The organism is Actinoplanes missouriensis 431, assembly GCF_000284295.1.
Lineage (GTDB): Bacteria > Actinomycetota > Actinomycetes > Mycobacteriales > Micromonosporaceae > Actinoplanes > Actinoplanes missouriensis.
On the sequence record NC_017093.1, the window covers coordinates 4,868,376 to 5,329,748 of the forward strand.

Sequence of the window (461,373 nt, forward strand, 5' to 3'; positions counted from 1 at the left end):
CCGGACCCCCTCGCGGTGCCGCAGATCCACCAGCTCCAGCACCTCGGCGGTCGGGCGGGCCTCGGTGAGCGTGCCCGCCCACATCGCGGCCGACTCGGCGACGGTCAGATCCGGCGGCAGCCCGCCCTCCTGCAACATGATCCCCAGGCGTGGGCGGAGGACCTTCCTTTCCCGGTACGGGTCATGGCCCAGCACCCGGACCTCGCCGGCGTCGGGCCGGCCGAATCCGGCGACCAGGTCCATGGTCGTCGTCTTGCCGGCGCCGTTCGTGCCGAGCAGCGCGAACAGCTCGCCGCGCCGCACCTCGAAACAGACGCCCCGGACGGCCTCGAAGCCGCCGTACCGCCGATGGACTCCACTGACCTCGACGGCCCCCGATGTCGTTGTCGTCATGCTTCTGAGTCTCGGCGCGGATCCGCCGGCCCGGCAGTGCGCCGCTTCACCGGATGCGATGACGGATGTCATGTGCCCGGGCCGCGAAATGTAACGCCGGCCTGCAACACTTCCGCCATGACGACGCGTGTTGCCATGTGGTCCGGGCCGCGGAACATCTCGACCGCGATGATGCGCAGCTTCGGCTCCCGCGCTGACACGGTCGCCGTCGACGAGCCGCTCTACGCCTACTACCTGGCGGCGACCGGAATCGACCATCCCGGCCGGGCGGCGATCCTGGACAGTCAGCCGCAGCGCTGGCAGGACGTGGCCGCCGCGCTGACCGGTCCGCTGCCCAGCGCCCCGGCCGTGCACTACCAGAAGCACATGACCCATCACGTGCTGCCCGAGGTGGGCCGGGAGTGGATGGGCGCGCTCACCCACGCGTTCCTGATCCGCGACCCGGCGCACGTGGTGGCGTCGTACGCGAAGGTCCGCGGCGAGCCCACCCTCGACGACCTCGGCTACCCGCAGCAGCTCTCGCTGTTCCGCGCGTTCGGCGGCCCGGTCGTCGACGCGGCCGACGTGCTGCGGGATCCGGCGCGGACGCTGCGCCGGCTCTGCGACGCCCTCGGCATCGGCTTCGACCCGGCGATGCTGGCGTGGGCGCCAGGTCCGCGGCCGGAGGACGGGGTGTGGGCGCCGTACTGGTATGCCGGGGTGGAGAGGTCGACCGGGTTCGCCGCCTACGACCCGTCCCCGGTGGAGGTCCCGGAGCGGCTGGTGGCGCTGGTGGAGGCGGCGCAGCCGTTCTACGACGAGCTGGCCGCCCACCGCCTCTAGCCCGACTTGTTGCCGGAGGGCGCGGGTGGAGGGCGGCGCGCGTCCCGGTGCCGCTGGGTTCGGGCTCTCGTTCCCGCCGGCCGGGACCGAGGCGAGGGCGGCGACGCCGGTGCCCCGGTCAGGACAGCAGGCGGACGCCGTTCGCGGTGGCGTGGTCCTGGTAGAGGCGGGCCACCCGGCTGGTCAGCGGGCCCACCTTGCCGTCGCCGATGTCACGGCCGTCGATCACCGTGACGGCGGCGATCTCGCCCATCGTGCCGGTGCAGAAGACCTCGTCGGCGGTGTACATCTCGGTCAGCGAGATGTCGCGCACCGTTGCCGGGATGCCGTGCTCGTCCGCCAGCCGCAGAACCGTCTCGCGGGTGATCCCTTCCGGACAGGCGGCCGTCGACGGGGTGATCAGGGCGCCGTTCACGACCGCGAACAGGTGGGTCGCGTTGGTCTCCGCCACGAAGCCGCGCTGGTCGAGCATGAGCGCGTCGTCCGCACCGGCGGCGGTCGCCTCGATCTTCGCAAGGATCGAGTTCAGCAGGTTGGCGTGGTGGATCTTCGGGTCGAGGACGTCCGGGCCCGGGCGGCGCACGCTGGAGGTGGCCAGGCGCAGGCCGGTCGTGTCGTAGACCGGGGCCTTGAACTCGGCCAGCACGATCAGGGTAGGCCCGGCCTGGTTGAGGCGCGGGTCCATGCCGCTGGTGACCTTGACGCCGCGGGTCAGGGTGAGCCGCACGTGCACGCCGTCGTGCATCTCGTTGGCCCTCAGCGTCTCGGTCACCGCCGCGATGATCTCGTCGTCGCCGGGGATGCTGGTGAAACCGAGCGCTGTCGCCGAACGCCGCAGCCGGGCCAGGTGCTCGTGCAGCCCGAAGATCGCCCCGCGGTAGAGCCGCAGGCCCTCCCAGACCGCGTCGCCGCCCTGCACCACCGAGTCGAACGGTGACAGGCCGGGCCGGCTGCGGTGCAGCAGCTCCCCGTTGACCCAGTAGCGAATGTCGGCGTTCCGCTCGTCGTAGCGCTGCAGCATCCGCCGATCATAAAGCCCTATCGGGTACGCCTTGACTGGTCCAACCAGTTGACGCGTTGACCTGTGACGCGGCACACTGCCGCGCATGACCTTCGATCCAGCGCCTCGGCAGTCGGTCTCGGATCACGTCTTCGGCCGGCTCCGGGACGCCGTGGTCCGCGGCCACTACTCCCCCGGCGATCCGCTGCCCAGCGAGCGGGAGCTGGCCGCCACGTTCGCGGTCAACCGGCACGCGATCCGCGAGGCGCTGCGCCGGCTGCAGCAGCTCGGCCTCGTCAAGGTCAGCCAGGGCGGCGCCACCCGGGTGCTGGACTGGCGGGCCACCGCCGGCCTCGACCTGGCGCTCGCCCTGACCACCACCGACGACGTGCTGCCGGTTCCCACCATCGGCCGTGACGTCATGGAGATGCGCGCCTGCATCGGCGCGGACGCGGCCCGGCTCTGCGCCACCCGGGCCGGCGACGCCGGGCGCGCCGCGATCACGGCGGCTGCCGCCGGGTACGCGGACGCGGCGCCCGACCTGGCCCGGATGGCCGAGGCCGACCTGGCGTTCTGGCGCCGGATCGTCGAGGCGTCCGGCAACGTCGCGTACCTGCTGGCGTTCAACAGCCTCACGGCCGGCAGTCTCGCCGTCGGCCACATGCCCGCGCAGAGCCGTACCGCCGAATTGCTCGACGTGGCCGCCCACCGTGCCCTCGCCGGCCTGATCGCCGGTGGCGACGCCGCCGGCGCGGAACGCGCGGCACGCGCCCTGCTCGCCGTCCCCGCCACCGAGGAGATCGGATCGCCGCGCCCATGATTCCCGCCGTGCTCTACGCCGTTCCGGCGTTCTTGCTGCTGATCGTCATGGAGTTCCTGTCCCTGAAGTTCCTGCCCGACGACGAGGAACGCGGCTACGAGGCCCGCGACACCGCGACCAGCCTGTCGATGGGCCTGGGCAGCCAGATCATCGGCGTGCCGTGGAAGCTGGTCACCGCCGTCGCGTTCGCCGGGCTGTACGTGCTCAGCCCGATCCGCCTGGACCCGCACGACTGGTGGGTGTGGGTGCTGCTGTTCTTCGCCGACGACCTCGCCTACTACTGGTTCCACCGGCTGCACCACGAGGTGCGGGTGCTCTGGGCCGGGCACGTCGTGCACCACTCCAGCCAGTACTTCAATCTCTCCACCGCGCTGCGGCAGAGCTGGACGCCGATGACCGCGCTGCCGTTCTGGCTCGGTCTCGCGGCGCTCGGCTTCCCACCCTGGATGATCTTCCTGCAGCAGTCGATCAGCCTGGCCTACCAGTTCTTCCTGCACACCGAGCGGATCGACCGGCTGCCCCGGCCGATCGAGTGGTTCTTCAACACGCCGTCGCACCACCGTGTCCACCACGGTTCCAACGACCCGTACCTGGACCGCAACTACGGCGGCATCCTGATCGTCTGGGACCGGCTGTTCGGCACCTTCGAGCCTGAGGGCGAACGGGTCCGCTACGGGCTGACCAGCAATATCACGACGTTCAACCCGCTGCGGGTCGCCACACACGAGTACGCGGCGATCTGGCGCGACGTGCGAGCGGCGACCAGCTGGCGGCACCGCGCCGGCTACCTGTTCGGCCGTCCCGGCTGGCAGCCCGCCGCATGAGCGTCGCTTCCGCCACCACCGCCACCCGGAGCCTGCCGCTCACCCTCTTCGCCGTGGCCGCGACCGTCGAGATCGTCGCGGTGGCGGCCGACGCGACGGCCCTGCAGTGGATCGCGAAGCCGCTGCTCGGGCCGCTGCTGCTGTGGCACCTGCTGCGGCGGGCCCGGCCGGATCTGGTGGCCGTGGCGCTCGCCTTCGCGACCGCCGGTGACGTCGCGCTGCTGGTGCCCGGCGACGTGGCGTTCCTGGCCGGGATGGGGTTCTTCCTGGGCACCCAGATCTGCCTGCTGATCGCGTTCGTGCGACGGTCACGGCCGCGACCACTGCCGCCGGCCGCCGGAGCCGTCGTGTGGGTGGCGGTCAATGCCGTTCTGGCGAACCGGTTGGGTGCTCTGGCCGTACCCGTGCTGGTGTACAGCCTGGCGCTGATCGCCATGGCCGCGGCAGCGGCAGGGGTTGGCCGTCGTGTCGGGGCCGGCGGCGCGCTGTTCGCGATCTCGGATCTGCTGATCGGGCTGGACGCCGCGGGCGTGACCCTGCCGGCCCACGGCGTCCTGGTGATGGCGACCTACGCGGCGGCGCTGGCCCTGATCACGACCGGCTGGGCTCAGCGCCGGCACCAGCCCTGATCACGAACGGGCGGGATCGGCGCCTGCGGTCATGTCGCCGGTGGCGGGAGTTCCGGGCTCGAGGCGGTACCGCAGCAGGACCGTGCCGCGTGACGACGTCACCGGGGGCTCGGCCAGGGACAGGCTGGCCGGCACCGCGCCGCCGTCGAACACCTTCTTGCCGACGCCGAGCACGATCGGGTGGATCCACAGGTTGAGCCGGTCGAAGAGCCGCTCCCGCAGCAGCGTCTGCACCAGGTTCAGGCTGCCGATCACGTGGATCTTCTCGTGCTTGTCCCGCAGCGCCCGGATGTCGCCGGCGCCGACCCGGGTGGAGCCCTCCCAGCTCAGGTCGGGGTCACCGTGCGAGGCGACGTACTTCGGGATGCGGTTGAACAGCCCGGCGATGTCGTCGGTCTGGCGCGGCCAGTGGGCGGCGAAGATGTCGTAGGTGCGCCGGCCCAGCAGCAGCGCGTCCATGCCCTGCATACCGGCCCAGACCTGCTCGCCGTCGATCTCGTCGATCAGCGGCGCCTGCCACCCGCCGAACGGGAAGCCCACCGGATCCTCCTCGGGACCGCCCGGCGCCTGCGCGACCAGGTCGAGGGTGGTGAACAGGTCGATGGAGATCGTGCCCATGGTGTCTCCTCAACGAAGCGGGTGAACCGTCACGAGCTCAGACCGGCGGGGCGACGGGAACTCATCGGCCGGATAGCGACGACCGCTTCGGCCAGCGCCGCGGCGAGAGCGACCCCGGTGCCGATCCAGCGGAACGCGGCGCCGCCGGCGTCCTCCGGCGGGGCGATCACCAGGGCGGCGGCGCAGGCGAACAGGACGATCCCGCCGTTGTAGCAGTTCCGGCTGTAGCCGGCCCAGCGCTGCCAGACGGTGAACGCCGCGTTCTGCTCGTCCCGCAGCCGCTGTGCCCGGCCCGCGACGGTCAGGTCCTCGGCCGGCCACCAGTCGTCCACGTCGGCCGGGGAGTAGAGGAACTGCCGGGCGTGGAAGCCGCACTGGATCGCGGCGACCAGGCAGATCGACGCGCACAGCAGCAGGAGCATGGCCTGGCCCGGCCAGCGGAACTTGTCCGCGTCGGCGCCGACCACACCGAGGAACGCGATGGAGAAACCGGCTAGCAGCGGCGCCGCCACCATGCTGGCGGACTCGAGCGCCTGACCATAGGAGAGGGGTGTGGGCTTGCGCCAGCCGGGCCGGCGGAAGGCGCCGTGTCCGTTGTCCGTCATGGATACGCTGTCCTGAGCGTCACAGTTGTCCATGGTGGCATTCCGGGACCAGTGAGGTGACAGGGCGTGTTCGAGTTCATCGGTCCGATCCTGGGTTCGGTCGCCCGCATGCCGGACCCGTGCCCGGAGTGCCACGGCTACCTGCGTCACGACGACGACTGCCCGCGGGTGGACGTTGCGCTCGCCGGGTCGGAGGGCAAGCGCAACGGGCCCGTCATCAGGGCCGCCGACGCCGTGCTGCGCCGGCTGATGCGCTGAGCTCAGCGGACGATCGCGGATCCGGCCCCGGCCGCGAGGGCGATGACCTCGGCAGCCGTCGCCATCGACGTGTCGCCGGGGGTGGTCATCGCGAGGGCGCCGTGCGCCGCGCCGTACTCCACCGCGGTCGCCAGCGGGCACCCGCTCATCAGGCCGTAGATCAGCCCGGACGCGAACGAATCACCGGAGCCGACCCGGTCGAGGACGTCGAGGCCGGGGCGCTCGGTGGCCCGCACGACGCCGGTCTCCGGGGACCACGCGACGGCGCCGAAGTCGTTGCGGGAGGCGCTCACCACCCGCCGCGACGTGGTAGCCACCACCGGCATATCCGGAAATTTCCCGACATCGCGCACGCCGATCAGCACGTCCACGAACGGCAGCACCTCGTCGATCAGCCCGTTGTCCAGACTAGGGCGATAATTCACATCATAGGACACGATGGTCCCGTGCCGCCGCGCCGACGACACCGCCGCCAGCACACACGCCCCCGCCGACGGCGACAACGACGCGAAGATCCCGCCCGTGTGGAACCACCGCACCCCCAGCACCCCGAACAAATGATCCCAGTCCACGTCAGCGGGGCTCATCTGCGACGCCGCCGAATGGCCACGATCGGACACCCCGAGGGCGCGCCGAACCCCGTACCCCCGCTCGGTGAAATTGAGGCCGTTGCGGGCCGAGCGTCCGATGCCGTCGAAGGGGGCCCACCGCACGAGCGAGGTGTCCACCCCGCCGGTGAGCATGCAGTCCTCGACTAGCCGGCCCACCTCGTTGTCGACGAGCGCGGTGACGACCCCCGCCCGCAGGCCGAAGACCCGGCTCAGCGCGCGGGCCACGTTGTACTCGCCACCGCCCTCGGAGACCCGGAACGTGCGCGTGGTCCGCACCCGCCCCTCCCCCGGATCGAGGCGCAGCATCACCTCACCGAGGCTCACCACGTCGAACCGGCAGGAGTCAGCGTCCCGCAGCGGCAACGACGGCACCGACGCCTCCGATCAGCTCGCGGAGCCGGTCAGGCTCGGCGTCGCGCGGCACCATCCACGATCCGCCGACGGCCAGGACGGACGGCAGCGCGAGGTACTCCCCGGCGTTCGCGGCGGTGATCCCGCCGGTCGGCACGAACCGCATGCCGGCGAAGACGGCGGCGAGCGCGGCCACCGCGGGCGCGCCGCCCGAGGTGGCGGCCGGGAAGAACTTCACCGCGTCCAGGCCGAGGTCCGCCGCGGCCAGGACCTCCGTCGCGGTCGCCACACCCGGCAGCACCGGTACGCGTAACGCCCGGCACCGTTCGACGACGGCCCGGGACAGTCCCGGCGAGACCACGAACCGCGCCCCGGCCTCGACCGCCGCGTCGGCCTGCGCCGCGGTGAGCACGGTCCCGGCGCCGACCAGCAGGTCCGGGTTCTCCGCCATCGCGGCGATCCCGGCGAGCGCGCCGGGGGTGCGCAGCGTGACCTCGGCGATCGGCAGCCCGCCGCCGACCAGCGCTTCGCCGAGTGCCGCCGCCCGTCCGGGGTCGTCGAGCACGACCACCGGCACCACGGCGTGCCCGTCCAGGAAACTCATCGGATCACCTTCTCCAGGGCGGCTTCCGGCCCGGCGGCGCGGATCGCCCGGACGTGGTCCGCGGTCTCCTCGGCCAGCCGCGCGTCGTCGAACGGGAACACCCCGTCCCGGATCCGGGCGACGACCTCCGCGTCGTCGCGCACCGGGAAGTCACCCGGCTCCCCCGCGTAGCCGAGCACCAGGCAGGCCAGGGCGAACACGTTCAGTGGCGCCCGCTCGCCGGCCGCCCACCTGTCGCGCACCACCGGCAGGTTGCGGGTCTGCCACTTGGCGATCGCGTTGAGCGCGATGTCGGCGAGCCGGTGTTCCAGCGCCGGGCTGGCGAGCCGCTCCACGGTCGCCGCCGCGAACGGCCCGGCGCCCGGCGGCAGCGTCGGCAGCACCTCGGTGTCGAGCAGCCGCCGCAGGTACTCCCCGGCGAGCGGATGCCCGACCGCCTGGTTCACGGTGACGCAGCCGAGCAGCGGGGCGACCGCGGCCAGCGCCGTGTGCGAGCCGTTGAGGATCCGGACCTTCTTCACCCGGTACGGCCCGATGTCCTCCAGGAACTCGACCGGCAGCCCGGCCCGATCCAGGGGGAACTCGTCGCGGATGTGCGGGTCCCCGGCGATCGCCCAGTGCGCGTACCGCTCGCCGCGGACCTCCTCGGCGTCGCCGCCCGGCACGATCCGGTCCACGATGGTGTCGTAGAAGCGGCAGTGCGCGCCGGTCCACGCCGCGAACGCCGGATCGAGCGCGGCGGCGTGGCGCAGCACGGCCGAGCGCAGCAGCCGCCCGTTGTCCTCGTTCAGCTCGCAGGGCAGGAACGACAGGCCGCGGGCCGGGTCGCCGCCGCAGTGCCTCCACCGCTCGTGCAGCAGCACCGCGATCTTCGCCGGGAACGTCTCCGGCGGCCGGGCGGACAGGTCGTCGGGGACGTCCACGATGCCGGCCTCGGTGGTGTTGGAGACGACCAGCCGCAGGTCGTCGCCGCGGGCGATCGCGAGGCAGCGGTCCCAGTCCGCGTACGCGTCGACCACCTCGTCGATCACGTCGACGCGGGTGACGTCCGGCCCGTCCGGCCCGTCCAGGACGACCCGGAACGGCGCGGCCCGCAGCGGGACCCGGCTGGGCCGGGGCGTCACCTTGAGGACCACCACCCCGGTGTCGAGCACGCCGGCGTCGTTGCCCTTCTGGATCATCCAGTCCGCGAAGCCCCGGAGAAAGTTACCGCCGCCGATCTGCAGGATGCGCACCGGCCGTAGCTGCCGTGTAATGAGCTATCTCCCTCCGCGCGATGGACGCCGCCGTCCGGCGCGTGTGATGATGCGCCGTGGAAACGTTCCCACAATTTCCAGCGCGGCGGAAGGGGATCGCCTGATGTCCGGAGGAGCCGATATGTCCGGAAACCCGCAGCCATGGGTCCTGCACCCCGACCGGGCGCTGCCCGCCGAGCCGGCCCTGCGCGGACTCGCCCGCGACATCTACGCGACCACCCGCGACCTGCCGATCGTCTCCATGCACGGGCACGTCGACGCCGAGGTGTTCGCCGCCGACCAGCCGTTCGCCGACCCGGCCGCCCTGTTCGTCACCCCCGACCACTACCTGGTCCGGATGCTGCTCTCCCGCGGCGTCCCGCACGACGCCCTGGGCGTGCCACGCCGCGACGGCCGGCCGGTCACGACCGACCCCCGTGCCATCTGGCGCACCTTCGCCGAGCACTGGCCGCTGTTCCGCGGCACCCCCACCCGCTTCTGGCTGGAACACGAGCTCGCCGAGGTCTTCGGCGTGCGCACCCGGCTCGGCGCGGACACCGCCGACGCCGTCTACGACGAGCTCTGCGCCCGGCTCGCCGAGCCCAGGTTCCGCCCGCTCGCGCTGCTCGACACGTTCCGCATCGAGATCATCTCCACCACCGACGCGGCCACCGCCACCCTCGCCGAGCACCGCAAGCTCGCCGAGCGCGGCTGGGGCGAGCGGATCGTCCCCACCTTCCGCCCGGACGCCCTGCTCGACACGTCCTCCCCGGACTGGCCGGCCGAACTGCGTAAACTCGGTGACGTCAGCACCTACGACGAATACCTCGAGGCGCTGCGGGAGCGGCGCGCCGCCTTCAAGGCCGCCGGCGCCCGGGCCACCGACCACGGCCACCAGAGCGCCGACACCACCCCCCTCGACATCGCCGACGCCCGCCGGCTGTTCCAGGCCGCGCTGCGCCGGACGATCACCGCCGCCGAGTCGGCCGCCTTTCTCGCCAACATGCTCTTCGAGATGGCCCGGATGTCCACCGAGGACGGGCTCACCATGCAGCTGCACCCTGGTGTGCTGCGCGACCACGACCCGGCCGTCCGCGCGGCCCGCGGACCCGACGTCGGCTACGACATCCCCGTCCACACCGAATACACCCGCGCGCTGAAACCGCTGCTCAACGCGTTCGGCCACCACCCGAACCTGCGCCTGGTCGTCTTCACCGTCGACGAGACCGCGTTCAGCCGCGAACTCGCCCCGCTCGCCGGCGTCTACCCGGCGATGCTGCTCGGCGCGCCCTGGTGGTTCCTGGACACCCCGGACGGCATGCGCCGCTTCCGGGAGGCCGTCACCGACACCGCCGGCTTCGCGAACACCGCCGGCTTCGTCGACGACACCCGCGCCTTCCTCTCCATCCCGGCCCGCCACGACCTGGCCCGCCGCGTCGACGCCGGCCACCTCGCCCGCCTCGTCGCCGAACACCGCCTCGACCTCGACGAAGCCGCCGACACGGCCCGCGCCCTCGCCTACGACCTGCCCCGCGCCGCGTACCCATCGCCGGCGCCTGTCTCCACTGTGGAACCGCGCCCCGCCGGTGGTGCCGCATGACCGCCACGCCACTGTCCGACGTCGCGCTGCTGCTGCACCCCGACGACCACGTCGCGGTCGCCCTGCACGACCTGCCGCCAGGCCGGGAACTGACGCACGGCACGCTCGGCTTCCGGGTCACGGCCGCGATCCCCCAGGGTCACAAATTGTGTGTACGGCCGGTGCGCGCCGGTTCCGCCGTGCACAAGTACGGGCAGAGCATCGGCCGGGCCACCACCGACGTGCAGCCCGGCGACCACGTCCACACCCACAACCTCGCCATGGACAGCGTGCGGCAGGCCTACGAGTTCGGCACCGGCCGGATCCGCATCCCGGGGGCGGCGGTACCCCGTACCTTTGCCGGGTTTGATCGCGCCGGAGGCGCCGCCGGAACCCGCAACTACGTCGGGATCGTGACGAGCGTCAACTGCTCCGCGTCGACCGCCCGCATGATCGCCGACCAGTTCCGCGGCCCGATCATGGACGCCTGGCCGAACGTCGACGGCGTCGTGGCGCTCACCCACGACTCCGGCTGCGGCATGGTCCCGGCCAGCGTCGGCGGGCAGATCCTGCGCCGCACGCTGCGCGGATACGCGTCGCACCCGAACGTCGGCGCCCTGCTCGCGGTCGGCCTCGGCTGCGAGATGCTCGCCGTCGACGCGCTCCTCGCCGACCTGCCCGCACCCGCCGACACCCTGATCGACCAGCTGATCATCCAGGAGCAGGGCGGGGTGCGGGCCACCGTCCGCGCCGGGGTCGCCGCGGTCCGCACCCTGATCGAGCAGCTCGACCAGCGGCGCCGCGTGCCGCTGCCGGCGTCCCGCCTGATCCTCGGCCTCAACTGCGGCGGCTCCGACGGCTACTCCGGCATCACCGCGAACCCGGCCCTCGGGCACGCCTCCGACCTGCTCGTCGCCCAGGGCGCCACCACCGTCCTCGCCGAGACACCGGAGGTCTTCGGCGCGGAACATCTGCTCACCCGGCGCGCGGTCAGCGAAGAGGTGGGCCGGCGGCTGCTGGAGCGCATCGAGTGGTGGCAGAAGTACGTCGCGGACGGCGGCGGCACCCTCGACAACAACCCGTCACCGGGCAACAAGGCCGGCGGGCTGACCACGATCCTGGAGAAGTCCCTCGGCGCGGTCGCCAAGGGCGGCACCGCCGAACTGACCGCCGTCTACGAGTACGCCGAGCGGGTCACCGCCGCAGGGTTCACCTTCATGGACACGCCCGGATACGACCCGGTCTCGGTCACCGGCCTGGTCGCCGGCGGAGCGACGGTGGTCTGCTTCACCACCGGACGCGGATCGGTCCTCGGCACCAAACCCGTTCCCACGATCAAAATCGCGACCAACACCGAGATGTACGACCGGATGCGCGAGGACATGGACCTGAACGCCGGCGTGATCGCCACCGGCGACGCGACGGTGGAAGAGGTCGGCGCCCAGATCTTCGAGCAGATCCTCGCGGTGGCGTCCGGGCGGGTGACGGTGAGCGAGGACCTGGATCTCGGACGCGACGAGTTCGTCCCGTGGCAGCTGGGTGCGGTTACCTGAGTTTCACCCAGGTGCCCTCGGAGATCACCTCGGCGACGCCGTCCACGACCACGATGGCCGTCTGCTCGTCGATCGCGTAGGACGGGCCGTCGATCCCGGCGGCCCACTTCTCCGCGTGCGCCGGCGAATTCCCCGCGAACAACCCCAGATGCGGGAAGATCGAAAAATCGACGACACCGAGCGTACGGTCATCGGGCGCGGACTCCCACCCCACGAAATAGTCCCCGATCCGCGGCGTCATCACCATGCTCCCGGCGCTCACCCCCACCCACACCAGATCCGGCAGCTCCGGCAGCAGATCGGCCAGGCCCGACTCGCGCAACCAGTGATGCAGGTACGTCGCGTCACCGCCGTCGACCAGCAGCACGTCGGCCTCCCGCACCCACGGCACCCAGCGCCGCGCGCCGATGCTGGGCAGCGCGGTCAGCTCCAGCACACCGAGCGACCCCCAGCCCAGCCCGGTCAGGAACCGCCAGTCCCCGGCGGGCTCACCGGCCACCAGCCCCCGCACCGACGCCGGGCCGCACATCGGATGCCCCCACTGCGCCGTCGGGACGACAAGCGCACGGCACTCGGCGACCGGCTTGCCGAGCAGCCGCTCCAGCGCGGCGCGAATGCTCGGGTTCGTGACGCCGCCCGAGGTGAGCAGAAGTTTCACGGTGCCTCCCTGTCCACGTGTCCCCTATGTCGGGGCGACTCCGGAGGATGAACGCACGACCAGTCCGGTCGGCAGGGTGACCTCGCGGTCCCGTACCGTCGCAAGGGTCTTGCCGGCCCGGCGCAGGAGCAGCTCCAGCGCGGCCGCGCCCGCCCGGCCCTTCGGCACCGCGACAGTGGTCAGCGGCGGATGGCTCATCGCGGCCAGGCTGATGTCGTCGTAACCCACCACGCTCATCTGATCGGGAACGGACACCCCGCGCGCCGCGAGCCGGTGCAGCAGACCCATCGCCACCAGATCGTTGTAGGCCAGCACCGCCGTCGCCGGGCTCGCCAGGACCAGGTCACCGGCGAGCACACCGCCCTCGAACGTCGGCGCCACCGACCCGAACCGCAGAATCTCGTAGTCCGCGAGCGCGGCCAGCCGCTCCCGGCCCGCCCACGAGTCGTCCGGCCCGGCCAGGAACGCGATCTGCCGGTGACCCAGCGCCCGCAGATGATCCATCGCCTGCCGGGTGCCGGCCGCGATGTCCGCCGCGATCGACAGCATGCCGGGCGCCTGCCGGTGCACCAGAACCGTGGTGTCCGGGTCCGCGGCCTCGAGAAGCTCGGCGTCCGTCGCCCGGGGCGAGCAGAGCAGCACGCCGTCGGTGTTGCGGCCCAGCGTGGCGAGCGCCTCCAGCTCGGCGGCGACGTCCTCGTCGGTGTCCGTGATGAACACCCCGCAGTCGACGGCGCGGGCCCGGGCGCTGACGCCCTTGGCGATGTCGGCGAAGAACGGGTTACGCAGGTCGGGCACGATCAGCCCGTAGTTGCCGGTCCGCCCGGTGATCAGCCCGCGCGCCGTCCGGTTCGGACGGTAGCCCAGCCGCTCGGCGGCGGCCATCACCGTGGCCCGGGTGGCGGGGCTGACGCTGCCGCCGGTGAGCGCGCGCGACACCGTGGACACCGACACCCCAGCGGCATCGGCGACGTCGTGCACGGTCGTGCGCACCGGGCTTTCTCCCTCGTCAGAGCGGGTGTTTCAGGCCGCCAGCATAACGGGAGGTGGGCTGCGATGACATGAGCTGCAAATTTCCTGCATACGTTTGCATCGGGGTGTCCGCATTGCCCTGTACGCGCCCGTGCCCCGCCGTCGTGGCCACCCAAGTCCCGCGCCGCACGCCGTGTCAGGCGTCCTAGGAATCTAGGATGAAGGTGCCCGGTGGATGGATTGGTCTGGGCTGTGGGCTACTCCGGGCGGTTGGCCGCTCCGCGCGGTGGGCCGCTCCGCATGCCTCGGGCCGGCTGCGGGAGGATGCGGGCTTGGCATAGCACGTCCGCGCGATCAAGCCTCCGGACCGACACTGCGGACCAGCCGGACCAGCCGGTTGCCAGCGCTACCGGACCGACACTGCGGACCAGCCGGTCCGGCCGGCTGCCAGTGCTGTCCGGGCACATTGCTGACAGCACTACCAACCAGCTCGTCTTGCCCGGCTGGTCACCAGTGCTGTCGGCCGCCCGTTCTGTCTACACTGAGCGCCGGCCGGCATCGGCGTTTCCAAGATCTGCGGGCCTGCGGAGCAGCCCGACCGCCTCGATGTCGCCGAGCGAGCGGGCCAGGCCGGTGGCGCGGGATGCGATTCAACGGCGAACTCCGGTCCGTGGCGGCGGCTGGTCATCCGTGCCGGCCCTGCTCTTCGCCTCGACCTCTTGAGTGCGCGGCATTTCGTCGAGGACGATCGCCCCGGCACCGGGTCTACTCTCGCCGGCGCGGGCGGGTCACTTATCGTGGAGGGAGGCGCGGGCCTCTTCCGGAGTTGCGGGGGTGATCGCGGCGGCGGGCTTCGTGGAGTTGGTCGGATTGTCCGAGTTGTCTCTCACGCTGCTGTTCGCCTCCTCGCGCTGCGTGGGCGGGGCCGGCTCACCGTTCGGGCTCGGGATCGGCGCGTTGCTCGGTGCGTCGGTCGAGGATCGGTCGGGGTTGTGCTCGGGCCCGTGGTTCGAGGGCGGTGTCGGGTTGTCGTTGATGGTTCCGTTCGCCGACTGGCCCGGCTCGCCCTCCGCAGGCTTGTTCGGGGCGCTCGGGGAGGTGTCACTTTCGGTCGGATTGTTCGGCGTAGTGGGCGCCGCTTCGTCAGCACGGTTGGCATCGCGCAGGTCAGAGTCGGCCTCGGAGTTCGGCTTGAGCGCCGAGTCGCCGGACTCGCCATTCGGCTTCAGCGTGGCATCACCCGACTCCCCATTCGGCTTCAGCGCGGCGTCGCCAGATTCCGCGTTCGGCTTCAGCGTGGCGTCGCCAGTTTCGGCGTTCGGCTTCAGCGATGCATCGGCGTCACCGCTCATGCCGGCGGCGATGCCACCAGCTGCCGCACCGACACCGGAACCCGTTCCGCCCGCGTCGCCCGTCAGACCGCCGGCCAGACCACCGGCGGCAGCACCCACGCCAGCACCCACCCCAGCGCTCGCTCCCCCGCCGCCCGCTCCCCCGCCGCCCGCCTTCGCCACGTCGGACGCCTGGATCACCGGGACCCCGGCCGCCGCGGCCCTGCGGGCCCGCACCGCGTGCACCGCGGCCACCATCTCCGCCCGCGCCCCGCTGACCTCCCCCGCGGCGATCTGATAAGCCGCCACCTGCCGCGGATAGTCCGCCGCCGCCGGGTCCACCGGTTCCGGGATCATCGTCCCGGCCACCGGCAGCCCGCCCGCCGCCGCGACCTCCCGGGCCGCGGCCATCCGGCCCTGGGCGGCCGCCAGCCGGCTGCCGTAGTCGGTGAACGCGCCGGCCGTGGACTCGATCTCCCCGCGCAGTGCCTCCGCCATGGCGCCGGCGGTGGACATGCGGGTGCTGAACGCGGTTCCGGCAGAGCCGCGCCAGCCCTCGGCGGCGTCGGCGCCGGTGGAGCGCAGCGTCTCGGCGCTCGCGTGGACGTCGAAGCCGAGCTGGTCGCGGAGCCAGCCGGCGGTGCTGAAGATCTGGCCGGGGTCGCCGTCGAGGCGGGTGTCGATGGGCATCACGACACCCCGCTGATCCGCCGGCCCGCCGCGGAGTCCTCGGACGCGTACGTCTGTCCGGCCTCGAAAACGCGGTTGCCGGCTTCGGCGAGCCCGGCCGCCAGTCCGGCGGAGCTCGCGGTGAGCTGGGCGAGCAGTTCGGCGAAGATCGGGGTGGCCTCCCCGGCGTCCGGGGTGCGCGGGCCGCCCGCGGTGGTGCCCCGCAGCGCCGAGCCGGAGCGCCGGAGACGATCCGAGATCGATTCGAGCAGTACCAGGTCGACGGTCAGGCGATCAGCCATGGTCTTTCCTCCCACCGTGCGGATGTCCACCGTGCGGACGTCCGGATGTACACCGCACGGCGGGAGAAAAGTTCACTTCCGGCAAGCGAAAAAGACGAAAACCAGGAGCAGAATCAGCAAGCGATCTTGGTACGGCCCTTCTTGTTCCCCCACGAGCAGGTGTCCTGGGTCTTCTTGTCGGGCTTGCGCAGCGTCGCCGTGTCGCCGGTGTTGTTCCAGAGGTAATTGCCGGAGTTCCAGTAGACGTGCGTCTTGGTGTTCGTGCCCTTGCCGGTGTGCAGGTAGATCTTGCCGCCCTTCGCCGGGATGCTGACGCTGCCGAACGTGTAGACCCGGCCGCCCTTCTCCTTGATCGACCAGCCCTTCAGGTTGACCGCCTTCTTGCCGGTGTTGACCAGGGCGATCCACTCCGCGTTGCGGGACTTGTTGCTGCGGGTGTCCTTGCCGGGTGAGTCGTACTGGGCGCTGTGGAACCGCAGCGTGGGCGCCGCCTGGGCGGGGCTCGCCACGGCGAGTGTCCCGCCGAGGACGGCGGCGAAGGCGGCCACGGTGCCGAGCAGTCTGCGCATGAAGCACGTCTCCTTAGAGGTGGAAGATCTCGGAGCCTTCCAAGGAAAGGAGACCCGGGCACGCAGGCGCGGTGGACCGTTCGGGCGGTATCCGGCGGCCGGTCAGCGCGCGCGGATGCCGTCCAGGGCGAAGCGCAGCACCCGGTCGCGCTGCTCCTCGTCGACGAACGCCGCGGAGGTGAGGCCGGAGACCAGCCGGAGCACGTCGTCGAAGCTGGCGTCGGCGCGCACCTCCCCGGCCTGCTGGGCGCGGGCCATCAGCGGCTCACCGGCGGCGTACATCGTCGCGCGCGACGAGCGGAACATCTCCGAGTCACGGTTGAGCACGTCGATGATGGCGCGCTTGGTCACCGCGTACGCCACAAATCGCTTGAGCCAGGCCTGCAGGGCCTGCCACGGTGGGAGGGATGCGGCGGCCTCGGCCGCCGCGGCGAGCTGGTTGATCTCCTCGACGTAGACCGCCTCGAAGAGGTCCTGCCGGGCCGGGAAGTTGCGGTAAAGGGTCCCGATGCCGACGCCGGCGCGCTTGGCGATCTCCTCGAGGGACGCGTCGGCGCCGCGCTCGGCGAACACGTCGCGGGCGGCGGCGAGCAGCGCGTCGAAGTTGCGCCGGGCGTCGGCCCGCTGGGGGCGCCGCACGGCGATCGGCGCGTCGGCCACGAGACCACCCTCACAGAAAAGAGACGACAACCGGAGGCAAGCCTCCGTTAATGTGGAGGCATGCCTCGACTTTACCAGCCATCCCCGAGGGTGACCTTCGCGGTGCTGGCCGCGGCGGCTGCCGCGTTCTCCCTGATGCAGTCCCTGGTGACCCCGGTGCTGCCGACCATCCAGCAGGACCTGCACACCAGCACGGCGACCGTCACCTGGGTGCTCACCGCCTGGCTGCTCGCCGCCTCGGTGGCCACCCCGCTGATGGGCCGCATCGCCGACGGCATCGGCAAGGACCGCACCCTGATCGTCGCGCTCGCCGCCATCGCCGCCGGCTGCCTGGTCGCCGCGGTCGCGCCGTCGATCGGCGTGCTGATCGGCGCCCGGGTGCTGCAGGGCCTCGGCGGCGCGGTCTTCCCGATCTCGTTCGGGATCCTGCGCGACGAGTTCCCGCCGGCCCGGCTCGCCTCCGCGCTCGGTGTGCTCTCCGCGGTCATCGCGACCGGCAGCGGCCTCGGCATCGTGCTGGCCGGCCCGATCGTCGGCGTGCTCGACTGGCGCTGGCTGTTCTGGATCCCGATGGCCGTGGTCACGGTCGTCGCGGTGGTCGCCTGGCGGGTCGTCCCGGTCTCCCCGCGGCACGGCGACGGCCGGATCAACTGGCTCTCCGCCACCCTGCTCGCCGGCTGGCTCGTCGCGCTGCTGCTGCCGCTCAGCATGGGACGGTCGTGGGGCTGGTCCTCCCCCCGTACCCTCGCGATTTTTGCCGTTGCTCTTGTTCTTGCGGCCGCCTGGTTCGTCGCGGAGCTCCGCGCGCGGGAGCCGCTGATCGACATGCGGATGATGCGGCTGCCGTCGGTCTGGACCACCAACCTGGTCGCGCTGTTGTTCGGGGCCGCGATGTTCGGTGTGTTCGCCTTCCTGCCGCAGTTGCTGCAGGTGCCGGCGTCCACCGGGTACGGGTTCGGGATGAGTGTCACCGGCGCCGGTCTGCTGATGCTCCCGCTGATGGTGGCGATGGCGGTCTTCGGCTCGCTGAGCGGCCCGCTCGCGCGCTGGGTGAGCAACAAGGCGCAGCTGTTGTGGGGTTCCGCCATGGGCACGACGGCCTGCCTGAGCCTGGCCCTCGCGCACAGTCAGAAGTGGGCCGTCGCGGTCGCCGCCGGAGTGTTCGGCATCGGTCTCGGCCTGATCTACTCCTCGATGATCAACCTGATCGTGCAGAGCGTCCCGGCACACCAGACCGGCGCCGCCAGCGGCATGAACACCAACATCCGGACGATCGGCGCCGCCGTCGGCACGGCGGTCGTCAGCACCGTCGTGACCGGACACCTCCAGCCGAGCGGGCTGCCGGCCGAGTCCGGCTACACGATGGCCTTCCTGCTGCTCGCGGTGGCCAGTGCGGCCGCCTTCGCGGTGGCGCTGCTGGTGCCGTCCGGCCGGCGCGCCCCGGCGCCCGCCCCGGTGACGCTGCCGGAGCTCAGCCCGGTCGAGGTCTAGTTTCACCCGGTGCGAATGATGTGCCGCCGAGCCCCGTGGGTGACCGTGGGCACATGTCGAAGCCGGCCAGCAGCACCATCGAGGCGCAGCACGAACACCTCCTGAAGGCACTGCCCTTCTCGGACCAGCAGGACTTCACCGACGCCCGGCGCGGCCTGATCGCCGCGCCGGATCGCGTCGTGGTTCCCGACGCCGGCTGGGACAGCGGGCGGTACACGTTCCTCGCCGGGGAGGCCCCGGTCACGGTCAATCCCAGCCTGTGGCGGCAGTCCCAGCTCACCGCCATCCACGGCCTCTTCGAGGTGGTGCCGGGGATCTACCAGGTCCGGGGGTACGACCTCGCGAACGTCACATTCATCGAGGGCGACCGCGGCGTGATCGTGGTCGATCCGCTGATCTCGGCGCAGACCGCGGCCGCCGCCCTGGCGCTGTACCGGGAGAACCGCGGCGACCGCCCGGTCACCGGCCTGATCTACACGCACTCGCACGTCGACCACTTCGGCGGCGCCCGCGGGATCCTCCCCGGCGACCAGGCGAGCGGCGTGCCGGTGCTCGCGCCGGCCGGTTTCATCGAGCACACCGTCAGCGAGAACGTCTACGCCGGCCCGGCGATGGCCCGGCGAGCCTCCTTCATGTACGGGGCGGCCCTGCCGACCGGCCCGTCCGGTCAGGTCGGGGCCGGACTGGGCCAGACCAACTCCACCGGCACGGTCACGCTGATCCCGCCGACCGTGTCGATCCGGCACACCGGGGAGCGGGCGACCGTCGACGGCGTGCGGATGGTCTTCCAGATGGCGCCGGGCAGCGAGGCCCCCGCCGAGATGCACCTCTACCTTCCCGACCACCGGGCGTTCTGCGTGGCCGAGAACGCCACCCACACCCTGCACAACGTGCTGACGCTGCGCGGCGCCGAGGTTCGCGACCCGCGCGCCTGGGCCGGGTACATCTCCGAGTCGATCGAGCTGTTCGGCGCGGAACTGGAGGTGGTGTTCGCCTCGCACCACTGGCCGACGTGGGGACGGCAGCAGGCCGTGGAGTTCCTGCGCCGGCAGCGCGACCTCTACGCGTACCTGCACGACCAGACCGTCCGGATGATCAACGCGGGGCTGACCGGGCCGGAGATCGCCGAGACCTTCCAGCTGCCGCCGGCGCTCGAGCAGGCCTGGCACACCCGTGGCTACTACGGGTCGGTCAGCCACAACGTGAAGGCCGTCTACCAGCGCTATCTCGGCTGGTACGACGGCAACCCGGCCCGGCTGTGGCCGCACCCGCCGGTGGAGGCGGGCCGGCGGTACGTCGAGTTCATGGGCGGCGCGGACGCGGTCGTCGCGAAGGCCCGGGCGTCCTACGCGGCCGGTGACTTCCGCTGGGTGGCGGAGGTGCTCAACCACGTCGTCTTCGCGGTGCCCGATCACGCGGGCGCCCGGGACCTGCTCGCGGACGCGTACGAGCAGCTCGGCTACGGCTCCGAGAACGGCACGTGGCGATGCGTCTACCTGTCCGGCGCGCACGAGCTGCGGCACGGGAGCATGGGCACGCCGGCAACCGCCGCGTCTCCGGACCTGGTCGCCCAGCTCACCCCGGAGCAGCTCTTCGAATCGTTCGCGATCCGGGTCAACGGCCCGCGCTGCTGGAACGACGTGGTCACCGTCGACGTCGAGGTGACCGATCTGGACCGGCAGTACCGGCTCACCCTGCGCAACGGGGTTCTGACCCACAGCCGGGCGCCGCAGCCCGAGCCGGCGCAGGTCACCGTGCGCCTGACCAGCGCCGAACTGCCGGCCCTCGCCGCCGCGACGGATGTCCGGGGTGACGCCGGGGCCCTGCGGCTGCTGTCCGGCGCGCTGGACGCGCCGGACACGGACTTCGCCATCGTCACACCGTGACCGCGTTTTCGCAGCTCACGGCCAGGATATGAAAGGATCCATGTTGAAGCACCCCAGGAGCGAACGGCCGGCGCCGGAAGTCCTCGCGACGGCTGATGTGACGATCCCCCGGCACGAGTTGCCGGCCGGGGAGATGACGCCGGACGACGCGTACCAGATCGTCCACGACGAGCTGATGCTCGACGGCAACGCCCGTCTCAACGCGGCCACCTTCGTCACGACGTGGATGGAACCGCAGGCCGACCGCCTGATGGCGGAGTGCTTCGACAAAAACATGATCGACAAGGACGAGTACCCGCAGACCGCCGAGATCGAGGCGCGGTGCGTGAACATCCTGAGCCGGCTCTGGCACGCCCCGGACGCGCGGCAGGCCACCGGGTGCTCGACGACCGGGTCCAGCGAGGCCGCGATGCTCGGCGGTCTGGCCCTCAAGCGCCGGTGGCAGCGGCAGGGCCGGACCGGACGGCCCAACCTGGTGATGGGGATCAACGTCCAGGTCTGCTGGGAGAAGTTCGCCAACTACTGGGACGTGGAGATGCGGCTCGTCCCGATGGACGGGGACCGTTACCACCTCTCCGCCGAGGAGGCGGTGGCGCTCTGCGACGAGAACACGATCGGCGTGGTGGCGATCCTCGGCTCGACGTTCGACGGGTCCTACGAGCCGGTCGCGGAGATCTGCGCGGCCCTGGACGCCTTCCAGGAGCGCACCGGCATCGACGTCCCGGTGCACGTCGACGCGGCCTCCGGCGGGTTCGTCGCGCCCTTCCTCGACCGGGACCTGGTCTGGGACTTCCAGCTGCCGCGGGTCTCGTCGATCAACGTCTCCGGCCACAAGTACGGCCTGGTCTACCCCGGCGTCGGCTGGATCGTCTGGCGTGACGCGCAGGCGCTGCCCGAGGATCTGATCTTCTGGGTCAACTACCTCGGAGACGACATGCCCACGTTCGCCCTGAACTTCTCCCGCCCCGGCGCGCAGGTGGTGGCCCAGTACTACAACTTCCTGCGCCTGGGATTCGCCGGATACGCCAGGGTCCAGGGGTACGCCCGGGACGTCGCCACCCGCCTCGCCGGAATGATCGCCGACCTGGGGCCGTTCGAGCTGCTCACGCGCGGCGACGAACTCCCGGTCTTCGCGTTCAAGCTGCGCGACGAGGTCACCGGCTACTCGGTCTTCGACGTCTCCGAGGCGCTGCGGGAACGCGGCTGGCAGGTGCCCGCCTACACGTTCCCGAAGAACCGCGAGGACCTGGCCGCGCTGCGCATCGTGGTCCGGCGCGGCTTCACCCACGACCTGGCCGACCTGCTCCTGGAGGATCTGCGGCGGCACGTGCAGCGCCTGGAGAAGCAGGCCGTGCCGGCCCGCGACGCCACCACCGCCACCGGCTTCCACCACTGATCGGCGCGCTGGGGCCTTCTCGAGGACAGGCCCCAGCCCGTCAGCGGGCCGCGACCCGCATCTCCGAGATGCTGGTCCACGGGTTGCCGGAGGTCTCCGACAGGGCGCGCAGCCTCACGTAGCGCGCGGTCCGGGCGGAGAAGCAGGCGTTCTGCTCGGCGACCACGTCCGGCCAGGTGCCGGCCGCCGCCGGGGTGCCCCAGCTGGTGCCGGTCGTCGAGGTGTAGATCTCGTAGCGTCCGATCCGGCCGTTCTTGCCGTCCTGCCGCGGGCGCTGGTAGACGCAGCTCACCGACATGTTCCGGCCCAGGTCCAGCTGGATCTCGTGCGGATGCGCGGGGTCCGGCTCGACGCCGGACCACTGGGTGTGCCAGATCGTGGCGAGGTCGTTGTCCAGCACGTTCGCCGCTTTCTGGTCCTGGGAGCCGGTCTCCTGGCTGTCCACGAACTTCACCGTCGTCGCGATCCGGGGCAACCTCGGCGCCAGGGACACGTTGAGCTCGGCGACCGTGGTCCACGGCTGGCCGGTCACCTCGGAGAGCGCGCGAAGGCGTACATATCGACCGCTCTTGGTCGGGAAGGTGACCGCCTGCTCGTTGGCGTTGTTGGCGAACGTGCCGGTGATCTGCGCGGTGCCCCAGTTCGTGCCGTCCACCGACACGTAGATCTCGTAGCGTCCGATCCGGCCGTTCGCCACGTCCGCGCGGCCCCGGTAGAACAGGCCGTTCACGTCGTAGACGCCGCCCAGGTCGAGCTGGATCTCGTGCGGGTGCGCCGGGTCGGCGGTGCGCCACTGGGTGTGCCAGTAGGTGGCCGGGTTGCCGTCGAGCACGTTGCTCCCGGGCGACTCGGTCTCCTGCGAGTCGACCCGGCGCACGGTCATCGCCGACTGGGCGCGCCGCTGCGGCACGAACGTCGCCATGTACGTCGTGTTCGCCGCCGGCGCGATCACCGTGTGCGTCTGGGTGCCCCCGTCCGACCAGGCCGCGAAGACCTGCGTGACCCCGCCGGCGGCCTGCGGGGTGATGCCGCTGACCGAGTTCGCCGAGCCCTGGATCACCCGCTTGGTGAACGGCGTCGTCTGCGCGGCGCCGCCGAACGCGATCTGGGTGCCGGAGGGGTTGCCGGTGAAGGTCAGATCGACGGTACGCGGATCCAGCCGCCGGGTCGTCGTGGACGACAGCCCGCCCGCGTCGGTGGCCGTCAGCACCAGCTCCAGGTAGGACGGGTACTCGTGGTCGGGCGCCGGGAACGACGCGCCCGCCACACCGGTCCACTCCTGCACGGTGTGGGTGTGGCAGTTGTCCGGCGCGTAACAGTGGTACTGCAGCAGCCGCCAGCGCAGCGCCGAGGCCGGCAGCGTCCCCTCGTTGGGGTCGGTGGCGCCGCCGCTGAACGTCATCTGCTGCCCGACCGCGAACGTGGCGCCGCCCGCCGGCGTCGCGATGGCCGCCACCGGCGGGCTGTTGCCGGACTGGATCTGCACGGTCTGCGTGTCGGACGCGTCCAGCGAGTCCACCACCCGCAGCCGGGCGGTGAACGGGCCGCCGTCGGACGGGTAGGTGTGGGTGGCGGTCGGCGTGCGCGCGTCGACCGTGCCGTCGTTGGTGAAGTCCCACTCGTACTTCAGCAGCCCGGCGTCCGCCTCGTCCGGGTCGCTGGACTGGCGGGCGTCGAAGTTCACGGTCAGCGGCGCCTCGCCGGTGGTCGGCGCGGCGGTCAGCACCGCGTTCGGCGGCTGGTTGCCGGCGAAGTAGCGGATCCGCCGGATCGTGCCGCCGGCGTCGGCGTAGTACAGCTCGCCGCCCGGCCCGATCGCCAGGTCCACCGGGTTGGCCGCGCCGGCGACGAAGGTGAGCCGGTTCGCCGCGTCCGGCACACCACCGGCCGCGGCCGGCCGCATCGCCCAGATGCAGTCCCGGGTGTAGTCGGCGAAGAACAGCGCACCCGCGTACGCCGCCGGGTAGTCCCCGCCGGACGACGGGTAGAACGCCATGCCGGACGTGCTGGATCCGCCGGTCGGGCAGGTCTCCCCGGAGACCACCTGCGCGGAGTGCTGGTACGCGTAGTGCGGCGCGGTCACCCCGCCGGCGGTGTAGAGGTTCTCGCACAGGGTGAGGTTCGCCCCGTCGTACCCACCCTGGCGGGCGGTGCCCTCGAAGCAGGGCCAGCCGAGGTTGCGGACCGCGTTCACGTCGGGGATCCGGTTGATCTCCTCCCAGGTGTTCCAGCCGACGTCGCCGACCCAGAGTTCCCCGGTGCCGGGCCGGATCGCGAACCGGTACGGGTTGCGCATCCCGGTCGCGATCACGCGCCGGGTGTTCGCGTCGGCGGACCCGGCGCCCGGGTTGCCGGACGCGGCCTCGCCGGTGGCCGGGTCGAGGCGCAGGATCGTGCCGTCCAGGCCGGTCGGGTCGCCGCTGGTGCGCACGTCCTGGGAGCGCAGGGCGCCACCCTCCGCGGCCGGCGGCGTCATCGTGCCGCCCGGCGGGTCGGCGCACGGGTTGATCGGGCTCCCGAGCTGCCCGTAGTCCACCTGGTTGTAGCTGGCGCCGTCGCCGGAGCTGACGTAGAGCATGCCGTCCGGGCCGAAGCGCAGGTCGCCGATGGAGTGCGACGGGTACTGCTGGCACCAGTCGTGCAGCAGCGGCTGCTCGGCGCCGGTCATCACGCTGCCGTCGGCCTGCAGGCGGGAGAGCCGGGCGGTGACCACGCAGCGCCCGCCGTTGGCGCCGCCGACCGCGCCGCAGTTGTCGTTCCACACCGGGGCGGTCCGGCCGGGCGGCGCGTCGTAGGTGTAGAGCACGTAGACCCACGGCGCCGTCGGGAAGTCCGGGTGCAGGGCGAGGCCGAGCAGGCCCCGGTCGTTCTGGTTGTGCACGTTGACGCTCAGGTCCGCGAAGAGCGTCGGCGTGGTGTCGGCGATCGAGTCGAAGACCTTGATCCGGCCGGCCTTCTCGGCCACGAAGATCCGCCCGTCACGGGCGAACTCGATGTTCATGGGCTGATCGAGTCCGGTCAGGACTATCTGCTCGCGGAACCCGGACGGCAGCACCGCCGCCTGGGCCGGTCCGCCGTGTGCCACACCGAGCAGGGTGGCGGCCAGAAGTGTGACGACGAATGTCGCGATTGCGCGCCGAACGGCCACAGCCATTCCTCCCCCGAGGCTTCGCTGCCGATGGGGGATGACAACACACAGCGCCGAACATCGGTTTGTTTCGATCATGTTTCGTGCGCATGACGCAAAATCGGCACTTTCCTAGCGGGAAAGTTGTGCTACTTTCCTATCAGGCAAGTACATGCCCGAGGAGGAAGTCATGAGCATCCCGCCCGTCGACGCCGAGCTCGCCCTCGCCGAGATCCACGCGCGCCGCGCGCAGGTGGTCGGCGCCAATCTCGTACCCGGATGGTTCTGGCCCGGCACCGCCGGCCTGATGCTGCTCTTCGTGCTCGCGGTCGAGTCCGGCGTCACCTGGGTCGTCGCGACAGGCACGATTCTGTACGTCTTCGGGCTCAGCGCACTGATCATCGGGGTGGTCCGGCACGCCCGCGTCCAGGTGCGGCCCGCCCTGATCGGCGTCCGCGGCGCCCTCGCCATCGCCGGGTTCGCGCTCCTGCTCGTCGCCGCCGGCGTCGGCCTGGGCTTCGCCCTCGAAGCGCTCGGCGTGCCGTTCCCGGCCACCGTCGCGCTGATCCCGGTCGCGCTCGGCCTGATCGTCGGCGGCCCCCGGCTGATGGCCTACCTGCGCCGCGTCATGCTGGCCCGCCCGCTGGCGGGGAACTGATGGCCCGCTTCGACGACCTGATCCACGCGCCGACCCGGCTCTCCCTGGTCAGCCTGCTGGCCGCCACCGACTGGGCGGACTTCCGGTTCCTGCGCGACAGCGCGGGGCTCTCCGACTCGGCGCTGTCCAAACAGCTCACCACCCTCGAGGAGGCGGGCTACGTGGAGATCCGCAAGAGCTTCGTCGGGAAGCGGCCGCGCACGTCGGCGCGGCTGACGGCGCGCGGGCACGAGGCGTTCGCCGGGCACGTGGCGGCGCTGCAGGAGATCGTCGCGCGCGCGGGGCTGGCCGTCCTCCCTCAGCCGTGACGGCCCGCCCCCACGCGTGGAGTGCGGGTGCGGATCGCACCCCCACTCCACCCGCGCCGGGCTTGCGGGCAGTGGCGCGAAAGGGGCGTTACGGCCCGGCGTTGCAGGAGGTCGCCCCGGATTGCCGGGGGACGGATCGGGCTGCTTCCGGGGAGGCTCCGGCCGTACCCTTATCGGAATTTCTTGTGCATGACGTGCAGGCCGACCGGGCCGTGGGCGGGGTGGTCGAAGGCGTCCGGGATGGTGCCGATGATCGTGAATCCGAGGGACTGCCAGAGGGCGACGGCCGGGTTGGTGGCGACTACGGCATTGAAGACCATCGCTCGGTATCCGTCGTTGCGGGCCTCGGTGAGGACGTGTTCGGCGAGGCGGCGGCCGATGCCGCGGCCGCCGCTGGCCGGGTCGACCATGAAGCCGGCATTGGCCACCGCGGAGGCCGGGCCGCCGTAGTTGGGCTTCACATAGGCGGATGCCACCACTGTTCCGGCGTCCTCGACGACGAAGACGCGGGCGGCCGGGTTCATCCAGAGGGCCCGGGCGGCGTCCTCGGGGGTGTCGCGGTCCCAGGTGTACGTCTCGCCGGCCGCCACGATCGTGCGCCAGAACGGCCAGATGCGCGGCCAGTCCGCCGCTACGGCATCCCTGATCTCCATGATCTTCAAGATAGCGGGTGTGCGTCTCCGTCAGGATGATCGGAATCGGGCTTGGAGGGCTCCGGTCAGCAGGTCCCAGACGCGCAGCGTGCCGTCCTCGGAGCCGCTCACCAGCTGGGTGCCGGCGATCGCGGCGGACGTGATCCGGCCGGTGTGCCCGGTGAGCCGCAGGCCGTGCCCCGCGGCCGGCACGCCGCCGCCTCCGCCGGAGCCCACCGCGCCTCCGCCGACCGCGCCGACCGCGCCGACCCGCAGCGTGCCGTCCTCTCCGCCGGTAGCCACGATCAGCCGGCCCTCGTGGACGGTCGCCGCCACCGCGGTGAGCTGGCCGTCGTGGCCGGCGCGTTCGCCGAGCGACGCCCCGCTCGCCAGGTCCCACACCCGCAGTACCCCGTCCGCGCCCGCGCCGGAGACGACGACCGGGCGGCCGGCGGCGTCGATCACCGTGATCGGCGGCCACGTCACGGATCCGCCCTGGCCACCGCCGGGCATCGGGGCGCCGATCGCGTTGCCGGTGGCGAGGTCCCACGCCCGCAACGCGACCTCGGACGTGTCGTAGACGCCCGAGCGCTCGTCGTAGGGGTGGTCCGCGGTGATCGCGTAGATCACGTCTCCGGCCTGCGCGAACGCCCGGGCGCCTGCCCACTCGTCCAGCGGACCGGCGGCAAGCTCGCCGGTGGCGAGATCCCATGCCCGGGTACGGCCGTCGCCGTGCAGGCTGACCGCGATCGTCAAGCCGTTCCAGGTGGCGGTCGCGAGCACGGTCGTCTGGTAGCGCGTGTCGATCGGCTCGGTGACCGGCACGCCGGTGGTCAGGTCCCAGAGCCGCAGGGAACGATCAGCAGCGGTCACGGCGATGACGCGCCCGTCGAGTTCGGCGGTGGCGACGGCGCGTACCCAGGAGGTGTGCCCGGTCATCGGCGAGCCGATCGGGGTGAGCGTGCCGAGGTCCCAGCGGCGGACCGTGCCGTCGCCGTCACCGCTGATCGCCATCGGCCGCCCGTTGACGACAGCCACCGTCACCGCGGTGATCGAGACCGTCTCGTCGGCCCAGACCGGACCGTTCTCCGTGCCGTCCGGCAGGTCATGCGTGCGCACCGCCTCGTCCAGCCCCAGGGTGACCAGGATCGGACGGCCGTCCCGGACCGCCGTCGCCACCGCCCCCACCTCGTCGATCGTCCGGCCCGCCGAGCCGTCCCCGGAGACGTGAGGGCCGCCCTCGGCGACGTGAGCCGCCGAGCCGTCTCCCGTGACGAGGGTCGCGGTCGAGCCGTCCCCGGTCACGAGGACGAAGCCCTCGGCCGTCTCCGCGGCGGCCAGCGCCGTGACCGCCGCGCCGGGGCGGTGGATCGGCTCGCCCGCCTCCTCGCCGGTGGACAGGTCGGACCGGTGGATCACGCCGTCGCTGTCCGCGCTGACCACGATGGACGGCCCGGCCATCGCCAGGGCCAGCACCGGCGCCCGGTGCACGGCCAGGGGTCCGCCGATCTCCTCGCCGGTGGTGATGTCCCAGCGCCGCAGCTCACTGCCTGTCGCGCCGATCAGAGTCGGACGCCCGGCCAGCACCCCGGCGATGATCGCCTGTGGGGTGTCACCGCGGAACGTGACGCCGAGATGCTCACCCGAGGAGAGGTCGACGACGTACAGGCGCTGGTTCGCCAGACAGATCGCGATCGGACGCCCGTCGATCTCGGCGGCCGCGACGGCGTCGATGTGCGCCAGCCCGGTCGGTATCGTGCCGGCCGACGTCCCGGAGGTCAGGTCGATGATCTCCAGGGCCGGGCCGCGCACGATGATCGCGTGCGGGCCGCCGGCCTCGATGACGGTCAGGCAAGACATGGCGACACTCTAAGACGTCACTGTGCGAGGAGACGTGACTGCCCGAGAAGGCGTCACGGTGCGAGGCAGTTCCCGTCGGGGAGGACGCCCGCGTACCACTCGTGGAACCGGTCGGACGGCGTTACGTCGCCCATCACGCAGACGTCGCCCACCTTGACCGCGTAGATCAGCGAACCGGTGACCGTCGGATCGGTGTCGCGGGCCAGCCGGACCAGGTGATCGGCGTACCCGGCCGTGGTGAACGCCTCCCGCACGGTCACCACGTCCTCGGGGGTCGCGGAGAGCCGGGTGCCGCCGAGGACGTTGTGCACGGCGGCCGCGGCCTCGTCGAGCTTCTCGTCCTCGCCGATCGCCGGCACGACGGTGCGCCGGTGGATGTCCTTGCGCTCCATGTCGCAGTGCCCGTCGTCGTTGGCCGGGTCCGCGCAGGTGGTCCAGCGCGGGGACTTCGCGGTGGTGGAGGAATCGGCGGTGGCCTCCGCGCACGCCGCGGCGAAGGCCATGAACAGGACGGCCGGCACGAACCTGATCAATCTCACGCGGGCAACCTACAACGTCATTCCGGCGGCAGGTACGTGGCGGCTTTCACAGCGCACGATCGAACCGCCTCCTCCGCGTCCACCCCGATGCTCTCCAGCGCGACGAGCGCCGTGAACACGACGTCGGCCAGCTCGCCGGCGACCTGCTCACGGGTGTGCGTGACGCCCTTGCGCGGGTTCTGCCCGAGCATCCCGATCCACGCCTGCGCGGCCTCGCCGGACTCCTCGGTGAGCTTGAGGATCCGCAGGGTCAGCTCGAGATCCGACGTCCCGTTCCGCTCATCGAGAAAAGAACGCCAGCGTTTCGCCTCGGCCCAGATGTCCATACCGGCATTCTCGCGTCAGCACTCGATGACGTTGACGGCCAGGCCGCCGCGGGACGTCTCCTTGTACTTGATCTTCATGTCGGCGCCGGTCTCCTTCATGGTCTTGATGACCTTGTCGAGGGAGACGTGGTGCCGGCCGTCGCCGCGCAGCGCCATCCGGGCCGCGGTGACCGCCTTGACCGCGGCCATCCCGTTGCGCTCGATGCACGGGATCTGCACCAGGCCGCCGACCGGGTCGCAGGTCAGCCCGAGGTTGTGCTCCATGCCGATCTCCGCGGCGTTCTCCACCTGCTCGGGTGTCCCGCCGAGGACCTCGGCGAGCCCGGCGGCGGCCATCGCGCACGCCGAGCCGACCTCGCCCTGACAGCCGACCTCCGCCCCGGAGATGCTGGCGTTCTCCTTGAACAGCAGCCCGATCGCCCCCGCCGCCAGCAGGAACCGGACCACCCCGTCGCCGTTGGCGCCCGGCACGAAGTCCAGGTAGTACCGCAGCACCGCCGGGATGATCCCCGCGGCGCCGTTGGTGGGCGCGGTCACGACGCGACCTCCGGCCGCGTTCTGCTCATTGACCGCCATCGCGTACGCCGTGAGCCACTCCATCGAGTGCGCGGCCGGATCACCTGCCGCCCGTAGCTGGCGAGCCGTGGACGCGGCGCGGCGGCGCACCTTCAGGCCGCCGGGCAGCACCCCCTCGGCGTTCAGGCCCTCGTCGATGCAGTCGGACATCACCGACCAGATGTGCAGCAACCCGTCCCGGATGCCGGACGGCGCCCGCCACGCGGACTCGTTCTCCAGCATCAGCCGGGAGATCGACAAACCCGTGGACCGGGTCAGGCCGAGCAGATCGGTACCGGACAGGAACGGGTGGGGCACGGGCGGGTGGTCGGCCCGTACCCGGGAAGCGAGATCTCCCACCACGAAGCCGCCGCCGACCGAGAAATACTTCTTCCGCAGCACCTCGGCGCCGTCCGCGGCGAGCGCCGTGAAGGTCATCCCGTTCGGGTGCTCGGGCAGTGAGCGGCGCCGGTGCAGCACCATCTCCACCGCGACCTCCCGGCCGGACGGCAGCACGATCCGCCCGTCCGCCGGAGCCTCGAGGGTCACGTCGACCGTCTCCGGATCGAAGCCCTGCAGACCGAGCAGGACCGCCTTCGGCGTGCCGTGCCCGTGACCGGTGGCGCCCAGCGATCCGAACAGCTCCGCCCGCACCGAAGTGACGTGGACGGAATCGGACAGCTTCGCGGCGAACATCGCGGCCGCCCGCATCGGGCCGACCGTGTGCGAGCTGGACGGCCCGATGCCGATCGAGAACAGGTCGAAGACGGAGACGGCCAAGATCATGACTCCGGTGAGATCAGCGCGGCATAGGCCGCGGCGTCGAGAACCTCGGGGGTACGGGTGACGCGCACCCGGTAGAGCCAGCCGGCGCCGTACGGATCCGAGTTGATCAGACCCGGGTCGTCGGCGAGCGCCTTGTTGACCTCCACGATCTCCCCATCGGCCGGCGCATAGACCTCGCTGACGGATTTGGTCGACTCGATCTCGCCACACGTCTCGCCGGCCGTGGTGACGGCGCCGACCTCGGGCAGGTCGACGAAGACCACGTCACCGAGGGCGTCCGCGGCGAACGCGGTGATGCCGACCGTGGCGATCTCGTCGTCGGTGAGCCACTCGTGGTCACGGCTGTAGCGAAGGTTCAAGGGGATCACTGGGGGCTCCTGCGGTAGAAGGGCAGCGCGACGACCTCGGCGTCCTCGCGGGTGCCACGGACGTCGACGACCAGACGGGTGCCGGGCGCCGCGAACACGGGTGGGACGTAGGCCATGGCGATCGGGTGACCAAGCGTCGGCGACGGCGCGCCACTGGTCACCTCGCCGATCCGCTCGCCGCTGACCGGATCGAGCACCGCATGGCCACTGCGTGGCGCGCGGCGGCCGGCCGTGACCAGGCCGGTCAGCACGGTCGACGGCCCCTGGGCGGCGACGCGGCGCAGCGACTCGGCGCCCACGAAGTCCGCCTTGTCCAGGGCGACGATCCGGCCCAGCCCGGCGTGGAAGGGGGTGGTGCGGACGGTGAGCTCGTGCCCGTACAGGGGCATGCCCGCCTCCAGGCGCAGCGTGTCCCGGCAGGCCAGACCGGCGGGGGTGGCGCCGCTCTCCCGCAGGCTCTCCCAGATGGTCGCGGCGTCGGCGTCCGAGCAGTAGATCTCGAAGCCGTCCTCGCCGGTGTACCCGGTGCGGGCCAGCAGCACGTCACAGCCGGCGACCCGCGCCTCGGTGATGCCGTAATAGGGCAGGTCGAGGCTCTCGATGGCCATCGCTTTTGCCGATGCGGGGCCCTGCGTGGCGATCACTTCCGCCGATGCGGGGCCCTGCGTGGCGATCACTTCCGCCGATGCGGGGCCCTGCACCGCGATCAGCGAGCCGCCGGCGTCGGTGATCCGGACCGCGAACCCGTTGGCGTGCTCGCCGAGCATGGCCCGGACCATCGGGGCGTTCGCCGCGTTCGCCACCACCAGGAACCGGTCGGCCGCGAGCCGGTAGACGACCAGGTCATCGAGGACGCCGCCGGTGGTATGGCAGAGCATCGTGTACTTGGCGCGGCCGACCTTGACCGTCGAGAGACGGCCGGCGAGGGCGTAGTCGAGGAATTCCGCGGCGTTGCGGCCGGTGACCTCGATGCGGCCCATGTGGCTGAGGTCGAAGAGCCCCGCGGCGGTCCGCACGGTGTGGTGCTCGGCGATGTCACTGCCGTACCGCAGCGGCATGGTCCAGCCGGCGAACGTGGTCAGATGCGCGCCGAGGCGCGTGTGGACGTCGAAGAGCGCAGTGCGTCTCACGGGAGGCTCCAAGGTCGTGACAGGTTGGGGCCTCCCTCGCTCTGTCATGGGGCCTGAGAGCTTCACCGCCGTTACGGGCGGTTTGCACCGTGGGCGCGTTCGTCTCGCGAACGGCTTTCCAGAGTCGCCTGACCGCAGCGGTACGTGGGCCTGAGAGATTCTGAGGGAGAAGTTGCTCCTTCGGCGCCTCGCCGGGTTCTCCAGGGCCGTGGGCTCTGGTGCCAGGGCCTTGTGGCTCTGGGTGCAAGGGCCTTGTGGCTCTGGGCGTCAGGGCCTTGTGGCTCTGGTGGCGAGGGCTCTCCCGCTGCGGGTTAGCGGCTTCTTCAGTTGTGGCCTGCAAGCTATCCGGGCCGTCATGATCACGTCAAGCGAGCAGGTGCGCAGGTGAGCGTCGTGATCCCTAGTCACCCGTGGCGGCGGCCTCCTCGTCTCCGGCGGTAGCGCTCTTGTCTCCGGCGGCGGCCTCCTCGCCCGTGGCTGCGGCCTCCTGTTCTGTGGCGGTGGCCTCCTCGAGGACCTTGAGCTGGCGTTCCGCGTCGTCACCGCGCGGCCACAGCACCGCGACCATCGCGCCCGAGCACCCCGGACCATCCGCCACCCCAGCGCCATCGGCGCCCGAGCACCCCGGACCATCCGTCACGCCAGCGCCATCGGCACCCGAGCACCCCGGATCATCCGCCCGCCCCAGCGCGGCTGGCACTCGAGCACCCCGGATCTCCGCCCGCCCCAGCGCGGTCGGCGCCCGAGCACATCGGATCATCCGCTCCGGGTGACGCGGGCCGCTCACCCGGTGGGGGACGATCAGGTTAACCGGGCCGCGACCGGGGCAAGTGGAGACGAAACCCGTCGGGAGGACCTGATGACCATTTACGACAGCACGGTCGACGCTCAGCACAACATCGCCGTTTCCGGTGACCCCGCCGTGATCGCGGCTGACGCCGAAGCCACCGGCGCCGAGCTGGGCATTCCCGCCAAGCGCCGCCTGCTGCCCATCGTCATGACCACGGCGGCGATCGCAGCGGTGACCGCCGCAGCGATCTACGGCGCAGCGAAGGCAATCGAAGCCCGCCGGAGCCGCAGCCGGTGGGAGCAGTTCCGCAGCCGCTTCTAAAGTGGCGAGCGGGTAGTCGCAAGCGACGCTCGAGGCTCGGCGAGTAGCGAGCGTCAAGCGGGAACCACGTAACGCCGGGCCGCGTGTGGACGACGGGCGCAACACGAACCCCCATTCCACACGCGGCCCGCGTTCGTCCAGGCGGTGTGGAATTCGGTATCGCCACGACGGAGGATCCCTACCACCGTTTCGCTCCTTCTTATTATGAAGTCGGCAGTCTTTTCGGGGTAACGGAGATCCTTTCCTGAATACAATGGACTCCACGATCGCGGCAGGGAGCGAAACCTTGACCGTGCGGGGCGACGGCCGAACTGGAGATGGTGGCCGAGCTGGCGGGGGCGGCTGAGCTGGACGAGGCCCCGAAGCTTCGGGAGGTGACGTCGCCACGGGCGGCTCAGGAACCCTGGGCGACTCAGGAACTCTGGGCGGCGGTGGGCCTGCGGAACGATCGGCCTCGTCACGCAGCTGGCGCAGCCGGCGAGCATGCCGTTGCGCGAGACCCCACGTGCGGTGCCGCGCATGCTCCCACCTGAACCGCTCCGCCTCCGGCGAATAATTGCGGCGCGCGCTCGGATCCCGCAAATGCTTCACGGGAAACAAGGAAAGCTGCGCCATGAACCAAGCGTTTCTCGCCCTCCAGGGAATGGCCAACAGAATTCGTCATACCTGGTATGAGCCAATCAAATGATCGTCGGCCTTCGCTGAGGAGAAGGGCCGGCGCGCTGAAGAGCCTCACCGCAGGCCGACGCCAAGGCACGTTCGGATGCGGGAAGGCAGAGCCACCCTCGGCGCGGCCAGCGCCCCCCATCGATGCGCCGACCAGCACAACCCCCAGATCAGGAAGCCGCCAGCACATCCACGACGAACCGCAGGTCCCCCGCCGGCCCTCCCCCTGTCGCATTCTCCCCGTAAGCCATATCAGCCGGGATGTCCAGCTGCACCCGGCTCCCCACCTTCACCCCGACCAGCCCCTGATCCCACCCCGGGATCACCTGCCCCACGCCCACCTGGAAGCTGAACGGCTCCTTCCGGTTCCACGACGCGTCGAACTCCTTGCCGTCGGCATGGGTCACGCCGACATAGTTCACGTCGATCGTCTGCCCGGCCCGCACCACCGCCCCTTTACCCTCGATGAGCGTCGTCACCGTGAGCTTGGTGACGTCCCCGCTCCCCGCCGTGGCGGCCGGCTTCTTCTTCAGCGCCGGATCCGCCCCCTCCGGAAGCGGCGGGAAGGCCGCAGCGACCGGCGACGAGAAAGAGGCAGACGACGGGGCAGAGGCAGACGGCGGGGCAGAGGCCGACTGCGGGGCAGAGGCAGACGGCGACGACGACGAATTGCCGATCCACAGGACCAGCCCCACGACGACGGCGATGACGGCCACCGCCGCACCGGCCACGGCCTGCGTGCGCCGCCGCTTCTCGAGGGCCTGAGCGCGAGCCCGGGCAGCCTTGGCCTCGGCGCGCTTCTCCGCCTTGGTCTTGAGCGGGCTGTTACGGGAGGGACCTGTGGTCACGAAATCGGGCACCGTACGACGATACGACAATCTCACCGCGTACCCGACAAGGAAACCGTCGTCACCTCGCCCAGACCTGCCACGTCCAGCAGCGGCGCCAGCAGCGGCCCGGTCACCACCTCGATCCGCTCCGCGTGGCGGAACAGCATCGCCAGCCCCGCGCTGTCCAGGTACTGAACGGCGGTGAGGTCGACCAGCAGTTGCCCGGCGTCGGCCCCCGCGACGCCCTGTTCCAGCGCCGAGGCGAAGGCGTCGGCGTTGCTCATGTCGATCTCCCCGGCTGCGGCGAGAACCGGGGCGCCGTCGGGGCGGTGACCGCTGGTCAGCGTGAGCGCGGTGGTCATGGCACGATCCTCGCCTGCATGTCGATGGTGGTGCCGGCGATGCCGGTGGTGACGGTGACGTGGTGCATGAACGCCTTCATCAGCATGAGGCCCCGTCCACGGTACGGGTTCTCGGCCGGCCGGGGTGCCCGCCACGAGCCGTTGTCCACGACCGTGAGACGCAGGTTCTCGGCGGTGGCGGCGGCCCGGAGCCGGATCTGACCGGCTTTCTCCCGGTGCCCGTGCTCGATCGCGTTGGCGCAGGCCTCCCCCGCGGCGACCAGGACGTTCTGCGTGGTGACCGGGTCGATGCCACAGCGTTCGAGCCAGCCGCGCAGCGCGGTGCGGACCGGGGCGAGCCGGGACGCCTCGGCGGGGAACTCCAGTTCGAGCGGGCCGGGCTGGCGGTAGAGCAGCAGCGCCACGTCGTCGTCGTACCCGGTTTCCGGGGCCAGCCGGGTCATCACCTCGCTGGCCAGGTCTTCGATCGGGGTGCTGCGGCCGAGCCGGACCGCCTCGGTGGCCGCGTCGATCCCAGCGGTCAGCGGCTGCCGCCGGCGTTCCACCAGTCCGTCGGTGTAGAGCAGCAGGGTGGCCCGGGCCGGCATCCGGTACTCGGCCTCGTCGCGGGGCAGCGTGGGCCGGATCGCGAGCGGCCGGGAACGGCCCCGGTCGAGCAGTTCGATGGTCCCGTCGGCGTGCGCGGCGATCGGTGGCGGATGCCCGGCGCTGGAGTAGACGAGGTGCCCGGTCGCCGGGTCGAGGACGCCGCAGAAGACGGTGGCGCAGGCGGCGCCGGGCAGCAGCGCCGCGAACCGGTCGAGGGCGGTCAGCGTGCGGGCCGGCCCGGTGTCCTGCAGCAGCAGGGCTCGGCAGGCGCTGCGGAGCTGGCCCATCACGGTGGCGGCGGGCAGCCCGTGGCCGACGCAGTCACCGACGACGATGCCGATCCGGCCGTCCGGCAGGGTGACCGTGTCGTACCAGTCGCCACCGACCCGCAGCGGCCGGGTGGCCGGCTCGTAGCGGACCGCGAACCCGGCGGGCAGCTGGGCCGGGCCGAGAATGGCCCGTTGCAGGGCGAGCGCGGTCTCCCGCTGCTGGTCGATCTGGTGGACCCGGCGCAGAGCCTGGCCGAGGTGGCCGGCGAGCAGCGCGAGCAGGGTCCGGTCCGGGTCGGTGAAGGGCCGCCGTTCGCCGAGCTCCAGCCAGACGACCATGACGCCGTCCGGGTGTTCCAGGCTGATCCCGGCGTTGCCGCCCGGGGTCAGCGCCGGCCCGTCCCGCAGGGCGGTGATCGCCGCGTGCGGCAGCGACTCCCAGGTCACGGCGGGGTCGGTGGCGACGACTCGGGGGTCGGTCGCGCCGTCGAAGATGACGGCGGACGCCGAGTCCAGGTTCCACAGGTCGCGCATCTCGTCGAGCGCCCCGGCGAGCGCGCCTCGCACGTCGTCGGCCCGGGACAGGCGCAGGCTCAGCGAGGCCACCGCGCTCTCCCGCTGGATGGCGTAGTGCTCGTCGGTGACGTCCCGGAACGTCCCGACGATCACCTTGCGGCCGGTCTCCGGGTCGCGGACCTGGCTGAACGCCGCCGCCACCCACAGCCGGTGCCCGTCGGCGTGGTCGACCGGAATCGTGTAGGTGCCGTGCTGGTCGTGGACCAGCATCGCGAACGCGTCGGCCACCTGCCGGTACGCGTCGGCGTCCGCCACCGGGTCCGGCCACCACGGGTGCACGGCGTGGTAGGGCAACCCGTCCGGCCCGTACCCCAGGGTGTCCGCGAACGCGGCGTTGACCTCGATGACCGCGCCGTCCTCGTCGCAGACGAAGAAGGCCTCCTGCAGTGACTCGACGAGCGCGGTCCGCCAGCGGGAATGGTGGTTGCGCAGGCGCGCCAGCTCGACGTTGGCGCGGACCCGGGCCAGCAGCTCGGCCGCCGAGAACGGCTTGAACAGGTAGTCGTCGGCGCCCGCGTCCAGGCCCTCGATCGCGGCTTCCTGACCGGCCCGCGCGGAGAGCAGCAGCACCGGCACCCCGGCGGTGCGTCCCTCCGCGCGCAGCGCGGCGACCAGCTGCAGCCCGTCCATCTCGGGCATCATCACGTCGCTGACCACCAGGTCGGGCACGTCTGCCCGGGCGGCGTCGAGGGCCTGCCGGCCGTCGGCGACAGCGGTGACCCGGTGCCCGGCGGAGCGCAGCAGCCGGACCAGGTAGTCGCGCATGTCGGCGTTGTCGTCGGCGACCAGCACGCTCGCGGTGTCGCCGCCGACCGGGCCGGGGGCGTCGGCGGGCAGGTCGGCGTCGGACGGCAGCCAGCGCAGCGCCTCCTGCACGAACGGGTCGGCGGTGGCGGAGACGGCTGCCGCGTCGCCGGCGGCCGGCACGACCGAGCCGGCCGGCAGGTGAGCCGGTCCGAACGGGAGCCGGATGGTGAACGTGGTGCCCCGGTCCGGCGTGCTCTGCGCCTCGACCGTCCCGCCGTGCAGCAGGACCAGCTCCTTGACCAGGGCGAGCCCGATGCCGCTGCCCTCGTTGGAGCGGGACCGGGCGTTCTCGATGCGATGGAAGCGTTCGAAGAGCCGGGCCATCTCCTCCGGCGGCACGCCCACGCCGGTGTCCGCGATCGTGACGACGGCCTGGTCGCCGTCGGCCCGCACGGTGACCCGGACCCCACCGTCGAAGGTGAACTTGAGGGCGTTGCTGAGCAGGTTGAGGACGACCTTCTCCCACATGCCCCGGTCGACGTAGACGTCACCGGGCAGCGGCGGGCAGTCCACCTCGTAGCTGAGCCCGGCGCGTTCCACCGCGGACCGGAAGACGCTGGCGAGCTCGGCGGTGGTGGCGGCGAGGTCGACCGGTTCATAGCGGGCCTGCATCCGCCCGGCCTCCAGCCGGGAGAAGTCGAGCAGCGCGTTGACCAGCTTGCCGAGGCGCAGCCCGTTGCGCCACATCACGTCGAGTTCTTCGCGGTCGCCGGCCTCCGCACGGGCGCGCAGCTCGTCGAGCGGCCCCATGATCAGCGTGAGCGGGGTACGGAACTCGTGGCTGATGTTGGAGAAGAAGGTGGTCTTCGCGCGGTCCAGTTCGGCCAGTTCCTCGGCCCGGCGCTGCTGTGCCTGGTAGCTGCGGGCGCTGGCGATCCCGGCGGCGACGTGCCCGGCGGTCAGGTCGAGGAAGCCGCGGTACTGCTCGTCCAGGGCGCGGTACCGGTTCAGGCCCGCGACCAGGAAGCCGTAGGGCGCGCCGCCCTGCCGCGGCAGGGGCACGAGCAGCGCCTGCGACGGCGGTTCCGCCCAGTCGCCCGCGGGCAGGCCGGCGCCGGTCAGGTCGGTGCCGGCCGGATCTGAGCCGGCCAGATCGATCAGCGCCGGCTCGGGCCGGCCCGGCCAGATCCCGTCCGGCTCGGCGACCATCGGCGCGGCCGGGTGCCCGGCCGGGATCCCGGTCGACGACGCGAGCCGGGCGGTGCCGTCCTCGGCGTACAGATAGGTGAGCGTGAACGGCAGGTCCTTGAGGTTCTTGCCGAGCTGCTGGGCGGTGAACGTCAGCATCTCCTGCTCGGTGCGGACCACGCTCGGGTCGGAGCCGAGGTCACGCAGCGTGGCCATCCGCCGCTCACCGATCACCCGGTCGGTGTCCTCGCTGACCACGCAGAGCATCCCGACGAGCGCGCCGTCGTCGTCGCGCAGCGGACTGTAGGAGAAGGTGTGATACGTCTCCTCGGAGTAGCCGGACCGTTCCAGGAAGAGCAGCAGCCCCTCGTCCCAGGTCGCCTCGCCGGTGCGCAGCACGTTCTCGATCCGGGGTCCGATGTCGCCCCAGATCTCCTTCCACACCTCGTTCGCCGGGCGGCCGAGCGCCCACGGATATTTCCGCCCGAGGGTGTCGCGCCGGTAGGCCGCGTTGCAGAAGAACGTCAGCTCCGGCCCCCACGCCATCCACATCGGGAAGCGGGAGGACAGCAGGATGCTCACCGCGGTGCGCAGGCTCTGCGGCCACCGCTCCGGGTCGCCGAGCGGCGTCCGGTCCCAGTCCATCGCGGCCAGGTCCCGGCCCACATCCCCACCCGCAGCGAAGACATCCGCCGCAGCCGTACCGCTCATGAGCCCACGTTCTCCCCGCATCGCGCCGATCGGGCCGCCCGACCTCACATCAACCGGCCCGCACACAACGTAGCCGACAAGCCGGAGTCCGGCTCACGCACGTTCGAAGGACTTCGCCCCGATCACCCCTTTCAAAACATCGATCCGGTACGCGTTCGCGTCTCCCCAGCCGCACACCCGCCGTCACCGGCAGTCCGGCGACCGGCCAGGCGGTGGTCCGGCGGTCACCCCGCTTCCGGCGGCCCGGCGGGGCCGCGCTCGGGCCCCTGTCACCCCAACCGGTTCACCCAGAGCCACGCGCGGAGGTAGCCGTACTCGCTGCCGCTGTAGACGTAGTGCCAGGCCGGCGACGGCGCGACGACCGGCCCGAGCTCGTCGATGATCGCCTTGGCGGCACCGGGTCGCCGGGCAGGGCCCGCTGGACCGCCCGCTCGACGGCCTCGGCGGCCAGCCCGGTCCGATAGCGGAAGGCGCGGGCCTGGTCCGGCGTGGTGTTCGCCGCGGACGGCCCGGTGGCGGGCCTCCCGCTCGTACGGGTCCTGCGGCGGCAGGCCTCCACGAACGCGGGGTGGTCCGGGATCGGGCCGCGGAACATCGCGTGGAACAGGTAGCGCGCCAGACTCGTCACCGCGCGATGATATTCGCTTCCATCACATCGATGACGTCCGCCGCGGCCACCGTGAACGGCTCGCCCAGACAGCCGTGCGCGGCGCTCGGCTCCAGGTGCTCGGTCACCGCGACGCCGGCCGCCCGCAGGCTCGCCGTGAACGCCTCGCCGGAGCTGCGCAGGGTGTCGTGCTCGCAGTTCACGATCAGGGCCGGCGGCAGGCCGGTCAGGTCGCCGTTGGCCGGGAACGCGTACGGGTCGTCGAGGTCCTCGGCGTAGTGCCGGCTCATCGCGGCGACCCAGCCCGGCGAGAAGTAGACGGCGGCCCGGTTGTCCCGGATCGCGGCGAGCCGGGCCGGCTCCCAGCGCGGCAGCTCGGCGTGCACGCAGGGATAGATGAGCGCCAGCTTCGCGGGCGGCTGCCCGGCGCCGTCGCGCAGCCGTTTCGCCACCCCGGCCGCCAGGTTCGCGCCGGCGCTGGCCCCGCCGAGGCAGAGCCGCTCGGGCGGCACGCCGAGCAGGTCCGCGTTCGCCACCGCCCAGGTCCAGCCGGTGAGCACGTCGTCCGAGCCGGCCGGGTACCGCACCCCGTGCAGCGCCTTGCGGTAGTCCAGGGTCAGCACCGGGATCCCGCGCGCGGCCAGGGCCAGCCCGACGAAGTGCGCCTCGGCCATGGTCAGGGACCCGCTGACGAACGCGCCGCCGTGCACCCAGACGAACCCGGGACCCTGCTCCTGCCGGGTGCCGCGGTAGAGCCGGGCCGGGACACCCGCCGACACGTCGGTCACGGTCACCGCGGCGAGCTGCGGGAACCTCTCGAACAGCTCGGCGTCGGTCGGCCCGGTCTCCGGCAGGTCACCGGCGATCTCCAGCATCCGCACGTAGTCCGGCACCGGCGGCAGCTCCCCGCCGGCCGCCCGCGCCAGCAGCGCCCGGCGCAGCGGCCGGGGCAGCTTGCCGAGCCCTTTCATCGCGTACCCAAGCACAGTCCCGGTGGCCGTCATGGGTACCCAAGCTAGACCCTGCCGCGCCCGACCGCCGCGACGACAGGCCCGCCCGTCACCCACCCGGCACGGGTCACCCGGCTAGGCAAGTCACCCGGCTAGGCAAGTCACCCGGCGAGGCAAGTCACCCGGCGAGGCCAGTCGGCCGGGGGCGGCCAGCGGGGTCAGCCGGCGAGGTGTCCGATCAGGTCGGCGACCGGTCCGGTCCGTACACTGCGGAATCCGGTCCCGGCCCACAGGCTGAGCGCTCCGGCGTCGCCCTTCTCCGCCGCCGCGGCCCGGATCGGCGCGGTCAGATGGTGCACCGCCGGGTACCCGACCGGCGCCGCCGCCGTGTGCTCCTCGATGAACCGGTTGCGCAGCCCGCGTGCCGGCTGCCCGGTGAACGCCCTGGTCACCACGGTCTCGGTGAACTCGCCGGAGAGCATCGCGGCCCGCTGCGCCGGCCGGGTGCCGGCCTCGTCGGCGAGCAGGAACGCGGTCCCGCACTGGACCGCGGCCGCCCCGGCGGTCAGCAGCGCGTGCACGTCCCCGGGGCGGCCGACGCCACCGGCCGCGACCACCGGCAGGTCGGTCACGGCGAGCACCTCGGCGAGGACGTCCACCGCCGTGCTCGCGCCCGCGTATCCGCCCGGGTCGGTGGTGGAGGCGTGGCCGCCGGCGGTCCCGCCCTGCGCGATCAGCACGTCCGGCCCGGCGGCGAGGGCGGCCCGCGCCTCCCGTGCCGAGGTCACCGTGATCAGCACGGTCGACCCGGCGTCGTGCAGCGCCCGGACCACCGACGGATCGGGCACCCCGAAAGTGAAGCTCACCAGCGGAACCCGGTACGTCACCGCGAGCTCCACCTTCGCCGCGAAGTGGTCGTCGTCGTCCAGGCGCAGCGGGGGCAGGTCCACCCCGTACCGTTCGGCCTCGCTCGACAGCCGCCGCCGGTACGCCTCGATCGGCGCCGGGTCGGCGGGCGGTGGCGCCGGCACGAAGATGTTCAGCCCGTGCGCGATGGTCGCCACCGCGCGCAGCTCGCCCTCCACCGCGTCCGGCGTCTTGTACCCGGCGGCCAGGAACCCGAGCGCCCCGGCCCGGTCGGCCGCCGCGACGAGCGCGACGGTGCTGGGCCCACCCGCCATCGGCGCCACGATCACTTCCCGCATGCCGCGACCCTACAACCGCACGCCCGCACCAGCGTGCGCAGTCGAGGCACGCTCCACGCGGCGGAACACCCCTGCGTGTGGAGTTCGGGCGCGCTGCGCACCTCGACTCCACACGCGATCGGGTGGCCGGCCGGCGCCGGCTCAGGCTCGCACCGCCGCCGTGGCCGGGCCGCGGACCGCGCGCCGGGTGGTGCCGATCATCGCCGCGCCGGTGAGGACCAGCGCCACTGTCACCACCAGCAGATACGCGGCCGGTCCGGTCTCCGGCCACACCCGGTCGATCCGGGCCGCCCCGAACGGCAGGATGGTGAAGAGCGACGCGACCGACCCGGCCGCCACCCCGGTGACCGTGATCAGCAGCCCTTCCAGCGAGACCATCGTGAGCAGCTGCCCGCGGGTGGCGCCGGCCAGCCGGTGCTGCCCGAACTCGCGCCGCCGGTCCGTGGTGGCCGCGACAAGCGTGTTCACCAGCATCACCGCCACGAACAGCGCGATCATGCCGACCACCACGTAGTTCAGGGTCTGGATGTCCTGCGCGTACGCGGGCTGCGCCTGACCGGCCGACGCCTCGTCCTCGACCGCCTGCATGTAGACGGTGCCGGTGGCGATCCCGGTGAACACCACGACCGGCATCACGGCGGCGGCCAGCTGCCGGGCGCGGCTGCGGGCGGCCGTGACCGCGAGCTCTCCGGCGGCGCCGCCGAGGGCCCGCAGCGGGGCGCCGAGCACGGCGGCGGTCAGGCGCAGCAGTTCCGGGGCGAGCAGGGCCAGCCCGATCGACGCCCAGATCCCGGCCTGCCCGGCGGTCTGCATCGCGTCGATGCCCTTGCCGTCCATGAGGGTGGCGGTCAGCACCGCGCAGTTCGCGCCGGCCAGCAGGAACAGCGTGGCGCCGATTCGGCGCAGGCGAGGCCGGGGCGGTCGGGCGGCGGCGTTCCGTCCGCTACGGCGGGCCGCCGCGACCGCCGCGACGAGGCTGCCGAGCAGCGTGACGCCGAACCCGATGCCCAGCGCGACCGGGCCGAACGCCGCGTCGACCCCGGCGGCGACCTGGCCGGTGTCGCGGAGCAGGCCGACCAGGACCCGGCCGAGGAGCAGCCCGACCGGCATGGCCACCGTGGCGGCGAGCAGCGCCACGGCCACCGCCTCACCGATGATCATGCGGCGGAGTTGCGGCCCGGTGGCGCCGAGCCGGCGCAGCAGCGCGACGTGGCCGGCCCGCTGCCGTGCGGCCAGCGACAGGGTGGAGGTCACCGCGAACGCCACGATGACCAGGCACCAGCCGCCGCCGATGCTCGCCGTGGTGGTCAGCGACTCGGCCCCGGCCGTGTCCGCGCCGTCCGCGGTGTCGATCAGGGACCCGAAACCCATCAGCAGGGCGGCGCCGAGGAACGCGGAGAGGAAGGTGGCGGCGAACCCGCCGGGGCGGTGCCGCAGGTTGCGCAGCGCGACGGCGATCATGCGGCCGCTCCGCTCACACGGGCGGCGGTGTCGCCGAGGTGGGCGAGGCGTTCGGCGACCGCGTCGGCGGTGGGCGCGGTCATCGAGCCGGCCAGCCTGCCGTCGGCGAGGAAGAGCACCGCGTCCGCGTACGACGCGGCGACCGGGTCGTGGGTGACCATGACGACGGTCCGGCCGTGCTCGTGCACGACGGCGCGCAGCAGGAGCAGCACGTCCCGGGCGCTGCGCAGGTCGAGCGCGCCGGTCGGCTCGTCGGCGAAGATCACCGCGGGCTCGGCGACCAGGGCCCGGGCGACCGCGACCCGCTGGCGCTGGCCGCCGGAGAGCTTCTCCGGCAGGTCGTCCACCCGGTCGCCGAGGCCGAGCCGGTCCAGGACGGCCCGGCAGCGGCGGCGGTCGGCGCGACGGCCGGCGAGGCGCAGCGGCAGCACCACGTTCTGCAGCACGGTCAGCGACGGCAGCAGGTTGTAGTCCTGGAAGACGAAGCCGACCCGGTCGCGCCGGAACTTCGTGATCGCGGTGTCGGTGGTGGCGATCAGTTCGGCGCCGCCGAGGAACACCCGGCCCCCGGTGGGCCGGTCCAGCCCGGCGGCGCACTGCAGCAGGGTGCTCTTGCCGGAGCCGGAGGGCCCCATCACCGCGGTGAAGGTGCCGCCGGCGAAGGCCGCGCTCACCCCGTCGAGCGCGGTCACCGATCCGTCGTAGGTCTTGGAGAGGTCTTCGACACGAACCGCTTCAGTCATGCGTACACCGTATGAGTGCACTACATGCCCAGTCAGTAGTGCTAGCACCCCATCTTGACTAGTGCACCGACACCGGGTGCACTAGAGCACTATGGACGTACCGGTGTTCCGCAGAATCGCCGCAGGCCTCGCCGAGCGGATCGCCTCCGGCGACCTGCCGCCCGGCGCGAAGGTCCCGTCGACCCGGCAGCTCATGGCCGAGCACGGGATCGCGATGGCCACCGCCACCAAGGTGATCTCCACATTGCGCACCCAGGGTCTGGTGGAGACCCGGACCGGCCTCGGCACGGTCGTCGCCGGCGTGCCCCGCTCGGCCGGCGCGCCGATCGACCGGGACCGCGTGGTGCGCACCGCGGTGGCGATCGCCGACGCCGAGGGCCTCGGCGGCCTCTCCATGCGCCGCCTCGCCGGCGAGCTGCGGATGCCGACCATGTCGCTGTACCGCTACGTCGCCGACAAGGAGGAGCTGGTCCTGCTGATGATCGACCGGGTGATGGGCGCCAGCCCGCCACCGGCCGGCCTCTCGCCCGAGCGGGACGGCTGGCGGGCCTGCGTCGAGGCGCTCGCCCGGCTGCAGTGGGCGCTGTACCGCCGGCACGTCTGGCTGGCCCCGGCGATCTCGTTCACCCGCCCGCTGCTCGCGCCGCACGCGATCGCGCACACCGAGTGGGTGATGCGCGCGATCGACGGGCACGGCCTGGACCCGGTCACCCAGTTCCGTACGGCCGTGATGATCGCCAACTACGTGCGCGGCACCGCGGTGAACCTGGAGGACGAGGCGCAGGCCGAGCAGGACACCGGGATGACCGACCGGCAGTGGATGGCCGCGCAGCAGGAACGGTTCGCCGCGGTGCTCTCCACCGGCCGCCTGCCGATGTTCGCCCGGTTCCTGGCGGTCGGCGACGACGAGTTCGACCTGGACATCCTCCTCGAGTTCGGCCTCCAGCGGCTCCTCGACGGGCTGGAGCCGCTGCTGACCGGCCCCGGCGAGGAGTAGGCACGGACGGGGTCGCCCGACCGGCCGCCGCGCCGCCGTCGGACGAGCACAACCTTGCGGCGGATCATCGCGGCGAACGCGGCTGCCCGGCGATACCGTTCCCGGCTTATCGGCACGAGGCTGAGTTCTAGTCGGAAACCGCCTCGAAAAGGACCCCTATGCGAAAACCCCGTCGTGGATTCGTGTTCACCGCCGCCGTCGCCACCGGCATCACCGCCGTGGTCGCCGGCATGGTCGGACAGGACTCGCCCGCCGGTGCCGCGACCGGCGAGCTGAGCGTGATGAGCTGGAACATCCAGGGCAAGAACCTGACCGGTGCCGAGATGTCCGAGACCGACAAGTCGGTGGTCGGCGTGATCCGGGCCTCCGGCGCCGAGTACGTCGGCCTCCAGGAGGTCTCCGGCGACCAGGCCAAGGCCATCGCCGCGAAACTCGGCTGGGGGACGAGCCGGGATCACGTGCTCACCCAGCACGAGCACGGCACGGTCGGCCAGTTCCGTGAGGGCATCGCGATGCTCAGCAAGAACCCGATGAGCGAGATGACCAACGTGACGCTCAACCCGGAGGGCCGCGGCCGGCACGTCCAGTACGCGCGGATCGTCAAGGACGGCCGCCCGTACTACGTCTTCAACACCCACCTCGCCTCGGACGACTGGACCTCCAAGACGTCCACGGCGTACCGGCCGGGCGCCGACGACGACGAGCGGCGCACGAAGCAGGCCGAGTTCATCAAGGGCCAGGTCGACAAGGTCAGGCAGCGGGTCGGCGACCCCAACGCGGTGTACGTGGTCGGCGGCGACTTCAACTCCCGCGCCGTGACCACCCTGCCCAAGGGCGAGGCCTACAAGGTCTTCGCGAACTCCATGCGGGACACCTGGCTGCACCAGCATCCGGGTGCGGCCCGCGCCGACTGCGAGCCGAAGCCGGTGGCGGAGTGCGGGAACACCGTCTCGATCCGCAGCGGGGACCAGAAGAGGGCACAGAACCCGACGATCCGCATCGACTACCTCTTCGTCGACCGGGCGCACGAGTCGCTGATCCGGTCGACCGCCACACCGGAGCCGTCGAACCCGGTGGAGACCGAGTACATGAGGTACTCCGATCACTACCCGGTCCGTGCCGTGTTCGGGCCGGCGCCCCAGGCGTCGCAGCAGCGCCCGGTGGCAGCGTTCACCGCGAGCCGTCTCACCGGCGCCGGCAACCGGGTGACGCTCGACGGCAGCGGCTCGCGCGACCCGGACGGCTCGATCACCGGCTGGAAGTGGACCGCCGGCGGGACCACGCTGCCGCTCACCGGGCCGAAGGGCCAGGTCTCGCTCGGCGCCGGGACCAGCAAGGTTGTGACGCTCACGGTCACCGACAACACCGGGCTCACCGGACAGACCAGCCGGACCGTCGCGCTCCCGAACCGGCAGCCGGCCATCGGGGCGTACACACCGAACGGGGTTGTCGTGCCGAGCACGCGACCCACGCTGACCGCGGCCGGAAGCGACCCGGACGGCGACCCGCTCACCTACCGCTACCGGGTGACCGGCCCCTCGGTGGATCTCAGCTCGGGCGCCGCGGGCGGCTCGTGGACGGTGCCGGCCCACAAGCTCGACCCGGGTACGCGCTACACGTGGGAGGTCACCGCGACCGACCCGGCCGGCGCCTCGGACAAGCGGACCGGCAGCTTCACCGTCGCGATGCTGCCCACCTCCGCGGACGTGATCGCCACCTCGACCGGCAAGGGGTACTGGACCGTCGACACGACCGGCGACGTGCGGGCGTTCGGTGACGCCCAGCAGCACGGCAGCCTGCGCGACGCCGGGGTGAAGGTGCAGAACGTGGTCGGCCTGGTGCGGACGCCGGACTCCGGCGGCTACTGGATCGTCGGCGCGGACGGCGGCGTCTACGCGTTCGGCAACGCGCCGTTCCACGGCTCGATGGGCGGCAAGCCGCTCAACAAGCCGGTCGTCGGCATGGCGGCGACCAAGGACGGCGGCGGGTACTGGCTGGTGGCCGCGGACGGCGGGGTGTTCGCGTTCGGCAACGCCGGCTTCCACGGCTCGATGGGCGGCAAGCCGCTGAACGGCGCGGTCGTGGCGATCGCGCCCACCCCGTCCGGCGCCGGGTACTGGCTGGCGGCCAGGGACGGCGGGGTGTTCGCGTTCGGGGACGCGCCGTTCCACGGCTCGATGGGCGGCAAGCCGCTGAACCGGCCGGTCGTGGACATGGACGCCACACCCGACGGCCGGGGCTACTGGATGACCGCCGAGGACGGCGGGGTGTTCGCGTTCGGCAACGCCGGCTTCCACGGCTCGATGGCCGGCAAGCCGCTCAACGGGCACATCACCGGCATGTCGGTGCGGCCGACCGCGCAGGGCTACTGGCTGACCGGCTGCGACGGCGGGATCTTCGCCTTCGGCGACGCGCCGTTCTACGGCGCCGCGCCGGTGCACCAGTGCCGCGGCATCTGATCTGATCGGTCACCGCTCCCCGGCGATCGCCGGGGAGCGGCGCCGTGCCCGGTGGTGCGAACCTGACAGTGACCCGACCGACAGGAGGACCCGTGCCACCTCTGCTGCTGGTGATCCGCGGGAACAGCGGGAGCGGCAAGACCACCACCGCCCGCGAGGTCCGCCGCCGGTACGGCCGTGGCTGCGCCCTCATCGAGCAGGACCACGTCCGCCGCGTGGTCCTGCGCGAGCACGGCGGCGGCGGCGCCGACCGGGTCGCGCCGGATCTGATCACCGCGATGGCCCGGACCGCCCTGGCCGGGGGCTACCACGTCATCGTCGAGGGCATCCTGCACACCGGGCAGTACGGCGACCCGCTCCGGACGCTGATCGCCGCGCATCCCGGCCCGGCCGCCTGCTTCTACCTGGACGTGACGTTCGAGGAGACGCTCCGCCGGCACCGCGGCCGCGCGGAGCCGATCCCGGTCGGCCCGGAGACGATGCGCGGCTGGTACTCCCCCGGCGACCTGCTCGGCGTCCCCGGCGAGGTGGTGATCCCCGAGGAGACCGGCTTCGAGAACGCCGTGACGACGATCCTGCACGCGAGCGGCCTCGCCGGCGCCGCGCCGGCGTCACCGTGCCCGGCCCGGTGCGAGCGCTGCCGGGAGAAGGCGGCCTACTGACGGCGCCGGAACGCCACCACCAGCACCACCGCCGGCAGGATGTGCAACGGGATCAGCGCAAGCGCCGCGCCCGTCGTCAGCCCTTCCCAGTCGGCATCGCCGGCGCGGAGCAGATTGAGGGGGCCGGCGAGGCTCACCGCGGCCACACCGAACGCGATGATCGGGAACGCCCTTGCCGACCACCGCCGCACGATCAGATAGGCGACCACCCCGGCGAGCGACGACAGCAGCGTGAAGAAGGCGATCGCGCCGGGCGTGAGCGGCAGGAACGCCTCGTCGACGCCGAGCGCGGCCCGCAGCGCGAGCCCCACCGCGACGTTGAGCACCACGGCCACGGCGGTCGCCACCAGACCCTGGACCACAACCCGGCCAGTACGAACCGGAGCAATCTCGGAGACAGTCATCGCACACTCCTTCGAAAGTGAGTACACCGTACGCAGATGTAAACTACCCAACTAGGTACGGTGTACGCAACTAGCCGAGGAGAACCACTGTGAGCGACCGCCCCGGCAGGCCCCGCGTCGTCGCGCCGCAGACCCGCGCCAGCCGCGGCCCCGCGCCGGGCTTCACCCGCGCCCAGGTCGCCGAGGTCGCCGTGCGGATCGCCGACGAGCAGGGCATGGCCGCCGTGTCGATGCGCAAGGTCGCGGCCGCCCTCGGCACCGGAGCGATGAGCCTCTACCGCTACGTCGACAACAAGGACTCGCTCTGCGCGCTGATGCTCGATCACATCCACGGCGAGGTGGTCCTGCCGGAGCGCACCGGCGACTGGCGTACCGACCTGCGCGCGGTCGCCCACCACCTGCGCGACGCCCAGCGCAAGCACCCGTGGCTGGCCCGGATCCCGGCGGGCCGTCCCGCCATGGGCCCCAACATGATCCAGATCTTCGAGTACGCGATGGGCATCCTGGACGGTCTGGGTCTGAGCATCGAGGACATGCTCGGCACGTTCTCACTGATCTCCAGCTGGGTCACCGGTTTCACCCAGGAGGAGTTCGCCGAGGCCGAGGCCCGCCGCAACATGGGCGTCGACGAGGCGGAGTGGGAGCGGCGGATGACGACCGCCCTGGAGTCGCTGCTCAGCAGCGGCGACTACCCGTACTTCGCCCGCGTGGCGCAGGCCGGCGCCGACCACGACTTCGACACCCGTTTCGAGCGCGGCATCGACCGCATCCTGGCGGGCGTGGAGGCCACCCTTCCGGGTTAGCGCTCACAAACTATTTGCCGAAGACTTCTTGACGCGGCAACACATCGACGGGCATGTTAGCGATCACACCCCGCGATCCCCCGCGCCTAAGGAAGTCAATCCATGGCTCTCCGCCGCCGATCCGCGCTGCTGCTGGCCCTGCTCGTCCTGCTGCTGGCCGGCTCCGCCGTCCCCGCCTCCGCCCAGTTCATCTCGGTGCGCAACCCGGTCGTCTCCCAGCGGGCCGACACCGCGATCTACAAGCACACCGACGGCTACTACTACATGACCGCCTCGGTGCCCGACTACAAGCGCGTCGAGCTGCGCCGCGCGACCACCCTCCAGGGCCTCGGGTCCGCCGCCACCACGAACGCGTTCGTCGCCCCGTCCAGCGGCGCGCTCAGCGGCTGGATCTGGGCGCCGGACATCCAGTACATCGACGGCGCCTGGTACATGTACTTCTCCGCGTCGCCGGGCACCGCCCGCTTCGACCAGCGGCTGTACTGGATCCGCAACACCAGCGCCAACCCGATGACCGGCTCCTGGAGCGCGCCGCAGCGGTTCAACACCGGCTGGGAGTCGTTCCAGCTCGACGCCGCCGTCTTCGTCAACCGCGGGGTCCGCTACTTCGCGTGGGCGCAGGACAGCCCGTCGACGAACTTCAACAGCCACATGTACATCGCCCGGATGAACGGCGCCACCGCCATCACCGGGTCCGCCGTGGAGATCGCCCGGCCGACGTACGCCTGGGAGAAGGAAGGTGTCGCCGGCGTCGTGGAGGGCCCGTCGCCGCTGGTCAAGAACGGGCGGGTCTACATCGCGTACTCCGCCTCGGCGACCGACTCCCGCTACAAGCTGGGCCTGCTCTCCTCGTGGGACACCGCCGACCTGCTCAACCCGGCGTCCTGGTACAAGCATCCGAACCCGGTATTCCAGACCGCGAACGGCGTCTACGGTCCCGGTCACGGCAGCTTCACCGTCGCCGAGGACGGCGTCACCGACATGCTGGTCTACCACGCCCGCGACTACGCCACCCCGAACCCGGACGCGCTGACCGACCCGAACCGGCACACCCGCATGCAGCAACTGCTCTGGCGGGAGAACGGCGACCCGTTCTTCGGCCAGCCGATCCCCAGCACCGTCACGAATCCCGGCATCCGCGGCCAGTTCAGCAACAGGTGCGTCGACAACTACAACCGGGACACCACGCTCGGCGCGCTGGTCCGCCTCTACGACTGCAACGGCGGCACCGCCCAGCAGTGGGAGCTGAACTACAAGGCAGGGACGTACTACGAGATCCGCAACCGCAACACCGGCACCTGCCTCGACGACCTGAACTTCAGCACCGCCGCGAACGCCGACGTCGGCCTTTACACCTGCAACGGCTCCACCGCCCAGCAGTGGATCGTCCAGGACCGCGGCAGCGGCTGGTTCTCGCTGCGCAACGTCGCCGGCAACATGTGCCTCGACAACTACGAGTGGAACGCCGCCAACGGCGCCCGCCTCTCCCTCTACACCTGCAACGGGACCGGCGCCCAGCTCTGGCGTCTGGGCTGACGATCACAAACCTTCCCGGGTACGGGTGAGAAGCTCCCGTGACCGTGCGGCCGCCCCCACCGCACGGTCACGGGCCTCCCGGCATGCGTCAGGCGATGTCGATGGCGTCGATCTCGGCGAAGTTGGCGCCCTTGCCGTACCCGATGGTGTTGTCTCCTGCCCTCAGGGTCACGGTCCGCTCGCTGATCCGCCAGTTGTCCCAGCCGGTGACGGGGTAGTCCACGGTGCCGGCCGGGACGCCGTTCACGGACAGGGTGTGCCCGGCCGCGCCGCCGTCGGAGCCGTTGGCGTAGCGGGTGTAGAGCCGGTACTCCCCGGCGCGGGGCACGAAGACGGTGAAGGTGACCCGGCTGTCCGCGAAGTCGATGCCGCCGACGACCGCGCCGTTGCTGGCCCCGCCGGCCGCGTACCGCGCGTTGGCGCGGGTGAAGTCGGCGTCCTCGGCCTCGTACCGGATCTTCGCGCCCTCCACGATGGGCCGGCTGCCCCGCCAGTCCAGGCGCTGCGAGTACATCGCGCGATAGGTGAAGCCGGAGTTCCAGCCGTGGAAGACGATCCGGTCCCGGCCGTCCGGGCCGGTCACGACGTCCTGGCCGCCGGGGCCGCGCACGGTCCCCGCGAACGCGTCGGTGGTCATCAACGGCGTCGAAGCCTTCGTGTACGGGCCACGCAGGCTCGCCGACGTCGCATAGCTGCTCACATAGCTGCCGTCGCCGAAGAAGTTCGCCGAATAGAAGAGCACGTAGGCGCCTCCGCGCTTGACGAGCGTCGGCGCCTCGACGAGCGTCCCCTCGAAGGGCTTGTTCTGTTTGATCAACGAGGTCTCGGCGCCGACCCGGCGCAGCCCGTCCGCGCTGACCTGCTGCAGGCGCAGCCAGGTGTCCTGGGCGCAGCAGTTGCCGTCGTTCTTCCACAGGATGTATCGGCGGCCGTTTTCGGTGTACGAGGAGGCGTCGATGGCCCCGCCGATCTCCGGGGTGCAGACCAGCGCGGTGTCCCGGGGAACGAACGGGCCGCCCGGCGCTGTCGCGGTGGCGGCGCCGATGCACTGCTTGCCGGACGCCCGGTCGTGCGCCGTGTACCACATGACGAAGCTCCGCGGCCCGGTGGCGAACACCTCCGGCGCCCAGACGCCGTGGTCACCGGGCCCGCCCGGCGGGAAGGACCAGTCCGGGTCGGCCCAGGCGCCCAGTGCGGGCAGGGCGTCACTCCCCTGCACCGTCCAGGTGACCAGGTCGGTGGAGGTGGCCCACTGGATGTTCCGGCCGTCGCTGTTGGTGGCGTAGGCGTAGTACGTGCGACCGGCTTTCATCACGTCCGGGTCGGCGAAGTTCTGATCGATGACCGGGCCTGCGACCACCGCCGCGGACGGCGTGGTGGTGGCGGTGAGCAGGCCGGCGGCGAGGACGAGGGTGGCGCTGACCGCGGTCACGAGCCGCACCGAGCCGAGCCGGACACGAGACAGGATCATGAGATCTCCTCGGGGTCGGGATCGTCCCATCATGGTCATCTTCCGGGATCCGATGTCAAGGGACGCCTGTCGATCCCGCCGCCGGGCGCCCCGCGACTCGCAGGGGCCCGGCGTGTCACGCCACCGGGAATCCGTTCTCCAGATAGACCGCCGTGTTCTCCGCGCGGGCCCGCACGGCCGCGCCGATCCGCCGGGCCAACAGGCCGGAGAGCCGCTCGGCGGCCTCCGGTTCGGTGCACCAGGCCCAGCCGCGCAGCTCCTCGGCGGGCACCCGGATCCGCGCGGCCTGCTCCGGCGTGAGCGTGCCGCCGTCGAAAAGCATCATCACGCCCTCGGTGCGCCCCGGCCGCGGCGGCACCCAGTCGGTCACCAGCAGCCGGCCGGGCCGCAGTGACAGGCCGAGCTCCTCGTCGAGCTCCCGCGCCACCGCCGTCAGCGGCGACTCGTCGGCCTCCACCGCCCCGCCCGGGATCTCCCAGTCGTCCTTGTAGGCCGGCTCGACCAGCAGCACCCGGCCCCGGTCGTCGGTCAGCAGCGCGCCGGCGCCCATCCGCTTGCGCGCCAGGGTCGCGGTGTAGTCAACGGTCACCGGCACAGGTTAGGCCCGTCTCGCCGGCGCCGGTCAGATGCCGGGGAGCCCGGCGAGCCCGGCGAGCAGGCCGATCAGCGCCGACACGCCGAGCACCCGCAGCACCGGCCACTTCGCCCTGAAGATCAGCAGAGCGGCGATGACCGCGATGGCGAGCGGGGTCCACCGTACGGTGTCCCACTGCGGCACCTGCAGACCGAGCGGCCCGGCCGTGACCGTGGTGAACAGGGTGTGCACGGCGAAGTAGAGGCCCAGGTTCGCGATCACGCCGACCACCGCCGCGGTGATGCCGGTGAGCGCCGCCGACAGCGCGTGGTTGCCGCGCAGCCGTTCCACATAGGGGGCGCCGAGCAGGATGAACAGGAAGCACGGCACGAACGTCACCCATGTGGTCAGCAGCGAGGCGAGCACACCGGCCACCCACGGGTCCAGGGTGCCGGGCTGATGGAAGGCCCCGAGGAACGCCACGAACTGCACCACCATGATCAGCGGCCCGGGTGTCGACTCGGCCAGGGCCAGGCCGCGGATCATGTCACCGGCGGACAGCCACGCGTAGTGCTCGACCGCCCGCTGCGCGACGAAGGCGAGGACGGCGTACGCGCCGCCGAAGGTGACCACGGCGGTGCCGGAGAAGAACAGCCCCTGCTGGGTGAAGACGCTGCCGGCTCCGGTGGTGGCCGCGAAGAGCGCAACCGGCAGGAACCAGGCGGCCAGCCCGATCACCAGGATCATCGTGGTGCGCCGGGCCGACGGCCGGTCGTGGTGCAGAGCGTCGTCGGGAACCAGCGGCTGCGGCCCGCCGTCACCACCGCCCCCGTGGCCGCCGGCACCGGTGACCAGGTGCGGCCGCCACCGGTGCAGCAGCCATCCGGCGATCGCGGCCACGGCGACGACCAGCGGGAACGGCACCGCAAACACGGCGAGGGCGAGGAATGCGGCCACCGCGAAGCCGACCAGGACCCGGCTGGTCAGGGCCCGTGACCCGACCCGCCAGACCGCCTGCGCGACGATCGCCACCACGGCCGGCGCGAGCCCGGCGAAGAGCGCGGTCACCACGGTGGTGTCCCCGAAACCGACGTAGACCGCCGACAGCGCCAGCAGCACGACCATGCCGGGCAGCACGAACAGGGTGCCCGCGATCAGGCCGCCGCGCACGCCGTTGAGCAGCCAGCCGACGTAGATAGCCAGCTGCTGAGCCTCCGGGCCGGGCAGCAGCATGCAGTAGTTCAGCGCGTGCAGGAACCGGCGCTGCCCGATCCAGCGGCGCTCGTCGACCAGGTGCCGCTGCATCACCGCGATCTGCCCGGCCGGCCCGCCGAAGGTCTGCAGCGAGATCAGGAACCAGGCCCGCACCGCGTCCCGCAGCGGCACCACGTCACCGGTCGTGCCGGTCGTCGTCATCGGTCTCCCCGGATGGTCGTTCACGCGGGCGGGCGGTCCAGCAGCAGCGCGCGCCGCTGGTACTCGTAGAGGCCGTCGAAGATCGGGCCGGTCAGCTCCAGGGTGCGCGCGTCGTCGCAGACCATCGACAGCCCGCGCAGGATCACGTCGAGGCCGGGCGCCTCCGGCGCGTCGAAGCGCTCGTCGTCGATGTCGGCCTCGTGCACGATCTCGGCGATCCTCCACAGCACCGGGTCGTGCAGGTCGTAGCGGCGCAAAATGGTCTCGAACGTGCAGTCGCCGCCGTGATGCCCGAGCTCGACCCCGCGCATGTCGAACGGGGTGGCGCCGGCCGGGACCGCCGACGGGTCGGCCACGAAGACGAACTGCGCCTGCGGATCGATGTGCCGGCGGATCAGCCAGGCGCACGCGGCCCGGTCGATGTGCACGCCGGTGCGGGTCGCCCACCTCACGACGGCTCCCCGAGGACGTCGGCGACCTCGGCATCGGCCAGCGCCCGCACCGCCGCCCGGGCGGCCTCGCGCTCGCGCGGCGGGAAGAAGTCGCGGCGCCCGATACGATGCAACTCGCTGCGCAGCCGGCGCACCGCCCGCGTCCGCTCCGGCTCGGCGCCGGTCCGGGCCGCCGCCGCCTCGTCGATCACCACCTGGTACTCGGCGGCGCGCGCCTCCCGCATCGCCGCGGCGATCTGCTGCTCCTGGGCCATGGTGGACGGCGCGGCCAGCCACACCGTCGCCGTGCCCCCGGCCTCGACGACCTCCTCGGCGGTCCAGTCGAACTGCTCCCGGGTCCGCGCGTCCGCCGGCAACGCCACCAGCCCGTCGCCGAGCCGCGCCACACCGAGGCGCTCGAGCTTGCGCCACACCGCGATCCGCGGGCGCGACGGCTCCCGCGGCATCCGGTACGCCAGCAACACCCAGCGCCCCGGCCCGTCGTCACCCGCGACAGTCCCCATGACCGACCACCTCCCGGCAGGGCCATGTAACCATGGTTACCGCAGGCGTTCAACACCGGGACGCCGACCCGGACGGTTCACGGCGTCAGGCTCGCCCTCGGGATCATCACGGGCGGTTCCGCGGAGCCGCGCGGCGGGTCGGGCGTGCCGGCGTCGTGCCAGAGGGCCGCGGCCAGGACCAGGGCGGCCACGCCGATCACCACGCGCAGCGGGCGCTCCGGGGTGCGCCGCACCAGCGCCGGCCCGATCCAGCTGCCGATCAGGCAGCCTGCGGCCAGCACCCCGGCCGCCGTCCAGTGGACCGGCGCGAGCAGCGTGTAGAGGATCGCGGCGGCGACGGTGGAGAAGCCGAGCACCACGGTCTTCACCGCGTTCGTGACGGCGAGCGGCTCGACTGCCGCCACCGAGAGCGCGGCCAGCATCATCACGCCGGCGCCCGCGCCGAAGTAGCCGCCGTAGACCGCGATCAGAAACACCGCGAGACCCAGGGGCGGCCGTACGCCGGGACGGACGTACCAGGCGCGCAGCGGCTCCCGGAACAGCAGCATCAGCCCGCCGGCCGCGATCAGGCCGGGCACCACCCGTTCGAACGCGGACGACGGCGTCCCCATCAGCAGCAGCGCGCCCGCGGTGCCGCCGGTCACCCCGGCCACGCCGTGCCGGGCGATCCGGCGCCCCTGCCCGTGCAGCTCCACACGGGAACCGGCGGCCGCGCCGAACGCGGTGGAGAGCAGCGCGACGGTGTTGGTGACGTTCGCGGCCACCGGCGGGATGCCTGCCGACAGCAGGGCCGGGTAGGTGACCACGGACGCCAGCCCGCCCATCGACCCGGTGAGACCGCCGCCGATGCCGCCGAGGAAGAGCAGGACGGCATGGGTGAGGGTCACAGAGCCTGAGCGTAAGGGACCGCCGCGATCGTGACGAGTCGGCGCTGACCCGCCACGACCGCGGCGGCCGCTCGGTCAGCGCAGGCGGAGCCGCTGACCCGGGAAGATCCGGCTCGGGCTGTCGAGCCGGTCCTTGTTGAGCTTGAAGAGGGTGCGCCAGCCGCCCTTGACCTTGTGCTTCTTCGCGATCGAGGCGAGCGTGTCGCCGGAACGCACCACGTAGGTGCCCTTCTTCGAGACGGTCGCCTTCTTCGACGCCGGCGACTTCCCGGACGACGCCTTTTTGTAGACGCCCGCCTTCTTGCCGCACACCGGCCAAGGCTTCAGGCCGCGCTTCTTGTGGAGCTTCGTCGCGACCTTGATCTGCTCGGCCTTCGTGGCCCGGTCCGCGGTCGGGGCGTACTTGCCGCCCCCGTTCGCCCTCCACGTGCTGCGGCTGAACTGCAAGCCACCGTAGTACCCGTTCCCGGTGTTGATGTGCCACCGGCCACCGGACTCGCATCGCGCGAGGACGTCCCAGTTGACCTGCCGGGCCGCTGACGCGGGGCTCGCCGGGGCGAGAAGCACACCGGCTCCGGTGATGCCCGCGGTCACCAGACCGAGGGCAAGGCGCGTTCGTCTACCGATCCGAGACATGGATGATCCTCCACGCCTGCGAGGTGAGCTGTCGGGTTCGGACAGAGGTGCCCGGCCGTCGTCATGCGGCTTCACCCCAAGGCGCGGTCATGCGGCGCCGGAAATCGTGGGTCCCCCGCTCCTGCCTCTCCCATCGAGTCCCCGGACGGCGGCAGGATTCGGCGGACCGCCCGTGGTGCCCGCATCGCGGGACGGCCCGACGGTAACCACGCCACCGGGGCGGAGACCAAGCTCGAACCGTCCAATAGTGACGTTCTTCACGCTATTTGCCCGATTTGATCTTGTCGCTGCCCCGGAATGGCGGGCATTCCCGATTTCCGAGGTCCGTCGCATTCGGCAGAGACGAAAAATGCCCGGCCGGGCAATACCGGACCGGGCGAAAAGGGGAATTTCGGATCAGTTCGCGAGCAGGACGGCGGCGATCGCGAGGACCGCCGGAACGGTCTGCACGAACAGGATCCGGCGGCTCGCCGTGGCCGCGCCGAAGACACCGGCGACGGCCACGCACCCGAGGAAGAACAGCTTCGCGGCGAACCCGGTGTCCCCGCCCGCGATCAGCCCCCAGACCAGCCCAGCGGCGAGGAAGCCGTTGTAGAGACCCTGGTTGGCGCCGAGCACCTTGGTCTCCCGCGCGAACTCCTCGGTCAGCCCGAACGCCGCGCGCCCCCGCGGCCGCGTCCACAGGAACATCTCCAGGACCAGGATGTACACGTGGATCAGCGCGACCAGCGCCACCAGCAGGTTCGCCAAGATCATCATGGCGACACCCTAACCTGAGACGGAGCTGCGTATTCTGTCCGCCATGAGCATCGACGAGAAACCGGGCGAATCGGCGCGTACCTTCGGAGCAATCGCGATCGTCATCGGTCTCTTGATCGGCGCATTCGGCTTCCTCACCGACGGGGTGCCCCCGCGCGGCTATTATTTCGCGGGCCTGCTCGTGCTGGTCGGCAGCGCGGTGCGGATCGAGGCGGCCCTCAAACACCGCACCGATCCGGTACGGGCGGAGCACCAGCCCTGATCGACCGGTTCCCCGGTCAGTTCCCGGCCAGCAGGGACGCCAGGTCTTCCGGCCGCGAGAACATCGGCCAGTGGCCGGTCGGAAGCTCGCGGACCGTCCAGCTCTCGCCGCTCATCAGCGCGAACGCCGGAACCGTGGCGGCCAGCCCGCGTAACTGAGCAGCGGAGAACGAGCACAGGATCGCGGTCCGCGCCAGGCCACGCCACGCCTCGCCGTGCCGCACCGGTTCGGTGGCCGTGCCGACCGGCTGCGCCCGCCCGCGTTCCCGCACGATCGCCCAGTCGAAACCCTGCGCCGGCGCGGGCGCCTCGGCCGGGATCGGGATCATGCCATCCGGGGCGTCCGGCGCCGAACCGTCGAACTCGGCCTGGGACATGCCGTCCGGCAGCGGCCCGGTGTCCACGTAGACGAGGCGGGCCACCCGGTCCGGCAGCCGGTCCGCCGCCGCCGTGATCACCGCTCCGGCGTAGCTGTGGCCGACCAGGACCACGTCGCGCAGCCCATCCAGCAGTTCGGCGACCTGCTCGACGTGATCGGACGCCGTGATGCCCGGGTCCAGCGTGAGCGAGACCTGATGCACGTCGTGTCCCGCGGCGCGCAGCGGCGCCGCCACCGCGTCCCACGCCCAGCCGCCCAGCCAGAATCCCGGTACCAGCAGATATGTCGTCATGCGGAGAACACTAGGAGCAATACCGGGCAACTTCGGCCCGGTATACAGTATGGCGCATGCCACAGTCACTCGGTCGCGTTCTCGGCCTGCTCGAACTGCTGCAGGCCCACCCAGCGGGGCAGACCGTCGGGCAGCTCGCCGAGCGGCTCGGCGTCGACGAGCGGACCGTCCGGCGCTACGCGCTGCACCTCGCCGAGCTGGGCATCCCGGTCCAGGGACGCCGCGGGCGGTACGGCGGATACCACCTCGCCCCCGGGTACCGGCTGCCGCCGCTGATGCTCACCGACGACGAGGCCGTCGCCGTGCTGCTCGGCCTGGTCGCGGGCCGCCGGATCGGGCTGTCCACCGCGGCGGCGGCCGGGGAGACCGCGCTCGCGAAGATCCGGCGGGTGCTGCCGGCGGCGCTCCGGGCCCGCACCGACGCGGTGCTCGGCACCCTCGACTTCGCCGCCGGCCGTCCCGCGCCCGCCCCGGCGACCGCCACCGCCACGCTGCTCGCGCTGGCCGGGGCCGCCCACGACCGGCGGCCGGTCACCTTCGGCTACACCAAGCCGAGCCGCGAAACGCAATCCGCCGGCCGAACCCCATCGGCCGGCGAAACTCAACCGGCCGGCGAAACTCAACCGGGCGGTGGAACTCAACCGGCCGGCGGAACAACATCGGCCGGCGGAACCCGACCGGCCGGCGGGACCACACCCCGCGGCGAGCCGGAGCGGCGGCGGCTGGATCCCTACGGGCTGGTCTTCCACGGCGGCAGGTGGTTCGTCACCGGGCACGATCACGACCGGGGCGAGGTGCGGACGTTCCGGCTCGACCGGATCACGGCGGTCGAGGCCCTCGAGGGAAGCTTCGAGGTGCCGGCCGGGTTCGACCCCGCCGCCCGGGTCGCCGCCGGGCTGGCCACCGGCGCGTGGCGGCACGAGGTGTCGGTGCTGCTGGACACCACGGTGGAGCAGGCGCGGCGACGGGTCCCGCCGACGGTGGCGACGCTCACCCGTACCCCGGAAGGGGTTCGTCTCTCCGCCCGGGTGGAACGGCTCGACGGCATGGCACGGATGCTGGCCGGCCTGGGCTTCGACTTCACCGTCGAGGCGCCCGCCGAGCTGCGGGACGAGCTGGCCGCCCTCGCCGGCCGGTTGCGGGCGGCGGCCGGACGCATCGACGGGGGCGAAACGGGGTAAGGGAGGCCGCATGAATGACGTGGCTCAGGTCAACACCACCCAGCCGGCTGACTGGGCGCCCAGCGCCGAGCAGACGCAGCGGGCCGAGCTCAACCGGCCGTACCCTCCGCATGGGCGCACCGCGCCGCGCCCGGCACCGGTGGCGATGAGCCGGGACTAGAGCCTGACCGAGGAGCTAGGGCTCCGGGTGGAAGGACGCCTGATAGGCGAGGAACTCGTCGCGCTGGGCGTCCAGCTGGGGTGAGCCGGTCGGATAGACGTGGCCGAACATCTCCACCGGCTGCGGGTCCGGCATCGCCAGGACACGTTCGCGCAGGTCCAGAGCGATCTTGCGGACGTCCTCCTCGACCTGACCGAAGAAGTCCTCACCGGCGATCCGCTGCTTGAGCAGGAACGCCCTCATCCGGCTGATCGGATCCTTCGCCTTCCAGGACTCCACCTCGCCGGACGCCCGGTACCGGGTCGGATCGTCCGAGCTGGTGTGCGCCCCCATCCGGTACGTGTACGCCTCGATCATGGTCGGGCCGTGCCCCTGCCGGGCCTCGTCGAGCGCGTGCCGGGTGACGGCATAGCTGGCCAGCACGTCGTTGCCGTCGACCCGCACACCGGGAAAGCCGTAGCCACCGGCCCGGTGGTAGAGCGGCGCCCGGCTCTGCCGTTCCAGGGGCTGGGAGATCGCCCACTGGTTGTTCTGGCAGAAGAACACGATCGGCGCGTTGAAGACACCGGACCAGACGAACGACTCGTTGACCTCGCCCTGGCTCGTCGCACCGTCCCCGAAGTACGCGATCACGGCCTCACCGTCGGGGCTTCCGGTCTTGCCGTCCATGGTGACGCCCATCGCGTACCCGGTGGCGTGCAGCGTCTGCGAGCCGATCACCAGGGTGTACAGGTTGAACTTGTGGGCGTTCGAATCCCAGCCACCCTGGTCGACGCCGCGGAACAGGCCGAACGGCATGATCGGGTCGATGCCGCGGCAGTAGAGCACGCCGTGCTCGCGGTAGGTCGGGAACGCCATGTCCTGCGGGCGCAGCGCCCGGCCCGACCCGACCTGCGCCGCCTCCTGCCCGAGCAGGCTGGCCCAGAGGCCGAGCTCGCCCTGCCGCTGCAGGGCGAGCCCCTCCGCGTCAAGCCGGCGGACCGTGACCAGGTCGCGATAGAGCTCCCGGTACTCCTCATCGGTGAAGTTCACCGTGTACGTCACACCGTCCTCGGTGGTCACGCTCTCCACACGGTCACCGTCGGGGGTCAGGAGTTGCACGCCGCTCTGTTGATCCACAACTTGACGCTAGACCCTCGGGCGGACGGGAGGTCAAGCCGTATGGCCCTGTCCGCATCAGTGTCGGCGCCGTCCGCGGCTCAGTCCCAGGCAAACGCCGCGCTGCGTGCGTCGTCCCGGATCCGGTCCAGGTCCGCGGGGGTGAGCCCGGCCTGCGGCGCGGCCTGAGTGTATTCACCGGAAAGGGTGATCGCCGAGGTCCGCGGATCGTCGGTCGACAGCGCCACCGGGACGCCCGCGCCGACCAGCCGCCGCACCGGATGTTCGGCGTAGCTCGGCGCGGTGCTGGTGTGCAGATTGCTGGTGAGGCTCACCTCGAGGGTGATCCGGTTCGCGGCCAGGTGCTCCAGCAGCGCCGGGTCCTCGACCGCCCGGACGCCGTGACCGATCCGTTCCGCCCCCAGGTGACGGACCGCCTCCCAGACACTGGCCGGACCGGCCGCCTCGCCGGCGTGCGCGGTGATCCGCAGCCCGGCGTCACGCGCCTGCCGGAACGGGCCGGCGAACTCGGCCGCCGGCACACCCGCCTCGTTGCCGGCGATGTCGACACCGCAGAGCACGTCGCGCCGGGAAAGCAGTGTGCTCATCTGCTCGTACCCTCGCAGAGGTCCGAGATCGCGCAGAAGGATGCCGATCAGACCGACCCGCAGTGGGCTTTCCCGCAGTGGGCTTTCCTGCAGTGGGCTTTCCCGAAGCTGGCTATCCCGCAGTGGGCTCTGCCGCGCCGGGCTCTGGCGCACTCCGTCGGCGACCGCGTCGATGATCGCTTCGGGCGCGAGGCCGGTTTCCTGATGGATGAACCAGGGACTGAACCGGATCTCCAGGTAGTCGAGTCCGTCCGCGGCGGCGTCCGCCACGCACTCGCGGGTGGCGCGCACCCAGTCGTCGAGGCGGGTGAAGGCCGAGGGGGCGGCGTCGACCTTGGCGAGGTACGGGAGCAGGCCGCCGAGCGCGCCCCGCGCGACGAGCAGCTCCTCGGGGTCGGCGGCGGAGGCGAGCGGGTGGCCGTCGCGGCGGGCGAGCTCCAGCGTGGTGTCCACCCGGAGGGCACCCTCAAGGTGGCGGTGCAGATCGATGAGCATAGTTATTCTTCCAGTGGTTTCCGGTGGTCGGCGTCGAACGGGCGGCCGGCCGGATTACTGGTAGAAGTCCTTGCGATAGGAGTGATCCCCGAACACCGCGGAGCCGCGCAGCGGCCGCCAGCAGCAGGTCATGATCACTTGCCGACCCTACCAAGGTTTCCCCTTCCTCTCGGGTCGGGCACGATGCCGCGCGGTTGAGCGATCGCGCATGTCGGCGACGCCCCTTCGCGTGATCCATGTCGGGACGCCCGTTCGCGTGATCAAAGCCGCCGGCCCGACACTGTGAGCCAGCTGGTCCGGCTGGTCCGGCTGGTGCTCAGTGCTGTCCGAGCGTGCCTGGGCAGCACTGAGCACCAGCTCATCCCGCCCGGCTGGTTAACAGTGCTGCTGGCCGCCCGTTTTGTCCGCACTGAGCGCCAGCCGGCATCCGCGTTTCCAAGATCTGCGAGCCTGAGGACCCGCGACGCCCCCGGGACCGCGCGGCGCGACCCTCGGCGTGGGCCTTCATCCCTGCCCCAGCACGAATGAGCCACCACGCTGACGTTGCGTGCGACCTCGCCCGCCCCGCGCCGGACGCCTATCGCCGGATCGGGCGGAGCGGGAGCAACGCCGGAACCCGCCGCATGTGTTCCGCATAGGCCGGCCGCCGCTCCAGCGACCGCTGGTCCATCATCGGGATGCTGACGACCGTGAAGAGCAGCACCATCCCGACCGCCCCGACGACCGTCCACCACCACCCCGGGGCCGCCGCCAGCCCGAACAGCCACATCCCCCACCAGAACAGGATCTCGCCGAGATAGTTCGGGTGCCGGGAGTACCGCCACAGCCCGCTCGCCATGATCTGCCCGCGATGCGCGGGATCGGCGGCGAACCGGTGCAGCTGCCGGTCCGCGGTCGCCTCGATCGCCACGGCGGTGACCGTCACCGCGACGGCGACCACGTCCAGCACGCCGAATCCGCGGCCCGGCACGGCGACCGCCGGCCAGACGGCGAGCAGCCCGGCGAAGACCACGACGGTCGGCATCAGCTGGATCCCGACCAGGTTGACCAGCCAGAACGGCACCCGTTGCCCGCGCAGCCGGACATATCGCCAGTCCTCGTGGTCCAGGCCGCGCCACGACGACGCCCAGTTCCAGGTCAGACGGACGGACCAGATCAACACCAGCGCCAGTACGGCCGACTGCCGCACCACCTCACCGGACTCCCCCAGCACCCAGGCCAGGACGATCACCGCCGGCGCGACGCTCCAGTACGGGTCGTACATGCTGGCGTTGCGGATCAGCGTGCTCGCCGCGAAGACGACCAGGGTGGCGGCCACGTCCGCGGCGAACGTCACGAGCAGCGGGTGCAGCCCGGGCAGCAGCAGCGCGGCGACGGCCCAGGCGGCCAGCCCCGCCACCAGGTAGGTGAGCGCGACGACGGCGTACCTCATGGGCATCGATGTTAATGGATGAGGTGCCCGAGAAGCGTCAGAGCGCGCTCCCGGCGTACCGCAGCATGGCCGCGCCGAGGAACTCCACCATCCGCGGGTGGTAGGAGTTGTGCCAGGTGCGCATGCCGTCGTCCTCGGCGTAGAGCAGAGCCATGCCGATGTAGGCGACCCGGCTCGGCGCGTAGAACCGGCTGGCGATGGCGTAGTGCCGGCCGACCAGCTCCTGCACCGCGGCGTCCTCCGGGGTCGCCCCGGCGGTGATGGCGGCTGCGATCTCGCCGTACAGGTCGTGCCAGTCGCGGTGCACCTGGTCCTTGTCGACGTGCGCCCAGCCGTCGGTCGCGGCGAGGCTGGCGGCCTGCTCCTCGGCGAGCGCCCGGCGGCATCGGTCGGCGTGGTCGAGGTCCATCGTGGAGATGCTCATGTGTGGTGTCATGCCCCGTCGGTCGGCGTATGTGGCAGCGAACCGTCCCACGCGCACGCACCGCCCGCAAACCAATTAATGATCAACTGATCGCGGCGGCCAGCTGCTCCGGATGCGTCATCACCACGTTGTGCCCGCCCGGCATGCCGACCAGCCGGCGTCCGGGCGCGGCGGCCACGATCGCCGCGACCTCGTCCCGCCGGCCCGCGTAGAACCCCTGCTCCGGCAGAATGATCGTCATCGGACAGCGGACCCGCCCGTAGACGTCCACACTTGGGAAGATCACGGCATCCGGCGCCGGAGTGGTCGTCATCATGACCTCCTCGAGGGTTGGCCGGCGCACGAACAGGCCGTCGCCGCCCGGCTCACCGAACGCGCGGGACACGACGGCGCGGACCAGCTCCGGGTCGGCGCCGGCGTTCAGCCAGTCGGTCGGGGTGACGGCCACCTGCTCGCCGATCCAGGTATCCCGCTGCGCGGCGTCGAGCCGAAGGCCGTACCCGAAAGCTTGTCGCAATTGCGCGGCCGTCTGCGGCGCCCGGGTTCCTTCGAGGGTACGGGTGGAAGCCTCCCGATCATCGAGCACCAACCCGTCGACCACGCAGATCCCGGCCGGCTCGACCAAGCCGGCCGCGACGGCGGCGGTGACCGCGTACCCACCGGTGGAATGCCCGACGAGCAGCGGCCGGTCCCAGCCCAGCGCGGTCACCACGGTCCCCAGATCCCGCCAGTACTGCTCCGCGTCCACCGAGTTCGCGGTGCTGTGCCCGTGCCCGCGCAGATCCACCGCGACCACCCGGTGATCGCGCGTGAGCCGCTCCGCGATCGGCGTCCAGGAGGCGGCGTTGTGGCCGGTGCCGTGCACCAGCAGAACGGGCGGTCCGTCCCCGCCGTGATCCAGCGCGGCCAGTGCCTCGCCGCCGGCATCCTCGAAGAAGATCTCCTTGCTCATGGCACCCCCGCCACTCGATCAGCCCAGCCCCATCATCACCCGCCTCCGCGTCCAGCGGGGGGCAGCAGTCCGGTGGAGGAACCTCGGGCGCCTTCCCCACCCGGACGCGAGGTCCCGGGGAGGCGGTCAGATCCAGCCGTTGGCCTGGGCGCTGTGGGCTGCCTCGATGCGGTTGCGGGTTCCGGTCTTGCCGATCGCCGCGGAGAGGTAGTTGCGGACCGTGCTCTCCGACAGGTGCAATCGGGCCGCGATGTCCGCGATCGTGGCGCCGTCCACCGCGGCGGCGAGCACGTGCTGTTCGCGGTCGGTGAGCGGGTTCGGGCCGGTGGACAGCGCGGCCGCGGCGAGGGCCGGGTCGATCACCCGCTCGCCGGCCAGGACGCGGCGGATCGCGGCTGCCAGTTCCTCCACCGGGCCGTCCTTGACCAGGAAACCCGCGGCGCCGGCCTCCATCGCGCGCCGTAGATATCCGGGCCGGCCGAACGTGGTGAGGATCAGTACCCGGCAGCCGGGCAGCTTCTCGCGGAGCACGGCGGCGGCGTCCAGACCGTTGCCGTCGGGCATCTGGATGTCCAGGAGCGCGACGTCGGGGCGTACCCGGAAAGCGGTTTCCAGGGTTTCGGCGACCGTGCCGGCCTGGGCCACCACCTCGATGTCGCTCTCCAGCCCGAGCAGCAGGGCCAGGGCGCCGCGCATCATGCCCTGGTCCTCGGCGAGCAGCAGGCGGATCATGTGGGCGCCACCGAGGACCTGCGGGCGGGGACGCGGGCGATGAGTCGCACGCCGCCGCCGTTCGCCGCGGTGATCTGCAGGGCGCCGCCGACCCGCCCGAGACGTTCGGTGAGCCCTCGCAGCCCGTTGCCCGCAGCCGGCGCGTCGACAGGAGCGCCCACTCCGTCATCAGAAACGGTCAGGATCGCGCCGTCGTCGCCCGCGTCGACGGTGATGTCGCAGCGGGACGCCCGGCTGTGGCGCAGCACGTTGGTCACCGCTTCCCGCAGCACCCATCGGAACGCGTCGTCCACCTCCGCCGCGAGCGGCTGCCCGCTCTGCCGGACCGTCACCGTGACACCGACGTCGGCGAGGATCGTCCGGGCGTTCCGCAGTTCCCGGCTGAACGTGTGCTCCCGGTACCCGGTGACGGCCTCGCGCACCTCGGCGAGCGCGGTCCGGCCGATCCGCTCGATGTCGGCGGCCTCCGCCGCGGCCCGCCCGGGATCCGACGGAACCAGCCGGCGCACCACCTCCGCCTTCACCACGACCAGCGACAACGTGTGCCCGAGCAGGTCGTGCAGGTCCCCGGCGAACCGGAGCCGCTCACGTTCCAGCACGGTCCGTGCCAGCTCCTCCTGGGTGTCGCGCAGTTCGCCGACGAGGCGGGTCACCCGGCTGAACGCCAGCGTCATCGCCCCGGCGAGCAGCGTGATCAGCGCGGTCGGGGTGGTCTCGCCGGCGGGCAGCTGCCGCACGGTCCCGATCACCACGACGGCGGCGGCGCAGCCACCGACCCAGGCGAAGCTCACCCGCGGGCGGCTCAGTCCCAGCGCGCCCGCCGAGCAGACGTACATGAGCAGGATCAACCAACCTTCGGGACCTTTTGCGTACGTGGCCGCGAGTCCCGTTCCCAGCAGGGCGAGCAGGATCAGGCCGCCGTGGTGCGCCGCCGGCGGGACGGGCAGCCCGGCCACCGGCACGGCCACCAGCGCCAGGTAGAGCGCCGCGAAGACGGCGAGCCCGATCGCCGCCGGCACGGCCGGGTCCACCTGCCCGCGGGCGATCGCGGCGGCCGGCGGCAGCAGGAACCACAGCCACAGCGTGTGCGCACCCACCAGGATCACCCCGCGGCGCCGCGGATCAGCGGACATGGTGGACACCGTAGCCGCCGTCAGCGCCGCGCGCCGGAGCGCCGGTAGGCCCGCGCCGCGAGAGCCGCGAAGATCACGGTCCAGGCGGCGAGGACGGCGAGCCCGGCCGGGGTGGGTGGCTGCCCGGCCGCCGACCGCCAGCCGAGTTCGGCGAACCGGTACGTCGGCAGCGCGTGCGCCAGGTGCCGCAGCGCGTCCGGGAAGTAGGTGGCCGGGACCAGCAGCCCACCGAGGACGGACAGCCCGAGGAAGACCAGGAAGTTGACCGACTGGGCGAGCTGCGGGCCGAGGCCGTACCCGATGGCGAGTCCGAGCAGCGCGAACGGGACCGCGCCGGCGCACATCAGCAGCAGCACCGCGATCCACCGCCCGGCGCTCAGGTCGACGTGGTGCTGCAACCACGCGGCGACGCCGACCGCGATCACCGGGGGCACCGCGTTGACCGTACCCAGGAAGGCTTTGACCGCGACCACCCGGCGAGCCGGCAGCGGAGTGACGCGGAGCTGGCGCAGCCAGCCGGCGGCACGCTCCTGGGAGACGGCCGTGCCCACCGTGAGCGCGCCCGCGACGGCGCCGTATCCGGCCAGCGCGACCATGATCGCGATCGGACCGGTGACCCCCTCCAGGCGGTCGCTCGCGCTCCAGCCCGAGAAGATCAGGTACGTGGCGACCGGCCCGATCACCGAGAAGATCAGCACGCGCGGGTCGCGGGCCAGCCGGCGCAGCTCGAAACGCAGGTAGGCGAGCATGTCAGCGCTCCGATCCGGTGAGCGTGCGGAACGCCGCGTCGAGCGATCCGCCACCGATCTCACGGATCTGCTCCGGGGTCGCGTCGGCGACCACCGTGCCCGCCGCGAGCACCACGATCCGGTCGGCGACCGCGTCGGCCTCGTGCAGCTGATGGGTGCTGAACAGGACGGTGTTCCCGTCCTCGGCATACCCCCGGACGCCGTCCCAGAACGCCTGCCGCGCGGTCACGTCCATGGCCGCGGCCGGCTCGTCGAGTACCAGCAGCTCCGGCCCGCCGGCCAGCGCGAACGCGAACCGGGCGCGCTGCGTCTCCCCGCCGGAGAGCCGGTCCACCCGGCGGCCGGCCCGATCGGTGAGCCCGGCCGCCGCGAGGACGTCGACGGCCGGCAGCGGGTGCGGATAGAGCGCCCGGGCCAGCTCCACGACGTCCCGGACCGTGGCGCCCGGCACGAACCCGGAGTCCTGCGGCATCGCGCCGATCAGCCCGGCCCGCACCGCCGCGGACGGCGGCCGGCCGAAAAGGGTCACGCTCCCCCGGTCCGGTTCGAGGAGGCCGAGCAGCAGCGAGAGCGCGGTGGTCTTCCCGGCGCCGTTGGGCCCGAGCAGTGCCACGACGCTGCCCCGCCCAATCGTCAGATCCAGGTCGCCGACGGCGCGGACCGCTCCGAAGTGCCTGGTCACACGGTTGAGTTCTACGACGTTCATGACATCGACGCTAGAAAAGCGCGGGCGGTGGCGGCAGAGACGCCGATACCCGGCCGGCCGGGACAAATGTCCTACGGCAGGTCGCCGCCCGCACCCTGACCGCGTTGACCGGCGGGTGACACCGGGGTGAGGAGAGTGCCCGGGCGGGTTCACCCAAGAATTGTCGGAGTATGCCCGGGCTAGGCCTCTGCCCGCAGTCTACGAGGGCCGCACGACCGGCGGCATCCCGATTTCCCCGGCGCTCACAGCGGCACGTCCGGCTTGCCCTCCAGGGAGAGCACCCCGCTCACCCCGTCCGGCAGCGTCACGTCGACGTCCAGCTCGCCGTCCTCGCGGATCCGCCACGAGACCTCGATCCGCCCGTGCCGGGTCTCCAGCGCGGACCGGCACCAGGTCAGCCCGCCGCCGGGCCGGGGCGCGACGCGGACCCTGGCGTAACCCGGCTCCAGGGGCGCGATCCCGCCGATGGTCCGGTGCATCCAGTCCGCGACCGCGCCGAGGGCGTAGTGGTTGAAACTGGTCATCTCCCCCGGGTTGACCGACCCGTCCGGGAGCATCGAGTCCCATCGCTCCCAGATGGTGGTCGCGCCCATCGTCACCGGGTAGAGCCAGGACGGGCACTCGCGCTCCAGGAGCAGGCGGTACGCGGCGTCGAGGTGCCCGGTCACGGTCAGCGCCTCGGTGATGTAGGGCGTTCCCGCGAACCCGGTCGACACCCGGTACCCGCTGTCCGCGACCAGGTCGGCGAGCCGCCGCCCGGCCGCCTGCGGGTCGTCGAGCAGACCGAAGACGATCGCCAGCGTGTAGACCGTGGCGCAGTCCGACCGGACGGTCCCGGCGGCGTCCACGTACTGCTCGTTGAAGGCCTCGCGGACCTGCCGCGCGAGGTCGCCGAACTCGGCCGCGTCATCGTCGTGCCCGAGCAGCGCCGCCGTCTCGGCGACCAGGGTCAGCGAGCGGTAGTAGGCGGCGGTGGCGACCACGCCGGGGTCCGCCTTCGCCTTCGCCGGGGCGTCGGCCGGCGCGTCCGGGTCGAGCCAGTCACCGAACTGGAACGAGGAGTCCCACACCCCGGCCGGTGACAGCAGCGTGCGCACCCGGCGGACGTGCGCGGTCATCGACGGGTACTGCGTGCGCAGGATCGCGAGGTCGCCGTAGGCCTGCCACAGCGCCCACGGCACCCAGACGGCCGCGTCGGACCAGAACGCAGTGCTGTCCGGGTCCGGGAACTCCGGCGGGTGCGGCTGGTATTTCAGGACGTCCGGGATGACGAACGGCACCAGCCCGTCGGCGGCCCGCTGTTCCGCCGCGAGGTCGGCGAGCCAGTCACCGAGGAATCCCCCGACGTCGAAGAGATAGGCGGCTGACGATGCGAATACCGCGATGTCGCCGGTCCAGCCGAGCCGTTCGTTGCGTTGCGGGCAGTCGGTGGGCAGGTCGAGGAAATTGCCCTTCGTGCTCCAGACGACGTTGCGGTGCAGTTGGTTGAGGAGCTCGTCGGAACACGCGAACTCGCCGGTGCGGCGCAATGCCGAGTGCACCACCACGGCCTCCACGTCCATCGCCGCGCCGGCCGGCCAGCCGGTGATCTCCGCGTACCGGAAGCCGTGGAACGTCATCGTCGGCTCGAAGAAGTCCTCGTCGCCACTGAGGACGAACCGGTCGGTGGCCTGCGCGTCGCGCAGCGGCCGCACGCCGAGCTCGCCGTTCTCCAGCACCTCGGCGTGCCGCACCCGGATCTCGGTCCCGGCCGGGCCGCGCACCGTGAACCGCAGCCAGCCCACCAGGTTCTGGCCGAAATCGATCAAAGTCCGCCCGGCCGGCGACGTCCAGACCCGCTGCGGCGGCAGGACCTCCTGCCGGGTCACCACCCCACCGATGTACGGGGTGAGCCGGCTGGCGTCGAAGTCCAGCGCCCGCACCGGCAGGAACCACTCCGGCTCGCCCCCGGCCGTGTGCCACTTCGCGGAACGCCGCCGCGCGTCGATCGTCTGCCCGTTGTACAGGTCGTCGGCGAGCACGTCGGAGTTGCCGGCCGTCCACGTCTCGTCGGTGACCACGACCTGCCGGTGGCCGTCCGCGAAGACGATCTCCAGTTCGGCGATGACGCCGAGCCGGTCGCCGTAGAACGCGCGCCCGCCCATGAAACCGAGCCGCCCCCGGTGCCAGCCGTTGCCGACCAGCACGGTGAGCACGCAGTCCGGGCCGCTGATCAGCGCGGTGACGTCGTGGCTGAGGTAGCGCAGCCGGTGCTCGTAGGAGGTCCAGCCCGGGCTGAGCACGTCGTCGCCGACCGGCGTGCCGTTGATCCGCGCCTCGTGGACACCGAGGCTGCTGATCCGGAGGGTGGCCGCGGCGACGTCGCCGTGCCCCGGGTCCGGGCTGATCTCGGTGCGGAACAGCGGCGCGCTGCCCAGTTCGACCGCCGGGCTGATCATGTGTGCGTTGTGGAGCATGGAGGTGCCTTTCAGCCTTTGACGGAGCCGGCGACCATGCCGCTGACGATCTGCCGCTGGAAGACCATGAACATGATCAGCGGCGGGACGGTGACCAGCAGAATGTCCATGAACAGCAGGTTGTAGGCGTTGGTGTACTGGCCCTGGAAGTTGAAGAGGGTGAGCTGCACGGTGGCGTTCTCGTCGCCGGGCAGGAAGTAGAGCGGGCTGGCGAAGTCGTTCCAGATGAACACCGACTGCACGACCACGACGGTCACGATGATCGGCCGCAGCAGCGGGAACACGACCCGGAAGAAGAGGCTGACCGGGCCGGCGCCGTCGATCGTGGCGGCCTCGTCCAGCTCGCGCGGCACGCTCGCGATGAACGCCTGGAAGAGCAGGACACAGAACGCCATCGCGTACGCGATCTCGACGAGGATCAGCCCCGGCATGGTCTTGAACAGTCCGGTCTTCTGCAGCACCCAGATCGTCGGCACGACAGCCGGCGGGATGACCAGTCCGGAAAGGATTACCAGGTTGATCCCGCTGGTCCACCGGCCCTTGCGGCGCTGCAGGACGAACGCGGCCATCGCCGCCAGGATCACCACGACCGCGACGCTGACCACCGTGAGGATCGTGCTGTTGATGAACGCGATGATCAGCAGGTAGTCGCGGGCCTGGATCACCTCCTGGAAGTTCTGCGCGATCGCCCACTCGGACGGCCACGAGAAGTGCAGCAGCGCCGATTCCTGCTGCGTCTTCGCCGCGGTCAGCAGAATGAAGGCGAACGGAACGAGAAAGACGACGGCGAACAATACGATCGACAGCGCGCTGAGCCAGTAGTTGGGCCGGATCCGGGTGCTCACCGCGTCTCCTCCCTGCGGTTGAAGAACCAGAACAGCGGCAGCACGAGCACGATCACCAGCAGGAACAGCACGACGTTGCCGGCCGTGGAGAGCCCGTAGAAACCGGCCTGGTACTGCTTGTAGACGACCGACGCCATCACGTCCGAGGTGAATCCCGGGCCGCCCTTGGTCATCGCCCAGATCAGGTCGAACTTCCGCAGGCCGCCGATCAGCGACAGGATGATCACCGAGATGGTGGCCGGTTTCGCCAGCGGCAGCGTGACGTGCCGGAACCGGTGCCACGCGCCGGCGCCGTCCACCTTGGCCGCCTCGAAGTACTCGCCGGGGATGGAGAGGATGCCGGCCATGTAGATCACGGTGGCCAGGCCGACGCCCTGCCAGACGTCGACGAGCGCGACCGACAGCAGCGCCCAGCTCGGGTCGACCAGCCAGGCCGGCCCGGTGACGCCGATCAGGTCGAGCGCCTGGTTGATCACGCCCTTGGTGGGGTGCATGAGCACCTGGAAGGTCAGGCCGACGCCGATCGTGCTGACCAGGACCGGGAAGAACGCCACCGAGCGCAGGAAGCCGCGCCCGATGATCGGCCCGGTCAGCAGCACCGCGAGGGCCATCCCGAGGACCACCTTCAGCCCCGAGGTGACGCCGGCGTAGACGACGGTGTGCCACAGGCCGGAGGCGAGCGCCGGCTCCCGGAAGAACTGCACGTAGTTGTCGAAGCCGATGAACTCCTGGTCGAACAGCGTCCACCGGGTGAGGCTGAAGTAGAACGCCATCACCGACGGGACCAGGAAGAAGACGGCGAAGATCAGACCACCGGGTACGAGGAACCAGTACGGGTAGGGACTCTTCTGGGTTGTCCGGCCGCCGCTTCCCGGCTCGTCCTCGATCCGGGAAGCGGCTTTCGCCGGGGTGACGGTGGCCATCACCAGCCCTGGAGCCCGAGCTGCTGCGCCTGCTTCTTGACGTCCTCGTCGTACAGTTTCGCGCCGTCGGCGGCGGGACGGATGCCGGAGCCCACCTCGACGGTGATCTGCTCCAGCGCCGGGCCCTTGATCGACGAGAGGAACTCCAGCGCCGGGGTGGTCGTGCCGGCGTCGACGTAGGCGCTCAGGTCCTTGACCGCCGGGGCGACGCTGTCCGGCAGGGTGCAGGTCTTCACCGCGAACGGGCCGCCGACCGGGGCCGCGCTCGCGTTGGCCGCGCATCCCTCGGGCGAGGCCACGAAGGCCTGGAACTTCTTCGCGGCGGTGAGCTTGTCGCCCTCGGTGCTCTTCGGGATGTAGATGCCGGAGGGCTCCCACAGGGTGACGCCGTTCTTGCTCGCGTCGTCGCCGGGCAGCGCGAAGAAGCCGACGTCGTCGACGTTGTCCGGCGCGGCGGTGGAGAGCGCCGGCACGCCGAAAGTGATCATCGGGTAGTGCCCGGCCTTGCCGGTGGCCACCGCGTTGAGGCCCTCGTTGTACTTGGCGGACGCGTAGTCCTCGTTCCAGTACCCGGCCTTCTTGAGCTCCTCCAGGCGCTGGAAGCCCGCGAGGGCCTGTGGGGTGGTGGCGAACTTGGCCTGGTTGTTCGTGTACTTCTCGGCCCAGCCGGGGTTGGCCGCCGCCACGTTGTGGTAATCGGCGAGCACCAGCACCTGCGAGGTCCAGGTCTCGCTGTAGGTCTGCTCGACCGGCGCGACACCCGCCGCCTTGATCTTGGCGTTGTTCGCCATGAAGTCGGCCCAGGTCTTGGGCACCTGCAGGTTGAGCTTGGTGTAGAGCGGCTTGTTGTAGAAGATGCCGCCGCCGACGATCGCGCCCCACGGCGAGCCGTAGACCTCGGACCCGGTGCTGACGACCTGCTTGAAGGTGGGGTCGAGGTCGGCGACCCAGGCCTCGCCGGTGACCGCGGTCAGGTTGGTCTGCGGTGCGATGGCCTGCAGCAGCGAGCCCGAGTTGTACTCGAAGACGTCGGCCATGTCGCCGGTGGCGAGGCGGGTCTTGACGAGGTTGTCACCCTCGCTGCCCTGCGGCCGGGTGTCCAGCTTGACGTCGACGTCGGTGTTCCCCGCCTCGAACGCCGCGATGACGGACTCGGCCACCTTGACGTTGGCGGGGTCGTTGTTGGTCAGGAAGGTGATGGCGGTCTTGCCGCCCGTCTCGTCGTCGCTCGAGCCCAGGGAGCCCGCGCTGCAGGCCGACAGGCAACACAGGGCCCCGGCCAGCAGTGCCGCACCGAATCGCATATGAACCTCCGGTTTCGGACATGTTTGTAGATCGGTCTCCATCTGTAACAGCCGTCACAGTAGACCGGTCTACGCGCGCCGCACAAGGCTCCCTGCGAAACGTTTCAAACTTCCCTGAGGCCCCTGCTCACCGCGATGGAGAACGGTCTACAGTGAGGCGCATGTCGATCAGGAGGGGCCGATCGGTCACGATCAGCGACGTGGCCGAGGCGGCGGGCGTGTCCCGCGCCGCGGTGTCGAAGGTGATCCGCAACGCCTACGGGGTCAGCCCCGGCATGCGCGAGCGTGTCGAGGACGCCATCGAGCAGCTCGGTTACCGGCCCAGCGTGGCCGCGCGGGCGCTGCGCGGCTCCAGTTACCGGCTCGGCCTGGAGACCCCGCACGTCAACGCGCGTTTCATGACCCAGATCGTCGAGGGCGCGAAGCGGGCCGTGACCGGCACGCCGTACCAGATCATTCTGGCCCCGGCGGACGGCCCGGAGTACGGCACCCTCGAATCCCTGGCCGACGGTCTCGTCGACGGCATCATCGCGGTCTCGCCCCTGGTCGACCAGACCTGGCTGGAGGACCTGGCCAAGCGGGTGCCGGTGGTCATGCTCGGCCGCCACGACACCCCGCAGGGGTACGACACGGTGATCGGCGACGACCACGCCGGCGCCCGCGCCGTGATGCGTCACCTGCTCGGCCTGGGCCACCGCCGGATCGCCCACCTGACCGAGCCGGAGCCGGTGACCGCCCCCGGCTGCGGCACCCCGCACGCGATCCGCCTCGAGGTCTACCGCGCGTGCATGATCGAAGCCGGCCTGGGCGCCCACATCCAGATCGCCCGCCGCACCGCGGGCGCCGACAGCGCCCAGTCAGCGGCGGCCGAGCTGCTGACCCGCCCGGACCCGCCGACCGCGATCTTCGCCGGCCACGACGACATGGCCGTCGACGCCCTCGCGGCCGCCGCCGGCCGGGGCGTGGCGATCGCCGGTTACGACAACACCGACCTGGCCGCCCACCCGCTGATCGGCCTCACCTCGGTCGACCAGCAGGGCGTCGAGATGGGCGCCCAGGCCGCGACGATGCTGCTCGAGCGCCTGCAGGGCCGCACCGAGCCGCGCCGGTACATGTCCACCACCGAGCTGCGGATCCGCACCTCGACCACGAGCGTGTCCCCCGGCTGAGCCGCTCGTCCCCGGCCCGTCACCGTGACGACGACGGGCCGCGGGTGCTGGCCCGGACCTCCAGGCGGTGCCCGACCACGATCGTCCGCGGCTCGGCCGGCTCGTCCGGTCGGCCCGGCCCGGTGGTGCGATCGAGGCGGGCGGCGAGGCAGTCCAGCGCCGCCGTGACGATCGCGGCCTTGTCCGGGGCGATCGTGGTGAGGGGCGGATTCGCGTACCGGCCGTCCTCGACGTCGTCGAAACCGGCCACCGCGAGGTCGGCCGGCACCCGCAGCCCGCGCTCGGTGGCGGCGTGCAGCGCCCCGAGGGCCAGCTGGTCGCTGAAGCAGAACACCGCGTCGACCGGCGTCCCCGCGTCGAGCAGACCGCGCATGGCCGCCGCGCCGTCGGCCCGGTGCAGCCGCCGCACCGCGACCTCGCGGGCCGGGTCCGGCGTCAGCCCGGCCTCGGCGAGCGCCTGCCGGTACCCCTCCAGCCGGCGCGCCGCCGTCGCGTTGTGCAGGTGGGGCTGCAGGCCGATCACCGCGATCCGGGTGCGGCCGAGGCCGAGCAGGTGCCGGGTCATGTCGCGGGCGGCGGCCACGTTGTCGGCCACCACGTGATCGAGCAGGCCGTCGGCGTCCTGCTCGCCGAGCAGCACCAGCGGAGCGCCGCCGGGTCGCCGGCGCAGCTCCGCCGGGGAGAGCGCCCACGGGCTCATGATCAGACCGTCGACGACCTGACCCCGTACCCCGTCGAGCAGTTCTCGTTCCCGATCGGGATCTCCACCGGTCTGCTGGACCAGCAGCATGAGCGACCGGGCGTCGGCCTCGTCGGCGAAGCGACCGGCCAGCTCCCCGAAGTACGGCGTGGACAGTTCCGGAACCACGAGCGCGACCAGCCCGGACCTGCCGCCACGCAGGTGACGGGCGGCGGCGTTGGGCCGATAGGACAGCTCGTCGAGCGCCCGCTGCACCCGGGCCCGCGTCTCCGGCGCGACGAGCGCAAACCCGGAGACCACATTCGACACGGTACGGACGGAGACTCCGGCCCGCTCGGCGACCTCGCGCAGGGTGGCACTCATGGGTCACAGCCTATCTCTTGCAACGTTGCATGCCACGTTGCAACATGGAGTTCATGACGGATATCAAAGAGGACGCCGGAACCCGGGCCCGCGACGCCATCTACACCGACGGCATCACCGCGCTGAAGGGCGCGTTCAGCACCGCCTGGGCCGACGCCATGCGCGAGGACATCGAGGCGGCGTTCGCCGAGGCCGTCGCCCGTCCCGGCGGCGCCGTCGGCCGCGGCCCGAACCGCTACTACGTGGAGATCCACCCGGAGCAGCTGCGCGGCTTCACCGACCTGGTCACCCACCCGTGGGTCGTCGCCGTCTGCACCGCCGTGCTCGGCCCGGACTACGAGATCGTCGAGCTGGGCTTCGACACCCCGTTCGCCGGGGCCGTCAACCAGCCGTGGCACCGTGACTTCCCGATGCCCGAGGTGACCCGCACCGAGCGCCGGCTCAACTCGCTGGCCTTCAACCTCACCGCCGTCGACACCACCGACGAGATGGGCCCGTTCGAGATCGCGCCCGGCACCCAGTTCGACGACGAGCCCGACTTCGAGCACGGCATGTTCCCGCCGAAGTCCCGCTACGACAGGTACGCCGCACGCGCCGTCCGTAAATACCCGCAGCGCGGCGACATCTCCGCACGCTCGGCCCTGACCATCCACCGCGGCACCGCGAACCACTCCGAGCTGTCCCGCCCGGTGCTGGTGCTCGGCGTCGACGCATCGGACGCCACGAACGCCGACAAGCACGCGATGGCGGTCACCGAGGGGTATTGGGCGTCGCTGCCCGAGCAGGTCCGGGCGCACCTGCACTGCCCGGTGGTGGCCGAGCTGACCCCGATCGTCCAGAAGCACACCATCGAGGGCCTGGTGATGGGCGACGCCTGATCCGCGTTCCGGTCAGAACCGGCCGCCTCCGCCGCGGCGCCCGCCTCCGCCGCCACCGCCCCCGGTGCGGCGGGCCCGTGATCCGCTGCCGCCGAATCCCCCGTGCCCCCAGCCGCCGTGTCCCCCGCCGCCATGTCCCCCGCCGCCGGGTCCCCAGCCGCCCCCGCCCGACCGCATCCCTCCGGCGAGGATGCCGCCGAGCACCGCCCCGGCGAACGATCCCGCGTCCACACCCCCGCCACCCCAGGTCCGGACGTCCGCCTGCGCCGCGTGCCCGGCCGCGGCAGCAAGCTGCCGAGCAAGAGCGATCTCCTGTACGGCGGTGTGCGGCTCCGTGACAGCCACCTGCTCCGCGAGCCCGAGGTGACGCATCGCCTCGGAGAGCCGCACCCGGGCGTCCGGCCCGACCGCGCCGCGCCGGGTGGTGACGAAGTCGTTCGCGGCGGCCACCTCGGCGCGCGCGAGCGGCAGCGTCTGCGCCAGAACGGCCCGCGCGCGGGCATCCCGTTCCGCCTGGTCACGGGCGGTCGCGAGGGCGCTGTCCAGGGTGGCGTCGGCGGCCTGCAGCCGAGCCACCACCGCCACCGGGTCCGGCCGCTCGACCGCCAGAGCGGCCCGAGCCTCGGCAACCGCCCGCTCACCACCGTCGATCGCCGCTACCAGAGCCCCGGTCCCAGCACCGGGCGCCATCCCGGCAACGGCCCCTGTTCCGGCGCCGGCCGTGCTCAGGGCCGCGCGACCGGCAGCGATCTCACCGGTGATCTCCGCGATCAACGCCTCCGCGGCCGCCCGCGCGGCCGGCAGATCGGCAGCCGCCTTGGTCACCGCCGCGACCAGCTGCGTGGCCTGGTCGACAGCCTGCTCAGCCGCCCGCACCGCCAGAGCGGCAGCAGCCCGCCCGCTCACCGCCCCGGCACCGCCACTCGCCTCGGAAGCACTGCCGGGCTCAGCGCCGCCGCTCCCCTCGGCGGCCAGCGCCGCGCGGGCCCTCCCGAGCGCCTCCGCCGCGAACGTGAGCCGCTCCCGCGCCTGGTCCACGTTGCCGGCGACGGCGGTGACGGGCTCTCCCCCGTACCCCCGGAGGAGCTCGGCCACCGCCGTGGCCGCCGCCGGAAGACCGGCCTCGACCTGCGCCCGGCGCCGCTCCACCTCGCCGGCCACCTCGGCGGCACGTCCCTCGAGGTCGCGGAGCTGGTCGAACGCCTCCGACTCGGCGTCCAGCCGCTCGTCCGCGGCCCGGCACAGCGCGATGATCTCCGACAGCGTGGCGCGCCGCGTGGGCTCGTCCGGCGTGGGGGTCGCCTCCAGCGTCATCCGCAACCGGAACGCCTCGGCGACGTCCCGGCGCGCCGCGGCGAGGGCCTCCTGGAAGCGGCCGGTCGCCGCCGGACCGTACTGCGCGGTGGCCAGGTCGCCCTCGCGCTCGCTGGCCCGCAGGTCGTCGTCGAGTTCGATGAGCAGCGCGTTCGCCTGGGCGGACAGATCTTCCAGGGACGGGCCGGCGACGGGCGGGGCCACCCGCCGGCGGCGGCGCAGGATCACCCAGAGCACCGCCCCGGCCAGGACGGCCAGGATCACGACAAGCGCCCAGCCGAGGCCTCCGCCGCCACCACCGGCGGCATCCCGGTATCCGCCGGCGGCGGCGATCACCGCGCCCTCCCAATCCTGTTTCGCCAGGGCCGGTTCGATGTCGTTCCCGGCCACACCGGTCAGCTCGCTGCCGCTGATCCGGGAGTCGTCGGGGAACGAGTAGGCGTAGGCCCGGTCCACGGTGGCGACCGCCAGCAGCGCGTCCCGGTCGCCCAGGTCGCTGAGCCGCGCCGTCTCGTCGGTCCACTGTTGCGCGGGCACCCCGTCGAACGAGTCGACGAAGACCACGAACAGCTGGATACCGGTCTCCCGCTGCAGCTCCGCGAGCGCGTCGTCCACATCGGCCCGGTTGCCGAGCGCTCCCGCCGGGTCGGTCACCTGCGTGGCCAGCCGCTGCGGCGGATCGGCGAGCGCGGGACCCGCCGCGGTCGCCACGAGCAGAGCGGCCGGGAACAGAGCGGCCAGGAGCGGCGTGATCAGCGTCCGCCAGCGCACAAACGTCACCGGTCCAACTTAAGCCCCGCCGCTGAGCGCGCTCACCGTCACGAGCGCCATTCCCTCGGTGGGCGCGACCTCCCGGAGCGTGTCCAGGAAGATCTCGGCCACCCACGCGGCGGCGTCCGGCGACCACTCGGGCGCGCGGCAGTGGAACGCCTGCTCCCGGTTCCAGTCGGCGGGCAGCAACACCGCGCCGGACGGTTCCGCGGCGAGGCCGGGACGCGCCGGGCCGGGTCCGGCGGGACGCACCGTGAGCAGGCCGCGCTCGCCCGCCGTCCCCGTCGCATCGGTTCCTGCACCATAGGCGACGACCGGCCGGGCCGTGCGTGCCGGGAAGGAGACCCGCGGCCGATCCGGAGCGACGTGATGCCCGTCGCTCAGGCAACCCGACGGTACGGGTCATTTCCGGAACATATGACATCAATCGACGGGCTTCGGTGGCTCGGGCGGCCATTGTGTGATCACCGTGACATTGGCTGGTAAACCTACTTGAGTTGTAGGGTTACGGCAGTCGTTGTCAAGATCATTGTGGGGCGCCATGTCCGAGAACACCGCAGCTCAGCAGCACGCCGCGTGGCGGGAGGAACGCCTGCGCGCGGTGACCTCGCCGACCGGGAACCTGGCGCTGGTGGAGACCCGCTGGGGCGCGGACGACCCGGCCGCGGCGCTCGCCGGGCAGCCGGCGACCGTCACCGCCACCCGGCTGTCGCGCCGGGACCCGCTGACCGGGGCGCAGGAGCGCGGCGTGCGGCTGTGGGACGCCGCCTCGCCCGCGATCAAGAGTTTCGAGGGCATCGACACCTACCCGTACGACCCGGCGTGGGTGCTCGAGGCTCGCTACACGGACGTGTCCGGTGATCGCCGGGTGCCGTTCCAGCACGCGCAGGACGCCGGCTTCACCCGTGACCTGCCGGTTCCCGGCGACCTGCACCTCACGCTGGACGGGCGGGACTACACGCTGAGCGCGTTCGACGACGACGGCCGGTTGCTGCTGGTCTTCGGCGACCCCACCAACGGGACCGAGACCTACGGCGCGGGACGGTTCCTCTTCGTGGAGCGCGAGCCGGGAACCGAGCGGGTCGTCCTCGACCTCAACCGCGCCTTCGTGCCGCCGTGCGGGTTCTCCGAGCACTACAACTGCCCGATGCCGCCCCCGCAGAACCGGCTCCACCTGCCGGTCCGCGCCGGCGAGAAGCTCGCGATCTTCCACCGCTAGAACACCCTTTGACACGAAAGACACTCCCGTGCACAGAAGAGCACTTCTCACCCGTATCCTCGCCGTCGTCTCTGCTCTGAGCCTGGCCGGCGCCCTCGCCGCCTGCGGCGGCAGTGAGGGCGCCCAGGGCGGCAGCGGCGACAGCAGCGCGGCGATCATCCAGGTCGGCTCGGTCTACGAGCCGCAGAACCTGGACAACACCGCCGGCGGCGGGCAGGGCGTCACCGAGGCCCTCAACGGCAATGTGTACGAGGGACTCTTCCGTCTCACCGACACCGGCGCGGTCGAACCCCTGCTGGCCAAGGACCAGAAGGTCAGCGACGACGGCCTGACCTACACGTTCACCCTGCAGCCGGACGTGAAGTTCCACTCCGGCAAGGCGCTGACCTCGGCCGACGTCAAGGCGAGCATCGAGCGGGTGACCGCGGAGAACTCGAAGTCCGCCCGCAAGAGCAACCTCGCGGTGATCAAGTCGATCGCCACGCCGGACGACGCCACCGTGGCGATCACGCTGAACAGCCGGTCGATCTCGTTCGTCTACAACCTGAGCTACATCTGGATCGTCAACGCGTCGGCGACCGACCTCACCACGAAAGCGGACGGCACCGGGCCCTACCGGCTCGGCGACTGGAAGCGCGGCTCCACCCTCTCGCTGACCAGGTTCGACGGGTACTGGGGCACTCCGGCGAAGAACGCCGGTGTGGTGTTCCACTACTTCACCGACGCGACCGCGCTCAACAACGCGCTGCTCACCAACGCGGTCGACATCGTCACCGGCGAGCAGAGCCCGGACGCGCTCGCGCAGTTCTCCGGCAACAGCAACTACAAGGTCAACGACGGGAAGTCGACGACCAAGCTGCTGCTCGCGTTCAACGACAAGGCCGCCCCGTTCGACAAGGTGGCCGTGCGGCAGGCGGTCAGCCAGGCGATCGACGACAAGAAGCTGCTCACCTCGGTCTGGGGCGAGTACGGCACCACGATCGGCTCGATGGTCCCGCCGAGCGACCCCTGGTACGAGGACCTCACCTCGGTCAACGCCTACAACGTGGAGAACGCCAAGAAGCTGCTGGCGAGCGCCGGCCTGCCGAACGGGTTCACCTTCACGCTGGACACCCCGAGCTACGACCCGCACCCGACCGCCGCCACCTTCATCAAGTCGGAGCTGGCCAAGGTCGGCATCACGGTGAACATCAACACGATCACCGCCGACGAGTGGTACACGAAGGTGTACCAGAAGCGGGACTTCACGGCGACGCTGCAGGAGCACGTCAACGATCGTGACGTGGTCTGGTACGGCAACCCCGACTTCTACTGGGGCTACAACAACCCGCAGGTCACCGACCTGATCGACAAGGCCGAGCAGGCGAGGACCGCGGACGAGCAGACCACCCTGCTCAAGCAGGCCAACAAGATCATCGCGGAGGAGGCGGCCAGTGACTGGCTCTACCTCTACCCGCAGATCGTGGTCGCCTCGACGAAGCTGACCGGGTACCCGGTCAACGGCCTCAACGCGCAGTTCTTCGCGTACGGGATCGTCAAGAACTGATGACCCGCTACCTGCTGCGGCGGACGGCGATCCTGATCGGGTCGCTGTTCGCCGCGGCAGTGGTGCTGTTCGTGCTGCTCCGGCTCCTGCCGGGCGACCCGGCCAACGCCCTGCTCCCGGTCGGCGCGACCCCGGAACAGATCGCGGCCGCTCAGCGGGAGCTCGGCACGGACGCCCCACTGCTCTCCCAGTTCCTCACCTGGCTCGGGAACGTGTTCACCCTCGACCTGGGCAACTCGCTGATCAGCACGCTGCCGGTCGGCGACGAGATCCTCGCCCGGCTGCCGGTCACGATCCCGCTCACCCTCGCCGCGTTCGTCCTCGCCGTGCTCATCGCCGTCCCGGTCGGCGCGCTCGCCGCGGCCCGCGCCGACCGCTGGTACGGCCCGGTCATCAACGCGGTCGCCCAGCTCGGCATCGCGGTGCCGGCGTTCTGGGTGGGCCTGCTGCTGATCACCGTCTTCGCGCTCCAGCTCGGTGTGCTGCCGGCCGGCGGATTCCCGCCGGACGGCTGGGCCGACCCGGCGGCCGCGATCGAGGCGCTGGTCCTTCCGGTCGTCACGGTCGCGCTGGTCATGTCGGCAAGCCTCATCCGGTACGTCCGGAGCGCCACCCTGGACGTGCTCGGCGCCGACTATCTCCGGACCGCCCGCGCGCTCGGAGCGACGCCGGCGCAGGCCATGTGGCGGCACGGGCTGCGCAACGCCGCCGTACCGGTGATCGCCGTGCTCGCCATGGAACTCGCCACCACGTTCCTCGGCGCGGTCGTGGTGGAGAGCGTCTTCGCCCTGCCCGGCCTCGGCAGCATGCTGGTCCGCGGGATCAGCCAGCACGACTACCCGGTGATCCAGGGCGTGATGCTGGTCAGCACGGCGACCGTGCTGCTCGTCGGCTTCCTCGGCGACCTCGCGCAGCGGCTCGTCGACCCCCGGCTGCTGCACCGGGCCGCGTCATGAGCCGCCGGCGCTTCCTGCACCTGGCGGCCGGGCTGACACTCGTGCTGGTCGTCGCGGGCGCGGTCGTCCTCTCGTACTTCTGGCTGCCGTTCGCCCCCGACGACACCTCCGGCGGCCGTCTCGCGCCACCCGGCGGCGACCACCTGCTCGGCACCGACAAGCTCGGCCGGGACCTCTTCACCCAGCTGCTGATCGGCGGGCGGATCGCGATCGGCACGGCGCTCGGCGCGGCGACCCTCGGCGGGGTGCTCGGCGTCAGCTTCGGGCTGCTCGCCGGGTTCGCGACCCGCTGGCTCGACGACGCCGCGGCGGTGCTGCTGGACATCCTCATCGCGTTCCCCACCCTGCTGCTGGCGATGCTGATCGTGGCCGGCGCGGGCGCCTCCCTCGGCACCGCGGTCGTCGCGATCGGGCTGGCCATGGCCGCGGTCGTGGCCCGGCTGACCCGGGTGCTGGTCAAGCAGGTCCTGGCCCGTGACTACATCACCGCCGCCCGGGTGGCCGGCATCTCCTGGCCCGGCATCGTGGTCGGTCACGTGCTGCCGAACATCGCTCCGACCGTACTGGTGAACCTCGCTCTTCAGGCGGGTCTCGCGGTCCTCGCCGAGGCGAGCCTCTCCTACCTGGGGCTGGGCACGCCGCCGCCGAACGCGTCCTGGGGGCGGATGCTCTACGAGGCGCAGGCCACCGTGCTGACCGCGCCGGCCGGGGCGCTGGCACCCGGGATCGCCCTGGTCGTGCTGGTGATCGGCGTGAACCTGACCGCCGACGGGCTGCGCGACGTGCTCGCCGTGAAGGGATCGCGATGACCGCGCTGCCCGTGGAACGGCTCACCGTGGAGGGTTCCCGATGACGCTGCTGAGCGTGGACCGGCTCACGGTCGCCGACAGTGCCGGTCATGTGCTCGTCGACGACGTGTCGTTCGAGGTCGCGGCCGGCGACCGCACCGGGCTGATCGGCGAGTCCGGGTCCGGCAAGTCGCTGACCGCGCTCGCCGTGCTCGGCCTGCTCCCCCGCGGCCTCACCGCCACCGGCGCGGTCTCCCTCGCGGGGGCCGACATGATCCGGGCGCCGCGCGGCCACGGCGACGTCGCCGCCGTGGTCTTCCAGGAGCCGCTGACCGCTCTCGACCCGCTGATGACCGCGGGCCGGCAGATCGCCGGGCCGATCCGCCGGTTCCGCGGCCTGCGGGGCGACGCCCTGCGCGGCGCCGTCCGGGAGGCCCTCGACGCCGTGCGGCTGACCGACACCGATCGCATCGCGCGGTCCTATCCGCACCAGCTCTCCGGCGGGCAGCGGCAGCGCGTGGCGATCGCCATGGCGATCGCCTGCCGGCCGAAACTGCTGATCGCCGACGAGCCGACGACCGCGCTCGACGTCACCGTGCAGGCCGAGATCCTCGATCTGCTCGACCGCATCGTGACCGAGAACGACACGGCGCTGCTGTTCATCACCCATGACCTGCCGGTGGCGGCGCGGGTGGTCCGTGACACCCACGTGCTGCAGTCGGGGCGGATCGTGGAGTCGGGGCCGATCACATCGCTGGTGACGGCGCCGCGCCATCCCTACACCCGTACGCTCGTCGAGAGCGCCCGCCGCTTCGACGCCGCTCTGGAACGGACCGGCCGTGACTGATGTGATCCTGTCCGCCTCCGGCGTCGGGTTCGCCTACCGCTCCGGCTCCCCCGTCCTCACCGACGTGTCGCTCGACGTCCGTGCCGGGCGCAACGTGGCGCTGGTCGGCGAGTCCGGCGCCGGCAAGACCACGCTGCTGCGGATCCTGCTCGGGCTGGCCCGTCCGACGTCCGGAAGGCTGCTCTTCGAGGGCGCGCCGCTGACCCGCCAGGGGTTGCGCGCGTACCGGCGGGCGGTCCAGGCCGTCTTCCAGGACCCGTACTCGTCGCTGGACCCGCGCCACCGGATCGGGCGCATCGTCGCCGAACCCCTGCGCGGGCTCGGTCTCGGCGCCGACCCGGACCGGGTGGCGGCGGCACTGGACGCGGTCGGTCTGCCCGCCGACACCGCGAGCCGGTACCCGCACGAGTTCTCCGGCGGGCAGCGCCAGCGCATCGCCATCGCCCGGGCCATCGTCGGAAACCCGCGGTTGCTCCTGGCGGACGAGCCGGTGAGCGCTCTCGACCTCACCACCCGGGTACGCATCGTCGACCTGCTCGCGTCGTTGTGCGCCGAACGGGACTTGACGATCCTGCTGGTCTCCCACGATCTCGGGGTGGTCGCGGAACTGTGCCGGCACACCGCGGTTCTCGAGCGGGGGCGGCTCGTCGAACAGGGGGAGACGGCGGGGGTGCTGGGGGCGCCGTCACACCCTTATACGCGCAGACTGCTGGCGAGCGTGCCCCGGCTACCGCCGGCCGTGGAGGGGTGAGCCGAAGTCACCCCGCCACCGCCGCCGCGCCACCCGCCACGGCGAGCCGAATCGCCTCGCGGACGACCGGCGGGTCGGTGAGGAACCCGTATCGACCGTGACAAGATTCGCGGCAACGACAGAAGCCGATGAACTCATCGGTACGGGGAAGGACGTTCATGTCGATGACGCGGAGACTCTCCGCGCTCGCGGCCGCGCTGCTCATCGCAGCGATCGGACTCGTGGGCGCCGGTGAGGCGGCAATGGCCGCCGACACGCCGTTCCGGGTGATCAGTTACAACGCCTGTGGTTCGAACACCGGCGGCGCAGATCGGAAGGATTACGCCTGCTCGTTCCTCAACGTTCACGACCGCGCTCCCAGCGTCGCCGACTTGAACACCTGGGCGACACGGCTGAAGAGCCAGATCCTCACCGAGGACGGCAAGGCCCCCGACGTGCTGATGCTCCAGGAGCTGTGCGCCGGTCAGCGCGAGCTGATCCGCGAGCAGCTCGCGACGCTCGGGACGTACCGGGTCGTCTTTCACAGCGTCCGCAACCACGGTGCGTGTGCGCCCTGGGCGAACGGCCGAACGCTCACCGACTCCAAGGCCGACGGCACTGCGATCTTCGTACGCACCGGCGCCGCCCTCCCGCGGCTCTCCGAGGAACTGACGGAAATCGACCCCACCGTCAGCCCCGAGCTGCGGCGCCACCTGCTCTGCACCACCGCCGCCGTCGGCGGGCGGGACTCGCTGATCTGCAACCTGCACGCCGGCCCCTCCCTCCACGACGAGGGCGCACCGCAGGCGATGGCGGCGATCAAGCGGTGGGCCGGCAACCGGCCGGTCATCTTCGGCGGCGACCTCAACGCCGACCCGTTCGACCCCAACCTGAACGTCTACTACGGCATCGAGGGCGGCACCGGGCCGTTCACCGAGGTCGACCAGGCCAACGAGCCGTACTTCAACTCCCGCTGCTTCGCCCTGGCGGCCTGCCGGTCCGGCCCCGACACCATGGCGGGCCGCAAGTTCGACTACCTCTTCGGCACGTCGACCGCGATCTCCTGGACCGGCAGCAAGTCGATCAAGCCGGTCACCGGCTCCCTGACCTACGAGGACGACCACTTCGCGCTGCGCGGCGACGCGATCTGGAAGGACGAGACGACGCTCCCGGCGGTGCCCTACCTCGAGGTGCCCAGCACCGGTGTCCACGACGCCGGCCTGACCGACAGCCTCAACTGGACAGGCGTCCGGGACGCCACGATCGGCCGCTTCACCGGCGGCGACGACCGCGACGACCTGATCGTGCGGCGCTGGAGCGGCGACGTGCACCTCTACCCCGGCACCGGCGGGCGGCTCGGCGCCGCGACGCTGCTGCGCACCGCGGACACGGGCTGGACGGACGTCAAGCGGATGGTCTCCGGCGAGTTCACCGGTGACGGCGACGACGATGTGATGATCCTGCGGTCTTCCGGGACCATCGACGTCTACCCCGGCGACAACGCGGGTGGCCTCGGCGCGCCCACGCAGCCGCGGGCCGCGAACTTCTTCAGCGACGCCGCGGACATCACGGCCGGCGAGTTCACCGGCGACGGCATCGCCGACCTGGCGGTCCAGTGGACCAGTGGGCGCCTCTTCATCTATCCGGGCCAGCCCGGTGGCGCCCTGGGCGGCTCGATCAACATGAGCGACGCGGGTTTCCTGTCCGCCGCCGCCCCGAAGGGCATGATGACCGGCGACATCGACCACGACGGCCGCACCGACCTCGTGGTGCGCCGCAAGGACGGTTCGCTCGTCGCGTACCCGGTGACCCCCACCTCCACCGGAACCCCGGTTCTCGGCGCCGCCGACGAGCTCCAGCCGGCGACGCCGGCCGCCCTGCAACGCCCGCTCTTCGAAGCCGTCGGCGACCTGACCGGCGATCGGAACGACGACCTGATCGTCCGCTGGGCCGACGACAGCACCCGCCTCAACCCCTACCCAGCCCCCGCCACCAGCATCAACCCCGATCAGGAGCTGGACCTGGCGACGGCCGGCCACGGCATCGGCATGTTCACAGCCACCCATCTCGCCGGCGGTGACCTCGACGGGGACGGCGACACCGACCTGATGATGCGGCAGCGCTGGGACAACGCCCAGGTTCTCCTCGCCAACGGCGACGGCACCTTCGTCAAGCGCGACTTCGGCCCCAAGGAGTTCTGGACGAAGGTGCTCAGCCTGGTCATCGGCGACTACACCCGGGACGGCAAAGCGGACGTCGTGGTCCGGCGCACCGACGGCGTCATCTCGGTCTACCCCGGCGACGGCGCCGGCGGCGTCTCGGCGACGGCGGTGACCGTGGCCAACCCGGCCGGCGGCGGCTGGGCGGCGGCCGAGGAGGTGGTCGGCGGCGAGTTCACCGGCGACGCCCACGAGGATCTGGTCGTGCGCTGGGCGAACGGTGACGTCCACCTCTTCCCGAACACCGGCGCGGGCCGGCTCGGCACCCGCGTCGTCCTCCGGGAGGGACAGGCCGGCTGGGGCGACGCGCTCAGCATGACCGTCGCCGATTTCACCGCCGACTCCCGCGACGACATCCTCGTGCGCTGGCACTCCGGGCGCGGATTCCTCTATCCGGGTACGGGCGCCGGCATCGGTGGCTCGTCCGAGTACCGCCCGATCGGCGCGCTGAACGCGGCCGCCGCCATCGTGACCGGCTCGTTCACCGGCGGCACCACGGACACCGTGGTGAAGTGGAGTGACGGCAGCGTTCGCCTCTATCCCGCCACCACGGCTACCTCGGAGGTGCTGAACGTGCGGTCGTTCGACGGTCAATCGGGCGTGAGCCACTTCGAGTACGCCGCCGACGCCGGCAGCACCTGGACCCGTGTGCCGGCCCACTTCGGCGCCGCCCGGATCACCCCGGCCAGCGGCATCCGGCAGCTGCGCGTGGTGGCGGTGGACAAGGCCGGGAACCGATCCGCCGAGGCGGTGTTCCCGCGGTGATCAGGCCGTAGCACCCGGCAGGCCGTGAGCGGCGTCCGCCCTCACGGCCTGCTCACCGGGAGTCCTACCGCATCGCGTCCGCCGAGGGTGGGGCGCTGCCGCCCTGCGGCTCGGTCGCCGTCATCAGCTCGACGATCGCGTCCCGGTCGGCCTTCGACGGCAGGCCCCAGCCGGGCCGGTACTCGTACACCTCGTCCAGCCCGGTCGACGCGGTCCGCCCGTCCAGGATCTCCACCGACGTGCTGTCGATCAGTCCGGGATGCTCCACCCCGCACGCCTCGGCGACCTTCACCAGGTCCCGCCGCAGCGTCTTGATGTAGTTCGCGGCCCGCACCGACTTCAGCGCCGGGTCGAGTCCCCTGGTCAGCCACCGGTTCTGGGTGGCGACCCCGGTCGGGCAGGTGTCGGTGTGGCATTTCTGCGCCTGGATGCAGCCGATCGCGAGCATCGCCTCGCGGCCCACGTTGACCATGTCGCAGCCGAGCGCGAACGCGACGATCGCGTTGTCCGGCAGGCCCAGCTTGCCGGCGCCGATGAACACCACGTCGTCGGTGAGGCCGCGTTCGGCGAACATCCGGTACACCCGGGCGAAGCCGACCTGGAACGGCAGCGAGACGGTGTCGGTGAAGATCAGTGGCGCCGCGCCGGTGCCGCCCTCGCCGCCGTCGATCGTCACGAAGTCGACGCCCCGGCCGGTGGTCGCCATCAGCGTGGTCAGCTCGTCCCAGAAGTCCAGGTCGCCGACGGCCGACTTGATGCCGACCGGCAGCCCGGTCTCGGCGGCGAGCATCTCCACCCAGTCGAGCAGGCTGTCGGTGTCGGAGAACTCCGCGTGCCGCGACGGGCTGACGCAGTCCACGCCCTCCGGGATGCCACGGGTCGCGGCGATCTCCGCGGACACCTTGGCGGCCGGCAGCAGCCCGCCGAGGCTCGGCTTGGCGCCCTGGCTCAGCTTGATCTCCAGTGCCCGGACCGGGTTCGCCGCGACCAGATCCTTGAGCCGCCGCAGGTCGAACCGGCCCTGGGCGTCCCGGCACCCGAAATAGGACGTGCCGATCTGGAAGATCAGCTCCCCGCCGTTGCGGTGGTACGGCGACAGCGCGCCCTCACCGGTGTTGTGCAGGCAGCCGGCCAGCGCCGCGCCCCGGTTCAGCGCCTCGATCGCGGCGCCGGAGAGCGACCCGAAACTCATCCCGGAGATGTTCACGACCGAGTCCGGCCGGAACGCCTTCGCCCGCCGCTTGCCGAGGATCTTCGCGCACGGGACGTACGCCTCGTACCCGGCCTGCGGGTTGGATTGCGGCACCGCCCGCCCGAACGTCCGGTGCTTGATGATCGGATACCCGGCGGTGTACTCGATGTCGTTGTCGGTGCCGAACCCGAAGTAGTTGTTCTCCTTCTTCGCCGACGCGTAGACCCACCGGCGCTGGTCACGGGTGAACGGCCGCTCCTCGTTGTTGCCGGCCACCACGTACTGCCGCAGCTCCGGCCCGATCGCCTCGATCAGGTAGCGGCCGTGCCCGATCACCGGGAAGTTCCGGAGCAGCGCGTGGTTGCGCTGCAGAAGATCCCGCACGGCGACCGCCGCGACCGCCGACACCGCAGCGGCAGCGGCCGCCCGTACTCCCCGACTCATGTCCCCTGAAGTTGCCGCCCGGCCGCCGGCTGAAACCGAAGTCCGCGAAGCCCGCCGCAAGTGCCGCCGCTCCTGGAACGATCAGCGGTGTGACAGCACCGCACTGGGACAACGCCGCCGACGCCCACGAGTTCGCCAGCATGATCAAGTCGATCCTCTCCGGCGACAACGATCTCTGGGACGCGGTGTACGGCACGAGCTACCGCCCGCGCGGCATCCCGGACGAGGACGCCGACTATTACCACCATCGCGTCAAGCGGATGCTCGGTATCGCCGCCGGCTTCTTCCTGGCCGCGGCGGAACGGCTGGCGCCGCACGAGAAGACCTCGGTGACGGCGATCCTGGACGCCGCCGAGCTCCGGGTCGCCTCCCACCCGCCGCCCGAGCCGCAGGATCACCCCGCCTGACCTGATCTCGCCGCGCTCCCCGGGGCCGATTCCCCGGCGCTTTCCGGCGCCGATTCTCCCGCGCTCCCCGGCGCCGAGTCCCCCGCGCTTTCCGGCGCCGATTCCGGCGTGCCGGCACGTCCGGGCCGGGAGGTGGCGCCGGCCCGCACCCAGGTTCCTTCCGGCGTGCGCACCTCGAGGCCGACGACCCGCTCGCCGGTGCGGACCACGCGCACGTCCGGGCAGCCCTCGGTGACCGGCTGCCAGCCACGCGACGGGTCGTGCACGGCGTGCCTGCGGCAGTGCTCCTCGTCCACGTAACCCCAGGCCATCAGCACCTCGCGGCCGCCGTAGGAGTACCGCCCGACGGAGGCGATCCGGTCCCCCTCGGCGCGCCGGTAGAAGTCGGCCCGCAGCCCGGGCACCGCGGTCCCCTCGAAGTCCGCGTCGGTGACGCTGCGGTGCGGCGCGTAGGCAGCCAGGTCAGGAAGGGACACCGTTGTTCCTCAATCATCAGGGAGATGGGCCGCACCGTCAGTCGTGATCAACCTACTTCCGGTTCCCGCCGACCCCGGTTCAGATCCAGAAAGACCCCATTCGGGGGTACGGCGGGAAGCCGTCCCCGCACATCCCCGTCAAACCACCCTAAGTAGTGAATTAGTTACGGACTGCAGCGGGTAGCTAAGAGTCACAGCCGTTGACCCCCCAGTGAAGGGAGAACTCCTGTGATCACACAGGACAAGGTTCACTCGCTCTACGGCCTCGACGTGTACGACAACGACGGCGACCGGATCGGCACCGTCGGTGCGGTGTGGACCGACGGCGCCGGCCGTCCGGTGTGGGCCAGCGCCCGGACCGGGCTGTTCGGCCTCAACGAGTCGCTGTTCCCTCTGCAGAACGCGGAACTACGGGGCGACAACGTGGTGGTCCCGTTCGACAAGGCGACGGTCAAGGACGCCCCGAACGTGGACGCCGACCACGACGAGCCGCTGGACCGCGACGAGGTGCGGCGGCTCTACGAGCACTACGGTTTCCGGTGGGAGGACGGTCACCACGGGTTCGCGGACGGCGGCCGGGACTACGCGGACCACGATTGGGAAGCCGCCGGGCACGGCGGGGACACCAGGGGCGCCGTGGACGCCGGTGACGGCGCGATGACCCGCTCCGAGGAGCGGCTGAACGTCGGCACCGAGCGGGAGCGGGTCGGCCGGGCCCGGCTCCGCAAGTACGTGGTGACCGAGCCGGAACAGGTGTCCGTCCCGGTCAGCCGCGAGGAGGTACGCCTGGAGCGGGAGCCGATCACCGACCGGAACCGCGACGCCGCGTACTCCGGCCCGGACCTGACCGAATCGGAACACGAGGTGACCCTGCACGCCGAACGCCCGGTCGTCGGCACCGAGACCGTGCCGGTCGAGCGGGTGCGGCTCGGCAAGGAGACCGTCACCGAGCAGCAGGAGGTCGGCCGGCACGTCCGCAAGGAACGCATCGAGGCGGACCTCCCCGGTGAGCAGGACCGCACCGTCGGCTGATCCGCCGTCCGTCCGGCGCCCGGCTTCCGGGCGCCGGACACCCCGCGTCACGCACCGGGCGAGCCCGGAACGGTTCGACGCCGATCGTTGCCGGGCGCGGCGCCCGGCTCAGCGATCGAGGGAACGCGCCGATATGAGATCGACGGCTGCGTTCGGGAGGCATCGGCGGCATGAGTTACCGGATCTCACTGGCCCGGACCATGCTGTTCGCCCTGGTGTACGGCGTCGCGGTGTACACCGGACGCCGGGCCGCCCTCGATCACTCCGGCGACTCGCTGGTGTGGCCGTCCGCCGGTGTCGGAGCGCTCTGGTTCTGTGCGCAGCGCCATGCCCGTACCCCATGGGTTGACCGTGTCCTGTTGCCGTTGATCCTCGTCTGGGTGACGCTGCAGACCGGCGCCGCGCCGTGGGAGGCCGTGCTGTACGGGATGGCCGGACTCACCCAGGCCACCCTGTTCCGGCGGCTGCTGGCGCGGCTGCGGCCGAACCTGTGGGGCGGCGCCGGCGCCGAGCCGCTCCGGGCGCCGCGCGATCTGTGGGGGCTGCTCGCCGCCGCGTTCGGGGCCGCGGCCTCCGCGTGCGCCGTCGGGTCGGTCGGCGAATGGGTGCATCAGGGCGACTACCCGCTGCCCGCGACGGTCATGAACCTGGCCCGGAACGTCACCAGCATCCTGATCATCGGGTCGGTCGGCATCTGCGTCGCGGGCGCCCTCGCCACCGTCCGGAGCCGATTTGGGGGCCGAGCCGGCTGGTGGCCGCGGGCCCGGAGCCGGCTGGCCGGCGCGTCCCCGTGGCGGATCGCGGAACACCTCGCCATCGTCGTCGGCACCACCGCCGCCTACCTGGCCGGGTTCGCCTACGAGGACCGGCTGCCGCTGTCCTTCGCGATGCTCGGCTGGACGGTCCTGGTCGCCACCCGGCTGTCCACGCCGTTCGTCCTGGTGCACAACTCGGTGGCCGCCGGCATCGCCGTCACGTTCACCCGCGGGGGCTCCGGGCCGTTCGCCCACGTCCCCGACCCCACGGTCCGCGCCGTCATGGTGCAGCTGTTCCTCGCCCTCGTCGCCCTCGTCGGTCTCGCCCTGGCGCTCGGCCGCGACGAACGCCGCCAGCTGCTCACCCAGCTCGGCCACGAGAAGGAACTGCTCCGGGCGATCATCGACTCGATGGCCGACGGCCTCGCGGTGATCGAACCCGACGGCCGGGTCTCGCTGCGCAACCCGGCCGTCAGCCACCTGCTCGGCGGCGTGACGAGCCCGGACGACCGGATGGCCGACCCCGCCTGGTACGGCCTGCACCACGTCGACGGCACCCCGTTCCCGGAGGACGGCCTCGCCTACATCCGGGCCCTGGCCGGCGAGGACGTGCAGGGCGTGGAGATGCTGGTCCGCAACGCCGGGGTGCCGGAGGGCCGGTTCATCACGGTGACCGCCACCTCGCTGCCCCGGCCCGGCGGCACGCGCAGCGCGGTCGTGCTCTTCCACGACGTGACCGCCGAGCACCGGCAGCGCGACGAGCTGACCAGTTTCGCCGGGGTGGTGGCGCACGACCTGCTCAACCCACTCACCGGGGTGCAGGGCTGGACGGAGGCGGTGCACGACTCGGTGGCCGGCGCTCCCCCGCACCCGAACCTGGAGCAGGCGCTCACCGACCTGGACCGGCTGAGCCGCACGTCGGCGCGGATGCGCGGGCTGATCGACGGGTTGCTGGCGTACACCACCGCCCGGCAGGCCACCGCGGAACCGATCAGCGTCGACACCGCCGCGGTCCTCGCCGACGTCACCGGCGCCCGTGCCGACGCCGCGGTCGCGGCCGGTCAGCCGGAACCCAAGTTCACCATCGGCCCGGCGCCGCCGGTCTGCGCCGACCCGGTGCTGCTGCGCCAGCTGCTGGACAACCTGATCGGCAACGCCATCAAGTACACGGCGCCGGGCGTCACCCCGACGCTGGTGATCGACGCTTCGCGCACCGGGGACATGGTGTCGATCCGGATCGCGGACAACGGCGTCGGCATCCCGGCGGGCCAGCACACCGCCATCTTCGGCGACTTCCACCGGGCGCACACCGACGGGCGGTTCCTCGGCACCGGCCTGGGCCTGGCCATCTGCCGGCGGATCGTGGAGCGCCACGGCGGCACGATCACGGCGGAGGACAACGCGGGCGGCGGTTCCTGCTTCACGGTGACCCTGCCCGCCGCGGTGCCCGCGCCGGCGCCGGACCAGCTGATGACCTCGGCCTAGCAACGCGCGGCGGGGTTGTCAGGGGTGGGTGCTCGGCAGGTGGACGGTGAGGACCGTACCGGTGGGGGTGTTGGGGGTGAGGGTGATGGCGCCCCGGTGGAGATGGACGATGGCCCGGGCGCGGCTCAGGCCGAGGCCGCTGCCGGGGATGCCGTGATGGCGGACGTTCGTCGCCCGGTAGAAGCGGTCGAAGACCTGGTTCTGCTCGGTCAGCGGGGTGCCGATGCCGGTGTCGGCGATGCGCAGGGTGGCGCCGTGGTCGCCGGCGAGCAGGTCGATCGTGACGGTGGCGCCGGCCGGGCTGAACTTGACGGCGTTGGCGAGCAGGTCGTCGACCACCTGGCGGATGCGGTGGGCGTCGCCGGGGACGATCGGGCCGCGCCCGAGGTTCGTGATGAGGCGGACGCCGGACCCGGCGGCGGTGAGGCGGATCGCGATGGCGGCCTCGGACACGACGGCGGACAGGTCGACCGGGTCGGTGGCCAGCTGCTCGTGGCCGGACTCCAGGGCGACCAGGTCGAGCAGGGAGTCCACCAGGCCCTGCAGCATCGCGGTGTTGCGGGCCACGGCGGACAGCATCTGCCGCTGGTCCGGGCCGAGACCGTCGGTCTCCTCGGCGAGGATCGTGACGTTCGCGGTGATCGCGGTGAGCGGGGTGCGCAGCTCGTGGCCGACCAGGTCGAGGAAGTCGTCCTGGGAGCGGTGCAGCTGCCGGGCCAGCTCCTCGGCGCGGCGCAGCGCCACGTAGACGCCGATCTGCGCGGCGACGCCGTCGAGCAGCACCGTCAGCAGCTCCTCGTCGACCTCCGGTGAGCCGGAGTAACAGGTGAGCACACCGAGCAGGGTGCGGCCGTCGCGGACCGGGACGGCCATCGCGGTCCGGATGCCGTGCCGGGCGCAGATCTCGGCGCGCTCCCGTTCGATCGGGGTGAGCCTGGCGGTGATGGCGGTGACGTCGGGCACCCACAGCGGCTTGCCGGTCTTCCACGCGCGGCCGGTGGCGCCCTGACCCCGTACCGGAAGGTGCCCGAAGAAATCGCCCGGATCCTCCCCGTCCGCGCAGTGATGCCCGACCGGTTGCAGAACACCGCTGGCCTCGTCGATGAGAAACAGCTCGGCGCTGGGCCAGCCGAGCGCCTCGGTCACCGCGGCCAGCGCGGCGGGCGCGGCCTCGATGATCGACGTGGCGGCGCGCAGAGCGCGTTCGACCTGCTGGCGGCACTCGCCGAAACGTTCCGCCCGGCGCAGGGCGGTGACCTCGTTGGCGACCGACACGGCGCCCAGCCGCCGGCCGTCGCGGCCGACGATCGGCTGGGCGGTGGCGGCGAACGTGCGCATCCGGTGGTCCGGCCCGCAGGCCAGCACGTCGAGGCCGGTGATGTGCTCGCCGCGCAGCGCCCGCATCACCGGGGTCTGCTCCCAGCCCATCGGCCGCTTCGCCGTGTCGTAGAGGTCGAACGAGGTGGCCGCCGGCCGGCCGGCGGTGATCGGGCCGGTCTGCACCTGGCGCAGCACCCGGTTCAGCACGATCACCCGGCCGTGCTGGTCGACGGCGATCACACCGACCGAGAGGCTGTCGAGCAGCGCGGTGAGGAAGCCGGCGTCCCGGTCGGCGGTGGTCTCGGCAGCCAGGTCGGCGAGGAGGACGCAGGCCAGGGCCTCGCCGTCGCCGCGCGCCAGGGAGAGGGTGGCCCGGGTGGTCAGGCGGTGCCCGTCGCGGTGCCGCACGCTCAGCTCGCGGACCACGGGACGCGCCGGACCGGCCGCGAACAGGCGGATCAGGGCCGGCATGATCGGGTCACCGTCGTACCGGGGCTGAATGGTCTCGTCGAGGTGGCGCCCGCGGGCCTGGGCCGCGGTGAAGCCGAGCAGGTCGTGCGCGGCCCGGTTGAACCCGCGGACGATGCCGGCGGCGTCGAGCGCGAGGAACGCCTCCGGGACGCTGTCGAGCAACTCCGTGTTCTCCCGCGCCGGGTCCGCGATCGAGTCCTCGTTCACGGCCACCTCCCCGGACGGCCGCCGATTACCCAGAATAAAAGGCGCTAAACGGACGCCTCCGTGTCCTCGCCGGCTCCGCTGATTCGGGGAGCCGGCAAGGACACGGACCGGAGGACGACGTCTAGTCGAGCGCGCCCTTGATCTTGTTGACCACGTTCGCGACGCCCTGGACGTGTGCTCCGGCTCCGGTGCCGGGCTTGCCCTTGCCCATCGAGCCGTCGTAGGTCACGAACAGCTTCGGGTCGGGCGCCGGGCCGAGCGGTTTGTCGTCGGTCAGCGGCTGCGCGTCCGGCACGTACACGATCTGATCCTTGCCGTTCAGGGTCGGGCCCTGCGCCCAGCGGCCCTCTCCGGCCCGGCTCTCCGGGTCGAAGCTGTAGAACGTGTGGTTCGCCTCGGGATGCTCGAACTCGGCGTTCGAGTCCTCGATGCCGCTCTCGGTGAAGCCGTCGGCGATCAGCTGCTCGATGCCGAGCAGCCACTGCTGCTGGTGGTAGGTGTCGCGGGCCAGGTTGAACTGCAGCATGTCCTTGACACCGCGGTCGTCGGTCATGTTGTAGATCCGGCTCGTCTGCAGGCGGCTCTGCGCCTCGGCGGCCACGTTGGACCGGAAGTCGGCGAGCAGGTTGCCGCTCGCGACGATGTACCCGGCGTTCCACGGCACGCCCTGGCTGTTGGTCGGCATCGCGCCGCCACCGGTCACCACCGCGTGCTGCGGGTTCTGGCCGCCGAGCACGGCGGCGAGCACCGGGTTGGCCGCGGCGGCCTTCTCGGTCGCCTCGGCCGGGCCGCCCTCGAGCAGGCGGGCCAGCATCGTGGTGAGCATCTCGACGTGACCGATCTCCTCGGTCGCGATGTCCATGATCATGTCCTTGTACTTGCCGGGGACGCGGCACGACCAGCCCTGCCACAGGTACTGCATCATCACGGTCATCTCGCCGAACTGTCCACCGACCAGCTCCTGCAGCTTCGCGGCGAAGAACGCGTCCGGCTTCTCCGGCTTGGCCTGGAACTGCAGGTGGTCAACGTGCTTGAACATCAGTTGCTCCTCTCGGGGGCCGCCATCGGCACGCAGAGTTGGCTACCCGTCAGTTCTGCCTTCCGGGGTCAGCCGTGGCCCGGACAGGCCTGCCGTCGTGGGCACTGCGGGGCCCATGGTGGTTCTGGATCTGGCAATGCCGCTGAAGAGACGGGTGACGCGGGTCGCGCCCTGGTTCGGCCCGGCTTTCGTGGCGGCCATCGCGTACGCCGACCCCGGCAACTTCGCCACCAACTTCACCAGCGGGGCGAGCTTCGGGTACCTGCTCGTCTGGGTGATCGTGGCGGCGAACATCATGGCGATGCTGATCCAGGCGCTCTCCGCGAAACTCGGCCTGGTCACCGGCCGCGACCTGCCGGAGCTCTGCCGCGAGCAGCTGCCCCGGCCGGTCTCCCGGGGCCTGTGGGTGCAGGCCGAGCTGGTCGCGATGGCCACCGACCTCGCCGAGATCATCGGTGGAGCGCTCGCGCTCCACCTGCTCTTCGGCGTCCCGCTGCCGATCGGCGGGCTGATCACCTGCGCCGCGGCCTTCGCGCTGCTGGAGCTGCACCGGCGCGGGGTACGCCGGTTCGAGACGGTGATCGGCGCCCTGCTCGGCGTGATCCTGCTCGGCTTCCTCTACACCGCGCTACGGTCCGGCGCCGACGCGGGGGCGCTCTCCACCGGCATGGTCCCGTCGTTCCAGGGCACCGAGAGCCTGCTGCTGGCCACCGGCATCCTCGGGGCCACCGTGATGCCGCACGTCATCTACCTGCACTCGGCGCTGACCAAGTCGCGTACCGCGGCGGCCGGACCGGCCCGGCTGCGGGAGGCCCTGCGCTGCCAGCGCGCCGACACCCTGATCGCGCTCGGCGCGGCCGGACTCGTCAACCTCGCCATGCTGGTGATCGCCGCGCAGCTCTTCTTCGGTTCCGGGATCGGCGGCACCGACACCCTGGAGGGCATCCACGCCGGACTCGGCACGGTCCTGGACGGGCACGCCGCCACCGCGTTCGCGATCGCGCTGCTCACCTCCGGGCTCGCGTCGTCGAGTGTCGGCACGTACGCCGGTCAGGTCGTCATGCAGGGCTTCATCGGACGCAGCATCCCGCTCGCCCTGCGCCGCTTGATCACCATGGCCCCGGCGATGGTCGTGCTGCTGATCGGCGTGGACCCCACCCAGGCGCTGGTCTGGTCGCAGGTGGTGCTCTCCTTCGGGGTGCCGTTCGCGCTCGTCCCGCTGATCTGGCTGACCCGCCGGCGCGACCTGCTCGGCGAGCACGCCAACCGTCCGATCACGACCGCCGCCGCGTCCGCGGTCGCCCTGCTGATCATCGTCCTCAACGGATTCCTGCTGGTCACAACGCTTGGTTGAACCGCCTCGATCGGGGAATCCGGCCCCGCATGCCGACTCACAGCAGACCGGCGCTGCCGGCCAGCGCGGCAGCCGCTTCGCGGCTGGAGACCCGCAACTTGCGCAGGAGCGTGGCGGTCAGGCGCTTCACGGTACGTTCGGAGACGTGCAGCCGCGTCGCGATCTCCGCGGTGGACGAGCCGTTCGCGATCAGCCGCAGCAGCGTGCGGTCGTCCGGGCCGAGCGACTCGGTGGCCGCCGGCGCCGATCGCCGCTGGTCCTTCTCGACCAGGGCGGCGAGCAGCCGCGGCGGCAGCACCGCCCACCCCTGGTGCGCGGCCAGCAGGGGCGCCAGCAGGTCGGCCGCGGTGCTGCTCTTCGGCAGGAAACCGGACGCGCCGGTGCGCAGCGCCGCCAGGACGACCGCCGGATCGTCGTCACCGGACATCGCGATCACCGGTGAGCGCGGGGCGGCCCGGCGGACCGCGTCGATGGCGTGGAGCCCGCCGGGCGGCGGCATGTGCAGGTCGACGAGGACCAGATCGGGGACCGTGTTGCGGACGATGCCGGCCGCGTACGCGGCGTCCCCGGTGCTCGCCACGACCGTGGCGCGGCCGTTGCTCACCTCGGGCAGGAGCAGTTCCATTCCCCGTACGAAGAGATCGTGGTCGTCGATGATCGCCACCCGGATCGTCGTTCTCATGGCGATCGCTTGCCCCGACCGGAGCCAGTCATGCGTCTGATTCCCCGGCAGGCCCGGCCGGACCCGGGCATGCTGCTCATCCGCAGTGTGTGCCACGAGCTGCGCCCGCCGATGGCGACCCTCGCCGGGCTGGTGCAGGCCCTGGAGAAGGCGCCCTCCGAGCCGCGCCGGGCCGAGCTCACCCGGCTCGCCGCCGAGCACGTCGCCTATGCCGAGGCGATCCTCGGGCAGGCCTCGGAGACCGTCGGGGGACGGAACGGCAGCGCCGTCGAGCCCGTCCCGCTCGCCCGGATCCTGCCCGCGGTCGCCGCGACGGCGCCGGCCGGGACGGTGCGGATCTCGGCCGGGCGGGCCGCCCTGCGCTGGCCGGTCCATCCGGGACACACCCAGCAGATCCTGATCAATCTGGTCGGCAACGCGGTGCGGCACGGATCCGGCCCGGTACGGCTCGCCGTGCAGGCCCGGCCGTGGCGGCTGCGGCTCACCGTCGCGGACGCCGGTGGGCCCACGCCGCAGCTGCGGACGGCGTTGCGGCGGCGGAGCGCGCCGCCCGGCGAGCGTGGCCTGGGACTGTGGGTGGTACGGCAGCTGCTCGGCGGTCTCGGCGGGTCGGTTCGCAGCCGGAAGCTGGCCCCGGCGGGGCTGGCCATGGAGGTGCTGCTGCCGCGCTACCGGGGGTGATCCCGGCTGGGGGTGGCCCGGTGGGGACGGTGCTCGGCCCCGGCGGGCCGGGGCTCGGGGAATGCGGGTCGGCATGAGGCTGAGTCAGAGCATGCGGACCCTGATCGTGGCGACCTGGATCGGGGCGCTGCTGTACGCGGGTGCCGGTGTCCATGCCGTGACGCTGTCGGTGGCGCTGGCGCTCGTGTGGGCAGCGCCGCTGCTGCGGGACCGCGCCCACGGGCGGGTGATCGCGGGCGCCGGAGCGGCCGGGTGATCGCGGGCGCCGGAGCGGCCGGGTGATCGCGGGCGCCGGAGCGGCCGGGTGATGCCGGGCCTCGCAGCGGCCTGATGATGCCGGTCGTCAGAACGTCCTGGTCCAGGCCGCGAGCGCGGCCAGCACCGCTCGCACGTCGCCGGTGCCGGTCAGGATCCGGCGCTGGCGGGCGGCGCCGTCCCCGGTGTGCCGCAGCCGGGCCAGGCCGCCGACGACCAGATCCAGGTCGCCGCTGAAGAGCAGCGCCGGGCTGACCGTCGCGAAGAACTCGTCGACCAGCTCCCATGCCGGCCGTGCCCGGTCCAGGCGCAGGTCGAGAAGCTCGCCCGCAAGTCCGTCCCGGGCGGCGCCGCGATGCGCGGCGGCGACCGCCTCGTCCGGGACTTCCGGAGCCGGGCGCCGGTCCAGGATGTCGCTCACCGTCGTCGCCACGGCGGCCCGGATCAGAGCCGTCACCAGGACCGCGTCGTCGAGATCGGTGCAGACGTCGGCGACGCCGACGGTCACGACGCGCCCATCCGTGGTCAGGCCGGAACCGTGCCGGGTCTGCACCGACCGCCAGCTGCTGTGCCCGGTGTCGGCGCCGCCGAACAGCGGCGAGTTGACCGCGAGAGCCCGGATCACCGGGAGCCAGACCCGCAGATGGCCGGGCACCTGTGCGGCGATCTCCCGGTCCGGCGCCTCCACGCTCACGTGCAGGCCGCAGACCGTGCCCGCCGGACCGGTTTCGCCGACCGGGGTGGCACCGATCGCGACCAGCCGGACGCCGGACGCCTCCGCGGCCTCGGCTGCGGCCTCGCGCAGGCCGCCCAGGCCCGCGCGGATCTGGCGCAGGTCGGCGCACCAGCCGGTGCCGGCCCGCTCGCGCGGAGCGGCGTTGCGGCCGCTGACCGGATCGAGCAGCAGGAACTCCTCGGCAACCGCGACGGACAGCGCCGCCGGCGCGGTGGCGCCGGTCATCACACGACCGGCGGTGATCGTCGACGTCATCGGGGGTGCGTCCTTTCGCCTGGACCGCCGGTGGCGGCGCGGCGGGGTGGCTACCCATGCCCGGAACCGGTGAAACGCCGGATCCGAGAATTGATGGGGCTGGTTCGGCGGCAGGGGTAAACTAGTTGCGATACGGCACACGTCGGGTTTCCGGCCTCGGCGCGACAGGGGTCTCTTTCTCGGCATCGCCCATCGACGTGGGCGATCAGCACGATGACGACGCCCCCCCATGACCGAAGGCCACATCATGGCAGCTGACACTTTCCTGGACGGGACATCCCTCACGGTCGAGGTCCGGTCCGACACCTCTTCCCCGCAGACCATCGTCGTCGCCGCGGCCGGCGAGATCGATCGCGACTCCTGCGAACGCGTGCGGCGCGCCGTGGAGGAGACCCTGCACCGCGCCCGGCCCCGGCTCATCAGCCTGGACCTCGCCGAGGTGACCTTCCTCGACTCGGCGGGCATCCGCACCCTGCTCCATTGCCGCCGCGACGCCGGCGACTTCGGCTGCGATCTGGAGATCGGCCGGGTCCACGACCACGTTTACCAGGTGCTGGCGATCACCGGACTGGTGGATCTGTTCGCGCTCGGGGAAAAGGTCGTACCCCGGTCGTAGGCTCGGGCCCATGACGCAGCCGCAGACACGCACGCTGGCGACACCCGACGCTGACATCGTCTACGACGTCCGCGGGCCGCTCCCGCCCGCCGGCGGCCGGCCACTCCTGCTCATGATCGGGCAGCCGATGACGGCGGAGGGTTTCGCCGACCTCGCCGCCCACTTCACCGACCGCACCGTGGTCACCTACGACCCGCGCGGGCTCGGCCGCAGCGCCCGCAAGGACGGCCGGACCGACCACACCCCGCAGGATCAGGCGGCCGACCTGCACGCGCTGATCACCTCTCTCGGCGCCGGCCCGGTCGACGTCTTCGCCAGCAGCGGCGGCGCGGTCACTGCGCTCGAGCTGGTCGCCACCCACGGCGGCGACGTCGCCACACTCGTCGCGCACGAGCCGCCGGTCAACGCGGCGCTGCCCGACGCGGAGGCCGCCGTGCGGGCCCGGGCCGGGTTCCACGAGGCGTACCAGAAAGGCGGTCTCGGCGCAGGCATGGCGGCGTTCATGCAGATGACGTCGTGGCGGGGCGAGTTCACCGACGATTACTTCGCCCAGCCCGCGCCCGACCCGGCGGCGTTCGGCATGCCCACCGGCGACGACGGCAGCCGGGACGATCCGCTGCTGTCGACGCGTTCCTGGGCGATCACCGACTACCGGCCCGACGCGGCCGCGCTGGCGGCGGCGGGGAGCCGGATCGTGGTCGCGGTCGGCGAGGAGTCGGCGGGGACCTACACGGCCCGGTCCGCGTCGGGGGTGGCGGCGCTGCTCGGCCAGGAGCCGGCGGTCTTCCCCAGCCATCACGGCGGGTTCCTGGGCGGTGACCACGGTTACGCCGGGAAGCCGGCGGAGTTCGCGGCGAGACTGCGGGAGGTGCTCGCGGCTGGGTAAGAGAGAGCCCATGAGAATTCGTCGTGCCGCCGCGGCGGGGCTGCTGTGCGGAGCATTGGCCGGGTGCGGTTCGGACGCGGGTTCCGCCGCCGGGCCGTCGTCGGGCGAGCCGGCGTCATCCGGCGTGTCAGCGCCGGGCGGGGCGTCACCGGGTGGGGCGCCGGGAGTGTCGCCATCGGCCGGCCCGGCGGGCGCGGCGCCATCGGCGGCCCCGGCGGGCGCGAGCCCGGGGATCCCGGCGAGCGCGCTGCTGCAGCCCGCGGACGTGGGTGGCGCGAAGCCGGAGAAGCTGCCGGAGGGCGATTTCGCCCATGTCCGGCCGCTGCGCCCGTGCGGCGACGAGCCCTATCCGAGTGATCGGTTGCGGACCGACGCGGTGGCGATGCGCTACCTGGTGCGGTCCGACGAGGGCACCGTCCCGACGATCGTCACCGAGTTCGCCGGGCGGGGTGGGGCGGCGGAGCAGTTCGCGGACATCCGGGCCGCCCTCGATCGGTGCCCGGGTGGTCTCGGCGAGGGGCAGCGGCGGTGGTCGGTGATCGGCAACGGGATCGCCGGTGACGAGTCGGTGCTGGTGCGGATCGACGAACGGTTCAGCTATGCCGACGAGGAGCCGGCCACGGTCAGCCAGTTCGCCGGAGTGGCGCGCAGCGGCGACATGCTCGTGGTGGTCGCCGACGTGGGCTGGGAGAACCTCGGTGGCTCGGAGGACCTGGTCCGGGACTTGACCGGCAAAGCGGTGCGCCGCGCCGGCTGAGCCCCAGCGCGGCCGCTGAGCCCCAGGGCGCCGTCTGAGTCCCGGCGCGGCCGGTCCGTCCCGGCGCGCTCACCGATGATGTCCGCGCGCGGGCCACGCCCTCCAACCCTCGGAACAGCCAGGGCTGTAAAGGTTGTTTCCGGGCGGGCAGGATCGGGGCATGCTGTGGACCGCTGACTTCATCCGGTACTTCGTCGCCCGGTCGGTCTCGGTCTTCGGCGACGCCATGCTGACCGTTGCGGCCGCGCTCGCCGTCGGGCAGGTCTACGGCGCCACCGGGGTCGGCGTCGTGCTCGCCTCCTGGATGGTCCCGTTCCTCGGCTTCATCCTCTTCGGCGGCGTGTTCGCGGACCGGCTCGGGGCCCGCCCGCTGATGCTGACCGCCGACGTCGTGCGGACGGTGGCCCAGTCCGTCGTCGCCGTCGCGTTCTTCACCGGCACGCCCGCCCTCGGGCTGCTCGTCGCCTGCTCGGCGATCAGCGGCACGGCCGCCGCGATGTTCCAGCCCGGCGTGAACGGGATCGTGCCGCAGGTGGCGACCGACCCGCACCGGGCGAACGCCGCGATCCGGACGGCGAGCGCGGTCGCCGAGCTGCTCGGGCCGGCGGCGGCCGGTGTGCTGTTCGCGTTCTTCGGGGCCGGGCCGGTGTACGCGGTCGACGCCGCCACGTTCGCGATCAGCGCCGCCTGCCTGATGAGCCTGCGGATCGCCAAGATCAAGAACACCGCCACGTCGCCGCTGCGGGACCTGCGCGACGGCTGGCATGAGTTCCGCTCCCGCACCTGGCTGTGGAGCGTCATCGGCGTCTGGATCGTCTTCGGCGTCTTCCTCTTCGGCCCGCTCATCCCGCTCGGCGCGGTGCTGGTCAGCGACGAGCTCGGCGCCCCCGCGTACGGCTGGACGCAGTCCGCCGTCGGCGCCGGCGCGATCGTCGGCGGCCTGGTCGCGCTGCGCTTCCCACCGCGCCGGCCGCTGGCGGCCGGCGCGGTCGCGATGCTGGGATACGTGCTGCTCCCGCTCGCCATCGCGCTGCACGTCACGCTTCCGATCCTGCTGGCGGCGGCCGTGGTCAACGGGTGCGTGTGGGCGTTCTGGTCGGTCCAGTGGCAGACCAGTGTGCAGACCCAGGTGCCGCTGAGCGCGCTGAACCGGGTCACGTCCTACGAGGTGCTCGGCTCCGACGGCAGCCTGCCGATCGGTCAGGCCCTGGCCGGCCCGGTCGCCGGCGTGGCCGGTCCGGAACGGGTGCTCGGCACCTCGGTGGTCGTCGGCGTGCTGGGCTGCGTGACGCTGCTGCTGATTCCGGCCGTTCGAGGACTGCGCCGCGCGGAGAATCCCGGCTACAGTCCCGGGGATGCGGCCGGTATCCCTTCTGGCGATCAGTCTCCTGCTGGCGGCGTGCGCCGGGACGGCGGCCGGGTGCACCCGGACCCCGGCGGCCGGGACGCCTGACCCGACGGCAGCCGCCCCGGCCGGCCGGCCGGTGAGCATCAGCGTCACCGCCGAGCAGTGGCGCGTCCACGAGGTCAACCGGCAGCTGGCGATCGCCCTGCACAACAACGGCGCCACACCGGTACGGGTGAGTCGCGTCGAGCCGGATCTGCCGTCGTTCGAGGGCGAGTCCGGGGTGGACACCGACGCGCTGCTGCCGGTCGGCGGGCTCCGCGTCGACGTGCCGGTGCCGTTCGGCGCGGGCGGATGCAACCCGGCCGAGGCCGCCGCGTCCCGGGTGGTCGTCACCGCCCGGCCGGAGGGCACCGCGGACTGGCAGCGGGTGACGCTCGACCTGCCGCACCCGAACCCGCTGCTCGACAAGCTGCTCGCCGCCGACTGCGCGGCCCAGCGGGTCCGGGACAGCGTGACGCTGGCGTTCGGCCCGTGGCAGGACCTCGGCCCGGACGGAGTCCGCGGCAGCCTGGAGATCACCCGCACGAGCGCCGCCGTCGGGACCGTCCGGATCACCGAGCTCGACGGCAACGTCCTCTACCGGCTCGCCTTCCCGCGCGGCGGCACGGCCGAGGTCAGCGCCGCGCGACCGGCCGCCGCGATCCCGATCGTGGTCACTCCGCTGCGCTGCGACCTGCACGCGTTCGCCGAGGTGAAGAAGCCGTTCGAGTTCCCGGTGCACGTCGCCCTGGACGGCCGGGAGCCGCTGGCCGGCACGGTCGGCGTCGACGAGGACGACAAGACGGCGCTGGACACCATGCTCCGGCGCATCTGCAAGGTGCCCTAGGCCGGCTGCTCGGCCGGGCCGGCGGGAAACCCCCGCTAGCTACGCCCGGTGAAGAACGAGACCGCCTCGGCGATGGCCAGATCGGTCAGCGCCGGGTCGTGCCGCGGCCCGACGTCGCGCATGAACGCGTGCTCCCCGCCCCGGTAGACGTGCAGCTCCACATCGTCCAGGCCGGCCGCGTAGAGCTCCCCGATGATCCGCAGCCGGGCGTCGGCCGGCACGTGCGGATCGGACGAGCCGAAAACGATCAGCAGCCGGCCGCGGATCTCGGCGGCACGGGACAGCGAGTCGGCCACGTCGGCGCCGAGCGCGCCGTTCTGCAGGCCCGTCGGGTAGAAGCACACGGTCGCCGCCACCCGAGGATCGAAAGCGGCCCGGAACGCCAGGTGCCCGCCGAGGCAGAACCCGGTGACGAACAGCGTCGTGATGTCGTCGTACGCGTCCATCCAGTCGAGCAGCGCCCACCTGTCGTCGTCGAACGTCGCGGTCGTGGTGGCCGCCGCGCCGTCCAGTCCGGCCTTCTTCCCGGCGTCGTCGAACTCCAGGGCGACACCGGCGAGCGGCCCGTGCGGGTAGATCTCCGGCACCACCACGACGAGCCCGGCCGCCGCGAGCCGCCGCGCGGTCCGCAGCGTCGACTCGGTCAGCTGGAAGATGTCGGTGTACAGCAGCAGCCCCGGCCACGGACCGTCACCGACCGGCGTGATCACCGCGGCCCGGATCGGACCACCCGGCGACGGCACCTCGACGAGTTCTTCACGCAGCTTCACGGCGGGACCTCACAGGATCGGGAACGTCAGAAACAGATCAGAATCAGGAACAGGTCAGAATCAGGAACAGGTCAGCAGCGGTAACAGATCAGAAGCGGATCGCGTCGGCCACGCCGCTCACCGTCATCACCACGCCGAGCACGACGACGACAGCCGCCGACACTACCGGCAGGCGGCGCAGCAGCGGACCCGGCCGGACATCGGTGAACCGGTCCCGGGCCGTGACCAGAATCAGTCCCAGCCCGACCAGCACCGCCCCCAGCCCGGCACTGAACGCGACGATCATCGCGAGCCCCAGCGCGGTCCGGTGCAGGCCCACCGCGAGGATCAGCACGCCGAGCGCCTCGGGACAGGGGATCAGCCCGCCCGCCGCACCCATCGCGGCGATCTCACGGCGGCTCGCGGTGGAGACCCGGGCGGTCCTCTCCCGCTCCTTCACCAGGTACGGGCTGAGCGTCCCGTGCGAGGGTGCCGTCTCCCCGTCGTGAAGGCGCTGCTCCTCATCCGCGAGGACATGATCGTGTTCCCCCTGGACCTGACCGTGGAACTCCTCGCGAACGTGACCGTGGAACTCCTCGTGAACGTGACCGTGGAACTCCTCGTGAACGTGACCGTGGAGATCCCCATGGACATCATCGTGACCGTGGGCGTGCTCGTGGGAGTGCCCGTGCGCATGGCCGCGCCCCTCCCCCCGCACCCGCCGCCGCAGCACCCGCACCCCGAGTGCCAGCACCACCACTCCGGTGACCACTTTCAGTCCCGGCACCAGCAGGTCCGGCATCACGTAGTGCCCGGCGGCCAGCACCGCCGCCCCGAGCAGCAGCACCGACCCGGTGTGCGTCACGGTCACCGTGGCGCCGAGCGCGACCGCCTGCCGCGGCGTGCCCCGCGAACCCACGAGGTACGCCGCGAGCATCGCCTTGCCGTGCCCCGGCGTGAGCGCGTGCAGGGCGCCGAGCAGCGCGCACACCCCGATCAGCAACGCCAGGGCCCACGGCGAGGCGACCGGTTCCCGCAGGGCGTCCAGCATCGCTCCCCCCGTACCCTCGCGGGGTGGCGTATCGGACCGGGCGACCGGTGGCGCGGCGGCGGCGGTGAGGCCGACGGCGATCGCGCGCCCCTCGTGGCCGCGCCGGATCGAACCGGCCGCGCGCCCGGCGCCCTTGGCGACGAGCACGCTCATCTGGATCCGGGTCTTCTGCTCGGCGACGTAACCGTCGGTCACCGCGAAGGCGCCGGTGGACGCGGGCAGCGGCGCCGTGGCCCGCACCGTGATCACGCCACCGCCGGCGGCCAGCAGGTCGTACTCCGGGTAGTCCGAGCCGGTCAGCGTGAAGTCGGCGGACGCGCCGCCGGTGGCCAGGGCGAGCGCGGACTTCACCCGTACATCGTGGGCGGAGGTCTCGGAGGCACTCAGCCGGCGGTCACGGTCGGTGTCGAGCGACCGGGCGAAGCCCGGCGCGACCAGCGCGCCCGCCACGATGTCGATCTGCACGTCCAGGGTGGTCGCGGCCGGGGTGAGGTAGACCTGCTGGATCACCTCGTCGAGCGAGTGCGCCTCGGCCGGGGTCGCGGGCAGCGCTGCCAGGAGCGCGAGGCCGATCGCGCCGATCTTGGTGATCAACGGAGTTCGGCCCCGTAGTCGTTGTCCGGCTCGCGGTAGATGGAGTGGATGTGGGTGATGCCGCCGGCGTTCGCGCCCTCACCCTGCTGGTGGGCGAACTCGATGATCAGCGACGGTCCCTGCACCCGGTAGTAGATCGGCCGGCCCTCGGTGGTCTCGCCGGACCAGGCGAACCAGGTCTTGTCCAGGTTGTTCTCGGCCTCTTCGATCTTGGATTGGGCCTGCGCCGGGGTGAGCGTGCTGAGCCACTCGGTGATCAGCGCCATGAGCAGCTCCTTCTGCTTCTCGCTGAAGGTGGAGACCTTGACCCCCTCCTCCGCGAGGGTCTTGCCGTCCTGCTGCGCGCCGAGCACGATCTCGGTGATCGCGGTGTCCAGCTGGGCGGCCTTCTGCTGCTCGCCGTCGAGCGCGTCCATCACCGCGAACGCCTCGTCGGTCTCCCCCTTGAGCGGTTCCACGGTGGTGCCCGAGGTGGTGTACGACGCCGGCTGCGCGCCCCAGAGCGTCGGGGCGAGCGTCATCGCGTCGCCCTTGAGCGTGATGTTGACGGCCAGGTGGTGCCCGCCGTACTGGATGGTCCAGATCTCCGATTCGGACGGTGTCCCGAGGATCCGGATCCAGTAGTGGTCGGCGCCGAAGTCGAGGTCCATCCCGCCGGACGCCTTGAGCACGCCGTCCCCGGTCGTGATCCCGGTGACCTGTGCGTACCCGTCGGAGCTCAGCGCCGCCTGGAGAATCTTCAGCACCGCCGCCTGCTGCTCGGTGGAGAGCGCGTCCATCCGCAGGCCGGCCCGGGTGAAGAGCTGATCGGGCAGGTTGGACCACTTCGTGAGGTTGTCGGTGGTGCGCTCGCCCTGGACGCTGGTCTTCTGCGTGTCGTCGAGCAGCGCCAGGAACGCGGTGGTGGCGTTGAGGACGTCCTCGGTGCCGCCGGTCGAGGTGCTCGTGCCGGAGCCGGCCGCGGCGGAGGCAGCGGTGGAGGCGGCGGTCGTGGTGTCGGTGGTGGCGCTCTCGTCGTCCCCGCAGGCGGCCGTCAGTGCCAGCAGCAGGGCGGCGGTGCCGGCGGTGACCGCCCGGCGTGGTGTGAGCATGCGTGTCTCCTGTCCGGGTCGCCTCGATCAGCACCCGCCCGGACCGTAGTCACGTTTCAACCCGTTTTTGGTCTTTTATGACGAAAAGTCATGCTGTAGCGGGTCGGCGAGCAGCGCCGCGAACCCGCGGTCCGCCGCCCCCAGCAGCGTCGCGTCGTCCGCCAGCCCGGACAGCCGCAGCTTCGCCCGCTCGCGGGAGACGGGCATGGCGTGCTGGGCGATCCGGGCCGCCACCTCGGGGGCGGCCACCGCGTACACCTCTCGCAACACCCCGCCGAAGATCACCACTCCCGGATTGAACAGGTTGATCAGGTTGGCGACGCCGATGCCCAGCCAGTCCCCGATCCCGGCCATCGCGGCGGCCTCGGCCAGGTGACCGGCCTCGGCGTCCCGGATCACCGCGCGCACCGCCTCCCGGCCGGACTGCTCGGGCCGGCCCGCCGCCGCGAGAATCGCGTGCTCCCCGGTCTCCGCCTCCAGGCAGCCGGCCGAACCGCACAGGCACGGCCGGCCGCCGACCGGGTTGACCAGCATGTGACCGACCTCCGCGCCGTACCCGCTCTCGCCGCCGAGCAGCTTGCCGCCGACCAGGATGCCGCCGCCCACCCCGACGTCGCCGTGCAGATAGATCAGGTCGGGCGAGCCGGCACCGGCGCCCCGCGCGTACTCGGCGAGGGCGCCCAGGTGCGCCTCGTTGCCGACCGCCACCGGCAGCCCGAGACCGAGCGCGCGTTCCAGCTCGGCGCCGAACGCCTGGTCGACCCAGCCCATCTCGGGCCCGTACCGGACCATGCCGTCGCCGGGACGGATCATCCCGCAGTAGGCGGCGCCGACACCGGCGGCCACCGAGTCCGCGGGGGCCGCGGCGACCAGTTCCCGGCCCATCGTGGCCAGCTCCCGCACCACCGTGTCGAGGTCGGCGCCGGCCCGGGAGCGGGCGACGTCCCGCCGATCCAGGACCGGGCCACCGAGGCCGACCCGCGCGGCGGTCAGCCGGTCCACCGCCACGTCGAAGGCGAGCACCCAGAACCGCCGGGACTCCGGGAGCACCACGAACGACGGTCGGCCCGCTCCGGTCGTACCCGATGGTGGTTCCTCGCGCACCAGGCCGGCGGCGGCGAGTTCCGCGGTGAGCCCGAGGATCGTGCTGCGGTTGACGCCCATCCGCTCGGCGAGGGCGGCGCGGGAGAGCGGCCCGCTCACGTGGACGTGGTGGAGAAGGGCGCCGAGGCTGGACCGATGTCTACGCATACCGTCGTCAAACCTATGACATCGGCGGTCCGGGATCGGCGCGGCGGGGACGTTCGTTGTTAACGATCACATTTGCCGGCCGCTAGTCTCCCGCCATGTCCACCGCACCGCAGCCCACCGGGCGCCTCGCCTTCGCCGAGATGACCGCCGCCGACCTTGACGACATGGCCGCCCTGCTCGGCGACCCGGAGATCATGCGCTTCTACCCGCACCCCAAGTCCCGGGCCGAGTCGCTCGCCTGGATCGAGCTGAACCGGACCCGGTACCGCCGGGACGGCTTCGGCCTCTGGACCATCCGCGACCGGGACACCGGCGCGTTCGTCGGCGACTGCGGCCTGACCGTGCAGGAGATCGACGGCGTACCGGAGGTGGAGGTCGGCTATCACGTACGGACGGAACTGCAGGGCCGCGGATACGCCGCCGAGGCGGCGGGTGCGTGCCGCGACCACGCCGTGCGGACCCTCGGTGTCCGTCGCCTGATCGCCATCATCGACCCGGCCAACATCGCGTCCCAGCGGGTCGCCGAGAAGATCGGCCTGCGTCACGAGAAGGACTCCTGGTACCGCGACGGCACCCAGGAGGTACGGGTGTACGCCGCGGGTTTCGGTTCCGGGCAGGGGGGCAGATAGAACAAATCCCCTATTGACGAAGGAGAACCCCCTGATGGCAGGCAACGAGCACGAGGTCAACCGCAGCGCGAAGACCGGCCGCTTCGTCAAGGAGAGCACCGCCCAGCGCTCCCCGGAGAGCACGACCACCGAGAAGGTCGGCGGCAGCTCCGGCAGCGGCGAGCACGAGGTCAACCGCAGCGCGAAGACCGGCCGTTTCGTCACCGAGACGACCACCGAGCTGCACCCCTCGACCACGGAGACGCAGAAGGTCTGACCCGGCCGGCCCGTCGCGTACCGCGCGACGGGCCTCTTCGTACTGAAGAATGGCCGGCATGGATCACAGGTATCTGGGGGCCAGCGGTCTGCTGGTCAGCGAACTCTGTCTGGGCACGATGACGTTCGGCAAGGAAGCCGACGAGCAGACCTCCCACCAGCTGCTGGACCGATACGTCGAAGCGGGCGGCGACTTCGTCGACACCGCCGACGTCTACGGTGGCGGCGCCTCCGAGGAGATCATCGGCCGCTGGCTGGCGAAGCGGAACCGCGACGACCTGGTGATCGCCACCAAGGGATTCTGGGCCACCGGCGGCCGGCCCAACGATCACGGCGCCGGCCGCAAGCACCTGCTCGCCGCGGTGAAGGCCAGCCTGCGCCGGCTCGGCACCGACTACATCGACCTGTACCAGCTGCACTGCTTCGACGAGTCCACCCCGATCGAGGAGACGCTGTCGACCCTCGACGGTCTGGTCCGCGCCGGACTGGTACGCCACCTCGGCGTCAGCAACTACGCCGCCTGGCAGCTGCAGAAGTCGATCGACGTGGCGCGTTTCCGGGGCTGGGAGCCGTTTGTCGCGGCGCAGCCCCTCTACAACCTGATCGACCGTGACGTCGAGCTCGAACTCGTCCCGGTCTGCCGGAACGAGGGCGCCGGCATCCTCCCCTGGTCCCCGCTGCGCGGCGGCTGGCTGACCGGCAAGTACCGGCGCGGCATGACACAGGCGCCGCCGGACACCCGCTGGGAAGGCGACCAGCAGCCGTGGCTCGGGGACTGGGAGAACAGCGTCGACGACCGCACGTGGTCGATCACCGACGCGCTCCTGGCGGTGGCCGAGGAGATCGGGCGGTCGCCGGCCCAGGTGGCGCTCCGGTGGCTGTCCCAGCGTCCCGGCGTGACGGCTCCGATCATCGGGGCGCGGTCGGTGCGGCAGCTCGACGACAATCTGGGCGCGGCGGGCTGGGTCCTCGACGAGAAGAGCGTGGCCCGGCTGACGGCGGCCGGTGACAAGCCGCTGCCGTATCCGCACGGATACCTGGCGCGCTCCCCCCGCTCCCGCTGACCCGGCGCGGCTCGGTGGCAACATCCACTTCGCCTCTTAGGCTGGGGGCGCTATGACTGCTCCCGACGCCGAAACCGAAACCCGCCCCTGCGCGCACTGCGGCCGCCCGGTGCCGCAGCGCGCCTCCGCCGGCCGCCCGTTCCGCTACTGCCGAGACAACGACGGCGAGTGTCAGCGGGCGTCCCGCAACGTGCGGATGCGGCACCGGTCCTCGCCCGGCCTGGCCGGTTCGGTGGCCCGCACCTGGGAGGTCGTCGACCGCCTCGACACCCTGGTCGGCACGCTCACCGAGGCGCTGCACTCGGAGATGTCGCCGGCCGGGGTGGAGCGTCAGGTCGCCGAGGTACGCGCGGAGACGTCCCGTCAGGTGGCGGCCGCCCACGCCGAGCGCGACGACGCCCGCCGGGACGCCGAACAGGCCGCGACGGCGACCGCGGCGGCCCAGCGGATCGCGACGGCGGCGACCGCGGAACGGGACGAGGCTCAGCACCGTGCCGCCGAGGCGCAGCGGTCGGCGGAGGAGGCCGGCCGGCGCGCCGAGGAGGCGGCCACCGCGCGGGACGAGGCGGTGCGCGCGGCGACCGGGGCGGCAGCCCTGCGGGAACGGGCCGAGTCCGAGCGCGACGCCGCCGTGCACGAGCTCGCCGACGTGCGGAAACATCGCGACGCCGCGGAACGGGATCTGGCTGCCGCCCTCAAGGACGCATCAGATTTCCGCCGTACGGCCGAAGCGTCGTCCCGTCGCGCGGAGGAGGAGCTCGCCGCCGCCCGGTCCGCGGCGGCGCGCGCCGAGGAGGAGACCGTCCGGGCGCGGGCCGAGGCCGAGCAGGAGACGGCTCGGGTCCGGGCCGAGGCCGCGGAGCAGACGGCTCGGGTGCGGGCCGATGCCGAACGGGCGCTCGCTCGGGCGGAGGACGCCGCTGCCCGTGCCGTGGCGGCGGAGCGTGACCGGGACGGGTTCGAGAGCGCTGCCCGGGACGCCCTCGCCCGGGAGGCGGCCGTGCAGGCGGAGCTGGCGGGAGTGGTGGCGGAGCGGGACGGGCTGGCCCGTACCCGGGAAGATCTGGAACGGGCCGCGGAGCGTGCGTCGCGCGACCAGGCCGACCTGGAACGCCGGCTGGCGTCAGCCCGGGCGGACGCGGATGCCGCGCAGGAGCGGGTGGCACAGCTGACGTCGCAGGTCAGCGATCTGGCGTCGGCGCTGGCAGCGCTCGGAGCGGCACGTCCGGCGGCTGCCCTGCCGTTGCAGAAACCGTGATGGCGAGATATCTCACCACCAACCAGCTACAGAACGGTTGTCAATGGGCGAAAGCGGACCGCCATTGACTACCAGCCCGCTACCGTGTGGGCACCCGATGGTGACCGTCGAGTGAGTAAATTGCTGATGAACGCGACGGAGTGACCGACATCGCACTACCTGCACTCAACGCAAATTGCCGCAAAGTGGACCAAGGCCCACGGGAACACGGGTTCGATTTGCCGGGTAAGGGCTGAGGGCGGTTACGCTCATAGCGTTAACACCGCCGATACAGGCGGTGGCCGGCGGCAGCCGATATTCCTTCATGCCCGCATGGAGGAATCCCGCGGCCGTCGCTTTCGTTACACGAACGAGAGCAGCACCACGAGCGAGGGGAAAGCCGATCATGGGCGAACGCATGCTGCGCGGCAGCCGTCTTGGCGCAGTCAGCTACGAGTCCGACCGTAACACCGAGCTGGCGCCCCGACAGACCCGTGAGTACCTGTGCGTCAAGGGTCACCAGTTCGAGGTCCCGTTCGCCGTCGACGCCGAGGTGCCCACCACCTGGGAGTGCAAGTTCGACGGCAGTGTCGCCCGGCTGATCGACGGCAGCGAGCCGGAGCAGAAGAAGGCCAAGCCGCCGCGCACGCACTGGGACATGCTGCTCGAGCGGCGCTCCATCGCCGAACTCGAGGACATCCTCAACGAGCGGCTCCAGGAAGTCCGCACCCGCCGCGGGCGGTAGTCACCCAGCAGCACAGTCGTCGGAGGGCCACCCGGTTACCGGGTGGCCCTCCGACGTATGGCCCCGGTCTGCCGCTGACAGCCCGACGCAGGTCCCCGGCAACCACCGGCCCTCCGCCGCATGCCCTGGTTGGCACTGGTCGTCCGCCGTAGGTCCACGGTCCAGGTGATCACCCGACGCACGCGCACGGCGGAAGCGCCCCGAACCGCACCACACGCCTTCCCCCGCCCTCGTCACCCCGCCGACCCACGCCGTCACCCCGCCGGCCCACGCCGTCACCCCGCCGACCCACGCCGTCACCCCGCTGAACCGCGCCGCCATGGGAGCCTGGATTTCCAAGATCTGCTCACCCGCGAGCCGAGCCGTAGCTCCAGCAGGTAACAGGCGCGTTTTAACCGGTCTCAGCTACGGCGCGGGCGGGCGAGCCGTGGCTGAGATCGGAATAGCGGGCTTTTAACCTGCTCTGGCTACGGCTCGGGGCAGGATCGCCTCGATGGACAGTCCGCCATCGCCACGGCACACGCGTGGCGCGCCCTCAGCACGATGAGCCCTCGAAAGCCGCAAGAACGGGGGGGCCGCGCAACATCAGCGCGACCCGCGCGTGGCCCGACGCGGCGCGACACGACGCGACACGCGGCGGCGCGGCGGCGCGGCGGCGCGGCATGAGCGCCACCAACCACGCCTGCGCGGCGTGGGCCACGGCCACGGCGTGGGCGAAGACCCGGGTGCCGCGCGTCCCCGCGTCAGCGGATGATTTCGCCCTCGATGGCCGGCGGCGGTGTGCGCCCCGGACCCTGCTGCTCCTCGTCCACGACCACCACGGTCACCGGCGCGCCCGAGTGCACCCGCACCTTCCGCGGCCCGAACAGATCACTCGTGGCGGCCCCGCCGAGGCTGCGCTCCGCGAACCGCTCGATGCCCCGCCGTGCCAGCACCCGCCCGGGCGGCACGAGCAGGAACACGCCGATCACCCCGCTGAGGAAGCCCGGCATCGTCAGGAGCAGCGCGCCACCGAGCCCGGCCAGCGAATTCGCCACTTCGGCGCCGGGCGGACGGTTCTCCCGCGCCGCCTCCTGGAAGGAGCGCCACCCCTTGATGCCCTCGCGGCGCAGCAGCGCGAACCCGGCCAGCGTGAACACGGCGAGCAGCAGGACCGCCCAGCCGGCGCCGATCGCGTGGGAGACCGCCACGAACACCAGGATTTCGGCGAGCGCCCACAGCGGCACTGCGAGCGGGACGTAAGCCAGCCTGTTTCGGCGCATTCTCGACCTCCGGTGTCACCGGACCCGCGGAACGGGCCCGAGGTCAAGCATGACACCTCACGGCCAGGTCGACCCCTGTCGAGGTTTGCGGCCGAACAGGTTGCGCACGCTCTCGGTACGGGCCTGCGCGCCCCACAACGTGACCCTGAGCAGCTGTTCCTTGAAGATGTTGCCGCTCATCTTGCTGACGCCGTGTTCGCGTTCGGTGAACGTGATCGGCACCTCGATCATGCGGAAGCCCTGACGGTACGACCGCCACGCCATCTCGACCTGGAACGAGTACCCGGTCGACGCGATGGTGCCGACGTCGATCTTGTCGAGGACGCCGATCCGGTACGCCCGGTAGCCGCCCGTGGCGTCCTTGAACGGCATGCCGAGGGCCATCCGGATGTAGATGTTGCCGCCGCGGGACAGCAGCAGCCGGTGCACCGGCCAGTTGTGCACGCTGCCGCCGGGGATGTACCGCGTGCCGAGCACCACGTCGTGGTCGCCGAGCGCGTCGAGCAGCAGGTGCAGCTCCTCGGGGGCGTGCGAGCCGTCGGCGTCCATCTCGACGACCGCGTCGTACCCCTTGTCCTTGGCCCAGGCGAAGCCGGCCTTGTAGGCGGCGCCGAGGCCTTCCTTGCCGGCCCGGTGGAGGACGAAGATGTGGTCATCGGCGAGGGCGAGCTCGTCGGCGATCGCGCCGGTGCCGTCCGGTGAGTTGTCGTCGGCGACCAGGATGTCGACCTCCGGAACCGCCTTACGCACCCGTTCGGTGATCACCCGTACGTTGTCAGCCTCGTTGTACGTTGGGATGATCACGAGGACACGTCCCACGCCGGGGTACTCGCTCACCGTTCCTCCGAGTCAATCTCGCCGTCATTGCCGATGTTCGCACGCCGGCGACGCAGGGGCAGCACGCCGGCGAGGGCAGCAACCGTCAGTGCGACGGCTACCACCTCGGGCCAGTTGCCCGAACGAGTCGCCAGCGTACGCGGTCCGTCCGTGGCGATGTCACGCACCACCACCGCCGCGGTGTTGAAGCCTGTGGCCCCGTGAACACCGCCCTCCCCATCGACAAAACCGGACACACCGACGGTGGAGACCATCAGCGCCTCCCGCCCGTGCTCGACGGCGCGCAGCCGTACCATCGCCAGTTGCTGTAACGCCTCGGCCTCGTTGAAGGTGGCGTTGTTGGTCTGCACGGCGAGCAACTGGGCCCCGCCGGTGACGGTGTCCCGGACGATGCCGTCGTACGCGACCTCGAAGCAGATCACGTCGCCGAGGGTCACCGCGCCTGCGTCGATCACACCGGGGTGGTCGCCGGGGAGCATGTTGCGGACCAGGTCCACCTTGTCGGTGACCATCCGGGCGATCGGGCGCAGCGGCATGTACTCGGCGAACGGCACGGGGTGGCGTTTCGCGTACTGCTGGGCGAGGTCGGGGCCGGTGCCCGGGTTCCAGAGGATGCCGACGTTGTAGATGTCCTCCGGGTCGTCGGTGCGCTGCAGGGTGCCGACCAGGATCGGCGCCTTGATCAGGTCGGCGGCCGCGGAGATCGCGTCGGCGGCGTCGGAGTTGCGCAGCGGGTCGATGTCGCTGGAGTTCTCCGGCCAGACCACCAGGTCGGGCTGTTTCTGCCGGCCGGCGGCCACCTCCCCGGCGAGCCGGCGGGTGGCGTTGACGTGGTTGTCCAGGACGGCGCGGCGCTGGGCGTTGAAGTCGAGGCCGAGGCGGGGCACGTTGCCCTGGACGATGGCGACGGTGGTGGTCGGGCCGGACGGCGGGGTGAGCGGCAGGGCGGCGGGGCCGACCAGGAGCGCCCCGGCGGCGAGGGCGAATCCGGCCAGCGCCCGCGGTCTCGGGACGGACAGGACGAGCGCTACCAGCGCACCGCCCGCCGCCGCGACCACGAAGGTGACGAGCGGCGCTCCCCCGTACGCCGCAAGTTTCAAGGTCGGCGCGTCGCCCTGGCTGAAGGCCAGGCGGCCCCAGGGGAATCCGCCGAAGGGCGCACGGTCGCGCAGCGCCTCCTGAGCGGTCCAGATCAGGCCGGCCAGCAGCGGCCACGTCCAGCGCCACCGGTCCACGAGCGGCGACACCCAGGCGCCCGCCATCCCGGCGAACCCGATGATCACGGCTTGCGCGACGGAGAGCAGCGCCCAGGGCAGCCAGCCGGCGGAGAACGAGGTCCACCAGAGCAGCGGGAAGAACAGCACCGCGCCGGCGACGAAGCCGAGACCGAACCCGGCGCGCAGCCGGCGGCGATGCACGGCCGCGGCGAGCAGCGCGACACCGACCGGCGAGAGCCACCACAGGTCGTAGGGCGGCAGCGCGAACAACAGCGCCGCACCGGCGGCCACCGCCAGCGCCGCGGCGACCGGCAGACGCAGCGGTCGTGGCAGCGCGGGTGCGGGGTCGCCGGGCCCGGGTGAGGCGAGGGCGGGCGGCGGCATCGTCATTTCCACGCTGCGCAGGCTACCGCTAAACCGGTGCTAGCAGCGAAGACGGAGGGGCGCAGCCCGGCTCTGGCTGCGCCCCTGTAGTACATCTGGTGTCGCTGTCCCCGGCCGGTGGGTCCGGTGAGCTTGCGATGACCTTCGGACCGACCCGCCGCGAGCCGGCTGCCCGCGTCGTGCCGTTGTCTACTGGCCATCACCCAGCCCCCGGAGGAGCCACCTGAACGCGGACGGCGCCCGCCCCGCCCCGCGCACCTCCACCCCCTGGACCTGGCTGAACGCGCGACCCCAGCGAGGACTGCGGCCAGTGGGTGGAGGAACGAAACGGATCATGACCGCTCGCCGTGAACAAAGACCTGAAGACGGTACGTCCGGACACCCGTGACCTGTCAACCGGGTCACCCGGCTCCCGGCGTGTCGCGTTCGTCGGCGTGTCATCCCCCGTTTCCCTCCACGAAGTCGGCGAGAAGCCCGGCGAGCGGCCGGAATCAGCTGGTCAGGACGACCAGCCGCTGCGTCGCCCGGGTCATCGCCACATAACGATCAACCGGATCGAATCGCTGCGGGTCGATCAGCACCACGAGATCGAACTCCAGCCCCTTGACCAGCTCGGGGGTGAGCGACCGCACCCGATCCCGCGCGCCGAAAGCAGGGTCCCCGATCACGCACGCGACACCCTCCCGATGCTCCCGCAGGACCTTTTCAAGATCGACGACCTTCCCGTGTACGACCGGAGCCCCGCCCCGCCGGATCGACACCGGCACGTTGGCATCCGGCAGGACGGCCCGGATCACCGGCGCCGCCTCGTCCATCACCTCCTGCGGGGTCCGGTAGTTGATCGTCAGCGCGGCGAGCTCGACCCGCCCGAGACCGACCCGCGCCAGCCGCTCCTGCCACGACTCGGTGAACCGGCGCCGGGCGGCCTGCGCCCGGTCCCCCACGATCGTGAAGCTGCGCGACGGGCAGCGCTGCAGCAGCATCCGCCACTCCGCGTCGGTCAGCTCCTGGGCCTCGTCCACGACGATGTGCGCGTACGGCCCGGCGAACCGCTCCGGCCCCTCGGCGGGCGGCGCGACCAGCCCGTCCGCCAGGTTGTCCCGCAGATCCTGCTGGACCAGCATGGTCATCAGGCCCTCGCCGTCGTCGTGCACGGCCGAGGCGATCAGGTCGTCCACCACCCGGTCCATCTGCTGCCGCCCGGCCGCCGCGTCGGCCTCCTGCCGGCGCTGCCGCGCGGAGAACCCGGTGTCGCCGAGCCGCCGCCGGGCGGCGTCCAGCAGCGGCAGGTCGGCGACCGTCCACGCGGCCGGCTCGGCCCGCTGCAACGCGCGGATCTGATCAGCGCCCAGCCAGGGCGCGCAGCGGCGCAGGTAGGCCGGGACCGACCAGAGATCGGCGATCAGATCGGGCGCCTCCAGCAGCGGCCATGCCCGGTTCAGCGCGGCCCGCAGGTCCCGGCTGCGGCGCAGCTCCGTCTCGCTCAGGTCGTGCCGGTCGGCCAGGATCGCGACGAGCTCCGCCCAGATCTGCTCGCGGGACTCGTTGTGCGGGGTGCCGGGCTCGACGGCCTCGAACGCGGCCGCCCAGTCCCCCGTGGTCACGCCGACGCCGTCGATCGTCGCGGTGGCCGGCGGCTCCTCGTAGAAGCGCACCGCCGCCTCGACCGCGTCCACCATCCGCGCCGACGCCTTGAGCTCGGCCACCGGCGCCGCCTCCGGCCGGGCGTCCGCGCCCTCCGGGACCAGATCGCGCAGGGTGCAGGTCTGCACGTCGTCCTCGCCGAGGCTGGGCAGTACGTCCGACACGTACGCCAGGTACGGCTCGTGCGGCCCGACGAAGAGGACGCCGCCGCGCCGGTTGCCCAGCCGCGGGTCGGAGTAGAGAAGGTACGCGGTGCGGTGCAGGGCCACGACGGTCTTGCCGGTGCCCGGTCCGCCGTCCACGACCAGCGCGCCGCGCGAGCCGGCCCGGATGATCGCGTCCTGGTCGGCCTGGATGGTGCCGAGAACGTCACGCATCCGGGCGGTCCGGGCGCCGCCGAGGCTGGCGAGGAACGCCGACTGGTCGTCCAGGGCGGCCGCGTGCCCGGCGAAGCCGTCCGCGTCGAACACCTCGTCCCAGTAGTCCGTGATCCGCCCGTCCGACCAGCGGTACCGCCGCCGGAACACCAGCCCCATCGGGTTGGCGTGGGTCGCGCCGAAGAACGGCTCGGCGGCCGGCGACCGCCAGTCGAGCAGCAGCCGGTTGCCGTTGTCGTCGGTGAGCCCGCGCCGGCCGATGTAGACCGGCTCCGCCCCGTCGCCGGCGACCATCCGCCCGAGGCAGAGGTCGGCGCCGTACCGGCGCAGCAGCCGCAGCCGCGACGCCAGCCGGCGCACCTCCTCGTCCCGGTCGACCGCCTGCCGGCCCCGGCCCGCGGGCGCCCGGCGCGCCGCCTCCAGCCGGGCGTCGAGCTCGCGGGTCGAGCGCTCCAGGCTCTCCGCGATCGCCGCGAAGTGCTTCTCGTCCTCGGCGATCAGGTCCGGGTCGGCTTTCGCCGCCAGCTTCCGCGGCAGGTCGAACATCGTCGTACGCACGCTTCCGAGACTCCCCATCATCGCCACCTCACACGCCCTGAGCAGCGATTCTGCGCCTCGTACCGGGTCTTGCGGCAAGACCCGGTCTCTGCTATACGTTGAAAGTGGCGGAGAGCAGCGCCGCCACCGTCTCCGGGTGCTCCGCCGTCAGCAGCCCGGCCGCCGCGAGGACGTATTCCGCGTCGACCACCGTGCGGGCCCGCTCCGGCACCGCCCATCCCCCGGCCAGATCGCCGAGGACCGCGCTCAGCACCCGCTCGCCGCCGCCATGCCGCAGCACACCCCCGGAACCGACCACGAGCCGCACGTCGCGCAGATCGCGGCCGCCGGTGCGCGGCTGTCCCGGACCCGGCGTGTGCCCGCGCGCGTGCCGCCGCAACCCGATCACCGCCGCCGCGGCCGCCAGCTCCCGGTCACCCGACGGCGGGGCGAGCTTCTCGGCGACGGCGGCCGCGCGGGTGCCGTCCGCGCCGACGGCCACCCCCAGGTCGCCCTCGACCGTCCGGGCCCGCCACAGCGTCCCGGCCACGTCCCGGCGCGGACCGGACTCGCTCTCCGCATCCGGGACCAGCGCCGAGTACACGTCCGTGGTCGCGCCGCCGACGTCGACGACCAGAACCCCGTAACCGGTCAGGTCGGCGAGCGACTCCACCCCGGCCAGCACCGCGTCCGGCGTCGCGCAGCGCACCAGCGCGCCGAAGCGCCGCCCCTTCGACAGCCGCTTGCCGCCGATCACGTGCCGCAGGAACACGTCCCGGATCGCCGCGCGGGCCGGCAGCGGGTCGAGCACGCCGATCCGCGGCAGCACGTTGCCGGTCCCGGTGACCGGCACCCCGCGCCCTGCCAGCAGCGCGACCGCCTCCGGCCGGGCGTCCGCGTTGCCGGCCACCACGACCGGCACCCGGAACCGGGCGTTCGCCAGCCGCCGGGCGTTGTGCAGCAGGGTCGCCGCGTCACCGCCGTCGGTGCCGCCGACCAGCAGCACCACGTCCGGGCGGGCGGCGCGCACCGCGGACACGCCCGTCCCGCTGAGCGGCCCGGCGGCGACGTGCACCACCTGGGCGCCGGCCGACAGTCCGACACGGTGGCCGGCCTCGGCGGTGACCAGCGACTCGTACCCGATGACCGCCAGCCTCAGCCCCCCGCCCGCGGAGGAGCAGACGAGGAGCTCGTCGCCGCCGCCCACGGCCGCGACGGCCGCGTCCAGCCCCGCCAGGACGTCGGATCGCGCGGTGGTCGGCACCTCGGCCCGGCGGATCAGTCGCCCTCCGACGAGGTCGATCCTGGCGGCTTTCGTGTACGTGGACCCGACGTCGACGCAGACGACGGCCGTCACGGCGTGGCCGGCACGACGACCGTCCCCACCGCCGTGACGGCGACGATCGGCTCCGCCAGCACCTGCGCCGACGACCCGCCGGTCCCCCGGCAGACGACCGTGGAGGTGAACTCGATGCGCCGCGACCGGGTGCCCATGTGCACCACCGTCGCGGTCACCTCGAGCACGTCACCGGCCTGCACCGGCGCCCTGAACTGCACGTCGGAGTAGGACGCGAACAGCCCCTCGTCACCGTCGAGCCGGATGCAGACCTCGGTGGCGACGTCCCCGAACAGGCCGAGCGAGTACGCCCCGTCGACCAGGTTCCCGGCGTAGTGGGCGTGCGCGTACGGCACGTAGCGCCGATGCGTGACAGTGATCAATTCCGGCTCCCCAGAACGGCGTGGACCAGGTAGGACGCGACCTCGCGCGGTGTGGTACCCCGGCCGAAGATCCGGTCGACGCCGAGCTCGGAGGTCATCAGCTCGTCGAACCGCGGGCCACCGACGATCAGCAGCGGCCGTTTCCCGGCCGGCATCGCCTCACGGAACGCGGCGGACATCGCCCGGGTGTTCTGCAGGTGCGCGTCGCGCTGGGTGACGACCTGCGACACCAGCACGGCGTCCGCCCTGCGTTCCCGGGCGGTCTCCACCAGATCGGGTACGGAGACCTGCGCGCCCATGTTCGTCACGGACAGCTCGGAGTAGTACTCCAGGCCCTTCTCCCCCGCGATCCCCTTGAGGTTCAGGATGGCGTCGATCCCGACCGTGTGCGCGTCGGTCCCGATGCACGCGCCCACCACGTTCAGCGGCCGCCGCAGCACCCGCTTGATCGCCGCGTTCACCTCTTTCGGGCTGAGCAGCGGGAAGTCCCGCTCGACCACCTGCACGGCGTCGGTGTCGACGAGATGGCTCACCTTGCCGTAGACGACGAAGAACGTGTACCCGTCGCCCATCGCCTTGGCGTGCACCAGCATCGCCGGGTCCATCCCCATCTTCCCGGCGAGCTGCAGGGCGGCCCCCTCGGCCCGCTTGTCGTGCGGAATCGGCAGCGTGAACGACAGCTGCACCATCCCGTCCCCGGTGGTGTCCCCGTACGGCCGGACGATGCTCACTGCAGGACCTCCGTCACCGGGTTGTAGTAGCCGTCCTCCTGGCGCGCGACGCCGTCGAGGCCCTTGCCGCGGTCGGCCGGGCGTTTCATGATGCCGAACGTGCCGTCGGCGATCGCGTCGAGCAGGGTGTCGTCGACGATGCGGTCGAGCAGCTCGATGGCCTCGGCGAGGACCTGGTTCGCGCGGCCCCGGATGAACGGGCCGGGCGTGAAGTCCTCGTGCAGGTTGCCGGCCCCGTTGAGCACGTAACGGACGTTCTGCAGCGCGATGTCGCGGTCGGAGAGCCAGGGCGTCACCACCGCCTCGGTCATCATGCCGACGAGCAGGATGCCCTGGCCGGTGAGGGCGCCGGCCAGGTTGAAGAAGCCGTCCAGCAGGTTGCCGCGGAAGACGTCGCCGGTCATGTGCTTGGTCGGCGGCATCCACTTCAGCGGCGCGTCGGGGAACAGCTCGCGGGCGAGCAGCGCGTGTGCCAGTTCCAGCCGGAACGAGTCGGGCAGATCCGGATTTATCTCGAAGGCGTGGCCGAGCCCCAGCTGCCAGTCCGCCAGCCCCGCCTCGTGCGCGAAGAACTCGTTGAGCAGCTGCGACACCGTCACGGTGTGGGCGGCCTCCACCGCGTCCGCCGTCGTCAGGTAGTTGTCCTCGCCGGTGTTGATGATGATCCCGGCGCGGGCGTGCACCTGACGGGAGAACCGCTGGTCGACGAAGGTGCGGATCGGGTTGATGTCGCGGAACAGGATCCCGTACATGGAGTCGTTGAGCATCATGTCGAGGCGTTCCATGCCGGCCATCACGGCCATCTCCGGCATGCACAGCCCGGACGCGTAGTTCGTCAGCCGGATGTAGCGGCCCAGCTCGCGGGAGGTCTCGTCGAGCGCCGCCCGCATCAGCCGGAAGTTCTCCTGGGTGGCGTAGGTGCCGGCGAACCCCTCCCGGGTGGCGCCCTCGGGCACGTAGTCGAGCAGCGACTGCCCGGTCGAGCGGATCACCGCGATCACGTCGGCGCCGGCCCGCGCCGCCGCCTGGGCCTGCGGGATGTCCTCGTAGATGTCGCCGGTCGCGACGATCAGATAGATCCAGGGCCGCCGCTCCGGGTCGCCGTGCCGGGCGATCATCCGGTCCCGGGCGGCCCGCTGCCGGTCGACCACCGTGAGGCCGGCGCGCGCCGCCCGGGCCGCGGCCCGCCGCGCCGAAGTGACCTCCGCCTTGCGGTCGGGCAGGGTGAACCGGACCGAGCCGGCGGCGGCCTTCTGCGCCAGCGTGGTGAGATCGCCGGCGCCCGCCGACGCCAAGGCGTGGAAAACCGGAACCGCCACCCCGTGGCCCAGGCCGACGTCCGCGCGGACCGCGTCCACCAGGCGGTTCACCCAGGGGATGCCGTCCGGGTCGGCGCCGGTCACCCCGGCCAGGCGCAGCACCGCCCGCTCCACCGACACGGTGGTGTGCGATCGCGCCAGGTCGACGACGGGCTGCCCGGCCCGCGCCGCCAGGGCCCGTGCCCGCGCCACGATGCGCGGGTCGAGATCCAGTTTTCCGGCCACTCGTCTACTCCTCGAAAATCGTCTCGCCGTGCAGCACCGTGCGCCGGCACACCGGCCGCGCCGGCGTCACGCCCTCGATGTCCGGCAGCAGCGCCGGAAGCCCGTCCTGGACGCCGCCCGGCGTCTCCCACACCGCGAAGGTCGCCGAGTGCCCGGGGGCGAGCACCCCGACCCGGTCGGTGATCCCGGCCGCCCGCCAGCCGCCGCGGGTGCTGGCCGCGAACGCGGACCGCACGCTCATCCGGTAGACCGGGTTGCGCGGGGCGGCCGCGGCGACCACCGTCGCCCACGGGTCGAGCGGCGTGACCGGCGAGTCCGAACCGAACGCCAGGGTCACGCCCGTCGCGTGCATCGCGCCGATCGGGTTGGTGGCCATCGCCCGCTCCACGCCGAGGCGCTGCGCGTACATCCGGTCCGGCCCGCCCCAGAGCGCGTCGAAGATCGGCTGCACCGAGGCGATCGCCCCGAACTCGACCATCCGGGCGATCATCGCCTTGTCGATCAGCTCGACGTGCTCGATGCGATGGTGGCCCTCGCGCAGCCGGTCCACGCCGACCTGCTTGGCGGCGAGCGCGAACCCCTCCAGGACGGTCCCGATGGCGGCGTCGCCGATCGCGTGGAACCCGCCCTGGAAACCGACCCGCACGCAGTCCAGCAGGTGCTCGGCGACCTGGTCGGCGGTGAGGAAGGCCTCGCCGCAGCCGTGGTCGCCGTCGGCGTACGCGTGGCGCACCGAGGCGGTCCGGGAGCCGAACGCGCCGTCCGCGTAGAGGTCGCCGCCCGCGCCGTGCGCGCCCAGCTCCCGGGCCTTGTCGGCGCCGCCCAGCTCACCCCAGTAGCCGTACACCTTCGGCAGGCCGCGGCCGGAGAGGGCGAGCACCGAGGCGAAGTCGGCCTCGCTGGACGTGCCGGGGCCGCCGCACTCGTGCACGGCCGCGATGCCCAGCTCGGCGGCGCGGGACAGGGCCGTCGCCTGCGCCGCGGTCCGCTGACCGGCGGTGAGCGAGCCGAGCGCGACCGCGCGTACCGCGTGGTGTGCCTGCTCCCGCACCCAGCCGGACTCGTCGTATCCCTCGACGCCGGCGGCGGCCGGCAGCAGCGACGACGACACCAGCGCCGAGTGCACCGACGCCTGCGTCAGGTAGACGCGCCGGCCACCCGCGGCCCGCTCCAGCTCGGCCGCGGCCGGCGGGGTCTGCTCGGCCCAGGTCGACTCGTCCCATCCGTGCCCGTGCACCACCGCGCCGGCCGGCCGGTCCGCCGCGAACGCCGCCACCGCGTCGAGCAGTTCGCCCGCCGAGCGCACCCCCGACAGGTCGAGGCTGTCGAACGCCAGGCCGGTGTCGGTGGCGTGCAGGTGCGCGTCCACGAACGCCGGGGTGATCAGCGCGCCGGCCAGGTCGACGGTGCGGTCGGCGGCGGGCGCGTCGGCGGTGTCGCCGAGCCACGCGATCGACGATCCGCGGACCAGCATCGCGGTGGCGCGCGGGTCGGCGGCGGAGTAGATGCGGCCGTTGGTGTAACGGACGGAGGGAGTCTTGACGTGGTTTTGCATCGGTTTTCCGCCGCGGGGAAGCTCTGTCATGGGATCAGTCTCCCGCGATCCTCGCCTCGAACAGTGCCCGCACCTCCGGCACACGCCGCAGCAGTCCGACCGCGAACTCGGCGTGCCCCGGCACGTACCCGTTCCCGATCAGCATCGTCACGTCCGCGGCGAGTCCCTCGGCGCCGAGCGCGGCCGCCGGGAAGCTGGTCGCCATCGAGAAGAAGATCACGGTTCCGCCGGGTGCGGTGGCCAGGATCGCGCCGTGCTCGCAACCGGGCACGTCCACGCAGACCACGGTGATGTCGGCGGGCTCGCCGACCGCCGCGGCGACGGCGACCGGGTCGCGGGCGTCGGCGATCGCGATCTCGTCGGCGAGTCCGGCCGCGAGCAGCGCGTCACGCTCGGCCGCGGAGACCACCACGGCCCGGGTACGCGCCCCCGCCGCCCGCGCCGCCGCCAGCGTGAGCGACCCGCTCTTGCCGGCGCCGCCGAGGACCGCCACCGTGACCGGCCGGCCGTAGCCCCGGATCACGCGGTCGGTGAGCGCCGGCGCCCCGCAGACGTCGTAGACGGCGAGCGCCAGCTCCGGCGGCAGGTCGTCGGGGAGCACCCCGACGATCGAGCGGCCGAAGAGGATCGCGGTGCCCTCGGCCGGCACCTGCTCGCTCAGCCCGTCCCACCCGGCCAGGCCGTCGGTGATCCGCAGCGGGGTGAGCGTCAGCGACACCAGCGTGGCGACCAGGTCACCGGGCTTGACGGGCAGCGGCGAGCCGGGCCCGACCTCGTCGACCACGCCGATCAGCATGCCGCCGGAGCCGGTGACCGGGTTGTGCATCTTGCCGCGCGTCGCGACGATCTCGCACACCTCGGCACGGATCGCGGCGCCGTCGCCGGCGTGCTTCTCGGCCAGCTGCCGGTAGCTCGCGGCGTCGAGGTTGAGCCGGCGCACCCGGATCCGCACCTCGTCCGGGCCGATCTCGGGTGAGGCGTCCAGCCGCCAGGCCGCCTGGGGCAGCACGCCAGCCGGTTCGAGCACCCGGCCCAGTCCGACAGATCCCATCCCCGACACCCTCCTCGCGTGAAACAATCGTCCCGAAACCCTGCCTGACCGTAAATCCTCCGTCAACATGGTTACTAGACCGGAGATTATCCGTTAGCGTGGTGGGCCAGCCGACGACGCCTGGGAGGACCCGTGCTGGAAGTGGGACAGCCCTACGAGTACCGCCGACGCGAGCTCGTCGAGCCGGATTGGACACGGTTCCCCGGGTGGCGTGACGTCACGCCGGACCAGTGGGCCTCCGCCCAGTGGCAGCGGGTGAACTGCGTGAAGAACGCGAAGCAGCTGCGTGCCGTCATGGGCGACCTGCTCGACGAGACGTTCTACGCGGACCTGGAGACCGACCAGCAGCGCCTGGCCACCATGTCGATGCTGCTGCCGCCGCAGATGATCAACACGATGGTCCCGGACCAGGTGCCGGACACCGCCACGTTCTACGCCGATCCGGTCCGGCGGTACATGCTCCCGGTCGCCACCGACCGCCAGCTCGACTGGCCGTCACACCCGCACGCCACCCGCGACTCCCTGCACGAGCACGACATGTGGGTCGCCGAGGGCCTCACCCATCGGTACCCGACGAAGGTCCTCGCCGAGCTGCTCAGCACCTGCCCGCAGTACTGCGGGCACTGCACCCGGATGGACCTGGTCGGCAACAGCACCCCGACGGTCAGCAAACTGCGGCTGCTGGAGAAACCGGTCGACCGCTACGCGGCCCACCTCGACTACCTGAAGAACCACCCCGGCGTACGGGACGTGGTCGTCTCCGGCGGCGACGTGGCGAACGTGCCGTGGAAACAGCTCGAGGCGTACCTGATGGGTCTGCTCTCGGTGCCGACGGTCCGCGACATCCGGCTCGCCACCAAGGCGCTGATGGGCCTGCCTCAGCACTGGCTGCAGGACGACGTCGTGGAGGGCATGCACCGGGTCGCCGTGACCGCCGAGCGCCGCGGCGTCAACCTGGCCGTGCACACCCACGTCAACCACGTGAACTCGCTGACCCCGCTGGTCGCGAAGGCCACCCGGACCCTGCTCGAGGTGGGCGTGCGCGACGTGCGCAACCAGGGCGTGCTGATGCGCGGCGTCAACGCCACCGCCCCGGACCTGCTCGACCTCTGCTTCGCGCTGCAGGGCGAGGCCGGGATCCTGCCGTACTACTTCTACATGTGCGACATGATCCCGAACGCGGAGCACTGGCGGGTCCCGGTCTGGCACGCCCAGCAGCTCCAGCACGACCTGATGGGCTACCTGCCTGGTTACGCCACGCCGCGGATCGTCTGCGACGTCCCGTTCGTCGGCAAGCGCTGGGTGCACATGGTCGCCGACTACGACCGCGAGCACGGCATCTCCTACTGGACCAAGAACTACCGCACGTCGATCGAGGCGGACGACAGCGAGGCGCTCTCGAAGCAGTACGCGTACTACGACCCGATCGACACACTCCCCCGCTCCGGCCAGGACTGGTGGCGCAAGCAGCAGCAGGCGGCATGACGAAGGGCCCGGCACGAGCCGGGCCCTTCACCTGTGGAACGGTCAGCTGAAGGCGTCGCGGACGTCGCGGCCCGCGTCCTTGACGTGCTCGCCGGCCTGCTTGGCGTGGGCGGCCGTCTCCTGGGCCTGGCCCTCGGCGTAGAGGCGCTCGTTGTCGGTCGCCTCGCCGACGCCCTGCTTCGCCTTGCCGGTCAGCTCCTCGGCCTTGTTCTTGACCTTGTCGGTGAAGCTCATCGAAACCCTCCTTGGTCGTGCCTTCGGGGAGTTTCGTGCCCGGCTTGTGGCGCTTTCAAACCAGATCGCACATGGGGTACGCCGTGACGACGCCTCGATCCAGATAAGATCATCAACATGATGGATCCTCGGGCCGGCTCGTTCGGGACGGCCGCTGATGCTTATGAGCGCGGGCGTCCCCCGTACCCGGGGAAGGCTCTTGATTGGCTCCTGCCCGGCGGCGAACCGCGGGTGCTGGACCTCGGCGCCGGCACCGGCAAGCTGAGCCGGCTGGTTCGCGAGCGCGGCCTCGACGTCACGGCCGTCGATCCGTCCGAGGGCATGCTGGCCGAGCTGCGGCGGGTGCTGCCGGACGTTCCGGCGCTGCTGGGCAGCGCCGAGAGCATCCCGCTGCCGGACCGGTCGGCCGACGTCGTGCTCGTGGCGCAGGCCTGGCACTGGGTGGACACGGCACGGGCGCTGCCGGAGATCGCGCGGGTGCTGACGCCGGGCGGCCGGCTCGGGCTGATCTGGAACGTGCGCGACGAGCGGTCCGACTGGGTGCGCCGGCTGGGGACGATCATCGGAAGCGCCGAGGAGGGCCGGGAACCGCGGATGGGTCCGCCGTTCGGGCCGGTGGAGACGACCGAGTTCGAGTGGGCGCACACGATCGCGGCGGACGCGCTGCTGGACATGGTGGCGTCCCGCAGCCGCATCATCCTGTTGCCGGCCGACGAGCGCGCGGCGGTGCTGGCGCAGGTGCGGCAGCTCATCGCTACGCATCCTGAGCTGCTGGGACGGGCGTCCTACGAGCTGCCGTACGTGACCGAGTGCGCGCGGGCGACGCTCCTCTGACCGCACCCATCCCGGCCGCGACGACCAAGGCGATCGCCAGGCACTCCAGCACGGCGAGATCCTGGCCGAGCAGCAGGAACCCGGCGAGCGCGGCGACCGCCGGGCCGAGGCTCATCAGCACCGCGAACGTGGTCGTCGGCATCCGGCGCAGTGCCAGCATCTCGCAGGTGTAGGGCAGCACCGACGCGAGCACCGCCACCACCGCGCCGATCGCCACGACGCGCGGGTCGAGCAGCGTGGTCCCGGCCTCCGCGATCCCGGACGGCAGCATGATCACGGCGGTGGCGGCGACCGCGAGCGCCAGGCCGTCGGCCTTGTGGAAACGGTGGCCGACGCGGGCGCTGAGCACGATGTAGGCGGCCCACATCACCGCCGCGCCCAGCGCGAAGACGACCCCGGCCACATCGAGGCGGCCCAGACCGGACCGGCCCAGCAGCGCGACGCCGGCCAGCGCCAGGCCGGCCCAGAGCCAGCCCTGCCGGCTCCGGGCGGTGATCACCGAGAGGGTGAGCGGGCCGAGCACCTCGAGGGTGACCGCCGTGCCCATCGGGATCCGGTCGATCGCGTGGTAGAAGAGCGTGTTGAGCCCGGCGAGCGCCACCCCGAACGCGCCGATCGACAGCCAGTCCCCGGAGTCGTACCCGCGGACCCTCGGGCGGCAGACCGCGAGCAGGATCAGCGCGGCGATCGTCAGGCGCAGCGCCACCACGCCGTGCACCCCGGCGGCCGGGAAGAGCCGCGCGGCGACGGCGCCGCCGAACTGCAGGGACACCACGCTCGCCAGGACCAGGGCGGGACCGCTTCTCGTTCGCACGGCGGTCACGTTTCCAGCAGGGACGCTGTGCTGTGAAATGCCGGTTTCCCGGCCGTTATGCTCTGAAGTTATGACCGTCTCCCTCGCGGGCTCGCGCTCCTCTTACGGCTCGCGCTCCTCTTACGGCTCGCGCTCCTCTTACGGCTCGCGACTCTCTGACGGCTCGCGACTCTCTGAGGGCTCGCGGTTCTCTGACGGCTCGCGATGACCGCGGACCTCCGGCATCTGCGGGCCTTTCTCGCCATCGCCGCGGCCGAAGGCATCACCCGGGCGGCGGCCGAGCTGCACGTCACCCAGCCGGCTCTCTCCCGCACCCTGCGCCAATTGGAAGACCATCTCCGGGTACGCCTCGTCGACCGCTCCACCCACCATCTGCACCTGACCGAGGCCGGTCACGCGTTCCGGGTCCGCGCGGCCGCCGCGGTCGCCGCCGTCGACGACGTGCTCGACCCCGCCCGCGCCGGCACCTGGCCGCTGAGGCTCGGGCACGCCTGGTCCGCGCTCGGCGTGCACACCACCACGCTGCTGCGCCGCTGGAAGCAGGAACACCCCCGGACGCCGCTCGAACTGCTCCGCGTCGACGAGCGCGACGCCGGCCTGACCCGTGGCGTCGTCGACGCCGCGATCGTCCGGGGACCCGCCGAGCTGCCCGGATTCCGGGTGCTGCCGCTGCTCACCGAGAGCCGGCTCGCGGCGGTGCCCTCGGACAGCCCGCTCGCCGGGCGAACCCACCTCACCCTCGCCGAACTGGCCGCCGAGCCGATCGCGGTGAACACGGTCGCCGGCATCACCGGGCTCGACCTCTGGCCCCCCGGCAGCACGCCGGTCGGCAGCGTGGAGGTGACCAACACCGACGACTGGCTGGCGACCGTCATCGCCGGGCGGGCGGTCGGGCTGACCAGCACGGCGACCCCGGTGATGTACACCCATCCGGCGGTCGTCTACATCCCGGTGCCGGACGCCCCGCCGGTCCCGGTCCGCCTCGCGTGGCCGGACCCGCCGCGCCACCCGGCGGTGCCGGAGCTGGTCGCGCTGGCCCGCGAGATCACCGGCGCGCCCGCGCCCTGAGACTCTGCGCTCCTGCTGCTCTCACCGAGCGGCTTTCCGGGTCCGGGACGTGCGGCGCGGCCGGGTCGATCAGCATCCGTGGGTCTCATTAAATCGGTTGTGCGGGGCGGGGCTCACGGCGTACACAGGGGGTCTGATCTTGAAGAAAGGAGGGCCGGCGATGTTTTCCACGCACATCACGCCCGCATCCTCCCGGAGGCGGGCGACTCTCTCCTCGGAGTAAGCCTTGACTCTGCACCACACCGACCTGACCATCCGCCCGATCACCGGGCCCGGCGAGCTGCCCCTGTTCAACAGCCTGCCGTACGTTCTGAACGACGAGATCGCCGCCGACCTGGCAGCGGGACGCCGCCATCCGCACTGGTTGTGGGTCGCGCTGCGCGGTGACCGCGTGGTCGCCCGGGCCGGCTGGTGGTCGCGCCCCGGCGATCCCGAGCCGATGCACATGGACATCTTCGACATCGAGGGCGATCCGGAGTACGGGGTTGCGCTGCTGACCGCCGCGCAGCGATCCTTCCCGGTCGTCCCGAACGGCTACAACCGCTTCCTGCCGCCGGACTGGCGCGACGACCCGGCGGTGCGGAAGGCCACCACCGACCGGATGGCGGCCGCCGAGCGCACCGGGGCGGCGCTGTTCGTGGAACGGCTGCGCCTGGAGTGGCGTCCCGGCACCCCGGTCCCGGCGCCGGCCGGGCGGCTCCGATTCCGGCCGGTCCGTGACCCGGACGAGCTGATCGGCCTGATGACGCTGGTGCTGGACGGGACGCTCGACGCGTACAGCCGGGAGGACCTGACCCGGATGACCGCCCGCGAGGCCGCCACCGAGCAGTACCACGACGAGCTGGAACGGTACGCCAGCCCGCACGACTGGTGGCGGGTCGCGACACTGCCGGACGGTGAACCGGTCGGCTTCGTGATCCCGGCGCACAACGGGTACAACCCGATCATCGCGTATCTCGGGGTGGTGCCGGAGCATCGCGGCAAGGGGTACATCGACGAGGTGCTGGCCGCCGGGACGGGGTTGCTGGCGGCCTCGGGTGTGCCCCGCATCCGGGCGGCGACCGACGTCGGCAACACGCCGATGGCGGCGGCGTTCGCGCGGGCGGGTTACGTGACGTACCAGCGGCAGATCGACATGGTCTGGCGCTGATCCTCGCACGTGCTGCGATCAGCGCATGCGCCGCGACCAGCGAGCGCGGCCCGACCAACGAGCACGCCGCGACCAGCGCACGTGCTGCGATCAGCGAGCACGCCGCGACCAGCGCACGTGCTGCGATCAGCGAGCACGCCGCGACCAGCGCACGTGCTGCGATCAGCGAGCGCGCCCCGACCAACGCACACCAAAAGTCGGAACCTACTCCGCCGCTGTGGTCGTGCCGATCCTCGGCGGGCGGTTCTCATACGGCGTCGACAGCACCACCGTGGTCCGTGTCGTCACGTTGGCGGCGGTCCGGATGTCCTGCAGCAGGCGTTCGAGATCGGCGGGACTCTTCACCCGTACCAGAAGCATGTAGAAATCCTCGCCGGCCACCGAATAGCACGAGTCGATCTCGGTGAGGTGGGCGAGCCGGTCCGGCGCGTCGTCGGGCTGGGACGGGTCGAACGGCCGGATCGCGACGAACGCGGTCAGCGGCAGGTCCAGCGCCTCGTAGGACACCTTCGCGGTGTAGCCGGCGATGACGCCGCGTTGTTCGAGGCGCCGGACCCGCTGGTGCACGGCGGAGACGCTGAGGCCCACCCGCTCGGCCAGGTCGGTGTAGGACAGCCTGCCGTCCGCGGTGAGCGCCGACACGATCGCCTGGTCGATCTCTTCCACGCCGGTAACCCTACGGGAGAGGTGTCACCCCAGAAGAGAGCGGGCGATCACCATTCGCTGGATCTGATTGGTCCCCTCGACGATCTGCAGCACCTTCGCCTCCCGGAACCAGCGCTCGACCGGATGGTCGCTGACGTAGCCGGCCCCGCCGAGGATCTGCACCGCGTCGGTGGTGACCCGCATGGCGACGTCGGTGGCGAACAGTTTCGCTTTCGCCGCCTCGGTGGAGAACGGCCGGCCGGCATCCTTGAGGCGGGCCGCGTTCAGCAGCAGCGCGCGGGCGGCCGAGATCTGGGTGCCCATGTCGGCGAGCATGAACCCGAGGCCCTGGAAACGGCCGATCGGCTGGCCGAACTGCTCGCGCTCCCGCGCGTACCCGATCGCGTGGTCGAGCGCTCCCTGCGCGAGGCCGACCGCGCAGGCCGCGATGCCGAGACGCCCGGCGTCCAGGGCTTTCATGGCGATGGCGAAGCCCTCGCCCTCCGCGCCGACCAGCCGGTCGCGCGGCACCCGGGCCTCCTCCAGCACGATCTGCGCGGGGGCCGAGGAGCGCAGGCCCATCAGGCGCTCCGGCTGCTGCGGCAGCAGGCCGGGGGTGGCCGCGTCGGCGAGCAGGCAGGAGATGCCTTTCGGACCGGGGCCGCCGGTGCGGCAGAACAGGTTGTAGAAGTCGGCCTGGCCGCCGTGGGTGATCCAGGCCTTGGTGCCGGTGACCACCCAGGCATCCGGCTCGGCCACGGCACGGGTGGTCAGCGACGCGGCGTCGGAGCCGCCCTGCGGCTCGGAGAGGGCGAACGCGCCGAGCGTCTCCCCGCCGAGCATGTCGGGCAGCATCTTGCGCTGCTCCGCGGTGCCGAAGAAGGCGACCGGCAGGCAGGAGAGGGTGTGCACGCTGACCGCCTCGGCGATGCCCAGCCAGGTGCCGGCGAGGACCTCCAGCACCTGCACATACACCTCGTAAGGCTGGCCGGCCCCACCGGCCTCCTCCGGGTACGGCAGGCCGAGGAGCCCGGAACGGCCCAGGGTGCGCAGCGCCTCGCGGGGGAACTCGCCGCGCGCCTCGAAGTCGTCGACCTTGCCGGCCAGCTCTCGGGTGGCGAGCTCGCGGGTCAGGTCGAGAAGGTCGTGCGCTTCGGGGGTGGGAAGCAGCCGATCCACAGTCATGACGCCAGCTTAACGAACGTTCAGCAGTCACGGGAACCGGGCGTCACCAGGCCCGTCTCGTAGGCGAGCACCACGGCCTGCGCCCGGTCCCGCAGGTCGAGCTTCGCAAAGATCCGGGCCACGTGGGTCTTCACCGTGGCCTCGCTCAGCGTCAGCGAGGAGGCCAGCTCGGTGTTGGACAGGCCCTGCCCGACCAGCGTCAGCACCTCCCGCTCGCGGGGCGTCAGCGCGGTGAGGTCGCGGTGCACCGACGGGGTGTCGCCGGTGGCGGCGAACCGCTGCACCAGCCGGCGGGTGATCGACGGCGCGAGCAGCGCGTCACCGGTGCCGACCAGCCGCACCGCCGCCGCGAGGTGGTCGGCCGTCACGTCCTTGAGCAGGAACCCGCTGGCGCCGAGGGCGAGCGCGGCATACACATACCGATCCAGGTCGAACGTGGTCAGCATCAGCACCCGGCAGCCCGGGTTGCGGGCCAGGATCTGCCGGGTCGCCTCCAGGCCGTCCATGCCGGGCATCCGGATGTCCATCAGCACCACGTCGGGCCGGAGCCGCCGCTCGGCGTCGACCGCCTGCACACCGTCGGCGGCCTCGCCGGCCACCTCGATGCCGCGGGCGGTCAGGATCAGCCGGAACCCGGTCCGGATCAGCTCCTGGTCGTCCACGATCAGCACGCTCGGCTCACTCATGCGGAATCCTCGCCCGCACCCGGAATCCACCGCCGAGCCGGCGCCGGGCGTCCAGGTCGCCCCCATAGACGGCCACCCTCTCCCGCAGCCCGAGCAGACCGCGCCCGGCGCCCTCGCCACCCAGCGCGCTGCCCGCCGCGTTTCTCCCGGCCGGAGCGTCCCGCCCGGCCGGCGCCTTTCCGTTCGCCGGCGCCGGGCCGGTCAGGACACTCGGGCCCGTCAGCACGCTCGGGCCGGTGGTCAGCACGCTCGGGCCGGTGGTCAGCACCTCGACCCGCAGCGCGCGCTCCGCATAGCGGATCGTCACCTCGGCCTTGCCGCCGCTGCCGTGCCGCAGCGCGTTGGTCAGCGCCTCCTGCACTATCCGGTAGGCCGTCGCGGAGATCCCGCCCGGCAGCGGGCGCGCCTCGCCGGAGATCCGCACCTCGACCGGCATGCCGGCGAACGCGATCCGGTCGACGAGCGGACCGAGCGCGTCAAGGGTCGGCTGCGGCGTGAGGTCGTCGCCGCCCGCGTCCGGATTGAGCAGGCCCAGCAGCGTCCGCAGCTCGCTCATGGTGTCGCGCCCGGCTTTCTCCACCGCGGCCAGCGCGGTCAGCGCCTCCTCCGGCATCGTGCGCAGCACCTCGCGCGCCGCCCCGGTCTGCACGATCATGACGCTGACGTTGTGGCTCACGATGTCGTGCAGCTCACGGGCGATCCGGGCGCGCTCGGCGTCGACGGCGGCCCGCGCCGCGCTCTCCCGCTCGCGCTCCAGCAGCCAGCCCCGCTCCCCCATCGCCGTCTCGTGACGCTGCCGGGCCCGGCGCAGCGCGATCGCCAGGCCCGCAGCGACGAGCGCCGGCACCAGCATCGCCGTCACCACCAGCCCCGCCATCACCATGCGCCCACCCTGTCAGATCACCGCATCCGCCCACATCCACCGGCGCGAGTATCCGCGCCTACATCCCCGGGATGACGCGGCGGCCGATTGCATCCCCCGGCGGATGATTTACGGGTACGAATTTTCGTAGCGTTCCGTCCATGACCACAGACACCCCGGTGGTACGCCTCGACGGCGTCCGCAAGGAGTACGGCGACACGGTGGCGCTGGACGGCGTCTCCCTCGAGATCCGCAGCGGCGAGGCGGTGGCCGTGATGGGCCCGTCCGGCTGCGGCAAGTCCACTCTGCTCAACATGATCGCCGGACTGGACCGGCCGACCGCGGGCGAGGTCAGCGTGCACGGCGAGCGCCTCGACACGATGAACGAGACCCGGCTGGCGCTGTTCCGCCGACACCACCTCGGCATGATCTTCCAGTTCTTCAACCTCCTGGACGACCTGTCCGCGCTGGACAACGTGGCCCTGGCCGCCCAGCTCACCGGGACCTCGGCGGGCACCGCCCGGCGGCGCGCGCTGGAACTCTTCGACGAGCTCGGCATCGCGGACCGGCGCAACGTCTACCCGGCCGCGCTCAGCGGCGGCGAACGGCAGCGGGTCGCGGTGGCCCGGGCCCTGATGAACCGCCCGGCGCTGCTGCTCGCCGACGAGCCGACCGGCGCGCTGGACTCGCGAGCCGGTGAGCAGGTCATGGATCTGCTGCTCGACCTCAACCAGATCGGGCAGACCCTGCTGATCGTCACCCACGACGAGCGTCTCGCGCACCGCTGCGCGAATCGCCTGATCGAGCTGGCCGACGGCCGGATCGCCCGCGAGTCCGCCCTGGATCGGGCGATGACGACCGAAGGGATGCGGCTTCATGCCGGCGTGGAGCGAGGCGGAGGCCCGGCATGAGAGCGGTCTGGACCGCCGCCCGCGCGGCGGCGCGGCGGCGCAAGATGCAGACGTTCGTCATCTTCCTGGTCGTGCTCGCCTGCACGACGAGCGGCCTGATCTCGCTGGCCCTGCTGGACGCGGCGGACTCCCCGTTCGATCGGGCCTTCGCGGCGCAGCGCGGCGCCCACGCGGTCGTCACCTACGACCCGGCCCGCGTCACCGACGCCCAGCTGACCGCGGCGACCACGGGCGTGCAGGCCGCCGCCGGGCCGTTCGGCCAGGTGATCGTCGAGCCGCGCAACGACGTCGGCCCGGTCTTCGGGCAGCCGCTCACCGTGGTCGGGCGGGCCGATCCGGGCGGACCCGTCGACCGGGTCGACCTGTGGCACGGCCGCTGGCCGTCCGCCCCCGGCGAGATCGTGCTCAACGAGCCGCCGCTGACCGCCGAGGACTTCCGGCTGGGCCCGCTCGCCGATGTCACCGAGCTGGTCACGCCGGCCGGCACGCTGACGGTGGTCGGCTACGCGTTCACGCTCAGCGGCTCGGCGGACGGCTGGGTGACGCCGGCGCAGATGGCCACGATGAGGCCGACCGGCACGCAGATGCTCTACCGCTTCACCGGCGACGTCGCCACCCGCGAGGCGCTGCGGGTACGGCTGTCCGGGGTGACCACGGGGCTCCCCGGCGACGCGTTGCTCGCCGCCCAGCCGTACCTGGTGATGAAGGACGAGGCGGCCGAGGGCCCCGGCGTCTACCTGCCGTTCCTCGGTACGTTCGGCGTGCTCGGCCTGCTGGTCGCGGTAATCATCGTGGGCAACGTGGTGAGCGGCGCGGTTATCTCCGGGTTCCGGCACATCGGGGTGCTGAAGTCGCTCGGGTTCACCCCGCGCCAGGTCGTCGCCGTCTACCTGACGATGGTGTCGATGCCGGCGGTCGTCGGGGCGGCGCTCGGCACGGTGCTCGGCGTCGCTGCGGTGCGACCGATGCTGACCGACACGTTCCGGGGCCTCGGCTTCGGGCAGGAGGCGGGGATCCGCTCCTGGGTCATCGGGGCGGCGCTCGTCGGCGTACCCCTGATCGTGGTGATCGCGGCGTTGCTGCCCGCCTGGCGTGCCCACCGCCTCTCCGCCGCCGAGGCGATCAGCGCGGGAAGCGCACCACGGCGCGGACGGGGTCTGCGGGTGCAGCGGGCGCTCAGCGGATCCCGGTTGCCCCGCTCGATCAGCCTCGGTCTCGGCCTGCCGTTCGCCCGGCCGACTCGGACCGCCCTCACCATGGCGTCGCTGCTGCTCGGCGTCGTCAGCGTGACGTTCGCCCTCGGCCTGTCGGATTCGGTCATCCGGATCACCGAGGTCGGGGAACGCGCCGCCGGGGAGATCGGCGTCCGGGCCTTCAACGGACGCGAGCACACCCCCAGCGAGCGCTCCGACGCCGAGGTCGAGCAGATGCTGCGCGGCCTGCCGGGCACCGCGCGGGTCGGGGTGGCGGTGAACCGGGACCTGTCGGTCGCCGGTCAGAGCGAACCCCTGAAAATCAATTTTGTACGGGGTGACATGCCCGCCATGGGTTACCAGGAGCAGCTGTACGAGGGGCACTGGATGACCGCCCCTGATCAGCTCGTGCTCCCCACCCAGCTGCTCAACGAACGCGGCCTGACGATCGGCGAGAAGCTCACCGTCTCGCTGGACGGCGACTGGACCACCTTCACCATCGTCGGCGAGACGGTCCGCGGGCTGCCCGGCCCGGAGGGTGCGTTCGCGGCATGGCGCGACTTCCCGCGGCAGGACCCGAACGCGTACTTCTACCAGGTGCAGACGGTCGCCGGGACGGACCTGAACGCGTACGCCGACAAGGTGACCGCGGCCGACCCCGGCCTGGACGCCTGGAACAACACCGGCGGCGACTCGTTCTCCACCGTGATCACCGCGTTCTCCGGCGTCCTCGCGCTGATGCTGGCGACCGTGGCGGCCCTCGGCGTGCTCAACACGGTCGCGCTCAACGTCACCGAGCGCCGCCGTGACCTGGGCATGCTCAAATCGATCGGGATGACACCGCGGCAGGTCGTGGCGATGGTGGTGACGTCGATGGCGGCGCTCGGCGTGGTCGCCGGGGTGCTCGGCATCCCGCTCGGCCTGATCGCGCACCGGATCGTGCTGCCGCTCTCCGCGGACGCCGCGAAGATACGCCTGCCGGAGTACGTGATGCAGGTCTGGGATCCGGCGACCGTCGCGCTGCTGCTGCTCAGCGGGGTGGGCATCGCGGTGGCCGGGGCGCTGCTGCCGGCCCGCGCCGCGGCGAGGCTGACGATCGCACGGGTGTTGCACAACGAATAAGGTGTTCGGCGTGACCTCACCGCTGCTGGCAGTCGACGCCCCGAGCCTGTACTTCCGGGCCTTCCACGGCATCCCCGAGAAGGCCGCGCAGACGCCGGCCGGCGAGCCGGTCAACGCGATCCGCGGCTTCCTCGACATGCTGGCCCAGCTCATCCGGACCCGCCGGCCGGACCGTCTCGTCTGCGCGCTCGACGCGGACTGGCGGCCGGCCTGGCGGGTCGAGCTGGTTCCGTCCTACAAGCAGCACCGGGTGGCGCACGGCGATGTCGAGGAGGTGCCGGCCTCGCTGGAGCGGCAGGTCCCGGTGCTGCTCGAGGTGCTCGCCGCGGTCGGCATCCCGGCGTTCGGGGTCAAGGGGTACGAGGCCGACGACGTGCTCGGCACCCTCGCCGCCGGCCAGCCCGCCCCGGTCGAGGTGGTCTCCGGCGACCGCGACCTGTTCCAGCTGGTCGACGACGCGCGCGGCACCCGCCTGCTCTACTGCGGCCGCGGCGTCGCCAAGCTGGAGGACGCCGACGAGGCGCTGGTCCGGGCGAAGTACGGGGTGCCCGCCCGGTGGTACGCGGACTTCGCGGCGATGCGCGGCGACCCGAGCGACGGCCTGCCCGGCGTGGCCGGCGTCGGCGAGAAGACCGCGGCCCGGCTCATCGAGCGGTACGGCGGGGTCGAGCAGATCCTGGCCGCCCTCGACGACCCGTCCTCCGGCTTCGCGCCCGGCGTGCGGCTGAAACTCGACGCCGCCCGGGAGTACCTGGCCAAGGCGCTGCCGGTCTGCAAGGTGGCCCTCGACGTGCCGCTGCCCGATTTCGACCCGGCGCTGCCGAAGTCCCCCCGCGACGGTGACGCCCTGCTCGCGCTCGCCGAACGGTGGAACCTGGCCGGCTCGGCCCGCCGCCTGGTGGACGCCCTCGCCGCCTGAAATCCTCAGGTGCAGGCGGCTGCCCTCCGATACCCCAGTTCGGTAACCCCGCCGAACGATCGGAGTACGCCTTGTCGACGCGAGCAGTTCGCGCGTGCTTCGCCGCCTGGACCGTGGTGCTCACCGGGTTGTACTACGCGTTCCCGGACGCGCAGCTCTACACCTGGGCGGCGCTGGGCTACTCCAGCGCGGCGATGGTGCTGGCCGGCGTACGCCTGTACCGCCCGTCCCGGCGCCTGCCGTGGTACCTGATCAGCGTCTCACTGGTCCTCTTCACCACCGGTGACTCGCTGTACAACCTGGTGCTCGCGGCCGGCGGCGAACCCGGCTTCCCCGGCCCGAACGACGTGCTCTACCTGCTGTTCTACCCGCTGCTCACGGCCGGCCTGCTGATCTTCGTACGGGCTCGGTCGGGCGGCGGCGACAAGGCGGCGCTGCTCGACGCGCTGGTGCCCACGGTCGGCCTCGGCCTGCTCGCCTGGGTGTACTGGATCGCGCCGTTCACCCGCTCGGCCGAGCTGACCACGCTGGAGAAGGTCGTCTCGATCGGCTACCCGCTCGGCGACGTGCTGGTGCTCGCCATGATCCTGCGGATGCTCACCGGCTCGGGCCGCAAGCCCGGCGCGGTCAGCACGATCGGCATCGCCATGGTGGGCCTGCTCGTCTCCGACATCTTCTACGGCCAGGACCAGCTCAACAGCGCGTGGGAGCTGGGCGGCCCGGTCGATTTCGGCTGGATCGTCTTCTACGCCTCGATGGGGTACGCGGCGCTGCGCCCGTCGATGCGCGAGCTCACCGAGCAGGCCGGCCCGAGCGCCGAGACCGGCATGGGCCGCCACCGGCTGTTCTGGCTCAGCGCCGCCGCCCTGATCGCCCCGGCCGTCCTCGCGGTGGAGTACGCGCAGGGCCGGGAGGTCGAGATCGCCCGGGGCGGCGTCGTCGACGCGCCGGTGATCGCGGGTGCCGCTGCCGTCATGTTCCTGCTGGTCCTGGCACGGGTCGCGGATCTCGCCGTGGCGCAGCGCCAGGCCGGCACGCGGGAGCGGGCGCTGCGGGAGGCCGGCGCCGCCCTGTTCGCGGCCGCCGACGAGGACGATCTGGTGATCGGTGTGGAGAACGCCGTGGCCCGCCTGATGCCCGCGGACCAGCCGTACCACCTGCAGCTGGCGACGCCCCGGCCGGGCCGTGCCGAGGCCGTGGTGACCTGGATGTCCGCCGCCGACCTCCCCGAGGATCTGAGCAGCGGCGGTTTCGCGAACGTGCTGCACTGCCCGCAGTCGCTGCCCGGCGACCGGCACGGGGTGATCGTGCTGGGCGCCCCGGACGCGGTGCTGCGGTCGTTGCGCGGCTCGGTGGAGACGCTCGGCGCGCAGATCGCGTCGGTGCTGGAACGGATCGCGCTCACCCACGAGGTGAGCCGCCGGGACAGCGAGGCCTACTTCCGTACCCTGATCCAGAGTGCCGCCGACGTCATCATGATCCTCGACGAGGACGGCACCATCCGGTACGCGAGCCCGTCCGCCGGCACCCTGTTCGGCGGCAGCGACCCGACCGGCCGGATCTTCGCGGACCTGCTCGCGCCGGACGCCCGGATCACGCTGCGGGACACCGTCGCCCGCGTCGAGCAGGGCGCCGGCGACCTGGAGGGCGTCGCGCTCGCCGCGCTACGCGGCGAGCGCCGGGTGGAGATCGAGTGCGATCTGCGCGATCTTCGAGAGGACCCGACGGTACGGGGGATCGTGGTCACCCTCCGGGACGTGACCGAGCAGCGGCGGCTCGAGGACGACCTCACCCACCAGGCGTACCACGACTCGCTGACCGGGCTGGCCAACCGGGTGCTGTTCCGCACCCGGCTCGAGCAGGCGCACGCCGCCGCCGCGCGTGACGGCAGCACCCTCGGCGTGCTCTTCATCGACCTCGACGACTTCAAGGAGGTCAACGACACCCTGGGGCACGCGATCGGCGACCAGTTGCTGATCGCGGTGGCGCAGCGGATCACCGCGACCATCGGGGCCGGCAGCACCGCGGCCCGGATGGGCGGCGACGAGTTCGCCGTGCTGGTCGGCCAGTGCGACCGGGCGGACGCCGCCGAGGACGTGGCCGCCCGCCTGGTGGCCGCGCTCGCCGCGCCGATCGAGCTGGCCGACGGCGAGGGCGGGGTGCACCTGGTCAGCGGCGCCGCCAGCGTCGGCGTGGCGACCAACTCCGAGGCTGCCAACGCGACCGAGATGCTGCGTCACGCCGACCTCGCGCTCTACCTGGCCAAGGGTCTCGGCAAGGGCGGCTGGCAGCGGTACCAGAGCGACCTGCACACCGCGATGGTGCAGCGCCTGGAGATGCGCACCCAGCTGATCGAGGCGATCGAGGGCGAGCAGTTCGTGCTGCAGTACCAGCCGATCGTCGAGCTGGCCGACCAGCGGATCACCGGCGTGGAGGCGTTGGTGCGCTGGCAGCACCCGGCCCGCGGCCTGCTCGGGCCGTTCCACTTCGTCGAGGCCGCCGAGGAGAGCGGAGCGATCGTCGGGATCGGCACGTGGGTGCTCCGCGAGGCGCTGCGCCAGTTCGCCGTCTGGAAGGCCGAGGACCCGTCGAGCACGCTGCGCTACGTGAGCGTCAACGTGTCGCCGCGCCAGTTCCGCAGTCCCGACTTCGCCGACGTGGTCCGCCAGGCCCTCGCCGACACGGGCGCCCGCCCGGAGTGGCTGCTCCTGGAGATCACCGAGAGTCTGGTGCTCCGGGACGCCGAGAAGGTCCTCGCCGATCTCAAGGCGCTTCGCGCCCTGGGGGTACGGGTGGCGATCGACGACTTCGGCACCGGGTACTCCTCGCTCAGTTACTTGCGGCAGATGCCGGTAGACGTGCTGAAACTGGACAAGTCATTCATCGACGACATTCTGCACAGCCGGCAGCAGCACGCCCTGGTCGACACGATCATCACGCTCGCCGGCAACCTGGACCTCGCCGTCGTGGCCGAGGGCATCGAGGAGTCCGGCCAGCACGCCGCGCTCGACACCATGGGCTGCCAGTACGGTCAGGGCTACCTGTTCGCCAAACCGCTCTGGCCGGCCGACATCCCGGCGCGCACGCAGGCGGCCTCCGAGTTGGCCGTCCTGAGCTGAGTGGACGCGTATCCCGCTTGTCTGCCGGATCGTTGACAGATCCGGCAGACAAGTGTGCGTTCCCGCGCGAGTGGCGGCTCGGTTATCCACTGGCGCGGCGGACCGGTAAGGGGCAGGGTCGCAAGAGTGCTGAAGAATCCCGTGTGGGCCGCCCTCGCCGGGCCGCAGGCCTGTTTCGCCGAGGCCGCCGGTGACGCCGCCCGCTATTCACCCGAGATCGCGCCCTTCGCCGCGCTGCGCGACCCCGCCGACCCGGCCGCCTGGCGCGACCTGGCCACGATCACCGACGTCGCGGTGCTCACCGGCCCGTCGATCACCCCGCCGACCGGCTGGGAGACCACCGAGGTCCTCGCCGGCGTGCAGATGATCGGCCAGAGCATGACCGGCGTCGACGACCCGGACGCGGTGGTGCTGACCGAGGCCGACGTCCCGGAGATGCTCGAGCTCGTGGCCCGCGCCCAGCCCGGCCCGTTCCGCAAGCGGACCGTCGACCTGGGCCGTCACCTCGGCATCCGGGACGACGATGGCCGCCTCGTCGCGATGGCCGGTGAACGCTTCCGCCTGCCCGGCTGGACCGAGGTGAGCGCTGTCTGCACCGACCCGGAGTTCCGCGGCAAGGGCCTCGGCGCCCGCCTCACCCTGGCGGTGGCCGCCGGTATCCTGGCCCGCGGCGAGCTGCCGTTCCTGCACACGGTCCACGACAACGAGGACGCGATCCGGCTTTACGGCCGCCTGGGCTTCGAACACAGCGGCGACGTGGTCTTCGCCTCCTTCCGCCGCACCGCGACGTCCTGACGCCCGCCTCCGGCCCCTCCACTCAGCTCCGGGCCGGGGGCGCGACCTCCCTCAACGCGCGGCCTCCCGCAACGCGGCTTCTTTCAGCGCGCGGCCTCGATCAACGCAGCCTCCCTCAGCGAGCGGCCTCCCTCAACGCGGCCACTTTCAGCGCGCGGCCTCACTCAACGCGGCCACTTCAGCGCGCGGCCTCACTCAACGCGGCCTCCCTCAGGGTGCGACGCAGAACTCGTTGCCCTCCGGGTCGGCCATCACGATGTGATGCCCGTCGACGACGGTGAGCACGCTGCCGCCCGCCGCGACGAGCTCGCCGGATTTCGCCACCACGCGCTCCCACTGGTCATCCGAGCGGCCCACCCGGATGTCGATGTGCAGCCGGTTCTTCGCCACCTTCGGCTCCGGCACGTCGAGCAGGCTCAGCCGCGGACCCACCCCGGCCGGATCCTCCAGCCAGGCCGCGCCGCCCTCACCCTCCTCCTCACCGAAGGACGCCACCCACTCCTCCCGCGTCGCGAACGGCGCCGGAGGCGGCTCATCGACGTAGCCCAGCGCCGATTTCCAGAACTCCGCCAGCGACACGGCATCCACACAGTCAAATGTCAGATCCACCCGTAGCCCCATGGCCGCATCCTGCCACTGCCCTACGACACTTCCCGCCCCAGCGAACGCCGGTCGCCGCGGGTCCGGGGTGAGGGCGCGCCGGGGCCGGCGGCGGGAAGCGCCGGACCGGCGGGCGTCAGGGGTGGCGGCGGCGGGACGGGGTGGTGCGGTTGGGGACGCGGTCGGGCGTACCGGAAAGGGTTATAGCTGTCCGTGGTTGGGTGGGAGGACGTCGGAGAGCTCATATGCGCCTATGTGCGCATACTTCCAGTCGAGAGGATCGTGGACGCTGTGGGTTCGGGCGTTGCGCCAATGGCGGTCCAGGTCCCACTTCGAGGCGGCTGCGCTGGTGCCGCAGAGGGCGAAGATCTCGGACCCGGCGTCCACCGCCACCTCGCTGGCGAAGGCCTTGGCGGCGGCCACCGTGAGTGAGCCTCGGGCTGCCTCCTCGGCGGACCGCGGAATCAGGCCGATCTCGTCGAGAGTTCCGGCGGCGGACTCCAGCAGCGCCTCCGCGGCACGGACGCGGGCGGCCAGGCGGCCGTAGCGGTGACGGACGTGCGGGTCCTCAGCTGCACTGCCGTGACCTGCCCGGATGGCCTCCGTCGACGGTCGCGCCGTGGACCGCAGGTAGGCCCGCGCGTCACGCAGCGCCGCCCCGGCGATGCCCGCCTCGATCGCCGTGTGCACCAGCTGCGCCCGTGCGCCCAGCTGCTGCGGCACCTCGTAGGCCGACGCGTAATCGACGACCAGCTCGACCGGGACATCACGGAACGTGGCCGTTCCACTGATCGTCGCGCGCTGGCCGATCACGTCCCAGTCGGTGTCGACGGTGACGCCGGGCGCGTCGCGGGGGACGAACGCCAGCACCAGGCGGCCCTCCGGGGAGAGCGCGCTGACCGCGATCCAGGCGCTGGTCAGGGCACCCGTCGTGTAGTACTTCACGCCGGTCAGACGGCCGCCGGTGATGGTGGTGCGCAGATCCTGCGCGTGCTTGCCGCCGCGCTCGGCCAGGGCGTTGCCGAGGCGTTTCCCGGTCAGGACGTCGGCGAAGAGACGCTTGCGGGCGTCGGCGCCGCCGTGCACGGCCAGGATGTCGATCATGAGGTAGTGGCCCTGCGGCACCTGGGCGATCGCCGGGTCGGCGGCGGCCAGGATGCGGGTGACCTCGGCGAGGGTGCGCGGGCCGAGGCCCGGGCCGCCGTCCGCGGCCGGGATCGTGATGCCGAGCAGGCCGGACGCGTCGAGGGCGGCGAGCGCGTCGTGCGGGATCACCGCGGCGCCGTCGCGGTCGCGCTGGATCGCGCCGGGCTCGAGCTCGGCGGCGAGCCGGTGGGCGGTGGTGACCGCCTCGTCGTGGGTCAGCATGCGCCGATCCTATGCGGCAACCCGACTGCCCCCGGGGGCCTGCTCAAGTGACCTCCGGCCGGAACCGATCAGCCCGGAACTGATCGGCGCGGCGCTGGTCGGCGGGTCGCTGCGGCGGAGGAGGGTCCTTGCACACCTGGACGAATCGGGTGGCTCCGGCGCGGGCGTCGTATCGGGCGCTCGGGCTGCTCTACGCCCTCGCGATGATCGCCCTCCTCGGCATGAACCTCGGGCCCGACGACAACGAGTGGATCGCCGAGGCGGCCCGGTTCGGCTTCGGCGTCTTCGGCGTGGTCGCGGCCCTGCACGCGGCCCGCCTGCCCGATCTGCCGGCCCGGCTGCGGCGCGCCTGGACCGCGGTGGCCGGCTGCTTCGGTGTGCTGGTGGTCAGCGTCCCGGTGCTGCTGCTGCTGGATCTGAGCCTGGACGACACGAAGACCGCCGACGACGTCATCCACGTGATCTTCGTGGTGGCGCTGCTGATCGCCCTGCAGCTCTTCCCGCTGGCGAAGCTGCGGCCGCGCGACCGCGCCAAGAACGTGCTCGACGCGATGACCGTGCTGGTCGGCGGTTCGCTGGTGCTCTGGTACACGGCCGTCGACCCGATGATCCACAGCGGTCACGACTTCACCGAGGGGTTCGTCGCCGCGGTGCTCTACCCGATCGGCGACCTGGCCCTGCTGTTCACCGTGGCCCGCGCCCTGCTGCGCGGCGCCGACGACTCCGCGCGGCGGCCGTTGCAGCTGCTCACCGCCGGCACACTGGTGCTCTTCGCCGGTGACGCGGTGAACGGCTACCTGAACGCGCACGGCATCATGGTCAGCGCCTCCTGGCAGTTCTCCTGGTGGATCACGACGGACGCGCTGCTCGCGGCGGCCGCGGTGGAGCAGAGCCGGCCGGCGCGGCGGGCCGGGTTCACGCACCGGCCGGGGTTCCGGATCGGGCGATGCCTGCCGTACCTCGCGGTGATGGTCGCCCCCGGGCTGATGCTGTACTCCGCCATCGCCTCGAAGCACTTCTCGCCGTGGGGCGGGATCGCCATCGGCGGCGCGGCGCTCAGCGCGCTGGTGCTGTCCCGGCAGACACTGGTCCAGCGGGAGTCCGACGAGCTGGCGCTCACCGACGGGCTGACCGGTCTCGCCAACCGGTCCCGGTTCCGCGAGACGTCACACCGCGGGCTGCACCGGGACGCCCGCGACGGCCTGCACTCGGCCGTCCTGGTGATCGACATGAACAGCTTCAAGGAGATCAACGATACGTTCGGCCATCAGGCGGGCGACGCGGTGCTGATCGAGCTGGCCGACGTGCTGCGCCGCTGCGTGCCGTCGCCCGGCTTGCCGGCCCGGCTCGGCGGGGACGAGTTCGCGGTCGTGCTCTCCGGCCTGGCGGCACCGCAGCAGGCGTACGAGACGGCCGGCCGGATCGCCGCCGCGCTCGGCCCGGTCGCCGTCGACGGCCGGCTGATCACCCTGGCGGCGAGCATCGGTGTGGCCGTCTCCGCGCCGGGCGAGCTGCACCACGACGAGCTGGTGCACCGCGCCGACCTGGCGATGTACAAGGCGAAGGCGCTCGGTCCGGCGACCCGCTGGGCGGTCTGGCAGGAGTCGCTGGAGACGGCGGCCTGAAGTGCTGTTGTCGTCGATGCGGTGGGGCATCCACCGGGGTGGGATCGGTGGATGCGCCACCACATCCCCCTGGAAGGACGCCACCGCCTGGCAGAACAGGGCGTGCAATCAGCCGCCGCACCCGAGCGTTCGCGCATTGCCACTCGGTTACGTTGATCTGACGTTCGGGCGGTGAGCGGCAGGGCGGCTCACGGTGGGCTCGTGCGCGGGTGGCGGCACACCGAAACTCACGCCGACCGCGATGAGGTCGCACCGAAACGGTTCGTGTGCTTCCATCCCGGCCCTGGCGTTGATGAAACGCCACACAAGCGTTACGTGTGACCTGATCCCCGTGGCACGGGCGTTGCGTGTGACCTGATCCCCGTGGCATGGGCGTTGCGTGTGACCTCATCCACGCCGCTGGTAGTGGCATTGCGGGCCCGGCTGGTCACTAGTGCTGCCGAGCGTCCACGTTGTCCGCACTGAGCGCCAGCCGGCATCGGCGTTTCCAAGATCTGCGAACCGGGGACGACAGGACCGGGAACAGCAGGACCCGGGACAGCACGACCGGGGACAGCGCGCCCGAGACGGCGGGACGACCGAGACGGCGGGACGCGACCCCCGGCCGTCACTCCTCGACGCGCAGCGGCTCCGTGCAGTCGCTGACGACGATGCCCCGCGCGGGGTCGTGCGTGGCCGTCGCGCAGGTCCGGCGGGTAAGCGCCTGCTCGCCGTAGGGATCGGTGCGGGTGTCGACGGTGACGTCGATCCGGCCGTCGGCGCGGGAGCCGTAGCGGGTCGGGATCGGGTGGCCCTCCGTGGTGGGGGCGGTCACCGTGAGGGTGGCGACGCGTTTCGCCTGGGCCGCGCCGAGCAGGCAGTCAGCGGCGGAGGCCGGCAGAACCTCGCCCTGTCTCAACACGAAGGTCCCGCAATCCGGCGAATCGGCCGGGCGCGTGGACGCGGGCGCCGGCGCATCGGACGAGAGCCGTGGCCGAGGCGAAGCGCCCGACGCCGCCGAGGAGAGAGGCGATAACGACGCCGCCGGGGAGAGAGGCGACAACGGCGACGCCGAGGAGGCCGGACCCGGCGACGCGGGCGAGGTCACCGGGGCGATCGAGGCAGGTGAGACCACCGGAGCCCCGGCCGGGGAATCACCCCCGCACGCCGCCACACCCACCGTCAGACAGGCCGCGACCACCAACCCCACCATCCGCGTCATGACGGTTTCGACGTCCTGACCCCATCCCCCGTTCCCACCCCGGTCCCGCCGACCACGAACGCGGCACGGTCCCACGGGCGATCGGCGCTCAGGAACGGGTTCTCCTCGGCCATCCACTCGTCCCACTCCCGCTTCGCGGTCACCGGGTCGACACCCTTGAGCCCCAGGTCACGCAGCAGACCGAGCCGTTCCGCCTCGGCGTAGTCGGACCGTACCCAGATCGCGACGTCGAACAGGTGCGCCAGGTCCCGCCGGGACGCGCCGACCCCCTCGACCAGCACCGCCCGGCAGCCGGCCGGCACCGTGATCTGCCCGTCCCGGCCGCGCCGCTCCCACGCGGGCGGGCGCAGGCGCACCGCCGCGCCGGCGCGCAGCGGATCGAGGACGCCGGTGGTCATCAGATCGGCCCAGCCGAAACGGGAGTGCCACCAGGCCACGTCGTCGGTGTGCACGATCGCCGAGCCGGGGATCCGCTCGGCGAGCCGGCCGGCCAGGGTCGTCTTGCCGCTGCCGCCGCGCCCGTCGACGGCGATCAGCAGCGGGCGCCCGGCCGGCGTCCCGCCCGCGGCCAGCACCGCGGCGACGAAGTCGTCCCAGCTCTGGTCCTGCCACTCCCCCGCGGGAGTCTCACCGGGTCCCAGCAACATCCGAGCACCATAACCCCGTGCCGATCACCCGTGCGCGACGCGGCCCACCAGCGCGCGCGAGCACACCACCGTGATCAGGCCGGCGGCGACCACCGAGAGCAGGCCGACCCGCAGGCTGGACAGGTCGGCGATCGCCCCGACGAGCGGCGCCGAGAGCAGGAATCCGGCGCGCAGCAGCCAGCTCGTCACGGTCAGGCCGGCGCCCTCCGGCAGGCCGGGCAGCTCGTCGGCGCTGTGCATGGCGGCCGGCACCAGCGTGGCGGTCCCGAGACCGGCCAGGGCGAACCCGATCAGCGTGGCCGGCACCGACGGGAACGCCAGGGCCAGGCCCATGCCGAGGGCCGCGACGGCGCCGCCGGCCCGCACCACGGCACGCTGGCCGAACCGGTCCACCACCCGGTCCCCGGTGAGCCGGCCGGCGGTCATCGCGACCTGCAGGGCGACGAACGCGAGGCCGGCCACCGCGGCACTGGTGAACAGCTCGTTGCGCAGGTAGAGCGCGCCCCACGAGGAACCGGCGTCCTCGACGAGCGCGCCGCAGGCGGCGAGCAGGCCGAGCACCGCCAGCATCCGGACGGCGTGCGCGGAGTAGGCGCGGGCCGGCGACACAACGGGCGACGATGAAGCGGGCGAGGGCGTAACAGACGAGGGCGACGCGGCAGCCCCGTCCGCGCCGGGCAGCATGAACTTCAGCGCCACGATCGCGACCAGGCTGAACAGCACCGCGGAGATGCTCAGATGCAGCGGCAGGCTCAGAGCCAGGCCGGCCGCCGCCGACCCCATCAGGCCGCCGAGCACCGCGCCCACGCTCCAGAGCCCGTGCAGCGAGTTCAGGATCGATCGCCCGTACACCCGCTGGACCCGCAGGCCGTGCGCGTTCTGCGCCACGTCGACGATCGCGTCGAGCGCGCCGGCCGCGAAGAAGACGGCGGCCAGGACCCAGACGTTCGGCGCGAACGCGACGAGCAGAACGAGCGCGGCGAGCAGGACGATGCCGATCGAGGCGACCCGCGCGGAGCGGAACCGGCGGATCACCGCGGCGGCGAAGAGACCGGCGATGAGGGCGCCGAGGGGCATCGCGGCGATCGCCGACCCGAGGGCCGCGTTGGTCAGCCCGAGGTCCGCTTTGAGCTGCGGAAACCGGGGTACTACGTTCGCGTAGAGCGCGCCGTTGGTGAGGAAGACCAGGGCGACGGCCATGCGCGCCAGGCGGGCTTCGCGCGGCGGTGCGGTGCGGGTGGCGACGGACATGCGTACGAGAGTACCGACGCTATGTACGCTTGTACATAACGCTTGCCCTCATGGACCCGCCGCCCCGGCCGATAACGCATGCGTGGAATGGTCACGCAAGGACGGGAAGCGGCGCAGCGAGGTCATCGCACCCGCTCTCCGGCATGATCCGCTGCTGACCGCGGCCGGCTGGTGGACCATCCTCGCGGTGATCCTCCTGTTCGCGCTCGACCACTCCATCGAGTCGCAGATCCGGATCTACTGGGCGTTCCAGGTGCCGCTCGACGTGCTCCTCGCGTACTCGTCGTGGCGGGTCTCCCGGGTCGCGACCGGCGCGATCAAGCGCTTCTGGTGGGTTCTGACGTTCTGCGGCGTGCTCTTCGTGATCGGGGACGTCACCCAGACGGTGACCGTGCTGGTCACCGGCGCCGGCGACCGGACCAGCGGCGGCGCGGTGCAGAGCATCTGCTTCGCGGTCGGGCTCGGCGCCCTCATCCTGGCGATGCTGCTGCATCCGCACCCGCAGCGCTCCGGGCGGGACCGGCTCGCGTTCTGGCTGGACTCGGCCACCGTGATGGTCGGTGGCGCGGTCGTGGCCTGGTGCTTCGGCCCGGGCAGCGACTCGACCGGCGCCCTGGTCACCACGCTCGCGGCCGGCGCGGTGGTGCTCACCTCCGCGTTCGCGTCGGTGAAGATGAGCCTCAACGGCAACGCGCCGATGCACCGGGCGGCCGCGCTTCCGATGATCACGGCGGCCGGCGTGAACAGCATCGCGTTCTTCCTGCCCGGCGGCACCGACCAGGTGCTGCCCGCCTACGCCCTGGCGATCCGCTTCCTGCCCTCGCTGCTGATCGCCGTCGGCCCGCGCACCCAGGAGATCATCGCCCGGTTCGACCAGACCGCGTTCGGCGCCAAGCGCCGCAAACCGTACAGCCTGCTCCCGTACGGCTCGATCGCCATCGTCTTCGGCGTCATGGTGTTGCTGATCGCCCGCGACGGCGGTCTGCGGGACGCCGGCAACGGCCGGCTCTGGGGTGTGATCGCCGGCCTCGGCGTGATCATCGCGCTGGTCGCCGGACGGCAGCTGGTCGCCTTCCACGACAACACCCGGCTCATCTCCGAGCTCGACCGCACCCTCGCCGAGCTGCGCGAACATGAGATCCGGTTGCGCCGCCAGGCGAACACCGACGGTCTGACCGGCCTCGCCAACCGCACCCACCTGCAGGACGAGATGACCGTGGCGCTGGACGGCCACGAGCCGGGCACGGTCTCGCTGCTGGTGATCGACCTGGACGGCTTCAAGGAGGTCAACGACACGCTCGGTCATCCGGCCGGCGACGCCCTGCTGACCGGGGTGGCCCGCAAGCTGACCGAGTCGGTGCGCGGCGACGACCTGGTGGCCCGGCTCGGCGGTGACGAGTTCGCGGTGCTGCTGCGCGAGTGCGACGCCACGGCCGCCGAGCACACCGCCCAGCGGATCCTGCGCTCGCTGGAGACGCCGATCCCGGTCACCGAGGGCGCCCGCATCCACGCCCACGCGAGCATCGGGGCGGCCACCGCCGGTCCGGACGCCGACATCGAGACGCTGCTGCGCGACGCGGACATCGCGATGTATGCGGCCAAACGGGATGGAAAGGGCTGCTTGCGCAGCTATCACCCGAGCTTGGCGGTGGTCCATCAACGTGCGGCGGAGCAGGCTTGGGGCCGGGCGAGCTGACTTCCCATCGGGTACGGGGTAAGCCCCGCCGACAGGCGCACGGAGATCCCGCACCGAGCCACCGGCGGACGCGGCTCCCCCGGCCGATGTGCGATGGTGGGCCGGTGACGCTCGACGACCTGGTCCGGCTGCGCCGCGCCCGCGACCGGATGGACCGCGACTACGCGGAGCCGCTCGACGTCCCGGCCCTGGCCCGGGACGCCTGCATGTCGGCGGGTCACTTCTCCCGCAGTTTCCGGGCCGCGTTCGGCGAGACGCCGTACAGCTATCTGATGACCCGCCGGATCGAGCGGGCGAAAGCGCTGCTGCGGCGCGGGGACCTCTCCGTCACCGAGGTGTGCTTCGCGGTCGGCTGTACCTCGCTCGGCTCGTTCAGCAGCCGGTTCACCGAGCTCGTCGGGGAGAGCCCGAGCGCGTACCGGGCGCGCAGCCACGACGCGGGCGCGGGCATCCCGGCCTGCTACGCCAAGATTTACACCAGACCGGTCAGGAACGGAGAAGCCGGCCGGCCCGCTCGTCCGTAGCGTGGGGCGCATGACGATCCGACTCGCGCAGACGTTCATCGCCACCGACGACTTCGACAAGGCGCTCACCTTCTACCGCGACGCACTGGGCCTGGAGGTCCGCAACGACGTCGGGTACGAGGGGATGCGCTGGATCACCCTCGGCACACCCGGGCAGGACGTGGAGATCGTCCTGGAACCGGCCCTGGCCGACCCGAACGCCTCGCCCGCCGACCGGGAGACCATGGCCGAGCTGCTCGCCAAGGGCCTGCTGCGCGGCGTCATCTTCACCACCGAGGACGTCGACGGCGCGTTCGAGCGGGTCCGGGCCGCCGGCGGCGAGGTGATCCAGGAGCCGATCGACCAGCCGTACGGTGTCCGCGACTGCGCCTTCCGCGACCCCTCCGGCAACATGATCCGGATCAACCAGAAGAAGTGATTACCGGCTGCCGGCGGGTACTCCTCAGGATGCCGAGAGGAGGCCGGCATGACAGCCACCGACCCGAACGGGCAGCCGGACATCGAACGCCCGGTCGACCTGAACGACATCCGTGAACGCGAGAAGGCGCAGCGGCCGGACGAGAAACGCGGGGACGACGACCCGGGAGCGCCGCCGCCGCAGCCCGAACCGACCGACTGATCCGCACCGACCCACTGATCCGCACCGGCCCGGGGTTCCGCCCCGGGCCGGCGGCGTCCCGGCGCACAGGAAGCCCACAGATCACTCATGGGTCAGGGCCAAGAGCTGGGCGGACAGTAATCGCCATGACCGACTTCGCGATTCGACTCCCGCAGACCCAGTCCTCCGCCGTCGCCGGGACCCCGATCCGCTGGCGGATGCGCGGCGCCGCGATGGCCGCCGCCGTCGTCCTCGGCACGGCCGGCAGCACCGCCGTGACCCGCTCCGCCGACCACGGCGTCGCGGTCGCCCCGATCACCACCGCCGTCCCGTCGTCGCCGGCCGCCACCGGGATCAGCGCCGCCATCGGGACCGCCGCCGCCTTCGGGACCGCCGCGGTTTTCGGGACCGTCACCGGCTTCGGGTCGGCCACGGCTGCCGGGCCGGCGGGCGTCGTTCCGGTCTCCGCGGCGCCGCTGCGGGCCTTCGTCTACGACAGCGCGACCGGCTCGGTCCGCGAGATCGCGTGAGCCGCCGTGACCCTCAGGATCCTCCGGCCGCCGGTCCGGGCTCGCGCGGCGGGCGGGTGTGCCACGCCGCGACACCTGCCGTCACGAAACCGGCGGACTCGTACAGCGGGCGGCCGGCCTCCGTCGCGACGAGCGTGACGTGCCGGTCCGGGCACGCCGCCAGAGCCGCCGTCAGCACCGCCCGGCCGGCCCCGCGGGAACGGTGCTCCGGCAGCGTCGCCAGCCAGTAGACGCCGACGGCCGTACCGTCGTCGTAGGTGTAGGCGGCAGCCGCGGGCGCTCCGCCGTGACGGCCCAGCCACACCCGCCAGCCCGGTCTGCCCAGCAGGTCCGGTGACAGCGCCCGCCCCGGCGACCAGGGTTGATAGGCCGGCAGCGGGAAGCCGTCGACGATCACGCGTTCCGCCACTGCCAGCTCGTCCGGATCGTGGACCTCGCTCACCCGTACCCCCGCAGGCGGCGCGGCCACGCGCCCGGGCCGGCGGATCATCACCGGCATGCGCACAGTCCCGGGCCCGGGTTCGATGACGCCGAAGGCGTCCTCCACCACCAGCGTCCGCCGCGGCGCCAGACCGAGCACCCGCTCGGGTCGCGCCTGCGCGCCGAGCAGGATCACCCGCGCGCCGGCCGCGTGCTCGGCCAGCAGATATCCGTCGCCGCGCACCGCACCGGCCGCGCGCGAGGCCCACATCGCCGCCGCGTTCGCCAGGTGCATCCCGATCATGGCCGCATCGTAGACGGGCCGCGCTTTGTCCGATCGACGGTGGCGCGTGTCCGATCGGACCATCGCCGCGAGCGTGCGGGGCGTGTTGGTCCTCGGTGACCTTCGAGCCATCCGTTTCTGAGTCGCCGCCGGCCCGCGACGAGCCGGCGCCGGAGCCCGACGAGGCGGCCGCGAAATCCGGGGAGCCGGCGCCGGAGCCCGACGAGGCGATCGGGGAACGGGACGCGCCGGCGGCCGGGGTCGCCGAGCCCGAAGAGCCGGCGCTCGACTCCGGGGAGTTCGTGGTCGAGCCGGACGCGGGGCAGGCCACCGTCCGGATCCCGGTGCGGGCTCACGCGCCCCACCGGCGGGCGCTGTGGCCGCGGATCGCCGGTGGCTTCACCGCCGCCGTGCTGCTCGGCGGCATCGCGGCGTTCACGCTCAACGGGCCCGGCGCGATCGAGGCCGGCGCCACCGCCGCCGAGCTCGACGCCAACCAGCGCGGCGACAACGCCGTCACCGGCGCGATGGGCGAGCCGGCCCGCGACGGCGGGTTCGAGTTCACCGTCACGGCTATGACGTGCGGCGGCAAACGGGTCGGACCGGCCGAGTACGGCGCGGCGGCGCAGGGCGAGTTCTGCCTGATCGACCTGACCGTGACGAACATCGGCGCGTCCGCGACGGCGTTCCTGGACATCCCGCAACTGGCCCGCGACGCCGAGGAGGGCGTCCACCACCCGGACACCGTCGCCGGAACCTGGGCGAACCAGAAGCACCCGGACTTCACCCGGTCGATCGGGCCGGGGCATACCGTGAAGGGCCGGCTGGTCTTCGACGTGCCGCGCGGCACCCGGCTGACAACCCTGGTCCTGCACGAGGTGATGTTCAGCCGGGGTGTGCGGGTGCCGCTGCGGCATGGGTGATCGTTCTTGTTTGCCCTCGGCGCCGCTCGCCGAGGCGTGGCGGTCCGGTACGACCGCGTGGTCCACGAGCAAACGGCAGAACTGCAGACGACGCTGAACACCTGCCCCTAGACGTCACCCGAGCGGGATCGTCGCGATCGGGCGCCAGGTGACCGTTTTCGCCTCGGCGTCCACCGACACGTCGACCAGCTGGACCGCGCTGACGCGCATCGTGGCGTGGCCCGGCCGGACCCGCCGCAGGTCCCGCTGGATCGCGGCGTTGTCGGCGTCGCCGTTCGCATAGCCGATCGTCATGTGCGCGATCCCGGCTTCGCTGCTGAGCGCGCCGGGCCCGCGGACCCGGCCGATGACCTCGCGGACCCGCGTGCCGAGTGCGGCGATCCGATCGTCCGGATGAACGTCGAACATCACCACCGAGGCCTGCGCGAGACAGCTGCCGACGGTCAGCGAGAACGACCCGAAGCCCGCGAGATCGCCGGTCAGCGCCGCCGCCAGCTCGGCCCGCTCGGCCTCCGAGTACGCCGACCCGAACACGTCGGCGATCTGCGCGAGCGTGATGTGCAGCCAGCGGTCCTCGACGCACGCCAGCGGATAGGGCGCCAGCGCCTCGCGGCACCCGGCGGTGAGGGCCGCCAGCTCGGGGTTCTGATCGAGGTCGGGGATGACGTAGACGTGCAGCAGCGTCTCCCCCGGTGGCCACGGCTCGGCGCCGTGCCGGAAGGCGAAGGGTTTCACGGCGGCAACTCTAGAAGGCTGCCGCCGTTCACGGGAACCCCTCAGCTGACGCTGCGGTCGACCGGCTCGTCCGGGTCGGCGCTCGCGCCGGAGCCGCCCGTGCTCGCCGACGGGATGCTGGCCTTCAGCGCCTTGACGTCCTGGCACACCGTGCGGAACTTGAGGATCTCGGTGCTGACCGCTGCGGTCAGCGTCTGCTCGTCCGGGTTGCCGGCCGCCGCCTGGGCCTTGCGGACGCTGAATTCCAGCGCGCCCGTCTGGGTGCTGATCAGCGTGCTCTTGGCGGTCTTGCCGGCGGTGACGATCTGGCTCGCGGACGCCAGGTCGAGGTCGTGGCCCGCGTTGCCGAGGACCGCGTTCTCCGCCAGCGTGCAGGCGGTCGCGGTGCCCTCGTCCAGGCCGGACAGGTCGGCGGCGGAGGCCGCGGTGGCGGCGCCCGGCGCGGTGGCGGTCTCGTCGTTGCTGGCGCAGCCGGTCAGGCCCAGGGTCAGCAGGACGCTTGTGGCGATCACTGCGGTGGTTGCTCGCATGGCGGGCCACGTTACCGATCCGGTCATCGCGGGTGCCTGCGGGCAACAGGTTTGTGACCTAGGTCTTCCGTATCGACCGCCCGCGATGGCAACATCACGTAATGCGAGCAGTGGTCGCCGAAATGTCCGTCCCTCGTTACCTTTTGACCGCCGCCGGGCGCCCCTCCCTGCTCACCCTGCGTGACGACGCCCCGGAGCCGGCTCTCCCCGCGGGACCCGGCTGGGTGGTGCTGCGGCCGGAGCTCTCCGGCATCTGCGGCAGCGACGTGGCGGTCGCCCGGGCGAAGTCGTCGCTGGTGCTCAGCGCGTTCTACACCGCGCGGCGGCAGATCCTCGGGCACGAGACGGTCGCCGTGGTGGAGTCCACCGGCGAGCGGGTCGCGCTGGATCCGGTGCTCTCCTGCACGCAGCGCGGCTTCACGCTGTGCCGCTCCTGCCGGGAGGGCCGCCCGAACGTCTGCGAGCGCCAGACCAGCCCCGCGCAGGGGTTCGACGCGGCGCTCGGCGGCGGCTGGGGCGAACGCCTCGTCGCCCACGAGAGCCAGCTGCACCCGGTCGGCGCCGTCCCGTCCCGGCGCGCGGTCCTGGCCGAGCCCGCGTCGATCGCCCTGCACGCGGCGATGCGCTGGGAGCGTCGCGGCGACCGGGCCGTGGTGATCGGGCCGGGCACGATCGGGCTGCTGCTCACCGCGGCGCTGCGGCGGCTCCACCCGGACCTCGACATCACGGTGATCGGGCCGGGATCGCGGGCCGCGGCGATGGGTGCGACACGCACGCTGCCGTCCGGGCCGCAGGCGGTGGAGGCGTTCGGCGCGGTGCTGCGGCCCCGGATGACACGCACGCCGATCCTGGTGGACGGGGTGGACGTGGTGTTCGACTGCGTGGCGTCGCCGCCGACCATCGACCTCGGGCTGCACCTGCTGCGCCCCGCCGGGATGCTGGTGCTGATCGGCAGCGCCGGGAAGCAGAAGGTGGACTGGTCCCTGGTCTGGAACCGGCAGCTCACCGTGCAGGGGACGGTCAATTCGGCACCGCCGGTGATGGCGCGCGTGGTGGAGTGGCTCGCTGACCCGTCGTTCCCGGCGGACGGACTGGTCACGCACGTGCACGAGCTGGACGACTGGGAGGCGGCCCTCGCCACGGCGACGGCCGGGGCGCGGGCCGGCGCGGTGAAGGTGGCGTTGCGGCCCGACCCATCGATCCCGCTCGTCACGTGACGCGGAGTTCCAGCAGGGAGTAGCCGTAGGAGGTGTTGCGCTTCGTCCCGTACACCCGGATGTACCGCGCGGTCTCCCCCTCGGCGGCGATGTCCACCTTTCCACCCTTGCCGGATTTCGTGGTGTAGATGCTCGTCCACTTCTTGCCGTCCGGTGACGTCTCCACCCGGTAGGCCACGCCGTAGGCGTGCTCCCAGAGCAGCGTCACCGCCGAGATCCGCCAGCGCTGCCGCAGATCAACCTTGATCCACTGCGGGTCGGAGAATCCGCTCGACCAGCGCGTCGTCTCGTCGCCGTCGATCGCGTTCGCCGGCCCCCAGCGATCGCCCTCCACCGCCGAGGCGCTGGCCACCCCGTCGAGCGCGAGGTTGGCGCCGCCCGGGTTGGCCTTCCCGGCCGGCGCGGAGGGACTGGTCTTCGCCGAGGCTGCGGGGCTGGCCTTCGCACTGCTCGGCGGCGGGCTCGGGGTCTGTGCGCTTTCGGTCAGCGGCTCGGTGGGCACGCCCGTCGTGACGTCCTGGCGGACCTCGCTCGGGACCGGCTCGGCCACCTGCGAGGACGCGGGCTCGCTGCCCGCTTCAGCGATCTCCATCCGGTACGCCCATCCGGCGCTCACCAGGGCCACCAGCACGACCACCGTCGCGACGGCGATCCGGCGCCCCCGCTTCCGCCCGCCGCCCGGCCGCTCGGGCTTCCCGGCGGCCTCCCGGGCCGGCGCCGCTGCGGCCGCCCGGCTCGTCGTTACTGCGGCATCCCGGGCCGGCGCCGCGAAAGCGGGCGGCGCGCCGGGGCCGGCCGGATCGCTCGTGCGGGCGACCGGCCGCTGCGGCATCCGGGTCAGGCGCAGGCTGTCGGCGCGCGATGCCCGCCGCTCCCCCGCCGTGCCGGAACCCTCCCCCGAGTCGGGCGCGTTACCGAATCCGTTCACGTTCGTCGTTCTCCCCGCGGTGCTTTCCCGGCACGCCCGATGCGGCCGCAGCGCCGTATCCTGACGCATGCTCCTGTCCGGAAAAGCACACGGCGTCCCGCTGCCGCCCGGGCACCCGGCCGGCGCTGCGCGAACACCGGCGGCGTGACACCGGTCACCCTCGCGTGTCGCCACTGTAAGGACTCCGAAGTGAACACGGAACGAACCGATCCCGGTACGCAACGCCAGCTCACGGCCATCGCGGAGGTGGCCGCGCTGGACATCCCGGTGTGGCTGCGCGGCGGCTGGGCGATGGACTTCTTCCTCGGCCGGGTGACCCGCCCGCACCGCGACGTCGACTGGTTCGCGATGGCCGCCGACGCCGGGCGGGTCGTCGCCGCGCTCACCGCGCGCGGCTGGGAACGGGTTCCGCACGACCACCAGCTGGAGTTCCTGCGCGACGGCGTGGAGCTCAGTTTCGCGCTGCTCGCCGCGGATCTCACGGTGGCGGCGGGACCGTGGACCGGCGAGTCGTGGCCGGCCGGCATGCTCGACTGGCCGGCCTGCCGGCTCGGGGATGTCACGTGCGCGGTGGTCAGCCCGTACGCGCAGATCGAGATCAAGAAATCGATGCCGGTCTGGGTGCCGGGATTGCCGAGGCGGCCGAAGGACGCCGAGGACGTGGCGCTGCTGGAGGCGGCGCTCAGGCAGCGGCGAGACCCGCCCGGAACTGCTGCGGCGTCGCGCCCCGGACCCGCTTGAACGCCACCGTCAGCGCGAACGCGTTGGCGTAACCGACCCGGCGCGCGATCGTGGCGATGGTGGCGTCGGTGGTGCGCAGCGACTCGGCGGCGAGGTCGAGGCGCCAGTGGGTCAGGTACGTCATCGGCGGCTGCCCGACCAGGTCGGTGAACCGGCGCGCGAACGCCGCCCGCGACACCCCGGTCGCGGCGGCCAGCCCGGCGACCGTCCACTGCCGGTGCGGCTCCTCGTGCATGATCCGCAGAGCCTGGCCGACGCAGGGGTCGCCGTGCGCGCGGTACCACCCGGGCGGATCGCCGGCCGGCCGGGCGAACCAGGCGCGCAGCGTGGCGATCAGGGCCAGGTCCAGCAGCCGGTCGAGGACCACCTGCTGGCCCGGCTCGTCCCGATCCATCTCGGCGTGCAACAGGTCCATGATCGGCGACTGGACCTGCTCGCGGGGCACCCGCACGACGGCGGGCAGGGTGGCGAGCAGCCGGCCGCTGACGAAGCTGGAGACCTGGTAGGCGCCGCTCGCGATCACCGTGGCGCCGTGCGTGCCGAGCCCGAGCGCGCTGGTGCCCGCGGCGAGCCGGGTCGCCGCCGTGATGTCCGTGCCGTCCGTCGTGACCAGCCGGTTGCCGGGGTGAACGAAAACGGTCGGCGGCACGTCCACGGAGGAGGCTACCGTGTACGGCTCGGGGCCCTGCACGACCGCCACGTCCCCGGTGCCGACGAACGTCGGCTCGCCGTCGTCCGGGATCACCCACGCGTGCCCGCGCAGCGGCGTGGCGAGCCCGAGCGGCGCCTCGTCGACGATCCGCAGCGCCCACGGCGGGTCGAGCACCGACCGGCAGAACGCGGCGGTCCGGGCGCGTACGCCGTCGAGCAGGTCTCCGAGCGGGTCCATGACCGTGCAGCGTAGACGGACGAACATGCGAACGAGGCGTTCGAACATGGATCGTCTCACCACCCGCGATTTGACTGGAGGCCTACCACAACCCCCAGGAGGACCACATGTACGCGATCACCGGAGTCACCGGGCACGTCGGCGGAGCGGCCGCCCGCGCTCTCACCGACGCCGGCCGTCCCGTCCGCCGGATCGTCCGGAACCCGGCCCACGAGCACGACGCGGTCGCCGACCTCGCCGACACCGCCGCCCTCACGAAGGCGTTCGACGGCTGCGACGGCGCGTTCGTGCTGCTGCCCACTGTCGCGCCGTTCACCGACGAGGCGCACCGCGGGCTCGCCGCCTCGATCGCCGCCGCCGTCGAGGCGAGCGGCGTCCCGCACGTGGTCCTGCTCTCCTCCTGGGGCGCCCACCTGGCCGCCGGCACCGGCCCGATCCGCTGGCTGCACCACCTGGAGAACCTGCTGAACGCCACCGGCGCCACGGTCACCGCGATCCGGTCGCCGCACTTCCAGGAGAAGGTGGAGACGGTCCTGGAGGCGGCGACCGGCGCCGGGATCTACCCGGTCTTCGGCGACGAGGCGGATGTGCCGGTGCCGATGGTCGCGACCGCCGACATCGGTGCCGCCGTGGCGCGGGCCCTGATCGACCCGCCCGCCGCGAGCGAGGTCATCGTGCTGGAGGCGCCGGAGTACACCGAGCGGCAGGTCGCCACCGCCCTCGGCGAGCTGCTCGGCAGGCCGTTGCAGGTGGTCACCGTGCCGCGGGCCGGCTGGAGGGAGGCGCTGCCGGTCCCGCCGCGGCTGGCCGAGGAGCTGGTGGCGCTCTACGCGGCCGACGCCGACGGCCTGCTCCAGCCGGTCGGCGACCGCCGGGTCCGCTGTGCCACCGAGCTCACCGTGACACTGCGCCGCGTCGCCGGGCCGGGCGCGGCCTGACCGGGCGGCGCCCGAGCCGACCCGCCGCCCCCTGGGCTCAGCCGAGGAGCTGCAGCGTGCGCTCGTCCGGGCCGTCGTAGAACCGGGCGAGCACCTGCTCGAACACCGCCGGGTCGCCGGCCGCCCGGGCGAACAGGGTCATCGACGAGCGCAGCTTCATGTCGTCCGGGTAGCCGAGGATCTGGCTCGCCGACCGGCCGGTGTGGGCGAGCAGCGCCGTCGCGCAGGCGAGCAGGCGCGGTCCGAGGACCGGGTGGGCCAGGTAGTCCCGGGCCTCCGCCAGGTCCCGGATCGCGAACTGGCGGGCGGTCGGGCTGGAGCCGAGGCCGGCGATCTGCGGGAAGACGAACCACATCCAGTGGGTACGTTTCGAGCCGGCGACGATCTCGGCCAGGGCCTGCTCGTAGACGCCGTCCTGGGCCTGCACGAACCGTTCGAGGTCGCTCACGCCCGCCAAAATATCAGGCGAAACGGGCTACCCGGACGCCGGAGAAGCCGGGGATGCGGCGGCGCGCCGCCCCGACGCCGCTCACGCCCTCGACCGTCACCTCGACGATGTCGGCGTCCGTGACGACAAGCGTCTCGCCGCCGGCCGGCATCCGCAGGATCAGTTCACCGTTGTCGCGGACCTCGCCCCCGGTCGCGGTCAGGCCGGTGATGCCGCTGGTCAGATAGGGGTCGAGGTGGGGGTGGGGGGTGGCGAGCAGGGTCTGATCCCGTACCGAGAGGACCCAGGGCAGGCTGAACGCCCCGGCCGGACCCGGCAGCCGGGCGAGCGCGCAGCGCCGCCCGGCTGCGTCCGCGAAGGTGACCACACGCCCGAGGCGGCCGCGCCCGAACACGCCCCGGCTGTGCGGCGTGAACGTGCTGCCGTCGTAGTCACCCACCGCGTAGGAGTCGTCGGCGAGCAGCACCCACACGCCGTCGAGCGGGAACAGCTGCGGGCCCCGCGCGCCGTCCCGCGGCGTCAGCGCCGACGGGGAGTCCACGCTCGGCGGGGCGGAGCGGAACTGCTCCGGCAGCGGGTCGGCGACCGGCTGCTCCCACCACATCACCAGGTCGTCCGAGGACGCCTGGCCCCAGCCGCCCGGCGTCTCGTAGAAGAGCTGGTAACGCCCGCCGGACCGGGCGACGCCGATGATCTCACCGGCCTCGCCGGCGCGCGGGGTGAAGTGCAACCGGGGCAGAGGCACACCGTCCATGTCTCTGCTTAGCACCAATTCTCCGATTCGTCCCGGCGGAGGGGGTCACTTTCGCAACAGCTGCGCGATTCCGATCGGCGGGTGGCCGGTCAGGTCGGCGATGTGCGTGGTGACCGTGGCCAGCTCCCCGGCGGCGATCGCCAGGTAGGTGGAGACCCAGGCGTCGAGCTGCCAGCGCGGCGCGCCGTAGACCGCGCGCGACGCGTAGGCCTCCTCGACCGTCTCGTCGTGGTAGCGCTTCCCGAGGATCCCGGCGATCTCGGCGAGGCTCAGCGCCTCCGGCCCGGTCAGCTCGTAGGTGCGACCGGCGTGCGCGGCCGGGTCCCGCAGCACCGCCACCGCCGCGTCCGCGATGTCGTCCTGCGCCACGGCGGCCACCCGCCCGTCACCGGCCGGACCCCGGATCACGCCGTCCTCACCGGCCAGGTGCGGCAGGAAGTCGGCGTAGAGGTTGTCCCGCAGGAACGTCGCCGCGATCCCCCGCGCGCGGATGTGCTCCTCGGTCGCCCAATGGTCCCTGGCCAGGGTGAACGTCGCATCGGGCGACGCCTGTGCGAACGAGATGTAGACCAGGTGCTCGACCGCCGCGTCCGCCGCGGCGTCGATGAACGTGTGATGCTGCGCGACCCGGTCCGGCGTCTCGGAAGCCGACACCATCAGCACGGTCCGCACACCGTCCAGGGCCTTGCGCGCGGCCGGCCCGTCGGCATAGGGCGCGACCACGGCCGCGGCGCCGGCCAGCCGCGGCGCCCGCGCCGCGTCGCGCACGAGCAATTGCAGGGGTACGCCCAGGGCACTCAGCCGGTGAGCGATGCGGCCCCCCAGCTGGCCGGTGGCGCCGGTGATCGCGATCGGTTCGGAACTCATGGGGTCCATCCTGCCGGGGCGGAAGGGCGGTCCGCCCCGGCAGGTGGTTTTCTCCTGTTATCGCGCGTACGCCTGGAACTCGGCGATGCGCACGTTCTGCGCCTGCGGGCTGGCCGTCGCGCAGTCCGTGGCGGCCCGCGGGTCGGCGTCCTGCTCACCGGCGTACGCCGGGCCGCCCGTGCACTGGTTGGTGACGACCTCGATCCGCAGGTGGGTCGCGGTCGTGTCCGGGATGTCGAACTCCCGGACGATCAGCTCCGGGGCCCGCGGGCGGGGCTGGCCGGACGGGAAAGCGTCCCGCTTGCTGACGTAGACGGTCCGGAAGTCGGCCGCGTCCGCGCAGTCGTTCGTCGCCGACGCCGTGCAGCCGAGGACCTTGAACTGGCGCAGCCCCGAGTACCGGCTCTGCGCCAGCGGGTCCGCGTCGGTGGCGATGGCCGGGCGCAGCATCGCGCTGACCTGCACCCGCTTCACCCGCTGCCGGTCACCGGCCAGGTCGACGGTGACACCCTTGCCGGCCACCGGGGCGTTCAGCGACGCCCAGTTGGTCGCCTCGGTGTCGTCGATCAGCGCGGCCAGGTTCACGCCGTCGCCGGTCGCCGTCGCGCCGTTCGCGCCGGAGGTCAGGTTGGTCGGCAGTTTCACGGTCAGCGTCCGGTCCTGCCCGGAACGGAAGTCCGTGGGCCGGACCCGGGCCTCGCCGTGACCGGGCGCCTGGGCGATGAACGAGTACCGGCCGGCGACCAGGTCGACGGTGTCCGGCAGAGCGGTGGCCGGGTCGGTGTCGGCGACCGGGACCGCGCGGGCCTGGTAGTCGCCGACGAACAGCTTGGCGCCCGGCACGACCTTGCCGTGCTCGTCCAGCGGGCGGAACCTCACGGTCGCCTCGTTCGCGTACGGCGAGGTGAAGCCGGGACGCGGGTCGGCGTCGCCGGCGCCGTTGCTCAGCGCCGCCTCACCGAGGCCACGCTTCGCGAACGCGTTCCAGATCAGGTCCTGGTTCGCGCCGCCGAACCGCAGCTGGTCCGCGGCGATCAGCGCGTCACGGGCGTCGACCTGGCTGTTGGCGCTGTTCGCCAGCAGCAGGAACGAGTCGAACACCAGCTGGATCCAGCGCCGGTTGCCCGGGCACTTGGTGACCGCGACCTTGCCGTTGGCGCAGGCCTTCTGCAGGGCCGCGTTGCCGGCGCCGTACCGCTTCATCATCGCGGTGCGGATGTCGAAGTTGGTGGCGCTCCACACCTCGCCCGACGCGTGCACCTGCAGCCCGACGAAGTCGTAGTCGACGTGGCTGTAGTTCAGCGGGCTGCGGCTCATGTTGAAGTTGCGGATACCGGCCGTGGCGTCACCCGTCACGTACTCGCCGACCGTGTAGTCCTTCGAGTAGCCGTGCTCGTACAGGTACTCGATGGCGAGCAGGTCGGACCAGCTCTCGCTCATGCCCTGCGGCGAGCTCAGACCCGCGTTCGGGCCGGCGATCATGCGGTTGGTGATGGCGTGCGTGTACTCGTGGGCGATCACCGACATGTCGTAGTCGCCGTCGACGCACTCGCCGTAGAACGCGCCCGCGACCGGCTGCCACAGGTACATATTCGTGATCGGGGCCTCGCCGTCCGGCGGGGTGATCTGGTTGGCGTTGTTGCGGGCCGCGAAGTCCGGCGGGCCGCCGCTGATGCCACCGGCCTGCGCGTTGCCCTGCTCGTAGTCGTTGCCGAGGCCGGCGCCGGTGAAGTTCTCCGCCTGCATGTTCCAGGTCTCCTCGGTGAACCCGAGGTGGTAGGACCAGTCGTGCATCCGGTTGTGCATGGCGAACAGGTTCGCCCGGGCCGCGTCGATGTCGTTACGGGCCGGCGTCTCGAACACCGTCGGCGCGCACTTCTCCTCGTACCACTGGTTGGTCCAGGGATACTGGTACTCCCTCGTGGGGCTCGGGGTGGCGGTCTCGGTGCCGACCGTGAACGGGTCGCTGGAGTTCCAGTTGTGCACCGCGATCGCGTTGTTGCCGCGGGTCGTGAACGTCGGCTGGTCGGTGGCCGGGTCGACGTCCCAGCCGAGCGGCGACGCCCGGTTGCCGACGACCTCGTCACAGCGCCGCGACGGCTGCTGGCACCAGGTCCGGCGGGTGTCCGCCGACGAGTAACTGGTGCGCGGCGAGTCCGGGAAGACGTCCCACTCCGGGTTGTCGCTGTCCGCGTCGACGATGCTCTCGCTGACCAGGACCGCGCCGTCCCGGGCGTCGACCCAGGTGGTGAACGCGGCCGGGTCCGCGCCGGTCAGGTCCTCGCCGAGCGTGACCTGGTAGGCGGCCCGGGCGCCCTGCTTTGGGGTGGGCACCGCGACGAGCTCGGTGGCGAGCACGGTCGGGCTGGAGAGACCGGCGTCCTGGGCGGCGATCCGCTCCGCGTCGGCCTTGGTCAGGGTGGCGGGCGCGGGAGCTGCCGCGTCCCGGGCCAGGGACGAGCTCACGTGCCAGACCTTGCCGTCACGCAGGCCCACCGAGAGCAGGCCGTCACGACCGGCGACCAGGTCACCGAAGCGCTGCCGGAAGATCACGACGGCGCCCTCGCCGAGCGGCGCGTCGGCGAGCACCTCGAGGGCGTCCGCTCCGCGCTCGGTGAGTCCCAGCACGTCGAGGTTGGCTGACACGTACGCCCGGGCGGCCGCGACCGGCTCCGCGGGCAGACCGGAGGCCAGCGGCTCCGCGGTGGCGGTCAGCGCGGCCGGGGTGCCGAGGGTGTTCCAGCGCGCCACCGCACCGAGATCGGCGGCGTCGCGGCGCTGCTGCGCGGTCGGGGCGACCCGGCCGCTGCGATTGTCGACGGTGTGCTCATGGTCGTGATCCTGGTCGTGCACCCGGGCGGTCCGGGCTGGCTCGGCCGGCGCCGCGCTGCCCGCGGACGCGGGAGCGAGCACGACGAGCGTGGCTGCGACCAATGCTGTGGTGGATGCTGCCGACGCACGGGATGGTGTGCGCACGGTACCTCCTCTGTGGACGGCCTTTACCGACCACTGCATCCGATCAGTCGAACGGCCCGCGCGACATGGGCCGAACATCCACAATCGAAGTCGATCAATTGCATGCGCATCGATGCGTTGCCTTCGCCGCTCGGCCGCCACGCCCCGCTCGAGCAGGTTGAGCGGGCGCGTGACATGCGCCGGCTACGGCCGAGGCCGGCGAGCCGTGGCCGGGGCATGTGCCGGATCAACGCGGCTGGGCCGGCGTCGTCTTCCTGCGGTGTCTCGGTCAGGCGGCCCGGTCCAGGCGGGCGCGCTGCTCGGCGGTGAGTACCACGTCCCGGGCGCCCATCGCCTCGGTGACCTGCGCCGCCGTGGTCATCCCGACGATCGGCAGGATCGGCAGCGGCCCACCGGACAGCCAGGAGAGCACGACCTGGTTACGGGTCGCGCCGGTCTCGGCGGCCACCTCGTCGAGGACGGCGAGGCGCCGGGCCGTACCCGGATGGTCGTAGGCGTCCGGGAGCGGGCGGTCGGCTCGGGTGTAACCGCCGTCGAGCAGGGTGTTGTAGGCCCAGAGCTCGACGTCCTCGTGGGCGCGCAGGAAGTCGAACGTCTCCGGGCCGGCGTGCACGTGGGCGCTCTGCGGCAGGCCGACGCCGGGCAGCGGCTGCAGGTAGGACCAGCGCAGCTGGATCGCGCTGTACCCGGTCAGTCCGTGGCCGGACGCCAGGTGACGGGCCAGCGCCACCCGCCACGACGGGTGGTTCGACACCCCGAGACGCGCGGCCCGCCCGTCCGCCACGAACCCGCCGAGCGTCGTCACGGTCTCCAGCAGCGGAACCGACCGGTCCTCGATGTGCGCCCAGTACAGGTCGACGCGATCCGTCTGCAGCCTTTCCAGGCTGGCGGCGAACGCGGCGGTCAGCGCCCCCGCCGACAGGCCGTCCGCGTTGTCGGGAAAGCCCATCGCGCCGCCCTTGGTGCTGATCCGGACACGCGCGCGGGCGCCGGGCCGCTTCGACAGCCATCGACCGATCACCGTCTCGCTCTGCCCGCCCAGCCGGCTCGGGTGCAGCCAGAAAGCATAGTTGTCAGCGGTGTCGATCCATTCGCCGCCGAGGTCGAGATACTGGTCGAGCAGGTCGAATGATTGCGCCTCGTCGATGCGGGTGCCGAACGCCAGTGCCCCGAGAACAATTGTCATGTCCGATACCCTGACGCCTGGAGCGCGCTCCAGGTCAAGACGAAAGGCACCACGGGGAGGTTCGCACATGCCCTACACACCGGGCGAGGCCGCCGGACGGATCGGGGTCAGCATCGACACGATCCGCTACTACGAGAGGATCGGCCTGATGACCGGGGTCGAGCGCGACTCCGTCGGCCGCCGGGTCTTCTCCGAGCACGACCTCTCCCGGCTCGGTCTGCTGCGCTGCCTGCGGGACTCCGGCATGCCGATCGCGCGCCTGCGGCGGTTCGCCGAGCTCCTGGAGGGCGGCGACGAGACCGCGGGGCAGCGCACCGCGCTGCTCGAGGAGCATGATCGCGAGATCGACGAGAAGGTCGCCCAGCTGCGGCGCGAACAGGAACGAGTACGGGAGAAGATCGCGTGGTACCGGTCGGTAGCGGAACACTGACGTCTGTCAAGAGCATCACGTCCGACTTCCCCGAGGCCCCGGCCGCGGCCCGGTACTGGGCCGCGCTCGGCGAGGACCTGGAGGGCGACACCGACGCCGTGGTGGCCCGGCTCAGCGCGCTCGGCGCCACCGTGGTGACGCCGGGCGCGCTGACCATGCTGGCCGACCCGGAGGGCAACGTGTTCTGCGTGAAGGCTTAATACCGGCAGCGCAGGATGGCGAGGCTGTGCCGCATCACGCTCACGTCGGTGCCGGCGCGAGCCGTCCGCCGCCGCCCGGCGAGCAGCGGGTCCGCCGTGTTCGCCACCACCTCCCACGTACGCCCGTAGTCGCGCCCCGGCAGCGTGAACGCCACGTCCTCGTCCAGCGGGTTGAAGAGCAGCAGGAACGAATCGTCCTTGATCTCCTCGCCGAGCGCGTCCCGTTCCGGGATCCCGTGCCCGTTGAGGAACACCGTCATGGTCATCCCGCTGCGGGTGTTCCAGTCCGCCTCGGTCATCACCTCGCCGTCGCGGCGCAGCCAGGCGATGTCCGGCAGCTTGGAGTCGCCGGCCGGCTCGCCGGTGAAGAACCGCCGGCGCCGGAAGATCGGGTGCTCGGCGCGCAGTTCGAGGAGCCGGCGGGTGAACCCGGTCAGCACGTCGAAGTTGCGGGAGTCCTTCCAGTCCACCCAGGAGAGCGGTCCGTCCTGGCAGTAGACGTTGTTGTTGCCCTGCTGGGTACGCCCCAGCTCGTCACCGTGCGAGATCATCGGCACGCCCTGGCTGAGCAGCAGCGTGGCCAGGAAGTTGCGTTTCTGCCGCTCCCGCAGCGTGACGATGTCGGCGTCGTCGGTGGGGCCCTCGACGCCGCAGTTCCAGGACCGGTTGTGGCTCTCCCCGTCCCGGTTGCCCTCGCCGTTCTCGTCGTTGTGCTTCTCGTTGTACGACACCAGGTCGTGCAGCGTGAACCCGTCGTGCGCGGTCACGAAGTTGATCGACGCGATGGGCCGCCGGCCGTCGTCCTGGTAGAGGTCGGAGCTGCCGGTGAAGCGGGACGCGAACTCGCCGAGACTCCACTGGTCGCCGCGCCAGAAGTCGCGCACCGAGTCGCGGTACTTGCCGTTCCACTCGGTCCAGTTGGGCGGGAAGCCGCCGACCTGGTACCCGCCGTCGCCGACGTCCCACGGCTCGGCGATCAGCTTCACCTGGGAGACCACCGGGTCCTGGTTGACCAGGTCGAAGAAGGCGGCCAGGCGGTCCACCTCGTGGAACTCGCGGGCCAGCGCGGCGGCCAGGTCGAACCGGAAGCCGTCGACGTGCATCTCGGTCACCCAGTAGCGCAGCGAGTCCATGATCAGTCGCAGGGACTCGTGGTGGCGCACGTTGAGGCTGTTGCCCGTACCCGTGGTGTCGTAGTAATACGACTTGTCCTGGTCGACCAGGCGGTAGTAGGCAGGATTGTCGATGCCCCGGAACGACAGCGTCGGACCGAGGTGGTTGCCCTCCGCCGTGTGGTTGTAGACCACGTCCAGGATGACCTCCATGCCGGCCGCGTGCAGCGCCTTCACCATGGCCTTGAACTCCTGGACCTGCCCGCCGCTGCCGCCGAACGACGAGTACCCGTTGTGCGGCGCGAAGAATCCGATCGTGTTGTAACCCCAGTAGTTGGTCAGACCGCGTTCGATCAGCCCGCTGTCATGCACGAACTGGTGCACCGGCATCAGCTCGACGGCCGTCACCCCGAGGTTCTTCAGGTACTTGATCATCGCGGGATGGGCCAGGCCCGAGTACGTCCCCTGCACGTCGGCCGGGATGTCCGGATGCTGGACCGTCATGCCCTTGACGTGCGCCTCGTAGATCACCGTCTCCCACATCGGGATCTTCAGTGGCCGGTCGTTGCCCCAGTCGAAGAACGGGTTGATCACCACGGACTTCGCGGCGAACGGCGCCGAGTCGGCGTCGTTGTAGGAGTTCGGGTCGCCGAAGTTGTACGAGAACAGCGCCTGATCCCACCGGAAATCGCCGTCGATCGCCTTGGCGTACGGGTCGAGGAGCAGCTTCGACGGGTTGCACCGCAGCCCCCGCGACGGGTCGTAGGGACCGTGCACGCGGTAGCCGTACCGCTGCCCCGGCACGACCCGCGGCAGGTACCCGTGCCAGACCAGCGCCTCCCGTTCCGGCAGGTCGACCCGGGTCTCGGTGCCGTCGTCGTCGAAGAGGCAGAGCTCCACGCGGGTCGCCGCCTCGGAGAAGATGGCGAAGTTCGTGCCGCCGCCGTCATATGTCGCACCCAGCGGATAGGGGTTGCCAGGCCAGATTTTCATGGGCACAGACTGCCCAAATAATGTGGCGGGGAAAACAACCGCCGATGTGAGCAACATCCTGCGGGTAGAACTACCGGAGTGCCACGCCGCTACCTCATCCTCGCGATCTGCTGCCTGAGCCTGCTGATCATCAGCTTGGACGTCACGATCGTGAACATCGCGCTGCCCGCCATCCGGACCGAGTTCGGGGCGAGCGTCTCCGGCCTGCAGTGGACCATCGACGCGTACACCCTGGTGCTGGCGAGCCTGCTGGTCCTGGCCGGCTCGACCGCCGACCGGGTGGGCCGGCGCCGGGTGTTCCAGATCGGCCTGGCGCTGTTCACGCTCGGGTCGCTGCTGTGCAGCGTGGCGCCGAACCTGCCGACGCTGATCGTGTTCCGGATGGTCCAGGCGGTCGGCGGCTCGATGCTCAACCCGGTCGCGATGTCGATCATCACGAACACGTTCACCGAGCCGAGGGAGCGGGCCAAGGCGATCGGCGTGTGGGGCGCCGTGACCGGTTTCAGCATGGCGCTCGGCCCGCTCGCCGGCGGCGCGCTCGTGCACTCCTTCGGCTGGCGGTCGATCTTCTGGATCAACGTGCCGGTCGGCATCGCGGCCTTCGTGCTGGCCTGGCGGTTCATCCCGGAGTCGCGCGCCGGGCACCCGCGCCGCCTCGACCCGGTCGGGCAGGTTCTGGTGCTGACCACGCTGGCCTCGATCACGTACGCCATCATCGAAGGACCGGCGGCGGGCTGGACGTCCGCGCAGACCCTGGGATGCTTCGCGCTGGGGATCGCCGCCCTCGGCGGCCTGCTCTGGTGGGAGCCCCGCCGCGCCGAACCGCTGATCGAGCTGACCTTCTTCCGCAGCGCCCCGTTCAGCGGCGCCACCCTGATCGCCGTCTGCGCGTTCGCCGCCCTCGGCGGCTTCCTCTTCCTCAACACCCTCTACCTGCAGTCCGAACGCGGCCTGTCGCCCCTGCACGCCGGCCTCTACACGCTCCCGATGGCCGCGATGACGGTGATCGCCTCGCCGCTCTCCGGCCGCCTGGTCGCCGCCCGCGGCACCCGCCTGCCCCTGACGATCGCCGGTTCCGCGATGGCCCTCGGCATGCTCCCGCTGACCATGGCCGGCCCGGACTCACCGGTCTGGCAGCTCTTCGCCGGCTACCTGCTCTTCGGTTTCGGCTTCGGCATGGTCAACACCCCGATCACCAGCACCGCCGTCTCCGGCATGCCGCGCGCCCAGGCCGGCGTGGCCGCCGCGATCGCCTCGACCAGCCGCCAGGTCGGCAGCGCCCTCGGCGTGGCGGTGATCGGCGCGGTCGTCGCCTCCGCCGCCGCCGGTTCCGCCTCCGGTGGGCACGCCGGCTGGTGGATCCTCTTCGGGCTGGGCCTGGCGGTGCTGGCGCTCGGTCGCTTCAGCACGGGCCGCTGGGCCCAGACCACCCGATCCCGGGGGTACGCGGAAAGCGTCCCGGCATGACGGACAATTGGCCCGTGAGCGATCTCCTGGACATCCGCCGCATCTACCTCGAGCCGGCGGCGGCTGAGCTGCCCCGCGGCAAGGAGGTGCTCGCCCGCCATCCGGACGCCACGATCGTCGAGGTGGAGAGTCACCAGCGGATCCCGGAGCTCTACGGCGACGAGACCAACGTGCGGCGCTGGGTGCGGATCAAGCGGGAGGCGCTGGTCCTCGGGGTGAAGAAGACGATGACCGCCCGGCCGAACGGGCGGTCCGCCGACTTCATCGCGCCGTCGACGGCGAACGGGTGCGCGATGGCCTGCGCCTACTGCTACGTCCCGCGGCACAAGGGATACAGCAACCCGATCACCGTCTTCGCGAACATCGAGCGGATCACGGCGTACCTGGAAAGGCATGTGCGGAAGCAGGGGGTGAAGCCCTCCGCCAACGAGTGCGACCCGCTCAGCTGGGTCTACGACATCGGCGAGAACTCGGATTGCGCGCTGGACGCGCGGATCAGCGACAACGTCCGGGACCTGGTCACGCTGTTTCGCGACCTGCCCACCGCGAAGGCCAGTTTCGCCACCAAGCACGTGAACCGCGATCTGCTGGACTGGGACCCGCGCGGGCGTACCCGGATCCGGTTCTCGCTGATGCCGCCGGCCGACGCGAAAGTGCTGGACATCCGGACCAGCGGCATCGCCGAGCGGATCGCCGCGATCGACGATTTCGTGGCCGCCGGTTACGAGGTGCACGTCAATTTCAGCCCGGTCGTGGTGCGCGACGGCTGGCTGGCCGACTGGGCGGACCTGCTGGACCACCTGGACGCCGGGATCGGCGCGGCGGCGAAACAGCAGCTGGCCGCGGAGATCATCTTCCTCACCCACAACCGCGGGCTGCACGAGGTCAATCTGGGCTGGCACCCGAAAGCCGAGGACCTGCTCTGGCGCCCCGACCTGCAGCAGGTGAAACGGTCGCAGAACGGCGATCTGAACGTCCGTTACCGCACCGGTGAGAAGGGCGCCTACGTCCGCGCGCTCACCGACCTGATCGCCGAGCGAACCCCCTACCTCCGGGTCAGATACGCCTTCTAGACCCGGAACCTCGACACCAGGGTGTTCAGGTCGGTCGACATCCGGGCCAGCTCGGCGATCGCCTGCTGCGTCTCGGCCACGCCCTGACTGGTGCTGGTGGCGGCCTGTGCCACGCCGGTGATGCTGCGCGAGATGTCGCCGGTTCCGCTGGCCGCCTCGGAGACGCTGCGGTTCATCTCGGCCGTGGTCGCGGTCTGTTCCTCCACAGCGGACGCGATGGTGGTCTGGAAGTCGCTGATCCGGGCGATCACCACGGAGATCTTCTCGATCGCCTCGACCGCTCCCTCGGTGTCCACCTGGATGGCCTCGACCCGGCGGGAGATGTCCTCGGTGGCCCGCGCGGTCTCCTGCGCCAGGTCCTTGACCTCGCTCGCGACCACGGCGAAGCCCTTGCCCATCTCGCCGGCCCGCGCCGCCTCGATCGTCGCGTTGAGGGCCAGCAGGTTGGTCTGCTCGGCGATCGCCGTGATCGTCTTGATCACGTTGCCGATCTCGGCGGACGACTCGCCCAGCTTGTTCATGGTGCTGGAGGTGACCGAGGCGAGCCCGACCGCCTCCGCGGCGACCTGCGCGGCCTCGCTCGCGTTGTGCGAGATCTCCCGGATCGACGCGCCCATCTCCTCGCCACCGGCCGACACCGTGTCCACGCTGCGGGAGATCTCCTCGGCGGCGCTGGAGACGGCGGCCGACTGGTCCGAGGCCTGCTGCGCCGACGCCGCGATCTGCGCCGCCGTGCTGGTCATCTCCTCGCTCGCGCCGGCCAGCGACGCGGCCGACCCCTCGATCGTGACGATCGCGTCGCGCAGCGAGGCGGTCGCGGCGTCCAGCGACCGGCCCATCTTGCCGGTCTCGTCGTTGCTGGTCAGGCCGGTACGCTGGGTGAGGTCACCGATCTCCAGGGCTTGGCAGACCCGCTGCACCGCGCCGATCGACTTCACGATCCGCATCGCGACGTAGGTGGCCAGGGCCAGCGCCACGGCGAGACCGACGACGAGCAGGGCGATCTGGATCGTCCGGTTCGTCTCGAAGCTGGTCTTGGCCGACTCGGCGTTCTTGGCCGCGTCGGCGGTCTCGGCGGCGTCCAGCTCCGTCAGGTCGGCATAGATCTTCTGCAACAGCGGGATGGTCACCGTGTCCCGGACCTTGGACCAGGCGGCCAGCTGGCTCTTGGCGCCGAGCGGCAGCAGCTGCGTCTGCGCGGCCTCGGCATAGGCGTCCCACTGCTTCTGCAGGTCGGCGATCGTGTCCGGGTCACCGCTCGGATCGCTGTTCCGATAGGTGGTCATCGCGTCGCCGAACGCCGTCAGATCGGTCTCGAACGCCGCGGTGAACTTGGCGATCGACGCCTGGTCCGGCGAGAGCGCCTGGTTCGCCACGTCCGACCGGGCCTGCAGCACGGTCGCCTTGATCTGCCCGACGGCCTTGATGCTCGCCACGTTGCTCTGGTAGATCAGCTGCGCCTTGTCGCTGACCTCGCTGAGCGAGACCAGACCGCCGATGCCGACGACGAGCGCCACGAGGGCCGCCAGCGCCACCGCACCGAGGATCTTGGCCTTCACGCTGAGGTCCGCGAGGGACCAGCCGCGCTTGGCGGAGTTCTCCGAGCTCACCGCCCTACCGTAAGACGTCACCGGGGACTGCGCGGCCCACTCCGGACGCGAAAGGACGGGGAACGGGCGGTCCCTCTTCTCCTCGGTGCGCACCCGTCACACCCGGCTCACCATCCCCGGACCGGCACGGAAGAGCCCGGCGGGATCGCCGCCGGGCTTTCCGGGTGGTGCGCAGGAACGAGGGTCAGGCGAAGCGGGCCGCGATCCAGTCGGCCACGTAGTCGGCGGACTCGATGACCGCCTCGTCGTGGTCGGCGTCCGGGAGGCCGAGGAACGTGACGGGCACCCCGTACGACTGAATCTTGGGCACCAGATAGTCCGTGGAGAGGAAGAACGGGACGGCCTCGTCGTCGGTGCCGTGCACGATCAGCACCGGCGCGCTCGGTGCCGTCTGGGCCGGGTTCTCGTAGGCGGCCAGCTTGTTGACCACCGCGACCGGCACCTGCCCGTTCGTGACGAGCTGCGCGGCGGTGAAGTTCTTGTACGTCGCGAGGATCTCGTAGAGGCATCCGGTGCTCAGCACGCCGGTCTTCGCCTCGGCCGGGGCGGCCAGGACCGAGTACGGGTGGAACGTCGGGTCCACGGCCGCGAGCCCGTACAGGGCCATCACCAGGTAACCCTGTCCCTCGGTTCCGGCGATGACCGGGATGATCTGCTCGGTGTTGGAGACCGGGGCGATGCTGGCCGTGCCCTTCAGCTGCAGCGTCCCGTCGTAGGAGGGCGCCAGCTGGCTCGCGAAGAGCGCGCCCTGCCCGCCCTGCGAGTGACCGTCGACGACGTACTGGAGGGAGAGCGACGCGTCGAGGTTGCGCGCCGCCTTGACGCTGTCGATCAGCGACCGTCCGGCGCTGGCGCCGATCAGGTACGGGTGCGCCTGGGCCGTACCCAGTCCGGGGTAATCCGGCGCCGTGACGGTCCAGCCGCGGCTGAGCAGTTCGGCGACCGCGATGCGCGCCTCCTCCCAGAAGACGCCTTGATTGGTGGACGGCGCGCATTGGTCGGCGAGGCCCGTGGTGCCGTGCCCCCACGCGACGATCTTGCCGTTCTTCCCGGTTTTCGGAGTCAGGATCAGACCGGTGGCGGTGATGACGTTTCCGGTCACTCCGGTGGTGACGTATTGGATGCGGCGCCCGGTGGCGAGCGGCGCCAGTTCGGCCGGCAGGGTGGCGGCCGAACTGGTCAGCACGATGCCGGGCAGGGATGCCGCGGCCGCTGGCTGGGCGGTCGCGGCGACCGTGCCGACGGCGGCGAGGAGCGCCGCGAGCAGCACGTGTGACACGGATTTCATGTGGACCCCGTTCTCTCCTGGAGCGAACCGCGCGGAACACGCGAATTTGTGATCGCGAGCGCCCAGCCTAAAACCGATCACGGGCGGCCGAATCCGTATTCACGTACACAGATACTCAGCCACCTATCCGATGTGGAATCACCGGTTGCGCCAAAGCGAAGATCCATTTAAGCCGATCTTTACGGAGAACGTTTCAGACGCCGCTCGGGAAGGTCTCCGGCTCGCGCCTGTCGACCCGCAGAGTGTGCAGCGGGCGCAGCGCGTGCGTCTCGTCGAACCAGAGGAACGCGTCGTAGCGGCCGCCCAGGATCGTGGGCACGTAATTGGCCCAGCGTTCCCGGTGCGGCTGGTAGACCACGCCGATCGCCCGATGGGCAAGAACGGTCGTGAGCAGATCCGGCCCGTCGGTCCCGGCGGGGAAGACGAACAGGCCGCAGGCCGGCGCCGCCGCGTGCAGCACGTCCTCCAGGGAGTCCGGCCGCGCCTGCGGCACGCCCATCACCTCCATCTGGGCACCCCAGGCGGGTCCGGCCACCACACTTCCCCGGTACGTTCCGCAGCCCACCAGCACGACCTCGTCGTCACCGAAGCGCTCCCGCGCGAGCTGCCCGAGGGTGACCTCCCCGTACCGGGACTGATCCGTGGCGCGGGCGTCCCCGACGTGCGTGTTGTGCGCCCAGACGACGGCTTTCGAGCGCGGGCCGTACCGGTCGAGCAGCCGGTCCAGGGTCTGGTCCATGTGCCGGTCCCGGATGTTCCAGGCCTCCGGCCCGCCCTGCACCATGCTCCGGTAGTAGCCCTCGGCACCGGCCACCACCTCGGCGTTCTGCCACACCCCGAAGTCCCGGTCCTGGAGCGCGGCCAGCATCCGGACCACGCTCTCCTGGCAGCCGGCCGAGACGAACTGGGTGGACCAGGCGTACGCGTTGGGGTCCTCGGCGAACGGCTCGAAGCACTTGTACGCCTCCAGCGCCGCGGGCACCAGGTCCGGGTCGTGCTCACGCAGCCAGGTGAGGATCTGGTGCATCGACTCCCAGAGCGAGTAGACGTCGAGCCCGTGGAAGCCGACCCGGTCGTCCGGCGGCCTGCGCGCGTTGAAGCCGCGCAGCCAGCGGGCGAAGTCGACGGTCTCCTCGTTCGCCCACATCCAGGTCGGCCACCTGTCGTACCGGACCAGGGCGGCCCGCGGGTCCTCCGGCGCGCCCGGCGCGCACCGCACCGCGCCGTCCACCCGATCGCAGTCCGGCCAGTCCCCCTCGACCGCCACGAACGAGAACCCGCGCTCCTCGATGAGCCGCCGGGTCAGCGCCGCGCGCCAGGTGTAGAACTCGTGCGTCCCGTGGGTGGCCTCGCCGATCTGGACGACCCGCGCGCCGGCCGCCCGATCCAGGAGGATCTCCAGATCCCCCGGGTCGCGCAACGGCCGGGCGATGGACGCCACCTCGTCCCCGTACCGGATCATGCTGATCCGGTACCCCGGGCGATGCGCCCTATACGTCCGACTTAGCCAGGCCGGCGATCCGGTCCGGGCAGGGCCGCCGGGCCCGGTGGGGCAGCGGGCGTGCCGCCAGCACACAGGTGTCGTCGTCCGGGTTGGCCCGGCGCAGCCGTGCCACCAGCTCGGCGAGCGGGCGCGCCGGCGACGCCCGGACCGCCTCGTCGACCGTGGCCATCACCGCGTCCATGCCGGTGTCCAGGCTCTGCCCGCGATGCTCGACCAGGCCGTCGGTGTAGAGCAGCAGCACGTCGCCGGGCAGGAAACCGGTGACCGCCTCGGGATAGGCCGCCCCGTCGACGACGCCGAGCATCGGACCGGGCGGGCGGATCAGCGGGCGAGTGCGGCCGCCGGAGTTGAGCAGCGGCGGCGGGTGACCGGCCTGCGCCCAGACCAGCTCGCCCCGGGCCGGGTCGTAACGGGCGATCACCGCGGTGGCGGCCACCTCGGGGGTCTGCGCGCCGAGCTCGCAGGTGAGCTGGTTGAGGTGCCCGAGCAGCGCGCCCGGATCGCTGGTGATCACGGTGAGCGCGCGCAGGGCGTGCCGCAGCTGCGCCATCGTGGTGGCCGCCGGCGTGCCGTGCCCGGCGACGTCGCCCACCGCGAGCAGCACCGAGCCGTCCCGCACGGCCGCCGCGTGGTACCAGTCGCCGCCGACCATGGTCTCCTCGGTGGCCGGCAGGTAGCGCACGGCCGCCTTGAGGCCGGGCAGCTCGATCGGCTCCTCCGGGATCGGCAGGATGATCCGCTGCAGCCGGGCGGTGAGGTCGTGCTCGGCGGCCGACGTCCGGCGCTGCTCGTCGAGCTCGTGCTCGACCGCGGCGAGCCGTTCCGCCCTGGTCTGCTGGTCGGTGACGTCCTGCACGATGCCGTGGATGCGCAGCGGCCGCCCGTCGGCGTCCCGGACCGCGTCGGCGACCGTACGCAGGTGCTTGACCCGCCCGCCGATCCGCACCCGGCTGATCAGATCGACCCGTTCCGCGCGGCGGAACGCGTCAAGCGCCGCGAGCCGCAGCGGCTGGTCGTCGGGGACCGCGGCCTCCTCCGCCTCCTGCTGGCTGAGCGGGCCGAGCGCCGGGTCCCGCTCGTAGATCCGGTAGATCTGCGGCGACCAGTAGACCTCGCCGCTGACCAGGTCCCACTCGCCCCAGCCGAGTTTGCCGAGCTCCTCCATGCCGGCCAGGCGCTCCTCGACGCGGACCCGGGCCGCCGACGACGCGTCCGGGCCGGGCGCGCTCACCGCCTGCGCGTACGCCTGACCGCCCACCGGAGACCTCCCACCCACTCTGGACTCCTGCTTACGCCAGGGCGTGGCGGCGCCGCATCCTCCGATCATCCGGGCCGGGCTCCCGCCTGCGACATCGTGTCCGGCGGGTCACCCGGTCGGGCGTCGGGTTTTCGGGCAGCATCGTCGCCGGATCCGGATGTCACCGCGGGCGGCCGCGGGGCGGCCACGAGAGCCGCGGAGATCTACCGTGGTCACGTGGCGGTGCGGTGCCGTCGTCTCCGACGATGAAGGTGGTGCGGCCGTGGAATCGCACGGGAACGGGTCGGTGCGGTGGCGATGGTTGTGCCGGGTCGGTGTGCACACCGCGACGCCAACCCTGGTGGACGTGAGCCCCTGCCGGCGGGAAGCCCGCTGCGGCAGGTGCAACCGGCTGATGGATTCAGCGGAGGCTCACGACTGGGGTAAGAAGTCCAAGAAGGACGCTCGCTGCATCACCGTGGTCAACTGCCGCCGCTGCGCGAAGAGAGAGACCCATTACCAGCACCGTCTCCGCAGGGAGCCGGACGTGCGTCTGGCGTTCAAGGCGCATCCCACCGTGCCGGCTCAGGAGCCGTGCATGGTCTACGAGGTCTGCCTCGACTGCGGACACGGCTTCTCCGGGGACTACGAGCACGACAGGGAGGAGCACCCGCCGTACCGGTGTCGTCGCTGCGGTGACTGGGTGGACGACGGCGACGCTTGATCCCACTCACTCAGAGCTCGAAGAGCGACCGCATCGCCTCGGCCAGACGGGCCATGCTCGCGCCGGTGACCATGCCGATCCGCTCGGCGCCGGTCGACGCCGGGAGCCGGCGCATCCGGTTGATCACCACGACTCCGGTGATCGGATCCTGTTCGGTCAGCGCCACCGCGTACGGCGGGAGCTCGGTGACGCCGCGCTGACGCACGATCGGCGCGCAGAACGGGGCGGCGCTGGAGCGCTCGTTGTAGCTGTCCCCGGAGAGAACGAGCACGCGGTATCGCAGGTCGGAACGGTCACCGATGGTCCAGATCTCCCCGCGGCGCACGTCAGCGGCGCCCTGAGGGCGGCGTCGTCCGGCTCGGCATGGCTGGAAGCGTACCGCCGCCCCGATCTCGCCCCGCGTCACCCCGCCGCCCGGCGCCCCGGCGTCACGCCGCGCGGCGCGCTGCCTTGTCGCGGTACATCGCCTGATCGGCGCGGCGGATCAGCTCGTCCGCGTCGAGCAGACCGTCGGAGCAGACCGTGCCGACGCTGGCGCCCACCCGTACCGTCTCGCCGGAGATCGCGACCGGCGCGGTCAGCGCGTCCCGGACATGGCCGGTCAGCCGCTCGGCGGCGCCCGGCCCGCGGGAGAGCAGGACGAACTCGTCGCCGCCGTACCGGGCGACCGTGTCGCCCTCCGGCAGGCCGGCCCGCAGCCGGGCCGCCACCTCGGTGAGCAGCCGGTCCCCGGCCAGGTGACCGAGCCGGTCGTTGACCGCCTTGAACCCGTTGAGGTCGCAGAAGAGCAGCACCACCTCGGGGCGGCCGCTGGCGCGTTCCGCGGCCAGCGCGGCGTCCAGCCGGTTCCACAGCTCGGCCCGGTTCGGCAACCCGGTCAGCAGGTCGTGAGTGGCCTGGTGGCGCATCCGGGCCTCGGCGATCTCGCGCTGATCGGCGAGCCGGGCCACCCGGATCGCGACGAGCACCACGATCAGCAGGTTGCCGACGGTCAGCAGCGCGGTGTCACCGCGCGCGCCGAGGAACTCGCGGGCCGCGGCGACCAGCGGCACCACGGTGACCGCCGAGGTCAGGAAGATGACCCGGATCCGGAAGGGACGTTCCTTGGGCGCCGGTCCGGGCTGGGCCAGCCGTTCCGCGCCGGGCATCAGCGCGGCCAGCCCGACCAGCAGATAGGTGACGACGAAGAGCATCTCGCGGCCGGCCGAGGACGACCCGGTGATGGTGCCGGTCGCGGTGGCCGCCGCGGTCGCCCCGGCCAGGTCGCACACCATCGCGACGGCGAGCAGCGCCAGCGGCAGCGGCGGCCGCCGGGCGATCACCACGAGCCGGAGCATCGCGCCGAGCACTCCGGCGAGCAGCAGCACGGTGGCCAGCAGCGTGGTCTGCCGGCCCACCACGACCCGCGCCGTGTTCAGGGCGGGCTGCAGCAGCGCGGTCCAGGTCAGCGCGGCCACCACGATCGCCACCACGCTCGCGTCGATCAGGCCGCCGACGTCGTCGCGGCCGCGCCGCAGCACCAGCAGCACCGCGGCGACCAGCAGATGGACGTGACTGACCGCCACCAGGATCTCGCCGGCCGCGCTGTGCGGCCCGTCGGCGGCCACGATCGCCACATTGGTCACGACCAGCCAGCCGAGACCCAGGGCAAGCCATCGGTACGGGGCCCGCTCGGCCACCGCCACCCGCGGCAGGACGCTCAGCACCGCCACGCCGGCGAGCACCGAGACGAGCAGCATCACCACCTGCCGCCCCGGAGGGGACGCCAGCGGCATGGCTGCGGTCAGTGTCCCCGCCACCACCAGGTAGACGGACACGCCGAGAAAACGGGTCACGAGCCAATCCATCGGTCACCGGGGTCGCGACCTGAGCTTGCTCAACACGTGGGCACGATCGAACCTCCGGCGGCCCGAACCCGTAAGAATGACGGCGGGAACCCGTAACACCGCGGGGTTTCGAGGAAGGACGCAGTGATGTCGCAGAAGGCGCAGATCGGAGTCACCGGCCTGGCGGTGATGGGCCGCAACCTGGCTCGCAACTTCGCCCGGCACGGTCACACCGTGGCGGTGCACAACCGGTCCTACGGGCGCACCAAGGAACTGGTCGAGGAATTCGGCCATGAGGGCACGTTCCTGGCCGCCGAGACCGCCGAGCAGTTCGTCGCGAGCCTGGAGCGTCCCCGCCGCGTCGTGATCATGGTGAAGGCCGGTCCCGCCACCGACGCCGTGATCGACGAGTTCGCCCCGCTGCTCGAAGAGGGCGACATGCTGATCGACGCCGGCAACGCGCACTTCGCGGACACCCGGCGCCGGGAGGCCGCCCTCAAGGAGCGCGGCCTGCACTTCGTCGGCACCGGCGTGTCCGGCGGCGAGGAGGGCGCGCTGCACGGCCCGAGCATCATGCCCGGTGGCTCGAAGGAGTCCTACGAAGCGCTCGGCCCGCTGCTGGAGGACATCTCGGCGAAGGTCGACGGCGAGCCGTGCTGCGTGCACGTCGGCCCGGACGGCGCCGGCCACTTCGTCAAGATGGTGCACAACGGCATCGAGTACGCCGACATGCAGCTCATCGCCGAGGCGTACGACCTGCTGCGTCAGGTCGGCGGGCACACCCCGGCCGAGATCGCGCAGGTCTTCGGTGACTGGAACTCGGGGCGGCTCGGCTCGTACCTCATCGAGATCACCGCTGAGGTGCTGAAGCAGACCGACGCGTCGACCGGGCAGCCGTTCGTCGACGTGGTGCTCGACCGGGCGGAGCAGAAGGGGACCGGGCGCTGGACCGTACAGGCGGCTCTTGATCTCGGTGTCCCGGTCTCCGGCATCGCCGAGTCGGTCTTCGCCCGCGCTCTCTCCGGCGGCGCCGACGTGCGTGACGCCGCGGCGGCGGCGAACCTGCCCGGCCCGGCCGCGAACTCCGGCGTGCACAACGGCGACCTGGTCGCGGACGTCGAGCAGGCCCTGTTCGCCTCCAAGATCGTGGCCTATGCGCAGGGCTTCCAGCAGATCCAGGCCGCCAGCACCGAGTACGGCTGGGACATCGACCCGGGCGCGATGGCCAAGATCTGGCGGGCCGGCTGCATCATCCGGGCCAAGTTCCTGGACTTCATCAAGCAGGCGTACGACAAGAACCCGTCCCTGCCGACACTGCTCGTCGACGACTACTTCCTGGACGCCGTCGCCGGCGCGCAGGACGCCTGGCGGCGCGTCGTCGTCACCGCGGCGCAGCAGGGCATCCCGGCGCCGGGCTTCTCGTCGGCGCTGGCGTACTACGACGGGCTGCGCGCCAAGCGGCTGCCGGCGGCGCTGATCCAGGGACAGCGGGACTTCTTCGGGGCGCACACCTACCACCGGGTGGACAAGCCGGGCTCGTTCCACACCCTCTGGGCGACCGACGACCGTCGCGAGATCGACGCCTGATCGGTTTCCCGCCCGCCCCGCCGCCCGGTCCGGTCGGCGGGGCGGTGTCGTCGTGGGCGCGGCGACGTCGTGGTGGCGCGGCGGCGCTGTGGTGGCGCGGCGGCGCTGTGGTGGCGGGGCGGTGTCGTGGCGGGCGCGGATCCGAGCCGTAGCCCACGCAGGTAAAACGGCCGGATGACCAGCGCCGGCTACGGCTCGCCACGCCGAGCCGTAGGCCACGCGGGCAAACACCGCTTGATCACCGCGCTGGGCTACGGCTCGGGGACGGCAAACCTGCGTCGGCTACGGCTCGCGAACCGGAAACCTGCGCCGGCTACGGCTCGGACCGCCACCACGCCACGGCGCCGGCCGCCGCAACGCCCACGGCACGGCACGGCACGGCACGGGGCGTGGCGACGCCCGGCACGGACCGCCGCCACGCCCCGGCTCAGAGCACCGCCACGCCCCGGCTCAGAGCGCCGCCGCCTCCGGCTCGGCCGGGGCGCGGGCCGTCCGGGCGTTCAGCCGCCGGTAGGGCCTGCTCATCAGCGCCAGCGCCGTGGCGATCACCCCGATGACGCCGGTCAGGACGAAGACCAGCGCGATCCCCCGGTCCGCCCCGGTCCCGAACCACGAGCCGAGCTCCCGGGCGCCCCACCCGTCGACCATGAACGGGATGAACACGAACTGCGTGATCGGCGAGATCAGGAACGCGGTCAGCGGCGACGCCGCCTGCTCCGCGCTCTGTGCCAGCCCGAACACCCGGCCCTGCCGCTCGTAGGGCACCACCTTCTGCAGGATCGTCTGCTCGGCGGCTTCGGCATACGGCATGAGCAGCATGTACAGGTAGAACCCGACGGCCAGCCACCAGATCGACGCCCGCAGCGGGAAGACGATGATGATCGCCCAGAGCGCCACGTTGATCAGCAGCAGGAGGCGCACCGGCTGACGGCCGAGACCGGTCCGGGACACCACGATGCCGCCGACGATCATGCCGGTGCTGAGGACGCCCCAGAGCAGTCCCCAGGCCTGCACCGACACCAGGGACAACCCGTAGGCGTCGGCCAGGGCCATGAAGACGCCGCCGAGGAAGTTGTTGAACATGCTGAACAGGATCAGCGCGGTCAGCCCGGGCACGCCCGCGATGATCCGCAGGGTGCCGCGGATGTCGACGCCTCCCACCGAAGGGGTGTCCCCGTGCGGAACCTCCCGCTCCGGGATCGTCACGAACGACAGGTGCAGGATCGCCAGGCCGAGCGCCGCCATCGCCAGGATGATCACCGAGCGCATCCCGTCGAAGGCCACCAGCACGCCGCTGATCACGGACGTGGTCAGGAACGTCGTGCCGGTGACCGTGCCGACCAGGCCGTTGGCGCGGTCCCGGGTGTCCTCCTCGATGAGCAGGGTGACGAGGGTGGGCGTGGCGATGGTCCGGATGTTGCCGGCGATCACGCCGAACATGAGCAGCAGGATCAGCGCCCAGAGCGCGACGCTCGCCGGATCGTGGAAATCATCCGCCGGGGTGACCAGGTAGACGGCGAAGGCGCCGGCGTAGAACAGCAGCGACGCGGCCGCCGAGCCCTGCAGCGCGGCCTTCTTGCGGTGCCCGTCGACGATGCTGCCGAACCAGATGCCGGTGGCCGCGGTCAGCAGCAGGAAGATGCCCGAGATCATCCCGGTGGCGAAGACCGACCTCGTCTGCAGATAGACCCAGAAGGTCACCGCGAACCAGACGGTGAAGTTCATGACCGACACCAGCAGCGTGTTGGCGAGGATCTGGTAGAAGGTCTTCACATGGCCCTGGATGGAGGTCATGCCCGTTAAGGTACGACCTCAACGGTGGTGGAAGTCCAGCGAGAATCGGCCATCAGCGCGCCGCACTCGGCGGCCGGCAACGGTCGCGCCATGAAGAACCCCTGCCCGTACCGGTAACCCATGGCCCGCAGCCGGTCCATCTGCGCCTGGCTCTCGATGCCCTCGGCCACCGCCTTGAGCTGCAGATGCTCGGCGAGCTGCGCCACCGCGCCGGCCACCGCGAGGCGTCCCCGGTCCTCGCCGTCGGCGATTCCGTCGACGAACGACTTGTCGAGCTTGAGCACGTCGACCGGGAACGCGCGGAGCAGGCTCAGCGACGACTGGCCGGTGCCGAAGTCGTCGAGCGCGAGCCGCACACCCATCTCGTGCAGCGCCTCCAGGGTGGCCCGGACCTGCCAGCCGTCGACCACCGACGACTCGGTGACCTCGAGGATCAGGTTGACCGGGGTCAGGCCGGTGTCGCTGAGGACGGCGGCGACCTCGTCGACGAAGCCCGCCTCGCGCAGTTGCCGTACCGCGACGTTGACGTTGACCGCCTCGATCGCGCCGTCGCCGTGCTCGTCGCGCCAGCGGGCGAGCTGCTCGCAGGCCTCGCGCAGCACCCACGTGCCGAGTGGCACGATCAGCCCGGACCGCTCGGCGACCGGGATGAACTCGGCGGGTGAGACGAAGCCGCGCTGCGGGTGCTGCCAGCGGACCAGGGCCTCGGCGCCGGCGAGACGGCCGGTGACCAGGTCGTACACGGGCTGGTAGAGCAGGCGCAGCTCGCCGCGGAGGATGGCGGTGCGCAGCTCGCTGGCGAGCAGCGCGTGGCTGACCATGTCCTGCCGCATCTGCGGCTCGAACCGGGTCCAGGACGCCTTGCCGGACTCCTTGGCCGCGTACATCGCGATGTCGGCGTTGCGCAGGACCTCGTCGGCGGTCTCGCCGTGCCCGGCGATCGCGATGCCGGCGCTGGCGTGCAGCAGCAGGTTCTGGTCACCGAAGTCGAACGGGTCGGCGAGGGCGCGCAGCAGCCGCCCGGCGGCCTCCTCGGCGGTTCGCGGGTCGTCGACCGGCAGCATCACGGCGAACTCGTCGCCGCCGAGCCGGGCCACCAGCTCGCTCTCCGCGCTCCGGTCGCGCAGCCGCATGGCGACCTGGTGGAGCAGCTGGTCGCCGGCGGCGGGGCCGAGCGTGTCATTGATCATCTTGAAGTCGTCGACGTCGATCAGCAGCGCGGTGGCCGGCAGGCAGGAGTCCAGCCGGCTGCCGAGCACCACGCCGAACCGGGCGCGGTTGGGCAGGCCGGTGAGCGAGTCGGTCAGCGCGAGCCGTTCCAGCTCGGCCTGCTGGCGGCGGATCCCGCGCAGCGCGATGGTGTTCTCGTGCAGGCTGAGCAACTGGCGGGCGACCACGAAACCGGCGATCAGCACGGCGCCGATGATCACCGTACGCTGCCGGTTGGTCATCTCCTGGGCGCTGACCGTGACGACCAGGCCGGCCGTCGCGGTGACCGCGAGGAACGGCAGCAGGTTGAAGAGCGAGCGGTGCGTGAGGACCGGCCGCGGCTCGCCGGCGAGCGAGCGCCGCTGCAGCGCCGCGCCGCCGCAGACGGCGGCCCCGACCAGCGGCAGGGCCAGCACGGACAGCGCCAGCCGGCTCCAGTCCGCCCCGGCGATCAGCAGGATGGTGCCGGCGATCGCGGCGATCGGCGCGACGGTGAGCACCCGCAGCGCCATCGGCTCGACCATGGTCTCCGGCCGGGACGTGGCCTTGCCGATCATCACGAGGAGCAGCACGCCACCGACGCCGACGATCGCCGCGGCGGTACGGGCGACCAGCGACGTCCCCGCAGGTGCCAGGTCGAGCACCGCGTACCAGAAGATCAGCGCGCTGGCCACGGCGACCGTCGCGGCGTCCAGGAGGGCGCGCAGCCAGCCCACGGCGGTGCGCCGCGGCCCGGGCAGCCCGAGGAACGCCTGCATCAGCAGCAGGACCCCGCACAGCATCGGCACCGCGGTCTGCACCGACAGCCCGGTGTTGTTGTTGGCCCGGGCGAGCGAGACGCAGGAGGCGACCAGCAGGAAGATCGAGGCGTACTCCAGACGGCGCCAGAACGTGCGCACCGCCCGGGCGAGCCGCGGCTGCCGGGCGACCCGCCAGCTGGCGTACGTCGCGGCGGCCAGCGCGACCGGCCCGCCCGCGTAGCCGAGCGTCACGTCGGACGCGGAGCGCAGCAGCAGCCAGAGCAGCACCGCGACGATGGCGCCTGCGGCCGTCACCACCGGAGCCAGCCCTCCGGCTCGCTGCCTTTCGGGTGCGCTCACGGTCTCCGACTGCTCCTCGCCGACTGGCAGACTTGACACAGAACCAGTCGGCGCGGACCAGCCGGACCTGAGTTCTATCCCTCCAGCGCCGCCGAAACGACGCCGCGGGCCTCCTCCTGGATCCGGGCCAGGTGCTCCGGACCTTGGAACGACTCGGCATAGATCTTGTAGACGTCCTCGGTGCCGGACGGCCGGGCCGCGAACCAGCCGGACTCGGTCACCACCTTGAGCCCGCCGATCGCCGCGCCGTTACCGGGGGCGCTGGTCAGCACCCCGGTGATCGGCTCGCCGGCCAGTTCCTTCGCGGTCACCTGGGACGGCGACAGCTTGCCGAGGACGGCCTTCTGCTCGCGGGTCGCCGGCGCGTCGATCCGGGCGTAGGCCGGTTCGCCGAAGCGGTCCGTCAGCTCCCGGTACAGAACAGAAGGCGTCTTGCCCGTGGTGGCGATGATCTCGGACGCCAGCAGGTCGAGCAGGATGCCGTCCTTGTCGGTGCTCCACACGCTGCCGTCGCGGCGCAGGAACGACGCCCCGGCGCTCTCCTCGCCGCCGAAGCCGATCGACGCGTCAAGCAGGCCGGGCACGAACCACTTGAAGCCGACCGGCACCTCGTCGAGGCGGCGGCCCAGGTCGGCGGCGACCCGGTCGATCATCGAGGAGGAGACGAGCGTCTTGCCGATGCCGGCGCCGGCCGGCCAGTCGGTGCGGGCCCGGAACAGGTACCCGATCGCGACCGCGAGGTAGTGGTTCGGGTTCATCAGCCCGCCGTCCGGGGTGACGATGCCGTGCCGGTCGGCGTCGGCGTCGTTGCCGGTGGCGATCTGGAACCGGTCCTTCTGCTCGATCAGCGACGCCATCGCGTACGGCGAGGAGCAGTCCATCCGGATCTTGCCGTCCCAGTCCAGCGTCATGAAACCGAACCGCGGGTCCACGGCAGGGTTCACCACGGTCAGGTCCAGACCGTGCCGCTGGGCGATCTCCCCCCAGTACGCGACGCTCGCCCCGCCCAGCGGATCCGCGCCGATCCGGACACCGGCCCGCCGGATCGCCTCGATGTCGATCACCGAGGGCAGGTCGTCCACGTACGTGGCGAGGAAGTCGTACCCGGAGACGGTGGCCGACTCGCGGGCCCGGACCGCGCTGATCCGCCGCACGTCCTTGAGACCGCCGGCGATCAGCTCGTTCGCCCGGTCCTGGATCCACTTGGTGGCGTCGGTGTCGGCCGGCCCGCCGTTCGGCGGGTTGTACTTGAAACCGCCGTCGTCCGGCGGGTTGTGCGACGGCGTGACGACGACGCCGTCGGCGAGCCCGTCGTTGCGCGCGCGGGTCCGGTTGTAGGTGAGGATCGCGTGCGACAGGGCGGGCGTCGGCGTGTACCCGTCCCGGCTGTCGATCAGCGTGGTGACGTCGTTGGCGGCGAACACCTCGAGCGCCGTGATCATCGCGGGCTCGCTCAGCGCGTGCGTGTCGCGGGCCAGGAAGAGCGGCCCGTCGGTGCCCTGCTCCCGCCGGTACTCGACGATGGCCTGGCTGGTGGCGGCGATGTGGTCCTCGTTGAACGCGGTGCGCAGGCTGGAGCCGCGGTGCCCGGAGGTGCCGAACGCGACGCGCTGCCCCGCCTGGCCCGGATCCGGGTGCTCCGTGTAGTAACGCGAGATGACTTTGGGCACGTCGATCAGATCAGCCGGTTCGGCGGGCGTGCCGGCGCGGGGGTGGGTGGACATCGCGGCCTCCTTTGGAGCGTGGACCTGTGCGGAATCGTATCGAGCGGCCCGGTTGAACCTTTCCCCCGCACCATCCGAACTACCTTCTGTGACCCGGGTTGTTCCACGCGTGCTGTTGCTCCTGCTCATCCTGCTGGGAGTGCTCGCCGCCGCGCCGCGCCCGGCATCCGCCCACGCCGCGACGGTCGGGTCCAGCCCGGCGCCCGGCAGCGTCGTCGGGTCCTCCCCCTCCGAGGTCACCGTCACGTTCAGTGAGCCGGTCGCCCCGGTCAGCGGCCAGATCCAGGTGATCGCCCCGGACGGCGAGCGGATCAACGCGACGCCGGTCGTGGAGGGCACGGTCCTGCGCATCCCGGTCCGTAAGGCGAACCGCCCGCTCGGGACCTACCTGGTCAGCTTCCGGGTCATCTCGGCGGACAGTCACCCGGTCGGCGGTGCCGTCACCTTCTCGGTGGGCGCGCCGTCGGCGACGCCCGAGGCCGCGTCCGCCACCGGCTCGCATCCGTCGGTCACCCTCGCCGTCCCCACCCTCAAATTCCTGGGGTACGGGGGACTCGCGCTCATCACCGGACCCGCGCTGTTCCTGGCGTTCCTGTGGCCGCGCCGCCGTTCCCGCCAAGGCCCGCTCCGCCTGATCCGGATCGGTCTCGCCCTCACCGCGGTCGCCACCCTCGGCGCGCTCGGCACGCAGGCGCAGCAGGGCAGCGGCGGCGCGCTCTGGCAGGTCTCGGTGTCCGAGCTGACCACCGTGCTCGACAGCCGGTACGGTCTGCTGCTGATCGCCCGCCTGGCCGCGCTGGCCGTCCTCGCGGTCCTGCTGCCCACCCTGCTGAGCGCCCCCGCCCGCAGGCCGTCCCACCTTCCCGCGGCCGCCGTCGCCGCGCCGCAGCTGGTCACCGTCGCGGCGGGCGCACCGCACTCAGCGCCGGCCGGTCCGGCCGGTCCGGCCGGCTCTCAGCGTTCGCGAATCGGGCGCCCGGCAGCACTGGCGACCAGCCGGACCGGCCGGACCAGCCGGTCGCCAGTGCTGGTCGGCGTGGTGCTTCTGGTGGGCGTCCTCGGACTCGCGACGTGGCCCCTGACCGGGCACGCGATCGCCGCCCCGATGCCCGCCGTGACCGTCGCGGTGGGCGTGGTTCACCTCGCCGCGATGGCGGTGTGGATCGGCGGGCTGGTCACGCTCCTCGGATTCCTGCTGCGCGGCACCGACCGGCGGGTCCTCGGTGTGCTGCTGCCGGCCTGGTCACGCTGGGCGGTCCTCGCGGTGATCTGGCTCGCCATCGCCGGCGCGGTGCAGGCGGTGGTCCAGCTGGGCGGGCTCGCCGCGGTCTGGCAGACCGGGTACGGCCGGCTCCTGCTCGCCAAGCTGGCCCTGCTCGCGGGCGTCCTCGCCCTGGCCGCCACCGCCCGCCGCCTGGTCACCCGGGTGGCCGCCACCGGCGCGTCCCGGCTGCGCCGCACGGTCGGCGTGGAGATCGTGGCGACCGTGCTGATCCTCGGGCTGAGCGCCGTGCTGGTGCAGGTCGACCCCGGCCGGACCGCCGGCGCCCGGGACCGCGCGGTCGCCGGCAAGGGACTGTCCGAGACGCTGAGCAGCCCGCTCTACACCGTGCAGTTCAACATCTATCCGGTCGAGCTGGGCGAGTACAACACGGTGCACGCGTTCCTCTACACCCCGGCCGGTGCGCCCCTCACGCCCGCCGAGTGGCAGCTCAGCACCCGTCTGGTCAGCCAGAACCTGGAGGCCGTGAAGGAGCCGTTCGCCGCGCTGCCGATCGAGCACCAGGCGCTCGGCACGGTCACCTTCCCGGTGCCCGGCACCTACGAGATCGCCTTCACGATCCGGGTCGACGAACTGAACCGGGCCACCGTGAAGACGACCGTCACGGTTCCGCCCCGGTAGAGGTGACACCGGCTCGAATTCTGGGCAGAACAGATCCGTGAAGGTCTCCATGAACGAGAGATCAGGCGCCGTCGTCGTGACGGTACGAGGAAACCTGGATCTCGACAGCGCCCCCACCCTCGCCGTCTGCCTCGACGAGGCACTCGGCCGACCGGAGCCACGTGTCGTGGTCGACCTGTCCGGTGTCGACTTCTGCGACTCGATCGGCTTGAGCACGTTCGTGACCGGGCACAACCGGGCACGGGCCGCCGGTGGCTGGCTGCGGCTGGCCGGACCCGGCGAATTCCTGGAACAGCTGCTCGACACGGTCGGGCTGGCCCGGCGGCTCGGCGTCTACCCGACCGTCGAGGACGCCGTCGCCAACCGCCCGGACGACTGAGCGACGGACCGGTGAGCGACCGATCACTCCGTCCGGCCTCCGGCCCCGCCCGCCGGATAGTCTCGCGGCGTGCTGATCCTGTTGCCGCCGTCCGAGGGCAAGACCTCCGCCACGGCGGGCGAGCCGGTCGATCCGGCCTCCCTCTGGCTGCCCGAGCTCGCCGCCGCCCGCACCCGGGTGCTCAACCGTCTCGTCGCTCTCTGCAGGCGCAGCAGCGAGCGGTCGGTCGCCGACTCCCTCACCGTCCTCGGTCTCAGCACCGGTCAGCGCGACGAGATCACCCGCAACGCGCGACTGCCGGAGGCGCCCGCCGCCCCGGCCGCGCAGATCTACACCGGGGTGCTCTACGAGGCCCTCGACCCGGCCGGGCTGGGCCCCGAGTCGCGCGCGTGGCTCGACGAGACGGCGGTGGTCTTCTCCGGGCTCTGGGGCGTGGTGCGCCTCGGCGACCGGATCCCCGCGTACCGGTGTTCGATCGGGGTCACCCTGCCGCAGGTGGGCGGGCTCACCCCGTACTGGAAGAAGGTCTTGAAGCCGGCGCTGGACCGCCTGGACGGACCCGTGCTGGACCTGCGCTCCGGGGCCTATGTGGCGATGTGGGCGCCCGGCCCGCAGAGCGCGCAGGTGCGCGTGCTGCACGAGCGCCTGGTCGGCGGGGTGGCGAAACGGTCCGTGGTCAGCCACTTCAACAAGGCCACGAAGGGGCGGCTGGTCCGCGCGCTGGCCGAGGATCGCGCGACGCCCGGGTCGGTGGACGAGCTGGTCGTGGCGATGCGCGACCTGAAGTTCACGGTCGAGGAGCGGCCCGCGCCCGAGGGCCGGCCGCGGCAGCTGGACATCGTGGTCAGCGATCTTTGAGTGGTGACGGCTCCCACTCTTCACTCCTGCCCCGGTAGATGAGATCGTTTAACGCCTCGCGGCCTCGGCCGGGAGGCGCCCCCCTCTCACGAACGCCTGATCCGGAGGACCCTTGTCCGATCGGACTCCACCGGAAAAGCCTGGCAAGGAACTGGTTCTCCGGCGCGAACCGGACGTGCCCGCCATGCTGCTCGCCGACAAGCGGTCCTGGCGGGAGTACGCCGCTCCCGGCCTGGTGATCTTCCTGGGCGTGCTCGCGGTGATCGCCTTCGGGCTGGTCGTGGTCACCCGCGGCGGCGACGAGCCGCAGCCCGCGGGCACCGCCCCGGCGCTCGGCGGACTCGGTGATCCGAACGCCGCCCAGCTGCCGATTCCGCTGCAGAGCCCGTCACCGTCGCCCAGCTTCGCCCCGGTCGACACGATCGCGATCGAGCGGTCCGCGGTGCCCGAGCGCGTCAACCTGACCGCCGAGGGCACGATCGACTGGGTGCACTGGGGTGAGCAGGGCACGTACGCGCTGGAACGCAACGCGAACGGCGGCTTCGCGATCCTCGAGGGCACCCCCGGGCCGTCCCGCGCGCGGCACACGCTGAGCCCGGAGAAATACCGCTGGACCGGCGGCAGCCCGCTCGCCTCGGCGTCCGGCGTGACGAGCGGCGTGCGGGCCTGCGACGCCGGCAGCGGCTTCACGCTCTCCGCGCCGGCCGGCACCCGGGACAGCACGCTGCGGCTCTACGTCGGCCTGGTCTCCGGGAGCGGGTCGCTGGAGGTCAAGCTCTCCACCGGCGGCAAGGTCGTCAGGGACCGCTGGGAGCAGACCGGCACGTCGATGGAGACAGCCGTCTACACGGTGAGCTACACCGCCACCGGTACTGGCAAGATCTCCCTCAAGTGGATCACCGATGAGTCCTTCTCCGAGGACTGCGGCGGGGTCGCACTGCAGGCCGCGACACTGAGCTGACCTGCGCAAACTCGGTTCGGTTCGGAAAGGGGAGCTTGTGTTCGCGGGCTGGGGAACGCGGGTCGCCCGCCTTCGATGGTCGGTGCTGGTCGTCGCGCTGGTCGCGGTGCTCGGCGCGGGCGTCTGGGGCGTCGGGGTGTTCGATCGGCTCACCGAGGGGGGTTACAGCGACCCGGACAGCGAATCCGCGCGGGCCGCCGACGTAGTCGCCACCGCCCTGGGCGGGCAGAGCGGCGACGTCATCGCGATCTACACGCCGGACCGGGGCACGATCGACGACGCGGCGCTGGCCAAGCGGATCACCGCGCGGCTCGGGGAGCTGCCCGGCGGCGCGGTCGTCTCGACGGCGTCGTACTGGGACGACAAGGCGCCGCGGTACGCCGCCGCGGACCGGTCCAGCGCGGCCGCGGTGATCACCCTGGCCGGCGCGGACGACGCCGAGAAGATGACGTCCTACGCGGACATCGAGGAGTCGCTGGGCGTACCCGGAGCGCACCTGCAGCTGGCCGGCAGCGTGCCGCTCTCGCACGCCTCCAACGAACGCTCCGCCGACGACCTGGTCTTCGCCGAGATGATCTCGCTGCCGATCGTCCTGGTGCTGCTGCTGTTCATCTTCGGCTCGCTGGTCGCCGCGTCCCTGCCGGTTCTCATCGGTGGCGCGGCGGTGCTCGGATCGCTCGGCGTGCTGCACACCGTCGCGCTCACCCACGAGGTCAACTCGTTCGCCGTCAACGTGGCGAGCCTGCTCGGGCTCGGCATGGCGATCGACTACGGCCTGTTCATGGTCGGCCGGTTCCGCGAGGAGCAGGCCGCGCACCCGACCGCCGAGGCGATCCGGCGGACCGTCGCCACCGCCGGCCGTACCGTCCTGTTCTCCGCCACCCTGCTGATGACCGCCCTCGCCGGGCTCCTGCTCTTCCCCCAGGGGTTCCTCAAGTCGCTCGCCTACGGCGGTCTCGCCGCGGTCTTCCTCGCGATGCTGCTGTCGCTCACCCTGCTGCCGGCGGTCCTGGCCATCCTGGGCCCGCGCGTGGACAAGCTTCCGGTACGCCTCCCGGCCCGCTCCGCCACGGGCCGCGGCTGGTCCCGGCTCGCCGGGGTGGTGCTGCGGCGGCCGGTGCTGGTCGCGGTGCCGATCCTGGCCGGTCTGCTGGTGCTGGCGCTGCCGATCGGCGGTGTCCGCTTCGGCGAGAACGACGAGCGGGTGCTGCCGTCGGACGATCCGTCGCGGGTGGCGATCGAGACGCTGAAAGCGGGCTATCCGCAGTTCAGCACCGGCGGCGTGCAGATCGTGATGCGGGGCGTGGCGACGGACGACGCGCGCGCTTCCGCGATGTCCGCGTTCTCGGATGCCCTGGCGAAGGTCCCCGGCGTCACCGAGGTGACCACGACGGGCGTGACCGGGGACCTGCTCGTGCTCAACGCCGCCCTCGCCGACCCCGACCCGTTCAGCGCCGCCGCCCGCCAGGCCGTCGACGACCTGCGCGCCCTGCCCGCGCCGGCCGGCGCCGACGTGCTGATCGGCGGCGCCACCGCCCGCAACGTCGACAGCATCGCCGCGATCGCCGCGAAACTCCCGCTGATGATCGGGTTGCTGGCCGGCGCCACGCTCGTGCTGATGTTCCTGGCGTTCGGCTCGATCCTGCTGCCGATCAAGGCGGTGGTGATGAGCGCGCTCAGCCTCACCGCCACGTTCGGCATCCTGATCTGGATCTTCCAGGACGGGCACGGCGCGGGCCTGCTGAACGTGACACCGGCACCCCTGGAAGCGGGCATCGTCGTACTGATGGCGGCCGTCGTATTCGGACTCTCCACCGACTACGAGGTGTTCCTGCTCTCCCGGATGGTCGAGGCCCGGGTCAGGGGCGCCACCACGGCCGAGGCCGTGACCATCGGCCTGACCCGGACCGGCCGCGTGATCAGCGCCGCGGCCCTGCTCCTGATCGTCGTGACCGGCGCCTTCGCCCTGTCTTCGGTGACCACGATGCGCTTCGTCGGCGTCGGCATGATCATCGCGCTGCTGCTCGACGCGACGGTGGTCCGGATGCTGCTGGTACCGGCGGTGCTCGCCCTCTTCGGCGACGCCGCGTGGTGGGCGCCGGGGCCGTTGCGGCGCTTGCAGGAGCGCGCGGGCCTGGCCGAGCACGCAGCCGAGCCCGCCGACGCGGACGCCGACCGGGCCACCGACGCGGACGCCGGCCGGACCACCCGCGTGGACGACACCGGCCGGACCACCCACGTGGACGACACCGACCGGGCCACCCGCATGGGCGGCGCCGACCAGGGGCCTCGCCACGCGGCGGCGGCGCTGCCCGGGCGGCACGCCGCCACCGCCCTTCCCGGCCGGCACGCGGCCGCTGCCCTGCCCGCCGGTCAGAGCGCCGGGCCACGGTCGTTCGCCGACTACCTGCCTGCCGACACCCTCGTCCTGCACACCTCGGTGGACGAGAACAACACGGTCGTACTGGACTATGACGACGTATTGGACTATCTGGCCGAGAAGGAACGGGTAGCTGCCATGGCCGTTTCCCACGCCGGCGATTCCCAGCCCGACGACGCCGAAGCTTCGGTGCCCACCTCACCGGCGGCACCGGACTCGCCCGAGGCGGCGGTGATCGCCGGCGCCGAGCCGCAGTCGCCCGAGGCCCTCGAAGCGGAGTCGCCCGAGACGCGGTCGCCCGAGGCCCCCGAACCGGAGTCGCCCCAGCCGGAGTCGCCAGAGGCGCAGTCGCCCGAGGCTGCGGTGATCGCTGTCGCCCAGCCGGAGTCGGCCGAAGCGTCCGAGACGCCGGCGATCGCCGCGGCCGTGGAGGCCTCTCTGCCGGCTGACGAGAAGTCCTCCCTCACCGAGGATTCCCCCGTCGCTGCGGAAGCTTCTGACTCGGATCGGGCCGCTTCGGAGGCCCCGGAGGATCTGACGATCTCGCCGGCGCACGACAGTGAGGCGATCTGGGCCGAGGTCGAGGCGACCCTCGCGGCAGGGGCCGAAGCTGCCCACGGCGAGGCGCCGCCGGTTTCCACTGTCGAAGCCACCGACCCACCGGCGACAGAGCCGGCCGAGGAGCCCGTGGCCGACCAGCCGGTGGCCGAGCAGCCGGTCAAAGCCGACCAACCGGCCGCAGCTGCGCCGGAAGAAGCCGGGCCGGTGGCCTCCGCTGAGCCGGTCGCGGCCGTCGTGCCTGATCCGTTCGCCTGGCGGAAGGACCCTCGGCTCGCGAATCTGGCGGCCCCCGCTCCGGACGACTTCGGATGGCTGCCCAGCACCACACCCCCATCGCCCGAGCCCGCCGAACCAGCCGAGACCACCCAACCCGCCGAACCGGCCGAGACCGCCCAACCCGCCGAACCGGCCGAAGACGCCACCCCGGCGTCCACGGCCGACGCCGAACCCCGCCGCCCGCAGACCTTGGACGACCTGCTGAGTGGCACCGCCGTACCCGTCAGTGCGGCGCCGGCAGCGAGCCGGCGCCCGCAGACGCTGGACGAGTGGCTCAGTGGCCCGCGTCCGCAGACGCTGGGTGACGTGCCCGCCAAGCCCGGCCCCGCGCCGGAGAACCCGGCCCACTTCGCGCGCCCGCAGACGCTCGACGACTGGCTCAGCGGCCCCAAGCCGCCCACCCCGCGCCCGCAGACCCTGGCGGATCAGCCGAAATCGGCACGCCCGAAGGGCGAAGAGTGACCCGGACCCCTTGCCCCGTCCCACCGGCGGCCGATAGGACGGCCGGGTAAGTACAGTGCCTGCCGTGGAAACAAAGGGGGATGCGGTAATGGGCGTGGATCCGGACCGTCTCGCGGTCTGCCTTGCCGTCCTGGCTGAGGTGGAGGCGCTTCCGGCCGAGCACCCTGACGCGGTGAAGGTCCGGCGGGCCACCGCGGGGCTGTTCAAGACGGTGAAGCTGCAGCGGCGACGGGACCGCCGGGAGGCGGTCCTGGCGAACGACCGGGCGGTCACCGAGTCGACCGCGACCGGCGCGCCGGGGCGGATCGACGACGAGACCGCCGGCATTCCGCTGAAGAGCGGCGTGCGCGGCGCGACGGCGGGTGTGCTGAAGCAGGCGCGCGGCTGTTACGTGTGCAAGCAGCGGTTCACCGTGGTGGACGCGTTCTACCACCAGCTCTGCCCGCGCTGCGCCGAGCTGAACCACGCCCGGCGGGACGCGCGCACCGACCTGAGCGGCCGGACGGCGCTGCTCACCGGCGGGCGCGCCAAGATCGGCATGTACATCGCGCTGCGCCTGCTCCGGGACGGGGCGGATCTGACGATCACGACGCGGTTCCCGCATGACGCGGTCCGGCGGTTCGCGGCGATGCCGGACAGCGCGGAGTGGCTGCACCGGCTGCGGGTGGTCGGCATCGACCTGCGCGACCCGGCCCAGGTGGTGGGTCTTGCCGATTCCGTGGCGGCACGCGGTCCCCTGGACATTCTGATCAACAACGCGGCCCAGACGGTACGGCGTACGACAGGCGCCTACGCCGAACTGGTGGCCGCCGAGTCGGCTCCCCTGCCGGACGGACCGATTCCCGCCCTGGAGTACTTCGGCGGCGCCGCCACTCTCGGCGCGGCGTCCCCGGCCGCGGCACTCACCGCGGGCGGCGTCCTGTCACCGCAGGAGGTCACGGCGCTGGCGCTGACCGCGCGTTCCACCGGGATCGACGCGGGCGGCCTGGTGCCGGACACCACGCCGACGAACAGCTGGAGCGACCGGGTGCACGAGGTGGAGCCGCTGGAGCTGCTGGAAGTGCAGCTGTGCAACGTGACGGCGCCGTTCATCCTGGTGAGCCGGCTGCGCAGGGCGATGCGGGCGTCGGCGTTCCCCCGGCGGTACGTGGTGAACGTGTCCGCGATGGAGGGCATCTTCAACCGCGGCTACAAAGGCGCCGGTCATCCGCACACCAACATGGCGAAGGCCTCGCTGAACATGCTGACCCGCACCAGCGCGGAGGACATGTTCGCCGACGGCATCCTGATGACCAGCGTGGACACCGGCTGGATCACCGACGAGCGGCCGCATCCGACGAAGATGCGCCTGCACGAGGAGGGTTTCCACGCCCCGCTGGACCTGGTCGACGGCGCGGCCCGGGTCTACGACCCGATCGTGCGCGGCGAGCAGGGCGAGGACGTGTACGGCTGTTTCCTGAAGGACTACGCCCCGGTGGCCTGGTGACCCGGGTCCGGTGACGGGAGCGGGCCGCGCCCTCGAAAGGGTCGCGGCCCGCGCAGTGTCACGGGGCCGAGGCGTCACTCGCCGCCTTTGCCGCCCTTACCGCCTTTACCGCCTTTACCGCCACGGTCGTCGTCGCCGCCCTTGCCGCCGCGGAAGTCGTCGCCGCCGGGACCACCCTGGCCGCCACCACGGAAGTCGTCGCCGCCCTGGCCGCCCATGCCGCCACGGAAGTCGTCACCGCCGGGACCGCCCTGGTTACCGCCACGGAAGTTGTCGCCGCCACGGAAGTCGTCACCGCCGCGGACGTTGTCGCCGCCACGGAAGTCGTCACCACCACGGAAGTCGTCACCGCCACGGAAGTTGTCACCGCCCGGGCGTCCACCGTTCCGGAGCGAGAACGGCTTGCCGAAGCGGTCCGGACGGTCGTCCCAGCCCTTCGGCCAGCCGCCGCGCCATTCGTCCCAGCGCCAGTGGCTTCCCTTGACTTCGAGCACCCATCCGCGCCATCCGCGCAGCCACACGGGTTCGCAGTGGAAGCGCCACCAGGCGCCGTACCGCTGCCCGGTGAATCCGGCCCGGTAGCAGGCCCGTTCCCAGCGGTAGTACCCGACCACGTAGTCGTTGTCCCAGCGCGGGCCGGCCGACGCGCTGCTCGATGTCACGTTGCTCGGGGCGGCAGGTTCCGCCTGAGCCGGAGCCGTGCCGAGCATCGCACCGGCCGCGAGGCCCATGCTGCTGAGGGCCAGCATCCGCTTTACCTTGTTCATCTCACACCTTTTCGGACAAAACGCTATGACCTCGTCAGCCCATCACGGGTCGCAATCGGGTTCTGTCGTTTCCGGGAAAGTTGACCCTTTGGACGACCCGTTTAGTGTCCGTAAAGACATGATTTGAACAAATTGGTGCAGCGACGTTTACCGCTCGGCTGGGAGATGCCTGAGAATTGTGCCGAATCGACACGGCATTCCCGGCCGTCGCTCCGAGAATCCCCCCGCGTCAGCGGGCGACGCTCCGCCCGTACCCCCGCTCGCCGTGCCTGGCCGGCTTGGCGCCCACCTTGGGTGGGGCAACGGCCTTGACCGGGGCTTTCGATTCGGGAAGGGCGACGGGATAACGACGGAGGATCCAGGCCTGCTGGCCGAGCGCGAAGATGTTCTGGGTGACCCAGTAGAGGACCACGCCGATCGGGAACAACGCACCGGAGATCAGCAGCGACAGCGGGAATCCGTAGAGCATCACCCGCTGCATGATCAGCGCCGGCCCCTCCTCGGCCCGGCCCGCCTTGTTGATCATCTGGCGGGTGGTGAGGTAGGTCGTCACGGTCATCACCAGGATCAGCACGGCCGCGACCAGCTTCACGGTGAGGTCTCCGGTGCTGAACCCGGCGGTGATCGGCGCGGTGAGCAGCTTCGCGTGGATCGCGCTGTCGAACTGGGTGAGCGTCCAGCCGTAGAGGGTGCGCGACGCCTCGCTGGTGACGCCGGGACGCAGGTGGCGCAGCACGTGCAGCAGGCCGATCACCACCGGGATCTGCACCAGCATCGGCAGGAACGGGGCGAGCGGGCTGACCTTCTCCCGCGCGAAGAGGTCGGCGAGTTCCTTCTGCAGCGTCTCCCGGTCGCCCTTGTGCTTCTCCTGCAGGGCCTTGACCTGCGGCTGGAGACGCTGGGTGGCGCGCTGCGAGCGGACCTGCCGGATGATCACAGGGAAGAGCGCGAGCCGGACGGTGAGAACGAGGAAGACGATGCCGAGCACCCAGGACCACGAGGTGCCGAGGGCGAGGGTGTCGCCCAGCAGGCGATCCCAGGCGGCATGCCAGAAAAGAAGAATGGCGGAAATGGCGGTGTAGACAGGTTCCATCACGAGCGGACCCCTTGCGGACGCACTGGACTTGAGGACAGCCGGCAGTGGCCGCGATGAGGCGGAAGAGCTCAGGCGGCCACGGGCCGCGCGGTGGGTCCTCGAGGACGGGTGCGGCCCGGGGCGTCCGGGTCACGATGGCGGGGCACTCCGGCCCGGCGGGCACGATCGCGCATCGCCGAGCGGCTGACCAGCGGGTTCGCCGCGGAGCGGAAATCGATCATCAGGCCGGCGGCGAGCACCGTCACCAGCAGGAGGCCGGCCGCGCCGACCAGGAGCGCGGTGGGGCCGGCGTCGGTCAGCAGGCCGACCAGGCGCCAGAGGGCTTCCCACCACATCACGCTCTCCACGTTAGCTCCGGTCCGCAACCTCGGTCTCCGGCAGCGCCGCGTACGCCGGGCGCAGCACCTCCACGATCGGCTGCCCATGGTGGCTCAGCGGCGGCGGGTCGAGCTGATCGAGCAGCGCGTCCGGGCGTACCCCGGCGAGCGGCGCCGCGCTGCCCGGCGCCACAAAGCCCTGCGGCCCGGCACCCGCGGGCTCGGCACCCGCCCACTCGGCACCCGCCGGCGCGACACCCGCCCGCTCGGCACCCGCCCGCTCGGCACCCGCCGGCGCGACACCCGCCGGATGCACGCCCCAGAACGCGGCCGGATCGTCCGGATCGACGAGCGGCCGCGCCGGTCCCGGCTGCTCGTCGGGCGAAGACGCGGCCGAGGACGCGGGCCGAGACGCCGCCGCCTTCGCCGCCTCGTCCACCGCCGCCGACTCGCGCAGCTTGCGCAGCCGCATCAGCAGCTCGTCCCGGGACCGCCCGCGCCAGGTGAACACCTCGAACGGGTCACCCTCGAACGTCCGGGCCAGCGCGTAACAGGTCGCCGCGAGGTGCACGCACGGCATCGGCCAGCGCTCACACGAGCAGTCCAGGGCGACCTCGTCGAGCGAGAGCGGCAGCAGGCCGAGCCCGGCGCCGGCGAAGACCGCCTCGATCCCGTCCGGCATCCGGCCGCTGAGCAGGTCGGCGGCGTAGCGGGCCTCGCTGACCAGGGCTTTCTCCACGCGGGCCCACTCGGCGGCGCCGAACGAGCGGACCGCGATCCGGGACCGGAAGGCGACCGGGTCGTCCGGGCCGCGGACCAGGGCGGTGACCAGGCTGGACGAGACGGTCAGGCTGCGCACGTGCCCGGCCCGGTCGTCGCGGCGCCCGCGGGCGAAGGTCGGGCCCATCCGCAGGGCCTCGAACATGCCGAGGAAGGCGATCGGGAAGTCAGTCAACGATGGCCTCCGGCGCGAGGGTGAACAGGTCCCGCAGCTCGCTGGTGGACAGCGCGCTCAGCCAGCTCTCGCCGGTGCCGACCACCCGATCGGCGAGGATGCCCTTGTCGGCGATCACCCGGTCGATGTTCTCCTCCAGGGTGCCGAGGCAGACCAGGTTGTGCACGTGCACGTCGCGGCGCTGCCCGATCCGGAACGCCCGGTCGGACGCCTGTGTCTCGGTCGCCGGGTTCCACCAGCGGTCGATGTGGATCACGTGGTTGGCGGCGGTCAGGTTCAGCCCGGTGCCCCCCGCCTTCAGCGACAGCACGAAGATCCCCGGCCGGGTGGCCTGCTGGAACGCGGCGACCATGGCGTCGCGCCGGCCGCGCGGCGTGCCACCGTGCAGGAACGACACCGGCGCGCCGAACCGGGCGGCCAGATGCGGGGTGAGCATCCCGCCGAACCGGGCGAACTGCGTGAAGCACAGCACGCTCTCCCCCGCGCCGAGCGCCCGGTCGACGATCTCCTCCAGACGGTCCACCTTGCCGGACCGGCCGGGCAGCGGCGAGTTGTCCTTCAGCGCCAGCGCCGGGTGCACGCACACCTGTTTCAGCTTGGTCATCGCGGACAGGACCAGGCCCTTGCGCCAGGTGTCGCCGGGCTCCTCGAGCCGGCCCAGCAGGTCGTCGAGCACCGCCTGGTAGAGGCTGACCTGCTCGGTCGTCATCCCGCACAGGTGCCGCACGTGCCGCTTGGCCGGCAGCTCGGCGGCGATCATCGCGTCGTTCTTGGTGCGGCGCAGCAGGAACGGCCGGGTCGCCTGCCGCAGCCGGGCCGCCGCGTCCTCGTCGGCGTACCGCTCGATCGGCACCGAGAACCGGGCCCGGAACGTGTGCGCCGACGCCAGCAGCCCCGGATTGAGGAAGTCCAGGATCGACCAGAGCTCGGCGAGCCGGTTCTCCACCGGGGTGCCGGTGAGCGCGATCCGGTTGCGCGCCGGGAACCGGCGGACCGCCTTCGCCGCGGCGCTGCCGGAGTTCTTGATGTGCTGCGCCTCGTCGAGCACCACCCGGTCCCAGTCGATCCCGGCCAGCACGTCGGCGTCCCGCACGGCGGTCTGATAGGTGGTGAGCACCAGGTCCGCCCCGTCCGCCAGGGTCCGCGGATCGGCCCGGTCGGCGCCGTGCAGCACCCGCACCCGCAGCCCCGGCGCGAACCGCTCCGCCTCCCGCTGCCAGTTGCCCAGCACCGAGAGCGGGCAGATCAACAGCGCCGGACCCGCCCGGTGGTGCAGCAGCAGCGTCAGCAGCTGCACCGTCTTGCCGAGCCCCATGTCGTCCGCGAGGCACGCGCCCAGCCCCAGCGCGTCCAGGAACGCAAGCCAGGAGAAACCCCTGATCTGGTACGGCCGGAGCACCGTCCCCAGGCCCTCCGGCGGATCCAGCAGCTCCAGGCTCTGCTCCAGACGCCCGGTGAGCAGGTCGGCGAGCCAGCCCTCGCCCCGTGCGTCGGTCACCGGCAGCGGCAGCTCCTCCGGCGGCAGCAGGCGCATCGTTGCCAGCGCGTCACCGGCGGTCATCGTCCCGCCGCCCCGGCTCAGGAACGCCAGCCCGGCCGCCAGCCGCTGCGGATCGAGGTGCACCCACCGCCCGCGCAGCCGGATCAGCGGCACCTTGGCCCGGGCCAGGTCGGCCAGCTCATGCTCGGTCAGGGTGCGCCCGCCGAGCGCGAGCGACCATTGGTAGTCGACCAGCTGTTTCTTGCCGACCGCCCGATCGCGCAGCACGCTGGAGACCGGGTCACGCCCGCGCACCTCCAGCGACAGGCCGAGCCCCGGCCGCCGCTGCCACCAGGCCGGGAGCAGCACGCCGTAGCCCGCCTCGGCGAGCAGCGCGGCGTGACTGAGGAACCCGTGCGCGGCCTCCGTGTCGAGCAGCATCTCGGCGGGCCGGGCGTCGCGCAGCGCCTCACCCAGCGCCGGGTAGAGCCGGGCTGCCCGGCCCAGCCCGGCGAGCAGGCGCTCCTGCGGGTGGCTGGTCCAGCGGCTGAGCGGCGCGAACGTGTCCCGCCAGACGTCCGCGGCCGGCACCAGCACGCTCGGCTCGTCGGTGGCCTGCAGCAGGAACTCCAGCCGCCAGGCGTCCTCGGGAAGCGGGACGTCGGCCGGCATCACCGGCTCGTGCTCGCGGGGATCGCTGAGCCGGAAGCAGACCCGCACCTCGGCACCCCGGGCCGCCTGCTCGAACCAGGCGTCCAGCCGCCCGGCGAGCTCGTCGGCGAGCGCGGGCGTGGCCTCGAACTCCGGCTCCCCGCCGAGCGCGGCCAGCCACCCGTAGTCGGCGAGGCTGACCCCGGCCTCCGCGAGCCGGGTCCGCACCAGCCCGTCCACCAGCCGGTCCAGTGCCACCCGCAGCAGCTCCTCGGCCGCCGCGCCGCCGCCGTGCTCGCCGCGGCCGTGCTCGCCGCCGCCGCCCTCGTCGCCGCGGCGAGCGGCCGCACTCCGCTGGCCCCCGCCGGCGGTTTCGGCGCCGCAGGCCGGTGGCATGGTCTCCAGCAGCGCGGCCCGGCGGACCGCGTCCGCCCCGATCGTCACCGGCCGCCAGTGCGCCGCCGGCCGCGCGCCCTCGATCCGGATCGCCGGCAGCACCCGCCCGCGCCGCACCAGGCTCGCCGCGAACCCGCAGAGCTCCACGATCCAGGCCGCCGACGGCGCGACCCGGCCCTCGAACTCGGCCACCAGGTCCGGATCGGCGAACGGCACGCTCACCGCCGGCACCCGCCACGGCCGCGCCCGCACGGCGCCCCGCCGCCGCGGCATCCCGAGCTGCGGCGACGCCAGCGGCCCGGCGGACGTCGAGGGCAGCACCACCGTCGCCGCCTCCCGCGGATCCCCGGCGGGCAACTCCCCCGCCGCCACCGCGAACGGATGCCACGCCGCGGCCCCGCGCCCCGCTCCCCTGCCGGCCACCGCCCCGCCCGTGGCCGCGCCGCCGACCGCCCCGGCCGCCGCCGCACGGCTCACCGGCCAGACCGATCCCTCCTCGGCCCAGAGGTTCAGCCCGCCGTCGCGCCCGACGAAGCCGTGCAGAACCCGCACCGAGGCCAGCACCGAAGCCTCGACGACGTCCGCACCGGCGCCCTGCTCCGCGGCCGTCGCGCCGGTCACGCCAGCTCCCAGGTCAGCTCGGGCGGGCGAACCCGGGCGCACCGGGGGCCGCCCTCCGCGTCGGTCAGGCCGAGCCGGCCGACCAGGACGCCCTCCCCGGCCGCCGCCGCCCGCAGCAGCGGCCCCGGGATGTCCCCGAACATCAGTTTCGCCCGGCGGAACATCGCGAACGCGTCGCCGTCGACCGCGCCCCAGCTCAGGTAGAGGAACCGCTGACCGGGCCGCCCGTGCACCCACGGCCCGCCCACGTCGATCAAGCCCGCCACCTCACGGACGTCGACGTCGAGCTCCCACACCGCGCGCTCGGCCGCGACCGGGACCCGCTGCACCACCTCAGCCCGGCCGCCCGCCGTGTGCTGCACACCGACGTGCACCCCACCCAGCCGCAACGCCTCCGCCTGCGGGGCGCCCGCCCGGCCGGGCAGGTCGTGGCCCTCGATCCTCATCCGCACGCCGACGACTCTAGGCCGCCCCTCCGACATTTCCCCGAGCCGCCCGGACGACCACGCCACCGGAAGCCGCCCCGGCCGCGGCGCAGCGGCACGACCGGACACACCCGCGGCGAGATCCCCGGGCCGCCGCACACGCCCGGCGCGCGGGCGCTCCCGGCAGTAGGGTGCGTTCATGGAGGCTTGGGACGGCGCCACGGTGCGCTTCCGCTATGCCGATCCCGCCAAGAGCCTCGCCGCGGTCCGCCTGCTCTCCTCCGTCCGCCACGCCGACCTGGAGTTCGCCGGCGACGGCTGGCAGCTCGACCTGCCGGCCCCGGCGGTCACGCGGATCGAGTACCGGTTCGAGCTGACCCACCCGGACGGCAGCCGGGAGACCGTGACCGATCCGGGCAACCCGATGCACGCGGCCGGCGGCTTCGGCGAGTCCTCGGTCGTGCACCACCCGGACTACACCGAGCCGGACTGGCTGCACCACGAGGGGATGGCCGGCACCTGGCGATCGCTGCACCTGCCGGTCCGGGGCCTGCACACCACCGCCGACATCCGGATCTGGTCGCCGGAGTCGCCGGACGCGACGAAGGGCCGGGTGCTGATCGCCCACGACGGGCCGGACTACGAGCGGTTCGGCGGCCTGGCCCGGTACACGTCGGCGATGATCCGGGCAGGACGGGTCCCCCCGTACCATCTGGCGCTCCTGCCGCCCGGTGACCGCGACGAGTGGTACTCGGCCTCCCCGGCGTACGCGCTGGCCCTGGCCGGCGAGATCATTCCGCGGATCCGGGCGGACCTGCAGAGCCCGGCGGTGGTGGGCGCCGGCGCGAGCCTCGGCGCGCTCGCCATGCTGCACGCGCAGCGCCGGCACCCGGCCGGGTTCGCCGGGCTGTTCCTGCAGTCCGGCAGCTACTTCCAGCCCCGCCACGACAGCCAGGAGTCGGATTTTCCCCGGTGGGGGCGGATCGTCCGGTTCGCCGGCCAGGTTCTGCGGGCCGGCCGCGGCCCGGCGGTTCCGGCCGTCCTGACCTGCGGGGCGGCGGAGGAGAACCTGGCGAACAACCGCGACATGGTGGATGCGTTGTGCGATCAGGGGTATCCGGTGGCATTCGCCGAGAACCCGGACGCACACACCTGGGCGGGGTGGCGGGACGCCCTGGACCCGCACCTCACGTCTCTTCTGTGCCGGATCTGGCCCGATTGATTGAAGGAGGCGGCCGTGGCCGACGTCGAGCACACCATCGGAATGTTGCTGGGTACCGAGGACGACTGGCCACGCGCGTACGAAGCGCTTCTGCGCCGCGTCGGCCTGGTGACCGGACCGGACGGCAAGACCCATCGAGCCAACGCGGTACGGGTGACGATCGAGCCGTTCAACCTGCGTGACAAGCCCCGGCACGACCTCGTCATCGACCGGCTGGCGTACTGGTACTACCACCCCCGCGAGTGGCTCAAGAAGATCGCGCTGATGGACGACGTCTACCTGCTGAACAGCCCGTTCACCTTCCAGTCGATGGAGAAGCACGCGGCGTACTGCGCGATGCTGCGACTCGGGCTGAAGATCCCGGAGACGGTGCTTGTCCCGTTCAAGAACCCCCTCGAGAACTCCCGCTGGGCGTACACCGCGGCGCGGTACAACCGGCCGTTCGACCTGGAGGCGACGGCGGCGGCGATCGGCTACCCGCTCTGGATGAAACCGTACGACGGCGGGGCCTGGGTGGGCGTCTCCAAGATCCGCAACGAGATCGAGCTGCACGCCGCGTACGACGCCTCCGGCGAGCGGCTCATGCACCTGCAGGCCTCGATCGAGGGCTACGACGTGTTCGCCCGCAGCCTGAGCATCGGCCCGGAGACGATGGTCATGAAGTTCCGGCCGGACCAGCCGATGCACGCCCGCTACGAGGTGGACCACAACTTCCTGTCCGCGTCCGCCGGCGACGAGGTGGTGACGATCTCCCGGCTGGTCAACGCGTTCTTCCGGTGGGAGTTCAACAGCTGCGAGACGCTGGTGCGCGGCGACGAGGTGCACCCGATCGACTACGCGAACGCCTGCCCGGACGTCGCGCTGACCTCGCTGCACTACTACTTCCCGTGGGCGATGACCGCTCTGCTGCGCTGGACGGTCTTCTGCGTGGTGACCGGCCGCAAGCCGCGCCTGGACACCGACACCTCGCGCTACTTCGCGATCGCCGACGACCATTCCCTGGGGTACGCCGAGAAGCTCGCCGCCTACCGCAAGCTCGCCGACGACTACTTCGAGGTGGACCGTTACCAGGAGTTCTGCGCGAAGCACCTGGGCAACCTCGACGACATCGTCTACGACTGGGTGACCTCGGAGGAGTTCCGCTCACTGCTGCGCGAGACGGTCCGCGCGATGTACCCGGTGCACGAGCACGAGAAGTTCCTGGCGCACTTCGGCGGCCTGATCGACGCGTGGATCCGGGACCAGGACCGTTGACGCGGTAACACCTCGGCAATAAACATATGTCCATGTCTCTTTGGGAGCGCTCCCGGATCATCGGCCTCACGGCCGCTCTGCTGACCGTCGGCGCCGCCGCGCCGGCCCTCGCCGACGAGGTCGAACAGGTCGTCAACGGCGGCTTCGACGGCACCGCCGACCCGTTCTGGTCCTCGGCCGGCTCACCGATCACACTCGAGGACGGCCAGGCCTGCATCGACGTGCCCGGCGGCACCACCAACCGCTGGGATGTGGCGATCGGGCAGAACGACATCGATCTCGTCGCCGGCGAGAACTACCGGTTCAGCTTCGACGCCACCGGCGGCGCGGGCCACGTGGTCCGCGCGGTCACCGGGCTGGCCGTCAGCCCGTACGACACCTACTTCGAGCAGTCGCCGGTCCTCAGCGGCGACCGCACCCACTACGAGTACACGTTCACCGCGAGCACCTCCACCGCGCAGGGCCAGGTCGCCTTCCAGGTCGGCGGCAGCCCGGAGGACTGGCGGTTCTGCGTGGACGACGTCAGCCTGGTCGGCGGCGTCCCACCGGAGGTCTACGAGCCGGACACCGGCCCCCGGGTGCGGGTCAACCAGGTCGGCTACCTCACGGACGGCCCGAAGAACGCGACGGTGGTCACCGAGGCGACGGCGCCGCTGCCGTGGCAGCTCACCGACCGGTCCGGAAAAGTCGTGAAGAAGGGCAGGACGACGCCCCGGGGGATCGACGCATCGTCCGGGCAGAACGTCCACACCATCGACTTCAGCGGATACCGGCGGGACGGCAGGAGCCTCACCCTGACCGCCGACGGCGAGACCTCCCGCCCGTTCGACATCGGCACCGACGCGTACAAGACTCTGCGCACCGACGCCCTGAAGCTCTACTACACCCAGCGCAGCGGCATCGAGATCTCGGGCGACCTGCGCCCCGGCTACGCCCGCCCGGCCGGTCACGTCGACGTCGCCCCGAACTCCGGTGACGGCAAGGTGCCCTGCCAGCCCGGCGTCTGCGACTACACCCTGGACGTGCGCGGCGGCTGGTACGACGCCGGCGACCACGGCAAGTACGTCGTCAACGGCGGCATCTCGGTCTGGGGCCTGCTCAGCGAGTACGAGCATCTGCGCGGCTCCCGCCGGGTCGACCTGACCATCCCGGAGAGCGGCAATCGCGTGCCCGACCTGCTCGACGAGGCACGCTGGGAACTCGACTTCCTGCTGTCGATGCAGGTGCCGGCCGGTCACCCGTACGCCGGAATGGTGCACCACAAGATCCACGACGCTGCCTGGACCGGCCTGCCCCTGCTGCCCCACCTGGATCCGCAACCGCGCGAACTGCACCCGGTCTCCACCGCCGCGACGCTGAACGTCGCCGCGACAGCGGCGCAGGCGGCGCGTCTCTACAAGCCGTTCGACGCGGCCTTCGCGAAACGGGCGCTCGCCGCGGCGCGCACCGCCTACCGGGCCGCCAAGGACAACCCCATCCGGTACGCCCCGGTGGAGGACGGGGTCGGCGGCGGCGCCTACAACGACGACAAGATCACCGACGAGTTCTACTGGGCGGCGGCCGAGCTCTACCTGACCACCGGCGAACGGCAGTACCGCGACGACGTGCTGAGCTCCCCGGAGCACACCGCCGACGTGTTCGGCCCGGTCGCGTTCGACTGGGCCGCGACCGCCGCGGCCGCCCGCATCGACCTGGCGCTGGTCCCGAACCACCTGCCCGGCCGGTCCGCGGTGCGCGCGTCGGTGGTGCGCGGCGCCGAGGAGTACCTCGCGGTGCAGCGCGGGCACGGCTACGGGGTGGCCTACGCGCCCGCGAACAACGTGTGGGACTGGGGCTCCAGCAGCATCATCGCCAACAACCTGGTGGTGATCGCCGCCGCCGAGCGGATCACCGGCCGGGACCGCTACCGCGACGGCGTGCTGACCGGCATCGACTACCTGTTCGGCCGCAACGCCCTGAACATCTCCTACGTCACCGGGTACGGCGAGGTCAGCTCGCAGAACCAGCACAGCCGCTGGTACGCCGCGCAGCTCGACCCGGCGCTGCCGCACCCGCCCGCCGGCACGCTGTCCGGCGGGCCCAACTCGTCGATCCAGGACCCGGTCGCGCAGGCCAAACTGACCGGCTGCGTGGGCCAGTTCTGCTACATCGACGACATCGGGTCCTGGTCCACCAACGAGCTCACCATCAACTGGAACGCGGCGCTGGCCTGGATCAGCGCATACGTAGCCGAGACCGCCTGAGTCGTCCTACCCTCCTAGCAGGGGGGTGGCTTCATGCAGGCTCTTCGATTCGCCGCCGCGTTGTACCGGCAACGGCTCGACACCGTGTACCACGCGTACGTGCGGCGCGACCCGCTCTCCCGGCTCCATTCGAAGCCGGGACGCGACAACCCGTACGCGATCTACGACCGGGTCCGGGCGGGTGGTGACCTGGTCGCCACCCGCCTCGGCAACTACGTCACCGCGTCGTACCGGATCTGCGACGCGGTGCTGCGGGACAGGCGTTTCGGGGTGCGCTCGGCCGAGATCAACGGCCCGGGCGCACCCGGCGACGCCCTGGACATGTCGTTCCTGGACCGCAATCCGCCCGAGCACACCAGGCTGCGCCGTGTCGCCCAGCCCGCGTTCAGCCCCCGCGCGATCGCCGGTTACCGTCCCCTGATCGAGCGCACGGTCGACGACCTGCTCGACAAAGCCCTGTCCGGGGGTACGTTCGACCTCGTCGGTTCGTTCGCCGCGCCGCTGCCGATCGCCGTCATCACCGACCTGCTCGGCGTGCCGGACGCCGACGCCGCCCGGTTCGCCGCGCACGGAGCCGTCATCGGCGGTGCCCTCGACGGCATCCGCAGCCTCCGGCACGCCGCCCAGCTGCAGCAGGCCAGCGGCGCCCTCGACGCGGTGCTCGCCGACCTGCTCGCGCTGCGCCGCCGGGAACCCGCCGACGACGCCGTGTCGCGCATCCTGGCCGCCGAGGGCGACCAGATCCAGTCGTCGGAGATCCTGCCGATGTGCCGGCTGCTGCTCGTCGCCGGCTTCGAGACCACGGTCAACCTGATCGGCAACGCGGTCAACGCCCTGCTCGACCACCCGGACCAGTGGGCCGCCCTGCGCGCCGACCCGGCCGGGCTCGCCGAGAAGGCGGTCGAGGAGACGCTGCGCTGGGACCCGCCCGTGCAGCGCACCGCCCGCACCCCGTCCGAGGAGATCGAGATCGGCGGCCGGACCGTGCGGCCGGGCCAATTCGTCATCACGCTGATCGGCGCCGCGAACCGCGACCCGTCGGTCTTCTCCCGCGCCGGCATCTTCGACATCCACCGCGAGCCGGAGGCCGACCACCTGGCCTTCTCCACCGGCATCCACTACTGCGTGGGCGCGCCGCTGGCCCGGCTGGAGGCCGCGATCGCCCTCCAGCGCCTCGCCGAACGCGTCCCGGACCTGCGCCGCGCCGGCCCGATCCGCCGCCGCAACGCCACCCTGATCCGAGGCCCCATCTCCTTCCCGGTCCACGCCGGCCAGCGCACCCTGGCCCCCCGCTGAGCCGCGGGGGATGCCTGGCTCTGCAGGTGGGCCGAGCGGGGTGTCAGTAGCGGTAGGGGCGGGAGTTCGGCGGGCCGGAGGGGAGGCCGAACAGGTCGCACAGGCCTGTCACGCGCAGCTGGCGGTGGACGAACTCGCTCGGGTTGCGCAGCTGCACCCGGCCGCCCACGTCACGCGCCGCCTCGTGGGCGGTGACCAGGGCGCCGATCCCGGTGGAGTCCATGAACGTGACGAACATCAGGTCGACGACAAGCGTGCGCGGGTGCTCGCGTTGCAGGACGACCAGCAGCTCGCCGCGGACCGCGTCGACGGTGGCGGTGTCCAGGGTGCCCCGGATCTCGACGACGACGGCGCCGTCGGCCTGCTGCCGTGTGGTCATCACGGCCTCGCCCATGCCACCCTCCGAGCCGGGCGATGTGCCCGATCGATTCACGGTACCGCCCCCAGCGGGCCCTCGCAGGCTGCCCCCTGGTTCGGCGATCACGGCGCACAGGGCGTACGCCAATCGGGTTTTGCGCCCATGACGCGTGCCGCGCGGCAACTCGGGCGACCGATTTCGGCGCATCGCGCCGATCATCTTGCGGCGCCGGGGCATCGGGGTTAACCGTGACAGGCAGGCACGGCGGCGGGGGCCGCGGTGAGGAGGAGGGGCGATGAAGCCGGGAATCTTCGCGGTGCGTGACGTGAATTCGCTGATCACCGACACCTCCGGGGACGGTCAGCTGAAACGGGCGGTCGGCCCCACCCAGCTGACCGCGATGGGCGTCGGCGCGATCATCGGCACCGGCATCTTCGTGGTGATCGGCCAGGGCGCCGCGCTGGCCGGGCCGGCGGTGATCCTCTCGTTCGTTCTGGCGGCGGTGGCCTGCGCGTTCTCTGCGCTCTCCTACGCCGAGCTGGCGTCCTCGATCCCGGTCTCCGGCAGCGCGTACACGTACGCCTACGCGACGCTGGGCGAGCTGGTCGCCTGGATCATCGGGTGGGACCTGATCCTGGAGTACGGGGTGTCGGTCGCGGCGATCGCGGTCGGCTGGGGCGGCAACCTGAACGCGTTCCTGGACGCGGCGTTCGGCTTCGCGCTGCCGGACGCGATAGCGAAGTCGCCGGAGGACGGCGGGATCTTCAACCTGCCGGCCGTCTTCATCGTCCTGGCGATCACGTTCCTGCTGGTCCGCGGGGTGACCGAGAGCGCACGCGCCAACCTGGTCATGGTGGTGATCAAGCTGGCGGTGCTGATCTTCTTCATCGTGGTGGCGTTCGCGAACTTCAGCACCGGCAACTTCCAGCCGTTCGCCCCGGAGGGCGTGGACGGGGTGACCTCGGCCGCGGCGATCATCTTCTTCGCCTATATCGGCTTCGACGCGGTCTCCACCGGCAGCGAGGAGGCCCGCAACCCGGCGAAGGACCTGCCTCTCGCGATCCTCGGCTCGCTGCTGATCTGCACGTTCTTCTACGTGGTGACGGTGACCGGCGCGCTCGGCATCGCCACGCCGGAGCAGATGGCCGGCAGCGACGCGCCGCTCGCCGCGGCCCTCGACCAGGGCGCCGGGATCGGCTGGGCGGCGGCGATCCTCGCCCTCGGCGCGGTCGTCGCGATCACCAGCGTGGTCCTGGTCATCTTCTACGGCCAGACCCGGATCTTCTTCGCCATGTGCCGCGACGGCCTGATGCCGCGCCGCCTGGCGGCGGTCAATCAGCGGTACGGCACCCCGGCGCGGCTCACCATCGGCCTCGGCGTCCTCATCTCGATCCTCGCGGCGCTCGTCCCGCTCGGGACCATCGTGGAACTGGTCAACATCGGCACCCTGTTCGCGTTCGTGCTGGTCAACATCGGGGTGATCGTGCTGCGCCGGACCCGGCCGGACATGCCCCGGCCGTACCGGGTGCCGCTCTCGCCGGTCCTGCCGATCATCGGCATCCTGTTCGCCGTCTACCTGATGACCGACCTGCCGCTCGACACCTGGATCCGGTTCGTCGGCTGGCTCGCCGTCGGCCTGCTCATCTACGCCTTGTACGGTTACCGCCACTCCCGGCTGCGCCTGGCCGCCACCGACCCGGCCGGCCCGCCGCAGCGCCCGGAGACCCGCGGTGAGGAGCAGCCGTGAGCACGGGTCCGGTGAACAGCGGGCCGGTGAACAGCGGGCCGGTCATCGTGGGCGTCGACGGGGGTGCGCACGGCGCCGACGCCCTGGAGCTCGGGCAGTGGGCGGCCGGGATCCTGGACGTTCCGCTGGTCGTGGCGGTGGTCTCGCCCGCGCCGTCGGCGCTCGGCTCGGGCCGGGTGGACGCGGAGTGGGTCGCCGACCGGCGGGCCGCCGCGGAACGGGTCCTGGACGGCGCCCGGGAGGCGCTCGGCGACCCGCCCGGCGTGGAGTACCAGGTGCTCGCGTCCAGTTCGGCAGCCCACGGCCTGCACGATCTGGCCGAGCACCGGGACGCCGCGCTGCTGGTGGTCGGCTCGGGGGCGGCCGCTCCGGCGTCGCGGCTGTTCCCCGGCAGCACGGCGGAACGCCTGCTGGCCGGCAGCGTCTGCCCGGTCGCGGTGGCCCCGGCTGGGATGACCGGCTCGGGCACGTCCCCGACCGGCGGGCGGATCGCCGTCGCCTATGTGGACACGCCGGACGGGCGCGCCGCCCTGGAGTCGGCGGCTCGCCTGGCCCGCCGCACCGGCGACCCGCTGCTGCTGGTCACGGTGGTGGCGCGCGGCGACGCGGCCCGGCCGTTCCTGCTCGGGTCGGACGCCGAGCGCGCGTTCCTGGACACCGCGCGGGAGATCTACGAGGAGGCGCTGCGCAAGGCCGCCGCGTCCGTGCCGGACGTGACGGTGGAGTGGGAGCTGCGCTCCGGCGACGTGGTGGAGACCCTGGCCGAGCTGACCGACGTGGACATCCTGTTCTGCGGCTCCCGGGGGTACGGCCCGGCCCGCCGCGTCCTGCTCGGCGGCGTCTCGGGCCGTCTGCTGCGCCGCGCCCGCCGTCCCCTGGTGGTCGTCCCCCGAGCCGGCTGACCCCCGGCGTGCGGAATGCGGGGACCCTGCGCACCCCGGCTCCACACGCAACAGTGGGGCTAGCTTCGGCGGTGGCGGCCCACCCGCTCGCCGCTGCCGCCCGCGGGCTGGGCCATCGGCTCCGGGTGGACCGGCGCCGGGGTGGTCGCCTCCGCGGCGGCCTGCGCGTCCCACGGGGAGATCACCGACGGCCGCTCGGTCTCCATGCCCAGATCGACGAGCGGCACGTACACCCGCGCGTCCACCGCCTCGGCCAGCAGCAGCGCCGCGACCAGCGCGGTCGGCCGCTCGGACGGCTCGCGGGACAGGCACCGGGAGCAGAGGTCGAGCACCTCGGGCGGCAGGCCGTCGATGTGCGGCAGCGGCAGCGGGTCCTCGAAGCGCTGCGCCATCACCATCTCGGTGTGCGAGCGCGCGCTCCACGGCAGCGTGCCGGACAGGCAGTGGTAGAGCAGCGTGCCGAGGGCGAACATGTCGGCGGCCGGGGTGGCCGGCAGGCCGTCGAACCGTTCCGGCGCGATGTAGGCGGGCGTGCCCATCACCGGGCCGTCCGGGTCCGGGTCGGGTGAGCCGACTGCCGCGGCGATGCCGAAGTCGAGGACTTTCGCGCCGGCCGGGGTGAGCATGATGTTCGCCGGCTTGATGTCGCGGTGCACCACCTGCTGCGCGTGCGCGGCGGCGAGCGCCGCGGCCACCTCGGCGCAGATCCGCACGGTGATCCGCCAGTCGAGCCGCCCCGCCGCGAGATGCGCGCTGAGGGTCTGCCCGTCGACGAGCTCCATGACGATGTACGGGACGTCCCGCTCCGCCGACGGCGAGGTGCCGAAGTCGTGCACCGCCGCGACGTTGGGATGCGCGAGCCGGGCCGCCGACCGGGCCTCGGTCCGGACCAGGTCGACGCCGACCTGACCGAGCGTGCCCTCCACCGCCGGCGCCATGATCTTCACGGCGACCGGCCGGTCGAGCACCCGGTCGTGTCCGCGCCAGACCTCCGACATGCCGCCGAGACCGATGCGGTTAACGAGCTGATACCGCCCGCCCAGCGTGCGCATCGTGCCTCCTCACCCCCTGACGGGACCCCCCAGCCGGATCGTCCGGTGATACCCCGGCGACCAGGGCACAAACGCCGCCGCGAGGCAGGACACACCGATCGTGTCCGAAACGGAAATGGCGGAGCGGCACCTTGTGGGTGCGGCTCCGCCATCGGACAGGCGGCCGTTTTCCGGTGCACCTGACGTCACCGACGACGTTAGGCCACGTCGATCATGAGCGCCACATCGACCCCCACCCAGCGTGATCAGGCTCTCAGCATGTGACACGGCGAACCGGTCAAACCACGCTTTCCACGGCGGCGGGCGTCACGCTGCGCGGTCAGGCCAGTTCGGTACGGAGGTCATGCGCCCCATCCGCCCGGGTCGCCTCGTAGTAGAGCCGCTGCCGTCCGCCGGGCAGGTCGACGAGGCTCAGGTACCGCAGCCCGTACGGCCGATGCGGGCTGCCCACCGGGTCCCGCCTCTCGGCCGTGAGCAGCCCGAACGTCCCGTCGAGCAGCCGGACGCCGCGGGCCGTGCCGGTCCGCTCCTCCCAGTTCTCCCCGGCCGTGGCCCGGCCGTCGTAGGAGGCGATGATCTCGTCGCCGGCGACCCGCACCGAGGTGATCCGCACCCCGCGCGCGTCCCACGTTCCGGGACGGCCGGCGAGCGCGGTCCGCTGCCAGGTCCACTGCACACCGTCCGGGCTGGTCGCGTACTCGGTGGTCATCCGGTCGGCGTCGTCCCAGGATTCGAGGGGGTGCACCGACGCCCACAGGTGCCAGCCGTGCTCGTCGTGGTGCAGCACCGGGTCCTTCACGCCGCTGGCCGCGTCGCCGGCGAGCACGGTCCGCGGCGTCGCGGTGGCGAGCCCCTCCGGGGTGCCGGCCTCGAGCAGGTCGACCCGCCAGTGCTTGGTGCCCGGCGTGGCGGCGCTGACGTAGAGCCGCCAGCGGCCCTCGGGCGTCCGCACCAGCGCCGGGCGCTCCAGCGACTCGGCGCCGAAGGCGTCCTTGGCGATCTCGGCGACGACCGTGAACGTGACGCCGTCGGACGAACGGGCCACCACGTTCGCGATGCCCCGGCCGGCGCCGATCGGCAGCCGCAGGCGGTAGGCGAGATAGATGTACCCCTCCGCGAGCACCGAACTGGGTGCGCCCGACCACGCGCCGGGTTCGGTGCCCGGTGGTTCCACCACGACGGTGGAGTCCTCCCAGCGAGGCAGGGGCAGGGCCGTGGTTCCCATGCTCACGACGGTTCTCCTCGGGTTGCGGCGGCGGAACCCATCATCTACCGGATCGGTGGGTTTTACGGTGGTTTCAGCGGGCGCGGGCGTGTCGGTCCAGGCTCAGCCAGTCGTCGTACCGCTCGCCTGTCACGTCCTGCAGCAGCGCGATGTCCTCGGTGAAGTGCGGCAGCAGCGCGGCCCGCTCCGCAGGCCGGGTCACCGGGCGGTTCCCCTTCTTGCGGTGCAGCAGAGTGAGCAGCGGGCCGCGGGCGGCCAGCCGCACCGGCACCGGGAAGCGGTGGCCGACCTCACCGCCGGCGCGGAGCAGGCCGCGCAGCACCCGGTTCACCGCGGTGTCCTCGACGTAATGCCGGTTGACGTTCTCCCTCGGGATCGCGGTGAGCACGCCGGTCCGCACGCCGAGGAACGCGCACACCCGGTCGAGGGTCCGCGCCGGATCGTCCTTGAGGTCGCGGTAGCGCAGCAGCAGCACCTGCTCGCGGGAGATGTGCTGGTAGAGGTGCTGCAGCTGCTCGCCGTACCGGCCGAGGGCGATGTAGTGCCAGAAGGCGGCCCAGCCCCGCGCCCGGCGGTCCTCCTCGGCGCGGCAGGCCGCCAGGAAGTCGGCCTCCTCCTCGAGACCGGCCACCCACAGGTGCGTCCAGTTGGAGTGCGCCCGGTCCACCGGGTCCCGCAGCAGGAGGATCAGTTTCGCGTCGGGGGTGAGCTTCGCGATCCGCTCGTGCGCTCCCCGGTCGTACAGATAGAAGGGTGTCGCCTCGCCGCGCAGCGTGCCCGCCGGCGCCGCGTCGAAGAGGGCCTCGTAATCGCTGCGCCGCCAGACGTGCTCCTGGTAGGTCTGCACGTCGCCGGGGCCGCCGAACCGCGGTGGCGGGCCGTCCGACAGGAAGAACTTGGGCTCCTTCACCGACGGCAGGAACAGCTCCGGGTGCCCTGTCAGCGCGGCGTGCAGGGCCGTGGTGCCGGCTTTGGGAACGCCGGCGATCAGGAAGTCGGGCAGTGGCATCGGGCCCCCTCGGGGTGCGACGGCTCGCTCAAAGTGACAGTTATCCTACAGACGAACTAGGATTTGGTCGCACCGAGCCGCTGTGGCGCACGTCTCACCCCAGCCAGCGGCGCCACCAGGTGTCACGCCGCCGGAACCGCCGGCACGCCCCCGCCTCGCACAGCGCGCACTCGGTGCCCGCCCGGTGATGCTCATGTGCCCGCGCGTCATGCCCGCACACACACGGGCCCTTTCCATTAACCATTACACCTAGTAACCTTCGACAGACTCCGGCGCGCTCAGCAGCGCAAACGTCGTCACCGATTGACTACATTCGGTAACGCCTGAACTTTTGTTCGCCAGCGAACGTACCGGAGAACGACAGGGAAAACTGCTCTACCCCGGGAGCGCGCAGCATGTTCCGGCTCATCCAGCTGCACACCGAGGACGGTGTGCCCCGCATCGGCGTCGACCCAGACGGATACGTCAGCGCTCGCGCCGCCCTGGCCCACTACCGCACCACGTCGGCGACCTACTTCGCCGTCGGGCGCTTCGACCACGAGGGCACCCTCACCGAGGTGATCCTCGACCCGATCTGCGGACTCGACGGCGCCTGCCAGCGACCCGCATCCGTCGTCCACGCCAAGACCTTCGAGCGGCTCTGCGAGCGGTGCTCCGCCGGGATGGACGTGCTCACCGTCCCGCAACTGGCCCGCCGGCTCGGCATCGCCTGCCGCCTCGCCCCGTCCGTGGCCCGCTTCCGCCAGTCCTCCATCGGCGGCCTGCGCGCCCCGTCCGGCAACCGGATCGCCCGCGAGTTCGCCGACCACGTGCACGACGTGGCCTGGCGGATGCAGCTCTGCTCCGAGCTGGCCGAGAGCCGGACCGCGCTGAACGGCCTGCTCATCGGCGCCGGCGCGCTCACCCACCGGCAGGTGCTCGACCTGTACCCGGCGCTCTGCTCGCTCGGCGAGGAGCTCCCGGCACAGATCCGCTCCGACCTGTGCCGGGCCACCGCTCGCCCGCTCTCCCCGGCCGGCGTCGCCGGTCTGCGGCTCGGGCTCAGCTTCCGAGACTGATCCGCACCACGGATCCCGTCCCCTTGCACACACTGCAGTTGGTGACATAGGCGGACCTGCCGCTGATCGCCAAGCCACCCGGCGCGGTCAGCCCGGCCGACGCGACGATGTGGTGCTTGCCCTTGCGGCCGACCCGGAGCAGGGCGCCGGTCCGGTCACCGGAGAGCAGTCCCCGGTGCGCGATCTCCAGCACGTAGAGCCGGCCGTCCGGCGCCCACGCCAGATCGATGATGTTGGTGAACCCGGTCGCGAACACCGCCGGCGCCTCACCCGGCACGATCCGCCAGACCCGCGCCTGCCCGGCCGGGAACGGGAAACCGGTCAGCTCGCCGACGTAGAACGCGCCGTCCGGGCCGCGGGTCACCGACGTCGGCACGGCCTCCATCGGGATCGGGGTGCCGGCCGGGGGCGAGCCGGGCGGCAGGCCCTCCGGCGCCGTCACGGTACGCCTCGGAAACGTGGCGACCGTGGAGATCCGGCCACGCGGGGCGACCCGCAGCAGCGAGTTCCCGCCGGCGTCCACCACGTACTGCCCGCGCCGCGTGAGGAGCAGCGCGTTCGGGTTGGTGTCCGCCGGGGTCACGCCGTCCGGGTTGGCGCTCTTCTCGTGGGCGCCCAGGTCGGCGAGCACGGCCGGGGCGTGCCCGGCCCGGTACAGCTTCGCCGTGCCGGCCAGCTGCGGCACCTCGGTGCGCAGGTCCGGGCTGCCGCCGAGACCGATCGTGTAGTACACCCGGCCGTCCGCGCCGATCGACACGTCCGACGGGCCGGACGCCTCGGCGCCCTCCGGCGACGCGAGCGACGGCAGCCTCGACCGCACCCGCCAGCGGCGCCCGTGCTCGATCACACTGATCGCGCCGGACCTGCCGAAACAGACCTGTCCACCCTCCGGGCCCGGCCGGCACGGGCCCGCGCCGCCCCGGCCCGCCTCGGCGACGTAGATCTCGCCGCGCGGCCCGAGCGTGATCCCGCGCGGGTTGTCCAGACCGGACACGATCGTGCGGACGGCCGGCGCCGCGGACGCGGGCGCCGGGACGAGCAGCGCGGCCGCCCCCATGACGGCCGCGACGACACTCCTGGTGATCATCTGATCTCCCCCTGTGGTCGAGATGACTCCGCCAGGCTCCGCCGCCCGGCCTCACGACGCATATCGCCCGAACGGGCCGGTAAGCCCATTTGTCGTCGATCCGACCACGAACCGGTGAGCCGGTACGGTCACCGCATGACGTGCACCCTCACCGACCTCGTCGCCCGCGCCCGCGGCCTGGTCAGCGGCGGGCGGCGGGCCGTTCTGGGCATCGCCGGACAGCCCGGCGCCGGCAAGTCCACTCTCGCTGCGGCGCTGGTCACGGCCCTGGCCGCCGACCCGCCGCCCGGGCACGGCGCGGACTGGGTGGCGCACGTGCCGATGGACGGATTCCACCTCGCCGACGCCGAACTGGACCGTCTCGGGCTGCGGGACCGCAAGGGCGCGCCGGACACGTTCGACGCCTACGGGTACGCCGCCCTGCTCCGCCGCCTCCTCGACGACCAGGACCCGATGATCTACGCACCGGGGTTCGAACGGGTCCTCGAACAGCCGATCGCCGGGGCGGTCGGGGTGCCGCGCGCGGCCCGGCTGGTCGTCACCGAGGGGAACTATCTGCTGGTCGACGACGCCCGCTGGCGGCCGGTGCGCGCGCTGCTGACCGAGGTCTGGTACACCGACCTCGACGCCGGCGAGCGGCTGCGCCGGCTGGTCGAGCGGCACGTGCGGTTCGGCAAGGCGGAAGCCGACGCGGTGGCGTGGGCGACCGGCACCGACGAACGCAACGCCGAACTGATCGCGTCCACCCGGGAACGGGCCGATCTGCTGGTCCCGGACAGCGTTCTGCGGCGCCTTCCGCCGGGGTGAGCCCCGTCACCGGAAAAGGCGGGACGGGCCATGATGCGGTTGTCCGGCGGGGCGGACACCGTACCTCCGCGGGTTTTTGTCGGAGGGCGGTGGCATGCTTGCCCTCATGTCGGTGGGTGAGGCGGTCGAGAGCGAGCCGCGGCGTCGTTCGCCGCGGCGTGCGATCTTCGGGTTCGTGGTGCTCGCGGTGGTGGCGCTGCTGTTCGGCGTGCCGATGGTGACGCTGCTGTGGTCCGGCAACGACTGGCCGCTGCTGGTCCGGGTCGCCGGCACCGCGGTGTTCGTGCTCGTCGCGCTCGGGTTCCCGGTGCTGATGTTCCGGGGGCACGGCGGCCACAGCGACACCGCGTCCAAACTGGCGGACACGCTCCTCGGCGTGATCTGGGTGCTGTTCACGTGGTCCGTGCTCGGCCAGGCCCTCGGCCTGATCCTGCGCCTCGCCGGCGTCGCCGATCCGGTGCGCTCCCGCGTGGTCACCGCGGTGGTCCTTCTGATCTCCCTGGTCCTGCTGGCCTGGGGGTACGCGGAAGCCATGCGCGTCTCGAGAGTCCGGCGCGTCGACGTCACGATCCCCCGGCTCGGTCCCGGCCTCGACGGCCTGCGAGTCGTCCTGATCACCGACACGCACTACGGTCCGATCGACCGTTCCCGCTGGTCCCGCGGCGTCACCGAGGTGATCAACTCGCTCGACCCGGACGTCGTGGCCCACACCGGCGACATCGCCGACGGCGAGGTCCACCAGCGGCTGTCCCAGGCCGCCCCGCTCGGCGACGTGCGGGCGCGGCACGCGCGGGTCTACGTGACGGGCAACCATGAGTACTACAGCGGCGCCCTGGGCTGGGTCGAGCACATGACCTCGCTCGGCTGGGACGCCCTGCACAACCGACACATCACCGTCACCCGCGGCGGCGACACCCTGATCGTCGCAGGCGTCGACGACCGCACCGCCGCCGGCTCCGGCCTCCCCGGCCACCACGCCGACCACGAGGCCGCCCTCGCCGGCGCCGACCCGTCGCTGCCGATCCTGCTCCTCGCCCACCAGCCACACCAGATCACCGGCGCCGTCCAGCACGGCGTCGACCTCCAGCTCTCCGGCCACACCCACGGCGGCCAGATGTGGCCCTTCCACTACCTGGTCCGCCTCGACCAGCCGGCACTGCAGGGCCTGTCCCGCCACTCCGAGCGAACCCAGCTCTACACCAGCCGGGGGACGGGCTTCTGGGGCCCACCGTTCCGGATCTTCGCCCCTAGCGAGATCACGCTGCTGACTTTGCGCTCCCCCCAGCCGGCGTAGGCGGCAGGGGCTCGCCGCTCGCCAGGGGCTCGCCGCTCGGCAGGGGCTCGTCGCTCGGCAGGGGCTCGTCGCTCGGCGTGGGCGGGCGAGGGCTTGCCGCTCAGCGTGGGCGGGCGAGGGCTTGCCGCTCAGCGTGGGCGGCGGGGCTCGCCGCTCGGCGTCGACGGCGGTCCGCCCGCGGCTCGAGACCGGGCGCACGACTGACGGATGCGCGGCGCGCATCATCACAATGCGAGCCGCCGAGCCGGTGCGCGGACCCGCTCTCTGCGACCCGGGCGTGGCGGCGATGTTCCACGGAGCGTCCGCCACGCCCGGGATACACGCTGACGGCCGCGCTTCTCCGGTTCCTGTCCTCTGTTTCGCTCGTCGCCCGTGATGACCGGAGTCGACGCACGTTCTGAATGTATTCAAGTTCACCACGGCTTGGTCATCCTAGGAACCTAGATTGAATGCTGCGTCCAATGGCGAGGAAAGTGGCGTGCCGATCACGATTACCGCAGCGAAGGCAGGGCCGTCGCTAAGCGCGTCTTCCCCGCTGGATCGTGGTGGCTCGCTGCGCCGTTAAGCCTCGCTCCAGCTGGTCCGGCGGGCCGTTAGCGTTGTCGCGCTGCGTGCCGGCTGGTCCGGCTGGCCGTCAGTGTTGTCGCGCTGGGTGCCGGCTGGTCCGGCTGGTGCGTAGTGCTGTTGAAAGGGCCGGGTGGCAGCGCTGACCCTGATGGCTTATTCGGTGGGCGTGTCCGTTACCTATGGCCGTCGATGGAGTTGTGTGGTCATGTCGATGCAGCCAAGGCCGTGGCCTGAGGTTCCGGAGCAGACTGCGCGGATGGCGCGGGCGGCGTTTCGGAAGGGGAATCTGGCGACGCGGATCCGTGATGAGTTGGGTCAGGTGTATGAGGACGGCCGGTTTGTGGCTGTGTTCGGGGTGCGGGGACGGCCGGGGATTTCTCCGGCGCAGTTGATGATCGTCAGTGTGTTGCAGTTCGCGGAGGATCTCACCGATCGGCAGGCCGCTGAGGCGGTCCGGGACCGGATCACCTGGAAATACGCGCTGGGTTGGAGTTGGACGATCCGGGGTTCGATGCCAGTGTGCTCAGTGAGTTCCGGGCGAGGCTGGTCGATGGTGAGCTGAGCAGTCTGGCGCTGGACGCGTTGTTGCAGCGGCTGGCCGCGTTGAAGCTGGTCAAGGCCGCCGGTCGGCAGCGCACCGATTCCACGCATGTGCTCGCGGCGATCCGCCGGCTCAACCGTCTGGAGCTGGCCGGGGAAACGGTGCGGGCCGCGTTGGAAGCGTTGTCCGCCGCGACGCCGGACTGGCTGACCACGGTGATCGACGCGTCCTGGCTCGACGTTTACGGCGCCCGGATCGACAATCTGCGGCTACCGGCCAGCCAGACCCGACGCGACGAACTGCTGCTGCAGTACGGCCGCGACGGCTATCACCTGCTCGATGCCGTGCACCAGCCGGACGCCCCGCCCTGGCTGACCGAGATCCCCGCGGTCCAGGCGTTACGCCGGATCTGGATCCAGCAGTTCTGCGGCGACACCGACCGCAGCGGCCGGCGGGAGGTGCGACGGCGGGACCCCGCCCCCAGCGGGGACGGTGTCCCGCCGGCCAGAGACCGGATCGCCTCGCCGTATGAACACGACGCCCGTTACGCCACCAAACGCGGTAAGGCCTGGACCGGATACAAAGTCCACCTCACCGAAACCTGCGACCCACCCGAACCCCGCACCGCCAGCGGCAGCACCGGACGCGGGGACCACCCGAACCTGATCACGAACGTGGTCACCACTGCGGCCAGCACCGCCGACAACGCGATGACCGCCACCATCCACCAGCAACTCGCCGACAAGAACCTGACCCCCGCCGAACACCTGGTCGACTCCGGCTACCCGTCCGCGCACCTGCTCGTCACCGCCGCCCGCGACCACGGCATCACCCTGATCGCACCCCTGCTAACCGACAACTCCACCCAAGCCCGCGCCGGCAACGGCTACGACAAAGCCGCGTTCACCATCGACTACGACACCCACCACAGCGTCTGCCCCCAAGGCCACACCAGCAGCACCTGGACACCCACCCAATCCCACGGCACCGACACCATCATCGTCGCCTGGCCCCGACACACCTGCCGGCCCTGCCCCGTCAAACCACTCTGCACCACCAGCGACCGCCGCAAAATCGGCCTGCAACCCCGCGACCTGCACGAAGCCGCCACCACCCACCGCACCCAGCAGAACACCAGCGAATGGAAAACCCGCTACCACACCCGCGCCGGCGTCGAAGGCACCATCCGCCAAACCACCCACGTCACCGGCATCCGCACCGCCCGCTACCGCGGCCTGCCCAAAACCACCCTCGAACACACCCTCGCCGCCACCGCCATCAACATCATCCGCCTCGACCACTACTGGACCGGCAAACCCATCAACCGCACCCGCACCACCCACCTCCAACGCCTCAACTTCACCCTCGCCGCCTAACCACCGAATAAACCAGCAGGGTCAGCACTGGGAGCCAGCTCGCCATGACCGGCTGGTTTTTAGTGCTGTGACATACGCGGTTGGACGACACTGAGCGCCAGCCGGCCCACGAACTTCCACGATCTGCGGGCGGACGCGATCATTGCCCGACACATGGACCGGGACATCTGCGGATCGCCGGATCGCCGGATCAGCGATGAGCGCCGGCTGGTCCGGCTGGTGCGTGGTGCTGCTGGAGCGGCCCGGGACAGCACTGGGCGCCAGCTCGCGTTGGTCGGCTGGCTTTCAGTGCTGTTCCGGGCCGGTCAGACGACGCTCAGCGCCAGCCGGCCCGCGGAGCTCCACGATCCACGGCCCGATCAGCAGCGACGATCACGCGACGGATGCACCGGGACACTAGCTGCAATCGATGCCATTGGACTGAGCGGACGCGACCCGCGACTCGACTCCGCACACGGGCGGGTCGGCTCCTCGCGTGTGGAAATCGGCTGCGAATCACGCCTCGACCTCGGACTCGGGCGGGGCAAGGTCGGGCCGGGCGGGACAGCGCGGGGCCGGGCAGGGCAAGGGAGAGCGGGGCAGCGCGGGGCGGGGCAGCGCGGGGCGGCGTCGGCCGGGGCGGGGCCGGGGCGGGTGAGGGTGGGGGGACGCCGGGGCCGGCGGTTTCGGGCGCCGGCGGAAGGGGCGTCAGGGGTGGCGGTGGCGGGACGGCGCGGCGGGGTTTGGGAAGGGGTCGCGCGTACCGGGAAAGGTCCTAGGGAGGGCCACACCGCGTCTTCTGTGGAGGCCCACATGGAACCCGGGAGCGCATCCGGACAGGGCGGTGATCTTACCGATAGTCATATTCGGACTTCGCTGTGTACGGTGCCGGTGAGGGCTTCCATCGATGACGGACCTCACCACGGGGAGACACAGCTTGCGCAACGTCCTGATAGTCGGCGCCGGACAGGCCGGCCTCCAACTCGCCCTGAGCCTCGCCGCCGAGGGCTACCGCGTCACCCTCATGTCGGCCCGCACCCCGGGCGAGATCCGGGACGGCGCCCCGACCTCGACCCAGGCGATGTTCGACCCGGCGCTGGAGACCGAGCGTGCCTACGGCCTGAACCACTGGGACCGGCTGGCCCCGCCGATCCACGGCCTGCACGTGCAGCTCGCCGCCCCGCCCGGCAATCTGGCGCTGCAGTTCACCGCGCCGCTGGAGCGCCCGGCCTCCTCCGTCGACCAGCGGATCAAGATGGTCGGCTGGCTGGCCGACGCGGAGCGGGCCGGTGTGGAGGTCGTCTACCAGCCGGTGAGCCCGGGTTATCTGGACGCGCTCGCGCCACGGTTCGACCTGACGATCGTGGCGGCCGGGCGCGGCGACCTCATCGAGCTGTTCGGGCGCGATCCGGAACGGTCACCCTATGATCAGCCGCAGCGGGCGCTCTCGGTCGCGTACGTTCACGGGCTGGCCCCGGAGCAGGCCTGGCCGCAGCCGCATGTGGAGTTCCACGCGATCCCGGGGTTCGGCGAGCTGTTCGTGATCCCGTCCCTGACGAGGACCGGCCCGTGCGACATCCTGTTCTGGGAGGCGGTCCCGGGCGGCCCGCTCGACGTGTTCGGCACGAAGAGCGGCGAGGAACTGCTCGACCTGTCGCTGAGCCTCGTCAAGGAGAACCTGCCCTGGTTCGCCGAGCGCTGCGCCGCGGTGCGGCTCACCGACGACCGGGCGACGATCGAGGGACGGTTCACGCCGACCGTCCGCACGCCGGTCGCGCACCTGCCCAGCGGCGGTCTCGTGCTCGGCATCGGCGACGTCGTGATCTCCAACGACCCGATCACCGGGCAGGGCGCGAACACCGCGGCGAAGGCGGCCCAGCACTATCTGCAGGCGATCCTGCGGCGCGGCGACGAGGCGTTCGACGAGCAGTGGATGACCGCGACGTTCGAGTCGTTCTGGTCGGCGCACGCCCGAGCCGTGACGCTGTGGACGAACGGGATGCTGCAGCCGCTGCCACCGCACGCGCAGCGGATCCTCGGGGCCGCGGCGGCGATCCCGGCGGTGGCGCGGCGGTTCGCGCACGGCTTCACCGACCCGAACGACCTGCTCACGTGGTTCAGCGACCCGTCATCAGCCGAAACGTACCTACAAGCCGTGACAAGGGCAGAATAAACCGGTTGAGCCGCCTCACAGCAGCCGCGCAGGATGGGGAACACCGCTTCCCCCTCTCCGCACCGAGGACTTCTTCATGCGTCTGCTCCGCGACCTGTGGGCCACCAGCCGAAGTCGCACCGCGCTCGTCGCGTTCCTGATCGTCCTCGGGGCCGCGGGCGGGGCGCTCGCGCTCGCCGTGGCCGGTCCGGTGCTCGTCGACAAGTCGTGGCCGCTCTTCACGGTCCTGGTCGGCGCACTGGTCGCGGGCGTGATCAGCGACGTCGTGGTGGGCCTGGTGGTGGCCCGGCTGACCGCCGACTGGGCGGCCCGGGTCCGCCGCCGGCTGAACCGGGTGGCGTTCGGCCAGGACGTGCCGACCCTGGAGAACACGCCGGTCGGCGAGTTGCTCGACCGGATCGACTCGGACGTCTACCAGGTCGGCGCCGAGTTGCGCGGCAGCGGCGTGCGGCTGGCCCAGTCGCTCGCGGTCGCCAGCCTGTCGGTCGTCACCACGTTCTTCGTCTGGTGGCCGGCCGCGATCGCGATGATCGTCGTGTCGGTGCTGCTCTTCGTCGTCATGAACAAGCCGATCCAGCGCATCTCCCCGCTGCGCATCTCCGAGGAGGAGGCCTGGTCGGACCTGGCGGCGGTGATGGAGGAGGCGATCCACGGGCAGGACGACGTCCGGACCAGCCTGGCGGCGCCCTATGTGCGCCGGCTCTATGCGCTGCGCGCCGCCGAGGTGTTGCGCCGGGGCCGCCTGGTGTGGCGTTCGTCGTCGAGGATCACCATGGGGGCCGGTTCGATCACCCGTACCCTGATCGCGGTCCTGGTCGTCGCCGGGGCCTGGGCCCTGATGGCCGGAGAGATCGACGGCGCGCGCCTCACCGCGGTGTGGCTCCTGGCGCTCGGTTTCGGCGGCACGCTGGAGCACGTCACCCGGATGGTGCCCGAGCTGCAGAACGCGCTCGGCGCCTGGAGCCGGGTGCAGCTGCTCAGCCAGGTCGAGCAGGAGCCGACCGAGGGCGTGGATCCGATGGACGGCGATCTGTCGGTGCGGAACCTGACGTTCCACTACGATCCCACCCGGCCGGCGGCCCTCAAGAACATCACCGTCACCTTCAGACGAGGCCATTCGTACGCGTTGATCGGCCGCACCGGCTCGGGCAAGTCCACCCTGGCCAAGGTGCTGACCCGGGCCGTCGACGTGCCCCGCGGCACGGTCCTGCTGGGCGGCGTCGACGTCAACGACATCGGGGTGGAGGGGCTGCGGCGCTGGACCGCGATCGTCCCGCAGCGCACCGAGATCCTGGCCGGCACGCTCGCCGAGAACATCGCGCTCTTCGACCCGCAGCTGCTGCCGCGGGCCGGCGAGGCGCTCGACGAGCTGGGCCTGACCGCCTGGGTGGCCGGCCTGCCGGACGGCATGCACACCCGGCTCGGGGAGAACGGCTACAAGCTCTCCGCCGGGCAGGAACAGCTGGTGGCGTTCGCCCGGATCCTGGTCCGTGACCCGCAGGTGGTGATCCTCGACGAGGCGACCGCGCGGATGGACCCGGTCACCGAGGCGTGGGTGCAGCGGGCCACCGACCGGCTGCTGCGCGGCCGGATCGGCGTGATCGTGGCGCACCGGCTCTCCAGCGTGCAACGCTGCGACGAGGTGGTCGTGCTCGCCGACGGCGAGCTGCTGGAGCAGGGACCGCTGCAGGAGTCGCAGCGGTTCGCGGAGCTGATGGCGAGCAGCAGGCTGGCGGTCCCGGCCGGGAACGTCCGCAACGCCGGCGTCGCCGAGAGCGACGACTGGGACACCGCGCTGCAGGTGGAGCTCGGTCAGGACGCCCTCGCCGGCCCGCTGCCCAGCGTCGATCCGCCGCGGCTGCCGGAGCCGCCGCAGGCCCGGACCATGCGGGAGATCGTGCGGCTGGCGACCAACGACAAACGGTACGGCCTGGGCGCGGTCAGCCTCTTCCTGCTGCTGGTCCTCTTCGGACTCGACGGCGCGATCCTGCCGCTGCTCTGGGCGGACGTGGTCGACGGGCAGGGCAACCCGCTCTACCCGGCGATCGGCATCGCGGCGGCGCTGCTCGCGCTGATCCCGACGCTGTACTACACCGGCGCCTGGTTCCCGGAGTGGTGGGTCCGGCAGATGCTGCGGATCAGCCTGCGCCTGCTGCACGGGCAGATCGGCCCGCGCCGGGTCAGCAAGCACACCCCGGCCGAGGTGGTCGCGCAGGGCGGTGACACCGAGCGGGTGGTCATGCTGGCCGACAACCTGATCGACAACGGCGTCGCGGTGGTGACCGTGGTGGCGATGACGCTGACCTCGCAGTCGGCGGTGCCGGCCGGGTTGTTCGTCGGCACGATGGTGCTCTCCGGCCTGGCCGCGACGCTGTTCGGGCCGCGGCTGGAGCAGGCGGCCCGGCGGACCGTGGCGGCCCGGGCGGCGTTCGCGACGTCGCTGGTCTCGTCACTGTCGGCGGCGCGCACGGTGAAGCTGGCCGGCGCGACCGAGCCGGTGCTGGAGCATCTGGCGCGGCTCGACGCCACCCGCAGCGAGCTGCAGCGGCGGGAGATCGCGATCCAGGTCTGGGCGCGGTCGACCCCGTCGGTCGCGAGCGGCCTGCTGCCGATCGCCGCCTGGTACCTCTACCTGACCGGGCAGCTCAGCGCGGCGGCCACGCTGATCGCGGTGGCGACCCTCGGGTCGGCGCGGTGGTTCGCCTGGACCATCGCGTCGCTGGTGTCGCACTTCCCGTCGGCGAAGGTGTGGACCCGCCGCACGGTGGCCATGGCCGGCGTCTCGGCGTACACGTCCGAGGTGCCGGGTGTGGACATCTCCGCCGGGACGGCGCCGGCGCCGCCGACGGCGCCGCGCAACCCGCTGCGCACCCTCTCGCTGCGTCACTTCAGCGCGGTGCACGAGAACGGAGCACTGGGGGTACGCGACATCGACCTCACGGTCGACCGGGGCGAGCTGGTTCTGGTGGTCGGACCGGTCGGCTCGGGCAAGTCGTCGCTGCTGCGCGCGCTGGCCGGCATCGTGCACCACACCGGCGAGCTGCGCTGGAACGGCGAGCAGGTGGCCGAGCCGGAGATGTTCCTGCGGCCCAACCAGGTGGGGTACGTCGCTCAGCTGCCCCGGGTGCTCTCCGGGACGGTCGCCGACAACATCGCGCTCGGGCACGAGGTGGACGCGGCCGACGCGGTGACCGTGGCCCAGCTGGACCACGACCTGGCGGCGGCCGGCGGCGGGTTGCAGCTGCTCATCGGGCACAAGGGCACCCGGCTCTCCGGCGGCCAGCTGCAACGGCTGGCGCTGGCCCGGGCGCTCGCGCCGCGCACCGAGCTGCTGATCGCCGACGACGTCTCGTCCGCGCTGGACGTGACGACGGAGCTGGAGCTGTGGCGGGCGCTGCGCTCGCACGGGGTGACGGTGGTCGGCTCGACCTCGAAACGGGCGGCGCTCGCGCAGGCCGACCGGGTGGTCGTGCTGATCGGCGGCCGGGCGGAGGCGCAGGGCACGTGGCAGGAGCTGGAGTCCCGCTGGGGGCACCTGGCCGGCTGATTCCCGGGCGGCCTAACCGGCCAGTGCTTTCAGCTGGGCGACCACACCGGTGACGGTGTCGGCCGGGATGGCGAATCCCAGGCCGACACTGCCCGTGCTGTCACCGGCGGTGGCGATCGCGACGTTGATGCCGACCACCCGGCCGGACGTGTCGACCAGGGCGCCGCCCGAGTTGCCCTGGTTGATCGCGGCGTCGGTCTGCAGCAGCCCGGTGAGCTTCTCGTCGCCGGTGTCCAGGCTGCGGTCCAGGGCGGAGACGATGCCCGAGGTCACGGTCCCCTCCAGACCGAGCGGCGCGCCGAACGCGAGGACCGTGTCGCCGACCGCCACGCTGTCGTCGGTGGCGAACGTGACGGGTGTCAGTCCGGCAAGGCCGGTGGCCTGCACCAGCGCGAGGTCGTGGGTGGCGTCGGCGGCGACCACCCGCGCCGGCACGGTCTGCCCGGTGGAGAGCCGCACGCTGACCGTGCCGTCCGACGCGATCACGTGGTTGTTGGTGAGGATCAGGCCGTCAGCGCCGATCACCACGCCGGAGCCGAGCGACGACTCCTGCGCGCCGTCGACGAGCACGGTGACGACGCTGGGCTGCACCTGCGCCACGATCGGGGCGAGGTCGGTCCCCTCGGTGATCGTCGCGACGTCCGCTGCCACGGCGGCCGTGGTCGTGGTGTGCAGATGCTGCTCCATCAGGTACGCCCCGGCGCTGCCCCCGCCGGCCACCAGCACGAGCACCGCGGCGCCGCCGGCCACCCGCCTCCTCCATCGCGGATCCCGCGGCGGCTTGATCATCACCGGCGGGATGTGGATATCCATCGGGGCGGCGGGCTGCTCGTCGACGGCGGCGGGGCGGGTCAGCAGATCGGTCATACCGGGAACGATGCGCCGCCACGCTAATGGCCAGCGGTGAGCGATCTGTGACTTCACTGTGTGCGGATCGCGATCGGGCGGTAGCCCGTACGGGTGGCTCCGGCCACCCGTACGGACAGAACCGGCGCGGCGCGCGGAACGGACCACGCCGACCTCTAAGGTCTGCCGGGTGTCCCCCACGAACACCACGCGAACGGTAGTCGAACGGCGTCCCTTCGGTCCCACGATCAGTGAGCCGGCCGCTGCTCTTCGCACAGCCCTCCCCCAGCTGCCTCCCCGCTTCTCCACAGCCCCGCTGCCGGCGTCGCCGGCGTCCGCCGATCCGGAGCCGCTCGCGCCGGACGAGAGATAGCCGCAGGACATCGGCCGAAAGTGGCAGAGGTCCACAGCAATCGGAGACTTCCGTCAGATGTCGTGCACAGCCGGTTTCGCGACGCTGGAATCCTCAGCTCGCACCGGGAGGCACGGTATGTCCGCACGAGGAATGCTCAGCGTGGTCGGCACGGCGGTCGGCGGCCTGATCGGCTGGACCGATGTCGCCCCGCCCGCCGACCCGGCGACACTGCGCGCGCTCTTCGCCGATCTGGGTGTCCGGATCGGTGACGACGACGCGCAGCTGGCCGAGGCGGTCCGCTACTTCCAGCAGCGCACCGGCCTGCCCGCCGACGGCGTGGCGGGTCCGGCGACCGCGCACCTGCTCGCCCGGTACGCGTCGGAGGCCCGCGAGCTCACCCGGATCGAGGCAGCCTGAGGGGCGCTCGTCGTGCTCCGCTGAGCACGTCGGACCCACGGTAGGGTCGGGACGTGCCGATCCACACCGGCGCCGACGGCGCTCAGCTGTATCACGACGACACCCATCCCGGCTCGGCGGAGCCCCCGCTGATCGTCCTGGCCGGCGGGGCCGCCCGCCACCCGGACTACTTCGGTGATCTGGGCGGCCTCGGCGCGCGGCAGCGCCTCGTCATCCCGCATTTGCGCGGCGTCGGCCGGTCGCCGGGCGGGCAGCACGGGTCCTACTGGGAGCAGGCCGCCGACCTGGAGGGTCTGCGCGAGCACCTGGGCCTGGACCGGATCCGGCTCGCCGGGCACTCGGCCGGCACCCGGCTCGCCACCGCGTACGCGGCCCGTTTCCCGGAGCGGCTGGACCGGCTGATTCTGATCACGCCACCGGCCACGCATCTGGTCGGCGTGGCGGCGGACACCGACCGGCTGCGGGCCCGCCGGGGCGGTGAGCCGGTCTTCGACGCGGCCGTCGCGGCGGCCGCGGAGGGACCGGACCTGAGCGGCGAGGACGCCTTCCACGCCTGGTACGCCCGGTGCGCCCCGCTCGGGTACGCCGCCTGGACCCGCATCGAGCAGGAGCACGCCCGGGCCGGCCGGTTCGCGCTGCCGGCCATGCGGGCGTATTTCGGGGTCGAGCCCCCGGCTGATTTCGCCGCGCTGCTGGGCCGGGTCACCGCGCCGGTCACGGTGATCGCCGGCGCCGAGGACTGCCTCACCGGCCTCGCCCCGGTGGTGGCGCTCGCGGACATCTTCCCGGACGGCGAGGCCGTGGTGATCGAGGACTGCGGGCACTATCCGTGGGTGGAGAAGCCCGCGGAATTCGTCGCGGCGATGCTCGGTAAACGCTCGAACGGCTGAATCGACACCATCTGCGAACAGAACCACTCCATAGTGTCATCCACGCGTCTCTCTCCGTGGTGGAACCTTCTTATCGTGGCCGGGGTATCACTACCGATCCCGGGCCCGGGGCTCGAAGGGAAACCACCATGGCGCGTCTGTCACACGGCAAAATCATCACCGAGGAAGACCTGATCATCGGTCGTGCTGAGGTCGCGGCCTTCAGCGCCACCTCCGCGACGGCGACGTTCGCCCTGACCGGTGCGCCGCCGCCAGGCCCGTTCGACCTGCTCTTCCCGGACCTGCAGGACGACCCGGAGAACCTGGTCGAGCAGACGCCACAGACCACCAAGCTGCTCGCCGAGCTGGGCACCGCGATGGCCGACCCGGACCGCGGCGACAACAGCGAGATCCCGGCGATCTACACGTACTTCGGCCAGTTCGTCGACCACGACATCACCCTCGAGGTGCAGAAACCGGGCAACGGCATCGGCTCCGGCTCGGTCCAGGACCTGGTGGCCGACGGCATGCAGCCGATGAGCCTGGACCAGGTCCGCACCGCGCTGCGCAACGGGCGTACCGCCGCGCTCGACCTGGACAGCCTCTACGATCCGCCGGCGCCGGTCGACCCGAAGAACCACAACCTCATGGAGATCGGCACGAACGCCGACGTGATCAGCGGCGACGTGCCGTTCAAGCAGGTGCCGGGCAAGGACAACAACAACGACCTGCCCCGGCTCGGCCGCAACGCGAAACCGGAACTGGACCGCGCCGCCGAGATCGGCGACGGGCGCAACGACGAGAACACCATCATCTCCCAGCTGCACCTGGCGTTCCTGAAGGCGCACAACGCGCTGGCCAAGCAGGGCATGTCGTTCGAGGTCGCCCAGCGGACACTGCGCCAGCACTATCAGCACATCGTGGTGCACGACTTCCTGAGCCGGGTCTGCGAGAAGGAGATCGTGGACGACATCGTGAAGAACGGCAACCGCTGGTTCAACCCTTACGGCGCCGGCTTCTTCATGCCCCTGGAGTTCTCGGTGGCCGCGTACCGGTTCGGGCACTCGATGGTCCGGGGCACCTACAACTTCAACGTCAACTTCAGGTTCGGTGAGGGCACCAGCCCGGCCACCCTGGAGGACCTCTTCACCTTCACCGCCCTCAGCGGACAACTGCGCAATCTGGAGAAGCTGCCGAACAACTGGATCATCCAGTGGGAGAACATCGCCGGCGAGAACGGGCAGAAGGCCCGGAAGATCGACACCACCCTGGCGCGGGTCGGCGACCAGGCGCTGTTCAACCTGCAGACCCTGGACGGCCAGCGGGAGACGCCCGACCTCGCCGCCCGGCTCGCGGTGCGCAACCTGCTCCGCGGGTACCGCCTGCGGATCCCCACCGGCCAGGCGGTCGCGCGTCACCTCGGCGTACCGGTCCTGACCCCGCAGCAGCTTCTCGACGCGACCGGCGACGCCGACAGCGACCAGGCCAGGGCGCTGCGCAAGGGCAGCCTCCTGACCCGCACCCCGCTCTGGTACTACATCCTCGCCGAGGCCCAGGTCCAGAACCGGGGCGCCCGGCTCGGCACGGTCGGCAGCACGATCGTGGCCGACGTGCTGATCGGGCTGGTCCGCCGCAGCACCGACTCGATCCTCAAGATCCCGGGCTGGCGGCCCACCCTGCCGGCCGCCAAGCCGGGCACCTACGAGCTGCCCGACCTGCTGCGCCTCGCCGGTGTGCTCGGCGCGCCGGTGACCACGCCGCCGCAGCCGGCCACGTACACGGTGAAGTCCGGCGACACCCTCGCCGGCATCGCCCGGTCCCAGCTCGGCGACGAGAAGCGCTGGCCGCAGATCTACGTGCTCAACCGCAAGCAGATCCGCGACCCCAACCGGATCATTCCCGGTCAGGTGCTTCAGCTGCCGCCGAAGCAGCCGGTCGGCCCGATTCCGCGGCTCTACACCGTCAAGCGGGGCGACACGCTCTTCGGCATCGCCAAGTCCCAGCTCGGCGACGGCAACCGCTGGCCGGAGATCTTCCGGCTGAACCGTGACGTCCTGGACAACCCTGATCGGATCGTTCCCGGTCAGACCCTGATCCTGCCGAACTGAGAACCCGCCGCTGGTCACTCCCGGCGATACAGCTCCGGCTGATCGCCGAGAGAGACCACGACCCTTTCCCCGGTACGGAGGGAGGACAGCGCCGCGGCCGACACACTGGTCGCGGCGTACCCGTCCCAGCAGCTCGGCCCGCCCGGCGGCTGCCCGGCCCGGACCGTCCCGGCCCAGTCCCGCAGCTCCGCGTCGTACGCCGGCCCGAACCGCTCCCGCCAGTCCCCCGCGATCGGCACGGCGAGCCGTCCCGCGCTGCGCACCGCCACCACCCCCGGCTCGCCGAGCGCGGCCGTCCCGCTCTCGCCGAGGATCTCGCCCCGGATGTCGTAGCCGTACCGGGCGTTGACCGAGATCTCGACGTCGGCCAGCACACCGCCGTCCAGCTCCAGCACGAGCAGCATCGGCTCGGGCAGGTCGCCGGTGTGGCCGCCGGTCCGGGGCCGGAGCACGCGCACCGCGACGATCTCCGCGCCGAACAGCCAGCGGAGCATGTCGATCTCGTGCACCGCGGTGTCGGTGATCATGTCGTCGGGCCGGTAGAAGGCGGGCACGGACGCGTTGCGGTGGGCGCAGTGCATCATCAGCGGTGCGCCGATCACGCCGCCGTCCAGCTCCCGCTTGAGCGCGCGGTAGGCGTCGTCGTAGCGCCGCATGTATCCGACCTGGACCAGCCGCTTGCCGCGCCGCGCCTCCGCGTCCACGATCGCCAGGGCGGCGTCCGGGGTCGTGGCCAGGGGTTTCTCGCAGAAGACCGGTTTGCCGGCCGCGATGGCGGCGAGCACGTAGTCCGCGTGGGTGGCGCCCCACGAGCAGACCAGCACCGCGTCCACGTCCGGCTCGCCGATCAGCCGGTCGCCGGGGAGGACCCGGGCGCCGGCCTCCCCGGCGACCCGCCGGGCGAGCTCCGGGTCGGCGTCGGCGACCGCGACGATCTCCACCCCGGCGACCACGCTTGTCAGCCGCCGGATGTGGTCACGCCCGATCGCCCCGGTCCCGATCACGCCGACCCGGAGGCTCATCACCCCCTGCCCAGCTCGTGGGCCAGCTGCTCCAGCTCGTCGCCGCCGGCCATCTGGGCGGTCAGCTCCTCCAGGGTCACCTCGCCGCGCCGGGCGTCCAGCACCGCCGACCCCAGCTTGAGGATCACGAAGTGGTCCCCGACCAGGTAGGCGTGGTGCGGGTTGTGGGTGATGAACACGACCCCGATCCCGGCGTCCCGCGCCGCCGCGACATGCTTGAGCACCGCGCCGGACTGCTTCACCCCGAGCGCCGCCGTCGGCTCGTCGAGGATCAGCACCTTCGCCCCGAAGTGGATCGCCCGGGCGATCGCGACGCCCTGCCGCTGGCCGCCGGAGAGCGTGCCGATCGGCTGGTCGATGTCGGCCAGCACGATGCCCATGTCGCGCAGCGCCGCGTCGGCGACCCGCTTCATCTCCTTGATCCGCATCCCGGCGAGCGGGAAGCGCCCGGCGGTCAGCTCGGAGCCGAGGAAGAAGTTGCGCCAGACCTCCATCAGCGGGATCACCGCGAGGTTCTGGTACACGGTGGCGATCCCCAGGTCGAGCGCCTCCCGCGGCGAGGAGAAGACGGTCGGCTTCCCGTCCACCAGCAGCGAGCCGGAGGTGTGCGGATGCAGACCGGACATGATCCCGATGAGCGTGGACTTGCCGGCGCCGTTGTCGCCGAGCACGCAGGTCACCGATCCGGCCTCGGCCTTCAGCGACACGTCGTGCAGCGCCCGGATCGGGCCGTAGCTCTTGCCCACCCCGACGAGTTCGATCACCGTGAACCCCACCTTCGCGCGTAGTGGTTGACCAGCACGGCGAGCAGCAGCATCACGCCGAGGAAGGCCCGGAACCAGTTCGGGTCCCAGCCGGCGTAGACGATGCCGAGACTGGTCATGCCGAAGATGAACGCGCCGATCGCGACGCCTATCGCGTTGCCGAAGCCGCCGGTCAGCAGGGTGCCGCCGACCACCGCGGCGATGATGTAGAGGAACTCGTTGCCGACGCCGTTGCCGGCCTGAAGCGTGTTGAACCGGTACAGGTTGTGCATGCCGACGAACCAGCCGAGGAACGACACCGCCACGAACAGCGAGATCTTGGTACGGACCACCGGGACGCCGACCGCGCGGGCGCTCTCCGCCGCGCCGCCGACCGCGTAGATCCAGTTGCCGGCCCGCGCCCGCTGCAGGATCCAGGAGGCGAGGGCCACGAACAGGATCCACCAGAGCACCGTCGTCCAGACGGTCACGTCACCGATCCCGAAGGAGGACGCGAAGACGCTCTGCAGACTGAAGAACCCGTCGATGTCCGAGATGTCGGAGGACGAGACCGAACCGGTCACCAGCTTCGTCACGCCCAGGTTCACGCCCTGGAGCACGAAGAACGTCCCCAGCGTGATCAGGAAGCTGGGGATGCCGGTCCGCATCACCAGCCACCCGTTGAGGAATCCCACCGCGAGGCAGAACACCAGGGACAGCAGCGCCCCGACCCAGAGGTTGACCCCGAAATACCAGCAGAACAGCGAGTTCACCAGCCCGGCGGACGTGACGATCACACCGGCCGACAGGTCGAACTCGCCGCCGATCATCAGCAGGCCGACGCCGACGGCGACGATGCCGATCGTCGACGACTGGTAGAGCACGGTGAACAGCGAACCGGCCGACCGGAACGCCGGCGCCACCGCCAGGAAGAACAGGAAGATCGCCAGAGCTGCCACCAGCGCGCCCACCTCCGGGCGCGCCAGCAGCCGGACCGGACGGCTCACCGGGTGTTCTTCTCGGTGAACGGCAGGATCTTGTCGATGTTGCTGGAGTCCACGAACGACGGGCCGGTCAGCACCGGGCCGCCGCCACCGAGGTCGTTGCCGTTCTTGATGTACAGGTAGAGCGACGTGACAGCCATGTAGCCCTGCGCGTACGGCTGCTGGTCGACGGCGAACTCGACCTTGCCGTCCTTGACCGCCTGCGCCATCTCCTTGTTGAGGTCGAAGGAGACCAGCTTGGCCTGGCTGGCGGCCTGCTCCTTGGCCTGGATCGCGTCCAGGGCGATCGGCGCGCCGAGCGTCACGATGTAGTCGATGGTCTTGTCCTGCGCGAGCTTGGCCTGCAGCGCGGTCGTGACGGCCGCGTCGTCGGCGCCGTTGACCTGGAGGTTCTCGGTGCCCGCCACCTTGGACTTGACGCCCGCGCAGCGCGCCTCCAGAGACACCGAGCCCTGCTGGTGGATCACGCAGATCGGGTGTTTTCCGCCGGCAGCGGCGATCCGCTCGCCGATGCTCTCCCCGGCCAGAGTCTCGTCGGAGCCGAAGTACATCAGCGCGCCGAGGCTCTTGTACTGGTCGATGCCGGCGTTGAGGCCGACCACCGGGATGCCCGCGCCGGTCGCCGCCTTCACCGAGCCGGCCAGGGCGTCCGGGGTGACGAGCGTGGTCGCGATGCCCTGCACCTTGGAATCGACGGCCTGCTGGATCAGCGTGGCCTGCTTGCCGGCGTCCGGGTCGTTGGAGTACTTCAGCTCGACGCCGGTGTCGGTGGCGGCCTGCTCGGCGCCGGCCCGCACCTTGTCCCAGAACGTGTCGCCGGGCGTCTCGTGCGTGACGAACGCGATCGTGTAACCGGTCGGCTGCTTCGCGCTGCCGCCGGAGGCGTCGGGCTCCTCCTCCCGGCCGCCGTCGCTGCATGCGGCGAGCAGCAGGACGGCCGCGGCGCCCGCGGCCAGTAGGCGATATCTCATGCGAACTCTCCCAGGGATGTCAGATAGGAATATGTGCGACGGGCGATCGGCAGCGGGATGTCGAAGCCGACCGGGTACATATCCTGCTCCACCACCACGTACAGGTCGCGGCCGAGTGCCGACAGCGCGCTCAGGACCGGCGGGATCTCCGGCACGCCGGCCGGCGCGGCCACGCTCACGCCCATCGCCACGGCCTGGCCGAAGGCCAGATCCTCGGCGGCGGCGCGGGCCGCGAGGCCCGGGTCCATCTGCTTGAGGTGTACGTATCCGACCCGCTCCGGGTAGTCCCGGATCAGGCCGAGGACGTCGGCGCCGCGGTAGGCGAGGTGGCCGACGTCGAGGCAGAGCGAGACGAACCGCGGGTCCGTCATCTCCAGGAAGCGCTCGACCTGCTGCTGGTTCTCCACCTGGTAGTCGGCGTGCGGGTGAAAGCGCAGCGCCACACCGTACTCCTCGGCGAGCATCCGGCCCAGCGTGTCGGTGTTCGCGGCGAGGGTGCGCCACTGCCCGTACCCGAGTTCGCGAGCCGCGAGATAGCCGCCCGTCGCGTCGTCGCGGTACCCGGGCACCGGCACGAACACCACGTCGCGCCCGCCCGCGGCGACGGTGAGCTCGGCCACCCGCCGGGTCGCGGCGAGCACCTCGGGAAGGTTCTGGTGCGGCCCGCCGGCCCCGGCGACCGTCCCGCCCGCGCAGGTCAGCCCGCGCGCGGCCAGTTCGTCGGCGAGCCGCGCCGGATCGGTGGGCAGGTAACCGTAGGGGCCGAGCTCCAGGGTGCGGTATCCAGCCTCGGCGAGCTCGTCGAGGAACCGCCGCCACGGGGTCTGCCGGGGGTCGTCGGCGTACCAGACACCCCACGAGTCGGGGCAGCTGCCCAGGCGCAGCATGCCGGTCACCGGGCCGTCGGGAAGTGCAGGGACGCCTCGGAGGCGGCGGCGGTCTCCGGCCAGCGCTGGGTGATCACCTTGGACCGGGTGTAGAAGGCGACGCCCTCCGGCCCGTAGATGGGGCTCTGCCCGAAGAGCGAGTCCTTCCACCCGCCGAACGAGTAGTAGGCCATCGGTACGGGTATCGGCACATTGATCCCGATCATACCGACGTGCACGCCGCGCTGGAAACGGCGGGCGGCGGCGCCGCTGGAGGTGAAGAGAGCGGTGCCGTTCCCGTACGGATTGTTGTTGATCATGTTGATCGCCTCGTCGGCGTCGCCGGCCCGGATGACCGAGAGCACCGGCCCGAAGATCTCCTCCCGGTAGACGTCCATCCCGGTGGTGACCCGGTCCAGCACCGTGGGGCCGACGAAGAAGCCCCCCTCGTACCCGGGGACGGTGTCGCGGCGGCCGTCGGCCGCGACCGCCGCGCCCTGCCGCTCGCCCATCGAGATCAGGCCCTCGATCCGCTGTTTCGCGGCGGCGGTGATCACCGGTCCCATCTCGGAGGCCGGATCCCGGCCGGGACCGACCCGGACCTTCGCGGCCCGCTCGGCGACCAGATCGACGACCGCGGCCGCCGAACCGACCGCGACCGCCGCGGACACCGCCATGCACCGCTCCCCCGCCGACCCGAACGCCGACGCCACCAGGTGCTCGGCGGCGAAGTCCAGGTCCGCGTCGGGCAGGATCACGGCGTGGTTCTTGGCGCCGCCGAGCGCCTGCACCCGCTTGCCGGCGGCCGAGGCCTCGCGGTGGATGTGCCGGGCGACGGGCGTGGACCCGACGAACGACACCGCCGCGACGCCCGGGTGCGCCAGGATCGCGTCCACCGCCTCCCGGTCGCCGTGCACCACGTTGAACACGCCGTCCGGCAGCCCGGCCCGCTGCCAGAGCCGGGCCACGAAACCGGCCGGCGACGGGTCACGCTCGCTGGGCTTGAGCACGAACGTGTTGCCGCAGGCGATCGCGATCGGATGCATCCACATCGGGACCATCGCCGGGAAGTTGAACGGGGTGATCCCGGCGACCACGCCAAGCGGCTCGCGGTAGGAGAACACGTCGACGCCGGCCGACGCCTGGTCCGAGAACGATCCCTTGAGCAGCTGCGGGATGCCGCACGCGAACTCGATCACCTCGAGGCCGCGCTGGACCTCCCCGGCGGCGTCGGAGAGCACCTTGCCGTGCTCGTCCGAGACGATCTCCGCGAGCTCCGTCCGGTGCGCGTTGATCAGCTCGCGGAAACGGAAGAGGATCGTGGTGCGGGCGCTCAGCGAGGATTGGCTCCAGTCCCGGAACGCCGCGGCGGCGACGCGTACCGCGGTGTCGACGTCGGATCTCTCCGCCAGGAGCACCTCGTGCCGCACCTCACCGGTGGCCGGTTGGTGGACGGGCGCCCGGCGGGTCGAGTCCCCGCCGGTGAAACGGCCGCCGATCCAGTGTTCGAGAATCACGTCTATCGACCTCCGGGGCGCAGATGGTGCCGCTGCCGTAACTTGTCCTCCCGGTATCCGGTGTGCGCGTGCCGGGTGCTGTGCAGGGTGGCCACCTCGGCGACCGGCACGTCCCACCAGGACTCCGAGGAGGGTCCCTCGGCGAGCGGATCGGTCTCGATGTGCACGACCGTGAGGCGCTCCGCCTCACGGGCCCGTTTCAGGCCCTCGGCCAGGTCGGCCGCGGTCCGGCAGCGGATCACCGCGGCGCCCAGGCTCTCCGCGTTCGCGGCCAGGTCGACCGGCAGGCGGGCGCCGTCGTAGTCCCCGGTCGCCGGGTTCTTGTAGCGGTACGCGGTGCCGAACCGCTGCGAGCCGGTCTGCGCCGACAGCGCGCCGATCGAGGCGAACCCGTGGTTCTGCACCAGCACCACGATCAGCTTCACGCCCTCGGCGATCGCCGTGACGATCTCCTGCGCCATCATCAGGTAGGAGCCGTCGCCGACCAGCGCGTACACCTCACGGGACTCATCGGCCAGCTTGATGCCGAGCGCGCCGGCGATCTCGAAGCCCATGCACGAGTACCCGTATTCCACGTGGTACTGCTTAGGATGCCGGGCCCGCCACAGCCGCTGCAGGTCTCCGGGCATGCTGCCGGCCGCCTGCACCACCACGTCGCGTGCTCCGCACGCTTCGTTCACCACCCCGATCACCTCGGCCTGGGTGGGCAGGCCGCCCTGCCTTCCCCGGTACGCCCTCTGCACCGTCTCCTGCCAGCGGCCGACCTCGGCGGCGAAGTCGCCGGTGAAGTGCCGCCCGTGCAGCTGCGGCAGCAGCGCCGTGAGCCCGGCGCGCGCGTCGGCGACCAGCGGCAGCGCGGACAGTTTCCCGGCGTCGAACGCGGTGACGTTGAGGTTGACGAACCGCACCTGCGGATGCTGGAACGCGCTGCGCGACGCCGTGGTGAAGTCGCTGTACCGGGTGCCGACGCCGAGCACCACGTCGGCGTGCCCGGCCAGCCGGTTCGCCACCGGGCTGCCGGTCGCGCCCACCCCGCCGACCGCGTTCGGGTGGTCCCAGGGCAGCGCGCCCTTACCGGCCTGCGTGTCGGCGACCGGGATCCCGGTTTCCCGGGCGAACCGGTCCAGCGCCGCCGAGGCCTCCGAGTAGATCACCCCGCCCCCGGCGACGATCAGCGGGCGGGAGGCACCCCGGATCGCGGCGGCGGCCCGCTCCACGGCGAGGGGGTCCGGCGCCGGGCGGGACACGTGCCAGACCCGCCGGGCGAACAGCTCGTCGGGGAAGTCGTACGCCTCGGCCTGGACGTCCTGCGGCAGGCAGAGGGTGACCGCGCCGGTCTCCGCCGGGTCGGTCAGCACCCGCATCGCCGCGAGCAGCGCGGACGGCAGCTGCTCCGGGCGCCACACCCGGTCGAAGAACCTCGACAGGGGGCGGAACGCGTCGTTGACCGAGACGTCGCCGGCCCGCGGGTCCTCCAGCTCCTGCAGCACCGGCGTGGCGACGCGGGTCGCGAAGACGTCCGACGGCAGCAGCAGCACCGGGAGCCGGTTCACCGTCGCCAGGGCCGCGCCGGTCAGCATGTTCGTCGCGCCCGGGCCGATCGAGGTGGTGCAGGCCAGCGTGGCGAGCCGGTTGCTCATCCGGGCGTACCCGGCGGCCGTGTGCACCATGGCCTGCTCGTTGCGGGCCAGGATGTACGGCATCTCGGGATGGCTGTCCCGCTGCGCCTGCAGCAGCGCCTGCCCGATCCCGGCGACGTTGCCGTGCCCGAAGATGCCGAGAACGCCGGCCACCGCGCGCCGCTCGGCGCCGTCGCGCTCGGTCCACTGGTTCGACAGGAAACGGACGACCGCCTGCGCGACGGTGAGCCGGTGTCTCACAGGCGCCTCCGCTCCCGTACCGAGGTGAGTGGCAGCCGGGGGTCGATCTCCTGCCCGGCCCAGCGGCCGCGGACCCAGCCGTGCGCCGGGTCGTCACGGACCTCCCAGCGCCGCTCGCCGGGACCGGCCATCACGTTGAGGTAGTACAGGTCGTAGCCGGGCACCGCCATCGACGGGCCGTGCCAGCCGTACGGCACCAGGATCACATCGCCGGTGCGGACCTCGGTGCAGACGTCGATCGGGCGGTCCGGGTGGCCGTAGACGCGCTGGTACCCGCTGCCCGGCCCGCCGCCCGGGCTGGAGGTGACCTCGAAGTAGTAGATCTCCTCCAGGCAGGACTCCCCCGGCCCCTCCTCGTCGTGCTTGTGCGGCGGGTACGACGACCAGTTCCCGCCCGGCGTGAGCACCTCGCAGGCGATCAGCCGGTCGGTCTCGAACGCCTCCGGGGTGCAGAAGTTGTTCACCTGACGGCTGGCCTGCCCGGCGCCGCGCAACTCGACGGGCACGTCCTCGGCCGGTCCGTAGCGGAACGGCAGTTTCCGGCCGGCCCGCGCGGCGGGCAGCGCGAACCGGCCGCCGTTCGGCGCGCGCAGGGTGACCACGCTGTCCCGTGGCAGATAGGCGAAGTCGGTCACCCGGGAGAAGACGCTGCGGCGGCCGGTCAGCGTGAGGCGCTCGTCGTCGCAGGCCACGTCGCAGCCACCGGTCAGGGGCAGCACCAGCATCTCGTCGTTGCCGGTCACGAACCGGACCCGGCCACCGACCGGGAGGGCCACCACGCGCAGGCCGCTGTAGTGCCAGCCGGCGTTCTCCGGGCTGACCATCACGTCGTACGGGCGCTCGGCGGAGCTGCCCCGCCGTACCAGCGGGTTGACGCGCGGGGTGTTCATCACCGGCTGGTCGCGGGTGGGCCAGCCGGTGTGCTCAGGCATGGCGTGCTCTCTGCCGCCGGGCGGCCCGTCCGTGGTGCCGCGGGGTGGCCCGTCCGTGGTGCCGCGGGGCGGCCCGTCCGTGGTGCCGCGGGGCGGCCCGCCCGTGGTGCCGCGGGGCGGCCCGCCCGTGGTGCCGCGGGGCGGCGGTGGCCTCCGGCAACGCTGACGGAGTCACCGCCGCCCCGAGGGTCTCTCCGGGGGGCGGCTTCACGGCGGCCCGGTTGACCCGGCTTTCGCCCTGTCGAACCTCGTCTGCGGGCATACGCGGGTCCTTCCGGCCGGCCGTGGGCGTTGTTCACCCAGCGGTAGCCGATCAGCAACGCTGGGTTGGACCTGGTGTCGATGTAATTACTCCAGGCTCCCCGCGTCAATACCCGTGCCGACACCAAAAGCCGGGGTACGGGCCATGGCCCGTACCCCGGCTGGTGGGTTGTGCGTCGCTCAGGAAGCCGGACGCCACATGCGGTAGAACGCCGTCCCGTCCGGCAGGTAGATCTCGCACGGGTCCATCGGCTGGTAACCGTACCGGCGGTAGAGGCGCACGTTGTTCTCGTTCGTGGCCTCCAGGTACGCCGGCACGCCCTTGGCGTCCAGGTCGTCGTGGACGCGCTGCATCAGCGCGCCACCGAGACCCCGGCCCTGCTCCGACGGGCGGACACCGAGGAAGGCCAGGTGCCAGTGCGCGTCGGTCGGGTGGTTCTTCTCGAAAAGCTCGCCCAGGGCGCCGAAGCGCTCGAAGTGCTCACCGGCGATCGCCTCGAGACGCTCCATGTAGGCCTCGGCCTCGGGCAGGTCGGTCTCCCGGTCGAACCAGACCGCGGCGGCCGCGTAGCCGCCGTCCGGGTGGTCGATGACCTCGATCCGGCCCTGCCGGAAGGCGGTCTCCGACTCCAGGGTGAAGAAGCCGGCCATCACGTTCTCACGCTCGGCCGCAACCGGGACCAGGTAGTGGTTCGCGGCCAGGTCGTCGAAGGCGTTGGAGATCATCGCGCCGACGGCCGGGATCTCGTCCTGGCGGATGGCGCGGATCACGAGGTCGCTCATCGGGGGTACTCCGTCTCGTTCAGCGCGGCCGAGAAGCCACCGGTGGTCGTGGCGCTGCGGGCGCCGAGGCCGATGCCGGAATAGATCTGCGGGCGGGCCGAGCGCAGGTAGAGCGCCCAGAGCATGCCGCCGGCCAGCAGCACCGCGAAGGAGAGCGGCACCACGATCGCCGGGGTGCTGCCCGGCTCCACACCGAGCAGACCGGCGATGTTGGAGACCGCCAGGTACGACATGACCAGCAGCAGCACCGAGCTCACCACCGGCGCGATGACCCGGTGCAGCAGGTCCTCGCCCTCGGGCTTGCGGGCGAAGTAGCCGATCACCGCGAACGAGGTGAACGTGACGAGCAGCAGCACGCCGAGGCCGCCGCTGGTGCCGCCCCAGAAGAAGAGCTGGACCAGCGGGTCCCAGCCGAAGACCGCGTAGGCAACGATGACGATGAGGCCGACCGCGGACTGCGCGAGCGAGCCGTTCTTCGGGGCGCCGGTGCCCGGCACGGTACGGCCGAACGCGCGCGGCAGCACGCCCTCGCGGCCGAGCGAGAACATGTACCGGGCGATGATGTTGTGGAACGAGATCATCGCGGCGATCAGCGAGGTCAGGAACAGGATGTGCCCGAGGTGCAGGGCGGTGTCGCCGAGCTGCACGGCGGCCAGGTTGAAGAAGAGCTCGGGGCCCTCGGCTGCGGCGCGGTCCACCACGCTGTCACCGGCGGCGGAGATCATCGCCCAGCAGGCGAACGCGTAGACGACGGCGATCAGGGCGATCGCGATGTAGGTGGCGCGGGGCACCGTGCGGCGCGGGTCGCGGGACTCCTCGCTGAAGACCACCGACTGCTCGAAGCCGACGAAGCCGGTGACCGCCATGACCAGCAGCGCGCCGGAGCCGGCGCCGACCAGCGCGCCCGGGTCGAGAGCGCTGGTGGAGGGCTCGAAGCCGTCCGACAGCATCTCGGCGATCGCGAAGATCAGGGTGAGGCCGATCTCAGCGACCAGGAGGGTGGCCAGCACCTTGCCGTTGACGGCGACGTCACGCACGCCGAGGATCGCGACGAGCGCCCAGGCGATCAGCGAGAGGACCCACCACTGGACGTCGATGCCGAACCAGTCCAGGAAGAGCGGCTGCGCGATCGCGCCGAAACCGCCGTACGAGGCGACCTGGAACATGTTGTACGACAGCAGCGCGACCCACGACGCGCCGACGCCGGCCGGCTTGCCGAGACCGTGCGACACGTAGGCGTAGAACGCGCCGGCGTTGGCGATGCGCCGGGCCATCGCCACGTAACCGACCGAGAAGAGCGCCAGGACCAGGGCGACCGCGATGAAGGCGATCGGGAAACCGGTCAGGCCGGTCACCAGGATGCCGGTCGGCACCACGCCGGCGACCACGGTCAGCGGCGCGGCCGCCGACATCATGAAGAAGACGATCGCGGCGACGCCGAGGCGGTCGCGGGCCAATGCGTCGGAGAGCTGACTTCCGGGGGGTTGGGTTGCGGTCGAGGACACGCGGGACTCCAGGGTTTGTTTTACGGGGGTGGGTGTATTCGCTATGTGGGGGTGTGACGCCGGTGGTGCTCCGTCAGGCCTTCTTCAGGCCCTCGTCAGGCTTTCTTCAGGCCGTTCGTCAGGCTTCCTTCAGGCTTGGTCACGTTTGTTGAGCTTTGTCAGGCTCGGCGGGCCATGACCGCGTCGCCGACCGCCGCTTCCGCCTGCGCGACGAGCTGCTGCAGCATGGCGGGGAAGTGCCGGCGGAACTGGTCGAACAGCCGGGCCCGGTCGCGGGCGTTCAGGGTCGCGAGTACGTGCTGGTCCAGACCGGTGGCCAGGATCAGACCGGCGAGGAGCAGGTCGGCCACGTCGAGCGCCTCGTCGCGGGAGACCTTGGTGCGCAGCCGGGTGGCGGGCCAGCCGGCCGTCATCGAGTCAGCCGGCACGAAGGAGACCTTCGTGCTGAGCAGACCGCGCTTCTCCACCCGTTTGATCAGTCCGATCCGGGCGAGACGGCGCTCGACCAGGTCGGTGGCAATCCCGGTGGAGAGGTAGGCGAGCCAGTTGCGCACGCCGTGCTGACCTGCTTCCCGGCGTAGCTGCTCCAGCACGGCGGTGGTCGCGGCGTCGCCGGTCGGCCGTTCGTCGATGACCACGAGCTCGGTCTCGATCAGGTCGACGCGCCGCCACAACATCAGTTCACCGAGCAGAGCCGCGCCGAGTCCGAGGCCGAGCGTGGCCGGGGACAGCAGGGACTTGCCACGAATGGTGTCGTGAGCTGTGAGGTACAAGTCATCCGCGGGCGGTAGCTGCGGCGGGGACGCCACTGCTGGTTCTCCTCTCGACGCCTTGGGAAATGCCCGCGCTGTTCACCTTGAGTAATGTGGTGACGAATCACGAAGCAATTACTGTGCGCTCCCCCCGGCGCGACCGGAGGTAGCCTGCCAGCTCTCGCCGTCCGGCGCAACGTCCAGATGAGACAAATGTCGGGTCCATAGTAGGCGTTGTTGATCACAGTGTTGGACAGGGACTTTGAGCGTCGATCAATAAAACGTGACGATCGCTCGCGGTTGGTCGATATTTATTTCAATCGAAATGCGTGCCGCGCGCGCACCCGCCACCCACGAGTTCTGCGCAGCGTGATCATGAACCTGGGGAAACTACGTACAGTTACCGCCTTTGTGGACAGTTGCCGCGTCAATCACTCGGTGGCGGCGTCGCGGGCGGATAGTTGAAGCTTCCAGGAGATCGCCCTCCGGACGCCCCGCCGGCGCTCCCGCCACGGCGCGCCACCGCGGCCCGACGGTCCCGCCGCCGATCAGCCCCACGCCCGACCCGCCCGCGGGTGCGGGAAGAGCCACGGGCTCCGCCGGGCCGGCCACACCCGCGAGGCGAGCCGTAGCCCACGCATGATCCGATGGCCGACGCCCCCGGCCGGCAACGGCTAGCCCGGGCGACGCGGGCCCGAGCCGTAGCCCCGACAGCGAATCATGGCCGCATGACCTGCGCGCCCTACGGCTCGCACCAGCCAGCCGTAGCTCAAACATCCGAACGCGCCGCCAAACCTGCGTGGGCTACGGCTCGGACCGGGCGATGCCGCCGCGAGTGGCGCCCTGCTGTCCCAGGTCGCGTCGTGCCTTCTCGCGCGGAGCTGGCTCGAGAGCATGCCGCTGTCCCCTGGTTCGCGAATCTTGGAAATGCCGATGCCGGCTGGCGCTCAGCGCGGACAAACCGGGCACGCAACAGCACTAGCACTGGCAACCAGCCGGGCGACACGAGCTGGTTGCCAGTGCTGTCAGCCGCGTGTCCGGGCAGCGCTGAGCACCAGCCGGACCAGCTGGTCCACAGTGTCGGCCCGGCGGGATTGATCACGCGAAGGGGCGCTGCGGCGGGAGGCGCCGCCAGGGCGGGAGGTATAGGCGCGGGGCGCCGTCAGAGCACGGGACGCCGTCGGAGCGGGAGGGCCAGGGTGGCGCCGCCGAGGGCGGGCGGAAGGGCGAGGGCGGGACCGCGGGGTGGGTGATGGGGCAGCGTCGCGAGAGGGGCCGGACGGCCCCGCGATGGTCCTGGGTCGCGGGGAGTGCCACGGGAGTGCTGTCGGCCGTACCGGAAAAGGAATGGGCCCCGGTGGGTGACCGGGGCCCTGAGGCTTACTTGTCGGCGTGCTGGTGGTCGGAGCCGGCTCGGAGGCTACCGGCGTGGGCTTTGAGGGACGGGTCCTTGCGGGATTTCATCAGGCTCAGCACCGTGGTGATCACCAGGATGCCGAGGATGACGCCGAGGGAGACCGGGGTGCTGACCTCGGGGACGGACTCGTTGATGTCCTTGTGCGCCCAGTGCAGGATCAGCTTGACGCCGATGAAGGCCAGGATGATCGACAGGCCGGTGGAAAGGTAGACCAGGCGGTCGAGCAGGCCCTTGACCAGGAAGAACAGGGCTCGCAGGCCGAGCAGGGCGAAGGCGTTGGCGACGAAGACGATGTACGCCTCCTCGGTCACGCCGAAGACGGCCGGGATCGAGTCGAGGGCGAACAGCAGGTCGGTGCCGCCGATGGCGAGCAGGACCAGGAAGAGCGGCGTGAACATCCGCTTGCCGTCGATCCGGGTGGTCATCTTGCCGTCGACGTACTCGTCGCTGATCGGCAGGAAGCGGCGGGCGGCCTTGACCAGGCCGTTCTCACCGACGTCCGGATCCTCGTCGCGGTGCCGGAAGAGCTGGACCGCGGTGTAGAGCAGGATCAGGCCGAAGATCAGGAACATGAACGAGAACGCGTTGAGCAGGGCCGCGCCGAGCACGATGAAGATGACCCGCAGGATCAGCGCGATGATGATGCCGAACGTGAGCACTTCCTGCTGGTATCGCGGTGGCACCGCGAACGTGCTCATGATGATCACGAAGACGAAGAGGTTGTCGACCGACAGGCTCTTCTCGACGATGTATCCGGCGAAGTACTGGGTGCCGAAATCCCAGCCGACGATGCTTCCGAAGACTATGCCGAACGCGATCGCGACAGCGATGTAGAAAACTGACCAGGCGGCGGCTTCGCGAAAGCCGACGACGTGTGGACGGAGCACCCCGAGAGTCAAATCGAGGGCGAGCAGGGCGACGATGACACCGATGGTGACGGTCCACCCGAGCGCGGAGACCTCAAGCATGTCTCACAGGATCCCCAAAGATTCTGCGAGCTACCTGAAAAATGCGTGAGTAACCTTGATCTTTCCTGACGGTGACGGCTCGGAACCGGAAAAGCGAACCGCCCCTGGCGTACTTCGCTCGCCAGGGGCGGTTCTGGGTCAGCCTGCGCCATCCGGGGACGGTCCGGACTCGCAGCGGTAACCCGCCGGGCCTGCCCTTGCGGCCCGTGGAACAGTGTGGATCAATTCGGGTGCGCTGCGACACCCACCTGGTAGCGCCGATCCGCGTCCTGCCGGTTGAGGATGGCGTGGATCTCGCGGGTCTGCTCGGCGCTGTGGCGGCTCAGGATCATGTCGAGCTCACTGCGCTCGGCGGCGGTGCGGAACGCGGCCAGCTCGTCGCTCAGCTGACGGCGGGCGCGGCGCTCGGCACGGGAATTCGCGATGGAGGCACGGACCTGACGAAGAAAAGGCATGTCGAACTCCTCGACGGATAGTGACGGAGAAAGCCTCGTCGCTTCCGGAAACCAGGATTCCGCAGTTCTGCGACTTACCCAAATCCACCAGGTAAAACTCTCGCGACGAAAGTGACCGCGGCCACGGGATTCCGGTAACCCAGGTCACGCAGCGTCGCTAAATCGCAGGTCAGTCCGGGGCGGTGATCTCGGACACCGCGAGGCGGGACACCAGCTGCGTACGGGATCGCACGCCGAGCTTGCGGTAGACGCGGGTGAGGGTCGCCTCGACGGTTTTGACGCTCAGGTACAGCCGGGCCGCGATCTCCCGGTTGCTGGCGCCGTCCCGGATCATCGTGGCGATCCGCAACTCGGTCGCGGTGAGCCCCTGGTCGGGGGTCTCGGTGCGGATCAGCGCCCGCTCGGTCTCCTCGGCCCACGGTCGGGCGTCGGCGGCCAGGAACAGCGCGAGGGCCGCGCCGATCGCCACGCGGGCGGCCGCGTACCGGCGCCGGCGGCGTTCCGCCCCACCGGCCACCAGCAGCGCGTGCGCCTGCTCGACCGGCTGGCGCAGGTTCTCGAACAGGGTGGCCGCGGCGGTGGAGAGCTGCACGGCGTCGTCGGCGCGGCCGCTCTCCGACTCGACGATCGCGGCGGCCCGGTCCAGGTATCCGGCCAGGGCCGGGACCGCGCCGAGCCGCTGCGCGGCGGCGCGGGCGTGCGACAGCGTCGCGGTGGCCTCGGCGTGCTCCCCCAGCGCGGCCAGGCCGGCCGCGAGGTCCGCGTGCCAGCGCACGATCATCGGGTCGGCGCTGCCGGTCTCCGCCTCGAGGTCGCGCAGCCGGCGCAGGGTGGCGACCCCGGCCCGGGTGTCGCCGGCGCGCAGCTCGGCCTGGCCCAGGGCGTGCAGGTTGCGCCGCAGGTAGAGGCCGTCGCGCTCCTGCTCGGAGGCGCGGATGCCGCGCCGGGCGAACCCGGCCGCGGCGGCCAGGCTGCCGCCGGCGAGCTCGGCGACGGCGGCGGTGTACCAGGTCGGGCCGGGGCTCAGGCCGGCCTCCTGCGCGGCACGGGCGGCGCGGTGGGCGTAGCGCAGGGCCTCCTGGCAGCGACCGGCCCGGGTGGCGACCTCGGAGAGGCTGCGCAGCACCTCGACCCGGGCCTCGCCGATCCGGCCGTGCTCGGCGACGGCGAGGAGGGTGAGCAGCCGGGCACGGGCCTCGTCGAGGCGGTCGTCGAAGAGCGCGAACCGGGCCGCGGTGTACTGCGGCCCGTAGTGCAGCCAGTCCGGGCCGGGGGCGGCGGGCAGCGCGAGGGCCCGGTCCAGGGTGGCGCGCCAGACCGGTTCGCCGCGGGTCCGGTGGATCTGGGCGAGCGCGCTGAGCGCCATCGCCTCGGTGGTCGGGTCGCCGGCCCGCCGGGCGGCCCGCTCGGCGGCGCGGGCCTCGACGGCGGCTCGGTCCGCGTCACCGGTCAGAAACGCCTGCCAGGTGAGCCGCAACCGGACCGGGGCGAGCAGCGCCGGGTCGGCGCCGGCCTCGGCGAGCGCGGCGGCGAACATCTCCCCCATGCCGGCCAGGTCCTGCCCGGCGAGGTCGATCAGCACCAGCCGCGCCTGCACCCGTGCCCACGGCGGGGCGTCCGCGCTCAGCACCGCCCGCGCGGCCCGCTCGGCCAGCTCGCGCGCCCCGCCGGTCAGCGCCGCGCGGGCCGCGGTGACCAGCCAGTCCAGCCGCTCGGCCGCCATCTCGTGCGGGCATCGCCCGGCCGCGAGCAGCAGCAACTCGGCCGCCGTCCGGTCGGCTCCGCGCTGCGCGCATCGCCGGGCGGCGGCGGCCAGGGCGCGTGCGGCGCCGGCATCGGGCTCATGGGTACGCAGGCAGCGGTGCCGCAACGCCTCGACCGGATCGACGGCGGCCCGGGAGAGCACGGCATGGGCCGCGGCCCGGTCCGCCGCCCGGACCTGCTCGGCCAGCACCGTCCCGATCAGCGGCGGCGTGAACCGGATCCGCTCACCGTGGTGGGCGATCACCCCGGCCGCCGCGGCGAGGCGCAGGTCCCGGATCGCGTCGTCGCGGCCGGCCCGCAGCAGCAGCGACGCGGTCGGCGCGGGCGTCAGTGCGGCCAGCAGCAGGGTCTTCTTCGTCTCCTCGGGCAGCTCGTCCAGCCGTTCGGCGGCCCAGCCGGCGGCGTCCTCGCCCCGGCTCAGGGCCAGCGCGACGCGGGGGTTCCCGGCGCTGGCCCGGTGCAGGCGGCTGGCGATCCGGCAGGGCAGGCCGCGGTCCTCGAGCAGGGCGGTGAGGTCGTCCGGCTCCAGCGGCGGGACGCCGAGCACGGCGATCGGGGCCGGGCAGAGCCGTGCCGAGGTGGCCGCCCGGGTCGCGATGATCGCCCGGATCCGCGGTCCGGGTCGCCGGCGCATCGCGAACGCGATCAGCTCGGCCGACGGCGGGTCCAGCCACTGCGCGTCGTCGACGACCAGCAGCACCGGCGACGTGCGGGCGCAGCGGGCGAGCAGTTCGGGCAGGACGAGCCGCCGTGCCAGGGCCGGCCCGCCGGTGCGGGGCGGCCGGCCCTGACGCAGGGCGGCGAGCCAGTGTCGCGGCGCCGGTGCGAGGGTCGCCACCGCGTCCGCCGGGACCTGGCGGACGAGGTCGGCTGCCCCGGCGTACCCGAGACTGCGCTCACCGCGGGCCGGGCGCAGGCGAAGGACCAGTTCTCCCCGCGCCGCGGCCAGCTCGGCGACGGTGTCGAGCAGCGCGCTGCGACCGATGCCGGGTGGCCCGTGCAGGGCCACCCCACCGCCGGCGGACAGCCGGTCGTCGATCGCCGCGAGCAGCTCGTCCCGCCCGTAGAGCATGGGCTCACAGTAGGGATGACTTAGGTGTTCATCAATGCCTACTTCTTCGTGACACTCGTCGCGGTCACCGATCCGTCGGTAGCGGTCTCGCCCTCGACGGTCACCGAGTCGCCGGCCTTGACGTCGCTGAGCTTGCCCTTCTTGGCCGTCGCGACGGTGGTGCCGCCGTCGGTCTTGACCGTGACGGTGCTGCCGTCCTCGGTCTCGATGTAGATCGTCTTGCCGTTGACGAGCTTCACCTTGCCGGTGGTGCCCGTGCCGGCTTCCGTGCCCTGCTCGGCGTTCTGCCCGAATCCGCCGGGTGCGCCACTCGCGCTCAGGCCGGAGGGAAAGCCCCCACGGTTGCCTCCGCCGGGGAATGCGCCGGCGGCGGCCGTCTCGGCGCCCCACTGCTTCTGCACCTGCACGCCGCCGAGGAAGCCGCCCATCAGCAGCGCCGCCACCCCCAGCCCGACCGTGCCCCTGTTCCACCAGCGCTTCGGCGCGGCCGCCGCCAGCTCCTTCGACAACCCGTCGTGGTCGTCCCCGACCGCCGGGATCACCGCGGTCTCGTCGTTCATCCGGTTCACAGCTGAGGTCCTCACTCGTAGCGCAGCGCGTCGATGGGACGCAGCCGGGCGGCGCGGGCGGCGGGCAGGCCGCCGAAGAACAGTCCGATCGCGACGGAGACGCCCACGGCCAGCCCGATCGAGCTGGGCACGATGACCGGTTTCACGCCGACGATCGTGAAGTGGCTGCCGATCAGCGCGGCGGCGACGCCGAGGCCGCCGCCGAGCACGCTGAGCAGCGTCGCCTCGATCAGGAACTGGGTCAGGATCACCCGTCGCGGCGCGCCGAGCGCCTTGCGGATGCCGATCTCGCGGGTCCGCTCGGTGACCGTCACCAGCATGATGTTGGTGATGCCGATGCCGCCGACGAGCAGACTGATCGCGGCCACCGCCCCGAGCAGCGTGGTGAACGTGTCGGCGGTCTCGGTCTGCGTCTCCAGCAGCGAGGACGCGTTCTGGATCCGGTACGGGGTGCCGGCCGACGCGTCGCTGACGTCGAGCTTCTGATCCAGGATCGTGGAGACCTGGTCCTGCGCGGCGTCCACCCGGTCCGGGTCGGACGCCTCCACGATGATCGAGGTGAGGGCGCCGTACCCGGTCAGCACCTGCTGCACCGCGGTGAGCGGGGCGACCGCCGTGTCGTTGGCGTCGTTGAATCCGGTGGAACTCTTCTCCTCCAGGACGCCGACGATGGTGAAGAGCGCGCCGCCGACGGTGACCTGCTTGCCGATCGGGTCGACACCGGGGAACAGCTCCTCGGCCACGGTCCGGCCGAGCACCACGACCCGCCGGCCCTGGTCGACGTCGTCGGAGGTGAACATCGCGCCGGTGCCGACCGGGGTGCTGGAGGCGGCGAACCAGCTCGGCGTGGTGCCGACGAACGTCGCGACCGAGTGGTCGGTCCCCTCGTACGTCATGGTCGCCGACGACGAGCTGACCACCGGCGACACCGACGTCACGTCCGGCGCCAGCTCCTCGTCGACGAGCGCGTCGGCCATCTCCTTGGTCAGCGACGTGCTGCTGGAGCCGCCGCGGCCGCTGCTCATCACCGTGATGGTGTTCGTGCCGAGCGCCTCGATCCGGTCACTGATCGCCTTGGCCGAGCCGTTGCCGACCGCGACCAGCAGGATCACCGCGGCCACACCGATCAGGATGCCCAGCATGGTCAGGGCGGATCGCAGCTTGTTGGCGGAGAGCCCGCGCAGCGAGAAGCGGATGACTTCCAGGATGCTCATGCGTGGTGCCGCCCGGCCAGAACCGCCGCCGCGCCGATCGGCGGCAGGTGCAGCGGCGACTGCCGCACGTCGGTCACGATCGAGCCGTCGACCAGGCGGATCAGCCGCTTGGCGCGGGCACCGACCTCGTCCTCGTGCGTGATGATCACGATGGTCCGGCCGGCCGCGCTGAGGTCGTCGAAGACCTGCAGCACGTCGTCGGTGGACTTGGAGTCCAGGTTGCCGGTGGGCTCGTCGGCGAGCAGCAGGGCCGGCTCGGTGACCAGCGCCCGGGCCACCGCGACCCGCTGCTGCTGACCGCCGGAGAGCTGGTTGGGCTCGTGGCCGGCGCGGTCCGCCAGCCCCACGATGTCCAGGGCTTGCATGGCACGCCTGCGGCGTTCCTTCGGCTTCACCCCGGCGTACGCCAGGGGCAGCTCCACGTTCGCGACGGCGCTGGTCCGCGGGATCAGGTTGAACGCCTGGAAGATGAACCCGATGAGCCGGTTCCGGGCCAGGGCGAGCTGCGCGTCGGAGAGACGGCTCACGTCCACCCCGTCCAGCAGGTACGTGCCGGAGGTGGGGATGTCGAGCGCGCCGAGGATGTTCATCAGGGTCGACTTGCCGGACCCGGACGAGCCCATGATCGCCGCGTAGTCGCCACGCTGGACGGTCAGCGAGACCCCGCGCAGCGCGTGCACGGTCGCCTCGCCCTCGCCGTAGATCTTCGTGAGGTCGCGGACCTCGAGGACCGGCTTGCTCATCGCCCGCCCCCGCCGCCGCCGAAGTTGCCGCCGCCGCCCGGAGCGCCGCCGCCACCGAAGTTGCCGGCACCGCCGCCGGGGAAGCCGCCCATCTGGTTGCCGCCGCTGGTGCTCGACGACGAGGTGGTCTTCACGACGACCTGCTCACCGGCGGTCAGGCCGGACGTGATCTCGGTGGCCGAGTCGCCCTCCAGGCCGATCTCCACCGAGCGGGTCTCCTGTACGCCGTTCGCGACGACGGTGACCGTGTGCCGGTTGCCGACCGTGGTGAGCGCCGCAGGGTTGACGGAGACGGCATCGGCGACGGAGCCGGTGGTGACCGAGACCGAGACGGTCTGGCCGACCTTCGCGCCGGTCGGCACCTTGTCCAGGGTGAGCGTCACGCCGTAGGTGACGACGCTGTTCGCGGTGGTGGCGGAGGGGTCGATCGCGGTGACCGTGGCGCTCTGCTCGACGCCGCTGAGCGCGTTCCAGGTGACCGTGGCGGCCTGCTTCTCCTTGAGGCTGGTCGCGTCGGCCTCGGCGAAGGCGGCGCTGACCTGCATCTTCGACAGGTCGGCGATTTCCACGAATCCCGTGCTCGAGGAGGAGGAGGAGGAGGAGGAACCGCCGCCCGAGGCACCGCCGCCTGCGGATGACCCTCCCGACGAGCTTCCGAGGGTCCCGTTCACCGCGGTGACCGTCCCGGCCATCGGCGCCTTCAGCACCGCGCCCGCCACACCGGCCTCGGCCTCGTCCACCGCCAGCTCGGCGGAGTCCACCTGGTTCTCGGCCTCGGAGGTGTCCGAGCCGGCGTCCTCGGCGCGGTCCAGGGCGTCCTGCGCGGCGTCCAGGTCCGCCTCGGCGGCGTCCAGGGTGCGCTGCGCGGCGGACGGGTCGACCTTCGCGAGGACCTGACCCTTCTTGACCTTGTCACCGACCTTCACGCTGATCGCGGTGACCGTGCCGCTGGTCTCGAAGCTCGCGCTCGCCGTGCTGGCGCTCTCCAGGGTGCCGTCCGCGGTCGCGGTCTTGGTGACCGTTCCCTGCTGGACGGTGACCGTTCGCTCGGAGGCCACGGCGGCCGTCCCGTCATCGGATGAGGAGAATGTCTCGTACACCGTGAATGCTCCGGCGACGAGCGCGACGCCGATCACGGCGTTGACCACCAAGGACGGGTGGCGGCTCAGGCGTACCTTCATGGCTGCACACTCTCGAGGGTCGGGCTAGGAGGAGCTTCGGCGGAACCTGGGAGCTTGCTCGGAACCTCACAGCGAGTCACTGATGGCGGGGATGAGCACCCGGAAACAGGCGCCGCCGGATTCGCTGGGGACCAGTTCGACCCAGCCGCCGTGGGTGTGCACGATCGCCGCGACGATGGCGAGGCCGAGCCCGGAACCGCCGCCGCTGGCGCGGGACCGGCTGGAGTCGGCGCGGTAGAGCCGCTCGAAAACGCGCGGGGCGTGCTCGGGCGTGACGCCGGGGCCGTCGTCGCTGACTTCGAGGAGCGCGAACGGGACGCCGTCGCTGTAGGTGACCGGCCCGGATCGTACGGCGGCAGAGTCTGGATTTTTGGTGAAATGCCCGACCCGTACGGTCACCGTGGTCCCTGGCGGGGTGTGGTTCAGCGCGTTCGCCACCAGGTTCGTGGCGACCTGACGCAGCCCGTGATCGTCACCGAGGACCATGACCGGCTCGAACATGTCGGCCAGCACGATGGACCGGTCCGGGGCGCGGGCGTGCCCGTCCCGGATGGCGTCCGCGGCGATCTCCAGGAGGTCCACCCGGCGGATCTCCAGGGTGCGCTGCCGGTCCAGCCGGGCCAGCATCAGCAGGTCCTCGACGAGGACGCCCATCCGCCCGGCCTCCCCCTCGATCCGGGCCATCGTCTCGTCCAGTTCGGCGGCGCTGAGCACCCCGCCGCGCCGGTACAGCTCGGCGAACCCGCGGATCGAGGTGAGCGGGGTGCGCAGCTCGTGCGAGGCGTCCGCGACGAACTGGCGCAGCCGCTGCTCGGAGTGCGTCCGCGCGTCGACCTCCGCCTCGATCCGGGTGAGCATCGCGTTCAGCGCGAGCGCGAGCCGGCCCGGTTCGGTGTGCGGGTCGGGGCCGGGCACCCGGCCGGAGAGGTTGCCGCCGGAGATGTCCGCGGCGACCGTCTCCATCGACGTGAGCGGCCGCAGCCCGAGCCGGACCACGAACGCGGCGCCGGCCCCGAGCAGACCCAGGATCAGCACCATCACGCCGAGGTCGATGATCAGCAGCCGCTCGGTGGTCTGCTCGACCTCGATCAGCGAGGAGCCGATGACGGCGTACCCGCCGGTGTCGCCGACCGCGACCGCGATCATCCGCCAGTCGGCGCCCCCGGCGGTGGAGACGGTGTAGGGCTGCCCCACCCGCTCGGCGACGCGGGACAGTGACTCGACGGCCGGACGGTCATCGGCCGTGGCCGAGCTCCGCGCGGGGTCCAGGGTCCCGTCCGCACGGTAGAGATAGGTGACCTGGTCGGCGCCGATGCGGAAGCGGCCGCCGGCGCGCGGGGCGACACCTTGCCAGGGGGATATTTCCGACATGGGCCGCGAGATGCCGACCAGCTGTTCGTCGATCCGGTCCTGCAGATAGGACCGGATCAGCAGGACACCCACGGCGTTGGCGGCCAGCAGCGCGATCGCCGACAAGATACCGACGACCAGCACCAGCCGCGACCGCAGAGTCCACTGACTCCACCGCTTCATTCTTCGCGCGGCAATCGCAGCGCATACCCCACCCCGCGAACCGTGTGGATCAGCGGCGGATCCGTCCGATCGATCTTCCGCCGCAGGTAGTACACGTACGACTCCACGATCCGCCCGTCGCCACCGAAGTCGTACTTCCACACCCGGTCCAGGATCTGCGCCTTGCTCACCACCCGCCCCGCGTTCGTCATCAGGTAGCGGAGCAGGTTGAACTCGGTCGGGGACAGTTCGATCAGCCGGCCGGCCCGCCGCACCTCGTGGGCGTGCTCGTCCAGCTCCAGGTCCGCGTAGCGCAGCACCCCCGTCTCCGGGGCCGGCTCGTCCGGCTGGCTGCGCCGCAGGATCGCGCGTATCCGTAGCACGACCTCCTCGAGGCTGAACGGCTTGGTCACGTAGTCGTCGGCGCCGGCCGAGAGACCGACGATCCGGTCCTCGACGGCGTCACGCGCGGTGAGGAACAGGACGGGCACCCGGTGGCCTGCGGCACGCAGCCGGCGGGCCACCTCGAACCCGTCCACGTCCGGGAGCATCACGTCCAGGACGATCAGGTCCGGTTCGAACTCCTGCACCGCGACCAGGGCGCCGTGCCCGGATTCGGCGACCCGGACGTCGAAGGCGACGAGCCGGAGCGTCGCGCTGAGCAGCGCGGAGATGTTCGGCTCGTCGTCGACGACGAGGACGCGGGCGGGGCGCGCCCCGGGGTCACTGACGGTCACGGCTGCACGGGTTTCGGAAAGCACCGCGCAGGTTTAGCAACCGAGTCTTTGAGCCGGCTATGAACTCACCATGATGTGGCGACGACCTCGCCCTCGGCCACGCCGGAGGTGATCTCGGTGTACTGATCGCCGCGCAGTCCGAGCCTCACCTGACGCGGCGAGCCGCCGAGCAGCACGGTCCCGGTGGAGCCGCTGACGTCGTGGACGGCGGTGCTGGGCACCCGTACCACGTCCTTCTTGCTCCCGGTCGTCACCTTCACGCTCGCGCTCTGCCCGACGAGCAGCTCCTCCGGCGCGTCGTCGAAGGAGAGCACCACCCCGAACCTGGTCAGCGTGCCGTCGCTGGTGCCGACCGGGTCGACCTGCACAATCGTGGCGTCGAACGTCTCCCCCGCCCGGTCGGCGAGCGTGATCACGGCTTTCTGCCGCACCTCGAGGTGATCGGCATCGGCCTCCGGGAAGTCCGCGCTGATCTGCATGTCGTACACGTCGGCCAGGGTGATGAACGCCGACCCGGACGTGACCTGGCTGCCCACCTTGCCGCCGACCGTGAGGATCTTGCCGGCGATCGGCGCGGTGATGGTCGCCCCGTCGAGGGCCTCCTCCGCCTCCGCCAGGGTCACCTCGGCCTTGGTGACCCGCTGCTGCGCGCTCAGGATCGCGTCGGCCCCGCTGCCGCTCCCACCCTGCTGCCCGCCGCCGCTGCTCCCACTGCCACTTCCGCTGCCACTTCCGCTTCCCGTTCCGGTTCCGCTGCCGCAGCTCCCGCCGGTGGTCCCGGCGCCGCCTCCGGGGACCTTCGTGGTGGGAGACGCCGCCGCTTTCGAGGTACGGCCGGACGCCGCCGACGCCGAAGCCGACGCCGTCACCGAGCCTGAGGGGGACGCCGTCTCCGTGGCAGAAGGACTGGCCGTCACCGTGGGGGAGGCCGCCGGGCTGGTCGTGTACGCCGCGGCGACGTCGCACCCGGTCGTCGCCGCGGTGGTCGCGCTCGCCGACGCCGCGTTCTCCTCCGCCTCGTCGAGGTTGTCCCGCGCCTCGTCGAGAGCCTCGGAAGCGTCGCTGACCGCCTCGGCCGCGTCCGTGTCGTCGACCGTCGCGAGCACCTGACCCGCGGTGACCGTCGTGCCGGCCCGTACCTTCACGGTCTCCACCGTGCCGTCGACCGAGAACGACAGGCTGCGCGTCTGCGCGGCCTGCAGCGTGCCGGTGGTGGCGACCTCGGTGGTCACCGCGCCCTTGTCGGCGGTGGCCGTCTCGGCCGCCTTCGTCGCGGAGTTCGCGGCGCCCGCCGTCAGCGCACGCACCACGCCGAAGGCGATCAGCGCGAGCACGACGGCCGCCACGAGGAGCCAGATCAGACGCCGGCGACCGGCCAGTGCAACACCCATGGCCGAGGAGTCTGGCGAGCCGTCCTCGCCGCGGGCTCGGTCCTGCCTCGGAGTTCGCTAGGAGCGCCCCGCACCGCTCTTACGCAATTCCTAGGGTCGTCCGATGTCGCACACAGGTGCACGGGCTTTCCTCTGATCCGACACTCCCCCGCCTCTTCCCTCAGGAGATCAACGTGCCGGTAGTCAGTTCGAAGACGCGCCGCCGCGCGGGCGCTCTGCTCGTGGCATCCGCGGCCGTGCTGTTCACGGCGGCCTGCGGCGGCGGATCGGACGACAGCAGCACCGCGAGCGACGGCAGCGCGCAGAGCGGCGGTGGCAACGCGGCGTTCGCCGCGTACATCAGCTGCCTGAAGGAGAACGGCGTGACCATCACGATGCCGTCCGGCGGTCCCGGCGGCGGGGGCAACGGCGGCACCCGCCCCTCCGGCGCGCCCGACGGGGTGCGCCCCTCGGGCGCGCCCGGCGGTGACGGCCAGCCCGGCGCCATGCCGTCCGGAGCGCCCCGCCCGTCCGGCAGCGCCGGCCAGCGCGGTGGCGGCGGCTTCCCCGGCGGCGGTGGCATGTTCCAGCAGCCCGCCGGCGTCGACGACGCGACCTGGGAGAAAGCGCAGAGCGCGTGCGCCTCGGTGCGCCCGAGCATGGGCGCAGGCCGGGGCAACGGCGGCGGCAGCAACGCGGGCGGCGGGGCGGACGCGGCCTACACCAACTGCCTGACGGAGAACGGCGTGACGGACACCGCGAACCTCGACGACTCGGACGCCACCACGAAGAAGGCCGTCGAGACCTGCTCGGTGCTCAAGCCCACGGCGGCCGCCACGTCGTGACGGTCATCCGTGCCGGCCGCCGCACTGCCCCCCGTCATGGCGGCGCCGACACGGGCGTGTGGGCCGGCGGTCAGCTGACCGCCGGCCCATCACTGTCCGCGAGGGATCAGCTCAGCGGGCAGGTGCTGCGGTAGTCCGAGATCGACAGGCTGCTCGGTCCGGGACAGATGAACTGGTCGTACCGGGTGTCGTTGTCGACGAATCGCTTCAGCCAGGAGACCATCTGCACGCCGGTCCAGGTGTCGGTGGTCTGCGGGAAGAAGTGGCTCGCGTTGTTCAGCTCCAGGTACGACTTCTCCGCCGACGCCGGGATGCTGTTGTAGAACGGGATCGAGTGCGAGGCGACCGGCGCGATCGCGTCCGACTCACCACCGATGATCAGCGTCGGGACCCGCAGCTCGGACCAGGTCTTGTCGGTGTTCCACGGCGCGAGCGGCACCGCGGCCTGCAGCGACGGCCGGTCGCTCGCCGCCTCCAGGCTGCCGCCGCCGCCCATCGAGTGCCCGGCAACGGCGAGCCGGCTCGCGTCGATCCGGGTGCGGACCGAGCTGCGCTGGGTCAGGTAGTCCAGCGCGGCCAGGAGCTGGCTGCCCCGCGAGGCCGGCTGGTCCGCGGTGGTGTTCGTCTCGATGCCGATCACCACGAAGCCGTGCGAGGCCAGGCGCGGGCCGAGCCAGGAGATGCTCGACCAGTACGCGGTGAAGCCCGGCGAGATGGCGATCGCGCCGAACGTGCCGGAGCTGGTCGAGGTCGGGTAGTAGATCTCGCCGCCGCCGAATCCGGTGACCGCGAGCCGGGAGACCGAGGTCTGCGAGACCGCGAACGGGCCGCGCGAGGCCTGCAGCGCGCTGAGCGTCGGCGCCGGGCCACGCTCGTAGGGATTGTCGGCGGCCTGTGCCGCGGTGGCGCCCAGACCGGCGGTCAGTGCGAGGGCAGCGGCCGCGGTGAGCAGGAAGCGGCGTGCCCGGGAGGGAGCGGTTGACGTCACGTCGATTCTCCTTTGAAGGGGGATCGGATCCGCGGGGGATCGGATCGACGAGCGTCAGTCTCAGCGGGTCACGGCGGGCCTCGCATCGGCGAAATCACCAGCGTTGTCATCAGTTGGCAATCTGGAGGAAATTTCATAAACCGAAACGCCCCTTTTCAACCGGCGCTCGACGGGGAAAACTCGCCGCATGTTTGATGCACCGTCAGTGCAGAAACTTCCGCCGGCCGACCGGGCCGCTCTTCTCCGGCTCCTCGGCGACGCGGAGGCCGGCCGCAGCAGCGCGCTCGCCGTCCTGGGCCTGCCCGGCGCGGGCCGCACCACCCTGAGCCGGATCGCCGGCGCCACCGGAGGATGGACGGTCCTGTCCGCGATCGGTCACGCCGACGAGACCGGCGTGCCGTGCGCGGGACTGCACAGCCTGCTCACCGGCATGGAGGACGTGATCGCCGAGCTGGAGCCCGCGCCGCGTGCGGTGTTGCGGCGCGGGCTGAGCGGCACGTCACCGCAGGCGGAGCGCCTCGCGCTCGGTCTCGGCCTGCAGACCCTGGTGGGTACGCTCGCCGCCCGCCGCCCGGTCCTCTGCGTCATCGACGACGCCCACCTGTTCGACGAGTCCTCCTGGCAGGCCGTCCGGTTCGCCGCTCGCCGGACGACCCGGTTCGCGCTGCTGGCCACCCTGCCGGCCGGCGCCGATCCGGGTGGGCTGCCGGTGCACCACCTCCACCCGCTCCCCGCCGACCAGGCCCGCGAGCTGCTCGCCCGGCACGCGCCGGACCTGGCCCGCGAGGTCGCCGACGCGGTCCTCGAGCGGGCCGGCGGCAACCCGGCGGCGCTGATCGACCTGGCGGGGGCGCTCACACCCGCGCAGCGGCGCGGTTATGCCCCGCTGCCGATCGGCCTGCCGCCGGAGAGCCCCCTGCGCGAGCGTTTCCGCGCCGAGTTGGAGGCGCTCCCGCGGCCCACCCGCGAGCTGCTCCTGCTGGCGGCGGCCCCGCCGTTCGCGGCCCTGCCCGACATCCTCGCCGCGGCCACCCTCCGGCCCGGCGGCCCGCACCCGGACATCTCGGGCGAGCGGGACGAACTGCTCGCGGACTTCGCGGCGGCGGAGCGGGCCGGGCTGGTCACCATCGACGGCATCGCCGTGTGCTTCGCGTCGCCCCTGGTGCGCGGTTGCGCGTACACGGAGAATCCGGCAAGCCGCAGGCGCGCCGCCCACGCCGCGCTCGCCCGGGTCCTCGCCGGACGCGGAGACGTGCTCGCGGCGCTGCTGCACCGCGCCGCCGCCACCATCGGCCCCGACCCGGCGCTCGCCGCCGAGCTGATCCGCGCCGCCCGCAGCGCCGAACCGGGCGCCGCCGCCGAGGCCCGCCGCTACGCCGCCGACCTCTCCGCGAACCCGGCCGACCAGGGCGCGGTGCTCGTCGACGCGGCCCGGTCGGCGTGGCTGGCCGGCCGCCCGCACGACGCCGGCCTGCTGATCCGCCGGGTCCCGCCGGCGGCCGGCCAGGCCCGGGTCCGCGCCCGCGGGCTGACCGCCGAGATGGGTCTGCCCGACGGCCGTCCCGGCGCCCGCGAACTGCTCCTCGACGTGGCGGCCGAACTCGCCGGCACCGACACGGCCACCGCCCTGGACGCCCTCGCGCTCGCCGGTGAGGCCGCCGCCCGTCCCGGTGAGCAGCGCCGATACGCCGGGCTGGCACACCGGGTGGTGTCCTGCCGGCGCGGTGACGAGCCGCCGGCCGTCACCCTCGCGTTCCACCACGTGGCGGGTCTCGCCGGGATGGCCGACGGCGACGAGCCCACCGCGTTCCTCCGGTTCCGGCAGGCCCTCGACATCGCCGACCGGGTGGCCGACCCGCGGTCGCTGCTGCGCGCGGCCACCGCCGGCGTGCTGGTCGGCGACTCCCGCCGCGCCGCCGCGCTCGCCGGCCGCGCCGCGGTGCTGGCCCGTGAGTCGGGCGCGACGGTTCTGGTGCCGCAGGCCCTGGAGATGGCCGCCACGGCCGGGCTGGCCGCCGGTGAGTACGCGGCCGCGAACACCGCCGCCCTCGACGGCGCCGCCCTGGCCCGCGCCACCGGGCAGCCGGTCCTCGCCGCCGTGCACAGCGCCGTGCTCGCCGTCCTGGCCGCCCTGGTCGGCGACCGGCCCACCGCCCTGTCCCGGATCGAGGCGGCCGGCTCCGGACCGTCCCGCGCGCTCTGCGAATGGGCCCTGGCCCTGCTCGACCTGGTCGACGGGCGGGCGCAGGCGGCGGCCGAGCGGCTGGCCCGGGTGGTGACCGCGCCGCCCGGGTACGGCTCGGCGATGCTGCAGGTGGCGGTCGTCCCGCACCTGCTGGAGGCCGCGGGTCAGGCCGCGCTGCACGACGCGCTGGGCCTGGACGCGGTGGCGACCGGTTTCGACAGCTGGGCCGGCCGCACCGGGCAGCCGGCCTGGCTGGCGCTGCGGGACCGCTGCCGGGCGCTGCGGGCCACCGACGCGGAGGCCGCCGAGAGCCACTTCGCGCAGGCGCTGCGGCACACCGGCGAGGCGGGGTTCCCGCGGGCGCACACCGAGCTGCTCTACGGCCGGTTGCTGCGGCGCCGGCGGCGGCACGTGGAAGCGCGGACCCACCTGCGCCGGGCCACCGAGACGTTCCGGTTGCTGGACGCGGAGCCGTGGGCCGCGCAGAGCACCCGGGAACTGCGCGCCGCCGGGGAACGGGTCGATCCGCGGGCCTCCGCGCTGGACGGCCTGGAGCTGACCGCGCAGCAGGAGAGGATCGCGGTGCTGGTCGCCGGTGGCGCGACCAACCGCGAGGTGGCGCAGGAGCTGCACCTGAGCCCGCGCACCGTGGACCACCACCTGCGCAACGTCTTCGCCCGGCTGGGCGTGCGCTCACGCACCGAGATGGCCCGCATGCTCAGCGGCGGCTGACGGTCTTACAGCGTGACCTCGAGGTTGTCCCAGCGCTCGGACAGCTGGCGGCGCCGCACCGCGACCAGGTGCCCGGCGAGGATCGCCGGGTGCCCGCCGCGCACGCAGACGTCCGCCCCGGCGGTCAGCACCCCGGAGACCAGCTCGACCGCCGCCCAGTCGTCGATCAGCGCGACGAGGCGGCTCTCCGCCGGCAGCACCGCCCGGGCCACCTGCACACCGTGCACGGTGGCGCCGCTGAGCACCACCAGCTCCTCCGGGCGGATGTCGTCGAGCCCGGTCGCCAGCCGCATCGTCCAGCCGGCCGGCAGGTGCTGCGGGAGACTCGCCACCCGGCTCCGCTGCCCCAGGACGGCGACGACCGGGTGGGGCGCGGGAGCGGGCGCGGAATCTGGGTTCAGCTGCGTGAGCATGGTGGTCATCCCCTCATTGGGTCCCTCGTGTAGATCCACGATTGGCCCCGAGCCTGTGCGCCACCATGTGCCGTACCTGTGTGTTGGATGTCAGGCGTTCCACCGGGCGATGACCGGGTCCACGGCGTGCTCGAAACCGAGCGCGGACAGCGTCCCGGTGTCCAGTTTCAGCAGGCCACCGGCGCTCGGCGGCAGCCCGACCCAGCGCGCCCCGGTGACCCGCAGGCAGTGCCCGTGCGCGACGAGCGCCACATCGCCGTGCCCGGCGAGCTCGCGGGCCTTCGCCAGCACCCGGTCGAGGCGGGCGCCGACCTGTTCCGGGGACTCACCGCCGGGGCAGCCGTCGGTCCAGAGCGACCAGTCCGGCCGGGTCTCGCGGATCTGCTTGGTGGTGACCCCCTCGTACTCGCCGTAGTTCCACTCGGCGAGATCCTCGGTCACCTCGGTCACGGTGAGACCGGCGAGCTCGGCGGTGCGCAGCGCTCGCTTGCGCGGACTCGCCAGCACCGCGGCGAACGAACGCCCGGCCAGCCGTTCCGCGACCGCGCGGGCCTGCCGTTCCCCCTCCGGGGTCAGTTCCAGATCGGTGTACGAGGTGTGGCGCCCGTTCGCGCTCCACTCCGTCTGCCCGTGCCGTACCAGCACGATCTCCGCCATGCGGCCCCTCCTCATTCGTCACCTGAGTTCTACCCGGTGAGGGGAGCCGATGATCGACTTCCGGACGTGTTCCTCGTGACTTATGACCATGCTCCGGGGCGGTCGTCCCAGCGCAGGATCAGCGGATGGCGTTCCTCGTCGCGGGCCGCCAGGTTCTCCAGGGCGCGCAGGTACTGCCGCTGCGTGATCTCCCCGCGGACCAGCTGCCCGGCGAGGATCCCTTCGAGCGTGGTCGGCTCGGAGTGCCCGCGCACGGGTGTCACCGGCGCGCGGCCCCGGGCCTTCTCTCCCGGCTCCCCCTCCTTGGACAACGGCCAGAGGGCGAGCACCGCTGCCAGGATCAGGCCGACCACCGCGACGACGAGAACCATCATCACCACCACCCCCTGGTTGACATCTTCGCCACAAGTACGGCTGATCAGCAGGCGACCGGGTGAACTTTCCCGTTCACCGGTGCCGTGACCAGGCACGCAGCACCCTGTCCTCGATCCGACACCGTTCAGATGGCGCGAGAACCACCGTGCAACCCGCGTATCCCGCCCACCACACAGGACTTTCGGCCCGGTACCCGAGGCTCTCCGGCACCGGCGTCGCGCCCCGCCGCGGCGAATAGTCATAGGTGAAGACAACGTCTAAGGGAGGACCGGATGTCCACCATCGGCCGCGAGAACGTCGCCCACCTCGAGAACGTCGAGGCCCCGGGCTCCATGTTGACCCACACCGCCGCTCGTTCGCTGGCCGTCCTCCGGATCGCCACCGGATTCGTCTTCCTCTGGGCGTTCCTCGACAAGACCTTCGGTTTCGGGTACGCCACCCCCTCCGCCCGTGCCTGGATCAACGGCGGCTCGCCGACCAAGGGCTTCCTCGGCTCCCTGGAGACCGGCCCGTTCGTCGACACGTTCCACAGCATGGCCGGCAACCCGGTCGTCGACTGGCTGTTCATGCTGGGCCTGCTCGGCATCGGCGTCGCCCTGATCGCCGGCATCGGCCTGCGGATCGGCGCCGTCGCCACCGCCCTGATGATGGCCTTCATGTGGGTCGCCGAGTGGCCCCTGGCCTCGGGCTCGAGCAACCCGATCGTCGACTACCACGTGATCTACGGGCTGGCGGCCGCCGTTCTGGCGCTGACCTACGCCGGCCACACCTGGGGCCTGGGTCGCCTGTGGGCAAAACTGCCCCTGGTCCAGCGGAACCGCTGGCTGATCTGAACCGACCCGCCCCACCCCTCAGCCCGGCCGGACCCCCCTCCGGCCGGGCTGCTTCTATGTCACCCTCCTCCTGCGCCCCTTCCCGCGTTTCCTCCCCCGCGCCTTCCCTCGCGTCCGCCTTCCTCGCGCCTTCCCTCGCGGCGGCCTCCCTCGCGCCTTCCCTCGCGCCCGCCTCCCTCGCGTCCGCCTCGCCGCCCCTCGCGCCCCCGGCTTCGCGGCCGCTCCTCCGCGGGATCTTGGAATTTCCGGCCCACGCCGCAGCCGGGGGTCGCCGAGATCTTGGGGCGGAGCCGAAAACCGGGTGACCGCCGCACCGAACGCCGCTACGGTTCCGTCCATGCACACGACGCACGCTCTCCTCGCCGCGGCGCTGACGCCCGCGCGGGGACCGCTGCACGCGATCCGTCTGCGCGCCGGGCGTCCCGCCCTGGCCTGACGCCGACCGATCAGCCGCCGATCGCCAGGGCCCGAGTCCATTCCCATCCGGACGGGCCACGATGACGCCTGTCCGTAGTCGCCGCATCCCGCGGCAGACAGGACCCGACCATGGCGCCACATTCCGCACCCCACCATCCCCGCCGCCGCGGCGAGCCGGCGACCAACTCCGAGCCGTCGACCAACTCCGGGCCGACGATCAACTCCGGGCCGATGAGCAGCTCCGGGCCGACGGCGGTCCGGCAGCCGCAGCCGGAATCCCGCTATCCCGTGCCGGTCGGCCCGCGGCGTTCGGCCTCCCGGGCCTCTCCGCGCCGGGAGCACGCCCGGGCCCGCCGCGCCTACGGCCAGAACCTCCTCGCCGACCCCCGGGCCGCCCGCCTCCTCGCGGACATCGCCGTAGCCGACCCGCGGCTGACCGTCCTCGAGGTGGGCGCGGGGCGCGGGCGGCTCACCACCGAGCTGCTGCATCGCTGCCGGCGGGTCATCGCGTACGAGATCGATCCGGATCTGGCAACCGCCCTGCCGGCGCATCCCCGGCTGACCGTGCGCACCGGCGATTTCCTGGCGGCGAAGCCGCCGGCGGCGACATTCACGGTGGCCGGCAACATTCCGTACGGCCTGACCTCTTCCGTGATCACCTGGTGCCTGGAGTCGCCGGCTCTGCGGCGCGCCACCCTGCTGACCCAGTGGGAGTACGCCCGCAAACGCACCGGCGACTACGGCCGCTGGAGCCGGCTGACCGTGCTGACCTGGCCGGAGTTCACGTGGACGCTCGCCGCGCGGGTGCCGGCGACCGCGTTCCGCCCGGTCCCGCGCGTCGACGGCGGCGTCCTGGTGCTCGACCGCCGCGAGGTGCCGCTCGTCGCGCCGGAGCACATGCCGGGTTACCGCCGGCTGGTCGAACGCGGCTTCACCGGCGTCGGCGGCTCCCTGTTCGCGACGCTGAGCCGCGATCACGGGAGACAGCGCACGTACGCCGCTTTCCGCGCCTGCCGCCTCGCTGAGGATCTGCCGGTGGGCGAGGTCTGGCCGGAACAGTGGCTGACCCTGTTCCGCCTCCTGTCCCGCTGACCCACCCACCCACCCGGGCCGGCCGGTCTCGGCGCTGTCCCCGTGCGGCAGCGCCGGGACCAGCCGGCTCCGCCGAGTCCGGCCGGCTCCGAGCGCCCGCGTCGCCGCGTCCCGGCCCGCACTGCCCCGGCCCGCACGCCCCAGCAAGCGCGCCGCCCCGCGCAGCGGCTGCTCAGGCGGCTCGGAGGATCGCCACCAGGAAGTCCGCGCCCGGCGTGAACGGCCGCAGGTCCCACGTGCTCAGCAGCAGGTCCGGCTCCAGCCCCGCCACCGCGGCGTCCTTCAGGAACTCCTCGAACTCGTACCCCCGCCCCGATCCGAACGCGACCACGGCCCGGCCGCCGTCGGTGAGATGCTGCCGGAACCGGCCCAGGATCGTCCCCCGGCTGCCCGGCGCCACGAACGTCATCACATTGCCCGCGCACACCACCACGTCGAAGCTCTCCCCGAGCGACAGCTCCGCGAGGTCACCGACCTGCCACCGCACGTCCGGGTAGTCCCGCCGGGCCTCCTCGATCAGCGCCGGATCGAGGTCGACGCCGGCGACCGTGTGCCCGGCGGCGGCGAGCCGCCCGCCCACCCGGCCGGTGCCGCACCCCGCGTCGAGGATCCGGGCGCCCCGCGGCACCATGGCGTCGATCATGCGGGACTCGCCGCCCAGGTCGTCACCGCGAGCGGCCATCTCCCGGAAACGGTCGATGTACCACTGCGAGTGGCCCGGGTTCTCGGCGATCTTCTGAAGCCACAGGTTGTCGGTGCTCATCCGGCAACCTTACGAACCCGGCCGGAACGCCGCGCACGATCACCCGCCGAACGTGACCTTCGCCGTCTCGGCCGTCACCGCGGTGCGGCCGGGCGCGCTCTGCCACCGCCAGTAGAGGTTGGTGTGCGCGATGACCTGCTCCGGGGCGGGCGCGCCGTACTGCGTGAGGTCTTCGGTGGTGTGCGCGTCGGAGACCAGGGTGACGTCGTAACCGCGGACGAACCCGCCGTGGATCGTCGACCGGATGCACGCGTCGCTCTGCGCCCCGGTCACCACGAGCCGGCCGACCTGGTGGGCGGCCAGCAGCTCCTCGAGCTCGGTCGCCTCGAAGGAGTCGCCGTACTCCTTGTGGACCAGCGGCTCGGTGTCGCGGCGCGCCAGCTCCGGCACGAACTGCCAGTCGTCGCTGCCCCGGACCAGGCCGTCGTCGGAGTGCTGCACCCAGATCACCGGCACGTCCTCGAGGCGCGCCTTCTCCAGCAGCGTGTTGATGTTCGCGATCACCTCGTCGCGCCGCGGCGCGCCGGCGACCACCCCGTTCTGCACGTCGATCACCAGCAGCGCGGTGCGGGGACGATCCGTCAATGTCGTCATGCCCGGCACAGTAGACCGGCCCCCCGACAAAAATGTCGTACGGCCGCGCCAGGATGGTGTCATGACAGCGCATCCCTGTCTCGCCGACGTCGCCCGCCGGGCCGGTGTGTCCACGGCGACCGCCTCGCGCGTGCTCTCCGGCCGGGGTCCTTCCTCGGCGGCCAGCCGCGACGCGGTCCGCCGGGCCGCCGCCGACCTCGGTTACGTCCCGCACCCCGTCGCCCGCCGGCTGGCACACCGCTCCGGCACCCGGATCGTGTTCGCGGTCCGCGACGCCCGCGCCGACATCCTGCGCGACCCGTTCGTCACCCGGGCCGCCGCCGCGATCTCCGCCGCCACCGAGCCGGAGGGCCTCGGCACCGCCCTGCTGCGCCTGCCGCTGAGCGCGTCGGCCGAGCTCGACCGCCTGGCCGCCGACCGCAGCGTGGCCGCGCTGGTGCTGGCCGGCCACGACCGCACGCTGATGGCCGGCCTGCCCGCCGCCCTGCGCGACCGGACCGCGGTGATCGGCGCGGGCGGCAGCGACGTGGACAGCGCGGCCGGCGTCGGCGCGCTCCTCCATCATCTGTACGGGTCGGGCCGTCGCCGCATCGCCCTGATCGCCGGCCCGCGCTGGCTGGCCGCCTCGCGCGCGCCGCTGACGGCCTACACCCGCCTGATCCGCGCGACCGGCCTGCCCGAGCGCGTGGTGCACGGCGACTTCACCACCGTCCGGGGTCGTTCCGCCGCCCGCGAGATCCTCCGCCGCTGGCCGGACACCGACGCCATCGCCACGGTCAGCGACGCCACGGCGCTCGGCGTCCTGCAGGCCCTGGCGGCGGACGGCCTCCGGGTGCCGCACGACGTGGCCGTGACCGGCTTTGACGACAGTCCTCTGGCCGAGGCCGTCCACCCGGGCCTGTCCACCGCCACCCACCCGGTCGAGCTGATCGCGGTGTCCGCCGTCCGGGCGGCGCTCGGCGCCCCGTCACCGGGCCGCCTGTTCCCCAGCCGGCCGGTGCTCCGCACGTCCTGCGGAGGTGCGCCATGACGTGAGGAGCGGCAGTTGCGGTGGAACCGCTTCCACCGCTTAGGGTCCGGCCGTGCTGACGATCCGCCCGGTTCAGGCCGCTGACCTGCCCGCCATCTACGACATCTGTGTCCGGACCGCCGCCGCGGGAGGGGATGCCCGGGGTCACTACACCACCGACGTCCTGATGGGCGACCTGTTCGCTGGCCCCTACGTGCACCTGGAGCCGCAGCTGGCATTCGTCCTGGCCGACACCGCCCCTAGCCGCTCCGCCCCGGGCGGCACCAGCCGGAGCGACGCCGGCCGGGCCGTCGGTTACGTGGTCGGGACCGCCGACACCGCGACCTTCGTGCGGCGCTACCGGGACGAGTGGATTCCGCGGCTCGGCGACCGCTACCCGGTTCCGCCGCCGCCACCGCTGCCGCGCGACCCGGAGCAGGAGATGCACGCGCTGCACCACCATCCGGAGCGGATGCTGGTGCCCGGGCTCGACGGCTATCCGGCGCACCTGCACATCGACCTGCTGCCGGACTACCAGCGGCGAGGGCACGGGCGGCGGCTGATCGAGCGGTTCCTGTCAGTGGTCCCCGCGCCGGGTGTGCACGTCGCCATGGTGACCGCGAATGTCGGGGCGCGGCCCTTCTACGACCGGCTGGGTTTCGTCGAGCTGCCGGTGTCCGATCCGGGGCCGCTCACCTATCTGGGAGCACGAACCGGACGGCGCTGACCGGCGTCTTCGCCATGCCATCGGGCGCGGGACGGCTGGGAGTGCGGGTGAGGCGGGACGGCGTGCGTTGTGGTTGGGGGCGGCGATCACCCCGTACTTCGGAAGGGGTTCTTCTTGTACGATCGTACAAGTACGAATGTACAAGAGAGGGGCACGCCGTGCCTTACGTGTTCTTGTTCGGGGCCATCGCGGCCGAACTGGTCGGGACGAGCCTGATGAAGGCGACCGAGGGCTTCACGCGACTGTGGCCCACGCTCGCGTGCCTGACCGCCTACGGAGCGTCATTCGTGCTGCTCTCGCAGGCGGTGAAGGGCATCCAGGTCGGCATCGCCTACGCGATCTGGTCCGGCGTCGGCACGGCGGCGATCGTGGCGATCGGCGCGGTGTTCCTGGGCGAACCGGTCACGACGGCTAAAGTTGCCGGAATCTCTCTGATCATCGCCGGAGTCGTCATGCTGAATCTGCACAGCGGGACGGCGCATTGACCGGGCGCCGCACCCGCGATCCGCAGGCGCGCCGCGCCGCGCTGGCCGCCGCCACGATGGAGGTGATCGCCGAGGCGGGCGTCGGGCGGACCACGCACCGCGCGGTCGCCGCGAAGGCCGGGCTGCCGCTGGGTGCCACGACCTACTATTTCCCGACTCTCGATGATCTGATCGCGGCCGGGCTCCGGCATGCCGTCGACGCGCTGCAGACCGATCTGGATCAGTGGGACGAGCGCCTGCGGAACGCGCCGGACATGGCGGTCGCGCTGACCGGGCTGGTGCGGGAGTACCTGACCGACCGGCGGCAGGTGCGCCTGGAGTACGAGTTGTGCCTGGCCGCGGCCCGGGACGCCGCGCTGCGGCCGCTCGCCGACGTCTGGATGCGCGGCCTGCCGGCGATCCTGGAGCCGTATGTCGGCGCCGGCGCCGGACGCGACATCTGCGCGCTGATCGACGGGATCATCCTGCTCACGCTGACCACCGAGACCGTTCTCGACGAGCCGGGACTGACCGCCGCGATCCGCCGGCTGGGTGGGGCCGCAACCGCGGGCTAGCCGGTGACCAGCGCCCGGACCCCGTTCACATACTGTTTCCGGTCCACGTTGCCGAGCAGGATCCGCTGCAGGATGTATCCCTGGATCAGACCGAAAAGGGCCACTCCCACCCCGACCGGATCCGCGTCCGGGTGCAACTGCCCGCCGGCCTGTGCCCGCTCGGCGATCTGCACGGCCCGTGACCGAACCCGACCATAGACGTCGGCGACCAGCGCGCCCACCTCCGGATCGTGCACCGCCTCGCCCCACACCTGCACGGCGATCCGCACCGGCCCGTCCTCCTCCACCGACCGGTCGATCAGCTCGAGGACCCGCTCGATGATCTCCGGCACGGCCGGGGGCGGCTCGGCGGCGAGCAGCTCGTCGAGCACCGACGTGACCTGGCTGATCTTGTCGCCGGCGATCGCGGTGATCAGCTCGTTCTTGCTCTTGAAGTACCGGTAGAAGGCGCCGACCGACAGGTCCGCCTCCTTGATCACGTCCTGCATCGACGTCTGGTGGAAGCCCTTGCGGACGAAGCACCGCACGGCGGCGTCGAGGATCTGCTGGCGGCGGGCGGCGAGGTGAGCTTCGGAGACGCGGGGCACCCCGACATCGTAGGCGGCCGCCTTGTGCGGTCCACCCATCATGGAGCCATGACCGATCTTGAACAGACCGTTTCCGCGCTCACGTCCGACCGGCACGGCGTCGTGGTCGCCACGATCGTCGGCGACGAGGTCACGGTGCGCGGCACGGCCGGCCTGGACGGCTCCACCCGCTTCGAGATCGGCTCGATCACCAAGGTCTTCACCGCGCTGACCCTGGCCCGGCTCACCGTCGCCGGCGCGGTCACCCTCGACGAGCCGTTGCGCGAGCTACTCCCACCCGATACCACTGTGCCTCTCCGTGACGGCGTTCCGATCACGCTACGTCACCTGGCAACGCACACGTCGGGGCTGCCGCGCCTGCCCACCGGCATGCTGCTGGGCGCGCTCCTGCGTCCGGGGAAGCCGGACCCGTACGCCGGATGCTCGGAGGATTTTCTGCTGCGGGCCCTGGCCCGCACGCGCCTGAGCAGCACGCCGGGCAGCCGGTTCCGCTATTCGAACTTCGGCGCGGGCCTGCTCGGCTTGGCGCTGGCGCGCCGCGCCGGGCTCAGCTACGAGGACTTGGTCGCCCGGGAGATCACCCGGCCTCTGGACATGGAGGGTACGGGCATAGCCCTCCCCACCACGCAGGGTTACCGCAAGCCGGGTCGCCCCGTCCCAGCGTGGCACCTGGCCGCCATGGCCGGAGCCGGAGGCCTGCGGTCGACGGCCGACGAAGTGGCCCGTTTCGTGCAGGCCCACTGGGATCCCACCGGAGCGCTGGCGCCGGCGGTGGCGACGGCCCTCGGCGTCGAGCACCGGGTGAACCCGTTCCTGACCACGCGGCTCGGCTGGATGTCCCGGCAGTTGCATCCGAAGCAGGGCGGATTCGTGCAGATCTTCCACAATGGGGGTACGGGCGGGTTCGCGTCGTTCGCCGGTTTCGACGTGGAGAGGAGGGTGGGGGTGGTGGCGCTCAGCGACACGAGCAGGTCGGTGGATGGGCCGTCGTTCGCGCTGCTGACGGCCCTCCAATCCGCCGCGTGACGATCACCGCGCCGATCCGTCGTCTCCGTATCGCAACCGCAGGAACTCCTCCCGCATGTCGGGCGGCAGGCTGTCCAGCGCCGGCCGCGGCAACTCGTCGGGCGGCGGGCCCCACGGGGTGGGCAGTTCCCCTTCCCGCTGCATCTGCCGGGTCGTCGGCGTGTTGAGGTACTCCGGAGGAATCTCGTCGAGCGCGAGCCGTTCGCCGGTCGATACCCGCTTCGCAGCTGTGACCGACACGAAGGGACGGCCGCCATAGGGCCCCCGAACAGCCCATTCCGACAGCAGGATGTCAACATCACCCCAGGGATGCCCCAGCGTCAGCATGACGTCGTCGAACTCGGACTGATCGATCATGGTCCTCCGCTCGGTGGCAGCAGATAGGGATTGGGTCGAGTCTCCACCAGGAAATCGGCGAGATCGTCACCATAGAAGAGCAATTCGCCTTCCTGATGGGACAACTCGAAGTCCGGCCGATGCAACCGGTCACCGGGCACCCGGAAGTAGCTCATGTCCGGGGCCTGCATGTAGGACGGGCCCGGGAATCCGTTGATGATGGTGCTCAATCCGGGATCGGTGGTCGCGGCGGCCGCAGCCGGATTGTCGGTGACGCTGACGAACGGACTGTGGGTGTAGAAGCCCGTGGCGTGTTCCTCGCGCATCTGCGGGAACAGGGTCGGATCGTTCTCGAGGGCCCACTCGTAGAGCCGCTGCGTGTGCGGCGGTTCAGCGGAGAGCCGCGATCGCAACGTCTGCGGGTCGGCGGCATTGTGGAACCGCCACACGTCCACCAGTTCACCGGGTGCGGGCGACCTGAGCGCGGCCGGCGAATGGAGTACGCCGCCACCGAGCAGATCCGCCGTCAGCGCTCGCGGGTTGAAGATGTCGCCGCCGGTCAGCCCTCGGTCGATCCCCCCGCTCACCACCGATTCCGCGCCGTTGACCACCAGCTCACGGACGAACGGATTCGTCGCGGCCAGGCGCGTGGAACTGCTCAGCGCCGCGACAGTCCCCGCCCCGACGCCACCGGCCGCCGCCCCGATCAGCGCGTCCCGCCCGACCTGCCCCCAGTTCACCTCACCCGTCGTGAACTTCTGGATGCCCGCGCTCGCCCCGCCCGCGATCAACCCGCCGGAGGCCGCCATCAACGCGATCCCGGCCGGCCCGCCGACACCGGTGAACATCAGCGCGACTCCGCCGACCACCATCGCGCCGGCCGCGAGGTACTCCCAGTTCTCCCCCACCCAGTCGGCCGCGTCCTCGAAGAACCCGCTGCCCATGCCCTCCCGATAGGCAGCCAGTTCGCTGTCCGAAATCGGTCGCAGCCCGAGCGGATCGGCATGGCCGACCGGATCGTTGCCGGCGTAGTGATAGGGGTTCCCGGACCACGCGGTTCCCGGAACGGCGGGTAGCGGATCGGGGCTCAGGAACGCCCGCGACGAGGGATCGTAGACCCGGTTGCGCAACCAGGTCAGCCCGCCGAACTCCAGCTCACCGCGATACCCGATCCCCGGCTCGGCCAGCGCCGGAGCACCCCAGACGTCACGCTCCGCACCGGCCGGCGTGCCCTGCCAGTCCGGCTCCAGCGACGTCGCGCCCATCTGCCACGGCACGCCCGGCCCGGCCACCGCCTCGCCACCGATCCAGCACGGCGCGCGATCCCACAGCACCGCCTTCCCGTCGACTTCGGCGAGCTCACCCGTGATGTCGACGCGCACCGGAATCCGGCGATCTCCCACGGTGATCGAGGAGAGACGACCAAAACCATCCCATTGGTACGTCCGGTCAGGGTCCCGCAACCGCCGCCCGGACCCGTCGTACTCGCATCCGCCCAGCTGACCCGCCGCGTCGTAGTCGAAGGTCCGGTCCCCGTCACGGACCAGCCGCCCCGCCGCGTCGTACTCCAAGGTCCGCTCACCGGCCGCCACCAGTTGACCGGCCGCGTCGTAACGGTAGGTGTTCCTCCCGTCCGCCACGACCCGCCCCGCGGCATCCCGGGTCAGCCGCGTCTCCCGCTGCCCGAGCCGATACCCGGCAACTCGTCCCCGCGGGTCATATTCCCAGGTCGCAGCGGCTCCACTATGATCTCCGGACACCGCGACGATTCGTCCCAGAGCGTCCCTTGTGACAGCGAGATGACCCGTCACCGGACTTGTCACACCGGACAGAAGACCACCGGCGTCATAACGGTATGTGGTCTCCGAACCGTCCGGCAGGATCAGCGCGGTCCGTTCGCCGTCCGGGCCGTACCGGCGGCCCAGCACCAGCCCGTCCCGCTCCCGCGACACCAGCCGGCCGGCCCGGTCCCAGGTCAGGCGCTGCTCGTGCGGCCCGTCGCTGATGCTGACCGGCCGCCCGAGCGTGTCCCGCCGGAACGTCACGGTGGAACCGTCGGCGGCCGCCATCGTCACGACCCGGCCCGAAGTGTCGTAGCTCCAGGTGACCGTCCGTCCCGCGCCGTCGGTGCGGGAGATCAGCCGCCCGGCCGGATCCCAGGTGAAGGTGGTGACCCGTCCCAGCGGGTCGGTCTCCGCGACGACCCGGCCCATCTCGTCGTGACGGCGCGTGACGGTCCCGCCGAGCGGGTCGGTGATCGTGGTGAGCCAGCCGCGTGGGTGGTACTCGTACGTGGTCCGGTTCCCGAGCGGATCGATGGCGGCGACGACGCGGCCGGCCGGGTCCCGCTCGTAACGGCGGGTCCCACCGGCGGGATCGGTGACCGCGACGACCCGCCCGACGGCGTCGTAGCGGTACCGGGTGCCGTCCCGATCCACGAGCCGACCGGCGTCGTCGTAGCCGAACGTGACCGTCCCGGCCGCGAGGCCGCCGTCGTCCGCGCCGGCCGGGACAACACGGCCGGCGTCGTCCGCGCCGGCCGCAGGCGGGCGGGAGGCAGCGGGCCCGGCGGCGATCAGGGTGCCGTCGGCGTCGTAGCGGTACTCCGTCCGCCGCCCCGCTCCGTCCACCCGGGCCACCCGCCGGCCCGCCGCGTCATAGTCGAAAACGGTCTCGCGTCCACCCGGCGAGAGGAGCCGGCGAATCCGGCCACCCGGCGTGTACTCGATCCGGGTCACCCCGCCGACCGGATCCGTGATCGTCGTCCGGCGGCCGCACCTGTCGTATCCCGCCCGGGCCGCCGTCCCGTCCGGGCGCAGGTGAGCGGTCGTCCGGCCGAGTTCGTCGTACTCGAAGGCGCTGCCGGTGAGCCCGTCGCCGAGTCCGGTGATCCGGCCGTTCCGGTCGACGGCCACGGTGCGGTGCACGCCGGCCGGGTCGACGGTGCCGACCGGGTTGCCCTCGGCGTCGTACTCCCGCAGCCACGTCGCGCCCGCCGGGTCGGTGGTGGCGGTGAGCCGCGACAGCGCGTCGTAGGTGAAGTCCCACTTCGCGCCGTCCGGAGCGATCAGCCGGGCCAGGTTGCCCATGTCGTCGTGATGCCGGCTGGTGATCCGCCCGAGCGGGTCGACCGTCGCCTCCGCCGAGCCGTGCGGCCCGTAACGGGTCTCCCGGCGCGCGCCGCCCGGATCGGTAACGGACACGATCCGACCGGCCGGGGAGTATTCGTACCGCCAGATCCCACCGGCCGGGTCCTCCCGTTCGACCAGGCGGCCCCTCCCGTCGTACCGGAAACGGGTCTGCCTGCCCAGCGGCGTGACCGTCGTGACCAGCCTGCCCTCGGCGTCACGCTCCAGACGAGCGGTGTTGCCCAGCCCGTCGGTGACCGTGACCATGTCCCCGGCGGCGTCGAAACCGAAATCCAGGCTCACACCGTCCGGATCGGTCACCCGCTGCACGAGCCCGTCACGCACCTCCAGCCGCGTGACACCGCCCTCGGCATCGACGATCTCGGAGGGCGTCCGTTCCTCACCGGAGTATCGGTATCGGACATGAGCGTCACCGGCCGTCACGGCGAGGACACGTCCGGCGTCGTCGTAGCGGTACTCGAAGATCTCACCCGCCGGCAGCGCCCGCCGCAGCAGCCGTCCACGATCGTCCCACCGCATCGTGGACACCGCGCCCTTGCGGTCGGTCACCGTAACCGGATTACCCCACTCGTCATACGTGCGGCTCAGCCGCTCACCATGACCATCGGTGACCGACAACAGCCGACCGTTCTGATCATGCACATAGGTGTTCGTGATACCGCCGTCGAAGTCGCCCACGACCGTGACGCGCCCCGGCAGATACACGTAGCGGGTGCGCCGCCCGAACCGCGACACCTGCTCCACCACACGCCCAGCCACGTCATAGCTGTTCCGAGCCTCGGCGACACCATCAGCGTCAACCACCGCGGAGACACGGCCCTGCTCATCAAGCTCATACCGCTGATCGCCAGCAGAGATCAAAACCCCGCCGGAGTACGCGTAGACAACGTCCCCGACCGACCCGATCCGATCGCCGTCCCAGGAAATCGCAACGGACCGCCCACCACGATCCGTCACGGCAGACAGCCGCCCGTCGGCATAACCGAACGTCAGCGTGTCCGCGATCGTCAACCGCCCGGCACCGTCGAAGACCCACACCCGGCCGTCGAACCACCGCAACTCCAGCCCGTCCCCCGCCGGCACCACCTCAGCGGGCACACCGACGACCCGCCCATAGCCGGCACCCTGACGAGCGAAAAGGGCCCGCTGACCATCCGGCCCGGCATAAACCGCGCCGACGACCTCAGCCCGCAACGAACAATCAGCCCACGAAGACCACCCCAGACCGAACGCCCCCACCGCAGCCGACCGACTGTTGTAGACCCGACGCCACTGACGAGAATCGGACACCGCGATCAAGAAGTTTCCCGTCGCGGTATTCACCGGATCATCCGCAAAACCACTGGTCGGCGGAAACCCGTACCCCATCGGATCGTCGAACGTCACCGAAGCGCGCCCACCACCCAAACCGGCCGCACGCAACGACGCCGCAATCGCCGCATCCGGCAACCGTGCAAGATCCCCCTCTCCGCCCGCGGCCCGGAACGCCTCCGCGATCTGCGCCACCCACCGAGCGTCGACCTCGTTCAGATCCAGATACTGACCGAACGCATTGATCAACGATGTAGCGTCAAGCCGCCCCCACCGATTGCCGTCCTGGAAATCGCCGTAGGCCGCGCGTAACTGCGCGAGCCGGCCGCGCAAACCGTCGTCCGCCGCGCGGTTGCCGCGGACGAAAGCGTCCAGATCATCCGGCCGCGCCGCACTCGTCGCCATGTCACTCCCGAGCCGCCATGGCCGGGGGCGGCAGCGTGTAGAACGGTGGGGTGATCGGGTCCGGAACCGGCGGCAGGTCGTCCTCGTCCTCGCCGAAGAAGAAGTCGCCGATCTTCTCGAGGACGCCCTCGTCCTGCTGCCGGCGCTGCCACTCGCGCGCCTTCTCCCGGCGCGCCTGCTCCTCACGAGCCAGCCGGGCCAGCTCGTCCACCTGGTTCGCGGCCTGGCGCATCGCGGTCGCGAGGCGCTGCGCGTCGGTGACACAGATGCCCATCCGGGTCGCGAACTGCCGCGCGTAGACGCCGCGCCACTCCTCGGTGGCGACCGTCGCGACCGCCGTGCGCCGGGGAATCACCCCCTCGCACTCGTCGGCGCCGGCGCGCAACTGGGCGGCGAGCCGGGTGGCCGCCTCACCGTCGAACGGCACGTCCTCGGAAATCCCCCGTAGATCGACCATCGCCATCCCCTGCCATTGGCACGTGATTGCGATGATAGGCGTTCGGCGCGGACAATGGGCGCTCCAGGAAAGGGAGTGGACAGATGGCGGCACGCGTACTCTCGACGGATCAGGCGAAGACATCCATCCAGCAGATCCAATCGATCATCAACGGCGGGCTCACCGATCAGATCGCCCAGCTCGACGCGCAGGGAAAGATGCTCTCCAACCCCGACGTGTGGGACGGGCCGCTCGCGCAGCAATTCCGTGATCAGACATGGCCGGAGACGAAGACCGCGCTCGACAAGGCGAAACAGGAATTGGATCAATTGCGCGACCAGCTGCAGAAGATCGCTCAGAACATCATGAGCGCCGGTGGCGGATACTGATCATTTGATCATGTGAAGAGGAGGGCGCGGGGCATGGCCGATGAGGAGCCGCTCGGCCGGGAATACCTCCTGCACGAGGAGATCGGCCGGGGCGCCGTGGCGGTGGTCCGGCGGGCGACGAGCCGGGCCGGAGGCCCGCCGCTGGCCGCGAAACTGCTGCGCCCGGAGTACGCGTCGGACGCTCGCGTCCGCGAGCTGTTCCTCCGCGAGCAGGCGGCGCTGCGCGACCTCGACCATCCGAACATCGTGGGCCTGCGCGACCTGGTCGTCGAGGGCGGCACCCTGGCTCTGATCATGGACTTCGTGGACGGCCCGAACCTGCGCCGTTACCTGGAGTTCCGCGGCGGCCGCCTCCAGGTCGCCGAGGTCGCCGCGATCGCCGGGCAGGCCGCCGCGGCCCTGGCCGCCGCCCACGCGCACGGCGTCGTCCACCTCGACCTGAAACCGGAGAACATCCTGGTCGTCCCGGGCGCCGGGCCGCCGCAGACGCGGATCACCGACTTCGGGGTGGCGGTGCTGCTGCACGACGCCGAGCGGGGCGCGCCGGGCGGCACGCCGGGATACACCGCGCCGGAGGTCTTCGGCGGCGCGCCACCCACCGCCGCGGCGGACGTGTGGTCGCTGGGCGTGCTGATCGCCGAACTCGCGACCGGGAACCCGTCGATGGACCCGGCAGCGCTGCCGCCGGCACTGGCGCCGGTGGCCCGGGACTGTTTGGCGGCCGACCCGCGCCGGCGTCCGCCGTCCCGGCGGGTGGCCGCCTACCTGCGCAGCCTGGCGGCGTCGGCGGAGCAGCGGGCGCCCGGAATCTCTGATCAGCGCACGCCGTCGGCCGCCGGCCAGCCGGGGTCCGCGCCTGCGGGAGCCGGGCCGGCCGCGCCCTGGGCCGCCGACCAGCCGGGGTCCGCGCCTGCGGGAGCCGGGCCGGCCGCGCCGTGGGCCGGCGGCTCTCCGGCCGCGCCGCCTGGCGTCCCGGCACCGTTCGCCGCCGCGCCGGCCGCCGGGTTGAACGACACGCGCCTGCGCCCCGGTGCCACCCCGCCCGCTCCTCCCCCGGAGTCCTCACCATCACCGCCGCCGCCCTCCCGCTGGCGGCGCGGTCCACTCGTCACACTCGGTGTGGCGGCCCTGGTCGCGGCCACCCTGGTCGGCATCAACGCGGCCGCGGCCGGCGAGCGGGACGATCCCGATGACAAGCCCACCGCACTGCCCAGCGTGACGGTCTCGGAGAGCTCCACGCCGAGCAGCCCGCCGCCGACGAAGGACCCGGTCGCGAACCTGCGTGTCACCCTGGCCGGCCGGGTCGAGGACGGCGCCGGAACCCTCGCGATCGCGATCCGCGACGGCACGGCGATCGCGTACATCTGCGACGGCAACCGCGTCGAGTCGTGGTTGCAGGGCACGGCGAAGTCCGGGCAGCTCAGCCTCGAGGGCAAGGACGGCAGCCGGATCGCCGGCACGTTCGACGCCAACTCCGCCGAGGGTGACGTCACCGTGGCGGGTGACACGCACGCGTTCACCGTGAAGAAGGTGAAGAAGCCGTCCGGGCTCTACCGCACCGCCGCCCGGGTTCGCGGCGCGCAGGTGGAGGGCTCGTGGATCGTGCTCGCCGACGGCACCCAGGTCGGTGTGCTGAGCCGCGAGGGCGTACCGGCCCCGGCGCCACCGCTCGACGTGTCCGGCGGAACCGTCACGATCGACGGCTCCACGCTGGGCACCACCGCGATCGACGCCGACAGCGGGGAGGGATTCTGACCGTGGAGGCGGCCACCCTCCGGCGGCCCCGCGTGTGGCTGCCCGTGGTGGCCGGCGTCGGGGTCGCCGTCACCCTCGGTGTCTACGGCCGCCTGCACGACCCGGCCGGCACGTCCGGCATCGGCGACGCGCTGCGCCTGCAGTCCAGCAAGGTGTGGCTCGCCACGACGGTCTTTCTTCTCGCCGCAGTCCAGCTCACCACAGCATTTTCCCTGTACGGGCGTCTGCCGTCCGCGCCGTGGATCCCCGCCCTGCACCGATGGAGTGGCCGCGTCGCCCTGCTGTTATCCCTGCCGATCGCGGTGCACTGCCTGTACGCGCTCGGTTTCAGCTCAGGCAGCCCTCGGACGCTCGCCCACTCGGTGCTGGGCTGCCTGTTCTACGGCGCGTTCGTCACGAAGATGCTGCTGATCAGCCGCCCCGGCGACTCCCGGCCGTGGATGCTGCCATTGGCCGGCGGCCTGGTCCTGACCGCGATCACCGGCCTCTGGCTGACCTCGTCCCTCTGGTTCTTCACCACCGTCGGCTTCTGACAATCGGTCCGGAACGCTGGTCTACGCTCCCGGCCGTGCCTCTCGAGCGGCGTGTGTACCGGCGACGGGACGGTCAGATGCTGATCGTTCTCGGACTCTGGGTTGCGGTGATGGTGTTCGTGATCTGGCTCGGCTGGCCGGACGACGTCCTGCGGGCATTGATGATCCTCGGCCCGATCGGCCCGCTCCTGTACGTCTTCGGAGCCTCCACCAGCGTCGCTGTCACCCCGCGCGAGGTGGTGGTCAGCAACGTCTTCCACCGGTGGCGGATCGCGCGTGACCTCATCGTCTACCCGAACCCGGACAAGCCGAACGACACGTTCATCGACGTCACCGGGCACGAGCCGGTCGACGTGTCAGCACTGCAGACGGCGATCGAGCGCCGGACCGTCGTGGAGGCGCTCCGGTGGTTCCGGGCCGCGATGGCCGAGGTCGTCCCGCTCGGCGGCGACGGCCGCCGGCGGCTGCGGGTACGCTGGATCAACGTGCTGGTCGTGGCCGGATCGATCGGCGGCTGGGTGCTCAGCGAGAACTACCTCCCCTGACCAGCCGGTCAGCTCAGCTTCAGGCGCATCGTCGCGCGGGCCGGCACCGTCGTGAGCCGTCCCGTCCCGCAGTCCCCGCCGGTGCGGGTTCCGGACAGGGCGAACACCAGCGTGCCCGCGCGGACCTTCTCCGGGACCTCGATCGCCACCTCGATCGCGCCGATCGACAGGCTGCCGGCGGCGAGGGACATGTCCAGGCGGTAGCTGCCCGTCGCCGGGTAGGACCGTCCGCCCGACTCGAAGCGGAACGACGAACCGCCGAGCTTGAGATCGCACTCGGCCCCGCCGGCTTCCACGGTCACCGCCAGCCAGGCCTTGCCCGGGTCCGCGTATCCGACACTCTCCAGGCCCGGCACCAGTTCCGCGCTCGCGCTGAGGAACAGGCCTGTCGCTCCGGGGATGCCGATCTGCGGGCCGTCGGTCTTCTCCTGGGCGGGCGGGTCGTAGAACAGGGCGGTGTCGGCGCGCGGCACCCGGCGGCCGGTGCGCAGGTCCAGGGTCTGCGGGCGGCCGTCCTCGACGGTCAAGGTGGCCGGGGCGCCGGACGGGACGGTGAGCACGAGGACCGGCTGGGTCAGCTTCGTGATCTTCTGCTGCCGGTCGCCGGCGCGGATGGTGACCGGGGCGCCGGGCAGGTCGTCCGGCTTGCCGAGCGGCGCGACGATCAGCTCCTGGCCCTGCGGGGCGCGCATCATCGCGTACCCGATCAGGTAGTTGCCGACGGTCTGCTCGCCGGTGCGCAGGTCGACGACCGGGTGCACGGTGCGCAGGAACGGGCCGGTCTGCGTCTGGTCCGTCCGCAGCGACCAGCCCGCGCCGCGCAGGGCGGCCGGGCCGGCGGACGGAGGTTCGGACGCCTCACTGCCGCCGATGTAGCCGACCGGCAGCGTCACCTCGGGGTCCGGACTGGACGACGGTGACGGTGACGGCGGCTCGGCCTGCGGGACGGGCTGAGCGCTACAGGCCGTGGCGAGCAGGAGCAGCACCGGGATCACCAGGTATCGACGCACGTGACACATGAAAGCACGGGACGCTTCGACGGTGACCATGCACCGGTAGAGAAACGGGCGCATGCGACGGCAACCGCGTCGAGTCCCGGCCGTGGGTGCTGCCGCTGGCCGGCGGCCTGGTGCTGACCGCTGTCGCCGGCCTCTGGCTGACGGCGTCCCCCTGGTACTTCACGACCGCCGGCTTCTGAAAGACCCGATCCGGGTGTACGCCGTACCCGTCTCGCGCCACCGCCGGAGAAGGCTGGTCCACGCTTCGCGGCCGTGTCTCCCGATCGGCGTGTGCACCGGCGACGAGACGGTCAGATGCGCAGGAACCGCAGCACGGCGAGGACGCGGCGGTGGTCGGCGTCGGTGGGGGGCAGGTCGAGCTTGCTGAGGATGCTGGTGATGTATTTCTCGACGGCGCTGTGACTGACCTTCAGGATGTCGACGATGCCGTGGTTGGAGCGGCCCTCCGCCATCAGCCGCAGCACCTCCAGCTCGCGGGGTGTGAGCCGGTCCATCGGGTCCTGGCGGTGGCGGACCAGCAGCTGCGCGACCACCTCGGGGTCCAGGGCGGTGCCCCCGGCGGCCACCCGGCGCAGGGCTTCGAGGAACTCGGACACATGGGCGACCCGGTCCTTGAGCAGATATCCGACGCCGCTGGTCCGCACGGACAGCAGGTCGGTGGCGTACCGCTCCTCGACGTACTGCGACAGCACGAGGACGGCGACCGCGGGGAACTGGTGCCGGATGACGAGGGCGGCGCGGATGCCCTCGTCGGTGTGGGTGGGCGGCATCCGCACGTCGATCAGAGCCAGGTCGGGACGGTGCTCGGCGACCGCACGCAGCAGTTGCTCGGCGTCCGCCACCGCGTCGACGACGTCGAACCCGCCGTCGGCGAGCAGTTTGGTCAGGCCCGCGCGGAGCAGCACCGAGTCCTCGGCGATCACGATCCGCACGGCAGCTCCACCGTGACCGTCGTCGGCCCGCCGGCCGGGCTGTGCACCGCGAACGTCCCGTCGACTGACGCGGCGCGCTGAGCGAGTCCGCGCAGTCCCGTACCCCCGGCGGGTGTGGCGCCGCCTCGGCCGTCGTCGGTGACGACGACGCGGAGCCGGTCGGCGACGCGGTCCACGGTGACCTCGGCACGGCTCGCGTGGGCGTGCCTGGCGACGTTGGTGAGAGCCTCCGAGACGACGAAGTAGGCGACCGCCTCGACGACCGGCGAGCAGCGACCCGGCACGCTGACGGCCACCCGCACCGGGACGGGCGCGCGGGCGGCGATGCCGGACAGCGCCGCGTCGAGGCCACGGTCGTCAAGCACCGCCGGGTGCAGGCCGCGGACGAACTCCCGCAACTCGGCGAGGGCCTGTGTGGCCTCGTCGTGGGCCTCCACGATGGCCTGCCGGGCCGGTGCGGGCAGGTCGGTGAGGCTGGCCCGGGCCATGCCGAGGTTCATCGCCAGGGAGACCAGCCGCTGCTGGGCGCCGTCGTGCAGGTCGCGCTCGATCCGGCGGCGCTCGGCGTCGGTGGCGGCGACGACCTCGGCGCGGCTGCGTGACAGCGTCTCCACCCGCACGGACAGCTCCTCGTTGCGGCTCGGCCCGAGGAGTGCCCGGGCCGCCGCCGTGTCGGCGCGCGCCACGACGCGGGCCACCCACGGTGCGGCGACGAGCGCCGGCACCGTGAGGATCAGGTAGGCGGGCTCGGTCCAGGCCAGCAGAGTCGCCGACCAGCAGGCCGCCACCGCGGCGGCGCCGGCCACCCCGATGAACAGGCTGAGCACGTGGTAGCCGAACTGCCGCCACCACCCGTGCGACGGTGGGATCTCGACGCCGAGCAGGTCACGGAAGCGCCGGCGCTGCGCCGCGGACAGGCCCCGCACCACCCAGGGCAGCGACAGCGTGGCGGTCACCGTGAGCACGGCGAACAGAATGGTCAGCGCGGGATCGTCGCCGGAGGCGTACAGCAGTCTCCAGATCGCGCTGTAGCCGGCGCCGACCGGCAACCCGCACGTCAGCGCGAAGGCGGCCACGCCGAGCGGCAGCCCGGCCAGCGCGTGGAGGGTGGCACGCCAGGTGCGCGCCGACCAGAGGGCGCCGAGCACCGTGGGGAGCCCACCGCCGCGCCGGGGTACAGCCGTTTCCACCGAGGTCACGGGTTCAACCTAGACAGGGCCCCCGGCGCGGGCCACGGTGCCACCCTACCCGCGGGGGTGCGGATAACCCCACCCCTGACCGGCTGCCCGCCCCACCGACAGCGCGCCCGGATCCCGGCAGGCTGGTCACCGTTCACCCCGTCTCCCGAGGAGTCGCACCATGCCTGGACTCGCCCCGGCCCACACCCCGGCCCTCACCCGCCGGTCGCTGCTGTCGGCCGCTGTCCTGACCGCCGGTCTCGGCGTCGTCACCCGCGCGCCGGCTGCCGCTGCCCGGCCACGATCGGCCGCCGAGGGGTACACGCTGCCCATGCCGACCGGCCGCGAGAAGCTCGGCACCATCGCGCTCCACCTCGTCGACCGCTCCCGGACCGATCCGTGGGTGCCCGGCCGGCCGGTTCGCGAGATCATGGTCCAGATCTGGTACCCGGCCCGGCACGTCCACGGCCACCCGGTGGCACCGTGGCTGTCGCCGGGCGCGGTGCCCCACTTCTCCGAGGTGTACGGCCTGCCCGCGGCAAGGGTCCGGGCGACGGCCACGCACGGCCGGGCCGGCGCACCGGTGCACGGCGGCCGGCCGGTCGTGCTCTACTCGCCCGGTCTGGGCGGCGACCGCGGCACGAGCACCGTCCTCGCCGAGGATCTGGTGAGCCACGGCTACATCGTCGTCACCATCGACCACACCCACGACGCCAGCGAGGTCGAGTTCCCGGACGGGCGCATCGAGGTGGCGGCCATCCCGGCCGACATCGACGATCAGATCGTCGCCCAGGCTGTCGCGGTCCGGGAGGCCGACACCCGGTTCGTCCTCGACCAGCTGGCCGTCGTCAACGCCGGCGGCAACCCCGACGCGGGGAAGCGCCGGCTCCCGATCGGGCTGCGGGGCGCCTTCGACCTGCACCGGATCGGCATGTTCGGCCATTCCCTCGGTGGCAGCACCGCCGCCGCCACGATGCACCACGACCGGCGGATCAAGGCCGGGGTCAACCTGGACGGCACACTCGTCGGCGCGGGTGCCGTGGCAGGCTCCGACCGGCCGTTCCTGCTCCTGAGCAGCGATCACGGCACCGACCCGGAGGACCCGACCTGGGACGCGTTCTGGGCGAACCAGCGGGGCTGGAAACGCGAGCTGAGCCTGACCGGCTCGGTCCACGGCTCGTTCAACGACGGCCAGGTGCTGTACCCGCAGGCCGCCCCGGAGATCGGCCTCACGCCCGAGCTGCTCGCCGAACTGGTCGGCACGCTGCGCCCGCAGCGTTCCGTCACCATCCAGCGCGACTACCTCCGGGCCTTCTTCGACCAGCACCTGCGGGGCCGGCGCAGCCGGCTGATGTGCGGCGTGGACCCGCGCTATCCCGAGATCCGTCTCGTCCGGTGACGCCGGTGACCCGGGTGACGCGTCACGTCGAACGCCGGCGCAGCGCCGGCCACTAAGCTTCCGGCCGTGGTGCGGGAACGACGGGTGTATCGGCGCTGGGAGACTCAGGTTCTGGTCCTTTTCGGACTGTGGGTGGTCGCCATGGCGGTCGTTCTCGCGCTCGGCGGCGCCGACGAGGCCATGCTCGCCGTGACGATCGTGGGGCCGGTGGGGCCGATCCTGTACCTCTTCGGGCCGTCGGTCAGCGTGGTCGTCACCCCGCACGAGATCGTCGTCAACAACACCTTTCACCGCTGGCGGATCGCCCGGAGCCTGCTCACCCCGCCGGAGCTCGACGACACGTTCCTGGAGCCGCGCGGGCACGGGCTCGTCGACGTCGCGGCGCTGCAGACGGCGTTCGACGGGCGGACCGTCGCGGCGGCGGTGCGGTGGTTCCGGGCGGCGACGGCCGAGGTCGCGGCGCTGCCCGACGACGGCCGGCGGCGGCTGGGAGTGCGCTGGCTGAACGTGACGGTCCTCGCGGTGGCGATCGGGGGCTGGGTCCTCAGCGAGCGCTACATCCCCTGACCGGGCGGCTCACCGCCGTGCCAGGCGGCTCAGCGCCGTGCCAGGCGGCTCAGCGCCGTGCCGGGCGGCTCAGCGCCGTGCCGGGCGGCTCACCGCCGTGCCGGGCGGCTCAGCGCCGTGCCAGGCGGCTCACCGCCGTGCCGGGCGGCTCACCGCCGTGCCAGGCGCCCGCAGGCGTGACGCATCGAAGCCACGGGACATCAGGAGGGTGACCATGCACCCGTAGCGAAAGCGGCGCAGCGGCCCGGTGTGGCAACCAGGCCGCTGCGGCTTCTCGGGGACTTCTGTCCTTTCGTACCTCAGAGGTTCTTGAGAAGGTCCTCGAAGTTGGAGGTGAGGGCGAACGGGTCGGTGACCACCGCGGGTTCGCGGCGCTCGACCTCGCGGGCGAGTTCGGCGGCGGCGCGGTCGATGCGGCCGCGCAGGGGGCCCTCGACCGAGTTGGCGCCCCAGTCGTCGCTGGCCGCGAAGACGCCGGTGGGCAGGATCGAGGCGCGCAGGTAGGCGAACAACGGTCGTAGCGCGTGTTCGATGACCAGCGAGTGGCGGGCGGTTCCGGCGGTCGCGGCGAGCAGCACCGGCTTGTCGACCAGGGCGTCCTTGTCGAGGACGTCGACGAAGGACTTGAACAGGCCGCTGTAACTGGCGCTGAACACCGGGGTCACCACGATCAGGGCGTCGGCGGCGGTGACCGCCTCCTGCGCCTGCTTCAGGTTCGTGGGGGCGAAGCCGGTCAGCATGTTGTCGGTGATCTCGTGGGCGAGGTCCCGCAGCTCGATCACCTGCGTGTCGAGCGTGACGCCGAGCTGGGCGGCGGCGCCGACCGCCGCCGCGGACAGCTGGTCCGCGAGCAGGCGGGTCGACGACGGCTGGCTGAGTCCGGAACTGATCACGACGAGCTTGCGCTGCTTCATGCCTGGACTTCTTCCTTGTTCGCGTCCTTCGCCAGCTTGGCCGCGAGGAGCGAGGCGTGCGTCGGGGCGTCCGGCACGTGGGCCGGCTTGAGGGCGGCGAACTCCTTGCGCAGCACCGGCACGACCTCGGAACCGAGGATGTCGAGCTGCTCGAGGACCGTCTTGACCGGCAGGCCGGCGTGGTCCATCAGCCACAGCTGGCGCTGGTAGTCGCCGACGTACTCGCGGAAGCCCAGCGTGCGGTCGATGACCTGCTGCGGGCTGCCGACGGTGAGCGGCGTCTCCCGGCTGAAGTCCTCCAGCGTCGGGCCGTGGCCGTAGACCGGCGCGTTGTCGAAGTAGGGGCGGAACTGCTTGACCGCGTCCTGACTGTTCTTGTTCATGAACACCTGACCGCCGAGGCCGACGATCGCCTGGTCGGCGGAGCCGTGGCCGTAGTGCGCGTAGCGCTGGCGGTACAGCTGCACCATGCGCTGGGTGTGCTCCTTCGGCCAGAAGATGTGGTTCGCGAAGAAGCCGTCACCGTAGTAGGCGGCCTGCTCGGCGATCTCCGGGCTGCGGATCGAGCCGTGCCAGACGAACGGCGGCACCTCGTCGAGCGGGCGCGGCGTGGAGGTGAAGCTCTGCAGCGGCGTGCGGAACTTGCCCTGCCAGTCGACGACGTGCTCACGCCACAGCTGGTGCAGCAGCGCGTAGTTCTCGATCGCCAGGGGGATGCCGGCGCGGATGTCCTTGCCGAACCAGGGGTAGACCGGGCCGGTGTTGCCGCGACCCAGCGTGAGGTCGACGCGGCCGTCCGCGAGGTGCTGCAGCATCGCGAAGTCCTCGGCGATCTTCACCGGGTCGTTCGTGGTGATCAGCGTGGTGGCGGTGCTGAGCTGCAGGGTCTTCGTCTGCGCGGCGATGTAGGCGAGCGTCGTCGTCGGCGAGCTGGAGAAGAACGGCTCGTTGTGGTGCTCACCGAGCGCGAACACGTCGAGGCCGACCTCCTCCGCGTGCTTCGCGATCGTGACGATGTCCTTGATCCGCTCCGCCTCGGTCGGGGTCCGGCCGGTGGTGGGGTCGGTGGTGATGTCTGAAACTGAGAAGATTCCGAACTGCATGACCCGCTCCTGGTGCTCTCCGGCCGGGGCTTCGACGTCCCGGTACTGCCCTGCACAACTTCCTTGACTCGGAAACTATTTCAGATTCAAAGAACTTGTGCTGCGGCGGGGGTCACACTGTGGCGGGCGGCGAGCCGGCCACCACGCGGACGCCGCTCCCTTCGGGCGTAATAGGATCACCGGAGGCGGCGAGGGGATCCAGGGTTGTGTATGCCTCAGCGGAAAATGCTCTCTCCGTCATCGATCGGCTCGTGACCGGCGAGGGCTTTCTGACGGCGTCGGCCGCCCCGGGAGCCGACGAGCCGGTTGGCCGTTATGCCACGCTCTTCGGCCGAGACGCACTCATCGCGGCCCTCCAGACCCTCCCCGTGCGGCCGCACATCGCCACCGCAACCATCGACGCGCTGGGGTCGCGACAGGGCAGGCGGCTCGTCCCGGAGACCGCCGAGGAGCCCGGGAAGATCCCGCACGAGGACTGGGAAGTGGCACCTCAGTGGCACCGGGATCGCGCGTGGCCCGTCGAGCCCGACGGCAGCCTGCGCTATTTCGGGTCGGTGGACTCCACCTCTCTCTATCTCATCCTCGCCGCAAGGCTGAAGATCACCGATGCGACAGTCACCGCTGCCCTTCACTGGCTGCGATCCAGCCTGGCGGCCAACGGACTCGTCACCTATGCCGGCCACCGTGAAGGTGGGCTTTACCACCAGGGATGGCGGGACGGCCTGTGGGACAAGGAGGGTTCCGGCGTCCGGTGGCCCAGCGGCGCCCAGGTGGAGGCTCCGGTGGCGGTCGCCTCCGCGCAGGCGTTCGCTTACCACGCTCTTCGCTGTCACGGGTTCGAGGCGGACGCGGAACAGCTTGCCGACGCCGTGGACGAGGCCTTCTTCCGGCACGGGCAACCGTGGCCGGCGTTGGCGGTCGACGGCCACGGGCGGGCGGTGCCGACCAAGGCCAGCGAGATCGGCATCATGCTCTGGTCCGACCTGCTGAAACCCGCGCGGGTCGAGCCGGCGGTGTCCGCGTTGCAGGCTCTCATGACCCGCTGGGGCCCACGCACCATCTCACCCGAGCATGCGTCCTTCTCCCCGGATGCGTACCACCTCGGAGCCGTCTGGCCCTTCGAATGCTGGTTCGCCTGGGGGGCCTTGCGCCGCCACGGCGCCACCGAACTGGCTGGTCGCGTCTGCAAGGGCGTGCTGGACGCTGTCGAACACCTTCGATGCATGCCGGAGTGCTATGCCGCGCCACTGGACGGTGGCCCGCCGTTCGTTCCGGGACGAGCCACGCGGCTCCAGGCCTGGACCGCCGGAGCGGTGTGGGCGCTCGCCAGCGGCTGGGACGGCAGATCAGGACTGGCGTCGGGCTGCTAGACACGTAACTAGAGCCGTCCATCCGATCCGGAACGGGAGGCCGACCATGCCAGTTCCCCGCATTGGACACCACACGCGCCGGCAGATCCTCGATCACCGCGCCTTCGAGATGCCGGTCTCCTTCCGCACCGAGGATCAGGACGTCTCGCGGTGGACCACCGTGGCTCTCGCTGAATACCAAAGCCTGCGGGCCGAGTCGTTGCAGGCTCAGCAGGCCCAGCAAACGATCATGCAGTTCGGTATCACCGGCATAGCCGTCCTCATCGGCCTCTCCCTCCAGGTCGAGGAGAGGCTGATCGCGATCCTGGCGCTCCTCTTCGTCGTCCCTCTCCTCAGCATCTTCATCGTCAGCGTATGGTTCGTCGAGATCTTCCGATCCATCCGGGCCGGCGCCTTCCTGTCCTGCCTCGAAGTGAAGATCAACCGGGTCCTCGGGGGCGACGTCCCAGCCCTGGAATGGGAAAGCTGGCTTCGCCGGCATCCCGAGGTCCGCATGTTCGTCCGCGACCGGATGAGTTTCGGCGTGCTGTACGTGCTGAACATCGCCGGTCTGGTAGTCAGCGCCTTCCTGGCCCGGGGAGCCGGCTTTCACATGTCCAACGCTCCGCTGGTCGTCAGCCTCTTCGCCGTCTCGTCGGTCGGGTTGCTCCTTCTCGGCTTCTGGGTGTACCGCCACTACGAGAAGCGGGTGTACCTGCAGTCGATCGACCTGAACGCGGCCCTCACCGTCGAGTAGAAGGACGCTGCGCGGAAGGCGTCAGGCGGGGGCCGGCTGCTCGGCGGCTATGCGGAGGGCCTCCACCAGCCCGCGGTAGAGCTCGTCCCCCGCGTACAGGTCGGCGTGAGTGCCCTGGGCGCGGATCCGGCCGTTCTCCATCACCACGATGCTGTCGGCGTCCAGGATCGTGGAGAGGCGGTGGGCGATCGTGACCACCGCACCGGTCGCGGCGCGTGCCCGGATGCAGTCGTGCACGGCGGCCTCGGTCAGGCCGTCCACCTGGGCGGTCGCCTCGTCGAGCAGCAGCACGTCGGGGGTGCGCAGCAGCGCCCGGGCCAGGGCGATCCGCTGGCGCTGGCCGCCGGAGACGTCGGTCGAGGCCAGGGACGTCTCCCAGCCGTCCGGCAGCTCCTCGATCTTGTCGTCGAGCCGGACCGCGCGCAGGACGTCGCGCAGTTCGTCGTCGGTGGCGTCCGGGTGGGTGTAGCGGAGGTTCTCGGCGATCGTCCCGGGCACGACCGGGGTCTCCTGTTCGACGTAGGCGAGCCGGGACCGCACCTGGTCGGGCGTGTAGGACGCGTAGTCCCGCCCGTCCAGCAGGATCCGGCCGTGCTGCGGCTCCAGGAACCGGAGCAGCAGGGAGAACAGCGTGGTCTTGCCGGCGCCGGACGGCCCGACGATCGCCAGGTGCCCGCGTCGCGGGACGGCCAGGTCGACGCCGTGGACAGCGGGCTCGCCGTCCGGTCCGTAACGGGCGGTGACGCCGGCGAACACGATGACGGCGTCGTCCGGCCGTACGGTGGGATCGGGGTGTGATGCCGTTGCCTCATGGCTCTCGAGGGTCCTGCCGCTCTCGAGGGTGATGTCGTTGAGCTCGTTGATCCGGCCGGCGGCCGCCATCCCCGCCTGCAGAGCGGTCAGATTCTGGGTGAGCTCGGTGATCGGGCCCATCAGCTGGAAGACGTAGAGCAGGAACGCGACGAGGGTGGACACCTCGAGCAGCCCCTCGCTGGCCCGCCACGCGCCGACCGCCAGGATGAGGATCACCGCGAAGTTGACGCCGGACCAGGAGATCGTCCACACCGTCGCGCTGACCTCGGCGGCGCGGATGCCGTGCCGGGCGGCGTCCTGCGCGTTGCCGATGACCCGGGCGCTCTGCCGGCCCTCGGCGCGGCTGGCCTTCACGGTGCGGATCGCCCGGAGCGCGCCCTCCAGGTTCGCGCCGAGCCGGCCGACCGACTCCTGCGCGGCGGTCTGCGCCGCCCCGATCTTGGGCAGCAGCAGCGACATCAGCACGGCCACCACCACGACCGCGGCGAGGGTGCAGCCGAGCAGGGTCAGATCGAGCACACCCATCAGTACGATCGTGCCGGCCAGCCCGATCCCGGCGTTGATCAGGCCGACGATGCTGCCGGACGCCTCGTGCAGCAGGCCGGTGTCCGAGGTGACCCGCGTGACGAGCTCACCGGTGGAGCGTTTCTGCAGGTCGTAGACGCGCGCCTGGAAGTATCGGCGGATGATCGACGTCCGGGCGTCGAGGACGATCCGCTGCGCCAGCCGGCCCATCACGATCCACTGCCACAGGCCGACCGCGGCGCCGGCGACGAGCAGGACCAGCAGCGTGACGACCGGGGAGGTCAGGTCGAGGCCGGCGCCGAACGAGTCGAGCACCCATTTGGTGACCATCGGGGTGGCGAGCCCGGCGGCGCTGCCCAGCAGGCCGAGGATCAGGCCGAGAAGCATGGTGCGTCGGTGGGGTCGGAACACGGCCAGCAGGGTCTGCACCTTCGTGGATTCCGGCATGCCCACAGTGGAACACTGACGTTCCATAATAGGCAAGTGGTAATCTGCCGCCGTGACCGACACCGTCTCCGGGTCCCGCGCGCGCACCCGGCAAGCGATCCTCGACGCCGCCACGGCGGTCTTCGCGCGCAACCCCGGCGCGACCCTCGGCGACGTGGCGGTGGCGGCCGGGGTGGGGCGGACCACGCTGCACCGGTACTACGCCGATCGGGCCGAGCTGGTCACCGCCCTGCACGTCGAAGCGGGCCGGCGGCTGGAGGCGGCCCGCCTGCGAGCGCGGATCGGCGAGGACACCGGCGCGGAGGCGGTGCGGCGGCTCGGTCAGGAGTACTTCGACCTCGGTGACATCCTGTCACTGCTCTTCAACAACCAGGTGACGCTGGAGGGCGGCGCGGAGCCGGAGGGCGACAGCTGCGATCCGGAGTTCGAGGCGATGGTGCGGCGCGGATATGCGGACGGCAGCATCGACCCCAGCCTGCCGGCGGACTGGGTGCAGAGCGTGCTGTGGGCGCAGTTGTACGCGGGGTGGAGCTATCTGGCCGAGCGGCAGGTCTCGCGGCATGAGGCGCTGCGGCTCGTGCTGCACAGCCTGGTGAACTCGCTGCATCCGCGCGGGTAAGCGCACGCTGCGACGGGAATGCGACACACGCGGCGGAGCTCTGACCGCGCGCGCCTCGTCGTCGGCGGCTGAGGCGCCGGTTCAGGGCTGCGCCACCTGCGTGATGTCCCACTCGCCGTTGTGGATCAGATAGCCGCGCCCCACCCCCAGGCGCACCGGCGCGCGCCGCGGCAGCGTCACCCCCAGCAGGTCCCCGTCGAGGTCGATGTTGGGGCGCAGCAGCAGCCCCGCCTTCCCCCGCCGCACGGTGTGGGTCCAGTGCCCGTAGAGCGTCCGCAGCGCGTCCGCCCGCCCCGCGGCGACCACGTGCAGGTCGGGCAGCCCGGCCCCGAGCAGCCCCGCGATGGCGCCGTCCGCGTCGTCCAGCCCCTCCGCGTCGTCAACGAGCAGCACCGCCGGCCCGGCGACCCCGCGCAGGTCGGCGAGGAGCGCGGCGGCCGGCCCGCCGGGGTCCGCGAACCGGTCCACGTCCCCGCTTGCCCGCAGCGGGGACCGCCGCCCGCCGATCGCCGCGACGAACGCCCGCCCGCGCAGCACCGCGGCGAGGGTGAGCAGCGCGGTGCTCTTCCCGGACCGGGCCGGGCCCGCGATCAGCGCGTGATCGCCCTCGTAGAGCACCAGCGCCGCCGCACCCAGATCCGACTCCTGCACGCCGATCGGCACCCGCCACGGTTCGTCGCCGAGCGCCGGGGCCGGCAGGTCGGCGACGGTCACCGCGGACGGCAGCACCCCGATCCGGGCGGCGACGCGCGGCGCGTCCGGGTACTTCGCGGCGACCAGGGCCGCCATCGCGGCCGCCGACGGCGACGGGCGGCCGACCTGGGCCTGCAGGCCCGAGGGCAGCGCGACGAGACGGCCGGGCACCCGGGCCGGCACGTCCTTACGGGAGAGTCCGGCCTGCACGTAGTCGTACGGGTCGGGCAGCCGGAACAGCCAGCGTTGCGTGGTGACCGACGTCCACGCGGCCGGCACGGTGCTGAACCGGTCGGCGGTCACCGCGAACCAGATCCCGGCCGCGGTGCCGTCCGCGTAGACCCGCGTCACCACGTCGAGGAGCGCGAGACCCTCCACGTCGTCGAACGCGGCGCGCAGCGCCGACAGGTTGTCGATCAGCACCACGATCGGGCGGCGCGGCGGCCCGCCGGAGCGGCGCCTGTCCCGTTCGGCGCGCAGGTGCCGGATCAGCCGGACCTGGCGTTCCCGGTCGTCGGCGGCGATCACGCTGCCGGTGTGCGGCAGCGTCTCCAGCACCGCCAGGTCCCCGGTCCCGTAGTCCACCGCGTAGATCTCCAGCTGCTCGGGCGGCCGGGCCACGGCGAGGCTGAGCGCGAGCGCGATCAGGGTGGTCGTGGTGCCGCTGCCGGTGATGCCGAGGAGCAGCAGGTTCCCGTCGGCCGGGTCCCACCCGATCGCGTGCTGCCGCTGGTTGTCCGGGTCGTCGGCGAGCGCGGCGACCGCCTGGCTGTCCGACGGCGGCAGGGTGGCCAGGTCCAGGTCGCCGGTGAGCGGTTCCGGCCACGGGCGGTGCGGCGCCGGCAGGCCGCCGGCGGCCTCGGCGACGGCGTCGACGAGACGCGCGAGGTCCGTACGGCTCGGGCTTTCCACCATCGCCGGGGTACGGGGTTCCGCCGCCGCCCCGAACACGAACGGCATCACCGCCACCGGCGCGTCATCGCCGCCACCGGACGCCGTCGTCACGAGCGCCGTCTGGATCGGCACCACCTCACCCGGCCCGAGCCGCACGTAGGCCCGCCCCGGCAGCAGCCGGCTCAGCTCGGCCGCGTCCCGCACGCCGATCACGTCGATCGAGTCGGCGGCGTCCTGCACGCGCAACGCCACCCGCAGGTTCGTGTTCGTGCGGATGTTGTCGTTGACGGCTCCGGACGGCCGTTGCGTGGCGAGGATCAGGTGCACGCCGAGGGTCCGTCCGCGCTGCGCGATCCCGACCAGCGCGGTGAGGAAGTCGGGCAGCTCCTTCGCCATGGTGGCGAACTCGTCGATCACCACGACCAGCCGCGGCATCGGGTGATCCACGGCCGCGCCGCTCCGGACGTACTCGATGAGGTTGTCGGCCCGCACCTCCCGCAGCCGGCGCTCCCGGCGCCGCAGTTCCGCCTCGAGGGCGCGCAGCGCTCGCTCGCCGAGCTGTTCGTCGAGGTCGGTCACGAGGCCGACGGTGTGCGGCAGGCGCGCGCACTCGTCGAACGCCGCGCCGCCCTTGTAGTCCATCAGGACGAACGTCAGCTGTTGCGGCCCGGCGTTCGCGGCGAGGGCGGCGACCAGGCTGCGCAGCAGCTCGCTCTTGCCGGAGCCGGTGGTGCCGCCGATCAGCCCGTGCGGCCCGTCCCGGATCAGGTCGAGCGTGAAGACGCCGCGGCCGGTCATCCCGAGCGGCGCGGCGAGGGTCTCCGGGTCGGTGCGGCGCCAGCGGTCCCGGATCGCCTGCGCGTCGATCCGGGACAGGCCGAGCATGGGCAGCAGGCGTACGCCGTCGGGCAGTCCCGCCCCGGTGCGGCGCAGCTCCGGGTCGTCGAAGCGGGCCAGCCGCCGCGCACCGGTCCGCGCCTGCTCGACGGCGAGCCCGGCCAGCAGAACATTGCCCACGGCGGTCCCCTCCGCGGGTCGCCGGACCGTCGCGTCGCCGTCCGGCCCGGCGATCTCGATCACCGTGTCGCACGCGGCGGGCAGCCGGTCCGCGGTCGCCGCCAGGACGATCCCGGCGACCGGCACCGGCCGGGACGCCTCGAACGGCGTCCGGGCGGGGATGCGGGCGGCGTTGAGCAGGTCCCGCGCCGGGGAGTGGACGCCCTCGGTGAGGACGTCGGAATCCAGCACGACGAGCGTGGTCCCGCCGTGTGACCCGGCTGCCAGCTGCCGGAGCATCGCGTCGCTGCGGTCCCGGCGGTGCGACAGCCACTGCCCGCTGTCGTCGCCGAGCCGGGTGTGCGGCAGCCATTTGCACCAGTCCCAGACCGGTTCCCGGCCGTCGTCGACGAACACGCCGATCGTCAGGTCGGCCGGTCCGTGGTGGACGGCGGCCTGGCAGAGCAGGCTGCGGGCCACGGCCAGCGCGACGTCCCGGTCACCGGTGATCCCGACGACCCCGCCCCCGCCCAGGTTCACCTCGATCGGCGCGGCCGGCAGGCGCGCCGCGGCGATCCGCTCGGCGACCGCGTCCGGCAGCCGGCCGCCGTCGGCGCGTACCGGCGGCGTCCACGGGCGGTCGGCGAGACCCGCGTGCAGCAGCAGGAAGTCCTCGTGGTGCGGGCGCCGCTCCCAGAGCCGGGTGCTGGGCAACTCGGCGCGGCGCAACGCCTCGGCCGGGTCGGCGAGGATGTGCCGCAGCCGGTCCCGCTCGACCGCACCGGCCGCCGCGATCCGCTCGTCGAGCGTGTCCAGCTCCGCCGCGAACGTCCTCCTCCCCTCGGCCGCCTCCTTCCGGTTGCGGCGCCGCGACTCCACATAGGTGCCGATCCCGATCAGCGGTGAGAGCAGCGCGAACAGACCGAACCGCAGATCCCGGGTGACCGCCACCATGATCACGGCGAGCACCAGCGGGCCGAGCGTCGACGCGAGGCTGAAGTGCGGTTTCGACGGCTCCCGCGGCTCCGGCGGCGCGGTCATCTCGTCCGGCGCGGCCGGTGGCGCGGACCGCGGCGGCCGGTTGAACGACACGGTCCCGCCACGCCCCAGATGCCGCCGCAGGTCCAGCCCGGCCGGCCGGTCGCCGTCACCGGGCCGGCGCACGGCCAGCGCCACCGCGCCGACCCCGAGCACATCACCGGGCGAGATCAGGGTGGGTTCGCGCAGGTTCACCCCATTGACCTGTACGCCGTTGGCCGCCCCCAGATCCGTCACACCGACCGCGTCCCGCCCGACGCTGAGCACACAGTGCTCCCGCGACACGGTCTCGTCCTCGAGCCGCACCCCGGCCTGCGGGCCGCGACCCACCAGCCACTGCCCGGGCGGCAGCGGGAACACCCGCCCGGCCCGCAGCCCACCCACCGTGACCACCTCGGCCGCGACCGGGAGCGGCCGCGGATCCCGGGCCGGCCCGGCCGGGGTGAGCACCGCCCCCTCGTGCAGCCCGGAGCCGGCGATCGGCGTCGCCGACTCCACGACACGGCCGTCGATCATCACGCGCCCGGGGTCCGCCGCGCCGAGCGCCCGGAAGAGGTCAGCGAGCGTGGCATCCCGGCTGCGCGGGCGCACCTCGACCTCGAACCCCGGCGGCCCCGAGGGCTCCGCCGGGCCCGGCGCATAGATGATGTGCACGACCAAGGTTAACCAAGGACATCGATCAAGAAGAACGGTCGAGGCGGTGGGCGAGCCATTCGACGGCCAGGGGGTAGCGGTAGTCGATGCCGCCGTGGGCAGCCGGGAAGAGCTCGTAACTGATCCGTTCCTGCGGGACGCCGATCCGGAGCAGGCCGTCCTTGAACGCCTCGGCGCCCAGGTCGAGGAACCACTCGTCGCGGGTGCCGGCGTCGATCCAGACCGCGCGCAGGCCGCGCAGCGCGTCGGCGTAGCGGTCGATCATGCGGATCGGGTCCCAGGCCAGCCAGCGGTCCCAGAGCTCCGGGATGAGCACGCCGGAACGCGGGTCGAAGGGCAGGCGCGGGGTGCCGTCCGGGTCGGCGGAGAAGGCTGCGGTGCAGCCCAGGAGCAGGGTGAGCGACATGTCGTGCTCCTTGGTCAGGCTGACCCGGGAGTTGAAGTCGGTCCACCACTTCATGATGTCGTGGTCGTATTCGCGCAGGGCTCGGGCCGACTTGGCGAACTCGTTGAGGTAGCAGTACTCGTAGAGGGCGTCACCGGCGTGGGTGGCGAGCGCGCCGAACAGGTCGGGCCGCAGCATCGGGGTGATCATCGCGCCGAAGCCGCCGGAGGACTTGCCGGAGATCGCGCGGGATCCGGCGGCGGCGATCGTGCGGTACCGGGCGTCGACGTGCGGGACCACCTCGTCGCAGAGGTACGAGTGATACTTCCCGGTGCCGGGCGAGTCGACGAACTGCGAGCCGCCGTACGCGGTCCACGCGTCCACGTAGACCAGGATGCAGCCCGGCGCCCGGCCGTGGGCGAACACCTGGTCGGCGGTGACGACGAACGGCTGCCGGAAGGCCTGGCGGTTGCCCCACATCTCGACCTGTCCGGAGTAGCCCTGGATCACGTAGACGGTGGGATAGCGGTCGCTGCTCTCCGCGTAACCGGGCGGGGTGTAGACCCAGAGCGGGCGCACGTGCGGGTCGCCGAGCGGGTTGTCCCTCAGCAGAACCGAGTCGATGGTCTCCTGATGCAGGGTTCCTTCGAGTTCACTGAACATGATGCCGAGTCAACCACCACTGCGCGGTCTCGTGGCCCCGCGTTCGACCGCCGCGACGGCGGCGCCGGCCCGGGACGGCCGGGCCGGCGTCGCGCGGGAACGGGTCAGCGGCCCTGCAGGCCCTTCACCGTGTCGCCGAAGGTCCAGCCCTTCGAACCGTCCCAGTTGATCGACCAGGTCATCAGGCCCTTGAGCCCGGGGACGCTGTTCCACGCCTGGGTCACCAGCGACGGCGTCATGTATCCGCCACCGGCGCCGGGCTGGGCGGGCAGGCCGGGGACCTGCTTGTCGTACGGGATCCTGATGGTCGTGCCCTGGATGGTGAGGCCGTTGTTCAGGCACTGGGTCTGCACGGTGAAGCCCTGCACGGTGCCGGCCGCGTACGAGTCACCGGAGCACCCGTACATCGATCCGTTGTAGTACTGCATGTTCAGCCACCACAGACGGCCGTTGTCCAGGTACCTCTTGATGACGGGCAGGTACGAGCCCCAGATCGACCCGTAGGTGACGCTGCCGCCCGTCACGTACGCCGTCTCCGGCGCCATGGTGAGCCCGAAGGCCGGCGGCATCGCGGCGAGCACCCCGTCGATGATCCGGATCAGGTTCGCCTGCGACGGCGACAGCGTGGTGATGCTGCCGCTGCCGGAGAGGCCGGTCTCGATGTCGATGTCGATGCCGTCGAAGTTGCCGGCCTTGAGGATCGGCACGATCGTCGCGACGAACCGGTCGGCGACGGCGCTGGAGCTCAGGTCGATGCCGGCGGCCGCCCCGCCGATCGACATCAGCACCGTCGCGCCCCGCGCCTTCGCGGCGCAGATCTCGGCGGGGGTCGGCACCTTCACCCCGGCGTCCATGCCGTTCTCCCAGAGGACCGTGCCGTCCGAGCGGATCACCGGGAACGCGGCCATCAGCACGTTGTAGCCGTGCTGGGTGATCCGGCTGTCGTTGATCGGGATCCAGCCCATGCCGGGGTGCACGCCGTTGGACGCGCCGTCCCAGTTCTCCCAGTACCCCTGGAGCACCTTGCCGGCCGGCCGCCCCTTGACGGCGCACGCGGGCTGGCTGGTGGACACGGACGGCGACGGGGAGGACGAGGGTGACACCGACACCGACACCGACACCGACGGCGAGGGCGACGTGGTTCCGCCCCCGCTGCACTCTCCGAGATCGCGCCACAGGGTCGGCGTCGTGGACGGCGTCCACCCCGCGCCCGCCCACGCGGTGTGCGTGACCAGGGCCTGATACAGGCGCGCCTGATGGGTGACCTGCTGCCCCGCCGTATACGACACCCCCTCGGCCCACGTCGTCGAGGAACACGCCACCGCCGCTGATCCGCTCGGCGAGAACGCCATCACGGACCCGGCCGCCACCACCACTCCGGCGATCAACGCCATCAACCCGCGTCGAAGTCTCATGGGCACATAGTGGCGTTCACATCAGTAAATATCAAGGGTTCTTAACTATTAACGGCACCCCCAGATAAGCGGCGTAATCCGACAGCACACCAGCGAAATCATCACCATCCATGGGTACGAGGGGGAGCACCGTGACCGTGACAGCCCGCTTCCCGATGGACCGTTTCCAGGTCGCCACCACCTGCCCGTGGAGGACCAGCGTCGACTGGAACACCCCGTTCCCACCCGGGATGATCTTCGCGAGCTGCTCCGCGGACGCCATCAGCGTCCGGTCCTTGTAACCCAGCAGGTACTCGTCGAAGCCCGGCAGCGCCCAGCACCCGCGCACCGGCCCGGCGTCCAGCACCGCGGGATCCGCCCACATCTCGATCCCCTCGACGTCGACGGCGGCCAGGCCCGCCCCGGCGATCCCGGCCCGCGCGTCCCGGACGCCGAGACCGGTCCAGCCCGCGAAATCCTTCACCGTGGCCGGACCGTGCGACCGGAAGAACCGCTGCGCCAGGATCGCCAGGCCCTCCTCCCGTGAGGACGGCGTGAACCGCCCCGGGACCCAGTCGTCCAGCAGCACGAAGGTCTGCTCGGCCCCGATGTTGGGGGCGATCGCCGTCAGGGAGCGCTGAGACGCGTACCAGAGAAGGTGGTAACCGCGCTGACCGCTGACGTCGATGCCGCCCTCGCGGAGCGCGCCCAGGCACGCGGACCGCGTCAGCCGCCCGCCGCCGGAGGCGAGGGCGGCCGCGAGGATCTCCATCGACCGGTGGGCGGTCTTCTCGTCGAGACCGAGATAATCCCAGCGTTTGGCGACGCTGGTGAGCTGGCGGACGCCGGTGAGATCGAGCATCCAGTGCGCGTCGGCGGACGGGACGAGGTGGACCGTGCCGCGCATCGGCCAGGTGCGCACGACCGAGCGGTCCTCGGTGGCGGCGACCACCTCGGGCAGCGCCAGGCCGGTGCGCAGGCCGAGCGACCAGAGCACGCTGTTGAGGTCCTGCGCCTGCATGGCGCCGAACCACTCGACGACGCCGCTGACCGATCGGTCGCCGGCGCCGGCATCGTCCGCGCCGGCATCGTCCGCGCCGGCGAGCAGCAGGCTGCGCAGGCGGAGGCTCAGTGCCGCTGAAGAATCCACGGCACCGAGCCTAGAGACCGCCTACGACATTTTCAGCGGCCGCGAGCCGCCCGGTACCGCTTGATCAGGGCGTTCGTCGAGGAGTCCGCGTCGTCGGCCGGAGCGTCCGCCGAGGTCAGCTTCGGCGCGACCTGGTTCGCCATCGCCTTGCCGAGCTCGACACCCCACTGGTCGAACGAGTTGATCTCCCAGATCACGCCCTGGGTGAACGTGATGTGCTCGTAGAGCGCCACCAGCTGCCCGAACGTGGCAGGCGTGAGCTTCTCGGCGAGGATCGTCGTGGTCGGGTGGTTGCCCTGCATCACCCGGTGCGGCGCCACCTTCTCGCTGGAGCCCTCGGCCTTGACCTGCTCCAGGGTCTTGCCGAACGCGAGCGCGCCGGTCTGCGCCAGGAAGTTCGACATGAAGAGGTCGTGCATCTCGCCGATGTCGTGGTTCGGCAGGCTGAAGCCGATGAAGTCCGCCGGGATCAGCTTGGTGCCCTGGTGGATGAGCTGGTAGAACGCGTGCTGCCCGTTGGTTCCGGGCTCACCCCAGAAGACCTCGCCGGTCTGGAAGCTCACCGGGTCGCCGTTCAACCGCACCGCCTTGCCGTTGCTCTCCATGGTCAGCTGCTGGAGGTAGGCGGCGAAGCGGTGCAGGTACTGCGCGTACGGCAGGACGGCGTGCGACTGGGCGCCGAGGAACGTGTCGTACCAGACGTTGAGCAGGCCGAGCAGCGCCGGCACGTTGCGCTCGATCGGGGTGGTCCGGAAGTGCTCGTCGACGGCGTGGTAGCCGGAGAGCATCTCGGCGAACCGCTCCTTGCCGATCGCGATGAGCACGCTGAGGCCGACCGCGGACGGGAGCGAGTAACGGCCGCCGACCCAGTCCCAGAAGCCGAACATGTTCTCGGTGTTGATGCCGAAGTCGGCGACCTTCTCGGCGTTCGTGCTGACCGCCACGAAGTGCTTGGCGACGGCCGCGTCGTCGTTGAGCGCCGCCAGCAGCCACTTGCGCGCCTCACGGGCGTTGGTCAGCGTCTCCTGCGTCGTGAACGTCTTCGAGCAGACGATGAAGAGGGTGCTCGCCGGGTCCAGGTCGCGCGTCTTCTCGTACAGGTCCGTCGGGTCGATGTTCGAGACGAAACGGCACTCGATGTCGCGCTGCGTGTAGTCCTTCAGCGCCTCGTACGCCATCACCGGCCCCAGGTCGGACCCGCCGATGCCGATGTTCACGATCGTGGTGATCCGCTGACCGGTGTGCCCGGTCCACTCGCCCGACCGTACCCTGTCGGCGAAGGCGCCCATCCGGTCCAGCACCTCGTGCACGTCGGCGACCACGTCCTGGCCGTCGACGGTCAGTTTCGCGGTCCGCGGCAGGCGCAGCGCGGTGTGCAGCACCGCCCGGTCCTCGGTCACGTTGATGTGCTCGCCGGCGAACATCGCGGTGATCTTCTCGCCGAGCTTCGCCCGCTGGGCCAGCGCGAACAGGGCGCTCAGCACCTCGTCGGTGACCAGGTTCTTGCTGTAGTCCACATACAGGTCGGCCACCTCGGCGGCATAGCGCGTGCCCCGCTGCGGGTCACTGCCGAACAGGTCGCGAAGGTGCACCGCCGAGAACTTCTCCGCGAGCCCCTGCAGGCTCTGCCACTCGGTGCTGTCGGAAACGTGTTCGCTCATCTCTCCCACTCCGGACCGGATTTTGTAACTAGCACAACTCGGCCATCGTGGCACGGAGTTCTTCCCGATGCAGACGATCCGCGCTCATGGCGGACCCAGTCTTGATCACATACTCACCGGAGAGCCCTAGACTCCGGCGATGATCCGCCGCCTGTCCACGGCCGTCGCCCGGCATCGCCGCCCGATCCTGGTCGGCACGGCCACGCTGGTGACGGGCGCGGTACTCGCCCGGGCGCTCGGCGCGGACCCCGATCTCCTCGCGCCGTGGCTGTTGCTGCTCTTCCTCACCGCCGACGTGCTCTACCTGACCACCCTGGTCGCACCCTCGACGCGCCGCCCGGCGACCGCCTTCGACGTGGACGGCAGCGCCCTGCACACGCCGCGCACCGGCGGCCTCCCCCTCGTCGGCGTCGCTCATCTCGCCCTGCTCGGCGCGCTCGCCCTCGACCCGGCCGGAACCACCCCGATGGGCATCCCGAAACCCCTCGGGGTGGTTGCGCTGATCGCGGCGCTCGCCCTTTACCCCCGGGGCCTGTGGTACGGGGTACGGCTCACGCTCACCCCGGAGGGCCTGCGCAACGAGAAGTACGCCGGGACCGTGGTGATCCCCTGGCAGGCGATCGCCGGTGTTCATCTCACGGACAGCGGCCGGGTACGCGTGCGCCTCCGGCTGGCCGATCCTGATCAGGTGACCGTCAGCGGGTGGACGACCAGCCGGCGAACCTTGGAGTTCGACGGTGTGGAGCCGTCGTTGGTGGCCGGGACGATGCGCCGTTACCTGGCCGCTCCCGGCGAGCGTGCCCACATCAGTGCGGGAGCGGCTGATCCGGGCTCGGCCCCGGGCTCGGGCGGCGCGTGAGCGGGAGCCGGCGTCCCTGAGCGGACGAGAGCACACATAGCGCGATCGTGAGCCCTGGCCTACGCCATAGCCGTGATCAGGTCACACGCAGCACAACGGTGTGCCCTCACCCACGCCGGCCGAAGCTTCCGTGTGCTCCCACCCCCGCTGGGGGTCACCGTGTGCCCCCGCCGACGCGACGTGGAAGGACTCCAGGGCCCGCCATTCCCCCACCCATCAGCGGAAACGCCGATGGGCGCACGCGCCGTCAACCCGCGTACGCCCATCACCGCGCTACTCCCCCAGCGGCAACCAGACCCGCATCGTCGACGGCCCCCGCGACGCCCAGTCGTGATAGGGCCGCAACATCACCGGCACCCGCTCACCCCCGTCCCCCGCAGGCCGCGCCGGACCATAGGGCCACGCCCCGTCCACCGGCGGCGACACGTGACAGGTCACCTCCACCCCGCCGTCCCGGTCGGCCAGTCCCCCCTCGGCGTCCAGCCGCAGCGCGTCGACGGCCACACCCTCGGGCAGGTCCACCGACTCGGCGCAGTACACGACCGGGCCACGCTCGACGACCGCGCACCCCCGTACCGCGTCGATGCGGGGGTCGGGGGCGGTGAGCCGGGGGCGGACCGCAAGATCGAGCACGACGGTGTCGCCGGGCGCGAAGCGGCGGCGCAGGTGCACCGGACCGGGCGTGACGGGCTCGCCGTCCACCGTCGCGCCGTCGGCCCAGTGCGGGACCCGCAGCGTGAGCGTCCACGATTCGGCCGGCGACTCGGTGATCCGGATCGACACCCGGCCGCTCACCGGGTAGTCGGTGTCGATCTCCAGGCCGATGCCGGCGGCCCGGATGGACGCGGCGGCGTACTGGTGGATCTGCAGGCCCTCGTCGGAGGAGGTCGCGACGTAGGCGGCCAGGCCGGCGAACGTGCGGGCCAGGTTCGTCGGGCAGCAGGAGACCGAGAACCAGGGTGCCCGCAGCGTCGACGCGGCCCGCGGCACCAGCTCGTCGGCGGGCGGTTCGGTGCCGAGGACGCGCTGGTGCAGCGTGTTGGTGTAGAAGAAGCGGGTCCCGTCGTCCGAGGGCGACGTGGCGATCACGTTGAACAGGGTCCGCTCGATCAGGTCGGCGTAACGCTGCTCGCCCTGGGCGAGCAGCAGCCGCCAGGCGAGCATCACCGAGCCGACCCCCGCGCACGTCTCGGAGTACGCCCGGTCCGGCGGGAGCACGAAGTCGTCACCGAACGCCTCGTCCTGATGGCGCGATCCGATACCTCCGGTGATGTAGACCCGGCGGGCCACCGCGTTGCTCCACTGGGTGGCGACCGCGTCGAGCAGCTCGGTGTCGCCGGTCTCCACCGCGACGTCCACCGCGCCGGACGCCAGGTAGACCGCCCGGACGGCATGGCCGCGCAGCACGGTGGCGTCCCGGACCGGCATGTCGTCCTGGAAGTACGCCCGGCCGAACTCGATGTCGTCGAGGATCTGGTGGCCGCGCCGTTCCACGAAGAGCCGGGCCTGTTCGAGGTACCGGGCGTTGCCGGTGACCCGGTAGAGCTCGACCAGCGCCGGCTCGATCTCGGCGTGGCCGCAGACCGAGGCGATGCCGCCGGGGCCGAAGACGTCGCAGACGTGGTCGGCGGCCCGGACCGCAACGTCGACCAGCTGATCCGCGCCGAACGTGCGGGCCCGGGCGACCGCGGCCTGGATCAGGTGTCCGTAGCAGTAGAGCTCGTGTCCCCACTCCAGGTCGCTGTACCGGGGCGGCTGGCCGGGCCGGCCGAAGTTGGTGTTGAGGTACCCGTCCGCCTCCTGCGCCTCGGCGACCCGGGCGACGATCTTCTGGTAGCGGGCCTCCAGCTCGGGGTCGGGGTGGCGCCCGAGTTCCCACGCCATCGCCTCGAGGAACTTGTAGACCTCGCTGTCCGCGAACTCGCGGCCGCGGCGCTCGTCCGGCGGGGCGGAGAAGTTGCCGAGCCAGCCGGCCTTCTCCAGCCAGTGCTCGATGTGCGCCAGCGTGGCGGTCCGGTTGACCTCCTGGCGGCGCTGCCAGAAGCCGGGTTTCAGGGTGACCTCGCTCAGGCCCAGCGGCCGCAGCGTGCCATGGCTTGGAGAAACAGGAATCGTCACTGGATGATCACCCTTTGAGAGCGCCGGACATGAAACCGCGGACGTAGTGCCGCTGGAGGGCGAGGAAGAGCAGCACGCAGGGCAGCGCGAGGACCACCACGCCGGCCTCCGTCGCTCCGTAGTCGACGATGCCCATGACCTGCTGACGCATGTTCGCGACGGCGAGCGGGAGCGGCGCCTTGTCGGAATCGCTGATCAGCACCAGCGGCGTGATGAAGTCGTTCCAGGCGGCCAGGAACGCGAACAGGCCGACCGTGATCAGGCCGGGTTTGACGGCCGGGACCAGGATGTGGCGCAGCGCCCGGAACGAGCCGCAGCCGTCGATCAGCGCCGCCTCGCGCAGCTCGCCGGGGATCGCCTCGAAGCTGATCCGCATCATGAAGACGGCGAACGGCAGCTGGAACATGGTGAGCACGAGCGCCAGCCCGACCAGCGAGCCCTGCAGGCCGAGCTGGTTGAGCAGGACGTAGAGCGGGATCAGCAGGGTCGCGTACGGCACCATCAGGATCGCCAGGGTGACCAGGAACAGCACGTTGCGCCCGGGGAACCGGAACATCGCGAACGCGTACCCGCCGAACACGCTGACGACCAGGGTGAACGCCACGGTCAGCAGGGACACGACGGCCGAGTTCAGCAGGTACTGCCCGACCCCGGCCTGATAGTTGGCGAGGGTCTCGTAGTTGCCGAAGCCCCAGCCGTCGGTCTGCGCGGTGCCGGCCTGCGGGCTGACGCTGGCGACGGCGGCCCAGGCGAGCGGGAAGAGGAAGACGATGGCGAGGCCGCCGGCGAGCACGTGCTGCGGCGTACGGATCAACAGCGAGCGCATCAGCTCTCCTTCTCGCGCAGGCCGCGGAACTGGATCAGGTTGACGACCAGCAGGGCGCCCAGGACCAGGACCGAGAGGGCGGCGGCCTTGCCGAGGTTGTTCTGACCGAAGAAGGCGAAGTTGTAGACCAGCTGCACGATGGTGAGCGTGCTGTTGTCCGGACCGCCCTTGGTCAGGATGTAGAACTGGTCGAAGGCGAGCATGGAGCCGGTCACGCAGAGGATCGCGCAGAGCGCCAGCGAGCTCTTCAGCAGCGGGATTGTGACGTACCGGAAGGTCTGCCACCGGTTCGCGCCGTCGAGACGCGCCGCCTCGTAGACGTCGCCGGAGATGCCCTGCAACCCGACCAGCAGCAACAGCATGTAGAAGCCGGCGAACCGCCAGACGATCAGGGCCACCGTGGACCAGAGCGCCGCGTTGGGGGTGCCGAGGAACGAGTCGATGCCGAGGAACTCCAGCGGTGTGCTCTGCGGGGAGTACAGCGCGTAGAACAGCAGCGACGCCGACGCGAGGCCCAGCGCGCTCGGCACCAGGAACGAGGTGCGCAGGAAGCCGGTCCACCGGTTCGCCTCCTGGACCAGCATCGCCAGCCCGAGCGCGAGTCCGAGAAGGATCACTGTGGTCACGACCGTGTACTTGACCGTGAACCAGACCGCCGGCCAGAACAGGCGGTCGTCGAGGACATCGGTGAAGTTCTCCGGCGCGTTGACGCCGCGGTTGCCGGCGAACAGTCCCCAGTCCGAGACCGACATCTGCCCGACCAGCAGGATCGGCGCCACGAAGAAGATCAGGACGAAGAGGGCGGTCGGCGCGGCGTAGGCCCATCCGGTCAGCGCCTGCCCGCCGCGCTTCTTCCGGTTGCGGGGTGTGCCGGGCGGCGCTGTCGCGCCTTCCGGCGGTTTGGTGAGGGTCGTTGCAGGTGCCATGCTTGCGCTTCCTTCTCGGGTACGGTCTGAGCGCTCCGGTACGGGCGGGCAGTGCCGGGGCCGGCGGCTTTCCGGCCGTCCCGGCGCTGCCCGCCGCTCGTGGCTACCTCGGCTACTGACCCAGCACGCCGGTGACGGCGCTGTTGTCGGCGGCCAGCGCCCCGGCGTCGCCGTAGACCTGGTTGCGCAGCAGGGTCACCCAGGGGCTGCCCGGCGCGTTGTAGGCCTGCTGGAAGTTGACGGCGTACGGCGTCTTGCTCGCCGGCTCACCCGCCACCTTGTTGATCATGGCGACTCGTGGGTCCTTGGACGAGTACTGGTTGTCGGCCAGGTCGCTGCGCGCCACCGAGCTGTCGTTCGCGGCGAGCACGCCGACCTGCGCGTCCTCCGAGGTCAGCCAGGAGAGGAAGTTCCACGCCTGGTCGGCCTTCTTGGAGTCCTTGGAGATGCCGATGCCGTCGCCGCCGACGAACGTGGACTGGCCGCCGCTGACGCCCGGGATCGGGGTCACGCCGACGTCCACGGTCTTCGCGGCCGTCTTCAGCAGCGTGGCCGGGTACGGCATCACGCCGATCTTGCCTTCCTGGAACGCGGCGACCCAGGTGGCGCCGGTCTCGTCCTTGGAGCCCGGGTGCACCGCGCCGGCCGTCTGCAGGTCACGCCAGGTGGAGTAGACCTTCTGCGCGGCCGGGCCGTCGAGCAGCGCCTTCGTGCCCTCGGCGTCCATGACCTCCTCGCCGCTGGCCCACACCATGGGGAACCAGGTGAAGACGTTGCAGCCGCCGCAGTTGCCGCCGAAGTAGGTGCCGTAGGTGTCCGGCTTGTTCAGCTTCTGCACGGCCAGGGCCTGCGACTTGAACTCGTCGAGGGTGGTCGGGCCCTTCTCCGGGTCGAGGCCCGCCTCCTTGTAGAGCTTCTTGTTCCAGAAGATCACCGAGAGGTCGAGGACGAACGGCAGGACGTACTCCTTGCCCTCGTACGTGCCGGCCTTGACGTGCCCCTGGTTGATCTTGTCGGCGTACGGCAGCTTGCCGATCCGCTCGGTCATGTCGCTGAACAGACCGGCCTTCGTCCAGTTCGGCACGTAGACGATGTCCGCCGCGAACAGGTCCGGCAGGTCGCCGCTGCCGGCCGCCGCACCCACCTTCGCGACGTAGTCGTCGTTCGGGACGATGGTCAGCTTCACCTGGTTCTTGTGCGTCTTGTTGTACGCGTCGACGAGCGCCTTGGCCTGCAGCTCGAGCGGCGCCCGGGTCCACAGGGTCAGCTCCGCGCCGTCGTCGGTGCCCTCCGCCGTGATGGCGCCGGACGATCCGCCCGCCTCGTCGTCGCTCGATCCGCAGGCCGCCATGGCGGCGACCAGTCCCAGAACCGCCAGCGAGGCGACCGCTCTGCGGTAGCCCCGGGTTATCCGTGTCCTCACTGTGTTCCTCCTCGAAACCGCGTTTCGGACTTATGTTTCGGAGTTGCCACCGTATGGGCTAGGCTGGGCGCTGCCCTTCGCGGTGGATCAGCAGGTAAAAGCGGTTGATGTGGCGACCGGATCGGCCGCCGAAAAGGTTTTCAGAAACGTAATGCTGTGGAGATTTTCTTGTCAAGAGGTTCGACAGTGGGCGATGCACCGGCCGACAATCGTCCCGATCGGAGGCGAGGCGTGGAGACCATGGGGGCGGCGGCCAACCGTGCCGTCACGCTGCGCGACGTCGCCCGGCTCGCCGGGGTCTCCGTCGCGACCGCGTCGAAGGCGCTCAACGGCCAGCCCCAGGTCCGCGCCGAGACACGGGCGCGGGTGGTCAAGGCCGCCGAGCAGCTGTCGTTCTCGCCGAACACCCTCGCCCAGGGCCTGATCACCCAGCGCAGCGGCACGGTCGGGCTGCTCACGTCCGACCTCGAGGGCCGCTTCTCGATCCCGATCCTGATGGGCGCCGAGGACGCGTTCGGCTCCGACCAGACGTCGGTCTTCCTCTGCGACGCCCGCGGCGACGCGATCCGCGAGAAACACCACCTGCGCGCCCTGCTGTCCCGCCGGGTCGACGGCCTGATCGTGGTGGGCGCCCGCCCGGACACCCGCCCGTCGCTGGGCCGGGACCTGCCGGTGCCGGTCATCTACGCGTATGCGCCCTCCGACGACCCGGCCGACCTGTCCCTGGTCACCGACAACATCGGCGGCGGCCGTCTCGCCGTCGACCACCTGCTGCGCTGCGGCCGCCGCCGGATCGCGCACATCACCGGCGACCCCGGTTACGGCGCCGCGCAGGACCGTGCCCGCGGCGCCCTGGACCGCCTGGCCGAGGAGGGCCTGTCACTGGCCGGCGGCGAGGTCTGGTTCGGCATGTGGTCCGAGGCGTGGGGCCGCGGCGCCACCCGGATGCTCCTCGACCGCTGCCCCGACGTCGACGCCATCTTCGCCGGCTCCGACGAGATCGCCCGGGGCGTCCTGGACGTGCTGCACGAGGAACGCATCGACGTCCCCAGCCAGGTCGCCGTCATAGGTTTCGACAACTGGCAGGTCCTGGCCGCGAACGCCCGCCCCCCACTGACCACGGTGGACCTGAACCTGGAGCAGCTCGGCCGCACCGCGGCCCAGCGCCTCTCAGCGGCGATGGACGGCGCCCTCTCCTCAGGCGTCGAAACCCTCCCGGTCCGACTCCTCACCCGGGAGTCGACGGCCCCTCTTCGCTGACCGCCAGCGTCGCCCCGCGCCCGCACACCGCCCCGCCGTTCGCCCTCGCCTCGCCTCGCCTCGCCTCGCCCGATCTTGGCGTAAACGGGTCAGCTCGGCCACGGGCGGCAACCGGCGTCCAGCTGCCCGGCCGACGGGCGGGCGGGCTGGTCACGGGTTCAAGATGGACTGCAGGCGCTTCGCCTCCTTCGTGACTCGCGTGGACCCGGCGCGGGCCGCGACCCCGGCCAGCCCCGGAACGAGGTCGCCCCTCACACCGAGCGTGACCGCCACCTGGCTGGCCAGCTCCAGCAGGTCGGGCACGGTTCGCGCGGTCGTCGTCAACAGTGGAGGCAGGGCGGCCACCAGCAACTCCCACACGGCCACCGACGCGCCGGCCCGGTGCAGGTCGGCCAGCGCGGGGAGGACCCGGGTCAGTGTGATCGTCCCGTCGCTGCCGAGATCGGCCAGCGCGGCGCCCACCGGCGCAGCGAAGGGCGCTTCCGCTGCGGCCAGGGTCAGCAGCGTGTCGACGGCGGCGGCGCGGTCCGACTCGTGTTTGGCGGCCAGGGCGTAGGCGAGGGCGTACGCCATCGCCGGACCGACCGGGCCGGTGCACTCCGCCAGCAGCGGGAACAGGTTGCGGGCGGTGTCCCGCTGGTTCTGGTCGGCCAGCGCGGCCACCTCGGCAAGGGCCCAGGCGGCGGCGACTTCGCGGTGGTGCGGGAAGACCATCGCGAGGACGTCCTCGGTGCCCTGGAAATCGCCGGGCGTGTGGACCGGGTGCTCGACGGGTGTCAGGGTGAGCAGCTGGCGTTCCAGGCGCAGGCCACCGTCGCGGGCCGGGCGCAGCGTCGCCACGACCCGGCGCGGCACCGGCACGTCCCAGGTCCAGCCGCCGTCGCGGCCGCGCTCGCCGGGCTGGGTGACGGGCGCGCTGATCGGATCGGGCAGCCCACCGCTCGCGAGCCACTGCGCGAACTGCCGGCCGGCCGGTGTCGTCAGCCGGGCGGCGCGGACGGCCACCAGGTCGTCGGCGACGCGCGGCACCCGGAGCAGCGCCTGCTCGAAGTCGAACGGCCACGGCTGCCAGCCCTCGGCCTCGGCCCGCTGAAGGCGTTGCAGCAGCACGCCGGCGTCCAGGCTGCCGTTCACGTGGGTCGGCGTGGCGACGATCGCCGGGACCATCGAGCCGGCCAGGTGCGCCGCGACCTCGGCGACCCGCAACGCCAGCACGCCGTCGGGCCGCGGGCTCAGCGACGAGTGCGGATGCCCGCGCCGGCCCTCCTGCCAGGCGACCCGGACGGCGGCGGCGAGTTCCTGCCGGACCGGGTCGTTCCCGCCCCGGCCAGCCGAGACCACAGCATCGCTCCGACCAGCAGTAGCGGTGGCGGCTCGGATCGCCAGGCCGAGGGCGACGAACGGGGAACCGGCGTTCCACCGGCTCGGCGCGAACCAGCGCGGATATCTGTCGGTCACCGGCAGCAGCGTCGCCGCCAGATCCTCGCCGGCCCCGGCGGTGTGGAAGGCGACCAGGGCCGCGAGGACCCGCTCCCAGCCGACACCGGTCTGCACGTGGACCAGCGCGGCGAGCTCCTCGGCGAGTTCGGCCGCGTCGGCGATCGGCGGCGGCATCTCCGCGACCGCAGGCGCCACCACCAGCGAAACCCCACTGCCCGGCGGCAGAGCGCCCAGGCCCGGCCCAGCCGTCACCGAACCCGGCGCGGCGCCGGCAGAAACCGGATCGGGCGCGGCGGCGAACAGGGACGCGGCCCGCGCCGGCAGGTCACCGCCCAGCCCTGCCGCCGCGGCGGCGATGCGCTCCAGCTCCGCCGGCGTCACCCGATCACGGTGCTTGGCCACCAGGTCGAGAGCCCGCTCCTGCACGTCCAGCGCCGCGTGCCCGAACGCCCCGGCGATCGCCACCACCACGTCGCCCGAGCGCGCCGGCTCCCGCCGGGCCACCGCCGCGAGCCAGGACAGCTGAGCCTTGACCAGCGTCTTCTCGCGACGCACCAGAGTCTCCGCGCTGGCCTCCAGCAGTGTCTCCCGCTCCAGCCGCCCGGCCCCGTCGACGGCTCTCAGGCAGCGCTGCGCGAGCGTCGCCACGGCGCCCGGACCGGCGGCCAGCAACCGTGCGTAGTCCAGGGCGTGCGTGGACGACTCGTCGACGGTGGGCGCGAGTTCGTCGTGCAGCAGGATGAACGGGCGCAGGTTGTTCGGCCGGCCGCCGCGCAGGAGACGGTCGACGGTCGCGGAGAGCACCGTCTTGCGTTCCAGCGTCCCCTCGCGGTCCAGTGCCGCGACCGCCGCCGGGAAGGCCGGCGTGGCGCCGGCGGAGGCCACCCCGCCGAGGTCGGCGCCGATCGTGTCGATCTCGAAGACCGCCGGGAGCAGCGTGTCGCGCCACGGGTCGTCGCGCAGGCGGGCGACGAGCGGCGGGATCGGGCCCTCCGGTTTCCAGCGGCGGACGAACGACCGGACCCAGCTGCGCACCACGCCCTCGGTGACCGGCGGGGTGACGCCGCCGGCCCGCATCAGCGCGGCCGCGAAGAACCAGTCGTCGGGCCACGGGTCGCGGGCCGGGAGCCGGGCGGCCAGCCGGGCGCCGAGATCGCCGGTCCACGGCAGGTCCAGGGCGTCGGCGAGGGCGAGGAAGAGGGCGGACTCCTCCCAGTTCCACGCCCGGAGCGCGGGCCGGCGCAGCAGTGTGACGGCGCGGGCGGCGCTGGGCGCGGTGCCGACGACGGCGAGGGCGTAGACGGTCCGCGCGTCCATGCCGGGGTCGGCGGGCAGCGCCGTGACGCCGGCCTCCACCACGGGCGCGGCGGCGGCGCGCTCGGCGGGCGTCGCGGCCGCGAGCAGCCGGATCAGGGCGGACCTGTCGTTGCGGCGGGCGAGCTCGTCGACGGTCTCCCAGCTGAGGGTCACGCCGGCACCTCAGCAGCGGCGGCGGCGGCGAGGACGATCGTGACGGCGAGGGCGTGCTTGCACGGGCCTCGCTCGCCGCGGTGTTTCGCCCACCAGGGGCAGGTGCAGGACGAGGTGGCGTGGCGGACGTGATAGGTCTCGCCTCCGCTGCGCACCACCGACACGTCGGCCCCGGTGGTGACCGCGCCGCTCTCGGCCAGCGCGCGGGCGCCGGCGAGGCGGGGGTTCATCTTCTCCACGACGTCCGCCGAGTAGGGCAGGGTGCGGTGGAAGTAGCCCGCCTCGGCCACGTCGAAGCCGACCCGGCCGGCCGTGCCGAGCTGGGTCAGCGCGTCCCGCACCCGCGACGCGTCCAGCCCGGACCGGGTCGCCAGCGCGTCCACGTCGATCGCCGGGTCCCAGGAGAGCAGCGCGCTGATCAGGTCGGCGTCGTCGGCGGCCTCGTCGCTGGCGAGCGACTCCAGGACCGCGCCCTCGCCGGAGAACCCGCGGGAGGGCTCCGGCGAGAGGGTCAGCGACAGCCGCAGCGACGGCATCCTCAGCTCCCACGTGCTGGCGACCGGGCCGCTGCCCGCGGCGACGACCGGGCCGTGGACGAGCAGCGATGACGCGTACCGCAGGAAGGGTTTGATCGCGGTCAGGCGCCCGGCGCCGGGCAGGCAGACCGCGCCCGGCACCGGCCGCGACGTCAGCCGCAGCGTCCGGCCGGCCGGGACCGCCCAGAGCACCGACTTGTCCGTGGCGGAGAGCCGGTGCAGCAGCAGGCGCGCGTCGGCGGCGCCGATCTCGGCGCGCGGCTCGAAGCGGGACGTGAGCACCTGGGCCTCGGCGAACCCGCGCAGCCAGCGGGACGGCAGCGGCACCTTCCGCTCGACCAGCTCGCCGTCGAACGTGGTGACGGTGAGATCGTCGGGGCCGACCGCGACGTGCAGCGGGTCCGCCCGGCCGACCCGGGTCAGCGCCCGCTGCAACGGGAGGTTGACGTCCACATTGGTGGTGCCGTGCGCGAGGATCTCACCGTCGAGCCCGGCGGGCAGCACGTCGAGCCGGGCGTAGACGCCGCAGCAGCCGGAGAACGACTCGAAGCGCAGGCGGTCCGACCCGGCGGTGACCACCGGGTCGAGGCTGGCCGGCGGCCGCGGCCGGAAATAGCGGGTGCGGGCGACCTCGGCGACCGCCAGCAGACCGGTCGCCGCGGCCCCCGGGTCGGTGAGGAAACCGGTGAAGAATCGGGGGTGCGCCGCCGGACCGCCGGAGGTCTGGAGGGTGAGGCCGTCATCCAGAGTCGACGAGCCGAGGTACGAGTACGCCGCGGAAACCATGCCCGAGAACCTAGAGAACCGGTACGACAGTTTTCACGCGGCCGAGCGTGCGCCCTCCCGCCGAGCCTCCTCAAGGAGGGCCGTGAGCCGCCGCGAGCGGGCACGCCAGGCCAGCACGATCAGGGCCGCCGCGACCAGCAGGAACAGCTGCGGCCAGGGCACCACCCAGGTGGTGACGGTCGTCGAGGCAGTCGCGGCCGCGTCGAGCCGGACCGTCGTCCGGACCGGGCCGAGACCCCACACGCCGCCGACACGCGTGGTGGCGGACGATTCACCGCCGGGCAGGAGTTCGCCGCGTGCGGAGGCGCCGGTCGCCGACACGAGGCCGAAGAGTTCCGACGTGGACACCCGATTCGCCAGGTCGAGCCGGACGTTTCCGGTGTTGGCCGCCTGATAGGAAACGGTCAGCTCCCCCGGCGCGAAGGGATTCCACGATCGCTCGTAGGAAACGGACGCCCCGCGGACGGCCAGCGCCGGCCGCACCTCGCCGGAAGCGCGCATCAGGACCCGGAACCCGACCCGGCTCTCCACCTGCACCGTCCCCTGCCGGCCCGCCACCGACGCGGCGATACCCGCCGGATGATCACCCGGTGTCGCGTCCCGCGGGACGGTGATCGTGAACGGCACCACCGCGGTCTTCCCGGCGCCCACCGTCACGCTCTCCCGTACGGTGATCCAGGTGCCGCCGTCCACCGACTTCCGGTCCGACGGCAGCATGTTGAAGCGGCCCTTGTCGGTCAGATAGCCGTCCGCCGCGGTCAGCGTGAACGACGCCGACGCGTCGCTGAAGTTGCGCACCGCCAGATGCTCGGTGACCACCGAACCCGGATCGAGGGTGCGTTCCACCCAGCGGCGCCCGTCCGGGCCGTCGGCGGTCGCCGGCTGCACGGTCCAGGTCAGGGACGCGGGCGCAGCGGACGCGGGTGCAGCGGACACCGGCGCGGCTGACGCGGGAGCCGCCGGCACGGCGACGAGGGCGGCGATGATCAGGGCTGAGACACGTCGCATGGCGGCTCCAAACCTAAAAGAGAGCGGGGCCGGACACGCCGGCCCCGCCGTCAGAGGATCACTCGAAGAGGGACAGGGTGAGAGTGGCCTGGTAGGAACCGGCCGCGACATCGGCCGGCGTGTGCAGGTTGAGGTCCGCGTTCACCTGGTAGGCGCCACCGGTGACCTCCGACGAGTCGTAGGTGGAGACCAGCAGCTCCTGGTCGACCAGGCCGACGTTGTTGCCCGGCTGGGTGGGCTCGTCCACCGACGGGACCACCTCCTCGCCCTCGGCGACCAGACCGGTGTCCCCGCCGTCGATCAGGCGCGGCTTCCAGCCCAGGTGGTCGGCGGTGATCGGCGCGCGGCCGGACGCCGTGAAGTCGCTGGAGCTGCCGAGCACGGCCCACGCGGAGCCGTCCGGGATCTCCTCCAGGGTGCGGGTGTCGGTCACGGTGACCGTCGGCAGCGTGCCGCTGAACCGGCGGACGGTCAGGTCGGAGCCTTTCTCGCTCAGCGCCACCGCGTCACCGGCGACGGTGAGCGCGAGGACGCCCGGCTCGCGGATCTCGGTGATGTCGACGGTGACCTCCACCTCGGCGTCACCCGGGTCGGCGAGCGCGGACGCCGGCAGCGCCGCCGCGCCGGTGAGCGCCACGATCAGCGCCACGGGGATTCGTGCCTTCATCGATGTCTCCTTAGCAGGTGAGTGCGGGGTAGCCGGCGGTGACGCCGTTGGCCGAAGCGGTGCCGGACGGCACCGAGGAAACCCGGGAGGGGAAGCTCTGGTAGGCGTTGCCGCCGGCCACGACGCCGGCGAAGACCTTCTTCCCGTACGGGGTGACGAGCTCGATGTCAGCCGGAGCGTCACCGCCGTTGCGGGCCGTGACGGCGACATAGGCCTTGCCCGCGATGCAGCGCGACCCGGCGGTGACGGTGATCGGCGCCGCCGGTTTCTCGTCGGCGAAGACCCGCCACTCGGTGACCGCCACCGCGGAGAACGTGGTCCCGTTCCCGTTGGCGCTGATGGTGGCCCGCAGCCGGGACGTGGTCACCGGGTCGAAGCCGACCCGGTTGAACGCCGTGGTGCTGGTCCCGTAGGAGCCGGCCCCGGTCACGTCCTGCCAGGCCGCGCCGTCCCACCACTGGAGTCTCCAGCTGTCCGGGGCCGCGACGCCGTCGCCGGTGCCCGGTCCGGAGTCGCGCCAGAACTTGAGCTCGGCGCCGGTGAGCCGGATCGGCCGGGACCAGTCGTACTGGATCCACTGGGTGGCCGGCCGGGTGCCGGACCAGGTGCCCCAGAGCTGGCCCTGTGCCGGTGCGGCCGGGTCGGCGTCGTCGTTGAGCGCGGTGACGCTGTTCCAGCCCGCCGTGTACGACGCCGTCGGCACCCCGATCGGACCGACGTTGCCGGTCAGCGGCGCGGACAAGTCGGCCGGGATGACGATCGTGGACGCCGGCGAGGCGTTGCCGGCCTTGTCGACGGCCCGGTAGCCGACCGTGTGCTTCCCGGCGTCGGGCGCGGCGATCGGACCGGAGTACGCCGTCCACGCCCCGGTGCCGATCGCGTACTCCACCCGGTCGACGCCGGAGGTGGCGTCGGTGGCCGTGACCGTCACCTTCCGGTCCGCGAGGGTCACCGTGCTCGACGGGTTGGTGGCGTCGATGCCGATCGCGGTGGTGACGGCCGGTGAGACGTTGCCGGCCCGGTCGGTCGCGGTGGCGGTGACCGTGTGCCGGCCGTCCCCGGTGACCGTGGTGTCGGCGTAGCGCGCGTCCTGACTGGTCACGGGGTGGGCGTCGTCGACCTTCGTGGCGATGGTCATCCGGCCGCCGCGATCGTCGGAGGCGGTCACCCGTACCCGGACAGCGGAGCGGAACCAATCGGCGGCGCCCGCCGAACCGCTCGGGGTGACCACGACGGTGGGCGGGGTCTCGTCGCCCTCGGTGTCGCCCGGGGAGATGACCCGCACGGTCGCGGTGATCCGCCCGGCGGCGTAGCCGAGGACACTTCCGGTGGCGGTGACCGTGCCCGGCCGGGCCACGTCCTCGGACGTGAGCCCGTCCCAGAGGACCGGGATCGACAGCGCCTCCGACGGACCGAAGGTGACCGGGATCGTGGCGGGCAGGTCGGTCTCACCCACCTCGACCGTGATCGCCGGCGGGGTGACCGAGGACGGCTGCGCGGCCAGGATCTTCCACTCCTCGACGGCGACGGCGGAGTACGTGCTGCCGTTCGTCGACGCGTCGAACACGGCCCTGACCTGGGTCGTCGTCACCGGGTCGAACGTGGTGTCCTGGAAGCCCCGGGTGCCGGTCGGATAGCCGCTCGCGCCGGGCACGTCCTTCCACGACCCGTCCCAGTACTGGATCCTCCACGTCGCCGGCGCGGCGACACCCACGCCGGTGCCCTGCGGCTGGTCGTTCCAGAACTCGATCTGCGAACCGGAGATCCGCATCGGCTGGTCCCAGGTGTACTGCACCCACTGCTGGGCCGGGTTGCTGCCGGTCCAGGTACCCCACATGTCCGGCGGCAGCGGGTTGTCGCGCACGATCTCGTCGTTGAGCGACTTCACCCAGTACTGCGTCGGGACCGGGTCGTTCGAGACGGTGACCGTGGCGGCCTGGGCGATGTTGGCGCGCGGCGTGCGGTCGGCGGTCTTCGCCGGCGTGCGCACCACCTGCTTGATCCGCGGCGGCGACTGGGTGTCGTCCCACTCCACCTCGTCGATCGCGACCGACCTGCGGAAATGGCCGCCACCGACGGCGTCGGCGGTGTGGTAGACGATCTGCCACCGCCCGTCGAACTCGACGATGCCGGGGTGGCTGGTGGTCGACGAGACCGGGGTGAGCAGCGTCCCGCGGTACGTCCACGGGCCTTCCGGACTGCTCGCCGTGGCGTACGCGATGCAGGCGTGGTAGTTCGCCGGGGTACACGCCGAGGTGGGCCCGGCGTTGTTCCCCGCGTACGCCAGGTAGTAGGTGCCGTTGCGCTTGAACAGCCACGGCGCCTCGAAGTACCCGGTCAGCCCGGTGACCGTCTGCTGGGTGCCGACCGGCGTCTTCATGTCGGCGCGGAACTCCAGCCGGCGCAGCTGGCCGAACGTCCCCCAGTAGACGAACACCCGCTCGCCCTCGACCAGGATCGTCGGGTCGATGTTCTCGATGGTGTTCACGGTCGGCGTGCGCTGCGAGATCAGCGGGCCGCCGACGTGATCCGTCCACGGGCCGGTCGGGGTCTCGCTCACCGCGACGCCGATGGCGAACTTGTTGGCGGCCGGCGAGTCGCGCTCGCTGACCGGGACGTACCAGTAATACCTGCCGTCCGGTCCCTGGACGACCTGACCGGCGTACGCCCGGCCGGGAGTGGCCCAGCTGAAGACGTTCTCCGGGCGCATCAGGGACGGGTAGTGGGTCCATTCACCGGAGTCGACATCGCTCGTGGTGAAGGCGCCCCACTCGTTCATGATGAAGTCGTTGACCGCCGGACCTGCCTCGTCGTGTCCGGTGTAGATCAGGAGCTTGCCGTCCGCCACCAGGGGCGCGGGGTCGGCGCTGTAGTAGGAGCCGTCCTTGAGGATCGGATTCGTCGTGTTGGTGAAGGTGTAGGAGTCGGCTGCCCGGGCCGGGGCGGCGGGCGCTGTGACCAGCAAACCCGCCGCTACCAGCCCTGCGACCGCTGTGCGCAGCAGTCTCAAGGGATTGCCCGTCTTCTATCCGCAGGTGATGGCGTTGTAGGGTGCCCGGACCCCGTTCGCGGTCGCCTCACCGGCCGGGATCGCCGCCTTGCGACTGGTGAAGCTCTGGTAGGCGGACTTCCCCGGCGCGACGTTCGCGACCGTCTTCGATCCGTACGGAGTGACCAGCTCGACGGTGATCGGCTCGTCGCCGGTGTTCTTCGCCGTGACCGCGACGTACGCCGTCCTGGCGAGGCACTGCGACTTGGCGCTCACCTCGAGGTCAACCGCCTGGGTGGGTACGTCGTACACCTCCCACTCCTGGACACCGGGGGCGCCCTTGCCCTCCTCCGTGCCCGACGCGGTGAGCAGCGCCCGCAGCTTCGTGGTGGTCACCTTGTCGAACGTCACGGTGTTCCACGCGGTCGCCGAGGTGCCGTAGGCGGTCGCGCCGGTGACGTCCTTCCACTGTGTTCCATCCCAGTGCTGCAGCTTCCAGGACGCCGGCGGCGCCACCCCGGCGCCCGTTTCGTCGATGTCCTGGACGAACCAGATCCGGGAGCGGTCCACCGTCACCGGCGACGACCAGTCCAGCTGGATCCACTGCTCGCCCACCTGCGGCCAGGTGTTCCAGACGTCGGTGTTCGGTCCGACCGGCCCGGTCGGGGTGACCCCGTCGGCGATGTTGTCGGGGGTGACCCAGCCCGGCGTGAACGACGCGGACGCCGCGCCGGTCCGTGCCACGTTCACCGGCGCCTGCCCGGCCTCGACGGTCTGCGTGCCGACGGCCGAGACGTTGCCCGCCCGGTCCACCGCGCGGAACTCGACGGTCGCCGCCGCCGAGCCGACCGCGACCGGGCCGGTCGCCGCCGTCCAGGCCCCGCTGCCGATGCGATATTCCACGGTCGCCACCCCGGAGAGCGCGTCGGTGCCGGTGATCGTCAGTTCCCGCGCGTCCTTGTCGAACGCCGCCGTGACGGCCGGGACGGTCCGGTCGATGCCGACCGTCCTCTCGGTGACCGCCGAGACGTTGCCCGCGGCGTCCGTCGCGCGGGCCTGAATCGTGACCTCGCCCTCGTCGGTCACGGTGATCGGACCGGTGTAGCCGGCCCAGTCCCCGCTTCCCCGCTTGAGAGTGATCCTGGGCGCGGCGTCACGGTTGTCCGTGGCGCTCGCCGTGACCGTCACGTTCGTGTTCGCCCAGGGCGCGTCGGGCGCCGCGGTCAGCGTCGTGACCGGCGCGGTCGTGTCCTGCGGACCACCCGCCCCGACGGTGACCGTCGCGGTGGCGGCCTTGTCGGTGCCGGCCACCTGCCCGGTCACCTCGAAGGTGCCCTCCTTGGCATAGGAGGCCGGGTCGATCGGCGCCCAGGTCACCCCGATGCCGCTCTGGCGCGACCCGTCGTTGTAGCCGACCGTGACACCGGACGGCAGGACCGGCGCCACTCCGGCACGGGTGCTGACCGCCACCGGGTCGACCGTGTTGATCTGGACCGGCGCGCTGCCCCGTACCCAGATGTGGGCCTTTGCCGTGATCGACGTGCCGGCCACGAAGCCGGTGATCGTGAAGTCACCGATCTCCGCGACCCGGTCCGGGTCGATCGCGCTCCAGGAGACGGCGACCGGCAGCGTAGCCCCGTCGGCGTAGGTCACGTCGACGGTCGCCGGCAGCACCGGCGTCACACCGGTCTGCGTCCGCACGTCCACGGTCCGGATCGAGCTGGCCGGGGCCGCGAAGACACGCCACTCCGTGACACCCACCGCCGACCAGCGGTTGCCCGCCGCGTTCGGCAGCGCGTTGAACGTCGCCCGCAGCCGGGTCGTGGTGACCGGGTCGAACGTGACCACGTTCGTGCGTCCCCGGACGGCCGGGTTGAACCCGGTGCCGCCGGTGGTGTCCTGCCACGCCGCGCCGTCCCAGTACTGGATCTTCCAGTTCTGCGGCACCGCGACGCCGCTGCCACCGGTGGTGCTGTCTGACCAGAAGTCGATCGACGCCCGGTTGACCCGGACCGAGGACGGGAAGTCGTACTGCAGCCAGCGGGTGGACGGCTCGTTGCCGGTCCAGGTGGCCCAGATGTCCGGGTTGGAGCCGCCGGTGAAGAACGGCGCCTTGTCGTCGTTGACCGCGTTGACGTTGTTCCAGCCGGCCGTGAAGCTCGCCGACGGCGTCGCCGAGGTGGCGATGTTGATCTCGCCCTCGACCAGCGCCGACGCGTTCACCACGACGTCCTTCGTGGACGTCTCGCCGCCGTTCTTCACGGTCAGCCGCAGGGTGTGCCGGCCGGATTCGGTGAACCGGGCGATCGTGGTCGGCGCGTTCGCCTCCTCGAAGGCGACGGTGCCGCCGTTCGGCGCGTCCACCACCGACCAGGAGGAGGTGATCGCCGTGCCCGGATCGCCGTCGTCCTGCGCGAGGCCGAGCAGCCGCACCGAGCCGTCCTGCTGATAGGTGGAGTCCACCCAGGCGTCCGCCAGCGGCGGCTGGTTCTCCGCCCGCGGCGCGGCCGTCCCGGTGTCGAAGGCCTGGATCTCCTTGATGCCGGTCTTCGCGCCCGGCGTGTGATGCACGGTGATCCGCACCTTCTCCGCGGTCACCTCCGGGAAGCGGACCTGATTCAGATTCCCCCGGGGGTACGCGGGGATCCGCGCCTGATCCGGAACGGTCTTCCAGCCGTCGCCGTCGTCGTACTGCACGGTGAACTGGGCGGGCGGCGCGTAGCCCTGGACCGTGGCGGTCGACGACGTCTTGTAGAAGTGCACCCGGACGTCGTCGATCTTCCGCTTACCCTCGAGGTCCACGGTGATCGTGTCGGTGGCGTTCGGCGAGCCGGCGGTCCCCCAGAACGGCTCGTTCACGGTGGTGCCGTTGACTGCTCCGGCCGGCGTACGCCCGGAGGCGGAGAAGGTGGCGGTGGCCGGGCGGCCCTTCGCCACGTTGGCCTTCGGGTTCATGCCGGCCTTGGCCATCACGTCGGTGACCCGCGCGTCCGCCGCGAAGGTGACGTCCTCCGGCGCCTTCAGGCTCTTCTCGGCCGCGTTGGTCACGGTGATCCCGGCCGCGGCGGTGACCTGGCCGCTGGCCGGGTCGTAGACCAGCTTGCCGAGCTTGTCGGCGGTGAACGCCAGCTCGCCGTCGAGGTAGACGGAGTAGCCCTCGGGCGTGCCCGTGCCGTAGTGCCGCTCGCCGCCCGGCGCGTCCCAGACGACCGTCAGGTCCTTGTCGCGGTACTTGATGTTGTTGGCGGTGAAGTGGTCCCAGCCGATGTCGATCGGGTCCAGCTCGATCTTCGCGTCGTCGCGCGGGCGCAGGCCCATCGCGTCCTCGATGACGGTGAAGTTCGTGGCGCCGAGGATCGTGTGGTGGATCCACGAGCGGTACCCGATGCTCTGGTTCGCGGCCGAGCCGTCGGCCCAGAACTCGTTCTGGTCGGGGTACCGGTTGTCGCCGTTGTTCTGGTAGTGCGCCCAGGCGTTCCAGTACAGCAGCTTCTTGTACCACTCGGCGTTGATGTACTCGGTCGGATAGTTGCGCAGCACCGACGACAGCATCCGGAACGTCACCGTCGAGTTGATCACCGAGAAGTTGTTGCTGCCGGGGTCGCCCTCCGCAGCCGCGGCGGCCTTGTCGGCCTGATTCGCCGTGGTGAACGGGAAGATCGGGTACTGGGTGTCGTCGGCGAACAGCCGCAGAGCCTCGGTGTACGGCTGGTCGTAGTCGGCGTCACCGGGCTTGGGCATCAGCCCGACAGAGAACGGGTAGTAGTTGTTGATCTCCTTCCACGGCACCAGGTCACCGGACGCGACGTGCCGGTGCTTGAGCAGATTGCCCTTGTGGCCCATCTCGTCCGGCGTGGTGCGGGCCGGCTCCCAGAGGTGCTCCAGCACGGCCGCCTTGATCCGCGCGGCGAACGCCTCCATCTCGGCGGCCTTCGCGGTGTTCCCGGCGGTCCGGTACGCGGCCGCCGCGGCCTTCGCGTTGGAGTAGAGGTACGCGTTCTCGGTGCGGTCCATGTTCTGGTTCTTGCGCCAGTCGAACGACACCGCGTCGGCGTCGTTGCCGGTCATCGCGCCCCAGCTGTACTCGATCAGGTCGTTGTCGTCGAAGTCGTACGCCTCGAGGAGTCCCTTGACGTCGTCCTCGGCGTACTCCGCGAGGTTCTCGGCGATCGCCGCCGGTCCGCCGTGCAGCTGGTACGACCGCCAGGCCGCCTCGGAGATGTACTCCGTGTAGCTGTTCGACCAGTTCGCCGGGTCGCCCGGGTTGTCCACGTACTTCGAGCTCTTCGCGACCTCGCCGGCCGACACCCAGGAGCCGTAGGAGTACGCCGGGTCGCGGAAGTACTTGAGGTCGTCCACGAACATGCCGGTGGTCAGCACGATCGCGTTGTTGTAGCCGAGCACGCCCTCCATCGCGGTCGGGAACTGATAGTCGTTGCCCGGGATGTCCGCGTCGAGGAAGTTGAACCGCATCAGCCACCAGCGGTAGAACAACGTCTTGTCGATGTTGTTCTCCGGCGTGTCCAGGTAGGGCACGTTCTCCGCCCACCACCGGTTGTACGCCGTGACGTGCCTCGTGTACGCCGCGGCCGGCGCGAGGTCACGGAACGCGGTGTACTCGCTCGCCGACGCCGGGTTCTCCTTGGCGACGAAACCGAGCTGCACCTTGGCCCGCGCCGAGCCGTTCGCCGGCACCGCGACGGTCCGCCGCAGCGTGCCCTGGACCGGCGTGAATCCGTCGCCGGAGAACCGCGGGAACAGGTCGGTCAGCTTGTTGAACGAGCGCACCGCGCCGGTCAGCTCGCCGTTGTCCGATTCCACGGTCCGGGCGAACGGCGAGCTCGCGCTGAGCGTCACGTCCTTCGCGCCGTTCGTGCTGGTCACCTCGAGGTCGGTGACCAGCACGTTCTGCTCGGTGATGTACTTCGTCTGCACGACCCGCAGGCCGGCCGCGCTGTTGGTGAAGACGCCCCGCCAGTAACTCGGCGTCTGCTTACGCTGGGCGGCGTCCTCGCTCAGGGTGACGTCGGCTCCGCCGACCGAGAGCGTGATCGTGTACGCCCCCTGCCCGCCCGCGATCGACTCGATGTAGGCGACCTCGCCGCCGAAGCCGAGCGTCGCCGGCTGATGGGTCTTCATGAAGACCGCGCGGCCACGGCTGAACAGGTACTGGTTCGCGTCGCCGTTGGACCCGCCCGGCGTGTTGCCGGTGCGGGCCAGCATCCGGTCGATCCAGAAGTCGTTGTCGGGGCTGCTCCCGGCCCCGGCCGCGACGTCGGCGTCGAAGATGGCCTGGAGCTGGTTGCGAGCGTGATAGCCGGTGCGCTCGTCCGGCACCGGGGTCGCGCTGCCGGTGAAGACCGGGTACGGCGTGCCGCTGTTGGGCGCCGCCTGGGCGGCGGGGGGAAGGGACACCAGGCCGGCGAGGAGAAGGCCGGCGGTCAGAGCAGCTAGAGGGGGTCGCGGTATCGCGGGCGCTGTCACAAGTGGACGCCTTTCGCCTCTTCTGGGCAGGGAAACCACTCGGAGCGGGTGGCTGCTCCGAGTGATTCACGAAAACCTTTTCGGGAATGCTTGCAGCACGTTGCGATCGTGTCAACAGGCAGGTTTCCGCAGCTTGCAGCCTCAAAGGAAGAGATCATGGTGCGTACCCGGACAACGTCGCCGAAAAGCAGAAGGGATGTGACCGAAATGCAAAAGCGCCGCCCGGCAGATGCCGGGCGGCGCTCGCTAGCCAGGGTTTCAGCCGATCTTCACGTTGAAGACCGGGTTGGCGGCCAGCTTCTTGAAGGCAGCGAGGCTCGCCGGGGTACTGTTGATGCTGATGTCCCGGTCGCCCTGGTCGTCCTTCTTCGTGTCGAAGTGGACGATCGCCTTGATGGCGGGACGCTTGGCGAGCTCCGGCAGGACGTCGTTGTAGACGGCGTCCTTGTCGGCGTACTTGCCGACGCGGTGGTAGCCACCCCACTCGGCCAGCATGAACGGCTTGCCCGGCGCCTTGGCGACGGCCCAGTCGTAGAAACCGACGCCACCCTTGGGGGCACGGTCCAGGATGTCGCCGAAGTCGCCGAAGTGGTAGTAGCCCTTCTCGACCGAGACGTAGGAGTCCAGGCCCACCCAGTCGACGACGTCGTTACCCGGGTAGAGGTCCTTCCACCAGCTCTGCGCCATCCACTTCTCGTTACCCATGTACGCCATCACGTTGACCACGTTCGTCACGCCCTGCGCCCGGAGGCGGAGGATGGTGTGGCGGTACATCGCGGCGAAGTCCTTGGCCTCCCAGCCCGAGCCGCGCTTGGCGACGACGTCGTTCTCCGGCTCGTGGTTCAGAACCAGGAAGAACTTCTTGCCGTACGCCTTCGCGCGCTTGGCGAACGCGTCGATGCGGGCGTCCTGCTCACCCTTCGCGACCTTGGCCCAGTTCGAGCCGTAGGCGATCTTCCAGTTCTCCAGCAGCACGCGCGGCTTCGCCGGGTCGTTGGTCATGGCGATCTCGGCCTTGGTCGGGAACGGCTCGTTGCCCTTGTGGTACTGGTGGAAGATCGTCGCGGTGCGGCCGCTCAGCTTCTCCCAGTCCTTGAGCGCGAGGTCCCGCGGCGCGTCGGTGAAGCCGCCGGCCGCGCCACCCCAGAGGATGTTGCAGGACGGGACGAGCTTCGCGTTCGTGACACAGTTCGTGCCGGCCTTCGGCGCGGCACCGCTCGCGGCGGACTTCACCGCGTCGCTGATCGCGGCGGAGGTCAGGAAGGTCAGCTCCGGGCCGCCCTTGGCCTTGTTCTCGGCCGACTGGAACTTGATCGGCGCGGTCGCGGAGATCGCGAACGAGTAGGTGCCCGGGCCGTAGACCTCGGAGCTCAGGTCGAAGGCGAGGCTGGTGTCGCTGCTCTTCGGGCTCACCGAGGCGATCGGCAGGCCCACCTTCGGAGCGTTGGCCGCGGACAGCTTGCCCTCGGTCCAGGTGTTGTCGAGAACGCGGGAAACCGTGACCTTGCCGGTCGGCTTGCCCAGCGCGCTCAGGAGCAGCTTCGCGTCCTGCACATCGGTGCCGGCCGCAACGGTGAACTTCAGGAACGACGTCTTGACGTCATTGCCGACCTTGCCCGCGACCAGCTTGTCCTCGGTGCCGAACGAAGCGGTCTTGCGGGACGACGAGGTGTACGTGTCGTCGCCGGCGGCGACGGCCATCTCCTTGGTGCCCTTGGTCTTCTTGATGGCAACCGCCTGAGCGGTCGCACCCGGCGCCAACGCGGCAGCGGCGCCCGCGAAAACGGCGGTCAGAGCTGTCAGGTGCTTCGGCAGCTTGGCACGTCGCATTCTGAATCTCCCCCGGTCTGTCCGGCCGTTGTCGGCCGGGCATGTGAAAGAGATTGCGGGTCGTGGGTTGCGGGTCCAGTACCCGGACAGGTGCCGTGCGGTTGCAGCGGTTTTTCTTTTTGCCGGGGGCGGTTCGCTCAAGTGGCGGGGCGCGGTGCCGACACTTCTGGTCGCCTTCCCCGGCAGACCGTCCCCGCCCCTGCTAGCGGCCGCGTTTCCCCTGCTCAAGCCCTTGTCCCCGCTCTGTCCCCGCCCGCTTCTCCCCGCTGCGCCGCCCCTGGTTCAGCCCTGCCCCCGGCACACGGTGGGCCCGCGCCTCCCCCGGCCGCAGGCCCACCGTGTGCTCCCGCCTCCCCAGCCGCAGGCCCACCGTGCGCCCTTGGCCCCCGGCCCCGCGCTCACCGTGCGATCCCGTCTCCCCCCGGTCCGAGCACACCGTGTGCCCGCTCCCGCCTCCCCCGGCGGCGGGCACACGGTGTGCTTGCGTGCCGGGCCTCGGGGCGGTAGCCATGGGACATGACGCTGATCATCGACGGCCACAACGACCTGCCGATGCGGCTCCGCGCCCTCCACGGCTCGAGCGTCGCCGGCCTCGACCAGCACCGCCCGTCCCTGCACACCGACCTGCCACGACTGCGCGCCGGCGGCGTCGGCGGGCAGTTCTGGTCCGTCTACGTCCCGTCCGACCTGCCGGAACCCGTCGCGCTCACGGCCACCCTCGAACAGATCGACCTGGTGCACCGGATGGTCGCCGCCTACCCCGGCGACCTCGAGATCGCGCACACCGCCGCCGACGTCGAACGGATCATGGCGGCCGGGCGGATCGCCTCCCTCATCGGCGTCGAGGGCGGCCACTGCCTCGCCGGCTCGACGGGCGTGCTGCGCTCACTCGCGCGGCTCGGCATCCGATATGTCACGCTTACTCACAATCACCACACCGCGTGGGCGGACTCCGCAGCGCAGCCGCCGGTGGTCGGCGGCCTGTCGGCCGAAGGGCGCGATCTGGTACGGGACATGCAGCGCCTCGGTGTCCTCGTGGACCTGTCGCACGTCGCGCCGGTGACCATGCACGCCGCCCTGGACGTCGCCGGCGCGCCGGTGATCTTCTCGCACTCGGGTGCCAGGGCCGTCACCGATCATCCCCGCAACGTGCCCGACGACGTGCTGACCAGGCTTCCCGGCAACGGTGGGGTGGCCCAGCTGACCTTCGTGGCGCCCTTCGTCTCCGCGGCGGTCCGGGACTGGGCGGCCGCGGCCGAGGCCGAGTGGGCACGGCTCGGACTGCCGGCGCTGCCCGACCCGTGGCCCCGGTCGCCTCGTCCCGGCGAGGACCCGTCCGCCGTACCCGTGATCGTGGCGCCGGACCCGGCCGCAGAGCCCGCGTTCCGCGCCTGGCTCGCCGCGCACCCGAAGCCAGCCGCCACGATCGCGCAGGTGGCCGACCATGTCGACCACGCCAGGGCGGTCGCCGGCGTGGATCACGTGGGCCTGGGCGGCGACTTCGACGGCACGACCGAGCTGCCGGCGGGACTGCCCGACGTGTCGGGGTACCCGCGGCTGCTCGACGAGTTGCGCGGCCGCGGATGGTCCGAGGCCGACCTGACGAAGCTGGCCTCGGGCAACATCCTCCGGGCGATGCGGGACGCCGAGTCACGGGCCGGGGAGATGCTCTGGCCCGTACCCTCCTAGTCGTTTCTTGGCATTTGGTCCGTTTTCAGTCCTCCGGGCGGTCGGCTTCAGCGGGATTCGGGGCGTCGGGCCGGCGAGCGCGCGGGGAACGCTGCCGCGGAGTCCGCGGTGCCCGCGCCGGCTTCGGGGCGGCACCCGTCCCGGCCGGGTCGTCGGGCGTGACAGCGTCGGGTGTCATCGCGTCGGGTGTCATCGCGTCGGGTGTCATTGCGTCGGGTGCGCTTCGTGCTTGCGGAATGCGGGGGGATGCGGCGTTCTGTCCCGATGTGGCGGATGCGCCGTTCTCCGACCGCGGCTCCCTCAACGCGGCGTCCTCCGACCGCGGCTCCCTCAATGCGGCGTCCTCCGACCGCGGCTCGACCGACGCGCCGTTCTCCGACCGCGGCTCCGACGGTGCGGCGATCAACGGCGGGGAGTCCTTGGCGCCGATCGCGCCCTCCGCCTCTTCCTCCGCTCCACGATCCGCCGTTTCCTGCAACTCCGGCTCCGGCTCCGCCGGCTCGTCGGCGTCCAGGTCTCCGCTCTCCCTCGCCTCCTCGTCGAGCGCCTCCTGGGAGGACGGCCCATATGCCGGCGGCTGGCCGGAACCGATCACCGCGTACACCTCGGGGCGCCACCGCCGGAGCTTCCTCCCCCAGCGCACACCCACCACGAAAAGGATCAGGAAGGCGAGCGGCGGCGACCACACCTTCAGCAGGTTGTCCGAATCCAGCAGGATGCCGAAGGACGCCACGGTGAGCAGCAGGATGAGGCTCAGGAAGACCACGGAGATCCACGGCGCGACGGCGCGCCGCCAGCGGGTCTCGCCGTGGTCGCCGCGCCGGAAGTAGCGGACCACGGCGATCGACGCGATCACCATCAGGACCAGGACGCCGAGACCGCCGGAGACGGTGCCGAAGAAGAACAGGTCGGTGGTCGGGTTCCAGCCGACGAGCGCGAACAGGAGAAGCACCCCGAGGGCGACGCTGGACTGGGCGAACGACGCGGTGACCGGGACGCCGCCGCGGGTGCGGGCCAGCGACGGCGGCAGGACACCCTCGCGGGCGACGGTCAGCGCGTACCGCGCGACGGTGTGATGGAAGGCCAGCATCGCGGCGAACAGGCTGGTCGCGAAGAAGATCCGGCCCAGGTCGATGATCACCGACGGCAGGTAGGGGTCGGGCAGGTAGAAGAACAGGTCGTCGAGGTGGTCGCCGGCGATCGCGACGATCTGGTCGTAACCGGCGACGACCGACATGACCCAGGCGGTCCCGCCGTAGAGCACGGCCGCGACCAGCAGGGTGAGGCCGATCGCCCGGGACACCGTGCGGCGCGGGTCGCGGGCCTCGGCGGCGTAGACGAGCGGTGCCTCGAACCCGACCATGCCGGCGACCGCGGCGACGAGCAGCGCGACCCCGCCCGCGCTGGCGATCAGCCCGGGGTTGAGGGTCCCGAACGATACCGTGCCGCCCGCCGGATGGGTGACCATCACATAGTCGAAGACCAGCACTATCAGCACTTCGGCACAGACCAGGACGGTCAGGATACGAGCGTTCAAATCGATGTTCAGCCGGCCCAGCACGCCGATCAGCGCCCACCCGAGCAGCGCCCAGATCACCCAGGAGACCTGGATGCCGAAGATCGCCATCGCGTTGTGCGCGGCCACACCGAACGCGCCGTAGAGACCGATCTGCATGGCGTTGTAGGCGAGCAGCGCGACGAACGCCGTGCCGACGCCGGCGGGACGGGACAGGCCCGCCGCGGCGTACGCGTAGAAGGCGCCACTGTTCGGAACGTGCCGTGCCATCGCGGCGAGACCCACCGCGAAGACGCCCAGCACCGCTGCGACCAGCATGTACGCGACCGGGATGCCCTTCTCCTCCACCTGCCCGTAGCCGAGGGGCAGCGCCCCCGCCACGACGGTGAGCGGTGTCATGGCGGAGACCGCGATGACGAAGATCGGCCACGTGCCGAGGCGGCGCTCGGCGACCTGCTGTGGCATTGGCGCCTCCTAATCAACGGTTGACCGTCTCCCATCATTACGTCCACAGCGGATCAGCGATATAGAAACTTCTCGATCATGACCGGTCGGGTTTCGGCACTCTCGCCGTTGGGTAGGCTGCCAGCATGCCGATCGGACCGCAGCCACAGGGACGTCGCGGCACGGTCGAGGAGCCGTACAGCCCGCTCAACCTGCGGCTGGTCCTCGCCGCGATCGGGCTGGTCGTCTGCACGGTCCTGTCGATCGTGCTGTTCCGCTCCGGCTGGACCCTGCCGGGCTGGCTGCTGGCCGCCTGGGCCGTGGTCGCCCTGATCGACATCGTGGTGGTACAGCTGCGCCGCCGGGCCCGCAAGCGACTCGAGGGCGACCGCGACCACTCGCTCTTCGAGTGAGGCCGTCGCTCACGCCAGACCCGCGTCGTGCACCAGCAACGCGATCTGCACCCGGTTGTTCAGGTCCAGTTTGGTGAGCACCCGGGAGACGTGCGCCTTCACCGTCGCGACCGACATGTAGAGGTCGGTGGAGATCTCCGCGTTCGACTTGCCCTGCGCCACCAGCACGGCCACCTCTTTCTCCCGGACGCTGAGCCGGTTGAGCAGCTCGTCGGCCTGATCACGCGCGGGCCGGGGGTCGGCCGCCACGTGGGCGATCAGCTGCCGGGTGACGCTCGGCGAGAGCGTCGCCTCGCCCTGCGCGACCCGCAGCACCGCCTCCTTGATCTGGCCGGGCGGCGTGTCCTTGAGCAGGAACCCGCTGGCGCCGACCCGCAGTGCCCGCAGCACGAACTCGTCCGCGTCGAACGTCGTCAGCACCAGCACCTGCGGCGCCTCGGGCCGCCGCCGCAGCCGCTCGGTGGCGGTCAGGCCGTCGACGCCGGGCATCCGGATGTCCATCAGCACCACGTCCGGCTGATGCTCGGCGACCGCCGCAGGCACCTCGGCGCCGTCGGCCGCCTGCCCCACGACCCGCACGTCGCCGCCACCCGACAGGATCATCGACAGCCCGGCCCGCACCAGCGGATCGTCGTCCACGATCAGCACCCGCACCGTGCGCACGACACCTCCCCACGATCCACGACAGCCGGAAGCACGCCCGCGCGAGCCACGACGGCCGGAAGCCGGCCCGCGCGGTTCACGACGGCCGGAAGCCGGCCCGTGCGGGTCACGACGGCCACGGGAGCCACGCGGAGAGGACGAACTCGTTGCCGTGACGGCCGTGCGCGAGCCGCCCGCCGGCGAGCGTGGCCCGTTCCGCGAGACCGATCAGGCCCATCCCGGTGCCCGGAATGGCCGGACCGGTGGCCCCGGGACGACGACCGAGCCCCGCCGCGCCGGCAGCTGCCGTGTCGGGGACGCTCACCGGCATCGGGTTGCGGACCTCGACGGTCAGCCCCTCGCCCGCCCCGCCACGGACCGCCACCGACACTGCGACACCGGGGGCGTGCTTGCGCGCGTTCGTCAACCCCTCCTGAATGATCCGGTATGCCGCGCGACCCGTCGCCACGGGCACCGAGTCGGGCTCGGCCGTGACGTTCAGCCGTACCCTGATCCCCGCTGACCTGGACTCGTCGGCAAGCGCGGGCAATGCGCTGAGCGTGGGTTGCGGCCGCTCCGGCGCCTCCTCCTCGTCGGACTGCGTCGTGCGCAGCACGCCGATCACCTCGCGCAGGTCCTGCAGCGCCTGGTGCGCGCTCGACCGCACCACCGCGGACGCGGCGGCGATCTCCTCGGGCGGGGCGCCGGGACGGAACTCCAGCGCCCCGGCGTGCAGGCTGAGCAGGGAGATCCGGTGGGCCAGGACGTCGTGCATCTCGCGGGCGATCCGGGTGCGCTCGAGAACCCGGGCCTGCGCGATCCGCAGCCGCTGCTCGGCCTCGGCGCGCTCGGCCCGCTCCCGCCAGCTGACGATCAGCTGGCGGCGGGACCGGACCAGCATGCCCCAGAGCGCCGCGACCAGCACCATGAAGTTGCCCCACCATAAGTTCTCCCAGAACCCGGCGCCGGCCGGCTCGGCCCGCACCGCCGCGAAGACGGTGTTGACGCCGCAGACCGCGACGACATAGGCCGCGAGGATGCTGAACCGGCGGTGCACCGCGACGGTGAAGACGACGATCAGCAGGGTGATGCCACTGGTGATCGAGAAGAACGCGAGCGCCAGCAGGTAGAGCGCGAGCCAGGTGAGGAATCGCCGCCGCCACCAGAGCGCGACGCCGGCGATCACGCCGAGCACGGCGTCGACGGCGACCAGCCAGAACGGGGTCCCCACCCACTCCTGCAGAACGGTCGGATGGGGATCGACGAGTTCGGCGGCCAGCAGGACGGTGGAGCCGAAGCCGAGCACGAAACAGAGCGTGTCGACCAGCCAGTCACGTGTGGAACGCCGGCTCGGCACCGGCCCGGCCGGGTCCGCCGCCAGCGCGGACGGCCAGAGCCACCGGTACTCGGTCAGCGACGCCCCCATGCGCTCGACTCTACGGACGGCAAAGCCGCGCCGATACCGACCAAAGTAGTAACCGAGGTATCGACCAAGGATGACCGGCATCGACCGTCGGCCGAAGCGGCGGCCCGCCACCGGCCCGCAGGCTGTTTCCATGATTACGGTCGAGAACCTCACCAGGACGTACGGCGCGCAGCGCGCCGTCGACGACGTGTCGTTCACCTGCGAGCCGGGCACGGTCACCGGTTTTCTCGGGCCGAACGGCGCCGGCAAGTCCACCACGCTGCGGATGATCTGTGGTCTCACCCCGCCCACCGCGGGGCGGGCCACCGTCTGCGGTGTGCCGTACCGGCAGCTCGGCAACCCGGGCCGTCGGGTCGGTGTGCTGCTCGACGCGTCCGCCCAGCACGCCGGGCGCACCGGCCGGGAGACCCTCGCGCTGGCCGCCATCACGATGGGGCTGGACACCGGCCGGGTGCCGGAGCGGCTGGCCCGCGTCGGCCTGGACCGCGCCGCGGCCAAGCGGCGGGTCCGGGCGTACTCGCTCGGTATGCGGCAGCGGCTCGGCCTGGCGTACGCGATGCTCGGCGACCCGGCCGTGCTGATCCTCGACGAGCCGGCGAACGGCCTCGACCCGGAGGGCATCTTCTGGATGCGCGGGCTGCTCCGCGAGTTCGCCGACCGGGGCGGCACCGTGCTGCTCAGCTCGCATCTGCTGCGGGAGGTGGAGGCGGTCGCCGACCGGCTCATCGTGATCGGCCAGGGCAAGATCCTGGCACAGGGTGACAAGGACCAGCTGCTCAGCGCCGCCGGCACCGTCGTGCGGGCCAGCGATCCGGCCGCCCTCGAGGCGCTGTTCGACCGGATCGGCGTGACGGCGACCCGGTCCGCGGACGGCACCCTGCTCGTTCCCTCCGACGCCGAGACCATCGCCCAGGCCGCCGCCCAAGCCGGTGTGGTGCTGCTGGAGCTGCGCCCGGCCGGCGCCGGCGGCCTCGAAGAGATGTTCCTGCGACTCACCGCCACCAACGGCCTCGAGGAGGTCAGCCGATGACCGTCGTCGCTAACCCGACCATTCCGCTCCCCCGCCTCACCGTGGTCGAGCTGCGCAAGCTCGCGGACACCCGGGCAGGTTTCTGGCTGCTGCTGGTGATCGGCCTGGCCACGATCGGCACCTCGGCGATCCTGCTCGGCTGGGCCGAGGACGCCGACCAGACCTTCGAGGCGTTCTTCACCTTCGGGCTGGCGCCGTCGGCGGTGCTGCTGCCCGTCCTCGGCATCCTCTCGATCACCAGCGAGTGGTCGCAACGCACCGCGCTCGCCACGTTCACCCTGGCGCCGGCGCGTGGCCGGGTCCTGCTGGCGAAACTGGCCTCCGGGACGATCATCGCGATCGCCGCCACGGCCGCGACCGGGCTGCTGGCCGCCGTCGGCAACGTGATCGCCGGGATGATGGGCGGCGACGCCTCGTGGGGCATGGACGGCAGCCTCGTCTGGCAGGGCGTTCTCATGCAGGTGATCTTCGTGCTGATGGGTATCGGTTTCGGCGCGCTGCTGCAGAACACGCCTCTCGCCATCGTCATCTACTTCGCGCTGCCGATGGTCTGGTCGATCCTCGGCGGGACCATCAAGGGACTGCGCACCGCGTCGGAGTGGCTGGACCTGAACGCCACCTCCCAGGCCCTGTCGGAACCCGACATGACCGGCGGTGAATGGGCTCGGTTCGGCGTCTCGGTGGCGGTGTGGGTGGTGCTCCCGCTCCTGCTCGGGACGGTGCGGGTGCTCCGCCGGGAGGTTTCCTGATCCACAACGGTGGGTGTTGGCGTCACGATCTCGCGATCGCGGGTAGCGTCGCGAGACGTGACGCGTACCCTTTTTGCGAGCTTCGCGACTATTGCCGTTACCATCCCGCTCCTGGCGGCTCCCGTCTCCGCCGCACCACTCACCACCGCCCCGGCTTCTCCCACACCGCTCCGGGGTGTCCCGGCCTCCGCCGCGCCGGCGCCGTCGCCGGCCCCCTCCGCAGTCGTCCCCTCCGCAGTCGTCCCGTCCGCGCTCGTCCCGTCCGCCCCGGCTCAGGCCGCGCCCGCCGGGGACGTCCGGGATCTGACGCCGCCGACCCGGCTCACGCTCAACGGCCGGCCGCTGCCGCCGGCCACCTATCAGCCGGGCCCGCTCGGGCGCCGCGCCGCCCCCACCTCGCCGCCGCTGGGAACCGTGCGCAGCTGGGCGGGTCTCAACGCGGTCGAGGCCGACGTCTACCGCAAGGATTACGTGCTGCGCGCGGTCGGCGAGCACATCGAGGTCTGGGTGGCGAAGGACCTCGGTTTCCCGATCGGCGACTGCCGCGGTGACGCCGCCACCGAGGTCACCGACGCCCAGATCGCCGGCCTCGTCCGCGAGTTCGACGAGAACATCTACCCCACCGAGACGGCCGCCTTCAGCACGCCACCGGCCCGCACCGGGGCCAACGCCGGCGTCGACGGCGATTTCACCGGCGCCGGCGACCGCACCGTGACACTCGTCGACAACATCCGCGACGACAACTTCGTCAGCTACCCGGAACGGCCCACCTACATCGCGGGGTTCTTCTCCGAGCAGCTCAACGAGCTTTTCGACCGCAACGTGATAACCATCGACGCCTTCGACTGGGCGCATCGGCTGGGCGACGATCCGGCACACCAGCCCACCGACGACCTCTGCACCAGCCGGCCGGCCCGCCCGCGGATGTACGAGTCCACGTTCGCCCACGAGTGGCAGCACCTGCTCAGTTATTACGCCGATCCGGACGAGGAGAGCTGGCTGGACGAGGGGCTCAGCGATTACGCGCAGACCCTGACCGGGTACGTCGACTCGCGGCTCGGCGTCTACCACCGCGGGTTCGACAACCACCTCGCCTGTTACCAGGGTTTCGGTGGGGTGAAGACGGCGAACAATCCGAACCCGCGCGACTGTGACGGGCCGGCGAACTCGCTCAACCTGTGGAACGAGGGCACCGCCGACGCGGTCCTCGCCGATTACGGCATCACCTACCAGCTGATGCTGTATCTGGGTGACCGGTTCGGGCGGGGGGTTCTCTCCAGGCTGCACCGGGACGCCGACCACCGCGGCCTGGAGGCGCTCGCGGAGGCGTTGCCGGACGGCACACGCTTCTACGACGTTCTCCACGATTTCCAGACGATGACGCTCGTCGACAAGTCCGCCGGAGAGCCGGACAGCGTGCTCAAGGGCGCGAGCCGCGAACGGGTCACCGCCGCCAGCCTGCGCTCGACGGTGAACCTGAGCAGCGCGGGGTCGCACGGCACGCCGGGGGCGCCACCGAACGGCGCCGATTATGTCCGGCTGCCGACCACGCTGCGCTCGGTCAGTTTCCAGGGGGCGGCCACGCTGCCGCCGCTCCCCCTGGGCTGGACTATCGACAAGGGCATGATCTTCTCCGGCAACGCGTCGGGCCTGGACACCACCGCGGTCCGCGCGGTCGACGTGCCGCTCGCCGACCCGAACCTTCGCTTCACCAGCACCCACGCCCTGGAGAAGGACTTCGACTACGGATATGTGACGGTCTCCACCGACGGTGGCCGAACCTATCGGGCGATCGCCGGTGACACGACGGTCGCGGGACCGCTGGGCGCGGGCATCACCGGCCGGGCCACCGGCGCCACCCTCCGGTACGACCTGTCGGCGCACGCCGGGAAGCGGGTCCTGCTGGGTTTCCGGTACGTCAGTGACAGTGCCGTCAACCAGGGCGGCTGGCACATCGGGGACGTCAGAGTCGGCTCGCAGACGATCGACAGCGCCGCCCTGGACGAGTGGCGGTCGCCCACCCAGGTCCGCCCGACACCGGTGCACAACTGGCACGTGACGCTCGTCGGGCTGGGGCGCGCTCGCGCCAAGATCGTGCCGCTCGAGGATTTCGACAGGCTGAACGATTACCCCAAGGTCGCGGCGATCGTCGCCTACGACGAGCCGACCGGGACGGCCGAGCAGTACGCCCCCTACACCCTCGTGGTGAACGGGGAGACGCTGCCCCGGGAAGAGCCCGCTCAGGCGACCGGCGGCACCACGCGGTAGAGGAAGGCAGCCGAGCCGGAGCCGGCCCGATCGATCTGCCCGCCACGTCGGACGAGAGCGCCGGTGGCGGGCGGATCGTCTCCGGCGCGGATCGCGGACGAGCGCCGGACTCCCGGTCACCGATTCTCGTGCCATCACCACGCCCCTCCGCGCCTCGTCGAAGGTTCGAGATTGACAGTGTCACGGTGACAGTGTCAAGCTGGTCGGCATGTGGACGATGGAACAGTTGGTCGAGCGGGCACACGCGGCACTCGCCGCGGAGTACCCGGGCGCACCCAACGGACGCGTCCGTGACCTGCCCGACCGCAGGTCGATCCGGTGGTATACGACGATCGGCCTGGTCGACCGTCCTCTCGGCACGCGCGGGCGCACCGCCCTCTACGGGCCGCGTCACCTGCTGCAACTCGTCGCGATCAAGAGGCGGCAGGCAGCCGGGCGGACGCTCGCCGAGATCCAGGCGGAGCTGACCGGCGCCACCGACGAGACACTGGCAGCCGCTTCACGCGTACCGGATGGGCTCTTGGCCCCCGACGAACCAGCCGCCGCCGAGCCCACCACCGACGATGCGCCGGGGCCGGACGGCGCGGGCCGGTCCTCGTTCTGGAAACAGGCACCGGCCGCGCCTCCTCCCGGTGACCTGCGGAGAGTTCCACCGGGCCTCGCCACCTACGAGCCCGGCGTCGCGCACGCCGCGCCCGACATCACCGGCGGTCCGCTGCTCACCGGGTTCCCCCTCGGCGACGGCGTGATCCTGCTGGTTCCCGGCCCCGCTGCCGGCATCGACCGTGACGACCTCGCCGCGGCCGCCCGCCCTCTGCTCGATCTGCTCGCGTCCCGTGGGCTGACCAATGGGAGAAATGAATGATCATTTCAGTCGATCCGATGGGTCCGGCCGAGCTCGATCGGCTCCGGGAGCAGCCCGGCGCCGGCCTCGGCACCCTCCGCACCGATCGTGGCAACCTGCCGCTGGACGTGCTGGATGTGCGCGCCTCGATCAGCGGCCTGATCGTGCGCACGGAGCTCACCACCGAGTTCGTCAACACGCATGACACGGCGCTCGAGGCGACCTATGTCTTCCCGCTGCCCGACCGCGCCGCGGTCACCGGGATGACGATGACCGCCGCCGACCGCACGGTCGTGGCCCAGCTGCGCGAGCGTGCCGAGGCCCGCGAGGCCTATGACCAGGCCATCGCCGCGGGTCAGCGCGCCTCGATCGCCGAGGAGGAGCGCCCGGACGTCTTCACCATGCGAGCCGGCAACATCATGCCGGGCGAGCGCGTCACGGTCCGGCTGCGGCTGGTCGGCCCGCTGCCCTACGAGGACGGCGCGGCCACGTTCCGGTTCCCGCTGGTGGTGGCGCCGCGATATGTTCCGGGCACGCCCCTGCCGGACAGCTATGCCGGTGACGGCCAGCTCCCGGACACCGACGCCGTCCCGGACGCGTCACGCATCTCCCCGCCGGTGCTGCTGCCCGGCTTCCCCAACCCGCTGAGACTGTCCATCGGCGTCGACATCGATCCGGCCGGCCTTCAGCTCGGCGACGTGCGGTCCAGCTTGCACACGGTCCTCGACGACGAGGGCACGCTGCGGATCGCCCCCGGTGAGCGGGCCGACCGTGACTTCGTGCTCCGGCTCGCCTACGCGCCCGGCGGCGAGTCCGCCGTGGCCGTGCCCGACGAGGAGGGCGCGGAGGGCACCTATCAGCTCGTCGTCCTCCCGCCGGAGGCCGCGACGGCGCCCCGGCCGAAAGACGTGGTGCTGCTGCTCGACCGCTCCGGCAGCATGGGCGGGTGGAAGATGGTGGCCGCCCGCCGTGCCGCCGCGCGGGTGGTCGACACGCTGACCGGGGCGGACAGGTTCACCGTGCTCACCTTCGACCACCACGTCGAGCGCCCCGCCGGGCTCGACCACGGGTTGTGCGAGGCCTCCGACCGCAACCGGTTCCGCGCCGTCGAGCACCTGGCCCGCGCCGACGCCCGGGGCGGCACCGAGCTGCTCACCCCACTGATCAGCGGCCTGACCATGCTCGCCGGCAGCAGCGGCCGTGACCGGGTCCTGGTGCTGATCACCGACGGTCAGGTGGGCAACGAGGACCAGATCCTGCAGGAGATCCGTCCGCTCATCGGCACGACCCGGGTGCACACCGTGGGGATCGATCGGGCGGTCAACGCCGGATTCCTCGGCCGGCTCGCGGCGATCGGCGCGGGCCGGGCCGAGCTGGTGGAGAGCGAGGACCGTCTCGACGAGGCGATGGAGCACATCCATCGGCGGATCGGCGCCCCCGTGGTGACCGGTCTCGGAGTGACCGGCGACGGCATCACGCTGCTCGACGACAGCCGCAGCCCCGCACGGCTGCCGGGTCTCTACCCCGGCGTGCCGCTGGTGATCACCGGCCGCTATCGGGGCGAGCCCGCCGGACGCCTCACGGTGACCGGCCGCACCCGCGACGACCAGGACTTCCGGACCGGCGTCGCGGTCCAGCGGCGGTCCGAGCCCGCGGTCACCTCGCTCTGGGCACGGGCCCGGGTCCGGGACCTCGAGGATGCGTACGCGGCCGGCGACCACCATCGGGAGCAGGAGATCGTCAGTACCTCGCTGCGGTTCGGGGTGTTGTGCCGGTTCACGGCGTATGTGGCCGTCGACCAGCGCGTGGTCAACGAGGGTGGTCAGGGGAAACGGGTGACGCAGCCGGTCGAGTACCCGTCCGGCTGGGAGCCGCCCGTCGCCTCGCCGCCCACGCACGGCTTCGGCGTCGCCGGGGTGTCGCCGTTCGTCGCGGCTGACGCCGGGCCGCCGCTCTCCGCTCCGCCGGTCCCGCCCGCCGGTCCCGCCCCGTTCGCTCCCCCGCCGTCACCCGCTCCGGCCGGCCCCGGCTACCGCCCGTTGCGAGCGCAGGGCGCGGTGCACGGCGCTCCGCCACAGCGCGCCGGAGCGCAAGGCGGCGGAGGAGGACACGGCAGCGGAGGGCACGGCGGCGGAGCGCAAGGCGGCGGGGTGCTGGGCGTCCCCGCTGGTCCGGCGCCTCGTGGCTTCCTCACCCCGGCGGCGGCACGCGCGCGGCGGACCGGCGTCTCGCCGACCGCCGACGCCGAGATGAGCATCGCGGAACTGCGCGATCTCGTCGCCGTCGAGGCCGGCCGCCTCCGCGAGGCCGCCACGCTTCCCGTCGCGGACCGGCGCGACCTGCTCGACGACCTGGCGAGCCGCTTGGACGTGCTGCTCGCCTCCGTCGCCGACAGCGCGGCGGACATGCTGCGCACGCTCGTCGGGCTGTTGCGGGGCTCCGCTCCCCTCGACGAGAAGTGGGCGACAGCGGCGCGTGTGCTGTCCGAGTTCGGGTCACCGGGCACCGGAAGCGCCCCGAGCAGCGGGACCGGAGGCACTCAAGGCAGCGACAGTGCCGACGGCGGTGGGAGCGCGAGCGAGACCGGCGCCGGCTCCTCGACGAGCTCGAAGAAGTCCAAACCGTTCTGGAAGCGCTGAATCGGCAGAGGCGGGCCCGCTGAGTCAGGAGGTGAGAGCCGGCGCCATCAGTGAGGGGAACCGATCCGGCCCTGCGGATCGACCGGAGGGCCCCCACGCCGCTCCGCTCGGGCCGGTAGGTTGGTTCATCGGTGTGCCTGAGCGGGGGGTGGTGTAGTCAGTGGGTTCCGTAGGCGAGGACGGCGGCGACAACCGGGAACCGCTGCTGGTTCGGCCGTTCGTTCTGGCGGACGACGAGCCGCGCGGCACGTCCCCGTCCGCGCAGACCTGGCCGGCCGACCCGACGCGGGAGATCCCGACCCAGGTGATTCCCGCGGTGCCGGCTGCGGATCCGGGTGCGGCGAAGCCCCGCGACCGTCGCTGGCGCCGCCCCGCGCTGCTGATCGGCGCCGGGGTGGCGGCGGTGCTCGCCGTCGCCGGTTATGCCGTGGTACGCCCGGCGCTGCAGCCGGCGGTCTCGACGTCGCTGCCCGACCAGTCGCTGCCGGTCGTGACCGGTCCGGCGCCGTCGCCGAGCGCGACCGCCCCCAGTGCTGCGCCGACCGGCGACGCGGGGAACGACGCGGCGGGCACCGGAACCGGCGAGACCGACAGCGGCGGCACTGCGGACAGCACCGCCGCCACCACGGATCCCGCCACGGCGACGCCGTCGTCATCGACGACGACACAGCCGGCCGCTCCCACCGCTGCGGCGAGCACCACGACCGCCGCCGCGCCCGCCACGACGACCGCGGCGGCCCCGCCGGCCGACCTGGTTCCGCCGGCGACGCTCGTCGAACCGCGGGGTTCGCTGGTCAGCAGCAACGGTCTCTGCCTCGACCTGCAGGGCGGCGAGGCCGGTGACGGTGTCGACGTGCACGTCGACGACTGCAACGGCACCAGCCCGCAGCGGTGGCGGCTGAACTCCGACAAGACTCTCGAAGTGCTCGACATGTGCGCGAACCTGGTCGGCTACGGCGGCGTCGAGCTGATCCGGTGCGACACCCGCACCACGGCGCAGTGGGCGTTCGGCGAGAACGGCCAGCTCACCAACGCGGCGAACGGCATGTGCCTGACCGATCCGTATTCCGGCGCCCGGCCCGGCAAACAGGTCTTCGTCGTCCGGTGCACGGGCGGGAACAACCAGCGCTGGTCCTTCCGCTGATCGGCGGAAGCGCCGCCGCAGCACCGCCCAGCCGAAACGCCACCGCCACGCACCGCAGCGCCACGCAGCCGAAACACCGCCACTCGCACCGCAGCGCCACGCAGCCGAAACACCGCCATCGCACCGCAGCGCCACGCGGCCGGAGCGCCGCGGCCGCACCGCAGCACCGCCCCGCTGAAACGCCGCCGGCACAAGCACCGGCGCAACCTGGCCCAAGAGCCGCAGAGCCGACAGCGCCGGCCGGGAGACCCGGTCGGCGCTGTCGGTGCGAACTGCCCGCGGAAACCTACTTGCCGCGCCGCTTGTTCAGGAAGTCGAACGCGACGGCCGCGATCAGCACCAGGCCCTTGATGGTCTGCTGCCAGGCCGGGTCCACGTTCATGATCGACAGGCCCATGTTGAGCACGCCCATGATGAGCGCGCCGATGATGGCGCCGGTGATCTTGCCGACGCCGCCGTTGACGGCGGTGCCACCGATGAAGGCGGCGGCGATGGCGTCGAGCTCGAAGTTGCTGCCGGCGGCGGCGACCGCGGCGCCGGCCCGGGAGGTGGTGACCACCGCGGCGACACCGGCGAGCAGGCCCATGTTCACGAAGAGCATGAAGTTGACCCGCTTGGTCTTCACACCGCTGAGCATCGCGGCGGGCAGGTTGCCGCCCATCGCGTAGATGTGCCGGCCGAAGATCGTGTTGTTCATGACGAACGTGTAGATCATGACCAGCGCGCCGACGATGATCAGCACGATCGGGGTGCCACCGGCGCTCTTGGCGAGCAGGTAGGTGATGTAGCCGATCACCACGACGAAGAGCACGATCTTGCCGATGAACGCGGCGAACGGCTCGGTGCGCAGGTCGTTCTTGACCAGCTCGTGACGGGTGCGGATCTGGCTGACCACCAGGCCCCCGATCGCCAGCAGACCGATCAGCACGGTGAGGCCGTCGAGGGCGCCGAGGAAGCCGAGCGCGTTCGGCAGCGAGCCGTTGCTGATGTCGTTGAAGCCGGTCGGCAGGCCGGAGACGGTGGTGCCGACCAGGACGATCGCCAGACCACGGAAGATCAGCTGGCCGCCGAGGGTCACGATGAAGGCGGGGATGCCGACGTACGCCACCCAGAAGCCCTGCCACATGCCGACGACGCCGCCGACCAGGACCGAGATGATCACGGCGAGGAGCCATGGCACGTTGTGATCGGTGATCAGCAAGGCGCTGATGCCGCCGATGAAGGCCACCACCGAACCGACCGAGAGGTCGATATGGCCGGCCACGATGATCATGACCATGCCGATGGTGAGGATGAAGACGTACGCGTTCTGCTGAATCAGAGCGGCGACGTTGTTCGGGTACAGCAGCTTGCCGTCCGTCAGAATCTGGAACAGCGCGACAATCACGACCAGCGCGATCAGGATGCCGTACTGCCCGATGTTCTGGGTCAGGTACGTCTTCAGCGATCCGCTGTCGTTCTTCTTGCTGGGCTCCGGCTGTGCCGTCGGCTGCGCCAGCGTGGTGGAAGCGCTCACCGCGTTGCTCCGCTCTTCTCCTGGGTCATGTAGCGCATGAGGCTCTCCTGGTTCGCCTCGGCGCGGGGGATCTGTCCGGTGACTCGACCCTGGCTCATCGCGTAGATCCGGTCACAGATGCCGAGCAGCTCGGGCAGCTCGGAGGAGATCACGATGACTGCCTTGCCGGAGTCGGCAAGTTTGTTGATGATCTCGTAGATCTCGAACTTGGCGCCGACGTCGATGCCCCGCGTCGGCTCGTCGAGGATCAGCACCTCGGGCTCGGTGAAGAGCCACTTGCTCAGCACGACCTTCTGCTGGTTACCGCCGGACAGCTTGCCGACCACGGCATCGACACTGTTCGCCTTGGTCTTCATGTCCTTGCGGAACCGCTCGGCCCAGTTGACCTCCTGCGCGCCGTTGACGACGCCCAGCTTGGAGATCCGCTTGAGGTTGGCCGAGGTGGTGTTGCGCTTGATGTCCTCGATCAGGTTGAGGCCGAAGTGCTTGCGGTCCTCGGTCGCGTACGCGAGACCGTGCTCGATCGCCGCGTCGACCGTCTTGACCGAGATCTCCTTGCCGTGCAGGAAGACCTTGCCGGAGATGTTCGCGCCGTAGCTGCGGCCGAAGACGCTCATCGCGAGCTCGGTGCGGCCGGCGCCCATCAGGCCGGCGATGCCGACGATCTCGCCGGCCCGGACGTTCAGGTTGGCGTGGTCGACGACGACCCGGGAGGAATCGTTCGGGTGGTGCACGGTCCAGTCCTCGATCCGCAGGACCTCTTCGCCGATCTTCGGCGTGTGGTCCGGGTAGCGGTGCGCGAGGTCCCGGCCGACCATGCCGCGGATGATGCGGTCCTCGGTGACCGGTTCGGCGCCGTGCATGTCGAGGGTCTCGATGCTCTGGCCGTCGCGGATGATCGTCGTGCTGTCGGCGATCGCGGCGATCTCGTTCAGCTTGTGCGAGATGATGATCGACGTAATGCCCTGGTCACGCAGGTGGCGGAGCAGATCCAGCAGGTGCGCGCTGTCCTCGTCGTTGAGCGCCGCGGTGGGCTCGTCGAGGATGAGCAGCTTGACCTTCTTCGAGAGCGCCTTGGCGATCTCCACGAGCTGCTGCTTGCCGACGCCGATGTCCATGATCTTGGTGTCGGGGGCCTCGTTGAGGCCGACGCGGGCGAGCAGCTCGGACGCCTGCTTGTTGGTCTGCGCCCAGTTGATGACGCCGCCCTTGGCCCGCTCGTTGCCGAGGAAGATGTTCTCGGCGATCGAGAGGTACGGGCTGAGCGCCAGCTCCTGGTGAATGATGACGATGCCGAGCTCCTCGGAGTCCCGGACCGTCTTGAACCGGCCGACCTCGCCCTCGAAGACGATGTCGCCGTCATAGGTGCCGTACGGGTAGACGCCGCTGAGCACCTTCATCAGGGTCGACTTGCCGGCCCCGTTCTCGCCACAAATGGCGTGAACCTCCCCGCGGGCCACGCTGAGCGTGACGTCCGAGAGCGCTTTGACGCCGGGGAAGGTCTTCGTAATGCCCCGCATCTCCAGAATCGGGGTCTTGTCGTCGTTGGCCATCACAACTCGCTTGCTGTAGGGGGTCGGACCGGGGCCTTGGCCGGCCGATTCTCCAAGATCGAATCCTGAAAGCTCCAAGATCGAATCCCGGAGAATCGGCCGGCCGGTCCCAGCAAGAGCTGAGGGGCGTTACAGGCCGAGCTTGTCGGCGGTGTAGAAGCCGGACTCGACGAGCTTCGTCTTGACGTCGTCCTTGGTGACGACGACCGGCGGCAGGAGGTACGAGGGAACGACCTTGACACCGTTGTTGTAGGTGGTGGTGTCGTTCGTCTCGACGGTCTCGCCCTTGATGATCTGGTCGGTCATCTTGGAGACCTGCTCACCCAGGGTGCGGGTGTCCTTCCAGACCGTCATCGACTGCTTGTCGGCCAGGATGTTCTTGACGTTCGCCAGGTCGGCGTCCTGACCGGTGATGAGCGGCCAGTCGGTGCCCGGTTTGTAGCCCTGGGACTCGAGCGACTGCTCGATGCCCAGCGCCAGCGAGTCGTTCGGGGAGAGAACGACGTCGACCTTCTTGCCGCCCGTGTAGTACGAGTTCAGGCGGTTGTCCATCTCCGACTGGGCCTTCTGCGAGGTCCAGCCGTCGATCGAGACGTTCTTCCAGTCGTCGTTGCTGGAGAGCTTCTTGCCGGACGGGATGACCAGCTTGCCGCTGTCCACGTACGGCTTGAGGACGTCCCACGCGCCGGAGAAGAAGAACTTGGCGTTGTTGTCGTCCGACGAGCCGGAGAAGGGCTCGAGGTTGAACGGGCCCTTGCCGTCCTTGAGGCCGAGCTTGTCCACGATGAACTCACCCTGGAGCTTGCCGACCTGGTAGTTGTCGAAGGTCGCGTAGTAGTCGACGTTCTTGGTCGAGTTGATCAGGCGGTCGTACGCGATGACCTTGATGTTCTGCTGCGCGGCCTTGTCGAGGACCGGGCCCAGGGCGGTGCCGTCGATCGACGCGATCACCAGAACCTTCGGGTTCTGGTTGATCATGTTCTGGATCTGGGTGATCTGCTGGTCGACCTTGTTGTCGGCGTACTGCAGCGACGTCTCGTAGCCGGCCTTCTTCAGCAGCTCGTCAAGGTACGCACCGTCGTTGTTCCAGCGCTCGAGGCTCTTCGTCGGCATCGCGATGCCGACGAGGTTGCTCGAGCCACCGCCCGAGCTGGAGCTGTCCTCGTCGCGAGTGCTGCTGCAACCCGACGCCGCGGCCAGAGTCGCGGCCAGGGTGACCGCCGCGAGAACCCGGAAGTTCTTGGACACCTCGACGTCTCCTTTCGTATCGGGCCCGCAGCGATGCGGGCCGACCTTTGAGCCGGCAGGCCGATGTCTGCCGGAGTCTATTTGTTGGTGCGAACAACATACGCCCAAAGACGTACGCTGCACGCGGGTGACCGTAACGGCTCCGTAACACTCACTGTGAGCGACGCCTCCCACGGTAGACCCGTGATCAAGGCATCAGCCTGGATAAACATAGGTCAACTTCTGAGGCTTAGAGCACCTTGACAGCACGGGCCGTCACGGGGTGCGGGCCATAGTATTTGTTGTCTACTCCGACTAATACGCCGAGGGGTGGCCACGTACGGACCGCTATCGTGACGGCACACAGCGCGAGAGGAGCGAGGATGCCGGTCAATCCCCGGGCCGCCCACCTGGCCCTGGCCCTGCGCTGCGTCGCGGAGCAGTCCGGCGCGATCTCCCGAGCCGGCATCTCCGCCGCGACCGGCCTGAACCGGTCCACCGCCTGCTCGCTGATCGAGGAGTTGATGGCCGGCGGCCTGGTCAAGGAGGTCGGCAGCCGCCGGGAGAGCTCCCGGGCCGGCCGGCCCGGAACGGCGCTGGGCCTGCGCAACGACGGCCCGGCCGGGCTGGGCATCGACGTCAACGTCGACTACACCGCGGTCTGCGTCGTCGATCTCACCGGCGCGGTGCGCTACAAGCACGTGGTCTCCGAGGACCAGCGCGGTCAGGACACCCATGAGGTTCTCGACCGGATCGCCCGCCTGGCCCGCGGCGCGCAGAACGCGGCCGAGGCCGACGGCCTGGCCCTCTGCGGCAGTGCGGTCGCGGTCCCCGGCATCGTCGACCGCCGCGGCGCCACCGTCACGCTCGCGCCGAACCTCGGCTGGCGCGACCTCGACGTCACCGAGGTGCTGCCGGCCGACGTGCACGGCGAGCGGGCCGCGCTCGACAACGAGGCCAACTTCGCGGCGCTCTCCGAGCAGGAGCTGATCAGGTCCGGCGCCAGCTACCTCTACGTGAGCGGCCAGATCGGCGTCGGCGCCGGCATCGTGCTCGACGGCACGCTCTACCGGGGCTCGCACGGCTGGAGCGGCGAGATCGGGCACCTCACGATCGACCGCGACGGCCCGGAGTGCCCGTGCGGCCGGCGCGGCTGCCTCGAGCGTTACGCCGGGCACGAGGCGATCCTGCGCGCCACCAGCATCTCCAGCGGCGTCGGCACCACGCTCGGCGTGCGCCCGACCGTCGACCTCATCGCCGCGCGGGCCCGGGCCGGCGACGCGCAGACCCTGGAAGCCCTCGCGACCGCCGGGCGCACGCTCGGCTTCGCGCTCGCCGGCTGCCTCAACCTGCTCGACGTCGGCACGATCGTGCTCGGCGGCATCTACCGCGACCTCGCCCCGTGGATCGGGCCCGAGGTGGAACGCGAGGTGCGAGCCCAGTTCGTCGGCGCACGCTGGGCGGACCCCGAGGTCCGGGCCGCGGCGTACGGCGCGGAGGCGCCCGCTCTCGGGGCGGCCCGCTCGGTCGTCCGCGACGTGATCAACGATCCGATCCGCTGGCTCGCCCGATAGCTGCCCGTTCGCGGCGGAATGTCCGGCAGCGCGGTCATCCTGCGGCGCACAGTGATGTCCCGGCCCTGAAGAGGGCCGGGACATCGGAGATGCCGAGATAACCGTCACAGATGGTTTATCGGCAGGTACCCGGCAAATCCGAGTATTTCGGTCCCGCGCTTCTCGGGACAAAACCCGATCGCGAGGGTACGGCCGGAGCAGCGCCCCCGGTTTTCCGGCTTTACGTCACCCGCATTCCCGGCGTCCCGCCCGGCGCGTTCGCTACGGGACCATCCAGTCGAGCACCGGCGTCCCCTGCAACGTGACCAGCACACACATGAACAGCAGCAGCACCGCGCTCCAGCCGACCACCCGGCGGAAGATGTCGCCCTCGCGCCCGGCCATCCCGACCGCGGAGGCGGCGATCGCCAGGTTCTGCGGGCTGATCATCTTGCCGAGCACGCCGCCGGACGAGTTCGCGGCGGCCAGCAGCACCGGGTCGAGGCCGGCCTTCACCGCGGTCTGCACCTGCAACGCGCCGAACAGCGCGTTCGAGGACGTGTCGGAACCGGTCACGGCCACACCGATCCATCCGAGGATCGAGGAGAGGAAGAGGAACACCCCGCCGGCCTGGGCGAACAGCTCGCCGAGGGTGGCGGTCTGCCCGGACTGGTTCAGGACGTAGGCGAGGGCGAGCACCGCCATGACCGTCACGATCGCGTGGCGCAGCTCGGCGTAGGTCCGCGCGTAGGCCTGCAACGCCGCGCCGGGACGGATCCGCAGCACGATCGCGGTGAGGATGCCGGCCAGGATCATCAGGGTCCCGGCCGCCGGCAGCCAGCCGAGGGTGAACTTCGTGGACGCGAGCGGCTGCCCGTTCGCCCCGAGCACGTCGAGCCCCGGCCACGGGAAGACCACGGTCCACGGCTGTTCGGCGAGCGCTTCCTTGACCGGTCCCAGGTTGGCGACCGAGAAGATCACGATAATGATCAGGTACGGGGCGTAGGCCCGCAGAACCTCGACCGGCGGGTCCCGCCGCACCGTGACCGCCGCCGCCCGCCTCGAGCCGGCGCCTGCCCCCACGGGCCCCGCCGGGTCCGAGGCCGGCGACCCGGCAGCCGGCGAACCACGGTCCGCCGACGCGCTGCCCGCCCCTGCGCCGCCCACCGGGTCCGAGGCCGGCGACCCGGCAGCCGGGGATTCGGGAGCGCCCTCGTGCAGGTCCGGCGACTCGGACGGCCGCCAGATGCGGAGCAGCAGGACCACCGCGGCGGCCGAGGCGAGGGAGGCGACGATGTCGGTGAGCGGGACCGAGATGTAGTTCGACGCGACGAACTGGCCCACGCCGAACACCAGGCCGCCCACCACCGCGGCGGGCCAGGTCTGGCGGATTCCGCGGCGGCCGTCGACGACCGCCACCAGGACCAGCGGCACGACGACGGCCAGGATCGGGGTCTGCCGGCCGACCATCGCGCCGAGGGTCTCGGTGGTGAGCCGCGGGTCGGGGACGGCGCCGGAGGTGACCGTCCCGAGGGTGACGATCGGGGTGGCCAGCGCCCCGTAGGCGACCGGGGCGGTGTTCGCGATCAGCGCCACGGCGGCCGCCCGCAGCGGCCGGAACCCGAGCGCCATCAGCATGACCACGGTGACGGCGACCGGCGTACCGAATCCCGCGAGGGCCTCCAGCAGCGCCCCGAAGCAGAACGCCACGATGATCGCCTGGATGCGCATGTCCGGGCTGACCCGTTCCATCGAGCGGCGCAGCACGTCGAAGTGCCCGCTCACCACGGTCAGGTTGTAGACCCAGATGGCGTTGATGACGATCCACAGGATCGGGAAGAAGCCGAACGCGGCACCCTCGCTCGCCGACAGCAGCGCCTGCCCGATCGGCATGGCGTAGACCAGGACGGCGACCGCGAGGGCCACCCCGAGCGAGATCAGGCCGGCCAGCCAGGCGCGCATCCGGACCACGCCGAGCAGCAGGAAGAGCGTGAGCAGCGAGAGCGCGGCGAAGATCGCCGAGAGCGCCACGGAGCCGGATACCGGGTCGGTCACGATCCTGAACTGTTCGAACATGAGAACCATCCAGAGCTATCGATCTCCCTACGCGCAATCTAGCCCTTTGGATGTGAAGCGCAACACGGGATCAGGCGTCGTGCACGGCCTGCCAGATGCGGTCGGCGGTGAAGGGAAGGTCGGTCATGCGGACGCCGGCGGCGTCCCGGATCGCGTTGGCCAGCGCCGGAGCGACCGGGTTGAACGGGCTCTCGCTCATCGACTTCGCGCCGAGCGGCCCGATCGCGTCCGTGGTGCCGGCGAAGTGCACCTCGGTCCGCGGCACGTCCGCGAACGCCGGCAGGTGGTACTGCCGGAACGTGGTCGTGGTGACCTCGCCCGACGACGCGACGTCGACGTGCTCGGAGAGGGTCGCGCCGATCGCCTGCGCCACTCCCCCCTCGATCTGGCCGCGCAGCTGGGCCGGGTTCATCACGGTTCCGGCGTCGGCGCTGTGCACGCTGCGCAGAATCCGCAGCTCCCCGGTGTCCGGGTCGATCGCGACCCGGAACCACTGCGCGTTGAACGCCACCGACCGGGGCGTGCCGTCGAAGAAGCCGTGCCCGTCGCCACCCGAGCGCAGCGACCGCGCCGCCCGCAGGACCGCGCGGCCGGCCACGACCACGCCGGTGGAGGCGAACGCGCCGGTGTCGTGGCCGACCAGGTCGGTGTCGGACTGCCGGATGACGACCCGGTCCGGCGTGGTCGCCATCTCGTCGGCGACGATCTGCGCGAAGACCGTGGTGCTGCCGTTGCCGAACTCGGCGGTGCCGACCGACACCTCGTACCGGTCGTCGCCGAGGGCCCGGACGCCTGCGTCGGCGAAGTGCCCGCCGGGCGGCCCGGACGCGATCATCGCGATCGCCATGCCCTCGCCGACGCGCCAGCCCGCCGGGGCCTCGTCGGTGGTGAGCGCCGCCGCCCGCATGTGGTCCAGGCACTGGTCCAGGCCGTAACTGGCGATCCCCAGGTCCTCGACGTGGTCGCCGGGCGCGGTCAGGTCGTCCCCCTCGCGCACCACGTTGAGCTCGCGGAACGTCACCGGATCCATCCCGATGGCGCGGGCCAGCTCGTCCATGACCTGTTCCACGGCGAACGTGACCTGCCCGAGCCCGTACCCGCGGAACGCGCCGGCCGGCACGGTGTTCGTGTAGACCGTCACCGCGTCGGTACGCATGTTCCCGCACTTGTAGACCGCGAGCGTCTCGTGACAGCCGTGGTGCATCACCGACGTGCCGTGGTTGCCGTAGGCGCCGGTGTTCACCAGCACGTCGAGCGTGAGCGCGGTGAGCTCACCGGACCGGCGGGCGCCCGCCGTCACGGTCACCGCGAACGGGTGCCGCGTCGTCGCGCCGGTGAACTGCTCGGACCGGGTGTACTCCCATTTCACCGGCCGTCCGGTGCGCAGCACCGCGAGCGCGACCAGGTCCTCGACCAGCATCTCCTGCTTGCCACCGAACCCGCCGCCCACCCGGCCCGCGACCACCCGGACCCGGTCGGCCGGCAGGTCGTAGAGCCGGGCGACCGCCCGCCGGGTCAGGAACGGCGTCTGCGTGCTGGACCGCAGGACGAGGCGCCCGTCGTCGTCCAGCCACCCGAGGGCCCCGTGCGTCTCCAGGCTCGCGTGCTGCACCCGCGCGGTGCGGAAGGTGGCCTCATAGGTGACGTCGGCTTGCGCGAAGCCCGCCTCGACGTCGCCGAGCGTGGCGTGCAGCTCGCCCACGACGTTCGACGCCGACCGGGAGATCCCCTCGGCGGTCCCCTTGTCCGGGTGCAGCACCGGCGCGCCCGGCCGCATCGCCTCGGCCGGGTCGAGCACGAACGGCAGCACCTGGTACTCGACCCGGAGCAGCCGGACCCCCTCCTCGGCCGCCGCCTCCGAGGTGGCGATCACCGCGGCGACCCGCTGGCCGGCGAACCGGACGACCTCGTCGAGCACCCGTGTGTCGTACGGATCCTCGGCCTCGTTCTCGTGCTGCGCGGTGGAGAACAGCCGGTCCGGCGCGTCCTTGTGGGTCAGCACCGCTTCCACCCCCGGCACCGCGAGAGCCGCCGACGTGTCCACCGCGACGATCCGGGCGTGCGGGTGCGGCGACCGCAGCACCTTGAGATGCAGCACGCCGGGAACGTCCAGGTCGAACGTGTACCGCGCGGTGCCGGTCACCACCTGCGGCCCGGCGGGCGCTCCCGCGCTCGACCCGACGGCCGGTCCGCTGTCGCACCCACGGTCCGGCCCGGCGCCGGCGACCGGGCGGCCGCATATCGCGTCCTCGACGGCGCGATACCCCGTACACCGGCAGAGGTTGCCTTTGAGCGCGCGCGGCAGATCCTCGCGCTGCTCCGCGGAGAGCGCGGCAGACGTCATGATCATGCCCGCGGTGCAGAAACCGCACTGGAAGCCCTGCGCGTCCAGGAAGCTCCGCTGCATCGGGTGCAGCGCGTCCGGCGTGCCCAGTCCCTCGATCGTGGTGACGCTGCGGCTCTGCGCCCGGAACGCCGGGTAGACGCAGGAGTGCACCGGCGCGCCGTCGACGTGCACCGTGCACGCGCCGCAGTCGCCGCTGTCGCAGCCCTTCTTGACGCCGAAGCAGCCCTCCTCGCGCAGGTAGGTGCGCAGGCACTGGCCCGGTCGCGGAGCGCGGTCGTGTGCCGTTCCGTTGATCTCGATCATGAGAGCTCCGCGAGGATCTGCGCGGCGTAGTGCCGGGTCAGGTGCCGGCGCCAGAGCGGACGACCGTGCACGTCGTCCACGTAGTCGTCAGCCGGGATGGCATCGAGGGCGGACAGGGAGCCCAGCGGCAGGACATAGGGCCGCCGGGTCGCCGCGGTCACGGTCAGCGAGATCTCACCGGGGGACGCCGCGCGGCCGATCAGGAGCACCGCCGACCGGCCGTGCCGGTGCAGGGAGCCACGCCGGTACGCGATACGCCCGGTGAACGCCGACGCCGGGAAGTGGATCGATCGGAGCAGCTCTCCGTCCCGCAGCACGGTCGTCCCCTCACCTGTCACGAACGCGGCGGCGGGCACCCGCCGTTCCTCGCCGCCGGGGCCGATCAGCAGCACCGACGCGCCGAGCGCCACGCTCAGCGAGATCATCGGCCCGGCCGGGAGCGCGGCGCACAGGTTCCCGCCGACGGTCGCCACGTTCCAGATCTTGAACGAGGCGAGGAAGGCGTGACAGCACTGCCGCACGATGGCGTGCCGGCCCAGCCGCTCGTTGAGCTGGGCGACCGTGCAGGTGGCCGCGACATCGACGCTGCCGTCGTCGTGGACGGTCAGCGCCGGCCAGCCGGCCGCGGTCAGGTCGAGCAGGCGCCGGACGTGCGGGCGGGGCTCGCCGAACAGCGCGGTCCCGCCGCCCAGCCAGGCATCGCCCGGCCGCCACGCGCCGGGAGCGGCTGGACTGATCACTTCGGTGACGGTGTTCAGATCCACGTTCGTACGCTACGCGCTGCGTGTTTCCGATCTTGGCAGTCCGTCACGGCCGACGGTTAACCGCGCGTAACGCGCCGACGGTAACCGGGACTTTCGGCCCGGGCCGACGCCGCCGTTCGCCCCTGATCAACACGATCGCGGCCCGGAAGGGTCAAGGCGACTTCGCGGAAAGGACGTCAGTGGACGCGCTCGATCTTTCGCGGTGGCAGTTCGGCATCACCACCGTGTACCACTTCATCTTCGTACCCCTCACGATCGGGCTCTCCGCCCTCGTCGCCGGCCTGCAGACCGCGTGGGTCCGCACCGGCAAGGAGCACTACCTGCGGGCCACCAAGTTCTGGGGCAAGCTCTTTTTGATCAACTTCGCGATCGGCGTGGTCACCGGCATCGTGCAGGAGTTCCAGTTCGGCATGAACTGGTCGGCGTACTCCCGGTTCGTCGGCGACATCTTCGGCGCTCCGCTCGCCATCGAGGGCCTGCTCGCCTTCTTCCTGGAGTCCACGTTCCTCGGGCTCTGGATCTTCGGCTGGGACCGGCTGCCGAAGAAGATCCACCTGGCGAGCATCTGGATGGTGGCGCTCGGGACCACGCTCTCCGCGTACTTCATCCTGGCCGCGAACTCCTGGATGCAGCACCCGGTCGGCTGGACCATGGGCGACGGCCGGGCCGAGCTGACAAGCATCGGCGCGGTGCTGACCAACTCGACCACGCTCGTCACGTTCCCGCACACGATCACCGCCTGCTTCCTGACCGGCGGCGCGATGCTGCTGGCCGTCAGCGCGTGGCACCTCCGCCGGAACAACCAGCCCGAGGTGTTCAAGCCGTCGATGCGGCTCGGCGCCTGGGTGGTGCTGATCGCCGGCCTCGGGGTGCTGATCACCGGCGACATCCAGGCACGGGTGATGACCGAGCAGCAACCGATGAAGATGGCGGCCGCCGAGGCGCTCTACGAGACCACCGGCAGCGCGTCCTTCTCGCTCTTCACGATCGGCTCGCTCGACGGCGACGAGGAGCTCTACAGCGTCCGGATCCCGTCGCTGCTCTCGTTCATGGCGACCGGCTCGCCGGACGGCGAGGTCGAAGGCATCAACAACGTCCAATCAGAGTACGAGCAGGCGTACGGTCCCGGGGACTACCGGCCGATCGTGCCGGTCACCTACTGGTCGTTCCGCCTGATGATCGGCTTCGGCGGGCTGGCCATGCTGATCGCGGCCGCCGCGCTCTGGTTCACCCGCGGTGACCGCCGCCCGCGCAGCCGCTGGCTCTGGATCGCCGCGGTGAGCACCGTCGCGATGCCGCTGCTCGCCAACTCGTTCGGCTGGATCTTCACCGAGATGGGCCGGCAGCCGTGGACCGTCTTCGGCCTCTTCACCACCGCCGAATCGGGCTCCCCCTCGGTGTCGGCGGGTGAGGCAGCGACCGGACTGATCGTGCTGACCGTCCTCTACGGCGTCCTCGCGGTGATCGAGTTCGGCCTCTTCCTCAAGTACGCGAAGGCCGGGGCGCCCGAGATCCCCGCGCCGACCACCGACGAAGCCGACAAACCGCTCGCGTTCGCCTACTAAGAGGACATCGTGGAACTCACTACCGTCTGGTTTCTGCTCATCGGCGTCCTCTGGGCCGGCTACTTCCTGCTCGAGGGCTTCGACTTCGGCGTCGGCATCCTGCTGCCGGTCGTCGGCAAGGACGACACGTCCCGGCGCCTCGCGATCAACACGATCGGCCCGGTCTGGGACGCCAACGAGGTCTGGGTGCTGGTCGCCGGCGGCGCCACCTTCGCGGCGTTCCCCGAGTGGTACGCCACCCTCTTCTCCGGCTTCTTCCTGCCCCTGCTGATCATCCTGGTCGCGCTGATCGTCCGCGGTCTCGCCTTCGAGTACCGGGGCAAGCGGCCCGGCGCCGCCTGGAAACGCGGCTGGGACCGGGCGATCTTCTGGGGCAGCCTGATCCCGGCGATCCTCTGGGGTGTCGCGTTCGGCAACATCCTGCGCGGCGTGCCGATCGACGCGAACCACGAGTACGTCGGCGGATTCTTCAACCTGCTCAACCCGTACGCGCTGCTCGGCGGCCTGACCACGCTCAGCCTCTTCACCCTGCACGGCGCGGTGTTCCTGGCGCTGAAGACCGACGGCCCGATGCGCGAGCAGGCAGGTCGTCTCGCCGCCCGCCTGGCGCTCGTGGCCGTCCCCGTCGCCGCCGCCTTCCTGATCTGGACCGGTCTCACGCACGAAGACGGCTGGGGCATCGCGCTCTCCGTCCTGGCCGCGCTCGCCCTGATCGGCGCGGTCCTGGCGACCCGCGCCCGCCGGGAGGGCTGGGCCTTCACGGCCACCGGCGCGACGATCCTGCTCGCGGTGGCGGCCCTGTTCGTCACGCTCTTCCCGAACGTCATGCCGTCGACCCTGGACGCCGCGAACAGCCTCACCGTGACGAACGCGTCGTCGACGCCGTACACCCTGAAGGTGATGACCTGGGTGGCGGTCTGCTTCACCCCGATCGTGCTGATCTACCAGGGCTGGACCTACTGGGTGTTCCGCAAGCGCCTGACGCTGAGCGACATCCCGGCATCCGGCGCCCACTGATGAGGCCTCTGGATCCGCGCCTGCTCAGGTACGCCCGGGCCACCCGGGCGTACCTGGCGGCCACCGTCGTCCTCGGCGCCGGCCAGGCCGCGCTGCTGATCGCCCAGGCCGTTCTCCTGGCGGACGCGATCACCGGCGTGTTCCTGGACGGTTTCTCACTGACGTTCGCGGACGTCCTTCCGCTGATCGCCGTGGTCGCCGCCCGGGCCGCTGCCGCCTGGCTGCAGGAGGTGGCCGCGGCCCGCTCGGCCGCCGCGGTCAAGAGCGAGCTGCGCCGCCGCCTGCTCGGCCACCTCGCCGCGCTCGGCCCGGCACACCGCACGCCAGCCGGGGAGATCGCCACGCTGGCCGGGCACGGCCTGGACGCGCTCGACGCGTACTTCGCCCGGTACCTGCCGCAGCTCGTGCTCGCGGTGCTGGTCCCGGGCATCCTGCTGGTCCGGCTCGTCCCGGCCGACCTGATCGCCGGCCTCACGATCGCCGTCACGCTGCCGCTGATCCCGATCTTCATGGCCCTGGTCGGCATGCACACCGAGGCCCAGAACCGCCGGCAGTTCCGCCTGCTGGCCCGCCTCTCCCACCACTTCCTCGACGTGGTGGCCGGCCTGCCGACGCTGAAGCTCTTCGGCCGGGCCAAGGCCCAGGCCGGCATCATCGCCCGGATCAGCGCCGACCAGCGCCGGCACACCCTGCGCACGCTGCGGACCGCGTTCCTCTCCTCGCTGGTCCTGGAGCTGCTCGCCACCCTCTCGGTGGCCCTGGTCGCGGTCGGCATCGGGCTGCGCCTGGTCTCCGGCGAACTCGACCTGGCAACCGCGCTGCTCGTGCTGATCCTGGCACCGGAGGCGTACCGGCCGCTGCGTGAGGTGGGCGCGAACTACCACGCCAGCGCGGAGGGACTGGCCGCGGCCGAGGAGGTCTTCGCGGTGTTGGAGACGCCGCTGCCCGCTGCCGGGACCGCCGCGCCGCACGACGGCGCGATCGTCTTCTCCGACGTCGAGGTGCGCTTCCCCGGCCGCGCCGGAGCGGCGCTGCGACTGGACGCCACGATCGAGCCGGGCGAGGTCGTCGCGCTCACCGGCGCGTCCGGCTGTGGCAAGTCGACGACCCTGAACGTGCTGCTCGGGTTCGTCGCGCCCACCTCCGGCCGGGTGGCTGTCGGAGGCGTACCGATGACTGATTTCGATCCGGACGCGTGGCGGGCCCGGATCGCCTGGGTACCGCAGCGGCCGCACCTGTTCGCCACGTCGGTGTACCGGAACATCGTGCTCGCGCCGGACACCGGCGACCGTGCGGCGGCCCGGTCCGCGGCGGTGCAGGCGGACGCCGACGGGTTCATCCGTGACCTGCCGCTCGGCTACGACACGCTGCTCGGCGACGCGGGCGCCGGGCTCTCCGCCGGTCAGCGCCAGCGGATCGCCCTGGCCCGGGCGTTCCAGCGGGACGCGCCGATCGTGCTGCTCGACGAGCCGACCGCGAACCTGGACGCCGCCACGGCCGCCGAGGTGATGACCGCGATCCGCCGGCTGGCCCGCGGGCGGACCGTGGTGATCGCCGCGCACCGTCCGGAACTGATCGCCCTCGCCGACCGCGAGATCAACCTCTCCCGACCCCGGATCCCGGTAGGTGTGTGATGACGGCCGGTGTGCTGACCCCGTACCAGATGATCAAGCCGGCGGCGGGCCGCCTGGGTCTCGCCCTGCTCGCCGGAACCGGCGCGGCCGGCGCCGCGATCGCCCTGACCGCCTGCTCGGCCTGGCTGATCTCGCGGGCCGCGCTGCACCCGCCGGTGCTGCACCTGATGGTCGCGATCGTCGCGGTGCGCGCGTGCGGGCTCAGCCGGGGCGTGCTGCGCTATCTGGAACGGCTGCTCGGGCACGACGCGGCGTTCCGGATCCTCGGTGCCGTGCGGGTGCGCCTCTACCGGCGTCTGGAGCAACTCGCGCCGGCCGGGCTCGCCGACTTCCGCCGGGCCGACCTGGCGCAACGACTCGCCTCCGACGTCGACGCGGTCCTCGACCTGGTCACCCGGGTGGTGCTGCCGTTCTGCGTGGCGCTGCTGACCGGGCTCGCCGCGGTGCTCGTGGTCGGCGCGCTGGTGCCCGCCGCCGGGATCACGCTCGCGCTCGGGCTGCTCGTGGTCGCGGTCGGCGTGCCGCTGCTGCAGCGTGCCGCGACCCGGCGCGCGGACGGACGGCTCGCGCCGCTGCGCGGCCAACTCGCCACCGAGGTGATCGATCTCCTGCACGGCCTCCCCGACCTTTCCGCGTACGGGGCCACGCGCTCCCGCCTGAGCCGGATCGACGCGATCGACGCCCGGCTGACCGCGGCCGGCCGCAGATCCGCCCTGATGACCGGGATGTCGGCGGCGGTCACCACGCTGAGCAGCGGATTCTGTGTGCTGGCCGGGCTGGTGGCCGGAGCCGCCGCGGTGCGGTCCGGGAGCCTGCCCGGGGAGTTGCTGGCGCTCGTGGTGCTGACCCCGCTCGCCGTGTTCGAGGTGGCCGGGCCGCTGCCGGCGGCGGCGCAGACCTACGAGAGCGCGAAGGCATCGCTGCGCCGCCTGAACGAACTCTGGACCACCCCGTCCCCCGTCGTCGATGCCGCTCGCGTGCCTTCCCCCCGCGTCTCGCCCTCGCGGGTGCCGGAGATCCGGATCGAGGGGGTGACCGCCGGGTGGGTGCCGGGGCGGACCGCGGTGCGAGACGTCGACCTCGTGCTGCCGGCCGGCGCGCGGGTCACGCTGACCGGGCCGAGCGGCTCCGGCAAGAGCACGATCGCGGCGCTGCTGGTGCGCTTCCTCGACCCGCGGCAGGGGCGGATCACCCTGGACGGGGTGGACCTGCGCGACATACCGGCCGACCGGGTGCGGGAGATCGTCGGATACCTGCCCGAGGACGCCTACCTCTTCGACACCACGATCGGTGACAACCTGCGGATCGCGAAGCCGGACGCCACCGACGCCGACCTGCGGGCGGCGCTGCGGGCGGCCCGCCTGCTGGACTGGGTGGAGACCCTGCCGGACGGCCTCACCACCCTGGTCGGCGAGCACGGCATGGCCCTCTCCGGCGGGCAGCGGCGGCGGCTCGCCCTGGCCCGGATGCTGCTCACCGACGCCCGGGTGCTGATCTTCGACGAGCCGGCCGAGCACCTCGACGAGGAGACCGCGGCGGCGCTCACCCGGGACCTGCTCGACGCGGCCGGCGACCGCACCGTCCTGCTGATCACCCACCACACCACCGGTCTTCACCCCGGCGTTTCTCACCCCGACGTTCTTCAGCCCACCGGGACCGACTCCGGGATCGGGGCGGTGACCGCCGGCAGGGTGATGGTGAACGTGCTGCCGCGGCCCACCACGGACTGAACCGCGACGGTGCCGCCGTGGTCGCTGACGATGTCGCGGACGATCGCCAGCCCCAGACCGGGGCCCTGTACGGCCTGGTCCATCGCGTTGCCGGCCCGGTGGAACGGGGTGAACAGGCCGGGCACGTCCTCGGCCGGGATGCCGATCCCGGTGTCGGTGACCGAGACCGACACCGATCGGCCGTCCGCGCCGGTGGTCAGCTCGCAGCGCACGCTTCCGCCGGACGGGGTGAACTTGATGGCGTTCTCCATCAGCTTGCGCAGCGCCCGCTGCAGCTGGGTGCGGTCGCCGAGCACCCAGCACGGCTCGGCCTCGAAACCGACCGACAGGTTCTTGGCACGGGCCGCGTTCTCCAGCTCGGTGTGCACCATGGCGGCCAGCTCGCCGAGGTCGAGCGGCGCGGCCGGGAACCCGGCGGCGTCCGGCCGGTCCAGCAGCACCAGGTCGGCGATCGTCTCGTGCAGCCGGTGCGCGTTGCGGGTGATCGCGCTGAGCGACCGCTGCTGCACCGGCGAGAGGTCGCCGGTGTCCTCGGTGAGCATCTCGGTGTAGCCGAGGATGCTGGTCAGCGGGGTGCGCAGCTCGTGCGTGACGGTCTGGATGAAGACGTCCTTGCGATGGTCGAGCATCCGCAGCTCGGTGATCAGGCGGGTCTGCCGGTGCTGCAGGGTGAGCTGCCGCAGCACCCGTTCCAGCGCCCCGGCGGTGCCGACCAGCAGCCGCCGCTCGCCGTCCGCCCAGGTGCGCTGGCCGGGGCGGCTGACCAGCAGGAACCCAGCTTCGCAGTCCGCGTCGCCGCCGATCGTGACGCCGATCGCGCCGTCGTCGAAGGTCAGCACCCGGCCCGGACCGCCGGCCAGCAGTTTGCCGGCGACCGCCTCGGAGAGCGGGCGCGTGCCCTCCGGCCACTGGACCTGGACCGCGCCGGTGCCGGGGATGACCAGCGCGCAGTGCACGCTGCCACTGCCGCCGTCGCTCACCGCGACGCCGATCAGCTCGGCGATCCGGTGCGCCGCGACCGTCGGGTCCCGTACGTCCTGCAACTCGGCGGCGACCGCCTGCCGCAGCCCGGCCCGGTCGGCGCGGGCCTGCTCGCCGGCGAGCAGCTCCTCGGTCTGCGCGGCCAGGTCGTTGAGCGCGTCGACCACGGTCCGCAGCTCGACCGCCTCCACCGGCTCGGCGCGCGCCGAACGGTCCCCCTCGGCGAGCCGGCGGATCGTGCGGCCCAGCCGGTCCAGGGGAGCGAACAACTTCCGGTGGCCGGTGCTGGCGACCAGGTAGGCGAGCACCAGGATCGCCGCCACCAAAATCACGGACCCGCCGTTGACCAGCCGCTGGACGGTCACCCAGGAGCGCTCCTCGGCGCGGAGCTCGGCCGCGATCCCCTCGTCCACCGCCTCGTGGACCAGGCGTAACTCGTCGAACATCTGCTTGCCGCGGGCCGCGAGCGAGACCGTGGCGCCCGGCTGATCGGACGCGACGACCACCTCCGCGTACTGCTCCAGCCAGCGGCCGACCACGGCGCCCTCCTGGCCCGCCATCCGGCGCACCCCGGCGTCCCGGGTGCCGGCCACCACCTCGTCGAGCGCGGCGAGCGTCGCGCTGCGGCTGTTCTGGTACGGCTCGAGGAAGGAGCGGTCGCCGGTCAGCTGGTAGCCGCGGACACCGGTCTCGGCGTCGGTCATCCGCTGCAGGACCCGGTCGTTGGCGCGTTCCGCCGCGGCGATCCGGGCGGTGGCGTCCTCATGGTCGGAGCGGAGCCGCCCGCCGACGGCGAACTGGACCACGAGAAACGCCGCGAAGAGCAGCAGCAGGGCCGCGAAGCCCAGGTGGAGACGTCGCTGCACGCTCATCGGCGGCGCTCCTCGCGAGCGTTCATGTCAGTCCGATCGGCAGGGGGACGCGGTGACCTAAGCCACTCGGTCAGATCGGGGACCACTCAGCATCCGTACAGTTTCGTTATTGATTCGTGATAATTGGCCTATTGCGTACCGGGGGTAACGGGTAACTTGGCGCCTCGGTTCTTTTTGTCGGAAATATCGGACAGGGGCGTGGCGGGGATCACCCAGCGTCATGTTGATCTCGGTGATCTGGGTTACTGACTGGTAGCCGGGGCTCTTGTAGTCGCCGCGCGACAGCGGCAACATTTCCGGCACATTACGGCTGCGGCATCGACGAGGTTCGCTGAAAACGCCGGTCGGGTTGCATCGGCCGGGTTTCGCCGGTCGCGGCTGGACGCCATCCCAAGGAGGTTCCGTGAAGGATGCGCAAAGCGCGCAGGCTGCCGGGCGCACCAACTGGCACCGGTTCGCCGTCGCGGTGGGTGTGCCGACCGTCGTCGCCGGCGGCCTCGTTCTCGCGCTCGCCCAGGGCGCACTCGCCGCGAACTTCACCATTGCCGGTGAGCAGTTCAAACTCTCCGCCAGCAAGCTGGTGGGTGAGGGATTCACCCAGTACAACGGAGATCTCGAGACCCGCGACGGCACCACGACCGCCGCGATGTCGGGCATCGAGAAAGCGACGCTGAACGACCTCTGCCAGTCGGTGGCCGTCGGACCGGTGACGCTGCGGATCGAAGCGGGCGACGACCCCGAGCACCCGGTCACCGCGAGCAACCTGCTGATCGGCATGTCCTCGCTGGGAGGCGACGCCACGTTCGAGGACATCCAGATCGGCCTGGACGCCGGAACCCTGGACCGGGCCCAGGACGAGGCGAAGGGTGCCCCCGGCGCCTTCGGCCAGCAGGCCAGGAAAGTTACGATCATCAACCTCCGGCAGCAGGCCTACTACACCTCGGCCTCGACCTTCACGTTGAACGGCATGAGCCTCAAGCTCCATCTCAGCGGCAAGCACGAGTGCTACTGATTCGCAGTGAACCGGGCTCGTGGGGTGATCTCCACGAGCCCGGCCCATGGCGCCGTCCGGATGGGCGCCGTTCGACGGTGGTGCGGAGGATCGTGTGACGGCGGAGAACATGTGGGGCCGGTTCCGGGCGTGGCGGCGCGGCCGGCCGTACTGGGCGGGGTTCTTCCTGGTCCTGTCCGGGCTGGAGATGTTCCTGAGCGCCAACATGGCCCTCGACAACATCGAGATCCATATCGGGCCGCAGGGTTTCCTGTCCTACCTGATCCCGGTGCTGATGCTGGTCAGCGGGCTGCTGGTCTGGTTCAGCCCGGCGCAGCGGCTGTTCTACGGGGTGGTGGGGACGCTCACCGCGCTGTACTCGTTCATCGGGCTGAACCTGGGCGGGTGGTTCGTCGGGATGCTGCTCGGGATCGTCGGCGGGGCGCTGGCGATCGCGTGGAGCCCGTCAGCCCCGGAGAATCGGCCTCCGGAGGAGCCGGTTCATGACAGCGGGCCGCCGACCGCGGAGATTCCGGCGGTGGTGAGTGACCCGACGATCGTGCCGGGGATCGGGGCCGGCCCTCAGGACGGGGACCCGCAGCATCGGCCGGCGCATCGCTCGGCTCATCGGAAGGCGCTGCTGATCGCGCCGCTGGCGCTGGCTGCCGCCGTCGTGGCCGGGGGCAATGTCCCGGCGGATGCGGCGCCGGAGTGCCCGGAGGGCCTGCCGTCGATCACGACGACGCCGTCGCGGTCCGTTTCGCCTCCGGCCAAGGCCGCTCAGCGGAAAGCTCCGAAGGCCTCGCAGTCGTCCACGGCGACGGCCAGGCCGTCGGCCTCCTCGGCCTCGGCTGCTCCGTCCCCGTCGGCGACCGGCGAGGACGACGACGACACCGGTTTTCCGATCCTGGACGGGATCGGCGACGCTCTCGAGGACATCGGTGACGGGCTGAACGACATCTTCAACCCCGGTCAGGCCGCGCCGTCGCCGTCGCCGTCGCCGTCGGTCGCCGCCCCGCCCGCCCCCTCCTCGGCTGCTCCGTCGTCGGCGGGACCCTCCACCGTCGTACCCTCGCAAGCTCCTGGCTCGTCGGCGTCGCCGACGCCCAGCCGGAAGCCGGACGAGATCCCGTGCCTCGGCGCCCGGCAGGAGGGCCTGGTCGCCGAGTCGGACGGGATCCCGCGGGCCGGCGTGAAGCCCGGGATCCTCAGGACCAAGTCGCTGACCATGTACAACTCGACCTATGAGGGCGTGGTCGACGTCCCGACGGCGAACGGGCCGATCACATCGCTCTTCTTCAGCATGGACAAGGCGGTGAACAAGCCGTTCAGCCTGGAGATCGCCGAGCCCAACGGCGCCACCACGCTGATCAAGAGTGGCGAATTGACCACCGATGGGAATGTCGAGTTCTACTCCCCCAAGTTCACCGGGAAGTTGTTCGGCTTGATCCCGGTGACCTTCAGCCCCGAACAGCCGCCGCCGCTGACGCTGCCGGTGCTGTGGTTCACCGACGTGACGATCGACCTGGCGTATGTGCAGTGCGATGTCCTCACCGCCAAGCCGATCAGCATCAGCGAGCTCCCCTAGCCAGCCGCGCTTCGGTTCGGCCCACGTCATTTGGCCGGCGAATTCGCTGCCGGACCGCATCGACGGCTGGTCCGGTGTTACCGGCCCTGTAGCGAGTCCGGGCCACCGCTGGTGACCGCCCGTTAAGGCGTCGGCGATGGCGTCCAAGTCGCCCTCAAAAAGCCGGCGTAGATGGGGAGTGTCGATGACTCGCGGAGGGCTGGGGGAACATGCCGCTGGGCGGATCTCGGCAGTGGTTGGACCCTCTCAGCGGCGGCATCGCCCGGCAACACGACCTTGCGATGATGTGTGTCCGGCATCGCAGGTGCCGTCAATCAGGTCTCACCTCGGCTTCCCTCTGTCGGAGGACGATTCAGAGGTCACCGCCGATTTCTTCGTCTTCCGGCGCTATGAAGATCGATTCGCCGGATCTTCAGGGATGGGTGGTGCCGGGATCCCCTAGCGCCTTACTGCGCTACTGCTCATCCCCTAGTCGATACTGCCAGAAAAGTATCGCCCAGTCGCAAATTTGACACATTCATCGCGTGCTTAAACATCCAAGCTAGCCTATTGGTGTGAGCAAAGTTAAAGCTGGTGCAAAAAGTTGAGGCTGGCGCGATCGGATTTGAAACCTATCGGCAGCTTTTGCTCGGTCAGTGCTGCAGCGCCTGTGCTGATCACCACAAGCGGATAGCTGGCTGGCTAGACCGAGAGTAGAAGCATCCGTGGAATACGACTTCCCAGCGCTGATATACGCTGCAATACTGCTTTCTTCCCTGACCACCTCCCTAGTTGCATGCCTGATTCTAGCTGCGGTTCTACACGGGAGCGCCCGAGTGCGTCGACGGGGCCGGGATTACGCGATCGGTCGTCGCCCTATAGACACATCTAAGTCCGCCAAACTCGAGGCGGCTATTGAGACTGCCGTTATGTTAAATTCGTACGAGGTTGGGCGAGGGGCGCCTGATGGAATACGCTTAACGGACAACTTTCGGTGCCTCCCTCATGATTACGAAGATGCCGTGCGCCGCATCGCGCAGAACTACTGCGCTGCCCACGTGGTGTCCGTCGACTTAAGTAAGGTTGATCATCAATCGGCAATTCGCATCGTCGAATTTTGCAGCGGACTTTGCACTGCAAGGTCGGGTTGGATGTTTCGGGTTTCGGAGTTCGTAATTGTTTTAACTCCGGGTGTCGATTGATTGGCCGGTTCTTGCTGTGAAAGGGGATGGGTTGGCCGCGTCGAATACTGATCAGCTGTTGGTTCTCAACCACGAGGTTCGTAGAACTGAGCACGCCCTTGCAGTAGCACGGCAGAGGGCGCGGTGGTCAAACATATCCATGCTCCTTGGCCCCTTGCTGGCAGTGGTGCTTTACGTGCTGCTTTACATGCCGGTAACGGTTGTACCCGTGGCGATCCGGACGGCAATCTACATACCGGCCATCCCAATCGTTGCGTGTTTCTGCGGGGCCGCTTTCTATCTCAAGAAGTATCGAGGTTATCCCGAAAGGGATAATCAGCAAAAGAAGCTATACCTATCGGAAGGCGACTTAGAGCTGAAGTTGGCGCGACAGCGCGATGAACGCAAGATTCTGCTTGCCAATGCAGATACCCCTCCGAGAGTGCGCCGCGTTACGTACAAGGAGGACGCCTACACCGATGTAGACCACCTCCGAGCGGAAAGCAAGCGCTACCGCAGCGTCAACAACTTCCTTCAAGGGATTATCATCATCGGCTCCCTCGCCGCCACTGGCGCCTCTGGCGTTTCAACAGAAGTGCCGGTATTGCGATGGGTGACGCTGGCCTTGACATTTGCCGTTGGCATTTCAAGTGGTTTCATGGGCTACTTCAAGTACAAGGAGAGAAGTTTCTATCTTCAGCAAACAGCTGACGCAATCGAAAACGAGTGGGAGGCAGTTGAGATCGGTGTCGGTCGCTACAAGGACAGCGACGAAGAGACAGCTCTGGCAGACTTTGTCGAGGAGGTCCACCGCCTGAAATCGGAGCAGAAGAAGCGTCAACAGAACCTGGAGCAGCCCCCGGACGTTCGGAGCGCCGATGAGTAACGAATCGCCTAGCTTTCCTGTCCCGGACGAGAGCGTGGTGGCGGTTTATATCGGCGGCGACAGCGAGGCTGAAGTATTCCATCGAGCTGCGCTCTGGGTCGCAATGAACGATGGAGCCGTAGAAATCCAGGCCGTACAGTGGCAACGTTTATCGTTTCATCGCCAACCTAGTAGCCCAGTATTCGAGATGCAGATATATTTTGAGCCGCAGCCAGGATGGCAACGTTAGCGATCATCTCAGCCAACTACCTCCGTATGCCTCGGCAAGGCATGGCGCGTCCACGTTCGGTTCGAAAGCTCCTAAAACGTGCTGTTGAATCGGTTTTGGTCACCGTTGCAAGGTAAAGATCAGTCTCATTTCGGTCGCCGTGAGTAAAGCTCCTAACGCGATCTTCTAACGGGTCCAGTTGATCAGTCTGCGCCAGCAGATCAGGACGCAGGCGAGGCTGACGAAGCCGTCGTGGATGTCGAGCTGGCCTTCCCAGCGCACCGCGAGCCGGCGGAACTGATGCAGGAGGGCGAAGGTCTGTTCGACACCTAGCGCAGCTTGCCGAGTCCTTTGATGTCAGTGCTCTTCGGCTTCGGAATGAGCGGTTCAGTGCCGCGGTCGCGGCATGCTTAACGGAACGCCGCGCTGCTGCAGGCCTTCTCGGCCAGCAGTGCCTTGAAACGGCGCCGGGGACGGCCTGGGCGATCGGCGGAGCAGTCGAGCAGATCGAGCGCGCGTTTGATGTCGGGATCGTTCGCGCTCCTGGTCAGCGCGAAAAGCGGGGTGCCGTTGCCGTCATAGATCAGGTGGTGCTTCGAGCATGGCTTGCCGCGGTTGACCGGCGACGGGCCTATCCCGGCACCCCTTTTCTCGTCGATGTGACCGCCGCCCATCGCCGCACGTGACCAGTCGATTCGGTTCGCCGCGCTCAGCTTCGCCAGCAGCATGTGGGGGAGGCGGTCGAGAACGCCGGCCTCGACCCAGCGTTGCCACCGACGCCAGCAGGTCATTCCGGAGCCGAAGCCGAGATCTTGCGGGTAGGTCTTCCCAGCCGATCCCGGTGTGCAGCACGAACAGGATGCCTTGCGAGCACAGCCGGCCTGGCACCGGCCGCGGTTCCGGCGCCTTCGCCGGCCACGGCGGTAGCACCGGTTCGATCAGCTTCCACAACTCGTCAGCGATCACCCAAGCCGTGCTCACGCCGACCGAAAAAGACGGATCTTTGCCTCGCAACGCTGATCAGCATCGATTTAATAGATCGTGTCAAGGGCTTTTAGGGGGCTTGGCAACGGCTGGCCGCGTGATGGGCGAGCCGAGGCTTAGCCCGCCCTTGATCTTGTTTGTAGCGCACCTACGTCCACCCACAGAAGGACGGTCGCCAGTAGAGGCGAGGCGGCGAGACGTAGGCGAGGTCGAGCGAGGCCCGGTCGCGTAGCGCGAAGCGTTCGCGACCGGCCCTTTGATCAACATTGTTGACATCTGCGAGAGGCATGACGCCCGCTGACTTCGGCCACCTGAAGCGCGGCTGCCTCAGAGTTGCTCTTCGCTTCGACCCCGCACGGCGGCAGCCCGATCCGGTCTGGGACGTCCGAGGTGCGCCTTGACCTACCGCTGCGGGATGCAGGACGATGAGATCCACGTGACGGCTTCCTTCAAACGCCTGTCCTGGTCGTTGAGGTTCAAGTAGCGGTCATCAGCTCCACGTTCCGCAGCGGTGAAGGTCGAGCCTGTTGTCTCAGCTCTCCGGATCGGCGAAGAACTGCTCGAGGTATTCGACCAGGGCCACGATCTCGCCGGGCGACAGCCGCGGCTGGATCAGGTGGTCCCTGACCTACGGCAGGGCCTCGTTGATCTCGACCAGATGACCGTCCGGGTCACGCAGGAAGGCCCTCACCTCGCCACCCCACGCAGGCTCGGCCGGATCGGTCAGCAGGTCGACGCCCGCCGCTGCCAGCTCGGCACAGGCCTGGCGGCAGTCCGTGACCTGCATGACGATCGCGGCGGCCACCGCGCTCGCCGTGTCGTCCGGTGCCGTCAGCGCGACCCCGGGTCGATCCGGTGGCGGGTCCCCCTGCGCGGCGAGATGCAGGATTCCGGTCCCGTCGGTCAGCTTCGCATAGCCGCCCCACTCCACCAGGGGCCGAAAACCCAGTCGCCGATAGAACGCGACACTGCGCGCGACGTCTCGCACCACCATCAGGGGCGCAACACCCAACCCTTGCACGGCAACCCCGCTTCGCGTCGATGGCACGGCTCGCTCGCTCGGCACGCTAACACCGGCATGACGATTCGTCCGCCCCGTATCGCGCCAAGTGGAACCATAATTCAACTTGGAAAAGATCTTCCACTTCGCTACGATCCGGTACGTGGACGAACCGGGCTCTCCCCTGCGCCGTGACGCCGAACGCAACCGTCAACTGCTGCTGCGCACGGCGTACGACCTGATGGCCTCCGCCGGTCTGGACGTCTCCTACGAGGACATCGCCCGGGCCGCCGGCACGGGGATGGGCACCATCTACCGGCGTTTCCCGCAGCGGCGGGATTTGCTGGACGCCCTGTTCAGCAAGCACATCGACACGGTGATCGACCTGACGGAGCAGGCCGCCCGCCACGACGACGCGTGGACCGGGCTCACCTGGTTCCTCGAGCGGCAGCTCGAGATCGAGGCGCAGAGCCGGGGCCTCGGGGAGCTGCTGCGCAGCCGCAACCAGGCGACCACCCTGGTGCAGCGCGCCCACGAGCGGATGACCCCGCTCGTGGCCGGACTGATCGCCCGCGCGGTCCGCGCGGGTCAGCTTCCCCCCGGAGCGACGCCCGCCGACTTCGCCGCCGTGCACGTGATGGTGGGTGGCGTCATGGATGCCTCACGCGACTTCGCCCCGCAGCTGTGGCGGCGCGCCCTCCGGATCGCCCTGGCGGGCCTGCGCCATGCCGATCTGTCCGGTGACATGCCGGACGAAGCGGTCATCGACCACCTTTACCACGACGAGAAGAATTGAAGGTCCACCCATCATGGCTCTGCCCGACGACCTGCTCGAGGTCCTCAACGCCAAGGCGATCTGCTTCGTGACCACGCTCATGCCCGACGGCTCGCCGCAGATCTCCCAGACCTGGGCCTCCACCGACGGTGAGCACGTGCTCATCAACACGGTCGACACCCATCAGAAGACCCGCAACATCGCACGCGACCCGCGCATCGCCATCGGGATCGCCGACCCGGCCGCGCCGTCACGGTCCTGGGCCCTGCGCGGGAGCGTCGTGTCCGCGACGACCGAGGGCGCCCGGGAGAACATCGACGAGCTGTCCCAGAAGTACATCGGCCGTCCGTACCCGGGCTTCGGCGGCGGCCCGCAGCAGCGCGTCCTGCTCACCGTCAAGGTCGACCGGGTGCACCAACCCTGATCCGGCCGGCTGGCCCGGAGCTCACCATGAGCCGATGCTATGCGGCGGACGACTCGTAGCGGCTCACCGTGCTCTTGCCGGCCGCCTTCGCGGCGTACATGGCGGTGTCGGCCTGGCGCAGCAGGGCGCTGATGCCGACCCGCTCGCCGCGCCTGGTCACGGCGACGCCGATGCTGGCGCTGACCTTCACCGGGTGGCCCTGGATGATCATCGGCTGGGCGATGCGGCGCAGCAGGCGTTCGGCGAGGATGCCGGCGCGCGGACCGGCGTCGATCAGCAGGATCGCGAACTCGTCGCCGCCGCACCGGCTGACCAGGTCGGTGCCGCGCAGTTCGGCGGTGAGCCGGTGCCCGATCGTGACCAGCACGTCGTCGCCGGCGGCGTGCCCGAGGGTGTCGTTGACCGGTTTGAAGCCGTCCAGGTCGATGATGATCGCGCAGGCTTCCAGGTAGCCGGCGGAGAGGCGCGCGGCGGCGCGGCTGTCGAAGGCGGACCGGTTGAGCAGGCCGGTGAGCGGATCGTGGTGGGCCTGGTAGGCGAGGGCCTCCCGCTGCTGTTCCAGGGTGACGGTGAGCCGGCCGACCGTGATCAGGGTGAGGAACTGGCGCAGCAGCACCAGCGAGAAGCTGCTCAGCAGCAGCCAGACCAGGACCGGGCCGAGCTCGCCGTCGGTCAGCTGGCGGCCGGCGGCGACGCCGACCGCGGTGGCGACCGGGACGTAGGGCAGCAGCGCCCACGGGCTGAAGACCAGGCGTTCCACCCCGTCGACGCCGGGCCGGGAGACGGCGAGCCGGCTGGACGCCGCCATCACGAACGCGCCGAGCACGTAGCCGGCGCCGACCCCGTTCGCATACCAGGGTTCGCCCGCCACGTCGTTGCGCACCGACACGAGCAGCGTCACCGCCTGGACCAGCGCGGCGAACGCGAGGAGCTGCTGGGCGCTCGCCCGCCGGCCGGGGACCGAACCGGCGAGGGTCACCAGCGCCACGGCGGCGCCGACTCCGAGAACGACGACGATCGTCACGGCGTACCCGCTGAAGGTCTGCCCTCCCCCGGCCGGCATGAACTCTCCGACGAGCGCGAGGAAGGCCCCGGAGACCGCCGCCACGTCGATCAGCTGCCGGGCCGCGGCGATGCCGCGCAGGCGCGGACCGGCAAGGACGATCGCCAGGGGTACGCCGATCGCGGCGACCGTGGAGAGCACCACCGCCGGGGCAGCGGCCCAGGAGACGCCGAGCACCGAGAGCAGGAAGAGCACGTTCGAGAGCGACCACGCCGCGCAGGCCGCTGCGCCGCACCCGAAGGCGAGCTGGATCCGCGGCGGGTTGCCGGTGTCCCGGGCCCGGCTGCGATAGTTGACGGCGGCATACCCGCTGGCCACCGCGATCAGCACATCGGAGAGCGCCAATCCGGCCGTTTCCGGCAGGAACGGGTGCAGAAACTGCACGACAGACGCCATGACCAGGCCCGCCAGCAACGCAATGCGCAGTCGCATGCCCACCCCATGTTGGTGGAGATCCGCAAGAGGGCCGAGTATGACATGGACAGGGGTCTGTGATCAGCCCTCGAACCACGCAGCGAGAAGGAAGGCCTACACCGTGTGTCGCAGCATCCACCAGTTGCACAACTTCGAGCCGCCCGCGACGACCGACGAGATCCACGCGGCAGCCCTGCAGTACGTCCGCAAGATCGCCGGTTCGACGCGGCCGTCGCAGGCCAACCAGGAGGTCTTCGACCAGGCGGTCGCCGCCGTGACGGCAGCGACCGCCGCGTTGCTGGACGGGCTGGTCACCACCGCTCCGCCCAAGGACCGGGAGGTGGAGGCGGCGAAGGCGCGGGCCCGGGCCGAGAAGCGGTACGCCTCCTAGTCCCGTTCTGGATCCCGGCCCGATCTCGGTGGATTCGTGAGCCGCAGCGTCAGGAGATCAGCCGGCTCCAGCCGTGGGAGTCGGCGGTCCAGCCCAGGTGCAGATCGATCAGGGCCTGCCGCAGTTCCAAGGTGACCGGTCCGGGTTTCTCGTCGCCGACATGCCATGTGGTGCCGCCGTCGACGACCCGGCCGACAGGGGTGACCACCGCGGCGGTGCCGCACGCGAACGTTTCGGTGATCAGCCCGGACCGGCACTCGTCACGCCACTGCTCGACCGAGATCCGCTCCTCGCTGACCGGATAACCCCGTTCCCGCGCGAGGGTCAGCAGCGAATCCCGGGTGACTCCCGGGAGCAGCGTGCCGGTGAGCGCCGGCGTCACCACCGTCGCGCCGGGCCCGCTGCCCCGCACGAAGAAGATGTTCATGCCGCCGAGCTCCTCGATCCAGCGCTGCTCGGCCGCGTCCACCCAGACGACCTGATCACAGCCGGCGTCGACCGCCGCCTGCTGGGCCAGGAACGCTCCCGCATAGTTCCCGGCGGCCTTGGCCTGACCGGTCCCGCCCGGAGCGGCCCGCGAATACTCACGGCTCACCAGAACCGCGATCGGGTTCGGCTCGTCGGAGAAGAACCCGCCGGTGACGAAACCCATCAGCAGGAACGTGTACTCCCGGGACGGCCGCAACGCCAGGCAGGCTTCGCTCGCGAACATCACCGGCCGCAGGTAGAGGCTGAGTGCGGGATCGCCGGCCGGCAGGGCGGTGCCGTCGGTGGCAACGAACGCGTCCACCGCCTGCAGGAAGTACTCCTCGGGCAGGTGCGGCATCGCCATGCGTTCAGCGGACCGCTGGAACCGGCGGGCGTGAGCGTCAGGCCGGAACACCGCGAGCGTGCCGTCCTGCCACCGGTACGCCTTGAGACCCTCGAACACGACCTGGCCGTAGTGCAGGCCGACCATGGCGGGACTGATCGTCAGCGGGCCGAACGGCCCGAGCCGGGGCGGCCCGGTCCACCCGGTCGCCTCCTGCCAGGTCGCCGACACCAGGTGCTCTGTGAAGTGCTCACCGAACCGCATCGTCACGTTCGTTCCCCTCGCGTCGATCAGACAAGTTGGACGAAGAAGAACGTGTCACGGCTGCGGAACGGGCCGCCGTCGGAGAACGTGAAGAAGTCGGCGAACCGCAACGCGACCACACTGCCGTTCTTCAGAGTGCCCTCGAAGGTGCCGTGCACCGCCCCGCTGTCACCCTGCACCACCACCTCGGACAGGCGGTGCCGGCCGTCCCTGATCACCCGCTGGTCGCTGTAGAAGCGGGTCAGCTCGTCCCGCCCGACCAGCGGATCGTAGCCGGGACGGCGGTAGACGGCGTCCGGGGCGAAGAGTTCCACGAGCCCGGGTACGTCGCCGCCGTCCACCAGTTCGTAGTACTTCCGTATACGGTCTTCCCTTTCCATCCCGACCTCCCTGGTCAGTTCCGCAGTGACGCGTCGCGGGCGATGCCGACGACCTCGTCGAGGTGTTCGTTGAGATAGAAGTGGCCACCGGTGAACGGCACGACGGTGAACGCCGCGGTGGTCAGTTCGCGCCACGCCTGGAGCCGTCCCTCGCCGAGATCCGGATCCTCGGTGCCGCCCAGCGCGGTGATCGGCACCGGAAGCGGTGGATGGCCCGGATAGCGGTAGGTCTCGCACAGCTCGTAGTCGGCGCGGATGACCGGCAGCAGGAGTTCGAGCAGCTTCGGTTCGTTCAGCACCTCGCCGGCCGTACCGTCAAGGGCTTTGAGGTGATCCACCAGGTCCGGATCGCTGAGCTGGTGCACCGTGCCCTCTCCCGACGGCGAGGAAAGGTGCGGGGCCGCATATCCGGAGACGACCAGATGCGCCGGAGGCCTGCCGAGCCGGGTCAGCCGCTGCGCCAGCTCGTACCCGAGCAGCGCACCCATGCTGTGCCCGAACAGCGCGAACCGCCGTTCCCCGGCCCGGTCCATCAGCGGGTGAAGCAGGGCGTCGGCCATGGCGGCGGCGGACCGGATCGGCGGTTCCCCGAACCGGGACTCACGGGCCGGCAGCCGCACCGGCACCACCGCGACCTCCGGGCCGGCCAAAGCCTGCCACTGCCGGTAGGTCGAAGCACCGGCACCGGCGTGCGGCAGGCAGAACAGTTGCGCCGCCGCCGCCGGCGTCACGTCACGCCCGAACCAGCTACCCACTCTCGCTGTCCTTCCGCCTGTCACGGTCATTGCTCACGGGCCAGTCGTTCGGCGACTTCCTCGTCGGACATGTTCTCGATCTCTGCCAGCAGATCCTCGAAGTCGGCGAGATCGTCGGACGAGGCCTGATCCAGTTGGGCGCGGGCCACGGCGGCGGCCAGTTCCCGGAGACCGGGCTGCTCGAACAACACCCGCAACGGCAACGCGACCGAGAACTGCTCCCGGACCCGGGCCATCACCTGTGTCGCCAGCAGCGAATGCCCGCCCAATCCGAAGAAGTCGTCGGTGAGACCCACCCGGTCGACGCCGAGGACCTCGCTGAACAGCCGTGCCAGGGCGTGCTCGTGGACGGTCTCCGGGGGGACGTATTCGGCCCGCTCGTGGAACACGGGTGCCGGCAGTGCCGACCTGTCGATCTTGCCGTTGTCGGTCAGCGGCAACGTGTCCAGCACCGTCACCGCGGAGGGCACCATCGCGTCGGGTAGTACCGCGCTTGCTGTGGACCGTACGGCTGCGGCGTCGACCGGGCCGGTCACGTAGGCGGCCAGCCGGGTCCCTGCCGTCGGGTCTTTAACCGCGGTGACTACCGCATCGGTGACTGCGGTGATGGTGCGTAGTGCTGCCTCGATTTCGCCGAGTTCGATGCGCTGGCCTCGGATCTTGACCTGGAAGTCGCGGCGGCCCAGGAACTCGAGTTGTCCGTCGGGCAGGTAGCGCACGATGTCGCCGGTCCGGTACAACCGCGCCCCGGGAACGTCGGAGAACGGATCGGGCACGAACACGGCGGCGGTCCTGGCCGGGTCGTTGAGGTAGCCGCGGCCGACTCCGATGCCACCGACCACCAGTTCACCGGGAACGCCGACGGGAACCAGTTGCAGGAATTCGTCGACCACATACAGGCGGGTGTTGCGGATTGGTCTGCCGATCGGCGCCCGCACCGCGCTGATCGGGGTATCGGCGGTGATCACGGCGTGGGTGACATCATCGGAGCATTCCGTCGGCCCATAAGCATTGACCAGCGGAATCTCGGGGAATCGGGCCAGCCATCGCGAACACAGATCCGGTGGGAGCGCCTCGCCGGTGACCAGCAGCCATCGCAGAGCCGGCAGCGCTGGAACCTCACCCGTGGTATCCCACGCATCCAGGGTGGCCCGTAGCAGGGACGGCACGACCTCCAGGATGGTCACACCTTCAGCGGCGGACTCTTTGAACAGACCGACAGCGTCGAGAGCGGTGTCGTCGTCGATGACCAGTGTGGAACCGCCCACGGCGAGGGCGGAGAGCATCTGCCAGACCGAGACGTCGAACGTCAGCGACGCATTCTGAACGACGACGTCGGTATCGGTGAGAGAAAGGTCCTCGATCTTGGCGAGGAGATGGTTGTCCATACCGATCCGGTGGACCATCGCCCCCTTCGGCAGACCCGTCGACCCCGAGGTGTAGATGACATAGGCCAGGTCGTGCGGGCCACCGGCCGGAGACGTCCAGGGCGTGACCGGTGCGATGTCGTCGAGAGCGATGACGGTGTCCGCCGGCAGGTCCCGTCCGATCAGGACCCGTGCACCGCTGTCGGCCAGCACCGCTGTGCGTCGGGCTTCAGGGGCCCGCAGATCCAACGGCACATACGCCGCCCCAGCACCGAGCACACCAAGGACCGAGACGATCGCGTCCACACCTCGTTCCAGATGCAACGCGACCCGGTCACCGACCTTCACTCCGGCAGCGGTCAAACGGTTACTCAGCCGAGCCGCTCGTGTCGCCAACTCCCGGTAAGTAAGTGCCTTGTGGTCGTCACGGACGGCTATCGCGTCCGGGATCGTCATAGCGTGCTCACGGACTCGTTCCACGATTCCCCCGAGGGTTTCGCGGCGATCCGTGTCATTCCATTCGCGCAGGAGCTTGACCCGCTCGGCCGGTGACACCGCCGACAGATCGCCGACCAGTGCGTCAGGCGACTCGGTCAGGATTGTGCAGGCGCACAGGAAGGCGTCGAGGATGGCTTGAGCGGTCTCCGCCGTGAACAGATCCGTCGCGTATTCCAGCGACACCCGCAATTCATCGGCCTCTTCGACAGCGATGCTCACGTCGAATTTCGAGGTTCCCTCCTCCAGCGGAAGGCGCTCCATCTCAACGCCCTGCAACCCGTCCTCACCGGTACGTCGTTCCGCGTTCTGCAGGACGAACATGGTCTGGAAGATCGGATTGCGGGCCAGATCCCGGTCCGGTGCGAGGTCCTCGACGAGACGCTCGAACGGGAGATCCTGATGAGCGAAGGCGTCGAGTGAGGTCTCCCGAACCTGAGCGAGCAACGCCGTGAACGGTTCGTCCTCACGAACCTGCGTGCGAATCGCCAAGGTGTTCACGAAAAAGCCGATCAAATTCTCGACTTCAGTACGCGTACGATTCGCGACCGGAACACCAACGACAATGTCATGCTGCCCCGACCGGCGGGCCAGCACAGCCGCATAGACAGCCTGCAACACCATGAACAGCGTGGCGTCATGACGTTGAGCCAGTGCAGTCAACGCGGTCGTCGTCGTCTCGTCGATGTCGGCATGCAGGTGAGCGCCTTGATAGCTGGCGATCGCCGGCCGGGGGAAGTCCGTCGGCAGATCCAGGATCGGCGCCGCACCCGCGAGGCGTGTCTTCCAGTAAGCCAACTGCTCGTCGAGAACACCCGACTCGAGCCACTGCCGCTGCCACACCGCGAAATCCGCGTATTGCACCGGAAGCTCGGGCAGAGAACGACCGGCATATGCCGCCTGAACCTCCTGCAGCAACACACCGATCGACCAGCCATCGGAAACAATGTGATGCATCACCAAAGACAGCAGGAACTCGTCATCACCGGTGCGAGTCAACGACCACCGCGTCAACGGCCCCCGCTCCAGATCGAACGGCCGGGTGAAGTCCAGCTCCCCCAACCCGAAATCCACCACCGGATCAGCGCGAACGACCTGCACCGGACGGCCATCGACCTCAGCGAACACCGTCCGCAACACCTCATGCCGGGCCGTCACCGACACCAACGCAGCACGCAGCCGATCGACATCCAACCGGCCGCGCAACCGCACCAACGCCGGAACGTGATACGACGCGCTGCCTGGTTCCAGTTGGTGCAGGAACCACATCCGCTGCTGAGCAAACGACAACTCCACCGGCCCCGCCCGCTCCACCGGCACCAGAGCAACACCGGCACCGACCGATTCAGCACCGGCCACCACCGCCGCGAAACCCCGCACCGACGGCTGCTCGAACAACACCCGCAACGGCAACCCGACCGAGAACCGCTCCCGAACCCGGGCCATCACCTGCGTCGCCAGCAGCGAATGCCCACCCAGTTCAAAGAACGTGTCGGTCGCCCCGACCCGGTCGATACCGAGAACCTCACCGAAGAGGCGCGCGACAGCCCGCTCATGGGACGTCACCGGCGCCACATACTCGGACTGTTCGTGGAACACGGGCGCGGGCAGTGCCGACCTGTCGATCTTGCCGTTGTCAGTCAGCGGCAACGTGTCCAACACCATTACCGCGGATGGCACCATTGCGTCCGGCAGCAGTCCGGCAGCAGCAGCTCTGACCGCAGTCGCGTCGACCGGGCCGGTCACATACGCGGCCAGCCGGGTCCCTGCCGTCGGGTCTTTAACCGCGGTGACTACCGCATCGGTGACTGCGGTGATGGTGCGCAGTGCCGCCTCGATTTCGCCGAGTTCGATGCGCTGGCCACGGATCTTGACCTGGAAGTCACGGCGGCCCAGGAACTCGAGCTGCCCGTCCGGCAGGTAGCGCACGATGTCGCCGGTCCGATACAACCGCGCCCCGGCAACCTCGGAGAACGGATCCGGCACGAACACCGCAGCCGTTCTCGCGGGGTCGTTGAGATAGCCGCGGCCGACCCCGATCCCACCGACTACGAGTTCACCGGGAACCCCCACCGGAACCAGCTGCAGCGACTCGTCGACCACATACAGACGGGTGTTACGGATCGGTCTGCCGATCGGCGCCCGCACCGCACTGATCGGCGTATCGGCGGTGATCACCGCATGGGTGACATCATCCGAACACTCCGTCGGCCCATAAGCGTTCACCAACGGAATCCCGGGGAACCTGGCCAGCCACCGCGAACACAGATCCGGCGGCAACGCCTCACCCGTGACCAGCAGCCACCGCAAAGCCGGCAGCGACGGAACCTCACCAGTGGTATCCCAAGCATCCAGAGTGGCCCGCAGCAGAGACGGCACGACCTCCAAAACAGTTACGCCCTCAGCCGCCGAGTCCCTGAACAAACCGACAGCATCAAGAGCCGTCTCATCGTCCACGACCAGCGTGCAGCCGCCCACGGCGAGGGCGGAGAGCATCTGCCAGACCGAGACGTCGAACGTCAAAGACGCATTCTGGACGACGACGTCCGTACCGGTGAGAGAAAGGTCCTCGATCTTGGCGAGGAGATGGTTGTCCATACCGATCCGGTGGACCATCGCCCCCTTCGGCAGACCCGTCGACCCCGACGTGTAAATGACATAAGCCAAATCGTCCGGGCCACCGGCCGGAGACACCCACGGCACGACCGGTGCGATGTCGTCGAGAACGACGACGGTGTCCGCCGCCAGACCCTGCCCGATCAACACCCGTGCACCGCTGTCGGCCAGCACCGCCGCCCGCCGAGCCTCAGGCGCCCGCACATCCAACGGCACATACGCCGCACCAGCACCGAGAACACCAAGGACCGAGACGACCGCGTCCACACCTCGTTCCAGATGCAACGCGACCCGGTCACCGACCCTCACCCCGGCAGCGGTCAAACGGTCACTCAGCCGAGCCGCTCGTGTCGCCAACTCCCGGTAAGTAAGTGCCTTGTGGTCGTCACGGACGGCTATCGCGTCCGGGATCGTCATAGCGTGCTCACGGACTCGTTCCACGATTCCCCCGAGGGTTTCGCGGCGGTCGGTGTCATTCCATTCGCGCAGGAGCTTGACCCGCTCGGCCGGTGACACCGCCGACAGATCGCCGACCAATGCGTCAGGCGATGCGGTCAGGATCGTGCAGGCGCGCAGGAAGGCGTCGAGGATGGCTTGAGCGGTCTCCGCCGTGAACAGATCCGTCGCGTATTCCAGCGACACCCGCAGCTCGTCGCCCTCTTCGACCATGACACTGACATCGAACTTGGAGGCGCCTTCCTCCAAGGGAAGCTGCTCCATCTCCACACCCTGGAGTCCCGCTTCGGAGCGGCGCGGGGCATTTTGCAGCGTGAACATGGTCTGGAAGATGGGATTGCGGGCCAGATCCCGGTCCGGTGCGAGGTCCTCGACGAGACGCTCGAACGGGAGATCCTGATGAGCGAAGGCGTCGAGTGAGGTCTCCCGAACCTGAGCGAGCAACGCCGTGAACGGTTCGTCCTCACGAACCTGCGTGCGAATCGCCAAGGTGTTCACGAAAAAGCCGATCAAATTCTCGACTTCAGTACGCGTACGATTCGCGACCGGAACACCAACGACAATGTCATGCTGCCCCGACCGGCGGGCCAGCACAGCCGCATAGACAGCCTGCAACACCATGAACAGCGTGGCGTCATGACGTTGAGCCAGGTCATTCAACCCCGCCGCGGTCCCCCGGTCGATCCGGGCCCGCAGATGAGCACCTTGATAGCTGGCAATCGCCGGCCGGGGAAAATCCGTCGGCAGATCCAGAACCGGCGCCGCACCCGCAAGCCGTGTCTTCCAGTAAGCCAACTGCTCATCGAGAACACCCGACTCCAGCCACTGCCGCTGCCACACCGCGAAATCCGCGTACTGCACCGGAAGATCAGGCAGAGCACGACCGGCATACGCCGCCTGGACCTCCTGCAGCAACACCCCGACCGACCAGCCATCGGAAACAATGTGATGCATCACCAAAGACAGCAGGAACTCGTCATCACCGGTGCGAGTCAACGACCACCGCGTCAACGGCCCCTGTTCGAGGTCGAACGGCCGGGTGAAGTCCAGCTCCCCCATCCCGAAATCCACCACCGGCTCAGCGCGAACGACCTGCACCGGACGGCCATCAACCTCAGCGAACACCGTCCGCAACACCTCATGCCGCGCCGTCACCGACACCAACGCAGCACGCAGCCGATCGACATCCAACCTGCCACGCAACCGCACCAACGCCGGAACGTGATACGACGCGCTGCCTGGTTCCAGTTGGTGCAGGAACCACATCCGCTGCTGAGCAAACGACAACTCCACCGGCCCCGCCCGCTCCACCGGCACCAGAGCAACACCAGCACCGACCGATTCAGCACCGGCCACCACCGCCGCGAAACCCCGCACCGACGGCTGCTCGAACAACACCCGCAACGGCAACCCGACCGAGAACCGCTCCCGAACCCGGGCCATCACCTGCGTCGCCAGCAGCGAATGCCCACCCAACCCGAAGAAGTCATCGGTGAGACCCACCCGATCGACACCGAGAACCTCACCGAACAACCCGGCCACAGCCCGCTCATGAACGGACTTTGGAGCCACATACTCCGCAAGCTCCTGAAACACCGGCGCCGGCAACGACGATCGATCAACCTTGCCGTTGTCGGTCAGCGGCAACGTGTCCAACACCATCACCGCGGACGGCACCATCGCGTCCGGCAACAGTCCGGCCGCAGCAGCTCTGACCGTGATGGCGTCGACCGGGCCGGTCACGTAGGCCGCGAGCCGGGTCCCCGCCACGTCGTCCTTCACCGCGGTGACTACCGCATCACTCACCCCGTCGACGGCTCGTAGTGCTGCCTCGATTTCGCCGAGTTCGATGCGCTGGCCACGGATCTTGACCTGGAAGTCACGGCGGCCCAGGAACTCGAGCTGCCCGTCCGGCAGGTAGCGCACGATGTCGCCGGTCCGATACAACCGCGCCCCGGGAACGTCGGAGAACGGATCCGGCACGAACACGGCGGCTGTCCTCGCCGGGTCGTTGAGATAGCCGCGGCCGACCCCGATCCCACCGACTACGAGTTCACCGGGAACCCCCACCGGAACCAGTTGCAGCAATTCGTCGACCACATACAGACGGGTGTTACGGATCGGTCTCCCGATCGGCGCCCGCACCGCACTGATCGGGGTATCGGCGGTGATCACCGCGTGGGTGACATCATCCGAACACTCCGTCGGCCCATAAGCGTTCACCAACGGAATTTCGGGGAATCGGGCCAGCCACCGCGAACATAGATCCGGTGGCAGCGCCTCACCCGTGACCAGCAGCCACCGCAAAGCCGGCAGCGACGGAACCTCACCCGTGGTATCCCAGGCATCCAGAGTGGCCCGTAGCAGGGACGGCACGACCTCCAGGATGGTCACACCTTCAGCGGCGGACTCTTTGAACAGACCGACAGCGTCGAGAGCGGTGTCGTCGTCGACGACCAGTGTGGAACCGCCCACGGCGAGGGCGGAGAGCATCTGCCAGACCGAGACGTCGAACGTCAAAGACGCATTCTGAACGACGACGTCCGTACCGGTGAGAGAAAGGTCCTCGATCTTGGCGAGGAGATGGTTGTCCATACCGATCCGGTGGACCATCGCACCCTTCGGCAGACCCGTCGACCCCGAGGTGTAGATGACATAGGCCAGGTCGTGCGGGCCACCGGCCGGAGACGTCCAGGGCGTGACCGGTGCGATGTCGTCGAGAACGACGACGGTGTCCGCCGGCAGGTCCCGTCCGATCAGGACCCGTGCACCGCTGTCGGCCAGCACCGCCGCCCGCCGAGCCTCAGGCGCCCGCACATCCAACGGCACATACGCCGCACCAGCACCGAGAACACCAAGGACCGAGACGATCGCGTCCACACCTCGTTCCAGATGCAACGCGACCCGGTCACCGACCCTCACCCCCGCGTCGGTCAGACGCTCACTGAGCCGAGCCGCCCGGGTAGCCAGTTCGTGATAGGTGAGGGCGGCACCGCCGTCACGGACGGCTATCGCATCCGGGATCGTCATAGCGTGCTTACGGACCCGTTCCACGATTCCCCCGAGGGTTTCGCGGCGGTCGGTGTCATTCCATTCGTGCAGGAGCTTGACCCGCTCGGCCGGTGACACCGCTGACAGATCGCCGACCAGCACGTCATCAGGTTCCTCGACGAGCACCTGGCACGCCCGCAGGAAGGCGTCGAGTATCGCCTGGGCGCTCCCCTCGGAGAACAGATCCGTCGCGTATTCCAGCGACACCCGCAGCTCGTCGCCCTCTTCGACCATGACACTGACATCGAATTTGGAGGTGCCCTCCTCCAGCGGAAGGCGTTCCATCTCAACGCCTTCCAGGCCGTCGCCGGAGCGGCGTGGGGCGTTCTGCAGCGTGAACATGGTCTGGAAGATGGGATTGCGGGCCAGATCCCGGTCCGGTGCGAGGTCCTCGACGAGACGCTCGAACGGGAGATCCTGATGAGCGAAGGCATCGAGTGAGGTCTCCCGAACCTGAGCGAGCAACGCCGTGAACGGTTCGTCCTCACGAACCTGCGTGCGAATCGCCAAGGTGTTCACGAAAAAGCCGATCAAATTCTCGACTTCAGTACGCGTACGATTCGCGACCGGAACACCAACGACAGTGTCATGCTGCCCCGACCGGCGGGCCAGCACAGCCGCATAGACAGCCTGCAACACCATGAACAGCGTGGCGTCATGACGTTGAGCCAGTGCAGTCAACGCGGTCGTCGTCGTCTCGTCGATGTCGGCATGCAGGTGAGCGCCTTGATAGCTGGCGATCGCCGGCCGGGGGAAGTCCGTCGGCAGATCCAGGATCGGCGCCGCACCCGCGAGGCGTGTCTTCCAGTAAGCCAACTGCTCGTCGAGAACACCCGACTCGAGCCACTGCCGCTGCCACACCGCGAAATCCGCGTATTGCACCGGAAGCTCGGGCAGAGAACGACCGGCATACGCCGCCTGAACCTCCTGCAGCAACACCCCGACCGACCAGCCATCGGAAACAATGTGATGCATCACCAAAGACAGCAGGAACTCGTCATCACCGGCGCGAGTCAACGACCACCGCGTCAACGGCCCCTGTTCGAGGTCGAACGGCCGGGTGAAGTCCAGCTCCCCCATCCCGAAATCCACCACCGGCTCAGCGCGAACGACCTGCACCGGACGGCCATCAACCTCAGCGAACACCGTCCGCAACACCTCATGCCGCGCCGTCACCGACACCAACGCAGCACGCAGCCGATCGACATCCAACCTGCCACGCAACCGCACCAACGCCGGAACGTGATACGACGCGCTGCCTGGTTCCAGTTGGTGCAGGAACCACATCCGCTGCTGAGCAAACGACAACTCCACCGGCCCCGCCCGCTCCACCGGCACCAGAGCAACACCAGCACCGACCGATTCAGCACCGGCCACCACCGCCGCGAAACCCCGCACCGACGGCTGCTCGAACAACACCCGCAACGGCAACCCGACCGAGAACCGCTCCCGAACCCGGGCCATCACCTGCGTCGCCAGCAGCGAATGCCCACCCAGCCCGAAGAAGTCATCGGTGAGACCCACCCGATCGACACCGAGAACCTCACCGAACAACCCAGCCACAGCCCGCTCATGGGACGTCACCGGAGCCACATACTCGGACTGTTCGTGGAACACGGGCGCGGGCAATGCCGACCTGTCGATCTTGCCGTTGTCAGTCAGGGGCAACTTCTCCAGCACCGTCACCGCGGACGGCACCATCGCGTCCGGCAACAGCACACCGAGTGCCGACCGTACGGCCGGCGCCTCGACAGGCCCGGTCACGTAGGCGGCCAGCCGGGTCCCCGCCACCTCGTCCTTCACCGCGACGGCCACCGCGTCGCTCACCCCGTCGACGGCCCGCAGCGCCGCCTCCACCTCGGCGAGCTCGATGCGCTGGCCGCGGATCTTGACCTGGAAGTCGCGGCGGCCCACGAACTCGAGCTGTCCGTCCGGCAGGTGGCGCACGATGTCGCCGGTCCGGTACAACCGCGATGCCGGGTCATCGGAGAACGGATCGGGCACGAACACGGCAGCGGTCCTGGCAGGATCGTGCAGATATCCGAGGCCCACTCCCGCGCCGCCCACCACCAGCTCGCCGGGCACCCCCGCGGGCACGAGGCGCAGTGACTCGTCCACCACGTACAGGCGTGTGTTGGCGATCGGCGAACCGATCGGAACGCCGGGCCGGTCGCCGAGTTCGTCGGCCGCGGTGAAGCTCGCGGTGCAGCAGCCGACGACGGTTTCGGTAGGGCCGTACTCGTTCACCACCCGTGCGTCGGGCGCGACCGTGAAGAGGCGCCGGACGAGGCTGGGGGCGAGCGCCTCACCGCCCACGACGAATACCGTCCGCCGGCCGGCGAGGGCCCCGTGCGGCAGGAGCCGGCAGATCGCCTCCAGATGGGCGGGCGTGAGTTTGACCAGGGTGGGGCGGGCAGGTCCGGTGAGGCTCTCGGCCAGCCGGTCGACGGGTGAGTCCTCGGCGAGCAGGTGCACGCTGCCGCCGCTGATCAGCGGAACCCAGAGACTGGTGACGGTGAGGTCGAAGCCGATCGTGGTGTGCAGGGGTGCGACAGGCGGCGCCGCGGGGCTGTATTCGGCGGCGGCCCAGGTGAGGTAGTTGGCCAGTCCCGAGTTCGTGATCCGGGCGCCCTTCGGCCGGCCGGTGGAGCCGGAGGTGTACAGCACGTAGGCGAGGCCGGCGCCGTCGCTCACCGAGGGTGGTGCCGCGGTGGGTGCGCCGTCCGGCAGGCAAACGTCGAGGACCGGAATGTCATCGGCCAGGCCCGTGCCGTACCCCGCGGTGTGAAGGATCGCCGCAGGACGCGCATCGGTGAGGATCGCGGAGAGCCTGGCCCGCGGCTGCGCCGGATCGAGCGGCAGATAGGCCGCACCCCGTTTCCAGACCGCCAGCAGTGCCGCGACCAGTTCGATGGAACGCGGCACCGTGACCGCGACCAGGTCGCCGGCGGTGATGCCGTGCCCGGCGAGGGTGGCGGCGACGTGACCGGCCATCGCGTCGAGTTCGGCGTAGGTGACCGTGCGGTCGCCGTCGACGAGGGCGGCGGCGCCCGGCGTGGTGGCTACCTGGCGCTCGAACAGCTCGACCGCGGCCGAGGTGATCGGCGTGACCGGGCCGGCGGCCCTGGTGAGGAGAAGATCCTGCTGGTCGGCGCCGACGGCCAGCAGGTCGGCCAGTGCCTCGCCGGGCGCGGCTGTGCCCCGCTGGAGCAGGTCGAGGACCTGGTCGAGGAGGCTGCGCGCGTGTTCGGTGGTGAACAGGTCGGTGGAGAACTCCAGGTCGAGTTCGGTGTGCCCGGAGGTCTCCCGGATGAAGAGGGTCAGGTCGAACTTGGCGTTGTCCAGCGGCACGTCGAAGCGCTCCGCCTCGAGGCCGGGGGCGAGAACGAACCGGTCCGGGGCGTTGTCCACGGACACCATGGCCTGGAACAGGGGGCTGCGCGACCGGTCGTGGTGGCCGCCCAGATGCCGGACCACCTCACCGAACGGGATGTCGCCGTGGGCCAGGGCACCTGCCGTGCGATCCCGGACTTGGACCACGGCGTCGGCGAAGGTGCGGGTGCGGCCCGTATCGGTTTCGACGACGACGGTGTTGGCGAAGAAGCCGATCAGGTCCTGGGTGTTCGCGTGCCCGCGGTTCGCCGTGGGTACGCCGATCCGCACCCGTGGCATGCCGCTGTTGCGGGCCAGCACCGCCCCGAACGCGGCCTGCACCAGCATGAACGGTGTGGCGTTGCAGCCGGCCGCGACGGTGCGGATCCGGTCGGCGAGATCCGGTGCGATCCGGGCGGGCACCCGGCCGCCGCGGCCGGTGGGAACCCGGGGACGGACCCGGTCGGCCGGCAGCTCCAGAACCAGGTCACCGTCGGCGAGCTGCCCGCGCCAATAGTCCAGCTGGTCGCCGTACGCGCCGGAGTCCAGCCACTGCTGGTGCCAGACCGCGAAGTCGGCGTACTGCAACGGCAGCGGCGGCAGGACCTCACCGGTCAGCCCGGCGGACTCCGCCCAGTGGAGGGTGGCCAGCTCCCGGAGGAACACGCCCATCGACCAGCCGTCGGTGATGATGTGATGCATCAGCAGCAGGACGACGTGGACGTCGTCGGCGAGCCGGAAGAAGGTGGTCCGCAGCAGCGGCCCGTCCAGCAGGTCGAACGGTTCGGCGGCCGCCGCCGCGCAGGCCGCGCGGCAGGCGATCTCGGCTTCCTTCTCACCCAGGGCCCGCAGGTCCCGGTGTTCGACCCGGTTGCGGGGCCGCGGGTGCAGGACCTGCGACACCTCACCGCCGGTGGTGGTGAACGTGGTCCGCAGGATCTCGTGCCGCTCACCCAGCCGGTGCAGGGCACGTTCCAGGGCCGCGGTGTCGAGCGGGCCGGTCACCCGCATGGCGGCCGGGACGTGGTACGCCGTCGAGTCCGGATTCAGTTCGGCCAGCAGCCAGAGGCCCACCTGCGCGGGCGAGGCGGGCATGACGTAGGTCTGGCCGTCGCTCATGGCGTCCTCACTCATCGTGGCCTCCTCGCGGCGTAGGCGTCGCGCGACACCGCGGTCGGTCCGGTGGCCGCCGCGGGTTCGGGGACGGCCCCGCGGCGCTCGGCGATCTGCTCGGCCACCGCCCGGGCGGTCGGGTCCGTGAACAGGTCGCTCAGGTCGAGATCGACGCCGTAGGTCTGTTTGATCTGGGCCAGTAGCCGGATGGCCAGCAGCGAATGGCCGCCGATCTCGAAGAAGTTGTCGTCGGGGTCGACGTCGGCACGGCCCAGCACCTCGGTGAGCAGCGCGACGATCTCGCCTTCCAGGTCTGATCCGCCGTCCCCGCCGGTGACCGGGGCACCCTCGCCGGTCGGCACCCGCAGCGCCGCCCGGTCGATCTTGCGGTTGGGGTTCTTCGGCAGCTCGTCCAGCCGTACGAGGATGCCGGGCACCATGTATTCGGGCAGCCGCTCGGTGAGGTGGGCGGTCAGCTCGGCGGTTTCCACGGTGCCGGAGTAGAAGGCGGCGAGGCGCTTGTCGCCTGTGGACTCGTCGACCACGGTGACCGCCTCACCGACTCCCGGATGGGAGGTCAGTGCGGCGTCGATGTCACCGAGCTCGATCCGGAAACCGCGGACCTTCACCTGGAAATCGATCCGGCCGAGGAAGTCGATCACCCCGCCGGGCAGCCAGCGGGCCAGATCGCCGGTGGCGTACATGCGGCTGCCGGGAATGTCGCTGAACGGGTCGGGCACGAACTTCTCGGCGGTCAGGGCCGGCCTGCCGAGGTAACCGCGGCCCAGCCCGTCGCCGCCGATGAACAACTGGCCGGGTACGCCCACCGGCACCGGGTTCCACTGCTCGTCCAGGACGTACACGCGGGTGTTGGCGATCGGTCCGCCGATCGGGAGCCGCCAGACGTCGTCGGCCACGACGGGAAGCGGCTGGGTGGTGGCGAAGGTGGTGGACTCGGTCGGCCCGTAGCCGTTGGTGAGCAGCGGGCCACCGAGCTCGGCCACCTCCCGGGCTCGTTTCGGGTCCATCGAGTCGCCGCCGACGAGCAGCTGGCGGGTGCCGGCGAACGTCTTCGGGTCGTAGCCGGTGAGCTGCGCGAACAGCGGGGTGGCCAGCACGACGGTGTGGATGTCGTGGTCGCGCAGGGCGGTCGCGAGCCGGGGCGGTGACAGGACGGTCTGTTTGTCGAAGCCGATCAGGTGGCCGCCGTTGAGCAGGGCACCCCAGATCTCGAGGGTGGCGGCGTCGAACGCGGCGTTGGAGACCTGCGCCATCCGGTCGCCGGGGGCGAGGGAGAAGTAGCCGGTGCCGCGGACGAGCCGGACGACGTTGCGGTGGGTGATGCAGATGCCCTTCGGGGTGCCGGACGACCCGGACGTGTACATCACGTAGAGCAGGCTCTCGGCGGACGGCCCGGCGGTGACCGTGGGCGCGTCGCCGGCGGGGACGTCGAGGAAGCCCGCCGGGTCGAGGGTGGGCAGGCCGGGGTTCCACGCCGCGGCGCCGGCGGTCCTGTCGTCCGGGGCCAGGATCAGAACCGGCGCGGACTCGTCGAGGATCTGCAGGAGGCGGTGCGGCGGGTGCGCCGGGTCGAGCGGGACGTAGGCGGCGCCGGCCTTGGCGATGGCCAGCATGGCGACGACGACCGCCGGATCCCGGTCGACGTAGAGCCCGACCCGGTCCTCGGGGCGCACCCCGAGTCGGATCAGCCGGTGCGCGAGCGCTCCGGAGATCGCGTCGAGCTCCCGGTAGGTGCGGGTGAGCGCGCCGTAGGTGAGGGCGGGCTCGCCGGGCCGGGCGGCCACCTGCTCGGCGAACAGCTCCACGACGGAGCTCTCCCGCGGATAGCGGGTGCTGGTGTCGTTCCAGGCGGCGATCTGCCGCAGTTCCTCGTCACGGATCGACGGGATCCGGTTCATGGGGGTACGCGGGTCGGCTTCCAGCCGCCGGGCCAGTTCGGCGAAGTCGGCGCCGAACCGTTCGACGGTCTCCCGGTCGAAGATGTCGGTGGAGAAGTTGATGCCGGCTTCGAGGTGGTCGCCGACCTCGCTGACCACCATGGTGAGGTCGACCTGGGCGGTGCGGCGGACCATGTCGAGGGATTCGGCTTCGAGACCGCCGATCCGGACCGGGACGCCGGCCTTCCCGTGGTTGAGGGCGGCGATGCCGTTGCCGTCCGGCAGGTGCGACCGGGTGAAGCTGAACATCACCTGGTAGCCGGGCGGCCGGGAGGCGTCCCGGACGAGACCCAGCCGTTCCACGAGCACGGGGAACGGCATGTCCTGGTGCCGCATCGCGCCGGCCACCTTCTGCCTGGTCTCGGCGATCTGGTCGGCGAAACTGCGATCGGCTCCGTCACGGGTGCGGATCAGGACCGGATTGACGAAGTAGCCCACGACACCGTGCATGTCCTCGTCGCCGCGCCCCGAGGCGGGAACCCCGATCAGGAAGTCGTCCTGCCGGGTGTACCGGCGGACCAAGGTCTGGAACACCGCCATCAGCGTGACGAACAGGGTCGTGCCCTGGCCGGCGGAGAGGGTGCGCAGGGCCGCGGTGAGGTTGCTGTCCAGGGTGAGGGAGACGGTGTCGCCCTGGTACGTCAGGGCCGGCGGGCGGGGCCGGTCGGCGGGCAGTTCGAGAACGGTGTCGCTGCCGTCGAGCTCGTTCTTCCAGTACTCCCACAGGCGCTGCCCGTGCGGCGAGTCCAGCAGGGCCCGCTGCCGGCGCCCGTACTCCACGAAGTCCGCCACCGGCGCCGGTGCGACGGTGACGTTCCCGCCGGTCTCGCGGGTGTAGAGCCGCCCGAGCTCGTCGGTGAGCACGGCGACCGACCACATGTCACCGGCGACGTGGTGCAGCACCATCGACAGCACGTCACCGGCGGGCCGGCGGAACAGGGTGACCTGGAGCGGCCGCCCGGCCGCCAGGTCGAGGCGCTCACCCAGGATCTCGCGGCGGATGCGGGCGGCGAACTCCCCCTCGTCGAGGCCGGACGCGTCCTCGACGAGGAAATCGACCTCCTGCCGCCGGTGGACCTGCTGATAGGACTCTCCGTCGGCGGCCCAGTGCAGGGACGTACGCAGAGCCGGGTGCCGGTCGGTGAGCGTCTGGAAGGTCCGGTGCAGGGCTCCCACGTCGACGGGCCGGCGGAACCGGAGCGCGGCGTAGATGTGCTGCACGGAGCTGTCCGGGTGCTGCTGCTCCAGGATCCAGAGGGCCTGCTGGCCGTAGGCGAGCGGGTGCCGTCCCGAGCTGGTCGCGGTGACGGGCGGCGCGGCGGCGCGGGTGTGCTCGGTCAGGTCGTCGAGCAGGGTGTCGACGGTGGCGCCGGCGAGCAGCCCGGCGAGCGGGAGCTCCTGGCCGGTGGCCCGTTCGACGGCGGCGCGCAGTTCCAGGGCGGCCAGCGAGTCCAGGCCCTGCGCCACCAGCGGGGCGGCCGGGTCGACATCGGAACCGAGGCGCTGGCGCAGCAGGTCGAGCAGGGTCTCCCGGGTGATCTCCGAGCGCAGGTGCTCGGGAAGCGGGGCGAGACCGTTGCCGGCCGGGCCGGCGTCCCAGCGGTACGCCACCATCATCGATCCGTCGGCGAGCATGGCCCGGGCCTGGGCGCGCTGGACCTTGCCGCTGGTGGTGCGGGGGATCTGGCCGGGCCGGACGAAGACGAGGCTGCCGGGGGTGACGCCGTGCTCGGTGGCGAGCCGCATCCGTACCCGGGCCGCGGCCTCGGCCATCTCGTCCGGCCGGTGGGCGATCGAGGTCTCCAGGACCAGGCACACCTCCTCCCGGTCGTCGCGGTCCACGGCGAAGGCGGCGGCACCACGCCGCAGGGAGGGATGCGCGTCGAGGGCGCTCTGTTCCAGGTCCTGCGGGTAGTGGTTGCGGCCGCGGACCACGACCAGATCCTTGATCCGGCCGGTGACGAACAGCTGCCCGTCACGGAGGAAACCGAGGTCACCGGTGCGCAGCGGATCGCCGGGCGCCTGTCCGAACGTGGCCGTGGAGTCCTGGCCCCAGTAACCGGCCGCGACGTTGTCACCCGCCGCCCGGATCTCGCCGACGGTTGCCGGCGGGACTGCGGCCCCGGTCTCCGGGTCGGTGACGGTCACGGTCAGGTCGCCGGCGACGGTGCCGCAGCCGACCACGGGCAGCCCGGTCTCCGCCGTGACCGGCGCGCTGCCGGGCGCCAGGGAGCCGGGATCGAAGGTCTCGGCGATCGGGCTGTCGCCGACGCTCCTACCGGAGACCAGCAGGGTCGCCTCGGCGAGTCCGTAGCAGGGGAAGAACGCGCCGCGGCGGAACCCGTAGGGAGCCATCCGGTCGGCGAACCGTTCGAGCGTGCGCGCCCGCACCGGCTCGGCGCCGTTGAAGGCGACCTCCCACCGCGACAGGTCCAGGCCCGCGAGCTGCTGCTCCGGGATCCGGTCGACGCACAGGTCGTAGGCGAAGTTGGGGCCACCACTGATCCGGGCGCCGGTCTCGGAGATCAGTCGCAGCCAGCGCAGTGGTTGCGCGATGAACGACACCGGTGAGAAGAGGGTGCTCGTCGTTCCGGCGAACAGCGGTTGCAGAATCCCACCGATCAAACCCATGTCGTGGTACGGCGGAAGCCAGCTCACCACCCTGGTGTCGGGTGTGGTGCCGAAGTGGTCGCGGATCTGCCGGGAGTTGGCGACCAGGTTGCGGTGGGTGACGACGACGCCGCGGGGCGTCGCCGTGGAGCCGGAGGTGTATTGCAGGAACGCCACGGTGTCGCCGTCGATCGAGGGCCGTCGCCACTCGCCGGGTGCGGGCAGCTCCCCGTCGACGGCGATGAGCGGCAGCCCGGCGATCCCCGCCGCGCCCTCGTCCCCGCCGTCGATCACACTGCCGGGCACCAGGGCGGCAGCCGGCGCCGAGTCGGCGAACACGGCCCGGGACCGGGCCGAGTAGATCTTGCCGTTCGACGGGTAGAGCGGAACGGCGATGACTCCGGCGTAGAGGCAGCCGAGGAACGACGCCACATAGTCCAGTCCCGGCGGCAGCAGCACCAGCACCCGGTCTCCGGGGGCCACCCGCCCGGCCAGCAGCGCCGCGATCGAGGCGGCCCGGTCGTGCAGCTCGGCGAAGCTCAAGCGGGACGGTGCGGCCTCGTTCGGGCCGGCGAACTCGAACGCGACCTTCTCCGAGAACTCTGCTCGTGCGGCGACGACGTCGACGAATGTCGAGGCCCGGACAACCGACTGCTCCATGACGCAAACTCCTAGCTCAGGCAAGTCGCCAGCGAATCCAGCGGGTGGCTCCGGCCAGCCCGATCACGGTCAATGCGGCAAGGGCCGCGAGGTCGAGCGCGAAAGTGGCGCCCAGGGTGCCGTCGAGGGTGTGCCGCAGCGCGTCCGCCGCATAGGTCGGCGGCAGCAGGTAACCCAGGACCCGTAGCGGCGCCGGCAGCGACTCCGGAGGGATCAGCACCGGAGAGGCCAGCAGCAAGACGAAGATCAGCAGGTTGGTGACCACGACGATGAGGTCCATGCTCGCGATCAGGGTGCCGATCGCCAGGCCGATCGCGGACAGGGCGAGACACGACAGCGGCAGCACGACGAGCAGCCACGGTGAGATCACGTAGTTCGTGTCGTACATCAGGTCGGCGGCGATGATGGGCGTCACCAGGCCCGGCATGATGAGTAAGAGACGGGACAGCACGAGCGCGGCGACGAAGGAGACCTTGCCGATCGGCAGTGAGGCGTAATAGACCATCATGCCGTCGGTCTTGATCACCCCGATCCGCTGCGCCAGGGTGGCGATGCCCTCGGTGGCGAGGGAGAAGACCGCCGCGCCGCTGACGATGTAGAGCAGACTGGCCGGATCGTCGAGGCCGTTGCCGATGCGGGCCAGCCCGAACACCATCGCCACCGGCATCAGCAGCCCGAACAGCAGACTCCAGGTCCAGGTGGTACGCACCTCGAGCATCTGTTCCAGCCACAGGTACTTGAAGTCGACGAGGGTCCGCCGGACCCGCTCGCCGGCGCTGCGCCGTGGCCGGGCGGCGGGCGGCGGCGCCTCCGGGACCGCTGCCGGAGGCGGAGGCGCCGGCACGCCGGCGCCCGTGTCCATGCTCAGGTAGACGTCCTCCAGCGTGGGCCGGCTGAGACGGAAGTCGTCGAGCCGGGTCATGCCGAGGTCGCCGGTGACGGCCTTGACCATCTCCGGCATCGACTCCGGGTCGGAGTGCACGAGGTACGAGCCGGGCCGGCCGCCGCTGGTGACGGTACCGACGTCGCCGAGCCGGTCCAGTTCCGCCTGCCGCAGTGACTCACCGTCCTTGACCAGCAGCTCCATCCGGACCTTGCCGGCCAGGCTGCCCTTGAGCTCCCCGGGGGTGCCGAGCGCGACGATCCGGCCGCCGCGCATCACACCGACCCGGTGCACGGCCTGTTCGGCTTCCAGCACGTTGTGGGTGACGAGCACGACGGTGGTGCCGTCGGAGGCGCTGCGCCGCCCGACCATGTCCCAGATCAGCCGCCGGTTGCGGGGGTCGAGCTCGTTCGTCGGCTCGTCGAGGATGAGCACCCTGGTCCGGCCCATCAGCGCCATCCCGAAGTTGACCATCCGGGTCATGCCGCCGCTGAGCTGGTCGACGTAGCGGTCGGCGACCGGCCCGAGGCCGAGTTCCTCGATCAGCTCGGCGGTCTGGCGGCGTGCCTCCGGTTCGGTCTGGCCGCGCAGCCGGCCGGTGTAGTGCAGGGCCCGGCGGACCTCGACCAGGCGCATGGACAGCCCCGTCTGCGGCAGGAAGCCGGTCATCGCCTTCACCGCCTCCGGGTCGCTGACCACGTCGACGCCCTCCACCCGGATCGAGCCCGAGGTGGGCCGGACCAGGCCGAGCAACTGGGAGACCAGGGTGGTCTTGCCGGCGCCGTTCGGGCCGAGCAGCCCGAACACCTCGCCACGGGTCACGGTGAAGGTCAGGTCGTCGTTGGCCCGCACCGGTTCCCCGCGTCTGCCGGGGCGGTAGACGCGGGTCAGGCCGCGTACCTCGATCGCTGAAGTCTGGTCGTTGCTCATCATGGTCCTCAGAGCGTCGTGATCCGGCGGACGACCGCCGCGTCGTCGGGGGCGAACCCGAAGGCGATCGGGACGGTCGTGTCCGGGCGCGGCCCCACCAGCGCCTCGGCCGCGCCGGGCAGGCCCGGGCTGAAATCGGTGACGTCGACGGGCAGCGGCGTGCCGGCCCGGATCTCGCAGCTGATCTCGATCTCGCCGCCGGCGCCGGTGTAGTGCAGGACGATGTCCCTGGTGTCCTCGATGTCCTCGGCGAGGGTGGCGGCGTCCATCCGGACCCCGGCGACCGTGCACGCGCGGACGGGCTCCCGTGGCAGCCTGACCTGCAGACGCCACGCGTCGCGCACCGACCGGACGCCGAAGGTCAGGGTGCGCACGTCACCGTCGGTACGGTCGGCGACGGTCCGGACCTCGGGCTCCGGCAGTTTCAGGTCGGGGGCGGGAGCCGCCCAGCCGTCCTGCTCGTCCTGCTCGGGAAAGTAGAGCGCGCCGTCGGCGCGGGACGGCCCGTCACCGAGCACGCGCCGGGTCCACTCGTCGGGCCCGGGACCCGGGCTGAACCAGCGGCTGCCGCCCGAAGCCGGGTCCTGCACGTAGAGCAGGGCGTTCGGGCGGGGCTGCCCGGCGGTGAAACCCGACGCGACGACACCGGCGCCGACGAGTGCCAGCGCCAGGACGGCGGCCGTGACGGCCGACCGGCCGGGCCGCCTCACCAGCGGCAGCAGCAGCACACCGGCGAGTGCCGCGACGGCCACCGCCACCGCGCCCAGCGGTATGCCGAGGGCGGTGAACAGGCTCACCACCAGCGGCACGAACAGGACCACGGCGACCGCCGGAGCCAGAGCTGAGAGAGCCGGCTGCCACCAGACGTCCCGGCGGACGGCCATCCACAGCGCGGGGAGCCCGGCCAGCAGCGGCCACTGGAACAGGTAGCTGGCGCCCGGCACGGTCAGCACCACGATCAGCAGCAGCACCCCGCCGAGGGCCAGCGTGCCGCTGATGATCTCGGCGGGCCGCAGGCGCCGCAGCAGACGGCCGGCACCCAGCAGCACCGCGGCGGCGACCAGGCAGAACCCGGAACCGAAGAGCCCACGGTCGTACGGCTCGGACAGCGGCAGCGCGGCCAGGCCGGGGCGGATCGTGACCACCGCGAGCCAGAGGCCCAGAACCAGCGCCGCGGAGACGACCACCACGGCCAGCCCGGTTCCGGCCACCGCGAGCAGCCGGGTGTACCGCAGCCGCGACCGGTGGGCGCCCACGGCGATCAGCGCGGCCAGCCCGAGCAGGGTGAGCAGCGCCAGCGGCAGCGCCCAGCCCGCCGGGTAGTGCACCAGCGCCCGCGCGAACAGGTCGAAGTAGACGGCGTCCGCCGAGGCCAGGGACCGCAGGTCGGTCACGCCGAGGGCCCGGACCATCCCGAGCATGGTCTCGCCGTGGTGCTGCACGCTGTCACGGCTCAGGCTGTCGACCGAGTCCCGGACCGAGTGGTACTCGTGGAAGCCCTCCAGGAACGCCGCGTTCAGGCCGGTCGCCCCGGCATCCCGGAAGACGGTGAAGTCGGTGCCGTTCGGCATACGCTTGTAGACCTCGTAGGCCATCGAGTTGGCCACGGGACGGCTGCCGGTTGCGGCGAAAGCGTCGATCAGCGCGGCGTTCCCGGCACTGGTCTCGAACATCATCACCGGGCCGTGGCTGCCCCGCGCCTCCCAGTTGAGGACCACGCCGTACTCGCCGAGATCGTTCCGGTTCACGAAGCTCTGCGCGCCGAGCGCGCCGATCTCCTCACCGTCGGTGAAGAGGAAGACGACGTCATTGGGTACGCCGCCGCCCGCGCTCAACGCCCGCATCGTCTCGAGCATCGCCGCGACCGCGGCGCCGTTGTCCGCGGCGCCCGGGCCGGTCGGCACCGAGTCGTAGTGCGCCACCAGCAGGACCGCCTTGCCGCCGCTGGTGCCCGGGCCGGTGCCGGGGATTTCGGCGACGACGTTGTGCACGGTCGCCGCGGGGAACGGGTTGCCCCAGTCCGGGCGTACGACCGGCGCGGACTCGACACGGACCCGCGCGCCCAGCTCCCGGGCGGTGGCGACCAGATACTCCCGGACACGCGCGTTGTCGGCGGACCCGGTGGCGTGCGGGCGCTGGGCGATCTCACGCAGATGGACCAGCGCCCGGGCGGCGGAGAACTCCTCCCGCGGCGCGCCGGCGTCACGCGCCGAGGGAGGGGCGAACGCCAGATAGGACAGCACGCCGAGCAGGACCAGCAGGCCGGCGGTGACCGGGCCGACGAACCGGTGTGCCCGCGGAGGCGGTCCGGCCGCGACGGCGGCCCGGGTGGACGGTTCGCCGTCGGTGGCGATCATCGGTTCGGTCACCGCGCTATCGGGCCGTTCGCCAGAACGGCACGATGTTCTCGATCTTCTCGATCATGCCGTGGCAGTAGTTGCCGTTGTGGTCCAGGCTCTGCCCGGCCATGAACGGGTACTGCAACCGCTTGTGGTCGACGGTGAACGACTCGCCCACCGGCGGGGCCGGGTCGAGACGGACCCCGGTGGCCAGCGCCTCGTGCCATGACGCCGCCAGTTCCACCTGGTAGGCACGGCCGCGCTGGGAGGTGACGGTGAGCGTCTCGAAGGGGTGGTCGAACTGTTCCAGCGGGGTGCTGCTGTACACGTACGGCCGGTTGATCAGGTCGATCTCGAACAGGCCACGGGCGGTGGCGTCGGACCACCACGGCTGCGATGAGGCGAACTCGTACAGGTGGCGGGTGAACAGGGCCCGATGCTGGTGCAGCACGGTGTGGATGAAGAGGCCGTAGTTGCCGACGTCGTAGTAGAGGGCGTCCCGGATCGACCGTTCCACGTAGTCGACGATCGGGTCGTCGGCGGGCAGCGTCCGCCAGTAGTCGACGAACGCGGAGAACAGTTCCGGGTAGGTGACGATGCCCTTGCCCACCAGGTGTTTGCTCGTCGTACGCAGGCTGCGGGTGTTGTGCACCGCGTGGACGGCGTAGAAGTACCGCATGCCCTCGGCGAACTCGTCGGTGCTCACCTGCTCGGTGGCGATGACGATCTGCGCCTCCGCGACGCCGCCACCGGCGGGGCGGGTGACCAGGCCGAGCTTCTCCCGGTTGTGGTAGATCGGTGTGTTGTTCAGCAGCAGGTGCGAGTACGAGATGATGGTGTGCGCGTCCCGCTCGCACAGTGAGCCGATACCCCGGCGGAAAGTGTCCAGGGTCTCGCCCGGCAGCGGCCAGATCAGCTCGATGAAGGAGCTCAGGCCACGGTCGCGCAGGTCGTCCTGGACCGCGCCGAAGGCGTCCAGTTTGATGTTGTCCCGCCGGATGATCTTCAGGCTGTCGGCTTCCAGGGTCTGCATCGACACCGGCTGCGACGTGACCAGCCCGGCCTCCTGGAAGATTCCGGTGATCTTGGTGACGGCGTGCGGCTTGTTCTTCGCCGACGAGAAGTAGACGACGTTCGGCAGCCGGGTCTCCCGGGCCAGCCGGGCGATGTGCTCGGAGAACTCGACGTCGCGGGCCAGCATGCCCCAGTTGGCGTCGGCGATGTAGAGGAACAGGGTGCCGTTGTTCGACATCCAGGTCAGCTCGTCGCGGACCCGCTCCTCGTCGAAGCGGTACACCCGGTCGTTGGTCGCCGCGCCCCAGAAGCAGAAACCGCAGTGGTACGGGCATCCGCGGTTCGTCTCGATGATGCTGATGCTGTACTCCGGGGCGATCAACCCGGACAGGAACGGGGACGGGATCGTGTCGAGGTCCTTGATCCGCGCCCGGTCCCCGGTGTTCACCAGTTCGCCGTCGCGGTAGTAACTCAGGCCCGCCACCGCGCTCAGGTCGCGTGACGGCTCGGTGAGCGCCCGCAGGTACTCGGTGAAGGTGACCTCACCCTCGCCGTTGCAGATCGACGTCTTCTCGTCGTGGGGGTCGAGGTATCGCAGGCCGTGGTGCATCACCTGCGGGCCCCCGAGGATGACGTCGGCGGCCGGCTTCTCCGCGCGGATCAGCTTGGCCAGCGGTTCGACCAGGCCCATGTTCCAGACGTAGGCGGAGAAGGCGAAGACGTCCGAGTCCTTGGCGACCAGGTCCCGGGCGATCTGCTCGTACGGGGTCTTGATGCTCGTCGTGTACTTGTCGAACCGGTACTCGCGGGAGACCACGGGATCGGTGGAGGCGTAGGCCTCCAGATAGCCGGAGACCAGCGGGGTGATCCGCTCGAAGACGGACAGTTCGACGGTGGTGACGGTCTTCACACCGGAGCCGCTTCGCTGTGGTCCCGGACGGATCGGGGCGTCAGGTCGGTCCACACCTCGGCGATGTGTGCCAGGCAGGCGTCCTTCGACCCGGTGAACCCGGTGTCGGCCCAGCCGGCCGGCAGCTCCCGGTCCACGAACCAGAGAGAGTGCTGATCCTCGTGGTTGGACACCACTCGATACCGGTTGTCGTCGCTCATTCTCGTCACCTCACCGCTTCGCCGAAGAAGTCCGTGACGTCGTCGCCGCTGTCGCCGGCCGACGCCCTGTCGTACACCCACTTGCCGACGGCCAGGTCGAGGACGCCCAAGCCGAACGGAGAGAAGATCGCGGCCCGGTCCGGGTCCCGTTTGACCGACCCGGTCAGCAGGTCAGCGATGGTCCCGGTGATGAACGCCCGGTCACCGGTCAGCTGCTCGGTCAGGTGCAGCGAGGTTCGCTCCCGTACCGCGTGGTCCACGTCGTCGGTGAAGTTCTGCGCGGCCAGGATCATCTCCGGGGCGAGGTCGCGCAGGGACAGGTGCAGGACGACCGGGGCGTGTGACAGCAGGCCGGGGTCGTGGATGTGCGGTTCCCCGGCGACCGTGGTGAGGATGACCAGGTCGCACTCCCGGAAGGCGTCCCCCACCTCGTCGACGACCACCACGTCGGTGGCGCCGTCGCCGGTGAGCCGGCGGCCGAACTCCGCCGCGTGCGATTGATCCAGGTCGAACAGCCGGAAGCCGCCGATCCGCCAGTCCGTCTCGGCCAGGAACGTGGTGACGTGCCGGGCGATCAGACCGGTCCCGACGATGCCGACGCGGTGCGCCGACTTCCCCCCGACGAGGTTCTCCGCGCCGAGGACCGCCGACGCCGCGGTGCGGGTGGCGGAGATGATCGACGCCTCCATGCACGCGAACGGGTAGCCGGTCTCGGTGCTGTTCAGCAGCAGCACCGCCGAAGCCCGCGGAATGCCCCGGTCACCGGGGTTGTCCGGGAAACTCGCGATCCATTTGATGCCGGCCACCTCGAATTCTCCGCCCAGATAGGCGGGAAGCGAGATGATCCGGCTGTTCGGCTTGTGCGGGAAACGAAGAAAGGCGCTGTGCGGATTCGTGGCCTCCCCCGCCGCGTGCGTCAGATATCCGTTACGCACGGCGTCCACGCACGAGGCGCGATTTCCGCGTATCTGACCGAGCACGTCCGCTCCGGTGAGGACCCTCAGTGAAGGCATCGTGAAATCGGTTTGCAGATCGGCCATCGGGGACCTTTCACATCATCAATGAACCGGAGACAGGGGAATCGGCCGAAACGGATCCGGATCGGGATCGCCGAGGAATTTTGAGACCCACGCGTCGTTGTAGACGGTTTCGGCGTAGGCGGTTCCCCGGTCAGCGCAGAGGAACAGCACCGATCGCTTCCTGCCGCCACTCTCCGAACGTGCGCCGAAGTAGCGCTGAATCGCCGCGTAGACACTTCCGGTGGAGCCACCGGCATAGAGTCCGCTGCGCCGCATGAGTTGCCGGCAACCGGCCACCGTGTCCAGCTCCGAGACGAACTGCACGTCGTCTATCAGCGCGCTTTTCAGCAATCCCGGAACGATGCTCGACCCGATTCCGGGGATGCGCCGCACGGCCGGCTCCTGGCCGAAGATGGCGGACCCCACCGCGTCGACCGCGACCACCGTCACCTCGGGGAAGCGCTGCTTGAGGCGGCGCGACAACCCGGAGATGGTGCCGCCGGTGCCCACCCCGACGAACAGGTAGTCCAGCTCGTCGAACTCGCGGAGCACCTCGCCGCCGGTCAGGGCGTAGTGCGCCTCGGCCGCGTCGGCGCTACCGTACTGATCCGGCCAGAAGGCGTTTTTCAGCTGGTCACGGAGCTGCGCCACACGATCCAGGCGGGTTCGCAGATAGCCGCCGGCCTCGTCCGGAACCGTCACCTTCTCGACGTGGTCGCACAGTGCGCGCAGGGAGCCCTCGGTCGCCGGGTTGCAGTTCGGGTCGATGACCGGGATGAAGGAAAGGCCGAGCGCCCGGCAGAAGGAAGCCATGGACAAGGCGAAGTTGCCGGAGGAGGACTCCACGACGGTGGTGTCCTCGGTGATCTCACCGCGCTCGATGCCCCGCTTCAGGATCCAGTACGCCGAACGGTCCTTGGCGCTTCCGTTCGGATTGCTGAATTCCAGTTTGGCGAAGAGATCGACCGCGTCGTCGTCCAGCCTGACCACCGGAGTGGCCGCGAACCAGGACTGCATTATGGACAAGCGACGTAATAACCCAGGCAAGCGGAATCCCCCGTGTGGATGCCGGAAAAGCCGGACGAGCATGCTCGGAACGTGCGGGCCGACTATATGACGGTCATTTCCAACTAATCAAGACGATCGCCGAATCCGTTTCCTCAGCGGATGGAAACGCTGTTTCAAGCTCGGCTCCCCGATCGTTACCCGTCAAAAGTGACGCACCGTTGCGGGTCGATCCCCTTCCTGGGTCCCACCCTCCGGACACAGTAGAGGCTTCCGTGATCGGTGTCCAGCATCGTCGATGCCCTCAGCTTTCTCTCAGATAAGCGTGTTGCGATGGGCGACGGCAACCTTGATCAATGTGTGTAGGCTCGTGTGGGCGTGGCCGTTTCTGACGCCGATCACCGAGGTCAGCACCTGTCGGTGATCGGCTGTCCGACAGTCACGCGGATCCGTGCGCGGCCTCGTTCGACAGGCGGAAGGGCGACATTTTCATGGGAGAACTCGAAGAGCGCCTGGCCCGGCTGCCGGCACACAAGCGGGCATTGCTCGCGGCCGCTCTCGGCCGGCGGACACGAACCGGCCTCGCGGGCGACGGCGGTCCGGCCGGCGGCGGTCCGGGCGGCGGCGGTCCGGCCGGCGAGGTCCCGGGCGAGTCGCCGGCCGACCTGACCCACCGGCAGCGGGAGCTGTGGCAGCGCTGGTCAGCCGCACCCGGCTCGGGCGCCTGGCATTGGCCGCTCGTCGGGCTGATCCGCGGCGACCTCGACCCGGCGGCACTGGAGTCGGCATTGCGGCAGGTGCTGGACCGGCACACGGTTCTGCGGACCGGTTACCGCCATGACGGCGAGCGCCTGCTGGCCGTGCTGCACCCGGCGCGATCCTTCCCCTTCGAGGTCGTCGACCTCACCGCGAGCGACGGCGCCGCGGCCCTCGAGTCGGCGCTGGAGACCGTCGACACCCCGATCGATCTCACCAGCGCCCCGCCGGGACGGGCACGCCTGATCCGGCTCGGCTCCGGCGAGCACCTGCTCGCTCTGGCGGTCCACCACATCGCCACCGACTACGAGTCGACCGAGCTGATCTTCGAGGAGTGGATCGCGGCCTATCTGGGGGCGCCCCTGGAGCCGGTGCCGCAGTTCCCGCCGTACGCCCGTGAGCAGAACGCGGCCCTGGCCGCCGGCCGGCTCGCCGAAGGGCTGGACCGGTGGCGGGATCGCCTGCACGACCTCGACCTGTCCACCGTCCTGCGCGACCCGGACGAGTCCGGGCAGAGCCGCCGCCTCTACTGGCGGCTGCCGGTCCCGCTGGTGCAGCGGATCCACGAGCTGGCCGAGGACCGGCGGCTCACCCCGTTCATGATCATCGCCGCGGGGGTGGGTACGACATTGGCCGTGCACGAGGGCCGGGACGAGACAGTCCTCGGCGTGCCGGCGCCCAACCGGCCCGGCGTCCAGGTGGAGCGGCTGATCGGCTGCCTGGCCAACCCGATCCTGGTCCGGGTCCGCGCCCACCCCGGCGCCACCCTGGACGACGTGCTCGAAGGGGTACGCGAGGAGTCCGTCGCCGCCTATGAGGAGCAGGACATCCCGTACGCCGAAGTCGTCGCCCGTCTGCTCGGTGAACCGGCGAAGCCGGCCGCCGCCCTGCCCCGCTTCACGTTCGCCTACCACTGCGGCAACGAACCGGTCACCGCCGGCGCCCTCGAACTGAACCGGGCCGACATCATCCCCCAGGGTGTGCGAGCCGACCTCGCGCTGTCGCTGCGTTACGACCCGGAGGGCATCGACGTGGTGGCCGAGTTCGATCCCGTCGCCCTCACCACCGACGACGCCCGGGTGGTCGTCACCTGGCTGGCGCACGTCCTCGACACCCTCACCACCGCCCCCGGGACCACCGTGCGGGACCTGGCCGGGCGGCTGCGGTCCGGAGGGCTCCCGCTCATCGAGCCCGCCCCGGTGCACGAGCCGGTGCGGGCCCGTCCCTCCTGGAAGCAGGCATGACCCATGGGTGACGTCCTCACACTGGAATCGGTGACGCCGGACAACTACGACGCCTGCGTCAGCCTCGAGGTCCATCCCGAGCAGGCCGGATTCGTGGCGCCCAACGTCGACTCCCTGGCCCGCGCCTATGTGTGGCCCGACGGCGAGGCCCGGCTGGTCTGCCTCGACGGGACCCCGGTCGGCTTCGTCCTGTTCCACCCGATCGACGAGAAGGCCCCCGAGCGGGGGCACAGCATCGTCCGCTTCATGATCGATCAACGGTTCCAGGGGCGGGGTCTCGGCCGCCGGGCGCTGGCCGCCGCCCTGGACTGGATCGCCGAGCATCAGCGGGTGGACACCGTCCAGCTCAGCGTCGAGCCGGACAACGTGAAGGCACTGGCCTTCTACCGGGCCGCCGGCTTCACCGAGACCGGCGAGGTCGACGAGGGTGAGCTGGTGCTGCGCCGGACGCTCCGGTGACGGACGGCCACGTGCGCCGCTGACGACACGCGCCGCGCCGGATGCTGCTCGGCGCGGCGCGCCTAGTCCCGGCCGTACCTGTCGAAGGAGACCGTCCAGTCGCCGAGGCCGTTCCAGATGGGCAGCTCGCGCGGGGTGTTCTTCACGTCGACGATGTCGCCGAGGATGAAGTTGTTGTAGACCCACTTGGCGTCGGCGGTGCTGAGGTTGATGCAGCCGTGCGACAGGTTCGCCCGGCCCAGCGAGCCGTTCCAGGGCGCGGCGTGCAGGTACTCGCCGGAGTAGCTGATCCGGGTGCAGAACTCGATGTTCTCCGACACGTAGTAGTTCGGGTCGTTCTTGTCGGTGACGCCGTAGCTGGCGGAGCTCATCGTGTGCTTGCGCTTCTTGCCGAGGACGACGTGCGGGCCGCCGGCGGTCCAGTAGCTGACCTTCTGGCCGTTCGCGCCGGTCGTGCCGCCGCCCTTGCCGAGGCTGCTCTTCATCGTGCGGACCAGCTTGCCGTCGATGTAGACCTTGGTCATGTGGGTCCGGTTGTCGCTGATCGCGATCAACTCTCGGCCGATCTTGAACGAGGTCGAGACGTTCTTCGACCCGTACGTCTTCTTGCCCAGTTTCTGGCCGAACGCGTTGACGCTGACCTTGATCCGGGTGCCGGCCGCCCAGTATTTCGCCGGGCGCCAGTGGACGGTCCGGTCGTCCTTCCAGTAGAACTTGCCCTCGACCGACGGCGAGGTGGTGATCTCGATGGCCTTCTCCGCCGCCGCTTTGTTGACCGCGCGGCTGAACGCCACGATCACCGGCTGGCCGACGCCGTAGGTCTTGCCCTCCTGGAGCGCGACCATCGCGTTGGCCTGGAACGTCACCTTCGCGACGGCCTCCGGCTTCAGCGTGGTGAAGGTGAACTCCTTGGTGGTGGTCACGCCCAGGCCGTCGGCGGCCTCCGCGGTCACCTTGTACTTCTTGCCGTAGGCCAGGTCGCTCGTCGACTTCCAGGAGCCGTCGCTCTGCATCTCGCCGTCGACCTTCGCCTTGGCGGCGGTGACCTTGACCGACTTCAGCGTGCCGTCCTGGACCGTGACCACGATCGGCTTCAGCGGGGAGACCTCGGTGGCGCCGGTCTCCGGCGTGACGATCACCGAGACCGGCGTGGCCGTGGCCGCGGCGGGCTGCTCGACGTTCGCCACCGGCTCGACCCAGGTGGTGCTGCCGGCGCCCGCCGTGCTGCCGCGCGAGGAGCACCCGGCGGCAGCGGCGGCTGCCGCCGCGCCCATCGTGCCGATGATGACCTTACGTCGCTTGATCATGGCTCTCACATTCGAGGGGGTCCGGCCGGCGCCATCCATGGCTCTCATCTGAAGACGGCCGGCGGGGGTGAAAAGGTTGCCTGCCGCGTCGATCAGAACCATGGAGGAGGGTCATCTTGACAGATCTAGATCCTTTCCGGTAGACCGGCCGCCGGCTGTGCTGCTGCTCACCGGCGGCCCACCTGCCACGATGCCCGGGCGTACGGCTACCAGGGGACCGTCCCGTGCCGGTCGAAGAAGCCGCCGGTCGGGCCGTCCGGGCCGATCGTCGCCATCCGCACCAGGATCTCGGCGCCCTCCTCGCTGGTCTGCGGCCCGGAGTGCCCGTTCAGGTCGGTGGCGGTGTAACCGGGGTCGACCACGTTGACGCGGATCGCCGGGAACGCCTTCGCGTACTGCGCGGTCACCATGACCAGGGCGGCCTTCGAGGCGTTGTAGTCGAGGGTGACCACCCGGGACTCGATCCGCTCGGGGTCGGCGCAGACGGCCACCGATCCGAGACCGCTGCTGACGTTGACGATGACCGGGGAATCGCCGGCGAGCAGCAGCGGGAGGAAGGCGTTGGTCACCCGTACCGGGCCGAAGGTGTTGGTCTGGAAGGTCTTCTGCAGGTCGTCCCCGGTGATCTCGCCGATCCGCTCCCCCAGCTTGCCGACGCCCGCGATGCCGGCGTTGTTGATCAGTACGTCGAGGTGGCCGCTCTGCGCCCGGACCAGGTCGGCGGCGGCCGCGACCGAGGCGTCGTCGGTGACGTCGAGCTGGACGAACCGGGCGCCCAGCTTCTCGGCGGCGACCCGGCCCCGCCCGGCGTCGCGCGCCGCGGCATAGACGGTGTGCCCGGCGTCGACGAGCCGGCGGGCGGCTTCGAAACCGAGACCCTTGTTGGCTCCGGTGATCAATGTGATCGTCATGCGTCTCATCCTTCGCGCGGCGCCGGGCGGCAGACAGTGCCCGGCTCTGCCAGTGGACCGGCAGTACCAGGCTGTCCGCGGCGGGCGCGGCGATACTGGACGGCATGAGTGGCTCGCGGGAACTGGGCAGGACGCTGCGTGGCTGGCGGGACCGCACGACACCGCAGTCGGCAGGTGTCCCCGCCGGCGGTGTCCGCCGCGCGGCCGGGCTGCGGCGCGAGGAACTGGCGCAGCTGGCCGGCCTGTCGGTGGACTACATCGTGCGGCTGGAGCAGGGGCGGGCCACGTCCCCGTCCGCGCAGGTGCTGTCGGCGCTGGCCCGGGCGTTGCGGCTGACCGTGGCCGAGCGCGAGCACCTGTACGTGCTGGCCGGCCAGGTCGCGCCCGGGCCGGGCCGGATCTCCGCGCACATCCCGCCCGGCGTCCGCCGCCTGATCGACCAGCTCGACGGCGTCGCACTGACCGTCTGTGACGCCGCGTGGAACATCATCCTGTGGAACCCGCTCGCCGCGGCCCTCACCGGGGACTTCTCCGCGCTGAGCGGGCACGAGCGCAACGTGGCCTGGCGGGAGTTCACCGGCATGCCGAGCCGGATCCACTGCACGCCCGAGCAGACCGCGTCGTTCCGGGTGTCGCTGGTGACCGACCTGCGGGCCGCGATCGCCCGGTACCCGTCCGACACCGGCCTGCGGGACCTGGTCACCGGGCTACGGGACGCGAGCGCTGACTTCACCCGGCTCTGGGACGGCGGGGCGGTCGGCGTCCACGGCTCGAACAGCAAGACGGTGCGTCACCCGGAGGCCGGCACGTTCGTGGTCGACTGCGACGTGCTGATGGCCCCGGGCAGCGATGTCAAGATCGTCGCGTACTCGGCGGCGGGCGGCAGCGACGCGGCGGAGCGGCTCCGGTTGCTGAGCGTGATCGGCACCCAGAGCCTGGCCCACCACTGAGCGCCGGTCAGTGGTCCCGGGTCGCCGAACGGCGGCGGGCGCCCGCGTAGGAGCTGCTCAGCCAGTGCGCCAGGTCGAGCAGGGCGGCGAAACCGACCCAGAACCACTCCCAGCCGACCAGCCCGACACCGGGCGTGTAGAAGATGACGTAGAGCAGCGTCGCGAACGGGAAGAAGATCAGCCCCAGCAGCGGCCAGATCCACGTGTCGAAGGCGGCGTCGACGAACTTCGGGCGGACCAGCCAGATGATGAACAGCGCGAACCGGGGGAAGACCCCCGCGAAGATGGCGAACAGGCAACCCATCGGCACTCCGTCCCGGCTCTGTCGGTGATGCCAGCAGCATGCGGCGATCACCGGGCGAGCCGCATCATGCGCAGCGGATGAGTGGCCCCCGGCGGAGGCCACCCATCGTTGCTGCTCAGCGACCCGAACAGGCCGCTCCGGCGAGCCGCACGGCGGTGCCGGCGTTGAGCCGTCCGTAGCCGTACCACGGGCTGTGGCCGGTCGCGGAGTAGGCGCCGCCCTCCGGGTCGATCCGGTCGCACGAGTCGCGCAGCACCGTCGTCGCCTCGGACCGGCTCAACCCGGGATGGCAGGCCAGGACCAGCGCGGCCACGCCGGCCGCGCCCGGGCAGGCGCTCGACGTCCCGCCGAAGGACTCGGTGTACTCACCGATGTGATAGCCGGCCGGGCCGCTGACGTCGGTGGTCCAGATACCGGGCGTCAGCGGTTCCGGCCGGCCCTCCGCGGCGAACGCCATGTCGCTGCTCGGGAACGCGCAGAAGATCGCGTCACCCATGTCGCTGTAGACGCTGCGGCGACTCCGGTCGTTGCACGCCGCCACCGCGAGGACCGCCGGATGGCTCGCGTACCCGTCGAGGTCCACGCTCTCGTTGCCGTTGCCGGCCGCGAAGAAGACCAGGCAGCCCTTGCCGCCCCGGCCGTGGGTCACCGCGTAGTCGATGGCCAGCCGGGTGCTGTCCGGCAGCGGCACGGCCACGGCGTGCCGCGGATCGTCCGGATCCCACCAGGCGCCGTCCGCCGGTCCCCAGCTGCACGAGATCACGTCGGCGCCGTGCCTGGCCGCCCAGTAGAAGGCGTCGGCCTCCTGCTGCGAGCCGAGCTGGGAGATCATCCGGATCGGCATCAGGCGAGCCTCGGGCGCCACCCCGCTGGCGCCCGCGGCACCGTCGGCGCAGGCCACGCCGGCGCAGGCGGTGCCGTGGTCCTCCCCGGCCGCGGGCCGCGGATCGGCGTCGCCGCCGGTGAGGTCGCGGGGCGCCACCACCTTGCCGGGTGACATGAACTCCTCGTGGTCGATGTCGATGCCGGTGTCGATGACCGCGATCGTCACGTTCCGGCCTCGGCTCGTGGCGTGGGCGGCGGCGACGTTCGCCGAGGCGTCGACCGGCCGCCCGTCGATGATCGTGGCGGCCAGATGCCATTGCTCCGGCGCGATCGCCCGCCGGCCGAGCTCACGGACGACCTCGGGATGGGCGAACTGGACCTCCGGCCGGTCGAGCAGGTCCCGGGCGAGCCCGAAGACCGCCTGCCCGGTTCCCTCCGGCGCCGCCACGAAGTAGGCGTTCCGGGCGTACCCCGGCAGGCTCTTGATCCTCAGACCCGCCTCGTCGAGGAGCCTGCGGCAGTCAGCGGCCGGGATCCGGTCCTCGAACTTCACGAACAGGTTCTCGGTGTAGAGCACCGGCTCGCCGGAGCGGCCGTCGACGAGGACCCGGCCGGCGAACCGGACGTCCGGCGCGGTCCGCAGGCTCGCCGTGATCCGGGTGGCCGCCTCGGTGGCCGCCGTCGTGCCCGGTTCCCGCGTCCGGTACACCGTGACGCCGGCCTCCGGGAACGACAGGATCGGGTCCCAGCCGTCCACCATGATCGGCCGGCGGCTGCGCGTCCGGACCACCATCAGATCAAGATCAAGATCAAGATGGTACGTGTCTCCGTGCTTACCGCCATATGTCAGTGCGCGCATTGTCCACTCCCCTCGGTGGTGATGTCGTCGTCAGGACGCCGGCGCTCACGCGGGCGACAGCCGTTCGGCGTAGGTGAAGAGGTTCTCGATGTCGTTGTCGAAGTACGGCCCGTCCATCTGGCGGGCGTCGCCGTCCCGGTGGCTGACGACGCTGTTGACGTAACCCAGGCCGGTGCCGCCGTTGTAGTCCCGCAGCCAGGGACCGCCGCTCGATCCGCCGGTCATCGCGCACCAGGCGCGGACCTGCCGGCCACCGGCGTGCCAGGTGCGGCTCTGGCAGGAGTACTGGACGTCGCCGGGGTATCCGTCAGCCGGGTAGCCCAGGATCGTGACGTCGACGGCGTAGCCCCAGTTCCACTGCAGACCCATGCCGCCGACCGTGTCGACGACCTTGGCGCCGTAGACGCCGCCGTTGTGCATCACGGCGATCGCCATGTCCTCGTCCGGGTTGCCGTCCGCGATCCACGCGGCGTTCGCGGTCAAATACGATGCGACGAACCGCCCGTACGGCTCGACGCCGTGCCGCAGGGCCGGCACGAACATGATGTCGGCGTACCAGCGGCCACCCGCGCCGCCGTGCAGGCAGTGACCGGCGGTGATGATCAGGCGCTTCGAGGCGCTGTTGAGGGCGCTGGCCGAGCACACCCGCGGGCCGGCCGGCGTGGTCATGTAGACCTTGCCGACCGCCGCCGCCTGATCGACCACCCGGTTGCGGTTACGGGGCGCGGCCGGCGCCACGCTGCCCCTCGTGCCGGTGGGTTTCGCGCGGCGTTTCCGGCCGGGATCGCGGTCCCGGTGGAGATCCAGACTGACGGCCGAGGCCATCCGTTCCGGCGTCCAGAACGCGGTCACCGCGGAGACGTCGGAGGCGTTTCGGACCGCCCGCCCCGAGCTGGTCACGGCGACGGTGCCGACGCTCCCGGACGGCGGTGGCTCCGCCCCGGCGGGCGGGGTGCCGGTCGCGGCCAGGCCGAGGGTCAGGCCGGCGGCGATCAGGGAAGAGACGAGGTGACGCATGGGGAACCTCCCGGTGTAGTGGTGGTGGCGGCCGATACCGGTGCTTCGGGCGGTATTCGCGGCCAGGTCGGACAGACCTCACGGATCACGCCGCGTGCCCAGCGCATGCGCAGCGCGGCGCTCTCCTGGTTCTCGCCGTAGGCGCCGGCCATCGCGCCGGCGCATCCGCGAGTGCCGCCGTGCCGGCGCACCGCATCGCTGATGGCCCTGGTCACGGTGGTGCGGTCGGGGTGGGAGCCGGTGGGCAGGCTGCTGGCGAAGAGCGCCTCGCACCGGGCCGTCTCGAGGATCGTGTGGCAACTCATGCCACTGACTGTCGGTGAGCGGGAGTCCCGCTGATCAGTGGCGAGGATCCCGGGCGGGCGGGCAGATCCGGACTCCGTGTCCCGTCGCTCGGCCCGTCTCTCGGCCCGTCTCTCGGCCCGTCTCTCGGCCCGTCTTTCGTCCTATCAGGAGGCGGGTGGGATGCCCGCCTCCCGGGCGAGCAGCGCCGCCCGTACCCGATCGGGCACGCCGATCTTGAGGAAGAGGTCGCTCATCTGGTTGCGCACGGTCTTGTCGGCGATGCCGAGCCGCCGGGCGATGTACGCGTTGTCGTGACCGGCCGCGAGGTGCGCCATCAGTTCCAGCTCCCGCGGCGTCAAGGTGTCCAGCGGCGGCGGCAGTGTCCGGGCCGGCGAGTCGATCCCGTGCAGCACCGCCGCACCGATCCGCGGGCCGAGCGTGAACCCGCCGGCCGCCGCCGACCGGAGCGCGGCGAGCACCTGGTCCGGGTCCTGCTCCTTGAGGAGGTAGCCGTGCACGCCGCTGCGCAGCGCACCCCGTACCGTCTCGTCGTCGTCGGCCATGGTGAGCACGACGATGCGCACCTCCGGACGGATCCGCAGCATCTGCCGGGCGACCTCCAGCCCGCCGATGTCCGGCAGGCGCAGATCGAGGGCGACCACGTCGACGGCGGTGCCGGTGACGGCCTGCAGCGCCTCGGCGCCGGTGGTCGCCTCGTGCACCGCGCTGACCCAGTCGGTGTAGCTGAGCAGCGTGGTCAGCCCTCGACGGAAGACCGGATGGTCGTCGACAACGAGCACCTCGTACCGATGCGGTTCCACCGTCACCTCGACCCCCAGGGCAGGACCGCGTGCACGCGCGTGCCGTGCGGTGCGGTCGGCAGGACATCCAGCGTGCCGTTCACCTCGGCGGCACGCTCGCGCATCGACTCCAGGCCGACACCACTGGACGCGTCGTCGGGCACCGTGCGATCCAGGCCGACACCGTCGTCGACGACGTCCAGCGTCAGCGCGCAGTCGTCCGCGATGGTCACCGTGCAGCACCGTGCCTTGCCGTGCCGGACCGCGTTGGTCAGCGCCTCGCACACGATGCGATAGGCGGCCATCTCCACCTCGGGTGCCGCCGGGGGCAGTGTCTCCGGATGCTCGAACACCACCCGGGTGCCGGCCCGTTCCAGCCGGGCGGCAGCCTCACCCACGGCGGAGATCAGCCCGTCCCGGAGAGCGGGCGGGCGTAGACGCCGGATGACGGAGGTGACCTCGGCCTTGCAGCCGGCGACGTCCCGCTCGGCCGCCTCCGCCGCCTGCCGGGTCTCCGGCCAATTCGTGCCGATCGCACGCAGTTGCAGCGCCACGCCGGCGAGCGCAGTGCCCAGGCCGTCGTGCAGGTCGTTGCGCAGTTGCAGCCGTTCGGCCTCGCGGGCCGCCACCACCCGGCCACGGGTCTCGGCGAGCTGACGGGCCATCAGCATGGCGTGGATCGCGACCGACGCCTGGTCGGCGAGGGCGGCGAGGACGCGGCGGTCGGCGGCGCTGAAACGCCCGTGGTAGGAGCGGGGCGCGACGGCGATCGCGCCGAGCTCGCATCCCCGGTACCGCATCGGGAACGACGCCGCCGGCGGGCATCCGGCCCGGCCGGCCTCCACGATGGTGCCGTCGGTCAGCGTGAGCCGCACATAGGGGATGGCCATGCCGATGGAGATGCCGGCGGCGATGGCGCGCAAGATGTCATCCGTGGGTGTGTCCGGGGTTCCGGCGGTGATCGGGCGGCCGATCTGGCCCAGAATGGTCAGCGGATCGTCACGGTGGCCGTAGAGCACCGTTCCGATCCCCCGGCGCGCCCGGTGAAAGACGGGCGCCGCGGTGAGACCGACCGCGACGGAGGTGGCCACGGCGGTCAGCTCCGGTGGTTCCCGCAGCACGACGTAGCTGATCACCCAGATCGTGATCCCGCAGCCGGTGATGAGCCCGGCCCAACCGAGGAGTGACGCGACGGTCCGGCTCACCAGCAGATCGATGTCGTAGAGATGGTCGGTGAAGCCGGTCCACAACAGGGCCACCGGAAACGCCAGCACCCCCACCACCCAGGCGCCGCCGATTCCCAGCGCGTCGAGCACGATGCCGACCAGCATCGCCGCGACGGCGAGGCCCAGGCGCATGTAGATCCCGTTCGAGCCGCGCCGGCGGCCGACCGCCAGGCTCAGCAGCACCACCACCTCGGCCAGCATCACGAAACCACACAGCAGGAGCGTCACCGCGAAGACGGTCGCCGCCGCGTTGCCGACCCCGTGGTCGGGCCACCACCGCCGGGCGAGGATGTCTTCGTCGGAGACGGATGACACCGAGACCAGAGCGGCCGCGGTCCCCGCGATCACGAGGGCACCGAGGCACACCGACAGCCTGCGCCGGAACGCGCCCGGCTCACGGGGCAGCACATCGACCAGGACCAACGGCATCATCGCGAAGGCCGGGAACCACGCCACCTCGGTCACGCGTGACATGATCGCGTTCTGGTCCAGTACCGCCGACGTACCCGCGACGGCGGCGCACAGGGCCTGCACCAGCAGAAGCCGCCCGACCCTGCTGCCCGGGCGTTGCCGCAGCACGACGACCGCGAGCGACCCGGACACTACGCAGAAGAGCGCGAGGCTCCCGACCTCGACCAGGTCGCTGTCCCGCACCAACCGAACGGCCGCGGGCACCAGGGTCGCCGCCAGCAGCGTCAGGACGACGCCACCGGCGGCCCATGCGCCGCCGGACAGGGCTGCCGGCGGTTCCCCCGGTGATGGGCGCAACGCGCCGATCATGTCGCGGCCCCTTGCTCAGCCGCGACCGGTCAGCTTCTTGAGCCAGATCCGGATCCGGGTGCCCACGGTCATCCGGCGCCGGGGAGACGGGTGCGGGGTGGTCCGGGCCGACGCCGCGATCTGCTCACGCATAATGCCACCTTAAATACGAAACGGGAAAATGGTGCACCAACGCCGAGGCCGCGACCTCGCGGGGTACGGCACCGATCCTGGCCGGTCCGGAGTCCCGCGAACCACGGACAAGCGTCCCGCGGCTCCGGGACATTCCGCGCATATGGTCCCACGGCAGATATTCCAGAATGCCCTTTGGCCAGGAGTCGCTCTGCCGGATGGCGATCCTCACCCAGCGGGACGACGGCCCGTCCTCTCGCCGGCCGGGCCGGGCCCACCGCTGATCACCCGTCCTTCGCCACCGGGCGGGCCGTGCGCACCGCGTCGCCGATGCCGTGTGGCCGGGCGCGCCGGGGCCGCATTCCCGCTGCCGGGTCCGCGGCCATCTCGCGGAGCAGCGAGGCCGCCAGGATCAGCATCACCACCACGAACGGCAACGCCACCACGATCGTCGCCTGCTGCAACGCCTGCAGCCCGCCGGCCAGCAGCAGCGCCGCGGCCACCGCGCCCATCAGCACCCCCCACATCACCACCAGCAGCCGGCGGGGCCGCAGCGCGCCGCCCGAGGAGAGCGAGGCCAGCACCAGCGAGGCGGAATCCGCGCTGGTGATGAAGTAGAGGCCGACCAGCACCATGGCGAGCGCACTCGTCATCCCGGCCAGCGGCATCGCGTCGAGGAGCCCGAAGAGCGCGTACTCGGCGCCCTCGCGCACGTCGGCGATGAGATCGGCGGAGCCGGTGGCCTGGGCGCGCAGCGCGCTGCCACCCATGATCGAGAACCAGATCGCGCTGGCGCCGCTCGGCACGAGCAGCACCCCGACGACGAACTGCCGCACGGTACGTCCCCGGGAGATCCGGGCGATGAACGTGCCCACGAACGGCGCCCAGGAGATCCACCAAGCCCAGTAGAACAGCGTCCACGCGCCCATCCACTCCGGGTCCGAGAACGCCCCGGTCCGGGTCGACATCACCAGCAGGCTGTCCAGATAGTCGCCGACCGCCGCGGGCAGCACCTCCAGGACGTACACCGTCGGTCCGACCACGAACACGAAGAGCGCCAGCAGCCCGGCCAGTACCAGGTTGATCGACGACAGCCACTTCACGCCGCGGTCCAGGCCGGAGAACGCCGATGCCACGAAGGCCGCGGTCAGCGCGGCGATAATGATCAATTCAAGGGTACGGGTGTCCGGCACCCCGGCGACGATGCCCAGTCCCGCCGCCACCTGCAACGCGCCCAGACCCAGGCTGGTCGCCGACCCGAACACGGTCGCGAAGATCGCCAAGAGGTCGACGAGCGCGCCCGCCGGCCCGTCGGCGCGATTCCCGAGCAGCGGATGGAACGCCGCCGATAGCCGGTTCGGCCGGCCCCGCCGGAACGTCGAGTAGGCGAGCGCCAGCCCGGCCACCGCGTAGATCGCCCACGGGTGCAGGGTCCAGTGGAAGAGTGTGTACTGCATCGCCACCGAGCCGGCCCGATCGGTGCCGCCGAGCGCGCCGGACGCCGGTGGCGGTGACGCGTAGTGCTGAATGGGCTCTGCGACCGCGTAGAAGACCAGGCCGATGCCCATGCCGGCGCTGAACATCATGGCGACCCAGGCGAGGGTGGTGAACTCCGGCTCCTCGTCGTCGGCGCCGAGCCGGATCCGGCCGAACCGGCCCGCCGCGATCACCACGGCGAGCACCAGGAACACGTCGGCGGCCAGTACGAAGAACCAGCCGAACGTACCGATGGTCCAGCTCAGCGCGGCGTCACCGGCGCGGGCCACCGAGTCGGGCGCCAGCACCGCCCAGAGGACGATCGCCAGCACTCCGCCCGTCCCGGCAGCCACCATCGTGCGATCGGTACGGACCTCCGCCACGCCGTCAGTCTTGCAGCGAAAAGATCGATCAGAGGCCGCTTTACCTATGTCACCACCTGTTTCAGCGGCGGCGGCGGGCCACCCGGCGAGCGGTACGCCGGCTCGTGCGCCGGGCCACCCTGCGTGAAGCGAACATCGTCTCTCCTCCTCTGAACTCTCGGGTCAGCCGGCTTTTCCGGCGGTCTCCAGGTCGTGCAGCTCCTTGGCCTCCTCGGCCGCGATCAGGCCGATGCCGACCAGGTCGAGCGGGCTGATGAAACCGTCGGCGAGCCGGAAGCCGCCGGCCCGGAAGATCGCGTCCCGCAGCGGCACGGCCCAGTGGTGCTCGATCAGGAGCAGTGCGGCGGCGGTGTCGTTCGGGATCTCCGCGAGGACGTCCCACTCCTGCTGGTCGAAGACCCGGACACCGTCCTCGGCGGCGAGCTCGCCGCCCTTCTCGAAGCCGGCCTCGGCGCCTTCCTCGCCTTCGAAGCCGAGCCCGATCAGGGCGCCGATCTTGCTGCCGATCTCGACGGCCTCCTCCGGGGTGAGGTTGCTCAGATGCTCGGCTTCCAGCTCGCCCTCGGGGGTCTTGTAGACGGCGAGCGCGTCGATCACCCGTACGGTGTCGCTCTTCTTCAAGCGCTCGAGTTCGGCGATGATCTCGCCGTGGAAGTTCGGGTGTTTGAAGCCCAGTACCAGCAGCTGGACGGGACCGATGGCCATAGGAACTCCTCCATGTGACAGTCCGGGCGTCGGGTTGCCCTCCTGCTGATGCTGCGGGCCGCGATCCGTCCTGTCCTCATCCGGCGGGGGTGAGCGGCCGCCGGTGCCTCTGTTCGCTCGCAGTGAACGCCGGAAGATCGGAGCCATCGCCATAGTTGACCCGGTCATGGTTGAGCCGCGTGTGCTCAACTCCTCGGAGGTTCCGGTGACCAGCAAACGACTCCCCGTTCTGTTCCTCGACGACATCGTCCTGCTCCCGGGCATGGCGGCGCCGGTCGAGCTGGATGAGAAGGCCCAGGCCGCGGTGGACGCCGCGCGCACCTCGGCCGGCTCCGAGCTGCTGATCGCCCCGCGGCTGGAGGACCGTTACGCCTCGTACGGCGTGGTGGCCACCGTCGAGCAGGTCGGCAAGTTCCGTGGCGGCACACCCGCCGCCGTCCTCCGTACCGGTGTGCGTGCCAAGATCGGCAGCGGCGTGACCGGCCCCGGCGCGGCGCTGTGGGTCGAGGCCGAGCCGGTTCCGGTGAGCAAGCCCAGCGCGGCCACCCGCGAGCTGGCCGCCGAATACAAGAAGCTGGTCGTCTCGGTGCTCCAGCGCCGGGAGGCCTGGCAGGTGATCGACTCGGTCAGCGCCATCGACGACCCCGGTGACCTGGCCGACACCGCGGGCTGGGCGCCGTACCTGTCCAGCGACCGCAAGCGGGAACTGCTGGAGACCCCGGACGTCGAGGCCCGGCTGCGGCTGCTGATCGACTGGACCCGCGACTTCCTCGCCGAGTCCGAGGTCAGCGAGAAGATCGAGCACGACGTCCGCGAGTCGGTCGAGAAGCGCAACCGCGAGTACCTGCTCCGCGAGCAGCTCAAGGCGATCCGCAAGGAGCTCGGCGAGGGCGAGGCCGACGACAAGGACGACTACCGGGCGCGGGTGGAGGCGGCCGACCTCCCCGACGCGGTCCGCGAGGCGGCGCTGCGCGAGGTGGAGAAGCTCGAGCGCGCCGGCGACCAGAACCCCGAGGCCGGCTGGATCCGCAGCTGGCTCGACACCGTGCTGGACCTGCCCTGGGCCGTCCGCACCACCGACAGCACCGACCTCGAGGCCGCCCGCGCGGTGCTCGACACCGACCACCACGGCCTGGACGAGGTCAAGGAGCGCATCGTCGAGTACCTCGGCGTCCGCGCCCGCCGCGAGTCGCGCGGCCTGACCACCGTCGGCGGGCGGGGATCGGGTGCGGTGATCCTGCTGGCCGGCCCACCCGGTGTCGGCAAGACCTCGCTCGGCGAGTCGGTCGCGAAGACCCTGAGCCGCAAGTTCGTCCGGGTCGCGCTCGGCGGCGTCCGTGACGAGGCCGAGATCCGCGGCCACCGCCGGACCTACGTCGGCGCGCTGCCCGGCCGCATCGTGCGCGCCATCCGGGAGGCGGGCACGATGAACCCGGTCGTCCTGCTGGACGAGGTCGACAAGGTCGGCAGCGACTACCGCGGCGACCCGGCCGCGGCGCTGCTCGAGGTGCTGGACCCGGCGCAGAACCACACGTTCCGCGACCACTACCTGGACCTCGACCTCGACCTGTCGGACGTGCTGTTCATCGCGACCGCGAACACCCTCGAGACGATCCCGCAGGCGCTGTTCGACCGGATGGAACTGATCACGATCGACGGCTACACCGCGAACGACAAGGTCGCCATCGCCCGGGACTTCCTGCTGCCCCGCCAGATCGAACGGGCCGCCCTCTCCCCCGGCGAGGTGACCGTCACCGAGGACGCCCTGCGTCTCATCGCCGCCGATTACACCCGGGAGGCAGGGGTACGGTCCTTCGAACGTCTCCTGGCAAAGGCTCTCCGCAAGGTCGCCCTGGGCACGCTCCCCGCCACGGTCGACGCCGCCGATCTCAAGGACCTGATCGGACGGCCGAGGTTCACCCCGGACGCGGCCGAGCGCACCGCCGTCCCCGGCGTGTCCACCGGCCTGGCGGTGACCGGCATGGGCGGCGACGTCCTCTACATCGAGGCGTCCCTGCTCCCCGGTGACAAGGGCGGTCTCTCGGTCACCGGCCAGCTCGGCGACGTGATGAAGGAGTCCGCGCAGATCGCCATCTCCTACGTCCGGGCGCACGCCGGCGAGCTCGGCATCTCGCCGGAGCAGCTCGACCACCCGATCCACCTGCACGTGCCGGCGGGCGCTGTGCCGAAGGACGGGCCGTCGGCGGGCGTCACGATGACCACCGCCCTGGTGTCGCTGCTGCTCGGCCGTACCGTGCGCGCCGAGGTCGGGATGACCGGCGAGGTCTCGCTGACCGGCCGGGTCCTGCCGATCGGCGGTGTGAAGCAGAAGCTGCTGGCCGCACAGCGGGCCGGACTCACCGAGGTGTACCTGCCGCAGCGCAACGAGCCCGACCTGGACGACGTGCCCGCCGACGTGCTCGACGCGCTGACCGTGCACATCGTCTCCGACGTCCGGGAGATCCTGGACACCGCTCTGGACGACGTGCTGGTCGCAGCCTGACACGGTGGGCCGGGGCCGCCGCGGCGGCCCCGGCCCTTGGTGATGGATCAGTTGCAGGTGGCGCCGTTCAGCGTGAAGCCGGTCGGCGCCGCGGCGTTACCGGTGTGGCCGGCCTGGTAGCCGATGCTCACCGACCCGCCCGCCGGGATCGCGCCGTTGTAGCTGGCGTTGGTCGCGGTCACCGTGCCGCTGGACGGGGAGTAGGTCGCGCTCCAGCCCGACGTGATGGCCTGTCCACCGGCGAGGGTGAAGGTCAGCCGCCAGCCGTTGATCGCGGTACTGCCGGTGTTGGCGATCGTGATGCTGTTGGTCAGGCCGGTGTTCCAGGCGTTGACCGCGCTGGTGACCCGGCAGGTGCCCGGGCTTGTCGACGGCGAGGTGCTCGGTGACGGGGACGCGCTCGCGGACGGAGACGTGCTCGCTGACGGTGAGCTGGACGGCTGGGTGCCCACCGCGCTCATGATGGCGTTCACGATGCCCGGCTGGGTCACCGCGCCCGAGCTGCGGTCGAAGAGGCCGAAGCCGTGCTGCCCGTTCCAGCCGTTGTCCCAGTAGGCGGTGGCGGCGCCGTACTTCTTGGCGGCGGTCACCACGGCCCGCGCGTAGTCCGCGCGGTACCGGTTGCTGGCCGAGTCGTACGTGGTCTTGTCGATCGAGCCGTACTCACCGACGAACACCGGGTAGCCGCGCGTGACGAAGGTGTCGTGCATCTTCTTCATCTGCCCGTCAAGGAAGTCCTCCTGGCCCCAGACCGACTTCTTCGCCGGGTTCGTCGCGCCGGCGCCCCACTGGGTGATCGTGCCGTCCTCGGTGCCGGTGAAGTCCCACGGGTCGTAGTAGTGCACCGAGATCATCAGCCGCTGCTCGGCGGCGGGGATCGTGGTGGACCGGTACTGGTCGGTCGGAATCACGAAACCGTAGTTGCCCGCCGTGTAGTCGATGTTTGTGTTCCAGCCGGGGACCAGCAGCCATCGGGAGGCGTTCACTCCACCGGTACGGCGTACCGTGTCCACGAAGATCTGGTTGTAGGCGTTGATGTTGGAATAGCACGGCTGGGTGGGATTTCCGTACTGCCCGTCGAAGTTCTCGTTCATGGACTCGAAGATCAGGTGCTCGTCGTAGCTCTGGAACCGGATCGCGACCTGCTGCCACACCTTCTGGTACTTCTCCCGGATCGCGGTCTGCGACGACGCGTCACAGATCAGCCAGGAGCCGGAGACGGTCTTGTAGCCGTCGCCGTGCATGTTGATCAGCACGTAGAGGCCGCGGCTGTGGGCGTAGTCGACGACCTCCTTGATCCGGTTCAGCCAGGCCGCGTTGACGGTGTAGTCCGGGGCGGCGCCGATGTGCCCGAGGTAGGAGACCGGGATCCGGATCGTCCGGAATCCGGCGGCCCGCACCTTGTCGATGAAGGCCTGGGTCACCACCGGGTTGCCCCAGGCGGTCTCGCCGGGGATGCCGTTGACGCTGGCTTCGAGCGTGTTGCCGAGGTTCCACCCGGCCCCCATGTCGGCGACCAGCTGCGGGGCGGTGAGCTCGGCGGTGACGTCGGCCGACGCCGGCCTCGTCACGCCGTAGACGGCTCCGGTGACGGCCAGGGCCGCGGCGAGGAACACCAGCCAGGCCTTCCGTAATCTCGAACTCATGGGACGGTCCTTCCGGGGACGGCGATGGCGGCGTTGATGGGGGAAGCCGCCGGGAGCGCTCCCATAATCGCAAACCGTCGATCCCTTGTCACCGGGCCCGGCTGGTGGAACGCCTCATCCGCCACCGCCCGTGCTCCGTCCGGGAACCTGAGCCGGCGGCCGCCTCACCGCGCTTCGGCGCGCTCCGGCTCCACGTCCTCGTCGCCGGCCAGCAGCGGAACCAGCTTCGGATACCACCCCGGATGCTCCCGGACCAGGTGATTCAGCGCCGGACTCTGGCGCATGACGAAGGACGCATAGTCGAACCAGTCCTCATAGGCCCCGGTGGCCTGGATCTCCCTGGTGTGATAGAGCCCCACCTCGAGGACGTCGCCCAGCATCTCCCCCACGGTCAGAACCTGCCACCTCAGTTCGTCCGGTGCGGCCGGCAAGGCCTTGCCCTCGTAGAAGAACGGTCGCAGGGCGGGCTTGTCGAGGATCGTCCGGAGCACGCCGCCCGTTCGCATTCCTGGTCGTGCGACCGCAGCCCGCAACGACGCCGAGCGATGCCGCAACCACCGGCGCAGACTCCAGAGGCAGGACCATGATGGGAGTCATCCGGACCGGCACGTCGACAGTGCCGCTACTCAAGGATCTATACCGCCGATGAACGCCAGCCCGATGCCGGCCGCTGAAGTAGACGTCACCCTGGACGTGGTCCGCCGGCTCGTCCGTGAACAGATGCCCGATCTGGCCGGCCGTCACCTTCGGATGCTCGCGCACGGCTGGGACAACGTCATGGTGAGTATCGGTGACGATCTCGTAGCGCGACTGCCCAGACGGGCGGTCGCCGTGGAGCTGCTGTTGCACGAGCAACGTTGGCTACCGGACCTGGCGCCGCGGCTCCCCTTGCCGATTCCGGTACCGGTCCGTGTCGGCCGGCCCGGTCACGGCTATCCGTGGCCATGGAGCCTGGTTTCGCACCTGCCGGGCGACATCGCCGCTCGCACCCCACCGGCCGACCACGGCCACTCAGCCGTGACCTTGGCGAGATTCCTGGCGGCTCTGCATGTCCCCGCACCGCTCACCGCACCACGAAACCCGGTACGTGGGGTTCCCCTGCACCGTCGAGCCGCTGCGCTCGCCGAGAATGTGGACCGGCTCGGCACCACGGTCGACGGCCACCTCGTGACCCGCATGTTCCGGGCTGCGGTCACAGCGGTTACGTGGGCCCGGCCCCCGGTCTGGTTGCACGGCGATCTGCATCCCGCGAACATTCTCGTCGACGGCGGCCTGCTCAGCGCCGTCATCGACTTCGGCGACATCACCGCCGGCGACCCGGCCACCGACCTGGCCGTCTGCTGGATGCTCCTACCGCCTGACAGCCACCGCACGTTCGTCTCCGCCTACGCCGCCGCGAGCCGGCATCCGGCCGACGAAGGACTGTGGATCCGTGCACGTGCCTGGGCCCTCGTGCTGTCGACCGCGCTTCTCGCTCGCTCCGCCGACAACCCTCAGATGGCGGCCATCGGCCGGCGCACGCTCGACGCGGTGCTCGACAGCGACAGTTGACCCTGCCGCTCAGCGGCGCCCCGCCCTATGTGTCGCCGGCCCGGCGGATGCCGGCGGCCGTGGAAGTGCCACCATGCGGCTCATCCACGGCCGGCGAGCGGCTCGTCAGGCGTGGGCGTACGCGCCCGCCTCGATGTCCTCGGTCAGCGTGGGGCCGGTGGGCTTCCAGTCGAACGTGGTCCGGGTGATCTCGCTGGACGCGATCATGTCCGTACCGAAGAACTGCCCGAGGAACCCGAAGTGCTCCGCCTCCACCGGCCGGACCGGCAGGTTCAGGGACCGGCCGATCGCCTCGGCGATCTCCCGGCTGGGCACCGCCTCCTCGGCGACGGCGTGCAGGCGAGTGCCAGCCGGCGCCCGCTCCAGACCGATCCGGATCAGCCGGGCGGCGTCGTCGACGTGCACCGCGGACCAGGCCGTGAGGCCGTCACCGAGGTAGCCCGCCACCCCGGTGCGCCGGGCCGTCGCCACCAGCTGGGCGACGAACCCGTGGTCGCCGGTGCCGTGCACGGTCGGCGCGAACCGTGCCGCGATCGCACGCACCCCCTTGTCCAGCGCCAGGTTCTCGGCTCCGCCGCGCGGCGCGTCCGGCCCGCTGAACGGTGACGCATCGGTCTCGGTGAGGGGCCGCCCGGACGGCAGGGCCGCGAGGCCGGAGGCGAACAGGAACGGCCGGTCGGTGCCGGCCAGAGCGTCGGTCAGGGTGTCGACCGCGGTCCGCTCGGCCCGGTTGGACTCGGCCGGGTTGGCCCAGTCGTGCTTGTTGGCCAGGTGGACGACCGCGTCGGCTCCGGACGCGCCGCGCCGCAACGCGTCCAGGTCGTCGAGGTCTCCGCGGAGCACCGCGGCGCCTCTGGCCTGCAGGGCCGCTGCGGCGGCATCGGTCCGGGCCAGGCCGACCACCTCGTGATCCGCGCTCAGCAACTCGCCGACGGCGTGCGAGCCGATCCATCCACTGGCTCCGGTGACGAACACGCGCATGGCGTGACCTCCTCAGTAATGTCATGTACTGACATCACAGTACCTCCTGATGTCACCTTCTGACATCACTATGATGAGGATCATGGCGAGATGGCAGGCCGGCGCACCCGACCGCCTCAAGGAGGCGGCCCTCACCCTCTTCCAGACCAGGGGGTACGACGGGACCACCGTCGCCGAGATCGCCGCAGCCGCAGGCGTCACCGAGCGCACCTTCTTCCGCCACTTCGCCGACAAGCGCGAGGTCCTGTTCGCCGACCAGAACTCGTTCGAGGGCGTCTTCCTGGCAGCGCTGCCACCGTCCGGCACGAGCCCGATGCGGCTCGTCGCCGCGGTCCTCGACGGCGCTGCCACGCTGTTCGGTGAGGACCGCCGGGCGTGGTCCCGCGCCCGTCAGTCGATCATCGCGGCCAACGCCGCCCTCCAGGAGCGCGAGCTGCTCAAACTGTCACTCCTGGCGGTGTCGCTGACCCGGGCGCTGACCGAGCGCGGCATCGACCCGATCAGCGCGGCGCTGGCCGCGGAGACAGCGGTGACGGTTTTCCGCACCGCCTTCGCGGCCTGGATCGCCGACGGCGAGGACCGGCCGTTCGCCGAGGTCCAGGCCGAGGTGCTGCGCCGCCTGCAAGCCCTGCTCTGACCGTCGCCGCAGGGACCGACGAAGCCCCACCATCCGCGCAGCCCGAGGCCGGCCACTTCCGCAGGAGCCTTGACGGCGCCGCGCGGCACCGTGGCCTTACCGGCCCCTGCGAGGTGGCGGTCCAAACCCTTCAGGCATTGGTTGCCCGGAGTTGGTGCGGCATGCGCCAGCCGGCGGCCAGGCGCGACGAGGACACGTTGTCGCCACCGCCGAAGAACTCACAGAACTTCATGATGAGCGGATCCCAGCGCATCGGGTCGACGTAGTGGGTTCCCGGGACCAGCAGGTCCTCCTCGACATGCGCCCGGATCACGGTGACCTGGAACGCCGTGGCGTGCGGTTCGGGTACGCCGAATGGATGAGCCGCAGCCACTTCGCACTCCAGTTGGATCGGGCACTCGGCGACCCGCGGTGCCGCGACGATCTCGCCGGCCTGCTCGGTCAGTCCGGCGGTCGCGAACTTGTCGCCGTCGTACCGGTACCCGATCGCCGCCTTGTGGGCGGGGACGACCGGTGCTGCCGTGGTCAACGCGAGCCGGTCCACCGCGCCCGCCAGCGACGACGGCGCCAGGTTCAGCACGCACCGGCGCTCACGCAGCAAGTTGGCGGTGGTCTGCGCGCTGTTGCCCAGGCCCAGCATGCAGCTCTGCCCCAACCACCACGCCGACGACATCGGAGCGAGGTTGGGGGTGCCATCGGGGTTGCGGGAGCCGATGAGCACGACCGGGGTTCCGAAGTACAGGACTTTCAAGTCGACAGCGACATGCATGACGCTGATCATGCCCAGCAGCGGAGGAAGCCGCTGGCGGTAATCGGACGCGGCACTGCTACCGGCGAATCCGCCACAGCGGATACCCGCGCCCGGATCTACCGGCCCGCGCCGCTCTCCCGTTCCACGACCTTCTCCTCGCCGGAACGGGGATGCGGCACCGCGGTGGGAGCCTCGACCTCCGGCATCGCCGGGGAGCCGGACGGGAGACGGGGGTCGAGCAGGCGCATCACCGTGGCGATCAGGGCCGCCAGCAGGACCACGGCGCCCAGGTTCACCAGGACCGTGGGGTAGCCGAGCTCGGTGACGTCCGCGAACGGGTAGGGGTACCAGTCTGTCGCTGCGCCGTGGGCGAGGGTGTAGGTGATCCATGCGGCCGGCCACAACGCCGCCCAGGCCAGGGTTCGGCCGTCTATGCGGGGGCGGGGGCCGAACAGGAGCCAGCCGAGGAGGGCGGTCCACGGCGCCACGTAGTGGAAGCCGAAGTCGGCGAGCCAGGCGGCGCCGTACAGCTCGACCTGGCCGGCCAGGATGGTGCTGTAGACCAGGCCGGTGATGACGATGCCGAGCAGCGCGTCGAGGCGGATCACGCGCCAGAGGCGGCCGTCGCGGTGCGGGTTCAGGGCCAGGGCCGCGGTGGCGGCGAGCAGCAGCAGGTTGCTCTGGATGGTGAAGTAGCTGAACAGGCGGATGAACCTGGTCAGCGCCGGCTCCGGGTCGACCGGGCCGGCGTGCGGCGCGGTGTCGGTGGCGGTCAGGGTGAGCTGGATGATCAGCGAGACACCGACGATGCCGGCCAGGGCGCCGTGGTACACACGTGACTTCATACATCCCCCGGATCGGTGATCTTCGCGCCGGGACTGTACTCCGTTCAGCTCCGGGCGGGTAGCCGCACCTCTACCCGCAGGCCGGGGTGGGCGTCGCCCAGGGTGACCGATCCGCCGTGCCGGCGGACCAGCTCCTGGACGATCGCGAGGCCGAGCCCGGAGCCGCCGGCGTCGCGGGCGCGGGCGTCGTCGAGGCGGGCGAACCGCTGGAAGACCCGTTCCCGCTCGGCCTCCGGGATGCCGGGGCCGTCGTCGGTCACCACGAGCAGCCGGTCCGGGCCGTCGGCCGCCGCGGTCACCGTGACCCGGTCCCGCTTGTGCCGCACCGCGTTGTCGATCAGGTTGGCGAGGACGCGGGCCAGCGCGTCCGGCTCGGCGCGCAGCGGCAGCGGCTCCGCCGGGTCCCGGTAGTCCACGCCGGGGAACCGGGCGGCGACCTCGCCGGCGAACTGCGCCAGGTCGATCTCCTCGACCCGGGCGGTGAGCGCGCGGGTCGAGCCGTCGTCCTGGCGGGCCAGCAGCAGCAGGTCGTCGACGAGCCGGGACAGCCGCTGCACGTCGGCGAGCAGGTCGTCGGTGAGCGCCGGCCAGTCGGTGTCGTCCGGCAGGTGCTGCGCCACCTCCAGCTCGGTGCGCATGTTGGTGAGCGGGCTGCGCAGCTCGTGGGCGGCGTCCGCGACGAACGCGCGCTGGCGGGCCCGGGACGCGTCGAGGCGGTGCAGCATGTCGTTGAGGGTGACCGCGAGCCGGTGCACCTCGTCGCGGGAGTCGGGCACCGGCAGGCGGCCCGCCCGGGTGCCGCCGGTGATCTCCTCGGCGCCGGCCCGGAGCGCGTCGACCGGCCGCAGCGCGGCGCCGAGCGCCCGCCACAGCCCGGCGGCGAGCAGCACCACCAGCAGCGGGAACAGGATCACCAGGGTGATCCGGAGCAGGTGCACGCTCTGCCGCAGCTCGTCGGTCGAGCGGGCGACGAGCACGGTGAGCGGGTCGGTGGGCGGGCCGGCGCTGACCTTCACGACGCGGGCCTCACCGTCGAAGCCGATCCGGTTGCCGGGGATCGTCATGCCGTTGCCGTCGGGCAGGTCGCGCAGCTCCTCCGGGTAGAGGATGGGGACGAGGCGGTCGGCGGTCGCGGACACCGACCGTACCCTCCCGTCGTCGTCGATGACCTGGACCTGAACGCCCGGGGTGACCGGGATCGGGTTTGTCAGCGACCCCTGGTCGACCAGGCGTTTCACGCCGCGCGCGGTCTCCAGGGTCTCGATGTGGACGGCCCGGTTCTGGGCGAAGCCGAGAGCGGCGACGAGCAGCACGCCGCCGACCGCCAGGCCGATCGTCAGACCGGCCGCGGAGACCAGGAGCAGCCGGGCCCGCAGGCTCAGCTCATTCGGCCGGCGCATCGAATCCGGCGGGCGCGGGGGAACCGACCGGGGCGCCGGAACCGGCTGGTGCGTCGGCGCCGGCCTGGGCCAGGCGGTATCCGGCACCGCGGACCGTCTCCAGGCGGTCCCGGCCGATCTTGCGGCGCAGGTAGCCGACGTAGACCTCGACCGCGTTCGGCGCGGTGTCCAGCGCGGCGTCCCAGACGTGGTCGAGCAGCTCGGTCTTGGAGACCACCTGGCCGGGGCGGCGCATCAGGTACTCCAGGAGCGCGAACTCGCGGGCGGTCAGGGTCACCTCGGCGCCGGCCACCAGCACGCGGCGCTCGGCCGGGTCCAGCTCCACGTCGCCGAAGGCGAGGACCACCGGGCGGGCCTGCGCGCCGCGGCGCAGCAGGGCTCGCAGGCGGGCGAGCAGGACGACGTACGAGAAGGGCTTCGTCAGGTAGTCGTCGGCGCCGCAGTCGAGGCCGTCGGCCTGGTCGTACTCGCCGTCCTTCGCCGACAGCATGAGCACCGGCAGCCAGTGCCGCTCGGCGCGCAGCTGCCGCACCACCCGGTACCCGGAGAGGCGGGGCAGCATCACGTCGAGGATCATCGCGTCGTACCCGCCGTGGCGGGCCATCTCCAGGCCGTCCTGCCCGTCGGCGGCCACGTCGACCGCGAATCCCTCGGCCTGCAGGCCCCGCCGCAGCGCGGCAGCAAGCCGGGCCTCGTCCTCCACCACCAGCAACCGCACCCCCACACCTTGGCATGCGACGGCGGTCAGACGTGAGCAGCTCTCAGCTGAATCACAGTCAGTTGCTGGGCCGGGGACCGCTCGGCGGCGCGCCGCCGGGACCGCCGGAGCCCATCGGGGCACCGCTCGGCGCGCCGTCCCCGCTCAGCTGGCCGCCGGTGGGCGTGGTCGTGGTGTCCACCCCGACCTCGAGGGAGACCGTGAAACCGCTCGTCACGTCGCCGCTGACCGTCGCGAGCTGACTGGCGCCGGAGTCGTCGCCGAACACGTTGTCGTCGTCCAGCGTGACCTGCGCCAGGTTGGTGACCGAGTCTTCGTACCCCGTGGTGGCGTAGACCGTGTCGCACGTGGTCTTGGGGAGCGCCACCTGCGAGGTCGCGATCGCGTTCGCCGCGTCGGTGATGTCCGCCTGGCTCGGGTAGACCTCGAAGTGGACGTGCGGCCAGCGCCCGGAGTAGCAGGCCGGGAAGATGCTGGTGAACGTCACCTCTCCGGCGGTGTCGGCGACCTGCACCCCGCGCAGGTAGTTCTCGTCGGTGATGCCCTCGGAGTAGAGCGAGTACTCACCGGCCCGGTTGCAGTGCCAGACGTAGACCGCGACGCCGGCGAACGCGGCGCCGTCGTTCGCCAGGTCCTTGAGGCTCAGGGTCAGCGTCATCGGGACGCCCTCGGCGGTGGTCGTGGAGTCCCCGAAACTGGACCTGATGTCGCTGCGCACGATGCCGCTCTCGGTCAGCACGTTCGGCCCGTTCGAGCCGTCACCGGGGTACGGCCCGGCCGTCTCGTCCGGGATCTCGCCGACCGTGTTCGTCTCCGAGGTGGCCGTCGTCGGAGTGTCATCACCGTCGCTGTCCCCGCAAGCGCTCAGCCCGAGCGCCACCGCGCCGAGTCCGAGCGCCCTCAGGACCTGCCGCCGCTGCGCCATCGTGCCGAGGTCGAAGATCAAACCCTGGTCCACCAGGTCTTCCTCCGGCCGGGGCAGCGAGCGCCCCTGATACGTACCCATGAAAGCCTCTCGTCTTTTTGCCCCTTAAACGCCTATTTCAAACTATCTGACCGACCAGGAAGGGGCGTCCCTTACGGGGCTTTCTCAGCCTCGTCACAGCGGTGCCGTAGCACGATGATGAGCAGAGATGGGGAGGTGGACATCGTGTCCGTGTTCAGGTCAAGGCCGGCGTTGCGCTGGCTCGTTCCGTCGGCCGCCGCGGTTGCGGTCATCGGGGGCGGCGCGGCGGCCGGAACAATCGTGGCGAGCGCCGACCCGGCCCTGCCGGATCGCTCCGCCGCGCAGTTGCTGGTGGATCTGCAGGGCGCCGACCCGGCAGGTTTCTCCGGCACGGTCGTGCAGAGCACCGATCTGGGACTGCCCGGCGTCGCCGGCCTGCTGAAGAACGTCGAGGGTGGCGGCCTCACCAGCCTGGTGTCCGGGAGCAACACGGCCCGCGTCTGGTACGCGAGCGACGACAAGGTACGGCTCGCCCTGCTCGGCACCGACGGCGAGACCGACGTGATCCGCAACGCCGGCGACGTGTGGATCTGGAAGAGCAGCGACAACACCGGCACGCACGTCACGCTGCCGGAGGACATCGCGGAGAAGGCCGCCGCGGAGAAGAAGGCGCTGCCGACCGGCGTGCCGTCGACTCCGCAGGAGGCCGCCGACGCCGCCCTCGCGGCGATCGACGGCACCACCAAGGTCACCACGACCGGCGCCGCCGAGGTGGCCGGGCGCGACGCGTACGAGCTGGTGCTCAGCCCCAAGGACGCCAACTCGCTGATCGGGCAGGTCCGGCTCGCGATCGACGCGGCCGAGCACATCCCGCTGCGGGTCGACGTCTACGCCAAGAACGCCACGAAGCCCGCCGTGCGGGTGGCGTTCGAGCAGGTCAGCTTCACGGTGCCGGATGCGCAGCAGTTCACCTTCAACCCGCCGCCGGGCGCGAAGGTGGAAGAGGTCAAGCCGTCCTCCGACGAGCTGGAGCAGCACGCCAAGCAGGACGTCACCAAGCCCGCTGACGTGGCGGGCTCGGAGAACATCAAGATGATCGGCCAGGGCTGGACGTCGATCCTGTCCGCCAAGCTGCCCGACGACGCGCCCTCGCTGGAGAGCGCGGCAGCCGAGGCCGGCAAGCAGGGCGGCCAGCAGGGCGAGGCGGTCGCCGGCCTGCTGGAGACGCTGCCGAAGGTGAGCGGTGACTGGGGCAGCGGCCGGCTGCTCAGCGGCTCGCTCTTCACGGTGCTGCTCACGGATGACGGCCGGGTCTTCGCCGGCGCGGTCACCCCGGAGGCGCTCTACGCGGTCGCCTGACCGATTCAGCACACCTCGATCGAGCCCCGTCGCATCCCGCGGCGGGGCTCGTCGCGTCAGCGCAGGAGCCGCCTGACCGCCGCCAGGTCCTCCTCCGGCACACCGGCGTCGCGCAGATAGGCCGCGACGCCACCATGGCGGCGGCCGGCGTGCGTCAGCGTCGCGCGCATCGCGGCGGCCTCGGTTGCGGGGGTACGGGCGAAATCCTCCGCGATCGTCTCGGGGTCCACGCGGGCGAGCCCGAGCAGGAGCGCCACCAGCACGCCGGTCCGGTCCCGGCCGCCACGGCAGTGCACCACCACCCCGCCGGGCGGGGCGGCCGCGATCACCCGGAACGCGCGGGCGATCCGCTCGGCGTTGTGGTCGAGCATCGGCGCGTAGGTGTCGTCCGGCGGGTCGTACCCCATCGGGTCGGCGAGCAGCGGGACGTTGCGGTACGCGGGATCACCGGCGAACGGGCTCGGGTCGGCCGCGCACTCGCGGGGCCAGCGGAGGTCCAGGATCAGCGCCAGGCCGAGGTCGCGCAGCGCGGTCACCGAGGCGGGCGTGAGCAGCCCGAGGCTGTCCGAGCGGATCAGCGCCCCGGCACGGATCGCGCCGCCGTCAGCGGTCGGTGTGCCACCGAGATCGCGGGCGTTGCTGCAGTCCGGCCAGTCGAGCTTCATGGCGGCCAGCGTAGGCGACGCCGGCGGGGCGGCCGGGCTCTTCGTCGCCGTGCCCGGGGCCGCCGTGCCCCCGGTTGCCGCGCCCGGGGTTGCCGCGCCCCTGGCTGTCGTGCCCCGGCTCGTCCTGCTCGTCGCTGACCTGCTTGTCGCCGGCGCTGTGGTGATCGCCGGCCGGCCTGCGCGGGGCCGGGATGAAGGCGCGGGGGTCACGGGTCATGGGCGGGACCGGGGTGACGGCGGGACGGTGCCGGCGGAGCAGGGCGTAGGCGGCAGCGGTCAGCAGCCCTCCGGCGACGGCGTCGAGCCAGTAGTGGTTGCCGGTCGCCACGATCACCAGCAGGGTGATCGCCGGGTGGAGCAGCCACAGCGCCCGGCGCCGGCCACCGATCGCGGCCATCAGGGCGACGGCCACCACCAGGGCCCAGCCGAAGTGCAGGGACGGCATCGCGGCGTACTGGTTGGAGAGGTGGTCGGTCTCCGGGTTGCCGTAGACGGCCGGGCCGAACAGGTGGCCCAGGTCGAGCATGCCGGTCTCGCCGAGCATCCGCGGCGGCGCGAGCGGGATCACGAAGTGCACCAGCAGCGCGGACCCGGTGAGCAGGGTCAGCACGTTGCGGGTCCAGCGGTAGTGCGCGGGCCGGTACAGGTAGAGCCAGATCAGGGTGGCCGCGGTGGCCGGGAAGTGGACGTACGCGTAGTAGCTGTTGGCGGCCTCGACCAGGGCGTGCCAGTCGAGCAGCGCGCGCTGCACGGTCAGCTCGCTCGGCAGGTGCAGCCAGCGCTCGACGTCCCAGACCGCCCGGGCGTTGCGGAACGCCTCGTCGACGTGGCCGTCGGCGGCCAGCCGGCCCACCTTGTAGACCATGAACAGGGCGGCTACCAGGGATAATTCGCGTAGGGCCGAGAGGATGCCGGAGCGGGCCACGGCGGGGCGACGTTCAACGGCAAGGCTGTGGTCGACGGCTTGCTCGGTCACGGCTGGCTCCCGATCGGATCGTCCGGTGCAGTGCCCGGCGCGAGTGGGGTGGGGTTCGGCACCCGGACGCCGGTGGCGCGCGGGTGACGGCCGATCAAGCAGAGCCTGAATTCGCCATGACAGTTCCCCCGGTCATCAACGCAGGGTGAAAGCATCCGGCGATCTTGCAGCTTGTGCAAGATTTAACGGCGTAATAGTGATGTAACGCGCATCGGAAACACGCCTGTTACATCCGGTCGGCCCTGCCGGTGGTGAGCAGGACCGCCGCGGTGACGAGCGCGAGCGCCGGCAGCGGAGCGCGGGCGCTCACCCCGTACCCCAGGAGGAGCGCGACCGTCGCGACTGCCGCGACCCACCCGGTGCGCACCGCGCGGCGCGTCCGGACCGGCAGCAGCGTCAGGCAGCGCCACGGCAGCAGCCCCGCCGGAACCAGCACCCGCAGGCCGAAACCGATCATCACGAGGGCCACCGTGACGGCGGCCGCGCGGGCGGCGAGCAGCCAGGACGGCCAGAGCAGCGCGCAGCCGGTCAGAAGCAGGACCAGCGGGACCCCGGCGGCGAGACCCCGGCGGAACCCGCCGAGCAGGCCGCGGATCGGCCAGGTCAGCGCGGTGACGTCGAGCTTGTCCGGATGGTCGGCGGCCAGTTCACGCAGGCCGCGCAGCGACGAGCGCACCCGGAGACGTTCCGCGTCGAGCAGGGCGATCAGCCAGCGGCCGTCCGGGTTGCCGGGATCCTCGGCCAGGGCCGCTGCCACCGCTGCCCGGGCCGCCCCGCGGTGGCCGGCGTGCCGCTCGATCTCGGCGAGGGTGAGCAGGTCGGCGACCGAACGGGGGTCCAGGGACAGGGCCCGCCGGGCGGCCTCGCGGGCCCCATCGACGTCGCGGCGGGCCGACAGGACACGGGCCAGGACCCGGTACGCCGGTGGGTGCGCCGGGTCGAGGCGGACCGCTTCCCGTGCCTCCCGGAGAGCCTCGGCGGTACGGGCCTCGCCGGACTCGGGGTGCTCGGCCGGCTCGGGCGGGAGCGTCAGCAGGCACTCGGCTCGTTCGATGTGGGTGCCGGACAGGTGGGGCGCCGCCGCCACCGCCGCGTCCGCCGCCGCCAGGGCCTCGGTGCGCCGGCCCTGCAGGCGCAGCAGGCCGGCCAGCAGCGCCAGCAGCTCCGGGTCCGCGGGAAGCTGGACGAGGCCGCGGCGGACCTCGGTCTCGGCGTCGGAGAGCCGGTTCACCCCGGCCAGCGCCCGCGCCCGCGAGGCGGCCGTCACCGCGGCAGCGCGCGCGGCGCCGGGCCGCTCGCCGATGTCACCAGATCGCGTGCTCGTCCCGCCGGACCATGCCCTCTGCCGTGAGCGAGCGCTCTCACCTGACCTTGCGCTTCTTCAGGTACGCCGCCAGGTCGTCGTACTCGCCGCTCTCGTTGGCGAACATCGCCACGTTGCGGGCGGTCGCGAACCACGCGTCGGTCGACGGGCGCACCTCGCGGGCGGCGGCCATCATGTCCGCCTGGCCGATCATCCGGATCTCGCCGGACGCGATCGAGTCGCGCATCGCGTACTCCGCGGCGGTCTCGCACAGGTGCGCCAGGTCCGCGCCGGAGTAGTGCTCGGTGGCCGCCGCGACCTGCTCCAGGTCGATGCCGGCGACCGGCCGGTCACGCAGGTGGAACTCACAAATCGCGGCGCGGGCCGGGCGGTCCGGCGGCAGCACCAGCACGGTGCGGTCCAGGCGTCCCGGCCGCCGCAGCGCGGCGTCGACGTCCCACGGCGCGTTCGTGGCCGCCAGGACGAACACCCCGTCGTTGCCGCCCTGGACCCCGTCCAGCTCGGTGAGCAGCTGGTTCACCACGGTCCGCATCGACGACTGGAGCTGGCTGCGCTTGTGGCCGAGCGCGTCGATCTCGTCCAGGAAGAGAACGCACGGCGCGTGGCCGCGCGCCGACTCGAACAGGTCGTGCAGGTTCTTCTCCGAGCTGCCGACCCACATGTTCAGCACGTCGGTGATGCTCAGCGAGATGAACGCCGCGCCCATCTCACCGGCGACCGCGCGGGCCAGGAACGTCTTGCCGCAGCCGGGCGGGCCGTAGAGCAGCAGGCCGCCGCGGAGGCTCTTGCCGAACAGCGTCCGCAGTTTCGGGTTGCGCAGCGGGCCGAGGAAGGAGACCTCGAGGCGCTTCTTCACGTCCGCCATGCCGCCGACGTCGGCGAGGGTGATCGTGGCGCTCTCCACGTCGAAGATGCGGTCCTGGTGCCCCTGGATCGGGTCCGGCTCGCCGGTGCGAGTGAACCGGGGCGGGACGACGTCGCCGAACTGCTGCTCCATGGCCGACCAGTCGACGCCGGTGGGCTGCTGCACCGGCGGGGACTGTGCCGGCTGAGGCTGTGCCGGCTGAGGCTGTGCCGGCTCGGACGGTCCGGCCGGCTGCGGGGCCGGACTCGGCGGCGACGGGGTTCCGAGCGCCCGGCCCATCAGCTGCTGGGCGGTGACGTTGCCCGGCTCGCGGGCGAGCACCTGAGCGGCGTGCCCGATCGCCTCCGCGCCGCGGTCCGCCGCCACCAGCAGCTCGGCCAGGTGCAGGCGCAGCGGGAGGTCGTCGGGGCGGGCCTGCACCGCGGCGGTGAGGCTGTCGATCAAGGGGTCGCTCATGACAGGCGATTATGCCCCGGCCGGGTGAGGCGGTGCCCGGTACTGCCCCGGACCGGCGTAGCGAGGACGGCTCGGTGAGGCCGGTCACGGGGAAGGGACGTACCCATGAAAAAAGACCGCCCGGGAAAGGGCGGTCTTTCCTCAGCGGTTTCTAGCCCGGCCGGCGATATCCCGCGATGGGGCCGCGGTCGATCGTCGCCATCCGCACGTGGTCGCCCGTGTGCGGCGCGTGCACCACCTTGCCGCCGCCGATGTAGATGGCGACGTGGTGCACATCGGAGTAGTAGAAGACCAGGTCACCCGGCTTCAACTCGCTCCGGCTGACCGGCGTGGTCGAGCCGTACTGGTCTTTCGTGTAGTGCTCGAGGTGCACACCCACAGCCGCCCACGCCTCCTGCGTCAGGCCCGAGCAGTCGTAACTGTTCGGACCGTTGGAGCCGAAGACGTAGGGTTTGCCGATCAGGTCGCACGCCCGCTGGGCCGCGCGACCGCCCTTGTCGTTGGTGTAGGTGACCGGGCAGGGGCCGGTGCGCAGCGCGCCGTCGTCGACGTTCGCCTTGCCGTAGGCCGCGATCCGGAGCTCCTGGAGCTCCTTGATCTCTTTCTCGATCGCCTTCTTCTTCGACGCCAGGTCCTTGTCCCGGGCGCCGATCTCGTCGGCGAGCTGATCCACCTTCGCCTTGTCACCCGCGTACTTGTCGCGGAGCTGCGCCACGTGCTCGATCGACTCGGTCTGGTGCTGGGCGAGCTGGTCGAGCAGCGCGAGCTTCTCGGTCAGCGACGTCGGCGAACCACTGATGACCATCGCGTTGAACGCGTTCGGCGGGCCCTGCATGTACGCGTCCACGGCCATGCCCCGGACCTGGGCCATGGCGACATCCACCTTCACCTGCAGTGGCTTGAGCGTCTTCGCAAGCGTTGTCTGCTGCTTGCGCAGCTTCTTCAGCTTGGTGTGCACCGAGTTGTACTCCTCGATGACGGGCTCGAGATTGTTCCACTGCTCGTCGATCTTCTTCTCGACGCTTGCCGGCGTGGGCTCGGCATGGGCAACGGCGGGACCAGTGAGAACGATTCCGGCCGCGGCCATTACGCAGAGCAAACCGCGTAAGAGGCCTTTCCGTTTCACTTAGGTGCGTTGTCCTTTCTTCCCATCGAAACCGCCGACCGGGTTAGCTGACGGGTTCGGGCGGGAAGCTGCCCGGCCGCCCGGAAAGGAGCGGCTTCACCCCGGGACTACCTGGGTCCCCGGCACGCCTCGTCCCGCGATCGGGGCCTCGGCGTTTAGGCGGCGGAACGGCAGATCGGCCGGGTGGACGATTGGGGGGCTACCGAACCGGGGACCACCGTACCGGGCACGGAACGCCGAAGAAAAGGTCGCCCGCGTGGCGAAACCGTGCGCACCATTCCCCTTACGCAGCGTGGCTAAAATGGCCACGCATTGATCGCTCTCCCGAGCCAGGGCACCACCAAGATCACTGTGGGTAGCACCAAGAGGCCCGCCGCCGCGGCGCTCGCGGCGATCGTCAGCGACCGGCTCTCCGGCAGATCGAGGCGCGCCACGCGACGCCGCCGGGTCTCCCCCGCCGCCCCCTCGGCGAGCGGCAGCGCGTCGGCGAGACGACCCAGCGCGGCCCGCAGCGGCGCCGGCCCGGTGCGGCGCCGCGCGGCATCGTCGGCCACCATCTCCAGCAGCAGGTGTACGGCGTCGAGCGGCACCCGGCTGCGCAGCAGTTTCGGGACCGCCTGATAGAAGGCGGTGAACGACTCCATCACCAGCTCGTGCCGGTGTCGCAGGTGAGCGCGCTCGTGCGCCAGCACCGCGTCCACCTGCTCGCGGTCGAGGACCTGCAGCACCGCGTCGCTGAGCACCACACGCGGCTCGCGGCCGGGCACGCAGTACGCCATCGGCAGCGCGCCGTCGAGGATCCGCACCTCGCCGCCCTTGATGTCGTCGCGGCGCTCCACCCGGTCCAGCAGGTCCACCAGGGTCCGGTGCCGGTCACGCCGGGCGCGGGCCCGGGAGGTCACCTTGGCGAGCGAGATGAGCAGCCGGATCACGATGGTCGCGGCGATGGCGAGCGACAGGACGAGCGCGACCACGGTCTCCGGGTGACGCGCGCCGGCCGCGCGGGTCACCTCCTCCGGGGCGGCGAGCACCACCCCGAGCGCGCAGAGCACCGAGGTCAGGGTGAGCGCCTGCCAGAGCAGGACGCCGGCGACGGGGGCCCGGTCGGGCCACGCCGCCTTCGCCAGGATGCCCGGCACGATCAGCGAGAGGGTCAGACCGAGCCCGCCGAGCAGGAGCGCGGTCACGGTTTCCGGTCGGCTGCCGCTTTGAGCGCCGCGGCCAGGGCCTCCGGCGGGAGCTGGCCCATGAAGTACGCCAGGGCGGCGTCCCGGTCCGGGGTGGCGCTGAGCGCGTCGAACATCAGGCCGGCGGTCATCTCCTCGCGGGTCTGCGCCGGGGCGTAGCGGTAGGCGCGGTCCGCTTTCTGCTGGGTGACCAGGCCTTTCTTGGCGAGCCGGTCGAGCACGGTCATCACCGTCGTGTACGCCAGGTCGCGGTCCCGGCTGAGCAGCTCGTGCACCTGGCGGACGGTCAGCGGCTCGCGGGCGTCCCAGAGCTTCGTCATCACCTCGCGCTCGAGGTCCCCCATAGCCATGCTTCGAGCTTACCCCCTCCTACTTCAGCTTGTCGTACTACGCGACGTAGTATCTACTACGAAGCGTCGTACTACGTTGGGGGAACCCGTGGACGTGCTTGACCTGACCCGGCTGCAGTTCGCGGTCGTCACGATCTACCACTACCTGTTCGTGCCGCTGTCGATCTGCCTCGCGGCGACCGCGGCCGGGCTGCAGCTCGCCTGGATGCGGACGTCGCGGGAGAAATACCTGCACCTGACGAAGTTCGTCGGCAAGCTGCTGATCGCCACCTTCGCCGTCGGCGTGGTCACCGGCCTGGTCCAGGAGTTCCAGTTCGGGCTCGGCTGGAGCGCGTTCGCCCGCTTCTACGGCGACGTCTTCGGCCCCACCCTCGCCATCGAGGGGATGCTCGCGTTCTTCCTGGAGGCGACGTTCCTGGCGCTCTGGTACTTCGGCTGGGACCGGCTGCCGCGCCGCCTGCACGCCGCCACGATCGTCATCGTCGCGGTGGGGACGCTGCTGTCGGCGTACATCATCCTGGCCGCCAACTCGTTCATGCAGAACCCGGTGGCGTACGCCCTGGACCCCTCCACCGGGCGGGCACACCTGACCAGCTTCACCGAGCTGCTCACCAACGAGGTCGTGCTTGCCGCGTTCCCGCACACCATGGCCGGCGCCGCGATGGCCGGCGGCGGGCTGCTGCTCGCCATCGGGGTGTGGCGTCTCCCGGCGGACCGCGCGTTCGCGACCCTCTCCCGGCTCGGTGCCTGGATCATGCTGGTCGGCGGGCTCGGGACGGTGATCAGCGGTGACCACCTCGGCAAGGTGATGACGGCCGTGCAGCCGATGAAGATGGCGGCCGCGGAGGCGCTCTACGAGACGACCACCGGCGCGCCGTTCTCCATCTTCGCGATCGGGGAGCTCGGGCACGACCGGCCGTTCTTCAGCATCGAGGTGCCGAAGCTGCTCTCCTTCCTCGGCACCGGCTCGTTCAACGGGACTGTCCAGGGCATCGACGACCTGCAGGCCGCGTACGTCGCGCAGTACGGGCCGGGCAGCTACGTGCCGATGATCCCGGTGGCGTTCTGGACATTCCGGCTGATGATGGGCGCGGGCATCCTGGCGATGGCGGTGGCCGCGTTCCACCTCTGGTCCTTCTACGCGTTCCGGGTCCGCTTCCTGCCCGCGTTCCTGCAGCCGGGACGCGGCACGCCGGCCCTGATGCGGCGCTTCATCTGGCTCGCGCCGCTGCTGCCCGCAGCCGCCAACACGTTCGGCTGGATCTTCACCGAGACCGCCCGGCAGCCCTGGCTCGCCTTCGGCATCTCCAAGGTCTCCGACGGCATCTCGCCCGGGCTGACCAGCGCCGAGGTGATCGCCTCGCTGGCCGGATTCACGCTCGTCTACGGACTGCTGGCGATCGTCTGGTGGCGGCTGGTCGTGCACCTGTCGCGGAAACCGCTCGCACCGGACAAGATCGAGTCGTCATCCGACCGGGAACCGGCTCCGGCCTACTAGGAGTTACTCATCATGATCACCTTCTGGTTCGCGGTCCTCGTCCTCGCCTGGGTGCTCTACTTCGTCCTCGAGGGCTTCGACTTCGGGGTCGGCATCCTCACCCCGGTCCTCGGGCGCGACGAGCACGAGCGGGGCGCGGCGATCCGTACCATCGGGCCGTTCTGGGACGGCAACGAGGTGTGGCTGGTCGCCGCGATCGGCGTCACCTTCGCCGCCTTCCCGGCCTGGTACGCCGCCCTGCTCTCCGCGCTCTACCTGCCGATGGTGCTGATCCTGCTGATGCTCGCGATCCGCGGCGTCGCCCTGGAGTTCCGCGGCAAACACGACTCGCCGTCCTGGCGCCGCCGCGCCGACCTGCTGCTCGCCGGCTCGTCCACCGTCATCGTGCTGCTCTGGGGCGCCGTCCTCGGGATCTTCGTGCACGGCCTCGCCCTGGGCGCCGACGGCGAGGTCACCGGCACCGGCCTGTCCCGCAGTCTCGACCCGCTGCTCACCCCGGCCGCCGGGCTCGGCGCGCTCGGCGCGCTGCTCGCCGCGGTCCTGCTCGGCGCCACGTTCCTGGCGCTGCGCACCACCGGACCGGTCCGCCGCCGGGCCCGCAGCCTCGCCCGGCACGCCGGCCTGGCCGGCGCGGTCGGCCTGCTGATCGCCGGCATCGGCACCGGATCCCGGATCGTCCTGCTCGCTGCCGTGCTGAGCTTCGGCGCCGGTGTGCTGGCCCGCCGGGCGCGCGAGGCCGCGGCGTTCGTGGCGGTCGCCGCCGGGGTGGCCGCGGGCGTCGTGACGGTCTTCCTCGCGCACGGCGACGTGGTGCTGCGCAGCACCCTCTCCGACGCCTGGAGCCTGACCCGCACCGGCGCGGCCGCCGGGCCGGAGGCGCTGAAACTGATCACGATCGCGGGAGTGATCGTGCTGCCCGGCGTCCTCGCGTACCAGATCTGGTCCTACTGGGTCTTCCGCCGCCGCGTCTCGAGCGAACGGGTGGCGTCGTGAGCCGGCCGGCGCGGGGCACGCGGGAGGATTCCGCGCAGCGCCGGGTCGCGCGCGGACCGGTCGATCCCCGGCTGCTGCGGCACGCCCGGGCCAGCCGTGCCGGAATCGCGCTGCTCACGCTGATCGGGGCCGGTCAGGCGGCCGCCACCGTGGCGCTCGCGGCCGGTCTCTGCTGGATCGTCAGCGGACCCCGGCAGAACGGGATCACGCTGCTCGCCGGGGCGTTCACCGCACGCGCCGTCCTCACCTGGGCGGAACAGGTCGTCGCCCGCCGGACCGCCGCCCGGGTCACCGGCGAACTACGCCGCTCCATGCTGGACACCGTCGCGCGGCGCGGGCCGGCGTGGGTGGCCGACTTCGGCGCGGGCCGGCTCACCACGGTCCTCGGCACCGGGCTGGACGCGCTGAAGCCCTGGTTCTCCGGGTACCTCCCGGCGCTCGCCCTCGGCGTGCTCCTCCCCCCGCTGGTCATCCTCGTGATGTCCGTCGTGGACCCGGCGTCGGCGATCATCGCGCTGCTCACGCTGCCGCTGATCCCGCTGCTCGGCGTGCTGATCGGCTGGGCCACGCAGGCCCGCGCCCGGCAGCGGTGGGCAGCCGACGCCCGGCTCGCCGGGCACTTCCTCGACGTGGTCCGCGGTCTCGCCACACTGAAGGTCTTCGGCCGGGCGGAACGCCAGATCGACGTCATCGCCGACCTCACCGACCAGCACCGGCGGGCCACCATGCGGGTGCTGCGGGTCGCGTTCCTGTCGTCCACCGCCCTTGACCTGGTCGGCACGCTGTCGGTCGGGCTGATCGCGGTGCAGGCCGGGTTGCGGGTCGCGGCCGGGTCGATGGACCTCGCGCCGGCGCTGCTGGTGATCCTGCTCGCTCCGGAGGCGTACCGGCCGCTGCGGGAGATGGCGGCCCGCTATCACGCGGCGACCGATGCGACCGCGGTGATCGCGGATGTGGATGAGGTGCTGTCGGGGGCGGCTTCCCCGGGCGGTTTCGTTTCCGCGCGCGGTGGGGCGGAAACCGCCGCGGTCGCGGCGCGGGGAGATCTTGCGGCGCGCGTCGCGCTGGTTCCGGGGGCGGCGGGCCGCTGGGGGGTACGGGTCAGCGCGCTGCGGGCCGGCTATCCCGGTGTGACGGGCAGTGCCCTCGTCCTGCCGGAGCTCGCGGTCCGGGCCGGGGAGACGGTCGCGCTGCGGGGGCCGTCCGGCGCCGGGAAGACCACGGCACTGCGAGTCCTCGCCGGGCTGCATCCCGCGGAGTCGGGCGCGATCGCCGTCGGGCGCGCGTTCTATCTGCCGCAGCGGCCGGCGCTTCCGCATGCCCGTACCGTCGCTGAGGTCTTCCCGGTGGAGGCCACGAGCGCTGACATCGACGAGGCGCTGCGGGTGGTGGGGCTGGACGGTGAGGTGACCGCGTCGACCGTGCTGGGTGAGCACGGGGGCGGGATCTCGTCGGGACAGCGGCAGCGGCTGGCGCTGGCTGCGCTGTTGCATCGGGCTTCGGTGGCGCTCGCTGAGGAGGCCGCTGCCGCGGTTGTGGAGGAGGCTGTCGGCATCGCCAGCCGGGCGGCGGGGGCGCTCGGTGACCGGGGGCTCGGTGACCGGGGGCTCGGTGACCGAGGGCTTGACAGTGCGCCTGGCGACCGAGGGCTTGACAGTGCGCCTGGTGACCGAGGGCTTGGCAGTGCGCTCGGTGATGGGGCGTCCGGGGGTGGAGCGGGGCGGACCGGGCGAGGGCGGCCGGTGGTGACGTTGCTGCTCGACGAGCCGACCGCGCATCTGGACGCGGACGCGGAGAAGCTGGTGGTGGAGCGGCTGCGGGAATTCGCGCGGCAGGGGTGTGCCGTTCTGGTGGTGGCTCATCGGCCCGCGCTTCTGGCTGCCGCCGACCGGGTGGTGGATCTCGATCCGGTGGGCGGGCGCGGCTCGGTGGGCTCGGAGGCGGGGTCGCGTGCGGCAGACCTTGGAGACCAAATGGGCACGTTGTCGGGTAGCCGGGATCGACCGGACGGTGTGAACATGGGACCCGCGGCCGGGGGTGCGGACCCGGGAGCCGGTGGGGACGGGTATGCGCGGAGGGCTGGTGAGGCGTGGGAACGGTCCAGTGCGGGGACGGCTGGTGCGGGGCGGGAACGGTTCGGCGCGGGGGCCGCTGAGGAGGGGCGGGAACGGTTCGGCGCGGGGGCCGCTGAGGAGGGGCGGGAACGGTTCGGTGTGAGGGCCGCTGAGGAAGGGCGGGAACGGTTCGGTGTGAGGGCCGCTGGTGGGGAGCGCGGTCGGTGGGGGTGGCTGCGGCGGCCGGGGACCGCGGTTGCGCTCGGGGCCGGGTCGTCGCTTGCCGGCGTGCTGCTCACCGGGGCCGCGGCGTGGCTGCTCGTGCGGGCGTCGTCGCTGCCGCCGGTGCTGACGCTCTCCGGGGCCGTGGTGCTGGTCCGGGGCAGCGCGGTCGCCCGGCCGCTGCTGCGGTACCTGGAACGGCTCGTCTCGCACGACCTGGCGTTCGCCCGGCTCGGACGGCGGCGGGCCCGGGTCTACGCCGAGCTGATCCCCCGCGTTCCGGGGCGGCTGGCGCGCCGGCGCGGTGACCTGCTCACCAAGCTCGTCGACGATGTGGACGCGCAGGTGGACGGGCTGCTGCGCGGGCGGCTCCCAGCGCTCGCGGCGGCGGCCACCGTTGCCGTCGCCGGGCTGGCCGTGTTCGTGGCCGAGCCCGCCGTCCTCGTTCCGCTCGCCGTGGGTGTGCTGGTCGCCGGGGTGCTCGCGCCGGCCGTGGCCGCCTGGCAGGCCGGCCGGCTCGACGCGGCGACCGGGACCGCACGGGCCGCCCTGCGGGACGCCCTGGTGGAAACCGTGGACGGGATCGAGGAGGTGGGGTCCGGGGCGGCGCGCATGGGCGTACCCGTCAATCGGAGCCTGACCCTCGCCCGGCTGGAGGCGCGTGCGGCGCGGGAGTCCGGCCTGGCCGCGGCGCTCGCCCACGTGGGGTGGGGGGCGGCAGTGGCCGGAACCGCGCTGGTGCTGGCCGGCGCCGACATCTCCGCGGAGTGGAGTGCGGTGCTGCTGCTCGGCATGGTGGTTCTGGGTGAGACGGTGGTGGCGCTGCCGGACGCGGCGATCGCGCGGCGTCAGGCCGCGGGGGCGGCACGGCGGGTGGACGCGCTGACGGCGGAGAAGCCTGTCGAGGCGGCGCTGGAGCCTGTCGGGGCGGCGCTGGAGCAGCCGCGGGCCGGAGCGGAACCGCAGCGAGCCGGGAGTGGTCTGCGTCGTGCCGTGACGGGAGTGGCGCGGGCCGGGAGTGGGGAGCTGCGGATCCGAGGGCTGGTGGCCGGCTGGGATCAGGAGCGGGGAGCTGTGCTGGACGGGCTCGATCTGGAGCTGGCGGCCGGGTCGCGGACCATGGTGACGGGGCGGTCCGGGTCCGGGAAGTCGACGCTGGCGGCCGTGGCCGGTGGGCTGCTCGCACCGTGGGCCGGGACCGTCGCGCTGGACGGGACGGCGGTGCTGGTGGGGGACGAGACGGGACATGTGTTCGCGTCGACCGTACGGGAGAATCTGCGTCTCGCGGCACCCGGCGCGACCGACCCGCAGCTCGTCGCGGCGCTGGACCGGGTGGGTCTCGGCGACTGGCTGGCCGGGCTGCCGGACGGGCTGGACACCTGGCTCGGGACCGGCGGGAGCACGATGTCGGGCGGGCAGCGGCGGCGGCTCGCGACCGCGCGGGCCCTCCTCGCCGATCCGGACCTGCTCATCCTGGACGAGCCGACCGAGGGGATCGACGAGGCGGGCGCCGACGCGTTGATGGCGGACCTGCTGGGCGCGGCGTCCGGGCGTACCGTGCTGGTCTTCGCGCACCGTTCCGAAGGCCGTGACCTGGTGGACCGGGTGGTGGAGCTCTCCGGGGTCAGTCCAGTCGCTCGATGATCGTCGCGTTCGCGGTGCCGCCCGCCTCGCACATGGTCTGCAGGCCGTAACGGCCGCCGGTGCGTTCCAGCACGCCGAGCAGACCGGTGGCGAGGCGGGCGCCGCTCGCGCCGAGCGGGTGACCGATGGCGATCGCGCCACCGTCCACGTTGACCTTCGCCGGGTCGGCGCCGGTCTCGGCCAGCCAGGCGAGCACCACCGAGGAGAACGCCTCGTTCACCTCGAACGCGTCGATGTCGGCGAGGGACAGCCCGGCGCGGGCGAGGACCTTCGCGGTGGCCGGGATGATGCCGGTCAGCATCATGATCGGGTCGTCGCCGGTGGCCACCGCGGTGTGGATGCGGGCGCGCGGGTGCCAGCCGTGCCGCCGGGCGACCTCGCTGGTCGTGACGAGCAGGGCGGCCGCGCCGTCGTTGACCGGGCTGGAGTTGCCGGCGGTGACCTTCCAGTCGATCGCGCCGAAGCGCTGCTCCCACACCTCCTCCCGGAACGCGGGCCGCAATCCGGCCAGTGCCGCCATGCTCGTGTCCGGGCGAATCGTCTCGTCGGTCGTGAGATCGGTCGCGAGGCCGGTGATCCGGGTGATCTGGCTCTCGAAGTGGCCGTCCCGCCAGGCCGCGGCGGCCCGGTGGTGGCTCTGCATGGCGAACTCGTCCAGCCGGGTACGGCTCAGACCCCACTTCCGGGCGATCAGCTCGGCGGCGACGCCCTGCGGGATCAGGCCGCCGGGGTAGCGCTCGGCGAGCAGCGGGCCGCCCACGTCGGCGCGCTCGCCGTCGCGGACCGCGGCGCTGCCGATCGGGATCCGGGACATCGACTCGACGCCGGAGGCGATCACCACGTCGTAGCCGCCGGAGATCACGCCCTGGGCGGCGAACGTGAGCGCCTGCTGGCTGCTGCCGCACTGGCGGTCGACGGTCACGCCGGGCACCGACTCGGCGAAGCCCGCGGCGAGGGCGGAGAGGCGGGCCACGTTGCCGGTCTGCTCCCCCACCTGGCCGACGGTTCCGCTGATCACGTCGTCAATGAGGTCTTCCGTACCGTAAGGGGTTATTTGTGCGCGTTCGGCCAGCGCGCGCAGGACATGGGCGTGCAGAGTTACGGGGTGGACGGCGGCGTACGCGCCGGTGGGCTTGCCCTTGGCTACCGGCGTGCGTACCGCGTCGACGATGACGGCGTCTCGCATGGCTACTCCCCTGGCGGGTTAACGGACCGATCGGTCCGAGTCTAAAGTCCGGATGGACTGATCGGTCCGTTAAACTGGTCACCATGGCACGTACGCCCACGCCGGGCACCCGCGACACGATCCTGACCGCCGCCGCCGGCCTCTTCTACGAGTACGGCGTCCGCGCCGTCGGCATGGCCCAGGTCGTCGAGGTGGCCGGGTGCGGCAAGAACCTGCTCTACCGGCACTTCCCCAGCAAGGCCGAGCTGGCCGCGGCCTACCTCGACCTGGTCCGGCGCGAGCGCGCCCAGTCCGCCGGCGAGGCGCTGCGCTGGGCCGGCACCCCGGCCGACCGGCTGATCGCCCTGGTCAGCGAGATCGCCGACTGGGTGCGGCGGCCCGGGTACCGCGGTTGCGCCTTCCGGAACTACCTGACCGAGTTCCCCGGCGAGGACGACGAGCCGGCCCGGGTCGCCAAGACCTACCTGGCCGACACGCGCGCCGAGGTGGACCGGCTGGTGGGGCAGCTCGGGGTGCCCGAGCCGGAGCTGCTGGCCGCCCGGATCTGGCTGATCGTGAACGGGCTGTACGCGAGCACCCCGGAGCAGGCGCCGACCGCCGTCGCGTGGGTGAAGGAGCTGGTGACCGAGCTGGTGACCGCGCACCGCTGAGGGATCACTCTCCGTCCAGCAGGTCGAGCACCTCCTCCTCGGCCTTCTCCCGGGGCTCGCCGGGCTCGACGCCGGCGACCCGGCCCTGTTCGTAGTGCTCGATGACGCGCGGGTCGACGTAGGAGTTGCGGGCGACCGTGGGCGTGTTGCCGAGCATGCCGGCCACCTCCCGCATCGCGTTCGCGACCGCCTTCTGCCGCTTCGCCTTCGTGGGCTGCGGTCCCGCCTCGGCCAGCTCGGTGGCGGCCTTCACGGTGCCGTGCCAGGTGCGGAAGTCCTTCGCGGTCATCTGCTCGCCGCTGATGTCGCGCAGATAGTCGTTTATCGCGTCGGCGCGGATCTCCTGCCAGCGGCGGGACGCCCGGTCCCAGTACGCGAAGAGCCGCTGCTCGCCGCGGCGGCGGCGCTTGAGGTCGCGCAGCACCGCGCAGACCTCGCCGTCGCCGACCGTCGTCGCGTGGTCGACCCCGGACTTGCCGCGGAACTCCAGCAGGACGCAGCCGCCCTTCGTACGGACGTGATCGGGGCGCAGCGTGGAGAGGCCGAAGGACGGGTCCTCCTCGCGGTCCGCGTACTGGTCGCTGCCGATCCGGAACATGCCCATGTCGAGCATCCGGACGATCGCCGCGAGCACGCGCTCCCGGGTCAGGCCGCGGGCGCCGGTCAGGTCGGCGCAGAGCCGCTCGCGGACCTCCGGCAGCCGCTCGGCGATCTCCAGGGCGTGGTCGAACTTCGCCTGATCCTGCTGCCGGCGCCACTGCGGGTGATAGAGGTACTGCTTGCGGCCGGCCGCGTCCACGCCGGTGGCCTGGATGTGGCCGCGCGGATCCGGTGAGATCCAGACGTCCTGCCAGGCCGGCGGGATGACGAGCGACCGGATCCGGGCGACGTCCTCGGCGTCGGAGAGCCGGCTGCCGTCCCGGTCGAGATAGGTGAAACCTTTTCCGGACCGGCGGCGGCCGAATCCGGGTTTACCGAGGTCACTGCGACGCAGCTTCATATGGGGTCTCGGATTTCAGGGAGGGGCGTACGAGGGGTGTCACAGAGGTGGGGTGTCTCCTATCGGGGTGCTCGCTGCACCTCCTCCGCGGCGGCCAGGACCTCGTCCACGGTGACCGCGAGGAGGGCGGGATGCACCGGGCCGGGCAGGTCGCCGCGCTCGCTGCGGGTGCCGTGCCAGATCGGGCGATGCCACGGCCGGTCCTCGGGCGGGCCCCAGCGGGCCGGGGAGACCGGGCCGAACAGGGTCACCGAAGGGGTCCGGTAACCGGTCGCCAGGTGGGCGATGCCGGTGTCGCCGCTGATCACCAGGCGGGCGCCGGCGACCAGGGCGAGGAGCTCGGTCAGGCTGGTGCGGGCGACGGCTCCGGGGCCCAGTCCGGCTGCTTCGCTCACCCGTACACACATGTCCTGCTCCGCGGCGGAACCGGTGATCAGCACGCGGTGGCCCGCCGAGCGCAACCGGCGGGCGACGGACGCGTAGCGGTCCGGAGGCCACCGCCGGGCCGGCGATTTCGCACCCGGATGGATGATCGTCACGCCCCGGGTCACCTCCGCGTCGGGCGCCGCAAGATCAAGATCTTCAGGATCACAGGGTACGCCGTAATAGCGCACCAGCCGGCACCAGCGATGAACCTCGTGCTCCTCGTCGAGCCAGCCCGGGCCGTCCTGATGGCCGGCCGGCCGGTTCGCGAACGCCCAGAGCTTGCCGGGACGCAGGGCCTGGAGCTGCCGATGCGACTCCGGGCCGGAGCCGTGCAGGTTCGCCGCGATCTGCGGGTTCGCTGGGGCGCCGGTCAGGGGTTCCAGCTCGGTCGCCGGGATGATCCGGTCGATGGCGGCGCCGTGCCCGCTGCCGTTCATGGGCCCGCCCCCGATGGCCTCGACCAGCGGGGTCAGCCAGGGCGGGGTCGCCAGACACAGCGTCTCGCCGGGGAAAGCGGCCCGGAGCCCGCGCAGGGCGGGCGCCGAGGCCGCGAGATCTCCCACGCCGAGCGCGCGAAGGATCAGGATCACGGGTACGAGGTCTCCATCTCCGCCGCCACGACCAGCTCCCGGACCGCACAGCCGGCCGGCTGGCTGAGCGCGAAGAGCACCGCCGACGCCACGTTCGCGGGATCGTTGAGGATCGCGTCCGGGCCCGGCTTGTACTTGTCGTCGCGCTCGTCGAAGAACTTGGTCCGCATGCCGCCCGGGATCAGCAGCGTGACGTTCACCTGACCGGCCAGCTCGGCGGCGAGCGCCCGGGTGAAGCCGACCACGCCGAACTTCGCGGCACAGTACGCGGTCGCGTCGCTGACCGCCTTGATCCCCAGCGTGGACGAGATCGTGACGACCCCGCCGTGGGACTGCTTGAGGGCGGGGAGCGCGGCCCGGATCACGGCCGCCGTGGCGAGCAGGTCGATCGCCACGATCCGGTCCCAGGTCTCGCCGGGGATGTCGGCCAGCGCACCGGGGACGTCCATGCCGGCCGCGGTCACCACACCGTCGACGCTGCCGCCGGCCCGCTCGATCAGGTCGCGGGTGGCCTGCTCCGCCGCCCGGGTGTCGGCCAGGTCGCACTCGATCCACTCGACGCCGTCCTTCGGCGGCTGCCGGTCGATCACGAACGGGCGGCCGCCCGCCTTGATCACGGCGTCGACGACGGCGGCGCCGAGGCCGCTCGATCCACCGGTGACGATCACTGCGTCCACTTCACTGTCCTCCAGCTTGTGCGGCTTGCATGGTCTTTGCTGCCTGGATGGTTTTTGCTGCCGAGATGGTCTTTGCTGCCTGGATGGTCTTGGTCGTGGAGCGGCCGTCCAGATAGGGGACGATCACGGTCTGGCCGCCCCAGCGCTTCATCAGCTCGGCCTCCGGCATCTCCGGGCCGCCGTCGGCGTAGTCGCCGCCCTTCACCCAGATGTCCGGCCGCAGCCAGGCCAGCATCGCCTCCGGGGTGGGCTCGTCGAAGACCACGACGGCGTCGACGCAGTCCAGGGCGGCGAGCAGCCGGGCCCGGTCGGACTCGGTGTTGAGGGGACGGTCCGGGCCCTTCAGCCGGCGGACCGAGTCGTCGCTGTTCAGGCAGACGATCAGGCAGTCGCCGAGGCTGCGGGCGGCCCGCAGGGTGGCGAGGTGGCCGGTGTGCAGCAGGTCGAAGCAGCCGCCGGTCGCGACGATCGTGCCGCCGGACGCGCGGACCCGTGCGACGACCTCGGACGCAGCGGTCTCGCTCGTCTCCCCGGCGCCCTGCCGGGGAAGGTCGCCGGCGGTCTTGTCACCGGACACGTAGGCACTGGCCGCGTCGACCGCCTGCTGGACCGCCTCGGAGACCAGGGCGCCGTTCGCCAGGGCGATCGCCGCCGTGGCCGCGAAACTGTCACCGGCCCCGCACGTGTCACCGGCGCTCACCCGCGGCGCCGGCACCACCAGCGGCGTCGGCCCGGAATGGCAGAGCACCGCGCCGCGTGCGCCGCACGTCACCACCACGGCGCCGGCACGCCAGCGCTGCCGGAGCTGGTGACCGGAGCGGCGCGCGGCCGACAGCTTCGAGCCGTTGCCGGCGTCACCGGAGAGCCGCAGCGCCTCCGACTCGTTCGGCGTCACCAGGCGCACGTTCGCGACCGGGGGCGGGCCGTTCGGGTGCGGGTCCCAGACCACCGGCGCCTTCGCCTCCTCCAGCGCCGCCCGCAGCGCCGGGTGCCGGGCGACACCCCGGCCGTAGTCGCTGACCAGGATCGCGGCGGCGTCCCGGAGCACGTCCAGGACCGCGATCGGGGCGTCGCCGGGCGGGACGGGCGGGCCGCCCCGGTCCAGGCGCAGCAGCACCTGGCCGGCGGCGCGCAGCCGTACCTTCTCCGGCGTGGCGCCGGGCAGCGGGAGCGGGTACACCTCGACGCCCGCCTCGGTGAGCAGCCGCGTGAGCCGGGCGCCGGGCTCGTCAGCGGCGATGGCGGTCACGAGGCTCACCTCGTACCCCTGACGTCGCGCCAGCAGGGCCGCAAGGCCGGCGCCGCCCGGTCGTTCCTGGACGCTCTCCTCGTCGAGGACGGGCGCCGGGGCGTCCGGGGCGATGCGGCGCACGCTGCCGTCGACATCGCGGTCGAGCAGCGTGTCGCCGACGATCACGAGCCTCATACCGTGACCATCTCCCTCTGTCCCGGCTGGCCCTGTCCCGGCTCTTTTCCCGGCTGTGCCGTGTAGGGGATCAGGTGCTGGTCGATGTACTCGCACATCACGTGCACGGCGACCAGATGCAGCTCCTGCACCACCTGGCTGTCCTCGGACGGGCAGCGCAACACCTCGTCGCAGGCGTCGGCGAGCGGGTTCGGCGCCTGGCCGACCATCGCCCAGGTGTGCACGCCGATCTCCTTCGCGGCGCGGGCCGCGGTGACCAGATTCGGGCTGCGGCCGCTCGTGGAGAGCAGCAGCAGCACGTCGTCGCGGCGGCCGTGCGCCCGCACCTGGCGGGCGAAGACCTCCTCGAAGCCGTAGTCGTTGCTGATCGCGGTGACCGCCGACGAGTCCGGGGTGAGCGCGATCGCGGAGAGCGGCATCCGCTCGCCGCGTAACCGGCCGACCAGCTCGGCGGCGAGATGCTGGGCCTCCGCCGCGCTCCCGCCGTTGCCGGCGACCAGCAGGCGGCCGCCCCGGCCCAGGTGGTGGGCGAGGCGGGCGCCCCACTCCTCGAGGCGGCCGGCCTGCTTGCGGAACGGCGCGATCGCCGCCTCCAGGCCGGCCAGATGATCTTCCAGGGGGTTCACGCGGCTACCTCCAGGTCGGCAACAGTCGAGTAGACAGCGGTCAGGCGTTCGGCGATGCGGGGCCAGGAGTACGACGCGGCGGCACGGTCCTCGGCGGCGGCCGCGTACGCGAACCGGCGCACCTCCTCGTTGACCAGCCGGCGGAGCGCGGCGGCGAGCGAGCGCGGGTCACGGGGCGGCACCAGGTCACCGGTCACGCCGTCGACCACGGTGTCGGTGAGCCCGCCGACCGCGGTCGCCACCACCGGCACACCACAGGCCATCGCTTCCAGGGGGGTGAGGCCGAACGGCTCGTACCACGGGGTGGCGGCGACCACGTCGGCCGAGCGGTACCAGAGCGGCATCTCGTGGGCCGGGACCGCGCCGGCGAGACGGACCCGGTCGGCGACCCGGCACCTTTCGGCCAGGGCGCGCAGGCGGCGCGCGTACGGCTCGTCGTCCAGCCGGTCCGCGGGTGGGCCGCCGACCACGACCAGCTCGGCGCCGGGAACCGCGGCCAGCGCGCGGATCGTGTCCTCGACACCCTTGCGCTCGACCAGCCGGGCCACCGTGAGGATCCGGGCCATCCCGGGCGTCCGCGGCGCGACCGGCCCGCGCGGGCTGAACCGCTCGGTGTTCACCCCGGACGGCACCAGGTTCATCGCCGACCGTGGCACCCCGAGCCGGAGCAGTTCGGCGATCTCGTCGCGGCACTGCACGATCACCCGGTCGGCGGTCCGGCCGATGTGCCGCTCGTAGGAGACCCGGCCCTGCGGGCTGGTGTCCGCCTCACCCTGGTGGCGGCGCTTCACCGAACCCAGGGCGTGGAACGTCTGCACCACCGGGACCCCGCAGGCCCGGCCGGCGTCCAGGGCGGCCAGCCCGCTCATCCAGAAGTGCGCGTGCGCCACGTCCGGGCGCCACTCGTCACGCCAGTCCGCGGCCATCCACTCGGCGAACTGCCCCATGAACGGCAGCAGCTCGTCCTTCGGCAGCACCTCCACCGGCCCGGCGGGGACGTGCACCACGTCGACCCGCTCCCCCATCGGCACCACCGTGGGGAGATCCGGGCTGTCCCGGCGGGTGTAGACGCGTACCTCGTGTCCCTGGGTTGCCAGCGCGGCGGCGAGCTCGGCGACGTGCGAGTTCTGCCCACCGGCGTCGACCCCGCCGAGCGCCGCGAGCGGGCTCGCGTGTTCCGAGATCATCGCGATGCGCATGTTTCCTCCTCCAGCAGCCGGTCCCAGTCGGCGAGGAACCGGTCGAGCCCGTACTTGGCGAGAGCCACCTGGCGGGCGCGTTCGCCCATGCGCGCGGCGGCGTCCGGCTCGTCGATCAGCCACTGCGCGGCCTCGACGAGGGTGTCCACCCTGGTGGCGAGCACGCCGGCGTCCGGTGGGACGGCGGCGACCGCCTCGGTGGTGGCGAGCGCGACCACCGGCATGCCCATCTGCATCGCCTCGATCAGGCTCAGCCCGAGCGAGGTCCAGCGGCAGAGGTGCAGGTAGGCGCGGCGGCGGGCCACCTCGGTGTGCATCACGTGCTGGGGCGGGTCGTCGAAGGCGGTCACGCCTTCCAAACCGGCCATGCCCTCCAGACCGGTGACCCCCATCCCGAACACGTCCAGGGGCGCCACCGTCGCGAACCGTCCGAACAGATCGGTGCCGGTCACCCGGCCCCGGCGGACCGGGTCGTTGGTGACGATCGCGAGCCGTTCCAGCTCACCGGTCCAGCGGGCCTTCGGCTCCACGATGCCGTGGTCGATCACGGTGGTGCGGGTGGCGCCGGTGTCCCAGAACAGGTCGTTGAAGTCGGTGACGTGCGCGATCAGCAGGTCGTCGCGATCGGCGAGCGGGTGCCGGCTGTCAGGGACGTTCCCGTCCTTCGGGGTGTTGTGCTCCACGTAGATCACCGGCACGTGCGGCGGGATCAGGTCGAGCTCCTCGGGTCGCTGCGCGATCGCGACGTCGATGTCCCTGATCTCTTCGAGGGGCAGCTCCTCGACCGTGTCCGGCCAGTCGAAGGTGCGGGCACGGCCCCGGCCCCACTCGTCCCGGGCCGGGTTCACCGGCACCAGGTAGCGGTGCTTGCCCTGGACGAAGGATGTCGTCCAGGAGCCGTGGACGTGCCAGAGAAGGATGTTCACGCAGCCACCTCGCCGAATAATGGTTTCGTGGGCGTCACGCCGATCCGGCGCAACGCGTGCAGGACGTCCTGCGGCTCGATCCGGGACAGGCAGGGATGACCGGGGACCGGGCAGCGGGTCGCGCGGGTGTCGCGACAGGCCGCGGCGGCGTCACCGAGCCGCACGGCGGGAACCCGGTAGGGCCCCCACCTCAGATAGGGGACGGTCGGGGCGAACAGGCTGATGACCGGTGTTCCGACGGCCGCGGCCAGGTGCGCCGGGCCGGTGTTGCCGACGATCACGCAGGCGGCGCCGGCGATCAGCTCGGCGAGACCGGCCATCGAGGTCGGCCCGGCGTCGACGCCGGACGTGCCCGCGACGTAGGAGGCCAGCCGCCGCTCCCCCGGCCCGCCGGTCACCAGCACCTCATGCCCGGCGGCGGCCAGCGCGGCGACGATCCGGCGCATGTTCTCCGGAGGGCAGGAGCGGGCCTCCACGCTGGCGCCGGGATGGACGACGACGTACCGGGTCCGGGATGTCGGCGCGGGCTTCGGCGCGGCGACGGACACCCGCAGGCCTCCGTCGTCACCGTCGGGCAGCGCGAACCCCGCCGCTGCCGCGACGCTGCGGGCACGTTCCGCTTCCGGCAGACCATCGGGTACGCGGTGACGCACGTCCAGCAGCGAGCCGGGATAGTCGTCGCTGATCGCGGTGATCCGCCCGACGCCGGCCATCCGCAGCAGCAGGGCCAGCGGGAGAGCCGACTGGTGGAACGAGGTGAAGACCACCGCCTCCTCGGCGCCGGTGGCCCGCAGCCGCTCGGTGAGAGCGCGCATGTCGTCCGGGTCGACCGGGCCCGGCTCGGGGTCGATCCAGGGCAGCCGCCACTCGATGATCTCGTCGACGCCGGGGAGCAGTTCGGCGGCGGCCCGGCCACGGGGGCCGCAGAGCAGCACCACCCGGTCGGCGCCGGCGGCGATCGCCCGGATCCCCGGGCCGGTGACCAGCATGTCGCCGGCCGAATCCGACCGCACCGCGAGGACCGTGCCGGCCCGGCCGGTGCTTCTCGGGTCCGTGTCACTCGGGCCGGCGCCGGTCGGGCCGGTGGGGCGGGGAGCCGGGGTGAGCAGCGCCTGGCGTCGGAGGATCACGTCGGCCGCCTCGGCGAGATCGGCCGCCGTCTCCGGCGCCGCGGCCACCTCGGCCGGCAGGGTGATCGCGGTGGGCACCATGATGCCGGCGGCGCCGGCGGCGAGCGCGGCCTCCATGTCGCGGCCGATGTCGCCGACCACCACGCAGCGGCGGGCCGTGGTGCCGAGCGCGGCCGCCGCCGCGTCGACCAGGCCGGGCGCGGGCTTGCGGCACGGACAGCCGGCGCTGTCGTCGTGCGGGCACACCTGCCAGGTGTCGAACGGTCCCAGCAGGTCCTCGATCCGGCGGTGCACGGCGGTGAGCTGGTCGCCGGTGAAGTAGCCCCGGGCCAGCCCGGACTGGTTGGTGACCACGCCGAGGCGCAGCCCGGCGGCGCGCAGCCGGTCGAGGGCCTCCCGGGCGCCCGGCATCGGCTGCACCCGGTCCGGGTCGCCGTTGTAGGGGACGTCGACCACGAGCGTGCCGTCCCGGTCGAAGAGCACCGCGTCGAACAGAGCCGTCACCGGTGGGCCTCCGTGAGATCCCGGGTTCCCGTGACCGTCGTGTCCACGGCTCGCCTCGCCGGGGACTGCCCGTCGCTGGTCACGTTGGGCGGGATCGGCTCCGCGCCGCGCCACCGGGCCCAGCCTCGAAGCCAGTGGGCCACCGCGACCGGCGGGATCGCGGCGCTGGTCAGCAGCATCGTGGTGACCTCGCGGCGGTCGCGCGGCCCGGGTGCGATGCGGGCCGCGGCGAACTCGGCGGTTCCGGCTGCCCAGACCAGGCCGGCGAGCGCGGCGACGGCCGTGAACGGGCGGTGACCGGTGACCAGGCGGGCGGCGGCAGCGGTCAGGGCGGCGGCGCCGGCGGCGGTCACCGCGGCGTGCCGGCGACGGCGGCCGGGCGGGATCTCCAGGACGGCACGCCAGCGTGGACCGTAGAGGTGGCGCAGCAGCGCGTCGTCGGCGTTGCCCCGCTGGGTCCGGACGCTCACCCAGCGGCTCTCCCCCCGTACCGGATGGGTTGTCTCTCGAAGGCCGCGCCGGAGCAGGAAGCCGGCCTCCCGCACGCGGTGCGCAAGCTCCGCGTCCTCGCGGAAAGCGCGCGGCAGGCGCTCGTCGAAACCGCCGGTCAGGGCCAGCGCGGACCGGCGGTAGGCCATGTCCGCGGTGATCCACTCGCCGTCGGCGAGGGCCGCGGTGACCCGTTCCCAGTCGGTCGGCCGGCGGCCGGGGGTCAGCGGGACACGCAGCGTGGCCTGCACTCCCCCGACGTCGGGTCCGGCGTCGCGGAGATCGGCGGCCAGCTGCTGCGCCCAGTCGTCGCCGGGCAGCACGTCGTCGTCGAGGAAGACCACCCACTCGGTGCGGGCGGCCCGCCAGCCCACGTTGCGGGCCGCAGCCGGGCCGGCGGCGCGGCCGGGAAGGACACGCACGTGCGGGGGAAGGTCCAGCGGCGCCGCGCGGGGGTCCGCACGGTCGTCGACCACCAGGGTCGGTGTCCCCTCCGGCAGGGCGGCGACCAGCTCGAACAGGCTCGGCCGGCCGAGCGTCGGGATGACGACGGTGACGTCCGTCATCGGCGCGCCCCTGAGGTGCCGGTCTCGTTCGATCCTGTCTTTTTCGATCCTTCTTCGATCGGACCCGGCTCGAAGGTGGTCGCGCGGTGCACGGCGAACGGGCCGATCGCGAGCAGATCCACCGGCGCCGAGCCGAACAGCTCCAGCGCCTCCCGGGGCGTGTCCACCATCGGGCGCCCGGCCGTGTTCAAGGACGTGTTGACGACCACCGGAAGGCCGGTCTGCCGCTCGAACTCGGCGAGCATCTCCGCCACGATCGGCTCGGTCTCGGCGTGCACGGTCTGCACCCGGGCCGTGCCGTCGACATGGGTGACCGCCGGGATCCGGTCCCGCCAGTGCGGCTTCACCTTGTGCACGAAGAGCATGTACGGGCTCGGATAGACGCCTTCGAAGATCTCGTCGAAGCGTTCGGCCAGGACCATCGGCGCGATCGGGCGGAACTGCTCGCGGCCCTTCACGTCGTTCATCCGGGTCTGGGTGTGCGCGTCGCCGGGGTGCGCGAGCAGCGAACGGTGGCCGAGGGCGCGCGGGCCGTACTCACTGCGGCCCTGGTACCAGGCGACGATGCCGTTGCCGGCGAGGACCCGGGCCGCCTCGTGCGCGATCGACGCCGGCCGGGTGTACGGCACCGCGGCCCGCTTCAGCTCCGCCTCCAGCTCCTCGTCGCTCCAGCCCCGGCCGAGCGCGGCGGTGCCGAACGGGACATGCTCCCGGCCGAGCGAGAGCGCCGCGCCGAGGGCGGTGCCCGCGTCGCCGGCCGCCGGCTGGACCCAGACCCGCTCGAACGGGCCCTCGGCGGCGATCCGGGCGTTCGCCACGCAGTTGAGGGCGGTGCCGCCGGCCATCGTCAGCGTCGTCAGTCCGCCGGACGCCTCGAAGGTCCAGCGGGCCAGGTCGAGCAGCACCTCCTCGAGGCGGACCTGCACGCTGGAGGCCAGGTCGGCGTGGGCCTCGGTCATCTCGCCGTCGGCGGCACGCGCCTTCGCGAGGGCGTCCCAGTCGATGCGTTCGACGGTGAAGCCGCCGTCGTCGTTGGCGTGGACCAGCTCACGCAGGAGTCCGAGGAACTTGGGCCGGCCGTAGGAGGCGAGGGCCATCACCTTGTACTCGTCGCTGGAGTGCATGAAGCCCAGGTGCCGGGTGAGATCCTCGTAGAGCAGACCCAGCGAGTGCGGCAGCTCCTGGCTCTTGAAGACCTCCAGCTGCCCGTCGCGGTACGCGCCGGCCAGGTGGCTGGCGGACTCGCCGCGCCCGTCCAGCACCAGCACCGCGTTCTGTTCGGGGACGCTCAGCCCGGCGGAGGCGGCGTGCGCGACGTGGTGCGGCACGAACCGGACCTGCTCCGGGTCGAGGCCGGGCAGCGCCGTCGCGAGGAACTGGGGCGCCCGTCGTGCGTAGTCGACGCGCAGGTGGTCCCAGGGGTCGCCCAGGCCCAGCTGCTGCGCGTCGCCGCAGAGCGCCGGATCGAAGGAGTAGGCGACCGCGTCCAGGTCACCCGGTTTGAGCCCGGCAGCCTCCAGGCACCAGGCGGCGGAGAGCTCCGGGAGCTCCCACGCGGAGAACGGCACCGGCCGCTTGCCGTGCTTGCGCCGGCTGAACCGTTCCTCCTCCGCTGCCGCAACCACGCGTCCGTCGACGACCAGTGCGGCCGAGGGATCGTGGAAGATCGCGTTGACGCCAAGTACTCGCATGGCGCGCCGGATACCCCGTATTTTTGCGTCTATTCAAATGATCATCGACTTCTCCCCGAAAGATCAGTCCTTTCTGAAAAATGCGCATGACCTGCACTGATAGGTGGCACTATTTGCGGCCTGCCAAGTTTTTATGCGATGCAACGGGGAAGACACCCGCCCATGTACGACGTCGAGCAGCTCATCGCCGGCACCTGGACCCCCGGCTCCGGTGACCGCACCCTGACCGTTATCGACCCGCGCGACGACACCCCGGTGACCCGGGTGCCGGTCTCCTCCGAGGCCGACGTCGCGGCCGCGGTGAAGGCCGCCCGCGCCGCCGCCGCAGAGTGGGCCCGGACCGCGCCGGCCGCCCGCGCCGCGGCCCTGCATGCCGCCGCCACCGCCGTCGAGGCCGCCGCGGGCGAACTCGCCGAGATCATGTCCGCCGAGATGGGCAAACCGGTCGGTGAGGCCGGCGACAGCATCGCCGCCGGTGTCGGCACCCTCCGCCAGTACGCCGAGCTCGGGCCCACCCACCGCGGCCGGACCCTGGCCGGCAACGACGAGGCGATCGACCTGATGGCCTACGCGCCGCGCGGCGTCGTCGCGGTGATCACCCCGTGGAACGACCCGGTGGCGGTCTCCTGCGGCCTGCTCGGCGCTGCCCTGGTCACCGGCAACGCGGTCGTGCACAAGCCGAGCGAGCGCACCCCGGCCACCGGGTGGAGGCTGGCGCAGATCCTCGCGCCGCACTTCCCGGACGGCGTGCTGGGGCTGCTGGCCGGTGACGGGCCGGTCGGCGCGGCTCTCGCCGGAAGCGAGGTGGACGTGGTGGCGCACGTCGGCTCCACCGCCACCGGCCGGGCCATCGCCGCCGCCTGTGCCCGGACGGGCGCGAAGGCGCTGCTGGAGAACGGCGGCAGTGACCCGCTGATCGTGGACTCCGGCGTGGACCCGGTGTGGGCGGCGCAGCAGGCCGCGCTCGGCGCGTTCGCCAACGCCGGACAGATCTGCGTCGCGGTCGAACGGATCTACGTCCATCAGGATGTCGCCGCGCCGTTCCTCGACGCGCTCGCCGAGGAGGCCGCCGCCTGGGCCGAGAAGATCGGGCCGCTGGTCGACGTGCGGCTCCGCTCCGGCGTCGACGAGCAGGTACAGGCCGCGGTGCGCGACGGCGCCCGGGTGCTCTGCGGCGGGTCGGCGCCGGGCGGCGCGGGGGCCTTCTACCCGCCGACCGTCCTCGCCGACTGCACGGACGACATGGCGGTGGTCCGGGAGGAGACCTTCGGGCCGGTCGCGGCGGTGGTCACGGTCGACTCGTTCGGCACCGCGCTGGCACGGGCGGCGGAGTCACCGTACGGGCTGGCCGCCACCGTGCTTACCGGCTCGATGAGCCACGCCCAGCAGGCCTGGCGGGAGCTCCCGGTGGGAACGGTGAAGATCAACGCGGTCTTCGGCGGAGCGCCGGGTGGCGCCGCGCATCCGCGCCGCGGCAGCGGACAGGGCTTCGGGTACGGCCCTGAGCTGCTCGACGAGATGACCGTGATGAAGGCCGTCCACATCGAGGCGCCGCCCACCGGCTGGTGAGGAGGCTCCGGGCGCGCTCACTCGTCACGGGTGAGGCGCGCCCGCGGCCGCCGCCCGCAGAATCGGGCCATGAATGGCTGGCTTATGTGGGGACTGATCCTGCCCGTGCTGCTGGTGGTCGCCGGCATCGTCAACTATCGCCGTAACCGGCGTCGCTGAGGTCGGCCCCGATGTGATCGTGGACCCTTGGTGAGCTAGCCGGTTCACGGGCGCACGACCAGGCGGATTCGCGACAGGGCCGGGACTGGGATTCGGGTCCGCGGGCGCTCAATGATGGGGGCGTGCGTGAGGCGATCCAGAAGCTGAGAGACGACGCGATGGCGGTTGCCACCGTGGACGCCGCCATGCCCACCGCCATGTCCGCCGCTATGCCGGACGACGAGGTGGCCGCCGCCTGCGTGGCCGACCTGCACGAGACCATCCAGGCGCTGAGCGCCCTGCAGCTGCGCCTCGTCCGCCAACTGGACAAGAACGACTTCGCGAAGAAGACCTCCTCCCGCAGCACCCCGGCCTGGCTGCGCGACAAACTCCGCGTCGACTGGTACGTGGCTCGCCGGATGGTCGCACAGGCCGCCCTGCTGGACAGGCGCCCGGAGCTGAACAGCGCGCTCAGCACCGGCGACGTCACCGGCGCGCAGGTCCGGGTCATCGGCGAGGCGCTCCGCTTCCTGCCGGAGGCCGTCGAACCGGAGACCGTGAACGCGGCGGAACAGGCGCTGATCGACTACGCCCAGCGCTTCGAGCCGGCCCGGCTCCGCAAGATCGGGGACCGGATCCTGGAGCACGTCTCCCCGGACGAGGCCACCCGGCTCGAGGGCGAGGCGCTCCGTCGCGCCGAGCAGCGGGCCTGGTGGCGACGGGGTTTGACGCTCTGCGCCCCGGTCGGTGGAAGCGTGCGGGTGATGGGCTGCCTCACCGTCGAAGACGCCGCCATCGTCCAGGCGGCGCTGGATCCGCTCTGCGCCCCGGCATCCACCCGATCCTCGTCGGAGAAAGACACGGCGACGGGGAACGGCACGGACGCCGGAAACGATGGCAACGGAAGCGATGGCGCCGGCCCCGACGAGAGCCTGTCGCCGCGTCAGCGCCGCGCCGACGCGCTGGTCGAGGTCTGCCGGCGCGCCCTGCGTTCCGGAACCCTCCCGCACAACGGCGGTCTTCCACCCCAGATGTCCGTCACGATCGACTACGAGACGCTGCTCACCGGCGTGGGCACCGCCTACACCGAGAGCGGCACCCGCCTGGACGCCGAAGCCGCCCGCCGGATGGCCTGCGACGCCCGGATCCTCCCGGTGGTGCTCGGCGGCGCCGGCGAGCCGCTCGATCTCGGTCGCTCGCGGCGCCTCTTCTCCCCGGCGCAACGGCAGGCCCTCGCCGTCCGGGACGGCGGATGCGCCTTCCCGGACTGCGACCGCCCGCCCAGCTGGTGCGAAGCCCACCACATGCTTCCCTGGGACCACGACGGGCCCACCGACGTCGCACAAGGCGTGCTGCTGTGCCGGCCGCACCACCGGCTCGTCCACGGTGGCGGATGGACGGCATCCCGGGGCGCCGACGGGCTGCCGGAGTTCCTGCCGCCGGCACACGTCGACCCGACCCGGCAGCCACGGCGCAACATCCTGCACCGTCCCGCGATCCACCGGCGCATCTAGAAGCCGGCCGGCACGTCCCGCCGGCAGAAACGACGGCGGGAGATCATGCGGGCGGTGCGCTCAGCCGTACCAGATCCTGCTCCACCTCCGGCGGCAGCAACCGCCGGTGCCGCAGTGCCCACGGAAGTGCCCGGGCCACGTCCCACCCCGCTGCCGGCGCTTCCCGCATCGCCGCGGCGACGGTTCGGGCGACCACGCCCGCCGGCCGGCGCAACAGCGCGGTCAACATCCGGTTCCGTGCCTCGATCCGCCGGCGGGCGCCGCGGTCCCGGCCTGCCGGGAGGGGGAAGTGACGCACCGTCAACGACGGGTCGTAACACAACCACCAACCGGCGGCGGCCAGATCCATGGCCAGGAGCGCTTCCTCCCCGTACACGAAAAGGCGCGGCTGGAAACCGCCCGCCTCGAGAAACGCCGCGCGCCGGACCACGACGGCGCACGAGAGGAAACCCAGGATCGAGGGACCGGGGGCGCCGGCCGGCGTGCCGAGCGGGGCCGCGGCCATCTCCACCGAGACCGGGTCGAGGCGGCCCTCCGGCCCGATCAGCACGCGAGCCGAGAGCAGGGCCAGCCGCGGGTGCGCGTCCATCAGGGCGGCGGCGCGCGCCAGGGACCCCGGTGACCAGTACGAGTCGTCGTCCGCGAACGCGACGTACGGGGTGACCGCCCGTCGCACCCCCTCGTTGCGGGCCGCCGCGCCGATGTTCTCGCCGAGCCGCACCACCTCGACGGCCGGGAACGCCGTGGCGATCTCCTCCGGGCCGCCGTCGTCCGAGGCGTTGTCGACGAGGATCACCGGGGCCTGGTGCTCGGGCAGGGTCTCGAAGAGCCGGTCCCGGCGGTTGCGGGTGGCCACCACGACCGTGACGCTGTCGCTCGTCACAACCTGTCACGCAGTTCCGTGGTGAAGAAGTCCAGGAAGCCGTCCGGGTCCGGGCCGGCGTTCATCAGGACGATGTGGTCGAATCCCGCGTCGCGGTACTGCTGGATCGACTCGACGTACCGGGCCGGGTCGGGTCCGCAGACGAACGTCTTACGAACGTCGTCCTCGGTGACCGTCGCCGACGCCGCCTCGAAGTTGACCGGATTGGGCAGTTCGGCCATCACCTTCCACCCGGTGACAGCCCAGCGGGTGGTCCGGTGCGCCTCCTTCACCGCGGCTTCCTCGGTGGGCGCCCACGCGACCGAGGCCTCCGCGTACTTCGGCCCCTTCCCACCGGCGGCGGTGAAGGTCTCCACCAGGTCGGCGCGTGGCTCGGTCGCGAACAGCCCGCTGCCGTGGGTGGCCGCCAGTTCGGCCGCGACCTTGCCGCCCGCGGCGACCGCGATGGCCGGCAACGTCTCCGGGAGGTCGAACACCCGCGCGTCCTCGAGCTGCAGATGCTTGCCCTGGTACGACTGGTAACCGCCCTGCCAGAGCAGGTTGATGATGTCGAGGGCCTCGACGAGCCGCTCGTGCCGGTCCCGGACGCTGCCGAAGCCCTGCCCGACGACGTGCTCGTTGAGCCGCTCACCCGAGCCGACACCGAGGGTGAACCGCCCGTCCGAGATGATCGCCAGAGTGGCGGCGGCCTGGGCGATGATTGCCGGGTGGTACCGCACCGAGGGGCAGGTCACGCCGGTGGCGAGGCCGAGGGTGCGGGTCTGTACGGCGATCGCGCTCAGCACGTTCCATGCGAACGGCGAGTGTCCCTGCACGTCGAGCCACGGGTGGTAGTGGTCGCTGATCTCGACGAAGTCGAAGCCGGCCTGTTCCGCCCGGATCGCCTGCCGGATGAGTTCCTTGGGACCGAACGCCTCGGCCGCGAGCTTGTACCCGATTTTCATGGTGCTGCCGATTCCCCAGCTCAACCGGCACAAACACACGCCCGACACAAACGCGGGATCTGCGCTGACACGACACAGCGGCGGGCCGGCACATGCCGGCCCGCCGCTTCGTGATCGTTCAGGAGGTCGCCGCGTTGCGCGTCTCGTCCCGGACGTCCCGCGCGTCGGAGCGCGCGGTCTCCTTCGTGGTCTCCGCCGCTTGGCGGGCCGTGTCACGAACCTGGCCGGCCGCCTCCTGCACGGTGCCGCCCAGCTCGTCCTTGAGGTCGCTGGCCACGTCCTTGACCCGGTCGGTCAGGTCGCCGCTGTGGTCCTTGAGCTGCTGACCGGCCCGGCGCTCGGCGTCGGTGACCGGCACGAGCGAGGCGGTGAGCATGCCGACGCCGAAGGCGATGATGCCGGCGGCGAGCGGGTTGCCCTGGGTCTGCGCGGCGACGGTGCGCGGAGCGGTCCGCACCGCCTGGGCCGCGTCGTGAGCCTTGTCCTGGGCCTTCTCGCTGAGGTGGGAGGCCGTCTCCGACGCCCTGTCGCCCAGGTCGGAGGCCTTGTCACCCAGGTCGGAGGCCTTGTCGCTCAGCCGGGACGCCTGGTCGTGAGCGGCGTTCCGGGTGTCTTCGGTGGTGCCCATGACCTTCTCCTTCACCGCGGTCCAGCGTCGGCGGGCGACCTGGCGCGGGCTCGTCTTCTCGGCCAGCAGGTCGACGTCGCGGGTCAACGTCGCCCGGGTGTTCTCGATGTCTCGCCTCAGCCGGTCGGGTTCTTCAGCCATTGGGCGTCCTCCTTCAGCGTTTCGGCGGTGCGGCGCGGCACCGGGTCGACGGTCTTGAGTTTCTTGCGGCCGTTCACGAAGAGGACGGCGCCGATGGCGGCCCAGACGATCCCGACGATCAGGAACGCCCAGCCGTAGTCGATGACGTTGCCGAGGCCGAAGACGACCGCGAAGCTGAGCAGCAGCACGGCCAGGTAGCCGGCGAATCCGGCGCCGCCGAGCATCCCGGCGGCCTTACCGGCCTTGGTCGCCTCCTGGCGGATCTCCGCCTTGGCGAGCTCCACCTCCTGCCGGAACAGTTGCGACAGGTCGTTGCTGATGTTGCCGATGATCTCGCCGATCGAGGTTTCCGCGACGGGGTCGGCGTTGTCGTGGCGATACGGCGAGGTCATGACCGCTCACCCGGAACGTACGTCTCCTGGGCGGTCGTCGGCGGCACCGGCGGCACGGTGGTCGCCGGGGTGATGGGCTCCTCCACGTAGGTCTCCCGCACGACGGCGGGGGTGCCGGTGCCGGTCGCGGTGTACTCAGTGGTCGCGGCGTACCCGGTGCCCGTCGGCGTCTCCGGCGGGGTGGCGTATCCCGCGGTTCCGGACGTCGACGGCGACTCGTACTCGGGGCGGAACGTGTCGGTGCTGGGCTTGCCGGCGTCGCCGTCGGCCTTCGCGACGCTCTTGCCGAGCCGTCCGACGACGAAGCCGGCGGCGAGCGCGGTGGCCAGGAACGCGCCGGGCCGGCGGCGGGCGAAGTCCTCGACCTCGCGCAGCACACCGTCGGGGCCGTTGCGGTCCAGGTAGTCGGCGAACTGACGGCCGCCGTCGGCGACGCGAGCCACGACGGCAGCGGCCGGCGAGTCCTCCCGCGTGCCGCGCATCTCGTCGAGGTGGTCGGCGGTCTGCCGGATGCTGCCGACGAGCCGGCTGTTCTGGGTACGGGCCTGCTCGTCCAGCTTCCCGCGGATCTCCGAGGCGACGCCACGGGCCTGTGCCCGAGCTTCCTGCCCGACCCGCTGCGCCTGCTCCTTGGCGGTCTGGGTCACGTCGGCAGCGGCCTGCCCGGCGGACTCGCGCGCCTGCTGAGCGACCTGACGCGGCTTCGACGTCTCGTCGCTCTCCGACGTCGTGCCGGTCGTGCCGGAACCCTGGGCCGAGCCCGCGGCCGGGTAGGAGGTCGTGGCCGGGTACTCGGTCGTGGTCGAGTATTCCGTCGTGGTCTCGTATTCCGGGGCCGAGTACGCCGGAACGGCCTGCGTGGCAGCCGTCTCGGGCGGCACGTCGGCGGGGTACGCCGGGTCGGCGGGCAGACGGCTGCCCGGGGAGATGTCACTCATGGTTCCTCCGATGGGGGGTCGGTCGGTCCTTGCATCTGTTCGGTCCTTGCGTCTGTGCAAAGGACTACCCGCGCAGCCGGAGTCGACTCATCTTCCTTTGTGATGAATAGCGCGAATAGAGAGACAGATAAAACCCCAGATCGGGGGTACGGGACCGGCTGCTCTCCGGCTGTTAGGGTCGCCAACCGTGAGCGAAACGAGTGGTGTGCGTGTGATCGGCGGCCGGACCTACGACTTCTCCCGCCGCGTCGTCGTGATGGCGATCGTGAACCGCACGCCGGACTCGTTCCACGATCGCGGCCGCACCTTCGCGCTGGAGAAGGCGACCGAGGCCGTCCAGGCGGCAGCCGACGACGGCGCTGACTGGATCGACATCGGCGGCGTCCCGTTCGCCCCGGGCCCCGAGGTGAGCGCCGCGGAGGAACTGGAGCGGGTCCTCCCGGTCGTCGAAGCGGCCCGCGACCGTGCGGTGGTCTCGGTGGACACGTTCCGCCCCGAGGTGGCCCGCGAAGTGATCAAGGAAGGCGCCGGCGTCATCAACGACACCTCCGGCCTGCGGGACCCGGCGATGGCCGACGCGGTCGCCGGCACCGACGCTCAGCTGGTCATCACTCACAGCCTCGCCGCGCCGCGCACCCTTCATCCCCGCCCTGAGTACGGCGATGTGACCGCCGAGGTCGCCGCGTTCCTGCGGGAGCGGGTCGAGCTGGCGCTGTCCCGCGGGGTGCGCCCGGACCAGATCATCATCGACCCGGGCCACGACCTCAACAAGAACACCCTGCACTCGCTTGCGATCACCCGGCGTCTCGAGGAGATCACCTCGATCGGGTACCCGACGCTCGCGGCGCTGAGCAACAAGGACTTCATCGGCGAGACCC

382 protein-coding genes, 3 pseudogenes and 4 riboswitches (2 of these 389 running past the window's edge) are annotated in these 461,373 nt (G+C 71.6%); of the genes and pseudogenes, 147 read left to right on the forward strand and 238 right to left on the reverse strand.

Annotation, left to right across the window (positions count from 1 at the left end):
• Positions 1-393: the beginning of an ABC transporter ATP-binding protein gene (locus AMIS_RS22820; RefSeq protein ID WP_014444751.1), read on the reverse strand. The gene continues 534 nt to the left of window position 1, outside the view; the window shows 393 of its 927 coding nt (coding positions 1-393); its start codon is at positions 391-393; its stop codon lies beyond the left edge, outside the window.
• A gap of 117 nt (positions 394-510) precedes the next feature.
• On the opposite strand from AMIS_RS22820, the gene AMIS_RS22825 reads away from it, so the two are divergent.
• Positions 511-1,215, forward strand: a complete 705-nt coding sequence (locus AMIS_RS22825; RefSeq protein ID WP_014444752.1) for a sulfotransferase-like domain-containing protein — start codon at positions 511-513, stop codon at positions 1,213-1,215.
• A gap of 118 nt (positions 1,216-1,333) precedes the next feature.
• Here the strand turns inward: AMIS_RS22825 and AMIS_RS22830 are convergent, their stop codons facing one another.
• Positions 1,334-2,236, reverse strand: a complete 903-nt coding sequence (locus AMIS_RS22830) for an aminotransferase class IV (protein WP_014444753.1) — start codon at positions 2,234-2,236, stop codon at positions 1,334-1,336.
• A gap of 85 nt (positions 2,237-2,321) precedes the next feature.
• On the opposite strand from AMIS_RS22830, the gene AMIS_RS22835 reads away from it, so the two are divergent.
• Genes AMIS_RS22835 through AMIS_RS22845 form a run of 3 tightly spaced genes read left to right on the forward strand, consistent with a single transcriptional unit; the run spans position 2,322 to position 4,488 of the window.
• The gene (locus AMIS_RS22835) at positions 2,322-3,035 is read left to right on the forward strand and encodes a FadR/GntR family transcriptional regulator (RefSeq protein WP_014444754.1); all 714 of its coding nucleotides are present in this window, start codon (positions 2,322-2,324) and stop codon (positions 3,033-3,035) included.
• Positions 3,032-3,859 (forward strand): sterol desaturase family protein, encoded by an 828-nt coding sequence (locus tag AMIS_RS22840; protein WP_014444755.1) that lies wholly within the window; start codon positions 3,032-3,034, stop codon positions 3,857-3,859. The genes AMIS_RS22835 and AMIS_RS22840 overlap by 4 nt, the downstream gene beginning before the upstream one ends.
• Entirely contained in the window at positions 3,856-4,488 is a 633-nt protein-coding gene (locus AMIS_RS22845; RefSeq protein WP_014444756.1) for a lysoplasmalogenase family protein, read from the forward strand. The genes AMIS_RS22840 and AMIS_RS22845 overlap by 4 nt, the downstream gene beginning before the upstream one ends.
• Here AMIS_RS22845 and AMIS_RS22850 read toward each other — a convergent pair whose 3' ends face one another.
• Positions 4,489-5,106 carry a dihydrofolate reductase family protein gene (locus AMIS_RS22850; RefSeq protein ID WP_014444757.1) on the reverse strand — a complete coding sequence of 206 codons (618 nt, stop codon included), beginning with the start codon at positions 5,104-5,106 and terminating at the stop codon, positions 4,489-4,491.
• A 29-nt stretch (positions 5,107-5,135) separates the two neighbouring features.
• Complete coding sequence (locus tag AMIS_RS22855; protein WP_014444758.1) at positions 5,136-5,711, reverse strand: hypothetical protein; 576 nt, start codon at positions 5,709-5,711, stop codon at positions 5,136-5,138.
• 66 nt (positions 5,712-5,777) lie between these two features.
• Between AMIS_RS22855 and AMIS_RS22860 the strand changes: the two genes are divergently transcribed.
• Positions 5,778-5,969 (forward strand): hypothetical protein, encoded by a 192-nt coding sequence (locus AMIS_RS22860; RefSeq protein WP_014444759.1) that lies wholly within the window; start codon positions 5,778-5,780, stop codon positions 5,967-5,969.
• Between the two features lie 2 nt (positions 5,970-5,971).
• On the opposite strand, the gene AMIS_RS22865 is transcribed toward AMIS_RS22860, so the two are convergent.
• The 3 genes from AMIS_RS22865 to AMIS_RS22875 are packed head-to-tail and all read right to left on the reverse strand — an operon-like array spanning position 5,972 to position 8,770.
• Positions 5,972-6,952 carry a sugar kinase gene (locus AMIS_RS22865; RefSeq protein ID WP_041829987.1) on the reverse strand — a complete coding sequence of 327 codons (981 nt, stop codon included), beginning with the start codon at positions 6,950-6,952 and terminating at the stop codon, positions 5,972-5,974.
• Positions 6,924-7,535 (reverse strand): bifunctional 4-hydroxy-2-oxoglutarate aldolase/2-dehydro-3-deoxy-phosphogluconate aldolase, encoded by a 612-nt coding sequence (eda, locus tag AMIS_RS22870; RefSeq protein WP_014444761.1) that lies wholly within the window; start codon positions 7,533-7,535, stop codon positions 6,924-6,926. The genes AMIS_RS22865 and eda overlap by 29 nt, the downstream gene beginning before the upstream one ends.
• Complete coding sequence (locus tag AMIS_RS22875; protein WP_014444762.1) at positions 7,532-8,770, reverse strand: mannitol dehydrogenase family protein; 1,239 nt, start codon at positions 8,768-8,770, stop codon at positions 7,532-7,534. Before AMIS_RS22875 ends, eda begins: the two co-directional genes overlap by 4 nt.
• A 142-nt stretch (positions 8,771-8,912) precedes the next feature.
• Between AMIS_RS22875 and uxaC the strand changes: the two genes are divergently transcribed.
• Both uxaC and AMIS_RS22885 read left to right on the forward strand, forming a co-directional pair.
• Entirely contained in the window at positions 8,913-10,370 is a 1,458-nt protein-coding gene (gene uxaC / locus AMIS_RS22880; protein ID WP_157434981.1) for a glucuronate isomerase, read from the forward strand.
• Positions 10,367-11,902 (forward strand): UxaA family hydrolase, encoded by a 1,536-nt coding sequence (locus AMIS_RS22885; protein ID WP_014444764.1) that lies wholly within the window; start codon positions 10,367-10,369, stop codon positions 11,900-11,902. Before uxaC ends, AMIS_RS22885 begins: the two co-directional genes overlap by 4 nt.
• Here the strand turns inward: AMIS_RS22885 and AMIS_RS22890 are convergent.
• The 6 genes from AMIS_RS22890 to AMIS_RS22915 all read right to left on the reverse strand — a co-directional run bounded on the left by AMIS_RS22890 (position 11,895) and on the right by AMIS_RS22915 (position 17,063).
• Positions 11,895-12,560 (reverse strand): Type 1 glutamine amidotransferase-like domain-containing protein, encoded by a 666-nt coding sequence (locus AMIS_RS22890; protein ID WP_014444765.1) that lies wholly within the window; start codon positions 12,558-12,560, stop codon positions 11,895-11,897. The genes AMIS_RS22885 and AMIS_RS22890 overlap by 8 nt on opposite strands.
• A 24-nt stretch (positions 12,561-12,584) precedes the next feature.
• Positions 12,585-13,553, reverse strand: coding sequence for a LacI family DNA-binding transcriptional regulator (locus AMIS_RS22895; protein WP_014444766.1), 969 nt, complete (start codon positions 13,551-13,553; stop codon positions 12,585-12,587).
• 767 nt (positions 13,554-14,320) lie between these two features.
• The gene (locus AMIS_RS22900) at positions 14,321-15,553 is read right to left on the reverse strand and encodes a hypothetical protein (protein WP_014444767.1); all 1,233 of its coding nucleotides are present in this window, start codon (positions 15,551-15,553) and stop codon (positions 14,321-14,323) included.
• Positions 15,553-15,834, reverse strand: coding sequence for a hypothetical protein (locus AMIS_RS22905; RefSeq protein ID WP_041829988.1), 282 nt, complete (start codon positions 15,832-15,834; stop codon positions 15,553-15,555). Before AMIS_RS22905 ends, AMIS_RS22900 begins: the two co-directional genes overlap by 1 nt.
• 113 nt (positions 15,835-15,947) lie before the next feature.
• The gene (locus AMIS_RS22910) at positions 15,948-16,403 is read right to left on the reverse strand and encodes a lamin tail domain-containing protein (protein ID WP_014444769.1); all 456 of its coding nucleotides are present in this window, start codon (positions 16,401-16,403) and stop codon (positions 15,948-15,950) included.
• Between the two features lie 102 nt (positions 16,404-16,505).
• A complete protein-coding gene (locus tag AMIS_RS22915) occupies positions 16,506-17,063 on the reverse strand; it encodes a TetR/AcrR family transcriptional regulator (protein WP_014444770.1) in 558 nt (185 codons plus the stop codon).
• A 60-nt stretch (positions 17,064-17,123) separates the two neighbouring features.
• Between AMIS_RS22915 and AMIS_RS22920 the strand changes: the two genes are divergently transcribed.
• Genes AMIS_RS22920 through AMIS_RS22930 form a run of 3 tightly spaced genes read left to right on the forward strand, consistent with a single transcriptional unit; the run spans position 17,124 to position 21,836 of the window.
• Positions 17,124-18,554 (forward strand): MFS transporter, encoded by a 1,431-nt coding sequence (locus AMIS_RS22920; RefSeq protein ID WP_041829989.1) that lies wholly within the window; start codon positions 17,124-17,126, stop codon positions 18,552-18,554.
• A gap of 53 nt (positions 18,555-18,607) precedes the next feature.
• The gene (locus AMIS_RS22925; protein ID WP_014444772.1) at positions 18,608-20,440 is read left to right on the forward strand and encodes an alkyl/aryl-sulfatase; all 1,833 of its coding nucleotides are present in this window, start codon (positions 18,608-18,610) and stop codon (positions 20,438-20,440) included.
• A 40-nt stretch (positions 20,441-20,480) separates the two neighbouring features.
• Positions 20,481-21,836 (forward strand): glutamate decarboxylase, encoded by a 1,356-nt coding sequence (locus AMIS_RS22930; RefSeq protein WP_197537965.1) that lies wholly within the window; start codon positions 20,481-20,483, stop codon positions 21,834-21,836.
• Between the two features lie 40 nt (positions 21,837-21,876).
• Here AMIS_RS22930 and AMIS_RS22935 read toward each other — a convergent pair whose 3' ends face one another.
• Entirely contained in the window at positions 21,877-24,984 is a 3,108-nt protein-coding gene (locus AMIS_RS22935) for a discoidin domain-containing protein (protein WP_063711171.1), read from the reverse strand.
• 169 nt (positions 24,985-25,153) lie between these two features.
• On the opposite strand from AMIS_RS22935, the gene AMIS_RS22940 reads away from it, so the two are divergent.
• Positions 25,154-25,621: a hypothetical protein gene (locus AMIS_RS22940; protein ID WP_231859059.1), complete on the forward strand. Its 468-nt coding sequence runs from the start codon at positions 25,154-25,156 to the stop codon at positions 25,619-25,621.
• The gene (locus tag AMIS_RS22945; RefSeq protein ID WP_014444776.1) at positions 25,621-25,929 is read left to right on the forward strand and encodes a winged helix-turn-helix domain-containing protein; all 309 of its coding nucleotides are present in this window, start codon (positions 25,621-25,623) and stop codon (positions 25,927-25,929) included. The genes AMIS_RS22940 and AMIS_RS22945 overlap by 1 nt, the downstream gene beginning before the upstream one ends.
• Before the next feature lie 170 nt (positions 25,930-26,099).
• Here the strand turns inward: AMIS_RS22945 and AMIS_RS22950 are convergent, their stop codons facing one another.
• From AMIS_RS22950 to AMIS_RS42890, 8 genes are all read right to left on the reverse strand, one after another.
• Positions 26,100-26,582 (reverse strand): GNAT family N-acetyltransferase, encoded by a 483-nt coding sequence (locus tag AMIS_RS22950; RefSeq protein ID WP_041829990.1) that lies wholly within the window; start codon positions 26,580-26,582, stop codon positions 26,100-26,102.
• Positions 26,583-26,612: 30 nt separating this feature from the next.
• Complete coding sequence (locus AMIS_RS22955; protein ID WP_014444778.1) at positions 26,613-28,421, reverse strand: WD40 repeat domain-containing protein; 1,809 nt, start codon at positions 28,419-28,421, stop codon at positions 26,613-26,615.
• A 53-nt stretch (positions 28,422-28,474) separates the two neighbouring features.
• Positions 28,475-28,960, reverse strand: a complete 486-nt coding sequence (locus AMIS_RS22960; protein WP_014444779.1) for a DUF6993 domain-containing protein — start codon at positions 28,958-28,960, stop codon at positions 28,475-28,477.
• A gap of 17 nt (positions 28,961-28,977) precedes the next feature.
• Positions 28,978-29,286: a MazG-like family protein gene (locus tag AMIS_RS22965; RefSeq protein ID WP_014444780.1), complete on the reverse strand. Its 309-nt coding sequence runs from the start codon at positions 29,284-29,286 to the stop codon at positions 28,978-28,980.
• Between the two features lie 15 nt (positions 29,287-29,301).
• On the reverse strand, positions 29,302-30,627 hold the full coding sequence (locus AMIS_RS22970) for an L-serine ammonia-lyase (RefSeq protein ID WP_014444781.1): 1,326 nt from the start codon (positions 30,625-30,627) through the stop codon (positions 29,302-29,304).
• A complete protein-coding gene (gene gcvH / locus AMIS_RS22975; RefSeq protein WP_014444782.1) occupies positions 30,624-30,995 on the reverse strand; it encodes a glycine cleavage system protein GcvH in 372 nt (123 codons plus the stop codon). Before gcvH ends, AMIS_RS22970 begins: the two co-directional genes overlap by 4 nt.
• A complete protein-coding gene (gene gcvT, locus AMIS_RS22980; protein WP_041829992.1) occupies positions 30,992-32,125 on the reverse strand; it encodes a glycine cleavage system aminomethyltransferase GcvT in 1,134 nt (377 codons plus the stop codon). Before gcvT ends, gcvH begins: the two co-directional genes overlap by 4 nt.
• A 39-nt stretch (positions 32,126-32,164) precedes the next feature.
• A riboswitch (glycine riboswitch) is annotated at positions 32,165-32,249 on the reverse strand.
• A 4-nt stretch (positions 32,250-32,253) separates the two neighbouring features.
• Positions 32,254-32,339: riboswitch (glycine riboswitch) on the reverse strand.
• Positions 32,340-32,525: 186 nt separating this feature from the next.
• Positions 32,526-32,723, reverse strand: a complete 198-nt coding sequence (locus AMIS_RS42890) for a hypothetical protein (RefSeq protein ID WP_157434985.1) — start codon at positions 32,721-32,723, stop codon at positions 32,526-32,528.
• Positions 32,724-32,915: 192 nt separating this feature from the next.
• Between AMIS_RS42890 and AMIS_RS22985 the strand changes: the two genes are divergently transcribed.
• On the forward strand, positions 32,916-33,236 hold the full coding sequence (locus tag AMIS_RS22985; protein WP_157434987.1) for a hypothetical protein: 321 nt from the start codon (positions 32,916-32,918) through the stop codon (positions 33,234-33,236).
• A gap of 836 nt (positions 33,237-34,072) precedes the next feature.
• On the opposite strand, the gene AMIS_RS22990 is transcribed toward AMIS_RS22985, so the two are convergent.
• From AMIS_RS22990 to AMIS_RS23020, 8 genes are all read right to left on the reverse strand, one after another.
• Positions 34,073-34,762 (reverse strand): FKBP-type peptidyl-prolyl cis-trans isomerase, encoded by a 690-nt coding sequence (locus tag AMIS_RS22990; RefSeq protein WP_231859060.1) that lies wholly within the window; start codon positions 34,760-34,762, stop codon positions 34,073-34,075.
• A gap of 20 nt (positions 34,763-34,782) precedes the next feature.
• The gene (locus AMIS_RS22995) at positions 34,783-35,094 is read right to left on the reverse strand and encodes an STAS domain-containing protein (RefSeq protein WP_014444787.1); all 312 of its coding nucleotides are present in this window, start codon (positions 35,092-35,094) and stop codon (positions 34,783-34,785) included.
• Positions 35,091-39,173, reverse strand: coding sequence for a SpoIIE family protein phosphatase (locus AMIS_RS23000; protein WP_014444788.1), 4,083 nt, complete (start codon positions 39,171-39,173; stop codon positions 35,091-35,093). Before AMIS_RS23000 ends, AMIS_RS22995 begins: the two co-directional genes overlap by 4 nt.
• Before the next feature lie 283 nt (positions 39,174-39,456).
• Positions 39,457-39,801 (reverse strand): hypothetical protein, encoded by a 345-nt coding sequence (locus AMIS_RS42895; protein ID WP_157434989.1) that lies wholly within the window; start codon positions 39,799-39,801, stop codon positions 39,457-39,459.
• Positions 39,798-40,784, reverse strand: a complete 987-nt coding sequence (locus AMIS_RS23005) for an alpha/beta hydrolase (RefSeq protein ID WP_014444789.1) — start codon at positions 40,782-40,784, stop codon at positions 39,798-39,800. Before AMIS_RS23005 ends, AMIS_RS42895 begins: the two co-directional genes overlap by 4 nt.
• Positions 40,785-40,948: 164 nt before the next feature.
• Entirely contained in the window at positions 40,949-41,935 is a 987-nt protein-coding gene (locus tag AMIS_RS23010) for a nitronate monooxygenase (protein WP_014444790.1), read from the reverse strand.
• Between the two features lie 141 nt (positions 41,936-42,076).
• Positions 42,077-43,396, reverse strand: a complete 1,320-nt coding sequence (locus tag AMIS_RS23015; RefSeq protein ID WP_014444791.1) for an FtsX-like permease family protein — start codon at positions 43,394-43,396, stop codon at positions 42,077-42,079.
• Positions 43,393-44,139 carry an ABC transporter ATP-binding protein gene (locus tag AMIS_RS23020; protein ID WP_014444792.1) on the reverse strand — a complete coding sequence of 249 codons (747 nt, stop codon included), beginning with the start codon at positions 44,137-44,139 and terminating at the stop codon, positions 43,393-43,395. The genes AMIS_RS23015 and AMIS_RS23020 overlap by 4 nt, the downstream gene beginning before the upstream one ends.
• Before the next feature lie 103 nt (positions 44,140-44,242).
• Between AMIS_RS23020 and AMIS_RS23025 the strand changes: the two genes are divergently transcribed.
• The 3 genes from AMIS_RS23025 (at position 44,243) to AMIS_RS23035 (ending at position 48,257) form a co-directional block, all read left to right on the forward strand.
• Positions 44,243-45,136 (forward strand): TetR/AcrR family transcriptional regulator C-terminal domain-containing protein, encoded by an 894-nt coding sequence (locus tag AMIS_RS23025; protein WP_231859061.1) that lies wholly within the window; start codon positions 44,243-44,245, stop codon positions 45,134-45,136.
• A gap of 158 nt (positions 45,137-45,294) precedes the next feature.
• A complete protein-coding gene (locus tag AMIS_RS23030) occupies positions 45,295-47,595 on the forward strand; it encodes an endonuclease/exonuclease/phosphatase family protein (RefSeq protein WP_014444794.1) in 2,301 nt (766 codons plus the stop codon).
• Between the two features lie 92 nt (positions 47,596-47,687).
• A complete protein-coding gene (locus AMIS_RS23035) occupies positions 47,688-48,257 on the forward strand; it encodes an AAA family ATPase (RefSeq protein ID WP_014444795.1) in 570 nt (189 codons plus the stop codon).
• On the opposite strand, the gene AMIS_RS23040 is transcribed toward AMIS_RS23035, so the two are convergent.
• On the reverse strand, positions 48,251-48,661 hold the full coding sequence (locus AMIS_RS23040; protein WP_014444796.1) for a DUF6069 family protein: 411 nt from the start codon (positions 48,659-48,661) through the stop codon (positions 48,251-48,253). The genes AMIS_RS23035 and AMIS_RS23040 overlap by 7 nt on opposite strands.
• An 89-nt stretch (positions 48,662-48,750) precedes the next feature.
• Here AMIS_RS23040 and AMIS_RS23045 point away from each other — a divergent pair, with 89 nt between their 5' ends.
• Both AMIS_RS23045 and AMIS_RS23050 read left to right on the forward strand, forming a co-directional pair.
• Complete coding sequence (locus AMIS_RS23045; protein ID WP_014444797.1) at positions 48,751-49,464, forward strand: TetR/AcrR family transcriptional regulator; 714 nt, start codon at positions 48,751-48,753, stop codon at positions 49,462-49,464.
• Between the two features lie 102 nt (positions 49,465-49,566).
• Positions 49,567-51,000, forward strand: a complete 1,434-nt coding sequence (locus tag AMIS_RS23050) for a family 43 glycosylhydrolase (protein ID WP_014444798.1) — start codon at positions 49,567-49,569, stop codon at positions 50,998-51,000.
• Positions 51,001-51,088: 88 nt separating this feature from the next.
• Here the strand turns inward: AMIS_RS23050 and AMIS_RS23055 are convergent, their stop codons facing one another.
• The 8 genes from AMIS_RS23055 to AMIS_RS23090 all read right to left on the reverse strand — a co-directional run bounded on the left by AMIS_RS23055 (position 51,089) and on the right by AMIS_RS23090 (position 57,698).
• Entirely contained in the window at positions 51,089-52,471 is a 1,383-nt protein-coding gene (locus AMIS_RS23055; RefSeq protein WP_041829997.1) for a family 43 glycosylhydrolase, read from the reverse strand.
• Between the two features lie 115 nt (positions 52,472-52,586).
• Positions 52,587-53,060 (reverse strand): NUDIX domain-containing protein, encoded by a 474-nt coding sequence (locus tag AMIS_RS23060; RefSeq protein WP_231859062.1) that lies wholly within the window; start codon positions 53,058-53,060, stop codon positions 52,587-52,589.
• A 33-nt stretch (positions 53,061-53,093) separates the two neighbouring features.
• Positions 53,094-54,461, reverse strand: coding sequence for a chromate efflux transporter (chrA, locus tag AMIS_RS23065; RefSeq protein WP_041829998.1), 1,368 nt, complete (start codon positions 54,459-54,461; stop codon positions 53,094-53,096).
• A gap of 20 nt (positions 54,462-54,481) precedes the next feature.
• The gene (locus AMIS_RS23070; protein ID WP_014444802.1) at positions 54,482-54,913 is read right to left on the reverse strand and encodes a chromate resistance protein ChrB domain-containing protein; all 432 of its coding nucleotides are present in this window, start codon (positions 54,911-54,913) and stop codon (positions 54,482-54,484) included.
• A complete protein-coding gene (locus AMIS_RS23075; protein ID WP_014444803.1) occupies positions 54,910-55,416 on the reverse strand; it encodes a Chromate resistance protein ChrB in 507 nt (168 codons plus the stop codon). The genes AMIS_RS23070 and AMIS_RS23075 overlap by 4 nt, the downstream gene beginning before the upstream one ends.
• Before the next feature lie 77 nt (positions 55,417-55,493).
• On the reverse strand, positions 55,494-56,303 hold the full coding sequence (locus AMIS_RS23080; protein WP_014444804.1) for a sulfite exporter TauE/SafE family protein: 810 nt from the start codon (positions 56,301-56,303) through the stop codon (positions 55,494-55,496).
• A gap of 75 nt (positions 56,304-56,378) precedes the next feature.
• Entirely contained in the window at positions 56,379-56,897 is a 519-nt protein-coding gene (locus AMIS_RS23085) for a LysM peptidoglycan-binding domain-containing protein (protein WP_014444805.1), read from the reverse strand.
• Between the two features lie 40 nt (positions 56,898-56,937).
• Positions 56,938-57,113, reverse strand: a riboswitch (cyclic di-AMP (ydaO/yuaA leader).
• 222 nt (positions 57,114-57,335) lie between these two features.
• On the reverse strand, positions 57,336-57,698 hold the full coding sequence (locus AMIS_RS23090) for a DUF1304 domain-containing protein (protein ID WP_014444806.1): 363 nt from the start codon (positions 57,696-57,698) through the stop codon (positions 57,336-57,338).
• A gap of 43 nt (positions 57,699-57,741) precedes the next feature.
• Here AMIS_RS23090 and AMIS_RS23095 point away from each other — a divergent pair, with 43 nt between their 5' ends.
• Positions 57,742-57,960 carry a hypothetical protein gene (locus AMIS_RS23095; RefSeq protein WP_014444807.1) on the forward strand — a complete coding sequence of 73 codons (219 nt, stop codon included), beginning with the start codon at positions 57,742-57,744 and terminating at the stop codon, positions 57,958-57,960.
• A gap of 16 nt (positions 57,961-57,976) precedes the next feature.
• Here the strand turns inward: AMIS_RS23095 and AMIS_RS23100 are convergent, their stop codons facing one another.
• Positions 57,977-58,630: an alpha/beta fold hydrolase gene (locus tag AMIS_RS23100; protein WP_014444808.1), complete on the reverse strand. Its 654-nt coding sequence runs from the start codon at positions 58,628-58,630 to the stop codon at positions 57,977-57,979.
• A 56-nt stretch (positions 58,631-58,686) separates the two neighbouring features.
• On the opposite strand from AMIS_RS23100, the gene AMIS_RS23105 reads away from it, so the two are divergent.
• Positions 58,687-59,811 (forward strand): helix-turn-helix transcriptional regulator, encoded by a 1,125-nt coding sequence (locus AMIS_RS23105; RefSeq protein WP_014444809.1) that lies wholly within the window; start codon positions 58,687-58,689, stop codon positions 59,809-59,811.
• 10 nt (positions 59,812-59,821) lie between these two features.
• Entirely contained in the window at positions 59,822-59,971 is a 150-nt protein-coding gene (locus AMIS_RS42900) for a hypothetical protein (RefSeq protein ID WP_014444810.1), read from the forward strand.
• A gap of 15 nt (positions 59,972-59,986) precedes the next feature.
• Here AMIS_RS42900 and pdhA read toward each other — a convergent pair whose 3' ends face one another.
• From pdhA to AMIS_RS23170, 13 genes are all read right to left on the reverse strand, one after another.
• On the reverse strand, positions 59,987-61,090 hold the full coding sequence (pdhA, locus tag AMIS_RS23110; RefSeq protein WP_041830000.1) for a pyruvate dehydrogenase (acetyl-transferring) E1 component subunit alpha: 1,104 nt from the start codon (positions 61,088-61,090) through the stop codon (positions 59,987-59,989).
• An 80-nt stretch (positions 61,091-61,170) separates the two neighbouring features.
• The gene (locus AMIS_RS23115) at positions 61,171-62,172 is read right to left on the reverse strand and encodes an adenosine deaminase family protein (RefSeq protein WP_014444812.1); all 1,002 of its coding nucleotides are present in this window, start codon (positions 62,170-62,172) and stop codon (positions 61,171-61,173) included.
• A gap of 577 nt (positions 62,173-62,749) precedes the next feature.
• Positions 62,750-63,604: a DUF1295 domain-containing protein gene (locus AMIS_RS23120; RefSeq protein ID WP_231859063.1), complete on the reverse strand. Its 855-nt coding sequence runs from the start codon at positions 63,602-63,604 to the stop codon at positions 62,750-62,752.
• A 37-nt stretch (positions 63,605-63,641) separates the two neighbouring features.
• The gene (locus tag AMIS_RS23125; RefSeq protein ID WP_041830001.1) at positions 63,642-64,028 is read right to left on the reverse strand and encodes a TipAS antibiotic-recognition domain-containing protein; all 387 of its coding nucleotides are present in this window, start codon (positions 64,026-64,028) and stop codon (positions 63,642-63,644) included.
• 82 nt (positions 64,029-64,110) lie between these two features.
• Positions 64,111-64,980: an alpha/beta fold hydrolase gene (locus AMIS_RS23130; protein ID WP_014444815.1), complete on the reverse strand. Its 870-nt coding sequence runs from the start codon at positions 64,978-64,980 to the stop codon at positions 64,111-64,113.
• A 126-nt stretch (positions 64,981-65,106) separates the two neighbouring features.
• Complete coding sequence (locus AMIS_RS23135; protein ID WP_014444816.1) at positions 65,107-65,712, reverse strand: response regulator transcription factor; 606 nt, start codon at positions 65,710-65,712, stop codon at positions 65,107-65,109.
• Positions 65,709-66,845: a sensor histidine kinase gene (locus AMIS_RS40755; RefSeq protein WP_014444817.1), complete on the reverse strand. Its 1,137-nt coding sequence runs from the start codon at positions 66,843-66,845 to the stop codon at positions 65,709-65,711. Before AMIS_RS40755 ends, AMIS_RS23135 begins: the two co-directional genes overlap by 4 nt.
• Positions 66,846-66,865: 20 nt before the next feature.
• Entirely contained in the window at positions 66,866-67,594 is a 729-nt protein-coding gene (locus AMIS_RS23145) for an ABC transporter permease (protein WP_014444818.1), read from the reverse strand.
• A 1-nt stretch (position 67,595) separates the two neighbouring features.
• On the reverse strand, positions 67,596-68,300 hold the full coding sequence (locus AMIS_RS23150; RefSeq protein ID WP_014444819.1) for an ABC transporter ATP-binding protein: 705 nt from the start codon (positions 68,298-68,300) through the stop codon (positions 67,596-67,598).
• 242 nt (positions 68,301-68,542) lie between these two features.
• The gene (locus AMIS_RS23155) at positions 68,543-70,756 is read right to left on the reverse strand and encodes an alpha-L-rhamnosidase (protein WP_014444820.1); all 2,214 of its coding nucleotides are present in this window, start codon (positions 70,754-70,756) and stop codon (positions 68,543-68,545) included.
• Positions 70,757-70,767: 11 nt separating this feature from the next.
• Positions 70,768-71,601 (reverse strand): carbohydrate ABC transporter permease, encoded by an 834-nt coding sequence (locus AMIS_RS23160; protein WP_014444821.1) that lies wholly within the window; start codon positions 71,599-71,601, stop codon positions 70,768-70,770.
• Positions 71,598-72,524 (reverse strand): carbohydrate ABC transporter permease, encoded by a 927-nt coding sequence (locus AMIS_RS23165; protein WP_014444822.1) that lies wholly within the window; start codon positions 72,522-72,524, stop codon positions 71,598-71,600. Before AMIS_RS23165 ends, AMIS_RS23160 begins: the two co-directional genes overlap by 4 nt.
• Positions 72,524-73,828, reverse strand: coding sequence for an ABC transporter substrate-binding protein (locus AMIS_RS23170; protein ID WP_014444823.1), 1,305 nt, complete (start codon positions 73,826-73,828; stop codon positions 72,524-72,526). The genes AMIS_RS23165 and AMIS_RS23170 overlap by 1 nt, the downstream gene beginning before the upstream one ends.
• A 161-nt stretch (positions 73,829-73,989) precedes the next feature.
• Here AMIS_RS23170 and AMIS_RS23175 point away from each other — a divergent pair, with 161 nt between their 5' ends.
• Complete coding sequence (locus AMIS_RS23175; protein ID WP_014444824.1) at positions 73,990-74,997, forward strand: LacI family DNA-binding transcriptional regulator; 1,008 nt, start codon at positions 73,990-73,992, stop codon at positions 74,995-74,997.
• Between the two features lie 19 nt (positions 74,998-75,016).
• On the opposite strand, the gene AMIS_RS23180 is transcribed toward AMIS_RS23175, so the two are convergent.
• Positions 75,017-76,060, reverse strand: coding sequence for a LacI family DNA-binding transcriptional regulator (locus AMIS_RS23180; protein WP_014444825.1), 1,044 nt, complete (start codon positions 76,058-76,060; stop codon positions 75,017-75,019).
• A gap of 53 nt (positions 76,061-76,113) precedes the next feature.
• On the opposite strand from AMIS_RS23180, the gene AMIS_RS23185 reads away from it, so the two are divergent.
• Positions 76,114-76,938: a phytanoyl-CoA dioxygenase family protein gene (locus tag AMIS_RS23185; RefSeq protein ID WP_041831179.1), complete on the forward strand. Its 825-nt coding sequence runs from the start codon at positions 76,114-76,116 to the stop codon at positions 76,936-76,938.
• A gap of 12 nt (positions 76,939-76,950) precedes the next feature.
• On the opposite strand, the gene AMIS_RS23190 is transcribed toward AMIS_RS23185, so the two are convergent.
• Both AMIS_RS23190 and AMIS_RS23195 read right to left on the reverse strand, forming a co-directional pair.
• Complete coding sequence (locus AMIS_RS23190; RefSeq protein WP_231859064.1) at positions 76,951-79,032, reverse strand: TPM domain-containing protein; 2,082 nt, start codon at positions 79,030-79,032, stop codon at positions 76,951-76,953.
• A 9-nt stretch (positions 79,033-79,041) separates the two neighbouring features.
• Positions 79,042-79,275 (reverse strand): hypothetical protein, encoded by a 234-nt coding sequence (locus AMIS_RS23195; RefSeq protein WP_014444828.1) that lies wholly within the window; start codon positions 79,273-79,275, stop codon positions 79,042-79,044.
• A 289-nt stretch (positions 79,276-79,564) separates the two neighbouring features.
• Here AMIS_RS23195 and AMIS_RS23200 point away from each other — a divergent pair, with 289 nt between their 5' ends.
• The 7 genes from AMIS_RS23200 (at position 79,565) to AMIS_RS23230 (ending at position 88,093) form a co-directional block, all read left to right on the forward strand.
• Positions 79,565-80,242: a DUF1684 domain-containing protein gene (locus tag AMIS_RS23200; RefSeq protein WP_014444829.1), complete on the forward strand. Its 678-nt coding sequence runs from the start codon at positions 79,565-79,567 to the stop codon at positions 80,240-80,242.
• Positions 80,243-80,270: 28 nt separating this feature from the next.
• Positions 80,271-81,788: an ABC transporter substrate-binding protein gene (locus tag AMIS_RS23205; RefSeq protein WP_014444830.1), complete on the forward strand. Its 1,518-nt coding sequence runs from the start codon at positions 80,271-80,273 to the stop codon at positions 81,786-81,788.
• The gene (locus AMIS_RS23210; RefSeq protein WP_014444831.1) at positions 81,788-82,744 is read left to right on the forward strand and encodes an ABC transporter permease; all 957 of its coding nucleotides are present in this window, start codon (positions 81,788-81,790) and stop codon (positions 82,742-82,744) included. The genes AMIS_RS23205 and AMIS_RS23210 overlap by 1 nt, the downstream gene beginning before the upstream one ends.
• Complete coding sequence (locus AMIS_RS23215) at positions 82,741-83,553, forward strand: ABC transporter permease (protein ID WP_014444832.1); 813 nt, start codon at positions 82,741-82,743, stop codon at positions 83,551-83,553. The genes AMIS_RS23210 and AMIS_RS23215 overlap by 4 nt, the downstream gene beginning before the upstream one ends.
• A 40-nt stretch (positions 83,554-83,593) precedes the next feature.
• A complete protein-coding gene (locus tag AMIS_RS23220) occupies positions 83,594-84,379 on the forward strand; it encodes an ATP-binding cassette domain-containing protein (protein WP_014444833.1) in 786 nt (261 codons plus the stop codon).
• On the forward strand, positions 84,372-85,130 hold the full coding sequence (locus AMIS_RS23225) for an ABC transporter ATP-binding protein (RefSeq protein ID WP_041830002.1): 759 nt from the start codon (positions 84,372-84,374) through the stop codon (positions 85,128-85,130). Before AMIS_RS23220 ends, AMIS_RS23225 begins: the two co-directional genes overlap by 8 nt.
• Before the next feature lie 164 nt (positions 85,131-85,294).
• Positions 85,295-88,093 (forward strand): FG-GAP-like repeat-containing protein, encoded by a 2,799-nt coding sequence (locus tag AMIS_RS23230; protein ID WP_157434993.1) that lies wholly within the window; start codon positions 85,295-85,297, stop codon positions 88,091-88,093.
• A 64-nt stretch (positions 88,094-88,157) separates the two neighbouring features.
• Here AMIS_RS23230 and AMIS_RS23235 read toward each other — a convergent pair whose 3' ends face one another.
• Positions 88,158-89,729 (reverse strand): FMN-binding glutamate synthase family protein, encoded by a 1,572-nt coding sequence (locus tag AMIS_RS23235; RefSeq protein WP_014444836.1) that lies wholly within the window; start codon positions 89,727-89,729, stop codon positions 88,158-88,160.
• An 89-nt stretch (positions 89,730-89,818) separates the two neighbouring features.
• On the opposite strand from AMIS_RS23235, the gene AMIS_RS23240 reads away from it, so the two are divergent.
• A complete protein-coding gene (locus tag AMIS_RS23240; RefSeq protein ID WP_014444837.1) occupies positions 89,819-90,136 on the forward strand; it encodes a hypothetical protein in 318 nt (105 codons plus the stop codon).
• On the opposite strand, the gene AMIS_RS23245 is transcribed toward AMIS_RS23240, so the two are convergent.
• Positions 90,124-90,612 (reverse strand): hypothetical protein, encoded by a 489-nt coding sequence (locus AMIS_RS23245; protein ID WP_014444838.1) that lies wholly within the window; start codon positions 90,610-90,612, stop codon positions 90,124-90,126. The genes AMIS_RS23240 and AMIS_RS23245 overlap by 13 nt on opposite strands.
• Before the next feature lie 228 nt (positions 90,613-90,840).
• Here AMIS_RS23245 and AMIS_RS23250 point away from each other — a divergent pair, with 228 nt between their 5' ends.
• Positions 90,841-91,644 carry a DUF2382 domain-containing protein gene (locus tag AMIS_RS23250; protein ID WP_014444839.1) on the forward strand — a complete coding sequence of 268 codons (804 nt, stop codon included), beginning with the start codon at positions 90,841-90,843 and terminating at the stop codon, positions 91,642-91,644.
• 170 nt (positions 91,645-91,814) lie between these two features.
• Positions 91,815-93,884 carry an ATP-binding protein gene (locus AMIS_RS23255; protein WP_014444840.1) on the forward strand — a complete coding sequence of 690 codons (2,070 nt, stop codon included), beginning with the start codon at positions 91,815-91,817 and terminating at the stop codon, positions 93,882-93,884.
• Positions 93,885-93,902: 18 nt separating this feature from the next.
• Here AMIS_RS23255 and AMIS_RS23260 read toward each other — a convergent pair whose 3' ends face one another.
• Both AMIS_RS23260 and AMIS_RS23265 read right to left on the reverse strand, forming a co-directional pair.
• On the reverse strand, positions 93,903-95,882 hold the full coding sequence (locus AMIS_RS23260; RefSeq protein WP_157434995.1) for an ATP-binding protein: 1,980 nt from the start codon (positions 95,880-95,882) through the stop codon (positions 93,903-93,905).
• Between the two features lie 121 nt (positions 95,883-96,003).
• On the reverse strand, positions 96,004-96,921 hold the full coding sequence (locus AMIS_RS23265; protein WP_014444842.1) for a manganese catalase family protein: 918 nt from the start codon (positions 96,919-96,921) through the stop codon (positions 96,004-96,006).
• Positions 96,922-97,057: 136 nt separating this feature from the next.
• Between AMIS_RS23265 and AMIS_RS23270 the strand changes: the two genes are divergently transcribed.
• Positions 97,058-98,275: an Nramp family divalent metal transporter gene (locus tag AMIS_RS23270; protein WP_231859065.1), complete on the forward strand. Its 1,218-nt coding sequence runs from the start codon at positions 97,058-97,060 to the stop codon at positions 98,273-98,275.
• Positions 98,276-98,312: 37 nt separating this feature from the next.
• Here the strand turns inward: AMIS_RS23270 and AMIS_RS23275 are convergent, their stop codons facing one another.
• On the reverse strand, positions 98,313-98,957 hold the full coding sequence (locus tag AMIS_RS23275) for a response regulator transcription factor (protein ID WP_014444844.1): 645 nt from the start codon (positions 98,955-98,957) through the stop codon (positions 98,313-98,315).
• Between the two features lie 30 nt (positions 98,958-98,987).
• Between AMIS_RS23275 and AMIS_RS23280 the strand changes: the two genes are divergently transcribed.
• Both AMIS_RS23280 and AMIS_RS42905 read left to right on the forward strand, forming a co-directional pair.
• Positions 98,988-99,638 (forward strand): sensor histidine kinase, encoded by a 651-nt coding sequence (locus tag AMIS_RS23280; RefSeq protein WP_231859066.1) that lies wholly within the window; start codon positions 98,988-98,990, stop codon positions 99,636-99,638.
• Positions 99,639-99,729: 91 nt separating this feature from the next.
• Positions 99,730-99,894 (forward strand): hypothetical protein, encoded by a 165-nt coding sequence (locus AMIS_RS42905; protein ID WP_157434997.1) that lies wholly within the window; start codon positions 99,730-99,732, stop codon positions 99,892-99,894.
• Positions 99,895-99,981: 87 nt separating this feature from the next.
• Here AMIS_RS42905 and AMIS_RS23285 read toward each other — a convergent pair whose 3' ends face one another.
• Complete coding sequence (locus AMIS_RS23285; protein WP_014444847.1) at positions 99,982-100,884, reverse strand: carboxylate-amine ligase; 903 nt, start codon at positions 100,882-100,884, stop codon at positions 99,982-99,984.
• Positions 100,885-101,131: 247 nt separating this feature from the next.
• Here AMIS_RS23285 and AMIS_RS23290 point away from each other — a divergent pair, with 247 nt between their 5' ends.
• The 5 genes from AMIS_RS23290 (at position 101,132) to AMIS_RS23310 (ending at position 105,377) form a co-directional block, all read left to right on the forward strand.
• On the forward strand, positions 101,132-101,500 hold the full coding sequence (locus AMIS_RS23290; RefSeq protein ID WP_172666616.1) for an STAS domain-containing protein: 369 nt from the start codon (positions 101,132-101,134) through the stop codon (positions 101,498-101,500).
• Between the two features lie 10 nt (positions 101,501-101,510).
• Positions 101,511-102,386, forward strand: a complete 876-nt coding sequence (locus AMIS_RS23295) for an alpha/beta fold hydrolase (protein WP_014444849.1) — start codon at positions 101,511-101,513, stop codon at positions 102,384-102,386.
• A gap of 10 nt (positions 102,387-102,396) precedes the next feature.
• Positions 102,397-103,143: a hypothetical protein gene (locus AMIS_RS23300; RefSeq protein ID WP_157434999.1), complete on the forward strand. Its 747-nt coding sequence runs from the start codon at positions 102,397-102,399 to the stop codon at positions 103,141-103,143.
• Between the two features lie 160 nt (positions 103,144-103,303).
• Positions 103,304-104,596, forward strand: coding sequence for an MFS transporter (locus AMIS_RS23305; RefSeq protein ID WP_014444851.1), 1,293 nt, complete (start codon positions 103,304-103,306; stop codon positions 104,594-104,596).
• Positions 104,499-105,377, forward strand: a complete 879-nt coding sequence (locus AMIS_RS23310; RefSeq protein ID WP_041830004.1) for a hypothetical protein — start codon at positions 104,499-104,501, stop codon at positions 105,375-105,377. The genes AMIS_RS23305 and AMIS_RS23310 overlap by 98 nt, the downstream gene beginning before the upstream one ends.
• A gap of 35 nt (positions 105,378-105,412) precedes the next feature.
• On the opposite strand, the gene AMIS_RS23315 is transcribed toward AMIS_RS23310, so the two are convergent.
• The 4 genes from AMIS_RS23315 to AMIS_RS23335 form a co-directional block, all read right to left on the reverse strand.
• Positions 105,413-106,147 (reverse strand): dienelactone hydrolase family protein, encoded by a 735-nt coding sequence (locus tag AMIS_RS23315; protein ID WP_014444853.1) that lies wholly within the window; start codon positions 106,145-106,147, stop codon positions 105,413-105,415.
• An 88-nt stretch (positions 106,148-106,235) separates the two neighbouring features.
• On the reverse strand, positions 106,236-107,771 hold the full coding sequence (locus tag AMIS_RS40760; RefSeq protein ID WP_014444854.1) for a sulfite exporter TauE/SafE family protein: 1,536 nt from the start codon (positions 107,769-107,771) through the stop codon (positions 106,236-106,238).
• Complete coding sequence (locus tag AMIS_RS23330) at positions 107,768-108,862, reverse strand: DUF3500 domain-containing protein (RefSeq protein ID WP_014444855.1); 1,095 nt, start codon at positions 108,860-108,862, stop codon at positions 107,768-107,770. Before AMIS_RS23330 ends, AMIS_RS40760 begins: the two co-directional genes overlap by 4 nt.
• A gap of 75 nt (positions 108,863-108,937) precedes the next feature.
• Positions 108,938-110,113, reverse strand: a complete 1,176-nt coding sequence (locus tag AMIS_RS23335; RefSeq protein WP_014444856.1) for an ROK family transcriptional regulator — start codon at positions 110,111-110,113, stop codon at positions 108,938-108,940.
• 95 nt (positions 110,114-110,208) lie between these two features.
• Here AMIS_RS23335 and AMIS_RS23340 point away from each other — a divergent pair, with 95 nt between their 5' ends.
• From AMIS_RS23340 to AMIS_RS23360, 5 genes are all read left to right on the forward strand, one after another.
• Complete coding sequence (locus AMIS_RS23340; RefSeq protein WP_014444857.1) at positions 110,209-110,742, forward strand: GNAT family N-acetyltransferase; 534 nt, start codon at positions 110,209-110,211, stop codon at positions 110,740-110,742.
• 34 nt (positions 110,743-110,776) lie between these two features.
• Positions 110,777-110,998: a hypothetical protein gene (locus AMIS_RS23345; RefSeq protein ID WP_014444858.1), complete on the forward strand. Its 222-nt coding sequence runs from the start codon at positions 110,777-110,779 to the stop codon at positions 110,996-110,998.
• Between the two features lie 58 nt (positions 110,999-111,056).
• Positions 111,057-112,061 (forward strand): aldo/keto reductase, encoded by a 1,005-nt coding sequence (locus tag AMIS_RS23350; protein ID WP_014444859.1) that lies wholly within the window; start codon positions 111,057-111,059, stop codon positions 112,059-112,061.
• A gap of 52 nt (positions 112,062-112,113) precedes the next feature.
• Positions 112,114-113,319, forward strand: coding sequence for a coiled-coil domain-containing protein (locus AMIS_RS23355; protein WP_014444860.1), 1,206 nt, complete (start codon positions 112,114-112,116; stop codon positions 113,317-113,319).
• Positions 113,320-113,704: 385 nt separating this feature from the next.
• A complete protein-coding gene (locus AMIS_RS23360; protein WP_014444861.1) occupies positions 113,705-114,043 on the forward strand; it encodes an RNA polymerase-binding protein RbpA in 339 nt (112 codons plus the stop codon).
• Positions 114,044-114,786: 743 nt separating this feature from the next.
• On the opposite strand, the gene AMIS_RS23365 is transcribed toward AMIS_RS23360, so the two are convergent.
• The 10 genes from AMIS_RS23365 to kdd all read right to left on the reverse strand — a co-directional run bounded on the left by AMIS_RS23365 (position 114,787) and on the right by kdd (position 126,901).
• Positions 114,787-115,305 carry an FxsA family protein gene (locus tag AMIS_RS23365; RefSeq protein WP_014444862.1) on the reverse strand — a complete coding sequence of 173 codons (519 nt, stop codon included), beginning with the start codon at positions 115,303-115,305 and terminating at the stop codon, positions 114,787-114,789.
• A 57-nt stretch (positions 115,306-115,362) separates the two neighbouring features.
• Entirely contained in the window at positions 115,363-116,142 is a 780-nt protein-coding gene (locus AMIS_RS23370; RefSeq protein WP_014444863.1) for a polyprenol monophosphomannose synthase, read from the reverse strand.
• Positions 116,139-117,749 (reverse strand): apolipoprotein N-acyltransferase, encoded by a 1,611-nt coding sequence (gene lnt, locus AMIS_RS23375; protein ID WP_014444864.1) that lies wholly within the window; start codon positions 117,747-117,749, stop codon positions 116,139-116,141. The genes AMIS_RS23370 and lnt overlap by 4 nt, the downstream gene beginning before the upstream one ends.
• A 485-nt stretch (positions 117,750-118,234) precedes the next feature.
• Positions 118,235-120,343, reverse strand: a complete 2,109-nt coding sequence (helR, locus tag AMIS_RS23380) for an RNA polymerase recycling motor ATPase HelR (protein ID WP_014444865.1) — start codon at positions 120,341-120,343, stop codon at positions 118,235-118,237.
• 70 nt (positions 120,344-120,413) lie between these two features.
• Positions 120,414-121,658 (reverse strand): glutamate mutase L, encoded by a 1,245-nt coding sequence (locus tag AMIS_RS23385; protein WP_014444866.1) that lies wholly within the window; start codon positions 121,656-121,658, stop codon positions 120,414-120,416.
• The gene (gene kal / locus AMIS_RS23390) at positions 121,655-122,020 is read right to left on the reverse strand and encodes a 3-aminobutyryl-CoA ammonia lyase (protein ID WP_014444867.1); all 366 of its coding nucleotides are present in this window, start codon (positions 122,018-122,020) and stop codon (positions 121,655-121,657) included. The genes AMIS_RS23385 and kal overlap by 4 nt, the downstream gene beginning before the upstream one ends.
• Positions 122,017-122,751 carry a lysine 5,6-aminomutase subunit beta gene (gene kamE / locus AMIS_RS23395; protein WP_014444868.1) on the reverse strand — a complete coding sequence of 245 codons (735 nt, stop codon included), beginning with the start codon at positions 122,749-122,751 and terminating at the stop codon, positions 122,017-122,019. Before kamE ends, kal begins: the two co-directional genes overlap by 4 nt.
• On the reverse strand, positions 122,748-124,295 hold the full coding sequence (gene kamD / locus AMIS_RS23400) for a lysine 5,6-aminomutase subunit alpha (protein WP_014444869.1): 1,548 nt from the start codon (positions 124,293-124,295) through the stop codon (positions 122,748-122,750). Before kamD ends, kamE begins: the two co-directional genes overlap by 4 nt.
• A gap of 4 nt (positions 124,296-124,299) precedes the next feature.
• On the reverse strand, positions 124,300-125,850 hold the full coding sequence (locus AMIS_RS23405; protein WP_041830005.1) for an amidohydrolase: 1,551 nt from the start codon (positions 125,848-125,850) through the stop codon (positions 124,300-124,302).
• A 34-nt stretch (positions 125,851-125,884) separates the two neighbouring features.
• Positions 125,885-126,901, reverse strand: coding sequence for an L-erythro-3,5-diaminohexanoate dehydrogenase (gene kdd / locus AMIS_RS23410; RefSeq protein ID WP_014444871.1), 1,017 nt, complete (start codon positions 126,899-126,901; stop codon positions 125,885-125,887).
• A 132-nt stretch (positions 126,902-127,033) separates the two neighbouring features.
• On the opposite strand from kdd, the gene AMIS_RS23415 reads away from it, so the two are divergent.
• Positions 127,034-128,386, forward strand: a complete 1,353-nt coding sequence (locus tag AMIS_RS23415; RefSeq protein ID WP_014444872.1) for a KamA family radical SAM protein — start codon at positions 127,034-127,036, stop codon at positions 128,384-128,386.
• 42 nt (positions 128,387-128,428) lie between these two features.
• On the opposite strand, the gene AMIS_RS23420 is transcribed toward AMIS_RS23415, so the two are convergent.
• Complete coding sequence (locus tag AMIS_RS23420; RefSeq protein ID WP_014444873.1) at positions 128,429-128,620, reverse strand: CsbD family protein; 192 nt, start codon at positions 128,618-128,620, stop codon at positions 128,429-128,431.
• 117 nt (positions 128,621-128,737) lie between these two features.
• Between AMIS_RS23420 and AMIS_RS23425 the strand changes: the two genes are divergently transcribed.
• Entirely contained in the window at positions 128,738-129,454 is a 717-nt protein-coding gene (locus AMIS_RS23425; protein WP_231859067.1) for a class I SAM-dependent methyltransferase, read from the forward strand.
• Here AMIS_RS23425 and AMIS_RS23430 read toward each other — a convergent pair.
• Positions 129,375-130,268 carry an EamA family transporter gene (locus AMIS_RS23430; protein ID WP_231859068.1) on the reverse strand — a complete coding sequence of 298 codons (894 nt, stop codon included), beginning with the start codon at positions 130,266-130,268 and terminating at the stop codon, positions 129,375-129,377. The two genes, AMIS_RS23425 and AMIS_RS23430, sit on opposite strands and share 80 nt — an antisense overlap.
• A 204-nt stretch (positions 130,269-130,472) precedes the next feature.
• Here AMIS_RS23430 and AMIS_RS23435 point away from each other — a divergent pair, with 204 nt between their 5' ends.
• The gene (locus AMIS_RS23435; RefSeq protein ID WP_014444876.1) at positions 130,473-131,336 is read left to right on the forward strand and encodes a LysR family transcriptional regulator; all 864 of its coding nucleotides are present in this window, start codon (positions 130,473-130,475) and stop codon (positions 131,334-131,336) included.
• 226 nt (positions 131,337-131,562) lie between these two features.
• The gene (locus tag AMIS_RS23440) at positions 131,563-132,486 is read left to right on the forward strand and encodes a GNAT family N-acetyltransferase (RefSeq protein WP_014444877.1); all 924 of its coding nucleotides are present in this window, start codon (positions 131,563-131,565) and stop codon (positions 132,484-132,486) included.
• 204 nt (positions 132,487-132,690) lie between these two features.
• On the opposite strand, the gene AMIS_RS23445 is transcribed toward AMIS_RS23440, so the two are convergent.
• The 4 genes from AMIS_RS23445 to AMIS_RS23460 are packed head-to-tail and all read right to left on the reverse strand — an operon-like array spanning position 132,691 to position 135,879.
• Entirely contained in the window at positions 132,691-133,152 is a 462-nt protein-coding gene (locus AMIS_RS23445) for an Lrp/AsnC family transcriptional regulator (RefSeq protein WP_014444878.1), read from the reverse strand.
• Between the two features lie 24 nt (positions 133,153-133,176).
• Positions 133,177-134,316: an acyl-CoA dehydrogenase family protein gene (locus AMIS_RS23450; RefSeq protein WP_014444879.1), complete on the reverse strand. Its 1,140-nt coding sequence runs from the start codon at positions 134,314-134,316 to the stop codon at positions 133,177-133,179.
• A gap of 20 nt (positions 134,317-134,336) precedes the next feature.
• Positions 134,337-135,002, reverse strand: coding sequence for a response regulator (locus AMIS_RS23455; protein WP_014444880.1), 666 nt, complete (start codon positions 135,000-135,002; stop codon positions 134,337-134,339).
• Entirely contained in the window at positions 134,995-135,879 is an 885-nt protein-coding gene (locus AMIS_RS23460) for a sensor histidine kinase (protein ID WP_051042548.1), read from the reverse strand. Before AMIS_RS23460 ends, AMIS_RS23455 begins: the two co-directional genes overlap by 8 nt.
• 146 nt (positions 135,880-136,025) lie before the next feature.
• Here AMIS_RS23460 and AMIS_RS23465 point away from each other — a divergent pair, with 146 nt between their 5' ends.
• The 5 genes from AMIS_RS23465 (at position 136,026) to AMIS_RS23485 (ending at position 143,923) form a co-directional block, all read left to right on the forward strand.
• Complete coding sequence (locus tag AMIS_RS23465) at positions 136,026-136,775, forward strand: ABC transporter ATP-binding protein (RefSeq protein ID WP_014444882.1); 750 nt, start codon at positions 136,026-136,028, stop codon at positions 136,773-136,775.
• Positions 136,772-139,090 carry an ABC transporter permease gene (locus AMIS_RS23470; protein ID WP_014444883.1) on the forward strand — a complete coding sequence of 773 codons (2,319 nt, stop codon included), beginning with the start codon at positions 136,772-136,774 and terminating at the stop codon, positions 139,088-139,090. The genes AMIS_RS23465 and AMIS_RS23470 overlap by 4 nt, the downstream gene beginning before the upstream one ends.
• Positions 139,091-139,100: 10 nt before the next feature.
• A complete protein-coding gene (locus AMIS_RS23475) occupies positions 139,101-140,009 on the forward strand; it encodes a 5'-3' exonuclease (protein ID WP_041831190.1) in 909 nt (302 codons plus the stop codon).
• A 71-nt stretch (positions 140,010-140,080) separates the two neighbouring features.
• On the forward strand, positions 140,081-143,128 hold the full coding sequence (locus AMIS_RS23480; protein ID WP_041830006.1) for a putative bifunctional diguanylate cyclase/phosphodiesterase: 3,048 nt from the start codon (positions 140,081-140,083) through the stop codon (positions 143,126-143,128).
• Positions 143,129-143,254: 126 nt separating this feature from the next.
• Positions 143,255-143,923 carry a GNAT family N-acetyltransferase gene (locus AMIS_RS23485; protein WP_014444886.1) on the forward strand — a complete coding sequence of 223 codons (669 nt, stop codon included), beginning with the start codon at positions 143,255-143,257 and terminating at the stop codon, positions 143,921-143,923.
• Positions 143,924-144,133: 210 nt separating this feature from the next.
• Here the strand turns inward: AMIS_RS23485 and AMIS_RS23490 are convergent, their stop codons facing one another.
• Positions 144,134-144,532, reverse strand: coding sequence for a VOC family protein (locus tag AMIS_RS23490; protein WP_231859069.1), 399 nt, complete (start codon positions 144,530-144,532; stop codon positions 144,134-144,136).
• Between the two features lie 192 nt (positions 144,533-144,724).
• Positions 144,725-145,891: an acyl-CoA dehydrogenase family protein gene (locus AMIS_RS23495; RefSeq protein ID WP_014444888.1), complete on the reverse strand. Its 1,167-nt coding sequence runs from the start codon at positions 145,889-145,891 to the stop codon at positions 144,725-144,727.
• Positions 145,892-146,019: 128 nt separating this feature from the next.
• Here AMIS_RS23495 and AMIS_RS23500 point away from each other — a divergent pair, with 128 nt between their 5' ends.
• A complete protein-coding gene (locus AMIS_RS23500) occupies positions 146,020-147,516 on the forward strand; it encodes a GGDEF domain-containing protein (protein ID WP_157435006.1) in 1,497 nt (498 codons plus the stop codon).
• A 607-nt stretch (positions 147,517-148,123) separates the two neighbouring features.
• Here AMIS_RS23500 and AMIS_RS40765 read toward each other — a convergent pair.
• The 3 genes from AMIS_RS40765 to AMIS_RS23515 form a co-directional block, all read right to left on the reverse strand.
• Complete coding sequence (locus AMIS_RS40765) at positions 148,124-148,417, reverse strand: hypothetical protein (RefSeq protein WP_014444891.1); 294 nt, start codon at positions 148,415-148,417, stop codon at positions 148,124-148,126.
• A 296-nt stretch (positions 148,418-148,713) separates the two neighbouring features.
• Complete coding sequence (locus tag AMIS_RS23510; RefSeq protein ID WP_197537966.1) at positions 148,714-149,364, reverse strand: nucleoside/nucleotide kinase family protein; 651 nt, start codon at positions 149,362-149,364, stop codon at positions 148,714-148,716.
• Positions 149,365-149,388: 24 nt separating this feature from the next.
• Positions 149,389-150,615 carry an MFS transporter gene (locus AMIS_RS23515; RefSeq protein WP_014444894.1) on the reverse strand — a complete coding sequence of 409 codons (1,227 nt, stop codon included), beginning with the start codon at positions 150,613-150,615 and terminating at the stop codon, positions 149,389-149,391.
• An 82-nt stretch (positions 150,616-150,697) separates the two neighbouring features.
• On the opposite strand from AMIS_RS23515, the gene AMIS_RS23520 reads away from it, so the two are divergent.
• The 5 genes from AMIS_RS23520 (at position 150,698) to AMIS_RS23535 (ending at position 153,963) form a co-directional block, all read left to right on the forward strand.
• On the forward strand, positions 150,698-152,311 hold the full coding sequence (locus tag AMIS_RS23520; protein WP_014444895.1) for a GGDEF domain-containing protein: 1,614 nt from the start codon (positions 150,698-150,700) through the stop codon (positions 152,309-152,311).
• Positions 152,312-152,397: 86 nt separating this feature from the next.
• Complete coding sequence (locus AMIS_RS23525) at positions 152,398-152,835, forward strand: helix-turn-helix transcriptional regulator (RefSeq protein ID WP_014444896.1); 438 nt, start codon at positions 152,398-152,400, stop codon at positions 152,833-152,835.
• Between the two features lie 10 nt (positions 152,836-152,845).
• Complete coding sequence (locus AMIS_RS23530; RefSeq protein WP_014444897.1) at positions 152,846-153,253, forward strand: VOC family protein; 408 nt, start codon at positions 152,846-152,848, stop codon at positions 153,251-153,253.
• Between the two features lie 48 nt (positions 153,254-153,301).
• Entirely contained in the window at positions 153,302-153,454 is a 153-nt protein-coding gene (locus AMIS_RS42910; RefSeq protein ID WP_014444898.1) for a hypothetical protein, read from the forward strand.
• Positions 153,455-153,579: 125 nt separating this feature from the next.
• Entirely contained in the window at positions 153,580-153,963 is a 384-nt protein-coding gene (locus AMIS_RS23535) for a hypothetical protein (RefSeq protein WP_014444899.1), read from the forward strand.
• 13 nt (positions 153,964-153,976) lie between these two features.
• Here AMIS_RS23535 and AMIS_RS23540 read toward each other — a convergent pair whose 3' ends face one another.
• Positions 153,977-154,687: a GNAT family N-acetyltransferase gene (locus AMIS_RS23540; protein ID WP_014444900.1), complete on the reverse strand. Its 711-nt coding sequence runs from the start codon at positions 154,685-154,687 to the stop codon at positions 153,977-153,979.
• A gap of 95 nt (positions 154,688-154,782) precedes the next feature.
• Between AMIS_RS23540 and AMIS_RS23545 the strand changes: the two genes are divergently transcribed.
• Complete coding sequence (locus AMIS_RS23545; protein ID WP_014444901.1) at positions 154,783-155,589, forward strand: DUF4352 domain-containing protein; 807 nt, start codon at positions 154,783-154,785, stop codon at positions 155,587-155,589.
• 114 nt (positions 155,590-155,703) lie between these two features.
• Here AMIS_RS23545 and AMIS_RS23550 read toward each other — a convergent pair whose 3' ends face one another.
• Entirely contained in the window at positions 155,704-156,324 is a 621-nt protein-coding gene (locus AMIS_RS23550) for a 2'-5' RNA ligase family protein (RefSeq protein ID WP_014444902.1), read from the reverse strand.
• Between the two features lie 41 nt (positions 156,325-156,365).
• Positions 156,366-156,854 carry a hypothetical protein gene (locus tag AMIS_RS23555; RefSeq protein WP_041830008.1) on the reverse strand — a complete coding sequence of 163 codons (489 nt, stop codon included), beginning with the start codon at positions 156,852-156,854 and terminating at the stop codon, positions 156,366-156,368.
• A 122-nt stretch (positions 156,855-156,976) separates the two neighbouring features.
• Here AMIS_RS23555 and AMIS_RS23560 point away from each other — a divergent pair, with 122 nt between their 5' ends.
• Positions 156,977-158,071 (forward strand): zinc-dependent alcohol dehydrogenase, encoded by a 1,095-nt coding sequence (locus AMIS_RS23560; protein ID WP_231859070.1) that lies wholly within the window; start codon positions 156,977-156,979, stop codon positions 158,069-158,071.
• Here the strand turns inward: AMIS_RS23560 and AMIS_RS40775 are convergent.
• The gene (locus tag AMIS_RS40775) at positions 158,064-158,999 is read right to left on the reverse strand and encodes a discoidin domain-containing protein (RefSeq protein ID WP_051042119.1); all 936 of its coding nucleotides are present in this window, start codon (positions 158,997-158,999) and stop codon (positions 158,064-158,066) included. The two genes, AMIS_RS23560 and AMIS_RS40775, sit on opposite strands and share 8 nt — an antisense overlap.
• A 189-nt stretch (positions 159,000-159,188) precedes the next feature.
• On the opposite strand from AMIS_RS40775, the gene AMIS_RS23570 reads away from it, so the two are divergent.
• Entirely contained in the window at positions 159,189-159,740 is a 552-nt protein-coding gene (locus AMIS_RS23570) for a nucleotidyltransferase domain-containing protein (protein ID WP_051042121.1), read from the forward strand.
• On the opposite strand, the gene AMIS_RS23575 is transcribed toward AMIS_RS23570, so the two are convergent.
• Positions 159,682-160,629 (reverse strand): AraC family transcriptional regulator, encoded by a 948-nt coding sequence (locus AMIS_RS23575; protein WP_014444907.1) that lies wholly within the window; start codon positions 160,627-160,629, stop codon positions 159,682-159,684. The genes AMIS_RS23570 and AMIS_RS23575 overlap by 59 nt on opposite strands.
• Positions 160,630-160,736: 107 nt before the next feature.
• Here AMIS_RS23575 and AMIS_RS23580 point away from each other — a divergent pair, with 107 nt between their 5' ends.
• Positions 160,737-161,567, forward strand: a complete 831-nt coding sequence (locus tag AMIS_RS23580) for an NmrA family NAD(P)-binding protein (RefSeq protein ID WP_014444908.1) — start codon at positions 160,737-160,739, stop codon at positions 161,565-161,567.
• 37 nt (positions 161,568-161,604) lie between these two features.
• Here AMIS_RS23580 and AMIS_RS23585 read toward each other — a convergent pair whose 3' ends face one another.
• The 5 genes from AMIS_RS23585 to AMIS_RS23605 form a co-directional block, all read right to left on the reverse strand.
• On the reverse strand, positions 161,605-162,015 hold the full coding sequence (locus tag AMIS_RS23585; protein ID WP_014444909.1) for a DUF1810 domain-containing protein: 411 nt from the start codon (positions 162,013-162,015) through the stop codon (positions 161,605-161,607).
• 13 nt (positions 162,016-162,028) lie between these two features.
• A complete protein-coding gene (locus AMIS_RS23590; protein WP_014444910.1) occupies positions 162,029-162,769 on the reverse strand; it encodes a hypothetical protein in 741 nt (246 codons plus the stop codon).
• Positions 162,770-162,814: 45 nt separating this feature from the next.
• Entirely contained in the window at positions 162,815-163,636 is an 822-nt protein-coding gene (locus AMIS_RS23595; protein ID WP_157435012.1) for an SDR family oxidoreductase, read from the reverse strand.
• 57 nt (positions 163,637-163,693) lie between these two features.
• Positions 163,694-166,612, reverse strand: a complete 2,919-nt coding sequence (locus AMIS_RS23600) for a M36 family metallopeptidase (protein ID WP_041830009.1) — start codon at positions 166,610-166,612, stop codon at positions 163,694-163,696.
• Positions 166,613-166,880: 268 nt separating this feature from the next.
• The gene (locus AMIS_RS23605) at positions 166,881-167,798 is read right to left on the reverse strand and encodes an aldo/keto reductase (protein ID WP_014444913.1); all 918 of its coding nucleotides are present in this window, start codon (positions 167,796-167,798) and stop codon (positions 166,881-166,883) included.
• A gap of 67 nt (positions 167,799-167,865) precedes the next feature.
• Here AMIS_RS23605 and AMIS_RS23610 point away from each other — a divergent pair, with 67 nt between their 5' ends.
• Both AMIS_RS23610 and AMIS_RS42915 read left to right on the forward strand, forming a co-directional pair.
• Positions 167,866-168,228 (forward strand): MerR family transcriptional regulator, encoded by a 363-nt coding sequence (locus AMIS_RS23610; RefSeq protein ID WP_014444914.1) that lies wholly within the window; start codon positions 167,866-167,868, stop codon positions 168,226-168,228.
• Positions 168,201-168,428: a VOC family protein gene (locus AMIS_RS42915; RefSeq protein ID WP_014444915.1), complete on the forward strand. Its 228-nt coding sequence runs from the start codon at positions 168,201-168,203 to the stop codon at positions 168,426-168,428. The genes AMIS_RS23610 and AMIS_RS42915 overlap by 28 nt, the downstream gene beginning before the upstream one ends.
• Here AMIS_RS42915 and glgX read toward each other — a convergent pair.
• Complete coding sequence (gene glgX, locus AMIS_RS23615) at positions 168,425-170,533, reverse strand: glycogen debranching protein GlgX (protein ID WP_014444916.1); 2,109 nt, start codon at positions 170,531-170,533, stop codon at positions 168,425-168,427. The genes AMIS_RS42915 and glgX overlap by 4 nt on opposite strands.
• Before the next feature lie 78 nt (positions 170,534-170,611).
• Between glgX and AMIS_RS23620 the strand changes: the two genes are divergently transcribed.
• Positions 170,612-172,000 carry an MFS transporter gene (locus AMIS_RS23620; RefSeq protein ID WP_014444917.1) on the forward strand — a complete coding sequence of 463 codons (1,389 nt, stop codon included), beginning with the start codon at positions 170,612-170,614 and terminating at the stop codon, positions 171,998-172,000.
• Positions 172,001-172,014: 14 nt separating this feature from the next.
• Positions 172,015-173,073 carry a spore photoproduct lyase family protein gene (locus AMIS_RS23625; RefSeq protein ID WP_197537967.1) on the forward strand — a complete coding sequence of 353 codons (1,059 nt, stop codon included), beginning with the start codon at positions 172,015-172,017 and terminating at the stop codon, positions 173,071-173,073.
• Here AMIS_RS23625 and AMIS_RS23630 read toward each other — a convergent pair.
• From AMIS_RS23630 to AMIS_RS23645, 4 genes are all read right to left on the reverse strand, one after another.
• On the reverse strand, positions 173,070-174,683 hold the full coding sequence (locus AMIS_RS23630; protein WP_041830010.1) for a methyl-accepting chemotaxis protein: 1,614 nt from the start codon (positions 174,681-174,683) through the stop codon (positions 173,070-173,072). The genes AMIS_RS23625 and AMIS_RS23630 overlap by 4 nt on opposite strands.
• 184 nt (positions 174,684-174,867) lie before the next feature.
• Positions 174,868-175,971 (reverse strand): alpha/beta fold hydrolase, encoded by a 1,104-nt coding sequence (locus AMIS_RS23635; protein WP_014444920.1) that lies wholly within the window; start codon positions 175,969-175,971, stop codon positions 174,868-174,870.
• A 193-nt stretch (positions 175,972-176,164) separates the two neighbouring features.
• Positions 176,165-177,433, reverse strand: coding sequence for an erythromycin esterase family protein (locus AMIS_RS23640; RefSeq protein ID WP_014444921.1), 1,269 nt, complete (start codon positions 177,431-177,433; stop codon positions 176,165-176,167).
• 28 nt (positions 177,434-177,461) lie between these two features.
• Positions 177,462-178,751 (reverse strand): PP2C family protein-serine/threonine phosphatase, encoded by a 1,290-nt coding sequence (locus tag AMIS_RS23645; RefSeq protein WP_014444922.1) that lies wholly within the window; start codon positions 178,749-178,751, stop codon positions 177,462-177,464.
• Positions 178,752-179,127: 376 nt separating this feature from the next.
• Between AMIS_RS23645 and AMIS_RS23650 the strand changes: the two genes are divergently transcribed.
• The gene (locus AMIS_RS23650; protein ID WP_157435018.1) at positions 179,128-179,436 is read left to right on the forward strand and encodes a hypothetical protein; all 309 of its coding nucleotides are present in this window, start codon (positions 179,128-179,130) and stop codon (positions 179,434-179,436) included.
• A 10-nt stretch (positions 179,437-179,446) separates the two neighbouring features.
• On the opposite strand, the gene AMIS_RS23655 is transcribed toward AMIS_RS23650, so the two are convergent.
• Positions 179,447-179,761: a type II toxin-antitoxin system PemK/MazF family toxin gene (locus AMIS_RS23655; RefSeq protein ID WP_014444924.1), complete on the reverse strand. Its 315-nt coding sequence runs from the start codon at positions 179,759-179,761 to the stop codon at positions 179,447-179,449.
• A 103-nt stretch (positions 179,762-179,864) separates the two neighbouring features.
• A complete protein-coding gene (locus AMIS_RS40780) occupies positions 179,865-181,271 on the reverse strand; it encodes a GGDEF domain-containing protein (RefSeq protein ID WP_172666618.1) in 1,407 nt (468 codons plus the stop codon).
• Positions 181,272-181,409: 138 nt separating this feature from the next.
• Between AMIS_RS40780 and gndA the strand changes: the two genes are divergently transcribed.
• The gene (gene gndA / locus AMIS_RS23665) at positions 181,410-182,849 is read left to right on the forward strand and encodes an NADP-dependent phosphogluconate dehydrogenase (RefSeq protein ID WP_041830012.1); all 1,440 of its coding nucleotides are present in this window, start codon (positions 181,410-181,412) and stop codon (positions 182,847-182,849) included.
• Between the two features lie 450 nt (positions 182,850-183,299).
• Here the strand turns inward: gndA and AMIS_RS23670 are convergent, their stop codons facing one another.
• From AMIS_RS23670 to pgm, 3 genes are all read right to left on the reverse strand, one after another.
• Complete coding sequence (locus tag AMIS_RS23670) at positions 183,300-184,643, reverse strand: MFS transporter (RefSeq protein WP_014444927.1); 1,344 nt, start codon at positions 184,641-184,643, stop codon at positions 183,300-183,302.
• 5 nt (positions 184,644-184,648) lie between these two features.
• Positions 184,649-186,952: a putative bifunctional diguanylate cyclase/phosphodiesterase gene (locus tag AMIS_RS23675; RefSeq protein WP_157435020.1), complete on the reverse strand. Its 2,304-nt coding sequence runs from the start codon at positions 186,950-186,952 to the stop codon at positions 184,649-184,651.
• A gap of 74 nt (positions 186,953-187,026) precedes the next feature.
• Positions 187,027-188,676, reverse strand: coding sequence for a phosphoglucomutase (alpha-D-glucose-1,6-bisphosphate-dependent) (gene pgm, locus AMIS_RS23680; RefSeq protein WP_014444929.1), 1,650 nt, complete (start codon positions 188,674-188,676; stop codon positions 187,027-187,029).
• A gap of 109 nt (positions 188,677-188,785) precedes the next feature.
• Here pgm and AMIS_RS23685 point away from each other — a divergent pair, with 109 nt between their 5' ends.
• The 6 genes from AMIS_RS23685 to AMIS_RS23710 all read left to right on the forward strand — a co-directional run bounded on the left by AMIS_RS23685 (position 188,786) and on the right by AMIS_RS23710 (position 197,942).
• On the forward strand, positions 188,786-190,579 hold the full coding sequence (locus tag AMIS_RS23685) for a copper resistance CopC/CopD family protein (protein WP_231859071.1): 1,794 nt from the start codon (positions 188,786-188,788) through the stop codon (positions 190,577-190,579).
• Between the two features lie 49 nt (positions 190,580-190,628).
• The gene (locus AMIS_RS23690) at positions 190,629-190,958 is read left to right on the forward strand and encodes an STAS domain-containing protein (protein ID WP_014444931.1); all 330 of its coding nucleotides are present in this window, start codon (positions 190,629-190,631) and stop codon (positions 190,956-190,958) included.
• Positions 190,959-191,027: 69 nt separating this feature from the next.
• On the forward strand, positions 191,028-191,816 hold the full coding sequence (locus AMIS_RS23695) for a YaaA family protein (protein WP_014444932.1): 789 nt from the start codon (positions 191,028-191,030) through the stop codon (positions 191,814-191,816).
• 112 nt (positions 191,817-191,928) lie between these two features.
• Positions 191,929-192,777, forward strand: a complete 849-nt coding sequence (locus tag AMIS_RS23700; RefSeq protein WP_014444933.1) for a hypothetical protein — start codon at positions 191,929-191,931, stop codon at positions 192,775-192,777.
• Positions 192,778-192,814: 37 nt separating this feature from the next.
• Positions 192,815-196,456, forward strand: a complete 3,642-nt coding sequence (locus AMIS_RS43735) for an MMPL family transporter (RefSeq protein WP_014444934.1) — start codon at positions 192,815-192,817, stop codon at positions 196,454-196,456.
• A gap of 88 nt (positions 196,457-196,544) precedes the next feature.
• Complete coding sequence (locus AMIS_RS23710; RefSeq protein ID WP_014444935.1) at positions 196,545-197,942, forward strand: SDR family NAD(P)-dependent oxidoreductase; 1,398 nt, start codon at positions 196,545-196,547, stop codon at positions 197,940-197,942.
• A 74-nt stretch (positions 197,943-198,016) separates the two neighbouring features.
• On the opposite strand, the gene AMIS_RS41265 is transcribed toward AMIS_RS23710, so the two are convergent.
• From AMIS_RS41265 to AMIS_RS23740, 6 genes are all read right to left on the reverse strand, one after another.
• Positions 198,017-198,709 carry a hypothetical protein gene (locus AMIS_RS41265; RefSeq protein WP_014444936.1) on the reverse strand — a complete coding sequence of 231 codons (693 nt, stop codon included), beginning with the start codon at positions 198,707-198,709 and terminating at the stop codon, positions 198,017-198,019.
• Between the two features lie 229 nt (positions 198,710-198,938).
• Positions 198,939-199,802 carry a membrane protein insertase YidC gene (gene yidC, locus AMIS_RS23720; protein ID WP_014444937.1) on the reverse strand — a complete coding sequence of 288 codons (864 nt, stop codon included), beginning with the start codon at positions 199,800-199,802 and terminating at the stop codon, positions 198,939-198,941.
• A gap of 71 nt (positions 199,803-199,873) precedes the next feature.
• Entirely contained in the window at positions 199,874-200,152 is a 279-nt protein-coding gene (locus AMIS_RS23725; protein ID WP_014444938.1) for a DUF6412 domain-containing protein, read from the reverse strand.
• Between the two features lies 1 nt (position 200,153).
• The gene (locus AMIS_RS44215) at positions 200,154-201,077 is read right to left on the reverse strand and encodes an SWIM zinc finger family protein (protein ID WP_041830013.1); all 924 of its coding nucleotides are present in this window, start codon (positions 201,075-201,077) and stop codon (positions 200,154-200,156) included.
• Positions 201,070-204,225 carry a DEAD/DEAH box helicase gene (locus AMIS_RS23735; protein ID WP_014444940.1) on the reverse strand — a complete coding sequence of 1,052 codons (3,156 nt, stop codon included), beginning with the start codon at positions 204,223-204,225 and terminating at the stop codon, positions 201,070-201,072. The genes AMIS_RS44215 and AMIS_RS23735 overlap by 8 nt, the downstream gene beginning before the upstream one ends.
• Complete coding sequence (locus tag AMIS_RS23740; protein ID WP_231859409.1) at positions 204,222-204,671, reverse strand: DUF5990 family protein; 450 nt, start codon at positions 204,669-204,671, stop codon at positions 204,222-204,224. Before AMIS_RS23740 ends, AMIS_RS23735 begins: the two co-directional genes overlap by 4 nt.
• A gap of 178 nt (positions 204,672-204,849) precedes the next feature.
• Between AMIS_RS23740 and AMIS_RS23745 the strand changes: the two genes are divergently transcribed.
• From AMIS_RS23745 to AMIS_RS23760, 4 genes are read left to right on the forward strand one after another with little or no spacing between them, the layout of a single operon-like run.
• Positions 204,850-205,872 (forward strand): alpha/beta hydrolase, encoded by a 1,023-nt coding sequence (locus AMIS_RS23745; protein ID WP_014444942.1) that lies wholly within the window; start codon positions 204,850-204,852, stop codon positions 205,870-205,872.
• A gap of 15 nt (positions 205,873-205,887) precedes the next feature.
• Positions 205,888-207,126 carry an ATP-grasp domain-containing protein gene (locus AMIS_RS23750; protein WP_041831203.1) on the forward strand — a complete coding sequence of 413 codons (1,239 nt, stop codon included), beginning with the start codon at positions 205,888-205,890 and terminating at the stop codon, positions 207,124-207,126.
• 26 nt (positions 207,127-207,152) lie between these two features.
• A complete protein-coding gene (locus tag AMIS_RS23755; RefSeq protein WP_014444944.1) occupies positions 207,153-209,369 on the forward strand; it encodes a glycoside hydrolase family 9 protein in 2,217 nt (738 codons plus the stop codon).
• A gap of 33 nt (positions 209,370-209,402) precedes the next feature.
• Entirely contained in the window at positions 209,403-210,665 is a 1,263-nt protein-coding gene (locus tag AMIS_RS23760) for a cytochrome P450 (protein ID WP_014444945.1), read from the forward strand.
• Positions 210,666-210,708: 43 nt separating this feature from the next.
• On the opposite strand, the gene AMIS_RS23765 is transcribed toward AMIS_RS23760, so the two are convergent.
• Complete coding sequence (locus tag AMIS_RS23765) at positions 210,709-211,059, reverse strand: STAS domain-containing protein (protein WP_014444946.1); 351 nt, start codon at positions 211,057-211,059, stop codon at positions 210,709-210,711.
• A gap of 259 nt (positions 211,060-211,318) precedes the next feature.
• Here AMIS_RS23765 and AMIS_RS23770 point away from each other — a divergent pair, with 259 nt between their 5' ends.
• Together AMIS_RS23770 and AMIS_RS23775 are read left to right on the forward strand one after the other, a co-directional pair.
• Positions 211,319-212,770: an amino acid permease gene (locus tag AMIS_RS23770; protein WP_014444947.1), complete on the forward strand. Its 1,452-nt coding sequence runs from the start codon at positions 211,319-211,321 to the stop codon at positions 212,768-212,770.
• Positions 212,767-213,672: a universal stress protein gene (locus AMIS_RS23775; RefSeq protein ID WP_014444948.1), complete on the forward strand. Its 906-nt coding sequence runs from the start codon at positions 212,767-212,769 to the stop codon at positions 213,670-213,672. Before AMIS_RS23770 ends, AMIS_RS23775 begins: the two co-directional genes overlap by 4 nt.
• Before the next feature lie 59 nt (positions 213,673-213,731).
• On the opposite strand, the gene AMIS_RS23780 is transcribed toward AMIS_RS23775, so the two are convergent.
• The 3 genes from AMIS_RS23780 to AMIS_RS23790 all read right to left on the reverse strand — a co-directional run bounded on the left by AMIS_RS23780 (position 213,732) and on the right by AMIS_RS23790 (position 216,958).
• Positions 213,732-214,724, reverse strand: coding sequence for a serine/threonine-protein kinase (locus AMIS_RS23780; protein ID WP_014444949.1), 993 nt, complete (start codon positions 214,722-214,724; stop codon positions 213,732-213,734).
• Positions 214,725-215,043: 319 nt separating this feature from the next.
• A complete protein-coding gene (locus AMIS_RS23785; RefSeq protein WP_014444950.1) occupies positions 215,044-215,949 on the reverse strand; it encodes a hypothetical protein in 906 nt (301 codons plus the stop codon).
• A 73-nt stretch (positions 215,950-216,022) separates the two neighbouring features.
• Positions 216,023-216,958 carry a sulfotransferase family protein gene (locus AMIS_RS23790; protein WP_014444951.1) on the reverse strand — a complete coding sequence of 312 codons (936 nt, stop codon included), beginning with the start codon at positions 216,956-216,958 and terminating at the stop codon, positions 216,023-216,025.
• Between the two features lie 395 nt (positions 216,959-217,353).
• On the opposite strand from AMIS_RS23790, the gene AMIS_RS23795 reads away from it, so the two are divergent.
• Positions 217,354-218,016, forward strand: coding sequence for a hypothetical protein (locus AMIS_RS23795; RefSeq protein ID WP_014444952.1), 663 nt, complete (start codon positions 217,354-217,356; stop codon positions 218,014-218,016).
• Here the strand turns inward: AMIS_RS23795 and AMIS_RS23800 are convergent.
• A complete protein-coding gene (locus AMIS_RS23800) occupies positions 218,000-219,103 on the reverse strand; it encodes a ScyD/ScyE family protein (RefSeq protein ID WP_014444953.1) in 1,104 nt (367 codons plus the stop codon). The two genes, AMIS_RS23795 and AMIS_RS23800, sit on opposite strands and share 17 nt — an antisense overlap.
• A 135-nt stretch (positions 219,104-219,238) precedes the next feature.
• Between AMIS_RS23800 and AMIS_RS23805 the strand changes: the two genes are divergently transcribed.
• The 5 genes and pseudogenes from AMIS_RS23805 (at position 219,239) to AMIS_RS23825 (ending at position 229,387) form a co-directional block, all read left to right on the forward strand.
• Positions 219,239-219,910 carry a nucleoside/nucleotide kinase family protein gene (locus AMIS_RS23805; RefSeq protein WP_014444954.1) on the forward strand — a complete coding sequence of 224 codons (672 nt, stop codon included), beginning with the start codon at positions 219,239-219,241 and terminating at the stop codon, positions 219,908-219,910.
• A 106-nt stretch (positions 219,911-220,016) separates the two neighbouring features.
• A complete protein-coding gene (locus AMIS_RS23810) occupies positions 220,017-221,204 on the forward strand; it encodes a metallophosphoesterase (RefSeq protein WP_041830015.1) in 1,188 nt (395 codons plus the stop codon).
• A gap of 772 nt (positions 221,205-221,976) precedes the next feature.
• Positions 221,977-223,688 (forward strand): annotated as a pseudogene (locus tag AMIS_RS23815) (IS1182 family transposase).
• Between the two features lie 916 nt (positions 223,689-224,604).
• Positions 224,605-225,840: a styrene monooxygenase/indole monooxygenase family protein gene (locus tag AMIS_RS23820; protein WP_041830016.1), complete on the forward strand. Its 1,236-nt coding sequence runs from the start codon at positions 224,605-224,607 to the stop codon at positions 225,838-225,840.
• 76 nt (positions 225,841-225,916) lie between these two features.
• Positions 225,917-229,387, forward strand: a complete 3,471-nt coding sequence (locus tag AMIS_RS23825; RefSeq protein WP_014444959.1) for an ABC transporter ATP-binding protein/permease — start codon at positions 225,917-225,919, stop codon at positions 229,385-229,387.
• Between the two features lie 12 nt (positions 229,388-229,399).
• On the opposite strand, the gene AMIS_RS23830 is transcribed toward AMIS_RS23825, so the two are convergent.
• Positions 229,400-230,254 carry a S1C family serine protease gene (locus AMIS_RS23830; protein WP_014444960.1) on the reverse strand — a complete coding sequence of 285 codons (855 nt, stop codon included), beginning with the start codon at positions 230,252-230,254 and terminating at the stop codon, positions 229,400-229,402.
• Between the two features lie 469 nt (positions 230,255-230,723).
• On the opposite strand from AMIS_RS23830, the gene AMIS_RS23835 reads away from it, so the two are divergent.
• From AMIS_RS23835 to AMIS_RS23845, 3 genes are all read left to right on the forward strand, one after another.
• Positions 230,724-231,005: a peptidoglycan-binding protein gene (locus AMIS_RS23835; protein WP_014444961.1), complete on the forward strand. Its 282-nt coding sequence runs from the start codon at positions 230,724-230,726 to the stop codon at positions 231,003-231,005.
• 53 nt (positions 231,006-231,058) lie between these two features.
• Positions 231,059-231,895, forward strand: a complete 837-nt coding sequence (locus AMIS_RS23840; RefSeq protein ID WP_014444962.1) for an alpha/beta fold hydrolase — start codon at positions 231,059-231,061, stop codon at positions 231,893-231,895.
• Between the two features lie 128 nt (positions 231,896-232,023).
• Positions 232,024-233,982, forward strand: coding sequence for a LysM peptidoglycan-binding domain-containing protein (locus AMIS_RS23845; protein WP_014444963.1), 1,959 nt, complete (start codon positions 232,024-232,026; stop codon positions 233,980-233,982).
• Positions 233,983-233,996: 14 nt separating this feature from the next.
• On the opposite strand, the gene AMIS_RS23860 is transcribed toward AMIS_RS23845, so the two are convergent.
• From AMIS_RS23860 to AMIS_RS23960, 21 genes are all read right to left on the reverse strand, one after another.
• Positions 233,997-235,004, reverse strand: coding sequence for a Gfo/Idh/MocA family protein (locus AMIS_RS23860; protein WP_041830017.1), 1,008 nt, complete (start codon positions 235,002-235,004; stop codon positions 233,997-233,999).
• Entirely contained in the window at positions 235,004-235,768 is a 765-nt protein-coding gene (locus AMIS_RS23865) for an ATP-binding cassette domain-containing protein (protein ID WP_014444965.1), read from the reverse strand. Before AMIS_RS23865 ends, AMIS_RS23860 begins: the two co-directional genes overlap by 1 nt.
• Positions 235,765-236,754: an ABC transporter permease gene (locus tag AMIS_RS23870; RefSeq protein WP_014444966.1), complete on the reverse strand. Its 990-nt coding sequence runs from the start codon at positions 236,752-236,754 to the stop codon at positions 235,765-235,767. Before AMIS_RS23870 ends, AMIS_RS23865 begins: the two co-directional genes overlap by 4 nt.
• Complete coding sequence (locus AMIS_RS23875; protein ID WP_014444967.1) at positions 236,751-237,722, reverse strand: sugar ABC transporter substrate-binding protein; 972 nt, start codon at positions 237,720-237,722, stop codon at positions 236,751-236,753. The genes AMIS_RS23870 and AMIS_RS23875 overlap by 4 nt, the downstream gene beginning before the upstream one ends.
• A complete protein-coding gene (locus tag AMIS_RS23880) occupies positions 237,719-238,609 on the reverse strand; it encodes a sugar phosphate isomerase/epimerase family protein (protein WP_041831211.1) in 891 nt (296 codons plus the stop codon). Before AMIS_RS23880 ends, AMIS_RS23875 begins: the two co-directional genes overlap by 4 nt.
• A gap of 5 nt (positions 238,610-238,614) precedes the next feature.
• Positions 238,615-240,105, reverse strand: coding sequence for a CoA-acylating methylmalonate-semialdehyde dehydrogenase (locus AMIS_RS23885; RefSeq protein WP_014444969.1), 1,491 nt, complete (start codon positions 240,103-240,105; stop codon positions 238,615-238,617).
• Positions 240,106-240,107: 2 nt separating this feature from the next.
• Complete coding sequence (gene iolD / locus AMIS_RS23890; RefSeq protein ID WP_014444970.1) at positions 240,108-241,985, reverse strand: 3D-(3,5/4)-trihydroxycyclohexane-1,2-dione acylhydrolase (decyclizing); 1,878 nt, start codon at positions 241,983-241,985, stop codon at positions 240,108-240,110.
• Entirely contained in the window at positions 241,982-242,917 is a 936-nt protein-coding gene (gene iolB / locus AMIS_RS23895) for a 5-deoxy-glucuronate isomerase (protein ID WP_014444971.1), read from the reverse strand. The genes iolD and iolB overlap by 4 nt, the downstream gene beginning before the upstream one ends.
• Positions 242,918-243,358: 441 nt before the next feature.
• The gene (locus AMIS_RS23900; protein WP_014444972.1) at positions 243,359-243,961 is read right to left on the reverse strand and encodes a GNAT family N-acetyltransferase; all 603 of its coding nucleotides are present in this window, start codon (positions 243,959-243,961) and stop codon (positions 243,359-243,361) included.
• Complete coding sequence (locus AMIS_RS23905; protein ID WP_014444973.1) at positions 243,958-245,466, reverse strand: APC family permease; 1,509 nt, start codon at positions 245,464-245,466, stop codon at positions 243,958-243,960. The genes AMIS_RS23900 and AMIS_RS23905 overlap by 4 nt, the downstream gene beginning before the upstream one ends.
• Positions 245,467-245,624: 158 nt before the next feature.
• Positions 245,625-246,239 (reverse strand): GOLPH3/VPS74 family protein, encoded by a 615-nt coding sequence (locus tag AMIS_RS23910; RefSeq protein WP_231859073.1) that lies wholly within the window; start codon positions 246,237-246,239, stop codon positions 245,625-245,627.
• 1,359 nt (positions 246,240-247,598) lie between these two features.
• The gene (locus AMIS_RS23915) at positions 247,599-248,603 is read right to left on the reverse strand and encodes a TerC family protein (RefSeq protein WP_014444975.1); all 1,005 of its coding nucleotides are present in this window, start codon (positions 248,601-248,603) and stop codon (positions 247,599-247,601) included.
• A gap of 221 nt (positions 248,604-248,824) precedes the next feature.
• The gene (locus tag AMIS_RS23920; RefSeq protein WP_014444976.1) at positions 248,825-249,058 is read right to left on the reverse strand and encodes a hypothetical protein; all 234 of its coding nucleotides are present in this window, start codon (positions 249,056-249,058) and stop codon (positions 248,825-248,827) included.
• Between the two features lie 169 nt (positions 249,059-249,227).
• A complete protein-coding gene (locus AMIS_RS23925) occupies positions 249,228-251,894 on the reverse strand; it encodes a helix-turn-helix transcriptional regulator (protein WP_014444977.1) in 2,667 nt (888 codons plus the stop codon).
• A 38-nt stretch (positions 251,895-251,932) separates the two neighbouring features.
• Entirely contained in the window at positions 251,933-252,454 is a 522-nt protein-coding gene (locus AMIS_RS23930; RefSeq protein WP_041831213.1) for a hypothetical protein, read from the reverse strand.
• Positions 252,455-252,474: 20 nt separating this feature from the next.
• Positions 252,475-253,677 carry an ABC transporter permease gene (locus AMIS_RS23935; RefSeq protein ID WP_014444979.1) on the reverse strand — a complete coding sequence of 401 codons (1,203 nt, stop codon included), beginning with the start codon at positions 253,675-253,677 and terminating at the stop codon, positions 252,475-252,477.
• A complete protein-coding gene (locus AMIS_RS23940; RefSeq protein WP_014444980.1) occupies positions 253,674-254,420 on the reverse strand; it encodes an ABC transporter ATP-binding protein in 747 nt (248 codons plus the stop codon). Before AMIS_RS23940 ends, AMIS_RS23935 begins: the two co-directional genes overlap by 4 nt.
• Positions 254,417-255,601 carry an efflux RND transporter periplasmic adaptor subunit gene (locus tag AMIS_RS23945; RefSeq protein ID WP_014444981.1) on the reverse strand — a complete coding sequence of 395 codons (1,185 nt, stop codon included), beginning with the start codon at positions 255,599-255,601 and terminating at the stop codon, positions 254,417-254,419. Before AMIS_RS23945 ends, AMIS_RS23940 begins: the two co-directional genes overlap by 4 nt.
• 66 nt (positions 255,602-255,667) lie before the next feature.
• Positions 255,668-257,134, reverse strand: coding sequence for a sensor histidine kinase (locus AMIS_RS44675; protein ID WP_014444982.1), 1,467 nt, complete (start codon positions 257,132-257,134; stop codon positions 255,668-255,670).
• Positions 257,131-257,850 carry a response regulator transcription factor gene (locus tag AMIS_RS23955; RefSeq protein WP_014444983.1) on the reverse strand — a complete coding sequence of 240 codons (720 nt, stop codon included), beginning with the start codon at positions 257,848-257,850 and terminating at the stop codon, positions 257,131-257,133. The genes AMIS_RS44675 and AMIS_RS23955 overlap by 4 nt, the downstream gene beginning before the upstream one ends.
• 65 nt (positions 257,851-257,915) lie before the next feature.
• Positions 257,916-259,241: an efflux RND transporter periplasmic adaptor subunit gene (locus AMIS_RS23960; protein ID WP_014444984.1), complete on the reverse strand. Its 1,326-nt coding sequence runs from the start codon at positions 259,239-259,241 to the stop codon at positions 257,916-257,918.
• A 173-nt stretch (positions 259,242-259,414) separates the two neighbouring features.
• On the opposite strand from AMIS_RS23960, the gene AMIS_RS23965 reads away from it, so the two are divergent.
• A complete protein-coding gene (locus tag AMIS_RS23965; RefSeq protein WP_041830018.1) occupies positions 259,415-260,065 on the forward strand; it encodes a hypothetical protein in 651 nt (216 codons plus the stop codon).
• Between the two features lie 106 nt (positions 260,066-260,171).
• Here AMIS_RS23965 and AMIS_RS23970 read toward each other — a convergent pair whose 3' ends face one another.
• The gene (locus AMIS_RS23970) at positions 260,172-261,053 is read right to left on the reverse strand and encodes an alpha/beta hydrolase family protein (protein WP_014444986.1); all 882 of its coding nucleotides are present in this window, start codon (positions 261,051-261,053) and stop codon (positions 260,172-260,174) included.
• A 187-nt stretch (positions 261,054-261,240) separates the two neighbouring features.
• On the opposite strand from AMIS_RS23970, the gene AMIS_RS23975 reads away from it, so the two are divergent.
• The gene (locus AMIS_RS23975) at positions 261,241-263,970 is read left to right on the forward strand and encodes a helix-turn-helix transcriptional regulator (RefSeq protein WP_063711177.1); all 2,730 of its coding nucleotides are present in this window, start codon (positions 261,241-261,243) and stop codon (positions 263,968-263,970) included.
• A 5-nt stretch (positions 263,971-263,975) separates the two neighbouring features.
• On the opposite strand, the gene AMIS_RS23980 is transcribed toward AMIS_RS23975, so the two are convergent.
• The 3 genes from AMIS_RS23980 to AMIS_RS23990 form a co-directional block, all read right to left on the reverse strand.
• Positions 263,976-264,392 (reverse strand): hypothetical protein, encoded by a 417-nt coding sequence (locus AMIS_RS23980; RefSeq protein WP_014444988.1) that lies wholly within the window; start codon positions 264,390-264,392, stop codon positions 263,976-263,978.
• Between the two features lie 81 nt (positions 264,393-264,473).
• Positions 264,474-265,040, reverse strand: a complete 567-nt coding sequence (locus tag AMIS_RS23985) for a histidine phosphatase family protein (RefSeq protein WP_041830019.1) — start codon at positions 265,038-265,040, stop codon at positions 264,474-264,476.
• Positions 265,041-265,120: 80 nt separating this feature from the next.
• Positions 265,121-265,414: a hypothetical protein gene (locus AMIS_RS23990; RefSeq protein ID WP_014444990.1), complete on the reverse strand. Its 294-nt coding sequence runs from the start codon at positions 265,412-265,414 to the stop codon at positions 265,121-265,123.
• 273 nt (positions 265,415-265,687) lie between these two features.
• Here AMIS_RS23990 and AMIS_RS23995 point away from each other — a divergent pair, with 273 nt between their 5' ends.
• Positions 265,688-266,248: a DoxX family membrane protein gene (locus AMIS_RS23995; RefSeq protein WP_014444991.1), complete on the forward strand. Its 561-nt coding sequence runs from the start codon at positions 265,688-265,690 to the stop codon at positions 266,246-266,248.
• Positions 266,249-266,953: 705 nt separating this feature from the next.
• Entirely contained in the window at positions 266,954-267,757 is an 804-nt protein-coding gene (gene erm, locus AMIS_RS24000; protein WP_041831218.1) for a 23S ribosomal RNA methyltransferase Erm, read from the forward strand.
• Between the two features lie 172 nt (positions 267,758-267,929).
• Here the strand turns inward: erm and AMIS_RS24005 are convergent, their stop codons facing one another.
• Complete coding sequence (locus AMIS_RS24005; RefSeq protein ID WP_014444993.1) at positions 267,930-268,520, reverse strand: class I SAM-dependent methyltransferase; 591 nt, start codon at positions 268,518-268,520, stop codon at positions 267,930-267,932.
• 39 nt (positions 268,521-268,559) lie between these two features.
• Complete coding sequence (locus AMIS_RS24010; protein ID WP_014444994.1) at positions 268,560-269,114, reverse strand: cysteine hydrolase family protein; 555 nt, start codon at positions 269,112-269,114, stop codon at positions 268,560-268,562.
• A 61-nt stretch (positions 269,115-269,175) separates the two neighbouring features.
• On the opposite strand from AMIS_RS24010, the gene AMIS_RS24015 reads away from it, so the two are divergent.
• The 4 genes from AMIS_RS24015 to AMIS_RS24030 all read left to right on the forward strand — a co-directional run bounded on the left by AMIS_RS24015 (position 269,176) and on the right by AMIS_RS24030 (position 271,889).
• The gene (locus AMIS_RS24015) at positions 269,176-270,144 is read left to right on the forward strand and encodes a LacI family DNA-binding transcriptional regulator (protein ID WP_014444995.1); all 969 of its coding nucleotides are present in this window, start codon (positions 269,176-269,178) and stop codon (positions 270,142-270,144) included.
• Positions 270,145-270,196: 52 nt separating this feature from the next.
• Entirely contained in the window at positions 270,197-270,850 is a 654-nt protein-coding gene (locus AMIS_RS24020) for a GNAT family N-acetyltransferase (protein WP_014444996.1), read from the forward strand.
• Between the two features lie 158 nt (positions 270,851-271,008).
• A complete protein-coding gene (locus AMIS_RS24025) occupies positions 271,009-271,335 on the forward strand; it encodes a DMT family transporter (protein ID WP_041830021.1) in 327 nt (108 codons plus the stop codon).
• Positions 271,332-271,889 carry a TetR/AcrR family transcriptional regulator gene (locus AMIS_RS24030; protein WP_014444998.1) on the forward strand — a complete coding sequence of 186 codons (558 nt, stop codon included), beginning with the start codon at positions 271,332-271,334 and terminating at the stop codon, positions 271,887-271,889. The genes AMIS_RS24025 and AMIS_RS24030 overlap by 4 nt, the downstream gene beginning before the upstream one ends.
• Here AMIS_RS24030 and AMIS_RS24035 read toward each other — a convergent pair.
• Positions 271,886-272,476, reverse strand: coding sequence for a TetR/AcrR family transcriptional regulator (locus AMIS_RS24035; protein WP_014444999.1), 591 nt, complete (start codon positions 272,474-272,476; stop codon positions 271,886-271,888). The two genes, AMIS_RS24030 and AMIS_RS24035, sit on opposite strands and share 4 nt — an antisense overlap.
• 48 nt (positions 272,477-272,524) lie before the next feature.
• On the opposite strand from AMIS_RS24035, the gene AMIS_RS24040 reads away from it, so the two are divergent.
• Entirely contained in the window at positions 272,525-273,502 is a 978-nt protein-coding gene (locus AMIS_RS24040; protein ID WP_014445000.1) for a serine hydrolase domain-containing protein, read from the forward strand.
• Positions 273,503-273,505: 3 nt separating this feature from the next.
• Here AMIS_RS24040 and AMIS_RS24045 read toward each other — a convergent pair whose 3' ends face one another.
• From AMIS_RS24045 to AMIS_RS24055, 3 genes are read right to left on the reverse strand one after another with little or no spacing between them, the layout of a single operon-like run.
• On the reverse strand, positions 273,506-273,859 hold the full coding sequence (locus AMIS_RS24045; RefSeq protein WP_014445001.1) for a hypothetical protein: 354 nt from the start codon (positions 273,857-273,859) through the stop codon (positions 273,506-273,508).
• A complete protein-coding gene (locus tag AMIS_RS24050; protein ID WP_014445002.1) occupies positions 273,856-278,703 on the reverse strand; it encodes an RHS repeat-associated core domain-containing protein in 4,848 nt (1,615 codons plus the stop codon). The genes AMIS_RS24045 and AMIS_RS24050 overlap by 4 nt, the downstream gene beginning before the upstream one ends.
• Position 278,704: 1 nt before the next feature.
• Complete coding sequence (locus AMIS_RS24055; RefSeq protein ID WP_041830023.1) at positions 278,705-279,160, reverse strand: WXG100-like domain-containing protein; 456 nt, start codon at positions 279,158-279,160, stop codon at positions 278,705-278,707.
• A gap of 83 nt (positions 279,161-279,243) precedes the next feature.
• Here AMIS_RS24055 and AMIS_RS24060 point away from each other — a divergent pair, with 83 nt between their 5' ends.
• From AMIS_RS24060 to AMIS_RS24075, 4 genes are read left to right on the forward strand one after another with little or no spacing between them, the layout of a single operon-like run.
• Positions 279,244-279,528 carry a pyrophosphorylase gene (locus tag AMIS_RS24060; RefSeq protein ID WP_014445004.1) on the forward strand — a complete coding sequence of 95 codons (285 nt, stop codon included), beginning with the start codon at positions 279,244-279,246 and terminating at the stop codon, positions 279,526-279,528.
• 33 nt (positions 279,529-279,561) lie between these two features.
• Positions 279,562-281,283 carry a protein kinase domain-containing protein gene (locus AMIS_RS24065; protein ID WP_014445005.1) on the forward strand — a complete coding sequence of 574 codons (1,722 nt, stop codon included), beginning with the start codon at positions 279,562-279,564 and terminating at the stop codon, positions 281,281-281,283.
• Positions 281,284-281,285: 2 nt separating this feature from the next.
• Complete coding sequence (locus AMIS_RS24070) at positions 281,286-281,816, forward strand: DUF6529 family protein (RefSeq protein WP_014445006.1); 531 nt, start codon at positions 281,286-281,288, stop codon at positions 281,814-281,816.
• Between the two features lie 35 nt (positions 281,817-281,851).
• Positions 281,852-282,361 carry a hypothetical protein gene (locus AMIS_RS24075; protein WP_014445007.1) on the forward strand — a complete coding sequence of 170 codons (510 nt, stop codon included), beginning with the start codon at positions 281,852-281,854 and terminating at the stop codon, positions 282,359-282,361.
• Between the two features lie 8 nt (positions 282,362-282,369).
• Here the strand turns inward: AMIS_RS24075 and AMIS_RS24080 are convergent, their stop codons facing one another.
• Positions 282,370-283,371 (reverse strand): hypothetical protein, encoded by a 1,002-nt coding sequence (locus AMIS_RS24080; protein ID WP_157435032.1) that lies wholly within the window; start codon positions 283,369-283,371, stop codon positions 282,370-282,372.
• A gap of 92 nt (positions 283,372-283,463) precedes the next feature.
• Here AMIS_RS24080 and AMIS_RS44235 point away from each other — a divergent pair.
• Positions 283,464-283,559: pseudogene (locus tag AMIS_RS44235) on the forward strand (DUF6529 family protein); the annotation flags it as partial.
• Positions 283,560-283,670: 111 nt separating this feature from the next.
• Here AMIS_RS44235 and AMIS_RS24085 read toward each other — a convergent pair.
• Positions 283,671-284,312: a response regulator transcription factor gene (locus AMIS_RS24085; RefSeq protein WP_041830026.1), complete on the reverse strand. Its 642-nt coding sequence runs from the start codon at positions 284,310-284,312 to the stop codon at positions 283,671-283,673.
• Positions 284,300-285,511 carry a sensor histidine kinase gene (locus tag AMIS_RS24090; RefSeq protein WP_014445010.1) on the reverse strand — a complete coding sequence of 404 codons (1,212 nt, stop codon included), beginning with the start codon at positions 285,509-285,511 and terminating at the stop codon, positions 284,300-284,302. The genes AMIS_RS24085 and AMIS_RS24090 overlap by 13 nt, the downstream gene beginning before the upstream one ends.
• A gap of 160 nt (positions 285,512-285,671) precedes the next feature.
• Here AMIS_RS24090 and AMIS_RS24095 point away from each other — a divergent pair, with 160 nt between their 5' ends.
• Both AMIS_RS24095 and AMIS_RS24100 read left to right on the forward strand, forming a co-directional pair.
• Positions 285,672-286,889, forward strand: coding sequence for an alpha/beta hydrolase family protein (locus AMIS_RS24095; protein WP_014445011.1), 1,218 nt, complete (start codon positions 285,672-285,674; stop codon positions 286,887-286,889).
• Between the two features lie 66 nt (positions 286,890-286,955).
• The gene (locus AMIS_RS24100; protein ID WP_014445012.1) at positions 286,956-287,456 is read left to right on the forward strand and encodes a hypothetical protein; all 501 of its coding nucleotides are present in this window, start codon (positions 286,956-286,958) and stop codon (positions 287,454-287,456) included.
• Between the two features lie 299 nt (positions 287,457-287,755).
• On the opposite strand, the gene AMIS_RS24105 is transcribed toward AMIS_RS24100, so the two are convergent.
• Positions 287,756-288,370 carry an FMN reductase gene (locus AMIS_RS24105; RefSeq protein WP_014445013.1) on the reverse strand — a complete coding sequence of 205 codons (615 nt, stop codon included), beginning with the start codon at positions 288,368-288,370 and terminating at the stop codon, positions 287,756-287,758.
• On the reverse strand, positions 288,367-289,473 hold the full coding sequence (locus tag AMIS_RS24110) for an LLM class flavin-dependent oxidoreductase (RefSeq protein ID WP_014445014.1): 1,107 nt from the start codon (positions 289,471-289,473) through the stop codon (positions 288,367-288,369). The genes AMIS_RS24105 and AMIS_RS24110 overlap by 4 nt, the downstream gene beginning before the upstream one ends.
• Before the next feature lie 251 nt (positions 289,474-289,724).
• Between AMIS_RS24110 and AMIS_RS24115 the strand changes: the two genes are divergently transcribed.
• Together AMIS_RS24115 and AMIS_RS24120 are read left to right on the forward strand one after the other, a co-directional pair.
• Positions 289,725-290,843, forward strand: a complete 1,119-nt coding sequence (locus tag AMIS_RS24115) for an amylo-alpha-1,6-glucosidase (protein WP_041830027.1) — start codon at positions 289,725-289,727, stop codon at positions 290,841-290,843.
• Between the two features lie 46 nt (positions 290,844-290,889).
• Entirely contained in the window at positions 290,890-291,579 is a 690-nt protein-coding gene (locus AMIS_RS24120) for a hypothetical protein (RefSeq protein WP_014445016.1), read from the forward strand.
• 21 nt (positions 291,580-291,600) lie between these two features.
• On the opposite strand, the gene AMIS_RS24125 is transcribed toward AMIS_RS24120, so the two are convergent.
• Positions 291,601-293,364: an ABC transporter ATP-binding protein gene (locus tag AMIS_RS24125; RefSeq protein WP_197537968.1), complete on the reverse strand. Its 1,764-nt coding sequence runs from the start codon at positions 293,362-293,364 to the stop codon at positions 291,601-291,603.
• Positions 293,365-293,416: 52 nt separating this feature from the next.
• Between AMIS_RS24125 and AMIS_RS24130 the strand changes: the two genes are divergently transcribed.
• The gene (locus AMIS_RS24130) at positions 293,417-293,983 is read left to right on the forward strand and encodes a TetR/AcrR family transcriptional regulator (protein ID WP_014445018.1); all 567 of its coding nucleotides are present in this window, start codon (positions 293,417-293,419) and stop codon (positions 293,981-293,983) included.
• Between the two features lie 81 nt (positions 293,984-294,064).
• Here AMIS_RS24130 and AMIS_RS24135 read toward each other — a convergent pair whose 3' ends face one another.
• From AMIS_RS24135 to pgi, 5 genes are all read right to left on the reverse strand, one after another.
• Positions 294,065-298,258: an FtsK/SpoIIIE domain-containing protein gene (locus AMIS_RS24135; RefSeq protein WP_014445019.1), complete on the reverse strand. Its 4,194-nt coding sequence runs from the start codon at positions 298,256-298,258 to the stop codon at positions 294,065-294,067.
• Positions 298,259-298,283: 25 nt separating this feature from the next.
• The gene (locus AMIS_RS24140; RefSeq protein ID WP_014445020.1) at positions 298,284-299,306 is read right to left on the reverse strand and encodes an alpha/beta hydrolase; all 1,023 of its coding nucleotides are present in this window, start codon (positions 299,304-299,306) and stop codon (positions 298,284-298,286) included.
• Between the two features lie 104 nt (positions 299,307-299,410).
• Positions 299,411-300,721: a carbohydrate-binding protein gene (locus AMIS_RS24145; protein WP_014445021.1), complete on the reverse strand. Its 1,311-nt coding sequence runs from the start codon at positions 300,719-300,721 to the stop codon at positions 299,411-299,413.
• A gap of 31 nt (positions 300,722-300,752) precedes the next feature.
• Positions 300,753-301,850, reverse strand: coding sequence for a winged helix DNA-binding domain-containing protein (locus AMIS_RS24150; protein WP_014445022.1), 1,098 nt, complete (start codon positions 301,848-301,850; stop codon positions 300,753-300,755).
• A 32-nt stretch (positions 301,851-301,882) separates the two neighbouring features.
• Positions 301,883-303,511: a glucose-6-phosphate isomerase gene (gene pgi / locus AMIS_RS24155; protein WP_014445023.1), complete on the reverse strand. Its 1,629-nt coding sequence runs from the start codon at positions 303,509-303,511 to the stop codon at positions 301,883-301,885.
• A gap of 139 nt (positions 303,512-303,650) precedes the next feature.
• Between pgi and AMIS_RS24160 the strand changes: the two genes are divergently transcribed.
• Entirely contained in the window at positions 303,651-304,370 is a 720-nt protein-coding gene (locus AMIS_RS24160) for a PH domain-containing protein (RefSeq protein WP_014445024.1), read from the forward strand.
• Between the two features lie 273 nt (positions 304,371-304,643).
• Here AMIS_RS24160 and AMIS_RS24165 read toward each other — a convergent pair whose 3' ends face one another.
• The 4 genes from AMIS_RS24165 to AMIS_RS24180 form a co-directional block, all read right to left on the reverse strand.
• The gene (locus AMIS_RS24165; RefSeq protein WP_014445025.1) at positions 304,644-306,488 is read right to left on the reverse strand and encodes a glycoside hydrolase family 127 protein; all 1,845 of its coding nucleotides are present in this window, start codon (positions 306,486-306,488) and stop codon (positions 304,644-304,646) included.
• Between the two features lie 7 nt (positions 306,489-306,495).
• Positions 306,496-307,314 carry a carbohydrate ABC transporter permease gene (locus AMIS_RS24170; protein ID WP_014445026.1) on the reverse strand — a complete coding sequence of 273 codons (819 nt, stop codon included), beginning with the start codon at positions 307,312-307,314 and terminating at the stop codon, positions 306,496-306,498.
• Positions 307,314-308,240 (reverse strand): carbohydrate ABC transporter permease, encoded by a 927-nt coding sequence (locus AMIS_RS24175; RefSeq protein ID WP_014445027.1) that lies wholly within the window; start codon positions 308,238-308,240, stop codon positions 307,314-307,316. The genes AMIS_RS24170 and AMIS_RS24175 overlap by 1 nt, the downstream gene beginning before the upstream one ends.
• Before the next feature lie 112 nt (positions 308,241-308,352).
• Complete coding sequence (locus tag AMIS_RS24180) at positions 308,353-309,663, reverse strand: ABC transporter substrate-binding protein (RefSeq protein ID WP_041830029.1); 1,311 nt, start codon at positions 309,661-309,663, stop codon at positions 308,353-308,355.
• A gap of 240 nt (positions 309,664-309,903) precedes the next feature.
• Here AMIS_RS24180 and AMIS_RS24185 point away from each other — a divergent pair, with 240 nt between their 5' ends.
• Positions 309,904-310,923, forward strand: a complete 1,020-nt coding sequence (locus AMIS_RS24185) for a LacI family DNA-binding transcriptional regulator (RefSeq protein ID WP_014445029.1) — start codon at positions 309,904-309,906, stop codon at positions 310,921-310,923.
• 150 nt (positions 310,924-311,073) lie between these two features.
• Here AMIS_RS24185 and AMIS_RS40785 read toward each other — a convergent pair whose 3' ends face one another.
• The 7 genes from AMIS_RS40785 to AMIS_RS24225 all read right to left on the reverse strand — a co-directional run bounded on the left by AMIS_RS40785 (position 311,074) and on the right by AMIS_RS24225 (position 327,133).
• Positions 311,074-313,833 carry a DUF6493 family protein gene (locus tag AMIS_RS40785; protein WP_014445030.1) on the reverse strand — a complete coding sequence of 920 codons (2,760 nt, stop codon included), beginning with the start codon at positions 313,831-313,833 and terminating at the stop codon, positions 311,074-311,076.
• On the reverse strand, positions 313,830-315,155 hold the full coding sequence (locus AMIS_RS24200) for an SWIM zinc finger family protein (RefSeq protein ID WP_014445031.1): 1,326 nt from the start codon (positions 315,153-315,155) through the stop codon (positions 313,830-313,832). Before AMIS_RS24200 ends, AMIS_RS40785 begins: the two co-directional genes overlap by 4 nt.
• Positions 315,156-315,188: 33 nt before the next feature.
• On the reverse strand, positions 315,189-316,163 hold the full coding sequence (locus AMIS_RS24205) for a hypothetical protein (RefSeq protein WP_014445032.1): 975 nt from the start codon (positions 316,161-316,163) through the stop codon (positions 315,189-315,191).
• Between the two features lie 58 nt (positions 316,164-316,221).
• Entirely contained in the window at positions 316,222-316,830 is a 609-nt protein-coding gene (locus AMIS_RS24210) for a hypothetical protein (protein ID WP_014445033.1), read from the reverse strand.
• A 10-nt stretch (positions 316,831-316,840) separates the two neighbouring features.
• The gene (locus tag AMIS_RS24215) at positions 316,841-319,840 is read right to left on the reverse strand and encodes an OmpL47-type beta-barrel domain-containing protein (RefSeq protein ID WP_014445034.1); all 3,000 of its coding nucleotides are present in this window, start codon (positions 319,838-319,840) and stop codon (positions 316,841-316,843) included.
• A 15-nt stretch (positions 319,841-319,855) separates the two neighbouring features.
• The gene (locus AMIS_RS24220) at positions 319,856-325,234 is read right to left on the reverse strand and encodes an OmpL47-type beta-barrel domain-containing protein (RefSeq protein ID WP_014445035.1); all 5,379 of its coding nucleotides are present in this window, start codon (positions 325,232-325,234) and stop codon (positions 319,856-319,858) included.
• Positions 325,235-325,561: 327 nt separating this feature from the next.
• The gene (locus AMIS_RS24225; protein ID WP_014445036.1) at positions 325,562-327,133 is read right to left on the reverse strand and encodes a CBM96 family carbohydrate-binding protein; all 1,572 of its coding nucleotides are present in this window, start codon (positions 327,131-327,133) and stop codon (positions 325,562-325,564) included.
• Positions 327,134-327,649: 516 nt separating this feature from the next.
• Here AMIS_RS24225 and AMIS_RS24230 point away from each other — a divergent pair.
• Positions 327,650-328,822: a dipeptidase gene (locus AMIS_RS24230; RefSeq protein ID WP_014445037.1), complete on the forward strand. Its 1,173-nt coding sequence runs from the start codon at positions 327,650-327,652 to the stop codon at positions 328,820-328,822.
• A gap of 25 nt (positions 328,823-328,847) precedes the next feature.
• Here the strand turns inward: AMIS_RS24230 and AMIS_RS44680 are convergent, their stop codons facing one another.
• Positions 328,848-330,803 (reverse strand): APC family permease, encoded by a 1,956-nt coding sequence (locus AMIS_RS44680; protein WP_014445038.1) that lies wholly within the window; start codon positions 330,801-330,803, stop codon positions 328,848-328,850.
• A gap of 125 nt (positions 330,804-330,928) precedes the next feature.
• Between AMIS_RS44680 and AMIS_RS24240 the strand changes: the two genes are divergently transcribed.
• Entirely contained in the window at positions 330,929-331,195 is a 267-nt protein-coding gene (locus tag AMIS_RS24240; protein WP_014445039.1) for a hypothetical protein, read from the forward strand.
• 9 nt (positions 331,196-331,204) lie between these two features.
• Here the strand turns inward: AMIS_RS24240 and AMIS_RS24245 are convergent, their stop codons facing one another.
• Entirely contained in the window at positions 331,205-331,858 is a 654-nt protein-coding gene (locus AMIS_RS24245) for a response regulator transcription factor (RefSeq protein ID WP_014445040.1), read from the reverse strand.
• A gap of 106 nt (positions 331,859-331,964) precedes the next feature.
• Positions 331,965-333,263: a sensor histidine kinase gene (locus AMIS_RS24250; protein ID WP_014445041.1), complete on the reverse strand. Its 1,299-nt coding sequence runs from the start codon at positions 333,261-333,263 to the stop codon at positions 331,965-331,967.
• 130 nt (positions 333,264-333,393) lie between these two features.
• Between AMIS_RS24250 and AMIS_RS24255 the strand changes: the two genes are divergently transcribed.
• The 6 genes from AMIS_RS24255 to AMIS_RS24280 all read left to right on the forward strand — a co-directional run bounded on the left by AMIS_RS24255 (position 333,394) and on the right by AMIS_RS24280 (position 341,937).
• On the forward strand, positions 333,394-334,293 hold the full coding sequence (locus AMIS_RS24255; RefSeq protein ID WP_041831227.1) for an ABC transporter ATP-binding protein: 900 nt from the start codon (positions 333,394-333,396) through the stop codon (positions 334,291-334,293).
• Positions 334,290-335,042 (forward strand): ABC-2 transporter permease, encoded by a 753-nt coding sequence (locus tag AMIS_RS24260; protein ID WP_014445043.1) that lies wholly within the window; start codon positions 334,290-334,292, stop codon positions 335,040-335,042. Before AMIS_RS24255 ends, AMIS_RS24260 begins: the two co-directional genes overlap by 4 nt.
• Before the next feature lie 57 nt (positions 335,043-335,099).
• Positions 335,100-337,310, forward strand: a complete 2,211-nt coding sequence (locus tag AMIS_RS24265; protein WP_014445044.1) for a M6 family metallopeptidase — start codon at positions 335,100-335,102, stop codon at positions 337,308-337,310.
• A gap of 208 nt (positions 337,311-337,518) precedes the next feature.
• Complete coding sequence (locus AMIS_RS24270) at positions 337,519-338,175, forward strand: MerR family transcriptional regulator (RefSeq protein ID WP_014445045.1); 657 nt, start codon at positions 337,519-337,521, stop codon at positions 338,173-338,175.
• Positions 338,172-340,793, forward strand: coding sequence for a VIT domain-containing protein (locus tag AMIS_RS24275; RefSeq protein ID WP_014445046.1), 2,622 nt, complete (start codon positions 338,172-338,174; stop codon positions 340,791-340,793). Before AMIS_RS24270 ends, AMIS_RS24275 begins: the two co-directional genes overlap by 4 nt.
• A 160-nt stretch (positions 340,794-340,953) precedes the next feature.
• The gene (locus AMIS_RS24280) at positions 340,954-341,937 is read left to right on the forward strand and encodes an RICIN domain-containing protein (protein ID WP_014445047.1); all 984 of its coding nucleotides are present in this window, start codon (positions 340,954-340,956) and stop codon (positions 341,935-341,937) included.
• Between the two features lie 286 nt (positions 341,938-342,223).
• On the opposite strand, the gene mmsB is transcribed toward AMIS_RS24280, so the two are convergent.
• The 3 genes from mmsB to chvE form a co-directional block, all read right to left on the reverse strand.
• Entirely contained in the window at positions 342,224-343,453 is a 1,230-nt protein-coding gene (gene mmsB / locus AMIS_RS24285) for a multiple monosaccharide ABC transporter permease (protein WP_014445048.1), read from the reverse strand.
• A complete protein-coding gene (gene mmsA / locus AMIS_RS24290; protein ID WP_041830030.1) occupies positions 343,450-345,006 on the reverse strand; it encodes a multiple monosaccharide ABC transporter ATP-binding protein in 1,557 nt (518 codons plus the stop codon). Before mmsA ends, mmsB begins: the two co-directional genes overlap by 4 nt.
• A 129-nt stretch (positions 345,007-345,135) precedes the next feature.
• Positions 345,136-346,254 (reverse strand): multiple monosaccharide ABC transporter substrate-binding protein, encoded by a 1,119-nt coding sequence (gene chvE / locus AMIS_RS24295; RefSeq protein ID WP_014445050.1) that lies wholly within the window; start codon positions 346,252-346,254, stop codon positions 345,136-345,138.
• A gap of 362 nt (positions 346,255-346,616) precedes the next feature.
• Between chvE and AMIS_RS24300 the strand changes: the two genes are divergently transcribed.
• Positions 346,617-347,807, forward strand: a complete 1,191-nt coding sequence (locus AMIS_RS24300) for an ROK family protein (RefSeq protein ID WP_014445051.1) — start codon at positions 346,617-346,619, stop codon at positions 347,805-347,807.
• A 261-nt stretch (positions 347,808-348,068) separates the two neighbouring features.
• Here AMIS_RS24300 and AMIS_RS24305 read toward each other — a convergent pair whose 3' ends face one another.
• From AMIS_RS24305 to AMIS_RS24315, 3 genes are all read right to left on the reverse strand, one after another.
• A complete protein-coding gene (locus AMIS_RS24305; protein ID WP_014445052.1) occupies positions 348,069-349,871 on the reverse strand; it encodes an L-lactate permease in 1,803 nt (600 codons plus the stop codon).
• A gap of 61 nt (positions 349,872-349,932) precedes the next feature.
• Positions 349,933-352,512 carry a molybdopterin-dependent oxidoreductase gene (locus AMIS_RS24310; protein WP_014445053.1) on the reverse strand — a complete coding sequence of 860 codons (2,580 nt, stop codon included), beginning with the start codon at positions 352,510-352,512 and terminating at the stop codon, positions 349,933-349,935.
• Positions 352,509-353,276, reverse strand: a complete 768-nt coding sequence (locus AMIS_RS24315; protein ID WP_014445054.1) for an FAD binding domain-containing protein — start codon at positions 353,274-353,276, stop codon at positions 352,509-352,511. Before AMIS_RS24315 ends, AMIS_RS24310 begins: the two co-directional genes overlap by 4 nt.
• A gap of 179 nt (positions 353,277-353,455) precedes the next feature.
• Between AMIS_RS24315 and AMIS_RS24320 the strand changes: the two genes are divergently transcribed.
• The 4 genes from AMIS_RS24320 to cydC (AMIS_RS24335) are packed head-to-tail and all read left to right on the forward strand — an operon-like array spanning position 353,456 to position 359,222.
• Positions 353,456-354,841, forward strand: coding sequence for a cytochrome ubiquinol oxidase subunit I (locus AMIS_RS24320; RefSeq protein WP_014445055.1), 1,386 nt, complete (start codon positions 353,456-353,458; stop codon positions 354,839-354,841).
• 9 nt (positions 354,842-354,850) lie between these two features.
• Positions 354,851-355,858, forward strand: coding sequence for a cytochrome d ubiquinol oxidase subunit II (gene cydB, locus AMIS_RS24325; RefSeq protein WP_014445056.1), 1,008 nt, complete (start codon positions 354,851-354,853; stop codon positions 355,856-355,858).
• Complete coding sequence (gene cydD / locus AMIS_RS24330) at positions 355,858-357,492, forward strand: thiol reductant ABC exporter subunit CydD (RefSeq protein ID WP_014445057.1); 1,635 nt, start codon at positions 355,858-355,860, stop codon at positions 357,490-357,492. Before cydB (AMIS_RS24325) ends, cydD begins: the two co-directional genes overlap by 1 nt.
• Positions 357,492-359,222, forward strand: a complete 1,731-nt coding sequence (gene cydC, locus AMIS_RS24335) for a thiol reductant ABC exporter subunit CydC (RefSeq protein WP_041830031.1) — start codon at positions 357,492-357,494, stop codon at positions 359,220-359,222. The genes cydD and cydC (AMIS_RS24335) overlap by 1 nt, the downstream gene beginning before the upstream one ends.
• Here cydC (AMIS_RS24335) and AMIS_RS24340 read toward each other — a convergent pair.
• Positions 359,135-361,075, reverse strand: a complete 1,941-nt coding sequence (locus AMIS_RS24340; RefSeq protein ID WP_014445059.1) for an ATP-binding protein — start codon at positions 361,073-361,075, stop codon at positions 359,135-359,137. The two genes, cydC (AMIS_RS24335) and AMIS_RS24340, sit on opposite strands and share 88 nt — an antisense overlap.
• A gap of 403 nt (positions 361,076-361,478) precedes the next feature.
• Between AMIS_RS24340 and AMIS_RS24345 the strand changes: the two genes are divergently transcribed.
• The 4 genes from AMIS_RS24345 (at position 361,479) to AMIS_RS41855 (ending at position 365,700) form a co-directional block, all read left to right on the forward strand.
• Positions 361,479-362,087 (forward strand): DUF6230 family protein, encoded by a 609-nt coding sequence (locus AMIS_RS24345; protein WP_014445060.1) that lies wholly within the window; start codon positions 361,479-361,481, stop codon positions 362,085-362,087.
• A gap of 46 nt (positions 362,088-362,133) precedes the next feature.
• Positions 362,134-363,654, forward strand: a complete 1,521-nt coding sequence (locus tag AMIS_RS24350; protein ID WP_014445061.1) for a DUF6114 domain-containing protein — start codon at positions 362,134-362,136, stop codon at positions 363,652-363,654.
• Between the two features lie 908 nt (positions 363,655-364,562).
• Positions 364,563-364,835, forward strand: coding sequence for a cell division protein SepF (locus AMIS_RS45005; protein WP_083888688.1), 273 nt, complete (start codon positions 364,563-364,565; stop codon positions 364,833-364,835).
• A 175-nt stretch (positions 364,836-365,010) separates the two neighbouring features.
• Positions 365,011-365,700 carry an SLATT domain-containing protein gene (locus AMIS_RS41855; RefSeq protein WP_231859074.1) on the forward strand — a complete coding sequence of 230 codons (690 nt, stop codon included), beginning with the start codon at positions 365,011-365,013 and terminating at the stop codon, positions 365,698-365,700.
• Positions 365,701-366,318: 618 nt separating this feature from the next.
• On the opposite strand, the gene AMIS_RS45010 is transcribed toward AMIS_RS41855, so the two are convergent.
• From AMIS_RS45010 to AMIS_RS24365, 3 genes and pseudogenes are all read right to left on the reverse strand, one after another.
• Positions 366,319-366,636 carry a hypothetical protein gene (locus AMIS_RS45010; RefSeq protein WP_386934544.1) on the reverse strand — a complete coding sequence of 106 codons (318 nt, stop codon included), beginning with the start codon at positions 366,634-366,636 and terminating at the stop codon, positions 366,319-366,321.
• Between the two features lie 94 nt (positions 366,637-366,730).
• A pseudogene (locus tag AMIS_RS45015) lies at positions 366,731-366,889 on the reverse strand (transposase); the annotation flags it as partial.
• A 631-nt stretch (positions 366,890-367,520) separates the two neighbouring features.
• Positions 367,521-367,886 (reverse strand): VOC family protein, encoded by a 366-nt coding sequence (locus tag AMIS_RS24365; RefSeq protein ID WP_014445065.1) that lies wholly within the window; start codon positions 367,884-367,886, stop codon positions 367,521-367,523.
• A gap of 169 nt (positions 367,887-368,055) precedes the next feature.
• On the opposite strand from AMIS_RS24365, the gene AMIS_RS24370 reads away from it, so the two are divergent.
• Both AMIS_RS24370 and AMIS_RS24375 read left to right on the forward strand, forming a co-directional pair.
• Positions 368,056-368,688 (forward strand): TetR/AcrR family transcriptional regulator, encoded by a 633-nt coding sequence (locus AMIS_RS24370; protein WP_157435036.1) that lies wholly within the window; start codon positions 368,056-368,058, stop codon positions 368,686-368,688.
• Between the two features lie 13 nt (positions 368,689-368,701).
• A complete protein-coding gene (locus AMIS_RS24375) occupies positions 368,702-369,091 on the forward strand; it encodes a TIGR03618 family F420-dependent PPOX class oxidoreductase (RefSeq protein WP_014445067.1) in 390 nt (129 codons plus the stop codon).
• Between the two features lie 37 nt (positions 369,092-369,128).
• Here the strand turns inward: AMIS_RS24375 and AMIS_RS40795 are convergent, their stop codons facing one another.
• Positions 369,129-370,586, reverse strand: a complete 1,458-nt coding sequence (locus tag AMIS_RS40795; protein ID WP_014445068.1) for a GGDEF domain-containing protein — start codon at positions 370,584-370,586, stop codon at positions 369,129-369,131.
• A 103-nt stretch (positions 370,587-370,689) separates the two neighbouring features.
• Between AMIS_RS40795 and AMIS_RS24385 the strand changes: the two genes are divergently transcribed.
• A complete protein-coding gene (locus AMIS_RS24385) occupies positions 370,690-370,959 on the forward strand; it encodes a DUF2277 domain-containing protein (protein WP_014445069.1) in 270 nt (89 codons plus the stop codon).
• A 49-nt stretch (positions 370,960-371,008) separates the two neighbouring features.
• Here AMIS_RS24385 and AMIS_RS24390 read toward each other — a convergent pair whose 3' ends face one another.
• The 11 genes from AMIS_RS24390 to sbnA are packed head-to-tail and all read right to left on the reverse strand — an operon-like array spanning position 371,009 to position 399,179.
• Entirely contained in the window at positions 371,009-372,034 is a 1,026-nt protein-coding gene (locus AMIS_RS24390) for a branched-chain amino acid aminotransferase (protein ID WP_014445070.1), read from the reverse strand.
• A gap of 26 nt (positions 372,035-372,060) precedes the next feature.
• A complete protein-coding gene (locus AMIS_RS24395) occupies positions 372,061-372,414 on the reverse strand; it encodes a nuclear transport factor 2 family protein (protein ID WP_014445071.1) in 354 nt (117 codons plus the stop codon).
• A 14-nt stretch (positions 372,415-372,428) separates the two neighbouring features.
• On the reverse strand, positions 372,429-373,169 hold the full coding sequence (locus tag AMIS_RS24400; RefSeq protein ID WP_051042122.1) for a thioesterase II family protein: 741 nt from the start codon (positions 373,167-373,169) through the stop codon (positions 372,429-372,431).
• A 26-nt stretch (positions 373,170-373,195) separates the two neighbouring features.
• Positions 373,196-385,645: a non-ribosomal peptide synthetase gene (locus AMIS_RS24405; protein ID WP_172666620.1), complete on the reverse strand. Its 12,450-nt coding sequence runs from the start codon at positions 385,643-385,645 to the stop codon at positions 373,196-373,198.
• Positions 385,646-385,656: 11 nt separating this feature from the next.
• On the reverse strand, positions 385,657-390,867 hold the full coding sequence (locus AMIS_RS24410; protein ID WP_014445074.1) for a non-ribosomal peptide synthetase: 5,211 nt from the start codon (positions 390,865-390,867) through the stop codon (positions 385,657-385,659).
• A 16-nt stretch (positions 390,868-390,883) separates the two neighbouring features.
• A complete protein-coding gene (locus tag AMIS_RS24415; protein ID WP_197537969.1) occupies positions 390,884-392,680 on the reverse strand; it encodes an ABC transporter ATP-binding protein/permease in 1,797 nt (598 codons plus the stop codon).
• Positions 392,681-392,688: 8 nt separating this feature from the next.
• Positions 392,689-395,049, reverse strand: coding sequence for a M20/M25/M40 family metallo-hydrolase (locus AMIS_RS24420; protein ID WP_041830033.1), 2,361 nt, complete (start codon positions 395,047-395,049; stop codon positions 392,689-392,691).
• A 4-nt stretch (positions 395,050-395,053) separates the two neighbouring features.
• The gene (locus AMIS_RS24425; RefSeq protein ID WP_014445077.1) at positions 395,054-396,943 is read right to left on the reverse strand and encodes a hypothetical protein; all 1,890 of its coding nucleotides are present in this window, start codon (positions 396,941-396,943) and stop codon (positions 395,054-395,056) included.
• Complete coding sequence (locus tag AMIS_RS24430) at positions 396,940-397,143, reverse strand: MbtH family protein (RefSeq protein ID WP_014445078.1); 204 nt, start codon at positions 397,141-397,143, stop codon at positions 396,940-396,942. Before AMIS_RS24430 ends, AMIS_RS24425 begins: the two co-directional genes overlap by 4 nt.
• A 5-nt stretch (positions 397,144-397,148) precedes the next feature.
• The gene (gene sbnB, locus AMIS_RS24435) at positions 397,149-398,183 is read right to left on the reverse strand and encodes a 2,3-diaminopropionate biosynthesis protein SbnB (RefSeq protein ID WP_014445079.1); all 1,035 of its coding nucleotides are present in this window, start codon (positions 398,181-398,183) and stop codon (positions 397,149-397,151) included.
• Between the two features lie 18 nt (positions 398,184-398,201).
• Positions 398,202-399,179 carry a 2,3-diaminopropionate biosynthesis protein SbnA gene (gene sbnA / locus AMIS_RS24440; protein WP_014445080.1) on the reverse strand — a complete coding sequence of 326 codons (978 nt, stop codon included), beginning with the start codon at positions 399,177-399,179 and terminating at the stop codon, positions 398,202-398,204.
• Between the two features lie 479 nt (positions 399,180-399,658).
• Between sbnA and AMIS_RS24445 the strand changes: the two genes are divergently transcribed.
• Together AMIS_RS24445 and AMIS_RS24450 are read left to right on the forward strand one after the other, a co-directional pair.
• Positions 399,659-401,167, forward strand: a complete 1,509-nt coding sequence (locus AMIS_RS24445) for a condensation domain-containing protein (protein WP_014445081.1) — start codon at positions 399,659-399,661, stop codon at positions 401,165-401,167.
• 3 nt (positions 401,168-401,170) lie between these two features.
• A complete protein-coding gene (locus AMIS_RS24450; RefSeq protein WP_014445082.1) occupies positions 401,171-401,626 on the forward strand; it encodes a GNAT family N-acetyltransferase in 456 nt (151 codons plus the stop codon).
• A gap of 62 nt (positions 401,627-401,688) precedes the next feature.
• On the opposite strand, the gene AMIS_RS24455 is transcribed toward AMIS_RS24450, so the two are convergent.
• Complete coding sequence (locus AMIS_RS24455; protein WP_014445083.1) at positions 401,689-402,933, reverse strand: L,D-transpeptidase; 1,245 nt, start codon at positions 402,931-402,933, stop codon at positions 401,689-401,691.
• Positions 402,934-403,139: 206 nt separating this feature from the next.
• Positions 403,140-403,844 carry an SDR family NAD(P)-dependent oxidoreductase gene (locus AMIS_RS24460; protein WP_014445084.1) on the reverse strand — a complete coding sequence of 235 codons (705 nt, stop codon included), beginning with the start codon at positions 403,842-403,844 and terminating at the stop codon, positions 403,140-403,142.
• Positions 403,845-403,948: 104 nt separating this feature from the next.
• On the opposite strand from AMIS_RS24460, the gene AMIS_RS24465 reads away from it, so the two are divergent.
• Positions 403,949-404,794: a helix-turn-helix domain-containing protein gene (locus tag AMIS_RS24465; RefSeq protein WP_014445085.1), complete on the forward strand. Its 846-nt coding sequence runs from the start codon at positions 403,949-403,951 to the stop codon at positions 404,792-404,794.
• A gap of 7 nt (positions 404,795-404,801) precedes the next feature.
• Here AMIS_RS24465 and AMIS_RS24470 read toward each other — a convergent pair whose 3' ends face one another.
• From AMIS_RS24470 to AMIS_RS24500, 8 genes are all read right to left on the reverse strand, one after another.
• Positions 404,802-405,098 carry a hypothetical protein gene (locus tag AMIS_RS24470; protein ID WP_014445086.1) on the reverse strand — a complete coding sequence of 99 codons (297 nt, stop codon included), beginning with the start codon at positions 405,096-405,098 and terminating at the stop codon, positions 404,802-404,804.
• Positions 405,099-405,213: 115 nt separating this feature from the next.
• Positions 405,214-406,782: a S8 family serine peptidase gene (locus AMIS_RS24475; RefSeq protein ID WP_014445087.1), complete on the reverse strand. Its 1,569-nt coding sequence runs from the start codon at positions 406,780-406,782 to the stop codon at positions 405,214-405,216.
• 45 nt (positions 406,783-406,827) lie between these two features.
• On the reverse strand, positions 406,828-407,799 hold the full coding sequence (locus AMIS_RS24480; RefSeq protein WP_014445088.1) for a trypsin-like serine peptidase: 972 nt from the start codon (positions 407,797-407,799) through the stop codon (positions 406,828-406,830).
• A complete protein-coding gene (locus tag AMIS_RS41860; RefSeq protein WP_197537970.1) occupies positions 407,775-408,104 on the reverse strand; it encodes a hypothetical protein in 330 nt (109 codons plus the stop codon). Before AMIS_RS41860 ends, AMIS_RS24480 begins: the two co-directional genes overlap by 25 nt.
• Before the next feature lie 144 nt (positions 408,105-408,248).
• Positions 408,249-408,905 carry a response regulator gene (locus AMIS_RS24485; RefSeq protein WP_041830035.1) on the reverse strand — a complete coding sequence of 219 codons (657 nt, stop codon included), beginning with the start codon at positions 408,903-408,905 and terminating at the stop codon, positions 408,249-408,251.
• A 2-nt stretch (positions 408,906-408,907) separates the two neighbouring features.
• Positions 408,908-410,890 carry a sensor histidine kinase gene (locus tag AMIS_RS24490; RefSeq protein ID WP_014445091.1) on the reverse strand — a complete coding sequence of 661 codons (1,983 nt, stop codon included), beginning with the start codon at positions 410,888-410,890 and terminating at the stop codon, positions 408,908-408,910.
• Between the two features lie 395 nt (positions 410,891-411,285).
• Positions 411,286-412,833, reverse strand: coding sequence for a BCCT family transporter (locus tag AMIS_RS24495; RefSeq protein ID WP_051042555.1), 1,548 nt, complete (start codon positions 412,831-412,833; stop codon positions 411,286-411,288).
• 189 nt (positions 412,834-413,022) lie between these two features.
• A complete protein-coding gene (locus tag AMIS_RS24500; RefSeq protein ID WP_014445093.1) occupies positions 413,023-413,565 on the reverse strand; it encodes a hypothetical protein in 543 nt (180 codons plus the stop codon).
• Between the two features lie 166 nt (positions 413,566-413,731).
• Here AMIS_RS24500 and lon point away from each other — a divergent pair, with 166 nt between their 5' ends.
• Complete coding sequence (lon, locus tag AMIS_RS24505) at positions 413,732-416,068, forward strand: endopeptidase La (protein WP_014445094.1); 2,337 nt, start codon at positions 413,732-413,734, stop codon at positions 416,066-416,068.
• 47 nt (positions 416,069-416,115) lie between these two features.
• On the opposite strand, the gene AMIS_RS24510 is transcribed toward lon, so the two are convergent.
• Positions 416,116-417,714: a cellulase family glycosylhydrolase gene (locus AMIS_RS24510; protein ID WP_014445095.1), complete on the reverse strand. Its 1,599-nt coding sequence runs from the start codon at positions 417,712-417,714 to the stop codon at positions 416,116-416,118.
• A gap of 164 nt (positions 417,715-417,878) precedes the next feature.
• Positions 417,879-418,205 carry a hypothetical protein gene (locus AMIS_RS24515; RefSeq protein ID WP_157435038.1) on the reverse strand — a complete coding sequence of 109 codons (327 nt, stop codon included), beginning with the start codon at positions 418,203-418,205 and terminating at the stop codon, positions 417,879-417,881.
• Between the two features lie 154 nt (positions 418,206-418,359).
• Here AMIS_RS24515 and AMIS_RS24520 point away from each other — a divergent pair, with 154 nt between their 5' ends.
• Positions 418,360-419,265, forward strand: coding sequence for an aminoglycoside phosphotransferase family protein (locus AMIS_RS24520; protein ID WP_014445097.1), 906 nt, complete (start codon positions 418,360-418,362; stop codon positions 419,263-419,265).
• Between the two features lie 105 nt (positions 419,266-419,370).
• Here the strand turns inward: AMIS_RS24520 and AMIS_RS24525 are convergent, their stop codons facing one another.
• Positions 419,371-420,246 (reverse strand): SDR family oxidoreductase, encoded by an 876-nt coding sequence (locus tag AMIS_RS24525; protein WP_041830036.1) that lies wholly within the window; start codon positions 420,244-420,246, stop codon positions 419,371-419,373.
• Positions 420,247-420,328: 82 nt separating this feature from the next.
• Between AMIS_RS24525 and AMIS_RS24530 the strand changes: the two genes are divergently transcribed.
• Positions 420,329-420,883, forward strand: a complete 555-nt coding sequence (locus AMIS_RS24530) for a TetR/AcrR family transcriptional regulator (protein ID WP_014445099.1) — start codon at positions 420,329-420,331, stop codon at positions 420,881-420,883.
• A 130-nt stretch (positions 420,884-421,013) separates the two neighbouring features.
• Here AMIS_RS24530 and AMIS_RS24535 read toward each other — a convergent pair whose 3' ends face one another.
• The 5 genes from AMIS_RS24535 to AMIS_RS24555 all read right to left on the reverse strand — a co-directional run bounded on the left by AMIS_RS24535 (position 421,014) and on the right by AMIS_RS24555 (position 425,603).
• Positions 421,014-421,652, reverse strand: coding sequence for a flavin reductase family protein (locus AMIS_RS24535; protein ID WP_041831240.1), 639 nt, complete (start codon positions 421,650-421,652; stop codon positions 421,014-421,016).
• 98 nt (positions 421,653-421,750) lie between these two features.
• On the reverse strand, positions 421,751-422,479 hold the full coding sequence (locus tag AMIS_RS24540; protein WP_014445101.1) for a Pr6Pr family membrane protein: 729 nt from the start codon (positions 422,477-422,479) through the stop codon (positions 421,751-421,753).
• 44 nt (positions 422,480-422,523) lie between these two features.
• Positions 422,524-423,879: a sensor histidine kinase gene (locus AMIS_RS24545; protein WP_014445102.1), complete on the reverse strand. Its 1,356-nt coding sequence runs from the start codon at positions 423,877-423,879 to the stop codon at positions 422,524-422,526.
• A complete protein-coding gene (locus AMIS_RS24550; RefSeq protein ID WP_172666622.1) occupies positions 423,863-424,597 on the reverse strand; it encodes a response regulator transcription factor in 735 nt (244 codons plus the stop codon). Before AMIS_RS24550 ends, AMIS_RS24545 begins: the two co-directional genes overlap by 17 nt.
• Before the next feature lie 58 nt (positions 424,598-424,655).
• Positions 424,656-425,603, reverse strand: a complete 948-nt coding sequence (locus AMIS_RS24555) for an intradiol ring-cleavage dioxygenase (protein WP_014445104.1) — start codon at positions 425,601-425,603, stop codon at positions 424,656-424,658.
• A gap of 144 nt (positions 425,604-425,747) precedes the next feature.
• Between AMIS_RS24555 and AMIS_RS24560 the strand changes: the two genes are divergently transcribed.
• On the forward strand, positions 425,748-426,902 hold the full coding sequence (locus tag AMIS_RS24560) for a LolA family protein (protein WP_041831243.1): 1,155 nt from the start codon (positions 425,748-425,750) through the stop codon (positions 426,900-426,902).
• A 56-nt stretch (positions 426,903-426,958) separates the two neighbouring features.
• Here the strand turns inward: AMIS_RS24560 and AMIS_RS24565 are convergent, their stop codons facing one another.
• The 7 genes from AMIS_RS24565 to AMIS_RS24595 form a co-directional block, all read right to left on the reverse strand.
• Entirely contained in the window at positions 426,959-427,567 is a 609-nt protein-coding gene (locus AMIS_RS24565; protein ID WP_041830037.1) for a tyrosine-protein phosphatase, read from the reverse strand.
• On the reverse strand, positions 427,506-428,543 hold the full coding sequence (locus AMIS_RS24570; RefSeq protein WP_014445107.1) for a phosphatase PAP2 family protein: 1,038 nt from the start codon (positions 428,541-428,543) through the stop codon (positions 427,506-427,508). Before AMIS_RS24570 ends, AMIS_RS24565 begins: the two co-directional genes overlap by 62 nt.
• A gap of 226 nt (positions 428,544-428,769) precedes the next feature.
• Positions 428,770-429,810: a tetratricopeptide repeat protein gene (locus tag AMIS_RS24575; protein ID WP_014445108.1), complete on the reverse strand. Its 1,041-nt coding sequence runs from the start codon at positions 429,808-429,810 to the stop codon at positions 428,770-428,772.
• 94 nt (positions 429,811-429,904) lie between these two features.
• A complete protein-coding gene (locus AMIS_RS24580) occupies positions 429,905-431,188 on the reverse strand; it encodes an AAA family ATPase (RefSeq protein WP_014445109.1) in 1,284 nt (427 codons plus the stop codon).
• 151 nt (positions 431,189-431,339) lie between these two features.
• Positions 431,340-432,275, reverse strand: coding sequence for a C40 family peptidase (locus AMIS_RS24585; protein WP_014445110.1), 936 nt, complete (start codon positions 432,273-432,275; stop codon positions 431,340-431,342).
• Between the two features lie 56 nt (positions 432,276-432,331).
• Positions 432,332-432,478, reverse strand: a riboswitch (cyclic di-AMP (ydaO/yuaA leader).
• A gap of 132 nt (positions 432,479-432,610) precedes the next feature.
• Positions 432,611-433,501 carry a M56 family metallopeptidase gene (locus AMIS_RS24590; RefSeq protein WP_014445111.1) on the reverse strand — a complete coding sequence of 297 codons (891 nt, stop codon included), beginning with the start codon at positions 433,499-433,501 and terminating at the stop codon, positions 432,611-432,613.
• Positions 433,498-433,851 carry a BlaI/MecI/CopY family transcriptional regulator gene (locus AMIS_RS24595; RefSeq protein ID WP_014445112.1) on the reverse strand — a complete coding sequence of 118 codons (354 nt, stop codon included), beginning with the start codon at positions 433,849-433,851 and terminating at the stop codon, positions 433,498-433,500. Before AMIS_RS24595 ends, AMIS_RS24590 begins: the two co-directional genes overlap by 4 nt.
• A gap of 88 nt (positions 433,852-433,939) precedes the next feature.
• Between AMIS_RS24595 and AMIS_RS24600 the strand changes: the two genes are divergently transcribed.
• The 3 genes from AMIS_RS24600 to cydC (AMIS_RS44240) are packed head-to-tail and all read left to right on the forward strand — an operon-like array spanning position 433,940 to position 440,262.
• Complete coding sequence (locus AMIS_RS24600) at positions 433,940-435,349, forward strand: cytochrome ubiquinol oxidase subunit I (RefSeq protein WP_014445113.1); 1,410 nt, start codon at positions 433,940-433,942, stop codon at positions 435,347-435,349.
• A 12-nt stretch (positions 435,350-435,361) separates the two neighbouring features.
• The gene (gene cydB / locus AMIS_RS24605) at positions 435,362-436,342 is read left to right on the forward strand and encodes a cytochrome d ubiquinol oxidase subunit II (protein ID WP_014445114.1); all 981 of its coding nucleotides are present in this window, start codon (positions 435,362-435,364) and stop codon (positions 436,340-436,342) included.
• A complete protein-coding gene (gene cydC / locus AMIS_RS44240) occupies positions 436,339-440,262 on the forward strand; it encodes a thiol reductant ABC exporter subunit CydC (protein WP_014445115.1) in 3,924 nt (1,307 codons plus the stop codon). The genes cydB (AMIS_RS24605) and cydC (AMIS_RS44240) overlap by 4 nt, the downstream gene beginning before the upstream one ends.
• On the opposite strand, the gene AMIS_RS24615 is transcribed toward cydC (AMIS_RS44240), so the two are convergent.
• Positions 440,243-441,448, reverse strand: a complete 1,206-nt coding sequence (locus AMIS_RS24615; protein WP_014445116.1) for a thiolase family protein — start codon at positions 441,446-441,448, stop codon at positions 440,243-440,245. The two genes, cydC (AMIS_RS44240) and AMIS_RS24615, sit on opposite strands and share 20 nt — an antisense overlap.
• Positions 441,449-441,531: 83 nt before the next feature.
• Between AMIS_RS24615 and AMIS_RS24620 the strand changes: the two genes are divergently transcribed.
• Positions 441,532-442,098 (forward strand): TetR/AcrR family transcriptional regulator, encoded by a 567-nt coding sequence (locus AMIS_RS24620; protein ID WP_014445117.1) that lies wholly within the window; start codon positions 441,532-441,534, stop codon positions 442,096-442,098.
• 4 nt (positions 442,099-442,102) lie between these two features.
• Here the strand turns inward: AMIS_RS24620 and AMIS_RS24625 are convergent, their stop codons facing one another.
• From AMIS_RS24625 to AMIS_RS24670, 10 genes are read right to left on the reverse strand one after another with little or no spacing between them, the layout of a single operon-like run.
• Positions 442,103-443,098, reverse strand: a complete 996-nt coding sequence (locus tag AMIS_RS24625; RefSeq protein WP_014445118.1) for a DNA topoisomerase IB — start codon at positions 443,096-443,098, stop codon at positions 442,103-442,105.
• A 59-nt stretch (positions 443,099-443,157) separates the two neighbouring features.
• Positions 443,158-444,114, reverse strand: coding sequence for a glycosyltransferase family 9 protein (locus AMIS_RS24630; RefSeq protein WP_014445119.1), 957 nt, complete (start codon positions 444,112-444,114; stop codon positions 443,158-443,160).
• Positions 444,111-444,791, reverse strand: coding sequence for an SDR family oxidoreductase (locus AMIS_RS24635; protein WP_014445120.1), 681 nt, complete (start codon positions 444,789-444,791; stop codon positions 444,111-444,113). The genes AMIS_RS24630 and AMIS_RS24635 overlap by 4 nt, the downstream gene beginning before the upstream one ends.
• Position 444,792: 1 nt before the next feature.
• Positions 444,793-446,217: a PfkB family carbohydrate kinase gene (locus AMIS_RS24640; RefSeq protein WP_051042124.1), complete on the reverse strand. Its 1,425-nt coding sequence runs from the start codon at positions 446,215-446,217 to the stop codon at positions 444,793-444,795.
• Positions 446,214-446,843 carry a D-sedoheptulose-7-phosphate isomerase gene (locus AMIS_RS24645; RefSeq protein ID WP_014445122.1) on the reverse strand — a complete coding sequence of 210 codons (630 nt, stop codon included), beginning with the start codon at positions 446,841-446,843 and terminating at the stop codon, positions 446,214-446,216. The genes AMIS_RS24640 and AMIS_RS24645 overlap by 4 nt, the downstream gene beginning before the upstream one ends.
• Positions 446,840-448,042 carry a glycosyltransferase gene (locus tag AMIS_RS24650; RefSeq protein WP_014445123.1) on the reverse strand — a complete coding sequence of 401 codons (1,203 nt, stop codon included), beginning with the start codon at positions 448,040-448,042 and terminating at the stop codon, positions 446,840-446,842. Before AMIS_RS24650 ends, AMIS_RS24645 begins: the two co-directional genes overlap by 4 nt.
• Positions 448,027-448,968, reverse strand: a complete 942-nt coding sequence (locus AMIS_RS24655) for a glycosyltransferase (RefSeq protein WP_014445124.1) — start codon at positions 448,966-448,968, stop codon at positions 448,027-448,029. Before AMIS_RS24655 ends, AMIS_RS24650 begins: the two co-directional genes overlap by 16 nt.
• On the reverse strand, positions 448,965-450,716 hold the full coding sequence (locus AMIS_RS24660; RefSeq protein WP_386934563.1) for an HAD-IIIA family hydrolase: 1,752 nt from the start codon (positions 450,714-450,716) through the stop codon (positions 448,965-448,967). The genes AMIS_RS24655 and AMIS_RS24660 overlap by 4 nt, the downstream gene beginning before the upstream one ends.
• Positions 450,599-451,657, reverse strand: coding sequence for a glycosyltransferase family 2 protein (locus AMIS_RS24665; protein ID WP_014445126.1), 1,059 nt, complete (start codon positions 451,655-451,657; stop codon positions 450,599-450,601). Before AMIS_RS24665 ends, AMIS_RS24660 begins: the two co-directional genes overlap by 118 nt.
• Positions 451,654-453,348, reverse strand: a complete 1,695-nt coding sequence (locus AMIS_RS24670; RefSeq protein WP_014445127.1) for a carbamoyltransferase family protein — start codon at positions 453,346-453,348, stop codon at positions 451,654-451,656. The genes AMIS_RS24665 and AMIS_RS24670 overlap by 4 nt, the downstream gene beginning before the upstream one ends.
• A 162-nt stretch (positions 453,349-453,510) precedes the next feature.
• Here AMIS_RS24670 and AMIS_RS24675 point away from each other — a divergent pair, with 162 nt between their 5' ends.
• Both AMIS_RS24675 and AMIS_RS40800 read left to right on the forward strand, forming a co-directional pair.
• Positions 453,511-454,917, forward strand: coding sequence for an aldehyde dehydrogenase family protein (locus tag AMIS_RS24675; RefSeq protein ID WP_014445128.1), 1,407 nt, complete (start codon positions 453,511-453,513; stop codon positions 454,915-454,917).
• 281 nt (positions 454,918-455,198) lie between these two features.
• The gene (locus AMIS_RS40800; protein WP_014445130.1) at positions 455,199-456,569 is read left to right on the forward strand and encodes an HNH endonuclease signature motif containing protein; all 1,371 of its coding nucleotides are present in this window, start codon (positions 455,199-455,201) and stop codon (positions 456,567-456,569) included.
• Between the two features lie 43 nt (positions 456,570-456,612).
• Here AMIS_RS40800 and AMIS_RS24685 read toward each other — a convergent pair whose 3' ends face one another.
• From AMIS_RS24685 to AMIS_RS40805, 5 genes are all read right to left on the reverse strand, one after another.
• Positions 456,613-457,452 carry a glycosyltransferase family 2 protein gene (locus AMIS_RS24685; RefSeq protein ID WP_014445131.1) on the reverse strand — a complete coding sequence of 280 codons (840 nt, stop codon included), beginning with the start codon at positions 457,450-457,452 and terminating at the stop codon, positions 456,613-456,615.
• Entirely contained in the window at positions 457,449-458,396 is a 948-nt protein-coding gene (locus AMIS_RS24690; RefSeq protein ID WP_014445132.1) for a TIGR03557 family F420-dependent LLM class oxidoreductase, read from the reverse strand. Before AMIS_RS24690 ends, AMIS_RS24685 begins: the two co-directional genes overlap by 4 nt.
• A 118-nt stretch (positions 458,397-458,514) precedes the next feature.
• Positions 458,515-459,165 (reverse strand): DUF3618 domain-containing protein, encoded by a 651-nt coding sequence (locus tag AMIS_RS24695; protein ID WP_014445133.1) that lies wholly within the window; start codon positions 459,163-459,165, stop codon positions 458,515-458,517.
• Positions 459,141-459,557 (reverse strand): phage holin family protein, encoded by a 417-nt coding sequence (locus AMIS_RS24700; RefSeq protein ID WP_014445134.1) that lies wholly within the window; start codon positions 459,555-459,557, stop codon positions 459,141-459,143. Before AMIS_RS24700 ends, AMIS_RS24695 begins: the two co-directional genes overlap by 25 nt.
• Positions 459,554-460,495 (reverse strand): hypothetical protein, encoded by a 942-nt coding sequence (locus AMIS_RS40805; protein ID WP_014445135.1) that lies wholly within the window; start codon positions 460,493-460,495, stop codon positions 459,554-459,556. The genes AMIS_RS24700 and AMIS_RS40805 overlap by 4 nt, the downstream gene beginning before the upstream one ends.
• A gap of 187 nt (positions 460,496-460,682) precedes the next feature.
• Between AMIS_RS40805 and folP the strand changes: the two genes are divergently transcribed.
• A protein-coding gene (folP, locus tag AMIS_RS24710; protein WP_014445136.1) for a dihydropteroate synthase crosses the window boundary here: on the forward strand, positions 460,683-461,373 show its 5' portion. The gene runs 179 nt beyond the window's last position; the window shows 691 of its 870 coding nt (coding positions 1-691); its start codon is at positions 460,683-460,685; its stop codon lies off the right edge, out of view.

Coding starts and splice junctions, on each gene's coding strand:
- AMIS_RS23420 (WP_014444873.1), bottom strand. CDS start 128,620: ATGAGCTTCACCGACAAGGTCAAGAACAAGGCCGAGGAGCTGACCGGC.
- AMIS_RS24395 (WP_014445071.1), bottom strand. CDS start 372,414: ATGGAAAGGGAAGACCGTATACGGAAGTACTACGAACTGGTGGACGGC.
- AMIS_RS23590 (WP_014444910.1), bottom strand. CDS start 162,769: ATGGACGGTGTGCCTCTGCCCCGGTTGCACTTCACCCCGCGCGCCGGC.
- AMIS_RS22835 (WP_014444754.1), top strand. CDS start 2,322: ATGACCTTCGATCCAGCGCCTCGGCAGTCGGTCTCGGATCACGTCTTC.
- yidC (WP_014444937.1), bottom strand. CDS start 199,802: ATGGAACCTGTCTACACCGCCATTTCCGCCATTCTTCTTTTCTGGCAT.
- AMIS_RS23650 (WP_157435018.1), top strand. CDS start 179,128: ATGGATTCAGCGGAGGCTCACGACTGGGGTAAGAAGTCCAAGAAGGAC.
- AMIS_RS24690 (WP_014445132.1), bottom strand. CDS start 458,396: ATGAAAATCGGGTACAAGCTCGCGGCCGAGGCGTTCGGTCCCAAGGAA.
- AMIS_RS24580 (WP_014445109.1), bottom strand. CDS start 431,188: ATGAGCGACCCCTTGATCGACAGCCTCACCGCCGCGGTGCAGGCCCGC.
- AMIS_RS24535 (WP_041831240.1), bottom strand. CDS start 421,652: ATGCATGTCGCTGTCGACTTGAAAGTCCTGTACTTCGGAACCCCGGTC.
- AMIS_RS24145 (WP_014445021.1), bottom strand. CDS start 300,721: ATGAGACTTCGACGCGGGTTGATGGCGTTGATCGCCGGAGTGGTGGTG.
- AMIS_RS24650 (WP_014445123.1), bottom strand. CDS start 448,042: ATGCGCATCGCGATGATCTCGGAACACGCGAGCCCGCTCGCGGCGCTC.
- AMIS_RS23425 (WP_231859067.1), top strand. CDS start 128,738: ATGATGGATCCTCGGGCCGGCTCGTTCGGGACGGCCGCTGATGCTTAT.
- AMIS_RS24110 (WP_014445014.1), bottom strand. CDS start 289,473: ATGCAGTTCGGAATCTTCTCAGTTTCAGACATCACCACCGACCCCACC.
- AMIS_RS24460 (WP_014445084.1), bottom strand. CDS start 403,844: ATGACGATCACATTGATCACCGGAGCCAACAAGGGTCTCGGTTTCGAA.
- iolB (WP_014444971.1), bottom strand. CDS start 242,917: ATGCCTGAGCACACCGGCTGGCCCACCCGCGACCAGCCGGTGATGAAC.
- AMIS_RS23100 (WP_014444808.1), bottom strand. CDS start 58,630: ATGACGACATATCTGCTGGTACCGGGATTCTGGCTGGGCGGCTGGGCG.
- AMIS_RS24480 (WP_014445088.1), bottom strand. CDS start 407,799: ATGCGTCACCTCGTCTCTTCCCTGATCGCCGCCGGCCTGACCCTCGGC.
- AMIS_RS23020 (WP_014444792.1), bottom strand. CDS start 44,139: ATGACTGAAGCGGTTCGTGTCGAAGACCTCTCCAAGACCTACGACGGA.
- cydD (WP_014445057.1), top strand. CDS start 355,858: ATGAGGCCTCTGGATCCGCGCCTGCTCAGGTACGCCCGGGCCACCCGG.
- AMIS_RS23230 (WP_157434993.1), top strand. CDS start 85,295: ATGACGCGGAGACTCTCCGCGCTCGCGGCCGCGCTGCTCATCGCAGCG.
- AMIS_RS23200 (WP_014444829.1), top strand. CDS start 79,565: ATGTCCGAGAACACCGCAGCTCAGCAGCACGCCGCGTGGCGGGAGGAA.
- AMIS_RS23175 (WP_014444824.1), top strand. CDS start 73,990: ATGTCGATCAGGAGGGGCCGATCGGTCACGATCAGCGACGTGGCCGAG.
- AMIS_RS23555 (WP_041830008.1), bottom strand. CDS start 156,854: ATGCGAGCAACCACCGCAGTGATCGCCACAAGCGTCCTGCTGACCCTG.
- AMIS_RS23295 (WP_014444849.1), top strand. CDS start 101,511: ATGACGCAGCCGCAGACACGCACGCTGGCGACACCCGACGCTGACATC.
- AMIS_RS23435 (WP_014444876.1), top strand. CDS start 130,473: ATGACCGCGGACCTCCGGCATCTGCGGGCCTTTCTCGCCATCGCCGCG.
- AMIS_RS24595 (WP_014445112.1), bottom strand. CDS start 433,851: ATGGCTATGGGGGACCTCGAGCGCGAGGTGATGACGAAGCTCTGGGAC.
- AMIS_RS23270 (WP_231859065.1), top strand. CDS start 97,058: ATGCCGCTGAAGAGACGGGTGACGCGGGTCGCGCCCTGGTTCGGCCCG.
- AMIS_RS24005 (WP_014444993.1), bottom strand. CDS start 268,520: ATGAGCACCGACAACCTGTGGCTTCAGAAGATCGCCGAGAACCCGGGC.
- AMIS_RS23510 (WP_197537966.1), bottom strand. CDS start 149,364: ATGTTGCTGGGACCCGGTGAGACTCCCGCGGGGGAGTGGCAGGACCAG.
- AMIS_RS44675 (WP_014444982.1), bottom strand. CDS start 257,134: ATGAAGCGGTGGAGTCAGTGGACTCTGCGGTCGCGGCTGGTGCTGGTC.
- AMIS_RS22830 (WP_014444753.1), bottom strand. CDS start 2,236: ATGCTGCAGCGCTACGACGAGCGGAACGCCGACATTCGCTACTGGGTC.
- AMIS_RS23165 (WP_014444822.1), bottom strand. CDS start 72,524: ATGGCCACCGTCACCCCGGCGAAAGCCGCTTCCCGGATCGAGGACGAG.
- AMIS_RS23450 (WP_014444879.1), bottom strand. CDS start 134,316: ATGACTGTGGATCGGCTGCTTCCCACCCCCGAAGCGCACGACCTTCTC.
- kdd (WP_014444871.1), bottom strand. CDS start 126,901: ATGGGATCTGTCGGACTGGGCCGGGTGCTCGAACCGGCTGGCGTGCTG.
- mmsA (WP_041830030.1), bottom strand. CDS start 345,006: ATGGCCAACGACGACAAGACCCCGATTCTGGAGATGCGGGGCATTACG.
- AMIS_RS44680 (WP_014445038.1), bottom strand. CDS start 330,803: ATGCCACAGCAGGTCGCCGAGCGCCGCCTCGGCACGTGGCCGATCTTC.
- AMIS_RS23610 (WP_014444914.1), top strand. CDS start 167,866: ATGCCCTACACACCGGGCGAGGCCGCCGGACGGATCGGGGTCAGCATC.
- AMIS_RS23265 (WP_014444842.1), bottom strand. CDS start 96,921: ATGTTCAAGCACGTTGACCACCTGCAGTTCCAGGCCAAGCCGGAGAAG.
- AMIS_RS23830 (WP_014444960.1), bottom strand. CDS start 230,254: ATGACCGATCTGCTGACCCGCCCCGCCGCCGTCGACGAGCAGCCCGCC.
- AMIS_RS24040 (WP_014445000.1), top strand. CDS start 272,525: ATGACCGATCTTGAACAGACCGTTTCCGCGCTCACGTCCGACCGGCAC.
- AMIS_RS40755 (WP_014444817.1), bottom strand. CDS start 66,845: ATGTCCGCTGATCCGCGGCGCCGCGGGGTGATCCTGGTGGGTGCGCAC.
- AMIS_RS23770 (WP_014444947.1), top strand. CDS start 211,319: ATGAAGCCGGGAATCTTCGCGGTGCGTGACGTGAATTCGCTGATCACC.
- AMIS_RS23005 (WP_014444789.1), bottom strand. CDS start 40,784: ATGACGGCCACCGGGACTGTGCTTGGGTACGCGATGAAAGGGCTCGGC.
- pgi (WP_014445023.1), bottom strand. CDS start 303,511: ATGAGCGAACACGTTTCCGACAGCACCGAGTGGCAGAGCCTGCAGGGG.
- AMIS_RS23740 (WP_231859409.1), bottom strand. CDS start 204,671: ATGAGGATCGAGGGCCACGACCTGCCCGGCCGGGCGGGCGCCCCGCAG.
- AMIS_RS23635 (WP_014444920.1), bottom strand. CDS start 175,971: ATGAAATCCGTGTCACACGTGCTGCTCGCGGCGCTCCTCGCCGCCGTC.
- AMIS_RS24525 (WP_041830036.1), bottom strand. CDS start 420,246: ATGCGCGTGTTCGTCACCGGAGCCAGTGGATGGATCGGCTCGCACGCC.
- AMIS_RS23290 (WP_172666616.1), top strand. CDS start 101,132: ATGGCAGCTGACACTTTCCTGGACGGGACATCCCTCACGGTCGAGGTC.
- AMIS_RS22840 (WP_014444755.1), top strand. CDS start 3,032: ATGATTCCCGCCGTGCTCTACGCCGTTCCGGCGTTCTTGCTGCTGATC.
- AMIS_RS22970 (WP_014444781.1), bottom strand. CDS start 30,627: ATGATCTTGGCCGTCTCCGTCTTCGACCTGTTCTCGATCGGCATCGGG.
- glgX (WP_014444916.1), bottom strand. CDS start 170,533: ATGAAAATCTGGCCTGGCAACCCCTATCCGCTGGGTGCGACATATGAC.
- AMIS_RS24410 (WP_014445074.1), bottom strand. CDS start 390,867: ATGGAGCAGTCGGTTGTCCGGGCCTCGACATTCGTCGACGTCGTCGCC.
- AMIS_RS22905 (WP_041829988.1), bottom strand. CDS start 15,834: ATGGCTGATCGCCTGACCGTCGACCTGGTACTGCTCGAATCGATCTCG.
- AMIS_RS24490 (WP_014445091.1), bottom strand. CDS start 410,890: ATGATCGGCGCGTTGCGCCCATCACCGGGGGAACCGCCGGCAGCCCTG.
- AMIS_RS23215 (WP_014444832.1), top strand. CDS start 82,741: ATGAGCCGCCGGCGCTTCCTGCACCTGGCGGCCGGGCTGACACTCGTG.
- AMIS_RS23220 (WP_014444833.1), top strand. CDS start 83,594: ATGACGCTGCTGAGCGTGGACCGGCTCACGGTCGCCGACAGTGCCGGT.
- lnt (WP_014444864.1), bottom strand. CDS start 117,749: ATGACGATGCCGCCGCCCGCCCTCGCCTCACCCGGGCCCGGCGACCCC.
- AMIS_RS24615 (WP_014445116.1), bottom strand. CDS start 441,448: ATGCGAGACGCCGTCATCGTCGACGCGGTACGCACGCCGGTAGCCAAG.
- AMIS_RS24390 (WP_014445070.1), bottom strand. CDS start 372,034: ATGCGGTTCGGTGAGCACTTCACAGAGCACCTGGTGTCGGCGACCTGG.
- AMIS_RS24125 (WP_197537968.1), bottom strand. CDS start 293,364: ATGCCGGAATCCACGAAGGTGCAGACCCTGCTGGCCGTGTTCCGACCC.
- AMIS_RS22845 (WP_014444756.1), top strand. CDS start 3,856: ATGAGCGTCGCTTCCGCCACCACCGCCACCCGGAGCCTGCCGCTCACC.
- AMIS_RS23015 (WP_014444791.1), bottom strand. CDS start 43,396: ATGATCGCCGTCGCGCTGCGCAACCTGCGGCACCGCCCCGGCGGGTTC.
- AMIS_RS24545 (WP_014445102.1), bottom strand. CDS start 423,879: ATGCGCCGGCCGAATGAGCTGAGCCTGCGGGCCCGGCTGCTCCTGGTC.
- AMIS_RS24140 (WP_014445020.1), bottom strand. CDS start 299,306: ATGTTCAGTGAACTCGAAGGAACCCTGCATCAGGAGACCATCGACTCG.
- AMIS_RS24120 (WP_014445016.1), top strand. CDS start 290,890: ATGCCAGTTCCCCGCATTGGACACCACACGCGCCGGCAGATCCTCGAT.
- AMIS_RS23340 (WP_014444857.1), top strand. CDS start 110,209: ATGTCCACCGCACCGCAGCCCACCGGGCGCCTCGCCTTCGCCGAGATG.
- AMIS_RS24640 (WP_051042124.1), bottom strand. CDS start 446,217: ATGAGGCTCGTGATCGTCGGCGACACGCTGCTCGACCGCGATGTCGAC.
- AMIS_RS24495 (WP_051042555.1), bottom strand. CDS start 412,833: ATGGTGGCTGCCGGGACGGGCGGAGTGCTGGCGATCGTCCTCTGGGCG.
- AMIS_RS23105 (WP_014444809.1), top strand. CDS start 58,687: ATGCCACAGTCACTCGGTCGCGTTCTCGGCCTGCTCGAACTGCTGCAG.
- AMIS_RS23755 (WP_014444944.1), top strand. CDS start 207,153: ATGTCCATGTCTCTTTGGGAGCGCTCCCGGATCATCGGCCTCACGGCC.
- AMIS_RS24300 (WP_014445051.1), top strand. CDS start 346,617: ATGCCGGTCAATCCCCGGGCCGCCCACCTGGCCCTGGCCCTGCGCTGC.
- AMIS_RS23170 (WP_014444823.1), bottom strand. CDS start 73,828: ATGCGATTCGGTGCGGCACTGCTGGCCGGGGCCCTGTGTTGCCTGTCG.
- AMIS_RS22965 (WP_014444780.1), bottom strand. CDS start 29,286: ATGGACATCTGGGCCGAGGCGAAACGCTGGCGTTCTTTTCTCGATGAG.
- AMIS_RS24015 (WP_014444995.1), top strand. CDS start 269,176: ATGACAGCGCATCCCTGTCTCGCCGACGTCGCCCGCCGGGCCGGTGTG.
- lon (WP_014445094.1), top strand. CDS start 413,732: ATGGTTGAGCCGCGTGTGCTCAACTCCTCGGAGGTTCCGGTGACCAGC.
- AMIS_RS23985 (WP_041830019.1), bottom strand. CDS start 265,040: ATGGCGGAGATCGTGCTGGTACGGCACGGGCAGACGGAGTGGAGCGCG.
- AMIS_RS23280 (WP_231859066.1), top strand. CDS start 98,988: ATGCGTCTGATTCCCCGGCAGGCCCGGCCGGACCCGGGCATGCTGCTC.
- AMIS_RS24530 (WP_014445099.1), top strand. CDS start 420,329: ATGGCGAGATGGCAGGCCGGCGCACCCGACCGCCTCAAGGAGGCGGCC.
- AMIS_RS23805 (WP_014444954.1), top strand. CDS start 219,239: ATGACGTGCACCCTCACCGACCTCGTCGCCCGCGCCCGCGGCCTGGTC.
- AMIS_RS23960 (WP_014444984.1), bottom strand. CDS start 259,241: ATGGGTGTTGCACTGGCCGGTCGCCGGCGTCTGATCTGGCTCCTCGTG.
- AMIS_RS42900 (WP_014444810.1), top strand. CDS start 59,822: ATGAATGACGTGGCTCAGGTCAACACCACCCAGCCGGCTGACTGGGCG.
- AMIS_RS24255 (WP_041831227.1), top strand. CDS start 333,394: ATGATTACGGTCGAGAACCTCACCAGGACGTACGGCGCGCAGCGCGCC.
- AMIS_RS22945 (WP_014444776.1), top strand. CDS start 25,621: ATGGCCCGCTTCGACGACCTGATCCACGCGCCGACCCGGCTCTCCCTG.
- AMIS_RS24620 (WP_014445117.1), top strand. CDS start 441,532: ATGGCACGTACGCCCACGCCGGGCACCCGCGACACGATCCTGACCGCC.
- AMIS_RS23135 (WP_014444816.1), bottom strand. CDS start 65,712: ATGATCCGCCTGCTGCTCGCCGAGGACCAGGGCATGATGCGCGGCGCC.
- AMIS_RS23945 (WP_014444981.1), bottom strand. CDS start 255,601: ATGAAGGTACGCCTGAGCCGCCACCCGTCCTTGGTGGTCAACGCCGTG.
- AMIS_RS23345 (WP_014444858.1), top strand. CDS start 110,777: ATGGCAGGCAACGAGCACGAGGTCAACCGCAGCGCGAAGACCGGCCGC.
- AMIS_RS24695 (WP_014445133.1), bottom strand. CDS start 459,165: ATGGCTGAAGAACCCGACCGGCTGAGGCGAGACATCGAGAACACCCGG.
- AMIS_RS24240 (WP_014445039.1), top strand. CDS start 330,929: ATGCCGATCGGACCGCAGCCACAGGGACGTCGCGGCACGGTCGAGGAG.
- AMIS_RS23030 (WP_014444794.1), top strand. CDS start 45,295: ATGCGAAAACCCCGTCGTGGATTCGTGTTCACCGCCGCCGTCGCCACC.
- AMIS_RS24665 (WP_014445126.1), bottom strand. CDS start 451,657: ATGACGGACGTCACCGTCGTCATCCCGACGCTCGGCCGGCCGAGCCTG.
- AMIS_RS24350 (WP_014445061.1), top strand. CDS start 362,134: ATGGCGCCGTCCGGATGGGCGCCGTTCGACGGTGGTGCGGAGGATCGT.
- AMIS_RS23095 (WP_014444807.1), top strand. CDS start 57,742: ATGAGCATCGACGAGAAACCGGGCGAATCGGCGCGTACCTTCGGAGCA.
- AMIS_RS41265 (WP_014444936.1), bottom strand. CDS start 198,709: ATGAACAAGGTAAAGCGGATGCTGGCCCTCAGCAGCATGGGCCTCGCG.
- AMIS_RS22920 (WP_041829989.1), top strand. CDS start 17,124: ATGCCTCGACTTTACCAGCCATCCCCGAGGGTGACCTTCGCGGTGCTG.
- AMIS_RS24375 (WP_014445067.1), top strand. CDS start 368,702: ATGGCTCTGCCCGACGACCTGCTCGAGGTCCTCAACGCCAAGGCGATC.
- AMIS_RS24260 (WP_014445043.1), top strand. CDS start 334,290: ATGACCGTCGTCGCTAACCCGACCATTCCGCTCCCCCGCCTCACCGTG.
- eda (WP_014444761.1), bottom strand. CDS start 7,535: ATGAGTTTCCTGGACGGGCACGCCGTGGTGCCGGTGGTCGTGCTCGAC.
- AMIS_RS23145 (WP_014444818.1), bottom strand. CDS start 67,594: ATGCTCGCCTACCTGCGTTTCGAGCTGCGCCGGCTGGCCCGCGACCCG.
- AMIS_RS40795 (WP_014445068.1), bottom strand. CDS start 370,586: ATGCGACTGCGCATTGCGTTGCTGGCGGGCCTGGTCATGGCGTCTGTC.
- pgm (WP_014444929.1), bottom strand. CDS start 188,676: ATGTCCACCCACCCCCGCGCCGGCACGCCCGCCGAACCGGCTGATCTG.
- AMIS_RS24450 (WP_014445082.1), top strand. CDS start 401,171: ATGGGTGACGTCCTCACACTGGAATCGGTGACGCCGGACAACTACGAC.
- AMIS_RS23990 (WP_014444990.1), bottom strand. CDS start 265,414: ATGATGGTTCTCGTCGTCGCGGTGGTCGGCCTGATCCTGGCAGCGGTG.
- AMIS_RS24230 (WP_014445037.1), top strand. CDS start 327,650: ATGACGCTGATCATCGACGGCCACAACGACCTGCCGATGCGGCTCCGC.
- AMIS_RS23535 (WP_014444899.1), top strand. CDS start 153,580: ATGACCGACTTCGCGATTCGACTCCCGCAGACCCAGTCCTCCGCCGTC.
- AMIS_RS24675 (WP_014445128.1), top strand. CDS start 453,511: ATGTACGACGTCGAGCAGCTCATCGCCGGCACCTGGACCCCCGGCTCC.
- AMIS_RS23760 (WP_014444945.1), top strand. CDS start 209,403: ATGCAGGCTCTTCGATTCGCCGCCGCGTTGTACCGGCAACGGCTCGAC.
- AMIS_RS24510 (WP_014445095.1), bottom strand. CDS start 417,714: ATGAGTTCGAGATTACGGAAGGCCTGGCTGGTGTTCCTCGCCGCGGCC.
- AMIS_RS23940 (WP_014444980.1), bottom strand. CDS start 254,420: ATGAGCAAGCCGGTCCTCGAGGTCCGCGACCTCACGAAGATCTACGGC.
- AMIS_RS23790 (WP_014444951.1), bottom strand. CDS start 216,958: ATGCCACTGCCCGACTTCCTGATCGCCGGCGTTCCCAAAGCCGGCACC.
- AMIS_RS23075 (WP_014444803.1), bottom strand. CDS start 55,416: ATGGGGACTGTCGCGGGTGACGACGGGCCGGGGCGCTGGGTGTTGCTG.
- gndA (WP_041830012.1), top strand. CDS start 181,410: ATGTCGCAGAAGGCGCAGATCGGAGTCACCGGCCTGGCGGTGATGGGC.
- AMIS_RS23920 (WP_014444976.1), bottom strand. CDS start 249,058: ATGCCTTTTCTTCGTCAGGTCCGTGCCTCCATCGCGAATTCCCGTGCC.
- AMIS_RS24430 (WP_014445078.1), bottom strand. CDS start 397,143: ATGAGCGACGACAACCGGTATCGAGTGGTGTCCAACCACGAGGATCAG.
- AMIS_RS24540 (WP_014445101.1), bottom strand. CDS start 422,479: ATGAAGTCACGTGTGTACCACGGCGCCCTGGCCGGCATCGTCGGTGTC.
- sbnB (WP_014445079.1), bottom strand. CDS start 398,183: ATGGCCGATCTGCAAACCGATTTCACGATGCCTTCACTGAGGGTCCTC.
- AMIS_RS24565 (WP_041830037.1), bottom strand. CDS start 427,567: ATGAAGCTCGACTGGCCGGACTGCAGCAACGCCCGCGATCTCGGTGGC.
- AMIS_RS24205 (WP_014445032.1), bottom strand. CDS start 316,163: ATGCGACGTGTCTCAGCCCTGATCATCGCCGCCCTCGTCGCCGTGCCG.
- AMIS_RS23810 (WP_041830015.1), top strand. CDS start 220,017: ATGTCGGTGGGTGAGGCGGTCGAGAGCGAGCCGCGGCGTCGTTCGCCG.
- AMIS_RS40805 (WP_014445135.1), bottom strand. CDS start 460,495: ATGAGTGACATCTCCCCGGGCAGCCGTCTGCCCGCCGACCCGGCGTAC.
- AMIS_RS24520 (WP_014445097.1), top strand. CDS start 418,360: ATGAACGCCAGCCCGATGCCGGCCGCTGAAGTAGACGTCACCCTGGAC.
- AMIS_RS23540 (WP_014444900.1), bottom strand. CDS start 154,687: ATGATCGGGATGCACCTGGCGAACGCGGCGGCGATGTGGGCCTCGCGC.
- AMIS_RS23845 (WP_014444963.1), top strand. CDS start 232,024: ATGGCGCGTCTGTCACACGGCAAAATCATCACCGAGGAAGACCTGATC.
- AMIS_RS22855 (WP_014444758.1), bottom strand. CDS start 5,711: ATGACGGACAACGGACACGGCGCCTTCCGCCGGCCCGGCTGGCGCAAG.
- AMIS_RS22950 (WP_041829990.1), bottom strand. CDS start 26,582: ATGGAGATCAGGGATGCCGTAGCGGCGGACTGGCCGCGCATCTGGCCG.
- AMIS_RS23995 (WP_014444991.1), top strand. CDS start 265,688: ATGTCCACCATCGGCCGCGAGAACGTCGCCCACCTCGAGAACGTCGAG.
- AMIS_RS41860 (WP_197537970.1), bottom strand. CDS start 408,104: ATGAGTTGCCACACGATCCTCGAGACGGCCCGGTGCGAGGCGCTCTTC.
- AMIS_RS23360 (WP_014444861.1), top strand. CDS start 113,705: ATGGGCGAACGCATGCTGCGCGGCAGCCGTCTTGGCGCAGTCAGCTAC.
- AMIS_RS23710 (WP_014444935.1), top strand. CDS start 196,545: ATGGGCGTGGATCCGGACCGTCTCGCGGTCTGCCTTGCCGTCCTGGCT.
- AMIS_RS23310 (WP_041830004.1), top strand. CDS start 104,499: ATGCGGCCGGTATCCCTTCTGGCGATCAGTCTCCTGCTGGCGGCGTGC.
- AMIS_RS24455 (WP_014445083.1), bottom strand. CDS start 402,933: ATGATCAAGCGACGTAAGGTCATCATCGGCACGATGGGCGCGGCGGCA.
- AMIS_RS24095 (WP_014445011.1), top strand. CDS start 285,672: ATGCCTGGACTCGCCCCGGCCCACACCCCGGCCCTCACCCGCCGGTCG.
- AMIS_RS24365 (WP_014445065.1), bottom strand. CDS start 367,886: ATGGTGGTGCGAGACGTCGCGCGCAGTGTCGCGTTCTATCGGCGACTG.
- AMIS_RS23980 (WP_014444988.1), bottom strand. CDS start 264,392: ATGACCACCATGCTCACGCAGCTGAACCCAGATTCCGCGCCCGCTCCC.
- AMIS_RS23050 (WP_014444798.1), top strand. CDS start 49,567: ATGGCTCTCCGCCGCCGATCCGCGCTGCTGCTGGCCCTGCTCGTCCTG.
- AMIS_RS23090 (WP_014444806.1), bottom strand. CDS start 57,698: ATGATGATCTTGGCGAACCTGCTGGTGGCGCTGGTCGCGCTGATCCAC.
- AMIS_RS24305 (WP_014445052.1), bottom strand. CDS start 349,871: ATGGTTCTCATGTTCGAACAGTTCAGGATCGTGACCGACCCGGTATCC.
- AMIS_RS23875 (WP_014444967.1), bottom strand. CDS start 237,722: ATGAGATATCGCCTACTGGCCGCGGGCGCCGCGGCCGTCCTGCTGCTC.
- cydC (WP_041830031.1), top strand. CDS start 357,492: ATGACGGCCGGTGTGCTGACCCCGTACCAGATGATCAAGCCGGCGGCG.
- AMIS_RS23460 (WP_051042548.1), bottom strand. CDS start 135,879: ATGGCGGGGCTGGTGGTGACGGCGATGCTGGTGCCGGCGCTCGTCGCT.
- AMIS_RS24185 (WP_014445029.1), top strand. CDS start 309,904: ATGGGGGCGGCGGCCAACCGTGCCGTCACGCTGCGCGACGTCGCCCGG.
- AMIS_RS22885 (WP_014444764.1), top strand. CDS start 10,367: ATGACCGCCACGCCACTGTCCGACGTCGCGCTGCTGCTGCACCCCGAC.
- AMIS_RS22925 (WP_014444772.1), top strand. CDS start 18,608: ATGTCGAAGCCGGCCAGCAGCACCATCGAGGCGCAGCACGAACACCTC.
- AMIS_RS23690 (WP_014444931.1), top strand. CDS start 190,629: ATGAACGAGAGATCAGGCGCCGTCGTCGTGACGGTACGAGGAAACCTG.
- AMIS_RS23670 (WP_014444927.1), bottom strand. CDS start 184,643: ATGACCTCCATCCAGGGCCATGTGAAGACCTTCTACCAGATCCTCGCC.
- AMIS_RS24275 (WP_014445046.1), top strand. CDS start 338,172: ATGATCATTTCAGTCGATCCGATGGGTCCGGCCGAGCTCGATCGGCTC.
- AMIS_RS23275 (WP_014444844.1), bottom strand. CDS start 98,957: ATGAGAACGACGATCCGGGTGGCGATCATCGACGACCACGATCTCTTC.
- AMIS_RS22850 (WP_014444757.1), bottom strand. CDS start 5,106: ATGGGCACGATCTCCATCGACCTGTTCACCACCCTCGACCTGGTCGCG.
- AMIS_RS23880 (WP_041831211.1), bottom strand. CDS start 238,609: ATGCTGCGCCTGGGCAGCTGCCCCGACTCGTGGGGTGTCTGGTACGCC.
- AMIS_RS23605 (WP_014444913.1), bottom strand. CDS start 167,798: ATGACAATTGTTCTCGGGGCACTGGCGTTCGGCACCCGCATCGACGAG.
- AMIS_RS23125 (WP_041830001.1), bottom strand. CDS start 64,028: ATGAGCATCTCCACGATGGACCTCGACCACGCCGACCGATGCCGCCGG.
- AMIS_RS23930 (WP_041831213.1), bottom strand. CDS start 252,454: ATGAACGACGAGACCGCGGTGATCCCGGCGGTCGGGGACGACCACGAC.
- AMIS_RS24700 (WP_014445134.1), bottom strand. CDS start 459,557: ATGACCTCGCCGTATCGCCACGACAACGCCGACCCCGTCGCGGAAACC.
- helR (WP_014444865.1), bottom strand. CDS start 120,343: ATGATGGGGAGTCTCGGAAGCGTGCGTACGACGATGTTCGACCTGCCG.
- AMIS_RS23525 (WP_014444896.1), top strand. CDS start 152,398: ATGTGCGATGGTGGGCCGGTGACGCTCGACGACCTGGTCCGGCTGCGC.
- AMIS_RS23350 (WP_014444859.1), top strand. CDS start 111,057: ATGGATCACAGGTATCTGGGGGCCAGCGGTCTGCTGGTCAGCGAACTC.
- AMIS_RS24415 (WP_197537969.1), bottom strand. CDS start 392,680: ATGAGCAACGACCAGACTTCAGCGATCGAGGTACGCGGCCTGACCCGC.
- AMIS_RS24170 (WP_014445026.1), bottom strand. CDS start 307,314: ATGCGCTCGCTGTTGATCCGTACGCCGCAGCACGTGCTCGCCGGCGGC.
- cydB (WP_014445114.1), top strand. CDS start 435,362: ATGATCACCTTCTGGTTCGCGGTCCTCGTCCTCGCCTGGGTGCTCTAC.
- AMIS_RS24405 (WP_172666620.1), bottom strand. CDS start 385,645: ATGAGCGACGGCCAGACCTACGTCATGCCCGCCTCGCCCGCGCAGGTG.
- AMIS_RS23915 (WP_014444975.1), bottom strand. CDS start 248,603: ATGCTTGAGGTCTCCGCGCTCGGGTGGACCGTCACCATCGGTGTCATC.
- AMIS_RS23935 (WP_014444979.1), bottom strand. CDS start 253,677: ATGAGCATCCTGGAAGTCATCCGCTTCTCGCTGCGCGGGCTCTCCGCC.
- AMIS_RS24055 (WP_041830023.1), bottom strand. CDS start 279,160: ATGGTCGATCTACGGGGGATTTCCGAGGACGTGCCGTTCGACGGTGAG.
- AMIS_RS24210 (WP_014445033.1), bottom strand. CDS start 316,830: ATGAAGGCACGAATCCCCGTGGCGCTGATCGTGGCGCTCACCGGCGCG.
- AMIS_RS23120 (WP_231859063.1), bottom strand. CDS start 63,604: ATGAGGTACGCCGTCGTCGCGCTCACCTACCTGGTGGCGGGGCTGGCC.
- AMIS_RS22930 (WP_197537965.1), top strand. CDS start 20,481: ATGTTGAAGCACCCCAGGAGCGAACGGCCGGCGCCGGAAGTCCTCGCG.
- chrA (WP_041829998.1), bottom strand. CDS start 54,461: ATGACGACGACCGGCACGACCGGTGACGTGGTGCCGCTGCGGGACGCG.
- AMIS_RS22910 (WP_014444769.1), bottom strand. CDS start 16,403: ATGCGCAGACTGCTCGGCACCGTGGCCGCCTTCGCCGCCGTCCTCGGC.
- AMIS_RS23185 (WP_041831179.1), top strand. CDS start 76,114: ATGACGGATATCAAAGAGGACGCCGGAACCCGGGCCCGCGACGCCATC.
- AMIS_RS23470 (WP_014444883.1), top strand. CDS start 136,772: ATGAGAGCGGTCTGGACCGCCGCCCGCGCGGCGGCGCGGCGGCGCAAG.
- AMIS_RS23155 (WP_014444820.1), bottom strand. CDS start 70,756: ATGCTCCACAACGCACACATGATCAGCCCGGCGGTCGAACTGGGCAGC.
- AMIS_RS23765 (WP_014444946.1), bottom strand. CDS start 211,059: ATGGGCGAGGCCGTGATGACCACACGGCAGCAGGCCGACGGCGCCGTC.
- AMIS_RS24065 (WP_014445005.1), top strand. CDS start 279,562: ATGGCCGATGAGGAGCCGCTCGGCCGGGAATACCTCCTGCACGAGGAG.
- AMIS_RS23800 (WP_014444953.1), bottom strand. CDS start 219,103: ATGATCACCAGGAGTGTCGTCGCGGCCGTCATGGGGGCGGCCGCGCTG.
- AMIS_RS42910 (WP_014444898.1), top strand. CDS start 153,302: ATGACAGCCACCGACCCGAACGGGCAGCCGGACATCGAACGCCCGGTC.
- AMIS_RS23130 (WP_014444815.1), bottom strand. CDS start 64,980: ATGAGCAAGGAGATCTTCTTCGAGGATGCCGGCGGCGAGGCACTGGCC.
- AMIS_RS23640 (WP_014444921.1), bottom strand. CDS start 177,433: ATGATCCGGTACGGGGACGAGGTGGCGTCCATCGCCCGGCCGTTGCGC.
- AMIS_RS23465 (WP_014444882.1), top strand. CDS start 136,026: ATGACCACAGACACCCCGGTGGTACGCCTCGACGGCGTCCGCAAGGAG.
- AMIS_RS23285 (WP_014444847.1), bottom strand. CDS start 100,884: ATGACGTCGACGATCACCGCCGGTCGTGTGATGACCGGCGCCACCGCG.
- AMIS_RS23595 (WP_157435012.1), bottom strand. CDS start 163,636: ATGAGTTCCGAACCGATCGCGATCACCGGCGCCACCGGCCAGCTGGGG.
- AMIS_RS24585 (WP_014445110.1), bottom strand. CDS start 432,275: ATGGCCGCGGCCGGAATCGTTCTCACTGGTCCCGCCGTTGCCCATGCC.
- AMIS_RS23975 (WP_063711177.1), top strand. CDS start 261,241: ATGTTTGATGCACCGTCAGTGCAGAAACTTCCGCCGGCCGACCGGGCC.
- AMIS_RS24060 (WP_014445004.1), top strand. CDS start 279,244: ATGGCGGCACGCGTACTCTCGACGGATCAGGCGAAGACATCCATCCAG.
- AMIS_RS23330 (WP_014444855.1), bottom strand. CDS start 108,862: ATGCTCACACCACGCCGGGCGGTCACCGCCGGCACCGCCGCCCTGCTG.
- AMIS_RS24500 (WP_014445093.1), bottom strand. CDS start 413,565: ATGGCCATCGGTCCCGTCCAGCTGCTGGTACTGGGCTTCAAACACCCG.
- AMIS_RS24555 (WP_014445104.1), bottom strand. CDS start 425,603: ATGGGTACGTATCAGGGGCGCTCGCTGCCCCGGCCGGAGGAAGACCTG.
- AMIS_RS42905 (WP_157434997.1), top strand. CDS start 99,730: ATGCGGACCCTGATCGTGGCGACCTGGATCGGGGCGCTGCTGTACGCG.
- AMIS_RS22825 (WP_014444752.1), top strand. CDS start 511: ATGACGACGCGTGTTGCCATGTGGTCCGGGCCGCGGAACATCTCGACC.
- AMIS_RS24310 (WP_014445053.1), bottom strand. CDS start 352,512: ATGATCGAGATCAACGGAACGGCACACGACCGCGCTCCGCGACCGGGC.
- AMIS_RS23785 (WP_014444950.1), bottom strand. CDS start 215,949: ATGGGAACCACGGCCCTGCCCCTGCCTCGCTGGGAGGACTCCACCGTC.
- AMIS_RS23300 (WP_157434999.1), top strand. CDS start 102,397: ATGAGAATTCGTCGTGCCGCCGCGGCGGGGCTGCTGTGCGGAGCATTG.
- AMIS_RS24470 (WP_014445086.1), bottom strand. CDS start 405,098: ATGGGTTGCCTGTTCGCCATCTTCGCGGGGGTCTTCCCCCGGTTCGCG.
- AMIS_RS24225 (WP_014445036.1), bottom strand. CDS start 327,133: ATGCGACGTGCCAAGCTGCCGAAGCACCTGACAGCTCTGACCGCCGTT.
- AMIS_RS23405 (WP_041830005.1), bottom strand. CDS start 125,850: ATGCAAAACCACGTCAAGACTCCCTCCGTCCGTTACACCAACGGCCGC.
- AMIS_RS23530 (WP_014444897.1), top strand. CDS start 152,846: ATGACGATCCGACTCGCGCAGACGTTCATCGCCACCGACGACTTCGAC.
- AMIS_RS23235 (WP_014444836.1), bottom strand. CDS start 89,729: ATGAGTCGGGGAGTACGGGCGGCCGCTGCCGCTGCGGTGTCGGCGGTC.
- AMIS_RS23795 (WP_014444952.1), top strand. CDS start 217,354: ATGTTCCGGCTCATCCAGCTGCACACCGAGGACGGTGTGCCCCGCATC.
- AMIS_RS45010 (WP_386934544.1), bottom strand. CDS start 366,636: ATGCTGCTGGCGAAGCTGAGCGCGGCGAACCGAATCGACTGGTCACGT.
- AMIS_RS24670 (WP_014445127.1), bottom strand. CDS start 453,348: ATGCGAGTACTTGGCGTCAACGCGATCTTCCACGATCCCTCGGCCGCA.
- AMIS_RS23860 (WP_041830017.1), bottom strand. CDS start 235,004: ATGAGCCTCCGGGTCGGCGTGATCGGGACCGGGGCGATCGGGCGTGAC.
- AMIS_RS24050 (WP_014445002.1), bottom strand. CDS start 278,703: ATGGCGACGAGTGCGGCGCGGCCGGATGATCTGGACGCTTTCGTCCGC.
- AMIS_RS24160 (WP_014445024.1), top strand. CDS start 303,651: ATGATCCGCCGCCTGTCCACGGCCGTCGCCCGGCATCGCCGCCCGATC.
- AMIS_RS23305 (WP_014444851.1), top strand. CDS start 103,304: ATGCTGTGGACCGCTGACTTCATCCGGTACTTCGTCGCCCGGTCGGTC.
- AMIS_RS24625 (WP_014445118.1), bottom strand. CDS start 443,098: ATGAAGCTGCGTCGCAGTGACCTCGGTAAACCCGGATTCGGCCGCCGC.
- AMIS_RS45005 (WP_083888688.1), top strand. CDS start 364,563: ATGTTAAATTCGTACGAGGTTGGGCGAGGGGCGCCTGATGGAATACGC.
- AMIS_RS22900 (WP_014444767.1), bottom strand. CDS start 15,553: ATGCCCATCGACACCCGCCTCGACGGCGACCCCGGCCAGATCTTCAGC.
- AMIS_RS23255 (WP_014444840.1), top strand. CDS start 91,815: ATGAGTTACCGGATCTCACTGGCCCGGACCATGCTGTTCGCCCTGGTG.
- AMIS_RS24175 (WP_014445027.1), bottom strand. CDS start 308,240: ATGGCACCTGCAACGACCCTCACCAAACCGCCGGAAGGCGCGACAGCG.
- AMIS_RS24010 (WP_014444994.1), bottom strand. CDS start 269,114: ATGACGACATTGACGGATCGTCCCCGCACCGCGCTGCTGGTGATCGAC.
- AMIS_RS23925 (WP_014444977.1), bottom strand. CDS start 251,894: ATGCTCTACGGGCGGGACGAGCTGCTCGCGGCGATCGACGACCGGCTG.
- AMIS_RS23335 (WP_014444856.1), bottom strand. CDS start 110,113: ATGCGTAGACATCGGTCCAGCCTCGGCGCCCTTCTCCACCACGTCCAC.
- AMIS_RS24250 (WP_014445041.1), bottom strand. CDS start 333,263: ATGGGGGCGTCGCTGACCGAGTACCGGTGGCTCTGGCCGTCCGCGCTG.
- AMIS_RS24105 (WP_014445013.1), bottom strand. CDS start 288,370: ATGAAGCAGCGCAAGCTCGTCGTGATCAGTTCCGGACTCAGCCAGCCG.
- AMIS_RS23055 (WP_041829997.1), bottom strand. CDS start 52,471: ATGATCCTGTCTCGTGTCCGGCTCGGCTCGGTGCGGCTCGTGACCGCG.
- AMIS_RS24465 (WP_014445085.1), top strand. CDS start 403,949: ATGAGTGGCTCGCGGGAACTGGGCAGGACGCTGCGTGGCTGGCGGGAC.
- AMIS_RS22955 (WP_014444778.1), bottom strand. CDS start 28,421: ATGTCTTGCCTGACCGTCATCGAGGCCGGCGGCCCGCACGCGATCATC.
- AMIS_RS23900 (WP_014444972.1), bottom strand. CDS start 243,961: ATGAGCGACCTCGTGATCCGCGCCATCCGCCAGGACGAGATCCCGGCC.
- AMIS_RS23495 (WP_014444888.1), bottom strand. CDS start 145,891: ATGCTGACCCACGACGAGGCGGTCACCACCGCCCACCGGCTCGCCGCC.
- AMIS_RS23835 (WP_014444961.1), top strand. CDS start 230,724: ATGTCCGCACGAGGAATGCTCAGCGTGGTCGGCACGGCGGTCGGCGGC.
- AMIS_RS24045 (WP_014445001.1), bottom strand. CDS start 273,859: ATGATCGATCAGTCCGAGTTCGACGACGTCATGCTGACGCTGGGGCAT.
- AMIS_RS23825 (WP_014444959.1), top strand. CDS start 225,917: ATGCGTCTGCTCCGCGACCTGTGGGCCACCAGCCGAAGTCGCACCGCG.
- uxaC (WP_157434981.1), top strand. CDS start 8,913: ATGTCCGGAAACCCGCAGCCATGGGTCCTGCACCCCGACCGGGCGCTG.
- AMIS_RS23455 (WP_014444880.1), bottom strand. CDS start 135,002: ATGAGTGAGCCGAGCGTGCTGATCGTGGACGACCAGGAGCTGATCCGG.
- AMIS_RS23745 (WP_014444942.1), top strand. CDS start 204,850: ATGGAGGCTTGGGACGGCGCCACGGTGCGCTTCCGCTATGCCGATCCC.
- AMIS_RS24200 (WP_014445031.1), bottom strand. CDS start 315,155: ATGGTTTCCGCGGCGTACTCGTACCTCGGCTCGTCGACTCTGGATGAC.
- AMIS_RS23040 (WP_014444796.1), bottom strand. CDS start 48,661: ATGACTGTCTCCGAGATTGCTCCGGTTCGTACTGGCCGGGTTGTGGTC.
- AMIS_RS23575 (WP_014444907.1), bottom strand. CDS start 160,629: ATGGACCCGCTCGGAGACCTGCTCGACGGCGTACGCGCCCGGACCGCC.
- AMIS_RS23000 (WP_014444788.1), bottom strand. CDS start 39,173: ATGAGCGGTACGGCTGCGGCGGATGTCTTCGCTGCGGGTGGGGATGTG.
- AMIS_RS23115 (WP_014444812.1), bottom strand. CDS start 62,172: ATGCTCATCGATCTGCACCGCCACCTTGAGGGTGCCCTCCGGGTGGAC.
- AMIS_RS22940 (WP_231859059.1), top strand. CDS start 25,154: ATGAGCATCCCGCCCGTCGACGCCGAGCTCGCCCTCGCCGAGATCCAC.
- AMIS_RS23365 (WP_014444862.1), bottom strand. CDS start 115,305: ATGCGCCGAAACAGGCTGGCTTACGTCCCGCTCGCAGTGCCGCTGTGG.
- AMIS_RS24445 (WP_014445081.1), top strand. CDS start 399,659: ATGGGAGAACTCGAAGAGCGCCTGGCCCGGCTGCCGGCACACAAGCGG.
- AMIS_RS23580 (WP_014444908.1), top strand. CDS start 160,737: ATGTACGCGATCACCGGAGTCACCGGGCACGTCGGCGGAGCGGCCGCC.
- AMIS_RS22995 (WP_014444787.1), bottom strand. CDS start 35,094: ATGACCACCGCGCTCACGCTGACCAGCGGTCACCGCCCCGACGGCGCC.
- AMIS_RS24270 (WP_014445045.1), top strand. CDS start 337,519: ATGTGGACGATGGAACAGTTGGTCGAGCGGGCACACGCGGCACTCGCC.
- AMIS_RS24475 (WP_014445087.1), bottom strand. CDS start 406,782: ATGCGCGCACTGACATATGGCGGTAAGCACGGAGACACGTACCATCTT.
- AMIS_RS23560 (WP_231859070.1), top strand. CDS start 156,977: ATGTCCGTCCCTCGTTACCTTTTGACCGCCGCCGGGCGCCCCTCCCTG.
- AMIS_RS23150 (WP_014444819.1), bottom strand. CDS start 68,300: ATGAACGTCGTAGAACTCAACCGTGTGACCAGGCACTTCGGAGCGGTC.
- AMIS_RS23010 (WP_014444790.1), bottom strand. CDS start 41,935: ATGCGGGAAGTGATCGTGGCGCCGATGGCGGGTGGGCCCAGCACCGTC.
- AMIS_RS23780 (WP_014444949.1), bottom strand. CDS start 214,724: ATGCGCACGCTGGGCGGGCGGTATCAGCTCGTTAACCGCATCGGTCTC.
- AMIS_RS23180 (WP_014444825.1), bottom strand. CDS start 76,060: ATGAGTGCCACCCTGCGCGAGGTCGCCGAGCGGGCCGGAGTCTCCGTC.
- sbnA (WP_014445080.1), bottom strand. CDS start 399,179: ATGCAGTCCTGGTTCGCGGCCACTCCGGTGGTCAGGCTGGACGACGAC.
- AMIS_RS23355 (WP_014444860.1), top strand. CDS start 112,114: ATGACTGCTCCCGACGCCGAAACCGAAACCCGCCCCTGCGCGCACTGC.
- AMIS_RS23515 (WP_014444894.1), bottom strand. CDS start 150,615: ATGTCCGTCGCCACCCGCACCGCACCGCCGCGCGAAGCCCGCCTGGCG.
- AMIS_RS24340 (WP_014445059.1), bottom strand. CDS start 361,075: ATGAGCGTGCAGCGACGTCTCCACCTGGGCTTCGCGGCCCTGCTGCTG.
- AMIS_RS23210 (WP_014444831.1), top strand. CDS start 81,788: ATGACCCGCTACCTGCTGCGGCGGACGGCGATCCTGATCGGGTCGCTG.